Below are 450,100 nucleotides of genomic sequence, written 5' to 3' on the forward strand. Positions count from 1 at the left end.
ACCAAAAAGGCAGGGACGAGGTAATTTGGCATTTGACAAGTGCACGCTGTTGAGTTCTCAAGGATCGGACGCTCCCGCAGCTCGGCCTTCCAGCCTCGCCCGCAGGGCAACTTCACAATCTTATCCCTCTCGCGCAGCTTGTCAAGTCGGCGCTTCGGGATCTCAGATCCACAGTGGCTACCGACGACGTCCTTCGCGAGGGGATTCCCATCCTAGACCAGAAGTCCTGTTCTCTCTACCGAGAGGTTTGGGATGGGATTCGGTTCTCCGCTTGAGGGGGCGAGGCCTTCCGGCCCTTCGCTCTTCCCTGTGGGGCGAACAAGTAATAACTTACGCGGCACACCACCATCCAGCAAATCACACCCACATCCCGGGCGTGTCGCGCTGCCAGGCCGCCTGACCACCTCCCTCCTTCCGGCGAGATACTGACTCCATGCGCATGCTCCCCGATGCAGGCCCACGGTGCCCTCTGTGCGGCGACCGCCTCGGCTTCGAGATTCTGGACGACGAGCGATTCCTCCTCGCATGGTCGTGTGTGACCTGCGGCGCCATCCGCACGACGGAACCCGCGTAGCTCCGAGCCATAGACCTCCGTGCTCGGAGCACGGGTTCGCATGACGAGCGCCGCAGCCAGGGTGACCGCCACCAGCACGGTCACATACGCCGAGAAGAGCCACGGCACCGTGGCCGTCGCGTGATACAGAAGCGGCGCCGTTCCGCCGAACAGCGAGTTGGACACCGCATAACCGAACCCGACGCCCAGAGCCCGCAACTCCGGTGGGAACGCCTCGGCCTTGGCGATCGTGTTGGTCGCGAGATATCCGGTGAGCACGACGAAGACGACGAGCAGCACTGCGAACAGCGTCGACGGCGCCGTGAGCCCGGGGGCGATCATGACAGCGGGTCCGATCACGACGACGCCGGCGGCCCCGAAGAACACCAGCAGAGGCTTTCGCCCGATGCGGTCGCTCATGGCGCCGCCCACGGGCTGGAGCAGCATCAGGACGATCATCGCGATGAGGATGGCCGTCGTGCTCGCGCGCTCGGCATCCGACCCTCCGGCAGCGAACGCCGCTTCACGCGACACGGACGGCACCGTCACCGTGAACGTGTAGAACGCCGCCGTGCCACCCGACGTCATCAGCACGACCCAGAACAACGGTCGCCAGCCGTCACGAAAGAGATCCGCGAGCCCCGCCGCCGCAGGACGCGTTCGCTCGCTCGGCATCCGTCGGGCGAGAGCCAACGTCATCACTCCCGCGAGCGCACCCAGCCCGAACGCGACCCGCCACCCCCACGCCGAGATCTGCGCGCGATCCACGACCGAGAGCAGGATGAGCAGTGTCGCCTGCGCAAGGACCTGGCCGGCAACGATCGTCGCCGTCTGGAACGACGATGAGAAGCCACGACGGCCGAAGGCCGCGACGTCCGCCAGGTACACCGCCGAGGCTCCATACTCACCGCCGGTCGCGATCCCCTGGACCGCGCCGACGAGCAGCAGAATGCCGGCGGACCAGGCGCCGACGTGGGATTGCGTCGGACTGATCGCCAGGACAGCGGAGCCGGCAGACATGAGGAGCACGCTCGACACGAGCGCGAATCGCAGGCCGCGGCGCCCGGCGATACGCCCGAAGATCCACGATCCGATCGGACGCATGACGAACGTGAGCGCGAAGATCGCGTAGACGTAGATCAGCGAACCGCCGTCCGAGGGGTCGAAGAACTCCGTCCGGAAGAACGGCGCGAACACCGCGAAGGCGTACAGGTTGTACCACTGCACGAGGTTCGGGAAGGACCCGCCGAGGAGCGCCCAGGTCACTCCCGCGCGCGACTGACCGACATCGGGCGCCGGTGCAGCGGAGTTCATGCGCTCACTGTAGAGCTTTGAGGCCATCCGGGCGACGCACGCTTCTTCGCCTCCCTCGGGGCAGACCGGCAGCGGCGGTGTCGTCGCGGTTGATCCGTCCCGGGTCAGACGTTGAAGCGGAACTCCACCACGTCGCCATCCTGCATGACGTAGTCCTTGCCCTCCAGGCGCGCCTTGCCCTTCGCGCGCGCCTCGGCGACCGACCCGAGCGCGACGAGGTCGTCGAACGAGATCACCTCGGCCTTGATGAAGCCCTTCTCGAAATCGGTGTGGATCACGCCAGCGGCCTGCGGAGCCTTCCATCCCTTGCCGATGGTCCAGGCCCGCGCTTCCTTCGGGCCCGCCGTCAAGTACGTCTGAAGACCCAGCGTGTCGAAGCCGATGCGCGCGAGCTGATCGAGACCGGACTCGTCCTGACCGGTCGAGGCGAGCAGCTCCGCTGCCTCCTCGGGGTCGAGGTCGATCAGCTCCGACTCGATCTTCGCGTCGAGGAAGACCGCTGTGGCCGGCGCGACGAGCGCGGCCAGCTCGGCCTTGCGGGCGGCATCGGTCAACACCGCCTCGTCGACGTTGAAGACGAAGATGAAGGGCTTCGCGGTGAGAAGACCCAGCTCCTTGATGGGAGCCAGGTCGATCCCGGAGGCCGAGAGCAGCACGCCCCGCTGCAGCGCGTCGCGCGCGCCGACGGCGGCATCGAGGACGGCAGGGTCGAGCTTCTTTCCCCGCACTTCCTTCTCATACCGCGTGATCGCCTTCTCGAGCGTCTCGAGGTCGGCGAGCTGAAGCTCCGCGTTGATCGTCTCCATGTCGGATGCCGGGTCGACCTTGCCGTCGACGTGCACGACGTCGGAATCGGCGAATCCGCGCACGACCTGAGCGATCGCATCGGCCTCGCGAATGTTCGCCAGGAACTTGTTGCCGAGGCCCTCGCCCTCGCTCGCTCCGCGCACGATGCCGGCGATGTCGACGAACGAGACCGCGGCGGGAAGGATGCGCTCACTGCCGAAGACCTTGGCGAGCGCGCCCAACCGCGGATCGGGGAGGTTCACGACCCCGACGTTCGGTTCGATCGTCGCGAACGGGTAGTTCGCCGCGAGCACCTGGTTCTTCGTCAGCGCGTTGAACAGGGTCGACTTGCCGACGTTGGGAAGACCCACGATTCCGATGGTAAGAGCCACGGGCGTCAAGTCTACGGGGGCGATCAGGCCGTCCCCGCCGCGACCGTGCGGTTCCTCACCATCCCTGACGCGCGACTAAAGTAAGGGTTACCTATCTTCAAAAGAGAGTGCTGTCATGCCTGTGTCCGTCCCTCGCCGCCTCGCGGCGGCATCCGTTCTCACCATCGCCGCGCTCGGTCTCTCCGCCTGCGCGGGTTCCGCCGCCCCCGGCGCCTCCTCATCCGCGGATCCGTCCTCCCTGAGCGGTACCTCGATCACCGTCTACAACGCGCAGCACGAGGAACTGACGCAGGCGTGGGCCGACGCCTTCACGAAGAAGACCGGCATCGACGTGGTTCTGCGAAACGGCAGCGACTCCGAGCTCGGCAACCAGATCGTTCAGGAGGGAGCCGCCTCACCGGCGGACGTCTTCCTCACCGAGAACTCCCCCGCGATGTCCCTGGTCGAGAACGCGGGGCTGCTCGCCCCCATCGACGCCGCGACCCTGGCCGCCGTCCCCGCGCAGTACCGTCCGGCGAGCGGCGACTGGACGGGCATCGCCGCACGGTCCACCGTGATGGTCTACAACCCCGCACTCATCGCCGCCGACCAGCTGCCCACCTCGATCATGGATCTGCAGAAGCCGGAGTGGAAGGGACGATGGGCCGCGTCGCCCACCGGAGCGGACTTCCAGGCGATCGTCTCGGCCATCCTGCAGGAGAAGGGCGAGGACGCCACGGCGGCGTGGCTCGCCGCCATGAAGGAGAACGCGTCCGCGTACAAGGGCAACAGCACCGTCATGAAGGCCGTCAACGCCGGAGAGATTCCGCTCGGCGTGATCTACCACTACTACTGGTTCATCGATCAGGCCAAGACGAAAGAGAACAGCGCCAACACGAAGCTGGCCTACTTCGGCGCCCAGGATCCGGGGGCCTTCGTCAGCGTGTCGGGCGGAGGGGTGCTGGCCTCCAGCAAGAACGCGGCTGCCGCCCAGCAGTTCCTCGCTTTCATCACCGGCCCCGACGGGCAGCAGATTCTTCGCGACGGGACAAGCTTCGAGTACGCGATCGGCAGCGACGTCGCCTCCAACCCCGCCCTGCCGCCGCTGAGTTCGCTGCAGCCGCCGGCGATCGACCCGTCGACGCTGAACAGCAAGAAGGTCACGGACCTCATGACCGCCGCGGGGCTCATCTGAGCCTCGCCACCGCCGCCCCTTCCAGGGTCAGCGGACCCACGCAGCGGCACCGCGCGTTCACCGCGCCGGTGCCGCTGCTGGTGCTCGCCCTGATCGCGGCAGCGGTGCTGCTCATTCCGGTCGGCTTCGTCGTCTGGGTGGCCGTCTCCGAGGGCTGGTCGCAACTGAGCGCTCAGGTGTTCCGCCCCCGGGTGGGCGAACTGCTCGCCAACACCGCGGGCCTGCTCGTTCTCGCCGTACCGCTGTGCGTCGTGGTGGGGGTCGGGGCGGCATGGACCGTGGAACGCACGACACTGCCCGGCCGAAAAGCCTGGGCGATCGCGCTGGCCTCCCCGCTGGCCATGCCCGCCTTCGTCAGCGGATACGGATGGATCTCCGCGGTTCCCTCTCTGCAGGGACTCGGCGGCGGACTGCTGATCGCCGTCGGCGCCTACTACCCGCTCGTCTACCTTCCGGCGCTGGCGACACTCCGCCGCCTCGATCCGTCGCTCGAAGAGTCGGCGCGTGCGCTCGGACTGGGCCCGCTCGCCACCTTCGGGCGAGTCGTCCTTCCCCAACTGCGCGTGGCGATCCTGGGTGGCGGCCTCGTGGTCGCACTTCACCTGCTCGCCGAGTACGGCGCGTTCGCGCTGCTGCGCTTCGACACCTTCACCACGGCGATCGTCAGTCAGTTCCAGTCCAGCTTCGCCGGCCCCGCAGCCAATGCGCTGGGCGTCGTCCTCGCGGCCCTCTGTCTCGTGCTGCTCGTCGGCGAGGCGAGCGCACGCGGTCGCCTGCGGTACGCGAGGGTCGGACGCGGCGCCGCACGCCCCGCCGTCCCCCATCGGCTGGGACGGGCAGCGATCCCCGTCATGGCCGCGCTCAGCGGCATCCTCATCCTCGCCGTGTGCATCCCGGGCGCGAGTCTGCTGCGATGGGCACTGCGCCCGGAGGGCTGGCAGAGCATTCATCTCCTGCCTGCGCTCGCGCAGACCCTCGTGCTGTCCGGAGCCGGAGCGCTCGCCGCGACCGTCGTCGCCCTCCCCTGCGCCTGGTTGAGTGTGCGACACCCCAGCCGACTCGCCCGCAGCATCGAGGGCGCGATGTACCTGGCCAGCAGCCTCCCGACGATCATCGTCGCTCTCGCCCTGGTCACGGTGACCCTTCGCGTCGTGCCGGGGCTATATCAGACCCCCGCAACCGTCATCGCGGCCTACGTCATCGTTTTCCTCCCCCGCGCCCTGGTGAGCCTTCGCAGCGGTTTGGCGCAGGTGCCTCCGCGCCTCGAGGAAGCGGCACAGACCCTCGGCCGGACGCGGTTCGCGGCGACGGTCCAGGTGACGGCTCCGCTCATGGCATCGTCATTCGGCGCGGCGTTGGCCCTCGTCGGGCTCGGCTGCGCGAACGAGCTGACGGCGACCCTCCTGCTGGCGCCGAGCGGGACCCGCACCCTCGCCACCCAGTTCTGGTCTGAGACCTCGAACGCCGACTTCGTCGCCGGCGCGCCGTATGCGATCATGCTCATCGTGCTGTCGGTTCCGAGCGTCGCTCTCCTCCTCGCCGACGCCCGACGACGGAGCGATCGATGACCTCGTTGACCGTGACGGATGCCGCCGTGCGCCTCGGCGCGGACCTCGTGCTCGATGGCGTGCAGCTGGCCGTCGCCGACGGCGAACGGCTCGCGATCGTGGGACCGTCGGGAAGCGGCAAGTCCACGCTTCTGCGTGCGATCGCCGGGTTCGAACGGATCACAGGCGGCGAGATCCGTCTGGGTGAGGAGATCGCCGCCACGGCCACGCGCCATCTGGCGCCGCATCGGCGACGGATCGGCTACGTCGCACAGGACGGCGCCCTCTTCCCTCACCTCACCGCACGGCGGAACATCGCCTTCGGGCTTCGAGGCTCCGTGCGCGGCGAACGCACCGGCGCGGTTGCGGCCGCCGCCACGCTCGCCGGTATCGAACCGGAGCTGCTCGAGCGCTATCCCCACGAGATCTCCGGAGGTCAGCAGCAGCGCGTCTCTCTCGCTCGAGCCCTCGCGCCGCACCCGCGCGTCCTGCTGCTCGACGAGCCTTTCAGTGCACTCGACACCGAGTTGCGCACGCAGGTGCGCGCACAGGTCGTCGAAGCGCTGACGCGGGCGCAGGTGACCAGCGTGCTGGTGACCCACGATCCCGAAGAGGCTCTCGCCTTCGGGCAGGCCGTCGCGGTGCTCGACGGCGGACGGCTGCAGCAGGCCGGCCCGTGCGCCGACGTGTTCGCACGCCCGGTGTCGGCAACCGTGGCGCGTCTGCTCGGTGACATCGTCCTGTTGGCGGGCGAGAAGACCGCGGCCGGCGGATTCCGGTGTCCCATCGGCACGCTCGCCATCGACGCCGACTTCTCCGGCGGCGCCTCGACGAGCGTCGCCATGGTGCGCCCGACACAGCTCAGGCTGACGACGGATGCCGAGGCGGCGCCCGCCCGTGTGACCGCCATCGCGCTCGTGGGCGCGACGGCCACCGCGACCCTCGCCTGCGCCGACGGCACGACCGTCGCCGTGCCGTTGCGTGCCATCGGCACACCGATCCCGGCTCTCGGCGACGAGGTCCGCGTCACGGTCGACGGCGGCGCCGTCCTCTACGCGGCCTGAGGTCTCGACGCGGCATCCGCCCCTGGGAGCGGCCTTCGCGCGCTCATCCGCGGATGCTGCGGAACACCTCCGTGCGGTACGGCAGATCGACGACGTCGACGCCGTCCTCGACCGGGTGACACGATGCGGCGAAGAGCTCGTCGACCTCCGCGAGGATGCGGTCCCGCTCGCCCGATGCCGCCGTGATGACATAGCTGCGCGATCGCACCATCGCCGCGAGTTCTGACCGGGTCAGCCGTCGCGACCACCGCCAGGTCCTCCGCTCGAGCGTCCCGAAGGGCGCGGCGACGGTCGGCCCCGCACCGGCGAGCAGCTCTTCGGCGTGACTGCCCTTCATGATGGCCCCGAGGCGGGCAACCCACGGCGTGGTCTCATCGCGGATGTTCCAGACCAGACCGAGGACGCCGCCCGGCTTCAGGACGCGTCCGACCTCGACGGACGCCGCGGCCACGTCGACCCAGTGCCACGCTTGACCGAAGGCGACGGCATCGACGCTCTCGTCCGGAAGGTTCATGCGCTCCGCCGAGCCGATCAGCGTCTCCACGGCAGGAAGGCTCTCGCGCAGGGGGGCCAGCATGGCGGCATCCGGCTCCACCGCGATCACGTCGGCACCGGCATCGACCAGCGCGGCGGTGAGCTTGCCGGTACCCGCCCCGACGTCTGCGACCCGCGGGCGCGGGCCGATCGGAGCCAGCAACCACCTCACGGCCGCCGCCGGGTAGGTCGGCCGGCCCGCCTCGTACTCCTTGGCCGCCGAGCCGAAGCTCGCAGCCATCTCGTCACGCGTCGCCATGAGCCGACCCTACGCCCGCAACCTCTTGCAACGTCGACGTTCTTACCGTCGAGGCATCGGGCGGAACGGCTCCGCCGAGAGGAAGTGATGTCAATGACGACTCTGACCGACACCCCTGCTGCCGCGGCGACCGACGCGATCGCCACGACGATGCGCGCCGCGGTGGTCACCGCGCCCGGCGAGCCGCTCACCGTCTCCGAGGTCCCCGTGCCACGGCCCGGGCCCGGCCAGGCGCTCGTGCGCGTGATCACCAGCGGCGTCTGCCACACCGACCTCCACGCCGCGCGCGGCGACTGGCCGGTCGCACCGAAGGGCACTCTGATCCCCGGCCACGAAGGCTACGGCGAGGTCGTCGCCCTCGGTGCCGGCGTCACGACACTCACCGTCGGCCAGAAGGTCGGCAACGCCTGGCTATGGTCCGCCTGCGGAACGTGCGAGTACTGCCGCACCGGGTGGGAGACGCTGTGCCCTGCTCAGCAGAACGGCGGCTACTCGGTCGACGGCAGCTTCGGCGAGTTCATGCTCGTCGATGAGAAGTACGCCGCGCGGATTCCCGACGGAGCCGACCCGTTCGAGGTCGCTCCGATCCTCTGCGCCGGGGTCACCGTGTACAAGGGGCTGAAGATGACCGGCGTGCGACCGGGCGAGTGGGTGACGATCTCCGGCATCGGCGGACTCGGCCACATCGCGGTGCAGTACGCGCGAGCCATGGGCATGCGTGTGGCCGCCGTCGATGTCGACGACGCCAAGCTGGAACTGGCTCGTCGCCACGGCGCGGAGGTGACGGTCAACGCCAGGGACGCGGATCCCGGCATCGCGATCCAAGAGCACACGGGCGGAACGCACGGTGTCCTGGTCACCGCGGTGCATCCCCGGGCCTTCGACCAGGCGCTCAGCGTCGTGCGGCGGGGAGCCACCATCGTCTTCAACGGTCTGCCGCCCGGGACCTTCGACGCCGACATCTTCGACATCGTCCTGCGCGCGATCACGATCCGCGGATCGATCGTCGGCACGCGCCAGGACATGATCGAAGCGCTCGACTTCTATGCCCGCGGTCAGATCCACCCCACCGTGCACGTGGAGAGCCTCGAGGACGTCAACGACATCTTCGAGCGGATGGAGAAGGGCCAGATCGACGGTCGGATCGTCATGCGCTACTGACCCGGGCACGACGGCCGGCGGGGAGCGAACGCAGCAGGTTGGCTCCCCGCCGTGCGCCGGGGTCCGCAACGCGCTCCCCCGGCGCGCCTGCCGATGCCGGGTGGCCTCGACGCGCACAGTTGAGTGGTGGCCCTCGACTTCACCGCGATCGACTTCGAAACCGCGAACTCGTCGAGCGCCTCGGCGTGCGCGGTCGGTCTCACTCGTGTGCGCGATGGTCGTGTCGTGGAGACGGCGGGCTGGCTCATCAAGCCCCCGGCCGGTCACGACCGCTTCTTCGAGCTGAACATCGGCATCCACGGCATCCGCCCGGAGGACGTCGTGGATGCTCCGACGTGGAACGACCAGCTCGCGGCCCTCGACCGGTTCGTGGGCGACGACGTCGTCGTGGCCCACAACGCCGGATTCGACATGAGCGTCCTGCGGCGCGCGTGCGAGGCGACGGATGCCGCGTGCCCGTCGTACCGCTACCTGTGCAGTCTCCAGGTCGCCCGCAAGACCTACGACCTCTCGTCGTATCGACTGCCGTCGGTGGCCGCGGCCGCGGGATTCCTCGACTTCGCCCACCACGACGCCGCGTCCGACGCGCTCGCCTGCGCGCACATCATGATTGACGCCGCGGCGCGCGCCGGTGCGCACGACGTCGTCGAACTCGCCATGCTGCTCGGTGTGCGCGTCCCGCGGCTCGCCGGCAGCGACCGGCTCGCGCCCGTCGCCCCGGCGGTCGGCTGAACGGCCGCACACCGCACCACCGCGCGGCGCCCACGGATGTCGGTGGCGTGCGCCACCCTGGAGGCATGGACGCCTTCACCCTCATCGTCGTCGGAGCGCTGTGCCTGGTCGTCGGCACCGCCGGCGGCTGGATCACCGGGGTCTCGCGCGCCGCGGAGCGCACGGCACGCGAGACCGCAGACCTGTCGGCACGCCTGGCGGCGGCGGAGACGTCGGCTCGCGCGCTGGGCGCGCAGCTGGAACATGAGCGCACGATCACTCGCGACCTCGGAGCCCAGGCCCGCGCCGACCTCAGCGCTCAGCAGGAACGTGAACGACGTGACCAGCTCGTCCTTCGAGCGCTCGCGCCGGTGCAGGAGTCCCTCCAGCTGATGCAGCAGAAGGTGACCGAGCTCGAGCGCGACCGCCAGAATCAGTACGGTTCGCTCGCCGAGCAGCTGCGCGCCGCGCGCGCGAGCGATGAGGCGCTGCGAGCGACCACCGAGTCCCTGGCGGGCGCGCTGCGTTCGAACGCCACACGCGGCGTCTGGGGCGAGACGCAGTTGCGGCGCGTGGTCGAATCGGCGGGCCTCACCCGCTATGTGGATTTCGATCTGCAGGCGTCGGTGACCTCCCACGCCGGCGACGGCAGACCCGATATGATCGTTCGCCTCCCCGGCGGCATGTCGCTGGCCGTCGACGCGAAGGTGCCGTTGGATGCTTACCTCGAGGCGTCGGCGATCGCGATCACGGCGACCGGCGAGGAGGCCGTCCGGCGCGCAGCGCTGCTCCAACGTCATGTCCGAGCCGTCCGCGCGCATGTCGATGCCCTCGCGAAGAAGTCGTATTGGTCGGGACTGGACGCGAGCCCCGAGTTCGTCGTGTGCTTCCTGCCGAACGAGGCGCTCCTGTCGACCGCGCTCGAAGAGGATCCCACCTTGCTCGATCACGCCTTCCGTCAGCGCGTGGCACTCGCGTCACCGGTGAACCTCTGGGCCGTTCTGAAGACGGTGGCCTACACCTGGACCCAGCAGGAGGTGTCCACGGAGGCCCGCCGCCTGTTCGAGCTGGGCACCGAGCTGTACCAGCGGCTGGGCGGACTCGCCGGACACGCCGAGGATCTCCGTCGGGCCATCGAGCGCACGGTCGACAGCTACAACCGCTTCACCGGATCCCTCGAGTCGCGTGTGCTCGTGACGGCGCGGAAGTTTCCCGGCATCGACGAGACGAAGCTGGATGCCGCGACGGCGCCCGCATCCATCGAGAAGACGCCCCGCAAGATGCTCGCCCCGGAACTGATGCCGAACGCAGCCGGTGCCGATGATCACGAACCGGGCATCTCCGCCGACCTCGGCTCTGTCCGGGACCGGCTGTGAGTCGAGGAGCGCTCAGGCCGGGAACAGGTTGAGGAGTGCGACGACGGAAACGGAGACCGCGACGAATGCGCCGATCATCCACCAGGCACTGACCTGGTGACCCTCCGGCATCCGGCGACGCAAGAGCACGTCGGGTCGACGTGCGGGGTCGACGGTGACGCTCACCTGACCCGTTCTGGGACTGCTGGATGCTGCGGACATGTGACCCCCGGACTCCGTGGAAACGTCTGTGTCGCCGGTGACACCGCTGTCCATTCTGCCAGAGGGGAGGCTCTCACGTCCCCCATACCGCGCGCGCCGCGCCGATGCTACAGTCCGCGCTCAGAGCCACTTCGACGTGAGGTGCTCCGACGAAATACGCCGCAACGTGCCCGACGCCCCCCGCAGCACGACGCTCTCCGTATAGACGAAGTCGCCGTCACGCCGAACACCGGCAACCAGTTCACCGTTCGTGACGCCCGTGGCCACGAAGATGGTGTTGCGGCCGGTGACCAGTTCGTCGGCCTCGTACACGTAGCCGTCGACTTTCAGACCTGCATCGATCCCGCGCTGCTTCTCGTCGTCGTCGCGCGGCCAGAGACGTCCTTGGATGTGGCCTCCGAGCGCCTTGATCGCGCACGTGGTCGCGACGCCTTCGGGGCTGCCTCCGATGCCGATGCACATGTCGGTACGGGCGTTGTGCCGTGCCGCGTTGATCCCACCGGCGACGTCACCGTCGCTCATCAGCCGCGTTCCGGCGCCGGCGTCGCGGATCTCCTCGATCAGTCGGGCGTGGCGGGGACGGTTCAGCACCGAGACCACGAGCTCGTCGACGGGCTTGCCCAGTGCCTTGGCCAGAAGACGGATGTTCTCGCCGACGGGCAGGCGGATGTCCACGACACCGACGCCGGCCGGACCGGTGACGATCTTGTCCATGTAGAACACACTCGACGCGTCGAGCATCGAGCCGCGATCGGAGACCGCGAGAACCGAAAGCGCGTTGTTGCGTCCCTCGGCGGTCAGCGAGGTTCCGTCGATCGGATCGACGGCGACGTCGCACTGGGGTCCGCGACCCGTTCCCACGTGTTCACCGTTGAAGAGCATGGGAGCGTTGTCCTTCTCGCCCTCGCCGATGACGATGACTCCGTCGAAGTTCACCGTGGTGAGAAACGCCCGCATGGCGTCGACGGCCGCACCGTCGGCCTTCTCCTTCTGGCCCCGTCCGATGAACGGTACGGAGCGAATGGCCGCCGCCTCCGTCGCGCGCACCAACTCCATCGCCAGGTTCCGGTCGGGGTGCAAAGGGCTCATGTCCGCGGTCAGGCTCACCATGACGTCAGCCTAGGCGGCCGCACCGCGCGGATGCGGTGTTTTCAGCCAATGCCTGAGGAAGGAACCGCACTTCTTATCACTGCGGCAAGCTCGACCCGGCGCTTTTGCCCGGCGGGGGCCTCACCGACGTCGCTGGTGCTTCGATAGGCTGTGCCAGGAATCCCCGCAGAACTGAGGAGCAGAAATGCCTGTCGCCACCCCTGAGCAATACGCCGAGATGCTGGACCGCGCGAAGGCCGGTGGCTACGCGTTCCCCGCGATCAACGCCGCCAGCTCGCAGTCGATCAACGCGATCCTGCAGGGTCTGACCGAAGCCGGATCCGACGGCATCATCCAGGTGACCACCGGCGGAGCCGACTATTTCGCGGGCCACACCGTGAAGGGTCGCGCCACCGGCGCGCTCGCGTTCGCGAAGTTCGCGACCGAGGTCGCCAAGAACTACCCGATCACGGTGGCTCTGCACACCGACCACTGCCCCAAGCCCGCCCTCGAGGACTTCGTGCTCCCGCTGATCGCGGCATCCGAGGAGGAGGTCCGCGCCGGTCGCAACCCCATCTTCCAGTCGCACATGTGGGACGGGTCGGCTGTTGCGCTCGACGAGAACATCGCCATCGCGAAGGAGTTGCTGCCTCGCATGAAGAACATCAACGCGATTCTCGAGGTCGAGATCGGCGTGGTCGGCGGCGAAGAGGACGGCGTCAAGCACGAGGGCTCCAACGAGGCGCTCTACACGACCACCGCCGACGTGTCTCGATTCGTCGAGGCGCTCGGCCTCGGCGAGAACGGCCGCTATATCGCCGCTCTGACGTTCGGCAATGTGCACGGCGTCTACAAGCCCGGCAACGTGAAGCTGCGCCCCGAGCTGCTCGGCGAGATCCAGGCGGGCATCGCGGAGCGCTTCGGCACCGACGCGAAGCCCCTCGACCTGGTCTTCCACGGTGGCAGCGGCTCGACGCCGGAGGAGATCGCGACCGCCGTGGCCAACGGTGTCGTCAAGATGAACATCGACACCGACACGCAGTACGCCTTCACGCGTTCGGTCGCCGGCTTCATGTTCAGCAACTACGACGGCGTGTTGAAGGTCGACGGCGAGGTGGGCAACAAGAAGGCCTACGACCCGCGCGCCTGGGGCAAGGTGGCCGAGACGGCCATGGCCGCTCGCGTCGTCGAGGCGACACAGCAGCTCGGCTCGGCAGGGCATTCGATCAGCCTCTGATCCGCATCGAGAACGCCCCCGGAGCTCACGTCTCCGGGGGCGTTTCTCGTCGGTATCCGGTGCCGCGCCGCGCTGAAGGCGGGTGCGGTCGCTGCGATCAGGCAGGGTCGACGTACGCGTCGAGCAGTCCCGGAGCACCGTCGGGCACGTGGATCACCCGGATGGGATCGCCCGCGCGGACGGAGCCCGTACGCACGACGCGCAGGTACGGACCGAGCCGCCGTTCTGCCGAGAACCGCCGCACCCAGCCGCGTTCCGCCGACCGGTCGACGGTGCGCACCCAGCGGGCGAAGGTCTGGCACGGTGTCCGCGGCATCGTCACCTCGACGACGGCCGTCTCCCCGATCCGCCACTGCTCGCCGATACGGGCACGATTGACGTCGAGCCCCTCGACACGGAGGTTCTCGCCGAACCATCCGGGCGGGAGAGGCGCCCGCAGCTGCGTCTCCCAGAACTCGGCGTCCTCCTGCGCGTACGCATACAGAGCCTTGTCCAGGCCACCATGGTGCTTCCGATTCGCCTGCACATCGGCATACGCGCCGTAGCGTCCGAGGCGCACCGCCCCGTCGACCGCGGCCTTATCGATCGCTGTCACACCGAGTGATCCGGCGTCAGGGCGCAGCGCCCGTACGACGCAGACGGCGAGAAGGCGCCCCGTGTCGCTCATCGGGCGAAGTGGGTGACGATCGCAGGGTCGCCGAGCAGCGGCACCGTCAAGCACACCGTGGCGAGGATGAAGGTCACGATCGCCCCGACGAGGGGAATCCACCACGACAGGCGACGCGCACGCAGCGACACCCACGACAGCAACGCGGTGAGCATCCACCCGCCGATGAAGACGAAGGCTCCGATGCGACCCCACAGCTCGCCCTGCGCGGTGTTCGTGAACGTCGCGTCGATACCCGCGACCTGCATCCACGTCTGCGCGAAGCCGGAGAAGTCCCACAGCTGCGGCACCGCACTGACGACGGTCACGAGACCGTACACGAGCAGGGCGAAGGTGATGATGCGGTCCGCGGTGCGCGTCGGGCGCGCGGCGGCGGTCGTCGCCGGAGCGGTGGGCGGGTGGACTCGGCTGGGTGCCGTGTGCGGCAGCGCGGGGTGGGGCGAGACGGAGGCCGGCTCGGGCTGCTGGATCCGCGCCCGCTGCTCCTCGGGGCTCGCATACTCGCCGTACTGCGGACGCGGACGCGGCGTCTGCGCGTGTGTGGACGATCCGGTCGGGTCGCTCATCCGCGCGACCGCCCACCCAGTGCACGGTCGTCCCGGCGCCCGCTCGCATCCTGGCGGAGCTCCTTGGGAAGCGAGAACATCAGATCCTCCTCGGCCGTGCGCACCTGCTCGACGTCGGCGTAGCCGGCGCCGGCGAGGTCGGCGAGGACTTCCTGCACGAGCACCTCGGGCACGGAGGCTCCGCTGGTGACCCCGACGGTCTCGACGCCGTCGAGCCATTCCTGCTGGATCTCGTGGGCGTAGTCGACGCGGTAGGCCGCTTTCGCGCCGTATTCCAGCGCCACCTCGACCAGGCGCACGGAGTTGGAGGAGTTAGCCGAGCCGACGACGATGACGAGGTCGGCGTCCTTGGCGACCTTCTTGATGGCGACCTGGCGGTTCTGCGTCGCGTAGCAGATGTCGTCAGACGGCGGATCCTGAAGCTCGGGAAAACGTTCGCGCAGACGGCGAACCGTCTCCATGGTCTCATCGACCGAGAGCGTCGTCTGCGACAGCCAGACGACCTTCGCCGGATCTTTCACGACGACCCGATCGGCTTCCTCGGGCGAGTTGACGACGGTGACGTGGTCCGGGGCCTCTCCGGCCGTCCCCTCGACCTCTTCGTGGCCGTCGTGGCCGATGAGGAGGATCTCGAAGTCGTCGCGGGCGAAGCGCACCGCCTCGCGGTGCACCTTGGTCACGAGAGGACAAGTGGCATCGATCGCCTGGAGGCCCCGCTCGGAGGCCGCGTTCACGACGGCCGGCGACACACCGTGCGCGCTGAAGACGACGTGGGCGCCTTCGGGCACTTCGTCGACCTCCTCGACGAACACGGCTCCCTTCGCCTCGAGCTCGGTGACGACGTGGATGTTGTGCACGATCTGCTTGCGCACGTACACGGGTGCACCGTAGCGCTCCAGCGCCTTCTCGACGGCGATCACGGCGCGATCGACGCCGGCGCAGTACCCTCGCGGTGACGCGAGGAGGACCCGCTTGTGTCCGGGGACCGGGTTATCCTGAAGCCGTCCGCGCGGGCCTGGAATGTGGGGCGTCGGAAGACGGATGGCTGTGCTGCTCACCCCTTGATTCTAGGGAGAGCGGGCTGAGTGAGGGCCGCATGCGCGCGGCGGAGAGGCATCGATGGCATCGTTCGCGTCCGCCCCCGGGCACGTCCCTCCTCCCGATGCGGTCGCTCCGCGCGACTCACGCGCCGACGCTCCGACGTCGGTGTCACGGCTGAACGAGACCATCCGCGGGTTCGTCTCGACCTGGGGGTCCGTCTGGGTCGAAGGTGAGATCACCGCGTGGAACCTCCGCGGCGGCCACGTCTTCGGTCGCCTGAAGGACGCGAACGGTGACGCGATGCTCTCGTTCCGTCTGTGGTCTTCGACCCTTCAGCGCCTGCCCGATGACCTCAAGGTCGGCGACCTCGTGGTGGCGTGCGTGAAGAGCGACTTCTTCGTGAAGACCGGAGACTTCACCTTCACCGTCTCCGCGATGCGCCATACGGGCCTCGGCGATCAGCTCGAGCGGCTCGAGAAGCTGCGCGCCCAGTTGCGTGCAGAGGGACTGTTCGACCCTGGCCGCAAGAAGCGCCTTCCGTTCCTTCCCCAGCTCGTCGGCCTCGTCACCGGTGAGCGCAGCGACGCGGAGAAGGATGTACACCGCAACGCCGAACTGCGCTGGCCGGGGGTCCGCTTCCGCACGATCCATGCCGCTGTCCAGGGCGAGCGCTGCGTTCCCGAGACGATCGCCGCGCTCACGGCGCTCGATGCCGACCCGAACGTCGACGTCATCATCATCGCCCGCGGCGGCGGCGATCCGCAGACCCTGCTCGGCTTCAGCGATGAACGCCTGGTGCGTGCGGTGGCCGCGGCATCCACGCCGGTCGTCTCCGCCATCGGCCACGAGAACGACCATCCGCTGCTCGACGACGTCGCGGATGTACGGGCGTCGACACCGACGGATGCCGCCAAGCGCGTCGTCCCCGACGTCTCGGAGCAACGGGTGCTCGTGAACCAGCTGCGCTCGCGTGCGCGCACGCGCCTCACGCAAAGGGTCGGTCACGACATCGCCCAGCTCGAGCAGCTGCGCTCGCGTCCTGTGCTGCGGACTCCCGAGTCTCTGCTCACGCCCCGCGCCCACGAGCTCTGGACCCTCGTCTCGCGCGGCCGCGACATCGTGCACCGACGGATGGATGCCGCGGAACGCACGACGGCGCAGCTGCGCGCGTCGCTGCGCGCCCTCTCCCCCGGCGCGACACTCGAACGCGGCTATGCCATCGCCCATCTGGATGCCGGGGTCATCGTCCGCGACGCTCGTCAGGTTCCGGTGGGCACCTCCGTGACGGTCACCGTCGCCGAGGGCTCGTTCACCGCGCGCTCGGCGGGTCCGCTCGCAGAAGACGCCGGCGGGGCGGCCTAGAATGGACGCCATGACCAGCGACACGGCCACCGACGTCGCCGATCTCTCATTCGAGCAGGCCCGGGACGAGCTCGTGCGCGTTGTGGCCGAACTCGAGCAGGGCGCGCCGACTCTGGAGCAGTCGCTCGCCCTGTGGACCCGCGGTGAAGCTCTCGCCGCGCGCTGCGAGGAGTGGCTGCTCGGCGCGAAACGGCTTCTCGATGCCGCCCGTCCCGCGGACGCGGAGTCGTAATGGCATCGGGTCCTCGCATCGTCGCGGAGCTCGGCCGACCCGAGACGCCCGCGGAGACCGCCGATCGCAAGGCGGCCGCCTCGCGGGCGTACCGCCAGAGCAAGACCTTCCGCAACCTGGTGGCAGCTCTCCTGGTCATCATGGCCGTCGTCGCCGTCGTCTACTTCGGGGTGCCGCGCGGTTCACTGCCCGACCCTGAGGAGGCGGACGTGGCCGCGGCAGCGCAGAGCGCGTCGGCAGCCATCGGACACCCGCTGCTGGTTCCTGTCGTCCCCGAGAACTGGCGCGCCAACTCGGCGCGACTGGAGGGCTCGATGTGGCGCGTCGTGTATGCACCGCCGAGCGGCTACGTGCGCGTGGCACAGGGCGTCGACGCCGACGCCGGATGGGCGACGAAGGTGCTGGGCGGGTTCGCGCCCTCCGGCAGCGTCACCATCGACGGGATCGCCTGGGACGAGTACACGATCCCTGCCGCCGCCCGCACCGACACGGTCTCGTACGCCATCTCGACGACGGCCGGCTCCGACACGGTGCTGATCTACGGGGCGACCGACGCCGCAACGGCCGCCGTCGCGGCGTCGGGCGTCACCGATCAGATTCTGACCATGCGCGAGGAGAAGAGATGAACGCAACCGTCCGCCCCACCCCTTCGCTCGTCTGGGAGGAGATGCTCGAGGGCAACGCCCGTTTCGTCGCAGGTGAGCCGCGCCATCCGCGACAGGACGTCGAGCGGCGCAACGAGCTCGCCGCCGCTCAGACCCCACGGGCCGCGCTGTTCGGCTGTGCGGATTCACGCCTGGCGGCGGAGATCATCTTCGATCAGGGCCTCGGCGACCTGTTCGTCGTCCGTAACGCCGGCCAGGTCGCCTCGGACTCCGCGGTGGCCAGCCTGGAGTATGCCGTCGCGGCGCTGGACGTCTCGCTCATCATCGTGCTCGCACACGACGCGTGCGGTGCCGTGCGCGCCGCGATCGACTCCACCGCGCTCGGCTCCCCCGAACTCCCCCCGCACATCTGGCGCCTGATCGCGCGCATCGTGCCGGCGGCACGCACCGTGCTCCGCGATGCCGGCGGCGAGGTCGATCCTCGTGAGCTGGACGCCGAGGACGTGGGACGGGAACACCTCAAGAACACGGTCGACGATCTGCTCGCCTCCTCGCGGCTCATCGCCGACGCGGTCGCCGAGGGCCGACTGGGCATCGTGGGCGCGAACTACCGGCTGAGCGAGGGCACGGCGGTGCCGCACGTCGCCGTAGGCCTCCAGACGGCCTGAGCCGGGCACCCGCCCGACACCACAACCGAAGACGCACAGGAAACGAGGACGTGACCGCAATGACCGAGACCACCGAGTACCGCATCGAACACGACACGATGGGCGAGGTGCGCGTGCCGAAGGACGCTCTCTACGCCGCACAGACCCAGCGCGCCGTGGAGAATTTTCCGATCTCGGGCACCGGGCTGGAGTCGACGCAGATCGCCGCGCTTGCGCGCATCAAGAAGGCCGCCGCGCTGGCCAACAAGGAACTCGGAACCCTTGATGGCGCGATCGCCGATGCGATCGCGGCTGCCGCCGACGACGTCATCACCGGTCGATACGACGCCCACTTCCCCGTGGACACATACCAGACGGGATCGGGCACCTCGTCGAACATGAACATGAACGAGGTACTCGCCTCGCTCGCCACTCAGAAGCTCGGCGCGCCGGTTCATCCGAACGATCACGTCAATGCATCACAGTCGTCCAACGATGTCTTCCCGACCTCCGTCCACATCGCCGTCACACAGGCGCTCATCGATGACCTCATCCCCGCCCTCGACCACCTCGCTGTCGCCCTGGAGGCGAAGGCGCTCCTGTGGAAGGACGCCGTGAAGTCGGGCCGCACGCACCTCATGGACGCGACTCCCGTGACCCTCGGACAGGAGTTCGGGGGGTATGCGCGCCAGATCCGCCTCGGCATCGAGCGGGTGCGTGCCGTGCTTCCCCGCGTGGGCGAGGTGCCGTTGGGCGGCACAGCCGTCGGCACCGGCATCAACACACCACTCGGCTTCCCGCAGAAGGTCATCGCGCTCCTGGCCGAGGAGACCGAACTTCCCATCACCGAAGCGCACGACCACTTCGAGGCGCAGGCCAACCGCGACGGCCTGGTCGAGGCATCCGGCGCCCTGCGCACGATCGCGGTCTCGCTGACGAAGATCAACAACGACCTGCGATGGATGGGATCGGGCCCCAACACCGGCCTCGGCGAGTTGCACATCCCCGACCTGCAGCCCGGGTCCTCGATCATGCCCGGAAAGGTGAACCCGGTCGTCCCCGAGGCGACCCTCATGGTGTGCGCGCGCGTGATCGGCAACGACGCGACGGTGGCCTGGGCGGGCGCATCCGGCTCGTTCGAGCTGAACGTCGCGATCCCGGTCATGGGCACGGCCCTGCTGGAGTCGATCCGCCTGCTGTCGAACGCGATGCGCGTGCTGGCCGACAAGACGGTCGACGGTCTGGAAGCGAACCTCGAGCGCGCCGCCGCCTTCGCCGGGATGTCGCCGTCGATCGTGACCCCGCTCAACAAGCTCATCGGCTACGAAGCGGCGGCGAAGATCGCCAAGCACGCCGTCGCCAAGGGCATCACGGTGCGCGAGGCTGTGATCGACCTCGGCTACGTCGAAAGAGGAGAGCTGACCGAGGAGCAACTCGACACGAAGCTCGACCTTCTGTCGATGACGCACCCCGGCTGATCGCCTGCTCCCCCTGTCGGGTTCATAATCAGAGGGTGAATCGCGCCGTCCGCCCTCCCCGTGCGGCAAGGCGCGCACGCGGGCTCGGCGTCGTCCTGGCCGTGGTCGCGGCGGGATTCGGACTGACGGCGCTCGCGCTGCTCTCGGTCCACGCCGCGACCGGCGCGCCGACCACCTGGGTCTCGGTCGTCGTCTTCGCCGCTGCAGCGGCTCTGACGCTCGCGGTGACGGCACTGGTGGGCTGGCTGCTCCTGGACGAGAGACGCCACACGCCAGAGCTGCCTGACGGCCTCGAGAGCCCCGATGCTCTCTTCGACGCCCAGCGCCGACTCCTGGACGACGTGCGACACGAGTTGAAGACGCCGATCACGATCGTGCGCGGACACCTGGAGCTCATGGATGCCGCCGACCCCTCCGACGTCGCGGCGACGCGTGCGCTCGGCATCGCCGAACTCGATCGCATGACGCGCTTGATCGGCGACATCGACCTGCTGGCCGCGGTCGAAAGCGACAGCTTCACGATGGGAGATGTCGATCTGGACGCGCTGACCCGACGCGTCGCAGAGCTGGTCGCCGTCATCGCGGACCACGACTGGGGGGTCGAGCAACGCGCAGCAGGGATCATCCACGGCGATCGTGATCGCCTCCTGCAGGCGTGGCTGCAGTTGGCCGACAACGCGGCGAAGTACACCCCCGCCGGCTCGGCGATCGAGATCGGCAGCGCCGTGCATCCCTCCGGTGCTCAGCTGTGGGTACGCGATCACGGCGCGGGAATCGCGCCCGCGGTGCGCCACCGTATCTTCCGTCGCTTTGACCGGGGCACCGGCAAGCGGTCGGTCGGCGGATCGGGCCTGGGCCTCGCCATCGTCGACGCGATCGCCAAGGCGCACGGCGGTCACTGCACCGTGGCCGACACTCCGGGTGGCGGTGCCACTTTCACCATCGAGATCCCCATCGGTACGCAGGCGACGCTGCCCACGCCGGTGCGCGCGGGGGATGTCGTCCAACAACGGGAGGCCTCCGGATGACCCGCATCCTCATCGTCGACGACGAGCCGCACATCGTCTCGATGGTCTCGCGCGCCCTGTCCGCCGAAGGGTACGAGACGACCGCCTGCGAGGATGGCGCGGCCGGTCTCGAACGCGCCTCGCGCGGTGACATCGATCTCGTGATCCTCGACGTCGGCCTTCCCGGCATGGACGGTTTCGAGGTTCTGCGGCGTCTGCGCGGCGACGGGCAGTCGCTCCCGGTGATCATGCTGACCGCTCGTAGTTCGGCCCGCGACGCCGTGGACGGGCTGGATGCCGGCGCGAGCGACTACGTTCCGAAGCCCTTCTCGCTCGCGGAGCTCATGGCGCGCGTGCGCTCGCGTCTTCGGGAGCGCACGGGAGCCATCACGATGGTGCTCTCCCGCGGAGATGTGACGCTCGACCTGCTGGCGCGCCGTTGCTCCGTGGCCGGTCACGACGTCGACCTCTCCGCCCGCGAGTTCGCACTCGCCGAACAGTTCCTGCGTCACGCCGGCGAGGTCCTCACGCGTGAGACGCTGCTCAGCCGTATCTGGGGCCTCGACTTCGATCCGGGTTCGAACGTCGTGGACGTCTACGTGCGGTACCTGCGAGCGAAGCTCGGCGCCGACCACATCGCTACCGTCCGCGGCGAGGGCTATCGCTGGGAGTAGGCCCCGCCGCGGACGGCGCGGTGCGAACGGGGAGCGTCAGCTCAGCTCGCCCTGCTCCAGCAGGTCGGTGACCAGCGCGGCGATCGCCGAACGCTCGGAGCGCATGAGCGTCACGTGACCGAAGAGGCTGTGGCCCTTCAGCGTTTCGATCACCGAGGCGATGCCGTCGTGGCGGCCGACACGGAGGTTGTCGCGCTGGCCGACGTCGTGGGTGAGGACGACGCGCGAGTTCTGCCCGATCCGGCTGAGCACCGTCAGCAGCACGTTGCGCTCGAGGGACTGCGCCTCATCGACGATCACGAAGGCGTCGTGGAGGGAGCGCCCGCGGATGTGGGTCAGCGGGAGCACCTCGAGCATCCCGCGCGCGACCACTTCCTCGAGGACGTTTCCGGAGACCACGGATCCGAGGGTGTCGAAGACCGCCTGCCCCCACGGATTCATCTTCTCGGACTGATCGCCCGGCAGGTAGCCCAGCTCCTGGCCCCCGACAGCGAACAGCGGGCGGAAGACGATGATCTTCTTCTGCTGCTGACGCTCGAGGACAGCGTCCAGTCCCGCGCAGAGAGCGAGCGCCGACTTGCCGGTTCCGGCGCGCCCACCGAGGGACACGATCCCGACCTCGGGATCCAGCAGCAGGTCGATCGCGATGCGCTGCTCAGCGCTGCGGCCGTGGAGTCCGAACACGTCGCGGTCGCCGCGGACGAGGCGGAACGCGCCGTCTCCGGTGACGCGGCCGAGAGCCGACCCGCGCTCGGAGTGGATCACGAGACCCGTGTTCACCGGGAGGCCGTGCACCTCCTCGCTGGTCGCGACCTCCGCCTCGTAGAGGTCGCTCATGTCGTCACCGGAGATCGCGATGTCGGCGATGCCCGTCCACCCGCTGTCGACGGCCTGCTCCGCGAGATACTCCTCGGCGTGGATGCCGAGAGAGGCCGCCTTGACGCGCATGGGAAGGTCCTTCGAGACGACCGTGACTCGCTGGCCATCGGAAGCGAGGTGCATGGCGACGGAGAGGATGCGCGTGTCGTTGTCGCCGAGCCGCATGCCGGCGGGCAGTACGGAGGGATCCGTGTTGGTCAGCTCGACGCGCAGCGTTCCTCCGTCCCCGACGGGGACGGCGAAGTCCAGGCGCCCGTGCTCGACACGCAGTTCGTCGAGGTGACGCAGAGCCTGCCGGGCGAAGTAGCCGATCTCCGGGTCGTGCCTCTTGCCTTCGAGCTCGGTGATCACCACCACGGGCACGACGACGGAATGCTCCGCGAACCGGAAGAACGCGCGCGGATCGCTGAGGAGCACAGAGGTGTCGAGGACGTAGGTGCGCAGATCGGTGTCCACGACCTCCTCGACACTCTCATCGATCCGGCGTTGCTGCAGTGAAGCCCGTGTGGTCACAACTCACTCCCGCCCCGGGTGGAGCACCCGGCAGTTTCGAGTCGACCGTGGCCACGAGTCGTGTGGAGGCCGACCCGACCGGGCGCCTTGCCCGATGTGATGACCGTACGGCGCGCGATGCGCTCGCGCCATCCGCGACACGCCGCCGATCGGTGTCGGGGACGTTAACGTGTGATGTCGTCGGCGGACGAGGCCTCGAGAGCCTGCGTGGGGGCCGCGGTGACCTCGAGAGAGACCGGAAGATCGTCGGAAGAACCGGGCTCCGGCAGTGCGATGGCGGCGGGACCGGGCTCGACGACGGCACGCGCGGCGGCGAGCTCGGCGAAGGCGTCGCCGAGCAGAACGAAACTGTCCGCACCCGTTCCGACGTGGGGCGCGACCCGGATCGTGGCGCCGCGGGCAGTGACGGTGACGCCGTGATTGGCGAGAGCGGCGGCCAACGGCGCCGCCTCGTGAGGGGCCGGCTGCAAGGCCACGATGCCGGCGTGCCGGTCGCGCGGGGTCACGACAGGAATCCCATAGCGATCTGCGAGATCCATCACGGCCCGTGCGCGCGAGCGCAGTTCGGCGGCGACGTCCGGGATGCCCGCGTCGAGCACCTCGCGCAGCGCCGCCGCCAGGCGACCGGCGGCGAGGTGGTCGGCCGGGGCGACCTGATAGGCGGCGGCCGTCGGCAACGGCGCGGGAACCCCGACGCTGCTCGCGTCACCCTGCATACCGGAGATCCCCGAGAGTACGGGTTCGATGCGCTCACGTGCCCGATCGGAGAACCGCGCGAAGCCGGTGCCCCGGCCGGCCCGAAGCCATTTGTACCCGTTGCCGCACACGACATCGGCGGCATCCCAGTCGGCGTCGACGACGGCGAAACCCTGAACGGCATCGACGATGAGCAGCCGATCACCGATCCGGTCGCGGATCGCCGCCAGGTCGGCGACAGCTCCCGTGCGGAAATCGACCAGGCTGACGGCGACCGCCGTCACCTCGTCATCGAGCGCCTCCGCCACGGCATCCGCCGTGACGATCCCGCCGGAGGTGTCGATCTCGCGAACCGAGAGCACGCCGCGAGCATCCTGAGCGCGGCGCGCCGTCACCCGCAGGGCGGGAAACTCCTGAGCCGACACGACGAGCACGCCCCGAAGACCCTGCATCGCGTGCTGCAATCCGTGGGTCGTCGACGGCTGCAACACGACCTCGTCGACGGAACATCCCAGAACCTGTGCGACGAGGCCGCGCGCCTCGTCGGATCTCTCGGAGACCAGATCGATTCCGGAGCGTCGACCGCTGCCGAGGAGCTCGGCATCGGCCAGGGTCTCGGCTCGCACGGCAGGTGAGAGCGGCCCGAACGCCGCCCAGTCCAGATACCCCGCTGCGCTGTCGAAGGTATCGAGGTAGGGCTGCAGGTCGTTCACGTCCTCCATTGTCCCACGCCGCGTCGTTACGGGTCGGACCGCTCCGGTCAGCTGCCGTACCGGCGATCACGCGTGGCGTAGTCGCGGATGGCGCGGAGGAAGTCGACCTCGCGCAGATCCGGCCCGAGCGCCTCCACGAAGTAGAACTCGGAATGCGCCGACTGCCAGAGCAGGAAGTCGCTGAGACGCTGTTCGCCCGAGGTACGGATCACCAGGTCGGGATCCGCTTGCCCTCCGGTGTACAAGTGCTCGCCGATCTGCTCCGGGGTGAGGCTGGCGGCGAGCTCTTCGAGCGAGCCGCCGCGCTCGTCGTGCTGCGCGATGATGCTGCGAACGGCGTCGACGATCTCGCTTCGTCCGCCGTAGCCGACCGCGAGGTTCACGTGCAGGCCCGTGTTTCCGGCCGTCCGCTCCTCCGCCGTCCGTAACACGCGGGCCAGGTCCGGTGGCAGCATCTCCGCTCGACCCACGTGCTGCACGCGCCAGCCGGGCTCGAGCGAGAGTTCGTCGGCGAGCTCGGCGATGATCTCGATGAGATCGGCGAGCTCCTGCGAGTCGCGCTTGGTGAGGTTGTCGGTGGACAGCAGGTAGAGCGACACCACACGGATGCCGAGATCGTCGCACCAGCGCAGGAACTCGTGCATCTTCGCGGCTCCGGCACGGTGTCCGTGCGCGACCGTCGTGAAGCCGGCCTGACGCGCCCAGCGACGATTGCCGTCGATCATCATCGCGACGTGATGGGGAACGGTGTCGGGGGTCAACTCGCGACGCAGGCGCGAACTGTAGAGGCGATAGAGGAATCCACGCCCCTCGCCCGAACCGGTGGGTGTCACGTTCCTACGCTACCGCGCGAGCCCCGGCCCCGACCGCACACGGGATATGTGCGGAAGACGGCATGAGGCTGCGCGTAGGCTCGGTGCCGTGACCCGACACGCATCCGCCGAGGGCGCCGACATGCCCCAGCTCCCGCTTCTCGAAGCCGGCTCCGTCCGTGCACAGGTCGACCTGAAGCCCACGTGGCGCGGCTGGATCCACGCCGGAACGTTCCCGGTCGCCGTGGCCGCCGGGGTCCTGCTCATCGTCCTCGCCCAGGGTGCGGCCGCGAAATGGGCCGCGGTCGTCTTCATGGTGACCTCGCTCCTCCTGTTCGGCAACTCCGCGCTGTATCACCGGTTCAACTGGGGGCCGACGACCAAGGCGGTGCTCAAGCGCATCGACCACGCCAACATCCTGCTGCTGATCGCGGGCACCTACACGCCGATCGCCGTGCTGGCGCTGACGCCCGACAAGGGCACCCTCCTGCTCGTGCTGGTCTGGTCGGGCGCGATCCTCGGCATCCTGTTCCGCGTCTTCTGGATCAACGCCCCGCGGTGGCTCTACGTGGCGCTCTACCTTCTGCTGGGGTGGGCAGCGGTGATGTACATCGTCGACCTGCTGCAGGCGAACCTCGCGATGATGGTCCTCGTCATCGTCGGCGGGTTGCTGTACACCGGCGGAGCGATCGTCTACGCGCTGAAGAGGCCGAACCCGTGGCCGGGCCACTTCGGGTTCCACGAGATCTTCCATGTGTGCACCGTGCTGGCTTTCCTCTGCCATTGGACGGCGTGTCTGCTGATCGCGCTGCACCCGCTCGTGCCCTCTCTGGGCGCGGCGGGCTGAGCCGGCGCGTACCGGTCGGACCCACGGCGCACCGGCGTCAGCGTGAGGCGGGGTCGATGTCCTGGTCGTCGGTATCGCTCGCCTCGACGGCCGCCGCCGCCTGAGCGTCGGCGCGGGCCTCGGCATCCGCTGCCGTCTTCGCGTCGAGTTCCTCCGCGATCTCTGCGCGGTAGCCGGCACGACGGATGCGCCGCAGCATGTCGATGAGAAGGAAGATCACAGCCACCGCGACGACCGCGATGCCGACGAAGCCCACGAATCCCGGAGTGACGGCGTCAGGGTTGACCGTCATGGTGGGAGTCGGAATCGCCGGGTCGGCGATTCCCGTGAGCGCGATCGTCAGTGCGTGCATCGTTCCTCTGTTCCGCGCGGAGCGCCTAGCCTGGAAGTCCAGCCTAGAACCTCGGGAAGTGTCATGACCGCGATGCGCACGCAGCAGGAGCTCGACGACCGCTACGGCCGCGTCCGGAGCGCAGGTCGTCGCCGCTCGGCATGGATCGTCGGCGGTCTGGTCGTACTCGCTCTCATCGGCTACTTCGGGTGGAACACCTACACACAGGCCGCGCAGTCCGTCGACATCGACGTCACCGGGTTCGATCTCAGCGACGCGCCGCACAGCGTGACGGTCGATTTCCAGCTCACGCTGGCGCGCGGCAGCGCGGTCAGTTGTGTGGTGGAGGCTCAGGACGAGGATCACGGCATCGTCGGATGGAAGGTCGTCTCCTACCCGGCCGACGACGCTCACAGCCGCACGTTCAGCGAGCGTGTCGCGACGACCGCCGCAGCGACGACCGGTTTGGTCCCCTCGTGCTGGATCCCGTAGGCTGATCCGACACATGCGCCCTGGCAGCTGCCGGGGCGTTTGGCTTAGTGCCGACGGCGGGGGCCGCACACCCATATCGACCGATTCCCATCGACAAGGAGACGACGTGGCCGAGAACACGGAGACCTTCCTCACCCAGGACGCCTACGACCGGCTCGCCGCCGAACTCGAGCACCTGTCGACGACGGGTCGCGAGGAGATCGCCAAGCGCATCGAGGCCGCTCGTGAGGAGGGTGACCTCAAGGAGAACGGCGGTTACCACGCCGCCAAGGACGAGCAGGGCAAGCAGGAGGCGCGTATCCGCACCCTGCAGGCGCTGCTGAAGGACGCCGTGGTGGGCGAGGCGCCCGAGTCCGACGGCACCGTCAAGGGCGGAACCGTCGTCACCGCGATCGTCGCCGGCGGCGAAGAGGTCTTCTTGCTCGGCAGCCGTGAGATCGCGGCCGGCTCCGAGCTCGACGTCTACAGCGAGGCCTCGCCGCTGGGTGCGGCGATCCTGGGCCTGGCCGAGGGTGAGAAGACCTCGTACACCGCGCCGAACGGTCGCGAGATCTCGGTGGAGATCGTCAAGGTCGAAACCTACAACGGTCAGTAGCGCGCGCGTCAGTCCTGCGCGACGCGGGGACGGAAGCCCGCCTCCTCCAGAACAGCGATGACGTGCGCTCGGTGATCCTCGCCGCGGGTCTCCACGCTGAGCTGCAGAATCACCTCGCTGATCTGCAGACCCTGCCCGTGGCGCGTATGGAGCGCTTCGATGACGTTCGCCCCGGCGATGGCGAGCAGCTCGGACACGCGCGCCAGCTGGCCCGGCCGGTCCGGTAGTGGGATCTGCAGGGTCATGTAGCGACCGGATGCCGCCAGTCCGTGCGCCACGACGCGTTGCAGCAGCAACGGGTCGATGTTGCCCCCGGAGAGGATGACGGCAGTGGGACCGCTCGCGGTGATCTTTCCCGCGAGAATGGCGGCCACGCCCACGGCGCCGGCGGGCTCGACGACCTGCTTCGCGCGCTCCAGCAGCACCAGGAGGGCCCTGGCGATGTCGTCATCGCTCACGGTGACGACCTCGTCGACGAGCTCGCTGATCACCTCGAAGGGTGCATCTCCGGGACGCGCGACCGCGATGCCGTCGGCGATGGTCGGCGTCGTCGCGACCGTCAGCGGAACGCCGGCGGCGAGCGAGGACGGGTACGCGGCGGAATTCTCGGCCTGTACCCCGATGATGCGGACGCGTCTTCCCTCGAGGGCAGCCCGCGCCTTCACGGCGGCGGCGACGCCCGCGAGCAGCCCGCCGCCGCCGATGCCGACGACGACGGTCTCGAGGTCGGGCACGCCGTCCCACAGCTCCAGCCCCAGCGTGCCCTGGCCGATGATGATGTCGGGGTGATCGTAGGGGTGGATCATGACGGCGCCGGTCCGTTCAGCGAACTCCGCCGCCAGCCGCAGGGGCGTTTCGACGGTCGCCCCCTCCAGCACGACCTCGGCACCGTAGCCCCGGGTCGCGAGCAGCTTGGGCACCGGAACACCCAGCGGCATGAAGATCGTGGCGGGGATGCCGAGCTTCTGCGCGGCCGAGGCGACGCCCTGGGCGTGGTTGCCGGCAGAAGCGGCGACCACACCGCGCGCGCGCTCCTGCGCGCTGAGACGGGACAGACGGTACGTGGCCCCGCGGATCTTGAACGAGCCGGTGCGCTGCAGGTTCTCGAGCTTGAGGTAGACGGGCGCCCCGAGCACCTCCGTGAGGTGGTCGGAGACATCGAACGGCGTCTTCACGATGACGTCGCGCAGGACGGCGGCGGCGTCCTCGAACTCCGCCAGGGTCGGGAGGGTCACGCGGGCTTCTTCCTACTGCGGGGAACGGTGCTCCAGATGAGATCGGCCCGATCGGGTGGGGCCAGGGGATCGTTCGCGCGGCGTCCGAGGTAGACGGCGACGACGTTGATGAACGCCGCCAGCGGGACGGCGAAGAGTGCACCGGGGATGCCGGCGATCATGGCACCGCCGGCGACGACGAGCACGACGGCCAGCGGGTGGACCTTGACGGCCGAGCCCATCAGCAGCGGCTGCAGCACGTGTCCCTCGAGCTGTTGGACGCCCAGGACGACGACCAGCATCCACAGCGCGATCCAGGGCCCGTTGTAGACGAGGGCGAGGAACACCGCCAGCGCACCGGTGACGATGGCGCCGACGAAGGGCACGAACGCGCCGAGGAAGACGAGCACGCCGATCGGGATGGCGAGCGGAACACCGAGGAGGAAGGCGCCGAGCGCGATGCCGGTGGCGTCGATCGTCGCAACGAGCAACTGCGTGCGCGCATACGTGACGACGGTGCGCCAGCCGGCGCGGCCGGCACCGTCGACCTCGCTGCGCGCGCGTCGCGGGAACAGGCGCACGACCCAGCTCCAGATGCCACCGCCGTCGGCGAGGGTGCACAGCAGGATGAACAGAGCCAGCACCGCCCCGGTGGCGACGTGGCCGACGGTGGAGCCGACCGCCAGAGCCCCCGACCAGAGCACCTCCGCCTGCTGCTGCAGGTAGCCGCCCGCCTGCACCAGCAGATCATCGATCTGCTGCGCCGTGAGGTGGAGCGGCCCGTCGATGAGGTACTGACGGAACTGGCCGATCGCTTCCGTGGTGCGCACCTGCACGCTCGACCACTCACGGGTGATCTGCCAGATCGCCAGCCACAGCAGCCCTCCGATCACCGCAACCGTGCCGAGCACGGCCAGGACGATCGCGAGCCATCGCGGCACCCCGCGCGCCAGCATCCAGGTGAAGGCCGGCCACAGCAGCGCGGTGACGAGGATCGCCACCATGAGCGGGATCACCAGGAGCTTCAGCTGGATGACGAGCCAGATCAGGATGCCGGCCGCGATGGCGATGACCACGAACCGCCACGCATACGCCGTCGCCACTCTGAGGCCCCGAGGAAGCCCGCGGTCGATGTCGGAGGCGACCGTGCGCTCGCGCAGAGTGTCGAGGAACGACCCGCGCGGCGCGGCGCCGTGTCTGTCGTCGGTGCCGCTCATCCCGCCAGTCTAGAACTCAGAACCGTCCGCCCATTTCCTGCAGGCGGGCGATGCGGTCCGGGATCGGTGGATGCGTGGCGAACAGGCGCTCCATCGCACCGGGTCGAAGCGGGTCGCTGATCCAGAGGTGAGCCATCGACGTGTTCGCCTTGGCGAGCGGTCGGCCGTACTCCCCCAGCTTGGCAAGAGCAGACGCCAGGCCGTCGGGGTCGCGGGTGGTGAGAGCACTGGTCGCATCGGCGAGGTACTCGCGCTGGCGCGAGATGGCCGCCTGGACGACCGCGGCCAGCAGCGGCGCCACGATCGCGGCGACCAGGCCGAAGATGAGGAAGAAGAGCTGGGACTGGCTGTTTCCGCCGCGCCGGCCGCCCCCGAAGAAAGCCATCCGCAAGAGGATGTCCGCCACGAGCCCCACGGCGACCACGAGACCGAACACCACGAGCGTGACGCGGATGTCGTAGTTGCGGATGTGCCCGAGCTCATGCCCGAGCACCCCCTCGAGTTCACGATCCGTCATGAGCTCGAACAGGCCCGTCGTCACCGTGATCGCCGCGCGCTCTGGCGTGCGTCCGGTCGCGAAGGCGTTGGGCGCGGCATCCTCGACGACATAGAGCCGCGGCATGGGGGTGCCCGTCGTCAGACACAGGTTCTCGACGATCCGGTAATAGCGCGGAGCCTCCTCGCGCGTCACCTCCTGAGCACCCGAGAGGGCGAGGGCCTCGCGGTCGGCGACGAAATACTGCACGGTCGCGTAGCCGGCCGCACCGACGAGGACGAAAGCCGAGATCCACCAGTTGTTACCCGCGAGCCACCCCGCCGCCAGCCCGATGAGGCCCAGCACCACGATGAAGCCGGCCAGGATCAGCCAGGTGTTGCGCTTGTTGCGGGCGATCGCGGAGTACATGCCGCGCGGCCGATCAGAACTGGATGCGCGGCGGTTCGGCGATGGCGGCGCCGTCGACGACCTCGAAGAACTCCCGCTCGTGGAAGCCGAGGTTGCGCGCGAACATGTTGTTCGGGAAAACCTTGATCTTCGTGTTCAGCTCACGCACGCCGCCGTTGTAGAAGCGACGGGACGCCTGGATCTTGTCCTCGGTGTCGACGATCGACTGCTGCAGCTGGAGGAAGTTCTGGCTCGCCTGCAACTGCGGATAGGCCTCGGCGACAGCGAACAGCGACTTCAGCGCCTGCTGCATGTGTCCCTCCGCCACGCCGGCTTCGGCGGGCGAGCCGGCAGTGAGGGTCTCCGCACGGGCACGGGTGACGTTCTCGAAGACCGCCTTCTCGTGCGCCGCATAGCCCTTGACCGTCTCGATGAGGTTGGGCAGCAGATCAGCGCGCCGTTTCAACTGCACCGTGATATCGCTCCACGCCTCGTCGACGCGCACACCGAGTGCGACCAACGAGTTGTACGTCGCCCAGAGATAGATTCCGGCGATCACCACCAGAGCGACGACGATCAGGACCGGGATCAGCCATTCCATACGACTCCCATCGACTGAGGCTCATCCTATCGGCGCGAGCGCACTCGTCGTCCGCCCCTGGGAGCACTCCCAGCGGTTCCCCATCTGGGAGTGTGCGCGGCGAGCCCTCACGTGCCGAGCACGCGGTCCAGATAGTCGTTTCGGAACATGCGCGTCGGATCGAGGCGGTCACGCAGCGCCAGGAAGTCGTCGAATCGCGGGTAGCGCCCGCGAAGCGCCTCTGCGTCGAGCGTGTGCAGCTTTCCCCAGTGCGGCCGGCCGCCGTGGACCCGCATGATCTCCTCGACGGCGGCGAAATAGGCACGGTGGTCCGCGCGCCAGTACCGGTGCACCGCGATGTATCCGCTGTCGCGCGCGAACGCGGTGGAGAGCCACCGATCGTCGGCGGGCGCCACCCGGACCTCGATCGGAAACTCGATTCGCCATCCTGACTGTTCGACCAGCTCGCGCACCTCTTGGAACGCCACGGCGAGCTCGTCCAGCGGCACGGCGTACTCCATCTCGCGGAAGCGCACGCTGCGCTCCGTGGTGAAGACGCGGTGCGACGCGTCGGAGAAACGCCGGTCGCCCCACACTCGGGCTGACAACCTGTTGATCGCCGGCACCAGCGGCGGAGCGACCCGCCCGGCGCTGCACACCAGTTGGTGCACGCCGTTGCCCACGATCCGCTCGTCGACGATCCGCGACAGCGGCGACAGCGGCGCCGTGGGCGCGTCGCCCGGCATCCGAGTGTTCGTCTTGGTCAAGGCGACATCGGTGTGCGGAAACCAGTAGAACTCGAAGTGGTCGACATCGCGGACGCGAGCATCGAGCGCGCCCACGACGAGATCCAGTCTCTCGGGCTGCTCCTGCGCGTCCAACACGAACGCGGGCACGCATTGCAGCGTCACATCGACGAGGATGCCGAGGGCCCCGAGACCGAGTGCGACGGCGGGCAGGAGTTCGGGCTCGTTCTCCTCGTCTACGGTCAGCAGCTCGCCATCGGCCGTGACGAGGGTCGCGGCCACGACCTGGGTCGCCAGGCCCCCGAAGCCGAGCCCGGTGCCATGCGTGCCCGTCGACAGGGCGCCGGCGATGGACTGACGGTCGATGTCGCCGAGGTTGGCCATGGCGAGGCCGTGAGGAGCCAGAAGCGTCGGAATGCGATGCAGTCGGGTACCGGCCAGGAGCCGCACACGCCCCCGCTCGCGATCGACGGCGACGACACCGCTGAGGTCGCTCAGATCCAGCAGGGTTCCCGGAGCCGCCGCGATTCCCGTGAAGCTGTGTCCCGCTCCCACGGCCTTGAGTGCGCGCCCGCGAGCGCCGGCGGCGCGAACGGAACGGCGCACCGCCTCGATCGTCGTGGGGTACTCGACCAGCTGCGGGCGCACACTCTCGGTACGCGCCCAGTTCTGCCATGTGCCGCCGGGTCGTGTCACAGGAAGCTCTTCCCTTCGCCGCGGTACGTGGCGGCCTCGCCGACGAGGTTCTCGCCGAGTGTGAGGTGGTAGCGATCCACCCGCTCGGCCAGCTCGCCGCTCTTCGCGTGGCGGAACCATACGCGGTCCCCGACGCGAAGCCGGCGCGCCGACTCACCCTGCAGGGGTGTCTGCACTTCGCCCGCCCCCTCCCGGCCCAGCGTCTTGAGCGCGGATGGCCACACCGGGCGTGGCTGGCGGGAGGCGACCGGCGGTCCGGATGCGATCCATCCCCCACCGAGCACGACGGCGATGTCGTCCAGCGGCTTGCGGACGACCTCGAGGGCGAAGGCCGCGGCCGGCGCCGGCGCGAAGGCGCGGTAACCGTCGAAGAGGTGACCGGCGAGCAGCCCGCTGCCGGCTGTGGTCTCGGTCACGGCCGGATCGGCCGCCGTGAACTCGAGGGAGCCGGTCCCGCCGCCGTTGACGAACTCCAACTCCGTGATCTCACGCAGCCCCGCCACGATCGCCCCGCGGCGCGCGACGAGCTCTTCGCGTGACCGGTGCTGCATCCAGCGGATCACGCCGTCGCCGGAGCCGGTGTGGTCCGGCTGGCCGGCGATCTGCGCCTCGTACATCATCAGCCCGACCAGATCGAATCCGGGGCGAGCGAGGATCGAGCGCGCGAGCCGCAGGACTTCCGTCGGTTCGTGCACGGGCGAGCGTCGCACGCCGATGTGGCCCAGCACGGGTGCCCGCCACGACGCATCCGCATCGATCGCGACACGGATGCGTGCGCGAGAGGCGGGAGCGGCGACGGCATCCACCGCATCCAGCTGGGCGGGATCGTCGACCATCAGCGTGATCCGGTGCGCGAGATCGTCGTCGTGGACGAGGCGCTGCAGCGCGGCGCGGTCGACGCTGGGATAGCCGAGCACGATGTCGTCATGATCGCGCGCCAGCCAGATCGCCTCGGGAAGCGTGAAGGCGAGGATGCCGCGGTAGCCCGGGATCGCGAGAGTGGCGCCGAGTACCTCACGCACCCGAATCGACTTGCTGGCCACGCGGATCGGCACGCCCGCAGAGCGCACCACGAGATCCATCGCGTTGAATCGAAGCGCATCGAGGTCGATCGAGGCGACGGGTCCGGACACCGCCGAGACGGCGGCCGATCGTGCCGTCCAGAACGCGGCCGGATCATCCCCGTGCACGTGGGGGGCAGGGGGGAGGCTCAGGAGGTCGAGACTCATCGGATTCGGGGCTCCTTCGCGCGTGAGGGCACCAGCCTAGATGACACGCGGTGTCATCTACAGTGGAACTCGAGGATATTCTCAACGGGTGACCGTGCTGATGAAGCTGACCGTGGGTGCACTGTGGCTCACCGCCGGCGCCACGCGCCGAGACCTCTCGAGTGCGGAGTATCTGTCCCGGGTCGACTCGCATCGCACGTTCGCGCCCGTGCCCAAGGACGCCGGTGCCTTCGGACGCCTGACCGAAGGCGCGATCGGCGGGTCGACGGTTCTGCGCTGGCAGCCGCGCGACCACGTCGCCAGGCGCGAGTTGATCTATCTGCCGGGCGGCGGGTTCGTGAACCCTCTGGTCAGCCAGCACTGGTGGATCATCCAGCGGATCATGACGGCCACGCAAGCGGCCATCACCATCGCCCCGTACCCGCTGACGCCGGAGCACACGGTCGATGATGCGCAGGCGTTCATCGACGCTGTCTACGACGACGTCGCCGGACGCCCCAGCACCACTTCTCTCTTCGTCGCGGGAGACTCCGCCGGCGGCAATGTCGCCGCGACGCTCGCCCTCCGAGTCCGCGACGGCGACCGGCGCCCCCTGGACGGCCTGATTCTGCTGTCGCCGTGGGTGGATCCCACGATGCGCACGCCGGGCGCATGGCAGCGCGAGCGCCGAGACCCCACGCTGCGCTGCGCGGGTCTGCGCGCGGCTGCCGAGGCATGGTCGGGAACACACGATCTCCACGACCCGCAGATCAGCCCCATCGACGATTCCTTGGCTGGCCTGGCACCCCTCCTCGTCTTTCAGGGTGCTCGCGACGTCTTCCACGACGATGCGGTGGCGTTCGTCGAGAAGGCCCGCGCCGCCGGCACCTCTGCGCGCATCGTGATCGCTGAGGACGGCTTCCACGTCTATCCGGGCGCCTACTGGACCCGCGAGGCGCGGGAAGCGTACGAACTCATCGGCCGCTTCGTCGCAGACCCGAGCGGTGTCGTGGGCTGACGCGCACCGACAGGAGTACCCCCGGTGGGACTCGAACCCACACTGAAGCGATTTTAAGTCGCCTGCCTCTGCCATTGGGCTACGGGGGCCCGCTACCAGGGTAGCGACGCCGGACCGACGAGACCCCCACACCGCCGCGGCGGTGTGGGGGTCTCGTGCGTCAGACTTGCAGCCCTGTTCAGCTGGCGGCCGTGGCCTTCTCCTCGACCTTGGGTTCGGCCGCGCCCCCGGTCTTCTCGGCTGCGACCGACTTCGGGTCGATCGCCGGTGCCGCCGGGGCAGCAGCCGGGGCCGCCGGGCGGGGACGCGAGGCGAACTCCTCGAACACGTAGCGCGGGTTCTGGACGGTCTGCAGCGACACGTTGTCGCGGCGGAGCCAGAAGTTGTGCCACCAGTCGCCGATCACGCGCCACTTGCGCTCCCACGAGGGCATGGCCAGGCCGTGGTAGCCGCGGTGCGCGCACCACGCGATGAAGCCCTTGAGCGCGATGTTTCGCGACTGGAAGACACCGTTGTACAGTCCCAGGCCGGCGACGGCACCGAGGTTGTGATGGATGTACTCGCGGGGCAGCTCGTCGCGGAGGACGGCCACGAGGTTCTTCGCGAGCAGCTTGGCCTGACGAACGGCGTGCTGCGCGTTGGGCACGCAATAGCCGCCGACGCCCTTGCCCGTGAGGTCCGGGACGGCGGATACGTCACCGGCCGCCCACGCGCCCTCGACGACCTCGTCCGCCGTGCCGACGCGCAGGTCTGCACGGGTGCGGATGCGTCCACGCTCCTCCACGGGCAGGTCGCTGCCGCGCACGACGGTGGGGTTGGCCATGACGCCGGCGGTCCAGATGATGAGATCGGTCGGGATGACCTCGCCGGTCGAGAGCTCGACGTTGCCGTCCACGGCGCCGGTGACCTGGGTGTCGAGGTGCACGTTGGCGCCCCGCTTGGCGAGGTCCTTGAGCACCCACTCGCTCGTCTTCAGCGACACCTCGGGCATGATGCGTCCCATGGCCTCGACGAGGTGGAAGTGCGTGTCCTCGAAGCGCAGCTGCGGGTAGTCCTTCAGCAGCGAAGAGGCGAGAGCGCGGGTCTCCGCGAACACCTCGATGCCCGCGAAGCCACCGCCGACGACGACCACGGTCAGAAGGCGGTCGCGCTCGGGACCGGCGGGAAGGTTCGCCGCACGGTCGAAGTTTGTGAGGATGCGGTCGCGGACGGCGACGGCCTCTTCGATGGTCTTCAGGCCGATCGCGTTCTCGGCGATGCCGGGGATCGGGAAGGTGCGCGAGACAGCACCGGCGGTGACCACGATCTGGTCGTAGCTCTCCTGCCACGCGTCGCCCTCGGCCGGCGTGATGGTGGCCGTGCGGGTGGCGTGGTCGATGCCGGTGACCTTGGCGGTGACGACACGCGTCTTCTTCAGGTGCCGACGCAGGCCCACGATGACGTGACGAGCTTCGATCTCACCGGCCGCGACCTCGGGCAGGAAGGGCTGGTACGTCATGTACGGCAGCGGGTCGACGATCGTGACCTCGGCCTCACCCTTGCGCAGGTGCTTCTCGAGCTTCCACGCCGTGTAGAAGCCGGCGTAACCGCCACCGACGATGAGGATCTTGGGCACGGCACGCGTGGCCGTGCTGGTCTCTGTGTGAGTCACAGGTGGAAGCACTCCTTGAATCAACGGCTCGGAGTACGAGGTGCGCGCTCCGATCTGATGCGCCGGGCAGCAGCAGTGACACCGAGCGCGACCAGTATAGCCGTCAGGGTGACCCCCACGAGCGGCACGGTGCCGTAGAGGAGGGTGTCGACGCTCGGCAGCAGCGGGGAACGTCGATCCAGCGTCTCGGCCGCCGGCAGCTGTTCGATGGTGACGGGCGAGGAGGTCGGGGTGGGCTGGGGGCCGGCGTCGGCGCGACGGTACAGCCGGATCCAGTCGGACAGACTTCCCATCGGGTTGCTGTTGACGCTCGCGACCGACGCGCTCACCGCGGCGTTCGCATCGATGAGCCCGTAGCCGTACTTCTCGTCGGGCACCTTGGTCGCCGCGGCGGCGGGCCGCGCCGTCTTGATGATGCGGTTGATGACGTTGTCGGCATCCAGGTCGGGGTGAGCCGAACGCACGAGCGCCGCGATGCCGGCCACGATGGGCGCGGCCCCACTGGTCCCGTCCCAGACGACGAGCTGCCCGTCGGCGGAGACGCCGAGCAGCTGCTCGCTCGGCGCGGAAATGCCGATGGTGATGCCCTGCGTCGAGGCCTGTTCGCTGGCAGTGCCGGCACGGTTGACACCGCCGACGGTCAGCACCCCGGGGATGGTCGCCGGCGCGCCCACCTCTTCGGTACCGCTGCCCTTGTTTCCGGCGGCCACCACGACCACGACGTCGTGGTCGAACGCGTATTGGAAGGCATCGTCCCACGACGGGTCCCAGGTCAGGGTGTTCGTCGTGAACGAGAGGTTGATGATGTCGGCGCCGTGATCGACGGCCCACTTCATCGCATCGGCGACCTGCTGCACGAACGGCACCGAGGATGCCGCGCCGAATCCGATCGACAGCGAGAGCAGATTCGCCTCGGGGGCGACGCCGATCATCCCAGTGTCGGCACCGGTTCCGCGGGCGGCCGCCAACGAGGCCACCCAGCTGCCGTGGTTGGCATCGACAGCCCCGACCGGGGTGCGCCCGTCCGACGACCCGGCTCCGGAGAAGTCCGCTCCCCCGACGACCGCACCGGAGAACTCCACCGGGGATCGGCCAATGCCGGTGTCGATGACAGCGATCGTCACCCCCTTGCCGCGGGTGGTCTGCCACGCCTGCCGGATGCCGTACTCGTCGAGCCAGTACTCCGCCGCGCGGGCGGGATCGCCCGTTCCCGGCGGAGGTGCCGTCGCGGCGAGGGCCGACGGCCCGGCGAGAGCCGCCGGGGCAGGGTCGCCCGCGGCGACGGCCGCCGGGGCAGGGCCGCCAGCGGCGACGGCGACCGCGGGAATGCTCGCCGCACCCGCCGCAGCCTGCCCGCCCAGGCCGATCATCACGGCGGTGACGACGGCGACGAGCCGCCGACGGCGAGCGCTCACACCGCGCTCCGCGGGTCGGCGCACGTGCAGCGCTCGGGCGACCAGTCGGCGCGCGCGAGCGCGAGGTCGCCGATGGGGTTCACCCCGGTTCCGGCGGCCAGCGCATGCCCCGCGAGGGCATGCAGACACTTGACGCGTGTCGGCATCCCGCCCGCGGAGATGCCCGCGATCTCCGGCACGTCGCCGTACACCGCCCGGTCGGACAGGTACGCCTCGTGCGCCGCGAGATAGGCGGCGGCGATGTGCTCGTCGTCGGCGAGCAGGGCGGCCAACTCGGGCATCACCTGGTTCGCCTCCAGCGCCGACATCGCGGCCGTCGCGCCGGGGTGGGTCAGGTAGTAGAACGTCGGAAACGGCGTGCCGTCGGGGAGCCGCGGTTCCGTGGCGACCACCGTCGGATTGCCGCACACGCAACGTGCGGCGATGCCGACGACGCCACGCATCGGACGTCCCAACTGGGCCCGCATGACCTCGAGGTCGGCGGCGGAGGCGGGGCTGAGAGCGGGATGCGGCACCCGTCAAGGGTACCGGGGCGGGCTGACCGACTGCTGATCAGCGAGTGGGCGCGACCGGCGGCACCGCCGCCGTCTGGGCGAGCCCGGCGCCGGCCACCGAGCGCACGAGCTGCGCCATCCAATCGGTGCGGGTCTCCTGCACCTGCGCGCTGACGGCCGCCTGCGACGGGGGCATCGCCGTTGCCGGAAGGTCGTTGTCGACGAGATAGACGACCTCGCCGGGGCGTACGTAATACAGCCGTTCCCGCGCCTGGGAGCTCACGTAGGCAGGGTCGTTCCACCGATCCTTCTGCTGCTGCAGTGCCGCGACATCTGCTTCGCTCACCTGGACGGAGTGCGCCAAAGCCGCGATCTGCTGGCGCTGGCCGAGGTAGGTGCCGACCGTGGGCACCAATGTGAAGACGGCGAGTACCACGAGCCCCAGCATGATCACGGTGAACGCGGAAAAGCGGATGCCGCCGGCCCACGCCCTCACGTCGACGCGGCCGGCGCCCCGGCTCGCGCGCGACGGGCGGGACGCGGAAGAGGGAGCCGGCGCAGTGCGCTCGGCTCCCTCTCTCGTCATGGGACCAGCCTACGTGGCACGCGGACGTGCGACGGGAGGCGCCCCGAATCGCTCAGCGAATCTCCAGCGGCGTCAGCCCTTGAAGCGCGGGAAGGCGCCGCGACCGGCGAAGACCGCGGCGTCGCCGAGCTCCTCTTCGATGCGCAGCAGCTGGTTGTACTTCGCGACGCGCTCGCTGCGGGCGGGGGCGCCCGTCTTGATCTGGCCCGCGTTGACGGCGACGGCGAGGTCGGCGATGGTCGTGTCCTCGGTCTCGCCGGAACGGTGCGACAGCATCGAGCGGTAGCCGTTCTGGGTCGCCAGCGAGATCGCGTCGAGGGTCTCGGACAGCGTGCCGATCTGGTTGACCTTCACGAGCAGAGCGTTCGCGACGCCCAGGTCGATGCCCTTCTGCAGGCGAACCGGGTTCGTCACGAACAGGTCGTCACCGACGAGCTGGACCTTCGAGCCGATGGCATCGGTGAGGTGCTTCCAGGCCTCCCAGTCGTCCTCGGCGAGCGCGTCCTCGATCGTGACGACCGGGTAGTTGGCGACGAGGTCGGCGAAGTAGTCGGTGAGCTTCTCGGCCGACCAGGCCTTGCCCTCGACCGTGTAGACGCCGTCCTTGTAGAACTCGGTGGCGGCGACGTCCAGGCCGACGGCGACGTCCGTACCGGGGGTGAACCCGGCCTTCTCGATCGCCTTGATGAGAAAGTCGAGACCCTCACGGTTGCTGGGAAGGTCGGGGGCGAAGCCACCCTCGTCGCCGAGGCCGGTGTTGTAGCCCGCCGCCTTCAGCTCGCCCTTGAGGACGTGGTAGACCTCGGTGCCCCAACGCAGCGACTCGCCGTAGGTCTCGGCGCCGATCGGCGCGAGGAAGTACTCCTGGAAGTCGATGCCGTTGTCGGCGTGCTCGCCGCCGTTGATGACGTTGAACAGCGGGACGGGCAGCACGTGCGCGTTCGGTCCGCCGAGGTAGCGGAACAGCGGCAGGTCGGCGCTGTCGGCCGCCGCCTTGGCCACCGCGAGCGAGACGCCGAGGATGGCGTTGGCGCCCGTGCGCGACTTGTTCTCCGTGCCGTCGGTGGCGATGAGGATCTCGTCGATGACGCGCTGCTCGCTCGCCTCGACGCCCTCGATGGCCGGACCGAGCTCGTCGATGACGGCGGCGACCGCCTTCAGAACGCCCTTGCCGCCATAACGGCTCTTGTCGCCGTCACGCAGCTCGTACGCCTCGAAAGCGCCGGTGGACGCGCCGGAGGGGACGGCCGCGCGCTGGACGATCCCGTCGTCGAGCAGCACCTCCACCTCGACGGTCGGGTTGCCACGCGAATCCAGGATCTCGCGTGCGCCTACAGCCTCGATCAGTGCCACAGGGGACTCCTTGCTTGTGAAGGGTGAATCTCGGAGCGTCACGGGTGTGCTCCTGCTCCGTGTTCGAGTCTAGTGACCTGGGCGATGGACCCACATGCCCCGAACCGGATCAAACGACCAGCGCGATCGCGATGCCGTCCCACCCCTTCGCATCCAGGGTCTGCAACGCGGTCGCCGTGAACCGGGGGTCGTCCCGCAGCATCTCCAACCCCGCGCGCACCCCGCGCACCTGCGGATTGGAATCCTCGGCATCCGCGACCCGACCGCTGCGGACGACGTTGTCGACGACGATCACCGTGCCGGGTCGTCCCAGCCGCGCCGCCCAATCGAGGTAGAGCGTGTTGGACTCCTTGTCGGCGTCGATGAAGACGAGATCGAAGGGCGCCTCAGAGGCGAGGGTCGGCAGCACGTCTGCGCCCCGTCCGATGCGGATGTCGACGCGCTCCCCCACGCCGGCGCGGTCGACGCTGACACGGGCCACCTCCGCGTGGCGGGCTTCGGCCTCGATCGTCACCACCCGACCGTCGTCGGGGACGCCGCGGGCCAGCCAGATCGTCGAGTATCCCCCCAGCGTGCCGACCTCCAGCACCCGCCGCGCGCCGCTCAGGCGCGCCAGCAGCCACAGCAGCTTGCCCCCCGTAGGAGCCACCTCGATCGCGGGCATGCCCGCGGCGCGCTGGGCATCCACCGCTGCCGCGAGGGCGTCGTCGGTACCGACGAGGGTGTCGACGAGGTAACGGTCCACCTCATGGGCGGCGGGCAGCGAGAGCTCGGTCATAGCCCCAGCAAACCCGGTCGACGATGCGGGGTCAACGCCCCGCGGCGCGCGCGACCTCGGCGGCGAGCAGAGCTGCACCGGTCTGGGCGTCATCGACGGTGACGGTGAACACGCGACGATCGGCACGCGCAACCCGGATGCCCGGGCCGGCCCGCAGGACGACACCGAAGCCTCCGCCCGGCGCCCACCGCAGACCCCAGCCGCCGAACTCGCCCATCGGGCTGACGTCGACGACCTCGACGCGTTCGACCTCCGTGATCGGGATGTGCACGCGGGGAAAGCCGGTTGCGGAGATGACGGTCAGCCCCGTCTCGTCGACCCGCACGTGGAAGACCGCCGTCGCGGCGATGACCGCAGCCATCAGCACGACCAGCGCGATGAGAACCGTGGTGGTGACCGGGCCGCCGCTCACGGCGATGCTCACCACGGCCACGGCGATGAGGAGAGCAAGCGCAGCGCCGAGCACGATGAGGCCGCCGCGGGCGAGGCGCACGCTGCCCAGCCACACCGCCCGCTCGTCGACGCTCAACGGAGGGCTCATCGTCGGGGTGGTTCCGACGACGGCGACCCGCTCGTCGGGCTGGAGCGCCCACGCGGCGACGCCGGCAACGAGTGCCGCGACGGCGGCAGCGGCCAGCCACGGTAGGACGGACGGTCCGGTCGCCGCGTCCGTCACGCCGCTCTGCATCCGCACCGAGGCGGTCATCAGCACCGCGGTGAACACCGACATCGCCGCGGCGAGCGCTCCCATCAGCCGGTAGACCGGGCCGCGGTCGCCGCGGCGAAGCCCGTTCAGTGCGGATGCCGCGATCAGCAGGGGCAGCCCGAGTCCGAGCGCCGCCGTGGCCAGCACCGTGGTCCCCGCGGGACCGAACCCGTCGGGTGCTCCGTTCGCACCCCAGTGGATGGCGATCGGGTCGGGCAGCGCGTCGCCGGCGGCGAGCTGGAGCACGACAGCGACCGCGCTCGCCAACACGGGCAGCGCGACGGCGACCAGGACGAAGCGGGTGACGGCTCGGGGCCGTGTCGTGGTCATGATGATTCCTCCGGTTCGCTGTGGTGATGGATGAGCGCGGCGAGCGCCTGTGATGACAGCCCACGCTCGCGCGCTCGGGTGACGATGGCGGCAATATCGGACTGGAGCTCGGCGAGCCGATCGGCGGCATCGGTGAGGACCGCGCCCCGCCCGCGATGCATGGAGACCAGCCCCTCCTCCCTCAGCTGCTGATACGCGTGGAGAACCGTGTGCAGGTTGACGTCGAGCGCGGCGGCGACGGCGCGCGCCGACGGCAAGCGATCGCCGGGGCGCAGACGGCCCGCGACGGCATCCGCTCGCACCGACGCCGCGATCTGCGTGAACAACGGCACATCGCTCGTGGGGTCGGTGCGGATCAACATGACGCCTCCTGTATCCATTCTATGACAAATAGAACAGTTGCCGCGATGTGAGTCTCGACGATCCGCGGGTCACGCCCGGGTGCGCACCCCCTGGGCAAGCGCCGCGACGATCTCCGGCAGCAGGGCATCGGCCGTACGCCGGTAGCCGAGCGCACTGGGGTGAAAACGGTCGACGCTGAACATGTCGTCGGGGTTCTCGATGAACATCGCCCCGACGGCGCGCCGCAGGGAGACGACCCGGGCGCCGGCGCGCCGAGCCGCCGCCGCCTGCGCGTGGGCGAGCTGCCGCGACGCCTGCGCACCCAGCGCCCGCAGCGGCTGCGGCACGGGGCGCAACGCGCCCAGGTCCGGACAGGTGCCGACGACGACGGCCGCGCCCGACTCGCGCAACTGCCGCACCGCCGCCTCGAGGTCGCTCGCCGCCGACGAGACGGGGGTACGGTGCGTCACGTCGTTGCCACCGACGATGATGACCGCGGCATCCGCCCGATAGTCCGGCGCCAGACGATCGAGTTGCGTGGCGAGATCCTTCGACTCGGCTCCCACCACGGCGACGGTGCGAAGGCGCACGGGTCGATGCAGGAAGTCGGCGAGCCCCTTGCACAGTCGCGCCCCCAGAACGTCCTTGGGCCGCTGTGCGCCGAGACCGGCTGCGATCGAGTCGCCCAGCACCAGCAGCTCGAGCGGCGCGCCCGACAGCTTCGGCCGCCACACGCGGTCGGCATCCAGCGCGATCTCACCCAGCGGCTTGCCGATACGGAGCCGCGCCAGGGCGGCCTGGCGCGCCAGCACAGTCCGCGCGGCGATCACGCCGACCGCGATCGCACCTCCCAGCGCCGCACTCGCCGCCACGCGCGGGCGGAGAGCACGCAGACGATGCGAACGCGATGTCACGCACCGATCACACTCCCCCTGCGTGAACGGCACGCTCCCGTCGGGTGGCCGGAAGGTGACCGGCCGTGCTTCCCACGGACGCCGGCCTCAGCGGTGCGCGCCCCGCCGGAGCGCCGCGGTGAGCACGAACGCCAGCGCAAGGACGCCGCACGCGAGGGCGACGTCCAGCACGAAGCCCGCGACCACCTCATCCCGCCCCCTCCACCCCGTCGCCGTCGTCACGGCTCCGATCGCGATGACGCCGATCGAGAGCGCGAGCTGCTGAACGGTGCTGAACATGCCGCCCGACAGACCCGCCGCTTCGACGGGGACCTCACGAACCACCGCCTGGGTGAGGGGAGAGAAGACGAGCGCCTGACCCGCTCCGAGCAGTACGAGCGCCGGCTGAGCCCACCAGATCAGCGACGGCCCCCATGCCACGAGCGAGACGAGAAGGAACCCCACGAGCGCGATCAGCTGCAGAACGACTCCCCAGACGAGTGTGCGCACGCCGAGCCGGCGTTGGATCGGCGTCAGCGAGAGCGACACGACCGCGAACACCACCGCGAACGGCAGCAGAAGCAGGCCCGCCGTCAACGAGTCATACCCGAGGCCGGCCTCGACCGCGCGCGGGATGACGTAGAGCACCGCACCGTAGCCGGTGAAGAACAGAGCAGCGGCCACCAGCCCGAGCTGGAGGGCGCGCAGTCGCAGGATGCTCGGCGGCAGCAGGGGCACCCGACCGGAGCGCTCGATGCGATCCTGGTGCACCCAGAGCGCAACGAGTGCCGCTGCCCCCGCGGCGAGGGCGACGAACGTCGGCCAGGACCATCCCGCCGACGGTCCGAAGGTGAGCGCGGAGGCGATCAGAAGAACGCCTGCGCCGAGCTCGACCGTTCCGGCGACATCGATCGTCACCGCTTCGTGAACGCGCGATCGCGGGGCGAGCGGGGCGAGGGCGATCGCCGCGAGAGCGGCGATCGCCACCACGACGTAGATCGCCCGCCAGCCGGCCAGGCCTGCCAGCGTGGCGCCCGCCAACGCGCCCCCCAGCACCTGCCCGCCGGCGGCGCCGATGCCTCCGCTGGCACCGAAGGCCGCGATGGCGCGCACGCGCGCTCCCCCAGCCGAGGTGGCTTGGATCGTGGCCAGGACCTGCGGTGTGCACAGGGACGCTCCGACACCCTGCAGGACGCGTGCGGCGATGAGGACCTCGATCGTGGGGCTGGCCGCACAGGCCACGGCCGACAGCAGGAAGAGGGCCATTCCGAGGGCGTAGAGCAGGTGGCGCCCGAAGCGGTCGCCGAGGCGCCCGCCGAGGATGAGGAGCACGGCGAAGGGAATGCCGTAGCCGGCGACGACGAGCTCGAGCTGGACCTCGGATGCGGTGAATGCCTCGCGAAGTTGGGACATCGTCACGGTGACGGCGTTGAAGGCGAAAGATCCCGCCCCGGGGCCGATGAGAAACCCGATGTAGCGCCAGGTGGGCACCGCCATGGGAAGGGTGCGCACGTGCCCTGCCGGCACGAGGGGAAGTGAGGCCGTCGTCGTCATGGCGTTCATCCTGGGGCCGGCGTCATCCTGGTACCAGGAGTGCGCTCATCCTGGTATCGACGCCACCCCGCTGCGCACGCCGCCCCCGTGCCCAGCGCACTACGCTGGCGGACATGCGCACGGATCGCCGGGACGAGTTCGCCGCCTTCCTGCGCACCCGCCGTGAACGTCTGAGCCCCGACGACGTCGGCCTTCCTCCGGGCACCCGCCGGCGCGTCGCCGGCCTTCGCCGTGAGGAGGTCGCCACGCTCGCGGGGGTCGGGCTCACCTGGTACACCTGGCTCGAGCAGGGCCGACCGATCGCGGCGTCGGAGCAGGTGCTCGGAGCGATCGCGCGGGCGCTGCGCATGACGGAGGACGAGCGGGACCACCTGTTCGCCCTGGCCGGCGCGACGCCTCCCGAACGGGACGAGCACGCCTGCGTGAGCGCGGCGCACCTCGATCTGCTGTCCAAGCTCATGCCGTATCCCGCCGCCGTGCAGACGGCTCGCTTCGACATCCGTGCCTACAACCGCTCCTACCGGTTTCTCTTCGCGGATCTGGACACGATCGCTCCCGAGGGCCGCAACTGTGCGGTTCGGATCTTCACCGATCCGGCATGGCAGCGCGCGCACACCGACCTCGACAACGCCCAGCAGCGGATCGTGGCGCGTCTGCGCGCCGCATACGGCCGCCACCACGACGAGCCGGGCTGGCAACGCTTCATCGCCCAGCTCGAGGAGCAGTCTCCTCCGTTCGCCGAGCTGTGGCGCCGCGGCGACGTGGCCGCCGAGCACAATGCGGTGAAGCGCCTCGCTCATCCGCGCTGGGGAGTGCTCCAGTTGGCGATGACGAGCCTCTGGACGGGCGAGGCGGGCGGGCAGCGGGTGGTCTGGTTCTCCCCGCAGGATGCGGCGACGGCGCGCCGACTCGACGTCCTCGCCCGCTTCGCCACCGAGGAGCCGGTGCTGTCGGGTTTGTCGCCCGCGACCTCTCAGCCGAGCGACTTGATCTCCAGCGTCTCCGGCGCTTGACCCGCCGCCACCGTCGCGAAGGACGAATACCCGTCGGCGGCAGCACGCTCAAGCAGCGCCTTGAGGTTCTTGGTGCGCTGCTCCAGACGCACCCGCGAGCCGTCCGCGACCAGTGCGGCCTTCAGAGCGACGAGCTCGCCGACCGGCACGTCGCGCTCGTGCACGAGGACGATGGAGGACGTTCCCGCATCGTCGGCATCCTCGAGAAGATCGACGATGCGCTCGAAGCCGAGGGAGAAGCCCACCGCGGGTACCTGCTGGCCCAAGAAGCGCCCGATCATCCCGTCGTAGCGACCACCGCCGCCGAGTGAGTAGGGCACGCTCGGATGGGCGAGCTCGAAGATCGTGCCGGTGTAATAGCCCATGCCGCGCACGAGGAACGGGTCGAACACGAGCGGCGCGCCCTGCGCGTCTTCTGCACAGACGCCGCGGGCCGCCGACACCGCCGCGCCGATGGCCACGAGATCGGCCACGATGTCGTCCGGCACGTCCTCGGGCAGCGCCGCGCGGATCTGCCCCTGACCGTAGGGACGGTATTCGCGCGTCTGCGGCCGGCGCAGGAAGGCGTCGAACGCGTCGACGGCTTCGGACGTGGCGCCTCGCTCGCGCAGCTCGGCGACGATGCCGTCGGCCCCGATCTTGTCGAGCTTGTCGATGGTGATCAGCACCCCGGCACGCTCTTCCGCGGCGAAGCCGAAGCTTCCGAGCATCCAATCGAGCACGCGACGGTCGTTGACGCGGATGCTGCCGCCGACCAGACCGAGCGCGTCGAGCGCATCGAGGCTCGCCACCAGCAGCTCGGCCTCGGCCCGACCCGTCGGGTCACCGATGATGTCGATGTCGCACTGCACGAACTGGCGGTAGCGGCCCTTCTGCGGCCGTTCGGCACGCCACACCGGCGCCATCTGGATGGAGCGGAAGACCGACGGCAGCTCGGCGCGGTGCGTCGCGTAGAAGCGCGCGAGGGGAACGGTGAGGTCGTAGCGCAGGCCGAGGTCGCTGAGTGCGGCGGCGTCGTCGGCCGCGGCGCGGATCGCGTCGGCATCCAGTCCACGCTTGAGAACGTTGAAGGCGAGCTTCTCGTTGTCGCCCCCGATGCCCGCGTGCAGCCGGTCGTAGTCCTCCATGACCGGCGTCTCGATCTCGTCGAATCCATGGGCGCGGTAGCGATCGCGGATGACGGCGAGCACGCGCTCGCGACGGGTCTTGTCGGCGGGGAGGAAGTCGCGCATGCCGCGCGGCGGGTTCACGGATGCCACGCGATCATTCTTCCAGGTCGCCGGATGCCGACGCGGACTCGACGGCTCGCACTTCGTCCTCGAGTCGGCGGATCGCGCCTCGCAGCGCACGCTCGGCATCCCACCCGCGGCGCTGAGCGCGCGCCACGAGCCCGAGCAGCTCCGCGCCCAGCTGCTCCTCGCTCTGCGTACCCGCGTCACCGTCGTCCCGCCCGTGGTCCGGGCGAGGCGACGACAACGGCAGCGCTGCCGCGCGGCCCAGCAGCTTCTGCGCCAGCGCGAGGGAGGGCATGTGGGCCGAGACGCCGTCGAGCACGGACCGCCGACCCTGCTTCTCGGCGGCCTTGGCTGCGTTCCAGTGGACGAGCACTTCCTCGGGAGTGGTGGCGACGGCATCCCCGAACACGTGCGGGTGCCGACGGATCATCTTCTCGGCGAGCGCGTCGGCGACGTCATCGATGTCGAAGGGATCCTCCGTCGCGTCCGCCGCGACCGCGGCGTGGAACAGCACTTGCCAGAGCAGGTCACCGAGTTCCTCGCGCAGATCGGCGCGCGTGCCGGCTTCGACGGCGTCGATCAGTTCGGCCGCCTCTTCCACGAGGTACGGCACGAGGTCCTCGTGCGTGATCCGCGCCGACCACACGCATCGCGCCCGCACTGCTGCCATGACGTCGGCGGCGCGTCGCAGGGCGTCGCCGGTGGAGGTCGACGCCGGATCGATCGGACTCAGACGGTCGCCGTGCTCCGGCGTCGATGATGCCATGCCCGCCACGATACGAGGATCCCGGCGATCACGAGCGAGATCGCCGAGCCGGCAAGCACCCCGAGAGTGGCCTGATCGCGGATGTCCGGCGCCCCGGAGAACGCGAGTTCGCTGAGCAGCAGCGACACCGTGAAGCCGATTCCGCCCAGAGCACCCGCCGCGAGGAGGTCACCACCGGCGAGTCGATCGTTCTTCGGTACCCGCAGAAGGCGCTGCGCCAGGCCGCCGGCCACGGCGATTCCGATGATCTTGCCGACCGGCAAGGCGACCAAGACTCCCCAGAAGGCCGGCGAGAGCTCTCCGGCAGACACGGCGGGGATCGCGACCAGGGCCGCGCACAGCGCGAACAGCGGCAGCACGATCGCGTTGACCCACGGTTCGAGTGCGTGTCGTGCCCGCAGAGCGGGCTGCTGGGCCATCGCCAGCCCGAGCACGACGCCCGCGATCGTCGCGTGCACGCCCGACTCGTGCACCGCATACCAGGTGCCGATCGCGCTCACGACGAGACCGACGACGGCGACCGGACGGGCGCGGGTGTCGAGGAGCCGGCTGCAGGCCGCGAAGACGACGACGAACACCAGCGCGAGCAGCATCATGGCGACGTCGACGTCGGCCGTGAACAGCACCGCGATGAAGACGATCCCGACGATGTCGTCCAAGATGGCCAGCGCAAGGAGGAAGATGCGCACTCCGGAGGGCAGACCTCGACCGAAGACGGCGAGCACGCCCAGCGCGAAGGCGATGTCGGTGGCCGTGGGAATGGGCCATCCGGCGCTGGTCGCCTCCCCACCGGCGATCAGCACGTACAGCACCACGGGTACGATCACGCCGCCGGCCGCGGCGATGGCGGGCAGGACGGCACGTCGTGGGGAGGCCAGCTGACCGCTGGTCAGCTCGAACTGCAGCTCGACCGCGGCGATGAAGAAGAAGATGGCGAGCAGGCCGTCGGAGATCCAGTGACGTACGGACAGGTCGACGATGCCGGGAATGCCGAGATGCGCATCCGCGACGGCGAAAGCGATCGGCGCGGCCGGGCCATTGGCCACGATCAGGCCGATCGAGGCGGCGGCGAGCAGCAGGACGGCGGGGAAACGGGCGGATCGCAACAAGGACACGGTCACTCCGGGGGATCGACGAACGGGACTCGCCGACCAGACTTCCCGGCACACCGTCCGACGACGCGCAGGGCACAGCACGCCGTCGCGTCGACGTCGGGGCGTCATAAAACGTCGTCACCCCGAGCTTCCAGACTACCCCGTGACAAATGTGAAACACCGTGCCATTACCGTGGTCTCATGCGCGAACTCACCCGAACCGAAGCGATCGACCTCGTCGGCCGCGATGAGGCCGAGAACGAACTGCCCGAGCGCTTGCGTGCCGACGTGCGCATGCTCGGCGCGCTGCTCGGTCGCGTCCTGCGCGAAAGCGGCTCCCCCGGCCTGTACGACGACGTCGAGCGTCTGCGCCTCGCGACCATCGCCGCGTACAGCGATGAGTCGCCCGAGGCCTTCGAGCGAGCGGCGCAGATCGCAGAGTCCTTCTCCGTGGAACGCGCCGACGAGGTCGCCCGCGCCTTCACGGTCTACTTCCATCTCGTCAACCTCGCCGAAGAACATCAGCGCGTGCGTGTCCTCCGTGAGCGCGACGGACGCCCGGAGCGTGAAGATGCGGCCGACTCGGTGGCCGCGGCGTTCGTGCGCCTCGCGGCGGAGGTCGGCGACGACACCGCCCTGGCGCGCCTGCAGGCGATGCGCTTCCACCCCGTGTTCACGGCTCATCCCACCGAGGCCCGCCGCCGCGCGGTATCGACCAGCATCCGACGCCTGGTCACGCTGCTGACCGAGCGCGACGCCTCGCTGGAGGGTGGGGCCGACGAGCGACGCGCGGAGCGGCGCATGCTCGAAGAGATCGACACGCTGTGGCGCACCGCGCCGCTACGGGCGGAGAAGCCGACTCCCGTCGACGAGGTGCGCGCCATCATGGCGGTCTTCGACGAGACCCTGTACACGGCGGTCCCCCACGTCTACCGACGCGTCGACGATGCGCTGCAGGGACCCGCGGCCGGCGGTCGCGCGCCCGTCGTGCGCCCCTTCGTCCGCCTCGGGACGTGGGTCGGCGGAGACCGCGACGGCAACCCGTTCGTGACAGCCGCCGTCACGAAGAAGGCCGCGTCGATCGGTGCCGAGCACATCCTGCTCGGCTTGGAGCGCTCGGCCGTCCGGATCGCCAAGACGCTGACGCTGTCCGAGGACACGACGCCGCCGACCGCTGACCTCCTCGGCCTGCTGCAGCGACTCGCGGACGCCGACGAGGACGGTGCGGCAGACGCCGCCAAGCGGGCCAAGGTCGAGCCGCACAAGCGCGCGATGCTGCTGATCGCCCGTCGCATCACCGCCACGCGCAAGCGCGACGCCGATCTCGCATATCGCGACCCCGACGCGCTGCTGGGCGAGCTGCGCACCGTGCAGCAGTCACTCGTCGACGCGGGGGCCCCGCGCCAGGCGTATGGACACCTCCAGCAGCTGCTGTGGCAGGTGGAGACCTTCGGCTTCCACCTCGCCGAACTCGAGGTGCGTCAGCACTCCGCCGTCCACGCCAAGGTGCTCGCCGAAGTCGCCAGCGGCGAGCCGCTGAGCACGCAGGCGGAGGAGGTGCTCGAAGTCTTCCGCACGATCGCGCAGATCCAGAACCGCTACGGGCCGCGCGCCGCCGGCCGCTACATCGTCTCCTTCACCCAGTCCGCCGCCGACCTCGCCGCCGTGCACGAGCTGGCGCGGCTGGCGGTCGGCCCCGGGGGCACCGTTCCGGTCCTCGACGTGATCCCCCTGTTCGAGACCTTCGCCGACTTGCAGGCCGCGCCCGCGATCATGGCCGAGATCGTCGACCACCCGCAGTTCGCGGCACGGCTGGAAGCGACCGATCGGCGGCTCGAGGTCATGCTCGGCTACTCCGACTCCTCGAAGGACGTCGGTCCCGTCGCCGCCAACCTCGCCCTCTACGAGGCGCAGGCGAAGATCGCCGCCTGGGCCAAGGAATGCGGCATCCACCTCACCCTCTTCCACGGACGAGGCGGCGCGCTCGGTCGCGGCGGCGGACCGGCCAACTCGGCGATCCTGGCGCAGCCTCCGCACTCGGTCGACGGACGGTTCAAGCTCACCGAGCAGGGCGAGGTGATCTTCGCGCGCTACGGCGACCCCAACATCGCGATGCGTCACATCGACCAGGTCGCCGCGGCCGTCCTGCTGGCCTCCGCCCCGTCGATCGAGAAGCGCAACAGCGCGGCGGCGGAGCGCTACGCCGAGGTCGCCGCGACGATGGATGCCGCCTCCCGCGCGCGATTCTTCTCGCTGGTCAAGGCCGACGGGTTTGCGTCGTGGTTCGCGACCGTGACGCCGATGGAGGAGATCGGCCTGCTGGCGCTGGGCTCGCGTCCCGCACGACGCGGTCTGTCGGTCGAGTCGCTCGAAGACCTTCGCGCCATCCCGTGGGTCTTCGCGTGGTCGCAGGCCCGCATCAACCTGGCCGGCTGGTTCGGTCTCGGATCCGCGCTGGAGGCCGTCGGGGACGTCGAGCTCCTGCGACGCGCCTACGCCGAGTGGCCCCTGTTTCGCACCGTCATCGACAACGTCGGCATGAGCCTCGCGAAGGCCGACGGTCGTATCGCGCGCCGCTACCTCGACCTCGGTGACCGCAGCGACCTGGCCGACCTCGTCGTGGACGAGCTGCAGCTCACCGGCGACTGGGTCGTGCGCATCGTGGGCGGCGACGAACTGCTCTCGAACAAGCCGGTGCTGCAGCGCGCCGTCAAGATGCGAAGCCCGTACGTCGATGCACTCTCGCTGCTGCAGTTGCGCGCCCTTCGCACGCTCCGCACCGGCGAGCACGACGAGGCCGACCTGGCGCAGTGGCAGCGCCTTCTGCTGCTCAGCGTCTCCGGCGTCTCGGCCGGACTGCAGAACACGGGGTGATCGCACCCCGATCCGGACCGCCGCGGGGACTCAGTCCACGCGGCGGTCGTCGGCGTGGCGCGCGAGCGCCGCGCCGTAACGTTCGGTGAGCTGGATCATCAGATCGGGTGTCTCCCGATCCAGGCCGAAGACGAACCCCGGGAAGTCCAGCTCCTTCTGCAGCGCCCAGATCTCCTCGTGACGATCGGGCGAGAGCATCTGGGCGGGATCGCCCACGGCGACCCAGCCGATGGGTACCACGGCATCCGGCGGCACGACCGTGCGCAGGTGCACGATCGCACCGATGCGCACCTCGGATCGTTCGCCGATGCGCGCACCGTTGAACACCCGGATACCCGTGGCGAGAAAGACCTCATCGGCGATCGTCGCTCCGGAGATGCTGGCCGTCGGGCCCACGAGCACGTGCGAGCCGATGTGCACGGGGTGTGCGGCGCTCGCCCTGATCAGGGCGTTCTCCATGACGATCACGTGTGAGCCGAGCGTGATCGGGCCGCCCTCCGCCGTCAGCACGGCACCGTGCAGGATCTGGCAGCCGGCTCCGATCTCGACGTCACCGGAGATCACGGCCGTGGGGGCCACGACGGCATCGGGGTGGATGCGGGGGCGCGCCCCGAGATGTTCGAACTGCATGATCATCCTCCCGCGCCCAGCGTAGGCGAGCGACGTCACACGCGTCGAGGCCCGCCTCGGTCGCCGCTAGGGTGGGACAGGCCGCACCACCCGGGGCGTGGCCGGAAAGCTCCACCGTGACAGACCACCTGACACCCCTGCCCGCCCCCGTCGACATCGTGTTCCGTGGCGTGCGCGAACGCAACCCGCACGAGGCGGAGTTCCAGCAGGCGGTGCACGAGGTGCTGGACTCGATCGCTCCCGTCGTCGAGCGCCACCCGGCATTCGAGGCCGCCGGCGTGCTCGAGCGGTTGGTCGAGCCCGAGCGCCAGATCATGTTCCGCGTGCCGTGGGTCGACGACGCCGGTCGCGTGCGCGTCAATCGCGGCTATCGCGTGCAGTTCTCTTCGGTGCTCGGACCGTACAAGGGCGGTCTACGCTTCCATCCCAGCGTCAACCTGTCGATCATCAAGTTCCTCGGGTTCGAGCAGATCTTCAAGAACGCACTCACCGGGCAGGGCATCGGCGGAGCCAAGGGCGGCAGCGATTTCGATCCGCGCGGGCGCTCGGATGGCGAGATCATGCGGTTCTGCCAGGCCTTCATGAACGAGCTCTACCGCCACCTCGGCGAGCACACCGACGTGCCAGCCGGCGACATCGGGGTCGGCGCGCGAGAGGTCGGTTATCTCTTCGGCCAGTACCGAAAGATCACGAACCGTCACGAGTCCGGCATGTTCACCGGCAAGGGCGTGCAGTGGGGCGGAGCGGAGGTGCGTACCGAGGCGACCGGCTACGGTGCCGTCTTCTTCGCCGAGGAGATGCTGGCGGTGCACGGCCGCACGCTCGACGGTCTGCGCGTGGGGGTGTCCGGCTCGGGCAACGTTGCGATCTACGCCATCGAGAAGGCGCACCAGCTTGGCGCACTGCCGGTGACCGCATCCGACTCGTCGGGCTACGTCGTGGACGATGCCGGTATCGACGTCGCCCTGTTGCGCGAGATCAAAGACGTCGAGCGGGCCCGCATCTCGGTGTACGCAGAGCGTCGGCCCTCCGCCCGCTTCGTCGCGAACGCCCGGCCCTGGAGTGTCGCGGTCGACATCGCGGTGCCGGCCGCCACACAGAACGAGCTCGACGAGAACGACGCGCAGGCCCTCATCGGCAACGGTGTGACGGCCGTCTCCGAGGGCGCCAACATGCCGTGCACTCCCGGCGCGGTGAGCGCATTCCGCGCGGCCGGGGTCCTGTTCGGTCCGGGCAAGGCCGCGAACGCCGGCGGCGTCGCGACCTCGGCGCTGGAGATGAGCCAGAACGCGTCGCGCCAGCGCTGGAGCTTCGACGACAGCGAGCGCAAGCTGCGCGCGATCGTGCGCGACATCCACCGGGCGGCCTTCACCGCCGCCGAACGATACGACAGGGCCGAGGACTACGTCGCCGGAGCGAACATCGCCGGCTTCGAGCGTGTTGCGCACGCCATGCTCGCGCAGGGTGTGATCTGACGGCGATGAGCAGAGACGTCCGCTCCCCCGCGACCGTCTCCACCCTGACCCTGTCGACGTTCGTCGTCGGATCGATGGTGGGTGCGGGTGTGTTCTCGCTGCCGGGCACGTTCTCCGCACAGACGGGAGTCGTGGGCTCTCTCGTCGCCTGGGCTCTCGCGGGAACGGGGATGTTCACGCTCGCCCTGGTCTTCCAGCGACTGGCCGCACGTCGACCCGACCTGGACGCCGGTGTCTACTCGTATGCGCGCGCAGGCTTCGGCCGCTACCTGGGCTTCCTCTCGGCGTTCGGGTACTGGGCGAGCGCGTGCGCGGGCAACGTCTTCTACTGGGTCTTCATCATGTCGACCATCGGCGCGGTCGCGCCGCCGCTGGCCGGCGGCGACACGGTGCTCGCCGTCGCCGTCTCTTCGGTCGGGCTGTGGGTGTTCTTCCTGCTCGTGCGGCGCGGCACCCGCGAGGCCGCTGCGGTCAACCGCATCGTGAGCGTCGCCAAGGTGCTACCCATCGTCGTGTTCGTCGTGCTGTGCGTGACGGCCTTCGATCCCGAGGTCTTCGCCGCGAACCTGTGGGGACCGAACGATCTGCCGCTGTTCGATCAGGTGCGCGGAACGCTCCTGGTGACGGTGTTCGCCTTCATCGGCGTGGAGGGCGCCAGCGCGTACTCCCGGCACGCGCGCCGCCGGCGCGACGTCGGACGCGCGACGGTGCTGGGCTTTCTGAGCGTGCTCGCGATCTTCGCCTCCGTCACCATCGTGTCCTTCGGCATCCTGCCGCGTGAGCGCATCGCCGCCCTCTCCCAGCCGTCGATGGCCGGTGTGCTCGCTGAGGTGGTCGGCCCGTGGGGCGCCGCCTTCGTCGGAATCTCGCTCATCGTCGCGGTACTCGGGGCCTATCTGTCATGGACCCTGATGGCGGCCGAGGTGCTGCTGGTCGCCGCACGGGACGGCGACCTTCCTCCGATCTTCGCGCGCACCAATGCCCACGACGTGCCGGTCGGCGCGTTGACGATGTCGACGCTGCTCGTGCAGGTGCTGCTGCTGGTCGTCCTGCTGTCGGCCGATGCCTTCGACGTCGCCCTCAGCCTCACCAGCGCCTTCGCGCTCATCCCCTACGTGCTCACCGCGGGCTACGGCCTGCGGGTCGCGATCGCCGACGTGCGCGCGGAGGGCGCCCGCCGCGCGGCCGGTCTCGGCGCTCTCGTCGTCGCGATCTGCGCGACCGGTTACACGCTGTTCCTGCTGGCGGCGGCCGGGGGGCAGTATCTGCTGCTGGCGATGCTCGTGCTGGTACCCGGCACGGCGCTGTTCGTCGTCGCGCGACGTCGTCGGGAGCGCCGCGTTTTCGCGCCGGCCGAGTGGGTGGTGTTCGCCCTCGCGGTCGCCGCGGCGATCGCGGCGGTCGTGCTGCTGTCCGACGGGGCGATCTCCCTCTGATCCGCGGGGATCGCGCCGGTCAGGCTTCGGCGGCCTCGGTCACCGGCAACGGGTAGAGCTGATCGATGAGCTGGGCGACCCACGCGATCAGATCGGCGTCTGCGACCGGCTCGCCACCGGCGGTGGGCAGCGGCACGATCATCGCCTCGCCGCCGGCGAGCACCTTCGACTTCGGGTAGAGACGCTGCAGCCGCACACGCAGGGAATCGGATGCCGGGGCGGGCACGACGCGCAGGTTGGGCCCCATCGCGACCACATCGGAGAGCCCGGCAGCAGCGGCGCGACGGCGCAGGCGTGCGATGGCGACGAGACCGTCGACCTCGCGCGGCGGCGCACCGTACCGGTCGGTGAGCTCCTCGATGACCAGGTCGATCGGATCGGCCGAGGCGCCTCCCTCTCCACCGCGGGTGCGGGCGTCGGGGGATGCCGCAGCGGAGAGCTTCTGGTAGGCCTCCAGACGCAGCCGCTCGCTGTCGATGTAGCTCTCGGGCAGACGCGCATCGACCGGAAGCTCCAGGCGCAGCTCGGTCGGCCCGTCCACCTCGTCGCCGCGGAAGGTGGCGACCGCTTCGCCGATCATCCGCAGGTAGAGGTCGAAGCCCACGCCGGCGATGTGCCCGGCCTGCTCGGCGCCCAGGAGGTTTCCGGCACCGCGCAGCTCGAGATCCTTCAGGGCGACCTGCATGCCGCTGCCGAGGTCGTTGTTGACCGCGATCGTCTCCAGCCGGTCGGCGGCTGTCTCCGACAGCGGCTTCATCTCGTCGTAGAGGAAGTAGGCGTACGCACGCTCCCGGCCCCGACCGACGCGCCCGCGCAGCTGGTGGAGCTGGCTGAGGCCGTACTTGTCGGCGCGGTCGATGATGATCGTGTTGGCGTTGGAGATGTCCAGCCCGGTCTCGATGATGGTCGTCGAGACGAGCACGTCGAAACGCCGTTCCCAGAACCCGTCCACGACCTCTTCGAGTGCGTGCTCGCCCATCTGACCGTGGGCGACGGCGATCCGCGCCTCGGGTACCAGCTCGGCGAGCTGGGCGGCGACGCGTTGAATCGACTGCACGCGATTGTGGACGTAGAAGATCTGCCCCTCGCGCAACAGCTCCCGGCGGATCGCCGCGGCGATCTGCTTGTCGCTGCGGGGCCCGACGTAGGAGAGGATCGGATGCCGGTCCTCGGGCGGAGTCTGCAGCGTCGACATCTCGCGGATTCCGGTGACGGCCATCTCGAGTGTGCGCGGGATGGGCGTCGCGCTCATCGCGAGGATGTCGACGTTCGTCTTCAGCTTCTTCAGCGCATCCTTGTGCTCGACGCCGAACCGCTGCTCCTCGTCGATGATCATGAGCCCGAGGTCCTTGAAGGCGACCTTCTCTGTGAGGATGCGGTGGGTGCCGATGACCATGTCGACGCTGCCCTCGAGGAGCCCTGCGACGATCTCTCGTGCCTCCTTGTCGGACTGGAACCGCGAGAGCGGACGCACCTTCACGGGAAAGCCCGCGAACCGCTCGGTGAAGGTGTCGAGGTGCTGTTTGACCAGCAGTGTCGTGGGGACCAGCATCGCGACCTGCTTGCCGTCCTGGATCGCCTTGAACGCGGCCCGCACGGCGACCTCGGTCTTACCGAAGCCGACATCGCCCGAGAGGAGACGGTCCATCGGGATCGGCCGCTCCATGTCGGCCTTGATCTCCTCGATGGTCTGCAGCTGGTCGGGAGTCTCGGCGAAGGGGAACGCCTCCTCCAGCTCGCGCTGCCACGGGGTGTCGGGACCGAAGGCGTAGCCCTTCGCGGCCATCCGCGCCGAGTAGAGCTTGACCAGCTCGACGGCGATGTCGCGCACAGCCTTGCGTGCCTTGCCCTTGGCCGCCGCCCAGTCGCTGCCGCCCATCTTGGAGAGCGTCGGCGCCTCACCCCCGACGTACTTGCTCAACAGGTCGAGCTGGTCGGTGGGCACGAACAGCTTGTCGCCCGGATGGCCGCGTTTGGTGGGCGCGTACTCGAGCACGAGATACTCGCGCGTGGTCTTGACGGCATGGCGACCGCCGCTGGACACCTCGCGCTGGACGAGCTCGACGAAGCGGCCGATGCCGTGCGTGGAGTGCACGACGATGTCGCCCGCCTTCAGCTGCAACGGGTCGACGACGTTGCGACGCCGTGAGGCGAGCTTCTTGACGACGCGGCTGTCGGCGCCGATCGTCCGACCGTAGAACTCGGCCTCGGTGAGCACGGCCAGCCGGGCCTCGGGCTGCTCGAAGCCGCTCTCCAAGGCTCCGACGACTGCGACGGCGACGCCCGGTTCCGGCGCGTCCTGGAGGCCGTCGACGCTGCGGGCGGCGATGCCGCGTTCGGCGAGCACGTCTCGAGCGCGATCGACGAGTCCCACCCCCGAGGCCGCGATGACGACACGCCACCGCTCGGCGAGCAGCTGCGCGACGTGTGCCGTCGCACCGTCGACGTTGCCCTGGAAGGACGGCACCGCCGAGCCGGGAACACGGACGACATCGCTGCGGGGTGCCGAGGCGAGACCGGCGAGGTCGGCCGCGGCATCCGCCTCACCCGAATCGAAGCCGCTGAGCGTCCACCACACGCCGGAGCGGGCCGATGTCGCGGCCTGCAACTCCGGCAGGGTCAGGAAGTCGCCGGAGCCCAGGTCGACGGGGGTGTCGGCGCCGGCGACGGCGGCGCTCCACGCGGCCTCCAGGAACTCCCGGTTGGTCTCCCCGAGCGTCATGGCGCGGCCGACGGCGCGCTCCGGATCGACGAGAGCGACCGCGGCGCCGGTGGGCAGGTAGTCGATGAGCGGCACCACGGCGTCGGCGAGCGCCGGCAGCAGAGACTCCATGCCCTCCACCGGAATGCCCTCGCTCATCTTCTCGAGCATGGTGCGCAGGCCCGGGAAGCGGTCGCGCAGCGCGGCCGCGCGCTCACGGACCTCAGGGGTCAGCAGCAGCTCACGGCTGGGCAGAAGGGTGATGTCCTTCACCTCTCCGGGCAGAGAGCGCTGATCGGCGACCGAGAACGCGCGGATCTGATCCACCTCGTCGCCGAAGAACTCAACCCGATAGGGATGGTCGGCGGCCGGCGGAAAGACATCGAGGATGCCGCCGCGCACGGCGAACTCTCCGCGTCGCGACACCATGTCGACTCGGTGGTAGGCAAGCTCCACGAGTCGTCGCGTGACGGCGTCCAGGTCGTGGCCGCGCCCGCCCACGGACAGGGCGATGACGCCGGCGTCGGTGAGCCCGGCCGCGATGGGCTGAAGCGCGCTGCGCACCGAAGCGGTCACGACGAGGGGGCGTCGCCCGTCCCAGCTTGCGACCGTGCGCAGCAGATCCAGGCGGCGTCCGACCGTTTCGGGCGACGGGCTCAGGCGTTCGTGCGGAAGGGTCTCCCAGGCGGGAAAGTGCCGCACCTCGGCATCCGGGATGACGTCGGACAATGCCGCACCCAACGCCTCAGCGCGCCGGCCCGTGGGAGCCACGGCCAGCAGGACACCCGGCAGACCTGCCGCGCGCCGACGATCCAGCAGCGCGGCCAGCAGCGGCGCGTCCAGCCCGGGGATCATCGAGAAATCGGCGTCGGAGAGGGCCGACTCGACGGATTCGCGGATCACATCCGCCTGAAGAAGGGCGTGAACGATCCCGGAAACTGTCACCGAAAGAGTCTATGGCTCCGCGCCGACACCCGCTCCGCCGAGCACGATCGTGCGAGCGCGGCGCCCCGACATCGCTCCTGATCTCAGCGGTGTTGTCCCTAGGATGAGCAGGTGAGCGAGATCCCGCAGCACGCCCCCGTACCGCCCGCCGTGACGCGAGCTCCGGGACCCGCCGGACCCGCATGGCCGACGGGCGGCTACGTCCAGTCCGTGCCGGGTGCTCCCCCGGTCTACCTGCCGCCATCGGTGACGCCGCCCGCGCCGACCACCTCGAAGGCTCTCGGTACGATCGCGGTGATCGTCGCGATCTGCGCCGTCGCGTTCTCCTCGGTGCTCAGCGCCACCACGAGCTTCGCCGCCGCGTCGGGAGCCGTCGCCCACGCAGGTCTGACATCGACCAGGCCGCTGGAGCATCTCTCCGACGATCAGACCCTCGCCCTGCTGAGTCCCGTGCGCGGGCTCGTGCTGTGGGCCGAGATCGGATTCTGGAGCGGAACCGTCCTCGGCGTCTGGGCTCTGATCCAGGGGATCGTCGCCATCGCGAGCCGGCGGGGACGCGGGCAGGGCATCGGCGCCGTGATCGTCGCGGCGGCGGGCCCCATCGTCTATGCCGTCGCGGTCACGCTCGCCGTCCTTGCCGGCGTCGTCGCCGCGATCCCCACCTACTCCTGACGCTCCCCGACCACCGAACACCTCCCGACGAAGCCACTCGCAGGCTCAGGCGCGCGGCGCGTGATGCTTCTGCTGGGCGGCGAGCAGCCCCTCCCCGACGAGCAGCTCGACCGCGTCGGCAGCCTCCGACACCAGCACCGGCAACGCGGCGCGCTCGGCCGAAGAGAACGGATCGAGCACCCAGTCCGCCGGATCCTGGCGTCCCGGAGGACGGCCGATACCGACCCGCACGCGCGGGAAGTCGGGGGTACCCAGAGCTTTGGCGACATCGCGGATGCCGTTATGGCCGCCGTGTCCACCGCCGGTCTTGAGCTTGATGGTGTCGAACGGGATGTCGAGCTCGTCGTGGACGAGCACGATGCGGTCGGCGGGAACGTCGTAGAAGCGCGCGAGCTGCGAAACCGGGCCGCCCGACACGTTCATGTACGAATTGGGGGTGGCGAGCACGAGTTTCGCCCCACCCGGACGCAGCCAGCTCTCCGCGACGCGCGCGTTCGCCTTGTGCGCACGCAGCGTCTCACCCCGCCGAGAGGCGAGCTCGGCGATCACCATCTGCCCCACGTTGTGACGGGTGCTCTCGTAGCGGACGCCGGGGTTTCCCAGCCCCACCACCAGCCATGTCTCGGCCATGCTCATGTCCTCACCGGTCGATCCACGACGAAGCCCGCCCCACCAGTATCGGCGGCGACGGGCTTCGTTCATGATGCGTCGATTACTCGGCAGCCTCTTCCGACTGCTCCTCGGCGACGGCCTCGTCGGCCGCCTCGATCTCGTCGACCTCGGCGATCGTCGCCGCCGGCACGGAGATCGCGACGATGAGCGTCTCGGCGTCGGTGACCAGCGCGGCGCCGCGCGGGAGCTTCAGGTCGGCCGCGGTGATGTGCGTGCCGTCCTCGAGGCCCTCGACGTCGACCTCGACGTTCTCGGGGATGTGCGTGGCCTCGACCTCGAGCGACACGGTCGCGTTGTCGAGGTTGGCGATGGTGCCCGCGAAGGGCTCGCCGACGACGACGACGGGAACGTCGACCTGGACCTTCTCACCCTTCTTCACGACGAGGAGGTCGATGTGCTCGATGATCTGGCGCACCGGGTCCTTCTGGACGTCCTTCACGAGGGTGAGCTGCTGCGCACCGGAGATCTCGAGCTCGAGGACGGCGTTGGCACGACGCACGAGCAGCGCGACCTGGTGGCCGGGCAGCGCGACGTGCACCGGGTCGGTGCCGTGGCCGTAGATGACGGCGGGGATCTTGCCTGCGGCGCGCAGACGGCGGGCGAAGCCCTTGCCGAAGTTCTCGCGAACCTCGGCGATGACCTTGGTGTCGGTCTCGGTCGACATGATGATTCTCCTTGCGGGCTTCTCGCCCTGGTCTGGGTCTGGGTCTCGACTCGAACGTGGTCACGTGAGGAGAGCCCGCCCGGACTGTCCGTCCGCGCCGCGTGGGCCCGCATCACCGCGTCGATCACGGATGCCGATACGCGAACACACGGCATCCCTCGCCGAGGGAGGACTCCACTCTACCAGCGACGCCGCTACGATGGAGACGGTGCCCACACGGGTGCCCTCGCGCGGCCGAGGCCGCGCCCACCCGTCTCTCACTCCGGAGGAACCCATGGACTACGGCTGGATGTCGCACGCACTCCTGTGGATCATCGGACTGATGTCGGTGGGAGCGACCGTCGCCGTCGTCGGCGCCCTCTTCACGCTCGGGCGCTCGGGCTACCGCAAGGACTGATCCCGTCGCCCGCACCCGCGAGTGTCGTGGATGTCAGCAGATCGGCGACCCGATCGACGACGATCTGCAGATCGGCCCCCGCCGCCACGCGGAATCCCGCCTCGTCCTGCGTGAGCGGCTCGCCGACACTCTCGCGGCCGACCAGCTCGACGAAGACGACGTCGCGCACGCGCGCGCGGACGGCATCACGCGCCGCGCGCGTGAGCGGTCCCGTGGTCACCACGACGGCCGCCGCCTCCACGAGAACGAGGCGCAGCGCGTCCAACCAGATCTCGGCATCGGACGCTGCGGGCGTCGTCTCAGCGCGGCGGCGACGCCGGCGGGCGGGCGGGCGCAACTCGTCGCCGTCGATGTAGCGGGCGCGCAGTCGCGCGGCGAGCGCCGCTCCGGTGAGCTCGACCGCGGCATCCGACGACCCCATCAACACGACCCGCGCCATCTTCACCTCCGCTGCCGCGGGGATCGGCCACTGCGCCCCGCGATGCGAGCGTACCCTTCCTTCTCGTCGCCGCCCGTCTGCCTATCGGCGCTCGGCCTGATCCAGAGCGGCGCGCGCGCGGGCGGCGACCTCGATGATGCCCCCGATGTTCTCGACGGCGACCCCGTCCTCGTCGGCACCGAGATGCTCGAGCGTCGCCAACTGCGACTCCAAGAGGGCGACCGGCATGAAATGCTGGCGCGAACGCATCCGACGGTCGAGCTCGGCACGCGAGACGACGAGTTCGACGAACCGCGTGTCGGGTGCGGCCTCGCGGATGCGATCGCGATAGCGACGGGCGAGAGCGGAACAGGCCATGACCAGCCCCGGTGAAGACGCCAGGCGCCGTCCGACGACGTCGAGCCAGGGCCGTCGGTCGTCATCGTCCAGCGGCACGCCCGACTCCATCTTGGCGACGTTCTGCACGGGGTGCAGGTCGTCGGCATCCACGAAGTCGACGCCGAAGTCGACGGCGAGCGCGGCCCCGACGGCGGTCTTGCCCGAGCCGCTCGGGCCCATCACGACGATGCGCGGCGCACGGGAGGGCATGCTCACTGGCCCGCCTCTCGCGCGGACGCCATGGCCACGATCACCTTGGCGCTGGATGCCGAGTCACGAGCGGTCTCGAACGCCGTGACGGCGTCGGCGGGCGCGAACTCGTGGGTGATGACGCTCTCCACCGCGGGCTGCGCGTCCAGGAGAGCGATCGCCTCCTCCATCTCGTCGAGGAAGCGGAAGGCGCCGGTGAGCGTCGCCTCCTTGGCGACCAAGGGGGCGAGGTTGATCGGACGGGGCTCGTTCGGCAGCATGCCGATCTGCACGACGACGCCGCGCCGACGCACCGCGGAGACGGCGGTGCTGACGGCGGGCGCCGCGCCCGAGCACTCCAGCACCACGTCGTAGGCCTCGCCGGGCACCTCATCGCTTCCCGCGCGCCACGTGCGATCGGCGCCGAGCGCAGCCGCACGCTCCAACGCCTCGGGCAGCAGATCGCTGACGTCGACGACCGCAGCGCCGCGGGCCTGCGCGGCGACGACGGCGAGAAGCCCGATCGGACCGGCGCCGCACACCAGCACCCGCGCGCCGTCGACACTCCCGGCGCGACCGACGCCATGCAGGGCCACGGCCAGCGGCTCCGCCAGCGTCGCACGCCGCACCGACAGGGACTCGGGCAGTACCCGCACCATCGCCGCGTCGACGACGAGGCGATCTGCCATCGCCCCCTGCGTATGCGGTGTCGTCGAGGCGCTGCCGAGGTACGAACCCCCGGGCCACAGGTGCGGCGCCTCAGCGATAGCGGGCACGCAGCTCCCGAAGCGCGCCGGGTGCACCGTGACGGGCGTGCCCGGCGCCCAGGTGCCGGAGGGATCGTCGTCGATCCAGCCGGCGAGTTCGTGCCCCGGGATGAGAGGCTCGGTGACCACGAACGCCCCGTTCGCGCCGTCGAAGTAGTAGTGCAGGTCAGAGCCGCAGATGCCGACGTAGCCGACCCGCAGCCGTACCTGCCCGAGGGTGCACGGCGGCACGCCGAGCTCCTCGACCGCCACGTCCTGGCGCCCTCTGATCACGACCGCATCCATGGTTGCTCCTCTCGATCACACGACCGCGGTCATGCCGCCGTCGACGAACAGGTTCTGTCCGCTCACGAAGTCGCTCGCCGCCGAGGCGAGGAAGGTCAGGGGGCCGCGCAGCTCCTCGACCCGCCCCCACCGACCAGCCGGGGTGCGCTGGGCGACCCAGGCGGTGAAGTCCTCGTCGGCGACGAGGGCAGCGTTCATCTCGGTGGCGAAGTAGCCGGGCGAGAGCGTGTTCACCTGGATGCCGTGGCGCGCCAGATCGGCAGCCATGCCGCGCGACAGCTGCGCGATGCCGCCCTTGCTCGCCGAGTAGGGGGCGATCGTCTGCCGCGCGAGCGCGGACTGCACCGACGCGATGTTGATGATCTTCCCCGAGCCGCGTGCGATCATCCCCGGCACGACGAAGCGCGACACGTAGAACGCGCTGGACAGGTTGGTGGCGATCACCTGGTCCCAGTCCGCGACCGCGAACTCTTCGAACGGCGCTCGACGCTGGATGCCGGCGTTGTTGACGAGGATGTCGGGAACGCCCACGCGCGCGACGAGCTCGGCGATCGCGGCCTCGACGGCCGCGGCATCCGTCACATCGAAGACGACGGTCTCGACGCGCGCGCCCGTCCGATCGGCCAGCAGGGCGGCGCTGTCGGCGACACCCTCGCGGCTGCGCCCATGGACGATCACGCGCGCGCCCGCATCGACCAGGCCCGCCGCCAGGCTCTGTCCGAGCCCTCGCGAAGATCCGGTGACGAGGGCGGTACGCCCGCTGAGGTCGAACAGATCAGACAAGGGACACCGCCCCGAAGATGATGAGCACGAAGGCGAAGCCGACGACCGACTCGAGGGCCTGCTGAACCGTCCATGTCTTCAGCGTGGTCTTCACGTCCATGCCCATGAGGCGACCGACCAGCCAGAAGCCGGAGTCGTTGACATGCCCGGCGAACACGGAGCCGGCGGCGGTGGCGAGAACGACGCACGCCACCTGCAGGGGGCTGAAGCCGGCTGCGAGCACCGCGGGCGAGACCAGGCCCGCCGCCGTGACCAGGGCCACCGTGGCCGAGCCCTGTGCGACGCGCAGGACGACCGCGATGAGGTAGGCGGCGAAGATCACCGGAATGCCGATCGAGGACAGCGAGTCCGAGAGCGCCGAGCCGATGCCCGACGCCCGCAGCACGCCGCCGAACATGCCACCGGCGCCCGTGATGAGCACGACGGAGCAGATCGGCCCGAGGGCGGAGTCGACGATCTTCTCCAGCGCCGTGCCGTGCACGCCGCGGCGGGTGCCCAGCACGAACAGGGCTACGAGCACGGAGATGAGCAGGGCGATCTGACTGGTGCCGATCAGGCGCAGCGCCTGCACCCAGACGAGCGCGCCGTCCACGGCCCCGGCGGACACGAGCGCGGACATGCCCGTGTTGAGCAGGATCAGCACGAGCGGGATCGCGAGCACCCCGATGACGGTGCCGGCCTTCGGCGGGTTAGTGGGCTCGACGTCGCGGCCGCCGAAGAGGTCGACGATCGCAAGCGGGATGCGCTTGTCGGTGAACTTCGCCCACAGGTAGCCGGTGAGGTACCACGTCGGCAGCGCGACGACGATACCGATGAGGAGGACGAGCCCGAGATTGGCCCCGTACGTCTCGCTGGCCGTGATGGGGCCGGGGTGCGGCGGCACGAAGACGTGCATGACCGAGAACGCGGCGGCGGCACTGATGCCGTACAGGAGCATGTGCTTGCCGCCGATGCGTCGTCCGACGGCGAAGATCACCGGGAGCATCACGATGAGTCCCGCGTCGAAGAACATCGGGAATCCCATGATGAGCGAGGCCACACCGAGTGCGAACGCGGCCCGCTTCTCACCGAAGACGGACACCATCTTCTCCGCGAGCACGCGTGCACCGCCGGAGGTCTCCACCAGCGCTCCCAGCATCGCGCCCAATCCGACCAGAAGGGCGACGGCGCCGACAGTGCCGCTGAAGCTGTCGATGAGGACCTTGCCGACTCCGTCGATCGGGATGCCGGTCGCCAGTGCCGTGAGGAGCGAAACGAGCACGAGCACGAGGAACGCGTGCATGCGCGCCCAGATGATGAGGATGAGGATGAGCGCGATGGCGCCTGCTGCGATGAGCAGCAGCGGGACGGCGCCGAGCGTCTGCGTCCAATCTTGCATGGGGGCTTCTCCGATGAATCGTCCATGCGCCGGGGTCGTTCCCGGCGGCGGGACCACCGTTTCACAAAAGTACTACTTATTGCAAGCGAATCGTCGTACTTTTTTCCCTTGCCTCGGGTCACCGGACGCCATGTCCCGGTAGCGTGTCCCCTGACAGAAGGACACCGATGCCCACCACCGCCTCGACCGCGTCGCACGCGCATATCGTGGAGACCCTCGGCCGACGCATCGCCGGCGGCGCGCTCGCCCCCGGGTCGGGAATGACCGTCGCCGATCTCGAGGAGGAGTTCTCCGCCTCCCGTACCGTCGTCCGCGAAGCCGTCCGCGTGCTCGAGGCGCACGGGCTGCTGCGTTCCCGGCGCCGCGTGGGACTCGTGGTGCGCCCGCGGGAGGAATGGGACAGCCTCGACGCCACCGTCATCGAGTGGACTCTGGACGGCCCCCGGCGCAACGACGTCCTTCGAGAGCTCACCGAGCTGCGGGCCGCCGTGGAGCCGATCGCCGCCCGTCTCGCGGCCGAGCGCGCCGACGACGCCCAACGTGAGCACCTCCTCGCGCACGCGACCCGCCTCAACGAGCTCGGCGCGCAGGGGCTCGGCGACACCGAGGAGTATCTCGAAGCCGACATCGCCTATCACTCGCTTCTTCTGCGCGCCGGCGGCAATCCGCTGTTCGGCAAGCTCAGCGAACCGATCGCCGAGATCCTGCGGGGCCGAGCGGTGCGCGGCCTTACGCCGAGCCTGCCGCGGGTGGGCACGCTGGAGGCGCACGTGTCCACCGCGCAGGCGATCGTCCGCCGCGATGGAGCGAGCGCCGAGGCGTCCGCGCGCGAGCACCTCCGACTCGTGTCCGGCGAGGTCGCCCACGCGTGAGGCACGGACGAGCCCGCTCACGAGGTCGGCGTGGTCAGCCGCACACCGCCGACGATCACGTCGATGCGGTGGCCCGGCTGGACCGCAGCGGCACTGAACGGCGCTCCCGTCATCACCACGTCACCGGGCCCGAGCGGCGTCCATGACGCGACGTAGGCGAGACAGTCGCGGATCGATACCGGCAGCGCCGCGGCATCCGTCTGCGCCACCACCGCACCATCGATCTCGAGGCCGAGCGCGACGCGATCGATGTCCGCGGCCGTGTCGATCCACGGCCCGAGGGGCGTGTATCCCACCCCCGACTTCGATTCGAAGTTGCGGACGTCGATGACGGTGCGATCGGGGCTGGAGAGATCGTTGACGGCGGTCACGCCCCGCACGAACCGCTCGGCCGTCGCCGCCGTCAGCTCCGTGCAGTCCCGGCCGATCACGACGGCGATCTCGCCCTCGGCGACGCTCTGCCCGGCATCGCGTCGTAGCCGCACGGTGCGCCCGGACGGAACGATCGTGCGCGGGCTCTTCAACCAGGCCTGGACGGGAGCCGGATGACGCGGCCCGTTCTGTGCGATCCCGACGAGGACGACAGGTGCCGCGGGGGCGATCAGCTCGGCGTCGGCGCGCGGCCCCGCGATGTCGTGCCCACCGCACGCGATGTCATCGCCGTCATCGGGCACCGAGATCGGCACCGGGCCGTCGGGGCTCCACCGCACGTCCACAGCCCTCCCGTCGACGAGCGCCCGCCCGATCAGCACGACGGCCCTCCGCCGTCGTCGGCGCGCATCACCAGCGCACCGTCCGGATGGTCACCGTGGTCGACGACACGCCCTCGCCGGCCTCGTCGCGCGACACCTTCACCGCGTCGTCGGTGCGTGTGAGGTCGCGCCGGAGGGTCTCGGGCACGAGGAACGTCGCGGCCGTCGTGATCAGGGCAAGGGTCGCCATGTAGATACCCAGCAGAACCCAGTTGCCGCCGCTCACCGCGATCAGATACGCGCCCAGCACACCGGCAAGTCCGCCGGCGAGCACCGCCGACAGCTCACGGGCCATGGCCACCCCGAGGTAGCGGTGCCGGTTGCCGAACATCTCCGGCAGCAGGGCGCACTGCGGACCGAGCATGACGTTGACTCCGAATCCGATGCCGATCGCGATGACCGCGATCGCGATCGCATGATTGCCGAGCGTCAGCAGCCACCACGCGGGGAACGAGTACACCAGCAGGAACAGCGCGCCCATCCGGTAGACCGTCCGACGCCCCCAGCGATCCGACAGGGCACCGGACAGCGGCACCGTGAAGATGCCCAGCAGCGAGCCGAGAGTGACGCCCCACGTGAGCAGGCTCTTGTCGGCGCCGGATCCCGCAACGGTGACGAAGAAGGTCAGCGCGAGCGTGTTCAGCATGTAGGAGCCGCCGTTCTCGGCCATGCGCAGACCGATGCCGACGATGACACCCGGCAGTCCATGACCGAAGATCTCGCGAACCGGTCGATCACTGATCTGCTCGTGCTTCTCGAGTTCCACGAACGTCGGCGTTTCGCGCAGGCGCATGCGGATGAACAGCGCGACCAGGATGAGGGCGAACGAGCACAGGAACGGCACCCGCCAGCCCCACGAGAGCAGCTGATCCTCCGGCAGGAGCGTGATCAGGCTGAAGACCACCGCGGCCAGGAGCGTACCCGCCTGGATGCCGATGAAAGGCAGCGCGGAGAAGAAGCCGCGTCGCCGCACGGGGGCGTACTCCGCCATCAGCACGGTGGCACCGGCCTGCTCGGCTCCGGCGCCGAAGCCCTGCAGCAGGCGCATGAGCACCAGCAGCGCCGGTGCCCACAGCCCGATCTGCGCGTACGTGGGCAGCAGCCCGATCGCGGTGGAGGCGCCGCCCATGAGCAGGATGGTGATCACGAGCACCCACTTGCGCCCGAGACGGTCACCGAGAACGCCGAAGAACAGGCCGCCGAAGGGACGGGCCACGAATCCGACGCCGAACGTGGCGAAGGCGGCGACCGTGGCCATGGCCGGATCGTCCTGGGAGAAGAACAGCACGTTGAAGATGAGCGCGGTGGACAGTCCGTACAGCGCGAAATCGAAGTACTCCAAGGCACTGCCGATGCTGGAGGCGAGGGTTGCCCGACGCAGGTTCGCGGCGTAATCCGGGTCGTCCGACGTGGTGTCCACCGGGGGTCGAAGGTCTGTCACTGCCATCTCCTTTGATCGGCACGGCACGGCCGCGTGTGCGATCAGAGTATCAACCCAGTGGACGATGTTCAATATGTTGGATTTATGCGCCGGCGGGCGAGGGCCCGACCCACGCGGCTGCGGCGCTCAGTCGCGGCGGGCGGCCGCACTGAAAGGGTTCGTGAGCTGTCGCGCGGCCTCGTTGAGTGCCGCCGCCACGGCCGCGATCCGCCGCTGGTCGGCTTCGGCCGCGGGCAGCCCCACACCCAGGGCCAGCTGCGGATCGCCGGGCGCCCAGCCCTCCAAGGGCACGGCCACCCCGACGATTCCGGGCAGCGACTCCTCGGCATCCAGAGCCCAGCCGCGCTCGCGCACGTCGGCCAGACGCCGCAGCAGCCCCGTGAGATCGCGCGCCGCCGCATCGGCGACCGACGGAAAGACGGCATCGGCGCCCACGAGTTCGGTCACCTCGGCATCCGAGAGCGTGGACAGCATCGCCCGCCCGGTCGCACTCAACGCCGCCGGAAGGCGGGAGCCGAGCGGCGTGCCGATGCGCACCGCACGCGACCCCTCGTGCCGGGCGATGTAGAGCGCATCGGCCCCGTCGAGGATCGCGACCTGCACGAGCTCGCCCGCGAGGATCGGCGACGCATCGCACACGCCGTAGAACTCGCGCACCTGGTTGAACTGCGCGGCGAAGGCTCCCCCGAGCTCTGCCGTGCGCAGGCCGAGGCGATACCCCTGCGCACCCCGCTCGATCATGCGGGCCGCTTCCAGCGCCAGGCACAGGTTCGCGGTCGAGGACTTGGCAAGACCCAGCGCCGCCGCGATCTCGGTCAGCGTGAGCGGCCGCCTCGCCTCCGCGAGGAGTTCGAGCAGCCGGATGCCGCGAGTGACGGCGGGAGCGGGGTCGCGTGTGGCACGGTCGTCGAGGTCGTCGGTCATGATCCTCCTTCACGACGCACGCCGCCGTGCGCCGATGTCAGTAGAACTCGACCGTATCGACAACAGCGTGCAACGCGGCGCCATCGAGCAGTCGCGTCGCGTCGGCGGCGAACCGCCGCGCGATCCGCTCTTCCTCCCGACTGTCCAGGGCCGCCGTGTGCGGACTCACCAGGACGCGGGGATGCGACCACAGCGGCGAGTCCTGCGCGAGCGGCTCCACCTCGAAGACATCCAGCGCGGCGAAGGAGACGGTGCCGTCGTCGAGAGCCCGCAGCAGTGCCGCCTCGTCGATGACGCTGCCGCGTCCGACGCTGGCGAGGATCAGGCCCGGACGCGCCCTCGACAGCAGGGCCGCGCCGATGAGATGGTGCGTCTGCGTCGTGCCCGGCAGCGTCACCACGACCGCATCCACCTCGGCGATCACCGACGGCAGCTCCTCGAGAGGCACGAGGCGGTCCACGGCCTCGACCGGTTCCCCCGAACGCGTCGTGCCCCACACCGTCGCGCCGAGAGCGGCGAAGCGCCGCGCACAGGCCGACCCGATGCCGCCGAGCCCGACGATGAGCACGGTCATCTCGTCGAGCTGGCGCATCTGCCACCGCAGGGGCCACGTGCGCGCGTCCTGGTCGGCGCGCAGCCGCGGCAGGTCCTTCGCTCCGGCGAGCACGCCGAACACCGCGAACTCGGCGAGCGCTCCCCCGTGCACGCCTGCGCTCGTCGAGAAGACGACGCGCTGGAGCGCCTCAGGCGCAAGACCCGCCTCCCGCACCTGCGCGCCGCCTCCGGCTGCCGTGGTCATGACCCACCGCAGCCGCGGATTGGCCGCCACCGTGCGCGCGAGCGCCGCCGGGTCGACATCCGGAATGCCGAAGAGGGCGTCTGCCGAGTCGACGAGCTCCTCGAAGCGGCGCTGCTCGGCGGGAGTACGCCGAAAAGCGGGGTCGCCCGACCAGTCGGCCGGGCCGCGCATCGGAGGAAGGAGGTCGGGCTCGCGGACCATCTCGACGCGCGGTTCGAGCCGCTCGATCAGCCGACAGAGCTCCTCCCGCAGCGGTACGGCGGCGACGGCGCGCAGCGAGCGGACGGCGTGATCCGACATTCGTTTCCCTCCATCGGGTGGATGTGATCCGCGACTACTCTACCGCACGTCCACTTTACTGAACGCTGTTCATCCCGTTGGATTCTGTCTAGAGTGTGGTCATGACATCGTCTCTTGCGGCCGAGGACGTCCGCCTCGGAATGATCGGCACCGGTGCCATGGGCACGCCGATGGCTCGCCATCTCATCCGCGCCCGCGGGCGTCTCGCGATCTGGTCACGGTCGCCGCGGCCCGATCTCGTCGAGCTCGGCGCGAGTCCCGTGGACACACCCGGCGAACTGGCCGCGCACAGCGACGCCGTACTCGTCATGCTCCCCGACCTGCCGGACCTGGAGAAGATCCTCGACGGCGATGACGGCCTGCTCGCCGGCGCCGAGGACCTGCTGCTGCTGATCGGGTCGACCTCTTCGCCCACGGGCGTGCGCACGATCACCGAACGGCTCGACCGGCAGAGCGGGGGTCGTGTGCGCGTCGTGGACTGCCCGGTCTCGGGGGGCGTCGACGGGGCGAGCGCGGGGACGCTGTCGATCATGCTCGGCGGAGCGGATGCCGACGCCGCGCTGGCCGCGCGCATCCTCTCCCCCTGCGGCACTCCCGTCCACCTCGGCCCGCTCGGTGCCGGAGAGGTGGCGAAGGCCTGCAATCAGCTCGTCGTGGCCGCGACCATCGTCGCCCTCGGGGAGGCCACCGAACTGGCCGCACGCTCCGGGCTCGACCTCGACGCCCTGTGGTCGCTGCTGGCGGGCGGCTATGCGGGCTCGAACCTGCTGCGCAGCCGCAAGGACCGCCTCGTCGCTGGTGACGACAGCCCGTCGGGCGCCGCCGCCTACATGGTGAAGGATCTGGGCTTCGCCGCCGACGTCGCGGCATCCACACACACCACGACCGCCCTGTTGCCCGCGTTGCGCGCGGTCTTCGACGAGATCATGACTGCGGGACTCGGCGAGCGTGATATCTCGGTCACACGGCGACTGACGGCGCAGCGTCATCCGACGCCCGCCGCACCCGGGGCGGACTACGCTGAGAACGGAATCCCCGACCGACCCTGAGGAGTTCGACGTGCCCGAACAGACCGCTGCCGAGACCACCACGCCCGTGTCGCCCACGGCCAACATCGGAGTCGTCGGACTCGCGGTGATGGGCTCGAACCTGGCCCGCAATCTGGCGTCGCGCGAGGGCAACACCGTCGCGGTGTACAACCGTTCGCGCTCGAAGACCGACGAGCTCGTCGCGGAGCACCCCGAGGCCGGCTTCGTTCCCGCCTTCTCCTACGAGGAGTTCGCCGCCAGCCTGCAGAAGCCGCGCACGGCACTCATCATGGTCAAGGCGGGCGGCCCCACCGACGCCGTCATCGATGAGCTGATGAACGTCTTCGAGCCCGGCGACATCATCATCGACGGCGGAAACGCGCTGTTCACGGACACCATCCGTCGAGAGAAGGCCGTGCGAGAGCGCGGCTTCAATTTCGTGGGCATGGGTGTCTCCGGCGGTGAGGAGGGCGCGCTCCTCGGCCCGTCGCTCATGCCCGGCGGCCCCGACGAGGCCTGGGTCACGCTCGGTCCCATCCTGCGCTCGATCGCAGCGGTCGCCGAAGGCGAGCCCTGCGTCACCCACATCGGACACGACGGTGCCGGTCACTTCGTGAAGATGGTGCACAACGGCATCGAGTACGCCGACATGCAGCTGATCGCGGAGGCCTACGACCTCATCCGTCGCGCCACGGGAAAGTCGCCCGCCGAGATCGCCGATGTCTTCGCCGAGTGGAACACGGGCGAGCTGGAGAGCTACCTGATCGAGATCACCGCCGAGGTGCTGCGCCAGGTCGACGCCGAGACCGGCGCGCCGCTGGTCGATGTCATCCTCGACCAGGCCGGCGCGAAGGGCACCGGCGGGTGGACCGTGCAGACCGCGATCGACCTGGGAGTTCCCGTCTCGGGCATCGCCGAGGCCGTGTTCGCGCGATCGCTGTCGAGCCACCCCGAGCAGCGTTCCATCTCCGGCGCACTGCCCGGTCCTGACGACTCGACCGGCGAGCACCTCACCGGCGCCGACGCGGACGCCTTCATCGAGCAGGTGCGGCTGGCCCTCTACGCGTCGAAGATCGTCGCGTACTCGCAGGGATTCGACGAGATCCGCGCCGGCGCCGCGCACTACGACTGGTCGATCGACCTCGGCGCGGTCAGCAAGATCTGGCGCGCCGGCTGCATCATCCGCGCCCAGTTCCTCAACCGGATCGCCGACGCGTACGAAGCCGAGCCGGACCTTGCCGTTCTGCTGACGGCGCCGTACTTCGTCGACGCGCTGACGCGCGCGCAGGACGCGTGGCGCAACATCGTCGCGCTGGCTGCCGCCGCCGGCATCCCCGCTCCCGCCTTCTCGTCGTCGCTGGCGTACTACGACGGACTGCGCGCGCGGCGCCTGCCCGCCGCCCTGATCCAGGGCCAGCGCGACTTCTTCGGTGCGCACACCTACAAGCGCATCGACAAGGACGGCACCTTCCACACGCTGTGGTCGGGCGACCGCACCGAGGTCGAGGCCGAAGACACCCACTGACCGCCCGCGGCGCGGCTGAGCAGGGGCGTTTCGACGCGCTCTGCTCAGCCGCGAGTCGAAAGGCCTAGATCCAGTCCTTCTTCTTGAAGACCAGATACAGCCCCGTGCTGACGGCCGCCATGAGCGCGATGGCGAAGGGGTACCCCCACGGCCATGACAGTTCTGGCATGTCGTGGAAGTTCATGCCGTAGATGCCGGCGACGAGCGTCGGCGCGAAGCCGATGGCGGCCCAGGACGAGATCTTCTTGACCTGATCGTTCTGCTCGATGCTCGTGCGCGTCATCTCGCTCATCTGGTCGTTGCGTCGCTGGTCGACGATCGTCGCGTGGATCGTCAGCGCATTGTCGAGGGTTTCGCGAAACGCCGCCACTCGCGCATCGATGTAGCGGGCGCGATCGGCGATCTCCCGATATCCGGGGGCCTCACCACTCGGCATCCGGGTACTCACGTAGTGCTCCAGGCGGTCCATCATCGTCGGCAGCGGAGCCGTCGCATGGCGCAGGTCGATGACTTCGCGCTGCAGCGCGAAGATGCGACGGGAGACGCCCTCGTCTTCGGCGAAGAGCTGCTCCTCGATCTCGTCGATGTCGTGCTCGATCTCGTCCATGACGGCCCGGTACGCCCGCGTGACGTACTCGAAGGTTCCCCAGAGCACGCCCAGGGGCCCGCGCGCGGCGATGTCGGGATGCTCGTCGAGCAGCGTTCGCAGGCGATCGATGTCGACCGCGCCGTCGCCGGAGATGGCGACGAAGAAGTCGGGGCCGACGAAGAGGTCGACTTCGCGGCACTGCACCGTCTCGGTCGGCTCGTCGTACTGGGAGGGCTGGACGACCACGAACAGGTGGTCGCCGAAGCGCTCGAGCTTCGAACGCTGATGGGTGCGCAGCGCCGTCGCGACGCCGAGCCGCTCCAGCTGGAGCACCTCGGCGAGCGCGCTCACCTCCTCGTCGCTCGGGGAGGTCAGCCCGACCCAGAGCATTCCGCCCCGCCGACGCGCCTCGGCGAGCGCGTCGGCCGGTGCCGCGTCGGTGGGGTGGGCGATGCCGCCGTCGTAGACGACGCACTGGGGCTGAGCCATGAGAGCAACCCTAGGCCCGCCGGGCGGCCCCGCTCCTCACCGCTCTCATGCCGTGATGTCGGTGACGGCGCCCTTGTCGAGCCGCAGCCGGCGACGGGCGCGGCGCGCGACGGCCGAGTCATGGGTGACGACGACGAGGGTCAGCCCCTCGGCGGAGAGACGTTCGAGCACCACGAGGATCTCGTCGCGCATCGACTCATCCAGATTCCCGGTCGGCTCATCCGCCAGCAGCACGCGCGGGCGCTTGGCGATGGCCCGCGCGATCGCCACCCGCTGCTGCTGCCCGCCGGAGAGCTCCCCCGGACGGTGGCTGCCGCGATCGGAGAGGCCGACGTGCGCGAGGGCATCCTCGACACGGGTGTGACGGTCGGCACTGTCCAGACGCAGCGGTTCCAACCCCATGGCGACGTTCTCCGCCGCGGTGAGCGTGGGAATGAGATTGAAGGCCTGGAACACGAAGCCGATCTCGTGCGCGCGCACCTTCTGCAGGTCCGTCGCGGATGCCGCCGCGAGGTCGGTGTCGCCGAGCAGCACCGTTCCGCTGGTCGGGACGTCGAGCGCGCCGAGCATCTGAAGCAGGGTCGACTTGCCCCCACCCGTGGGACCCTGGATCGTCGCGAACTCTCCTGCCTCGATCTGCAGGTCGACCCCCGTCAAGGCCTTCACCTCCCTGCCCTTCTGACGGTAGGTCTTCGTCACGGACGTCAAGCGATAGGCCGCTCCCGCCGCGGTCGGCGCAGCGGCAGCGATGGTGTCATCGATCACGGTCATGTCGGTCATTCCTTCGAGATGGTGGATGTCGGTGGGGGCGGCCGGGGTGCTCACGAGACCGCCCGTAGTGCTTCTGCGGGGCTGAGACGGGCGGCACGCCAGCCACCGAACACGCCGGCGATCAGTCCGCCGAGGACGGCGAGCACGAGAGCGAGCCCGACGATCCAGAGCGACAGCGGCGCGTGCAGGGCGATCTCTGTTGTCGTCTGCGCCAGCTGACCGCCGAACCCGCTTCCCCCGCCGCGACCACCCCCGCCCGGACCTCGGCCGGCGGTCGCGGCCGCGGAGGCCGACACCGTGGGGGCGATGATGTTGATGATCAGCGCGCCGATGAGGCCGAGCGCCACGCCGATGACACCGCCGATGAGGGCCTGGACCACGGACTCCCCCGCCACCTGGCCGACCACACGCGCGTTGGACCACCCGATGGCCTTCAGCGTGCCCAGCTCACGGGTGCGTCGGGAGATACCCGAGATCGTGAACAGGACCGCGAGAGCGACGGCCACCACGAGGACGATGATCGACAGCCACGTGCCCAGGTTCGTGATCAGCGAGCTCGCGCTGGCGAGCGAGCCCGAGACGGTCGAGGCAAGGTCCGACTGCGAGCTGACGGTCGCCGTGGGGAGGGCGGCCGTGAGCGCGGACTGGATCGCGGCGATGCGATCGCTCGAGCTGGCCTGCACGTACACCGTGGAGACGACGTCGCCCGCGCCGGAGAGCTTCTGTGCGACATCGAGCGGAATGTAGACGTTGGCGGCGGTGTCGGCGGACGAGGACGAGGACGCGACGATCCCGACGATCTGGAACGGCGTCCCCGCCACATCGATGGTGCCGCCCACGGCGAGAGAGGCACTGGCCGCGTAGGTCGCGTCGACCACGGCGACATCCGTACCCGCGTCAGAAGAGGTGAGCGCGCGTCCGCCGCTGACGGTGGCAGCCGTCAACGGCCCCGCGGCGGTGGCGCCCGGGTCGACGCCGAGCACGCTGAAGGAATCCACGCCGAAGGAGCCCCCCTGGAATCCCCCGCCACCGCCCTCGCCGCCCTGACCGCGGCTGCCCTCGCCCTCCTGCGGCGCGGTCTGCGCGCCGCCCTCGGCGGTGCCGGACTGGCGCTGCGGCAGCGAGCCGCTGAAGGTCATGTTCGTGAGGCTGAGAGCAGCGGTCGCCTCGGACACCCCGTCGACGGCGCGCACCGTGTCGAGCGCCGACGCGTCCAGCGTGCCGCGACCGAACCCGGTGACCAGGCGCGACTGGTTGAGGGTGGTCGTCCCGTCCGCGCCGGTCTGGCCGCCGCCGCCTTCGAAGTCGAAGCGACCACCGCGCGTGTTCGAGCCGGGCTGGGCCTGTGCGCCGGTGACGGTGAGGTCGGTGCCGACGCCGTATACCGAGGCCAGGGCCTCCGACTGGGCGTCGCGCACGCCCACGGACAGCGCGTTGACCACGATGACCAGCGCGACCGCGACGGCCAGGCCGATCGCCACGATCGTGGTCTGCTTCTTTCGGCCGGACAGCTCACGGCGCAGATACGTCCAATACATCGCGTCTCCTTCTGGCGGGCGAGCCCGGGTGCTCGGTGCGCCGACGCGACGAACGTACGAGCCGTTTCGATGCGCGATCGAAGGGCGACTGAGGAAGTGGCTATGAGCCACTCGGCAGAGCCTGCTGCAATCCACAGCGGGCTCATAGCGCGGCGCATAGGTTCTTCACAGCACCGGCAGCACAATGGAGCCATGACCGCTCTCGCCGCCTCCCCTGTCCTGCACCGCCCAGACGGGTCGGCCCTTCGCGTCCTCGTCGTCGACGACGAGCAGATGCTCACGGACCTGCTCTCGATGGCGCTGCGCATGGAGGGCTGGGAGGTCCGCACGGCGGGGTCGGGATTCGACGCGCTCGCGCAGGCGCGCGAGTTCGATCCCGACGCCATGGTGCTCGACATCATGATGCCCGACCTCGACGGCATTTCGGTGCTGCAGCGACTGCGTCACGCCGGCAACGATGTGCCGGTGCTCTTCCTCACGGCGAAGGATGCCGTCGCCGACCGCGTCGCGGGCCTCACCGCCGGCGGCGACGACTACGTCACCAAACCGTTCAGCCTGGAAGAGGTCGTCGCGCGTCTGCGCGGTCTGATGCGCCGCGCCGGCACCGCGACAGCGGGCGGCGCCGACCCCGTCCTGCGCGTCGGTGAGCTGACGCTGAACGAGGACTCCCATGAGGTCATGCGCGGCGACACCGAGATCGAGCTGACGGCGACGGAGTTCGAGCTGTTGCGCTTCCTCATGCGCAACCAGCGTCGCGTCGTGTCGAAGGCCCAGATCCTGGACCGCGTCTGGAACTACGACTTCGGCGGGCGCTCCTCGGTGGTCGAGCTGTACATCTCCTACCTGAGGAAGAAGATCGACGCGGGCCGTGACCCGCTCATCCACACGGTGCGCGGCGTGGGCTACATGATCAAAGCTCCGCAGTGAGCGCAGCGCCTGCGCCGAAGAAGGTCCGACGGCGACCGCAATGGAGCCTGCAGACGCGACTGATCGCGGCCGTCGTCGGCATGGTCACGCTGATTCTGGCGATGATCGGCGTCGCCACCAGCGCGCTGCTCGGCAACATCCTGTCCGGCCAGCTCGACACACAGGTACGCGATGCGGCAGCCAGTGTCAGCGCGCAACTGCTCTCGCAGAAGGTGGACTTCGGCACCGTGCAGTCCGCGTACACCGTGCTGCAGGATGCGCGCGTGCGAACTCCCGGAGTGCTGCTGATCGTGAGGTCTGCGAGCGGCTTCGACGGGGCGTACCTCGACGGCAACAGCGTGAAGTCGCTGACGGACGCACAGGTACTCGAGATCGCCAACGCATTCGGCTCCGGTCCCTCCGCGACGGGGACGGTGGACGACATCGGCACCTACCGGCTGTTCACCACCGGCGCCGGTCCCTACGCGATCGCGGTCGGGCTGCCGGTGTCGACCGTGAACACGACCATTGCACAGATCCTGACGACCGTCGCCCTCGTCACCACCGGAGGGCTGCTGCTGCTGGCGGCCGTCATCGCCGTGGTGATCCGCTACTCCCTTCGGCCGCTTCGGGCCGTCGCCGCCACGGCGACACGCGTCGCTGCGCAGCCGCTGGACTCGGGCGACGTCACCATCTCCGAGCGCGTCCCGGCATCCGAAGCCGATGCGAGCGATGAGATCGGGCGTGTCGGTGCGGCACTGAACACTCTGCTCGACCACATCGACGTGTCACTGGCCGCCCGGCAACGCAACGAGGAGCGCATGCGCTCGTTCGTGGCCGACGCCAGCCACGAGCTGCGCACTCCCCTGGCGGCGATCCGCGGCTACTCCGAGCTTTCCCTACGGTCGCTGCGAACCGTGAACGCCGCCGGCGACGCGGCCACACCGGCCCAGGTCGCGATCAGCGCCGAGCAGTCGGAGCAGAGCCTGGAGCGCATCCAGTCCGCCTCCCTGCGGATGACGGCGCTCGTCGAAGACCTGCTGCTGCTGGCTCGACTCGACGAGGGCAAGGAACTCGTGTACGGCGCCGTCGACCTCACGCGAGTGGTCGTCGACAGTGTCGCCGACGCACAGGTCGCCGGCTCAGGACACGAATGGCAGCTGGATGCCGCCGAAGAACCGGTCGTCGTCGCCGGAGATACAATGCGTCTGCATCAGGTCGTGGCGAACCTGCTCACCAACGCCCGCGTGCACACGCCGGCAGGAACGACGGTCACCGCGAGCGTCGCCGTCGAGGAGGGCGACGCCGTCGTGCGCGTCACCGACAACGGTCCCGGCATTGATCCGGTGGTCGCCGGCGAGCTGTTCGAGAGGTTTGCGCGCGGCGACGCCTCCCGCGCACGCCAGACCGGAGGTACCGGCCTGGGCCTGTCGATCGCGAAGGCGATCGTCACCGCGCACCACGGCACGATCTCCGTCAACAGCGAACCGGGACACACCGAGTTCGAGGTACGACTGCCGGCGCGCCCGGCGGCCCCGCACGCGGCCGACGCGCCGGCCTGACTCGGGCTGCGCGCGACCGGGGCCGAGACCGCCCCGACGACCGGGCGCACGCGGCCCCCGCACCACGCGTGCGGTGCCGATCAGTAACCCGAGAAGGCGTCCGTCGTGAGTGTCCGAGCCTTCTCGAGGGCGGGGGCGAGATCCGCGATGAGACGCGGCGGACCCGACACGTAGGCATGCCGCGACGCGAGATCGGGCACCATCTGCAGCAGTCCCGCGGCATCCAGACGGACGCCCTGCGCCCACGTCCAGTGCCCGGGAAGCGTGTCGGGCTCGGTGCGAGTGAAGACGATCACCGGAATGCGGGCGTGTTCGAGCTCGTCGCGAAACGCGAGCTCTTCGGCATCCGCGGCGACGTAGACGAACACCACGTCACGCTGCTCCCCCGACAGGCGCAGGTGGCGCAGCTGCGAGACGAAGGGCGTGACGCCGATGCCGGCGGCGACCATGAGCACCGGCGCCGACGCGCGCGCCGGCAGGACGAAGTCGCCCCACACCCCGGTCACCGCGAGCTGCTCGCCCGGCTCGACGAGCGCGAGCGCCTTCTTGTAGCTGGACTGCGATCCCTCGCGCAGCGCGATGCGCACCTCCGGCAGCTCCTCGGGGGCCGAGACGATGCTGAACTCCCGGCGCGTGCCACGCGCATCGGGGCGGGGGTGCGGCACCTCGAGCTCGAGATACTGCCCCGCGACGAAACGGAAGCGCCGTTCCGCCCGGAACGACAGCTCGCGCACGGTGGGCGTGAGGGCGACACGTTCCTGGAAGGTGAGGCGCACCGCCGTACGTAGGGCGAAGACGAAGGCGATGAGGTTGCCGACCAGCAGCGCGCGCTCCTGACCGAGACTGACGTCGCCGACGTCGATGGGCCAGCCGGCGAGGACGCCGACCACCGCCGCGACCACGAACTGCTGCCACCGGCGCGGGGGCAGCGTCAGCGGCTCGGAGAGCATGAAAGCGCCGAGGAACAGGAACGGCGACGACCAGAGGATGTTCCAGAACACCGTCCCCGCATCGAGTGCGAGCCCCGCCTGCTGGTACTGCAGCGTGGTGCGCACGAAGGCGACCGCCACCGCGACGACGAGGAAGAGCGCGATGATGCGCACCTTCTCGGTGCGAACGAGCACGACGAGGCCGAGCAGGATCACGGGTCCGGCGAGGAAGGGGGAACCCACCCACCACGCGGACGAGCCCAGGTCCGGCAGCCACACGCTCAAGACTGTGAGCACGGTCGCGCCGACCGCAGCGGGATTGAAGATGTGGCGTCCCTGCCAGACCAGCAGGTACTTGGATGCCGAGGCTACGAGTCCCGCGACGGCGATGCCCACGAGCGCCGCCGGCTCCACCGTAGGGCGCAGGACGAACAGCAGGATCAGCACGGTGACGAGCGACGACTCCCACCGCCAGTCCTTGCCGAGCACGCGGTGCCCGATCGCATCGGTCGCGGCACAGACCAACGCGAGCACGAGGAGGGTAACCAGCAGCTCCCACGGCGAGGGCCCGACCGCTCCCGCGAAGGACAGCACGAGAGCGATCGCGGCCAGGACGGCGAGCGCGAGAACGACCAGGCGGTACATCGATACGCGACCGAGCACCGCCAGGGTGCGACTCCATGCCGCGGTGAGTGAGCTCATCACAGGAACAACTCTGCCTTACTGTCGGGCGACCACTCCACGCGGCCGTCAGTGGTCATACGCACCCACGCCGCGGCGTGGGCGTCGGCGAACGCGGGTCCGCCGTCGAAGAAGAGCGCGGTGGCGGCGGCATCGGCGGTCATGGCGTCGGCGGCGACCACCCACGTCGCGGCGATCGTGCGCACCGGCTCTCCGGTGCGCGCGTCCAGCACGTGATGCAGTCCCCCGCCGTCCGCGGCCGGCCAGGCGCGGCGCTGGATCGCGGACGCGCAGAGCGCGGCATCCGTCACCCGCCACACCCCGATCGCGCGCGTCGGGTCGAAGGGGTGCTCGAGTGCGATCGTCTCGCTGCCGCGCAGAGCGATGTCGCCGCCGGCGTCGACCGTCACCGCACCCTCCACGAGCGCCGCGACGCGACGCAGCACGCGGTCGACGAGGCGCCCTTTGCCGAGCGCTCCGACATCGATCGTCGCCGGCGTGCGCAGGGTGAGCCGTTCGCCGCCCCATGTCAGCAGCTGCGACCATCCCGCCGGAGCGGCTTGCGCGCCGTGGTCCACGAGCCCGTACTGGGCGTCGTAGCCACGGCGCGCGAGCGCGTCGCCGATGAGCGGGTTGACGGCTTCGGCCGTGGCCTCGCTCAGCGCGAGGAACAGATCCAGCATCGGCGCCGCGTCGACGGGCGCCGGGATGGATCCTGCCGCCGTCGCGAGCGCGGCGATCTCGGCATCGGGCCGAAATCGCGACCACGCGCGGTCGAACTCGTCGATCAGAACACCGACCTCGGAGCGCACCGTGGCGGACAACTCCACGGCCGTGTCGATGCGCCAGCGCGTGCCGATCGCCTCGAACTCCCAGCGGAAAGCGGGGGGCGTGGACGAGGCGGGCGCGTCGGGCGCGGTCACGCCTTCGCTTCGGTCTTGATCTCTTCGATCGCCTTGTTGAATCCACCGCTGGTCAGCGACGAACCGGCGACGCGCGACACCGAGATGTCCTCGATCTTCTTGCCGACGACCTCGGAGCTGATTCCGCCGATGAACTGGCTCTGATACTGCTTCGACTCGCTCTTGGTCGGATTTCCGCTGACCTGCACGTCGGTGATGACATCGTCGGCGAGCGTGACCGTCACCGAGATGGTCTCGACCGACTCGGGGGTCGCGTACGAACCGTCGGCCGAGTAGGTGCCGTCCTTGTACACGCTGCCGGAGGCGGCGGACCCGGTGCTGCCGGCGGCAGGAGCCGAGGACGCCGTCGAGGGGGTGGACTCGTCGGCGGGGGCGGTCGACGGCGACGCGGTGCTCGTCGTGGTGGCCGAGCAGCCCGCGAGGGCGATCATTCCGAACACCGAGGCGGCAGCAGCGCCGGTGCGGACGGAACGGGGTACGGCGGTGGTGCGGATCATGATGGTCCTCCTTCTGTCGTGCCCTGCCGCTTCAGATGCGGGGGGCGCATCGCGGTGGCGCTTTCCACGCTAGCGGCGCGCTCGGACGAGACCCCTGCGTTTTCCTATGCATTCGCATTGAGAATCGGGCGGCTGCGCAGCGCCTTGAACACCTCTACCGCGAGGAACACGGCGACGGCTGCGGCGATCGGGATGATCCAGCCGAGGCCGTCGAGGGGCTCCGAACCGAACAGCTCGTTCAGGAACGGCACGTAGGTGTACAGCAGCTGCAGAGCCACCAGCGCCATCGCGGACCACCAGATGACAGGGTTGCCGCGCAAGACGTCGATCGTGAGGCTCGAGCGTCCCAGGAATCGACAGTTCAGCAGGAAGGCGAGCTGGGCGAAGGCGAGCGTGGAAACCGCCTCCGTGCGGGCAACGCCGATGTCGGCGCCGCGGGCGAGCGCAAGGCCGAAGACCGCGAGGGTGGCACCGCCGATGAGCACCGAGACGGCCAGGATGAAGCCGAGCTCACGCATCGAGACGATGGATCCGCCGGTCGGCCGCGGTGGTCGGTTCATGATGCCCCGTTCGGCGGGCTCGTAGGCCAGCGCAAGCGAGAGGGTGATGGCCGTGACCATGTTGACCCACAGCACCTGCACGGGTGTGAGCGGCAGGGTGAGGCCGAAGACGACCGCCACCAGGATCACGAGCGACTGCGCACCGTTGGTCGGCAGCAGGAAGACGACCGACTTGCGGAGATTGTCGTAGATCCGCCGTCCCTCGGCGATCGCGCTGCGGATCGTCGCGAAGTTGTCGTCGGCCAGGACGATCTCGGCCGCCTCCTTCGTCGCCTCGGTGCCCTTGATGCCCATGGCGATGCCGACGTCGGCCCGGGTGAGCGCGGGCGCGTCGTTCACACCATCGCCGGTCATCGCGACGACCTCGCCGTGCGCCTGCAGTGCGCGCACGATGCGGATCTTGTGCTCCGGACTGGTGCGGGCGAAGACGTCGACCTCCTGCACCACGCCCTTCAGCTGCTCCTGGCTCATCGCCTCGAGTTCTGCGCCGGTCAGCACCGGAGCGTCCGCGTCGCGGATCAGCCCCATCTCCCTGCTGATCGCCATCGCCGTGCCGGCGTGGTCTCCGGTGATCATCTTCACGCGGATACCGGCGGCATGGCAGTCCGCGATGGCGACGATGGCCTCGGGTCGAGGCGGATCGACGATGCCCCAGAGACCGAGCATCTCCAGATCGACGAGGTCCTCGGCATCCAGCGTCTCGGCCCTCGTGGCCTTGCGCGCCGCGGCGAGGACCCGCAGCCCCTGGGCGCTCAGCTCCTCGACGGCCCGCTCCCAGAACACGCGGTCGACGGGCTCGGCACCCTCCGCGCCGCGCTGGGTGAGCGCGCGTTCGAGCAGACGGTCAGGCGCACCTTTGACGAGCACCGCCCGCGAACCGCCCGCGCTCTCGTGCAGCGTCGCCATGAACTTGTTGGCGGAGTCGAAGGGGACGACGGCGATGCGGCGTGCGTCAGCGCTGTCGACACCCCCCTTCATGGCGACGACCTTCAGCGCCCCCTCGGTCGGCTCGCCCACCAGCGACCAGCCGAGAAGGTGCGCCCGACCGGCATCCGTACCGTCCGCCAGCCGCTCCAGCGATGCATCGTTGCAGAGATCGGCGACGGCCAGCAACGCCGCCAGGTCTGCGCCGCCGGCAGGGGTGATCGTTCCCGTCGGGTCGTAGCCGAGCCCGGAGACCTCGTAGCGGGAGAGAGGGGTGAGCATGGTGCGCACCGTCATCTCGTTCTTCGTCAGCGTTCCCGTCTTGTCGGAGCACACGGTGGTGACCGAGCCCAGCGCCTCCACGGCGGGCAGCTTGCGCGTGATCGCGTGGCGCCGCGCCATCTGCTGCACCCCGATCGCCAGCGTGATCGTGACCAGGGCGGGAAGCCCCTCCGGAATCGCCGCCACCGCGAAGCCGATCGTCGCCGAGACGAGGTCGGGCAACGGCATCTCGTGCAGGTATCGGCCGATCACCATCATCACCAGCGCCATGCCGAGGATGACGAGTGTCAGCGTCTTGCCGAACGCGGCCAGCTGAGCGGTCAGCGGAGTTTCGAGCGCACCCGCCTCGCCCACGAGCGCCTGGATCTTGCCGATCTCCGTCCGCGCCCCGGTGCCGGTGACGATGCACACCCCCTGCCCCGCAGTGACGATCGTGCCGGAGAACACCATCGAGGACCGGTCCCCCACCCCCGCTTCCGCCGCGACGGCCGCCGGTGCTTTCGCGGAGGGCATCGACTCACCGGTCAGGGCGGCTTCGTCGACACGCAGCTGGGTGGCCTCGACGATGCGTGCATCGGCGGGCACCTTGTCGCCGGGCATCAGTCGCACCACGTCGCCGGGAACCAGTTCGGAGGCCGCGACGGTCGTCCAACGTCCCTCCCGGCGCACGGTCGCATCCGCGGAGAGCATGCCACGGATGCCGGCGAGGGCCTTCTCCGCCCGCCCTTCCTGGACGTAGCCGATGACGGCGTTGATGACGGCGACGGACACGATCACCCAGAAGTCGAGCCAGTCGCCCATGACGGCCTTGATCGCCGCGGCGGCGAGGAGGATGTAGATCAGGGTGTCGTTGAAGTGCGACAGGAATCGCTGCCACGCCGGCGTGCGCTTCGGCTCAGGCAGAAGGTTGGGCCCGACGACAGCATGTCGGGCTCGCGCGTCGTCCGCCGTCAGGCCGTCCCCTCCGACGCGAAGGAGGCGGCGAACCTCCGCGACGTCAGCGGCGTGCGGGGCGGCAACGGTGAGTTCGACGTCGGCAGCAGCGTGGGCGCTCATACCGCGATCCTAGGAGGCGCGCTTCGCCGCCGCGGGTGCGATCGCCAGGATGACGTCCGGCGACGCTCACGCCGCCGCGACCGGGGGCGGCGGGCTCAGGCGGCGCCGTCGAACATGCTCGTGACCGAGCCGTCCTCGAAGACCTCTTTGATCGCGCGCGCGAGCAGCGGAGCGATGGGCAGAATCGTCAGCCCCGGGAAGCGCTTCTCGTCCGCAAGGGGAATCGTGTCGGTGACGACGACTTCGTCGATCGCCGCATCCTGCAGGCGCTCGGTCGCCGGAGCGCTGAACACCGCGTGCGTGGCCGCCACGATGACCCGTTCGGCCCCGTTGGCCTTCAGCGCCTGCGCCGCCTTGACGATGGTGCCGCCGGTGTCGATCATGTCGTCGACGAGCAGGCAGACGCGACCCTCGACGTGTCCCACGATCTCGTTGACGGTCACCTGGTTGGCGACGTTCGGGTCGCGGCGTTTGTGGATGATCGCGAGAGGCGCTCCGAGCGAGTCGGACCACTGGTCAGCCACGCGCACGCGCCCGGTGTCGGGCGAGACGACGGTGAGCTTGGCACGGTCGTCGGCCGAAAGGCTGTTCTGGAAGTACTCGAGCAGCACGGGCTTGGCGAACAGGTGATCGACCGGTCCATCGAAGAACCCCTGGATCTGAGCGGCGTGCAGGTCCACGCTCATCACGCGGTCGGCACCCGCCGTCTTCAGCAGATCGGCGACGAGACGCGCGCTGATCGGCTCGCGACCGCGACCCTTCTTGTCCTGACGCGAGTACGGGTAATACGGCGCGACGACGGTGATCCGCTTCGCGGAGGCGCGCTTGGCGGCATCCAGCATGATCAGCAGCTCCATGAGCCACTCGTTCACCGGGGGGCCGAAGGACTGGATGATGAAGGCATCGCAGCCGCGGATCGACACCTCGAAGCGGGTCAGGATCTCGCCGGAGGCGAACGTACGATGCTCGGTCGGTACCAGCTCGGTGCCGAGCGCCTGGGCGACGTCATGCGACAGGGTCGGATGCGAGCTGCCGCTGGCGACGACCAGACGCTTCTTGGTCTTGGCGACGAGTCCGGGGGCGATCCCGCGCTCGACGTCCAGGTCAACCGTGTGCTTCTTGCGCGCCATGGTCCGCTTCCTGTGCAGTGCGGGAACGTGCGGCAGCCGCGGCCGCGGCCGTTCCCGGTCGGTGGTTCTCGACCCACCCCTCGACGTTGCGCTGGGGGGCAACGCTCAAGGCGAGAGCTCCGGGCGGGACGTCCTTCCGGATCACCGCACCGGCACCGGTCTTGGCGCCATCTCCGATCCTAACGGGCGCGACGAAGACGTTGTGCGAGCCGGAGTGCACCTCGTCGCCGATCTCGGTGCGATGCTTGGCGATGTCGTCGTAGTTCGCGGTGATCGCGCCGGCGCCGAGGTTCACGCCGCGTCCGATCGTCGTGTCGCCGATGTAGGACAGGTGGGGAACCTTGCTGCCTGCGCCGATGGTGGAGTTCTTCGTCTCCACGAACGTTCCGATCTTGCCTCCGTCGGCCAGCACGGTACCCGGCCGCAGATAGGCGAACGGTCCGACCGAGGCGCCCGCCCCGATGACGGCGAGGGTCGCATCAGTGCGGCGGACGACGGCGTTCTCGCCCACCTCGCAGTCCTCCAGCGTCGTGTCGGGTCCGATCGTGGCGCCGGCAGCCACGGCAGTGGCGCGCAGGATGTGGGTGTTGGGCAATACCGTCACGTCGGGCGCGAGGGTCGCGGTGACATCGATCCAGGTCGTCGCCGGATCCTGAATCGTGACGCCGTCGAGTTGCCACCGGCGCACGGTGCGCGCGTTGAGCAGGCGCCCGGCCTCGGCGAGCTGCGCGCGATCGTTGACGCCGAGCGTCAGCGAGACGTCGGAGACGACGGATGCCGTGACGGCGAGCCCCGCGGTGCGGGCCAGGCCCACGACGTCGGTCAGATACTTCTCGCCCTGCGCGTTCTGGGTGCCCACACGCGCCAGCTGCGAACGCAACATCTCCGCCTGGAAGACGTAGACGCCCGCGTTGATCTCGGTGATCGCCGCTTCCGCGGCCGTGGCGTCCTTCTGCTCGACGATGCGCTCCACGCCGCCGTTGGTGGCGCGCACGACGCGGCCGTAGCCGGTCGCGTCGTCGAGCACGGCCGACAGCAGTGTGATCGCAGCCCGGGACGAGCGGTGGTCTCGGATGAGGGCGCTCAGCGTCTCGGCATCGAGCAGGGGGACGTCACCGGAAAGCACCAGCACGTCGCCGTCGAAATCGGGGACGGCGTCCAGGGCGACTTCGACGGCGCGACCCGTGCCCGGGATCTCGTCCTGGTCGACGACGACGACCTCGGGCGAGATACCGGTCACCGCATCGGCGACGAGATCCCTCTCGTGCCGGACGACGACGAGAACGTGAGCGGGCGACAGGTCGCGGGCCGTGTCGAGAACGTGTCCGACGAGCGGGCGACCCCCGATGCGGTGCAGCACCTTCGGCAGCGACGACCGCATGCGGGTTCCCTGCCCCGCGGCGAGGATCACGACGGCGAGGGACGCATCCAACGTGTTCTCTGTCATGCTCCGCCGCCAGGATTCGAACCTGAACCTCACAGCTCCAAAGGCTGTCGTGCTGCCGTTACACTACGGCGGACCGCACCCCACGAGACGGCGGGTGTGCCGCTCCAGTCTGCCAGTCCCGACCCCGGATGACCGCATCGCCGTGCTCAGGCGAGCATGAGGAAGAGCTTCTCCAGCTCGTCGGCGGTGACGCCGTCTTCCGCGGCTGCACCCTCCGGGTCGGACAGACACTCCCGCAGCGCCGTGGACACGATGGCGAAGCCGGCGCGGTCCAGCGCGCTGGACACCGCCGCCAGCTGGGTCACCACGTCACGACAGGGCTTTCCCTCCTCGACGGCGGCGATGACCGCATCGAGCTGACCCCGCGCGCGGCGCAGGCGATTGGCGATCTTGCGCTGCGCGGCGCCGTCGTGCGCTGTCGCGGCGTCCGACGCGGACGCGTTCGCCGTCATCGTCCGAAGACGCGGGCGAGGAAGCCGCCGCCCGCTTCCTGTTCGTGGCCGGGGCAGCGTTGGGCCGCCGGCACGTTCTTCATCACCTGATCGACGTGCTGGCCGCAGCCGGCCCACGTCGTCTTGCCGCAGGTTCGGCACGTTACTGCTGAGCACATGAAAGTTCTCCTTCTCGTCGTTCGTACGTATGACGTTGTCGGTGATGCGGCGAAGAGTCCGCGCCGCTCAGATGCGGGCGTGGTCGGAGACGAGCACCGCATCCGCGTGCTCACCGAGAACGGCGCGCAGCGTCAGCATGCCGCCGGACAGGGACGCCGAGTCGAACCCGGCCTGCGCGAGCACGCGGTGCGCGATCGCGGAGCGCACGCCCGACTGGCACATGACGCGCACGGGTCGCCCGGCGGCGGCGGCACGCACCTCGTCGAGCCGGCCGCGCAACGCGGTGTGCGGGATGGCGAGCGCCCCGGGCAGATGCCCGGTGGACAGCTCCGCGGGGGTGCGCACGTCGAGGATCAGCGCGGTCTCGGTGACCGCGTCGATCTCCTGCGCGTACCAGAGGCGGAGGGCCCCGCTCCGGACGTTCTCGCCGACCATCCCGACCATGTTGACGGGATCCTTCGCAGAACCGTACGGAGGTGCGTAGGCCAGGTCGAGGTCGATCAGCTCATCCACCGCCCAGCCCGCACGGATGGCCGTCGCGAGCACGTCGATCCTCTTGTCGACCCCGTCGGCGCCGACGGCCTGCGCTCCCAGCAGCAGACCGTCACTCCGACGGATGTGGACGACCAGATGGATCTGCGAGGCGCCGGGAAAGTAGCCGGCGTGCTGGCCCGGATGAAGGTGCAGCGTGTCCGCGTCGATCCCGGCGGCGGCGAGCGCGGCGCGGTTCGCGCCGGTCATCGCCACCGTCTGCGCACCGACACGGACGATCGCCGTGCCGACGGGGCGCGGAAGCGGACGAGCGTGCTCCGGACGGAGAATCGCGTCGGCGACGAGCCGTCCGGCGCGGTTGGCGGGTCCGGCGAGCGCGACGGGACGCACGGCCCCGGTGACAGCGTCGACGGATGCCGTCGCATCACCGACCGCGTAGACGTCGGGCAGCGAGGTACGTCCGTGCTCGTCGATGATCATCGCCCCACGCACGCATGCGACGCCCGCGGCCTCGAAGACCGCCGTGTCGGGACGAACACCCACCGAGAGCACGACGATGTCGGCTTCCAGGCGGGTGCCGTCGTCGAGGACGACGACGTCGCCGTCCTCACCGGATTCGACCGCGGTGGCCGCGGTGCCGGCGCGCACCTCGATGCCGAGCGTCCGCAGTTCCGCGGTCACGAGGGCGGCCAGCTCGTCCTCGAGCGGGGGCAGCACGTGCGGCGCGAACTCGACGACGGTGGTGTGCAGCCCACGCTGGGCGAGCGCTTCGGCGGCCTCGATGCCGATGAAGCCCGCTCCGAGCACGACGGCACGGCGCGCACCGGCCTGGACGCGATCACGCAACGCGACCGCGTCCTCGACGCTGCGCAGCGTCCGCACCCGCGGCGAGTCCAGTCCGGTGATGGGCGGCGTCGCCGCGAGGGCGCCCGGAGCCAGCACGAGGGCGTCGTAGTGCAGGGTGTCGACACCGTCTGCGCTCATCACGGTCACGGTCTTGGCCGCGGCATCCACCGCCGTCACCTCGTGACCGGGGCGCACGTCGAGCGCGAGAGACGCTTTCAGCGAGGCCGGGGTCTGCACGAGCAGAGCGGACTCATCGGCGATCTCTCCGCCGACGTAGTAGGGCAGGCCGCAGTTCGCGAACGAGACGTGCGCGCCGCGCTCGAGGACGATGATCTCGGCCGCCTCATCGAGCCTGCGCGCACGCGCGGCACAGCTCATGCCTCCGGCCACTCCCCCGACGATCACGATGCGCATCTGTTCTCCTTCTCGAACGCGTGTTCACACGATACCCCCGGGGGTATCTTGACGCAACTCCGAGGGGCGCCGTGACGATAATGGAGGCATGTCCACCGAGCACGACGAAGTCGACCGCATCGTCGGCGCGTGGGGCGCCCAGCGACCGGATCTCGACTTCTCGCCGCTGGAGGTGCTCTCGCGAGTGGATCGCCTGTCGCGGCATCTCGACCGGGCGCGACGCGAGGCGTTTCGTCGCAGCGACCTCGAACCCTGGGAGTGGGACGTGCTGTCGGCACTGCGACGGGCCGGCGAGCCCTACCAGCTCAGTCCCAAGCAGCTGCTGCAGCAGACGCTGGTCTCCAGCGGCACGATGACGAACCGCATCGATCGCCTCGTCGGACGCCGCCTGGTGCGCCGCGAGGCCGATCCCGGTGACGGACGCAGCGTTCTGGTGACGATCACCGACGAGGGCAAGACCCGCGTGGATGCCGCGATCACACGCCTCGTCGACGCCGAAGCCCTGCTGCTCAGCGTGCTGTCACGCTCCGATCGCGAGCGACTCGCGGGCCTGCTGCGAAAGCTGTCGCTGGGCTTCGACTCCTGAGAATCACTCTCGACCGATAATCGCTCTCATCTTCATCAAAATATTGCAATTCGTTTATGCGTCTGATCGGATAGACCCATGGACACCGAGCCGGGGCTCACCTCAGCGGCAGAGCTCTTCAAGGTTCTCGGGAACGCGTCGCGACTGGCGCTCCTGAGGATCATCGGCGACGAGTCCCCCACGGTCGGCTCCCTCGTGGAGGCGACCGGAATGTCCCAGCCTCTCGTGTCACAGCACCTCCGAACGCTGCGCCAGGCCGGTCTCGTGATTGCGACCCGGTCGGGCAAGGAGATCTGCTACCGGGTCGCGGATCTGCACGTGACCCACGTGATCGCCGATGCGATCGCGCACGTGCACGAGCCCGTCGACCACGACGACACCATCCACCACGTCGCTCACGACTGAGCACTTACACCCGAAGGACACGACATGACCACCGAGATCCACGCCGAGCACACCACCGCCGAGCACGAGCACGGCGACGCCTGCGGGCATGAGGCTGTCACGCACGACGACCACGTCGACTACGTCCACGACGGTCACAAGCACGCCGCTCACGGAGACCACTACGACGAGCACTGAGCCCGCCTCAGCGCACCGCGCGCAGAAGGGGTGGTGAGGGATTCTCCCTCACCACCCCTTCTGCCGTTCACAGCGCCCCGGCCGCTTCTCGCCGCACCGCACCGCGGCGCGACGGCATCCGCAGGCTCGCCCCCGCGACCGCGATGACCGAGACCAGGATCAGGGCGGAGGCCGGCGCGAGGGTCGTCCAGGGCGCACGCTCGACGTAGGCGATGCCCTCGGCCAGCAGCAGCCCCCACTCGGGCATCGGCGGCTGCGCCCCGAGACCCAGGAAGCCGAGCGAGGCGAGGGCCAGCGCGATACCCGGAAGACGCAGCATTCCGTGGCGCGCGAGCGGCGGCAGCGCCGTCGGCACGACATGGCGCAGCGTCGCCTCGGCGCGCCCCATGCCGAACACGGGAAGCCATCGCACGTAGCTCAGGGCCCGCGCCTCGGCAAGAAGGCTCCGCGCGTGTGCGGCCAGCGGCGGCCAGCTCACCCAGAGCACGGCCGCCGCCGCTCCCCCGGCCGTTGGGCCGACGAGGGCGGCCACGATGACGCCCGCGATGATCGGCGGCGTCGCGTTCGCGACCTCGACCGGACCTTCCGCCGCTGCGCCCGCGAAGGCGACGAGCACGCCGATCAGCACGCTCGCCAGCACGATCACCAGCGCCGGGCCCAGGGTGCCGAGGGCACCGTGCGCCACCCGCGCGAGGAGGTCGCGCCCGGAGGCGTCGGCGCCGAACGGAAGGGCCCACGACGGCGGAGCCAACCGTGGATGCGCGCTCGTGTACGGGTCGCGGACGATGCCCGCGGCGACGATGAGCGCGAGCAGAGATCCGGCGACGACGAGTGAGACGAGGGCGACGCGATCGCGCGGCCGGTGTTCCGGCGGCGGCGCCAGAGCGCCCTCGGGCAGCGGCCCACCCCAGGCCCAGAGGCGGAGTGCGCCGAAGAGCACCCCCACGGCGATCGCCGCGAGGGCGATGAACAGCACCCCGGCCTGCAGCGCCGGCAGGTCCTGCGCATTGGCCGCGCCCAGCAGGTAGCGCCCGAGCCCGGGGATCGCGAACACCTGCTCGACGGCGACCGCTCCCCCCAGCATCCCGATGAGCACGAGTCCCACCTGATCCACGACGGCGGCGACAGCGCGCCGGACGACGCCGCGCAGCACGGTCGCGGGCGCCGCTCCGGCCAGCCGCCAGATCTGCGTCCAGCGCTCGGTGCTCGCTCCGGCGAGGGCGTCGACCAGCAGACGTCCGATGAGACCGCCGGCCGGGATGCCGAGCGCGAGCGCGGGCAGCACGACGTTGACCATGCCGTGCCAGCCGTAGGGCGGGAACAGTCGCAGCTGCACGGCGAAGACGACCAGGAGCGCGCTCGCGAGGAGGAACTCCGGCATCGCGGTGAGGACGACGCCGGCGGGTCCGGCACCGCGCACCGGCCGGTCGCGGAGCACACGACGGCACGCCGGTGCGACGAGCGCCGCCGCGACGATGAGCGCCACGGCGAGGGCGAAGCCGGCGAGCGTGAGTGAGACGCCGAACGCCGAGACGGCTCCCGGTCCGACCGCGCCGCCGCTGACCCAGGACGTGCCGAGGTCGCCGCGCAGGACCTCCGACCACCAGCGCGCGCTGATGGCCAGGGGACCGCCGTCGAGCCCGAGCTCGGCGCGGATCGAGGCGAGCGCCTCGGGCGTCGGCTCGAGCTCGGCGTAGCGTGCCCGCAGGATCGACGCCGCCGGGTCGCGCTGCGACAGCCAGGGCAGGGCCCCGGCGATCGTCAGCAGCGCGAAGACGGCGACGACCCGCGAGACGAGCGCCGCCGTGTCAGCCCTGCGCATCGCCCGTCGCGGCCGCATCGATCCAGGTGTCGATGGTCACAAGGGTGCGCTCGCGCGGGTCGCGAGCCGCGTCGCGCACGCGCCTCGACTCGCCCTGCACGACGCGCTCGTGGAGCATCGGCACGGCGGCGTCGGTCGCCAGGATCCGCGCCTCGGCGGCGAGGATCGCACGCTGACGCTCGACGCCCGGTGCCGTCCGCGACGCCGTCGAGATGGCCGCGTCGACCTCCGTATCGCACAGCTGCGAAAGGGAGAATCCGCCGCCGCAGGAGAAGTCGGAGGCGAAGGAGGCGACCGGGTCGCCCGAGTCGAGCACCGTCGCACGCGACAGGATGAACGCGTCGAACGCACCGGCGAGCGCATCGGCCTCGATGAACTGGTACTCGCGAACGTCCTGCGTGACGACGAAGCCCGCCGCCTCCAGCTGCTGCTCGACGAGCACCGCGACCTCGGGCAGCTCGGCACGGTCGGTGAAGGTGCCAAGGGTGATCGGCACCGCGTCCACCGTGCCGGGGGTCGCCCGCGACGACAGCAGCGCCTCGTAGGCGGTGGTGTCGCGCGCGCCCACCGTCCACGCGAGGGCCGGACCGAGCAGGCCCCGGGCCTCGTCGGCGCGTCCCTCGTATACCGACGCGATGATCGCGGCGCGGTCGATCGCGGCGCGTGCCGCCGCGCGCACGGCCGGGTCGGCGAAGGGCCCCTTCGCCGTGTTCAGGTACAGCGTGTTCGTGCGCGGCATCGGGACCTCGTGGACGAGCTCCGGGTCGACCGTCGCGACCTGTCCGGCGGGGACCGCCTCGACGATATCGGCCGTGCCGGTGCGGAGGGCGGCCGCCCGCGCGGTGCCGTCCGGCACGAACGAGACGTCGATGCCGGCGAGCTTGGCGCGCCCGCCCCAGTACCCGTCGAACCGGTCGAGGGTGGCGCCGGTGATGCCGTCGACCGCGACGAGACGGAACGGACCGGTGCCGGTGCCGATCGGCGAGACGGTGTCGCCCGTGTACGCGGAGGGAGCGAGGATCGACAGCTGCGGGCTGGACAGGCGCTGCGGCAGCAGCGGGTCGACGTCGGCCGTGGTCACGATGACGGCGTTCCCGTCGGCCCGGGCCTGAAGCCCCACGCCCTTGAGGATGCGCGGCACGGGGCTGGCGGCCGCGGCGCGCTGGAGCGAGCCGACGACGGCGTCGGCCGTCAGGGCCGTCCCGTCGTGGAAGCGCACACCGTCGCGGATCTCGAAGCGCCAGGTGGTGTCGGCAGTCTGCGTCCAGGCGGTCGCGAGCGCGGGCTGGGCGACGGCATCGTCGTCGAGGACGACGAGGGTCTCGGCCGTGCTCCAGCGCGACAGTTTGAACGCGTCGTCGCTCAGCGGCGACAGCCCCGAACGCGGCGGCTGCAGCATGGCGACGGACACGCGTTCATCGGACGCGGCGCCGGGGGCGGCGCCACCGCCGGCGAAGCAGCCGCTCAGTGCCGGCAGGAGAAGGGCGGTCAGGGCGACGGCGGCGACCCTCAGGGATCGTCGGGGGGTGGTCATGGTGTTCCTCTCTGGTGGTGGGATCGGGGACGGTGCGTGCGCCGATGCACGCGAAGACGAGCCCGGCGGCGGGCAGGAGCGCGACGATCAGCCACGCCGCCGCGAGACCGGATGCCCCGGCGACGGCGCCGGCCAGCGCGGAGGCGCCCAGCGCGAGCACGCCGCCGGCGGAGGCGAGGGCCCCCAGGCGCGTGGCCCGGCGGGAGGCCGGGCCGGCGGCCGCGACGAGCGACTGCGCGGACGGCGTGGCGAGCATCACTGCGAGAGCCGTGCACACCGCCGCGGCGGCGGCCGCGGCCGCGAAGGCCGGGACGGATGCCGCGGCGGCCGAGACCGCGCCCGCCAGGGCGGCGGCGAGGGCGGCGGCGACGCCGGCGGCGACCGCCCGCGGCCGGGTGAGCCGTTCCGCGACCCGCGACAGCGGCCATTGCAGGAGGACGATGGTGGCGGACAGGACGATCGACACGACGCCCACCCAGCCTCCGCCGACCCCGCGCGCCGCCATCCCGAGAGGGAGCAACGAGAACAGCTGCGTGTAGACGGCGAGCACGGTGGCCGCGCCGACCGCGGAGGGGAGCACCCGCCGCAGGCGCCCGAGGTCCGCGTGATCGCCCGGTGCCGCGACGGGCACGACGGCCGCCGGCGGGCGTGCGGGCAGCAGCCGCGCGAGCACGACGAGCGCGGCGAGGAAGACCGCGGAGGCGACGATCACGACGGGCACGGCGTAGGCGGGCATGAAGAGGGCGCCGACCGCCGCGCCGACGATGCCTCCTGCCTCCCCCGCCAGCGCGAGCGCGGCGAAGGGGGTCGGAGCGCTCCACCGACGCGCACCGACCGGGCGCGGACGCGCACGCGATGCGGCATCCGCGGCCCCGGCATAGGCGTCGACCGCGGGCGAGAACAGCGCACCGGCCATACCGATGAGAAGGACCGCGATCACGAACACCGCAGGAGTCGGAGCCAGCGCCAGCAGGACGAAGCCCAACGCCCGCACGGCGCACCCGGTGAGCAGCACAGTCCGGGCCCCGAGCCGGTCGGCGAGAGCGCCGCCGACGATGAACAGGCCCTGCTGCACGGCGACACGTGCCCCGACGATCGCGCCGATCGCGGCGGGACCGAGGTGGAAGCGGTCGTCGGCGAGCACCGCGATGAAGGGGACGACGCTCGAGAAGCCGATCATGAAGGCGGCCTGCGCGGCCAGCATCACGCGCAGCCGGGGTGACGCGCTCATGCGACCTCCGTCGCCGGGAGGATCTCGAGGATCGCGTCGCACCGCGCCGCCAGCGCCGCATCGTGGGTGACGATCAGCAGCGCCGTGCCGAGGGACGGGGCGAGGGCGAGGACGGCGGATGCCACGGCATCCGCCGTCGCCGCATCGAGCGCGCTCGTGGGCTCGTCGGCGACGATCACCGCGGGCTCCGCCGCGACGGCACGGACGATCGCGGCGCGCTGCGCCTGACCGCCCGACAGCTCGCCGGGTCGGCGGGCCAGCAGGAGCGGGTCGAGGTGGGCGATCTCCGCCGCCCGATGCACCCGCACCTCGGCATCGGAGCCGTCCGCGACGCCGAGCCGTCGCAGGGCGTCGGCGATCTGGGAGCCGACGGCGCGCGACGGCACGAACGACGCGGCCGCATCCTGCGGGATCCCCTGGACAAGGCATCGGCGAGCCCGACGCGGACCGCGGGTCGCGTCGTTCCATGGCTCGCCCTGCACACGCACCGTCCCGGCGGCCGGGCGCTTCAGCCCCAGCACGATCTCCGCGAGGGTGGACTTGCCGGCGCCCGAGCGTCCGATGACGGCGAGGCTCTGACCGGCCGCCACCGTCAGGTCCGTCGGTGCGAGCGCCGTCGTCCGCGCGCGGCCGGTGCCGTGGACGAACGTGACCGCGCGCACCTCCAACGCCGTCATGAGGCCTCCCCCGCCGCGGAGGATGCGCCGGCCCCAGGCGCGCACGGCGCGGGGATGTCGGCGACGATGCGACCGTCGCGCACCTCCAGACGGCGTGCGCCGAGCACCGCGGCGACCTCGGGATCGTGGGTGGAGACAACGAGGGCCGGTGCGCCCGCGGCACCGGAGGCGAGAGCGCCGGTGAGCAGCGAGAGCACCTCGTCGCGGGTCTGCGGATCGAGCGCGCTGGTCGGCTCGTCGGCGACGACGAGGCCGGCACCGCTCAGCACGGCCAGCGCGATGGCGGCCCGCTGCGCCTGGCCGCCCGACAGCTCGGCGGGGCGGCGGCGACGAAGACGCGGATCCCCGAGGCCCACCCGGGCCAGCGCGTCGCCCGCGCGCGTACGATCCGCACCGGTCACGACCCGCAGCTGACGGCCCAGTCGGATCAGCGGATGGAACGCCTCGATGCCGCGCTGGGGCACGAAGCCGACGCGCTCGAGGCCGGGGGCGTCACGGCGCCCGGTCAGGGTGAGACCGTCCAGCAGCCGCGCAGCCAGAACCGACAGCAGGAGGCTCTTGCCCGCACCCGATGGCCCGCGCACGACGATGCGTTCACCGGCGGCCACCTCCAGGCGAGGGACCTCCAGCAGCGGAGTCGTCTCGTCGGCGGCGCGGACGCGCACGTCGGCAAGAGTGAGCACGGAGCCTCCATCGCGGTGATCGGGCCATCGCGAGTGCAGCCCTGGTACTGATAATCATTCTCGCAAAGGCGCCGCGCAGAGGCAAATCCCCCGCAGACGGCGTGACGCTGTGCGGGAGCGAGAGGTCAGCCGATGAGCTCGGAGAGCTCGAACCAGCGCTCCTCCAGCGCAGCGATCTCTGCCTCGAGCTCGCCGATCGCGCGCATCTTCTCGCCCAGCCCCGCATAGTCGGACTGGTCGTGGTCGGCAAGGGCGGTGCGGGCGGCATCCACCTGGGCCGTCAGTTTCTGGATCCGCCGCTCCGCCGCCGCCAGCTCCTTCTGCGCCGCGCGGAGGTCGGCACCGGCCAACGCCGGACCACCGTCACCCTCCGACGTCGCCGCGGCGGGCGCCGCCGGCTGATCGCGCTGGGCGGCGCGGAGCCTCAGGTACTCGTCGATTCCTCCCGGCAGGTGCCGGAGGCGCCCGCTCATCACGGCGTACTGCTGATCGGTGACCCGCTCGAGGAAGTAGCGGTCGTGGCTGACCACCAGGAGCGTCCCCGCCCACGAATCGAGAAGATCCTCGATCGCGGCCAGCATGTCGGTGTCCAGGTCGTTGGTCGGCTCGTCGAGGATCAGCACGTTGGGCTGATCGAGCAGGATCAGCAGCAGCTGCAGCCGACGCTGCTGACCACCGGACAGATCCTTCACGGGCGTCGACAGCTGCGCCGAGCTGAAGCCCATGCGCTCCAGCAGCTGGCCCGGCGTGAGTTCGGCCGCCTTGGAGCCCGTCCCGATCGTGTAGCTCGTGCGCAGGCCCGAGATGACCACGCGCACCGGATCGTCCAGGTATTGGTCGAGCTCGTCCATCCGCTGCGTGAGCGTCGCGACCTTCACGGTCTTTCCGCGCTTGACCCGACCGTGGCTGGGCTCGACCGTGCCGGCGATGAGCCCGAGGAGCGTGGACTTGCCGGCACCGTTGACCCCGAGGATGCCGGTGCGCTCCCCCGGCGCGATGCGCCACTCGACGTCCTGCAGCACCTGTCGATCGCCGTAGGTCACGCCGGCGTCGAGCAGGTCGACGACGTCCTTGCCCAACCGGGACACGGCGAGCGACTGCAACTGCACCTTGTCGCGGATCTCGGGGACGTCGGCGATGAGTTCATTGGCCGCCTCGATGCGGAACCGCGGCTTGCTGGTGCGCGCCGGCGCGCCGCGGCGCAGCCACGCGAGCTCTTTGCGAGCGAGGTTCTGTCGACGCTGCTCGATCACGGCCGACTGGCGGTCGCGCTCGACGCGCTGCAGCACGTAGGCCGCGTAGCCGCCCTCGAACGGCTCGACGATGCGGTCGTGCACCTCCCACGTCTTGGTGCAGACCTCGTCCAGGAACCATCGATCGTGGGTGACGACCAGGAGCGCACCCTGGGATGCCGACCAGCGCCGCTTGAGGTGCGCGGCGAGCCAGGCCACCGCTTCGACATCGAGGTGGTTCGTGGGCTCGTCGAGCGCCAGCACGTCCCAGTCTCCGACGAGCAGGTGCGCGAGCGCGACCCGTCGCCGCTGCCCTCCGGAGAGTCCGGCGACCGGGCCGTCCCAGTCGAGATCACCCACGAGGCCCGCGATCACGTCGCGCACCCCGGCATCCCCGGCCCAGTCGTGCTCGGCGCGGTCGCCGACGACGCTCTGCGCGATGGTCAACGTGTCATCGAGCGTGTCGCCCTGGTCGAGCACGCCCACGCGCACGCCGCCGCGCACCGTCACGCGCCCGGCATCCGGCGCGAGGCGGCCGGCCAGCATGGCCATGAGGGATGACTTGCCGTCGCCGTTACGACCGACGATGCCGATGCGGTCGCCCTCGTCGACGCCGAGCGAGACGCGGTCGAACACGACCTTCGTGGGGAATTCCAGGTGGAGGCCTTCGGCCCCGAGCAGATGCGCCATATCGGTTCCAGGCTACGCGAGCGGGCGGACGGCCGATGGCCCCGTTCCCAGCATGGACATCGGATCTTCGTATCGCCGTCATAGGCTGGAGCTTTCGCCCTCTCTTCTCGTGGGCGGAGAAACCGTCGCACATCAGAAACCGGAGAGATGACATGAACACGAAGAACGTCACCCGCATCGGCGGGATCGCCGCAGCCCTCAGCCTCACGGCCGCGCTCACCGCCTGCGCGGGCGGGCAGAGCGTCGCCGACGCCTGCAGCATCGCAAAGACCGAGATCGAGACGGCGACCTCGAGCATCACGAGCGACCTCAACGCGTCGATGAGCCAGGCGACCTCGGGCGAGAAGGTCGACTTCTCGTCGCTCTTCCAGCCGGTTCTGGACGGACTCTCCTCTGCGGAGTCGAAGGTCACCAATGAGCAGGTCAAGGCCCCGCTGAGCGCATTCGCCGACGAGTACCGCAACTTCGCCGCGATCTTCGCCGACTTCGAGATGCCCAACCTGAAGAACATCGATCCGAGCGACGAGGCCGCCATGCAGAAGCTGCAGGAGGCTCAGGCCAAGGCCGAGGAGATCTCCACGAAGGGCCAGGAATCCTCGACGAAGCTGACCGCCGAGGCCAAGAAGCTGCAGGAGGTCTGCGGCAGCTGAGACCTCTCACCACGCGGGGCCCGGATCCGACACCGGTCCGGGCCCCGCGTGGTTCCAGGGCTCAGTACCAGAAGCTCAGACGCGGCGGCACCGTCGAGGCGAACAGTCGCGCCAGTCGCGCCGGATCATCGGCGACCATACGTCCCGCTCGCGCGAGCGTGACGGCCGAGACTCCGCCGAGCAGCATCGCCGACAGCTCGGCCACCCCGATCGTCGCCGTGGGAATGCCGACCGGCGGTTCGTCCACGATGTCGACCGCAGCGACGCCGTCGGCATCCGCCGTCAGCACGAACGTGCCGGCGGCGACGCCGAGTGGGTCGGCGATCTGCAGCGTCACCGCGTCGGCGACGTCGTAGGTGCGCGCCGACAGCGCGGCCGGCACGTCGAGGATCCGCGTGTAGTGGTGGTCGCGCACGGTGACCGTCGCGGCGCGCTGATCGGCGATCATCCACCACAGCGGTTCGTCGACCGACAGCTCGCCCGCGCGTACCGTGCCGATGAGGTCCATCGTCAGCAGGAAGCGCCACAGACCGGCGTACGCCTCGTCCGTCGCCGCGACCAGCAGCAGGACATCGACGGTCGAGGCCACGAAGTCGTGCTCGTTCTCGGTCACCTTGTACAGCGCGACGCCGTCGACCTCCCCCGCCACGGAGCGGTACTGGACCACGCGGAGCTCCTCGGCCTTCTCGGCGTCGGGCCTGATGCCGAAGAAGCGCTCCCAGTGCCCACCGGGCATCTCGATCTCACCGGGCGTCTGCGTGCGCACGCGCTCGTGCAGCGCCGCGGCGATGTCGCGCCCCTGCGCGCGGGTGACGAAGTCGATGCGTCCCGGCGCCTCGGGCCCCACCCAGCGCGCCCGACGTGCGTCGATCGTCCACTGCGCGGCAAGTGCGGCCGGCGCGAAGCCGAAGCGGCCGTAGATCGTCGACTCGCTCACGGTGAGGATCGCGACGGGAAGCCCGCGCTCGACGGCGGTGCGCAACTCCCCCGTCATCACGGAGCGCAGGATGCCACGGCGACGGTGGGTGGGAGCGACGGTGACCGAGCTGATCGCGCACGCGGGAACGGTACCGCCCGGAAGCGTGAGCTCCGCCGCCCACGACGCGAACGTCGCGACCGGAACGTCGGGCTGCGGGGCGGTGTCGTCGAACACGCCGATCTTGCGCCGATACGCCGTGTGCGCGAAGAAGGCGTCGCGCTGCACATCGGTGCGCTCACCGCCCAGGAAGCCGCGGGAGACGGCTTCCAACCAGGGGTCGGTCTCGCTGCGCAGCGCATCGTCGACTCGGCGCACGCCGAGCCCGCGTCCATCGAGCTCGTCGGTCATCGTGCGGTCCAGCGATGCATCGTGGTGGGAGCGGTGATCGGACATGCGGGTCTCCATTCGTGCGGACGGTCTGCGGTGAGGCTCGGCCTGGTGGTGCGGGGCGTTCTCAGGCGCTGATGACACGCGCGCCCGGGACGGGTCCGTGCACGTGCAGCACACGCGATCCGGAAGCCGCCGACGCGGCGAGTTCGGACGCCAGCGCCGCCGCTCCGCGCTCGTCGGCGGCGAGGAAGGCGACAGTGGGTCCCGAACCCGAGACGAGCCCGGCCAGAGCGCCCGCGCGATGACCGCCGCGCAGCGTCGCGGCCAGCGAGGGCCGCAGCGAGAGGGCGGCCTCTTGCAGGTCGTTGTGGACGGCGACCGCGAGCGCGGCGGGATCGCCCGCACGCAGTGCCTGCATCACGACAGGATCGGCGGCGGGCACCCCGTGCGCGGGCGCGATGTCGGGCAGGGCTCTCAAACGGTCCAGTTCCCGATACACCGCCGGCGTCGACAGTCCGTCCGCGCTCGTCACGAGGACCCAGTCGAAGCGACCCCGTGCCAGCGCGGGGGCCAGCTCGTCGCCGCGACCCGTGCCGATCGCCGTTCCCCCGAGCACCGCGAAGGGCACATCTGCGCCCAGGGGCGCCGCCAGCTCCTGAAGTTCGAGAGTCGTGAGTCCCCCGCCGAGCAGCTCGTTGACGGCGACGAGAGCGGCCGCGGCATCCGCCGACCCGCCCCCCATCCCGCCGGCGACGGGCACGCCCTTATGGATGTCGAGGTGGATGCCGCCGCGCCACCCGAGCCGCTCGGCGACGCGCCGCGCGGCGCGGACGGCGAGGTTGGACTCGTCGAGCGGCACCCCCGACACGTCCAGGTCGCCGGTGACCGCCAGCGTGAAGTCGTCCGCCACCTGGGCCCAGACGTCTTCGTAGGCGGAGACCGCCTGATACACCGACGCCACGTCGTGGTAGCCGTCGGGCTGGGCGTCACCGACGTCGAAGGCGATGTTGATCTTGCCGGGCGCACGCACGTGCACCCGGCGACCCGCCACCGCAGCGGTCGTCACGAAGCGTCCGCCCAGACCTCGCCGATGCCGGCGGAGATGACGTCGATGCGTTCCAGTTCTTCCGCGTCGAACGCGGGGCCGTTCACGGCCGCGAGGTTCTCGTCGAGCTGCTGCGTGCGCGAGGCGCCGATGAGCGCCGAGGCCACGACGCCGTCGCGCAGCACCCACTGCAGCGCGAGCTGAGCGAGGCTCTGTCCGCGCTCGCGGGCGATCACGTTCAGCGCGCGCAGGCCCTCCAGCGCAGTGTCCGTGAGACGACGGCCCGGCAGCGACGAGCGCTCCTGCGATCGCGCCGAGGTCCCGTCGCCCAGATAGCGATCGGTGAGCAGCCCCTGCGCGAGCGGCACGAAGGCGATCGCACCCATCCCCTCCTCACGCAGGACGCCGGTCAGGCCGTCCTCGATCCATCGACCGAGGATCGAGTAGGAGGGCTGATGGATGATCAGCGGAGTGCCCAGAGAGCGCGCCACCGCGGCAGCCCGCGCCGTCTGGTCGGGCTCGTACGAGGAGATGCCGACGTAGAGCGCCTTGCCCTGACGCACGAGGGTATCCAGCGCCGCGACCGTCTCTTCGATCGGGGTGACGGGATCGAAGCGGTGCGAGTAGAAGATGTCGACGTAGTCGAGCGACATGCGCGTCAGCGACTGCTCGGCGCTGGCGAGCAGGTACTTGCGCGAACCCCACTGACCGTAGGGCCCGTCCCACATGTCGTAGCCGGCCTTGGACGAGATGATGAGCTCGTCCCGGTAGGGCCGGAAGTCCTCGCGCATCATGCGTCCGAAATTGGTCTCGGCGCTGCCGTAGGGCGGACCGTAGTTGTTGGCGAGATCGAAATGGGTGATGCCGCGGTCGAACGCGTGGCGCAGTAGCGCGCGCTGGTTGTCGAAGGGGACGTTGTCGCCGAAGTTCCACCACAACCCCAGCGAGATCGCGGGCAGATACAGCCCGCTCGAGCCCACCTGACGAAACGCGGAGGCGGAGTAGCGGTCGGATGCCGCAGCGTACGGACGGTGCAGGTCGCCGCCGCGTGAGGCGGGGAAGCGCTCGGAGATGTCGGTCACCCGTCCAGGCTATCGACCGCGACCGCCCGCCGCGCCTGCCGTCCCCGAAACGCGCGGGAAACGCCGGCACCGTACGCTGAGCCTCTCCGACGACGAAGGGCGGTCCTCGTGACGGCAGCACTGGAGGCACTTTCACCGCACCCGCATCCCTGGTCGGGCCTGCTGGCCCGCGACGACGTGCGCTGGGTGGATGGCGTGCTCCACATCGTGCACGACGACCTGACGCCCGAGATGGCCCGTGTGGCCGACATCGGCCTCATCGCCGACACCCTGGCCGCCGCCGGTATCGATCCGCTGCTCGCGCAAGACGATCACGGCGCCGCCGTCATCGTGGTCGATGCCGCGGAGGGGCGCGCGGCGCTCCGCGCCCTCGCTGCCGCCGGAGCCCGGGAGCCCCTGTACGCGAAGGCGCCGGGCGGTGCCGCCCGTCTCGCCGTCGATGTGCCTCTGCCCGAGGCCGACGCCGTCTGGTCCCTGCGACTGTTCCGTCCCCGCGTCACCGACAGCGGCTCTCTCCGCTACGGCAGCGCGGAGGGCGTGCGCCTGGAGACATGGCGCATGAGCGGCGATCTGGTCCACACGCCACGACCCACCGCGCTCACGCGGCGCGTCTTCCCGGCATCCGATCTCGTCGTCACGACGGTCTGGCGCTACGGCAGGTCGTGGCGCACCGTGGCCGGCATGTTCGAGGTGCGTCCCCACCAGGTCACCGTCGACATCGACATGGTCTTCTCCTGGGTCGACGGGTCGGCGAGCGAGTTCCAACGGCAGCGCGCCGCCCAGCAGGAGGAGTACGTCGTCGGCAAAGGCGACGACGGGCCCGCCCGCTACCGGCACGTCGACGAGCTGCGGTACGCGCTGCGCAGCGTGCACATGTACGCCCCCTGGGTGCGCCGCATCTTCATCGCCACCGACTCGCCGCAGCCGGCATGGCTGCGGGAGCATCCGCGGGTCACGGTCGTTCGCAGCGAGGAGTTCTTCGCCGATCCGTCGGTGCTCCCCACGCACAACTCCCATGCCGTCGAGGCGCAACTCCACCGCATCGACGGGCTGGCCGAGCACTTCCTCTACTCGAACGACGACATGTTCTTCGGCCGCCCCGTGACGGCGGAGATGTTCTTCACCGCGGGGGGCCTCACGAAGTTCGTCGAGTGCGACGTCCGCATCGGATCGGGCCCCACGCGCACGGAACGGTCCGGACACGACAACGCGCTGCGCGTGAATCGGGAGCTCCTGCGCGAGCGGTTCGGTCGCGTGATCCTGCGCGACCTCGAACACTGTGCAGCACCGATGCGGCGAAGCGTGGCCGCGGAGGTGGAGCGCGAGTTCGCCGACGACATCGCGCGCACCGCGGCATCGCGCTTCCGCAGCGCGACCGACGTCTCCGTGACCAACAGCCTGTACCACTACTACGCGCTCATGACCGGGCGGGCGATCGCGACGACCGAGCCGCGCGTGCGGTACGTGCAGACCACGATGGCGTCCGCCCTGAAGAAGATGCGTCGACTGGAGCAGCGCCGCGACGCCGACATGTTCTGCCTGAACGACGGCGGCGAGACGGAGGTGCCGGAAGAGCTGCGGGTGCGGATGCTCCGCGACACGCTCGAGCGGATGTTCCCGGTCCGCGCCCCGTGGGAACGTCCGCTCAGTGGCGCACGGACACCGGACGTGTCGGCGGGGCCGACGGCCGCTGCACGCCGACGCCCGTGATCCCCGCCTCCGCGAGGAGCCGCTGCGCCGTCTGCGGGTCGGTGTACTCCATGACGCGTGGCACATCGACGGGGACCACGGAATGGACCACCGTGTCGTCGTACACGTGGACGAGGTTGTAGGACTGCGCACCGTCCTGCGGGCGGGTGCCGCCGACCGGCACGGTGAGATCCTGTGCATAACAGGTCGACGAGGCGACGGAGACGGGGATGCCGGCGAAGGTCGCGAACGTCGAGTAGTGGAGGTGCCCGGCGATGATCGCACGGACGTCGGTGCCGCGCAGCACGCGAGCCAGCCGCGCCTGATCGCGAAGCTCCACGCTCGCCGCGAGCGCGAGCACGCTCGGCACAGGCGGGTGATGCATGGCGAGGATCGTGCCCAGCGGCGCGGGAGTGGCGAGCACCGTGGCGAGCCAGGCCAACTGCGCGTCGCTGATCTCGCCGTAGTGGTGCCCGGGCACGGAGGTGTCGAGGGTGACGATGCGCAGGCCGTCGAACTCGTCGACGCGGTCGACGGGGCGAAGGTCGGCGTCCTCGTCGTCCCACAGCTCACTGCGGAACGCGGCGCGATCGTCGTGGTTTCCCATCACCCACACCACCGGCGCCTCCAGGCGAGCGGCCACGGGCTCGACCATCGCGCGCAGCATGGCGTAGGCGGCGCGTTCGCCGAGATCGACGAGGTCGCCCGTCACCACGATCGCGTCGGGACGCACGCCCGATGCTTCGATGCCGGCCAGGGCACGCGCCAGGTGCTCCTCGCCCGACACGCGCTCCCAGATGCGCGAGCCGGCCGCGCGCAGGTGGGTGTCGCTGAGGTGGAGCAGAACCCGTTCGGGAGCAGGATGCTCGGCCACACGCATAGTCGCAATGTTACAAGCATGTTTCGTGACCGCGCGGTGAACAGGACGCGACATGTCGCCGACCGACGGTCAGCGGGTCACGGCGAGGCCCGGCGTGCGCACCGGTGCTTACCGAAGCGTGTGGGCGATCGCGACGAAGTCCGCGATGGTGAGCTGCTCACCACGCGCCGTCGGGTCGACGCCCGCAGCCTCCAACACCGCCGATGCGGTGCTCGACGATCCGCCGAGCACCGGTGCCAGCGCCTGCCGCAGCATCTTGCGGCGCTGCTGGAAGGCGGCATCGACCACCTGGAACGTCGCGCGGCGCAGAGCCTCGTCGCCGCGCGGCTCGGGGTCACGACGGAACCCGACGAGCACGCTGTCGACGTTCGGCACCGGCCAGAAGACCTGCCGAGAAACGGTGCCGGCCAGCCTCCACGGACCGTACCAGGCGGCCTTCACGCTGGGCGCGCCGTAGATCTTGGATCCCGGCGGGGCGGCGAGCCGCTCCCCCACCTCGGCCTGCACCATCACGACACCGCGCTCGAGACCCGGGAAGGTCTCCATGAAGTGCAGCAGCACCGGAACGCTCACGTTGTACGGCAGGTTCGCGACGAGCACGTTCGGATCGCCGGGAAGAGCGGTGACGCGAAGGGCGTCGGCATCCACCACCGTCAAGGCGCCCTCGGCGACGCCGTGAGACGCAGCGGTGGCCGGCAGACGCTCGGCGAGGCGATGATCGATCTCGACCGCGGTGACCGCCGCGCCCGTCTCGAGGATCGCCAGCGTGAGCGACCCGAGCCCGGGGCCCACCTCGACGACACGGTCGGTGGCCGCCACCTCCGCGACATGCACGATCTTTCGCACCGTGTTGGCGTCGACGACGAAGTTCTGACCGAGCTTCTTCGTCGGGGTCACGTCGAGGTCGGCGGCGAGCGCACGGATCTCGGCGGCTCCGAGCAAGGTCACGGGCATGCGCTCCAGCCTATCCGGCGGGGCCGCCGGCTCGAGGGACGCCGCGATCGCCCCTCTACGGGACCCAGTAGCCGACGGCGCAGAGCAGGCGCGTCTCGTCGTCGGCATCGGCCGGTGCCTCGATGGCGGGAGGGAACACGCCCCACTGGCGCCACTCGTCCGCGAACGTCACGACGTGCTCCTCGAGACCGGCGATGAGCTCCGGCGACAGATGGAACGGGATGCCGAGGTGCTTCGCGATCTGCCATGCCTGGAACGCCCGGTAGGTGGCCAAGTGCGCGAGGCCTTCGGCGGCGGGGTAGTCGCCGTAGCTGAACCGGAACGTGTCGGCGTAGCCGCCGGCGCGAACGGCGGCGGTCGCGGCGTCGTTGCGCGCGTCGTAGGCGCCGATCGGATCATCGCCCAGCAGATCGACCCCGCGCAGGTCGTCGCCGTCTGCCGACGCACGGCCGCGCAGGACGTCGGGCACCCACGCCTCGTCGTAGGTGTGGGCCTGCAGGACGTCGCGGAACGTGGGGTCGGGGGTGGAGGTCCAGTCGGCGGGCGCCGACCGGGTGAGATCGGCCGGATCGATCCGATCGATCACGTCGCGCAGGGCGGCGTCGGAACGCAGAAACAGCTCGTCGGTGTTCATGGTCGACACGCTAGAGGGATCCTCCGACACGGCTTCGGTCGGATCCGCCGCTGCCGTCGCCGGCGCCACCGAGACGTCTCGTGCCGACGAGATGTCGCGTATCGCGGACGGGCTCGCGAAACCCTACGCGGACGCCGCGGCGCGGGCGGCCGCGGGCAGGGCGTCGACGATCTGCGCCACCGCGGCATCGTCGTGCGCGGCGGTGAGGAACCACGCCTCGAACGCCGACGGCGGCAGCGAGACGCCGGCATCCAGCATCGCGTGGAAGAACCGGCCGTAGGCGGCGGTGTCCTGCTGCTGCGCCGTCGCGTAGTCCGGCACCCCGCCGACGACTTCGGCGCCGAAGAAGACGCTGAACAGGGTTCCCGCCCGCTGCAGCACGTGGGGCACCCCGGCCGCAGTCAGCGCCGCCGTCGCCGCGTCGGCGACCGCGTCGGCCGCCGCTGCCAGCCGGGCGTACGCGGAGGCATCGGCCAGACGGAGCGTCGCCAGGCCCGCGGCGACCGCGACGGGGTTTCCGCTCAGCGTGCCGGCCTGGTACACCGGCCCCAGCGGGGCGAGCATGTCCATGACGTCGGCGCGGCCGCCGACCGCGGCGACCGGCAGTCCACCGCCGATGACCTTTCCGAAGGTCACCAGGTCGGGTACGACCTCCTCCCCCGCGTCCGCGAGCACCTGGGCGTAGCCGCCCGATGCGGCGCGGAAGCCGGTGAGCACCTCGTCGCTGATCAGCAGGGCGCCCTCGCGTCGGCAGACATCCGCGACGAACGTCGAGAATCCGGGTGCCGGCGCGACCACCCCCATGTTCGCGGCCGCGGCCTCGGTGATCACGGCGGCGATCCGACCGGAATGCGCGGCGAAGACCTCCTCCAGCGCGGCACGGTCGTTGTACGGCACGACGAGCGTCTGCGCCGCGACGGCCTCCGGCACACCGGCAGAGCCCGGCAGTGCGAAGGTCGCCAGCCCCGACCCGGCGGCGGCGAGCAGCCCGTCGGAGTGACCGTGGTAGTGACCGGCGAACTTGATGAGAAGGTCCCGTCCGGTCGCGCCGCGCGCCAGTCTGATGGCGGTCATCGTCGCCTCGGTGCCGGTGGAGACCAGTCGCGCCTTCTGCACGGCCGGCACCCGTCGCACGATCTCCTCGACGAGCTCCGCCTCGGCCGGCGTCGGCGCCCCGAACGAGAGTCCGCGCGAGGCGGCGGCCTGGACGGCGGCGACGACCTCGGGATGAGCGTGACCGAGCAGCGCCGGCCCCCAGCTGGCGACGAGGTCGACGTAGCGGCGGCCCTCGGCATCCGTCACATACGCCCCCGCGGCCTCGACGAGGAAGCGGGGCGTCCCACCGACCGAGCCGTAGGCGCGCACGGGCGAGTCCACGCCACCGGGGATGACCGCGCGGGCGCGGGTGAACAGGGCGTCGTTGGTGTCGGTCATGCGAGTGCCCGTCCCTCTCGGAGCCAGCCGGCGACCTCGATCGCCCAGTACGTCAGAATCGCCTCGGCGCCGGCGCGGCGGATGCCGAGGATGCTCTCCCCGATCGCACGCTCACGGTCGATGACCCCGGCCGCGGCAGCGTGCTCGATCATCGCGTATTCGCCGGACACCTGGTAGGCCCAGACCGGGACGGACGACACCGCCGCGACCTCGGCGAGCACGTCGAGGTACGGACCGGCGGGTTTGACCATGACGATGTCGGCGCCCTCGTCGATGTCGGCGAGAGCCTCCTGCACCCCTTCGCGACCGTTGGCGGCATCGAGCTGGTAGGTGCGACGGTCGCCGGTGAGGGTCGACTCGACGGCGTCGCGGAACGGACCGTAGAACGCGGAGGCGTACTTGGCGGAGTACGCGAGGATCACGACGTCGCTGCGGCCCGCGGCATCCAGAGCCGCACGGCAGGCGGCGACCTGGCCGTCCATCATGCCCGACAGTCCGAGGACGTCGGCGCCGGCTTCTGCCTGGGCGAGCGCCATCCGCGCGTACACCTCGAGAGTCGCGTCGTTGTCGACCGATCCGTCGGCGGCCAGCACACCGCAGTGGCCGTGGTCGGTGAACTCGTCGAGGCAGAGGTCCGCCTGCACCGTCAGACGCCCCTTCGCCGCCGCGGCGGCCACGGCGATCGCACGGTTGAGGATGCCGTCGGGATCGGTCGCACCGCTGCCGACGGCGTCGCGGACAGCGGACACACCGAAGAGCATGATGCCGCCGATGCCGGCCTCGGCCGCCTCGTCGACGACGGCCGCGAGCTGCGCGAGCGGGTACTGCTGCACCCCCGGCATGCTCGCAATCGGCTGCGCCTCGGAGATGCCCTCTTTCACGAACACCGGAAGGACGAGCCGGCGCGGACTCAGGTCGGCTTCGGCGACGAGGCGTCGCAGGGCGGCACTGCGGCGCAGACGACGCAGGCGACGGACGGGAAACGCGGTCATCGGATGACCTCCTGGAGTCGGGGAAGGGTGTCGAGCTCGGCGATGAGGGCGTCGATGCTCTGTGTGCAGGCGGTGTGGCCGACGACGAAGCCGAGGCGCTCGGCGTCGCGGGTCGTTCCCGGACCGATCGAGGCGACGAGCGTGGATGCCGGCAGCACCCCGACCTGGCGGCGCAGTTCGCGCCCGACGCTCAGTGAGGTCAGCAGCACGACGGCGACGCGTCCGGCAGCGAGATCGGCCGCCACGTCGGGGGCGAGATCGATTCCCACCGTGCGGTAGCCGATGCAGACGTCGACGGCGAAGCCGCGCAGCTCCAGCTCGTCGCTGACGACGGCGCCGGCAAGGTCGGAGCGCACCACGAGGCAGCGCCCGGTCGAGCTCGCGCTGTGCGCTGCGCACCACTGCGCGATCATGGTCTGCGCCGATGAGCGGCCCAGCGGCACGAAGTCGACGTTCGCGCCCAGATCGGCGACGGCGCGCGCGGTGGCCTGGCCGACCGCCGCGATTCGCAGCGACGTCGGCAACGTGCGTTCGCTCGCCGACAGGAAGACGGCGATCTGCTCGACGCTGGCGGCGCTCGTGACGAACAGCCACTCGTAATCGCCGTCGGCAAGCCGCCGGAAGGCGGCGTCGCGCGCGGTGGTGTCGCGCGGCGGGGCGGTGCGGATGAGCGGCGCGATCACGGGGTGGGCGCCACGACGCGAGAGCTCGCCGGCCACGCGCTCGCCCCATGCGCCGCCGCGCGGTACGAGGACGCGGGCGCCGGCGAGGGCCGTCACCGGGGCTCCCCCTCGGGACGTGGACCGAGGTCGGCGAGATCGACGGCCCCGGCCTCCATCAAGGCGGCGACGACGACGGCCGCGGCCGCGTCGCGACCGTCCGCCGTCGTGAGGTCGGCAGGGTCCGCGGAGTGCCCGACGCGGACGGTGCGCGCACCGTCGAGGGCGTACACCTCGGCGACCAGCGTGACGGCGTCGTGCGCGCGCCGCGCGGAGATGCCTACCGGCGCGGCACATCCGGCCTCCAGCATCCGCAGGACGGCACGCTCCCACAGCGCGGTGATTTCGGCATCCGCATCCGTGATCGCGGCGATCTGCGCGGCGACCGGGGAATCCGTGCGCACCTCGACCGCGAGCGCGCCCTGGCCGGCGGAGGTGGGCCAGCCGTCGGCGTCGAAGCGGTCGGTGATCCGGTCGGTGCGTCCGATCCGGGTCAGCCCCGCCTCGGCCAGCACGATGGCGTCGTACTCCCCTTCGTCGACCTTGCGCAGTCGAGTGTCGACGTTGCCGCGGATGCCGCGCACCTGCAGATCGGGCCGGCGCCGCAGCAGCTGGGCGACCCGCCGGGGTGATCCGCTGCCGACCACGGCGCCGTGCGGCAGCGCCTCGAGCGTGAGGCCTCCGCGCGCGCACAGCACATCCGCCACAGGGGCCCGCGGCGGAACGGCACCGATCGCGAGGCCGGCGACGTCGGCCGTGGGAAGGTCCTTCATCGAGTGCACCACGAGGTCGCACTCGTCGCGCAGCAACGCCTCACGCAGCGCCGCGACGAACACGCCGGTACCACCCAGCTGCGCGAGGGGTCCGGTGAGCACGTCGCCCGCCGTCGTGATCGGCACCAGCTCCACCTCGCGGCCGGTCGCCGCCCGCAGGGCGTCGGCGACGTGGCCGGACTGCGTGGTGGCCAGCAGACTCGCTCGGGTTCCGAGTCGCAGCGGCGCGGGTGCGGCGGCGTCGGTCACCGTCACGGCGCGATCCCCGCGAGTGCCGGCTGGAAGCCGAGTCGCTTGTTCTCGCAGCATCCGGGACGGCAGACGTCGTACCAGGGTCCGAGGTGCGTCTCGTGCGGGCGGTCGGCCGCGGCGGTGCCGTTCAGCCGCTCCACCATGAGGTCGACCAGTCCCGCGACGTACGCCGGGTGCGTCCCCGGAGTCGGGGTGCGGATCGCCGTGAGACCGAGCTCGTCGGCCGTCTCCATCGCCTCGGTGTCGAGGTCCCAGAGCACCTCCATGTGGTCGCTGACGAAGCCGAGCGGCACGATGAGCACGGCCTTGCGACCACGGGCGGGCAGCTCGGCCATCGCGTCGTTGATGTCGGGCTCGAGCCACGGCACCTGCGGCGGGCCCGAACGGCTCTGGAAGACGAGCTGCCAGGCGCACGACGAGCCCAGCCGCGACATGATCGTCTCGGCGACGGCTGTGTGCTGCGCGACGTAGGCGCCGCCGGCGCCGAATCCGCGCTCGGGCGGGCCGGAACGGTCGGCGTCGCTGTTCGGGATCGAGTGGGTAGAGAAGAGGATCTCGATCTCGTCGTCCGCGAAGCCCTGGGCATGGAGGGCCTCGAGTCCCTCGGCGACGCCCTCCGCGAAGGGGGTCACGAAGCCCGGGTGGTCGAAGAACTGGCGCACCTTGTCGATCTCGACGGCACCGCTCAGGCCGGTGGCCTCGACGGCGTCGGCGAGATCTTCGCGGTACTGGCGGCACGACGAGTACGAGCTGTACGCGCTGGTCGCGATCGCGAGCAGGCGCCGGTGGCCGGCGTCATGGGCGTCCTGCAGGGCGTCGGCGACGTACGGCATCCAGTTGCGGTTGCCCCAGTACACCGGCAGCTCCAGGCCGCGCGCCGCGAGCTCGGTATCCAGCGCCGCCTTCAGCTCACGGTTGTGCTGGTTGATCGGCGACACCCCGCCGAAGTGACGGTAGTGATGGGCGACCTCTTCGAGGCGCTCGTCGGGGATGCCGCGGCCCGCCGTGACGTTGCGCAGGAACGGGATCACGTCGTCCTGACCCTCGGGTCCGCCGAACCCCAGCAGCAGCACACCGTCATACGCCACGGGGGCGCTCACGTGCGGATCGCCGGCGCAGGTCGCCGACGTGGCGGCCGGCACGCGGCACCCCTCGCCGCACACCGGAGCGGCGCTCGCGCGCGGAGGCTTGGGACGGAACTCGGCGGAGCGGGGAGCGATGTTCTCGGCCATCAGCTCAGCACCTCCGCCAGCTCGTCGAGCTCGAGCCGGCGGCCCGTGTAGAAGGGCACCTCTTCGCGCACGTGACGGCGCGCATCGGTCGCGCGCAGGTCGCGCATCATGTCGACGAGGTGGATCGGGTCGTCGCTCTCCAGCGGCAGGAGCCATTCGTAGTCGCTGAGTCCGAAGGTCGAGACGGTGTTGGCGACGACCTCCGTGTAGCGGGCGCCCTTGCGGCCGTGCTCGGCGAGCATGCCGGCGCGCTCCTCCTCGGGCAGCAGGTACCACTCGTAGCTGCGCACGAACGGGTACAGGCACAGCCAGCCGCGGGCGCTCTCGCCGCGAAGGTACCCGGGGACGTGACGCTTGTTGAACTCGGCCTCACGGTGCACGCCCATCGCTGTCCAGACGGCCGTGTACGCCTGCAGCATGCCGGTGCGCCGCAGGGTGCGCAGTGCCTTCTGGAGCACGGCAGGGTCATCGACCGCGCCCGGCGTCGTGTGCAGCCAGATCATGAGATCGGCCTCGCCGCGCATGCCGGTGACGTCGTACAGGCCGCGAACGCTGACACCGCCGGCCGTGACCGCGTCGACGGCGGCGGACAGCTCGGCGACCGCCGCCGCGTCGGGGGCCACCCGAGGGCGGGGTCCGGCCAGGACGGCGAAGAGGGTGTATCCGAGCGGGATCTGTTCGGTCATACGGTGCTCCTAGGAAACCGGGTGGGTGTGCAGGAAGGACGACGGCGGGGATGCCGCGAGCGCGCTGTCGAGACGTGCGGCGAGATCGCGGGCGTGCGGAATGACGGAGGCGAGGCCCGTGCCGGCCACGGCGGCCCCGGCCAGGTGGATGCCCGCGGGCAGGTCGTCGGGCGCGGCGGCGCCGACGACGGCATCCGTCCACTCCTGCACGACCAGGTCGACGACGTCGGCCGCGGCCACCTCGACGCCGGTGAGGATCGACACCTCGCGCGCGACCTCGTCGGCCGTGGCGAGAGTACCGGCGGCGGCGTCGCGAGCGGAGAGGCGCACGAGGTGGATGCCGTCGGGCGTCGCGGCGCGCGCCCAGTCCCACTTGGCGGTGATGTGCGTGAGGGCCTTGGCCGCCGTCGGCAGCGCGGCGTCGACGATCACGCCCGAGCCGACGGGTTCGGCGGCGAGGGCGGGGTGGGCGATGGCCGCCGCGACGAGGCGGACCGCCGCCGCCGGGGCGCGCGTCGAAACGCCCGCACCCGCCAGAAGGCGCGCCGCCTCCGCGGTGCCCGTCGCGATCACGACGTGACGCGCCGAGAGTGACCCGCTCGCCGTCTCGACCACGAGCGCGTCGGCCTCGGCGCGCACGGCATGCACGGCGACACCCGTGCGGATCTGAGCGCCACGCGACGCCGCGGCCTCAGCGAGCGCCGTCGGCAGGCGCCACATGCCCCCTGCGATGCCGCCGACGGCGGCGCCGGCACGCTGACCGGTCGCGATCGCGTCTGCAGCCTCGAGAAGCGATCCGCGCGCGACGAACTCGCGCCACAGACCGGGGTGCAGCTGCGACAAGCGGGCCTCGGCGGCGGGTCGCGAGTAGACGCTCCGGCAGAGCGTGTCGACGAGCCGATCGGCGACGCGGACACCGAGACGTTCGGCGACCAGGTCGTACAGCGACGGCTCCGCGTCGGCGGCGACGGGCACGCGGCGCTCGTCGCGCGCACGCGCGGCGCCGTCGGGGCCGATGATCGCGACGACGTCGTCGGCCTCCGGGTCGGCCGGGATGCCGAGCACGGTCCGCCGCGGCAGGCGAGCCCGCCGCACGCCGTCATCCGTCGCGACGGCGAGCCAGGCCCCCTGGGGCCGGGGCGCGACCAGTTCGAGATCGAGCCCGGCATCCGCGACGAGCGTCGCCACGGCATCGGTGCGTGTCGCGAACGACTCCGCGCCGAGATCGATGTCGACCCCCGCGAGCGTGCCGCGGCGCAGCAGCCCGCCCACCTCCTCCGCCGCGTCGACCACGACCACGTCACGTCCGGCACGCGCCAGCTCGTGTGCCACGACGAGCCCGCCCATGCCGGCGCCGACGACGACGACATCGGCGCCGGTCGCGGCTGCCGGCGCGCTCGTGCGAGAGGTGGTCACCGCGCGGACTCCGCGGGTGCGCGCCAGTCGTGAACGGTGCGCACCAGATCGGTGAGCACGGTGGGGTCGGTGTTCATCGGCACACCGTGGCCGAGGTTGAAGACATGTGCTCGCGCCGCCAGCCCCGAGGCGAGGGCGGCGTGGGCCGCCCGGCGACGCACATCCTCGGGGGCGAACAGCAGCGCGGGATCGAGGTTGCCCTGCACCGTGAGATCGCGGCCGATGCGGGTCACGGCGTCATCGAGGTCGACGCGATAGTCGACGCCGATCGCATCGACGCCGATCGAAGCCATGTCGGCGAGGATCTCGCCGGTGCCGACACCGAAGTGGATCAGGGGCACATCGAGACCTTCGCCGCGCAGCGCGCGAACGGGCTCCAGGGCGGCCGCGGATGCCGGCAGCACGGCGCGCCGATAGTCGGCGGGAGCAAGCGCTCCGGCCCACGAGTCGAACAGCTGCGCGGCGCTCGCGCCGGCACGCACCTGCAGGGCGAGGAAGCGCCCGGTCACCTCCGCGAGCCAGGCCGTGAGGTCCGCCCAGGCCGCGGGGTCGGAGTGGATGAGGCTGCGGGCGCCGAGGTGGTCTTTCGACGGGCCGCCTTCCACGAGATAGGCGGCGAGGGTGAACGGCGCGCCCGCGAAACCGATGAGCGGCAGCGGCTCGCCGCGCTGCTCGCCCTCCTCCGCCAGCATGGCGACCGTGCGCTGGACGGCCTCGACGACCGCCTCGCCGCGCTCCTCAACGAGTGCCGGATCGATCCGCACGAGCGCGGCGATCTCGGCGGCGGTGCGCACGGGGTTGCGGAAGACCGGGCCGCGGCCGGCGGCGATCTCGACCTCCACCCCGACGAGGTGGAGCGGAACGATGATGTCGCTGAAGAACACCGCGGCATCCACTCCGTGCCGGCGCACCGGCTGCATCGTGATCTCGCTCGCCAGCTCCGGGCTCAGACAGGCGTCGAGCATCGTCCCGGTGGCACGCAGCGCCCGGTACTCGGGAAGCGAGCGCCCGGCCTGCCGCATGAACCAGACGGGGGTGATCTCCGGACGATCGCCGCGGAGGGCGCCGACCAGGCGAGAGGTTGAGGTGCCGTGCGCGGTCAGGGGATGTGCGGCGGCGGTGGCAGAGGCGATGATGATGCTCCCGTGGGACGGACTCGAGTGGGCGTTAATCGTTATACTAACCTCGTTCCCTTTCGTTCGACTCACGACTGGACCCGCGTGCTCGTCTGCCTCTCCGCCCATCAGCGCACCACGCCTCTCGAAGCGCTGGAGCGACTGTCGGTGGTCGGCGACACCGTCGCCACCGACCTGACGGCGGCGCACGAGAGCATTCGCGGAGCCGTGGTCCTGGCCACCTGCAATCGCTTCGAGGCCTATTTCGATCTGGCCGACAGTCCCGACGACGCCTCGCCCCTGCCGGCGATGGATGCCGCGATGGAGCGCCTCGCAGAACTGTCGGCACTGCCCTTCCGCGACGTCCGCGAGACGGTCGAGTTCGCGCACGGCAACCATGTGGCGCAGCACCTGTTCTCGGTCGCGTCCGGTCTGGACTCGGTGGCCGTCGGTGAGGATGAGATCGCGGGACAGGTGCGCCGCGCCCTCGACGCGGCGCGTCGGGAGGGTGTGACCACCGCTCCCCTCGAACACCTGTTCCAGCGCGCCACCGAGACCTCTCGGGCGGTGAAGAACTCGACCAAGCTCGGCGAGTCGGGGCGCTCCCTCGTTCGTCTGGCGGTCGAGCTCGCCGGCTCGCGCGTCGCCTCGTGGGAGCAGGCGCGCGTGCTCCTCGTCGGCACGGGGCGCTACGCCGCGGCATCCCTCGCGGCCCTGCGCGACGTCGGCGCCGTCGACATCCGCGTGCACTCGCGATCGGGACGCGATCGCTTCGCGAAGCGCGAGCACCTGACGACGGTGACCGCCGATGCATTCGCCGCCGAGGCGGCCCGCGCCGACGTGATCGTCACCTGTACGACGACCACCGATACCTTCGCCCTCGATCTCGAGAGCCACGGTGCGGCCCGTGCTGCGGTGTCGACGCCGCAGCTGATCATCGACCTCGGGATGCCGCGCAACGTGGATCCGGGGCTGCGCTCGCTCCCCGACATCGAACTGCTCGACCTCGACACCATCCGCGTCCACGCGCCGATCGACGAGTTCGCGACCATCGGCGAGGCCCGCCTCATCGTGCAGACCGCCGCGCAGCGTCATGCGATGGCACGCCGCGTGCACGAGGTGGCCCCCGCGGTCGTTCAGATGCGCGCGCATGTGCACGCCGTGCTCGACCGCGAGATCGAACGCGCGCGCTCCCGCGGCGCGGGAGCCGAGACGGAGGCCGCCCTGCGCCACTTCTCCGGCGCGCTGCTGCACGACCTGATCTCGCAGGGACATTCCCTCGCCGCCGCAGGTTCGGGTTCGCAGTGGACGAGTGCGGTGGACACCGTCTTTCCGCCCGCCGCGGTCGCCGCACCCGCGGCCGTGTCCACGGGCGACGACGCCGAGGACGGCGACCGCGGATGACGCGCGTCACGCTCCGCGACGTCGCCGCGCGGGCGGGGGTGTCGACGGCGGCGATCAGCCAAGCCCTGAACGGTCGCGGCAACCTCAGCGCGGAGACGCGCGAGCGCATCAAAGCAGTGGCGGCGGAACTGGGCTACGCGCCCAACAAGCACGCGAGCGCGCTGCGCAGCGGCCGCACGATGTCGATCGGCTTCGTGATGGCGGCAAACTCGCTGCAGGACGGTCGGCGCGCACTGCAGCGCGCGCGTCAGCTCGACGCGCTCGTGGAGGCCGGCGCGACGCGCGGATTCACCGTGACGGTGCTTCCCGACAGCCGTCCCGACCTGCTGGCGGGGGCGCAGATCGACGCGCTGTACTTTCCCGATCCCGCCGATGACCGCACGATCCTGCGCGATGCGGTGGCCGCCGGCATTCCCGTCGCGGCGAACGACCTCACCGTCCCGGGCGGGGTCCTCACGATCCGCACCGGCTACGCGGCGGCCGTTCGCGCGGGTCTCGCCCACCTGGCCGAGACCGGCGCACAGCGCATCGGCTTCCTCGTCGACGAGAGCGAGGTGCCGCGAGATCAGCTCGGCGAAAGCGCCTACCTCGCTTGGAGCGCCGTCAACGGCCGCACCCCGCTCGTGGCGCGGGTCGATGCCGGGCGCCGGCGGCTCGTACCCGCGCTGCACGAACTACTCGAGGCCGACGCCGACGCCGTGTTCGCCTACTGCGAGGAAGGGCCGGAGATCTACCTGCATCTCGAGCAGATCGACGTCGTCATGCCCCGGGATCTGCAACTGCTGGTGCTGTGCACGATCGAGTGCGACATGAACGCGCGCCTGGGGATCACGCACCTGTGCCTGCATCCGGAGAAAGCCCCCGAGGTGATGTTCGCCGCGCTCGACGCCGGCGATCCCCCGCGCGCGATCGAGCTGCCCTACGAGCTGGTACGCGGCTCGACCACCCGCTGAGTCCACCCGCCCCGCCCCCTGCCCGCCCCGCGCCGCCTACGATGGCGTGGTGCCCGTCGCCGACCGTCCCCGTTCCGTCGGCGAGATCATCGCTCCCCGCCGCCTCGGGCGTGACTTCCGCTGGTTGCTGAGCTCGTCCTGGACGAGCAACCTCGGCGACGGGATCGCCCTGTCGGCATCCCCGTTGCTCATCGCCTCGCTCACGAGTTCGCCGATCCTCGTAGCCGGCGGTGCCATGATGCAGTACCTGCCATGGCTGCTCTTCGGCCTGTTCGCGGGGTCTGTGGCCGACCATCACGACCGCCGCCGGCTCGTCATCGTCGCGAACGCCCTGCGCGCCCTCGTCGTCGTGGGCCTGGTCGTGTTCCTCGTGACCGGCGCCGTGAGCGTGTGGATCGTGCTGGTCGCCGCGTTCCTGTACGGAACAGCGGAGGTGTTCGCCGACACGGCTGGCAGCACGCTGCTGCCCATGCTCGTGCGTCCCGCGGACCTCGGTCTCGGCAATGCCAGACTTCAGGCCGGCTATCTGGTCGCGAACCAGCTCGCCGGTCCGCCGCTGGGCGCGTTCCTGTTCGCGGTGGGATCGTTCTGGCCGTTCGTCACCCAGATCATCTGCGTGACACTGGCCATCGTGCTCATCGCACGCATCACCCGCACGCCGATCCCGGATCGCGACGCGGCGGATGCCGAGCGGCCGGCGCAGCCGATCCGCGAGGGTCTGCGGTGGCTGCGGGCGAACCCGCCCGTGCGCACGCTGGTCATGATCATCCTGGTCTTCAACATCACGTGGGCGGCACCCTGGGGCATTCTCGTGCTGTACGCCACCGACCATCTCGGCATGGGTCCGGTCGGCTACGGAGCGCTGACGACGGCATCGGCTCTGGGTGGGCTCGTCGGTGTCGGGATCTTCGGCGCGCTCGAGAGGCGCGTCTCGTTCGCGACGCTCATGCGGGTGTGTCTGACGCTCGAAGTGATCATGCACCTCGCCTTCGCGCTGACGACGGTGCCCGCGATCGCGTTCGTGATCATGTTCGGCTTCGGCGTGTACGCGTTCGTCTGGGCGACGATCTCGACCACCGTCCGCCAGCGCCTCGTGCCGTTGACGCTGCAGGGCCGCATCGCGTCGGTGAACATGGTCGGCGTCTTCGCGGGGCTCGTCATCGGTCAGGCCCTCGGCGGCGTGATCGCTCAGACCTGGGGACTCACGGCCCCCTGGTGGTTCGCGTTCGGCGGATCGGCGTTGACGCTCCTCCTCGTCTGGCGCTCGATCTCATCGATCGCCGCGGCGAAACCGGTGCTGGCAGAGCCGGATGGCGGTGCCGACGACCCGCGGTGACGGCGCACACTCGTCCGCGCGTGTCGATCTCATCGTCCCAGCGTCGTGATCTCCAGGTCGAGAAACGGCAGGCTGTCCCGTGGCAGCACGATCGTGCAGACGACACCGTCGTCGGCACGGAACCCGCACGCGTAGACGAAGGGGTCGGTGTCGATATGCAGGCCGGAACGGTCCCGGCCGTCGACGGTGAGCGACGCCGGGGCCACGACCGCCGGCGTCGCGCGCCAGCCACCGGCATCCGGAAAGCTCATGGGAACCGCGGGCAGACCCAGCTGTTCGCGGTAGACGTTGCGCAGCACGTCATTGGTGTGGTCGATGAGCACCGGCGTGAGCGCGTGCCTCTCCGGTTCGGGCGATGCCTGCCATGCCGTGCGGACGGCACTCCACAGCATCGGATACCGGAAGAGCTGGGCCTGTTCGGCGAGCCAGGCCGGTCGTCCCCACGGGGGTTCTTCCTCGATGGAACGCCGTGTCTGCTCGTCGAGTTCGATCTCATTGCGCGGATCGGATCGATCCTCGGGGTACCGCCACAGCGTGTACGAGAACTCCACCGTCAGCTCTTCGTGACCTGCCCAGCCCGATGTCTCCGTGAAGCCGGTGATCGGCAGACGAGTGACGGCCGGTTGCGGGAGCAGTTCGAAGACCGGGAACGACACGGCGCGCAGCCTCGCCTCCGAGGCGGCACGCGGATCGGGTGCGTCTTCCGGGAGGAACCCAGCGAACTCCATGGTCCCAGTGTGACGGACGGCGAGCGATCCAGGGGGGTGAAATCCGGCCGATCGGCGCCCGTCAGTCCTCGAACGCGCCGTAGACCTCGAGCGTGTTGGCCGCCAACTGCGCGCACAGCTCGTCGAGCGGCATCCGCAGCTCCTCGGCCATGAAGCGCACCGTCACCGGAACCAGGTACGGCGCATTCGGCCGACCGCGAAGCGGCGTCGGGGTGAGGAACGGTGCGTCGGTCTCGACGAGGATCCGCTCGCGCGGCGTCACCGCCAGCGCGTCGCGCAGGTTCTGCGCGTTCTTGAACGTGATGTTGCCCGCGAAGCTCAGCCAATAGCCGCGGTCGGCGGCGATGCGCGCCATGTCGGCGTCGCCGGAGAAGCAGTGGAACACCGTGCGCTCGGGAGCCCCGACCCGATCGAGGGTTTCGAGAACGGCGTCGTGGGCGTCGCGGTCGTGGATCTGCATCGCGATGCGGTGCTTCTTCGCCAACGCGATGTGCGCCTCGAAGCTCTCGAACTGCGCTGGACGGCCCGTCTCGTCGGTGCGGAAGAAGTCGAGCCCCGTCTCACCGATCGCCCGCACGCGCGGCTGCGCGGCGAGTTCGTCGATCACGGCGATGGCCTCGCCGAGCATGCCCTGCTCGGCATACGCGGGTGCTTCGTTGGGATGTATCGCCACCGCCGCGAGGACGCGCGGGTGGGATGCCGCGGCCCACGCCGACCACCGGCTCGACGCGATGTCGCCGCCCGCCTGGACGGCACCGACGACGTTCACCTCTGCGGCCCGACGCATCTGCTCGTCGAGCGGGAGACCCTCGCCGTCCTCGATCTCGAGATGCGTGTGATTGTCGTAGACGGCGACCGGCAGCGGATCGGGCGCCGGCGGATATGACACGTCGCGTGAACTCTTCTCGCGCACGCGGACGTACGTCGACGGATCAACGGCGTCGCTCACCGGCATCCCCTCTCTTCTTCGATCCGGCGCACTGTTCCCCCCGCGCCTCCGTGTCCCACTCTCTGTCGAAGAGAGCACGTGCGCAAAGCACCTTTAGGGACATGCCGCCCCGCAAGTGGGACACGATGGAGGGGACGGGTGGGACGGGTCAGGGCTGCTCGATCCGGGGGAACAGCGGCTCGAGGCCGTTGACGCTGGTGCCGGGCACAAGGACTCCCCAGCTCCCGGCCTCGCGCAGCGGCTGATCCCGGAGACGCCCCACGTGCCCGAGCGCGACCCACAGCTTCTCGGTGGCGATCGGCATCACGGGGCTCAGCAGCACCGCGAGCGCACGCAGACCCTCCGCCGCCGTGTAGAGCACCGTCGCAAGACGGGCACGCTGAGCGTCGTCCTTTGCCAGCGCCCACGGGGCGTTCTCGGTGATGTAGCCGTTGAGCGCGTCGACGATCGTCCAGATCGCCGCGATCGCCTCGTCCGGACGGAAGCGCTCCATCGCCGCATCGGCCGCCGTCGCGGCATCCGCCACGATCCTCTGGATGCCGAGATCGCCCTCCGTGTACGCGGCGGGCGGCGGCACGATGCCCTCGAAGTACTTCTCGATCATCGCCGTCGTCCGCGACGCGAGGTTGCCGAATCCGTTCGCGAGCTCCGCCTGGTAGCGCGCCGAGAGGTCCTCCCACGAGAACGAGCCGTCCTGGCCGAACGCGATCGCCGACAGGAAGTAGAACCGGTAGGCGTCCGAGCCGAACACATCGGTGATCTCCGTCGGGGCGATGCCGGTGAGCTTCGACTTCGACATCTTCTCACCGCCGACCAACAGCCAGCCGTGCGCGAAGACACCGCGGGGCACGTCGAGACCGGCAGCCATCAGCATCGCGGGCCAGATCACCGCGTGGAAGCGCAGGATGTCCTTGCCCACGACGTGGAAGGCCGGCCACCGTCGCTCGAACTGGTCCGGGTCGGTGCCGTACCCGACCGCGGTCGCATAGTTCAGCAGCGCATCCACCCACACGTAGATCACGTGTGACGGGTCCCACGGCACGGTGATGCCCCAGTCGAACGCCGAGCGCGAGATCGACAGATCCTTCAGCCCCGAACGCACGAACGAGACGACCTCGTTGCGCGCCGACTCGGGCCGGACGAAGTCGGGCTCGGTCTTGTAGAGCTCGAGCAGGCGGTCCTGGAACTCGCTGAGCTTGAAGAAGTAGTTCTTCTCCTGCAGCAGCTCCAACGGCTTCGAGTGGATCGCGCAGACCTTGAGCCCCTCGAACGCACCGGTGCCGTCGACGATCTCCGCCTCCGGCTTGAACTCCTCACAGCCCACGCAGTAGAGCGCCTCGTACTCGCCGGCATAGATGTAGCCACGGTCGTAGAGCGCCTTCACGAACTGCTGCACGCGCTCCTCGTGGCGCGGCTGCGTGGTGCGGATGAAGTCGTCGTTCGCGACGTCGAGGGTCTTCAGCAACGGGAACCACGACTCGGTGACGAGCTTGTCGACCCACTCCTGCGGAGTCACTCCGTTCGCGGCCGCGGCGCGCAGCATCTTCTGCCCGTGCTCGTCGGTGCCCGTGAGCATCCACGTGTCGTCCCCCGCCTGGCGGTGCCAGCGCGCGAGCGTGTCGACGGCGACCGTCGTGTACCCGTGTCCGATGTGCGGCAGGTCGCTCGGATAGTAGATCGGCGTCGTGATGTAGAAGGACTGACCAGATGTCACCCGACGAGTCTAGTTCCGGGCGACGCGCCGGCTCCCGCGTGTGACGTCGAGCCGTCGGTGCGTCGGTGCGCGTCTCAGGCGCTTTCGCGGACGACGAGCGTGGTCGGCAGCACGACGGCATCCGGATGGCCGCCGGCGATCGCCTCCAGCACCATCTCGACCATCGTGGCGCTGATCTGGGCCCAGGGCTGGCGGATGGTGGTCAGCGGCGGCGTGTGCGCCTCGGCGAGCCCCGAGTCGTCGAAACCGGCGAGCGCGACGTCCTGAGGAATGCGTCGCCCCTGCGCAGCGAGCGTCTGGGCGGCACCGACGGCGAGCAGGTCGCTTGCCGCGAACACCGCATCGACGTCGGGCGCGCGCGCGAGAAGTCGAGCCATCGCCTCCGCGCCCGCCTCACGGGTGAACGGCACCACTTCGACGAGGTCCTCGTCGAAGCGGTCGCCGAGTTCGTCGCGAAAGCCGTCGAGGCGGAAACGGCCGCTGGGGGTGTCGAGCGGTCCGGTGATCAGCGCGATGCGGCGGTGCCCGCCATCCATGAGGTGCCGCGTCATCGTGCGTGCCGAGCCCACCTCGTCGATGGCGACGTGCGCAACGGTGCGCCCTTCCCACAGCGGGATGCCGGAGCACACGGTCGGCACGCCCGCGTTCACCAGCGAGCCGAGCAGATCATCGGATTCGTGAGAGGAGACGAGCAGGACGCCGTCGACGTGGCCGGCGCGCACATATCGGGCCGCGTTGGCCTGTTCGCGCTCGGTGTCGGCGATCAGGAGCACGAGGGTCATCCCACGCTCGGAGACCGCATCGGTCGCCCCTCGCAGCAGGAGCGCCATGTTCGGATCCGACAGCAGGACGTGCTGGGACTCGGTGAGAAGGAAGGCGAGCGAGCCGGTCTTTCCGGTCGCGAGGCTGCGCGCAGCCTGATTGGTCGTGTAGCCCGTCGAGACGATCGCGGCATCGACGGCGGCGCGGGCTTCGGGCGACACCCAGTGCCCTCCGTTGAGCACGCGCGAGACCGTTCCGTACGAGACGCCGGCCGCGGCGGCGACGTCGCGGATGGTCGGCTTCTTCGGCACATCGCTGGGTGTCACGAGAGCCGACTCTACCGGTGTCTACAACGAACACGGCCACAACCGCAGCCTTCACTGTAACCGATCACAGTCCCGGGACTGTAACCGGTCACAGTTCCATAACGAACCCGTGATCGCGCACTTTTCGACCGCACAATGGAGGGCGTTCGCACCCGGTGCGACATCACGACAGGGCGGCGGAGCAGCCGAGCTACGGCCCCCCTCCCCCTGTGATCCCAGAGAGAGGCACACCGATGAAGGTGAAGAAGAAGGGCGCCGTCGCCCTCGGACTGCTCGTGGCGTCCGGCATCCTGGCGCTCGCCGGCTGCTCCGGCAGCACGACCGCACAACCGACGACCAGCGGAGACGCACAGGCCGCCACCAGCGGCGAGCTGACCGTGTGGGTCGACGCCGACCGTGCGCGAGCGCTCGAGGATGTGGCGAAGAAGTTCGAGCAGGAGAAGGGCGTCAAGGTCAACCTCGTCGTCAAGGACTACGGCAAGATCCGCGACGAGTTCACCGCACAGGTGCCTACGGGCAAGGGACCCGACATCACGATCGGCGGGCACGACTGGATCGGCGCGTTCGTCAAGGACGGAATCGTGGCGCCGGTCGAACTGGGCGACAAGGCGGCCGACTTCGAGAAGGTCGCCATCGAGGCGGTCACCTACGACGGCAAGACCTACGGCCTTCCGTACGCCATCGAGAACATCGCCGTGCTGCGCAACACCGCGCTGGCCGACTCCACCCCGGCCACCTACGACGACATGATCGCGAAGGGCCGCGCCGCCGGCACGGAGTACCCGTTCGTCGTGGGCCTGGACCCGCAGGCGTCCGACCCGTACCACCTGTACCCGTTCCAGACGTCCTTCGGCACCTCGGTGTTCGGACGCAATGCCGATGGCTCGTACGACGCGAGCAAGCTGTCGATCGGCGACGAGGGCGGACAGAAGTTCGCCGCGTGGCTCACCGCGCAGGGAGACACCGGCACCAAGGTGCTGAACCTCAACCTCTCCGGCGACCTGGCCAAGGAAGCCTTCAACGCCGGCAAGTCGCCGTACTTCCTCACCGGCCCGTGGAACGTCGCCGACGCCCAGAAGGCCGGCATCGACGTCGCGGTCGACGCGATTCCGACGGCGGGCGGCGGTGACGCACAGCCCTTCGCCGGCGTGCAGACGTTCTTCGTGAGCGCCAAGAGCGCCAACGCGCTGATCGCGAACGAGTTCCTCGTGAACTACATCGCCACCGCCGACGTGCAGACGGCTCTCTTCAAGGCCGGTGGGCGTCCCCCGGCACTGACCGCCGCGTTCGACGCCGCCAAGTCCGACCCGATCGTCGCCGGCTTCGCCAAGGTCGGCGCGAACGCGGTGCCGATGCCGTCGATCCCGCAGATGGGCTCGGTGTGGGACGACTGGGGCAAGACGGAGGCCGCCCTGATCAAGGGCGGCGGCGACCCTGCCGCGCAGTGGACCCAGATGGCCGACTCGATCGCCGCCAAGCTCGGTTGACCCCGTGCGGAGGGGTGGGCTCACGCTCGCCCCTCCGCACCCCGATCCCCCCACGTTCCGACAGGAGTCGAAGATGACTGGCCCCACGATCGCCGCGCCGCCCACGCGCGCGCCCGAAGACCGCGCCGCGGCACGGCGCCGCCGACGCGCCGAGGCCTGGGCGGAAGCCGCAGGCGCCGGGTGGAAGGTCTGGCTGGTCAAGATCGTGTGCCTGGGCGTCATCGACGCGATGGCCGTCTATGCGATCCTCGTCCTGCTGACCAAGGACAGCGTCGTCATCGCAGCGGTCGTTGCCCTCGGCATCCTCGCGATCAACGTCGTCTACCTGAAGCCGGGCCTTCTGCCGGCCAAGTACCTGACGCCGGGCCTGGTCTTCCTCTTCGTCTTCCAGATCTTCGTGGTCCTGTACTGCATTTACATCGCGTTCACGAACTACGGCTCGGGACACGTGTCGACGAAGGACGACGCCGTCAACGCGCTGCTGATCCAGAACCAGCAGCGCGTCGAGGACTCGGCCGCCTATCCGGTGTCGGTCCTCGAGAAGGACGGCGCCCTCTTCTTCCTCGTGACCACTCCCGACGGCACCGCCGAGATCGGCAGCGCCGATCAGCCGCTCGAGGCGGCGTCGGATGCCGAGTTCACGGGCGGCCGCGCGGCGGCGCTTCCCGGGTACACCACGTTGAACTTCGCTCAGCTCGTGGCCAACCAGGCGACGATCTCGTCGATGGCGGTGCCCTTCTCCACCGATCCGAACGACGGCACGCTCCAAACCCGCGACGGCTCGACGGCCTACCAGTACGTCTCCACGCTCGTGTGGGATGCCGCCGCAGGCACCATGACGAACACGCAGACGGGCGTCGTCTACACGGACAACGGCAACGGCTCCTTCGCCTCCGCCGACGGGCAGACCCTCGCCACGGGATGGCAGGTCTGGGTCGGCGTCGACAACTTCGTCCGAGCGTTTTCCACCGAGTCGATCCGTGGGCCCTTCCTCGCCGTGCTCGTCTGGACGTTCGTGTTCGCCATCCTGTCGGTGGCGACGACCTTCGCCCTCGGCCTGTTCCTCGCGATCGTCTTCAACGATCCGCGGATGAAGAGCAAGAAGTACTACCGGGTCATCATGATCCTCCCGTACGCCTTCCCCGCGTTCCTGTCGGCGCTGGTCTGGCAGGGAATGTTCAACCAGGACTTCGGCTTCATCAACCAGTCCATCCTCGGAGGGGCGTCGATCCCCTGGCTGCAGGATCCCCTGCTGGCGAAGGTGTCGATTCTCGTCGTGAACCTCTGGCTCGGCTTCCCCTACATGTTCCTCGTCACGACGGGTGCCATCCAGGCGATCCCCGACGACATCCAGGAGGCGGGGCGCGTCGACGGCGCCGGTGTGTGGCAGATCTTCCGCCACATCAAGTTCCCGTTGCTGCTGGTGTCGGTGGCGCCGCTGCTGATCTCCTCGTTCGCGTTCAACTTCAACAACTTCAATCTGATCTACATGCTTACCGGCGGCGGTCCGCGCTTCGCCGACGCATCCATCAACGTCGGCGCGAGCGACATTCTGATCTCGATGGTCTACAAGGTGGCCTTCGTGGGGGCCGAACGCGACTACGGCCTGGCCAGCGCGTTCTCGATCATCATCTTCGTGCTGGTGGCGGTCATCTCCTACCTCAGCTTCCGCCAGACCAAGGTGCTCGAGGAGCTGAACTGACATGACCACTGCTGAGACCCTCCCCGTCACCGGTACGGCATCGACCCCGCCGAGCCCGACCGTCGCCCACGAGACGCGTCGCCGGTTCGGCCGGTGGTTCCGCGAGACCGGCTGGCGCCACCTCGTCGGCATCGCGATGCTCGTCTTCTCGGCGTTCCCGCTCGTCTACGTGCTCTCCGCCTCGCTCAACCCGGGTGGGACGCTGCTGACGGCCAACAGCCTGTTCGCCACGTTCGACATCGGCAGCTACATCGCCCTGTTCCAAGACCCGCTGCGCCCGTACGGCAACTGGTTCGTCAACTCGGTGTTCATCGGGCTGACGACGTCGTTCTTCACCGTCGTGCTCTGCGCGCTCGCCGCCTACGCCTTCTCGCGCATGCGCTTCACCGGCCGCCGTTTCGGACTGCTGACGCTGCTGCTCGTGCAGATGTTCCCTCAGCTGCTCGCCGTGGTGGCGATCTTCCTGCTGATGTCGGCGATCGGCGACATCTTCCCGGCACTGGGTCTGAACTCCCAGATCGGGTTGATCATGGTCTATCTCGGCGGCGCGCTGGGCGTGAACACGTTCCTCATGTACGGCTTCTTCAACACCGTGCCGGCCTCGATCGACGAGGCGGCGAAGATCGACGGCGCCGGACACGCTCGCATCTTCTTCACCATCATCCTGCGCCTGGTCGCCCCCGTGCTGGCTGTGATCGGCCTGCTGTCGTTCATCGGTACCATGAACGACTTCCTCATCGCGTCCGTCGTCCTCGTCGATCCCGACAAGCAGACGCTGGCGGTGGGGCTGTACCAGTTCGTCTCGCAGGAGACGGCGCGCAACTGGAGCGTGTTCGCCGCCGGCGCCGTGCTCGCGGCGATCCTGCCGATGGCACTGTTCCTGGGCCTCCAGCGCTTCATCGTCGGCGGCCTCACGGCCGGCTCGGTCAAGTAGCGCACGATGCGGCCCGCGCCGCACACCACACAATCAGAGGGCTCTGCCACGGATGTCCGTGCAACCACGTCGCACCAGTGCCGACGTGTTGTCGGCGTTCCACGGAGGTTCCCATGATCGATCCCACCTGCCCGCACCACGACGGCTCGCCGTTGTACGTCTCGCACCCCGATCCGGCTCTCGGCGACGAGGTGACCGTCCGCCTCCGCGTGCCCCGCGCCTACGGCGGAGTCGACCGGGTCGTGGTGCGCAGCAACCCCGACCACGAGCCGGCGTGGGTGGAGGCCGAGTGCGACGGCGAACGGGACGGGTGGCACTGGTGGTCGGCGCGGATCGTCGTCGCCAACCCGCGCCACGGCTACCGCTTCCATCTCGTCCGCAGCGACGCGACGGTGCAGATCCTCAACCAGGGCGGGCTCAGCGACGTCGACGTCCTCGACGCGCAGGATTTCGCCCTCGTCGCCGGCAACCCGCCGCCGCCGTGGATGGCCGACACCGTGCTGTACCAGATCTTCCCCGATCGTTTCGCGCGATCGGATGCCGCGGCCGACCGCCCGCTTCCGCAGTGGGCGATCCCCGCAGCCTGGGATGACCCGCTGGATCCCTCCCACCCGGGTCGCAGCCGGCAGCTCTATGGCGGAGACCTCGACGGCGTCGTGGACCGGCTGGACCATCTCGTCGATCTGGGTGTGAACGCGCTGTACCACACGCCGATCTTCCCCGCGGAGTCGAATCACCGATACGACGCCGCCAGTTTCGATCACGTCGACGAACTCCTCGGCGGCGACGACGCCTACCGACGTCTCATCGAGGCAGCGCACGCGCGCGGCATCCGCGTGATCGGCGATCTCACCACCAACCATTCCGGCGTCGCCCATGAGTGGTTCCGCAACGCGTACGGCCGGCCCGACGCGGCGGAAGCCGACTTCTACTACTTCCACGATGCGGCCCACACCACCTACGAGACGTGGCTGGACGCGGCGACGCTGCCGAAATTCGACTGGAACAGCGCCGAACTGCGGCGCCGATTCATCGAGGGGCCAGACTCCGTCGTCGCGCGCTGGCTCGCGCAGCCGTACGGGATCGACGGGTGGCGCATCGACGTCGCCAACATGACCGGTCGACTCGGTGCCGAAGACCTCAATGCCGTCGTGCGCCAAACGGTGCGCCGGACGATGATCGAGGTCTCGCCCGACACGCTCCTGCTCGCCGAGTCGACGAACGATGCCGCCAGCGACCTGCAGGGAGATGCCTGGCACGGCGGCATGACCTACCCGGCGTTCACGCGCGGCGTGTGGTCGTGGCTCGCGGAGCCCCGACGCATCCCTCACCGCGGCTTCGACGGCCGCGTCAGCGATGAGATGTGGTTCTTCGGACTGCCCACCGGGATGCCGCGGTACACCGCGCAGCAGTTCGTGCGCCAGCTCCGGCTCTTCACCAGCCAGATTCCGTGGCGTGTGCAGCGCGGGACGATGTCGGCCCTCGACACCCACGACACCGCCCGGTTCGCCACCTACGCCGCGGCGGAGATGATCCCGCTCGCCGTCGGTCTGTCGATGACGCTGCCCGGCATCCCCGTCGTCTACGCCGGCGACGAGTTCGGGCTCGAGGCCGTGGACGGTGAGATGAGCCGCACCCCTCTCCCCTGGGAGCGCATCGGCGAACCCGAGATCGCCGCCCGCATCGGCCTCTACCGTGAGCTCATCGGCCTTCGTCGCGCGCACGCGGCGCTCTCGACGGGCGGCCTGCGCTGGTTGCACGCGGACGACGATGCGCTCGTGTTCATCCGCGAGAACGCGGACGAGGCGGTGCTGGTCCTCGCCGCTCGTACCGACGTCGAGATCCGTCTCGACATGGCCCTGGTCGGCGCGGCGACGGCCAGGGCCGCGCGCTATGCGGCAGGGACGGTCGAACTCGTCGCGGATGACGGTGCGGTGCGCCTGCACGGCAGAGGAGCGAGCTTCGCCGTCTGGACGCTGCCGGGCGTCACCGCTCCGCCCGCGCGTGCGGAGCGGTCCGTCGCAACGCCGGAGGCCTTCGCGCAGTTGGGCGGTCCCGCCGTCTGAGCGGGCATCACCGCGAGGCGAGCACCGCCTGGTAGAGGTCGCGGCTGGACAAGCCGGTCGCTGCCGCGACCTCGGCAGCGGCGTCCTTCAAACGGACGCCGTCGGCCACGAGGGCCTGCACCTGGGCGACAGCGTCCTCGGCCGACACGTCGCGAGCCGGCGCTCCCCCGACGACGACGACGATCTCGCCGCGGACCCCGTCGCGGGCCCAGTCGGCGAGGGCTGCCAGACCGTCGCGGACGACCTCCTCGTGCAGCTTGGTGAGTTCCCGGCAGACGGCGGCAGGCCGGTCGGCACCGAAGGCGGCGGCCATGGCGTGCAGCGTCTCGGCCAGACGCGACGGCGCTTCGAAGAAGACCATCGTGCGCGGCTCGCTCGACAGCAGAGCGAGAGCGCGTGCACGCTCGCCGGCCTTGCGTGGCAGGAATCCCTCGAAGGTGAAGCGATCGGTGGGCAACCCGGCCACGGCGAGCGCCGTGACCACGGCGCTCGGTCCTGGCAGCGCCGTGACCGCGACGCCCTGTGCGACGGCCTCGGCGACGAGGCCGTACCCCGGATCACTCACGGTCGGCATCCCCGCATCGCTCAGAACGAGCAGGTCCTCCTCGCGCGCACGGGCGACGAGCTCGGCCGCGCGCTGCTTCTCGTTGTGGTCGTGAAGGGCGACCAGCCGCGGACGATTGGCGATGCCCAACCCCTGCAGCAGCCGTTGTGTCATGCGGGTGTCCTCGGCGGCGATGACGCTCGCCTGCTCGAGCGCGGCGACGAGCCGCGCCGACGCGTCGCCCAGATTGCCGATGGGAGTCGCACCGAGGATGATCACCGCTTCAGCTTAGGCTGGTGGCCGTGTCGACCACCGCCGAGCCGATCCCACCGCTGCTGCCACCCGTGCGCCGGTCTGCGTACGACCGTTGGCGCGAGCGCGTCGCGGACGATCCGCGACTCCAGCGGTTGTACGGATGGCTCGCTCCGCTGGCGGTGACGCTGCTCGCCGGCATCCTTCGCTTCTGGAACCTCGGGCATCCGCACGTGCTGGTCTTCGACGAGACCTACTACGTGAAGGACGCGTGGAGCCAGTGGAATCTCGGCTATGCGGCGACCTGGCCCGACGGCGCCGATGCACGATTCGCGGCGGGCGAGACAAATATCTTCACGAGCGATCCGAGCTTCGTCGTCCATCCCCCGCTCGGCAAGTACCTCATCGGCTTCGGCATGTGGCTGTTCGGACCCGACAGCTCCTTCGGCTGGCGAGCCATGACCGCACTGTTCGGCACGGCCCTCGTGCTGCTGCTCTTCCTCGTCGCGAAGACGCTGACGAACTCGACGGTGTTCGCGACCGTCGCCTCCTTCCTCCTCGCGATCGACGGCCTCGGCATCGTCATGAGCCGCGTCGCGCTGCTCGACGTGTTCCTGGCGTTCTTCATCCTGCTGGCGTTCTGGTTCGCCCTTCTCGATCGTCGACGCCACCTCGACCGCCTCGCCGCCGCGATCGTCGCACGCGGGGTGGATGAGGGGCCTCCCGCATGGGGAGTCGTGCTCTGGAACCGTCCGTGGATCATCGCGGCAGGGGCCGCCGCCGGCGCGGCGACAGCGGTGAAGTGGTCGGGGGTCTGGGTGCTCGCGGGCATCGGGCTCTACCTGGTCGTCACCGACGCCCTCGAACGTCGACGACTCGGCATCACCTTCTGGCCGATGGATGCCGTGCGGCAGGGGCTCGCCTCGTTCGTGCTGCTGGTGCCGATCGCCTTCGTCGTGTACCTCGGCTCCTGGAGCGGATGGCTCCTCAGCGACGGCGGCTACGACCGCAAGGTCGCCGAGCTCAGCCCTGCGACGGGCTTCTTCTCCTGGGTGCCGCTTCCCCTGCAGAGCCTGTGGAAGTACCACGAGACCATCTATGCCTCGATGGCCGGTATGACGTCGCCGCACAGCTACTCGAGCGCGGCGTGGGCGTGGCCGTTCCTCTGGCGTCCGACGTCGATGTACGCGTTCTCCAGCCCAGACGGCACGAACGGCTGCTCGGGCGAGAACGGTTGTCTGCAGGTGCTGTACAGCATGCCGAATCCGCTGCTGTGGTACGGCTCGGTCATCGCCGCGCTGTACCTCGTGTACCGCTTCGCCGTCGCTCGCGACTGGCGCTACGCCGTGGTGCTGGTCGGCATCGCGGCCACGTGGCTTCCCTGGTTGATGTACCCCGAGCGCACGGTGTTCCAGTTCTACACGATCGTGATCTGGCCGTTCCTGCTGCTGGCGCTCACCTTCGCGCTGCGGGAGGTCGCCGGCGCGGCCCACGCCCCGCACGAGCGCCGCACGGCCGGGCAGCGGGTCGTCATCGTGTTCCTCGTCGCGGCGGTGGTCTTGTCGGCTTTCTGGTATCCACTGTGGTCGGCGACGCAGGTCCCCTACGACTTCTACCGTCTGCACAACTGGATGCAGGGCTGGGTGTGACAACTATCGAGAATCATTCTCGATAGTATGCGTGCGGGAGGACGAATGCCGCACGCGAACACGGCCGCCGGAGTGGTCGGAACCGCCGCATCGCGCGTGCCCGTCGTCGCCGTGACCGGCCATCTCGGCGCGGGGAAGACGAGCCTCGTCAACCACCTGCTGCGCACGCCCGGCGCCCGCCTCGGAGTGGTCGTGAACGACTTCGGCGTCCTCAACGTCGACGCCGCGCTGGTCACCGGTCAGGTCGACGAGGCCGCCGCGATCTCGGGAGGCTGTGTATGCTGCCTGCCGGATGCGGGGGGACTCGACGACGCGCTCGCACGGTTGGCCGCCCCGCGGTTGCGCCTCGACGCGATCCTCGTGGAGGCGAGCGGCGTCGCAGAACCCGCTGCGCTCGCCCGCCTGATCCGCTTCAGCGGCGTTGCCCGCGTGCGAGCAGGCGGCGTGGTGGACGTGATCGACGCCGTGCACCACTTCGCGACGATCGATGCCGGCGACGACGCGCCGGCGCGCTATGCGACGGCGTCGCTCGTCGTGATCGGCAAGACCGATCTGCTGCCGGCATCCGAGCGGGGATCGACGATCGCGCGGATCAGCACGCGCGTCCGCTCGCGCAATCCCGACGCGCACCTGGTCACCGCCCGTGCCGGCGCGATCGATCCTGTCCTCGTCTTCGACGTGGCCGACCGCGACGACCCGATCGACGAGCTGCCGCTCGCCCCCATCGCGCGCGAGGCGCACCACGGTCCCGGACACGACACGCACGAACACGCCCGATCGGTGTCGATCCCGCTGGTCGCTCCGGTGCCGCCGTCGGCGCTCGTCGACCTCCTCGAGCACCCTCCCCGCGGCGCCTATCGCCTCAAGGGGCGGGTGCGGGTGCGCGGCACCGGCGGCGACCGGGGCTACCTCGTCGAACTCGTCGGCCGATCGATCCACGTGTCCGCACTGCCGTCGCCGCCGGCGACCGGCGAACTCGTCGCCATCGGTGTCGACCTCGACACGGCCGGCGCCGATGCGGCCCTCCGAGCCCTGGCCACCGCGCCGACGGAGCGCGCAGACGCCGCGGGGCTGCGGCGCCTGCGACGCTACCGCCGGCTCAGCGAGTGAACGCCGCGGAGGACGACGGTGACGGTCGGGTCAGTTGACCTCGTCGGGATGGGCGGAGACACGACCCCCGCGCTCGAGCGCGGTGATCGCCACCTGCTCGTCGGCGCTCAGCTCGAAGTCGAACAGGTCGAGGTTCTCGCGGATGCGGTCGGGGTTGTTCGACTTCGGGAAGATGATGTGCCCCTGCTGGATATGCCAGCGCAGCACGACCTGCGCGGGCGTCTTGCCGTGGGCCGCCGCAGCGGCGGCGACGGGCCCCTCGTCGAAGAGCGGGTACTTGCCCTGTCCGAGCGGACCCCACGCCTCGATCAGGATGCCGTGCTCCTTCGCGAACGAGGTGACGTCCGGCTGCTGATAGGCCGGGTGCAGCTCGATCTGGTCGACCGCGGGCGTGACACCCGTGGCCGCGATGATCTCGGACAGGTGCGACGGCAGGTGGTTGGAGACGCCGATGCTGCGGGCCTTGCCCGCCTCCCGGATCTGCACCATCTTCTCCCACGCGTTCACGTAGTTGCCGTGGGCCGGTGCGGGCCAGTGCACGAGGTACAGGTCGACGGCGTCGAGTCCGAGCTTCGCGAGGCTCTCATCGATCGCGGCGAACGGCTGGTCGCCGCCCTGCCGATCGTTCCAGAGCTTCGTGGTGATGAAGAGCTCGTCGCGGGCGATGCCGCTGGCGGCGATGGCCCGCCCGACGCCTTCCTCGTTGCCGTAGATCGCGGCGGTGTCGATGTGCCGGTAGCCGGCCTCGAGGGCGTCGCTGACGATGCGCTCGGTCTGCGCGGGATCGACTTTGAAGACGCCGAAGCCGAGCTGCGGGATGGTGTGTCCGTCGTTGAGGGTGAGGAGGGGAATGCTCATCCGTCCAGCGTAGGCGGGGCGACGGGGGCGGGGCCGGATGCCGCGGCATCCACCGCATGGGTTGTTCTCCCCATCGCGACCCGTCTGCGCCCTCCCGTAGGGTCTGACAGAGGGAGGCGGACACATGAGCGACCTGAAGATCGATGTCGGTGAGGTGCTGGCGAGCGCGTCCAGCGCCGAACGGATCGCGGGAGACTTCTCGGCGGCCGAGCGCATCGCCGACGAGACGGCCGGCTACACGGGGCACGACGGCTTGGCCGGCAAAGTGCGCGACTTCGGCGACAAGTGGGACATCGCCCGCGGAAAGCTGGAGGACAACCTGACGTTCATCGCGGACTACCTCCGCGCCGTCGTCGACACGTTCGAGGACCTCGACACCGACCTCGCCGCGTCCCTCCAGCAGGCGGCGGCGGGCGATCAGACCGCCGCGACCAACCTGAACGACGAGATCGGCAAGAGCACCGCGCCCGCCGCCCCGGCAGCCCCCGCGCCGACGCCGAGCCCGTCACCGGGACCCTCGCCGACTCCGCCCGCAGGAGGTGACCGATGACTCTTCCCGGCAACCCGGAGGCGCTCGCGGAGCGCGCCGCGACGTACGTGTCGTCGGCGAGCCGCATCGAGCGCGCCGCCGACGATCTGCGCAACCTCGCCTACGCCAGCACCGCGCGTTCGCTGGACGCGATCCGCGAGCGCAGCGGACAGGTCGCCGGCGACCTGTCCGAGGCTTATGGCCGCTATGCGGGCACGGCGAACGCCCTCGTGGAGTACGCGGCAGCCCTGCGCGAGGCGCACCGCAAGGCCGACGAGGCCGACGCCAACGAGGCCTACGCCGAGCGGCACGCCGGCAGCGCCGACACGCAGGTATCCGCGTACGACCGTCAGCTCCGTGCCCTCGAGCAGTCCGCGGCGCCGACCGGCAACATCGAGGCCGCGGAGCGTCAGCTCGCCGAGGCGCGCGCCGCCGCCCGGCGCTACGACAACGCCGCGACGGCGGCGCGCGAAGCGCACGAGCAGGCCCGACGCGACATGGAGGCGGCGGCGCAACGCGCGATGTCGCTCATCGACAGCGCCATCGACGCTACCAACGAGGGGTGGCTCGACAAGGTCGGCAACTTCTTCGAGGGTCTCGGATCGTTCTTCGCCGACCTCGGAAAATGGATCGGCGACTTCCTCCAAGATCTGTGGAACGAGCTCCAGCGGCTCGTCGCGACCGTTCTGGCGTTGGTGGGAACCGTCCTGATCCTCGCGTTGGTCTATGCGCTGCTGTCGATGATCCCGTTCATCGGTCCGTTCATCGCGGCCCTCGTCGTCGGCCTGCTCGCAGGGTTTCTCCTCGCCAGCATCCTCTCCGACGTCACCAAGCCCACGCCCGCCGTCAGCAAACGCAACCTCACCGACTCGGAGGTCGACAACTACCGCGGGCAGCCAACCGACCTCGCTCACGCGTTGAAGGAGACCACGCTCGTCGACTCGCTCGGCCACCACACCAAGGATTCCGCCGACGAGACGGTCATCAGTGTGACGAAGGTGGTCGATGCCGACGGCGTCGTGCGCTGGCGCGTCACGCTGCCGAGCACCCAGGAGTGGTTCTCTCGGCTCAACGGCGATCAGGGCGCGGTCAACGATCTGGACAGCAACCTGGCGCTCATGCTCACGCCCTCGCTGCGCTCGCAGTACGAGCGCGCCGTACTCGAAGCGATGAAGCAGGCCGGCGTGGGACCCGACGACCCGGTGATGCTGGTGGGGTTCAGCCAGGGTGGGATCCTCGCCGGAACGCTCGCCGCGTACAACAACGACTACAACTGGGACGCCGTCGTCGTCGCGGGTGCACCGATCGACAGCATGCCCATCCCCTCCACGACCACCGTCGTCTCGGTGCAGCACAATGGGGATCCGGTTCCTCGGCTCGACAGCGTCATCTCGCTCGGCACCGACGGCTACGCTCCCACGGACAGGCCCAACTGGACGACGATCCAGGAGGACTCGCCCCTTGCATCGCAGGGCGTCGGAGGGATCCACTATTCGCCCGCCTACAACTCCACGCTGCAGAACAACATCGGGCAGGTGCCGGCGGCCACGCGCGACGATCTCGACCGATACTTCATCGGCGATGAGAATGCGTATGGTTACGAAGAGAGCTACTACACGTGGAAGGAGTGACGATGATCGCGGGAGCCTCAGCTCGCCGATTCGCTAGTGTTCTCGTCGCTCTGCTCGCCGTGGGCGCTTCAACGGGATGCTCCTCTCTCTTCGATGCCCCCCAGTCCGCCCCGACCCCCTTGGAGAGTAGCGTGGACGCTTTTCAGCCCGTGTACGACGCGATCGCGACATCCGACCCGCGCGTCGAGCGCGCGAGCACCGTCACCACGAGCCTCTCGGGAGCCGCCCGCCAGCTCACGGTCGTCATCCGCATCACCGGGAGCGAGCCGGTCTCGACCCAGACGCTGACCGCCGTTCTGATCGCGGTGAGAGACTCCGCCCACGGCGATGCCGACATGCTCGATCTCGTCGCCCGAGACGCCTCCAACCCGAAGCAGATCCTCGATCTGTCCGACGCCATCCGAGGCCTGCCCTCTGGGCTGTCCACGGTCTGGATCGACGGCGGCCTCGTGGTGCCGATGAGCGATCTTGCCGCGCTCGGCTGACGCGCCGCGTTCCATGAGCACCACGCACGAGCCCGAGCTCGCCTTCCGGCTGCTCGGCACATGGTGGCAGGTCGCCCTCGACTCCGACGACGCCGCCCGCACATCGGCCGCGGAGGTCGCACGTGGCACGCTCGGCACTGCCGACGAGAACGCCACGCCTCGGCGCCGAATGCGCGACGACCTCGTCGAGGCCGCACGGGCCGCGCGCGAGGCGCACGGGCGGTTGCTGCTGCTGCAGACGGAGCTCGGCCCCGGGGAGCCGATGTCGGCGATGCTGACACTCTTCGACGACGACCGGTTCCGGATGAGCCCCGCCATCGGCACGAACCCCGAGCGCGTGCTCGCCGTGCTCGAAGAGTCCCTGCCGACGATCGCTCCCGAGATGGCGGGCACGGCGGTGCGGCGTCCGTTCGCGGACGGCGAGGTGGTCCGCGCGCATCGCATCGACGAGTCGGTCGAGGTCGAGAACGGCGAAGCTTTCACGCAGCGCCGCCTCGTCGCCCACTACTGGTACCCCGTCCCGGACTCGAAGAAGCTCGCTCTCGTGGTGCTCTCGAGCCCGCTCGGCGACATTCCGAACGTGCTGCTGACCTATTTCGACGCGATCGTGGAAGTGTCGGGGTTCCGCCCGAGCGCCTGATCGCCCCGAGCGCAATACGATGGAGGGCTATGCCTTCCCCCACGCCCGTGATCTCCTACCCGCCGGAGCTGCCCGTCAGCGCCGCGCGCGACGAGATCGCGCGCGCGATCCGGGATCATCAGGTCGTGATCGTGGCCGGCGCGACCGGGTCGGGCAAGACCACGCAGCTGCCGAAGATCTGCCTGGAGCTCGGGCGCACGAAGATCGCGCACACCCAGCCGCGACGCATCGCCGCGCGCACCATCGCGGAGCGCATCGCCGAGGAGCTGCAGGTGCCGCTCGGCGGTGCCGTCGGCTACAAGGTGCGTTTCACCGATCAGGTGTCGGAGGACACCCAGATCGCGCTCGTGACCGACGGCATCCTCCTCAACGAGATCCACCGCGACCGCCTGCTGCGCCGCTATGACACGATCATCATCGACGAGGCCCACGAGCGATCGCTGAACATCGACTTCCTCCTCGGCTACCTCGCACGCATCCTGCCCGAGCGCCCCGATCTGAAGCTCGTCATCACCTCGGCGACGATCGATCCTGAGAGCTTCGCGAGACACTTCGCGGATGCCGGGGGCACACCCGCGCCGATCGTCGAGGTGTCCGGCCGCACCTACCCGGTCGAGATCCGCTACCGCCCGGGTGCGGCCGACTCCGACAGCCCGCGCGACGGCGACCGTGACGAGGTCGACACGCTGACGGCCGCTCTGCGGGAGCTCGACCGCGAAGCGAACGGCGATGTCCTCGTCTTCCTCCCCGGCGAGGCGGAGATCCGCGACGCGATGGATGCCGTCCGCGGCATGTACGCGAAGGATGCGCGCCCCACGGAGGTCCTCCCCCTCTACGGTCGGCTCTCCGCCGCCGAACAGCACCGCGTGTTCGAGCCCTCGGCCGTTGCCGGCGTGCGTCGGCGCGTGATCCTGGCGACCAACGTTGCCGAGACGAGTCTCACGGTTCCCGGCATCCGCTACGTGATCGATGCGGGTACGGCCCGCATCTCACGCTACAGTGCACGCTCGAAGGTGCAGCGTCTGCCGATCGAGGCGGTGTCGCAGGCGTCGGCCCAGCAGCGTTCCGGACGAGCCGGGCGCACCTCGAACGGCATCGCGATCCGCCTCTACAGCGAGGACGACTTCCTCGCACGCCCGGAATACACCGAGCCCGAGATCCTCCGTACCTCCCTCGCGTCCGTCATCCTGCAGATGCTCGCGCTCGGATTCGGCGACATCGAGGACTTCCCCTTCCTCACGAAGCCGGACAGCCGCGGGGTCAAAGCCGCGTTCGACCTGCTGACCGAGCTGCGGGCCGTCTCGCCGTCACGGCGGCTGACCTCCCTCGGCCGCGAGATCGCACGCCTGCCGATCGACCCCCGCTTCGCGCGGATGCTCATCGAGGCGCGCCGTCTGGAGGTGCTCCCCGACGTGCTCGCGATCGTCGCCGGACTGTCGATCCAGGACGTCCGCGAACGCCCGTCGGCCGAAGACCCCGCGGCGAGAGAGCAGGCCGACCGCCTCCACGCGCGCTTCGCCGATCCGACGAGCGACTTCCTCACCCTCCTCAACCTTTGGAACCACCTGCAGGAACAGCAGCGCGACCTCGGCTCCAGCGCCTTCCGACGCCTGTGCCGCAGCGAGTTCCTCAACTACGTGCGGGTGCGCGAGTGGGCCGACGTGCATCGGCAGCTGCGCCAGCTGATGGGCGCGAAGACCCGTTCGACCTCCGACGGCGCGGCGGCCGACCCCGCGCGCGTGCACCGGGCGATCCTGTCGGGTCTGCTCTCGCACATCGGCATCCTCGACACCCGCTCGCTGACACCGGCGAAGAACGGCGCGGCGAAGGGCGGCGGAAACGACCGTCGCAAGCAGATCGCGACCTACCGCGGAGCGCGGGGCGCGAATTTCGCCATCTTCCCCGGATCGGGTCTGCGCAAGGCGAGCCCCGATGCGGTCATGGCGGCCGAGCTGGTCGAGACCTCACGGCTGTTCGCCCGCACCGTGGCGGCGATCGATCCCGCGTGGGCCGAGGAGCTCGCCGGCGATCTCGCCCACCGTCAGCTCAGCGACCCGCACTGGTCGAAGGATGCCGGTGCCGCCGTCGCCGCCGAGAAGGTCACGCTCTTCGGGGTGGAGATCATCCCGCGCCGGCGCGTGCAGCTGGCCCGCATCGACCGTCCGCTCGCGCGGGAGCTGTTCATCCGGCACGCGCTCGTCGACGGCGACTGGAACAGCCAGCACCTCGACAAGCGTCTGACCGCATTCGAACGCCGCAACCTGGAGCTGCGGCGCCGCCTGGAGAAGGTGGAGGAGCGCGAACGCCGCCGCGACATCCTCGTCGGCGACGAGGCCGTCTTCACGTTCTACGACGCGCGCGTGCCGCACGACGTGTTCGATGTGCGCTCGTTCGAGACGTGGTGGCGCGAGGCCTCGCCGCGCTCACCGCACCTTCTCGACATGACCGAGGCCGACCTCCGCGATGACGCGTCGGGGGCGGATGAGCGCGCCTTCCCCGGTCGTTGGCAGCAGGGCGACCAGGTGCTCTCGCTCGCGTATCGTTTCGAACCCGGAAGTCCCGAGGACGGCGTCAGCGTGGTCGTGCCGCTTCCGCTGCTGGCGGCGCTGCGCCCCGACGGTTTCGACTGGCAGGTGCCGGGATTGCGGGCGGAGCTGATGACGGCACTGTTGAAAGCGCTGCCGAAGGCGATCCGCCGGCACGTGGTGCCGGCCGCGGACTGGGCGGCGAAGCTCGGCGAGGACGTGGCATCGGCCGGTCCTGAGCACCACGACGGATTGCCGCCCCAGACGCTGCGCAGCGCGCTGGCCGCCCGCATCCAGCGCGTGGCGAACCAGCCCGTGACGGCCGACGACTTCGACCTCGAGCGGGTGCCCGCGCACCTGCTGATGACGTTCCGGGCCGTCGATCACCGGGGACGCACCGTCGGCACCTCCCGCGACCTCGCCGACCTGCAGAGCCGCCTCGCCGGCCGCGCCCGCGAGCAGGTCGCCCGCACCCTCACGCGCGAGCAGCAACCCGCCGGGCGCGTCGCGCGCGCCTCCGGCATGCTGCCGTCGGGGACGCGCTCCCCCGGCGCGTCGGCAGCGGCATCCGCACCCGGCGCGCCGCAGATCGTCGAGCGCAGCGGCATTCTGACGTGGGACCTCGGCACACTCCCCGAGGTCGTCGACACGAAGGTCGCCGGCGGCGTCGTGCGGGGCTACCCCGCGCTCGTGGACGAGAAGGATGCCGTGGCGCTGCGCATCGAGTCCACGCCCGAACGGGCCGCGCGCCTCACGCACGCGGGGGTTCGTCGCCTGCTGCTGCTCGCCGTGCCCTCGCCGAGCGCCTACGTGCTCGAGCATCTGACCGCTGCGGAGAAGCTCTCTCTCGCGGCGTCACCGTACCCGTCCGCGAAGGCGCTCATCGAGGATGCGCGCGTGGCCGTCGCCGATGCGGTGATGGCGCGCGTCGCCCCGGGCGGCGTCCGCACACCCGAGCAGTTCGCCGTCGTCCGCGACGCGCTGTCGACGGCCGTGGTGGACGAGCTGTTCCAGGCGGTGTCGCTGACCGCACGCATCCTGACGCTGCAGCGCGGCGTCGAGCGTGCCGTGAAGGCGCAGAACGCGATGACACTGCTCGCCGCACTCGGCGATGTCAAGGCGCAGCTGAGCGCGCTGATCTATCCCGGGTTCGTCTCGCGCACGGGCCTCGATCGGCTGCGTCATCTTCCCCGCTACCTGCAGGGCGCCCTGGAGCGGGTGCGGACCCTCGCCGACAATCCCGGCCGCGATCGCCAGCGTCTCACCGAGTTCGAACGCGCGGCTGCGCTCTACGCGGAGGCCGGCGGTGCGCTTCCCCTGGCGGCCGACGCTCCCGCTCCGATCGCACACGCGCGCTGGCTGCTCGAGGAGTATCGCGTGAGCGTGTTCGCCCAGGCGCTCGGCACCGCCGAGCCCGTCTCGCTCCCCCGCATCGCGAAAGCGCTCTCCGCGTGACCCCACCCGCCGTGCGCGTCCCGATCCCCGCGGAGCGTGTCCCCATTCCCGCGGAGCGTGTCCCGGTCCCCGCGGAGCGTGTCCCGGTTCCCGCTGGGTGAGAGCGCTCCCAACAGCACAGAGTGGGACATGCAGCGGGAGAGGCGGGCGCAGTAAGCGTCAGCTGGCTCGGATGAGGGCGCGATAGAAGCGGATGCCGTTGCGCCACGACCCGACGCGGATGCGCTCGTTGTGGGCGTGCAGCGCGTCGCGCTCGGCCCGCGTGAGGTGGAAGGGCGTGAAGCGGTAGACGTGCGAGCTGATCACCGTGAACCAGCGACTGTCGCTCGCCCCGAGTTGGATGTACGGCGTGGTCACGACCTCGGCTCCGAGGGCGTCATGAACCGCGGTCGCGATGCGCTGCCACGGCTCACCGCGCCAAGGTGACACCGGCGACGGATCCGACCCGTGGCGCACCTCGATCTCGACGGCGGGGTCGGCCACGACGCGGCGGATCCGCGCGGTCGCCGAGGCGACGGTGTCGCCGGTGAGGAGGCGGATGTTGATCGAGGCACGCGCCGTGGTCGCGAGCACGTTCTCGCCCGGAGCCCCCGACAGCTCGGTCGCGACGGCGGTCGTCCGCACCATCGCGTTCAGTTCCGGTCCGAGGCGCGCGAACACCCGTGCGGCCAACGGGGCCACCGCGGCGAGGTGCGAGAAGAGAGTGCGAAGCGGCTGTGAGGTGTGGGGGGCCAGTGTCGCGAACAGGGCGCGCACCGGCGGGACGATGCGGGCCGGGAACGGATGGCGCTGCACGCGGTCGATGGCGCGGGCGAGCCGGGCGGTGGCGGGGAAGGCGGGCGGTGTGGACGCATGGCCTCCCCCCTCGCGCGCAGTCAGCCGCAGCGTCAGGACGCCCCGCTCGGCGACGCCGACCATCGCCGTCGGCACCGCGACCCCCGGCACCGCACCGTCCACGACCGCGCCGCCTTCATCGAGCACCAGGCCCGGCGTGACCCCGCGCTCGCGCAGCAGCGCCACGATCGCACGCGCGCCGCCGCCGGCCGTTTCCTCGTTGTGGCCGAAGGCGAGGTAGACATCGCGCGTCGGCGCGTAGCCCTCCGCGGCGAGTTCCTCCACCGCCTCCATGATCGCCACGAGGGCGCCCTTGTCGTCGATGGCGCCGCGCGCGTGGATCTCGGCATCGACACCTTCACCGATTACCTCGGCCCCGAACGGCGGGTGGTCCCATTCCTCTTCGACGACGGGGACGACGTCCATGTGGGCCATGAGCACGAGCGGATCCGCCGCGCTCTGCCGGCCGGACCAGCGGAACAGCAGGGAGTAGCCGTCGACGACCTCACGCTCGAGAGCGGCATGCGCGGTCGGATACAGACGCGCCAGCGTGTCGATGAAGCGCGTGAACGCATCCGCGTCCACGAGGCTCTCGTCCGCGTGCGAGACGGTCGGAATCTGCAGCAGCTCACGGAATCGGGCGATCGACGCCTCGGTGTCGGCACTCACGGCTCGAGCCTACGCGCGCGCGGCTAGGCTCGTCGCATGACCGACAACGCCCCCGGCACGAGTGTGCCGACCGCGCCCATCCGCTGGGGAATCCTCGCCACGGGCGGCATCGCCCACGCCTTCACGAAGGACCTGCGGACGGCGGGGCTCACCGTCACCGCCGTCGGATCGCGCCGCCCGGAGTCGGCGCGTGCGTTCGCCGGCGCGTACGACATCCCTCACGCGCACGGGTCGTACGAAGAGCTCGTCGCCGACCCCGACGTCGATATCGTGTACGTCGCTTCCCCGCACAGTCATCACCGAGAGCACGCGATCCTCGCCCTGGAGGCCGGCAAGCACGTTCTCATCGAGAAGGCCGTGACCCTGGATGCCGACGAGGCCATCGCGATCCGTGACATCGCCGCGGGGCGCGGGCTGTTGGCGATGGAGGCGATGTGGACCCGGTACCTGCCGCATATGATCCGCATCCGCGAACTCATCGCCGACGGCGCCCTGGGCGAGCTGCGCACGGTCATCGCCGACCACACGCAGTCGCTGCCCACCGATCCGGCGCATCGGCTGAACGCTCTCGGACTGGGCGGCGGTGCCCTCTTGGACCTCGGCATCTACCCCGTCTCCTTCGCGTGGGACGTGCTCGGACCGATGACCGACATCCGCGCGGTGGGCCGCCTCGGCGACACCGGAGCCGACACCGAGGTCGCGATCGCCGCCGTCCACGCGGGCGGTGCGATCTCGTCGATCGCGACGAGCTCGCGCGCCGCCGGTCCGAACACCGCCCACGTGATCGGCACGAACGCCCGGATCGACATCGATCGCGTCTGGTACGAGCCCACCTCGTTCCGGGTCACCGCGACCGACGGCACCCTGATCGAGGATTACCGCAGCGAGGTCGACGGCCGCGGTATGCAGTTCCAAGCCCTCGCCGCCGAGCGCTTGCTGCGCTCCGGTCGCACCGACAGCGACCTGCTGCCGTTCGCGGAGTCGATCGCGATCATGCACGCGCTCGACGACGTGCGGGGCCAGCTCGGCGTGACCTACCCGAAGGAGCGCTGACATGGTCGAGCTGCAGGGCAACCGCGTCGCCGTCTACCTCGACTTCGACAACATCGTCATGAGTTGGTACGACCGCGTGCACGGGCGCAACTCCTACGCCGCCGACCGCCAGAAGATCATCGCCGACCCCGATGCCCCCGAGATCGCCCAGCGCCTGAAGGAAGCCACGATCGATGTCGGGGCGATCATCGACTACGCGGCGTCCTTCGGCACTCTCGTGCTCACGCGTGCCTACGCCGACTGGTCGTCGCCGGTCAACGCGTTGTACCGTTCGCAGCTGGTCGCGCGCGCCGTCGACCTCGTGCAGCTGTTCCCCGCGGCGGCCTACGCGAAGAACGGTGCCGACATCCGTCTGGCCGTCGACACCGTCGAGGACATGTTCCGCCTGCCCGACCTCACCCACGTCGTGATCGTCGCCGGCGACAGCGACTACGTGCCGCTCGCGCAGCGGTGCAAGCGTCTGGGTCGCGTCGTGGTGGGTGTCGGCGTGGCCGGCTCGACGGCCAAGTCGCTCGCGGCCGCATGCGATCAGTTCGACTCGTACGATTCGCTGCCCGGAGTGGTGCTGCCGGCGTCCGCCGCGACCCAGAAGAAGGCGGATGCCGCCGCCACGGCGGGCCCGTCATCGTCGCGTCGACGCAAGAAGACCGAGGACCCGACGGCGGAGCTTCTGCGGCGTGCCCTGCGCCTGGAGCAGGAGCGCACCGACGACGAGTGGGTGCACCTCTCGGCGGTGAAGAACCTGCTCAAGCGCATGGATCCGTCCTTCAGCGAGAAGGCCCTGGGCCACCGGTCCTTCTCCGACTTCGTCAAGGCCTACCCCGGCGTCGCCGACATCGACGAGACGACGAACATCGTGCGCGTGCGTCCGCACTCCAGCGACGACGGCGCGGCCGACGGAAGCTGATGCCCGTCGGCCGCGCCGCGACCGCCCTCAGGCGGCGAGCGGGATCACGCCCACCAGCACGCCGACGGCGAGCATCGCCAGTGAGACCAGCGCGGCCCGCCACAGCACCTTCTTGTGGTGATCGCCGAGATTGACGTTCGCCAGCGACACCAGCAGCAGGATCGCGGGAACGAGCGGGCTCTGCAGATGGACGGGCTGCCCGGTGATGGAGGCGCGTGCCATCTCGACGGGCGCGATGCCGAAGTGCGAGGCGCTTTCGGCCAGCACCGGCAGGATGCCGAAGTAGAACGCATCGTTCGACATGAAGAACGTGAACGGGATCGACAGCACGCCCGTGATGACCGCAAGGAAGGGGCCCATCTCGGCGGGGATCACCGCGGTGATCCAGGACGCCATCGCCGTCACCATCCCGGTGCCGTTGAGGACGCCGACCAGCACGCCGGCGGCGAGGACCATCGATACGACCCCGACGATCGAGGGCGCGTGGGCGACGATCTCGTCGGCCTGGCCTTTGAGCTTCGGGAAGTTCACGATCAGTGCGATCGCCGCACCGACCATGAAGACGAACGCCAGCGGGAACAGGTCGAGCACCAGCAGCACCATGACGGCGACGGTCAGCGCGAGGTTGAACCAGATCAGACGCGGGCGCAGCGTGGGCCGATTCGGGTCGAGCATGGTGTCGGCCATGGCGGTGTCGGCGGCATCCACCAGCGCGGTGGCGGCGACCGCACCGCGGGCTCCCCGCACGGTGACGATGTTGCCGGTGCGCAGCGTCGCGGCAGCACCGGGCTTCGGCTCGGCGCCGCGGAACAGTCGGGGCGCGCCGAAGATGCCGTCGCCGCGGGTCGACTCGATGCGGGTGGTGTCGATCGACCCGGCGAGACGGCGACGCTCGCCGAGCCCGAGGAACCAGGCGAAGCCCAACGAGATCACCAGACCCGTCGCGAGCGACGGGAGCATGGGCACGAAGATGTCCGTCGGCTGCAGCGAAAGGGCGGATGCCGCGCGCACGGTGGGACCGCCCCACGGCACGATGTTGAGCGTGCCGTTCATGAGTCCGGCGACACACGTGAGCACCACGGGGCTCATGCCGAGACGCAGATAGATCGGCAGCATCGCCGAGGTCGTGATGATGAACGTCGTCGAGCCGTCACCGTCCAGCGACACCGCACCGGCGAGCAGCGCGGTGCCCAGCACCACCTTCGCGGGGTCGTCGCCGAGCACGCGGGTGATCAGACGGATGAGCGGGTCGAACAGGCCGACGTCGATCATGATCCCGAAGTACATGATCGCGAACATGAGCAGGGCGGCGGTGGGTGCCATGGACTTGATCGCGTCGATGACCATGTCGCCCAGACCGAAGCCGGCGCCGGCGAACAGGCCGAAGATCGTCGGCACCACGATCAAGGCGACCATGGGGGTCAGTCGGCGCGTCATGATCAGCGCCATGAACGTGAGCACCATCGTGAACCCGAGCACGACCAGCACGCCGTCCGACGGCGTGAACGCCAGGTCGTAGCCCTCATCGGCCGCGGCCGCGAGTGACGTGAGAACAGGGGGCATCTCGACTCCTTCGTCTGCGGTCGACGCGCCTCGTCGACCGGATTCCGCGACTCTAGGGATCTCGCCCCGCCCGCGCGCGCTATCTCTCATTGCGTGGACTTCTGCGCGCAACGCGAGTTCAGCGCATTATGCTCACCAGATGAGGTTCGCGACGCGGGTGATGCTCGTGCAACTGACCACGGTGATCGCGGTCGTCGCCGTGTGCGTTCTCGTCTTTGTACTTCTGGGCGTCCAGCAGCTGCGGGCAGCGGCCGAGACCTCCGCGCTGAACATCGCCCGCACGATCGCCGTCGACCCGCAGGTGCGCGCCGAGGTCACCGAGATCAGCGCCGATCCCGGCACACCCCGCGGCGCGGATCTGTCGGGCGGTCCGCTGCAGGAACTGGCCGCCGATGTCACCGCGCACACCGGCACCCTCTTCGTCGTGATCACCGACGACCACGGCATCCGTCTGGCGCATCCCGATCCCGCGCTGCTCGGCCGGCCCGTCAGCACCGACTTCCGCGAGGTGCTCGCCGGCAACGAGGTCGTGACATGGCAGCAGGGCACGCTCGGCGTCTCGGCGCGTGCAAAGGTGCCCATCTGGCCCCCGGGCGCCGACGGCACCCACCCCGCGGGTGCCGCCCCGGTCGGCGAGGTGAGCGTGGGCTTCGAACCCTCCAGCGTGTTCGACGACCTGCCGGCGCTGCTCGGCGGCATCGCCGCAGCGGCCGGCGCCGGCGTGCTGCTGGCAGCGATCGCCGCGATCGTGCTGCGACGACGGTGGGAGCGGCTCACGCTGGGTCTGCAGCCGGAAGAGCTCGTCGCCCTGGTGCAGAACCAGGCCGCCGTCCTCGACGGCGTCGGCGACGGGGTCGTGGCGCTGGACGACCGCGGCGTCGTGCGCCTCTGCAACGATGCGGCGCGGCGGATGCTGCACCTCGACGACCCCGCGGGCACGACGTTGGAGCAGCTGGGCGTCGCCCCTGCGATCGTCACCGCGGCTCGAGACGGCACCGCGAGTGAGGCGGTGGTCGTGGGCGACCGGGTGCTCTATGCCGACGCGCAGCCCGTGCGTCACGCCGGGCGGAACCTCGGCACCGTGCTGATCGTCCGCGATCGCACGGACGTCGCTGCGCTCAGCGAACGGCTGGACACCGTGCGGGCCATGACCGGGGCACTGCGTGTGCAGCGGCATGAGTTCGCGAACCGCCTCCACGTCGCCGTCGGCATGCTCGACGCCGACCGCCCGGGCGAGGCTCGCGAGTTCCTCGGCGAGCAGCTGCATCGCGGGCCCGTCGACTACCCGGTCGAGAACATCGATCGCATCGGCGACGGCCTGCTGCACGCCCTCATCGGCGCGCACGGTCTCGAGGCGGGAGAGCGCGGCGTACGGGTCTCCGTCGACCCGGAGTCGCTGCTGTTGGCGCACCTGGTCGAGGTGGAGGATGTGGCCGCCGTGCTCGGCAACCTCGTCGACAACGCGATCCGAGCCGCCGTCGAAGGGCCTGCGCCGCGCCGCGTCGAGATCGGATGCTTCGGCGACGGGCACGATCTGGTCCTCACCGTCGCCGACTCCGGCGCCGGTGTGGACGTCGAAGTGGACGCCGAAGCGGATCTCTTCTCGCGCGGGCGTCGACCCGCTCCCGATACCGACCGGGTGCACGGACTCGGCGTCGGCCTTCCCTTGTCGCGCGAGCTGGCGCGCCGCCGTGGGGGCGACGTCTGGCTCATCGAGGCCGCGGGAACGTCCGCGCTCACGGGGGCGGTGTTCGGTGCCCGGTTGTGCGGCGTTCTGGGAGATGCCCTCGGCGATGGCTCCTCCGACGCCGGACCCGTACCCGATCGATTCATCGACCGAAGGGATCCCCCCTCATGACCACTCCCCTTCGCGTCCTCGTCGTCGATGACGACTTCCGCGTCGCCGGGCTGCATCGCGAGATCGTGGCCGACCGTCCCGGCTACCACGCCCTCGCACCGGTGCGCACGCTGGCCGACGCGACCGCCGCCGTCCGCACAGAACACCCCGATCTTCTGCTCGTCGACGCGTACCTGCCCGACGGCGACGGGATCGCATTCGTCCGCGAGAACCCGATCGACGCCTTCGTGCTCTCGGCCGCGACCGACGCGCTGACGGTGCGCCGCGCCCTGCGCGCCGGAGCGCTCGGCTACCTCGTGAAGCCGTTCGAGCGGCGCGCCCTCGTGGAGGTCCTCGATCGCTACGCGCGCTTTCGCAACGTGCTCGACGAGGAGCGCAGCGTGTCGCAGGACGAGATCGATCGAGCGCTCGGCATCCTGCACGCGGGCGGCGACACGTCGTCAGTGTCACGATCGGCGACCGAGCAGGTGATCCTGGGCGCGCTCGGCGACGACGAGTCCTCGGCGGCGGAGATCGCCGACCGGGCGGGTGTCTCGCGCGCCACTGCGCAGCGCCACCTCGCGACGTTGGCGACCCGCGGGATCGTGGACGTGCGTTTGCGCTACGGCACCACGGGGCGTCCCGAGCACCGGTACGTGCGTCGACGCGCATAGCGGAGCCTGCGTGCGCCCGTCGGTGCACGCGTGCACAGGCACTGTGCAGCGCTGAACCTTGTACCTGAATCACTTTTCAGGTAGCGTCCACGGCGCGGCATCCCTCGTCGCATCGCGCTCTACAAGGAGGTATCAGCGCATGGTTTCAGCGACCGCTTCGCACCGCACGCCCCCGCAGTCCGGTCTCCGCCGCGTCGTCAGCGCCTCGATGGCCGGCACGATCGTCGAGTGGTACGAGTTCTTCCTCTACGCCACCGCGGCCACGCTCGTGTTCAACCTGATCATGTTCCCGCCGTCCGACGATCCGTATGCGGGCATCATCGCGGCATTCGTCACGTATGCGGTCGGGTTCGTCGCCCGCCCCCTCGGCGGCATCGTCTTCGGTCACTTCGGCGACAAGTACGGTCGCAAGAAGCTGCTGCAGCTGGCCATCGTCCTCGTCGGGGTGGCGACCTTCCTCATGGGGTGCCTGCCGACCTTCCAGCAGGTGGGCTACTGGGCACCGGCGCTGCTGGTGCTGCTGCGCTTCGCCCAGGGCTTCGCCGTCGGTGGCGAATGGGGCGGCGGCGTGCTGCTGGTGGCCGAGCACTCCCCCGACAGGACCCGCGGCTTCTGGGCATCCTTCCCCCAGGCGGCCGTGCCGATTGGCAACCTCGTCGCGACTGTCGTGCTGCTCGTGCTCAGCCGCACCCTCTCCGCCGAGGCGTTCCTCGCCTGGGGCTGGCGCGTCGGCTTCTGGCTGTCGGTGGTGATCGTGGCGATCGGCTACTACATCCGCACCAAGATCAGCGATGCGCCGATCTTCCTGGAGGCGCAGAAAGAGGCGGAGGAGCAGAAGCACGATCGCTACGGTGTGTTCGAGGTCGTCCGCCGCTACCCGCGCGGCGTGCTCACCGCGATGGGCCTGCGCTTCGCGGAGAACATCATGTACTACCTCGTGGTCACCTTCTCGATCACGTACCTGAAGATCGCGTTGGACGTGAACACCGCCGATATCCTCGGCATGCTGGTGATCGCGCACATCGTCCACATGATCGTCATCCCGCTGGTCGGGGCTCTCGCCGACCGCATCGGCCGAAAGCCGGTGTACGCGATCGGCACGGTCGGAGCAGCGGCGTGGGGCTTCATCGCCTTTCCCATGTTCAACACGAAAGAGCCCGCGATCATCATCCTGGCGATCTGCCTGGGCCTGGTGATCCACTCGTTCATGTACGCGCCCCAGCCGGCGATCATGTCGGAGATGTTCCCGACGCGCATGCGCTACTCGGGCGTCTCGCTCGGCTACCAGGTGACGTCCATCGTCGCCGGCTCACTCGCGCCGATCATCGCGACAGCGCTGCTGTCGGCCTCGGGCAGTTACATCCCCGTCGCGCTGTATTTGGCGGTCGCCGCCGCCATCACCCTGATCGCCGTCGTCTCGATGCGCGAGACCAAGGGCAGCTCCCTGCACGATCTCGACCGCGTGGATCGCGAACGCCTGGTCGCCGAGACGGGCACGGTGCGGGTGCAGCCCACGCGCTGAGCACGTGAAAGGGAGGGGGTGGATGCCGCGGCATCCACCCCCTCCCTCTGTCGTCTCAATCTCGGGTCGCGAGCAGGGCCCAGGCGACCAGCAGCGGCTGGAAGAGCAGGCGCGTCAGGCGAGCAGCGTCGCTGTCCAGGCCGAAGGCCGGGCGCCGATCCATGGCCTGCGCGAGGTTGCCGGGGAAGATCGCGATGAAGAACGCGGCGAGGAGGGAACCGACGCGCCTGCGCTCCTTCGGCAGCACGATCAGAGCAGCTCCGAGCATGATCTCCACCGCGCCGGACGCGACCACCACGCCGTCCTTGTCGATCGGCAGGACATCGGTGACGAGGTCGGGGACCTGCGCCTGGAACTCCCGACGAGCCCAGAACAGGTGGGACAGGCCGGCGAACATCATGCCGGCGGCCAAGAGCCATCGCGCGAAGGTCTTCATGAGGCCAGTATGCTCCGCCTCGATAGGCTGGAGGCATGAGCGACGGAGCACCACGAGCGATCCGGCGCCTGCCCGACGGCACCGTCAAGCAGATCGGCCCCCTCACCGGCACGCGGGTCTGGACGGTTCCGGGTCGGGCGAACCGCCCCCTCAGCGCACCCCGCGAGGATGTGCACCGTCTCGGGCCCGGTGAGGACCGCCGTCTGTGTGCGTTCTGCGTGGATCGCTACCTCGAGACGACGCCCGAGAAGGCCCGACTGATCGGCCCGCGCTTCGAGGAGGTGCGCCGGGTGCCGGCCCACGCGCTGAACGACTCCGTCGCCGAGTTCCGCCGCTTCGGCAACCTGTTCGAGATCGTGTCGGCGGAGTACTGGCGAGAGAACCACGGCTACCGGCAACCGACCGGCATCGTGCAGTGGGCCGAGGAGTATCTGTCCGATCCCGTGGGACGCGTGCACATGGAGAAGCTCGCCGAGATCCGCGCCAGCGCGGCCGGTGCCGAGACCAGCCTCGAAGAAGCGGCGTTGGACCTGCTCGGCGGCTCCCACGACGTGGTCGTCGCCCGTCGTCATGTGGTCGACGGTGCGAGCACGGATGCCGAGCTGGCGTCGGCGGGAACGCTGAGCCCCGACGAGCATGCGGCCTACGTCGCCTTCACCGTGCAGGCACTGGCCGAGATCCAGGCCGCCCAACCCCACGCCGCGTACGTGAGCGTCTTCCAGAACTGGCTGCGTCCGGCGGGCGCCTCGTTCGAGCACCTGCACAAGCAGCTCGTCGCGATCGATGATCACGGACCGCAGGTCGATCACGAGCTGCGCCTGCTGTCCCACGACCGCGGGCTGTACCAGCATGAGATCGCCGATCTCGCGGTGTCGGAGGGTCTCGTCGTCGCAGCGACGGACGGCGCCGTCGCCTTCGCGGGCGTCGGGCACCGCTACCCGGCGTTCGAGATCTTCTCGACGTCGGCGGCGAACCTGCCGCAGGAGCACACGGACGCCGAGACCCGCGCCGTGTCCGACCTGCTGCACGCGCTGCACGCCGCGACCGGCGTGCACGTGCCGACCAATGAAGAGTGGCACTATCGTCCGCCGGGCGCGCCGTGGCCCATGCCCTGGCGAGTGGTGCTCAAGTGGCGCATCTCCACGCCGGCCGGCTTCGAAGGCGGCACGAAGATCTACGTCAACACGATCGATCCGTGGGAGCTGCGCCGGCGCACCGTGGCGGGATTGCAGGAGCTGCGCGAGGCGGGACGGCTCGCCGACGGCATCCGCATCGGCGATGAGTGCACACCAGCCGACGCGGTCCTGCGTTACGCGGAGGGGTCGTGAGCCTGCCGTTCGAGCGGCTTCGGCGCGCGCCCGACGTCGAGGGCGAGGGTCTCGGTGCGGTGGATGCCGCAGACCGCCTGATCCTCGACGAATCGGCCGCGGTGCGCACCGGCGCCCGCGCCGGTGAGATCGCCGTCGTCGGCGACGCCTACGGCGCCCTCGCCCTCGGAGCGGCCCACGACGGCGCCTCCGCGGTGCGCGTGCACCAGGACGCCGTCCTGGGTGAGAGGGCGCTGCTCTCCAACGCCGTCACGCTGGGACTGGCCGAGCAGATCTCCTCCGGCCCGCTGGACGCGGCTCTGGTCGCCGGCGCGCGCGTCGTGCTGATGCGCCTGCCGCGCTCTCTGGACGCGCTGCGCGATGTCGCCGGACTGATCGCGGCGCACGCGAGATCCGATGTCACCGTGGTGGCCGGGGGCCGCATCAAGCACATGAGCGTCGCGATGAACGACGTGCTGCGCGCGTTCTTCACGACGGTCGATGTCACTCACGCCCGCCAGAAGTCTCGGGCGCTGATCGCCCGAGGCCCGCACGACGGTCGCGACCCGGTGCCCGCCGCCGCGCGCGTCGACGACGTGGAGGTGCGCGCCTTCGGCGGGGTCTTCGCGGGCGCACGCCTGGACATCGGCACGCGGGCGCTGCTGAGCGCGCTCGACGCCGCACCCCGCCCTCCCGGGGGCGGCAGCGCCGAGGACCCTTGGATCGATCTCGCCTGCGGCACCGGCATCGTGGGCGCGTGGCTCGCGCGGCGGCATCCGTCCGCGCACGTGTACGCGAGCGATCAGTCGGCAGCGGCGGTCGCCTCGGCTACGGCGACCGTGGCAGCGAACGCACTGAGCGATCGGGTCCGCGTCGCGCGCGCGGACGGTCTGGAGGAACGCGCCGCCGCGAGCGCGTCGTTCATCGCCCTGAATCCCCCGTTTCATTCCGGTGCCGCACTGACCACGACGATCGCGGAGCGCCTGTTCGCCGACGCCGCACGGGTTCTCGCGCCCGGCGGGCAGCTGTGGTGCGTGTGGAACTCGCCGCTTCGATATCGCGCCACGCTCGAGCGCGTGGTGGGGCCGACGCATCAGGTCTTCCGCGATCCGAAGTTCACGGTGACGGTGTCGACGAAGCGGTGAGCCGGCCCCGCCCCGAGCCTCGCCTGCCCGCCGTATGCTCAGACGATGCCGGCGCGGATGCCGTCCAGCGAATCGGCGACCTTGGGAAGGCGCTGGGCGAGGACGTCGTCGAGCTCGAAGAGGCGCTGTCGGGCATCCTGCAGCACGCGCGCTCCCTTCGTGGTGACATGCAGATCGCTGGCGGCGCCGGCATGGGCCGTGGCATCCTGCACGAGGCCGTCGTCGACGAGCGTGCGCACGGCGGTGTGGGCGGACTGCACTGTGATGTGCGAGCGGCGGGCCAGCTCGGAGAACGAGATGCCGGGCTCGGCGTAGATGTGACCGAGGAGACCGAACTTGCGGGTGCTGATGCCGAGGTCTTTGAGGATCGACGCCAGCTGCTCCTCCCACATCGCCGACACCGCGAGCAGCGCGATGACGGGGCTGAAGCGGGGACCGTCCTGAGTCATGCGGTCCATGCTATCGATGCGCTGTGCCGCGCACGGGTCGCCGTCCCGTGACTTCTCCAGCTGACGGGCTGACGCCACCGCTCGCCGGACGCCAGGCGCTGACTTCGGCGCCGGGATCAGGCCTTCGCACCACCGGGGGGGCCGAGGATCAGCAGCACGGCGAAGATCGCGGCGACGGCCACGAGAATGCCGACGAACAGCAGCCAGGGGCGGCGCAGGAACCAGGCCAACGGGCCGTCGTACCACCGCGCGTCCGCCGCATCGACAGCAGCCTCGACGCGCCACGCACCGGCGAGCAGGCCGCGACGGTGCACGCAGAGCTCGACCGGAATGGTGGCGTAGGGCACGATCGCCGAGATCAGCGCGACGGCGGTCGGCCCCGCGGGCCATCGGTTGTTGAGGGCAACGAGCACGACAGTGGCGCCGTACGAGAGGAACACGAAACCGTGGATGCCGCCGCCGATCGTCACCGCGGGCGCCCACCCGGTCGTCGCCCGGACGACGAGACCGGCGATGAGCAGCGTCCACGACACCGCCTCCGCGAACGCGAGAGTGCGAAACAGAGACAGGGGGGTGCGAAGCATTCCTTCAGCATAACTGAAGGAATCCGTCCCGCCTGAGCTCTTCCTGTGAGCACCGGGCGCCGCTGCGCGCGGTGCCTAGGGTGTCGCGTATGACACGTCGCTTTCCGCTGGCGGCGGCCGCACTGTTGACGACCGGACTGCTGGGAGGCTGTGGGCCGATGGTTCCGGTGTGCCCTGCCATCGGATTCGTCAATCCCGGGCCCGTCACGATCGAGGTCGCCCCCGCCCTGACCGTCGGCGAGGTGGCCGCGTGCTTCGGCGACGGCTGCGCCCCCACGCCCCTCCCCCTCGGCCGCGACGGCCGCGGACGGATGCCGCTGGCACCGCCGTATCTCGCCGACACGAGCGTCGTCAGCATCGAGCCCGGCACGACGGTGCGCGTGGTGATCACCGATGCCACCGGCACCGTCACGCGTGATGTCCGCGCGGAGATCCCCTACAGGTCGGAGGGCGGCGGCCCGTGCCCGGGACCGGTGAGCTTCGACGCTGTCGTCATCTCCTGACCGTCCGCGGCGAGCGAAGACCCTCGACGCCGCGACGCCCCCGCACCGGCTCATCGAGCACGGTTCGGGGGCGTCGCGCCATCCACCCGACGACGTCGGTCAGGTCAGAAGTCCCAGTCGTCGTCCTCGGTCGCGACCGCCTTGCCGATGACGTACGACGAGCCCGACCCGCTGAAGAAGTCGTGGTTCTCATCGGCGTTCGGCGACAGGGCCGAGAGGATCGCGGGGTTCACGTTGGTCAGCTGCGACGGGAACATCGCCTCATAGCCGAGGTTCATCAGCGCTTTGTTGGCGTTGTAGTGCAGGAACTTCTTGACGTCCTCGGTCAGGCCGATGCCGTCGTAGAGGTCCTGCGTGTACTGCACCTCGTTGTCGTACAGCTCGTAGAGCAGCGAGAAGGTGTAGTCCTTGATCTCGTCGCGCTCGGGCTGGGTGAGCTTCTCGAGCCCCTTCTGGAACTTGTAGCCGATGTAGTAACCGTGCACGGCCTCGTCGCGGATGATGAGGCGGATGATGTCGGCCGTGTTCGTCAGCTTCGCCTTGCTCGACCAGTACAGCGGCAGGTAGAAGCCCGAGTAGAACAGGAACGACTCCAGCAGGGTCGAGGCGACCTTGCGCTTGAGCGGCTCGTCGCCACGGTAGTAGTCCATGACGATGTGGGCCTTCTTCTGAAGGTTCGGGTTTTCCACCGACCACCGGAACGCGTCATCGATCTCGGGCGTGGAGCACAGCGTCGAGAAGATCGACGAGTAGCTCTTCGCGTGCACCGACTCCATGAACGCGATGTTCGTGTACACGGCCTCTTCGTGGGGCGTGATCGCGTCGGGGATGAGCGAGACGGCGCCGACGGTGCCCTGGATGGTGTCCAGGAGCGTCAGACCGGTGAACACCCGCATCGTGGTGGTCTGCTCGTCGGGAGTGAGCGTCGCCCACGACTGGATGTCGTTGGACAGCGGCACCTTCTCGGGCAACCAGAAGTTGTTCACGAGGCGGTTCCACACCTCGAGGTCCTTGTCGTCCTGAATGCGGTTCCAGTTGATCGCCTGGACGTGGTCGATGAGCTTGAGCGGCTCGGACGGGGTCATGTCGTCAATCCTTCAAACGGTCGTGGAGTGAGCGAAGCGCGGTCACAGCATGCAGGAGACGCACTCGGACAGGTTCGTGCCCTCGAGCGCCATCTGACGAAGGCGGATGTAGTAGATCGTCTTGATGCCCTTGCGCCACGCGTAGATCTGCGCCTTGTTGATGTCGCGGGTGGTGGCGGTGTCCTTGAAGAACAGCGTCAGCGACAGGCCCTGGTCCACGTGCTGGGTGGCGGCGGCGTAGGTGTCGATGACCTTCTCGTAGCCGATCTCGTACGCGTCCTGGTAGTACTCCAGGTTGTCGTTCGTCATGAACGGCGCCGGGTAGTAGACGCGGCCGATCTTGCCTTCCTTGCGGATCTCGATCTTCGACGCGATCGGGTGGATCGAGCTCGTCGAGTTGTTGATGTACGAGATCGATCCGGTCGGGGGCACCGCCTGCAGGTTCTGGTTGTAGATGCCGTGCGCCTGGATCGACGCCTTCAGCTCGCGCCAGTCGTCCTGGGTGGGGATGTGGATGCCGGCGAACAGCTCGGCCACGCGATCCGTCTGCGGCACCCACTCCTGCTCGAGGTACTTGTCGAAGAACTCCCCCGACGCGTAGGTCGAGTCCGCGAAGCCGTCGAAGGCCGTGCCGCGCTCGATCGCGATGCGGTTGGAGGCACGCAGTGCGTGGAACAGCACCGTGTAGAAGTAGATGTTCGTGAAGTCGATGCCCTCTTCCGAGCCGTAGTGCACGTGCTCACGCGCGAGGTACCCGTGGAGGTTCATCTGGCCGAGGCCGATCGCGTGCGAGCGGTCGTTGCCGTCTTCGATCGAGCGCACCGAGCGGATGTGGCTCTGGTCGCTGACCGCGGTGAGCGCGCGGATCGAGGTCTCGACCGTGCCGGCGAGGTCCTTGCCGTCCATCGCGAGCGCGATGTTCATCGACCCGAGGTTGCAGGAGATGTCCTTGCCGATCTCGGCGTACGAGAGGTCCTCGTTGTAGGTCGTCGGCGTGTTGACCTGCAGGATCTCGCTGCAGAGGTTGGACATGTTGATCCGGCCCTTGATCGGATTGGCCTTGTTCACCGTGTCCTCGAACATGATGTACGGGTAGCCCGACTCGAACTGGATCTCGGCGAGGGTCTGGAAGAACTCGCGCGCGTTGATCTTGGTCTTCTTGATCCGCGCGTCGTCGACCATCTCGCGGTACTTCTCGGTGACGGAGATGTCACCGAACGGCACGCCGTAGACCTTCTCGACGTCGTAGGGCGAGAACAGGTACATGTCCTCGCCGTTGCGGGCGAGCTCGAAGGTGATGTCGGGGATCACGACGCCGAGCGACAGCGTCTTGATGCGGATCTTCTCGTCGGCGTTCTCGCGCTTGGTGTCCAGGAAGCGGAGGATGTCGGGGTGGTGCGCCGACAGGTAGACGGCGCCGGCACCCTGACGCGCGCCGAGCTGGTTGGCGTAGCTGAAGCTGTCTTCGAGCAGCTTCATGACCGGGATGATGCCGCTGGACTGGTTCTCGATCTGCTTGATCGGGGCTCCGGCCTCACGGATGTTGCTGAGCAGGAGCGCGACGCCGCCCCCGCGCTTGGACAGCTGCAGGGCGGAGTTGATGCCGCGGGCGATCGACTCCATGTTGTCTTCGATGCGCAGCAGGAAGCAGCTGACGAGCTCGCCGCGCTGCGCCTTGCCCGTGTTGAGGAAGGTGGGGGTCGCGGGCTGGAAGCGGCCCGAGATGATCTCGTCCACGAGCTTCTCGGCCAGCTGCTGGTCGCCGTCGGCAAGACCCAGGGCCGTCATCACGACGCGATCCTCGAAACGCTCGAGATAGCGCTTGCCGTCGAAGGTCTTCAGCGTGTAGCTCGTGTAGTACTTGAAGGCGCCCAGGAACGTCTCGAAGCGGAACTTCGCCCCGTAGGCGCGGTCGTTGAGGCGCTGGATGAACTCGAACGGGTACTTCTCCAGCACGGCGCCCTCGTAGTACTCCTTCTCGACGAGGTAGTCGAGCCGCTCCTTGAGCGAGTGGAAGAACACGGTGTTCTGGTTGACGTGCTGGAGGAAGTACTCCCGCGCGGCACGCTTGTCGGCGTCGAACTGGATCTTGCCGTCCTCGCCGTACAGGTTGAGCATCGCATTGAGGGCGTGGTAGTCCATGCCCTCGAAGCGCGCGTCGGTCTTGAAGGTCGCCGGGCTCACTGCAGCTTCCACCATCGTTCCAATCCGTCGCTCACACGGGCGACGTCGTCGGGCGTGCCGAAAAGTTCGAGCCGGTACAAGTGCGGCACGGTGCACTTGCGGCTGATGATGTCACCGGCGCGACAGAACGACTCGCCGAAGTTGGTGTTGCCCGCGGAGATCACTCCGCGGATGAGGTGACGATGGCGCTCGTCGTTGAGGAACCGGATCACCTGTTTGGGGACGGCGCCCTTCTCCTCGCCTCGCCCCTGGCCTCCTCCGTAGGTCGGTGTCACGAGCACGAAGGGCTCGTCGACCTCGAGAGGTGTGTCGCCAGGGGCGAGCGGGATGCGGACGGCCGGCAGACCGAGCTTCTCGATGAATCGCGCCGTATTGCCCGACACGCTCGAGAAGTAGACGAGCAGCGGGGCGCTCGTCAACGTCGGCATGTCAGGCCAGACGGCTCGCGAGCTCGTCGATCTTGTCGGGGCGGAAGCCCGACCAGTGGTCCTCGTCGGTGACGACGACCGGAGCCTGCAGGTAGCCGAGCGACTTCACGTGCTCGAGCGCCGCCGGGTCCTCCGAGAGGTCGAGGACTTCGTAGTCGATGCCCTTCGAGTCCAGCGCGCGGTAGGTCGCATTGCACTGCACGCACGAGGGCTTGGTGTAGACGGTGATTGCCATGTCGTTCCTTCTCTCCCCTTGGTCTGCGCGGATCGATCCCGTTGGGAATCCGCCCTCTTCTCGCCTGTGATCCCGGCCGTGCCCCCGCCGGGAGTCCAATACTACATATGGGTACGGACATTGGATAGCACCACAAGGGCTAGTAGTTACATCCGTGTAGTTTTGCACCGCTCTCCCCATGTACAACACAGGTTGTCCACCGTTTCATCCACAGGATGCCGCGAGGATCGAAGCCTGGAAAAAGCCTGAATCGCGCGGATTTCGATCGCCATCGCGACCGTCGTCCACAGCCCGCACGCTACGGCGGGCCTCCGACATCGCCGCGCCTGTGGAATCTCGACTGCGGCGTGTCGCGACCCCCGTCGGGCGTGTCGCGGTGTCGGCGCCGACGGGTAGCGTGGAGGGGTGGCGGGATACCGGGAACTGTTGCGCACGCAGGGCGTGGCGCGCATCATCGCGGCGCAGCTGACCGCACGCTTCCCGAACGGCATGACGAGCCTGGCCATCCTGCTCCACGTCGAGCAGATGACGGGCTCCTACGCCTCCGCGGGGCTCGTGCTGGCAGCGGCATCGGTGGGTCAGGCGACGGCCGGCCCCGTCACCAGCCGCTGGATGGGCCGCTGGGGCATGCGGCGCGTTCTCACGCTGACCACCGCGGTGTGCGCGGCGGCACTGCTCGCCCTTGCGCTGATCCCTCTCGGCGTCGCGGGCTACATGGTGTTCGGACTCATCGCCGGGCTCTCCACGCCTCCCGTGCAGTCGGCCGTGCGCACCATCTACCCCAAGCTCGTCAACGCACGACAGCTGACCGCACTGTTCTCCCTCGACGCGAGCCTGCAAGAGATCATCTGGATCCTCGCGCCGGTGGTCATCACCCTCGTCGCGACCCAGGTCGGCACGGTCCCGGCGCTGCTGATGATCGTCACGATCCTCGTCGCCGGCGGCGCGTGGTTCATCCTCTCCCCCGAAGTCGGGCGCGTGCGCATTCCGCGCAGCCGCCGCGCGTTCGGCACGGTGCTGGGAAAGCCCGTGGTGCTGCTCGCGACGGTGACCGGCTTCCTCCTCATCGGCGCGTGCGCCGCGGTCGAGGCGGCGGTGGTCGCGACCTTCGGCCACGGCGGCCTGGAGGCCGGCCTCGTCCTGGCGGTCTTCTCCGTCGGCAGCCTCGCCGGAGGCCTCGCGTTCGGCCATGTCCCCATGGGGCCATGGGCCATGGGGCGACGTATGAGCGTCGTCGCCGTCGGCCTCGTCGCCTCGGTCTTCGTCGTCGGCGACATCGGCGCGTCCACCCCGTGGTGGGTCGGAGCGTGCCTGGTGGTCGCGGGCGTCGGCATCGCTCCGGCGCTGGCGGTCATGTTCGCGATGACCTCGGCATCCGTGAAGTTCAGCGAAACGGCCGAGGCCTACGGCTGGATCGGCACGGGACAGCTCATCGGCGCAGCCCTGGGATCCGCCGTGGCGGGCTTCCTCATCGACAGCAACGGTGCGGCGGGCGCCTACGCTGCCGCGGCCGGCTTCGCGATCGTCGGAGCCCTGGTCGCGATCGTCTTCGTCCGCGGCTTCCCCGACCTGCGCGGACGTGACGCGAGCCCCATCCCCGACACCGAGCCCGTCCCCGTCATCACATGACGTCCTCATCACCCACCGACAGCGCACGACCGTAGGCTGACCGCATGACCGTCGCTGTGACCCTGCCCCGGCTGTCGTGGGGCGACGTGCGCGCTCCGCGTCGCGCCCTGCTCGTGCACGGACTCGGCTCCACGGGTGCCTTGATGTGGCGCTACGGCGTGACCCTCGCGGATGCCGGGTGGCACGCGATCGCGGTCGACCTGCGCGGCCACGGCACCGCACCGCGGACGCTGGACTACCGCATCGAGGCCTACGCGGCCGACGTCGCGCAGACGCGCCCCGACGACGGCGCACCGTGGGACCTGGTCATCGGGCACTCCCTCGGCGGCGCCGCCGTCACCGTCGCGAGCGCGGGCGACCCCGGCTGGACGCGCCGGCTGGTGCTCGTCGATCCCGCCATCCACCTCGCGGACCGCGATCGCGAGAACGTCCGCGTCGGGCAGGAGCAGTCCTTCGCCGACCCCTCCGTCGAGTCGGTGCGGGCGGAGCATCCCACCTGGCATCCGCTCGACATCGAGCTGAAGGCCCGGGCCGCGCAGCAGGCGAGCCTGTGGGCGGTCGAGCAGACGAGCCTGCAGAACACGCCGTGGGACGTGCGGGCGGCCGCCGCGCGGCTCGCGGTGCCGACGCACGTGATCGCGGCGGACCCGGAGGTGTTCTCGATCTTCCAGGGCGAGTTGGCCGCCGCGGTGCTGCGCCATCCGCTCCTGACGATGTCGGTGGTGACCGGGGCGGGGCATTCGCCGCACCGCGACCTTCCGGAGGCGACGATGCGTCACCTCCTCGACGCGATCGGCTGACGCCCCCGCATCGGCACCGCGCCGTCGTCAGGAGATGCGGCGCAGGATGTGCAGAAGAGCGAGGGCGTACGCGTCTTCCGGCTGGGGGTGCTCGAAGGCCCGCCGCTCGCCCGCGAACTCGATCTCGACGCGGTGCGTGTCGGCGAGCCGTTCCAGCCGGCGAAAGGCTCCCCTCAGCAGCTCGCGCAGCTGATCTTCGCGCGGCAGCCACAGCGCATCGGCCTGGGCGACCGAGTCCAGCGCCCACTCGGTCGTGCCGTTGAAGGCGAGGATCGCCCCCGTCGCGTACTCGCGCGGTTCGATCGTCATCTCACTGACCGTGAAGACGTCGGCTTCGAATTCCGGCTCGTCGAGCTGGAATCGGTCGCCGGATGCCGGGCGCCACACGAGACCCGCCTCGCGCAGCGCGACGGCCAACTCGGTCGAGATCATGCTCCTATCCTGCCGCGCCAGCGGTGCTGCGGGACCCGACGGCGACCCTGGGTCCGGTCACGAGGGGCAGGATGGAGGGGTGACCGATTTCGATGCGACCGCGTACCTGCCGGACGATCTGCTCGAGCGCATCCGCTCGCGCGCCGCCGCCGTGGATGCCGAGAACCGCTTTCCCACCGAGGATCTCGCGGAGCTGACGGCGGCCGGATACCTCTCGATCCTCGTGCCCACCGCGTTGGGCGGCGCAGGCCTCGGGCTGGCGGAGGCCGCGGTGCTGCAGCAGCGGCTCGCGAGCGCGGCCCCCGCGACGGCACTCGCGATCAACATGCACCTCGTCTGGACGGGGGTGGCGAAGGTGATGTCCGACCGCGGCATCGACGACCTGCAGTTCGTGCAGACCGGTGCGGCCTCCGGCGAGGTCTTCGCCTTCGGCATCAGCGAGGCGGGCAACGATCTGGTCCTGTTCGGCAGCGACACGCGGGCCGTCCCCTCCACCGACGGCTCCTACACCTTCACGGGGACCAAGATCTTCACCTCGCTCGGGCCGGTGTGGACGCAGCTGGGGCTGCACGGACTCGACACCACCGACCCGACCGACCCGAAGATGGTCTACGCGTTCGTGCGGCGTACCGACGCCGTCGACACCCGTGACGACTGGGACACGGTCGGCATGCGCGGCACGCAATCGCGCACGACCGTACTGAGTCGGGCCGTGGCCCCTGCCGATCGTGTCGTGCGCCGGGTTGCGCCCGGGCCCAGCCCCGACCCGATCGTCTTCGGCATCTTCAGCGTCTTCGAAGTGCTCCTGGCCTCCGTCTACACCGGGGTCGCACGCCGCGCGCTCGACCTGGCCGTCGCGGCGGCGAAGACGAGAACGTCGAAGAAGACCGGGCGCCCCTACAGCGACGACGCCGACATCCGCTGGCGCATCGCGGAGATGGCCCTCGCCTACGACGGACTGCTCCCCCAGGTCGCGGCGATCGCGCACGACGTGGACGCCCTCGTCGATCGCGGCGGCCTGTGGTTTCCCACGCTGTCGGGCCTGAAGCACCGCGCCGTCGTCACGGCCAAGCAGATCGTCGACGAGGCGATGCTCGTCGCCGGCGGCTCGTCGTACTTCACCCGCAACGAGCTCAGCCGCCTCTACCGCGACGTGCTGGCCGGCATGTTCCACCCCTCCGACCCCGAGTCCGCGCACGCGACCGTCGCCGCCGCGTGGCTCGGCCCGGTCACGACCTAGGCCCGCCGTCAGCGCGTCTCGAGGTCGTACGCCTTGAGGAGTTCGGCGACGGCGAGCTCGCGCTGATCGCCGCCCTCGGCGAACATGTGCGCGACGTGGGTGCGCAGATGGTTCTCGATCAGCAGCTTGTCCAGTGACGCGAGGGCCCGCTGGATCGCTCGCGACTGGGCGATGATGTCCATGCAGTAGTCCTCGTTCTCGATCATCTTGGCGAGCCCGCGCACCTGACCCTCGAGGATGCGCGTGCGGTGCAGGGCGCGCTTCTGGATGTCTTCGATCACGCGGCCAGGATACGCCGCGTGCGAGACTACGGGCATGGCGCGCACCCCCACCGAACTGCTCAGCCCCGCCGACCAGGAACGTCGCCGCGCGCTGCGGGTGATGAAGGGCGTCGCTCTCGGCGCGCTGATCCTGATGGCGGTCGTGTTCGTCGTGGCCTTCGTCCTGCAGGACCGCTTCCCGTGGCTGCAGTACGTCCGCGCCGCCGCAGAGGGCGGCATGGTCGGCGCGCTGGCCGACTGGTTCGCGGTGACCGCGCTGTTTCGCCATCCCCTCGGCATTCCCATCCCGCACACCGCGATCATCCCGCGCCGCAAGGACGAGATCGGGCGCACCCTGGGCGAGTTCGTCGAGACGAACTTCCTCGAGGCGGGCGTCGTCCGCGCGAAGCTGGAGTCGACGCCCATCGCTCGCACGGCCGGTGGGTGGCTGCGCGATCCCGCCCACGCGGAGACCGTCGCCGCAGAGGCCTCGGCGGTGGCGTCCGGCATCCTGCGCGCCCTCAGCGACGACGAGGTGCAGGATCTGATCAGCGACCTCGCACGCGAGCACCTGCTCAGCCCGCAGTGGGGACCGACCGTGGGCGCGTGGCTCTCTCGCGTCGTGGAGGCCGACGCGCACCGCGGCGCGGTCGACCTGGGGGTGGACAGCATCGCGACATGGCTGCGCGCCAACCATGCCGCCTTCAGCGGTCTGGTCTCTCGCCGACTCCCCTCCTGGGTGCCGTCGGTCGCGATGCGCCTCGTCGATGACACCGTCTACAACGAGGCCGTGAAGTTCGTCGCCGCGATCCAGGACGACCCCGACCACCCCGCACGCCGCGCCGTCGACGGCTACCTCGCGCGGCTCGCCGAGAACCTGCAGAGCGATCCCACGACCATCGCGCGTCTCGAAGAGGCCAAGACGGCCGTCTTCGACAGCCCGCGCGTGCGCGAGCTGGCCGCCGAGGCCTGGAACACGGCCAAGACGGGTCTGCTGACGGCCCTGGCCGATCCCTCCAGCGGGCTGCGTCGACGCGTCAGCGCGGCGCTGGTCGAGATCGGCGAGCGTCTGTCGACGGATGCCGCGCTCCAGCACCGTGTGGATGACCGCATCGCGGGGGCCGCGGTCTTCGTCGTGGATCGCTACCGCCACGACATCGCCTCGATCATCACCGACACGGTGGAGAAGTGGGATCCGGCGGAGACGACCGAGAAGATCGAGCTGATGGTCGGCCGCGACCTGCAGTACATCCGTCTCAACGGCACCGTGGTCGGCGCTCTGGCCGGACTGGTCATCTTCGCCGTCGCGCACGCCCTTCTCGGGTGAGTAGGCGTGCACGGCGGAAGGGTTATGGACGGCCGATGAACGAAGGCGCGCCCCTGGCTGGCCGCGACCGGGCGCAGTAGCCTGACGGAATGGGCGAACCGGCGGACGAGCTGCTGTTCACCTACGGCACGCTTCAGTACGCCGAGGTGCAGCTGGACACCTTCGGCCGTCTCATCGCGGGCGAGCCCGATGTGCTGCCCGGCTACACGATCGACTACGCCGAGATCGAGGACCAGCGGGTCGTCGACCTGTCGGGCCTGTCGGTGCATCCCGTGCTGCGTGAGACCGGCAGTCCGCTCGACAAGGTGGTCGGCCGCGTCCTGCACCTCACCGCCGACGAGGTGGATGCCGCCGATGAGTACGAGGTGTCGCTGTACCGCCGGGTGCGGGTGACGCTGGGAAGCGGGCGGATCGCCTGGGTGTACGTCGGCTGATGACCACTGCCCTCTCCCACGACCCGCTCTGGCCGCGCGCCGGCGACTGGCCCGCGCTCGACGAGGCGGCGGCGGCCGACCGCCTCGACGCCGTCCTGCTGGGAGTTCCGGCGTTTCGCACGTCGCTCTCGCCCACCGGCGCGGATGCGACTCCCGGCGCGATCCGTGAGGCCCTGCGCCGATACAGCGCGACACTGATGGGGCCGCCACCCGTCGATCTCGCCGCCGCCCTCCGCTTGGCCGACGCGGGCGACGTCGCCGACCCCGACGGCGCGGCGGGCGAAGCGCGTGTGCGCGCCCGGACCGCCGAGCTGACGGCGCGCGCCGCACTGGTGATCGCGCTCGGCGGCGACAATTCCGTCACGTACGCGACGGCCCAGGGCGCCGGTGCCGCCGGTCTCATCACCCTCGACGCGCACTTCGATCTGCGCGACGGGGTCTCCAACGGCTCACCGGTGCGTCGCCTCGTCGACGACGGGCTCGACCCGACGCGCATCGTGCAGATCGGCATCGCCGACTTCGCCAACTCTGCGGCGTACGCCCGGCGCGCCGCCGATCTCGGCATCCGCGTCATCACGCTCGACGAGCTTCGTCGACGCGGTGCACACGACGTGATCGCCGAGGCGCACGAGGTGGCGGGGCGCGGTGGCGGCGGCATCCACCTCGACATCGACGTGGACGTCTGCGACCGCGCGGTCGCTCCCGGCTGCCCGGCGTCGGTGCCCGGCGGGCTGCAGGCGTGGGAGCTGCGAACTCTCGTGCGCGGCTTGTCCGCCGACCCCGGCGTGCGCAGCGCGGATATCGTCGAAGTGGATGCCGCGGCCGACGCGGCCGACGGGCGCACCGTGCGCCTGGCCGCCCTGTGCGTGCTGGAGCTGCTGGCCGGCGTGCACCGACGAAAGGTCACCGCATGACGACCCTCGTGCTCGTCCGCCACGCGAAGAGCGACTGGGGCGATCCCGGTCTCGACGATCACGATCGCCCGCTCAACGAGCGCGGTCTGCGTGATGCGCCGCTGCTGGCGAAGCGGGTGGCCAGCTCCGGTCTGCAGCTGGATGCCGTCCTCTCCTCGAGCGCGCTGCGCGCCCGCACCACGGCATCGTTCTTCGCCTCGGCATTCGGGCTGGAACCCGAGCTCGACCCGGATCTCTACGGTGCGCCCGCGGACACCCTGCTGGCCGCTGCGGTGGCGCGCGCCGTGCCCGCGGTGATGGTCGTCGCGCACGATCCGGGAATGACGACGCTGGCAGAGCGCCTCTCCGGCGGCGGCATCGGGCACATGCCCACCTGCGCGGTCGCGACGTTCGTGTGGGCGAGTTCCGACTGGGACGTCGCGACGGCCGTCGACCCCGACGAGTGGGCCTTCGACCGCCCCTGACGCCGTGTGGCGCGGGGCATTTCGACCCGCGGCGACGCCGCTCGCTCTACGACCGGGGCGGGAGCGGACAGGGCGAGGCCCGGACGTTGAGCGAGGCGGGCAGCGCCGAGTCGAAACGCCTACGCGATCAGCTCCCCGCCGCGGTAGACGGCGTGCACCAGGGGAACCCCGGGTCGATAGGCCAGATGCGTGCGCGACGGCGCGTCGAGCAGCACCAGATCTGCGCGTGCGCCGAGCGCGAAGGAGCCGACGTCGGTGCGGCGGAGAGCTCGCGCGCCGCCGGCGGTGGCTGCCCAGACCGCCTCGGCGACCGTCATCCCCATCTCGCGCACCGCGAGCGCGACCATGAGTGGCTGGGAACTGGTGAAGCTGGTGCCCGGGTTGCAGTCGCTCGCGAGGGCGACGCTCACACCGGCGTCGATCAGCCGCCGCGCGTCGGGATAGGGCTGCCGGGTCGAGAACTCCACACCGGGCAGCAGTGTGACCACCACGTCGCTCGCTGCCAGCAGGCGCACGTCCTCGGCATCGAGATAGGTGCAGTGATCGACCGAGATCACGTCGAGCTCCGTCGCGAGACGCACGCCACCGCCGTGACCCAGCTGGTTGGCGTGCAGCCGCGGGAGAAGTCCCGCGGCGATGCCGGCGCGCAGGATGCGGCGACCCTCGGCGAGCGTGAACGCCCCCCGCTCGCAGAAGACGTCGATCCACCGGGTGAAGGGCAGCACGACCTCCAGCATCGGACCGCAGACGAGGTCGACGTACGCGTCGCGGTCGCCGACGAACTCGTCGGGCACGACGTGAGCACCGAGGAAGGTCACCTCGTCGGTCACCTCGCGCGCGAGGCGCGCCAGCCGGGCCTCGCCGTCGACGGTGAGGTCGTAGCCGGTCTTCACCTCGAAGGTGGTGGTGCCCTGTCGGTGCATCTCCTCGACGAGTGCGGCGAGCCGTGCCCGCAGCTCGTCGTCGGATGCCGCGCGCGTCGCCGCCACGGTGCGGCGTATGCCGCCGGCGACATACGGCTGGCCGGCCATGCGGGCATCGAACTCGTCGGCGCGATCCCCGGCGAAGACGAGGTGCGTGTGGCTGTCGACGAAGCCCGGAATGACCGCGCGCCCCTCGGCATCCACCACCGTCGAGACGACGGGCGGCTTCTCGCCGGCGCGGCCGACCCAGGCGATGCGACCGTCGACGATCGCCACGGCGGCGCCGCGGATGAGGCCCGTCGGGTCGGCGGGGTCGTCCCCCAGGCCCTCGACGTTCGTCGTGAGCTCACCGACGTTCGTCAGCAGCAGCGTGCTCACGGCGCGTCGTCCCGCAGCATCGGAACGACCAGTCCCCGCTCACGCGCGACCTCGCGGGCCCGCTCGTACCCGGCATCCACGTGGCGCATCACGCCCGTGCCGGGATCGTTCGTCAGCACCCGTTCGAGCTTCTCGGCGGCGAGCGCCGTACCGTCGGCGACGGTCACCTGGCCGGCGTGGATCGAGCGGCCGATGCCGACCCCGCCGCCGTGGTGGATCGATACCCAGGACGCACCCGACGCCGTGTTCAACAGGGCGTTGAGCAACGGCCAGTCGGCGATCGCATCGGAGCCGTCGGCCATCGCCTCGGTCTCGCGGTACGGGGAGGCGACCGATCCCGCGTCGAGGTGATCACGACCGATGACGATCGGGCCGGCCAGCTCGCCCGAGGCGACCATCTCGTTGAACTTCAGACCCGCCAGGTGGCGTTCTTTGTAGCCGAGCCAGCAGATGCGCGCGGGGAGCCCCTCGAAACGGACGGTGTCGCCCGCTCTGTCCAGCCATCGCCGCAGCGCGGCGTCATCGGGGAACAGCTCCGCGACCGCGCGGTCGGTCTTGGCGATGTCGTCCGGATCGCCCGACAGCGCCACCCACCGGAACGGGCCGCGCCCCTCGGCGAACAGCGGCCGGATGTAGGCGGGGACGAACCCCGGAAACGCGAACGCCCGGTCGTAGCCGCCGAGCTCGGCCTCACGGCGGATCGAGTTGCCGTAGTCGAACACGGCGGCCCCGGCATCCTGGAATCCGACCATCGCCGCGACGTGCGCCGCCATGGAGGCCCGAGCACGGGCGGTGAAGTCCTCGGGGTCGGATGCCGCAGCATCCTTCCAGGCCGCCACGCTCACACCGATCGGAAGGTAGGCGAGGGGGTCGTGGGCGCTGGTCTGGTCGGTGACGATGTCGATCGGGGCGGCCCCGGCGTGCCGGCGGCGCAGCAGTTCGGGGAAGACCTCGGCCGCGTTGCCGACGAGACCGACCGACAGTGCCTCCGCGGCCGTGCGGGCCGCGACGACGCGCGCCAGGGCCGCGTCGAGGTCGTCGGTGTACTCGTCGAGGTAGCCGTGTGCGACCCGGCGCTCCAGCCGCGACGCATCGACGTCGACGATCAGCACCGCTCCCCCGTTGAGGGTGACCGCGAGCGGCTGGGCACCGCCCATGCCGCCGGCGCCGGCGGTCAGGGTGAGGGTGCCGGCGAGCGAGTCGCGTCCGAGCGAGCGCGCGACGGCGGCGAACGTCTCGTACGTGCCCTGGAGGATGCCCTGCGTGCCGATGTAGATCCACGATCCCGCGGTCATCTGTCCGTACATCGTGAGTCCCAGCTGCTCGAGCCGGCGGAACTCGGGCCACGTCGCCCAGTCGCCGACCAGGTTCGCGTTCGCGATGAGCACGCGCGGGGCCCACTCGTGCGTGCGGAAGACGCCGACGGGCTTTCCGGACTGCACCAGCAGTGTCTCGTCGGGCTCGAGCTCGTCGAGAGTGCGGACGATGGCGTCGTAGGCCTCCCACGACCGCGCTGCCCGACCCGTGCCGCCGTAGACGACGAGGTCTTCGGGGTGTTCGGCGACCTCGGGGTCGAGGTTGTTCATCAGCATCCGCTTCGCGGCTTCGGCGCCCCAGCTCTTCGCGGTGCGCTCGCCCCCACGCGGGGCGCGGACGGGGCCGCGGCTCGACGCCGCCCGGTTCACAACTCCGGAGTTCTGGGCGTCAACGGGTGATGTCATCGTGATCTCCTTCGATCAGGGACGGTTGTCCGGAGTTGTGAACGCAGCGTCGGCGACCGCGCCCGACAGGACGAGAGCGGTGGCCGCTTCCAGGTCGGGGCTGACGAATCGGTCGGGTCCTGGACCGGCGATGCCCGCGGCCCGCACCGCGGCCCGCACGGCGCCGGTGGCGGGACCCGGTTGCAGCGGTGCCCGCAGGTCGAGGGCGCGGCATCCGGTGACGAGCTCGATCGCGAGCACCCGAGCGAGTCCGTCGACGGCGCGACGCAGCTTGCGTGCGGCGGCCCATCCCATCGACACGTGGTCTTCCTGCATCGCCGACGAGGGGATGGAGTCGACGGATGCCGGAACCGCCAGACGCTTGAGCTCCGAGACGATCCCCGCGGCCGCGTACTGCGCGATCATGAGGCCCGAATCGACGCCGACCTCGTCGGCGAGGAACGGCGGCAGGCCGTGACTGCGGGTGCGATCGAGTGCCCGGTCGGTGCGGCGTTCGGCGATCGAGGCGAGGTCGGCAACGGCGATCGCGAGGAAGTCGAGCACGTACGCGACCGGGGCGCCGTGGAAGTTGCCGTTGGATTCGACGCGCCCGTCGCCGGTGACGACCGGGTTGTCGACGGCGGAGGCGAGCTCCCGCTCGGCGATCGTGCGGGCGTGCGCGACGGTGTCGCGCGCGGCACCGTGCACCTGCGGGGAGCACCGCAGTGAGTAGGCGTCCTGCACGCGCGTGCACACGGCCGGATCGCGGTGACTCGCGACGAGGGGCGAATCGGCGAGCAGGGCGCGCAGGTTCGCGGCCGAGGCGGCCTGTCCGCTCTGCGGACGCAGCGCCATCAGGTCGGCGGCGAACACCGCGTCGGTGCCGAGCTGGCTCTCGATCGAGAGGGCGGCGGTGATGTCGGCGACGGTGAGCAGGTTGTCGAGGTCCGAGAGGGCCAGAGCGAGCATGCCGAGCATGCCGTCGGTGCCGTTGATGAGCGCGAGCCCCTCCTTCTCTTCGAGTACGAGCGGGGCGATGCCGGCGGCGGCGAGGGCGTCGGATGCCGAGACGAGCACACCCTCGGCATCGCGCACCTCCCCCTCGCCGAGCGCCGCCAGCGCGAGGTGCGAGAGCGGGGCGAGGTCGCCCGAGCACCCGAGCGAGCCGTACTCCCGCACGATCGGGGTGATCCCGGCGTTCAGCATGGCCGCGTAGGTCTCGACGACGACCGGGCGGACCCCCGTGTGCCCGGTCGCGAGGGTCTGCAGGCGCAGCAGGTGCAGCGCGCGCACGACGTCGCGTTCCACCTCCGCACCGGTACCGGCCGCGTGGGAGCGGATGAGGCTCGCCTGCAGCTGGCGACGCCGCTCGGGCGCGATGAACGTCGTCGCGAGCGCCCCGAAGCCGGTCGAGATGCCGTAGTGCGGCTCGGGGTCGTCGGCGAGCCGTTCGATGAGCTCTCGCGCCTGGCCGATCCGCGTCCACGCGTCGGCGGCGATCTCGACCGTCGCGCCGTCGCGGGCCACGGCGACGACCTCGGCGGGAGTGAGGGGGCGCGCGCCGATGAGGACGTGATCGGCGATTGTCGATGCGGCAACGGTGGTCATGCCTCGATTCCACCCCGGCTGTGCCCGCGCAGCCACACGGGCGTGGCATTGTGTGTCTGTGATACCAGACAATCTCGGCGATGCGGATGCGCCGCCGAAGGCGGTGCAGGTCCCGGCCGCGGACCAGACCCTGCGGATCCTCGCCTATCTCGCACGCCAGCGCGGACCGGTCGCCGCCCGGACGATCTCCGAAGGCCTCGCCATCCCCCGCTCGAGCGTGTACCACCTGCTGACCGCGATGGCGACGCACGGTTTCGTGGTGCATCTTCCGCACGACCGGCGCTGGGGGCTGGGTACGGCCGCGTTCGAGCTGGCCGGCGGCTACGTCCGTCAGCAGCCTCTTGCGCGCCTGGGCCGTCCCCTCGTCGCCGCCCTCTCCGACCGCCTCGGTGAGAGCACGCACGTGGCGGTGATGACCGGCCGCGATGTCCTGTACATCGTCGAGGAGCGCGCGCCGCGGCGCCCTGCGCTCGTCACGGACGTGGGTGTGCGGCTGCCGGCTCACCTCACGGCGACGGGACGAGCGATGCTCGCCGCTCTGCCGCGCGAGCAGGTGCGCGCGCTCTACCCGGATGCCGCGGCCTTCGCCGACCGCACGGGTCGCGGGCCGAGGCGCCCGACCGAACTTCGCGAGCTGCTGCGTCAGACACGCGCCGCGGGCTTCGCGGGTGAAGACGGCGAGGTGACCCTCGGCTTCCGTTCGGTGGCGGTCGCCGTCCGCGACCACGCCGGCTGGCCGGTCGCGGCGATCGCGGTGACGTGGCCCGCCGAGGCCGGTCACACCGCGGAGGCGCTCGCACCGGCGGTGACGACGGCGGCGGACGAACTGCAGCGCCGGCTCTACGGCTGAACGCTCGGCGGCGCCGTCTCACGCACGACGAGGCGCGGCTCGACGAGGACGTGGGCACTCCCGGGTTCGGCGGCACGGTGCTCGATGGAGGCCGCGCCTCCGAGCAGCAGATCCAGGGCGCCGACGGCGACCTCCTCGGGCAGCTGCTCGACGCTGGACAGACCCAAGGCTTCGGCGGCCGGGGTGTTGTCGAAGCCGATGATCGGCAGGGCGGGGCGCCCGGCCGCCACCGCGGCCAGGTGCGCACCGACCGCCAGAGAGTCGCTGACGCACACGATGGCATCGATCTCGTCGGAGGCGACGAGGTGGGCGGCGACGTCACGCGCCCGCGCCACGTTCTCGTCGCTCACGACACGGATCGGCGTCCATCCGGCCGCGCGCACGTCCCCGGCATCCAGCGCCCGACGCCAGCCTCGTTCGCGGTCGTCGCCCGTTGCGGAGCCCGCGGGCCAGCCCAGGAAGGCGACGCGCGGACCCGCCGTCGCCAGCGCATGCCGTGTCGCCTCGGCGGTGCCGGCGGCCCCGTCGACGTCGACCCAGTGATGGCTGGGGGCGCCCACGTCGTCACGGCCCCAGGGGCGGCCGAACGAGACGAAGGGCACGCCGCGCTCCAGGAGCCACTCCGCGCGAGGATCGCCCGGGAAGGTTCCGGTGATGACGACCGCGTCGATCTCTCCGCCCTCACGCAGATCCCCCATCCGTCGGATCTCCTCCTCGGGGGTGCGCGCCGCGTAGAGCATGACGCGCAGGCTCCGCTCGCCCGCCTGCTCGGTGAGGGCGTGAACGAAGCGGTCGAGCACGACGCCCGAGATCCCGCCGGCGTACGGGTCGAGGTGGATGCCGATGGTCGAGCTGCGTCGCGTGCGCAGTCGACGGGCGGAGGCGTGCGGCGCGTAGTTGAGGCGCGAGATCGCGTCGGCCACCCGCGCGCGGGTCTGCTCGCGCACGATGTGAGGAGAGTTGATCACGTTGCTGACCGTCTGGCGCGAGACGCCCGCGGCCCGCGCCACGTCTTCGATCGTCGCCGATCTGTTCACGCGGTCCTCCTTGACGGTCTCGGCCTCGTCGTCTATCTTTTCAAGCATCCCACAATTTGAACGATCAAATGATCGATCCAAGGGCGGATCGCACGGACGATCCGCGCGGGATGGCACCATGGGCCGCGCTGCCCACGCGCGAGCCCCGCGATCGAAGGAGATGCGATGAAGCGACACACAGCACGGACGCTGCTCGCGGCAGGAGGCCTGGCCGTGGCCTCGAGCCTGCTGCTGACCGGATGCGGACAGGGATTCAGCGGGTCGGGCTCTGACCCCTCGGCCAGCGCCGGGGATCTGACGTCGTCCGACAAGCCACTGACGATCATGATCGGCTCGTCCGGAGACGCCGAGACCAAGGCCGTGCAGGATGCCATCGCCGCCTGGTCCGCGAAATCCGGTGTGTCGGCGTCGGTCGTCGCCGCGACCGACCTCGCCCAGCAGCTGTCGCAGGGCTTCGCGGCGGGCTCTCCGCCGGACCTCTTCTACCTCAGCACCGACCAGCTTGCGGGCTTCGCGAGCAACGGCTCGCTGAAGGCCTACGGCGACCAGCTCAGCAACAAGGACGACTTCTACCCGTCGCTCGTGAAGAACTTCACCTACGACAACACCTTCTTCTGCGCGCCGAAGGACTTCTCGACGCTGCAGCTGGTCATCAACGAGAACCTGTGGACGAAGGCGGGCCTGACCGACGCCGACATCCCGACCACCTGGGACCAGCTGGCCGCCGTGGCCGCGAAGCTCACGAACGGCTCCACGAAGGGGCTCGTCTTCGGCGGCGAGTACGCCCGTCTCGGCGCCGTCATGGCCCAGGCCGGCGGCCGCCTCGTCTCCGAGGACGGCAAGACGGCCGAAGCCAACAGCGACGCCAACGTGACGGCGCTCACCTATGTCCAGAAGCACCTGCAGGACGGCACGTTCGCCTACGCCTCCGACGTCGGAGCCGGCTGGGGCGGCGAGGCGTTCGGCAAGCAGCTGGGCGCCATGACGATCGAGGGCAACTGGATCACCGGCGCCCTGGGCGACTACCCCGACGTGAAGGCCAAGGTGGTCGAGCTTCCCGCCGGCAGCGCCGGCAAGGGCACCCTCCAGTTCACCAACTGCTGGGGCATGGCCGCGGACAGCCCCAACCAGAAGGCCGCGCTCGACCTCGTCGAGTACCTCACCAGCGCCGACCAGCAGCTCGCGTTCTCGAAGGCGTTCGGCCCCATGCCGTCGGTGCAGTCCGCCGCCCAGACGTGGAAGAACGACAACCCCTCGCTCGTGGCGTTCCTCAACGGCGCCGACTATGCGCAGGGCGTTCCCACCAACAAGGGCGCCGCAGACGTGATCAAGGACTTCAACGCGCAGCTGGAGTCGCTGAAGACGGGCGACCCCAAGAAGATCCTCGACTCGGTGCAGTCGAACCTCGAGGCCGTCGTCGGCTGATCATGTCCGCTCCCGTCGCTCCGGCCGCGACGCCCTCGCGCCCGGTCTCGCCCCGGCATCCGCGCTCCCGCGGAATCCGCCGTGGCGAGGCCGGTGCGGGCTGGCTGTTCGTCTCGCCCGTCATCCTCATCCTCGGCGTCTTCCTGCTGATCCCCGTGCTCATGGCGCTCTGGGTGAGCTTCTCGGACTGGTCGGGGCGCGGGAGCCCCCTCTCCGGCTCCGTCGGCTTCGTCGGCCTCGACAACTACGCCGCGATCACCACCGGTGGCGGGCTGGCCGAGCGCGACTTCGGCACGGCGCTGCGCAACAACGCGTGGTATGTGCTGCTCGTCGTGCCGCTGCAGACGGTGCTGTCGCTGTTCCTCGCCGTCCTGGTCAGCCGCCGCATCCTCCGCGGGCGCGGCTTCTTCCGCACCGCCTTCTACTTCCCGTCGGTGACCAGTTCGGTCGCGATCACGGTGCTGTGGCTGTTCCTGTTCTCGTTCGCCGGCCCCGTCAACCAGATCATGTCGGCGATCGGTGTCGCCGCCCCCAACTGGTTCAACGATCCCCGCGGCATCGTGCACGTCGCACTCGGGGCGGTCGGCGTCTCGAACGGGCCGGACGCACTCACCGGAGCGGGTTTTCTCGGGGTCTCCTGGTGGGACTGGCTGGCGGGTCCGTCGATCGCGATGTCGGCGTTCGTGCTGATGGCGGTGTTCACGACGAGCGGCACCTTCATGCTGCTGTTCATCGCCGCGCTGCAGAACATCGGCGTCGAGCTCGGCGAGGCGGGCATGATGGACGGCGCCAACGGGTGGCAGTGCTTCTGGCACATCACGCTCCCTCAGCTGCGGCCGACGCTGTTCACGGTGATCACGCTCGGACTCATCGGCTGCTGGCAGGTGTTCGACCAGATCTACACCGGCACGCAGGGCGGTCCCGCCAAGACGACGATGACACCGGCCTACCTCTCGTACACCTCCGCCTTCCAGAACCAGGACTGGGGTGTGGGAGCGGCGATCGCCTTCATTCTCTTCGTCATCATCATCGCCTTCACGCTCCTGCAGCGCTGGGTGCTCCGCGACCGCCCGGTCTCGAAGCGGCGCATCCGCGCCTATCAGCCGCGCGCGGCGGCATCCACGAGCCCTTCGCCCTCGAAGGAGGTCGACGCATGACCACCACCCTCGGCACCGTCGAAGTGCAGAGCGCGCCGCCGACGCGACCGCCGCGGCGCCACCGGCGCATCACCCCCCGCAGCCTCACCGGCCAGGTGCTGCTGTACGGGATGCTGGTGCTGCTCGCCCTCGTCTACATCTACCCCTTCCTGGTGCAGGTGGCGACCTCGTTCAAGACCGAACCGGATGCCGCCGCCGACCCGGTCTCCCTGATCCCCGCGACGTTCTCGACGGCCGCGTACGAACGTCTGTTCCTGCACAGCGACTTCCCGCTGTGGTTCGCCAACTCGACCATCGTGACGCTCTGCGTCACCGTCGGCCGCGTGTTCTTCGTCTCCCTGGCCGGGTACGCGCTCGCGCGGCTCCGCTTCCGAGGGCGCGGCGTCGTGTTCGCCCTGGTCGTGGCGGTGATGGCCGTGCCCACGGTCGTGCTGCTGATCCCGAAGTTCCTCGTGCTGAACCAGCTCGGCCTCTACAACTCGTACGCCGGCATGATCCTGCCGCTGCTGGTGGACGCCGCGGGCGTGTTCATCATGAAGAACTTCTTCGAGTCGATCCCCGACTCCGTCGAAGAGCAGGCCCGCATCGACGGGGCCGGGACCTTCCGGGTGTTCTGGTCGATCGTACTGCCGATGGCCCGGCCCGCGCTGATCACGATCGTGATCCTCTCGTTCCAGGGCTCGTGGAACGAACTCAGCCACTTCATCGTGTCGACCCAGTCGCCCGAGCTCACGACACTCACCAAGGGCGTCGCGTCGCTCGCATCGGGCCAGCTCAGCCAGGGCACGCAGTACCCTCTCAAGCTCGCGGCCGCGGCGATCATGACGATCCCCGTCGCCGTCCTCTTCTTCATCTTCCAGAGGAAGATCATGAACACCAGCGAAGGAGCAGTGAAGGGATGACGGCCGGTTTGCAGCCATTCCTGTCCGACCGGATCGTTGCGCTCGCCGCGCCCACCCAGGCATGGTCGGGGCGTGACGGCGACATGGGGGCGGCCCCGATCGACGGCATCTACCACGGAGACACCCGGTTCGTCCGGGGTCTGGACGTGCACTATGCCGGCGCCGACGGCGCATGGCGTCGCCCGGAACACATCGCGACGGATCCGATCGCGGCCGGCGCCGTGCGGATGGACGCGCTCCTGCGTGGCGTGGACGACGACACGCCCGATCCGAAGGTGCGTCTGCAGCGGGAGCGCACCGTGGTCGAGGGGCGCGTCACCGAGTCGCTCACCGTGCGCTCCGCCCGCGACGCACCGGTCCTCCTCCGGCTGCGGGCCCGCGTGCGCGTGGACATCGGCGCCCTGCAGGACGTGAAGGCGGGTGCGTCCGGCCGGACGCACGGCGAGCTGACGATCTCCGACGGCACGGTCATCGTCCGTCGGGGCGACGCATCCGTTCAGCTGACGGCACCGGGTGCCGCGCTCGCCGCCGACGACGACGGCGAGATCAGCGTGGAATGGCGCCTGGACTGCCCGCCGCGAGGGCGGATGAGCGTGTCGTGGACGGCGATCCTGGCCGACGCCGCCCTGGTGGTGCGCGGGGCAGCCGCGACGATCCCCTGGGAGCGCCCGTCGACACCCACGGGGACTGATCCACGTCTGCCGCGCTGGCTCGACCGCGCCCTCGACGATCTCGGCGCGCTGCGCCTGACCCTTCCCGACGCACCGGAGGACGAGTTCTTCGCAGCCGGGGCACCCTGGTTCTTCACCCTGTTCGGACGCGACTCGCTCTGGGCGGCTCGACTGCTGCTGCCGCTGGATGCACGGCTCGCGGCATCCACGCTGCGCGTCCTCGCACGTCTGCAGGGCACGCGAGACGACCCGACGACGGCCGAGCAGCCGGGCAAGATCATGCACGAGCTGCGTGCGTCGACGTTGACGATGCCGGGTGAGGGCATCGTGCTGCCGCCGCTGTACTACGGCACCGTCGACGCGACAGCGCTGTGGGTCTGCGTGCTCGCCGAGACGGCCGAGCGGATGCCGCATGCCGAGGTGAGCGCGCTGCTGCCCGCGATGGAAGCCGCGCTCGAGTGGATCGTCACCTCAGCGGAGCGCACGGGCTTCCTCGAGTACGTGGACGAGACAGGCCACGGCCTGTCCAATCAGGGGTGGAAGGACTCGGGCGACTCCATCCAATGGCATGACGGTTCCCTGGCCGCCGGCCCCATCGCGCTCTGCGAAGTCCAGGGCTATGCGTACGAGGCGGCGATCGGCGGAGCCGACCTGCTGGAGCGGTTCGGCCGGCCCGGCGCCGAGCGGCTGCGCACGTGGGCGCGCGATCTCAAGCAGCGTTTCGCGCAGCGCTTCTGGGTGACGACGCCGTCCGGACGATTCCCGGCGATCGCCCTCGACCGCGACGGCCGCGCGGTCGACACGCTCACCTCCAACATCGGACACCTCCTGGGTACCGGCATCCTCGACCCCGCGGAGGAGGCGAGCGTCGCCGACCTGCTGATCGAGCCGCGGATGGCGTCCGGCTTCGGCATCCGCACCCTCTCGACCGACGCAGGCGGCTACTGGCCGCTCAGCTATCACGGCGGCAGCGTCTGGATCCACGACACGGCGATCATCGCCCGCGGAATGCTGCGCGCCGGCCTGCTCGGGCATGCCCGACGGATCGTCGCGCAGATGCTCGCCGGAGCCGAGGCCTTCGACTTCCGCGTGCCGGAGCTGTACGCCGGTGACGGCGCCGACGAGGTGCGCGCGCCCGCTCCCTACCCCGCCGCGTGCCGCCCGCAGGCGTGGACGGCGGCCGCCGCGGTCACCGCCTGGGAGGTGCTGCGGGGCGACTGAGCTGGTTCAGTCCACGGCGCTCACGGTGCCGCCGGTGAGCCGGACGAGCTCGTCGAAGGTGAGAGGGAACACCGTGTGGGGAGTGCCGCCGGCCGCCCAGATCTCGTCGAACCCGGCGAGCGCCTCGTCGACGACCGTGGCCAGCGGGGCGGGGTGGCCGGTGGGCGCCACGCCGCCGATCGCCTGGCCGGTCGCGGCGCGCACCTCATCCGGCGAGGCCCGCACGATGCTGCGCCGGCCGAGGCGCTGGGCGAGAGCCGCCGTGTCCACGCGGTGCGCCCCGCTCGTCATCACGAGCAGCGGCTCGCCGTCCGACATGAAGACGAGACTGTTCGCGATGGCCCCGACCTCGACGCCGAGCGCGGCAGCGGCGAGCGCCGCCGTCGATGCGGCATCCGGAAGCGTGATGATCTCCCCCGACACTCCGGCGGAGCGAAGGGCCTCGTGGACGATGCGACTGCGCGGCGACAGGTTCTCGGTCATGTCGCCAGCCTAGGGCGGACCGCCCCGCGAACGTCGCCGACATCGTCCAGGCAAGGCAATCCAGCCTTACTGGCGGGCCCGCGGTACGAGGAGAATGCTGGGGGCATGCGCCGCATCGTCGCCGCCCTCGGGCGGTATCCCGTGATCACCGCGACCGTCGTCGTGGGCATCGTCGCCGCTGCGCTGGTCGGCGCGGGGCAGGGCGGGTGGGCGACCGCGATCACCACCGCCTACGTCTCGGCGATCGTCGTCTGGACGATCATCGGCATGGTCCGCGACGTGATGCGTGGTCATGTCGGACTCGACGTGCTCGCCGTCGTCGCGATGGTCGCGACCCTCGCTGTCGGCGAGACGATCGCGGCGCTGATCATCGTGCTCATGCTCTCCGGCGGCGAGGCGCTCGAAGACTACGCGGGCCGTCGCGCGACGCGCGAGCTGACGGCGCTGCTGGATCGCGCACCGCAGATCGCGCACGTGCGCCGTCCGGGCGCCGGTGACGAGACCCGGGACCTTCCCGCCGACGAGGTCGCCGTCGGCGACGAGCTTCTCGTGCGGCCGGCCGAGGTCGTTCCGGTGGACGGCACCCTCCTGTCGGAGGAGGCGAGCTTCGACGAGTCGTCGCTGACCGGCGAGAGCATGCCGGTCACGCGTACCGCCGGCCAGACCGTGCTCTCGGGTGCCGTCAACGGATCGCGGGCGATCCGCGTGCGCGCTCTCCGGCGCAGCGCCGACAGCCAGTATCAGCAGATCATCGCCCTCGTGCGTGCCGCGCAGGAATCGCGCGCTCCGATGGTGCGCCTGGCCGACCGATTCGCGATCCCCTTCACGGCGGTCTCGCTCGCCATCGCCGGAGCGGCCTGGGGACTGTCGGGCGACTCCGTCCGGTTCGCGGAGGTGCTCGTGCTGGCCACACCCTGCCCGCTGCTGATCGCGGCACCGGTCGCCTTCCTCGGCGGCATCTCGCGCGCGGCGAAGGCCGGCATCATCGTCAAGGGAGGCGCCGTCATCGAGCAACTGGCACGCGCGCGCTCCGCCGCCTTCGACAAGACCGGAACCCTGACCCAGGGCCGGCCCGTGCTGGTCGATGTGCGCCCCGCGCCCGGGATCGATCCCGAACGGCTGCTGACGTGGGCGGCGTCGGCCGAGCAGTACTCCGCCCATGTGCTGGCCGACGGCATCCGCCACGCCGCGTCTGCGCGCGGCATCGTGGTGGAGCCGGCCGACGACGCGCACGAGGAAGCGACCAACGGGGTGACCGCCGTGATCGGCGGACGGCGCGTGGTGGTCGGAAAGCCGGCCTACGTCGCGTCGCTCGCACCCGACACCACGCTCACCGCGCTGGATGCGGGTCAGGCGGCCGCGTACGTGGCCGTCGACGGCCGCTTCGCCGGAGCCCTCGTCCTCGCCGACGGCGCACGGCCCGAGTCGCGTGCCGTCGTGCGCTGGTTGCGCGGACACGGCGTGGAACGCGTCACGATGCTCACCGGCGACGCCCGGCCCACCGCCGACGCCGTGGCGGGGTCGGTGGGGGTCGACGAGGTGCACGCCGACCTGCTGCCCGCCGAGAAGGTGCATCTGGCCGCGATGATGACGCCGCGCCCCGTGCTCATGGTCGGCGACGGCGTCAACGATGCGCCGGTGCTCGCCGCCGCCGACATCGGCATCGCGATGGGCGCACGGGGAGCCACCGCCGCCGGCGACGCGGCGGACGCCGTCGTGCTGAAGGATTCGCTGACGAAGGTGGCCGAGGCGGTCGCGATCGGCCGCGACACACTGCGCGTGGCCTACGTCGCCATCTGGATCGGCATCGCCCTCAGCGTCGCGGCGATGCTGCTCGCGACGACCGGGCGGGTGCCCGCCGTCCTCGGTGCGCTCGGGCAGGAAGTGATCGATCTGGCGACCATCCTGTACGCGCTGCGCGCACTGCGCGGTCGTCGGTTCGATCTCTCCGACCCCGGCACCGACGTCGCGCCCGACGCCGCACACACGGCCGCACCCCCGCGATCGGTGCCCGTGGAGGCACAATAGGGGGTGGATGCCGCAACGCCGCGGCATCCACCGAGCACCGCCCACAAGGCCCGCCGAAAGAGGATGCGATGACGCACACCCTGCCCCTGCCCGATTTCTCCCACGAGCGCGTGGAGGTGACGACGGGCCCGCGCAGCGGACTGCTCATCACCGTCGCCCTGCACTCCTCGACGCTCGGGCCCGCCCTCGGCGGCGCCCGGATGTGGACCTACCCGCACTGGAGCGACGCCGTCGGCGACGCCCTGCGGCTGTCGGCCGCGATGACGCTCAAGAACGCCGCGGCCGGGCTGGACGCCGGCGGCGGCAAATCCGTGATCTGTCTGCCGCCGGGAACGACGCTCGATGCCGATCGCCGGCGTGCGGCGTACCTCGACCTCGGCGACGCCGTCGACCGTTTCGGCGGCAGCTACCGGACCGCGGAGGATGTCGGGTCGACGACGGAGGACATGCTCGTCGTCAGCGAACGGACCGCGCACGTGGTCGGCCTGCCCGACGCCGTCGGCGGTTCGGGCGAACCCGCGGGCCCGACGAGCCTCGGCGTGTACGAGGCGCTGCGCGCCACGCTCGAGCAGGTGACCGGCACGCACGAGGTCGTCGGGCGACGGATCACGATCTCCGGGCTCGGTCAGGTCGGCAGCCGACTCGCGGTCCGCCTGAGCGCGGAAGGCGCGGTGCTGACGGTGACCGACGTGAACCCCGCGAAGCGCACCCTCGCCGCCGAGCTCGGCGCACGATGGGTCGAGCCGGGCTCGGAGCACCTCATCGAGGCCGACGTCTTCGTGCCCGCGGGCATCGGCGGCGTGCTCGACGCCGACACCATCGACGCGCTCGCCGCGCGCGCCGTCTGCGGCCCGGCGAACAACCCGCTGGCCCACCGCTCGGGTGCCGATCGCCTCGCGGCGCGCGGCATCCTCTACGCACCCGACTTCGTGGTCAACGCGGGCGGCGTCGTGTACCTGGACCTGGAGGCGAAGCACCTGGGCACGCGCAGCCAGATCATGGATCGTGTCGCCGCGATCGGCGACACCGTGCGCGCTCTCTTCGCCGATGCGGCCGCGCGCGACATCACACCGCTGGATGCCGCGGAGGAGCGCGCCGCCGAGCGCCTCGCGATCGGCCGTCGTGCTCGGGAGAGCGCCGTGCTCGTCTGACGCCCGCGGGGCGGCACGCGGTCTCGCAGATGTAGAGACCGCGTGCCGCATACGCGTCCGACGGTGGCATGATGGACGCACCCGGCAGCGTCGCCGGTCCGCGCGGGCATTCGCCGCCCGCCGTCGAAGGAGACCGCCGTGTTCACCAGCCCCTTCCCCGATGTCGAGATCCCGGGCGTCAGCATCTACGACGACCTGTTCGCCGATCTCAGCGCGGATGACGCCGCGCGCATCGCCCTCATCGATCCGGCAACGGGCGCCGAGACCTCCTACGGCGCGCTCAAGACGCAGGTCGACGCCTTCGCCGGCGCGCTGGCTGCTCGCGGCGTCGGCACCGACACCGTGCTCGGTCTGCTCTGCCCGAACGTGCCGGCGTTCGCCACCGTGTTCCACGGCATCCTTCGCGCCGGCGCGACGGTGACGACGATCAACTCGCTGTACACCGCCGGCGAGATCGAGAAGCAACTGCGAGACGCCGGGGCCAGCTGGCTCATCACCGTGAGCCCGCTGTTGGGCGCCGCGCAGCAGGCGGCAGAGGCCGTCGGCATCCCCACCGAGCGACTCGTCGTGCTCGACGGTGCCGACGGGCATCCCGATCTGCGCAGCCTGCTCGGCGAGGGCCGTGCCGCGCCGGAGGTGTCGTTCGACCCGGCGACGCACGTGGCCGTCCTGCCCTACTCGTCGGGGACGACCGGCATTCCCAAGGGCGTCATGCTCAGTCACCGCAACCTCGTCGCGAACGTCGCGCAGTGTCGCATCAACATCGATCTCAAGAACACCGACCGCGTGCTCGCGGTGCTCCCCTTCTTCCACATCTACGGCATGACGGTGCTGCTCAATCTCGCGCTCAAGCAGCGGGCGACCCTGGTCACCATGCCCAAGTTCGACCTCGTGCAGTTCCTCACCAACATCCAGACCTACGGCTGCACGTACCTGTACATCGCTCCGCCCATCGCGGTGGCTCTCGCCAAGCATCCGATCGTCGATCAGTTCGACATCTCCACGGTGCACACCGTGTTCTCCGGCGCCGCGCCGCTCGACGGCGAGACGGCCGAGATCGCCGCCCGCCGCATCAACGCGCGCATGATGCAGGGCTACGGCATGAGCGAGCTGAGCCCCGTCTCCCACGCCATGCCGTATACGCGCGATGACATCCCGGTGAGCTCGGTGGGCACGATCCTGCCGAACATCGTGTGCAAGCTCGTCGACACCGAGACCGGCGAGGAGATCACCGAGATCGAAGACGACGGGCGCACCCGGCCGGGCGAGCTGTGGGTGCAGGGCCCGAACGTCATGCTCGGCTACCTCAACAAGCCCGAGGCGACGGCCGAGACCCTGGATGCCGACGGCTTCCTCCACACCGGCGACATCGCCGTCTACCACGACGGCGGCTACTTCTCGATCGTCGACCGCGTGAAGGAGCTCATCAAGTACAAGGGCTACCAGATCGCACCGGCCGAGCTGGAAGCGCTGCTGCTGGGCCATCCGAAGGTGATGGATGCCGCCGTCATCGGCGTGCTCGACGACGACAAGCAGGAGATCCCGAAGGCGTTCATCGTGCCCGCGCCCGACTCCGGGCTCACCGCGGAGGAGGTGATGGGCTTCGTCGCCGACAACGTCGCGCCGCACAAGAAGATCCGGCGGGTCGAGTTCATCGAGTCGATCCCCAAGTCGACGTCCGGAAAGATCCTGCGCAAGGATCTGCGCGCCCGCGAACACGCCGGCTGACGGCATCCGCGCCGCTCGCGCACGGTGGTGGCCACGAAAGGGCCACGCTCGCGAGGTCGTGCCGGTCCTACCGTGGCCTCACCGGGGCGACGCGAGGAGACGGGCATGAAGACGATCGAGGTGATCGACCAGGTGGCGCGATCGTTGGGGGCGCGGGTGCGCCTGACCGGCAGCGCGTCGGGCGACCGACAGCCGGCGGCGGCGGTATCGGAGCCCGTCGCCGGTGCGCGGTTCGTCGATGTTGCGGTCGGTGTCGGATCACTGACCCTGCGCGTCGTCGGCCGCTCGGCGGGCGACCTGGATTCGCGTGCCTGGGGTGTGGTCGACGCCGCCGTCCATCTGCTGGCACGCGCACACGGCGGCGACGGCGGCCGACGCGAGCGCGTCTGCACCGCCCTGCTCGCCGGTGATGCCACCGCGCGCACCGATGCGCTGTGGGAGCTCCGCTCCCGGCGATGGGTCGTCGCGCCCGATGAACCGCTGCGCGTCTGGGCCGTGCTCGCGAACGGCACCGGCGAGGTGGAGCAGATCGCGCTGGGGCGCCGCCTCGCCGCAGCCTTGCCCGCGCCGACCGACGTCGTGGACATCGTCGACGACGCCGTCGTCCTGATCTCCCCCGCGACGGTCGACATGGCGGCCTGCATCGCCGCCGTCGAGCGCGAGACGCGTGCGCACTCGGCGCGCCCGTCTGCTCTCGCGACCGCCGACTGCCCGCCCGATCGCGACGATCCGTTGCCGACGATCCGCCAGGCCCTGGATGCCGCGCGTCTGCGTGCCACGATGCCGCAGGCACTCGCGCCGCGGGCGGAAGAGCTCGGTGGATGGATGCTGGTGCAGTCCGTCCCCGCCTCGCCGCGCCTGCTTCAGTTGGTCTCCCCCGCCGCGCACGCGCTGCTGACCGCCGGTGACGAGGTACAGCGTCAGACCATCGAGGCCTATCTTGACGAGGCGGGCCGGGCACCCGATACCTGTGCCCGGCTGCACATCCACCGCACGACTCTCTACTACCGCCTCGAGCACATGCCCGCGGCGGTGCGCGAAGCGCTGGCCGACGGCCTGCAGCGCAGCACTCTGCACCTCGCGCTGAAGACCGCGAGACTGTGGGAGGCCCGACCCGAGCTCGCGTCGGCTTAGCGGGCGACAGTCGGGCTGATCAGCTCGGCGAGGGCGGCGATCCTGATGGCCGGACCCGACGGCGGCGCCACGACCGTCATGAGCGTCCGGGAGCACCCGCGACAGCGCACGATCGCGGCATGCTCGTCGCGCTCCACGACGGCCTCGGCCAACGGTCCCGAGCGCGCGCAATGCCCGCACACGACGACGATCGAGGTCGGGTCGTCGGCGAACACGCCGGAGAGCATCCCCGCCAGTGCGTTGCCGTCGACTCGAGCGACGCGGCGCCCGACGGGCGTCGGGTGCGCCACGGCATCCGTCGTCATGATGACCCTCCGAATCTCTCCGTGCGAATCCGCGCCGGCTCGTGCCCGATGCGAACGAGCGCGTCGGCGACCGCCTCCACGAACGACGTCGGCCCGCACACGAAGACGGCGGGGCGCTCCGCGGGCGGCCAGCACAGCTGCGCCAGCTCGGCATCGGTGACGCGGCCTGCCGTTCGCGGCCACCCGGGCGGCGGCTGGCGTGTGTAGACCCACGACACCGTGAACGCGGCGGGTGGAAGGCGGGAGATCTCGTCGGCGTACATCGCGTCGGCCGGCGAACGGGTCGAGCAGAGCAGGCGGAACGGAGCCGCACCGTCGGCGACGGCACGCGCGCGAGCCATGGCCAGCAGGGGCACGACCCCCGATCCCCCCGCGATCAACTGCACGGGCGCGGGATCGTCCTCACGCCAGACGAAGTACTCGCCGAGGGGTCCCTTGACCTCGAGGAAGTCACCCGGCTGGACGTCGCGGACGAGGTAGGGCGACACCTCGCCGTCAGGCACCTCGTCGACCGCGAGCTCGACGAGCGGACCATCTCCGATGCTTGCGATCGAGTACGACCGTTCTGCCTGGTATCCGTCCTCAGCGGTCAGACGCACGTCGAGGTGCTGGCCCGGCAGATTGCCCGGCCAGGCGGGCACGTCCAGGGTGATCCGACGGGCATGTGCGGTGAGGGCGGCAACCGCGGCCACGTGGGCCGGAAGCCAGGCCGAGGCGCTCACCAGTAGCGTTCCTCCCGCCACGGATCCCCGTGGAGGTTGTAGCCGTTCTGCTCCCAGAAGCCGGGATCGTCGCGTTCCTGCAGGACGAGCCCGCGCACCCACTTCGCGCTCTTCCAGAAGTAGAGGTGGGGCACGAGCAGTCGTGCGGGACCGCCGTGCTCGGGTGCGAGAGGAGCGCCGTCGAACTCGAAGGCGACCCACGCGCGTCCACCGCGGAGATCGACGAGCGGCACGTTGGTCGTGTAGCCGCCATAGGAGTGCGCCATCGCCGAGACGGCCGTCGTCGCGACCCCCTCCAGCAGCGTGTCGAGCGACACACCGCGCCATCGGGTGCCCCGTTTGGACCACCGGGTCACGCAGTGGATGTCGGTGTGGATGTCTTCGATCGGAAGCGCCTGCAGCTGCTCCCACGACCACGATGTCGTCTGTCCGGTCTCGGTGACCACCGAGAACTCCCACTCCTCGGTCGCGATCCGCGGCGTCGGACCCGCCGACAGCACGGGGAAGTCCGCCGTGAGGTACTGCCCCGGCGGAAGCTGCGCATCCGACTCGCGGCGGCGGGATCCGAAGCCTCTGCTGAACTCTGCCATGCTCGCCTCCTGGTGCGAATCTACCGCGAAGGCCCGGCGGAGGCTTTCGACGTCTGACGGATTCTGTCAGGACCTCAAGAGGGCCTCGCCCATCGCGAGCAGACGGGGCCGCGGCAGGGGAAGCCGGCTGAGGTGGATGACGGCCTGCGAGGCCAGCACCGCCTGCTCGGCGCGGGCGGCGACGTCGCGCGCGTGCAGCCGGCGCCCGGCGCGATGGGCGGTGTGGGCCAGCGCGGTCGCAACGGCCTCCTCCATCGCCGCGATCGTGACGGTGGAGATCTCGACCACTTCGGGGAAGCGCTCACGCAGTTCGGTGAGGCTGGTGAGCATGAGGCATCCGCGGCGGTCGGGGTAGGAGACGCAGTCGTCGACCACGCGGCGCAGGAATATCGCGAGCAGTTCGTCTCCGTCATCGGTGCTGTCCGACACGGCATCCGCCACGACATCGACGCGGCCTGCGCAGTACCGCCGGAAGACCTGAAGGAAAAGGTCGCGCTTGGAGCCGTGCGTCGCGTACAGGCTGCTGGTGGCGACACCGGATGCCGCAGCGATGTCCTCGACGGAGGTGCGATCGTATCCGCGCGTCCAGAAGAGCTCCTGCGCGGCATCCAGGAGCTCGTTCTCGTCATATCGCCGGGGTCGACCCACGGTGTCGAACGTACTCCGTCGGCGGGTGGACGACTCACGGATCGGTCCGGATCCGGCGCATTCCTGTCCGTTTGCGCCCCACGCTCAGGGCGACGCGGGATCCACAATTGGAATGCCCTCTCCAAAACCCCGAGGAGAACGATGGACGGCACGCGCAACCCCCTCGCCGAGTTTCTGCGCGACCGCCGCGAATCGCTGAGCCCCGAGAGCGTCGGTCTGGCCGCAGAGCGGGGGCGACGGGTGGCCGGCCTGCGACGCACGGAGGTCGCCGAACTCGCCGGCATCAGTGCGGACTACTACCTGCGCTTGGAGCAGGGGCGCGGCCACCAGCCGTCCCAGCAGGTGCTCTCCGCGCTCAGCCGCGCGCTGCGGCTCGACCACTACGGAGACGAGCATCTGCGGCGCATGGCCGCGCTGGCAGCCGGACATGCCGAACCGGCGGCGACCGGCCAGATGCCGTCGGGTGCTCTCGACCTGCTGCGCCTGCACCGTGATACGCCCGCCTACATCTCGAATGCGACGATGGACGTCGTCGCGGTCAACCGGCCCGGTCTCCTCCTGGCACCGGGTGGGCTGCGTCCCGGCATGAACCTCGTGATGTCGGTGTTCGCCCACTATCCCGACCCGCACTCCGAAGCGCACTGGGAGCGCACGGCGCGCGCCCTCGTCGCATCGCTCAGATACCACGCGGATCCACGCGATGCGAGGCTCCGCCAGATCGTCGCAGCGCTCGGCCGCACCGACGACCGGTTTCGGCGCATCTGGGGCGCGTGCGGCGTCGGACCGCAGTTCAACGCCTGGCCGATGGTGCACATCGACACGCACGGCTGGGTCACCCTCCGGGCCGAGTCGCTCACGCTCGCCGGGGCGGCGGGGTGGACGATGACCCTCTTCTTCGCTGAGCCGCAGACACCCGGTGTCGCCGCGCTGGCGGATCTGGTGCGCGACGCGAACAGGGCGCCCGCGGACGGTGACCCAGCGCAGGCCGTGGCGGTGGCCGCGGAGCTCGACCCGATCTGCGTCGACGATGATGCGGATGCCGAGGAGATCGCGTCCTGAGGCAGTGGTCTAGACCGATGCGGTGCGGCGGAACCGGCGCTGATACTCGGAAGGCGTCATGCGGTACTGCGCCGCGAAGGCGCGCCGAAGCGCCACGACGGAGGGAAACCCGGCCGACGCCGCAGCTTCGGTGACCGCCGCCCCGGACTCGAGCAGTGCGACGGCGATCGACAGGCGCACCGCGGCGACGTAGGAGGCGGCCGTCGCGCCCAGCTCGTCACGGATGACGCGGGTCACGTGTCGCGTGCTGACGTTGACGTGCGCGGCCAGCTCGCCCACCGTCAGCGGGCGCGTCGGGTTCTCGGCGACATACGCCGCGATGGCGGCGCCCAGCGACGTGCGCGGCGTGCGGGCGCGCAGCGGTGCCGAGAACTGCGCCTGACCGCCGGCTCTGCGCATGTAGACCAGAAGGCCCTGCGCCACCGTGCGGGCGACGTCCGCGCCCAGGTCGTCTTCCACGAGACACAGCGCGAGGTCGATGCCGGCGGCGACGCCGGCGGACGTGAAGACCTCACCCTGCCGCGTGAAGAGGTGTTCGGCATCCACGCGCACGGCCGGGTGTCGACGAGCCAGCTCGTCCGCGAACTTCCAGTGCGTGGTCGCGGGGCCGCCGTCGAGCAGACCCACGGCGGCGAGGCCGAAGGCGCCGCTGCAGATCGACGCGACGCGACGCGCCCGACGCGACAGCAGGACGATGGCGGCGCGCAGCTCGGCGTCGTCGAAGACGTCCGGCGCCCACTCGCTCCCGGGGACGACGATCGTGTCGAGGGGACCGCTGTCGGATGCCGCAGCGTGGACGCCGAAGGCGAGACCCATGCTCGTCATGACATCTGCGCCCGACGCGGAGAGGAAGACGAGATCGTACGTGTCGGCGGTCAGATTGGCCTCGGCGAACACCTCCGCCGGACCGATCACATCGAGCGCCTTCACGCCGTCGAAGAGCAGGAAACCGATGCGACGACGTGCAGCGGGCACGGTGTCTCCCTTCTCGCCGCGACGCGGCACGTGCCATTGTCCCCCGCCCGGCGCCGACACGCCCGCGCAGGCGCTCGACAGATGTCGAGCCGCCTTTTCGACAGTCGGCCCTGCCTCGCTGCGGCCACGGCTGCCTACTGTGGCCGGGCGGGAGCGGATCGGCATCGGGTCGACGCCCCGCGCAGAGAGGGAGCCGGCCATGACCGAGACACCGACCATCGTCCTCATCCACGGCGCATTCGCCGACGCGGCCAGCTGGGCCCCCGTCACCCGCGCCCTGCTCGATCAGGGAATGCGCGTCCGCGTTCCCGCCGTCCCCAATCGCAGCCTCATCGGCGACTCCGCCTACATCCGCTCCGTCGTCGAGCAGATCGACGGCCCCGTGCTGCTGGCCGGTCATTCGTATGGCGGGGCGGTCATCACGGTCGCGGGCATGGCCGAGAACGTCGTCGGACTGGTCTACGTCTCCGGATACGCACTCACGGAGGGTGAGAGCCTCGGAGAGCTGCAGGGTGGCTTTCCCGACTCCGACCTCGCCCAGCACCTGGTGTACACGCCGTTCCCCGTCGACGGCGGCGAGCCGGGCACGGACGTGACGGTCGAGGTGGATGCCTTCCCGGAGGTGTTCGCCCACGGCGTCGCCCTGGCGCACGCACAGGTGCTCGCCGCCTCGCAGCGACCCCTGGCGGCGCTGGCGTTCGGCGAGGGTGCGCCGGCGGCGGCATGGAAGACGAAGCCGGCCTGGGGAATCGTGTCGGCGGCGGATCGCACCATCAACCCCGACGTCGAGCGCTTCGGATACCAGCGCGCGGGACTGCGGAAGGTCGTGGAACTGGATGCACCGCATCTCGTGATGCAGACCCACCCCGTCGAGGTGGCGCGAGTGATCACCGACGCGATCGCCGAGATCGGCTGAGAAGAGTGGTCGGGCTCGCCCGCGTGGAGGGGGTCGACGGATGCCGCAGATCGATGTGAGTGCCGCACCCAGCGGCGACGGCTGCGCCGACTGCGAGGCGGTCGGCGGATGGTGGCTGCATCTGCGCCGCTGCGCCGCGTGTGGTCACGTGGGCTGCTGCGACTCGTCGCCGCATCGCCACGCATCGGCGCACGCGGCGGACTCCGGCCACCGCTACGTGCAGAGCTACGAGCCGGGCGAGAGCTGGTGGTGGGATTACGGCGCACAGACGGCGGTGATCGGTCCCTCGCTCGCGCCCCCGACGAGCCACCCGCTGGATCAGCCGGTGCCCGGCCCCGCCGATCGCCTGCCCGCCGATTGGGAGCTGCAGCTCATGCGCACGCGGGACGGTGCCTGACGCGCCGCCTCTGGTTGCCGGTTGCAGACGAAGGGGTGCCCGCCGGACGGCGGGCACCCCTTCAGCGAGCGGCGATGATCACTCGGCGGAGCTGAGCGACTTCGCGACGTGGGTGTGCACGGCCTTCAGCCACGAGACGAGGAACTCGGCGGTCGACTCGTCGGTGACCTCGCCGTCATCGGTGATGAGACCGTCGCGCAGGTGGATGTACGCCTCGGGCTGCGACAGCTCGGGCGAGGCGAGGAACGACAGGATCGAGCGCAGGTGCTGCTGGGCGACCGCGGTGCCGATCGCGCCGATGGAGGCGCCGATGACGGCCGACGGCTTGCCGGCGAAGCTGTTCTGTCCCCACGGACGGCTCGCCGTGTCGAGCGCGTTCTTCAGCACGCCGGGCACTGAGCGGTTGTACTCGGGGGTCACGATGATGACGGCGTCCGACGACTCGATCGAGGACTTGAACGCGGCGGCCTCGGCGGGGATGGCACCGTCGTTGTCGGCGGAGTAGAACGGCAGAGCGGCGATGGGCAGCTCGGTGAGGGTGAGGTCGGCCTGCGGCGCAAGGCGAACCAGAGCGTTCGCGAGGCGACGGTTGATCGAGGTCGACGAGATGCTGCCGATGATGATGCCGACGTTGTACGTGGTCATGCGGGTGATGCCTCCAAGTTGGATTCAGATGCATACATCTTACGCACTCCGGCGGCCGCGGGTGCACGCTCGACGCGATCGAGCGGCCGCGCCGATCACCGGCAGGGCGGCCGCGCTCAGGATCGGCGCGTCGACTCGCCCTCGACGAGACTGACCGCGAGAACCCGCGCAGACCCGTAGCCGGCCGGGCCGGCGCCGTTCATGGCTTCGTCCAGCAGCTCCAGAGCGCGCGCCGCGATGCCCGGCCAGTCCTGGCGGATGGTGGTGATGGTGGGCGACAGGCGCTGCGTCCACCCGATGCCGTCGTATCCGCACAGCAGCAGATCGCCGGGGATCGAGCGGCCCGCCTGCTGCGCCTCGAAGAGCGCACCGATCGCCTGCATGTCGCTGAGGGCGAAGACGGCGTCGACGTCCGGGGCCTCCTCCAGGAGCTCGGCCATACCCGCTTGTCCCCCGTCCATGCCGTAGAGCGACCCCGCGATCGTCACGGCGGATGCGGGAACCCCGCGATCTGCGAGCCCGGCGAGGAAGCCGTCGCGGCGCTCCTGCGTCGAGGGCAGGTAGCCGTGGCCGCCCACGAGGCCGAATCGTGTGCCCCCGGCATCCACGAGGTGGTGCGCCGCCGCACGACCGCCGCCGAAGTTGTCGGAGCGCACCGAGCCGGCGATCAGCAGCGAGTCGGCCGGCTCATCGCAGGTGACGATCGGCACGGGCGAGGCGGCGAGGCGGTGCAGCCCCGACCGCGGCGGACGCGAGGGCGAGACGATGATGCCGTCGGCGGTCTGCACGAGCGTTTCGAGGACGTCCAGTTCCTGGTCGGGCTCGTACCCCGACGAGGCCAGCACGATCGACCAGTCGCGCGCGGTACCCTCCTGCTCGAACGCGTGGGCCAGCTCGGCGTAGGCGGGATTGCGCACGTCCGGCAGCACGATGCCGACGGTGACCCGATCGGTGCGGGGGCGCGAGCGGGCACCTCCGCCGCGGGAGTAGCCGAGTCCGGCGGCCGCTTCGAGCACACGCTCGCGCAGCGCGACACTGACGCCGCGGCGTCCGCTGAGGGCGTTGGATGCCGTCGCGAGCGAGACGCCGGCCGCCGTGGCCACCTCTTGGAGGGTCGGCGTGCGCGCAGGGCCGTCCGTCGGCGTGCTGCGTTCCATCGCCCGACCTCCCGCGCGTGCGTCGGCCGCGTCGGCGCGCGACCCGTCACGAGTGTAGAGGAGGCCGGAGTCGGTCCTGTCTCGCCCCGTCATGAGAATTCCGACCGCAGCCGGCCGATCTCCCTCAGCACATCGGCGAGCGCGTCGGCCTGCGCCCGGAGGGCGGCCCGTCCCCACTCGGCGTTGGCTCCCGTCGGGTCGCCGATGGTGCCGGATGCCGAGACGTCCTCCGTGCGCCAGGGCAGCGAGATCGCCGCGAACGGACCGACCAGCGGCGTCAGGGCGCCCGCAGCGAGCTCGTCGGTGCGGGGCACCCCGTCGGGCGCGGCCAGCGGCAGGCGCACGGACGCGGGATCGACGGCGAGCAGCACGCTGGTCTCGTAGAAGCCGGCGTGCACGTCGACGTCGGGGCGGGGCACCGCCTCCGTCAGCTCCGGCGGCAACGGCAGCGCCGGCCCGTGCACGACGACGACCAGGACGCCGGTCTGGTCGCGGATCTCGCGCGCGACGACGTGGAGCAGTTCCGGGTTTCCGCCGTGCGCGTTGACGAACACGAGCGTGCGCACCCCCGCCGCCGCGACCGACCGCGCCACGTCGAGGCAGATCGCGCGCAGGGTCGTGGACGACAGGCTCACGGTGCCCGCGAACGAGGCGTGCTCCGGAGACGTGCCGTACGCCAGCGGCGGCAGCATCCACAGAGGCGGTACGCCGGCGATCCCCGCCGCGGCGCGCGCCGCGAGCACGTCCCGGGCGGTGTCGGCGAGCGCCGTCGCGATGACGGCGTCGGTGCTCAGCGGCAGGTGCGGCCCGTGCTGCTCGGTCGCGCCGATGGGCTGCACGGCGATGCCGCCCGCCGCGGCGAGGGCGGCGACGTCGACCCAGGTCGGGCTGCTCATCCGTGCAGGCCGATCAGGCTGCGAGCCTCGGCCCGCTGCACCGGGTCGTCGTCGTAGACGCCGCGACTCGACACCGAGTAGGCCTCGGAGCCCACCGTCCGCTCGCCTCGTGCCCACATGCACGCATGCTCGGCCGACAGCACGACCAGCACGCCGCGCGCACCGATCGTGTCGACGACGGTCTGCGCGATCTGATCCGCCAGTCGCTCCTGCATCTGCGGGCGCGCCGCCAGCACGCGGATCATGGCGTCGAAGTCGCCGATGCCCGCGAGCATCCGGTCCGGCAGGTAGGCGACCGACACGACGCCCTTGAACGGGAGCATGTGGTGTTCGCACACCGACGAGTACGGGATGTCGCGCACGACGACCGGCCCCGGGTAGACGCCTTCGATCGGCTCCCCACCACCGAGGGCGCGGATCGGGTCGCCGTGCAGACCGCTGAACAGATCGAGACCGGCCTGCGCCACACGGCGCGGCGTGTCGACGATGGTGGGGTGATCGGCGTCGAGGCCGAGAGCGATCATGAACGCGCGATACGCGCGCTCGGCGGCGTCGAGATCGGCGGGGGCGCCGGTGGCGGCGACGGGGGTGAGAGCCATGGAACTGCCTACTTTCGCTGCGGCGGGGAGGGTGGATGCGGCGGGCACCGATCAGTGGAACACCGGTCAGTGGAACAGAAGGGCGGTGGCCCGGTCGACGTAGTGGTGGAACTCGGGGGTCGCCATCATGTCGATCGTGCGCGGACGCGGAAGGTCCACGTGGATGACCTCTTTGATCGTTCCGGGGCGAGGACTCATGACGGCGATGTGGTCGGAGAGCAGCACGGCCTCGTGGATGCCGTGGGTCACCATGACCGCCGTGGCGCCCTGCTCGCTCCACAGGCGCTGGAGCTCGAGGTTGAGGCGCTGACGGGTCGTGTCGTCGAGGGCGCCGAAGGGTTCGTCGAGGAAGAGCACGCTGGGGCGGAGGGCGAGGGCCCGGGCGATGGCGACGCGCTGGCGCATGCCGCCGGAGAGCTGCCACGGCTTGGCTCGGGCGAACTCCGTGAGACCGACCATCGCGAGCAGCTCCGCGATCCAGGCGCGATCGACGTCGACGCCGGCGACGTCGAAGGGAAAGCGCACGTTGGTCTCGACACCGCGCCAGGGCAGCAGAGCGTGATCCTGGAAAGCGATCCCCACCTGCTTCGCCTGGCGCAGCGCGGCCGGCGTCATCCCGTTGATGTGCGCCGCGCCGGCGGTGGGGGTGTCGAGGTCGGCGAGGATGCGCAGGATGGTCGACTTGCCGCAGCCGCTCGGGCCGAGCAACGACAGGAACGAGCCGCGGGCCGTGTCGAGGTCGACGTCGGAGACGGCGGCGACCACTCCCGTGCGGGTGGTGAACTCGCGGGTCAGTCCTCGCAGGTGCACGCCGGAGTCGCCCGGCAGTGTTTCGGCGGGTCCGGCCGGAGCGGGACGTACGGACGACGTTCTGATCATGACGGTGCTCCTCGACGAATGACGGCGGACGGCGGGGGGAAGCGGCCCGACAGCACGAGCCGCTCCGCGAGGGCGACGAGGGCGTAGGCGGCGAGCGCGAGGGCGATCGTCACGACGACGAGGGTCCAGAGCAGTCCGTAGTCGGAGTAGGACTTGCTGGTGAGGAGGTTCGCGCCGAGTCCCTCGAACGAGAACAGGAACTCGTAGAGGGTCGCGGCCGAGATCGTCGCCGGCGCGGCGATCTTGAGCCCGGCGAACAGGAAGGGCAGCGCGCTCGGCAGCTGCACCCGCCACAGCAGGGTGAGCCGGCCGCCGCCGTAGGCGCGCACGAGATCGACCGTCTCGGGCGAGGCCGACGCGAGGCCGGTCGTGACGTTCATCAGCAGCGGGAAGAAGGTGACGATGGCGGCGATGACCGCCGCCGTGACGATTCCCGCCCCGAAGACGGCGTAGATGACCGGGGCCATGGCGATGAGCGGCACGGTCTGCAGCACGAGCGCGATCGGCAGGAACGTGGTGCGAAGGCCGCGCGAGAGCGACATCGCGATCGAGCCGGCGAGGGCGAGCGTGACGCCGCAGACAAGACCGACGCCCGCGTGCATCAGCGTCACGCCGATCATCGGCACGAGTGCGGCGCGACGATCAGCGGCCTCGACGGGCTTGAAGCGACCGTCGACGAAAAGGTAGTCCACGACGTCGAGGGGCGTCTTGGTCAGATACGGGCTGACATGGCTGAGCGACACGGTGAGCTGCCACGCGACGAGCAGGACGACGAGCGTGGCGAGGGTGGTGAGCACGGATGCCGCCACCGGGCGCAGGCGGGTCATCGTGCTCCTCCCCCGAGGTGGCGGGTCCACGGCGCGATCACCGCGGCGACGGCGGCGAGGAGGGCGTACCCGAGGGCCGACACGCAGGCCGCGAGGACGGCGATGGCCCACATCCCGGCGTAGTCGCCGACGTACTGCTGGGAGATCAGCAGGCGCCCCATGCCGGCGTCGACGCCGACGGCGAAGAACTCACCGGTCATCGCCCCCAGGAAGGCGGCGGGCGCGCCGATCTTCAGCGCGGTCAGCAGCGCCGGCAGCGCGCTGATCAGTCGTACCCGCCGGATCGCCGTGAGCTCGGTGCCTCCGTAGACGTGGACGAGGTCGAGCTGGGCGGGGCTGGCGGCGCGAAGACCGAGCAGCACGCCGATGATCATGGGGAAGATCACGGCGAGCACCGCCAGTACGACGCTGACGGCTCGGGACCCCGACGGCGACATGATCACGACGATCGGGCTCACGGCGGCGACGGGGATGCATGCCGCGATGATGCCGAGCTGGTTCGCGAAGGCCTCGAGGGCGGGAACGAGGATGACGGCCGCGCCGAGCACCAGCGCGATGACGACGGCGATCGCGTATCCGCTCAGAGCGGCGCCGGCGGTCGCGGCCAGGCCCGACCAGTACCCAGCATCCGTGAGGTTCTGCGCGACGCGTGCCAGTACGGCGCCCGGTGGCGGGATCGCGCCGGGCGTGCCGTTCTCGCGCGTGAAGAAGGTGACGGCGACGAGTTGCCAGGCCGCGACGACCACGACGATCGCGACGACAACGGTGAGTGCGGCCGTCGCGGCGGGGCGGGAGGGCCGCGCGAGTCGGAGGGACGGAGCGGTCATGTCATCTCCTGTCGCGAGAAGGGAAGGGGAAGGACTGAGTGACGGATGCCGGGGCGCGTTCGGGTCGCCCCGGCATCCGTCGATGTCACCGCTACGGGGCGGCGGGGACGCTGAAGCCCGGGATGAGATCCGGGTTCTCGGCGTACAGCTCGCTCAGCAGCGATGTGTCGAACTGCGACGCGTCGGCGGTGATGCCGGCGGCGCCGAGCGAGGTGACGGCCTGCGTCACCAGATCGGGTGTCAGCGTGAAGATGCCGTTCTTGACGGTGTCGCTGGTCAGCATGAAACTCGGCAGCACGGTCGCACTGGACAGCTGGAGTTTGGCGTCGAGGTCGTTGTCCTTTCCGCCGTACTCCATCGCGATGTCGGCGATGCCCTGAGGACCGGCGGCGAGGGCGGCATTCCAGCCTTCGATGACGGACTTCATCATCGCCTTGACCTCGTCGCGGTGGTTGGTGAGCATGTCATCGCTCACGACGACGGCGTCGCCGAACTGGGCGTAGCCGGCGTCGCTGAAGCTGAGGGTGACGACGTCGCCGCCGGCCTGCTTCACCGCGATCGGGTAGTTCGTCAGGAAGCCGACGAGGGCGTCGACATCGCCCTTCATGAGCGGATCGATGCCGTTGGGAACCGAGACGAAGGTCACCGTGTCGGCGGGCAGCTTGTTGGCCGCCAGCACCGCCTCGACCGCGAGCTTGCCACCCGCGTCGACGCCGATCTTCTTGCCCTTGAGGTCGGCGACCGAGGCGATGGGGTTGGCTTTGAGCGACACGAAACCGACCGGGCTCTTCACGAACTGGGCGCCGATGATCTTCAGCGGCGCACCCCCCTGGATGGCGCCGGTGATGCCGGTGAGGTCGGAGGCGAGGCCGATGGTGGCGTTGCCGGCCAGCACGGTGTCCCACGGGTTCGTGGTGCCGCCGCCGGCGATGATGTCGACCGACGAGAAGCCGTTCCTGGTGTAGTCGCCGTTCTTGTCGGCGTAGTAGTAGCCGGCGAACTCGTAGTTCTTGATCCAGCTGAGGGCGACCCCGCCGGTGCCGAAGTCGGCGGTTCCGGCGGAGCTGGTGGATGCCGCCGGCGTGCTCGCGCAGCCGGAGAGCAGGGCGGCTGCGGTGACCGCGGCTGCCAGGGCGGTGGTGAGGCGAGTACGACGGGTGAAGCGGGCGGAGCGTGTGGAGCGGGAGGAGCTGTGCGCCGTATCGGATGCGGCGCGCGGAGTCGGGTGCGTCACTGTGAGACCTCCATCTCGTTCGCGGGACGCCCCAAACGTAAAGCTTTTACATTTCGTGAATCGCGTCGAGGTGTTTCACGGGTGTTACTGTTCAGCCAGTCCGGCCCCAGGTGGGTGGGAGCAGTCGGCCTCATCGCCGCCGGCACCGGAATCTTCATTCTGATCCGCGTCATCGGCGAGGGCACCCGGATCCTGACCACCGGCGCGGCGGGGTTCGGCTTCTGAGAGCCGCACGCGACCGCCAACGAGGAACGGCGCCTCTCCTGCGGGAGAGACGCCGTCTGTGGTGGACCTAAGGAGATTCGAACTCCTGACCTCCTCGATGCGAACGAGGCGCGCTACCAACTGCGCCATAGGCCCTTGTATGTCCTCAACATTATCACGCGTCTCGGACCCCGCTTGCACCGGCAGGATGGAGGCATGAGCCCCACCCCTGCTGACATCGATGTCGTTCGCAACGTCCGGCTGTGGTCGCACCCGAGCGACGCGGTCGATCTCCGTATCGCCGGCGGGATGATCGGCGCGGTCACGCCGACGTCCGACGACACCGCCGTGGACACCGCCGGGAACGTCGTCAATGGACGCGGACTGCTCGCCCTGCCCGGTCTCGTCAACGCGCACGCGCATATCGACAAGTCGTGGTGGGGACTGCCATGGCAGTCCTACGGCGGTGAGGGGACGACCGAGGGCCGCATCCGTCACGAGCGGGCCCACCGCGACGAGATCGGGATACCGTCGGCAGAGATCACCGGCAACGTCCTCGAGCAGTTCGTGACCCACGGCACCACCGCGATCCGCACGCACGTCGACGTCGATCTGGGGCTCGAACTGCGCGGCATCGAGGCCGTGCGTGAGGCCGTCGCCGGCTACGACGGTGCCCTGGCCGTCGAGATCGTGGCGTTCCCGCAAGACGGGGTGCTGCGCCGCCCCGGCGTGCTCGCCCTCCTCGACCGCGCCGCGCGCGAAGGCGTCGAGCATATCGGCGGGCTCGACCCGGCCACGATCGACCGCGATCCCGTCGGACAGATCGACGCCCTGCTCGCACTGTCGGCCGACCATGGCGTCGGCGTCGACATCCACCTGCACGACCCCGCCGAGCTGGGGGCCTTTCAGATCGAGCTCATCCTGGAGCGCGTCGAGCGGTTGGGGCTGCACGGCCGTGTCAACGTCGCACACGGCTTCGCGGTCGCTCAGCTCGACGGCTTCCGACGCCGCGACCTCCTCGCGCAGATGGCCGCACTCGGCGTCACGATGACCACCGTCGCGCCGCTCCGGCTCCCCCAGCTCCCGTTGCACGAGCTCGATGCGGCCGGTGTCGCCTTCGGGTTCGGCACCGACGGCATCCGTGACCTGTGGAGCCCCTACGGCACCGGAGACCTCCTCGGTATCGCCTGGCAGTACGCGCGCGCGTCGAGCATCGTGCACGACGACGACCTCCGCCGTGTCGTCGAGATCGCGACCGGCGGCTCCGCCCCCTTCGCAGGCCTGCCGACGAATCGACTGCAGGCAGGAGACCGCGCCGACATCGTGCTCGTGGATGCCGAGAACGCCATGGACGCCCTCGTTCGCACGCCGCGACGCGAGGTCGTCATCGGCCGCGGACGCCTCCTGGTCGGCTGAGCCGACCGGTCGGTGTCATCAGCCGGTGCTACTGACCGGAGGCGCGGCGCTCCAGCAGGCGGCGCACATGGGCCTCGATGGCGGCGTCGCCCGCGGCCGCTCCGCCGACGAGCTCGTCGTCGTGGGCCGCGGGCCGCGGCTGCAGCGTGACGGGACGCCGACGCTCGGCACGCGCGCGCATCGCTTCCTCGACGGCGCCGCGACGCAGCGCTTCGCGGGCGTCGGCCTCGTCGAGCACCGCGGCGGCACGTGAGCCGGCCGACACGGTGAGCGGCCGCGGAAGCTCTCGCGGCACCCACGAGCTGCGCTCGGCTTCCAGAGCCACGTCCTGCACGTCGGCTGCGACGCGTTCGATCGGCGCGACCGCCTCGCGGACGACCACGCGACGCTGCACGCGCGACATCCGCTGCAGCAGCAGGGCGCAGCTCACGAACAGCACCCCGGCCAGCCAGAGCATCAGCTGCGCGCCGGTCGTGGCCAGCTGGACGCCGCCCCACGCGCCCAGCGCGAGAGCGGCGACGGCGACGAGAGTGACGACGAGGCGTGCCCGCCGACGAGCCTGGGCACGACGGATCTCGGGACGCGCGCGCTCGCGAGCGGCCGCACGCGCGGCGGCCTCGCGGGCGGCCGCGGCCTCGGCGCGCGCCTGCAGTTTGGTGACTTCGAGCTCGGCGCGTACGCGGGCGAGCTCGGCCTGCTCGCGCTCTGTCTGGGCCTGACGGGCCAGTCGCTGCTGGGCCATCGCCGTGCGCGCGTTGAGCTCGAGCCGCACTTCCTGCGGGGTCTCACTGGTCTCGGCGAGTACACGCAGCGCCTGATTCAACCGCACCGCGTTGCGCTCAGCGGCATTGAACTGGTGTCGGCCGTGCCACGACGGCAGAAGGTAGATCATCCACAGCGCCACGGCGACGAGGACGACCACGCCGCCGCCGAGAACCTGTCCACCCATGTCCCCCACGGTAGGGCCGAGGCGACGCGATCGGGCGACATCCGACCGCGTGTCTGACCTTCATGTCGAACCTGAAGGTTTCGCGGCCTCCTGCCGCGCTGCGACGGGTCAGCCGGCGGGGCGGTCGGTGAGCGGCACGGTCGCCGCACTCTCGGGCGCGCGACCCTGCAACCACCGCTGCAGCACGCCTTCGGGAACCTCCTCGCGCACCAGCGCGAACGCGTAGTGGTCGCGCCAATCGCCCGCGATATGGATGAATCGCCGCCGCAGCCCCTCGTAACGGAAGCCCAGCTTCTCGACGACCCGCAGACTCGCCCGATTCTCCGGACGGATGCAGATCTCCATGCGGTGCAGCCCGAGCTCACGGAAGCACACGTCGGTCGCCAGGGCGACCGCGGTCGGCGTGATGCCCCGGCCGGCGAACCGCTCGCTCACCCAGTACCCGATCGTCGCCGACGACAGCGACCCGCGGGCGATTCCCCAGACGTTCAGCTGTCCGGCGAGCTCGCCGTCGTACTCCATCACGAAAGGCACGCCGCCACCGTCGCGGTACTGCTGCAGCAGGCGACGGATGCCGAGGCGCATATCGAACGAGACGGGACCGTCGGGGCTGGTCGCCTCCCACGGCCGCAGCCACGAACGGTTGCTCATCAACTCCGACTGCAGCACGCGCGCATCGCGCTGCTTGATGAGTCGGATCGCGATCGGACCGTGCTCACGGGGAGCCGTCAACTCCATCGGCACCCCTCACCTCGGCCGCTCAGGATCAGCGTCAGAGCTTCTCCGCAAAGTCCTTCAACCAGGGCCGCAGCTCCGGACCGAGATCGTCGCGGTCGGCGGCCAGCTGCACGATGGCCTTGATGTAGTCCACCCTATCGCCGGTGTCGTAGCGGCGACCGCGGAACACGACGCCCAACACGCCGTCGGTGACGGCCAGCTCCTGGAGGGCGTCGGTGAGCTGGATCTCGCCGCCCTTGCCCGGCTCGGTGCGCTCGAGGATGTCGAACACGCCCGGTGTGAGGACGTACCGACCGATGACGGCGTAGTTGGAGGGGGCATCCTCCTTCTTCGGCTTCTCGACGAGGCCCGTGACGCGGACCACATCGGGATCGTCGGTGGGCTCGACGGCGGCGGCCCCGTACAGGTGGATGTGGTCGGGGTCGACCTCCATGAGGGCGATGACCGTGAGGCCGGACGCCGCGTTCTCCGCCAGCATCTTCGACAGCAGCTCGTCGCGCTCGTCGATCAGGTCATCGCCGAGCATGACCGCGAAGGTCGCGTCTCCGACGTGGTGACGGGCGCGCAGCACGGCGTGGCCGAGACCCTTCGGCTCGCCCTGGCGGACGAAGTGGATATCGGCGAGCTCCGTCGAGCGCTGCACACTGAGAAGCTTGTCGTGCGCACCCTTGGTGAGCAGGTTCGACTCGAGCTCGGGCACGGAGTCGAAGTGGTTCGAGATGTTGTTCTTGTTGCGGCCCAGGATGATCAGCACGTCATCGATACCGGCCGCCACCGCCTCTTCGACGACGTACTGGATGGCCGGCTTGTCGACGACGGGCAGCATCTCCTTCGGCATCGCCTTGGTGGCGGGAAGGAACCTCGTGCCGAGACCCGCAGCGGGAATGACGGCCTTGATCGCAGGAGCTGACATGACCCACACCCTACCGGCGCGCACCACCGCGCCCGTGACCGTCGCGGTCGTGCATGTCGGTGCGCCGCCTACAATCGGACCATGACCGACGGCATCGACGATGCGAAACGCGCACTGCGCGCCGACCTCCGCGAGCGCCGTCAGCAGCGTTCCGAAGCGATGCGCTCCGCCGACGCCGCCGGCGTCAAGACTCAGCTCGACGCGCTGATCGCCCGCACCGGCGCACGCTCGATCTCCTGCTTCCTTTCTGCTCCGACCGAGCCGGGCACGCACGAGTTCGTCGCCGACGCCGTCGCGCGCGGCATCCGGGTGCTGCTGCCGATCACTCGCGCCGACGGACTGCTGGACTGGGTGGTCGCCGAACCCGGCGCCGACATTGCGGAGGGCCTGTTCGGCATGCCCGAACCGGTCGGCGAGGTGCTGAGTCCGCTGGCCGTCAACGATGTCGATCTGCTCGTGATCCCCGCCGCTGCCGTCGACCGTTCCGGCATGCGTCTGGGATGGGGACGGGGCTACTTCGACAAGACCCTCGGTTCGATGCAGCACTGCCCGCCCGTCTATGCCGTCGTCTTCGACACCGAACTGCTGGACGAGGTTCCCCGCGACCTCCATGACCAGCCGGTCACCGGTGTCGTGACCCCCACCCGCACCGTCGACCTCGCGTCGCCGCAACGCTGAGCCCTTCCCGGAGGAGACCATGCCCACCTACGCCTATGCCTGCACGCAGTGCGGACACCGCTTCGACGCCGTGCAGTCCTTCTCGGATGCCGCATTGACGCAGTGTCCCGAGTGCGGCGGTGCGCTGCGCAAACAGTACGGATCCGTCGGGGTCACCTTCAACGGTTCCGGCTTCTACCGCACCGACTCGCGTTCGTCCACCTCCGGCGGGGGCGCTGGCGCCGGCGCATCGACTTCGACATCATCGAAGTCCGAGGCGAAGTCCTCGCCCGCTTCGTCGGGGTCGTGACCGGCGCACGCCGGAGAATCGGAGGAACCGTGATCAAGGGCTTCAAAGACTTCATCATGCGCGGCAACGTCATCGACCTCGCGGTCGCTGTCGTGATCGGTGCCGCGTTCACCGCCGTCGTGAACGCGATCGTGGCGTCCATCATCACCCCGCTCATCGAGGTGTTCTGGAAGCCGGGCGACAACGGTGTTCCCGGCATCCCGGTTCCCGCGGTCTGGGGCGGAACGGTCACCTTCCCGATCGGCGACCTGGTCAGCGCCCTCATCAGCTTCCTCGCGGTGGCCATCGTGGTCTACTTCGTGTTCGTGTTCCCGATGAACGCGTGGAAGGAGCGTCAGGCCGCCAAGGCCGGCGTCCCCGAAGACAAAGAGGAGAAGCTGCCGACCGAGCAGGAGCTGCTCATCCAGATCCGCGACCTGCTGGAGAAGAACGCCGCCGCGCGCTGAGCGCGTTTCGACTCGTCGCTCTTCCGGTCGTTGAGCGAGCGCAGCGCGTCGAAACGCCCCTAGTAGTGCGGCGGCACGTCCCGCCGCAGGCGCTCATCGTTCGGCCCCGATGCCCCGTCCCCGGTGAGGGGCGGGGCATCGTCGCGGATGACGGGAACCTCGGGCGCGGGGTCGGTGCCCGGCGCCGGAGTCAGTCGCGCGCGGCGCGATCCGCGCACGCGCTCGACGCGCTGGCGGCTCTCGTCTGCCACGGGGATCAGCGCAGATCGAGTGGTTCGGTCACGGTCTCGGCGCGCGGCGTTTCGGGCGAGGCGCCGAGGATGGCCGCGATCCGTCCCGCGACCCCGGCCGGGTCGCTGTACAGGTCGAAGGCGTGCACGCGCACGTAGTGCCATCCGAGACGGCGCAGCACCTGGGGGCGCAGTCGCAGACTCTCACGCAGCGTCTCCCCCATGCTGTCGGCGTCGCTCTCCACGACGACCGCCTTGCCGCGGTGCTGCGCGACCAGGGGAAGGAGGCCCCGATAGTTGACGTCCACGGCGATGCCGAGTGCGCGCAGGTGACCGGCGAGGGCCAGCGTGAGCGGATCGGCGAGGTCTTCGAGCCGGGACTCACGGGCGCGGGCGGCGATGCCGCCGAGGATCGACATGAGCGTCGCCGCACCGGACTCCAGGCGTCCCTCGTCGAAGGCCGAGGGACGGATCGACGAGACGATGACCATCGAGCGACGTGCGCGGGTCATGCCGACCGTGAGGAGGCGTTCTCCGTCGGGACCCGACAGATCGCCGAAGTCGCTCAGCACCCGGCCGTGCTTGGTCAGCCCGAATCCGAGGGAGAAGACGACCCGGTCGCGACTCTCCGCCACCGATTCCTCGAGTCCGAGCACCGCGAACGGCTCGGCCGTGTCGCGGCCGACGAACTCGGCGACGTCGGATCGGCCCGCGAACGCGGCGGCGACGGCGGCGCGCACGCGCTCGGCGTGCCGCACGGATGCCGTGACGACCATGAGGGTCTCGGTGGGACGGTTGACCGCGTGCTCGACCACGAGAGTGACGACGCGGGCGACCTCGGCATCCGGACTCTCGACGGCGCCGGTGATCGGATCGGGTGCGCCGGTGCCGCCTTCGACGTAGTCGACGCTGAGGCTCCCGCGCCCGAGGTACGAGCCCGCCCAGGGGTGGGAGACGAGTCGACCTTCGTAGAACGCGCCGTTGACGAGCTCGGCGAGGTCCTCACCGCCCGCGCGATAGCTGCGGGTCAGCGTCTCGACCGGAACGAGTTCGGTGAGCCGCTCGAACACGCTGACACCGTCGAACGGCACATCGGGCTCGTCCTCCGCCGTCGCATGGCCGGCGCCCACGCGGAACGGCGTGGGTCGCTGCGTCACCGGGTCGCCGAAGACGACCACCTGTCGCGCGCGTCGCAGCGCGGGCGCCGCCTCGGCAAGGCACAGCGCCGCGGCATCCGCGACGATGACCACGTCGAACAGCGGCGACTCGGGAATCGAGGGCACTTCATAGGGCGACGCGAGCCACACGGGGGCCAGCGTGCGCACGAGCTTCGGCGCGGCCGCGACCAGCTCCGTCGCAGACGCTCCGCCGCTGCGCAGCAGCTGCTTCAGGGTCGCAGCCTCGCCGGCCTCGTCGACGACGGCGATCTTCCACGTCGTCGCCAGTTCCGCGGCCAGCAGCGGACCCGCCGAGGCCGCGTGCGCCTCGTCGACCAGTCGGTAATCGCGTTCGAGCCGGTCGACGACCGAAGTGTTCGCACCCAGCAGCGCCCGGTCCGAGCGCAGCATCGCTTCGAGAGCGGACTGCCACCACGCGAACTCGAACTCGGCGGCGACGTGCTCTTCGGGAACGTGGCGGACGGACAGCTCGGTGAGCAGCTCTTCCAGTCCCATGTCGGCCAGCTCGCCGCGCAGGGTGGCACGTTCCACCAGGTTGTCGAAGACGTCGGAGGTCGCCGCCAACCCGGCGAGAGTGCGCAGCAGGTACGGAATCGGCAGGGACGCGAGCGGTTCGGTTCGCCCCAGTGCCCGGTCGAGCGCCCCCAGGTCGGCGGCCACACGCTGCCACGCCGTGGCGACATCGTCCAGGCCCAGGGGGATCTCGGGCATGACGCCCGGATCGACCAGCTGCTGCCACTGCGCACGCTGCTGCTGCACCCGCAGCAGCGACTCGTGCATGTCGGTGATGTGCATCCCCGGGCGCACGTATTCGCGCGACAGGTTCTTCAGGCGCCGGCGCTGCGGGGATGTCATCGCGGGGGCGTCGCGGCGCGGGGCGTGCGCCTGGATCAGCTCTGCCAGCGGGCGCTCGAAGACGGTGGTGCTGAAGCGGTCGAGCGAGGCCCGAATGCCCTGCAGCAACTGAACGTAGGCACCGAGTTCGGCGAGGGTCGAGAACGGACGCATGCGCGTCTGCGCGATGAGCTCGTAACCGCGCTCGAGCATCGCGGGCACCTCGGTGCGGTGCAGCCGACCGGCGAGCGCGTGCGTGTCGCGGGCCTCTTGAGTAGAGGCGAAGGCGACGCCGTACCACGGCGAATCGTCGGGGCCGAAGCGGAACTCACCGAGCCGGGCCGCCGTTGCCAGGGCCTGCGCCGCCTCGGCACGGCGGGTACCGAGTGACTGCAGCGTGGCGATGTCGAATCGGGTCGCCGCGGACGGCTGCGGCGTCATCGATGCGATCGTGGCCAGCGTGCGGAGCGCTTCGAGCGGGGAGACCTCGACGCGCGGATGCCGCTGGGTGAGCGAATCGCGATAGTCACGCAGCACGGTGCGCAGGCGCACCAGAGCGTCGTCGACGTCGGCCACCTTGGGCTGCTCCGCCTTCTCATTGCGCGTGATCGCGCGGATGAGATCGCGGTGCAGGTGGCGCGGCGAGACGGCGAGTCCGGGCAGTCCGATGCCGGCGAGGCGGTGGCGGACGCCTTCGAGGGTGGAGCGGCGCGCGCTGACGACCAGCACCCGCTTGCCGGCGCGCACGAGCTCGCCGACCGCGTTGATCACGGTCTGCGTGCCGCCGGTGCCCGGCAGCGTGTGCACGGCGAGGGACTGTCCGGCGGCGATGCGCGCGAGCACCGCCTCCTGCTCGGCATCCGCATCGAGCAGAAGCCGGTCGGCGGCGGGCGGGCGCTCGTCGGAGCTGACGGGCGCAGCCACCGCCCGGACGATCGACAGATCCTCACGGTCGGATTCATGACCGGCGAGAGCGTTGAGGATCGGGTGGTCGAGGCTCTCCGCATCGCGGCTCATCGGCGAGGCCGCATCGGCGAACGTCGACACGACCAGTCGCGGCTGCACCGTGAAGGTGTCGACGTGCGCGGTGAGCGCCCGCAGGTGGTCGATGACCGGCTGCGGCTTGAAGACGCCGCCGTCGTAGGCGAGCTCGGCGAGCGCGCGTCCGTCGATCACGAGACCGAAGTGAGTGCGGGCAGCGACGACGAGCTCGGGATTGATCGTGAAGGTGCCGTGCAGTTTGAGGTCGAAATCGGAATGGTGACGGCGAATGGCGAGCGGGCGCAGCAGCACCGGGGCGGCGTAGGCGACACCGCCGATACGCCAGCCGGCGATGCCGACCGCCAGATGCACCGTGTCGAGGCCGCGCGTCGTGCGCATCTCGACGTCCTTCGCGGCGATGCGCTCGGCCGCCAACCGTGCCGTGCGCAGGGCGACCTCGTCGCGGAAGAGGTTGGACAGCAGCGTCGAGCGCCCGGTGATGAACTGGGGCAGGCTGCCGGGGTGGGCTTTCGTGATGTCGATGCCTGCGTCGCCGGCGTCGGTGTAGTGCAGCAGTGTGGACCTGCCGCCGAGCCACCCCGACTCCTCGCGCAGGCGCGCACGCTCGCCGGCGGCGACGTGGGTCACGACGACACCCGGCTCGGACAGGTCGAGGTCCGCCGGGCTCACCGCGTGACCGTGGTCGGCGTCGTCCACGCCTCGCACGGCGCCATCGTCTGCTCTCCACACACTCGACACCCTAAAGTCCCGATCGCGGCGTTCCGGGTTAGCGCGGCGGGTTTTCGCGGTTTTGGGGCTGGTGTGACGGGTGAGACATCGCGTCGAGCCTCCTCCCCACCCAGGGCGGAGCCTCCCCCCTCCACAGAACGGGATCGCGCGGCGACGATGTCGACCGGCGCGAGCATCATGGAGTCATGACCTCGACCGCCGCATACTCGGTGCACCCGACACCGATCGGCGAGGCCCTCATCGTCGTCGCCGATGGGGGCCTCGTCGCCCTCGACGTGCTGGACGTGTCGCTGACCGCGGCCGACCGCCACCTCGAAGCGATCAGCGCTCGCCGCAACAGCGCCATCGTGCCAGATGCCGCGGCCACCGCCGACGTGGCCGCCCAGCTCGACGAATACTTCGCGGGCACGCGTCGACACTTCACTCTCGATCTCGACCTGCGCGGAGTCGATGGTTTCGCGCGCCGCGCGCTCGAGGCGATGGACGAGATCCCCTACGGCGAGACGGCGTCGTACGGCGAGCTGGCCATCCTCGCCGGCTCCCCGGGAGCCCACCGCGCGGCGGGATCGGCGTGCGCCCGCACCCCCATCTCGATCGTGATCCCGGCGCATCGCGTCGTGCGCGCCGATGGGTCCATCGGCGAGTACGGCGGACACCCCGAACGCAAACGGTTTCTCCTCGATCTCGAAGCCCGCGTCGCCCGCGAAGGCTTCCCTCGGTCCGCCGCCGTGTAGGCCGGTCGCGGCGCGGGCTCCCACAGCGCCGAGTGGGAGCCCGACGGAGCCGGTGACAGCGGCCGGTGATATTCTCGAGCCCACGGGTGACGCGGTCGTCGCCCTCGATGTCAGGGAGGCGAGATGGCGACGCCGACCCCGCTCACTGACAGGGATCTGCTGGCCCATGCCGTCGAGGATCTGGCCACACGGACGGGGCTTCCCGTCGCCTTCGGCGGTTTCGAGCGAGCGAACGCGGTCGAGGTCACCTCGATCGTCGGCAACCGCACACCCCACCTGTCAGGGCTGGTCGTGCACGCCAGCCGCGGGCTCGGCGGACGCGCCCTCGTCGAGCGGCGCCCGCGACTCGCTCTCGACTACCGGTCCTCGCGCAACATCACCCACGATTACGATCGCGCGATCCTCGGCGAGGGGATCTCGACGCTGTTCGCTGTGCCCGTGCTCGTCGCCGGGCGCGCACGCGGCGTCCTCTACTGCGGTTCCTGGTCGCAGTCGCCCTTCGGGGAGGCCACCGCACGCATGGCGCTCCAGGTCGCGAGCGATCTGGCGACGGAGTTGCGCGTCAGAGAAGAGGTGCAGCGCCGGCTCGCCGTCGCCCCGGCATCCACGCCCGGTGTCGACCCCGTGCTGCGCGAGCACCTGCGCGACACGTACGCACAGTTGCGTCGCATCGCCGCCGACGTTCCCGATGCCGCCATCCGGCGCCGTCTCGCCGAGATCGAACAGCGCCTCGCCGATCTGACCCGCGACGACGGTGCGAGCACGGAGACGCTCGACGTGAAGCTGTCGCCGCGTGAGATCGATGTGCTCGCGTGCGCGGCACTGGGCCAGACCAACGCCGAGATCGCTGTCGCACTCGGCTTGCGGGAGGGCACCGTCAAGTCGTATCTGCAGTCGGCGATGGCCAAACTCGACACGGGCACGCGCCACGCCGCGGTGACACGGGCGCGACGCGCGGGATTGCTCCCCTGATCAGCCGTCGGTATCAGTAGGCTCTGCCCATGGCCCGCAAAATCGTTCACCAGCTCGTCGATGACCTGGACGGCACCGTTCTCGAAGTCGGTGACGGTGAGACCGTCCTGTTCTCGCTGGACGGCACCGCGTACGAGATCGACCTCACGACCGACAACGCCGCCGCGCTTCGCGACGCGCTCGCGCCCTACGTCGCCGCGGCGCGCAGCGTCTCGTCGCGCGCGGCCGCGCCGCGCCGCGCCGGCGCCCGCGGACAGCGCCGCTCTCAGCAGCGCGATTACGGTCCCATCCGCGAGTGGGCCGCCAAGAACGGTTTCACGGTGTCGGAGCGCGGACGCGTCCCCGCCTCGGTCCTCGAGGCCTACGACGCCGCGCACTGACGGCCCGCGGCACCCACGCCGACGCTCGTCGGCGCCATCACGGCGCCAGCCGCGCGAGCGCTAGGGTGATCTCGTGGCCTCGGACTGGACCCGTCGCGTGCTCGTGGTCGAAGACCAGGCCGCGCTGCGCATGCTCGTGTGCGAGCTGCTCGAGCGTCACGGGTTCGAGACGGCCGCCGCGGGGGACGCGGCGACGGCGACGCGCCTGTTCACCGAGTTCGACCCCGACGCGCTCCTCACCGACATCGACCTCGGCAGTCGCCCCTCCGGCGCCGAGCTGGCCGCCATGCTGTCCGAGCTCGCACCACATCTGGCGATCGTCTTCCTGAGCAGTTATCCGCGCGCAGCGGCCGGCGCGACGGCGATGGGCATCGCCCACGCGGTCTTCGTCTCCAAGCAGGACCTCGACTCCGCGGACGGCCTCGTGTCGGCGCTGGAGCAGGCACTGTCGACGCGGCGGGCCCCGGCGGCGACGACGCCGCCCGCACCCGACGCACGCGACGGGCTCGGAGCCCTGACGCGCCATCAGCTCGAGATCCTGGCGATGGTCGCCCGCGGCTGGTCGAACGAGCGCATCGCGGAAGAGACCGCGTCCAGCGTGCGCGCCGTGGAACGCTCGATCAGCCGCCTGTTCGACCGTTTGGACGTCACGGGCGACCCGACCGTCAGCCCCCGTGTCGCCGCTGCGGCGATGTACCTCGCCGCGTTCGGCCCCGCCCGGTGAGGGTTCGCGCGTGAGACGGTTCTCCGCGTCGATCGGCCGTGTCGTGGCCGACGGCCGGTTTCTGAGCCCGTGGTCGCTCGCGGCGACGTTCCCGTTGTCGATGACCATCATGGCGCCCGTGGGCGCGGGCGTGGATGTCGCGGCGCTGGTTCCGGCAACGCTCGCCACGACGGCATGCTTCGTCCTCGCACTCGGGGCCCTCGCGCTGCTCGAGCGGCGTCTGACCGCCCCGCTCGTGCGAGCCGTGGTGGTGGTCGTCGGCGTCGTCGCGTGCGCTGCACTGCGTCCGCTCGTGCAGGACGGATGGGCCGCGCTATGGTCGCTGCCGGTTCCTGCGGCGGCGCAACTGCCGTTTCGTCTCGCGACGAATGTCGTCGTCTGGCCGGTCGTCCTCGCGATGATCGCCGTGCTCGAGAACGCCGTGCACACACTCCGTCGCACCAACGCGCTGCTGCGCGAGGTGGCGGCAGAGTTGGCCGCCGCCCCCGACCGCGCCGTCGTCATCGACCGGTATGCGCGCCGCGAGGTGGATGCCGCGGCATCCGCTCTCGGCCGAGCGATCGAACGATGGGATCCCGCGGCGGGGCCGGGCGGCGTGCGCGCGCTCGGTGCGGAGGACTTCCGCACGTGGAGCCACCGCCTGCAGCGGATGGCCGATGATGCGCCGACGAGCGCGGCGCCGCAGGGGACTGCCACCACCGCTGACATCCCGACCCGCCGCCACTCCCTGACGCTGCCCCCCTTCCGTCTCCCGCCACGCGGTGCGGTCGCGATCGTCTACATCGCCTGCACACTTCCCTACGCGCTGCGGACGACAGGCCCCGGCGCACTGATCGCGGGCCTCGGCGCCGTCGTCGCCGTGACCGGCCTTGTCGACCATGTCGCGCGCCGCCGAGCGTTCGCGCGCAGCGCCCGCCGCGCCGCCACGGTCTATCTCCTGGGAGCGGCGATCGGCGGAGTGGCGTTGTCGGCGCTGACGACGATCTCCGGACATCGCGGTCTCATCACGCTTCTGCCCGCCGTCGACTACGTCGCCTTCGCCCTCGCGGCCGGCCTGTGCGCCGGCGCCGTGCAGAGACTGCGACGAGAACAGCGACGACTCTCGGGCACGATCACCCGCGCCCAGCGCGCGTCCCGCGAGGGCATCGGCCCCGTCAGGGAGGGCCTGCGTCGCACGGCCGAACTGCTGCACCGCGACGGGCAGGGAGCGTGCGTGCAGTTCGCGCTCACCCACCCGCAGCCGTCCGCCGCCGAGTCCGCCGCGCTGCGCGACGACTTGATCGCTCTCGTACATCGTCTGGCTTCGACCTATACCGATGCCGACCCCGGCGCCGATGCCGCGGCGTTACGGGCGCTGCTGGCGACATGGGGGCGGGTGATCGCGCTGCGTACGACGCTCGACCCGCGGGCGCTGGACGCGCTCGACGCGCATCCCCGGCTCGCCCGCGATGTGTACGACGTCATCGCCGAGGGGCTGCTGAACGCCGTCAAGCACAGCGACGAGAAGCGCGCGGACGTGGCCCTCGATATCGTCGCGACGGGGGCGGGCAGCCGACTGCGCGCGCGCGTGCGCTCGCGAGGACGAACGGCGGCGGATGCCGAGCTGCGGCCGGCATCGCACGTGCGCGACCTCGGCGCGCGGCTGCGTACGGACGGTCGCGACACGGTGCTCGAGGCGAGCTTCGCGCTGCCGACCGGCGCTGCTGTCGTGTCAGCCGAACATCACGAAAAGCAGGCCACACCCCCGTCATAACGTCGTCATCGCACCCCCGGACACCCGGCCCGGGGACAGCGATGAAACGGAACCGACGTGAACGACCTGCACAACCTTCTTCCCCTCGCGGTGGGCATGCTGCTGTCCCCGCTGCCCATCGTGGCGATCGTGGCCATCGTGCTCGCCCCGCGTGGACGCTCGTGCGCTCCCGCCTACACCGCGGCCTACACGCTCGTCGCGTTCGCCGCCACGGGGCTGGGCGCGCTCGGCGCGGCGCGCGCGTCGGCATCGAGCGGCCCCGCAGCGCAGACGGTCTCACTGATCCTGGCGATCGTCCTCGCCCTCGGCTTCACGGTGTTCGCCGTCGCCAGCTGGATGTCGCGTCCGAAGGACGGCACGCCCGCGACGGCACCGAAGTGGCTCGCGGCGATCGACAGCGTCACCCCGCTCTCGGCCGCCGGCCTCGGACTCGTGATGGCGGCGACCAACACCAAGAACATCCCCCTCGAGCTCAAGGCCGGCGCGCTCATCGGCGAAGCGCACCTCGCGCCGCTCGCCGCCGTCGGGCTGTGCCTTGCCATCGCGCTGGCCGGTTCAGTGCTGCTCGTGGTTCCGGCCCTCGTCCAGCTGACCGGCACGGCCCGCGTGCACTCCGCCCTGCAGGCGCTGAAATCGCAGCTGATCACGCACAACGCCGCCATGATGACGGTACTGTTCGCGATCCTCGCGGCGAACGAGCTGGCACAGGTCATCCATCGCCTGGCCGCCTAAGCGCCCCACCTCGCCTTCTCCGCCTGTCGTTCTGAAAGGACCTCACATGTCGAACACCACCCAGACCCCTGACACCCTTACCCCCTGCATCGTCACCGCCCCGGCGGGCACCTTCCGCGGCGCCGTCCGCAACGACGTCCGTTCGTGGCGCGGCATCCGCTACGCCGAAGCCCCGGTCGGCGAGCGCCGCTGGCGCGACCCGGTGCCGGCAGCCGCCGCGACCGGAGAGGTCGACGCCACCGCGTTCGGGCCGGCCTGTCCCCAGGTGCGCACGCCCGCCATCGCCCTGGGCGACGACGCCGTGCTCGACGAGGACTGCCTGATGCTCAACGTCTGGGCACCCGACGCCGACGCCGCGGCGGGCGCACGACCGGTGATGGTGTGGCTGCACGGCGGCGCGTACACCTTCGGGGCGTCCAGCCAGCGCACGTACGATGCGACCTCGCTGGTCACGCGGGGTGACGTGGTCGTGGTGACCATCAACTATCGCCTGGCCGCTTTCGGCTTCCTCGATCTGTCGGGTCTTCTCCCCGACGGCGGCTTCGATCGCAACCTGGCGCTGAAGGACGTGCTGCTCGCCCTGCGTTGGGTGCAGGAGAACATCGCCGCGTTCGGCGGCGACCCCGACCGGGTGACCGTGTTCGGCGAGTCCGCCGGCGGCGGACTGGTCACGACCCTGCTGGCGACCCCGTCGGCCGCGGGGCTCTTCCACCGCGCGATCGCGCAGTCCTCCCCCGCTTCCAGCATGTACGGCATCGACCGCGCGCGCGATGTCGCGGAGCGCTTTGTGCGTGAGCTCGGCATCGACCAGACGGATGCCGCGTCCACCGCCGCGGCGCTGCGCGCGGCATCCGCCGACGAGCTCGTGACGGCCGGGATGACGGTGTACGCGCAGGTGCCCGACGAGGCGCCCGGCACGCTGGCGTTCGCGCCGATCGTCGACGGCGACCTGCTGCCGGAGGCACCGGCCACGGTGCTGCACGAGGGTCGCGGACTGCCGGTTCCCCTCATGATCGGCACCAACAAGGATGAGGCGTCGCTGTTCAAGTTCATGAAGTCGCCCCTCATCCCGATCACCGAAGAGCGCATCATGGCGATGTTCTCCGACATGGCCGCCGACAATCCCACCGTCGAGCTGCCCTCGGTCGCCCAGGTGCAGACGGCGTACGAGAACGTGCGCAAGAACGCGGTGGGGCTCGGGGTCGCCCGCGACATCGGCTTCCGCATGCCCACCGTGTGGATCGCCGAGGGGCACGCCGCGGCGGCCCCGGTGTGGCTGTACCGCTTCGATCACGCGACACCCTTCCTGCGACTGATCGGTCTCGGCGCGACGCACGGCAGCGAACTGGCCTACCTCTGGGGCGTCTTCGCGAGCGGCCCCAAGGACCCCACGTTCCGTCTCGGCGGCAAGCGCGCCGGCGAGGTGATCTCCGCCCGCATGCAGGAGCGGTGGGCCGCCTTCGCGCACGGGCGCACACCCGACGCCGACGGCGTCACCGCAGCCCCGCACTGGCCGGCCTACGATCCCGCCGACGGCCGCGCGACGCTGGTCATCGAGCGCCACGACACCGTCGTCGACGACCTGGACGCCGCTCTGCGTGCCGCGTGGGGCGATCAGGTCCTCGACTTCCACTGAACCCACGCGGCCGTCACACGCTTTCGAAGGAGCTCCTCATGTCCGACACCTGCAGCGCCGCGACTCCCCTCAGCCGCGACCGCCTCGCGCCCGCCATCGCCGCGGCCGGCGCCACCGTCAGCCCCGCGCACTACGGCGCGCCCGCAGAATCGGGCGAGCGGAGCGCTCCGACCGCCACAGCGGACCTCCTGGTCGTCGGCCGGATCGCGACCGGCGACCCCGCGGCTCCGAGCGCGGAGGCGATGGCGGTGCGCGACGGCCGCATCGTCGCACTGGGATCGGCGGCGGAGCTGGACGGGCTGACCGGCCCGGCGACGAAGATCCTGTCCCCCGACGGCGTGGTGATACCCGGTCTCATCGAGCCGCACGCGCACATCTGGGTGTCGCTGCTCACACTCGAGTGGGTCGACGTCTCGCACGCCACCTGTCCGCGCTTCGACGACGTCATCACCGTCCTGAAGACGGCTGCGCACGCGACACCCGCCGGTCAGTACGTGCTGGCGAAGCTGTTCGACCCGAGCCTGTACCCCGGTGAGCCGGCCCTCACCCGCGACATCCTCGACCGGGTCGCGACCGACCGTCCCGTGGTCGTGCTGAATGCGTCGATGCACTTCGCCTACGCCAACAGCGCGGCCCTGGATGCCGCCGGCATCACCGACGCCACACCGCAGCCGAGCGGGGGCACGCTGGAGAAGCGCGACGGCAGACTCACCGGCGTGGTCGGCGAGTCGCCCGCGGTGACGATGCTGCTCGCGCACCTGCCGCGTCCGACAGCGGCGGAGGTGGGCCGCGGCATCCGTCACGTGTTGAACGAGTTCGCCGGGGCCGGCGTGACCTCGATGCGCGAAGCGATGACCGGCACGCTGGCCGGCGTGAGCGAGATCGCGATGCTGCACCAGCTCAACGGCGCCGAACGCCTGCCGGTGCGAGTGTCGACGGCGCAGTTCTCCTCCCTGGCGGGGTGCGCGACGCCCGCGGAGGTCGCCCAGGCGTGGAAGGCGGCCGGCGTCACGCCGTTCAGCGGAGATGCGATGGTGCGCGCCGACGCGTGGAAGGTCGTGGCGGACGGCTCGAACCAGGGTCGGTCCGGATACTTCCTGCAGCCGTATCTCGGCGAGACCTCGGGAAGCCACGCGAACTGGACGCCGGAGAGCCTGCGCGAAGTGATGCGCGCCGGTCTCGACGACGGTTGGCAGCTGATGATCCACACGAACGGCGACGCGGCGGTCGAGTTCGCCCTCCAGGCCGCCGAAGAGCTGCTGCCGGGGCGCGACGCTCTCCGGCACCGCTTCGAGCACGCCTCAGTGACCACCGACGACCAGCTCGCGCGGATGGCCGCGGTGGGAGTGTCGCCGAGCTTCCTGATGGACCACGTCTACTACTGGGGTGCGGCGTTCCGCGACACGATCCTCGGCCCCGCGCGCGCCGCGCGACTGGACCGCGTCGCGTCGGCCCTCCGCGCGGGGCTGCGCCCCAGTCTGCACTCCGACTACAACGTGACGACGGTGCAGCCGTTGCGCAGCGCCCGCACCGCGGTGCTGCGCCGTCTGGAGGCCGACGGCACGGTGCTCGCGCCGGACGAGCGCGTCAGCGCCGCCGAGGCGCTGTCGGCGATCACCGCGGATGCCGCCTGGCAGATCCACGCCGACGATCGCGGCACGCTCACGGCCGAACGCCGCGCCGACTTCGCCGTCGTCGACGCCGACCCGTGGACGAGCGATCCCGAGAGCTGGGATCGCATCGCCGTGAACGCCACCTACATCGACGGCGTCCCCGCCTTCACCGCCTGAACGATTCTCCGCACGTCTCTCTCACTCGAAAGCCCCCCATGACAACGACACCACCGACGTCCGTCGTGCGCTCCGCGCACACCCTCGCGATCCCCCTGCTGGGCGTGCTCGCCGCAGTTCAGGGCTCCGCCCCGAACATCGCCGCCACCGCACTCGTGGGCGCGAGCCGCGGCCTCGACATGGTCGGCGGCGATCAGGCGCTCGCGGCATCCGTGCAAACCCTCGCGATCGCCGCCTCGGTCATCACCACAGGCCTGCTCGCCGACCGGATCGGCCGCCGCCGCATGCTCGTCGCCGCCCTCGTGACAGGTCTCGTCGGCCAGCTGATCGTGGCCGCCGCGCCGATGGCGCTTGTCTACATCCTCGGCCAGGCGGTGACGGGCGTCGGCCTGGGCGCCGTGTACGCCGCCGCGTTCGCCTACATCCAGGTGCTGGCCGCGCCGGGCCGGCTGCCCGCCGCCGTCGCGACGTTCGCCGCGTGTTCGGGCGCGGCCGGAGTGCTGTTCACCTTCTCGGGGGGCCTGCTTGCCGGAGTCGACTGGCGCCTCGCGTTCGTGCTCATTCCCGTGCTGTCGGCACTGTGCATCCCCGCCGTCCTCGTGCTTCTGCCGTCGGTCGCCCCCACCGTCACCGAGAAGCGCGACGTGGGCGGACAGGTTGCGCTCATCACCGGCATGGTCGTGTTCCTGTTCGGCGTCTCGCAGCTCGCCTCGTCGCTGACCAGCCCGCTGACGTGGGGAGCCATGGCGCTCGGCGTCGTGCTTCTCGGCGTTTTCGTGTGGTCGCAGACGCGGGTCGCGAACCCGTTCTTCCCGGTCGCGCTCTTTCGCCGACCCCTTTTCCTCGCGGCGCTCTGCGCAGGCTTCGTCTTCAACGCCGGCGGCGCCGTCGCCTTCTTGCAGCTGTCGAACCTGTGGCAGTACGTGCTGGCTCTGACCCCCAGCAGCGTCGCGGTGTGGCAGCTGCCGGTGTCGCTCGCCTCGATCGTCGGGGCGATCGTGCTGGGGCGCCTGATGACCCGCGGCATGAGCCCGCAGACCTCCCTGCTGGTCGGCGGCATCCTCTCCGCCGCGGGCTTCGGGGCGGCCTTCCTCGCCCGAGACGCCTCCACGCCGCTGGCGTTCGTACCCGCCGGCATCCTCATCGCCTTCGGTATCACCGCCGCGGCGCTTCCGTACGGCACGCTCGTGCTCAGTGAGGCTCCGGCCGACTTCTACGGACCGGTGACCAGTTCGCGCACGACCTTCGGGCAGCTCTTCTCCTCGCTCGGTACCGCGCTGTCGACCGCCGTGATCACCCAGCTCACGATCTCGGGGATCACCGCCCGCCTGTCGGCGGCGGGACTGACGGATGCCGCGGTGCACACCGCTCTTGTCGGCGTGGGCACCTACGCGAAGGACGGCACGCGCCCCGACGCGCAGGTGTTCGATGCCGCGGTGGCCGCCTACCGCGACGGGTTTGGCGCGCTGATGGTCGGCATGGCTGTCGTCGCGCTGGCGGCGAGCATCGTCGGCTCGGTCCTGATCGCTCGCGCGTCGCGGGCCGTGCCGACCTCCGGGAGCGGTGGCGCACCGTCATGACGCGTGCTGCGGCGGGTACAGCCGTCGCAGCACGAGTCGCTGGCCGAGGGTCCAGGTGACGGTCGTCAGCAGGTAGACCGCTGCCGCGAGGGGAACGAACAGGGCCGCGACGGCAGTGAGGAACGGCGCCGACGCGGTCAGCGTGCGTTGCCATGCCGGCAGCGTCGCCGCGGCTGTCGGTCGCAGCAGACGCCGCGTGAGTTCACCGACGAACGCGATGAGCAGCACGATGACACCGAACACCGCAGCGTCCGCCGGACCGACGCCGCTCGACACCGCGGCGACGGCGCTCTGACCCAGCGACACACCGAAGAGGTGTTCGGCCAGCAGCGGGTTCGCGTGCCCGGCGATCGATCCGTGCAGGAAGACGGCGTACACGAGCCCGACGATCGGCGCCTGAATCAGAAGCGGAAGACACCCGGCCGCCGGCGAGACGCCTTCGGCGCGGTAGAGCGCGAGGGTCTCGCGCTGCAGCCGCTCGGGGTGCGCGCGCCACCGCTGCTGCAGGTCACGCAGCCGCGGCGCCAGGCGCGAGCGCGCCTGATCGGCTTTCGCCTGGGCGACACCGGCCGGGACGAGCGCCGTCCGCACGAGGAGGGTGACGAGCACGACGGCCGCGGCGGCGGCCGCCGGGCCGGCGACGGGGGCGAGAAGGGCGGTGAGGGCCATGAGCCCGCGTGCCGAGAGGTCGAGCAGAGCCGCCAGGGGCGGCAGGGTGAAGAGGTCCACGAGTTGTCCATTCCGACGAGGCGATCAGGGTGAGCTGTTCGGCCGCGACGGGATGCCGTGAGTGGCGTCCGGACGGGGTGACTACGCGGCCGGGAGAGCCGCGCTCGGACCTCTGCGGAGGATGTGACCGGGAGCGTCGGGATCGCTCTGGGCCACGGGGGCACGCCGCATGTCGCTGCGCGCCGGCCGGATGCGATCGTAGGAAGCGCGCTCACGCGGGGTCGCCGACACCGCGGCCATGACCATGACCACAGCGGCAGCAGCCGCGATGCCCGCGGCGACGACCGCCAGCGAGGTGAGCGGTGAGGCTCCCGCAGGCACGACGCCGATCGCGCGCAGCACGAGGACGAACGCGTCGATCATCGGCGGTCCTCCCTCTCAGCCGCGGTCGGACCCCCAGGCTAGCGGAAGGACCTCATCGCTCCGACGGTGCGGACGCGTCCGCGTCGGTGACGCCGGCGCGTCCGCCGAGTCCGCGGACGAGCACGCCGACCGACTCGGCGAGCGCGCGCGAGCTCAGCCGGCCCACGCCGGTGGCATTGACGAACGCGTGGATGTGCCCCTCGACGACCTGCAGCGTCGTCGGCACCCCGGCATCCCTCAGTCTTTCGGCGTAGGCGATGCCCTCGTCGCGCAGCACGTCGAAGCCCGAGACGGCGACGTGCGCGGGCGGCAGCTTCGTGAGCGCGGACGCCTCGGCCCGCAGCGGCGAAGCGAACGGCTCGAGCGCATGCGCGGGCGTCGGCAGGTAGTGCCCGCGGTACCAGTCCATCTGCTTCTCGGTGAGGAAGTAGCCGTCGGAGAACAGCCGGTAGGAGCGGTGCTTGCCGGACAGATCCGTGACCGGAAAGAACAGCAGCTGGAAGTCGGGCGCGCCCGCCGCGTCTCCCACGGTGGCAAGGCTCACCACCGCGCTCAGATTGCCGCCGGCGCTGTCACCCGCCACCGCGATCCGGCGCCCGGGCCGGTGCTCGCGCACCCAGCGATAGCTGTCGATGGCGTCCTCGACGCCGGCGGGGAACGGGTGCTCGGGCGCGAGGCGGTAGTCGACCGAGATGACCTCCAGGCCGCTGGTGGCGGCGATGAAACGGCACACCGAGTCGGCCGAATCGAGGCTGCCGACCACCCACCCACCGCCGTGGAAGTAGACGACGGTGCCGTCGGCCTCAGGCAGGTTCTGATAGCGGCGCGCCGGCACGGCCCCCGCACGCGTGGAGATCTCGATGTCCTCGACGCTCGCGACAGGAAGCGAGCCGCCGAAGATACGGGCTTCGGCATCGATCTGGGCCCGCGCGCGATCCAACGGCAGGTCGGAGAAGTCGGAGCCGGGCAGCGCATTGAGCAGCCGCAGCGCCATCTGCACTTCGGTGTACAGGCGCTGGCCGTCCACGACGACGGGCCGACCGGCGATGACCCGTTGGATCGGTTCGGGCAGCGCACCGAGGGTGCGGATGACCGCACGCATCACGCGTTCGGAGGGGGCAGGAGTGTCGGGCATGGTGGCTCCTCGGGGTCGGCGGCATCGACGATTCGCGGGCGAGCGGTGCACCCGTCGGGACGGGATGCGCTCGACGATAGCGACCGCGGGGGCTTTGTCACGGTCCGTCTCCGCCACCGCGCGGACATCATCGGCCAAATACAATGGCGCACATGTCCGAGCGCCGCGCCGTGACGCCGTCGTCGGCGGTCATCACCCCGAACATCATCCGCTACCTGCTGCAGGTGGCCGATGAGCACGGCGTCTCCCTCGAGCGCGCCCTGCGCGCGGCATCCCTCACGCGGGCTGCGATCGACTCTCCCGCTCTGCGGGTGTCGTACCGGCAGGGGCGCGTGATCATCGAGCAGGCGCTCCTGCTGCTGGCCGTGCCGGCGCTCGGGCTCGAGGTGGGCCGCCGCCAGCCGATCACCGCCTCGGGGCTGCTCGGTCTCGCGATGATGTCGAGCGCGACCCTGCGCGATGCCGTGCGGGTCGGACTGCGGTTTCAGAATCTCGCGGGCTCGATGGTGCGCTGGAGTTCAGCGGAGGAGGCCGGCGGACTGGTGGTGACCGCCGCACTGCAGGAACAGGCCTCGGCGGTGGGCACGTTCCTCGTCGAAGAGGGGTTTGCGAACATCACGAGGATGGCGCGCGACGTCGCCGGTCTCGCGGCGCCCCAGCTGGTCGAACTGGCACACGCGGCCGAAGCCGAGCCGGCGGTGTACCGCGACTACTTCGGCGGCGCCGTGCGGTTCGCCGCGGCTCGCAACGCCTGGCATGTCCCCCTCGCCGCGGCGCACGCCGCACTTCCGAGCGCCGACACCTGGACGCACCGCGAGACGGTCGCACTGCTGGAGACGCAGACCGAGAGCATCATCGAGCGCCAAGAACTCGTCGCCGTGCTCGCGACGCAGATCGAAGACGCCCTGCCCGACGTGCTCCCGCTTGCGGCGCACGCGCGTGCACTCGCGACGAGCGAGCGGACGCTCCGGCGACGACTGATCGAGGTGGGAGCGAGCTACTCCGGCGTGCTCGACGACGTGCGAAAGCGCCTCGCCGCCGAGCTGTTCGCCTCCCCCGCGCTGACGACGGCCGAGATCGCGTTCCGGCTCGGCTATGGCGACGACCGCTCGCTGCGGCGCAGCACCCTGCGGTGGTTCGGCGCCTCCCCCGCGGCGCTGCACGCCGAGGCGCGACGCCCGCCGATCGCCTACTGACCGGCTCATCCGTCGACCGGATCATCCGGCGACCGGATCAGGGGGGATGGATCAGGTCACCCTGTGTGGCCGATCATGTCCGATTCCTGGATGCCGCGCGTCCGCTGTCCGCCGTGCGCTGCGCCGTACCGTGATCACCTCACCCGCACGAAGGAGCGCTGATGAACACGTCGCCCACCGCTGCCCGCCCCGTCGACTCCACGGTCTGCGTCATCGGCGCCGGCCCCGCCGGACTCGCCGTCGCTCGCGCACTCAGCGAGAAGGGCATCGACTACACGCACCTCGAACGCCACTCGCAGGCGGGAGGGCTGTGGGACATCGAGAACCCGGGCACCCCGATGTACGAGTCGGCGCACTTCATCTCCAGCCGCACCGTGTCGGGCTTCTCCGGCTTCCCCATGCCCGAGGACTACCCCGACTACCCGGGTCACGCGCAGATCCTCGCCTACCTGCGATCGTTCGCCGACGCCTACGGGCTCACGCCCCGCATCCGCTTCGACGCCGCCGTCACCGCGGTCGACGACCTCTCCTCGTCGACACCGGGCGCCCCGCGTTGGCGTGTCACCCTCGCCGACGGCACCGCGACCGAGCACGAGCGCGTCATCGTCTGCACCGGCAGCCAGTGGCATCCCTTCGTTCCCGAGATCCCGGGGTCGTACACCGGCGAGGTGCGCCACAGCCTCGAGTACCGCTCGCCGTCCGAGTTCGCCGGCAAGCGCGTACTGATCGTCGGCGGGGGCAACTCGGCCTGCGACATCGCGTGCGACGCGGCCCGCTCGGCCCAGCGCGCCGCGATCAGCATGCGCCGCGGCTACTGGTTCATCCCGAAGCACGTGTTCGGGCTTCCGTCCGACATCGTCGGCGGCAAGGGGTCGTTCCTGCCGAAGCCGCTGGAGCGGGCGATCCTGCAGCCGGTGCTGAAGCTGCTGACGGGAGACCCTGCACGGCTCGGCCTGCAGAAGCCCGACCACAAGCTGTTCGAGACCCACCCGGTGCTCAACTCGCAGCTGTTCCATTACCTGCAGCACGGCGACATCGTCGCGCGTCCCGGCATCCGCCGCGCCGACGAGCTCGCGGTGGAGTTCACCGACGGCACACGGGAGGAGTTCGACGTCATCCTCATGGCGACCGGGTACCGGCACCGCGTGCCGGTCGCGCAGCGCTACTTCGGCGACGAGCAGCACCCCGACCTCTACCTCAACTGCGTGTCCCGTGAGCACGCCGGTCTCTACGGCGTCGGCTTCATCGAGACCAACAGCGGCGCGTACGGACTGTTCGACCAGCAGGCGCATCTGCTCGCGTCGTTCATCGCGGGCAGCCGCACGGGCGAAGCCGCAGCGGGCGAGTTCGAGCGCCTGCGCATCGCCGACGCGCCCGACCTGTCCGGCGGCCTGCACTTCGACTCCTCGCCGCGCCACCGCGGCTACGTGGACGCCGATGCGTACGTGAAGTACGTGAAGAAGCTGGCCCGCCGCCTCGGCTGGGCGCTGGAGGGCCAGGCTCCGGATGCCGCGTCGCGCCGCACCGCGCGGGCCGCGGAGGTCGCGGCATGAGCTTCGACTACCGCGACACGGTCATCGTCGTCACGGGCGGCGCCGGGGGCATCGCGCGCGCGTTCGCGGGCGAGGCCGCGCAGCGCGGAGCGACCCTCGCTCTCGTCGACATCCGCTCCGAAGCCGCAGAGCGCGCCGCCGCCGCGCTGCCCGGTTCGGGCCATCGAGGGTTCGCCGGCGACCTCACCGACGACGATCAGGTGGAGCGTGTGCTCGGCGAGATCGGAGCGGCCTACGGGCGCATCGATGTGCTCATCAACAACGTGGGGATGACGAGCGCGGAACGCTTCGACGCCCGGTCGGTCGCGAGCATCCGGCTTGAGACCGAGGTGAATCTGCTGTCGCCGCTGGTGCTCACCCGCCTGGCCCTGCCGCTGCTCCACCGCTCGCGCGACCCCCGGGTGATCACGACTGTGTCGCTCGGCGGAATCTTCCCTCTGGGTGAGACGCCGATCTACACGGCCTCCAAGTTCGGACTGCGCGGCGCGATGCTCTCGATCGGGCTGGACCTGCGTCAGAAGGGGATCATCGCCGGCTCCGTGCTGCCGTCGGCGACCGATACACGCATGCTGCGGCAGGAGGCGATCGACGGCGGCAACTCGCTGCAGTTCCAGGACCCGCCGCAGCCGCCGCAGGCGGTCGCGCGAGCCATGATGCGCATGCTCGACCGGCCGCGCCTGGAGATCTACCCGAAACCGTCGGAGTCGGTGCTGATCCGCCTCGCCATGCTCGTGCCCAACGCGCTGCCGCAGCTGATGCGCGGCTTCCGTCGTCGCGGCGAGCGCGGCATGGCCCGCTACCTCGCCCAGTTGGAGCGGGACGGCCACGTCGTGCGCGACGGCGACGACCTCGTTCTGAAGGAGACCGCATGACCGCCCCCACCCTCACCCTCCGCTCCCCCGCCGACGGGACCGTCCTCGGCGAGACGCCGATCACGTCGGCGGCGGAGGTGCACGCCGCCTCCCGTCGCGCCGACGAGGTCTTCCGCTCACGGGTGTGGTCGGGTCGGACACCGCGAGAGCGCGCCGCCGTGCTGCTGCACCTCGCCGACCTGATGGCGCGCGACGCCGAGACACTGGCCCGCCTCGACTGCGAAGACGCGGGAAAGCCGATCACCGAGTGCCGTGAGAACGACGTGCCGTCGGCGATCGAGTCCATCCGCTGGTTCGCCGAAGCCGTCGACAAGCAGTACGGCACGACGACGGCATCCGGCCCCGACGTCCTCTCCTTCACCGAACGCGAGCCGTTCGGGGTGGTCGCGGCGATCCTCCCCTGGAACTATCCGCTCGCGATGGCGGCCTGGAAGGTCGGCCCGGCGCTCGCGGCCGGCAACAGCCTCATCCTCAAGCCCGCCGACGCGACGCCGCGGTCGGTGCAGCATCTCGCCGCGCTCGCGGCCGAGGCGGGGCTTCCCGACGGCGTGCTGCAGGTGCTGCCCGGCGACGGGCCGACGACGGGGGCGGCGCTGGCCGAGGACCCCCTCATCGGCGCGCTGTCGTTCACCGGGTCCACCGCGACGGGCCGCACGATTCTCGCTGCCGCCGCGGCGAGCAACCTCAAGCGCGTGAGTCTGGAGATGGGCGGCAAGAGCCCGCAGATCCTGATGGACGACGCGCTCTCCTTCGGCGACGAGCTGATCGAGGGGATGGTCGAGTCGGCGTTCCTGACCTCGGGACAGAACTGCACGGCAGGCTCGCGCATCCTCGTCCACCGCTCGATCCACGACGAGGTGGTGACCCGCTTCGCCGCCGCGGCAGCGGCACTGCGCGTCGGCCACCCCGCCGACCCCGCGACGCAGCTCGGTCCCGTTCTCACCGCGGCCGCGGCACGACGGATGACGGATGCCGTGGCGCAGGCGCACCGCGAGGGGGCGACGATCGTCACCGGCGGCATCGAGATCGACGTCGTGCCCGGTGGCCACTACGTCGCACCGACGGTGGTGACCGGCGTGGCCGCCGGGTCGGCCATCACCCGCCAGGAGCTGTTCGGACCGATCGTCACCGTGCAGGCATTCGATACGCGCGAAGAGGCGCTCGCGCTCGCGAACGACATCCCCTACGGGCTCGCAGCCTCGGTGTGGACGACGCGGCTCGATGATGCCCTCGCGCTCGCTCGCGGCGTGGAGGCCGGGCTGGTCTCGGTCGGTGCGTACAGCGAGGGCGACCTCGCGGTTCCCTTCGGGGGATGGAAGCAGTCCGGCTTCGGCGGCGTCGAGAAGTCGCTGCGCGCCTTCGAGCAGTGGACCCGAGAGAAGAGCGTCTGGATCCGCCACCGCCCGTGAGAGCGGGCTTCGGCCCGTTCACCGGCGGGTTCGGCGTGCGCACTACAATCACGGCGTGATTCCTCCCCGCACGTCGTCCCGCACCCGATGAGCGCGCCCGCAGCGCTGGCCCGCCGGCTGGGCCTCGTCGATGCGATCGCCATCGGCCTGGGCTCGATGATCGGCGCCGGCGTGTTCGCGGCGTTCGCCCCCGCCGCCGCGGCCGCCGGCTCAGGCCTGTTGATCGGCCTCGCGATCGCCGCCGTCGTCGCCTACGCCAACGCGACGTCGTCGGCGCAACTGGCCGCACAGTTCCCGACCTCCGGGGGCACCTATGTCCACGGCCGGGAGATGATCGGCCCGTGGTCGGGGTTCTTCGCCGGCTGGTCGTTCGTCATCGGCAAGACCGCCAGTTGCGCGGCGATGGCGTTGACGTTCGCCTCGTACGCCGCCCCTACGGGGTGGGAGAAGCCGGTCGCCGTCGCCGCGGTCCTGGTGCTCGCGGCTGTCAACACGGTCGGGGTCACCCGCACGGCCGCCCTCACGAAGGTGATCGTGGGCGTCGTGCTGGCGGTGCTCGCGCTCGTGGTCGTGGCCGCCTCGGCATCCGGCGCCGGCTCCGCCGACAATCTGGCCATCGCCTCCGGCCCCCACGGCTGGTATGGCGTGCTGCAGTCGGCCGGGCTGCTGTTCTTCGCCTTCGCGGGGTATGCCCGCATCGCCACGATGGGTGAGGAGGTGCGCGATCCGCGCCGCACGATCCCCCGCGCGATCGTCATCGCGCTGAGCCTCGCCCTCATCGTCTACGTCGCGATCGCCCTGGCCGCGCTCGCCACCCTCGGCCCCGACCGCCTCGCGTCATCGTCGGCACCGCTGGCGGAGGTCGCCGCAGCGGGCGGGTGGACCTGGACCGCGCCAGTGGTGCGGGTCGGGGCGGCGGCGGCATCCCTCGGAGCCCTTCTCGCTCTCGTCGCCGGCATCGGCCGCACGAGCCTCGCGATGGCCCGCACGGGCGACCTGCCGCGGTGGCTCGCGGCCGTGCACCCACGCTACGCCGTTCCCCACCGTGCGGAACTGGTGCTCGCCGTCGTCGTGAGTCTTCTGATCGTGACGACCGACCTGCGATCCGCGATCGGGTTCTCGTCGTTCGGCGTGCTGCTGTACTACCTGATCGCCAACATCGCGGCGTTCCGACAGGATGCCGCGGCCCGCCGCTTTCCCCGCGCGCTGCAGCTCGTGGGCATGATCGGCTGCGTGGCACTGGTCGCGACCCTGCCGTGGCCCTCGATCGTCGGGGGCATCGTGGTCGCGGGCGTCGGCGTCGGCTATCGGGCGCTGCGGCTGCGGCGGGGCGGCTCCGCGTCGGCCTGACCGGGCCCGGACGCCGAAAGGCCGGCCGTGTCGGGCGGCGTGAGCGACGCGAACCACGGCGCGGCGATCCGGTCCACCGCGTCCCGATCGAGTCGCGCCAGCGCATCGAGTCCGAGGAGGTGCCGCGCGATCGTCATGCCGAGGATGCTGGAGACGATCATGGCTGCGCGCAGCTCGTCGTCGGCGTTCTCCGGCCCCTCCGCATCGTCGCGCCACGCCCGCACGAGACCGTCGGCACGTTCAGACAGATATTCGCGGAGGGCGTCGGCGGCCTCCGGCGCGGTGGGAGCGGATCGCAACAGCGCCTCGGTCGCCGGCGACAACGCACGCATCCGGGTCTCGAGAACCTCGGCCAGATGGCCCGTCGTATCCGCATCATCGAGCGCAACGGCCGGCAGGATCGCCGCCGCGAACAGCTTCTCCTTCGAGCCGTAGCGCTGCATGACGAGCGCGGGGTCGACTCCCGCCCGGCGCGCGATGCCGCGGATCGTCGCTTTGGCCGATCCGCCCGCCGCGAACTCCTCCTGGGCCGCGGCCACGATGCGCGCGCTCGTCTCGGCGCGCTGGTCGGCACGCGATCGCTGCTCATTCATGTTTTCACTCTACACGCGTTGAGCGAAGTGATAGCCTCGACTCAACAACCGTTGAGCGAAAGGACGTAGACGATGAAGAACTCCACCCCCGGCCGACCGATCGCGCTGATCGTCGGTGCCTCCCGCGGCCTCGGCTTCGCGGTCGCGACGGAGTACCTCCGCCTCGGCTACGAGGTGTACGGCACCGTACGTAGCGACGCTCACACACCGCTTCACGACCTCCGCGAAGCCGGGAGCGATGCCCTCCACATCGAGCGCGTCGACGTGACGTCGACCGGCGAGATCGCGGCGCTGCACGACCGTCTCGCTGCGCACCTGCGGGGCCGCGCGATCGACGTGCTGTTCGTGGTCGCCGGGGTGTCGCTCGCCCCGCAGGAGGCGCGAGCGATCGACATGTCGGATGCCGATATCGTCACGACGATGCTCACGAACGCGATCGCGCCGCTGCGCGTCATCGAAGGCCTCGACGATCTCGTCGGTCCCGACGCGACGATCGCGGTGATGTCCTCCGGCCAGGGAAGCATCGGTCGCAACGAGACCGGCGGTTTCGAGGTCTACCGGGCGAGCAAGGCCGCGCTCAACCAGCTCATGCGCAGCTATGCCGCTCGGCGCGGCACCGACCGGCCCCTGTTGCTGATGGCGCCGGGTTGGGTGCAGACGGACATGGGCGGCGCCGGCGCCCCGCTGACCGTGAGCGAGAGCATCCCCGCACTCGTCGCGACCGTGGAGCATCAGCGCGGCATCCCGGGACTGCGGTACCTCGACCGCCACGGCGAGCCCATCCCCTGGTGAGCGCGCAGGACGCCGCGGCGTCGACTCACGCCAGGGGCATCGACCAGGCCACCTCGATGCTCAGCCGACCGCTCTCTTGGAACATCCGCACCTGGTGGGTCTCGGCGAACAGCGCGGCGAGTTCGTCGCGGTCTGCGGGCGCGAAGCCGAGCGTCTGCCAGAATCCGCCCGATCTGCGGCTGAACAGCCACGCACTCGTCGCCCCTTCGACTCTTGCCTGAGACAGCGCGAAGAGCGCGAGGGCCGTTCCGCGGCCGGCGGCGCGCTGGCGCGGGTGGACGGCGACGCTGCGGACGAGAACGGCATCCCCGGCGGCGTTCAGCTCGTAGCCCGTGCTCCCGACGATCCGGCCCTCGGCATCGCGCTCGATCCACAGGCGCACGTCCGGCTCGTCGAGCCCGCTGAGAGTCAGGTCGACCTCGCGGAGGAACGCGGTGAGATCGGCCACGGCATCCGCCCCGCAGGGTTCGAGCACGAGGGGGGCGGCGGCGCCGTCCGCGACGTTCACGGCTGCGGCGTGGCGATGCTGACCGGCATCCCCCAGCCCGAGAAGTGCTGCGTGGTCGTCGTCTGCGTGCCGGCCACCGACACCGTGGCCTGAACACCGGCGGGCACGTGCCCGGAGGTCAGCCAGAGCGTCATCTCCTGCACGTCGGCGCCGACGGCGCTGAAAGGCGCGTCGGCCTGCACACGCCAGGCACGCGCCTGGGTGCCGTCGGGGAGGTCGACGACATCCTGGTCCTTCTGCACCGTCCAGGTCGGCGCGGACGAGATGAGCGATGCGGTGGCCGACGGGTCGGCGAACGCCCGGTAGGCCTGCCCGATGGTGCCCGCCAGCATCTTCTTCGGATCGGAGCTCGTCGCGTCTCCCTGCACCCAGGCCCCGTCGATCGTGACCCAGGAGGCATCAGGGGTGAGCACGAACGACGTCGTGCCGCCGCTGCTCGTGACCGTTCCGGACAGGGCCGGAGCATCGCCGAAGACGAAGTCCGCCGTCCCCGTCGTGCCATCGGATGCCGAGAAGGTCTCATGACCGCTGCCCGCCGCCTTCGAAAAGCCCACGACACAGGCGGCGAGGTCAGCGCCTGCGACAGCGGCATCCGCCGTCAGATCGACGGCGTCGCAGACGCTCGGCGCGGCGATGGTGGCGGGCCCGTTCGTCGCCGCGGACGGCGTGGGGCTCGCGACGGCGGCCGTCGTCGAGGCAGCGGGCGCAGGCCCGCCCGCGGCGCACGACGTCAGAGCCATCGTGGAGGCGAGAACGGCGAGCGTCAGAGCGGCAGGCAGAGATCGTCGCATGCGTCGAGCCTATGACAACCGTCTTCGCTGCGTCAGGACCGTCCGCCGCTACCCCCGCCGCGGCACGCGAGGATCGGCGAGTACGAGAAGAAGGACGGCGACGGCCGTGCCCACGATGACCCAGCCGATCGTGTGCATGCCGGCATCCGAAGCGGCCTGCGGGAAGGCCAGCGCGATCAGCGCCGAAGCGAAGATGGCGCCCAGATACCCCGCGGTGCGTGCGAGGCCCGACGCGACGGCGATCTGACCGGCGGTCGTCTGGGTGTACAGCGCGGCCTGGTTGCTCGTGGTGGTCATGCCCAGAACCACCCCGAACACGATGCTGAGCGCGACCAGGGCGATGACGTTCGTTGCCGCGTCGAGCAGAACGATCCCGACACCACCGACGAACATGGCGACACCGCTGACGACGAGCGGAGCGCGGATGAGGGCGTCGCGCGAGATGACGGCGGCGCCGACCGCCGCGACCGCACTCATCGGCAGCATGATCAGTCCGCTCGTCGTCGCATCCAGACCACGCCCCTGCTCGAGCCACTGCACGTAGCCGTACAGCACGGCGTATGCCGCCATCAGCGCAAGAGCTTGTCTCGCGTACGTCCGCACGAGCGGTCCGTTGCGTCGCAGCATCCGCACATCGATGAACGGGGCGGACGCGCGAAGCTCCCACACGACGAGGGCCGTCGTCGACAACACGAAGACCACGAGCGCGATCCACGACACGTGCCGGATGTCGGAGATCGCGGCGATGAGCGAGATCACAGCGGCGGCGAACAAGGCCATGCCGGCCGGGTCCAGCGCCTGTACGAGCGAGCCCCCGCCCCTCATGGTGCGCGGCGGATCTCGAGGCACCCACCGCAGCACGAGGCCGACCCCGATGAGGCCGAGCGGCACGTTCACGGCGAACACCGCGGGCCACCCCCACGCCGCCGTGAGCCAGCCGCCCACCGGCAGACCCAGCGCGGCCGTGACCTGACTGGCGATGGAGATGCCTCCGAGCACCGATCCCGGGATGCCGGTGCGCGCCGCGTCCGCACGGGTGCGGATGATCGCCATGGCACAGGGGTGGCCGGCAGCGGTGCCGATGCCCACGAGCGCCCGCGAGACGACGAGCCACGCGAATGTGGGAGCGAGTGCGCCGATGACGCCGGCCAGCGTCACGACGCCCAACCCGACGACGAGCATGCGACGTGGTCCGAACTGGCCCGCAAGGCGTCCCATGGCGGGCTGCCCGACGGCGCTGGCGACATACACCGCAGCGACGAGAGCGGCCGTCTGTCCTGCGCCGACCTGGAAGGCGGCGGCGATCGCGACGAGCGAGGTTGCGATGATCGAGGAGTTGAGGGGATTGAGCGACGTGCCCCACAACAGCGCCGTCACGAAGGGCGCGGGAAAAGGACGACGCATTCCTGCAGTTATACCCCTCCCTCCGTCGATGAAAGGCGAAGCCCAGCGACGAGCAGAGGCCCGTGCTAAGCTGGTGCGTCCCGCATCTCGGGCGCGGGTCCGTCCCACCCCTCTCGACGTCGAGAGCTCACCACTCGGACCACCACCTCCTACCCGCGGCATCTGTTCGCCGCCTGCATGTCCTGTGACGATGTGCACAGAAACGATTGATGATTCTCCTCACCTCACACGAGGTCACCTGGCGCCAGGCCGATCACGACGTGCACGTCGCGACGGTTCTGGGCGAGTACGCCGGGTTCGTCCATGACACGGATGCCGGCGCGCGCGCCTGCGGTGCTCAGGGGCAAGACCTCGGCATCCACGTCGACCTGGATGCCGCGCGCGCAGCTGTCACCGCAGCGCTCACCGGCTCCGCATCGACCCACACACGTCCGCGTCGCATTCGTCGACGCGGCACACCCGGTCGCTCCGGCGGCCCGAAAAACAGAAGGAAAGACACGATGGCCACTGGCACCGTGAAATGGTTCAACTCCGAGAAGGGCTACGGCTTCATCGCGCCGGACGACGGCTCCGCCGACCTGTTCGCGCACTTCTCCGCAATCGTCAGCGACGGCTTCAAGGAGCTGCGCGAAGACCAGAAGGTCGAATTCGACGCCGAGCGTGGCCCCAAGGGCATGCAGGCTGCGAACATCCGCGCCCTCTGATCCAGAGTCACGAAAGAGCCCGTCCCGACTGCTGTCGAGGCGGGCTCTTTTCGGTGGGCTCACCGAGAATTCAGGCTTTCGGGTCTGTCCGTGACGGCGCCGACTCTATCCCGGACTTGACTCTCACACCGTGTCAGACGCCACGATGACATGCATGACCGAGACCACGGATCTCATGACGATCGGACAGTTCAGCTCGCTGAGCCGCCTGTCCGTGCGCATGCTGCGCCACTACGACCTCCACGGGGTTCTCGTCCCCGCGCACGTCGAGCCCGCGAGCGGGTATCGGCGGTACGCGGCAGGACAGCTCCAGGATGCCGCGGACATCCGCAACCTGCGCGACATCGGATTCGGCGTCTCCGCCATCGGCATCCTCCTCGCCGCCCGCCACACGCCGGAGTGGACGAACGCGCTGCGCCTGCAGCGCGAGACCCTGCTCGAGGAACAGCACGCGGCCCAGGGACGTGTCTCTCTCATCAACAGACTGCTCGAGCAAGGAGAAGCCACTATGTCCATCACCGTCAGCCGCACGACCGTCCCCGCGATGACGCTCGCCAGCCTCCGCGGCACCGTCCCCACCTACGCCGACGAGGGTCAGCTCTGGGGACGCATGATGCCCGCGCTGAGCGCCCAGTCGATCACGCCGATCGGACCCTGCGGGGTCATCGAACACGATGATCAGTACACCGAGCTTGACGTCGACCTGTCGATCTTCGTGCCGGTCGCGCCCGGTACGCGGGTCGACGCGCCCCTCGAGATCGTCGAGCTTCCGGAGCGCGACTGCCTCGTGGCGCGCGTGGTCGGCCCGTACGACCAGATCACGGCAGCCCATGATCTGATCAACCGGCGGATCGCCGATGACGGACTGCGCGTGCGCAGCGACGACACCGTCGCCGCACGTGCGTTCAACATCTACCTGAACACGCCCGCCGAAGTCAGCGCCGACCAGCTCGTCACGGAGGTCTACGAACCGCTCGCCTGAGCCGGCGTGCTGTCGCCCGTGCGGTGCTGGCCGGTGACGATCGGGTCGGCGACCGCGCGGGCGATGGCATCGTCCACGAGCTGCGCCAGGCGTTCGGGCGGGTATGCCACGGGGTCCAGAACCGCCTGCGTCGCGAGACCGAGCATCGCCGCGTGCAGCAACTCGGCGGTCGTGTTCGGATCGCGGTCGACCTGCCGGCGGCCCGGCGCCGCGTTCATCGCGTCGGCAACGAGGCGGGTGAGCTTGTCGCGACTGTCGCGGTAACGCTGAGCATGGGAGGTCGCGCGTCGAGAGTCGGCGAGCGCCGCATCCCACGAACTCACCCAGATGCGCGTCGCCGACCGCGACGTCGGGTCCAGCGGCAGCATGCCGAGCAGCGCCGTCCGCAAGGCCGCGAGCGGTTCGGCCGGCGTGGCGGTCTCGCCCTCGGCCCGCCGGGAGGCGAGCAGCTCCAGCGCGTAATCGGCGAGCGCATCCTTGGACGGGAAGTAGTGGGTGACCGTGCCGGTGGTCGCGCCCATTTCCGCCGCGACGACACGGAGCGACAGCCCGACGAAGCCGTCGCGGTCGAGCACGCGCCACACAGCCTCGGCCACCTCGGCCTGCCGGTCGCTGCGCGAGCGCTCGGTAAGGGACATGGGTCTAGACTGCCCCACATAACGATCGTTATGGAAGGTGCCATGTTCCGCCGAGACCTCTCCCCCACCGCCACGCTGCGACCGCTCGAGGTCTGGCATGCCCAGGAGTTCGCCGCGCACCTGGAGCGGGCGCGCGAGCACATCCGTCCGTGGGTCGGTGCCTCGTTCGTCACCGACACCGTCGACGGCGCCCGCGCCACCCTGCAGCGGTACGCGCAGAACGCGGCCGACGACGGAGGGCGCCTGTTCGGCATCTGGAACGACGGGCAGCTGGTCGGCGGAGTCATGTTCGTGAGCTTCAGCGCCGCCGCGGGCCAGTGCGAGATCGGATGCTGGCTCGAACCGGCCGCCGAGGGACGGGGACTGGTGACCGCGGCATCCCGGGTGCTCGTCGACTACGCCCTCCGCGAGCGCGGTCTGAACCGGGCCGAATGGCGCTGCCGGGCCGACAACGAGCGCAGCGCCGCCGTCGCCCGCCGACTGGGGATGACCCTCGATGGCACGCTGCGCGGAGCGTGGCTCAACGGCGGCGTCTTCCACGACAAGCAGGTGTGGGCGCTGCTGCGCGACGAACTCGCGGCGAGATGACCGCCCACCGACGCCCTTCTCGAACGGCCTCACGCTAGCGGATGTACGGGAGCTCACCCGCCGGCGGTGAGAGCTTGGCTGCGATTCGTTCGATCAGATCGCGGTGCAGCATGTCGCGGCTGCGCCACGCGAGACCGACCTGCAGGGAGATCTCGCCTGAGGCGAGTGGGTACGTCGCCGCAGTGTTCAGATCGAAGAAAGCGGCCGCAGGCAGCTCGTCACTGTGCGTGATCAGCATGACCTCTCCCGTCCGCGCCATGCGTCCACGCAGACCGACGATCTCGCGCAGATCGATCTCTTCGACTGCCTCGACACCTGCGGCGTGGATCGTATCGACGAACGCGTTCATCGCCGTCGGCTGCATCATGAGCGGCAGGGTGAGCATGCGCCGGCCGGCGAGGTCCGTGAGGTGCAGCGGTCTGCCGAGATCGAGCGACGTGTCGCCGTCGGCGACCGCGACGACGTAGCCGTACTGCGCCAACGGCAGCGACGAGATGCCGAGGGCGTCGGTCGGAAGATGGACCAGCGCGAGATCGAGCTGGCCGTGTCGCAACGCTCTGAGAAGTGAGGACGACAACTCCGACGCGTAGCCGAGCGCCCCGCCCGCGACTTCTTCGCTGACCTCCGCGAGACGCTGGTTGAGGACGCGCGAGGTCCACGGCGTTCCTCCGACGCGGAAAGGGACGGAGCCTGCCGCGGACAGTGCCTCGGCCTCGTCGGCCTGCGCGATGATCTCCACCGCCAGCGGCAGGAACCGCTCGCCGAGGGGCGTGCGCTCGAGCTGATGATACGTGCGCTGGAACAGTTCACCGTCCAGCCGACGCTCAAGCTCGCGGATCGTGCGACTCAGCGGCGACGGCGTGACGTGCAGCTCTTCGGCGGCGGCACTGATCGTGCCCAGACGCGACACCGCGACGAACGCCCTCACCTGCGAAAGCTCCACGGGCTCACTCTACGCATCGGCTTCGTGTCCCGACGGGTCCGATGTTCACCCCTTCAGCGTGCGCTTTCGGTCCGGTGCAACGTGCGGCTCACGCGAAGCGCAGCGGCGTCAGTCGGGGTACCGGTACCTCGCGCGCCGGGCACGATGCGGGCGACCGGGTTTGCGCTGGGCCTGAGCAGCGGCCGTGACAAAAGTGGCATCAAGCCGCGGCGCCTCCCATGCCGCGGCGGCCACACCGGCCGGCACACATGACACGAAGGAGTGACGATGGATGCCGTTTCCTCACCCGAGCTGGATCGCCCCCTCACCGGCATCCGCATCATCGACGCCGTCGACGGTCCCTTGCAGACCGTCGGACGCATCCTGTCCGACCTCGGCGCCGAGGTCATCCGCATCGAAGCCCCCGGTGGATCGCCGGCGCGCCGCGAAGGCGTGTTCGTGGGCGCCGACAACCTCACCTTCGGCCTGAAGAACCGGGGCAAGCGCCACGTCATCGTCGACGTCACCAGCGCCCCGGGAGCCGCCGACTTCCTGCGCCTCGCGGCATCCGCCGATGTCGTCATCCGCGACGGATCGGCGTGGACCTGGGCCGATCGAGGGCTGTCGGCGGCGACCATGCGCGCGGCGAACCCTCGACTCGTCGTCGTGGAGATGAGCGACTTCGGCAACTTCGGCGACCGCTCCTCGTGGCACGCGACGCCGGACGTGCACGCGGCGTTGAGCACCGTACTGTCCCGGTCGGGGCTGCCCGACGTCGACGAGCCGCTGCTGCCGCCGGAGTTCCTGGCGTACGAGTCCGCGGCGATCCAAGCGGTGTGGGTGGTGCTGCTGGAGCTGGCGCATGTGCGCGCCACCGGCCAGGGCGACATCGCCGACTTCTCGGTGCAGGAGGCGCTGATCCAGATTCTGGATCCGGTGTTCGGCATCGGCGGCAGCGCGCGAGCGGGTGTTCCCCTCAGCGACCTGCCGCGGGGCCGGCCCGACGCGCGGCATCTGTATCCGATCTTCCGAACGACGGACGGCTGGGTGCGCATCTGCGTGCTCTCGAAGCGGCAGTGGCAAGGCATGTTCGAGTGGCTCGGCCGGCCCGAGGCCTTCGCCGACCCGCGCTACGACAACACGCAAGCGCGCTTCGCCGCCGCCGCGACGCTGTATCCGATCATCGGGGCCATGTTCGCCGGGCTCACGATGGAGGAGGCGGTCGAGCAGGGCCAGCAGCGGGGTGTTCCGACCGCGGCTCTCGCCGATGCGACCGACGTACTCGCGCAACCGGCCTTCCGCGAGAGCGGCTCGTTCGCCGACGCGCCCGACCTCGCCGCCGGCGCCGTCGCGCCCACAGGCTGGTTCGAGATCGACGACCAGCGTGTCGGCGCTCGGTCCGGCGATGGCCGACCGGTGGATGCCGCGGCCTTCTCCTTCGCCGCGCGCGAGAGCTTCCCCACCCTCCAGCCCGGAGCTCACGCGGGGCGAGCGCCCTTCGAGGGCCTGCGCGTCCTGGACCTCGGCGTGATCGTCGTGGGCGCCGAGCTGGGACGCCTGTTCGCCGACTACGGCGCCGACGTCATCAAGATCGAATCGAGCGCGTTCCCGGACGGCTCGCGTCAGACGCTGGGCGGCGAGCTCATCAGCGAGGGCTCGAGCTGGGGCATGCGCAACAAGCGAAGCCTCGGACTGAACCTGCGCTCCGAGGAGGGGCGGCGCCTGTTCAGCGAGCTCGTCGCGGTCAGCGACGTGATCCTCACCAACTTCAAGCCCGGCACGCTCGCGTCCCTGGGCTTCGACATGCCCACGCTGCTGCAGCTGAACCCGCGCATCGTGCTGTCGGAATCGAGCGCGTTCGGCAACCACGGCCCGTGGAGTCGGCGCCTCGGCTACGGTCCGCTGGTGCGCGCGAGCGCCGGACTGTCGACGCTGTGGTCCTACCCGGGCAACGACGACGGCTACAGCGACGCCATCACGATCTTCCCCGACCACGTCGTCGCGCGCCTGAACGCCGCGGCGATCGTCGCGCTGCTGCTGCGCCGCGACCGCACGGGCAGGGGCGGCCGCGTCAGCACCGCACAGATCGACGCGATCTTCGGCGCGATGGCCGACGCGCTGGCGGCTGCCTCGCTGCAGCCGGACGCGGCGCCGCGGGCCGAGGGCAACGACCGCGGCGGCGATGCGTTCCGCGGCGTCTTCCGCACCGCCGGCGACGACGAATGGCTGGTCGTCGACGCCCGCGGAGACGAGCGCTTCGCGGCGGTCAGCCGCACGATCGGACGACCCGACCTCGCGGCGGATCCGGCGTTGGCCACCGCGGCCGCCCGCTGGCAGCACCGCGATGAGCTGCGTGCGATCCTCGCCGCCTGGGCGCGCGAGCGCAGCGGAGCAGATGCTGCGGCATCCCTCCAGGCGGCGGGCGTGCCCGCCGGGCCGATGCTCCGCCTCGACGACATTCAGACCGACCCACATCTGCGCCTGCGGGGCGCGTTCGGCCAGCTCATCCAGCCCCAGTTCCCGGCGCCGCTTCCCACCAACCTGGGCGAGGCGCGCACGATGACCCTCGCCGAGCCCACGCTCGCGCCCGCGCCGCTGGCGGCAGAGAACACCCGAGCCGTGCTCGCGGACGTGCTCGGCACGGCACCGGAGGAGATCCAACGATTGTTGGATGCCGGGGACCTCGAAGAGCACCCCGCGGCCCCGGTCCCGCTCCCTACCGCGGCCCCGGCAGCGGCGGCGACCGCGACGGCCTGAACCGTCACCACCGTGAGGACACCGTGAGAACCGAAAGCGCAGAGAAGATGACCACGACCACCGATCCCCTCCCCACCCTGGATCTGCCCGCCGAGCCCGTTCCCGTCGGCGGTGACGGCGCCGTCCGCGCCGAGCTGCGGGGCCACGTGCTGCTCGTCACGATCGACCGCCCCGAGGCACGCAACGCCGTCAACCGTGCCGTGACGATCGGCATCGGTGACGCGCTGGAGATCGCGGACCAGCGCAGCGACATCTGGGTCGTCATCATCACCGGCGCCGGCGACCGGGCGTTCTGCGCCGGCGCCGACCTGAAGGCGGCGGCCGCCGGCGAGCTCGGTGTGGACGGTGACGAGCGACGCGCGGCGTGGGGCTTCGCCGGGTTCGTCTCGCACCACGTCTCGACGCCGATCATCGCCGCCGTCAACGGCTTCGCGCTCGGCGGCGGCACCGAGATCACGCTCGCGAGCGACCTCGCCGTCGCCGCCGACAGCGCCGCCTTCGGCCTGCCCGAGGTCAGCCGCGGCATCGTCGCCGGCGCGGGCGGCGCCTTCCGCCTGCCGCGCGCGATTCCCGAGAAGGTCGCCCTGGAGGCGATCCTCACCGGGCGGCCGCTCACCGCGCAGCGCGCGCTCGAACTCGGTCTCGTCAACCGGGTGGTTCCCCTCGCCGAGCTGCTGCCGGCGGCGTTCGCGCTGGCCGACGACATCGTGCGCAACGCGCCGCTCGCCGTGCAGATGAGCAAACGCATCGCGAAGGGCATCAGCGACGGCGTCATCGCCGACGAGAGCGACGACTGGCACCGCTCGAACGAGGAGGTCGCCACGATCATGTCGAGCGCGGACGCCCGCGAAGGCTTGCGCGCCTTCGCCGAGAAGCGCGCGCCGCGCTGGGAAGGGAAGTGACATGACCAGAACACGCACCGCCATCGCCGGTCTCGGCATGAGCGAGCTCGGCAAGGTCTACGGGTACACCGCGGCGCAGTTCGCCGCGATCGCCGTCCGCGACGCCGCCGCCGATGCGGGACTGACCCTCGGCGACATCGACGGGCTGTTGGTGTCGGGCGGCCTCAGCGGCGGCGTCGGGCTCGACCTTCAGGTCGCGCTCGGACTCACCGACCTGAACCTGCTGACCGTGATGCAGGGGTACGGCTCCACGGCCGCGCAGATGGTGCAGTACGCGTCGATGGCCATCGACAGCGGCACGGCACGCACGGTAGCGATCGTCTGGGCCGACGATCCGCTGACAGCCGACCGCGGTGGTGCCGCCGCGTATGCGTCGGCCCGCCTTCCCCGCGGATGGCAGGGGATGCTGGCCGCCAGCGGCATCGTCAGCGCGAACACGACCTATGCGCTGGCGGCCCGGCGGCACATGCAGCACTACGGCACGACGAACGATCACTTCGCCGCGATCGCGGTGGCCCAGCGCGAATGGGCGGCCCTCAACCCGCTGGCGCAGCTGCGCACGCCGATCACGCGCGAGGACTACCACGCGTCGCGGTGGATCAGCGAGCCGTTCCACCTGCTGGACTGCTGCCTCGTCTCCAACGGCGCGATCGCGATGATCGTCACCTCGCTCGATCAGGCGCGCGAGCTGCCGCAGCCGCCCTTGGAGGTGCGGGGGTGGGCGCAGACCCACCCGGGCCGAGGCGGCATCCGCAACGACGACTTCGGCCTCGTGACGGGAGCCGCCCGCTCCGGCCCGGCCGCCCTGCGCATGGCCGATACGACCCTCGACGAGATCGACGTCGTGGAGGTCTACGACTGCTACACCTACACCGCCCTCGTCACGCTGGAGGACTACGGGTTCGTGCCGAAGGGCGAGGGCGGACCCGCGCTGGCCGAAGACGGCATGCTCGGCGTCGGCGGCCGGCTCAAGGTCAACACCGGGGGCGGCGAGCTGTCGTCGTACTACCTGTGGGGCATGACGCCGCTGTCGGAGGCGGTCATCCAGGCTCGCGGGCAGGCCGGCGAGCGCCAGGTCGAGAAGCACGATCGGATTCTCGTCTCGGGCAACGGCGGCACCCTCGATCACCACGCGACTCTCGTGCTCGGCACGGTCTGAACTCGGCACGGTCCGAAGAGGAGGATGACATGGCCATGATTCCGGTACGTCGCGACGCGGCGACCGCCGCGTTCTTCGATGGCACCGCACGCGGGCAGTTCCTGCTGCTGCGCGACACGACGACGGGTGAGTTGTGCGATCCGCACACCGAGACCGCATTCGACCGGCAGCGTTTCGTGCCCGAGGCGGCGTGCGGGCGCGGACACGTCGTCTCGTGGGCGGCGCCGCACACCCGCATGCCGGACGGCTCCACCCTGCGCACGGTCGTCGGCATCGTGCAACTCGAAGAGGGCCCGTGGTGGTGGACCGAGCTGCGCGGCTTCGACGACGACGACCCGCAGGGCGCGGCCGTCGTCGTCGCCTTCGAGAAGTCCGGGGAGGGCGACGCCGACGAGGTGGTGCCGTACTTCGTGAAGCACGCGAGCTGACGCCGCGGCATCCGTCGTTCACGGGATGCCGCACGCCTCCCGCTCGCGCTTTCCTATGCTGAGGAGGTGCAGACCCCACAGCCTCACGACGAGCCGACCGCGCCGCGCCGTCGCCGCGGCGTCGTGCGCACGCTCGTCGTGATCGCCGCGGTCTGCCTCTCGGTGCCTCTCGTCATCGCCCTGTGGATCGGCGGCATCCTCGGAGCGCGCGAGCTCGGCATCGCCGTCTCGGCCAACCAGGTGTTCGCCTGGATTCTCGCCGGCATGGTCGCGCTGCTCCTGTGGCCGCTGCTGCAGCGGCGCACCGCGCGCGAGTCGTGGCGGGCCGAGCACGGCGAACCTCTGCCCCAGAGGCGTCCGACGCCGATGGATGCCGCGGCGCGCGTGGTGGTGCGCGTGATCGGCACGGTGGCGCTGATCGCGATCTGCGGACCGCAGGACATCGCTGCCGCCCTCTCATCGCTGCGCAACGTCGCCGCCCCGGGGTACGCCTCGTCGGCCGCTCTCCTGCAGCTGGTGGCATTCGTGCTGGGCGTCGTGCTGCTCCTTCCCGCGATGCTGGTCACCGGCCGCGCGCTCGGCCGCACTCCCCGCGACGACCCTCGCTACCTCGACCTGCAGCTGCGGCAGAACTGGTACGCCGCCGCCGCGATGTCGTGGGCGGGAGCGCTGGTCATCGGCATCCTGTTCGCCTGGCTCGTCCTCGCCGTGCTCTGACGAGGGCGGCCGCTCACCGCGCGTCGAGCGCGTCGACGAGGTGCCGGTTGCGCTCGACGATCACCCTCCGCAGGTAGGGCACGAGGATCAGCCGCTCTGCGAGCGCCCCGAAGATGGGCGAGGAGAGCGTGATCGTGTCCGTCATGATCGTGCCACCGTCGCCGTCGTCGTCGAACACGTGCTCGTGCCGGAACGACCGGAACGGGCCGTGGGTCTGCTCGTCGACGAACCGTCGGGGTCGGTCGAGCTCCGCGATGCGTACGGTCATCGTGAACCAGATGCCGATATGGCGCGCCCGCCAGGTGACCGTCTCCCCCAGCCCGATCCCGCCGGCGGTCACGCCATCGATCGCGCGCTCCTCGGATGCCGACATCGACGCCAGATGCGCATCGATGTCGAGCGAGAGGTCGAACAGCCGCTCACCGGGGACGCGCGCGGGTGATGACCGTGAAGGAGCTCGCCATGCGTCGATCCTCGCAGCCGCGCGATCAGGAGCCGTCGGCGACGATCTCGGCTTTGGCGCCCGCCGAGTTCTCGAGCCAGCCGGCGTAGTGGTCGGGACCGCCCGCGTGCGGATAGCGGTCGTGGTACAGCGGCGTCCACCCCTGCGCGGGCGCGGCGGCCATGATGGCGTCGACGCGCGTGCGGGTTCCTCCGTGGAAGGCCAGGTGGTTCACGCCAGGCGCCCGGCGATCGTGCGCGGCGCGGGAGAGGTTCGGCGACGTCGTGAGCGTAAAGTACGCCCCTCCGGCGCTCCACGACTCCCCCTCGGACCACGAGCTGTCGCGTTCGAAGCCGAGTTGCGCAAGCAGCCAGCCCCACTCGAGGCGAGCCTCTGCGAGGTCGGCGACCCACAGCTCGACGTGATGGAAACCCGGCACGATGGCCAGTCTTGCAGGCTTACGCGTCCGTGGACGGCGCCTCGGCAGGGCCGCCGGCGTCCCGCCAGGCGGGAAAGCCCCCGTCCACATGCGAGACGTTCGTGAAGCCCTGCGCGCGCAGTTTCTCGGCCACCGGACCGGATCCACGAACCGATCCGCAGACGATGACGATTTCCTGGTCCCACTCGGTGACCTCGGCCAGTTTCTCCGGCGAGTCGAGGAAGAACTGCGCATCGAGGCGGGTGCGGTCCCCGCGGATCGACCCCGGGATGACGCCGTCCTTCTCTCGTCCTGCGTCGCTGCGCACGTCGACCACGAGAGCTCCCGCGGCCAGCCGCGCCGCGGCATCCTGCGGGCTGATCAGCGGCGCGTCGTAGACGGGTTCGTCGGCCGAGGCCAGGGGAACGGTCGATGACGTGGTCGGCGACGTGTGATCTGGCACGGGGGCTCCTTGGGGCGCTGACATCGGGCGAGGTACGCGTCGACGATAGGCGCAAAGGACCGTCGCCGGCGTGCGGGACGTCGCCGCGTTGCTCTGTGTGACGCCGCGCTACGGATGATCTCGGGCCGTGACGATCGACGTTTGCCGCGCGTCCCGCGCACTCTCTACCGTCAGTCAACCGGCTCGCCACCGATGTGCCACCGATGAGCCGCCCACCACCACAGCCCGAAAGAGGCACCCCGATGACCGACACTCTTCCGCGCAGCCGCGGCGCGATCACGGCCGCACCCGACGCGCCTGTCCCCTCCCCCGATCCACGGCGCTGGGACCTCGGCACGATTCCCGTCGTGCGCACGAAGCACTGGTTCCGCTGGACGCTGGCGGCCGTCGTCATCTTCGTCCTCGCCCAGTTCGCCTGGTCGCTCGTAACCAACGAGAACTACGAGTGGGACGTGTTCGCGCGGTACTTCTTCTCCGAACCGGTGCTGCGAGGACTCGGGCTGACGCTCCTGTACACGGCGGTATCTGCGGCGGCGGGCTTCGTCCTTGGGACGGTAATCGCGTTGGCACGGCTGTCGAAGTCGCCACTGTTGAGCAGCGCCGCCTGGCTCTACATCTGGTTCTTCCGTTCGGTGCCGTTGGTCGTGCAGCTCGTGGTCTGGTACAACCTCGGCTACCTGTACCCGACGCTCGGCCTCGGTACACCGTTCACGACCGACTTCTGGATCGTCTCGTTTCCCACCGTCCAGCTGATTTCGGCCTTCGCCGCCGGCGTCCTCGGCCTCTCGCTGCATCAGGCTGCTTACTCCGCGGAGATCATCCGCGGCGGCCTGTTGTCCGTCGACCAGGGTCAGCTCGAGGCGGCAGCTTCTCTCGGCATCCCGCCGCGCAGACGACTGACACGCATCGTGCTGCCGCAGGCGATGCGCTCGATCATCCCCAACGCGACCAACGAGGTGATCGGACTCGTCAAGGGCACCTCAGTGCTGTTCGTGATCGCAATCCCGGAGCTGTTCTACGCGGTTCAGGTGATCTACAACCGCAACAGCCGGGTGATCCCGCTGCTGCTGGTGGCCGTCGTCTGGTACACGATCGTCACCACGATCCTGAGCATCGCGCAGTACTACATCGAACGGCATTACGCCCGGGGCAGCGTGCGGGTGCTTCCCCCGACGCCCGTCCAGCGGGCGCGGGTGTGGCTCGCCGCCCAATGGGCGCGACTCGGAGACGACGTCGCGCCCGAGGACCCGCACGCTGACGCTCAGAAGAAGACAAACGACGGAGGTGTCGCATGAGCACGTCCGGGCTCGTAGAGATCCACAACGTACACAAGAGCTACGGCGGCGTCGAGGTCCTGAGCGGCATCGATCTGACCATCGCCCCGGGCGAGGTGGTGGCCATCCTCGGCGCCAGCGGCTCCGGGAAATCGACGCTGCTTCGCACCATCAATCATCTCGAGACGGTGGATGCCGGTTCGGTCACGGTCGACGGCGAGTTCATCGGATACGAGCGGCGCGGCGGCAAACTGCACGAACTACGCGAACGCGACGTGCTCGCACGGCGCACACAGATCGGCATCGTCTTCCAGAACTTCAACCTCTTCCCGCACCTGACTGCATGGGAGAACGTCGCCGAGGCGCCCGCCGCACTCGGCCGCCTCTCGAGGGACGACGCCCGCCAGCTCGCCTTGGGACTGCTCGACCGGGTGGGTCTCGCCGACAAAGCAGACCGCCATCCGCGCCAGCTCTCCGGCGGTCAGCAGCAGCGTGTCGCGATTGCGCGCGCTCTCGCGCTGAAGCCGAAAGTGATCCTCTTCGACGAGCCGACCAGCGCACTCGACCCTGAGTTGGTCGGCGAAGTGCTCGATGTCATCCGCGACCTCGCCCAACTCGGCACGACCCTCGTGATCGTGACGCACGAGGTCGGATTCGCTCGCGAGGTCGCCGATCGTGTGGTCTTCCTCGACGGCGGCCGCGTGATCGAGCAGGGCCCGGCGCGCGACGTTCTGGAACGCCCCCAGCACCCGCGCGTGCGGGAGTTCCTCGCCAAAGTCCTCTCCTGACCACCTCATCTCCCCCTCTCACCCGACACAGAAAGCACCTCAGAGCACATGGCCATCAGCAAGAAGCAGGGCATCGCCCTCGGAATCGGTGTCGTCGCCGTCGCCGCGATCGTCGGCGGCATCATCACCGCCGTGAACGTCAACAGTTCGGCGACCGCCGCCGAGCCGTCACCGATCGCGACGAGCGCGAATGTCTCAACGAGCGACATCACCACGATCCATCTCGACGGGCCGGTGCCCGCGGCGGTCGAGGCACTCAAGAAAAGCGGCTTCACGCCGATCGAGCCGGGCAAGCTCACCGTCGCGGTGGGCGCTTTCGTCCCACCGCTGAGCTACCAACCCGAAGGCACCTCGGCGGCGGCGGACGTCGCGGGGACGGAGCCGAACATCGGGTCCCTGATCGCCGAGGCGCTCGGTCTCACCTACAACCCCGTGGTGGTCGCGTGGGCCGATTGGCCCCTCGGCATCCAGTCGGGCAAGTACGACCTGATCGCATCGAACGTCACGGTCACCGAAGAGCGCAAGGAGCTCTACGACTTCGCGAGCTACCGCGTCGACCAGCTCGGCTTCTACGTCAAGTCCGACAGCACCATCACGAACATCGCGAGCGCCGACGACATCAGCGGCCTCAAGATCATCGTGGGCTCCGGGACCAACCAGGAGAAGATCCTCCTGGCGTGGAACGCCGAACTGGAGAAGAATGGCAAGGCCCCGGCAGAGCTCGTCTACTACGACGACAATGCCGCAGCGACGCTGGCGGTGCAGTCCGGCCGCGCCGACGCCACCTTCGGTCCCAACGCCACCGCGGCGTGGTCGGCGCGCGAGACCGGCGACACCAAGCTTGTGGGGTTGGTGTCGGGCGGATGGCCTCTGACCGCGAACATCGCCGCGGGCACCAAGAAGGGCAACGGGCTGATCGAGCCCGTCCAGATCGCTCTCAACGCGATCATCGCCGGCGGCCAGTACGACGACCTGTTGAAGGCGTGGGGCCTGGAAGGCGAGCGCGTCGACAAGAGCGAGGTCAACCCGCAGGGACTTCCCAAGTCCTGAATATCGTTGACGACACCGGCCGGTCTCCGAGCGGAGCCGGCCGGTATCGTCGTCTTCTGGAGAATCGCATGCCTGTCACCATCCGCCTCGTCCGCACCGAGGAGTACGTACGCGCGGGCGACGTCACGGCCGACGCCTACCTCGCCAGTTACGGTGACCTCTCGGAGGGCTACCTCGCTTCGCTGCGCGACGTTGCCCGGCGCGTGACGGAGGGCGACGTCTGGGTCGCCCTCGACGAGTCCGATGAGATCGTCGGAACAGTCTGGGTATCGCAGCCCCATCGCGCCCTCAATCCCGATATCGGCCGACCGGGAGAGACCGACTTTCGTCAGCTCGCGGTCGCTCCGGCAGCCCGCGGGCGAGGCATCGGTGCCGCCCTGACCCGTCACGTCATCGAGCTCGCACGAGAGCGCGGGTCGCACCGCGTCGTGATGAACTCGGGACCGGAGATGACGGGTGCTCACGCACTGTACGCGAAGCTCGGCTTCCAGCGGCTCCTCGATCGGGAACAGCCGCGCGAACTCGAGCCGGGTCGGATCGTGACGCTTCTCGCCTTCGGGTACGACCTCACCCCCGAGCCGGGTCACGCTCCCGCGTCGAGCGGCGAGGGCACGGCCGGCTGATCAGGCGGGAGCCGGGGCGGACAGCTCCGAGACCGAAAGGGCCGAGCCGGTCAATGCCGCCACGACGGCAGCAGCGATCCGGTCGCTCTGCCGGAACGACAGCGCGTCGCTGCGCGGACGCGTGAACGCCCCGGCCTCGGGGTGAGAGGTGAACGGACCGATGGCGAACAGCGCGTCGTGCGGCACCCCGTCGGCACGGACCACCCGGCCGTCGCCGTCGACGACAACACGACCGAGTGAGCGCGTCTTCTCCCCGTCCGCCACGCGCAGCAGGCGGCCATGAACCGTCGCGAGCTGGCGCAGGGCTGCACTCTCGCTGGTCGCCGCGGCGCCCGACGGCAGCCACGCGTCCACGAGGATCGATGCTGTGGTCGTACCGGGGCGCGAGGGACTGGAGGCGACGAACGAGGACCCGGTACTGGAGGCGTCGAGGGCGACGCGCACATCGGGTCCGAAGAAGCGCACGACGCCGGCGTCGGCGAGCGCGAGGAACTCTTCGAGGCGGTGCGCGGGCGGACCGCTCGCGACGTAGCTGAAGAACGTGTGCCAACGAACAGGCAGCAGTTCGGCCCGCGAACGCGCATTCCAGCGCTCCGCCGGAATCTCGCTGAGCGCGAGGAACGACAGCAGCATCGCGAAGAACAGTCCCTGCGCGGCGCTGCGCTCCGGCGCGGTGCGCAGATGCAGATCCGCGCGGATGTGCGCCGCGACGGCGGCGTGGGCATCGTCGGCGTCGGCGAAGCACGCTCCGGCGAGGGGCCGATCGAGCGCGACGATGTCGAGCCGGTCGAGCGGATCGGGCACGAGCGCGGCGAGCGCCGCGTGCAGCGCGGGGTCATCCCACGCGTGTGCTGCGAGCAAGCCGGCGGCCTGCTCCCACGTGCCGCTCACTCGGTCGGGGTGTCCGGTGAACAGCTCGCGGTAGTGCCCGTGGAGGAGCTCCGCCGCGATCAGCGGCCAGGCATCACGTTCGAAGTCGAGCAGCCGGTCGTCGTCGGATGCCGCGAGAGCGGCGATGACGCTCGGTGTCAGCACGTCGCGGCGCGGAGCATCGCCCTGGATCTGCGACGACACCTTGGAGCGGTACGGAACGCCCCGGCGCGAGCCCAGGTGCAAACGCGGCTCATGTCCGGAGGGGACGTAGCGCAGCCCGTCGGCGGTGGTCTCGAACCAGCCGCCGCGACCCTGGGTGAGTAGGACGACGAGGTCAACGGCGGCGAGGCCCATGCCACGGACGATGACCTCGGATCCGGCGGGGATGCCGTCGAGATCGAGGTCGGCCGTGAACGCGGGCGGGTAGTAGTCCAGCCCGGCGCGGCGCGCGGCATCCGCGAGCACGGCGGCCGGCTCGTCCGCGGCCGGGACCTCGGCGGTGTGCCCGATCGCGTAGACCACGGCATCCGCCGTCAACCGCGCACCGGAGGCGAGCGTCACATCCCACCTCGGGCCGGCGCGGTGCACGCCCAGAACCTCGTCGACGTGCGTGCGGACGAAGACTCCCTCCGGGGCCGAGGCGATCACCCTCCGCGCGAACCACCCCAGGTAGTGGCTCTGCAGCCGCCGGGTGGGAAAGCTGGTTCCGGTGAGCGCGCGCGCCTCGGTGGCGACGAGTTCGTCGTCGATCTCGACGTCACCCAGCCGTCCGTCGCGCCACTGCTGCACCCACTCGATCAGTGACGGGCCCGCCACGACAGGCCCCTCGATGGAGCACGTCTCGTCGGTGAAGACCGTGACGTCCTGGGCCATCGAGTTGAGTTTCAGCAGCGGCGACTGCGCCCGACGCCAGATCCGCCCCGCGCCGGCCGGATGCGGGTCGACGATGTCGATGTGCACGTCGGCGGGCACCCCGGTGTCGGCGGCGGCGCGTGCGACGATCCGTTCGAGGAGCATGAACGCGCGCGGTCCTCCCCCGACGATGACCAGGCGAGACGTCATCGCGCGGCGGCAGCGCCGACGGGACGGACGGCGGGCAGTCCGAGCAGGTCGCGCAGCGTGGCCCCCTCCTCGTACGCCTCACGGTACGAGCCGCGCTCCTGCAGGAGAGGCACGACGCGGTCGGCGAACTCGTCCAGGCCGTGCGGGGTGAGGTGTCCGACGACCGTGAAGCCGTCGGTGGCGCGCTCCTGCACGTAGCGGTCGATCTCGGCGGCGATGTGCGCGGGCGTGCCGACGAACGTGTGCCGAGCCGTCAGACGGATGACGACCTCACGGATGCTGAGGTTCTCGCGCTCGCTGAGCTCGCGCAGCGCGGTGATGCGCTTGCGAACGGCGGCGTGCCGGTTCGCCCACCCGTGGTCGGATTCGGCCCCGGTGTCGGGCTCGATCTCCGGGAGCGGTCCGTCGGGATCGTAGCCGCTGAGGTCGCGCCCCCACACCTGCTCGACATAGGTGAGGGCGGTCTCCGGCCGAACCTGCTGCAGCGCGATCGCGCGTGAACGCTCCGTCGCCTCGTCCGCGGTGTCGCCGATGACGAAGGTGGCGGCGGGGAGGATCTTGAGCGACTCCTCGTCGCGACCGTCCGCGGCAAGCCTGCCCTTGACGTCGTCGTAGAACGCGCGCGCGTCGTCGAAAGCGGTGTGCAGCGAGAAGATCACCTCCGCGTGCGCGGCGCCGAAGTCGCGGCCGTCCGCGGAGTCGCCCGCCTGCACGATGACCGGCCGCCCCTGCGGCGAGCGGGGCACATCGAACACCGCGTCGACGTCGAACTGTGCGCCATTGTGACGGACACGCGCCGGGGCGCCGTCACGTAGATACTGACCCGTCTCGACATCCGCGACGATGTCCTCGTCCGACCACGAGTCCCAGAGCTTCTTCGCCAGCTCCGCGAACTCGGCCGCGCGTGTGTAGCGGTCGGCGTGATCGAGGTAGCCGCCGCGCCGGAAGTTGGCGCCGTGGAACGCGTCGGAGCTGGTGACGGCGTTCCACCCGGCACGCCCGCCGGAGAGCCAGTCGAGCGTGGCCAGTTCGCGGGCCAGCTCGTACGGCTCGTTGAACGTCGTGTTGAGGGTGCCGACGAGCCCGACGTGGTCGGTGACCGCGGCGAGCGCCGCCAGCACCGACAGCGTGTTGGGGCGTCCGACGACGTCGCGCCCGTGGATGCGTCCACGGTGTTCGCGCAGGCGCAGGCCCTCGGCCAGGAAGACGTAGTCGAACAGGCCCTTCTCGGCCGTGCGACCGAAGTACTCGAAGGAGGAGAAGTCGATCTGACTGCCCGAGTGCGGGTCGTTCCACACCGTCGTGTTGTTGACGCCCGGAAAATGCGCGGCGAGGTGGATCTGGCGACGGCTCATGCGAAGGCCTTCTCTCGGGTCGGGGTCGTCGTCGGACGGGTCAGCCCGAGCCGGCCGCGCAGACTGACGCGATCGTCGCGGACGAGACCGCCGAACGCGTCGAGCAGCGGCACGACGCGGTCGGTGATGGCAGCGACATCCCGCGGCTGACGTGCGGGACGCAGGCGCACACCGTCGACGCCGGCGGCGGCCAGCGCGCGGATCTCGTCGACGACCTCCAGCGGGGTGCCCACGACGATGCGCGCGTCGGACGCGAACGCGGCCCCGGCGAGATCGTCGAGCCGGGCGGCGGCGTCACGCGCGGCGGCGGAGGTCTCCTCGATCAGCACGACGAGGTCGGCGAACACGCGGAGGCGTTCGCGGCCGTGCCGGTGGGCGGCGACCGCCTGGTCGAGCTCGGCGAGGATGCCGGTGGCGGAAGCGTCGTCGTGCGGCGTGATGAACACGACGTCGGCGTGGGCTGCGGCGAGGGCGAACGGCACGCTCTGATGTGCGAGCACGGTGATCAGCGGGCGCCCCTGCGGCGAGCGCGGCACGATCGACGCCCCCTCGACGGAGAAGAACTCGCCCTCGAACCGCGCGGGGTGCACGCGGTCGGGATCGAGGAAGAGTCCGGCCGCCGCGTCACGCACGATCGCATCGTCGTCCCACGAGTCCCACAGGCGCGTGAGCACCTCGGCGAACTCGCCGGCCTCGCGGAAGGCGGCGAGCAGTTCGGGGGCATCTTCCACCCGTCCGGATGCCGGGAGGGCGCCAGGACCGGTGGCGCGGCGACCGAAGTTGGCGCGCTCGGCGGGTGACGAGCCCGCGACGAGGCGGACGCCGGCCCGGCCCCGGCTGGCGAAGTCCAGCGTCTGGATGCCGGTGGCGACATGGAACGGCTCGGGGTGGGCGGTCGTGGCGGTGGGAACCAGCCCGATCCGCTGCGTGTGCGGCGCGAGGAACGACGCGATCAGCACGGCGTCGAGGCGACCTCGCACGCGGTGCGGCGCTGGGGAGTCGGCTGGCTCGACGCGGTCGGTGAAGCTCAGTGCGTCCTCGATCGTCGCCAGCACGATGCCGGCTCGGTCGGCGTCGGTCACGAGACGTCGCCAGTACGCGGGGCTCTGGAGGTCGTGCGGCGTCGCCGAGCGCTCCCGCCACGCGGCGGGATGCCACCCGGCCCGATCCAGGGCGAGGGCGAGGTGTACCTGAGCTGTCATGACTGCCACTGTGCGGACGGCGAGCGGGCGGCGACAATCAGCGCCGACATGCGACGTCGCACCCCGACACGCAGCGTCATGTTGCCCGCGCGCCGGCGCGGGTCGGTTTGCGTGTTCGCGCCCGGCGGCGGACAGTGGTGTGGTGCCCGATGCCTCGATCGCTCTTCCTGCTCCCACCCTCTCGGACGACGCCGCTGTGCTGGACGCGGTACTGGACAATGCGGCGTGGTCGTCGCTGACGGGGCCGCACGCGGCATTCGCGATCGGCGGGGACCTCGCCCGCCGCTACCCCGACGATGTCGCGCCCTTCGTCGCCGTGCGCACGTGGGACGACCCCGCGGTCTGGGATGCTCTGCGCGAGATCGTGGATGCCGGCGAGGAGTTCGGACTGTCCGGCTTCGACGGTGAACTGCCGCCCGGGTGGGAGTTCGTCGGGGGCGGTGACGGCGTGCAGCTGATCGAGACGCCGGCGTTGTCGACGCGCCCGGACGACGAGGCTGTGGAGCTCGGCGCGGACGATGTGGACGACATGCTCGCGATCGTCGCCCGCAATCAGCCCGGCCCGTTCCGCCCGCGCACGCACGAGCTCGGCCGCTACATCGGCATCCGCCGGGGTGGGCGTCTCGTGGCGATGGCGGGCGAGCGCCTCCACCCGACGGGCTGGACCGAGATCAGTGCCGTCGCCGTCGACGAGGACCACCGGCGTCAGGGGTTGGCCTCGCGGCTCGTGCTGGATGTGGCCTTCCACATCCAGCAGCGCGGCGACCGGGCGTTGCTGCACGCCGCGGCATCCAACACCGGCGCGATCGCCGCCTACGAACGTCTCGGCTTCGTACTGCGCCGCCGCACGCGCTTCAGCTCGGTGCGGGCACCGCGATGAGCGCGCCGCAGCCCCTGCGCTCCCTCGGATTTCTCACCATCGGTCTGTTCGATCGCGCCGATCCGCGCCCCGGGCACGAAGCGACGCTGGCGATCATCGAGCGCGCCGAACGATTGGGCTTCGACAGCGCGTGGCTGCGCGACCGTCACCTGCAGTACGGGATCTCGTCGCCGCTGACGGTGCTGGCGGCCGCGTCACAGCGGACCAGCCGCATCCGTCTGGGCACTGCGGTGATTCCGCTCGGGTTCGAGAATCCCTTCCGCCTCGCTGAAGACCTCGCGACCGTGGATGTGCTCAGCGGGGGCCGGCTGGAGCCGGGGTTCTCCGTGGGCCCGCCCCGGCGACTCGACGAGTTCGCTGATGCGCTCTACCCAGGCACGGCTGACCGGGAGCAGTTCGGGTACGAACGTCTGTCGCGGCTGCGCGGCTATCTCGCGGGCGAACGGGTGAGCTCCTTCTCCGGTGTGGAGGGAATCGAGGAGTTCTCCGAGCGCATCGAGCCGCACGCCGCGACGCTCGCCGAGCGCCTGTGGTACGGAGCCGGCAGTCGCGATTCGACGCTCTGGGCGGCGCAGAACGGCTTCCACCTGCTTACGAGCAGCGTGATCCAGTCGACCGGATCGACCGATTTCGACGCGGAGCAGGACGCGCAGATCCGGCTGTTCCGAGAGCATCACGCCGACGGAGCGCAGGCGCGCGTCTCGCAGGGACTCGTCGTCATCCCCACCGACAGCGCCACGGCCGAGCAGCGTTCGCGGTATCTCGCGTACGCGGCATCCCGCGCCCCTCGTGTCGGCGTCGCCCATGGGCCGAAGGGCATGCTCTTCTCGCCCGATCTGGTGGGAACGTCTGCCGAGATCGCCGAGACGCTGCTGTCGAGTCGGGCTTTCGCGCACGTCGACGAGGTGGCGTTCGCGCTGCCGTTCACCTTCGCCGAAGCGGACTACATCCAGATCCTCGAAGACATCGCCGGTGTTCTCGCCCCGCTGCTCGGCTGGAGCCCGTCAGATCACCAGCCCCGAGAGGCGCCGGCCGGCGTGGGGCCGACCGCGACGGGGCGACGGCGATCGCGGGCCCACTGGCTCCACGAGCCCGCATAGACGGATGCCGAGATCCCCGCCGTCGCCAGGGCGAGAGCGGAGTGTGCTGACGCGACGCCGGTGCCGCAGTACAGGACGATCGGCGCACGCACGTCGACCCCCGCAGAACGGAGAACCTCTCGGATGACCTCGGGAGACTCGAGGGTGCCGTCGCCGCGGATGTAGGCGCTGGTGGGCACGTTGAGCGCGCCAGGGATGTGCCCCGACGCGGGATCGGCGCCCGTCGCGTGCCCGCGATAGTGGGCCGCGGAGCGCACATCGATGACGACGCCATCCAGGTGCGCCCGCGCCGTCTCGTCGATGTCGACCGCCAGCGGTTCGCTGTCACCGAGCACGATGTCGCCGGGGTGGGGCTGCACGTCGCCCGCCTCGATCGGGTAGCCCTGGGCGACCCAGGCACGCAGTCCCCCGTCGAGCACGCCCACGTTCACGCCGCGGGCCGAGAGCAGCCACCAGGCGCGTGCCGCCGCGACGGAGTCGTTGTCGTCGTAGGCGATGACGAGGTCGCCCTCGTTCACGCCCCACCGGCGCGCGCTGCGTTCGAGCTCCTCGCGCGACGGCGGGGGAAGGCGCCCCTCCTCGGGATGGCCGGGGCGGGCGAGCTCGCGCTCGAGGTCGACGTACACGGCGCCGGGGAGGTGGGCGGCGAGATACGAGGGCCGGCCTTCCGGGACGTCGAGCCTCCAGCGCACGTCGAGAAGCCGCACGGATGCAGACGCGGCGATGGCCGCGCTGACTGCGGTCGCGTCGATGAGGTGGGGCACGCTTCCAGCGTCACGCCCCCGACGCGTCGCCGGGAATCGCGACGACATGTGCCGCAACAGGACGAAAGACGACGACGCAATCGGGAGGCGTTGTGCGGGCGTGCGGCCGATGACCGCACGCCCGTCAGCCGGTGACCGAAGCGGCCACCAGTCGCTGCTGTGCGGCGCCGAGCCGTTCGATGCCGACCTCCATCACGTCGCCCTCCGAGAGATAGGGAAATCGACCCGAAAGCGCGACACCCTGCGGCGTGCCCGTGTTGATGAGATCGCCCGGCTCGAGCACGACGTACTGGCTGAGGTGGTGGACGATCTCGGCGACGGAGAAGATCATGTCGCCGGTGTGTGAGTCCTGTCGGGGCTGCCCGTTCACGAGCGACCACAGCCGCAGGTTCTGCGGGTCGCCGACCTCGTCGGCTGTGACGAGCGCCGGCCCGAGCGGATTGAACGTCTCGGCGCTCTTGCCCTTCGACCACTGCCCGCCCGAGTGTTCGACCTGATACGCGCGTTCGGAGACGTCGTTGCTGACGACGTAGCCCGCGACATGGTCCAAGGCCTCCGCGGGCGAAGAGAGATAGCGCGCGCGGCGCCCGATGACCACGCCCAGCTCCACCTCCCAGTCGACCTTGACCGCACCGGGGGGAATGGCGACGTTGTCGAAGGGGCCGACGACCGTGTTCGGGTGCTTGTAGAACAGGATCGGCACCGTTGGCGGCGCATCGCCGGACTCGGCGGCGTGTGCAGCGTAGTTCTGCCCGATGCACAGCACGGCGGTCGGCCGAGCGATCGGCGCTCCCACGCGCAGCTGCGCGGCACCGTCCAGTTCGGGCAGCGTTCCGGCGGCGAGCGCGGTGCGCACGCGCTCCAGGCCACCACCGGCGAAGAACACGCCGTCGATGTCGGCGGTCAGCGCGTCGATGCGCAGGTAGCGACCGCCGTCTTCCACCACGGGGATCTCCGCGCCCTGGGGCCCGAGTCGACGCAGCTTCATGATGTGCTCTCTCTCCTCGCCGTCGGCGAGATCAGTGGATGCCGGCTCTCTGGATGCCGGATCAGTGGGTGTAGGGGCGGAATGTCGGGATGTCGGGGTTCAGCGACACGCCGAACCCCGGCGTCTCGGGCACCTTCAGTCGTCCGTTGACGGGCACCGGCTCACCGTCGAGGATCGGCGAGAACATGGGAACCACTTCCTCCGCGGTGGGGTGCATCATCAGGAACTCGGCGAAGGGGCTGTTGGTCCGGGTGACGACGAAGTGGTACGAGTACACCGACGAGCCGTGCGGCACGACCATGACGCCGTGCGCATCGGCGAGGGCGGAGATCTTGGCCAGCTCGGTGATCCCGCCGCACCACCCCACGTCGGGCTGGATGATGTCGGCCGCTTTCATCTCCAGCAGGTGACGGAAGCCCCAGCGCGTCGCTTCGTGCTCACCGGTGGTCACCAGCATCGTGGGCGGAACCTGGGCGCGCAGCTGCGCATAACCCCAGTAGTCGTCCGGCGGCAGCGCCTCTTCGATCCACTTCAGTCCGTACTCGGCGGCCCCGTGCGCCAGCCGGGTGGCGTAGTCGAGGTCGAGCGACATCCAGCAGTCCAGCATCAGCCAGAAGTCGTGGCCGACGCGCTCACGCATGTCGCGGATCATCTCGAGGTTTTTGCGCATGCCCTCTTCACCTTCGGCCGGCCCATGGTGCAGGGGCATTTTGCCGCCGATGAAGCCGAGCTCTTTCGCCCGATCGGGTCGCGCACCGGTGGCGTAGAAGACCAGCTCGTCGCGGACGGCGCCGCCCAGAAGCGCGAACACCGGCTCCTGACGGATCTTGCCGAGCAGGTCGTACAGCGCCAGATCGACGCCGCTGATGGCGTTCAGCACGACACCGCGCCGTCCGTAGAACAGCGTCGACTTGTACATCTGGTCCCAGATGCGCTCGATGTCGGTGACGCGTGCACCTTCGACGAACCGCGCGAGGTGACGCTCGACGATGAACGCGCCCAGCTCGCCGGCCGTCGTGACCGAGAAGCCCACCGTGCCGTCTTCGGCTTCGATCTCGACGACGAGAGTTCCGAGGACGTTGATGCCGAAGCTCTGCCGCGACTGCCGGAACTCCGGATAGACCGACATCGGCGTGGCGATGTGGTCGTCGATCCAGTGCCCTTCGGGCTGGTCGTGATAATCGGCCCCGCCGCCGCGCAGCGTGTAGGCGCGCACCTGCGTGATCCGCAGCTCAGACATCGCCGTTCCCTTCGTTGAAGCGCACGAGCACCTTGCCCGGCGTGGTCGTGGAGTGCGCGAGGCGCGCGAATGCCGCGGGGGCGTCGTCGAGCGACACCACCTCGCTGATGAGGGCGGATGCCGCGGCGGGCGCGGTCGACATCCAGTGCGCCGCGTCGTCGAAGTCTTCCGACGAGTAGGTGAAGCTGCCGACGATCGTGCGCTCCTCGGTGCTCACCCGGAACGCCGAGAGCTCCACCGTCGGCGCTCCCATCCCGACGAGGGAGATCGAACCGCCGAACCGTGTCGCGGTGAGCGCCTGCTCGAGCGTGCGGCTGATGCCCACCGCATCGATCGTGACGTCGGCGAGCGAGCCGAACACGCCTTCGACCGATGCGACCAGCGGGGAGCTCGTCGGGTCGACGGCGGTCGCGCCGAGGCGAGAGATGAGATCGCGCCGCCCGGCATCCAGTTCGCTCACGACGATGTCGGTGACCCCGGCCATGATGAGCGCGAGCACGACGGACTGCCCGATCGGTCCGCCGCCGAGCACGAGCACCTTCTGTCCGGGTGCGATGCCGACCCGGCGCACGGCGTGCACGGCGACGGCGAGCGGCTCGATCAGTGCGCCGTAGTCGGGCGGCAGGTCGTCGGCGAGGCGGACGACATTGCGCGCCGGAACGCACAGCCGCTCGGCGAAGGCGGCGGGAAGATCCGCCCGCACGCCGATGACGTATCGATCGGGGTGGTGCTGCTCGCGTCCGCGGTACTCGTCCGCGTCGGTGGCGGGGATGACGACCGGGTTCACGGTGACGAGGTCGCCCACCGCGAGGCCGTCGACACCTCCACCGACCTCGATGATGCGCCCGACCGTCTCATGACCCATGATCTGACCCGGGAAGCGCCGGCCGTTCTCCCCCGTGTAACCGTGGATGTCCGAGCCGCAGATGCCGGTCGCGATGACCGCGATGACGACGGTGCCGTCTTCGGCGCGCGGGTCGGGATGCTCGACGACCGCCATGCGGCCGAACTCCTGCAGAGTCAGCGCCTTCATCGTGTCGTCTCCTGTCTGGACGGGCCGAGGGGACCCATGCGGTAGATGCGTCGGGCCGTCAGCCCGAAGAGGGCGCCCCGCTCGGATGCCGAGGCATCGCGGGTCAGCTCGTCGAACGCCGTGTAGAGCTGTGCGTAGGAGGAGTAGAGCTTGTCGACCGGGAAATTGCTGGCGAACATGGCGCGCTCGGCGCCGAAGGCCTCGATCGCCTCACGGACGAAGGGACGGAGCGAGGCGGCATCCCACCGGTGATCGACCATGCCGAGGCCGGAGATCTTGATCGACACGTTCGGTTCGGCGGCCAGAGCGCGCAGCTGCACCCGCCAGCGCGCGATCTCGTCGTCGCTGCGTCCGATCGGCATGCCGGTGTGGTTGAGGATGATCTGCGCCTCGGGATGCTGTCGGGCGAGCCGCGCGAGGTCGGCGTACTGATCCGGGTAGACCTGCGCGTCGAACGACAGGCCCGCCTGCACGAGCGCGGCGAAGTTCGCGAGCCACACGGGGTCGCTGATGATGTCGGCGCGTGCGGTGTAGGTGAAGCGCGGATCGGGGTGCCAGTTGAGGATGTGGCGCACGCCGACGACACCCGGGATGTCGGTGAGCGCGCGGAGACGCTCCTCGGCGTCAGCGGCGAGGAGATCGGCGCCGGCGACGATGGCCTGCGGCATCCCCTCCGACTCGCGCAGCTGCGAGATCCAGCGCGCCTCGGCGACGCCGTCGGACGCGCCCGCATCGACGTGCACCGAGCCGACCAGACGCATGCCGATCTCGCGGAGCCCGTCCGCATCGGCGCGGAAGTCGTCGAGCTCGTAGTCGGCGCGCAGCGGCGCGTCGGGCCCGTGGAAGCGCTCGACCGGCGCGTCTTCGAGCCACGCGTAGCGCTGGCCGGGTGTGCCGAGCGCCCAGAGGTGGTGGTGCGCGTCGACGACGTCGATCACGAGCCCGACTCCGCCGAGCGGGCGCGCACGGTCTCGTTCAGCAGCACGGCGCCGATGATGACGACGCCGAGCACGAGGTTCTGCCAGAAGGGCGCCACGGTCAGCACGTTCAGTCCGTTGGACAGCACGGCGAGCAGGACGACGCCGACGACGGTGCCGCCGATGCTGCCGACGCCGCCGGTCAGCGAGGCGCCCCCGACCACGACGGCGGCGACGCCGGTCAGCAGGAGGTTGAACCCGGGCTGGGGCTGGGCGACCTGAAGGGTGCTGGTGTTGAGCACGCCAGCAACGGCGGCGGTGAGTCCGCACAGCACGTAGGCGCTGAACTTGATGCGCTTGATGCGCACGCCGGCCAGGCGCGCAGCGCTCTCGTTGCCGCCCGTCGCGTACACGAAGCGTCCCCACCGGGTCTTGCGGGTCGCGACCCACAGCACCGCGACGATGAGCGCCAAGACGAACACGGCGGTCGGGATGCCGGCGACACGGAACGCGGTGAGGTCGGTGAAGTCCTCGCTCAGGCCCTGGATGGGGCCGCCGCCGGAGACGGCCAGCGACAGCGACAGCGCGATCGAGTACGTTCCGAGGGTCACAACGAACGGCTGCAGCCGCGTGATGGCGACGAGCAGCCCGTTGAGCGCGCCGAAGGCGGCCCCGACGACGAGGGCGACGATGACGGCAACGACCGCGGGCATGCCGAGCGAGACGTTGATGGCTCCCGCGGTCACGCTCGTCAGTGCCATCACCGAGGCGAACGAGAGGTCGATGCCTCCGGTGAGCACGACGACGGTCAGCCCGAGCGCGAGCAGGCCGACGACGACGCAGGCCTGCAGGATCGAGACGAAGTTGCCGTAGGTGAAGAACAGCGGCGACTGCAGCGAGAAGACGACGACGAGGGCGGCGAGCACGAGCAGGAGGGTGCTCCCCCGCAGCGTCGAGAGCGTGAGACGGCGGCGCGACCGGGTCGGGCGCGCTTCCGCGGCGGTGGCGGGCAGAGTGGTGGTCACGACGACGTGGACCTTTCTGTGGAAGACGGATCAGGCCACGCGCTCGCGCGCCGGCAGGGCGGCGCGCAACAGCACGTGCTGAGGTGTGGATGCCGGGAACTCGCCCGTCACCTGGCCCTCGGCGACGACGAGGATGCGGTCGCTGAGGCGGAGGATCTCGGGAAGCTCCGACGAGACCATGACGATGGCCAGTCCGCTGTCGGCCAGCGCCTCCAGCAGCTCCCAGATCTCCTTCTTGGCGCCGATGTCGACGCCACGCGTGGGCTCGTCGAGGATGATCACTCGCGGATCGGTCGCCAGCAGGCGTGCGAGGAGAACCTTCTGCTGGTTGCCGCCGGAGAGGCGCCCGACGGGTCCGCGCGGGTTGCCGCGCAGCGACATCCGCTGCATCGCGTCGTCGAAACGGCGGGTGTCGTCGCGGCGGCTCGTCCAGCGCCGGCCGGCGCGGATGAGCCCCGACAGCGACACATTGAAGGGCGCGGACTGCTCGAGCACGAGGCCGTCACGCTTGCGGTCTTCGGGCAGGAACGCGATGCCGGCGGCGAGCGCTCGGGCGGGATCGAGTCGTCCGACGTCGGTTCCGTCGATGATCACCTGTCCCCCGTGCCAGGGGTCGCCGATGATGTGCGAGATGAGACGCGTGCGTCCGGAGCCGGCGAGCCCGGCGATGCCGACGATCTCCCCCGCGTGCACCGCGAGATCGAGCGTGCTTTCGCGCATCGGCAGGCCCCGCAGTTCGAGCACGACGGGCCGTTCGGCCGATGCGGCCGCGGCGGCCGGCGAGCGCACGGCCGTGAGGTCGAGTTCACGGCCGGTCATCTCCTGGATGATCCGGGCGGGGTCGGTCTCGGCCACCGGCCGGTGCGACACGACGCGACCGTCGCGGAGCACGGTGACCTCGTCGGCCATCTCCATGACCTCCTCGAGACGGTGGGAGACGAACAGCACGCTCACGCCGGAGGCGGTGAGCTCCCGCACGAGCACGGCGAGGTCGTCGACCTCGTGGGGGCCGAGGGCAGCCGTGGGCTCATCGAGGATCAGCACGCGCGCTTCGGCGAGCAGGCAGCGGGCGATGACGATGCGCTGCTGCTGCGCGAGCGACAGGTCGCGCGGGTAGGCCTGCGTGTCGACGGTCGAGCCGGCTCGGGCCAGCGCGGCGGCGGCGAGGCGCGCCGAGGCGCGGTCGTCGAGGAACGGACCCCGGCGCACTTCGCGCCCCAGCATGACGTTCTGGGCGACGGTCAGCTCGTCGATGACGTCGAGCTCCTGGTAGACGGTCGCGATGCGCGCCGACGCGGCATCCGCCGGTGCGTGCAGAGTGATGGCCTCGCCGTCGAGCAGCAGCTCGCCCTCGTCAGGCTGCTCCACCCCGCACAGCATCTTGATGATCGTCGACTTGCCGGCGCCGTTCTCGCCGACGAGCGCGTGCACGCGTCCGGGCAGCAGGCTCAGGTGGATGCCGTCGACCACGCGAGCAGTGCCGAAGCTCTTGGTGAGGCCGCGCGCCTCCAGCACCGGAGTGCCGGAGGCGGCGGCTGCCGTGGGGGTGTTCACCAGCCCACGCCCTCCTTGCCGATGAAGTCGGCGACGTTGTCCTTCGTGATGACGGGGTTGTCGAAGGTGGGTGCCGGGTCGTACTTCTCGCCGCGCGCGATCTTCACGGCGGTCTGCAGGCCGACGTAGCCGAGCTCGTAGGGCTTCATGAGCACCGTTGCGGCCATATCACCGTCCTGCACGGCCTTCAGGCCCGCAGTCTGCGCGCCGAGGCCGACGACCTTCACGTCCTTGCCGGATTCCTTGACGGCGCGGATGGTGCCGAGTGCGGTGTTGTCGTCCATGACGAGCAGGTACTGCGTCTCGGGGTGACCGGTGAGCAGGTTCTGCGTCACGGTGTAGGCCTGTGCGGGGTCGAACCCGGTCTCGACCTCGCCGACATACGTGATGCCGGGGTTCTGGGAGATCACGTTCTGCCAGCCCTTGGCCCGGTTGATGACGTTGACGACACCGGCGACACCGATCTCTCCGCCGATGTTGCCCTTGCCACCCAGCTGCTTCACGGCGTACGTGGCCATGGCCTCGCCGAGCTTGACGTTGTCGTAGCCGACGTAGGCGGCCGTGTCGTCGCCTGCCTTGCGGTCGACGGCGACGACGGGGATGCCGGCGTTCTTGGCCTGGGTGGCGAGGGCCGCGCCGGCCTCGGCGGATCCGGGCGTGAAGATCAGCGCGTTGACCTTGCGGTTGATCATCTGCTCAACGTTCGACTGCTCGGTCTGGTCACTCGCCTGGCTGTCGAGCACGACGACGTCGACGTCGCTGCCTTCGGCCTTCGCGGCGGCTTCGATGCCGGCGGCCTGCGCCTGGTAGTAGGGGTACATCGAGATACCCGTGATCACCACGCCGATGGTGATCTTCTGTCCCGCGCTCGCCGTTGCGGCGCCCGCGGAGTCTCCTGCCTTGCTGCACCCGGACAACGCCAGGCTCGCAATCACAGCGGTCGCCCCCAGCGCGACCAGCCTCTTCTTCCAGCTCACGATCACTCCTTTGTGTTCATATACGTGAACCCTGATGTACGTATATGAACATAGTGGGCGTGAATAACCCGCTTGTCAAGCAAGAGTTGATCCTCAGGGCGCAGCGATCCCGAGGCTGTCCTGGACGGCCGCGGCGGTGTCGCGAAGAGGCCCGAGAACGTCGTGGGGCCACTCCTCGGTGGTGCGGAAGGTGGGCATGGTGACCGACATCGCGGTGTAGAGGCCGGCGGCGTCCATCCGCGTCAGCGGCACGGCGACGCAGCGGCATCCTTCGGTGAATTCCTCATCGTCGACGGCGAAGCGCTGCGCTCGCGCCGCACCCAGTACCGCGAGCAGCTCGTCGGCGCCGGTCACCGTGTGCGCCGTATACGCGCGCCGTTCGATGGCGCGCAGGCGATGGCCCGCGTCGGCCGGATCGAGCATGGACAGCAGGGCCTTCCCGATTCCCGTGGCATAGGAAGGCAGGCGCATGCCGACCGACGAGGCCAGCCGCATGGGATTCGGCGAATCGCTGATGGCGATGTAGACGTTCTCGAGGCCGTCGAGTCGCGCGAGCTGGACGGTCTCCCCCAGCTGAGCGGCGAGGGCATCCATGCGCGGCTGCGCGGCCGCGACGATGTCGCGGTGACCCTCGTAACGCTGACCCACCTGCCATGCGCGGAGCCCGAGCGAGTAGAGCTTGGTCGCCGGGTCGAAGACGAGCCACCCGCTCGATGCGAGGGTGTTGAGCAGCCCGTGGGCGCTGGAGCGCGGAAGGGCGAGGCCGTCGGCGATCTCACTGAAGGTCGCGGCACTGCGCTCGGCGACGAACTCGAGGACGACGAGCGCCCGATCGGCTGATTTGACCACGGCGTCACTCATACCGCGACTCTAGTTCATATTCGTGAACGAGGTGCCAGTGTTCAGAATTTCTTCTTCGACGGACCGAGCTTGGCGAAAGCAGCGCCGCGGAATCCACCGCGCGTTCGACGGCCACCGCTGATAGACATCAGAGATGACGCTCTCACGAACGACGACGCACACGACCACGGTCCTCGGCGTTCTCATCGCCGCAGCGTTCGCACTGTCGGGCTGTGCGACGGCGACCGGGGCAGCACCGTCACCGAGCTCTTCCACCAGCGACGAGGCCACAGCCACATCGACGGCGGGCGCCACCGTGACGGGAACCGGTGCGACGGGATGGCCGGGGCTGGACTTCCCCGTTCCCGCGGGCGCCCGCTCGGTGTCGATCGACTTCACCTGCGAGGGCATCGGGCACTACGTCGTCGAGTTCGGCGATGCGATGGCGGAGAACACGTCCCCGATCAGCGGAACGTGCGGCGCGCCGGCGACGCTCGCCTGGCCGGTGGATGCGAAGACCCAACCCTCCATCGCGGTGACGGTGGACGACGGCGTCGCGTGGACGGCGACGCCGCTGTTCTCCACCGCGGAGTTCGTTCGGGATGCCGCGGTAACCGCGGACTGCGCCGCCTTCGTCGACATCTACAGCGCCCTCATCAACGCCGATCAGGGGTACTCCCAGTACAAGGCGTTCGATGCCGCGACCTGGACGGCGCGGGTCACCGCGGCATCATCCCAGCTCGCTGCCCTCGCAGCCGCCTCCACGTCGAGCTTGAAGGGGCCGCTCACGTCGATGTCGCACACGGTGTCGACGGCCACCGAGCCCGGCACCGCCCAGGCGGGCATCGCGGATGATGTGGCGCAGATCGGTGCCGCGTGCAATGCGAACCAGACGCCGTACTTCATCAAGGCGGAGTTCGGCGGCTGAGGTGCCGGCCTGGCGGTCTCAGCTCGTCGCGTAGTGTCAGCACGTGCGCATCGTCGTATCGGGAACTCATGCCAGCGGCAAGAGCACGCTCATCGCCGACTTTGCGCGGCGGCATCCGGAGTACGCCGTCTTCGCCGACCCGTTCGAGCTCATCGACGAGTCGGACGATCGACCGGCGGCGGCGATGTTCGCCATCCAGTTGCGACTCGCGGCCGACCGGCTGATCGAAGCAGGGTCAGGCGAGAAGATCATCGCCGAGCGCGGTCCGCTCGACTTGTTGGCGTATCTGCTGGCACTGGATGAGCTTGGGCCCACGGCGCTCGACCGCTCGACGATCTCGAGCGCGGCTGACCGCACGCGACGAGCACTGGCGACGGTCGATCACCTCGTTGTGCTCCCGCTGACGGCTGCCCATCCGATCCACGTCGGCGACGACGAGGATGCCGCGCTGCGCGAGACCATGAACGACGTGCTGCTCGACCTTCTCGACGACTCTGACGTCATCCCGGCGAGGCTGACGGTGACGGAGGTCACGGGATCGCCCGCAGAGCGCCTCGCCACGATCGAGACACTGATCGCTGAGCCGCGGAGTTCCGAGCGGGCCTAAGCGGAGTCGCCCAGGCCGTCGAGGACGTCAGCCGACGGTACGAAGAACGTGGAGCCGGTGAGCGGCGTGGAGAAGTCGAGCAGTCGGTCGTGGAGTCCCGGAGGGTCACCGATGAACATCCGCTCCAGCATCTTCTCGATCACCCAGAGTCGTCGCGAGTACCCGATGAAGTAGGTGCCGAACTGGGTCGCCGGGCTGCCGAACGGCATGTTGTCGCGGAGGATGTCGTGCTCAACGCCGTCGTCGTCGACGATGGTCGCGAGGGTCTTGTGCGCCTTCTGGCCCGACTCCGCGTCGTCCAGTTCGACGCCGTCGAACTTGCGTCGCCCGATGACTGCTTCCTGCTGCTCTGCGGAGAGCGCGTTCCACCGGTCGAGCGGGTGCACGTACTTCTGCACGACGACGTAGCTTCCGCCGCGTCCGGCGGGGTCCTCGTCGCCGACGAGGGTGGACTCGGGCAGGTCGGCGCCCACCGGGTTGGCCGTGCCGTCAATGAAACCGAGCAGGTCGCGGATGTCGAAGTAGCGGAAGCCCTCGGTCTCGTCGACGACGACAGCGCTCGAGCCCAGAGCGTCGAGCAGCAGTCTCTCGAGCTCGAAGCACAGGTCGCGGCGGTTCGCGCGAATGTGGAAGAGCAGGTCACCCGGGGTGCTCGGAGCGCGATGCACCGCACCCTCGATGGGCCGGAAGGGGTGGAGTTCTGCCGGCATCGGGCGTCCGGTGAGCCCCGACCAGACACGCGCGCCGATGCCGACCGTGCAGGCGAGCGCGGCATCGAGGTCTCGGATGCCGACGGTCTTGAGCATTCCCGAGAGGTCGGCCAGGACGGAGCGCGCGGTGGCGACCGCGTCGGCGTCGTCGCCCACCGTCATGACCAGGAAGACCGCCGACGTCGTCAGCGGAGCATCGACGCTCTGGGGCGAAATGGGCACGCGGCGGTTATCACTCACGAGACCGAACCTAGCCCCGGACGACCTGCGCTGGGTGGTGCGGTCTGGGCCACCCACGTCGTCGCGGCGACCGTACGGCCAGTCGCAGGCGGAGGCGCAGAGCGAGCAGGGCAAAGCGGTCGCGGCGCGGACATATCTATGGCGGGTATTTGCCGTCCTGACTCACCCGACGGGTCTGGCGTCAATTCGCTATCGCATGTGCCGTTCATTGACCGATCTTCATGCAAGCATCTCTCCAAAAACGCGACCTGCGCCTGCACTGCGGCGACCTCCGGAAGCCGTCCGCCTTCGCGATAGCCATGGGCTGACAGCAAGCCACGCCGGTTCGCGTTGATAGGTTCAGTGTTGACGCCGGCATTGGGGTCACGGCGCCAATCGACGACGATTGCATCCAATGATGGGGAGCAAATGAGCAACACTACTGAGATCGCGGCGGACTGGTTCCCGGATCCCACAGGCCGTTACGAGCGACGCTATTGGAACGGTGCCGAGTGGACGGAGCACGTTTTCAGTGCCGGTTCTCAGAGCACCGACCCCATGCCGACGGCAACGCCAGCTGCGACCGAACCGGCTGTCAACGAAGCCCCCGCATCTCGCCGAAGCGGTCGCGAGTCCACGGCTAATCAGGGCACCGTCCCGGCGACGACGCCACCCCTGCAGCGCGCCTCGGTGAAAGCTGATACAAAGCCTCGCAAGGTCTCGTTCTTCGGGGCGAAGAAACAAGCCGAGTCCATGATGACAGAGAACGAACGCCTAGAAGCGCTCATCTCGCAGTATGGCCTCAACGACGTCAGCCATCTCGACGCGATCAAACGGGGTATTCACGACCAGATCGCCGCCGCCCAGCAGGAGCTTGCACGGGTCCAGGCTGAAGCACGTGCATGCGAGGCAGAAAGGTCACAGGTCCGAGACGACATCGTCAATCTTCGCGATATCGCGAACCTGCAAGAGTACGGCCTGTTCGACTTCGAGAACCCCGCTGAGTCCTCAGTCGCGCTCGCGACCGAACTCGAATCGGTGCGGTCCGAGATCAAGAGACTTGTGCGGGCCGGGGACGCGACCGTCGCGACATCGAACTTCACCTTCAACAACAGCGCAGCCAAGGGCCGGAAGTTCGTCAACGACATGTCCAAGCTGCTGCTCCGCGCGTACAACGCGGAAGCGGAGAACTGCATCAAGACTGTGCGCGCAGGAAACCTTGACGCCGCGCAGAAGCGCCTCACAACCGTGTCCACCCAAGTGGAGCGGCTGGGGACAATGATCGATCTCCGCATCACGTCGGGTTACCACCGGCTGCGGTTGAAGGAACTGGAACTCGCGAGCCGACACCTTCAGTCCCTGCAAGAGGAGAAGGAAATGGAACGCGCTCGACGCGACGAGCTGCGAGAGCAGAAGAAGGCAGAGCAAGAACTCGCGCGTGAGAAAGAACGTCTTCAGAAGGAACGCACGCACTACCTGAACGCCCTTGCCGCTCTTGAGGCAAACGGCGACCTAGAGGGCGCCGAGCGACTCCGGGCGAAGCTCGGCGATGTTGAGCACGCAATTGAAAATGTCGACTACCGCGCAGCCAACATCCGCGCTGGATACGTCTATGTGATCAGCAACATTGGCGCCTTCGGACCCGACGTAGTGAAGATCGGACTCACGCGACGACTCGATCCAATGGACCGAGTGAACGAACTCGGGGATGCATCGGTTCCGTTCCGATTCGACGTGCACGCGCTCTTCTTCGCAGACGACGCCGTCGCGGTCGAAGCGATGCTCCATAAGGAGTTCGCTGATCAGAGGCTCAACAAGGTAAACCTGAGGCGCGAGTACTTCAGAGCAACCCCGGAACAGGTCCTCAGCGCGCTCAGAGAGCACAACGTCGAGGTACTGGAGTTCGCGTTGGAACCCGCCGCGGCTGAGTACCGGAGCTCCATCGCTCCCCACGCCTAGACCGCCGCCCGATCCTTTTGTGGGCACCGCTCGAATGCGTGCTGTTCCGACCGACCTATGACTCACCCTGCTTCGCACTAATCATCTGCTCGAAGAAGCCCCGACGCAGGCAAGCGGATCCACACCAGAATCGCCGCGAAGTCACTATCCGGCGCCGAGATCGCAACGCCACTCGCGGGCGGTCGGGCTAGCGATCCGGCGGCTACTCGATCGACGCTTCATCAATCCGCTCCGCGATGCTCTGCAGAGCCGCAGCGATGTCGGTCGCGAGCTGATTGATCGCTTCGGCAGGCGACAGGCCAGCGATACCTGCAGCAGCCAACGTCTTCTCCCGACTGTCGCCCGCGAGATGTGCCACTCCTCCCGAAGAGCGGACCCGGTAGAGGTTCCTAAACGGTTGGACCACGGAAGCGTCACCGCCGAAGCTGCAAACCAGCGCCTCGAGTAGCGCGAGGGACTGGGTGTCTTCACTCTTGAGCCTCGCCTTGATGGGCTTCGAGTTGATCGCATCCACAAGAGCCTTGGCCAGCAGGAGGACAGGTTGGGCTAGCGCTCTCTCGCCACTGTGCACTGGCGGATGTAGCTTGTCGAACGCCACAGTGTCGCTCGCGTTCATCGGACGAAAGATTGGCCAACCGAGCTTTGAGCGGGCGATATCGTTCACCCTCCGGTATGAATCTCGAAGAGCGTCAAGCGGCTCTTGCTCACCCGCAAACTGCCCGAGGAAATCCCGCCGGAACCTGTCTCTGTCCATCCGTCCACGAGGTGGAATGTTGTGCGAACGCCAATGAGCACGCTCTTGAGGCGGCATGTCACGGCCGAGGTCTCCGAGATAGACGTCGACGTCGCCTGTTGAGGTTCGACCTATCGAAATGGACCACATATCGAGCGTTGATAAACGAGTGCTCGACACTTGGTAGCGGTCGGGATCATCCAGGTACCTGTCAAGCACCTTAGAGTCGAAATGCACCGGCGTCAGATAATGCGGAGCGTCCGGATTCTTGCCGAAGTAGTTGGAGACCTTTTCTGGATCACATGAGAAGTGGATCAGCTCGCCAGACTCGTCATCCACCCCGACAATGAACTCTTCATAGATCTCGTTGCCGTAGTCGAGCCAACTAGGAGTCGGACGTCCAGTGATCCCGGTCACCAGGTTCTTTCCTAACAGTCGGGACAGCGAATCGCGGCCCGGGATTGGCTGTTCGTGGACGGCTTGCCATTCGAACCTGCACCAGTCACTCTCATACTCGAGTTGGAGAAGGTCGAACTTCGGGGTGGACGCCCACAGGACATGGTCATGTTGCACCACCGCGAGCATTCCGCGCTGAGCGAGGTATCGGCGAAGCTCGAGGGCCCGGACCTCGACCGTGTAGTCGTCCCCGTCGAGAGTGGTGCGAATCAGAGGCTGATCGGCGCCCGCGCGATCGAGATAGAACCAGTCGTTGCCATCGCGGATCGCATCCCAAAACCACAAGAACGGTTGCGACATCTCGACCGTCGGAGGTCGAAGTCGGTGGTTGTGTTGGATTTGGCAGAAGAATTCCGCGTGCCCCTCGCCGACTGGTGCTGCGAGGCCGAGTTCAACTTCAGTGTCATTAACGATTCCGAAGTCTCCCAAAGCGAGTGGCGTCCACGTGGCCTCTGAGAGCACCGCGCTGCGCGCACTTGGGCTGATGATCAGGGTAGAGACACCATCCGAGTCATGGCCTCGATGCACGTATTGTTCGACGATCAACCAGCCAGTGGGAAACCGCTCGATACCTCGCATCGCGGATGTTGGCGCCAAGGCGGAGTGATGAAACTCCAGTGGCCCCCGCCACTCATCCGCGAGTGATCGGGAGCGAGACGTGTAACCGTCGATGTTGGGGATTGTCACATCAACCACTCTCGCGTGAACCTCTGACACTGCTTTGCAGGCGCGCCTCGTCGTGATCTGGACCATAGGCAGTCTTCGGCTGAACCAAGCGTGACTGCGGTCGGCGAACGAAACATTCGCGAACCATACCGCGCTGTTCACTCAACACGACGTCGCGAGTGTCAGCGCAGATGTTGGGCATGTAGGGCTCTTTGACGGAACTAATCGACACCGACTGTTTGCGTCTGCATGATTGTGGAGTGACGAACGACGCATCCAATGTATCCGCTGAAGGCCACTACCGCGCCGCCCTGCTTCGTGGCGGCCCTTTGAATGGGCAGATTGTCCCGGTGGAAGGGGACAGCATCCTTCACCAGCTAGAGCTGCCAGTTTCAGAAACCTTCGAGCAAGCGCTATACCAATCGGCCGGCACAGGCGAGAAGACGTCACTTTCGTATGTCCATCACTACGACCACATCGGCGGATCAATCCAGCTCGGCCCTCGGAACCCCTGAGCCGCGCCCTGCTGTCTCGCCGGCGTCGAGGCCGACGACCGGTTGAAATGAATGTGCTAGGTGCATTGACCTGGGTCGTTGTTGACGTGGCAGAGACCTCCGAGGTCGAGTTGGAGCTGTCTAGTTCTTCAGCTCGAAGACACGGAGGTCTCTCTTGTCTAACGCTAATGCCCGGCTGACTCCGGCTGGCAGGTTGATTATGGTTCAGCGCATCCAGTCGGGGCGCCCCGTCGCGCACATTGCGGCGGAGTTGGGGATTTCGCGCGCTACCGCGTGGCGGTTCGTCGTTCTGAGACGAAGAACGAAGCCCTTTGAAAGGCCTGATTCTCGGCTCATAGGTTGCTCAAATGCGGCCAAAAATGCGTGGTGCGCGGTCTGACAGTAGGGGAATTACCCGGTCAAACAAAAAACAGAGATGTGCCCCTGGAGGGATTCGAACCCCCGACCCGCTCCTTAGGACGGAGTGGCTCTTCCACTGAGCTACAGAGGCTGGCGCATCGATTCTAGCCGGGCGGCGCCTGCGCACCGGCCGCGGCGGCGCCGTCCAGCGCCCACCGTAGATACGGCGCGAGGTGCGCGGAGTAGGCGACGGTGAGGTGTGTCTGGTCGTAGCGGATCGGCAGCGTCCCCGCGAACGCCGGGCACACGTCCTGCCAGCACGTGAATGCCAGCGCGTCCACGACGCGATCACCAGACCCCGCCGCGGCGGCCGCCGTCGCCGTCTGCATGTCGCGCCACACCGGCGTGATGCTCGTCGCGCACGCGTACGGCGAGCCGACCCGCGTGTAGCAGTTGCCGAGCGGCGCGCCTTCCGGCGGCGCCTCAAGGTAGACGATGCGGCCCGGCATCCCGTACCGCGCCATCTCGGCCGCCTCCGCGGCGACCAGATCTGCCGCGCTCAGGTCGCGCCCGTCCGTCGTACGCCCCAGCGTGTACGCGTTCGAGACCAGCACCTGCTCGGGGTGGTCGGCGGCGATCATCGCGGCGACGTCGTTCTTGCGCTGCGCGCACGCCTGCATCACCGCGGGGTCGTCGTTCTGCACCAGCACGTCGGTGAACCGGCATCCGTAGAGCCCGACCGTCGTGACGCGGATGGCTCCCCCGCTCTGCTCGGCGAGCGCCTTGAGCGCTGGCGCATACGCCATCGCGGTCGAGTCGCCCACGAGGTACAGGTGCCGCGGAGCATCGGCGCTCCCCCACGTGCACGCGGCGGCATCCGGCAGCGGCGTCGGCGCGAAGCAGTCGTGCGCGGGATTGGCTCCCGACGACTGCGCCATCACCTCGTCGATCGACGGATGCAGATCGGGCCACGCGGTCGCCGAGACCGCCGCCGCGAGATCGGCCTGCAGCGCCGCCGTGGGATCTTCGATCGCGGGCGCCGCCTGGCCCGTTCCCCCGGCCGTCGGCGGCAAGGGACGCGGCTGCTGCACCTGCACGACGAGCACGACCAGCAACGCGGCGGCGACGAGACCGGCGGCAGCCAACGCGACCTGCGTGCGAAAACGCTCCCGCCATGCGGTCATCGGAGCCGCGATCGCCCCGGCCGCGCTGTCCGCCATCGCGACCGACGGCACCCGCGGCGCCTCCACCGGCGGTGGAGCACTCACAGGCTCAACGGGAACGACCTGCGGAACGGATGCCGCTGCCACCTCGACCGACTCCGCCGCCGCACTCTGGGCCGCCGTCCGCGGACTGCCTGGGAAGTAGCGCGTGCCCGGCTGCCACCCCGCGGGACGCCGCGTCGCAATCTCGGGCGCCCGCACGACCGGCACCGCAGGCGCGACCGCGGGCGGCGTGGGCGCCGCGGCATCCGATGCCTCGACCGCCGGCTCCTGGGGAGCGGCCGCAATCGCCGGCACCCGGCCGCCCAGGAACGGCGCGTAGCGCAGCGGTTGCTCGATGATCGCGTACGACGCGAACCCGACGACGGCGATGATCGCCAGGGTCAGCGGCAGCGACCACGGCGACGCGGGCAGCAGCGCGGCGGCGAACACGACCACTGGGAAATGCCACAGATACAGCGAGTACGACGCGTTGCCCACGACCACCGCGACCGGGTTCGTCCACAGGAACAGTGCCCGCGGCGGCGCGGTCACGCCGCCGGCCAGCGCGAGCGCGGTCGCGAGCGTCGGCGCCGCCGCCCACGGCCCCGGGAAGCCCACGGCGGTCATGTCGACGAGCACCAGCGACGCCACGATGCCCGCGACACCGATCCACGCGAGCAGCGCCCCGAGTGCCGCCGGAAGCCGACGCAGCAGCGGCACGCCTGCCGCGAGCAGCGCGCCCAGCGCGAACTCCCACGCGCGCGTCGCCGTCGAAAAGTACGCCACCGTCGGCGCCGACGACCCCTGCAGCAGCGCCCAGCCGAAGGATGCCGCGATCACGACGACCGCCCACCCGGCGGCGACCGCGGCCGCCGCCCGACCGCGGCGCGCCACGGCGGGAACGAACAGCAGCGACACGATCAGCAACCCCGGCCAGACGAGATAGAACTGCTCCTCGACCGACAGCGACCAGAAGTTCTGCAGCGGTGACACCGCGTCGCCGGCATGGAAGTAGTCGGTGCCCTGCTGTGTGAATCGCCAGTTCGACACCAGCAGCAACGCCGAGGCACCGTCCCACATCACCTGCTCCGCCCGCGCCCGACCGAACAGAGCGAACGCGGCCCCGACCACGGCACCGACCGCGACGAGCGCCGCCGGCAGCAGCCGACGGGCACGCCGCGCGTAGAACCGCGACAGGCGGATGCGTCCCGATTCCTGCTGCTCGCGCAGCAGCATTCCGGTGATTACGAACCCCGAGATGACGAAGAACACGTCGACACCGGCAAAGCCTCCTCGCGGCCAGCCGGCCGCGTGCGCGCCGATGACGGCCAGCACGGCGAGCGCGCGCAGACCTTGGATATCGCGACGAAGTGGCACGGGAACGCAGTCGTTCTCAAGGGGAAGGAAGAGGTCGACTCCAGCCTACGGGAGCGCTCTCACCCCCAGATCATCCGGGGGTCGCCCGACGCTCGCCGCCCCCGCGACTCCGGGCGTGTTTTATAGGCTGGCAGGCGTCGCCCGGCGACAGACGATCGAGGAAGAAGGACCTATGCACGCCTCCACACCCCCCACAACGCGACCGCGCTTCCTCGTGCCCGGCATCGCGATCGCGGCGATCATCGTCGCCGTCTGCGTGATCGTGGGGTTGGCCGTCGTCTGGAATTCCAACGGCACGCAGGATGCCGCGGGCACGACCCCCGCCGCCTCAGCGGAGCCCACCCCGACGCCGACGTCCTCGGCATCCGCACCATCGACCGCGAGCACCGACTACCGCGAGCTCTGCGATGCCAACGGAGCCGCGGCGCAGGCGAAGCAGGGCACCGTCGCCGACGACCTCGCCGCCACGCGTCGCCAGTCGGCGGCGATCCGCGCGCTGCTTCCGATGACCGGCGTGCCCGCCGAGGTCGCCGCGGGCGCCGAGGTGTTCGCCGCGTCGACCGATGAGCTCATCGGCGTGCTCGAGGGACTCCCTCCGCAGACGCAGATCGCCGACGTGCCGGTCGAGACCTTCACCAACACGCAGGCGATGCAGGCGGTCGGCAGCGACCCGAACTATCAGGCGTTCATCGGGTGGACGATCGAGACCTGCGGTCTCGCGCTCGCCGGCTGACCGTCGGCCGCGTCAGCGGCGATCTGCCGGATTCACCACGATCGAACGCCGACCGACGGCGAACCAGACGATGGGCCCCATCAGCGGGAACATCAGCGTGACGAGAATCCAGAGCGTCTTCTCCAGGCTCGTCGCCGCCGACGACGCGATGCTGACCACCGCACCGACGAACAGCGCGATGCCCGCAAGTACCACGATCAAGATCAGGACGTGCCAGCCGGAGAACTCCATGCCACCAGCATGGCCCGGCGGTCGTCACCGCGCGAGGTCGGCGGCGACATCCACCAGCGCAGCCCGTACACGGCGCACGGCCGCGCGTGCCAGCGCGTCGGGGCGGGCCAGCACGTCCACGTGACGGTTGAGGGTGACCCCGGCCAGCGGTCGCAGCACCATGCCGTCGGTCGCCAGGGAGCGCGCCGTGAACCTCGGCATGACGGCGATCGCCGCCCCGGCGCGGACGATCTGCGCGGCAACGAAGAACTCGTTCACCCGGTGGGCGATGACCGGCGGCTCTCCGCTCAGCGCAGCGATCGCCTGCAGCACGCCGGTGAGCGGAAAGCCCTCGTGCGTCGAGATCCACGTCTGTCCGCGGAGGGCCGCGGGATCGATCCGATCGGCGGATGCCAGGGGGTGCGCCGCCGGCAGCGCGACGTCCAGCGGTTCGACGAACAGCGGCGTCACCACCATCCGCTCCCGCGGCCAGTCCGGGTCGTGGGCCAGCCGGTGCGCGATGACGAGGTCGTGCGCGGCCACGAGTCCGGGAAACTCCTCGCGCGCGACGTCCTCGTCGGTCAGGGCGACGGGTACGCCGTCGAGCGCGGCCAACAGGGGGCCGAACAGCGCGACGCCCGCACTGTGGAACGCCGACACGCGCACCGGCGCGGCATCGTGGGCGAGGAACGCTCCGACGCTCTCTCGGGCGAGCACGAGCGCCTCGTCGACGCGAGCGCCGGCCGCCGCGAGCGCGCGCCCGGCATCGGTCAGCACCAGCCGACGACCCTGCTTCACGGTGAGCGGCACGGGAACGTCCGCCTGCAGGATCGCCAGTTGCTGAGACACCGCCGATGCGCTCACGTGCAGCGCCGCCGCGACCGCCGAGACGCTGCCGCGATCATCCAACTCGCGCAGCAGGCGCAGGCGCATCGGATCCATAAGCAATCTCTAACACATCGATGAAGACATTGCCCGATGCTCTTCACGACCGTGGCTGTCACGCTGGGCGCATGACCCGCCGCTCCGACCTGCTCGTCGACCTCGCCCTCCTCGCGGTCGCCGCCGTCTGGGGGGCGAGCTTCCTCGTCGCGAAGGACCTCATCGCCCTCACGGGCGTCGCCTCGGCCAACGCCCTGCGGTTCCTTGTCGCCGCCGCCGGCGCCGGCATCCTGTGCGCCCTCACCCGGCAGCGCCTCCCCCGCGGGCGCGGCCTCGTCATCGCCGTGGCCCTGGGCGGCACGCAGGCGGCGGTCATCGGGCTGGAGACCTGGGGCGTGAGCCTCACCTCCGCGACCAATGCGGGCCTGCTCATCAGCCTGGCCCTCGTCATGACGCCGGCGCTGGAGGGCATCGCGTCACGCGTGTGGCTGCCGCGGTCGTACTTCATCGCCGCCGTGGCCGCCGTCGTCGGCGTCGCGCTGCTGGTCTCGGGCGACGGCATCCACCTGCCGACCGCGGGCGACGTGCTCGTCATCGCCGCCGCGGTCGTGCGCGCGGTGCACGTCACCGCCAGCGGACACCTGACCCGCGGGCGGCGCGACAGCTCGCTCGGGGTGGTCGTCGTGCAGCTGATGGTCGGCAGCGTCGTGTTCTCGGCGATCGCGGGGCCCGCCCTGCCGGTCGCGGTCTCCCGCCTGGATGCCGCGGCCCTCGCCGACGTGCTGTTCCTCGGACTGCTCTGCTCGGTGTTCGCCTTCGCGGTGCAGCTCTGGGCGGTGCGGCGCACGTCGGCCGCACGCGCGAGCATCCTCATGGGCACCGAACCCGTCTGGGCGCTCGTGGTCGGCGTGGCCATCGGCGGCGAGGCGATCGGGCCTGTCGGCGTCGCGGGGGCGGCACTCATCGTCGGCGCGAGCTACGCCGGGCAGGCGATCGAGCGCCGTCACCGCCTGGCCCGACCTGCGACGGAGCAGGCCGCGTCAGTGGAACAGGCGCCGCCACACGTTCGTGTCGGCGAGGTCGATCAGCTCGTCGCCGCGCCCCGACAGCACGGTGCGCAGCGCCCAGAGTGAGAACCCCTTCGCCTGGGCGAGCGTGATCGACGGCGGCATCGCCAGCTCCTGACGCGCCGTGACGACGTCGACCAGCACCGGCCCGTCGGTCGCGAGCGCCTGCGCGATCGCTCCGCGCAGCTCGCTGCCCTTCTCCACCCGGATGCCGGTGATGCCCATCGCCTCGGCGATCGCGGCGAAGCTCGGATTGTCGAGCCCCGTGCCGAAGTTGACGATGCCCGCCGCTTTCATCTCCAGCTCGACGAAGTTGAGCGACGAGTTGTTGAACACGACGATCTTCACGGGCAGGTCGTTCTGGCGGATCGACAGCAGATCGCCGAGGAGCATCGCCAGCCCGCCGTCGCCGGCGAGCGCGATCACCTGCCGCGACCGGTCGACGCCCTGCACCCCGAGCGCCTGCGGCATCGCGTTGGCCATCGATCCGTGCGCGAACGAGCCGATCAGCCGGCGCGTGCCGTTCATGTGCAGATAGCGGGCGGCCCAGATCACGGGGCTTCCGACGTCGGCGGTGAACACGGCATCCGCGTCGGCGAGCTCGTCCAGCACGCGCGCGACGTACTCCGGCCGCACCGGAGCCTTGCCGTCGTCGACGGCCAGGTCGTCGAGCCGCTCGCGCGTCGTGCGGTAGTGGGCGACGCTGTCGTCCAGATGCTTCGACGAGCGGTCGCCCTGCAGCAGCGGCAGCAGCGCGTTCGCGGTCTCTTTCACACCGCCGACCAATCCCACGTCGATGGGCGTCCGCCGCCCCAGCTGCTCGCCGCGGATGTCGACCTGGATCACCGTCGCCTTCGAGGGGAAGAACTGACGGTACGGAAAATCGGTGCCGAGCATGAGCAGGGTGTCGCACGACTCCATCGCCTTGTACCCCGACGAGAAGCCCAGCAGCCCCGTCATGCCCACGTCGTAGGGGTTGTCCCACTCGATGTGCTCCTTGCCGCGCAGGGCGTGCACGATCGGCGCCTGCAGCGTCTCGGCGAGGGCGAGCACCTCGTCATGCGCGCCCGCGACGCCCGACCCGGCGAGGATCGTCACCTTCTTGGCGTCGTTGAGCGCGGTCGCGGCGGCGGCCAGAGCGGATGCCGAGGGCAGCACCGTCGAGCCGGCCGCCCGGATCGGGGCCGTCGGCCGCCGGTCGGGCGCGTCGGCGAAGAACACGTCGCCGGGCACGACGACGACCGCGACGCCGCGCTTCTCGACCGCGGTGCGCATGGCGATCTCCAGCACCCAGGGCAGCTGGGCCGGGTCGCTCACCAGCTCGGTGTAGACGCTGCACTCGCGGAAGAGCTCCTGGGGGTGCGTCTCCTGGAAGTAGGTGCTGCCGATCTCGGCCGACGGGATGTGCGAGGCGATCGCCAGCAGCGGCACGCGGTTGCGGTTGGCGTCGAACAGACCGTTGATGAAGTGCAGGTTGCCGGGGCCGCACGAGCCCGCGACGACGGCGAGCTCGCCCGTCAGCTCGGCCTCGGCACCGGCGGCGAAGGCGGCGGCCTCCTCGTGCCGCATGTGCATCCAGCGGATCGCATCGTCGCCGCCGTCGCGTCGCAGCGCATCGGTGAAAGCGTTGAGCGAGTCGCCGGGAAGACCCCAGATGCGGGTGACGCCGGCGCGCTTGAGGGTGTCGATGAAGAAGTCTGCAACGTTCGCCATGCCCCCGACGCTACGCCGCTTGTCCGCGTCACGGGGTTGGACGATCGTCGAGTCCTGTTCCGTCCCGCGCACCCCCCGGTCGTTGAGCGAGGGCCACCGGCCCGAGTCGAAACGCCGATGCCGGAAAAACCCACCCCCGGTCGTTGAGCGAGGGCCACCGGCCCGAGTCGAAACGCCCCACCCCGCGAAACCCCGTTTCGACTCGCTCGCTCCGCTCACTCGCTCAACGACCGGGGAGGTTGCGGGCGCTACGGCAGCAGCTCGCTGCGCAGCAGGTCGACGAGGCCCTGCGCGGCGGCGGTCAGGGGGCGACGGCGCGACCACGCGAGAGACACCTCGAACGCCGGAACGGCGTCGTCGAGCGGGACGATGCGCACCGGCATCCGCGGGGCGGGGTCGGCGAACGGACGCCCCGAGTCCGACGAGGCCGCCAGCGCCGCGAAGCGCGGCACGATCGCCAGGCCCAGTCCCTGCGGGACGTACGCGGCGGCCGTGGAAAGATCGGCGACCTCGATGAGCACACGGCGCGACACCCCGGCGTGGGCGAAGGCATCATCGACGATGCGCCGCGACCCGTAACCCGGCGGCAGATCCACGAAGCTCTCCCCCTCGAGCATCCCGAGCGTCACCCCCTCGGCATCCGCGAGGGGATGCGTGCCGGGCACGACGAGCACGTACGGCGATGCGGCGACGGCCTCGCCCCGCAGGCTCGCCGGAAGCGCGTCGACGACCGCGAGCAGCGCCAGGTCGATCTCGCCGCGTTCGAGCTGCGCGACCAGGCCCGACGATCCCAGCCCCGTCGCGCGCAGCTGCACCGCGACGGCGGGGTGCCGCGCGTGATAGCGGCCCAGCAGCCCCGGCACGTCGATAAGATCGACGCCCGTCATGAGCCCCATCGTGACGGCTCCTCGCAGCTCGGTCGCCGCGGAGGCGACCGCCTCGCCGATCTCGCGCATCTGCTCGAGCACCGCCTGAGCGCGCGTCAGCAACTCCTCCCCGGCACCGGTGAGTCGGATCTGCCGATGAGAACGGTCGAACAGCTCGACGCCCAGTTCACGTTCCAACTCGCGCACGGTGGTCGACACCGCCGACTGCGCGAGCAGCAGGCTGTCGGCCGCCCGCGTGAAGCTCATCTCTCGGGCAACGGCGACGAAGATGGAGAGGTGGCGCACATCCATGCCTCGATCATGCCGCCCTCATCGACGTGACGGAAATCATCTGCGAATCAGATGATTCGCATCGCCGACGCCGTCTTCCTCGCCCGACGCCGGCGACGGAGCATGGAGTCATGAGTATCGCCGCCGTCGCCACCGCATCTCCGTCGCCCTCCGACACGCACGTGCCAACGCCGCCCGCGGGACGTCGCGCTGCCGACCGCGTCGTCGACGTGCTCATGGCGCACGGCGTGCGGTGGGTGTTCGGCGTGCCCGGGGCGAAGATCGACCCCGTCTTCGACGCGCTCGCGGCGGTGCAGGGGGTCGCCGGGGCGCCGCAGCTGATCACGTGCCGCACCGAGCAGAACGCGGTCTTCATGGCCGCCGCGGTCGGCCGGCTCACCGGCATTCCCGGTGTCGTGCTGGTCACCAGCGGCCCCGGCACCGCGAACCTTGCGACGGGGCTGCTCACCGCGACGACCGAGGGCGACCCGGTGGTCGCGATCTGCGGCGCGGTGTCGCGCACACAGCACCTGAAGCGGGCACACCAGGCGATGGATGCCGTCGGCATGCTGCAGACCGTCACGGTCTCGGCCGCCGAGGTCACCGCCGCCGACAACGCCGCCGAGGCGATCGTGAACGCGTTCCGCGCCGCGACGCGCGAACCCCGCGGCGCCGCCGCCGTGGTGCTCCCCTACGACGTGTCGACCGCGACGACGGCGATCGGCTTCCGCGATGCGATCGTGCCCGCCGTCACCGGCGGGGCGGCCTCGGCATCCGTCGATCGCGCCGCCGCGCTGCTGCGCGAGGCCCGATTCCCCGTGATCCTCGCCGGGGCCCGCAGCGGTGATCCCCGCACCGTCGACGCCCTTCACGCGCTGCTGCGCGCCACCGGGCTGCCGGTCGTGGAGACCTTCCAGGCCGCCGGCATCATCTCGCGCGAGCTCGAACACCACTACCTCGGACGTGTGGGTTTCGCCCGCAATCAGCCCGGCGACGTGCTGCTGCACCACGCCGACCTCGTGCTCACCGTCGGCTACGACCCCGTCGAGTTCGTGCCCGCGGAATGGAACGCCGGCAAGGACCGCCGCATCGTCCACATCGACACCATCCCGGCCGACATCGACAACGACTATCGACCGACGGTCGAACTCGTCGGCGATCTCGCCACGAGCCTCGTCGACCTACTCCTCGCCGTGGACGGCGCGGGCCTTCCCCTCGAGCACGATGCCGAGACCGCCCGCATCGTCGACCGTGAGCGCACCCGCCTCGCCGAGAACACCGACCTCGGCGACCCCGACCACGACGACGCGTTCGGCCTCGACCCCGTCGCGGTCGTCGCCGGCATCCGCGCCGCCCTCCCCGACGCCGCCACCGTGCTCTGCGACGTCGGCTCGAACTACCTCTACATGGCGCGCCACTTCCGCACCTACCGACCGCGCTCGCTCCTGTTCTCCAACGGGCAGCAGACCCTCGGCGTCGCCCTGCCCTGGGCCATCGCGGCCAGCCTCGCCGACGCGGGCGCGCCAGTCGTGTCCGTGTCGGGCGACGGGGGGTTCCTCTACTCCGCCGTCGAGCTGGAGACCGCCGTGCGCGTCGGGGCGAGCTTCACGCACATCGTGTTCAACGACTCCGCCTACGACATGGTCGCCTTCCAGCAGGTCGAGAAATACGGACGCACCGCGGCGGTCGAACTCGGCGCCTACGACGTGGTGGCGTTCGCGGAGTCGTTCGGCGCCCACGGCCACCGGGTCACCCGCATCGACGACCTCGTTCCGACGATCCTCGCCGCGATCGCCGAACCCGGCCCCTCGGTGATCGACGTGCCCGTCGACTACCGCGACAACCTGCGCCGCCTGGGCGGCGACCTGCTCGCCGACGTGCTGCTGTGAGCAGACTCCGGCCTCGCGGCATCCACCCTCCCTCCTCCCGAAAGGACAGCGCATGAGCGCCGAACGTCACACCCTGTTCCAGACGAGCCTCATGGCCGCGCTGCTGGACGGCATCTACGAAGACGACATGACGGTCGGCGAACTGCTCGAGCACGGCGATTTCGGCATCGGCACGTTCAACGCCCTCGACGGCGAGATGGTCGTCGTCGACGGCGTCGCCTACCGCCTGCGCGGCGACGGCACCGCCGCCGCGGCATCCGCCGACTCGGCGACGCCGTACGCGGTGGTGACCGACTTCGTGCCCACCCTCACGCGGACGCTGCCCGACGGCGTCACGCGCGCCGAGGCCTCGGCCGCGATCGATGCGATCACCGCGTCGGCCAACTACATGTACGCGCTGCGCATCACGGGGCGCTTCCGGCGGGTGACCGCCCGGACGGTCACCCGCCAGCAGAAGCCGTACCGACCGATGACCGAGGCCACCGACGACGATGCCGTGCTGCAGTTCGACGAGGTCGACGGCACGATCGTCGCCTTCCGCACCCCGCTGTACGAGCAGGGCATCGGCGTTCCCGGATGCCACGCGCACTTCATCGACGACGGACGCACGCGCGGCGGCCACGTGCTCGACTTCGTGCTGGATCACGGCACGGTCGAGCTGTGCCTGTGCACCGACCTGCACCTGCGCCTGCCGCTGACGACGGAGTTCCGCGAGGCGGCCCTCGCCCCCGACGACCTGGCCGACCAGCTCGCCAAGACCGAGCAGCACGCCGGCCGCGCCTGACCCCCTCTCTCCCCCTCCCGCGAGCCGCCACGAACGCGCCGATCCGCCATGATGCTGCGCGCAAAATCATGGCGGCTCGGCGAAAAGATGGCGGCTCGGCGGGGGTGGGGGGGTGGGGAGGTCAGCGGAAGTCGCGGGAGCGGTGGCGCACGCCGACGCGCAGGTCTTCGAAGGCGTCGGCGACGAGGTTGGTGACGCCTTCGGGCGACCGCTCGAGCATGCCGCGGGCGATGAGGGCGGGCGCATCGCGCAGCACGCGGCGATAGCGGTCCCAGACGCCTTTCGAGCAGATGACGTTGACGAGGCCGTGCTCGTCTTCGAGGTTGATGAAGGTGATGCCGGATGCCGTCGCCGGCCGCTGCCGGTGCGTGACCAGGCCCGCGACCTCGACCCGGCGGCCGACCTCGTGCGTGCGCAGCTCTCGCGAGGTGAGCACGCCGCGGGCATCCAGCGGGGCACGGTAGTGCGTGAGGGGGTGATCGTCGGTCGAGATGCCCGTGGCCCACAGGTCCGCGGCCAGCACGTCGTAGGTCGAGGGGTCGCCGAACAGCGGCGGCTGCACGGCGACGAGCGAGTCGGGCAGGAACTCGGGCAGATCCTGTGCCGCGTCGCCGGCCAACCAGATGCCCTCGCGACGGCTGACGCCCATGCTCTCGAAGGCGCCCGCCGTCGCCAATGCCTCCACCTGTGCGGCGGTGGCACCCGTCCGCCGCACGAGGTCGCGCAGGTCACGGAACGGCCCGTCGGCGTCGCGGGTGGCGACGATGCGTTCCGCGAGCCGCTCTCCCACCCCGGTGACCGCCGCAAGTCCCAGCCGCACCGCGTGGCCGGCGTCGCGACGGTGGGCGGCCGAGACGTCGGGAGCGGTGATGTCGAACAGGGGCACGGGAGGCTGGTGACGATCGGTGCAGGAGGGGATGCCGGTGGGAGCGCCGCTGCCGTCGGCATCGAGGGGCTCGAGCCCGGCATCCACCCCGGAGGCGTGCAGGTCGGGACGACGCACGACGACACCGTGGCGGCGGGCGTCGGCGGTGAGGGTCGCCGGCGAGTAGAACCCCATCGGCTGCGCACGCAGCAGAGCCGCCAAGAACGCCCCGGGGTAGTGCAGCTTCAGCCATGACGAGGCGTAGACGAGCAGCGCGAACGACAGGGAGTGGCTCTCGGCGAAGCCGAAGTTCGCGAACGCCTGGATCTTCGCGTAGATGTCGTCGGCGACGGCTCCCACCAGACCGTTGCGCGCCATGCCGTCGTAGAGCTTCTGGCGCACCGACTCGATGCGCTCGATGCCGCGCTTGGAGCCCATGGCCCGGCGCAGCACGTCGGCATCCTCTCCGGTGAGGTCGCCGACGGCCATGCCCATCTGCATCAGCTGCTCTTGGAACACCGGCACCCCGAGGGTGCGCTCCAACACCGGGATGAGCTTCTCGTGCGCATACGTCGGCTCCTCCAGCCCGAGCTTGCGCCGCACGTACGGGTGCACCGCCCCGCCCTGGATGGGTCCGGGCCGGATCAGCGCGATCTCGATCACCAGGTCGTAGAACCGCCGTGGCTGCAGTCTCGGCAACAGCCCCATCTGCGCGCGCGATTCGACCTGGAACACGCCGATCGAATCCGCGCGGCACAGCATGTCGTAGACGGCCGCCTCCTCCTTCGGAATGCTCTGCAGCGTCCAGGTCTCGCCCGTCGCCTCCGCGATGAGGTCGAAGCAGTACTGCAGCGCGGCGAGCATGCCGAGTCCGAGCAGGTCGAACTTCACGAGCCCCATCCAGGCGGCGTCGTCCTTGTCCCACTGGATGACGGTGCGATTCTCCATCCGCGCGTGCTCGATGGGCACCACCTCCCCCACCGGCCGCTCGGTGAGCACCATGCCCCCGGAGTGGATGCCGAGATGGCGGGGCGCCTTCAGCAGCTCACCGGCGTACGCGAGCACCCGGTCGGGGATGTCGTGCGCGCCGGCGACGGCGCCGTCCCACCGCTCCACCTGCTTCGACCAGGCGTCCTGCTGCCCGGGCGAGTGCCCGAGCGCCTTGGCCATGTCGCGCACCGCGTTCTTCGGTCGGTACTGGATGACGTTCGCGACCTGCGCCGCGCGCTCACGTCCGTACTCGTCGAAGACCCACTGGATGATCTCCTCCCGCCGATCAGAGTCGAAATCGACGTCGATGTCGGGCTCTTCCTCCCGCATCGCCGACAGGAAGCGCTCGAAGGGCAGGTTGTAGAAGATCGAGTCGATCGCGGTGATGCCCAGCAGGTAGCACACCGCGCTGTTGGCGGCCGATCCCCGCCCCTGGCAGAGGATGCCGCGCCGACGTGCCTCGGCCACGATGCCGTGCACGATCAGGAAGTAGCCGGGGAAGTCCTTCTGCTCGATGACGCCGAGTTCCTTCTCGATGCGGGCCCGCCCGTCGCCGTCGAGGTCGGGGTACATGTGTGGCACCGCGTCCCAGACGAGCCGGCGCAGCCACGACATCGGCGTATGCCCTTCGGGGACGGGGAGCTTCGGCAGCGCGGGCTTGGCGCGGCGCAGCGGGAAGGCGAGTTCGTCGGCGAGGGCGACCGTGCGGGCGATCGCACCGGGATAGCGCCGGAACCGCCGCGTCATCTCGGCGCCCGAGCGCAGGTGTGCGCTCGCATGCGACGGCAGCCACCCGTCGAGCTCGTCCAGCCCTCGATTCGCCCGCACCGCCGCGACCGCCGCCGCCAGATGCACACGTTCGGGAACCGCGTAGTGCACGTTGTTGCTGGCCAGCACCGGAAGGCCGCGTGCGGCGGCCAGAGCGGCCAGCACATCGTTGTCGCGGGTGTCGGTGGGGGCGCCGTGGTCGATCAGCTCGACGAAGACCGCCTCGCGGCCGAACAGGCTGACGAGCCGGTCGAGCGCCGATGCGGCCGCATCCGCACCTCCGGCGGCGAGCGCCTGCCGCACGGCGCCCTTGCGGCATCCGGTGAGCACCGCCCAGTGCCCGCCACCGCGATCGGCGAGATCATCGAGGTCGTACCAGGGACGCCCCTTCTCACCGCCGGCGAGCTGGGCATGCGTGATCGCGGCGGCGAGACGGTGATACCCCTCTTCGCCGCGGGCCAGCACGAGCAGGTGCGATCCGAGCGGATCGGCGGCGCCCGACCGGGCGGGGCTCGGTGCACTCAGCAATCCGGCCGGCGGCGCCCCCAGGTCCGCACGGCCACCCGCACCGCCACCCGCGCCGTCGCCGAGCGTCAGCTCCGCGCCGAAGACGGTCTTCAGCTGCAGCTGCTCCGCCGCCTCGGCGAAGCGGGCGATGCCGTAGAACCCGTCGTGGTCGGTGATCGCGAGGGCGTGTAGCCCCAATCGCTCCGCCTCCTCGGCGAGCTCGGCCGGCGACGACGCCCCGTCGAGAAAGGAGAACGACGAGTGCGCGTGCAACTCGGCATAGGGAACGGCATCCGCGGGGCGTTCGATCGGGGGCGGCTCGTACTTTCCGCGTTTGCGCGAGAAGGCCGGGCCGTCACCGCCGTCGGGTTGTTTGTCGCCGCCGATGTCGGGAGAGCCCAGCAGCCGCGCCATCTCCGACCAGCGCACCGACGGATTGTTGAAGCCCATCAGTCGTACCTCCCCTCGATCTGCCAGACGCCCTCCTCGCACACCAGCAGCCATGCCCCCTGGGCGTCGTCGACCATCTGGAAGCGATGCGCTCGTCGCGCTCGGGCGGGATCCCACTCGCGTTCGATGACCGGCCACGGCCCGGCCCAGGTGCGGATGCCGCGGCGTCTGCCCCCGAGCTCGATCACGGTCGGCATCGCCGTGGGCTCGCCCCGCGCATCGACCGCGATCATGTCGCCGTCGTCGTCGAGCACCGCCACCGGCACGCCCTCGGCGAACACCGCCGAGGGCAGCGGGTCGGGAAGGCTCCCGGGCCAGGGCCGCTCGCCGGCCTGCAGGTCGCCCGCGACATCGCCCCACGGCACGAGGCGCTGCCGCTCGCCCAGCCAGCGCCCTCCGCCGACGGCCGGGGTCAGCACGCCCTGATGGCCGAGCATCGCCTGTACGCGGGAGAGTGCGCGGTGCACGCGCTCCTCGGGCCCCGACCCGAACAGACGTGCGGTGTGGTGGGCGGCGGCATCCACCGCCTCGGGTTCGATCCGCACCCGGCCCACGGCGCTACGCAGCTGTCCGGGCAGGTGATTCGGCAGCGCACCGTTCTTTCCCCCGCCCGGGCTCTGCTCGGCGAGCTGCCAGCGCACCCGGTCGACGACGGCTGCCGCATCGAAAGCCCCCGGGTGCAGCCAGACCCGTTCACTGCGCTCGCCGCGATCACCGGTCAGCACGACACGCAGCTCGGTGCAGACCAGCCCCTGCGCACCCAGACGGGAGACGAACTCCGCGGCGGGAACCCGCAGGGCGAAGGCGATCTGATCGGCGGTCTCCACGGGCGGCTCGAACGCCACCTCGCGGTGGAGTTCAGGCGGCGGTGTGCGAGCGGTGACCGGTCGGGGATCGCGGCCGGAGGACAGCGCGTACAACCACTGGCCACGGGTGCCGAAGCGCTCCACCAGACGGTCGGCGCCCAGCGCGGCGACCTCCCCCACCGTCTGCACCCCGAGCCGGCCGAACAGCGAGGCCAGCTCCTCATCGAGCACGACGACCGGCAAAGGGGCGAGGAAGTCCGCCGCGGTGCCGGCGGGCACGATCCGCACCGGATCCTCGCGGCGGGTGCCGGAGCGCGCCGCCTGTTCGGCCGTGAAGGTGCCGTCGGCGATGCCCACGCGCACGTCGTCGATGCCCAGCGCGACGATCGCTCCGGCCAGCACGGTGGCGGCGGCCGCCTCGCCGCCGAAGTAGCGCGCCGGCCCCCGGGCGCGCAGCGCGCACAGTCCGGGCTGCATCACCTGCACGTTCGGCGCGACCTCTTCGATCGCCGCGATCAGAGGGGCGAACGCGCGGTGATCGCGCACGGCGTCGGCATCCACCACGGTCAGCTGCGGGCAGCGCGCCTGGGCATCGCGGCGGCGCATACGCCGGCGCACACCCGCGGCACGCGCCGCGGCCGAGCAGGCGACGACCGCCCCCTTCTCGAACACGGCGATCGGCTCCGCGGCGTCGAGGGGGTCGTCGCCGTCGCGGGTGGTCGCGACGATCGGCCAGTCGGGCACCCAGACCACCAGGCTCCGCGGCGGGGTGCCCGCAGGGAGGACAGTCATCTCATACCGCCCGTCGCATCGGCACGGGTTCGGGCAGGCGCGTGCGGGTGGGCTGCGATTCGCCGCCCAGGCGGCCCCGGTCGTCGGGCAGCATCAGGCGCCGTGAGCGCGGCACCGGCGCCCGGCGGCTGGTCACGGTGACCGTGAGCTCACGGCCCGACAGGATGCCGTGCCCTGCGCCGAGGCCCGACCACGACGGATCGGACACATCGATCATGGCCTCCGTCTGCGGCCACGGCCCCTGGACGAGCAGCACCGCCTCGCGCTCGCGCATGCGGGCGGCCAGCCGGGCCACCTCGCTGTCCTTCGCCCGCGACGGCGGGCGCACCGCGACCACCGACAGCACGTCGGCGAGGGTCGAGGTGACGGCCAACCACCGCTCTCCGGGGTCGGGCACCAGCACGAGCCGCGACAGGTCGACCCCGGCAGCGCGGGCCGCTTCGACGCCCACGTGCGGCATGCCGACGACGGCGCACCACGACCCGGCCTGCGAGGGCTCTGCGAGCAGGGCGAACAGCAGCGCCATCGACCGTCCGAGCGCGTAGGCTCCCCCTGTTCGCAGTCCGCCGCCGGGCAGCAGCTCCGCCAGCGCCGGGGCGACGGGGAGCACGGGCGTGTCGAGGCGACGCCCCTGCATACGCTCCATCTGAGCGCGCAGGGTGCTCACGGTGCCCGCGACATCCGCGGCAGCAACGGTCCCCACGATCGGCCTCACTTCGACAGATTAGAACATGTATTCGAGTACTTCAATGTGCTTTTCTCGAAGATAGGAACGGGTTCGGACATTGCGCGCCGGCGCGCACATCTGCCCGAAACATGCGGCTGATAGGACGGACGGCATGACCGGATCGCTCACCCTCACCGGCGCCGCCCGCATCGTGGAACGCTTCGACGACCCCGCCCGCGACCGCGGCGGCGACCTCGTGATCCGAGGCGGACGGGTCACCACCGCGGCATCCGCACCGTCGCCGGACGAAAGCGTCGACACCCTCGACGCGGACGGCGGCATCGTCACCCCCGGCCTCGTCAACGCGCATCACCACCTGCTGCAGTCGGGCTTTCGCACCCTTCCCGGCACCCGCGGCGTGCCGATGCGCGAGTGGCTGCCGGCCATGGCCGCCGCCTACGCCGACGCCCGGATCGACGCGTCCCTGGTCGGTGCGACCGCCGGGGTCGGCGTGGCCGAGTCGCTGCTGAGCGGGGTGACGACGGTCGCCGACCATCAGCTCAACTGGCCCGACCCGGCGCGCAGCGACGATCCCGTCGGCGACACCGTGGCCATCGCGCGGGCGATCGCCGATGCCGCCGCGGCACTCGGCGCCCGGCTCGTGTTCGTCCGCGGCTCGGCGCGCGACGCGCCGGATGCCGCGGCGGCGAGCGCAGACGCCATCGTGCGCGCCCTGCTCCCCGACGCCGCGGCATCCTCTCCGGGCGGCACGAGCGCCGACGGCATGCTGCAGCTCGCCGTCGGTCCCGCCGGCGTGCACTCCGACAGCGAGGAGACCTTCCGCGCGTTGGGCGACGTCGCCCGACGCCACGGGCTGCGCCGGCGCACCCAGGCGAACGAGCAGGTCGACACCGAGATCGCCCTGGCCCGCTATGGCCGCCGGCCCCTGGACCTCCTCGAGGAATGGGGCTGGCTCGAGCCGGGGGTGACGATCGCGCACCTGTGCGACGTCACCGACGACGAGATCGTGCGACTGGGCGCCGCCGGCATCACCGCGACCCACGCTCCGGGCTGCGACGTGCCGATGGGCTGGGGCATCGCTCCGGTGCGCCGCCTGCAGGAGGCCGGCATCACGGTGGGACTGGGCACCTCCGGCGGCGGCTCCAACGACGCCGGGCACCTGCTCGCCGATGCGCGGCTGGCGATGCAGGTGTCGGGCATGGTCGGCACCGCCCTCCCGGCCCGTGACGTGCTCGCCATGGCCACCTCGGGTGGTGCGAGCGGCCTCGGACGCGCCGACCTCGGCATTCTGACTCCGGGAGCGGCGGGCGATCTCTGCGTCTGGGATGTCTCCGGGGTCGCCGACGCCGGAGTGGCCGACCCGGTCGCGGGCCTGCTCTGGGCCCATCCGGGACGCCGCCCTCGCCATGTCGTGGTCGCGGGACGCGTCGTCGTCCGCGACTACCGGCTGGTCACCGCCGACGAAGACGCCCTCACCGGGGCCCTCCGGGAGCGCGTCGGCCGGTGAGCGTCGCGGCGCCGTTCCGGCATCGCGTCAGGCGTCGAGCACGATCCGCGGGCACGCTGCGCGCGAGACGCACACCATCATGACCGCGCTCTGCTCGCGCTCGAGCGGCGTGAGCACGGAGTCGCGGTGCTCGATCTCGCCCTCCAGGACGGGCACCTCGCAGGTGCCGCACGTCCCGCGACGGCAGCTGGAGAGCACCATCGTCGTGGGGCTCTGCTCCTCGATCGCCTCCAGCACCGACTGCCCGGGCTGCACGGTCACGATGTCGCCCGACAGGGCGAGCTCGACCTCGAACGGGTCCGGCCAGACGGGCTCGCCGTACTCGATCGCCTCGAACCGCTCGACGTGCAGCGCTGCGGCGCGGCCGGCGGCTTCGAAACCGTCCTCGAGGGCGGCGATCAGCCGGGCGGGTCCGCACGCGTAGACCGGACCGCCGTCACCCGCGGCATCCACCAGCCCGGCCACATCCAGACGTGCCCCACTGTCGGCGGGGTACAGACGCACCCGCCCCGCGCCACCGTCGAGCGCGCGCAGCTCGTCGACGAATGCCATCGTCGACAGCGACCGTCCGGCGTAGTCGAGGGTCCACTCCGCTCCGGCCTGCGCCGCCGCCCGCACCATGCCGAGAAGGGGCGTGATCCCGATGCCCCCGGCGACGAAGCGGTGGGTGACGGCGGGAACGATCTCGTACGCGAAGTGGTTGCGCGGTCCGCGCACGCGCAGGCGCTGCCCCACCTGCACCTCCTCGTGCACCCGCACCGATCCGCCCCGTCCCTCGTCTTCGCGCAGCACCGCGACCCGCCAGGTGGAGCGGTCGGCCGCGTCACCGCAGAGCGAGTACTGCCGTTCGACGCGCTCGGCCGCGGGCACGCGCGCGTCGGAGAAGATCAGATCGACGTGCGATCCGGGCTCCCACGCCGGCAGATCGCGGCCGTTGTGCGCGACGAGGTCCAGCGCCACGATCCCGTCGGCCAGCACGGTGCGGGCGGCGACCACGAGGTCACGTTCGACGTCACTGAAGTAGCTCATGGCTCCCACTCTCTCCGCTCGCGCAGCGCCCCCGCGTGCGAGGGCGGCGACCGGCCGCACTCTTCGCGCGGATTTAACACGGCCGCAATCCCGACAGGCCTGGCAGGAAACACGTCGAGCGTTTACTGATTCTCACCCGATGTTGGCCATACCAACAACACTGCACGACACCGCAGACCCCGAGGAGGACGATCAGATGGACGCCGAACTCCTGCAGCCGGGCCAGCGCATCGCCGCCCTGACCGGCCTCACCGCCTGCGGCGAGATCGGCGACCGCCTGGCCTTCGCGGGCGGCGTCGTGGTCGACGCCGATGCGTCCCAGCTCGCGGGCGGCGCCGGCGGCGAGACGGTCGATGCGACGGGCTGGATCGCCCTGCCGCCCCTGGCGGATCTGCACGCCCACCTCGACAAGGGCTACACCTGGACCTCGTTCGGCCAGCCCGAGGGATCGCTCGACGACGCGATCGCGTGCTGGATCGACCACGGCGAGAACCACTCCTCCGACGACATCAAGACCGGCGCCCGGCGGCACCTGGTGGCCGCGCTGCACGCCGGTGTCACGGCCGTGCGCTCGCACACGAACTACCACCTGGGCGACGACCCCCTCCGCGGAGTGCGCGCCCTCATCGAGCTGCGCGACGAGTTCGCCGGCATCGTCGACCTGCAGATCGTCGCCAGCCCCGGCGCGTCCGACGGCCCCGACGACCTCGGACGCGCCGCGGTGGCCCTCGGCATCGACCTCATCGGCGGTTTTCCCCACCTCGCCGAGGACCCCCGCGCCGATCTGGAGCGCAACGCCGCCTTCGCCGAAGAGTTCGGCCTCGGCATGGACCTGCACACCGACGAGACGCTCGACGCGGCATCCACGGGTCTCGCCGAGCTCGCCGCCCGCACGCGGCACTGGCCTGCCGGCGTGATCCGCTCGGCGGGGCACTGCGTGAGCCTGTCCATGCAGGATGCCGAGACCCGCGCCCGCACCCTCGCCGCCGTCGCCGAGGCCGGCGTCTCGATCATCACCAACCCGCTGACCAACCTCTACCTGCAGGGCTGGCAGCATCCGATCGCCACACCCCGCGGCATCCCGCCGCTGCGCGAGATCCTCGCCGCCGGCATCACGCTGGCCGCCGGCGGCGACAACGTGCAGGACCCGTTCAACCCGCTCGGCAACGCCGACATGGTCGATGTCGCCTCCGAGCTCGTCGTCGCCGGTCACCTCACGCCCGCCGAAGCCTGGCACGTCAGCTCGCACGGCGGCCGCGCCGCATTCGGACTGCCGCCGGCGCGAGGACGCGTCGGCGACGTCGCCGACGTCGTGCTCGTGCGCGCCGCGCACACCGCCGAGGCCCTCGCCGAGCGCGCGCCCGACCGCATCGTCATCCGCGACGGGCGCGTGATCGCCGTCCGCCGCCGCGTGGTCAGCAGCGTGCTCGACCTGCGCGCCGTGCCGACTCCGCCCTCCGCCCCGACCTCCGAGGGAGCACTGCTATGAGCACCGCCATCGACTCGACCGCCGCCCCGGTCACCGCCGCGACAGCGGTGGACGCCACCACCGCGCCGACGCTCGCCTTCACCGACGTCGCCAAGGTCTTCGCCACCGGGACGCGCGCCCTGGAGGGCGTGTCGATCGACGTCCGTCCCGGCGAGTTCGTGTCGGTGGTCGGCCCCTCCGGCTGCGGAAAGTCGACCCTGCTGCGCCTGGCCGCCGGCCTCGACGACGCCACCGAGGGCGTGGTCGACGTCCGCGCCGACACGACGAGCTTCGTCTTCCAGGAGGCGACCCTGCTCGAGTGGCGGACGGCCCAGCGCAACGTCGAGCTGGTGGGCGAGCTCGCCGGTGTCGGGGCGGCCGAGCGCCGCCGTCGCGCCGCGGAGACCCTCGAGCTGGTCGGCCTGAAGGGCTTCGAGAACCAGCACCCGCGGGCACTGTCCGGCGGCATGCGCATGCGCGTCTCGATCGCGCGCGCGCTGGTCGCCGAGCCGCAGCTCGCCCTGTTCGACGAGCCGTTCGGCGCCCTCGACGAGATCACCCGCCTGAAGATGCAGACCGAGCTGCAACGCCTGTTCCAGCTCAAAGGGTTCGCCGCGATGTTCATCACGCACTCGATCTCCGAAGCCGTCTACCTCTCCAGCCGCGTGCTCGTGATGAGCGGTCGCCCCGGCCGCATCGTCGACGACATCGAGCTGCCCTGGTCCTACCCCCGATCCCCCGAGTTGCGATACGAACCCGAGTTCGGACGCATCGTCGGACACCTCTCGCACGCTTTGGAGGCGCACTCGTGAGCCAGAACCTCGCCCTGAAGGCCCCGGCCTCGCTCGCCGACACGTCCGCGTCCGGCTCGCCCGCTTCATCGGCGGCGGATGCCGCGGCATCCGCCGAGACGACGACCGCCTCGATGGCCGCCCGTCGCCCCCGCGCCCGCAGCGCCGGGTCGGTCGCCCGCGGCGCCTGGTCGCGGGCCATGCCGATCGTCGCGGCGCTGATCGGCATCATCGCGATCTGGTACGCGGTGTCGTACCTGCTGCTCAGCGAGAGCCGCCGCTTCCTGCTGCCGCCTCCCCACCAGGTGCTGGCCGAGACGATCGGCAACGACAAGGTGATCGGCCCGATGATCGCCGCCCTCGGCCAGACCATCACGGTCGCCCTCATCGGCCTCGCGATCGCCGTCCTCATCGGCATGGGGTGGGCGATCGTCATGTCGCAGTGGACCCTCGCCGAGAAGATCCTCTACCCGTACGCCGTGATCCTGCAGACGATCCCGATCCTCGCGCTCACGCCGCTGATCGGCATCTGGATGGGCTACGGGCTTCCCGCCCGCATCGTGGTCTGCGTCATCATCGCGGTGTTCCCGATGATCTCCAACACGCTGTTCGGCCTGCAGTCGGCCACGCCCGCCGCCCACGACCTGTTCACGCTGCAGAAGGCCACGAAGTGGCAGCGGATGACGAAGCTCATGCTGCCCGCAGCCATCCCGTCGATCTTCACAGGCCTGCGCCAATCGGCCGGCCTCGCCGTCATCGGCGCCATCGTCGGAGACTTCTTCTTCCAGCAGGGCAGCCAGGGCATCGGTGGGTTGCTGCGCACCTACACGCTGCGCCTGAACATGGAGCCGCTGTTCCTCGCGATCATCTTCACGGCTCTGTTCGGTGTGATCGTCTTCTCGATCTTCGCCGCGCTGGACCGCGTCGTCGTCGGTCGGCTGTTCGGCGTCGCCACCCGCTGACGCACCTCTTCTTTCCCTCCCTGCACCACGAACACGCACCACCCGTCTGTCCACACCGCACCCGAAGCCTTCCAGGAGGACACCGTGTCACAGCCCGCCTTTCTCTCCCGCCGCGTGATCGCACGCACCGTCGCGATCGGAGCGCTCGCCGCCACCGTCGCCGCCGTCGCGGGATGTTCCAGCACCGACGCCGCGGCTCCGGCGACCTCCTCGGCGGCGAACGTCGCCGAGAAGGGCGGCCCGCTCGACCTCGCCAGCGTCTGCCCGGCGACCGTCGTCATGCAGCAGGACTGGCAGCCCGAGTCCGAGCACGGCGCCATGTACAACCTCGTCGGCGACGGCTACACCGTCGACACCGACAAGAAGACGGTCACCGGTCCCCTGGTCGTCGACGGCACCGACACCGGTGTCAAGATCGAGGTGCGCTCCGGCGGCCCCGCGGTCAACTTCCAGCCCGTCCCGGCCCTGATGTACCTCGACACCGACATCCTCATCGGTGCGGTCAACACCGACGCCGCGATCGTCGCGAACGCCGACCAGCCCACCGTCGCGGTGACCTCGCAGCTGACCTTCAGCCCGCAGATCCTCATGTGGGACCCGGCGAGCCACAACGGCGCGACGACGATCAAGGAGGCCGCGTCCGGCGGCGACCCGATCGTCACCTCCGGCGACGTGATCCCGAACCTCCTGCTCTCGCAGGGCATCATCACGAAGTCGCAGATCGACACGAGCTACGAGGGCACCCCGCAGCGCTTCGTCTCCGATCCGAAGATCCTGCAGCAGGGCTTCGCGACCGCCGAGCCCTACATCTACAAGAACGAGATCTCGCAGTGGGGCAAGGACGTCGGCTACCAGCTGCTGTCCGAGCTCGGCTACAACATCTACCCCGAGCCGCTCGCGGTGCGAAAGGCCGACGTCACCGACAAGGCCGACTGCCTGAAGAAGCTCGTGCCGATCATGCAGCAGTCGCAGATCGACTTCCTCAACGCGCCCGAGCACGGCAACGCCGTGATCCTCGACCTCGTCGAGAAGTACGACACGGGCTGGACCTACTCCGAGGGCGTCGCGCAGTTCTCCGTCGACCAGCAGAAGAAGCTGGGGCTCGTCGCCAACGACAAGGCATCGGGCGTGTTCGGTCAGTTCGACCCCGACCGTATGGCGTCGATCGTGAAGGACTTCACGCCCTTCCTCGTCACCGCCGGCAGCATCACGCAGGCCGCCGCGTCGGCGATCGATCCGTCCGAGCTCTACACGAACCAGTTCATCGACACGTCGATCAAGATGAACTGACCGTCCTCACCGCCGATGCCCTGACTCCCTCCGCGGGGTCAGGGCATCGGCGTGTTCTCAGAGCGTCGCGGTCACCCGCTCTGCCACCGTGTCCAGGCGGGCAGCGGCCTGCTCCGCCCGCTCCCCCGCGGCGCGCAGTCGCTGCAGGGTCGGAGCATCGACTCCCGCACCGGCGGCGCTCGTGGTGTTCCCACGGATGTTGACGGCGGTCGAGCGGATGCCGCAGGCGAGCATTCGCGCCGCGACGGCGACATCGGGGGCCAGACGCGCCTCGCCGAAGCGCTCCAGCCAGAGGAGGGTGCCGTCCAGGGATGCCGCGAGCGCGACCAGATCGGCACCGGCATCCGCAGCGGCGACGGTGGCGGTGCGCAGCGCCTCCTCGCGCCCAGGGTCGTCGGTCGGGCGCCGGAAGGCGGCGACGAGCAGGCCCGACATCCGCCCGTCGTGCTCCGCGGCGGCGAGCGCTTCGCCGCGCACCCGGGTCGCCGTGGCGACGAGCTCCGCCGCCGCGTCTGCCCGGACGTACCCGGCCGCCATGGCGACCAGGGCGGCACCGGTGGCGATCACGATCCCGGCGGCGGCGCCCCCACCGGGATCGGGCACGGGCGCGGACAGCTTCTCCAGCCAGTCGTCGAGGCGGGAGGCGGCAAGCTCGGACATCGGCATGGGCCTCACTCTAGGGCCCGCGCACCGCGTGATTTCGCGCCGACATCGACGCACACGCGACCGTAACACCGGCGAAACGGCGGGCTTCTACAGTGGCATTGTTGGCGACACCAACATCGTCGGACCGGCCCGCGAACGCGAGAGGAGCACCCGTGACCGCTTCTCTGCGCCTGCAGGAGGCGACACGGCGCTGCCCGAAACGCATGGTCCACGGGCCCTGCGGCGGTGTCACGATCGACGGCGGCTGCGAAGTGCCCGGCATCCGATGCTCGTTCGTCGATGACGCCGCGGTGCTGCGTCATCTGGAGTTCTCCACCGCAGAGGTGGACGCCCCGGTCGCCGCCCGCGACAGCGGCGACGCGCTGCCGGTCCTGCCGCGAGGAGAGGCGTCGACGGCGTTCGCGGCCCTGGTCGACGCGGGTGCGGTCATCACGGCCGACCTTCCGGTGCGTTCCGTCGACCCGGGCGTCATCACCGAGGCGGGCGTGCGACTGCGAGAGCTGACCGCCGTGATCGCCGGTGAGCCGCCCGGACTGCGGGAGGCGCTGAGCCCGACCCACAAGGCGCTCCTGCTCGCCGCGGCCGGCTCACGCGTGGTGGCAGGCCTCACCTGCCGCGACCGCAACCGCGTCGCGCTCGAGGGTGAGCTCGCCGCGCTCGCCGACCTGGGCGTGTCCGGCATCCTGGCGGTGACCGGCGATCACCCTGCCTCCACCGCCCTCCCGCAGGCGCAGCCGGTCTTCGACCTCGACGCGACACGTCTCGCGGCGCTCGCCCGCCGGGCCGGGCTCTTCGTCGCCGTGGCCGAACAGCCCTCCGCGCCGCCGGTCGACTACCGTCCCACCCGTCTCGCGCGCAAAGCGCACGCCGGGGCGGAACTCGGCATCCTGAACCTCTGCGGCGACCTCGCCGAGATCCGCCGCTTCACCGCCGCTCTGGCAACCACGGCGACTCCCGTGCCGGTTCTCGTGTCGGTTCCGGTGCTCACGTCGGCCGCGACGACCCGACGGCTGGCCGCGCTTCCCGGGGTCGGACTGCCGGACGAACTCGTCAGGGCGGTGGCCGGCGCCGACGACCCGGTGGAGTCGGGCATCGCCGCCGCCGTCGCCTGGGCGCACCGTGCACTCGCGATCCCCGGGGTCGTGGGCGTCCACCTGTCGGCGATCGCGGCTGGGGCCACCGAGCCGCCCGATCGGGCGGACGCCGCCGAACTCGCCGCGGTCGATGCTCTGGCGTCGGCAGCGGCGCGACTGCGGGCCGTGATCGCCGCGGATGCGATCGTCGCCGAAACGGCGGGCGACGCATGAGCGTCGTGACGCCGACGCCCGCGGCGCTGTCCAGCCGCGTCGCCGGGTGCCCGAAGTCGATGGCCTACGGTCCCTGCGGCGGAGTGAACGCCGACGGCACGTGCGAGGTGCACCCGACCCCGTGCGTGTTCCTCGCTCGTGAGCTGCCCGTACGCTGGACGGGCGCTGTGGCGCGTGCGACGGATCCGGAGTCCGGCTCCGGTGACCCGTCGACGACATCGACACTCGCCGGGCGCGAGCTGGTCGCGATCGCGGCGCGGCGACCACTCGTGTTCACGGGCTTTCCCGTGCGTGCCTTGCGCGCCGACGCCGTGGGCGCGACGGCCGAGGCTCTCCTCGGCAGCGTCGACGCCGTCCTGTCCGGCGACGCCGGACGCTCCCGCGTGCAGTTTCCTCCGTCCTACCGTGCGGCGCTGATCGGCGCGACCGGGCTGCGACTGTGGATGGGGTTCAACACCCGCGACCGCAACCGCACCGCTCTGGAGCGCGAGCTGCTCTCGCTGCGGGCCCTGGGTGTCGCCGGGGTGCACTGCGTCACGGGCGATCACACGCAGACGGGCGACCGCCCCGACGCACGCCCCGTGTTCGACCTCGAATCGACCACGACGCTCCCGCGCGCGGCCGCCCTCGGGCTTCTCACCTCGTTCGCCGAGTCGCCCGCCGCCCCGCCCATCGCCGAACGCGGGGCACGCGTCGCCGAGAAGCAGCGCGCCGGAGGGAGGATGTGCCTCACGCAGTACGCCGGGGATTCCGAGGAGGTCGCCGCCTTCGTGGCGCTCTGCCGCGCGGCCGGCTCCGACGTGCCGGTGCTTCCCGGCGTTCCTCTCGTGGTCGATCGCGAGGGCGCTGAGCTGCTCGCCTCCTTCCACGCCGCGAAGCTGCCTTCCGGCTTCATCGATCGCCTCTTCGCCGCGCGCGACGTGCGCACGGAGGGCATCCGCCTCGCCGTCGAGTACGGACACGACCTGATCGCGACGGGCGACGTTGGCGGCGTGGTCATCGCCGGAGGTGCCCGACCCGGGGATGAGGCCGCCTACGCCGCGGACCTCGCCACGGTCGCACGCGAGCTCGGAGGCGGGTCGTGATCCGCTTCTCAGTGCGCTCCGGCGCTGCCTTCCTTGACGGTGAGGACCTGCACGCTCTCACCCGGATCGGTGCGCCAGCGGTGACGTATGCCGCCTTGGTAATACACGGCATCCCCCGCTTCCAGAGCGAACTCCTCGGCCTCCAGCACCACCACGAGTCGTCCCTGGAGCACGTAGACGAACTCCTCCTCGTCGTGCACCCACCACAGGTCCTCGGTGAAAGTCCCCGACATCACCATCGGCACGAAGCGCGGATGATCGCGGGCGAGCACCCGCATCGGGCTGCCCCCGGCGTCCAGGGGGGTCGCTTCGCTCGCCCGGAAGACGTGGAAGCTGCCCGCGCCTCTCGGCGCCGCGTCGGCGTCGTCGGTCAGCAGCGCCTGCTGCGTGGTGCCCAGCGCCTGCGCGACGCGGAACAGCGACGTCATGCTCATCCGTTCCAGCCCGCGCTCGACCTGGCTCAGGAACGAGTGCGACAGCTCCGCCTGCACCGCGACCTGGGTGAGCGTCATCCCGCGACTCTGGCGCAGCGCCCGGATCCGGGCGCCCAGCGCCCGCGACGCGGATGCGGGCCCGTCGTCACCCGGGGCGCCACGGCGCGAGGAGGCGGCATCCGACATGACTGAAGACTATGACACACGAAAGGAAACCGAGATGACCGGCGCGACCCCCACCGACGTCCTCGATCCCGCGGCGACTGTCGCCGCGCCGACCCCCGACTACGCCGCCCTCGAGGCGGACCTGGCCGCCGCGCTCGGACCCCGCGGCATCTCCAGCGACCCGCGTCAGCGCGAGAAGGCATCGGTCGACGGCGCGCGCATGTCGCCGATCATCGCCGAGCAGCTTCCGCTCGGCGTCGCCGACCTCGTCGCCTTCCCCGCGGATGCCGAGCAGATCGCGGAGACCGTCCGCATCGCCGTGGCGCACGGTGCGCCGGTGACGCCGCGCGGAAAGGGCACCGGCAACTACGGCCAGGCGATCCCCATGCCCGGCGGACTCGTGCTCGACACCTCCCGCGCCCGCGCGATCGTCGAGGTCGGCGACGGGTGGATCACGGCCGAGGCGGGCGCTCCGATGGCTACCCTCGAGCTCGCCGCCCGCCAGCACGGCCAGCAGCTGTGGATGTACCCCTCGACAGTGCACTCGACGCTCGGAGGGTTCCTCTCCGGCGGCTCCGGCGGCACCGGTTCGATCGCGCACGGCAGCAACCACGAGGGCTTCGTCGTGGCACTGGACGTCGTGACCCCGGCATCCGAAGGCGCGCTCGTGCACGTCGAGGGCGACGACGCTCTCGGCTACGTGCACAACTACGGCACCGCGGGCATCATCGCGCGTGCCACGGTGCGCCTCGAGCCGATGAACGACTGGCGCGGGCTCTACGCGTCTTTCGAGGACTTCGCCGGCTCGATGTCGGTTCTCCAGCGTCTGGCGGCGCTGAGCCCGACCCCGCGGCTCGTCTCCGCCGATGATCCGCACGTGTCGGCCCAGCTTCCGCCGGACCCGGCCTTCCCGGAGGGGCGCAGCTCGCTGCGCACGATCATCGACGCGAGCCTGGTCGAGGAGGCCTCGCACATCATCACGGCCGCCGGCGGCCGCATCGAAGACGTGCGCGAAGGCCCCCAGGTCTCGGCCGCGATCTCGGTGCTCAGCTACAACCACCCGATCGAATGGCTGCAGAAGTCCGAGCCGGGCGTCTACTTCCACGTCGAGGTGGGCGGCGACGCGCTCATCGATCGCCACGACGAGGTCATGGCCGTCTACCCCGGCGCGCACCTGCACATCGAGGCGACGGCGCTGCGTCCGATCGGCATGCTCGCCGGTGTCTACGAGAGCCCGGAACAGGTCGCCGACGGCATCGCCGCGCTCACCGCCCTCGGCGTCGGCGTCCACAGCCCGCACCAGTGGAACGTGGACTTCCGCCTGCCCGAGACGGTCGCACTCGCCCGCAGCACCGACCCGCGGGGCCTGCTCAACCCCGGCAAGCTCAACCCGGACTACGCCGGTCCGGTGAAGGGATCCATCCGATGACCGCCGCGTTCACGCCTCCGTTCACCCCGAGATCCCGCCACTGGGCCGACCTGTCCGGGCCTGCGCTCACGGCGGCGCTCACGGAAAGGTCGATCGCCGTCGTGCCGATCGGCGCGATCGAGCACCACGGCCCGCATCTGCCTCTGCGCACCGACGCCCTCGTCGCCGAGGCGATCGCCACCGCCGCGGTCGAACGGGTCGCCGCCGACGGCATCGACGCGTGGGTGCTGCCGACGATCAGCTACGCCAAGTCCGACGAACACCACTGGGCGCCCGGCACCGTCTGGCTCGAAGGCACGACGGTGTTGGAGACGCTGGTCGACATCGGCCGCTCCATCTCGATGACACCGGCCACGACCGTCGTGTTCGTCAACGGACACGGCGGCAACGTGATGCTGCTCGGCTGGGCCAATCGCGAACTGCGCCGGCGTTTCGGCCTGCGCACGTTCTCGATGCCGGCGACCGCCGCCGGAGCCGGCGACGGTCTCGACGGCCGGCCCGACGAGAAGGGCCAGGGCATCCACGGCGGCTTCTCGGAGACCTCGCTGGTCATGCACCTCGCCCCTCACCTCGTCGCCCCCGAGATGCCGGCGCGGAACATCCCCGAACACATCGCGGGTCTCACCCACATCGGCTTCAACCGCAAGCCGGTGATGTTCGGCTGGACGAGCGACGACTTCGGCCCGGAAGGAGTGATCGGAGACGCGACCGGCGCGAACGCCGCGCACGGCAAGGAGCTCTACGAGCGCGGGGTCGACTTCGTGTGCGAAGCGCTCGCCGAGATCGACGGGTTCGTGTTCGGGTGACGGCTTCCTACGCTCCCGGCATCCCACCCGCGCCCGTGGTGATCGATCACGACAGCGACCCGGTGCAATCCGACACGCCCCTCGCCGACCCCCTCGCCCTCGCCCGCGAATGGCTTCCGGGTCCGGGCGAGGATCGCCTGCTGATGACGGTGTCCACCATCGGCCTCGACGGACTGCCCGACGCACGCACGACGATGCTGAGCGACTTCGACGGGGAACGATTCTTCTTCCACACCGACGCCGACAGCCGCAAGGCCGCCGAACTCGCCGCCGACCCCGGCGTCGCGCTCACGATCCTGTGGCCCGGGTTCACCCGCCAGCTGGTCGTGCAGGGCACGGCGTCACGCTCCTCGCGCGCCGAGTCCGACGAGGCGTATCGGCGGCGCTCGCCCTACCTCCAGCAGCTCGCGTGGCAGAACACTCCCGCTTTCGCGCAGCTGCCGCTCGCCGAACGGCGCGCACGCTGGGACGAGTTCCTGCGGGCGCACGGCGGTGCCGGCGAACCTTCCTTCACCCCGCCCGCGTCGTGGGCTGGATTCGCCGTCACACCGCACCGCCTGGTGTTCTGGGTCTCGAACCCACTCGCCGCCAGCCGCCGCATCGCCTACACGCGCGACGCCGACAGCTGGATTCTCGCGGCGCTGCCCGGCTGAACCCGCCGCGTGGCGGGCGGGCGTTCGCCTGTCACGCGGCGAGCGACAGGTAGGGCTCCCATGCCGGCTCCGAGCGCTCGGTGCCGCGCACCGTCCACTGCGGTCCGCGCGGCGGCTGCGGCGCCCACCGCAGCTCCCACCCCATCTCCTGCGGGGTCCGATCGCCCTTCATGTTGTTGCAGCGCAGACAGGCGGCCACCAGGTTCTCCCACGAGTCGGCACCACCGCGCGAACGTGGCAGGACGTGATCGATGGTCGTGGCGCCCTTGCCGCAGTAGGCGCAGCGGTGGGCGTCACGGCGGAGGACCCCGCGGCGGGTGACCGGCACTCGGCGCGCCCCGGGCACGCGCACGTACCGGGTGAGGACGATCACCGCCGGCCGGTCGCACGCCCCCCGGATGCCCCAGACGGGATTGCCGTCCATGCGTTCGATGACGGTCGCCTTCTCGTTCATGACGAGCACGAGGGCTCTCTTGAACGAGACGACGGCCAGGGGTTCGTATCCGGCGTTCAGCACCAGTGTGCGCATGCGCGTTCCTCTCGAACGGCCGTCGATGGCTTCGACGGCTCTCCGTTGTCGACGTCGCGCAGGCGCGGCGGCGCGGGCACGAAAAAAGGCGCTGTCATGAAGACAGCGCCTTGAACCCACGACGAATGTCGCGGCAGTCGTGCACACGATGCCGAAGGACATAGCGGCCCAGCGCATTCACGGTTCGAATGCGAGGTCCTGTGTCCATGCGGCTCCCCCTCGGCTGTGCGAGCGTCGGGATCAGGCTAACGCACGCAGAAGCCGCCAGGGCGAATCAGAGGTGAACGGATGCCGCGTGTCTCCCGAAGGGAGCGAACGGAGCGAACGGCGTTCAGTGGACGTTGGCGACGAGGAAGTCCTCGGCGTTGGTCCACGACCCGTTGACGTAGATCTCGAGGTGCAGGTGGGTGCCGAACGCGCGGCCCGTGTCACCGACCTGACCGATGATCTGTCCGGCGCGCACGGTGTCGCCGACGACGACGCGGCGGGTGCCGTACGACATGTGGGCGTACAGCGAGGTCACCGTGTTGCCGCCGATGTTGTGGGCGATCTTGACGTAGACGCCCCATCCGGGACCGTCCTCGCTGGACTCGACCACGACGCCGTCGGCGATCGCATAGATCGGGGTGTACCGGTCGACCATGTAGTCCGTGCCCTTGTGGCCCGGGTACGGCTCACCGAAGTGGTTGAAGAACGGCAGCGGACGAACGACGGAGCCGGCCGGAGCGATGGTCTCGGCGAGCGAGCCGGAGTAGACCGAGGCGGTGGATGCCGCCGCGATGCGGGCCGCCGCGGCAGCCTTCGCGGCATCCTCGTTCTTCTTGGTCTGGATCTCCTCGGGCGTCGTCGCCGAGTAGCTGTCGCGTGCCAGCGCGGCCGGCGTCGCCTCGGACGCGATGACGAGCGCCTGCGCGTTCTCCGCGGCGACCTGCTGGAGCGTGACCGCTTCGGCGGAATTAGAGCTCGAGGCGGCGAAGGCGGGAGCGATCGCGACCGTGGCGATCAGACCGCCGACGGCGGCGACCGTGATGAAGCTGCGGACGGGATGGCCTTTGCGGCGCGCTCGTCGCGGCGTCGCGGACCTGGCGACGGCCGCCTCGCGCACGGCGGGGGCGGAGCCCGCAGCGCGGGTCACGGCGGCGCGCTGCGCGCGACTGCGGCGGGTGGGTGTCGTCGCTTCGGACTCGGGAATCTCCTGCGACGGGTCGTACTGTTCAGCCAATTGTCCTCCGGCGCCTCTGCGATCCCGCTCGGGACGGCTCGCTGGTTCGTCGGCACTCGGTGTCAGGGCACAGATGTACGGGTGTCACCGCGCGAACGACGAACCGATGAGGCAATCCGTGCGGAGGTCCGTGGCGGGCTTCTCGCCACGTGGACTTTTCGAGGCTACCGGAAGGTAACGAATAAGTCACGCACAGGTGTTCATGCCCAGGCGCTTCCCGGGTGACGCTCAGGCGTGCGGCACGGCATCGACGAGGAAGATGTGCGAGGCGACCTCGACCGGCAGCTCCAGTCCATCCGCCTTGTCCGCCATCTGCACCAGCACGTAGCCCTCGCTGAAGCGGAAGTCGCCGACGCCTCCCGGCACGACGCCGGCGTCGCGGAGCTGCTCGAGGAGTTCGGGATCGACCTGCACCGGCTCGGCGAGGCGCCGGACGGTGCCGCGCACGGGACCGCCCGTCTGGTTGAGCAGGCGCACCAGGCCCACCACGCCGTCGTCGAAGGTGCGGGCCGGAACGTCGCCCAACTGGTCGAGCCCGGGGATCGGGTTGCCGTAGGGCGACTCGGTGGGATGACCGAGCAGCTCGATCAGGCGACGCTCGACGAGCTCGCTCATCACGTGTTCCCAGCGGCAGGCCTCTTCGTGCACGTACACCCAGTCCAGACCGATCACGTCGCTGAGCAGACGCTCCGCCAGGCGATGCTTGCGCATGACGTCGACGGCCTTCTGCCGCCCGGGCGTCGTGAGCTCGAGCGAACGGTCGTCGGAGACCACGACGAGACCGTCGCGCTCCATCCGCCCGATCGTCTGCGACACGGTCGGACCGGAATGTCCGAGACGCTCCGAGATGCGCGCGCGCAGGGGGACGATGCCTTCCTCCTCGAGCTCGAGGATGGTACGCAGGTACATCTCGGTGGTGTCGATCAGATCGGTCATGGGCAGGCCTCGCGCACGTTCGTGGGTGTCTTCTCAGCCTATCCGTTTCTTACGGCGACGCGGCGGGGCGCCGGCGGCGCTGACCCTAGAATCGGGAGCATGGCCCACGTCACGCTGCCCCGCGAGATCCTGCCCGCCGACGGTCGCTTCGGTTGCGGCCCGTCCAAGATCCGGCCGGAGCAGCTCGCTGCCCTGGCGGGCCCCGGCGCGGTGCTGATGGGGACCTCGCACCGGCAGGCTCCGATCAAGAACCTCGTCGGCCAGGTTCGCATGGGACTCAGCGACCTGCTGCGTCTTCCCGACGGCTACGAGATCATCCTCGGCAACGGCGGCTCGACGGCGTTCTGGGACGCGGCCGCGTTCGGTCTCATCGAACGTCGAGCGCAGAACCTCGTCTTCGGCGAGTTCGGCGGCAAGTTCGCCGCGGCGGCCGCGGCCCCGTGGCTCGACGCGCCCGACGTGCGCAAGGCGGATGCCGGAACGCGCACGGTCGCCGAGGCGGTCGAGGGCGTCGACGTGTACGCCTGGCCGCACAACGAGACCTCCACCGGCGTCGCGGCACCCATCTCCCGTGTCTCCGGTGACGAGGGTGCCCTCACGGTGATCGATGCGACGAGCGCGGCCGGCGGCATCAACTTCGCCGTCTCGCAGACCGATGTCTACTACTTCGCCCCGCAGAAGAACCTCGGCTCCGACGGCGGACTGTGGTTCGCGGCGGTCTCCCCCGCCGCGATCGAGCGCATCGAGCGCGTCGCGGCATCCGGTCGCTACATCCCCGAGTTCCTCAGCCTGAAGAACGCTCTCGACAACTCGCGACTCAACCAGACGCTGAACACCCCCGCGGTCGCCACCCTCGTCCTTCTGGACAAGCAGCTCGAATGGATCAACGGCAACGGGGGCCTCGGCTGGGCCGCGGCCCGCACGGCGCAGTCCTCGCAGGCTCTCTACCAGTGGGCCGAGAGCTCGCCGGTGGCCACCCCGTTCGTCGCCGATCCCGCCGACCGCTCCCCCGTCGTTGTCACCATCGACTTCGATGAGAGCGTGGATGCCGCGGCCGTCGCCGCCAGCCTGCGCGCCAACGGCATCGTCGACACCGAGCCGTACCGCAAGCTCGGACGCAACCAGCTGCGCATCGCGACGTTCGTCTCGATCGAGCCCGACGATGTCCGCCAGCTCATCAAGGCGATCGACTACACCATCGAGCACATGCAGGCCTAAGGCCCGCAGGGCCGCGCCGCCGGCTCAGGCCAGTGGTGAGGGCCGCGGATCGAGCACGGCCGCGACGATGGCCTCGATCGCGAATTCGGATGCCGTCCCGAGATCGAGCGCATCGGGCTCGAGCAGCCACTGCACCTGCAGTCCGTCCATGACGGCGAGGATGGCGGCGGAGGCGTCGGCGATCCGGTGCGGGGCGGTCACACCGCGCTCCGCGCAGACGACGGCGAACGCGTGCGCGACCTCGGCCCGGAGCGTGCGGTAGCGGCGCTCGAAGAACTCGCGACCCGGGTGATCGTCGGTGACCGATTCCGCGGAGAGCACGGCGTAGGCCTGCACGATGCCGGCACGCTGGGCGTTCAGGAACGCCGTGCGCACGAGATGGCGAAACAGCGGCATCCCATCGGGGATGTGCTGATCGTCCAGATGTGCGACATCCGAGGCATCGCGATGCTTGAGCACTTCGAGCAGCAGCTGATCCTTCGAGCCGAAGTGGTGCAGGATGCCGGCGTGGGTCATTCCGACCTGCTCCGCGATGTCGCCGAGCGTCCCGCTCGCGAAGCCCTTGCTGCCGAAGATCTCCACCGCGGCGTCGAGGATTTCGCGACGTCGCGTCAGCGTCTCGGGGCGATTGCGCGTCTGGCGCTTGTCGACGGGCATGCGCGTCCGGTCTCCGTTCTTCCGTTATCGAACCGTAGCCTATGGGGCGTTTGCAGTTTTACTTACTGACAAGTAAGTTACCCATCGTCGACCTCGAAGGCGAGGACGTCCATCACAAGGAGAAACAATGAGGTTCAAAAAGCATGTGATCGCGGGCGCCACCGCTGTCCTCCTCGGAGCTCTCGTGCTCAGCGGCTGCGCGGGCGGGACGTCCGGCGGCAGCAGCGCGAGCACCGGTTCGCTCACGATCGCCAAGCCCGACGGCGCCGCCGTGCTGGCCACCCAGATCAACAACCCGTTCATCACCACGGGCTCCGGCATGTCGCTCGGCTACGACCGCATGATCTACGAGCCCCTCGCCTTGGTGAACCCCGTCGGCAAGAACGAGACCACACCCTGGCTCGCCGACAAGGTGGAATGGAACGCCGACTACACCCAGCTGACCGTGCACCCCCGCGCGGGCGTGAAGTGGAGCGACGGCCAGGACTTCACCGCCGACGACATCATCTTCACCTTCACGATGATCAAGAACACACCGGCTCTCGACCTCGCCGGACTCAAGCTGTCGAGCATCGCGAAGGACGGCGATAACGTCGTGCTCTCCTTCAGCGAGTCGAAGTTCGTCAAGCAGGGTGACGTCCTGCAGACCGCGATCGTTCCCGAGCACCAGTGGAAGGGCATCGCGGACCCGTCGAAGGACGCCGTCAAGGACGCGATCGGCACCGGCCCCTACACGGTCAAGAGCTTCTCGTCGCAGGGTGTCGTCCTCTCCGCCCGCACGGACTACTGGGGCGGGACCGTCCCCGTGGCCGAACTGAAGTACCTGGAGTACAACGACAACACCGGTCTGCTGCGTGCGCTGCAGACCAAGGAGGTCGACTGGGCGCAGATCTTCATCACCGACTACCAGACGAACTACGTCGACAAGGACCCGCAGCACAACGTGTTCTGGGGCGCCAACGTGCTGAGCCCCGACATGATCGTCGTCAACACGACGAAGGCCCCGTTCAACGACGTCGCCTTCCGCAAGGCCGTCAACATGGTCATCGACCGCAAGGCCCACGCCGAGAAAGCACGCAGCAATGCGGGCCCCGAACTGACGAACGTCACCGGCATCCCGCAGCCCACCGGCGACCAGTACATCGCCCCCGAGTACAAGGACCAGAACTTCACGATCGACGTCGACGGCGCGAAGAAGGTGCTGACGGACGCCGGCTACACGTGGAAGGACGGCGCCCTGATGGACCCGTCGGGCGCGCCCGTGTCCTTCACGCTGCAAGACCCGCAGGGATGGAACGACTACGTCACCGGCATCCAGCTCGTGGCGACGCAGGTCAAGAACACGCTCGGCGCGGACGCGAAAGTCGCCACCCCCGATGCCAACACCTGGTTCGGCAACCTCTCCTCGGGCAACTTCGACGCGGCACTGCACTGGAGCGGATCGGGCTCCAACCCGTGGCACATCTACGACGACGTCATGAACGGCGCGTACCTGCAGCAGGCCTCGGGCGGTCAGGTCTCGGACAACTTCGGGCGCTACGACAACCCGACGGCGACGGCGCTCCTGCAGAAGTACGCGAGCGCCTCGGATGACGCGACCCGAACCGACACGTTGAACCAGATCCAGAAGATCTTCGTCGAGGACGTGCCTGCCATCCCGATCGGAACCCACCCGACCCTCGGCGAGTACAACACGCGCAGCTTCGTCGGATGGCCGAGCGAAGACGACCAGTACGCGACGGCGGACCCGACGGCGCCGTCCGCCGTGCAGGTCGTGATGAAGCTCACACCGGCCACGTAGGCGCGGGCTCCGATCAGCATTCCTGCCTCACGCTCGGGCGGACGGCACGCCATCGCGGCGACCGTCCGCTCGAGCCTCAGGAGAACCCGAAAGCACGAGCAGATGACAGACACCCTTCTGACCATCGACGACTTCTCGGTCGTCTACGACGTGGACCCGGCCGTCACCGCCGTCGCGAACGTGAGTCTCGAGATCCGCCGCGGCGAGATCGTGGGCCTGGCCGGCGAGAGCGGTAGCGGCAAGACGACCCTTGCCTACGGCATCCAGCGACTGCTGAAGCCGCCCGCCGTCATCACGAGCGGCCGTGTCGTCTTCCACGACGAGTCCGGAATCGACATCGACGTCAACACGCTCGACGCCGAGCAGATGCGTCGCTTCCGGTGGGACAAGATCTCGATGGTCTTCCAGGGCGCGATGAACGCGCTGAACCCGGTCAGCACTATCGGTGCGCAGCTCGACGACGTCTTCGTGGTGCACCGGCCGTCGATGAGTCGGGCCGAGCGGCGTGCCGCGGTGATCGACCTCCTCGAGACGGTCAAGGTCGGCGCCCAGCGACTGCGGTCGTACCCGCACGAGCTGTCCGGAGGTATGCGACAGCGCGTCATGATCGCCATGGCCCTCGCACTGCGCCCCCAGCTGATGGTCATGGATGAGCCCACGACGGCTCTCGACGTTCTCGTGCAGCGTGAGATCCTTCGGCAGATCTCCCAGCTGCGCCACGAGTTCGGCTTCTCCGTGATCTTCATCACCCACGACCTCCCGCTCCTGCTGGAGATCAGCGACCGGATCGCGATCATGCGGGAAGGCGAGATCGTCGAGCTCGCCACGGCCGAGCAGATCTGGTCCGATCCGCACCACGACTACACACGCACGCTGCTGCGCTCCTTCCCGCGCCTCACCGGAGACAAGGGGGTGGTGGCACGATGACGACGCTCGACGTCGCCGGTGTCACGAAGATCTACAACGTGCGCGGCGCGGGACACATCACCGCGCTCGACGATGTCAGCTTTCGCCTGAGCGCCGGCCAGACGATCGGACTCGTCGGTCAGTCCGGCAGCGGCAAGTCCACCATCGCGAAGATCCTCACCCAGCTCGAAGTGCCCACGCGCGGCGAGGTGCTGCTGGACGGGCGTCCCATCCCCCGCCGCGGCGCGGGCCTGCGCGCCTATCGGCAGAAGCTGCGGATGGTCTTCCAAGACCCCTTCGCCTCCCTGAACCCGTCGCACACGATCCGTCACCACATCGAGCGCCCGTTGCGGCTTGACCGCGTGGTGGCGCGCGGCGAGACGGATGCCGAGGTGCGCCGCCTGCTGGAGCGTGTGCGCCTCGACCCCGACGTCGTCATGGAGCGGCGTCCCCACGAGTTGTCCGGCGGCCAGCGTCAGCGCGTCGCCATCGCGCGCGCCCTGGCCTCGCGTCCGGCCCTGCTCATCGCCGATGAGCCGGTGTCGATGCTCGACGTGTCGATTCGTCTCGGTGTGCTGAACCTCCTCGCCGATCTCCAGCGCGAGGAGGGTCTGGGGGTGCTATACATCACGCACGACCTGGCGACGGCGCGCCACTTCAGCGACGAGATCATGGTGCTCAATCAGGGCCGCGTCGTCGAGCGGGGAACCGCGGACGACGTCATCCTCCGGCCGCGCGATCCCTACACGCAGGAGTTGCGTGCGGCATCTCCCGATCCGGAGAAGTTCTTCCGCAGACGAGCGGCTGCGGCCGCCGGAGGTGAACGATGATCAGCGACATCTCGACCGTCGATCCCACGCTCGTGGGCACGACCGCGACCCGTGCCGAACGGGGACGCATGCGGGTTCCGTGGCGTTTCATCGGCGGCAGAGTGCTGTTCTACGCGTTCACGGCGTGGGCGGCCATCACGATCAACTTCTTCATCCCGCGCATGATGCGCGGCGATGCGGTCACCGCGTACATGGCGCAGGCCCGTGGACAGTTGCAGCCCGAGGCCGAGAAGGCGCTGCGGTTGATGTTCGGCCTCGACTCGTCCACGACGCTGTGGGATCAGTACGTCAACTACTGGGGGATGCTGCTGCGGGGCGACCTGGGAATCTCCATCTCCAGCGGCATGGCCCCCGTCGGCGACGTGATCGGCTCGGCACTGCCCTGGACGCTGGGCCTGGTCGGCACGGCGACCATCCTCTCCTTCGTCGTGGGAACCGTGCTCGGCGCGGTCATCGGATGGCGACGAGGAGGACGGCTCGACGTGCTCGTGCCGATCACGACGTTCCTCGGAACGGTGCCGTACTTCTGGCTGGGCCTCATCTTCATCGCTGTGTTCTCGACCCTCCTCGGGTGGTTCCCCGCCGGGCACGCCTACGAGTTGGGCGTGGAGCCGGGCTGGAATGCGGAGTTCATCGGCCAGGTGGTCTCGCATGCCGCTCTTCCGGCGTTGACGATCGTCATCGCCTCTCTGGGCGGTTGGGTGCTCGGTATGCGCAACATGATGCTGACGGTGCTCGACGAGGACTACATCACCGTCGCCCAGGCGAAGGGCCTGCCCGACCGCCGCGTGCTCTGGCGGTATGCGGCACGCAACGCGGTACTCCCCCAGATCCAGAGCTTCGCGTTGGCGCTCGGCTTCATCGTCGGCGGCACGCTGGTGATGGAGATGGTCTTCTCCTATCCGGGTATCGGCTTGCTGCTGCTCAACGCCACCAACGCGAAGGACTACGCCCTCATGCAGGGGATCTTCCTGGTGCTGGTTCTCGCGGTGCTGATCGCGAACATCCTGGCGGACATCGCGTACGCCATCCTCGACCCCCGCGTCCGAGAGACGGAGGCCTGACCATGTCGATCCCCGAAACCGCCGCGGTGCTCACCGCGTCGCCGTCCGCGCCGCCCAGACGCACGTTCCTGCGCCAGCTCCGAGCGTCGGTGGCGATGTTCGCGAACCCGAAGTCGGCGACCGGCCTCGTGATCCTCGCCGTCTTCGTGCTCGTCGCGATCTTCGCGCCCGTGATCGCTCCCTACGATCCGACGGCGCAGAATCTGAGTGCGACCCTGCAGCCTCCGTCCGCTCAACATCTGCTGGGCACGACGCACATCGGCGAGGACGTGTTCAGCCAGATCGTCTACGGCACCCGCGGCGTGCTGATCGTCGGCTTCCTCGCGACCATCATGGCCACGGTCGTCGCCATCCTGGTGGGGGTGACGGCGGGCTACCTCCGCGGCTGGAAGAGCGAGTCGCTCTCGGCGCTGTCGAACGTGTTCCTGGTGCTTCCGGCGCTGCCGCTGATGATCATCATCGCCTCACAGTTCCAGGACCCCCCGCTCGTGCTCATCGCCGCCGTCCTGGGATTGACCGGGTGGGCATGGGGCGCCCGCGTGCTGCGCGCGCAGACCATGTCGCTGCGCAACCGCGACTTCGTGCAGGCGGCGCGGGCGAACGGCGAACCGCTGCACCGGATCATCCTGGTCGAGATGCTGCCGAACCTCCTGGCGATCATCGCCTCCAGCTTCGTGGGCACCATGACCGCCGCGGTGCTCGGTCTGACGACGCTGGCCTTCATCGGAGTGATCCCGGTGTCGAATCTCAACTGGGGCACGATCCTGTTCTGGGCCCAGCAGAACTCGGCCTTTCCCGACTACTGGTGGTGGTACGTGCCGGCGGGTCTGTGCATCGCCCTGCTGGGGGTCGCACTCGCCCTGATCAATTTCGGGATCGACGAGTACGTCAACCCGCGACTGCGCTCGGCCGGCGAGCGTGCTCGCGCGCTGAGGAAGAAGGGCCTGAAGGCGACGAGCGCCGTCACCGCGGTCCGCACGGCGACGCCGACGACGGCAGCGCCGAATACGAAGGATGCCGAATGAGCCTCATCGACCGCGACACCGCCGCCTACCTGGACGCGTCCCTTGCCGTATCGCACCGGGTCGCCGACCTCGTCGGCCGGATGACGGTCGCCGAGAAGGTCGGCCAGATGATGCAGTGGGACGCCCGCGAGGATCTGGACCACATCATCCTCGAGCGCCATGCCGGCTCGATCCTGCACACCTCTCCCGAGAAGGTCCTGCGCGCCGCGGAGTTGACCGCCCAGACGCGTCTTCGCATCCCCCTGATCGTCGCCGAGGACTGCATCCACGGCCACTCGTTCTGGGAGGGCGCCACCATCTACCCGACGCAGCTGGGCATGGCCGCGACGTGGGACCCCGACCTCCTTGAGCGCGTCGCCCGCGCGACGGCGACGGAGGTGGCGGCGACCGGCATCCATTGGACCTTCTCACCGGTGCTCTGCATCGCACGCGATCTGCGCTGGGGGCGGGTGGGCGAGACCTTCGGTGAAGACCCGTTCCTGATCGGCGAGCTCGCCAGCGCCATGGTCCGTGGCTACCAAGGACGCGGACTGCGCGACGAGACCGCGATCCTCGCGACCGCGAAGCACTTCGCCGGCTACTCCGAGACGCAGGGCGGGCGCGATGCGAGCGAAGCGGACATCTCGCGCCGCAAGCTCCGCTCGTGGTTCCTCCCTCCGTTCGAACGCGTCGCGCGCGAGGGCTGCGCGACGTTCATGCTCGGCTACCAGACCACCGACGGGGTTCCGATCACCGTCAACGACTGGCTGCTGGACGACGTGCTGCGTGGCGAGTGGGGCTACACGGGCACACTCATCACCGACTGGGACAACGTCGGCCGCATGGTGTGGGAGCAGAAGATACAGCCCGACTACGCTCACGCCGCCGCGGCGGCCATTCGCGCCGGCAACGACATGGTCATGACCACACCGGGCTTCTTCGACGGGGCGCTGGCGGCGATCGATGCCGGCCTCCTGTCGGAAGGAGACCTCGATCGGGCCGTCCGGCGGATTCTCACCCTGAAGTTCGAGCTCGGGCTGTTCGAGAATCCACGCCTGCCCGAGGCGGTGCGCATCAGCGACAACATAGCGACCGCCGCGCACACGGCCCTCAACCTCGACGTCGCGCGCCGCTCGCTCGTCCTGCTCCGCAACGACGGCACCCTCCCGTTGGAGCGCGCCGGATCCCCGGCGCGCAGAATCGCCGTCGTCGGCCCGCTCGCCGACGACGCGCAGACGCAGCTGGGCGACTGGGCCGGCTCCTCGGGCCAGGTGGACTGGATGCCGGATGGTCAGCCGCGCTCGCAGATCACCACCGTGATCGACGGCCTGCGCGAGCTGCTGCCCTCCGACTGGGAACTCGCGCACGAGCGGGGCGCGGACATTCTGACGTGGGAGGACGACCCTGCGGGCTCCCACTTCCCCGACGGACAGCCCCGACCGCGTGTCGTCGTTGCCGCCCGGCCCGACGAGGAGCTGATCGCCGAGGCCGTCGCTGCCGCGCACGCGTCCGACGTCGTCGTGGCGGTGGTCGGCGATCGGATCGAACTGGTCGGCGAAGGTCGCTCGACCGCAACGCTCGAGCTGATCGGCGCCCAGACGGCACTTCTGGAGGCCCTTGTCGCGACCGGTACGCCGGTGGTGGTCGTCCTCATGGCCTCCAAACCGCTCGTGCTCCCCGAGGCGGTGCGCGATTGCTGCCTGCTCTGGGTCGCGAACCCCGGGATGCAAGGCGGACGCGCCATCGCTGAACTCCTGCTCGGCCGTATCGAGCCCTGCGGACGCCTGCCGATCTCGTTCGCCGAGCACGTGGGGCAGCAGCCCACCTACTACAACCAGCTCCGCGGGCAGCACGGCGATCGCTACGCCGACCTCACACAGCGCCCTGCACACGTCTTCGGCGAAGGGTTGTCGTACTCGACGGTCGAATACGGGCCTCCCGCGCTCGAGGCCTCACAGGTGGGACTGGACGACACGGTGCGTGCGCACGTGACCGTCCGCAACACAGGGATGCGACCGGTCGACGAACTCGTGCAGGTCTACGTGCGGGATGCGGTGACGTCCGCCAGCTGGGCGGACAAGGAGCTGAAGGCATATCGACGAGTGACGCTGGCGGCGGGTGAGGAGCGCACCGTCGAACTCGCCGTCGCCGTGCGCGCCTGCACCATCGTCGATGCCCGTGGTGAGCGGATCGTCGAGCCCGGCGCCTTCGACCTGCTGGTCGGTCCGTCATCGCGCGACGAGGTCCTGCAGAGCGCACGGTTCCACGTCGTGCTCTGACGCCCGGTCATTGAGCGAGCGCCCCCGGCACGAGACGAAAAGCCGCTAGTCCTCGTCGTCCTCGTCCTCGTCGGAATCGTCGTCCAGCACGTCGATGTCGACGCCGTCGACGTCACCGGCGTGCAGGATCGGCGATCCGTCGTCGTCGAAGTCGGCGGCATCCAGATCATCCACGTCGTCGAGGTCGTCGTCGTCGAGTTCCTCGTCGGACTCATCGTCGTCGACGCCCTCGGCGTCTTCGGCCTCGACACCGCGTTCGGCGGCCAGCGCCGCCTGCGCGGCCTGATACTCCGCCAGACGAACCGCCCACGGCACCCACTCCGGAGCCAAGAGCGCACCCTCGCCCGGTAGGAGCTCGGCCTCGAGCACCGTCGGCTCGGCGTCGTCGACGACGGCCAGGCTCACCGTCCAGAACCAGCCGGGGTAGCCCTCCATCGTGGTGGCGAAGCGCAACGACACGACACCGTCCGCCTCGACCGTGTATCCGGCGGGCTCGCCGATCGTCGCCGCCGGCGTGATCTCCCGCAGCGCGGACAGTGCCAGGTCGTGGGCCGCGAGCAGGCGGTCGTCGGCGACGAGCGCCGGCGCCTCGCCCTCGGCATCCGCGCCGGAGTCGACCGACTCAGGCGTCGAGTTCATCGGCGACCTTGCGCAGGATCGCGGCGACCTTCTTGCCCTGTCCCGCGTTCGGATAGTGACCGTGACGCAGGTCGCCGCCGACCTTGTCGAGCAGCTTGACGAGATCCTCGACCACGATCGCCATGTCATCCGGCTTCATCCGGTTGCGCTTGGCGAGGCTGACGGGAGCGTCGAGCACCCGCACCGCAAGCGCCTGCAGCCCGCGCTTGCCGTCGGCGACGCCGAAATCGAGGCGCGTCCCGGCCTTCAGCCCCTCGGTGCCCGCGGGGAGGGCCGTGGCGTGCAGGAAGACGTCCTGACCGTCATCGGTGGTGATGAAGCCGAACCCCTTCTCGTCGTCGTAGAACCTGACCTTGCCGGTGGGCATCGCAAAACCTCGCTCGTCGGCGCCTTCGCGCGCGGTGACATCGTGACCCGTGCCGTGAGGGCACGAGGGTGGGCATCATGCCCACTCCAGCCTACGACACCCCCACGCCCGGCGCGGGGACGCAGTAGTGTGATCCCGATGCCCTCTTCGTCTTCTCGCACACCCGACTCGGCCGACGATCTCCCCGTCCGCCGCATCGACCGCGTCCTCGCGTTCATGTCCCTGGGTCTGCTGCTGCTGTCCGTGATCTGCTTCGTCGCGATCATGATCGGCTCGGCCGCGGGCATGAAGCACGACGACTTCGGACAGGGCGCGTGGCCGCTGGTCGGCACGCTGGTGTACATCGCGCCGATCGTCGCGTTCATCCTGCTCATGGCAGTGCTCATCATGACCTTCGTGCGGAAGGCCCGGGTCGGCAAGGGCCGCTGACGTGACCGGGTCGGACGCGCGCGCTCTCGCACAGCACCTCGTGCAGCGCAGCGACGACGCACTGGCGGCCCTGTTCGCGGCACGCCACGTATCCCCGACCGCCAGCTGGAACGACGCCTTCGACGCCGCCGAGGCGCTTCTGGAGCCCTCGTCGATCGAGCGCGCACTGCGGGGCCTGACCTCGGGCGAGATCTCCGCCCTCGCCGACGCCGCCGTCGACACGGACGACGCTGCCCGCTCGCGGCTGCAGCAGCTGGCGCTCGTCGACGAGCAGGGAATGATGTACGAGGCGGTGTCGTCCGCACTGACGGCCCTCACCGCGGCATCGACGCCCGCGGCCGACGTCGACGAATCCGAGGACACGGATGCCGCGGCACGGCCGGACGACGCCGCTGCCGCCGAGCGGGCGTTCTCCTCGCTCGGCTCACTCGGCGACATCCTGCATGCTGCGCTCACGCACCCGTTCGGCCGCATCGGTTCCGGAGCGCTCGGGGCCGCCGACCGCCGCCGGCTGATGGAGGACGGGATCGTCGACGACGGCGCCACCGCCGATGACCTCGTCGAGATCGCCGAGCGGACGGGTCTGCTATCGGGTCAGGACAAGAGCTGGCTCGTGACGCCCGCGGGTGCTCAGTGGCTGCACTCCGACACGATCGCACGGTGGAGCGCCGTCGCCGCCGCGTTCCTCGAAGGGCTGCCGCGCGGACTGCGGCGACCGACCGGCGGCTGGATCGCGCCCGCCGCGTGGGCGCAGGCCTACCCGTGGGACGTGCTCTGGCCGGAGACAGCGGCGGATCTTCGTGGGCTCCTCCGACGCTGGGGCGTCCTCGACGACGCTGGGCGCCCCACCTCGTGGGCGCGGGGTGCATTCCTCGACGGCGCGGGATCGCCGTTCCCGACCGCCGCCCTCGACACCCTCGCGCGGCTGCTGCCCAGCGAGGTCGACAGGGTGTACCTGCAGAACGATCTGACCGCGATTGCGCCCGGACCTCTCTCGCCGCACCTCGACATGCGACTGCGCTCCATGGCGCGGCGGGAGTCGCGCGCACAGGCGTCGAGCTACCGCTTCACCGCCGAGAGCATCGCCGATGCACTCACGGCGGGCGAGAGCGCCGAGTCGCTGCGCGCCTTCCTCTCCGACCTGTCGCTCACCGGTGTGCCCCAGCCGCTGGCGTACGAGATCGAACGCACGGCGCGCACGCACGGGATGGTCCGCGTCGGCCCCGACCAGGAGGGTCGCACCCGGGTCTCGAGCGACGACGAGGCCCTGCTGCGCACCCTCGCCGTCGACCAGGCGCTGCGTCCCCTCGGACTGGTACCGGATGCCGACGCACTCGTGACCCGCAGCGGAGTCGATACCGCGTTCTGGATGATCGCCGACGCCCGCTACCCGGTCGTCGCGGTGGATGCCGACGGCGAGCGCCGACGACTCGACCGCCACCGCCTGGCGCCGTCGCCGTCGCAGCCCGCGCCCGCGCGCGACACGTATGCCGCGCTCCTCGCACGACTGCGCGCCGCGCCCGCTGACGATGCCGACGCCGCCTGGCTCGGCCGCGAACTGGATCACGCGGTCAAGGCGCGCGCCACCATCGTCGTCGCCGTCCGCATGCCCGACGGCACCGAGCGCGAGTTCACGATCGAGGCGACCGGCCTCGGCGGCGGACGCCTGCGGGGACTCGACAGGGCGGTCGATGTGGAGCGCACCCTGCCGGTATCCAGCATCAGCGGCATCCGCCCCCTCTGACCGTCCGCACGCGCACGCACGGCTGGTGACGCGAGCCCCCGCCGCTGCGAGGTCGGTAGACTGGGACGCTATGGCTGACGGCCCCCTCATCGTGCAAAGCGACCGCACCGTGCTGCTCGAAGTCGCGCACCCCCAAGCGGAGACGGCGCGCCACGAGCTCGCCATCTTCGCCGAGCTCGAGCGCGCACCCGAGCACATCCACACCTACCGGGTCACCCGACTGGGGCTCTGGAACGCGCGCGCCGCGGGGCACAGCGCCGACGACATGCTGGCCACCCTCGACCGCTGGTCGCGCTTCCCCGTGCCCGCCTCGGTGTCGATCGACATCCGTGAGACGGTGAACCGCTACGGACGTCTGGTCATCGAACGGGATGCCGAGGGCGCACTCGTGCTGCGAGGCTCCGACCCCGCGGTTCTCGCCGAGATGGCGAAGAACAAGCGCATCCAGCCCCTGCTGATCGGCCACCCCTCCCCCGACACGTACGTGATCGACGCGTGGGCGCGCGGGCACATCAAGCAAGAACTGCTGAAGATCGGCTGGCCGGCGGAGGATCACGCCGGCTACACCCCCGGTACCCCGCACGAGATCGATCTGCACGAGGACGGCTGGACCCTGCGTCCGTATCAGCGCCAGGCCGTCGACATCTTCAGCGAAGGCGGCTCGGGTGTCGTCGTACTTCCCTGCGGCGCCGGCAAGACGCTCGTGGGGGCCGCGGCGATGGCTGAGACGAAGACGACGACCCTCATCCTCGTCACCAACACCGTCAGCGCGCGCCAGTGGCGCGACGAGCTGCTCAAGCGCACGACGCTGACCCCCGAGGAGATCGGCGAATACTCGGGTCAGACCAAGGAGATCAAGCCGGTCACCATCGCGACCTATCAGATCCTCACGGCGAAGCGAAAGGGCCAGTACGCGCACCTCGCGCTCCTGGATGCGCTGGACTGGGGCCTCATCGTCTACGACGAGGTGCATCTGCTTCCCGCACCGGTCTTCAAGCTCACCGCCGACCTGCAGGCGCGTCGCCGGCTCGGACTCACCGCGACGCTCGTCCGAGAGGACGGGCGCGAAGGGGACGTCTTCAGCCTCATCGGCCCCAAGCGCTTCGATGCTCCGTGGAAGGAGATCGAGGCCCAGGGCTTCATCTCTCCGGCCGTCTGCTACGAGGTGCGCGTCGACCTCCCGCCGTCCGACCGCATGGAGTACGCGGCATCCGCCGACGACGAGCGTTACCGTCTCGCCGCCACGGCCCACGCGAAGATCGGTGTGGTGAAGGATCTCGTCGCCCGTCACGCGGGAGAGCAGATCCTCGTCATCGGCCAGTATCTCGATCAGATCGACGTGCTGTCCGAGGCTCTGGACGCACCGAAGATCACCGGAGCGACGCCCGTGGACGAGCGCGAGGAGCTGTTCGCCGCCTTCCGCGAGGCGCGCCTGCCTGTCCTCGTCGTCTCGAAGGTCGCGAACTTCTCGATCGATCTGCCCGACGCCTCGGTCGCGATCCAGGTGTCGGGATCGTTCGGCTCGCGCCAGGAGGAGGCGCAGCGGCTCGGACGACTGCTGCGTCCGAAGTCGAACGGGCACACGGCGAGCTTCTACACGCTCATCGCGCGCGACACGGTCGACCAGGACTTCGCGCAGAACCGGCAGCGCTTCCTCGCCGAGCAGGGCTACAGCTACACGATCCTGGATGCCGAGGGCATCGCCGCCGCGTAGCTCACCACACCGGAGCCGGTGGCGGCAGGACGAGCGTGCGCGGCAGCGGCCGACGCGCCAGCATCCACTCGACGAGCGCGACGTACCCGGCGATCAGCAGGAACGACCACAGAAAGCTGACCAGTCCCGTCGTGCTCTCTGTCGGGCTCGACCCCGACGCGAGCGAGAGCAGGAACGCCGAGAGGTTGTTCACGACGTGCAGGGCGATCGCCGCCTCCAGTCCTCCGGTGCGCCACGTGAGCCAGCCGGCGGCGACGGCGAACAGCCCGACACCGATCTGGCCGAGCAGGTCGTAGCCGTGGCCGAGGACGAACAGCGGCACCGGCAGGAGGATCGCGAACGCCGGATGCCGCAGCCAGCGTCCGATGCTCTGCATGAGGTAACCGCGGAAGATGTACTCCTCCGCCGCCGCCTGCACGGGAACGAGCAGCAGCACGACCACGAGCGTGATCGGCCAGGTCGGGGCCGGGCCGCCCGTCGCGGGCTCCTCCATGCCGCCGGGCAGGAGAAGACCGACCACGGTCAGCACGGCGGACACGCCGACGGCGAGCGCACCGCACCGCAGCATCCAGCGCCAGCGCAGCCGTCCCGCGGCCGAGGAGACGAGCCCGACCCGGCGTCCGTTCACGATCAGTGACGCGAGGATGTAGGCCGGAAGCATGAGGGCGATCGTGCCGAGCAGGATCGCGACCATGAGCGGGTCGCCCATGTCGACGCCGCCCGACTGACCGAGGCGTGCGAGGTCGTCCAGGCGCTCCGGGTCGCGAAAGAGCGCGATGCCGATGACGACCATGACGACCACCAGCAACCCGAGGTAGATCGCGAGGCCCAGGATGCCGGTCACCAGCGGGGTCCACCATCCCGACCGACGGCGCGCGAAGTTCAGCCGGTGGAAGGCGAGACCACCGATCACGGCGTCGACCGGGAGGGCGCGGGCCGTGCGGACGATCGTGGGCGGGACGGGCGGCGTCGGGGGTGCGAACAGCGGTGCCGACGGGGGGACGGGGACCTGCGGCGCGGGCGTCGTCATCCATCCATCTTCTCCGATATCCAGCAAAGGGAAGGGTTGCGATGCCAGGATGGGGCTATGACCGCACCGCGCATCCTCGTCGTGGACGACGAACCGAACATCCGGGACCTGCTGGTCACGAGCCTCAGGTTCGCCGGCTACCAGGTGCGCGCCGTCGCGAACGGCGCGCAGACCATCTCGGCCGTGCTCGAAGAGGAACCAGACCTCATCATCCTCGACGTGATGCTCCCCGACATGAACGGGTTCAGCGTCACCAAGCGCCTCCGCGGCGCGGGATACACGGCGCCCATCCTCTTCCTCACGGCGAAGGACGAGACCGAGGACAAGATCGAAGGGCTGAACGCCGGTGGCGACGACTACGTCACCAAGCCCTTCTCCCTCGACGAGATCGTCGCGCGACTCCAGGCGATTCTCCGACGCACCATGCAGGCCGACGAGGAGTCGACCATCCGCGCCGGCGAGCTGACCATGGACCAGGACACGCACGACGTCACGGTGGGAGACGTCTCGATCGACCTGTCCCCCACCGAGTTCAAGCTCCTGCGCTACCTCATGCTCAACCCCAACCGGGTGCTCAGCAAGGCGCAGATCCTCGATCACGTCTGGGAGTACGACTTCAACGGCGACGCGGGCATCGTGGAGAGCTACATCTCGTACCTGCGCCGCAAGATCGACCCGTACTCCTCTGAGCCGCTCATCCAGACCAAGCGCGGCTTCGGCTACATGCTGAAGGCCGGCAAGACCGCCTGATCGCGGGGCGATGACGGCGGACGGCGTGTACGCGGCACACGCGAAGAAGAACGACCGCCTCACCTCGTGGTGGCGCGGCATCAGCCTGCGGGCCAAGGTCACGGGCGTCACCGTGGCCGTGCTGACCGGCGGACTGCTCGTCGCCGGGTTCGGTACGGCGGTGTTCCTGCGCAACGCCCAGATCGCCGAGCGCGACCAGTCGATCAGCCAGACGGTGACGCTCGATCAGGCCAGCAGCCTGCTCAACGTCGAGGTCGTCGACGGGGTCGCCAAATTCGAGCCCGCCGACTATCCGCCGCTGACATCCTTCTACATCGCCGTCTACGGGCCCGACGGCACGAGGCTGGCCACCGGAGGCCCGCCCTCCGACAACCCACCGGTGTTCCCGGCCACGTTCGGTCTCGACAGCACCCTCATGCAGGGCACGACTCCGTTCGATCTCACCTCGGCCGACGGCAAGACAACCTTCCATGCCGCCGTCGACATCCTGCAGATCCCGGGAGCACGCGAGAACAACGTCCAGCTGCTCGCCCTGCCGTTGACGCCCGTGAATCAGACGGTGGCGAGCTTCGTCGGCATCTACACGATTCTGGCGCTCATGACGATCCTGGTGAGCGCCCTGCTCACCCGCTGGCTCGTCACGCTGGCGTTCCGGAGCCTCGGGCAGGTGGAGCAGACGGCGATGTCCATCGCGCGGGGCGACTTCGGCCAGCGCATGGGCGACATCGCTCCCGGCACCGAAGTCGGGAAGCTCAAGACGGCGATCAACGCCATGCTCGACCGCGTGGATCAGGCGCTCGGCCAGCGCGACGCCACCGTGCTGCAGATGCGACGCTTCATCGGCGACGCCAGTCATGAACTGCGCACACCCCTGGTGACCGTGCGCGGATACGCGGAGCTGTACCGGATGGGCGCCATCTCGGGCGACGAGCAGACGGCGCAATCGATGGAACGCATCGAGAAAGAGGCCATCCGCATGGGCGGCCTCGTCGAGGACCTGCTCGCCCTCGCCCGCCTCGACGAGCGCCGTGACATCGTCGTCGCTCCCGTAGACCTGCGCCCGATCGCCCGCGACGCGGTGCTGGATGCGCGCGCGACCTCGCCGGAACGGACCGTCTCGTTCGTCGACGACGACTCACGCCCGGCGGTGCTGCGTCCGGCATCCGCGCCGCCCACGGCCAGCGCCCCGACGCGTCGACGGCCCCCGACCGCGGCGATCGGTGCACTGCTGCGACGCCGGCCGCGCGCCGACGGCGAGACGGTCACAGCACCTTCCCCCGCCCCTGCGGTGCCCCTGCCCTCCGAGCGGGAACCCATCGTCCTGGGCGACGAGAACCGCATCCGCCAGGTCGTCGCGAACCTGCTCGGCAATGCGCGCCGCTACACACCCGACGGCTCGCCGATCGAGCTCGCCGTGGGCGTCGACGAACCGGGCGGAATGGGATGGATCTCGGTCATCGATCACGGCGAGGGCATCGCTCCGCAACTGCGGGAGAAGATCTTCCAGCGGTTCTGGCGCGCAGACACCTCACGCACGCGCGAGACCGGCGGCTCTGGTCTCGGTCTGTCCATCGTGGCGTCGGTGGTCGACGCGCTGCACGGATCGATCGTGGTGAGCGAGACGCCCGGCGGGGGTGCCACCTTCCGCGTCGCCTTCCCGCTCGCGCAGAGCCGCGACGCCGCCGAGCACCTCTTCATCGAGACCCAGCCCCTGCCTCGGCTGCACATCGAGCCCTGAGACCCCGAGCCGGCGACGCCGCGCGCCGGCTCCTCCCCAGCGCCTCTCCTGAGCGCATTCTGCACGCGCGCACTCGCCGTCATCGCGCGCCCTTGCACCGCTGGGTAGCGTGGCGCCACACCGACGAAAGGAGCTCACCATGACCGCGTTCAGTGTGGATTCGGATGCCGTACTCAGCGCCACCGGGGCGATTCGCGCGACCGCCGATCGCCTGCAATCAGAGACCGCCGCGATGCTCGGCCAGCTCACCCAGCTGCAGAGTGCGTGGACGGGCAGCGCCGCCGTTGCTTTCCAGGGGTTGGTCGATCGGTGGCGGGCCGCACAGACCGAGCTGGAGAGCGCGCTCGGCGACATCGGCACCGCCCTGGGGAACGCCGGCGCCCAGTACGCGCAGACCGAGAGCTCCGCCGCGAGCATGTTCCGCTGACGCGGTCGTCATCGTGCTCCGTCACGCAGAAAGGCCCCTCCGAAGAGGGGCCTTTCCGTGGAGATCCGGACTCAGAAGTCCATGCCACCCGTGGGGTCGCCGGCCGGAGCCGCAACCTTCTCGGGCTTGTCGGCGACGACGGCCTCGGTCGTGAGGAACAGACCGGCGATCGACGCGGCGTTCTGCAGAGCCGAGCGCGTCACCTTGGCCGGGTCGATGATGCCCGCGGCGAACATGTCGACGTACTCGCCGGTCGCGGCGTTCAGGCCCTGGCCGACGGGGAGCTCCGACACCTTGTTGGCGACGACGCCCGGCTCGAGGCCGGCGTTGAGCGCGATCTGCTTCAGGGGCGCCTCGATGGCGACCTTGACGATGTTCGCACCCGTGGCCTCGTCACCGGTGAGCTCGAGCTTGGCGAACGCGTTCTTGCCGGCCTGGATGAGGGCCACGCCACCACCGGGGACGATGCCTTCCTCGACGGCCGCCTTGGCGTTGCGGACGGCATCCTCGATGCGGTGCTTGCGCTCCTTGAGCTCGACCTCGGTGGCCGCGCCCGCCTTGATGACGGCGACGCCGCCGGCGAGCTTGGCGAGACGCTCCTGGAGCTTCTCGCGGTCGTAGTCGCTGTCGGTGTTCTCGATCTCGCGCTTGATCTGCGTCACGCGACCCTCGATCTGCGCCGACTCACCGGCGCCCTCGACGATCGTGGTCTCGTCCTTGGTGACGATGACCTTGCGGGCCTTGCCGAGCAGGTCGGTGGTGGCGTTCTCGAGCTTGAGACCGACCTCCTCCGTGATGACCTGGCCGCCGGTGAGGATCGCGATGTCCTGCAGCTGGGCCTTGCGACGGTCGCCGAAGCCGGGAGCCTTGACGGCCACCGACTTGAAGATGCCGCGGATCTTGTTGAGCACGAGGGTCGCGAGAGCCTCACCCTCGACGTCCTCGGCGATGATGACGAGCTCCTTGCCCTCCTGGATCACCTTGTCGACGATCGGCAGCAGGTCCTTGATGTTGGAGATCTTCTGGTTCGCGATGAGGATGTACGGGTCCTCGAAGACGGCCTCCTGGCGCTCCGGGTCCGTGACGAAGTAGGGGTTGATGTAGCCCTTGTCGAAGCGCATGCCCTCGGTGAGCTCGAGCTCGGTGCCGAACGTGTTCGACTCCTCGACGGTGACGACGCCTTCCTTGCCGACCTTGTCGATCGCCTCGGCGATGAGCTCGCCGATCTCGGGGTCTGCGGCGGAGATGGATGCCGTGGCGGCGATCTCCTCCTTGGTCTCGACCTCCTTGGCGGACGCGAGCAGCTCGTCGGAGAGCGCCTTGACGGCCTTCTCGATGCCCTTCTTCAGGGAGATGGGGTCGGCGCCGGCTGCGACGTTGCGCAGACCTTCGCGCACGAGGGCCTGGGCGAGGACGGTGGCCGTCGTGGTGCCGTCACCGGCGACGTCGTCCGTCTTCTTGGCGACCTCCTTGACGAGCTCCGCGCCGATCTTCTCGTACGGGTCGTCGAGCTCGATCTCCTTGGCGATCGAGACACCGTCGTTCGTGATCGTGGGGGCGCCCCACTTCTTCTCGAGCACGACGTTGCGACCGCGCGGGCCCAGGGTCACCTTGACGGCGTCGGCCAGGATGTTCAGGCCACGCTCGAGGCCACGGCGGGCCTCCTCGTCGAAAGCGATGATCTTTGCCATAAGTGTGTCGTCCCTCCCGGACGTGAGGATGAGTCTTTAGCACTCGCGATGATTGAGTGCTAACTCATTCTGGCACTCTGGCATGACGAGTGCAAGCCGCGCCGAGCGGGCGCGATGGGAGGGCCGGACGGCGTCAGGCGACGACGCGGACCGACTCGGCCTGGGGGCCCTTCTGACCGGCTCCGACGGTGAACTCGACCGTCTGCCCCTCCTCCAGGACGCGGAATCCCGACATGTCGATGTTGGAGTAGTGGACGAACACGTCCTGGCCGTCGGCCACGGTGATGAAGCCGAAACCCTTCTCGGCGTTGAACCACTTGACGGTGCCTTGGGCCATGCGAATCTCCTGATGCTGCGGTGGGACGTCGCAATGCTAACCAGCGCGAGAGCGGCGAAATCGCCGTTCCGGCAACTGTTGACACGGGCGCATCGAACTGTTCACACGCGCGAAACACGCTCGGCGCTCATGACCACGCTCGTGATCACCGGGCGGTGGGGTCATCCGGCCGGAGTGGCTCCGGCATCCGTGCGATCCGCGCCGATGACGACGACGAGGAGCTTGCTGCCGTCGCCACCCGCAAGAGAGGCGTAGGCGTCGCTGAGGGTCACCGCCGCGCCGCCGATCACCTGGGCGAGGCCGCGCGCCGCCCCTTCTTCGGCGGGGTCGGAGTAGAAGACCGTCGTGGTCGGGAAGTCCTTGGAGCTGGCGTCGCCGGCGGTGACTCTGTCGGACGCCCATCCGGCCGCGACGATGGTCTGCGCGAGGGAGCCGGCCAGACCCGACTGCGTCGTCGCATTGAGGACCATCACCGCGTAGGACGTGTCGATGACCGGCTCGGCGGTCGCGATGGTCGTCGGCGTGGCGCTCGGCGTGGGAAAGAGGGTGACGCGGCCAGTGGCGATCAGCGTGCCGAAGATGCCGACCGCGACCAGAACGACGATCGCGATGATCGACCACAGCACCACGGCTCCGCCTCGCAGACGCGGATTCTCGGCGCGGTGAGCACCGATGCGCCCTCCCTCGAGGGCGAGATCATCGAAGCGGTCTTTCTGCGGGGGCGTACTCGGCACCCCAGAATGCTATCGGCCTGTTCCCGTGCGGACGGCGGGAACGGCCGCGCGTCCCTCGCGCTCGCTCTCGCGCGCGTCGCGGAGCCGGCGCAGACGGTGCACCAGCATGGCGTCGTGCGCCGCGGCATCCGGTTGATCGATGATGCGGGCGAGCAGCTGGTAGTACCGGGCCGGCGCCAGGTCGAGTTCGGCGCGGATGGCCTCCTCCTTCACGGCGTCGTGTGCGATCCACCGCGACTCGAAGTCGAGGAGGAGACGATCGCGGTCGGAGAGGGGCACGTCCTCACGCTAACCCCGTCAGCCGCACCCGCCGGGATGCCACTCCAGCCATCGCCCAAGAGGATCGGCACGGCCGAGGACGATGCCGTCTCGTGCGAGCGCGAAGCCCTCCGCCGCACACGTCGCCGGCGCGCCACCGCGCCAGCCCTCGTGGAGAGCGGGGGCATCGAGGGTGATCCATCGTCCTGCGGCGGATGCCGCCTCGATCAACGCGTGTCGCGCATGCCATCCGAGATGGGCCAGGACACCCGGCGTCTGAACGACGAGTGTCGTCTCCCGCGGCGCCGCCGCGGCCGCGCGGGCGAGCTGTTCGACGCCGTCTCCCGCGAACATGAGGGGCGGGTCCGCCGCCGCGATGCGCAGCGCGGAACGCACCCGATCCGCGCGTCCGGTCTCGCCCGGCCAGACGAGAGCCGTCAACCACGCCTCGGTGGCGGGGTCGGCCGGATCCAGTGGCGCGAGATCGATGCCCGCCCGCCAGACGATCTCCGGATGCCGCAACGGGGGCACGTGCTGACCGCGCAGCTCGCTCTCGAGCACGACCGACGACGCCCCGTCGGGGGGATCGAGCACGATCTCGCCGGCGACGCCTCGATACCGGTACGAGTAGCGGTCGGGGTAGAGGCACAGTCCCGCGCTCGCTCCGACCTCGAGCAGCGCGATCGGCCCGTCGATGCCCGCAAGCGCGGGCAGCAGGGCGGCGCACCGGAGGGGTTCGTTGGTCTGCAGAGAGCGCGCCCCGCATTCCGCGACCAGCTCGTCGCCGTGGGCGAGCACCCATTGCCGCCACTCGCGGTACCCGCCTTCGCCGGATCCGAGCATCCGAGCGGCGGCGAAGACGAGCGGGGGCTGACGATGAGAAGGCGCGATCCGACCGAGCACCTCCTGCGCCTCGGCATCCGCCGCGACTCCGGCGGCCCACTCGCCGTACAGCGCGGAACGTCCGGGAGCCTCCTCGCGGGCGAACCGGCCATAGCGGGCCGACACCGATTCTGGGAGGGAACTCATGGGTGACATTCTCGCGGGCCGAGCCGACCGCGGCCTGCGTCGGGTTGAATGGTGGGTGGAGTAAGGAGCCAGACATGACCTACCGCGTGACCAAGACCGACGACGAGTGGCGTTCGGAACTCACCGCCGAACAGTACGCGGTGCTCCGCCAGGCGGGTACCGAGCGCGCCTGGACCGGCGAGCTGCTCGACGAGAGCCGCGCCGGTCTCTACACGTGCGCCGCCTGCGGCGCCGAACTGTTCCAGAGTGGAACGAAGTTCGACTCGCACTGCGGGTGGCCGAGCTTCTACGAGTCGGTGCGCCCCGAGGCCGTCGAGCTGATCGAAGACCGCAGCCACGGCATGGTCCGCACCGAGGTGCGCTGCGCGAACTGCGGCTCGCATCTCGGACATGTCTTCCCCGACGGCTTCGGCACGCCCACCGGCGACCGGTACTGCATGAACTCGCTGTCACTGTCGTTCACCCCGGCCCCGGAGGCGGACGCGTCGTGATCGAGACGGTCACGGATTATCCCGCACTGGCGGCGGTGCGAAACCGTCGCTCCTGGTCGAAGGTGACGGATGCCGCGCCCGCCCGCGCCGAGCTTCTCACCCTGATCGCGGCAGCGGGGCGGGTCGCTGACCACTCCTCGCTGCGACCGTGGCGTGTGATCGAGCTGCGCGGAGATGACCGGGCGACGCTCGGCGCCGCGATCGCCAAGGCCGAGGGCGACGACAAGCCGTCGACGAAGCCTCTGCGCGCCCCGCTGCTCCTCGCCGTGGTCGCCAGCTACCGCAAGAGCGAGAAGGTTCCGCGCTGGGAGCAGGAGGCGGTTGCCTCGGGCGTCGCCCATGTGCTCAGCCTCCTGCTGGATGAGGCGGGCTGGGGCGTCATCTGGCGCACCGGTCATTACACGCGAGCCAAGGCGGTCGCCAAGGCGCACGGACTCACGAAGGACGAGGAACTGCTCGGCTGGCTGTATGTCGGCGGCAAGCCCAGCGGCGCACGTCCCGGCCGGCGCAAGAGCGTCGATCCGCGCGCACATCTGAGCCGCATGCCCGCCTCCGCGAAGGCGGCGGACAAGGACGGCGGGGCGACGAAGACCGGCGCGAAGAAAGACAAGAAGAAGAGCTGACGGGCCCTGGCGGCCGATCAGTGTCGCTGTCGCCGCCAGGGGGCGAGGGCGACGACGACCGAGCTTGCGGCTACCACGACCATCAACAGCTCCGTTCCCCAGCCGGGCCCGGCATCGGCGGGCCACACGGCGTCGAGGGCGAATGCAGTGGCGAGCTGGCCGACCACGACGCCGAGGCCGAGCAGCAGCACGCCCGTGTGCGCGACGAGCGCCGCCGACAGGAAGATGTAGATCACCCCGACCACGCCGCCGAGGTAGAGCCACGCCTCGGTCGGCAGTGCGCGGGGCGCGCCGACGACGGCGACGTGAACGATGGCCGCGATGGCGAGGACCACCGTTCCACCGAAGAAATTGACGAAGGTCGCGGTCAACGGCGTCCCGACGCGCTGGCGCAGCCGCCCGTTTGTCGCCTGCTGCCACGCGATGCCGACACCGGCCAGAAAGGGCAGCACCAGCATCCACAAGGGCACGCGCTCCACCACGCCGCCCTGCAACGAGATACCGACGGCGATGAGGGCCAGCGCGCCGCCCGCGATGCGTGGCATGGTGACCGCGACGACGCCCGCCGGGCCGTAGCCGACGCGGTCGAGCACCAGGCCGTTCAGTGTCTGTCCGGCCACGACCCCGACAGTGAACAGGGAAACGCCGATCACGGCGACGGCGAGGCCTTGCGTTGCGACGGTGAGCGCTCCGGCGAGGCCGCCTGCCAGCATCCACCACGGGATCGTGCGCGCCCGGATGCCGGCGACCAGAGCGCCGAAACCTCGGCGGCCCGTCGGCAGCAGCGCCGACACCACAGCCAGCACCAGGAGGCCCGACCCGAAGGAGATGACCGCGGCGACGAGCCCGTCACCGATGCGCAGACCGAGTTGCCCGTTGATGCGGGCTTGGAGCGCCGTCAGCACGCCGACCAGCACGGCACCACCGAGAGCCACACCGGCGGGAAGCCGGGGCGTCGTCGGTGCGGTCACGACTCCTCAGCCTAGCCGGGCGCGTGGGAGAGGAGCCGACCGGTCAGTCGTAGCCCAGAATGCAGATCGCTTCGGTGACGGTGTCGGGTTCGGTACGCGGCTCGTGCTCGTCCACGGAATCGAATCTAGGGGTGCGAGCCGGCGGATGCCGAGCGCATCGCCGTGGATAACGCGATGGACACGCGATGGACGCAGCGGACTCGCTACGATCACCGCATGGCCTTTCGCGACCTCCCCGCCCCCGAGCGCCGACTCGTCATCTGGCAGTTCGTCGGCGTCGGCACTCTGATGATCGGCGTGGGCGTGCTCGTCTGGGCAGCCGTCGCCTACTATCAGTCGGTCAGCCTCGGCTGAATCGAGTTCGCGTCTGGTGTCTGTGTCGTTCGACGAGCGGGCGCTTAGGCGGGCTCCGCTCGGCGCTCGTCCACGATCGCGGCTCCGCGGCGGCTACGAGCCGCAGAGCGGATGGCGATCCCGCACAGGATGACACCGGTTAGCACGCCGGCAGGTGCGGCGAGCAGGCCGAGGTAGAGGGGCACCGTGCCGAGGAAACCAGCGACGAAGCCGATAGTGAGGGCCCAGTCCCGTGTCATTCCGCCGCGCTGAAGACTCGGCGCGGTCGCTACGGCCACGGCAATGCCGACGAATGCAGCACTCAATGCGCCCACCGCCCACAGGCTCTCCACGTTTGGGATGACGCCGCCGCCGTCTCGAAGAGCTGCAAGGTTGAGGGTCGCCAAGGCCGCGAGCGCCGCGAATGCAGACGCGAGCGCCGGCACAACGGTGCGGACGCTCCATCGCCAGTCAGTAGCTGCACGAAGACTCCAGACCGACACACTGAGCAGGAGCGGACCGACGAAGAGCCACAGCGGATTACCTACCGCGTTGTTACCGCCCAACGCAAGGATGTACCCCACCGCGAGCGCAACCGTTCCGAGCGCAGACGCGGCAATCGGGAGGATATGGCGAGTGCGCTCGAAGAGACCAGCAGCTCGCATCGCCGCCCGCTCTTCTTGGCTGAGCTGTGTGGAGTCGGAGTGATCACAACGCTCCATATGCAATTCAATGAGCGCAGCCCCGTGCGTTTCGCGCCACCTCCGCGGGTACCAGCGAAGCATCCGTTCGACATCGCGCTCGATCGTGCTCATGCCGTGACCGCCTTCCCGTTAACTTCCCGAAGTCGTCGCTGAGCTAGCTGAGCCTGAGCTGCGAGCTGGTCGGCGCGGCGCTTCAGTATCTGCATGCCGTCTGTGGACAGCACGTAGTAACGCCGCGTGCGCTTGTGCACGACTTCCTCACCGTCGGGAAGAATCCAGCCCTTACTCGCCATGGATTCCAGCGCGGCGTAAAGAGTGGCGATGGGGAGAGACTTCTCGAGCTGGTCTTCCGCATCGCGTAAAAGACCGTAGCCATGCCTGCGGCCCGAGGCCAGCGAGGACAACACAGCGAACTGCAGATCAGTGACGCTCATGTCACGCATCGTATCAGACATATATTCCGCTTGCTCAGAATATATGGCGAAGTGAAACTCTGACTGAATAGAGTTACCCCAAGCGGGCCGCCGCCCAGCGCCGAGCCATGGACGGTAGGCGCACCACAACGCGCGCGGGTAAACCGACGCGCACCGATCGAGGAGGATCGTTCGCAATGAATCGACGACTGCATGCGGGACTGTGCATGGCAGCAATTGGAGGGTTGTTGATTGCCTCGCTTGGCGCAACGGCGGCCGTCGCCGCGGATAAGCCCGGCGACGATGTCTTGAGCGCCCTCGCCGCAACCGCCCAGACCGACGAGGCTCCCGATGTCCTGTCGAGCACTGCCGACCCTGCCAGTGTCGGTGTTACCGTCCCGGGCAACTCCTCCGACCCCATTGTCATCGCATCGGGTGACGCAGCGATAGAAGTCACTCTTCCCGGCGCTGCAGCTGATGCGGTCACGATCGGGGACGGCCTTGTGGGCTTCGACGGTGGAGATGGGTCGACGTCCGTTCCAGTCGCGAAGATGGACGGTTCCGTGCAGCTGATTTCCGTTATCGACGGCCCCTCTAGCCCCACGGAATATCGATACGAGTTCGACTTGCCCGCTGGCGCGACGCTCAACCGCGTCGAGGATGGCGGCGTGGCGGTGAAAGCTGCAGACGGCAGTGTGCTCTTCGGCGTACTTGCGCCCTGGGCTGTCGACGCCAACGGCGACGCTGTAGCCACCAGTTACGCCATCGCAGGCAACGCTCTCGTTCAACACGTCGCTCACGGATCGTCGAACGTTTACCCGGTGGTTGCAGATCCGTGGCTAGGAGGCACATGGGTCGAGTCATGGTCCTGGTACAGCGGCGCTACTCGCATCGCGATGACGCCGACTCTGTTCGCGAAGGCGGCGTGCCCGGGCAACGTCGTCTGCGCCGCCACGTGGCAGGGAGTAGCGCAGTCCGAGCTCGCCAACGCGCAGGTAACTAGCGGCAACAAGGCGAAGATCAACCGCGCCACGACCGGTAACCAGATTGGCTGCCACATGGTCGGAGGCGCCTTCAAGTCTCCGTGGAACCTCGAAACTGACGCCGCCGATAAGGGCCTGCTCGGTTTCATCGCGTCCGCCTGCAACTAGACACGACTATCTCGGTGGCAGCCGGGTGTTCTCCCGGCTGCCACCTTCGCGACGAAAAAAGGCCCCTATTCGCCACCCATTCGCCACCCGTAAGCAGCTTGTCCTCCATGAACCGAGGCGCTCGCTCCATGATCGATCGCGCTCCTTCCGCGTGATTTCGCGGAAGTCAGCTGGTCAGGGTGCCAGATAAACGGTGCCGGCTACAGGACTTGAACCTGCAACCCCCGTATTACAAGTACGGTGCGCTACCAATTGCGCCAAGCCGGCGGGGCCCGGAAATCCGGACGACCACGGGATACCCCGCGCCTATGAGGGTACGTGATGCGCCGCGTCACACGCACATCGACGCAGGCAGCTCGCAGCGACCCTGAGAGGATAGGCGCATGCGCAGAAGCTGGTTCGTCGTTGTCTTGGGCGTCGTCGCGGTCATCTTCGCAGGATGTACAACGGCGCAACCCTCGCCGCTTCCGACCGCTTCACACACCCAGCCGCCGACGTCATCAGCTCCGATCACCACCCCAACTCCCACACCTACCTTCACACCCAGCCCGACATCGACCCGTGCCGCGTTGGTCATCTCGGCGACCGATGTGACGCTGATTGACGCGAGTGGCGAGGTCGTGGCGCGGCTGAAGTTCAAGGGCGAGGATCCCACTCCGTTCGCTCAGGCGATCAGTGCCGCAGCCGGGTCGGCCGGCATTGAGGAAACAAAGCCCGGCGGGCCGGAAGGTGCGAAGTTCACATCCACGTTCACGTGGGACAGCATGACGATCACCACGGTCTTCAGCCCCGACGAGTGCGATGCCGGGTGTCGGGGGACGTTCCTCTACGTCACCGCGCCACGCGTTGGAACACTGCCTATCCACACCGCCTCCGGCATCGTCGTGGGCCAGACCGTCGATGAAGCCAAGAAGCGAGGAGCGCAGCCCACGCCCGATCTTCCGCTCGCATCGGACCCCGAGGATCCTTCGCTCATCAACTCGACGACGGAGGGAACCAAAGTCGTCATCCCGGACGCGGACCAGGGAGTGATCATAGGCATCCGAGCCGGGGACTGGTACACGTCCCTCAGCGGCTTATGATCCGCGTTCCGCGGTCGACGTGTCCGTCGTGACGGGTCGCCGCTCACGTCATACGCGACGCGGACACGGGGCCTGACTTACGGCGCGGCCGTCGGCGTCACGGTGGGCGTGGGCGTCGCGGTCTGCGACTTGTAGTACGCCCCGCTCGCGCTCGTGAGCACGAACTGCGAGAACTCCGCGGCATCCGTCATGTCGCCCACGTACTGCTGGCCGTTCACGACGACCATCGGCGTCCCCGTCAGGGTGAGCCCGTTCGTCCCGGGGATGCCGCTGATCGCGCGCTCGGTGGCACCCTTCACCCACGACGAGTACGACTCGGTCTCGATGCAGTCGCGAAGGCGCTTCGGATCGTCAGAGCCGTTCGCCTGGGCGATGTCGGCGAGTTCCTTGTCGGAGAAGCCGTCGGAGTCGACAGCCGGCTGACGGGTGAGGAGGTCGTTGTTGAAGCTGAAGAACTTCGACGGATCGAGAGTCGCGACGCACGCGGCTGCGCTCGCCGCGCGCAACGAGTACTTCGTTCCGTTCGACTTGGCGGTGAGCATCGAGACCGGGTGGTAGGTGAGGGTTGCCGCCCCGTCCGACACCCACGACGCCAGCTGCTTCGCGTTGGCGAGCTGCCACTGTCGCGCCGCCGGCGAGAGGTAATCGACGTAGACGTGGATGTCGACCACGGATGCCGAGGTGGACGGCGAAGGTGTCGCCTGCGGCTCGGCCGCAGCCGTGGGCGCCGAGCTCGCGCCGTCGATCGGCGTTCCCGGCGAGACCGAAGACACCGACGTCACCCGGAAGCCGTCGGCGGTGGCATCGGCCGGCTGCAGCTGCGGCCGATCGCTGTTGGAGCGCACCGCCCACGACACCGCGACCGCGACCGCGACGACGGCGGCAGCGGCGACGACGGCGAGCGCCGAGCGGCGCAACACGCGTGCCCGCGACTGCTTCGCGTGGACGAGCTGCGCCTTCTCGCGCACCGCATCGCGGCGGCCAGCAGGCGTGGGCTCGTTCGGGGCGTCGTCGTGGGACATGGGACCTTCTGTGGGAGGCAGCTCGAGGGCACATCGCGGTGCATCCCGGTCGTCACGATCCGGATCGGGTCCAGCGTCGCGGACGGAGCAAGGCGATGTGTCGATGCTAGCCAGCGAGCCTGTGAAATGCCCAGACGAGGCCTCTTCTTCGCAGAGGAGAACGTGCGATACTGAGAACGCGTCCATCGCAGGACGTGCGGGCCAAGCCCCCGCTCATTCCATCACTACGGATCGTCCGGCACGTACCTGCCGGTGAAGGAGAAGAAAACATGGCGTCCGTCACCTTTGACAACGCAACCCGTCTGTACCCGGGCGGCACCCGCCCGGCCGTCGACAAGCTCAACCTCGAGGTCGGTGACGGCGAGTTCCTCGTCCTCGTCGGCCCGTCCGGTTGTGGAAAGTCGACGTCGCTGCGCATGCTGGCCGGCCTCGAAGAGGTCAACTCCGGCCGCATCCTGATCGGCGATCGCGATGTCACCGACATCCCGCCGAAGGACCGCGACATCGCGATGGTGTTCCAGAACTACGCGCTGTACCCGCACATGACGGTCGCCGAGAACATGGGCTTCGCGCTCAAGATCGCCGGCGTCGGCAAGGAAGAGCGCGCGCAGCGCGTGCTCGAGGCCGCGAAGCTCCTCGACCTCGAGGATTACCTGACCCGCAAGCCGAAGGCCCTCTCCGGTGGTCAGCGTCAGCGCGTCGCGATGGGCCGCGCGATCGTGCGCAAGCCCCAGGTGTTCCTCATGGACGAGCCCCTGTCGAACCTCGACGCGAAGCTGCGCGTGCAGACGCGCACCCAGATCGCGTCGCTGCAGCGCAACCTCGGCGTCACCACGGTGTACGTGACCCACGACCAGACCGAGGCTCTGACCATGGGCGACCGCATCGCGGTTCTCAAGGACGGTCTGCTGCAGCAGGTCGGCACGCCGCGTGACCTGTACGAGAAGCCGAACAACGTCTTCGTCGCCGGCTTCATCGGCTCGCCCGCCATGAACCTGTTCCAGGTCGACCTGGCGAGCGCCGGCGGCATCCAGTTCGGCACCGCCGTCGTCGACGCCGACATCGACCGTCCCACCAGCGCGACGCAGGTCACCGCCGGCATCCGCCCCGAGGACATCATCGTGAACCCGGCCGACGGCCAGGGTCTCTCGGTGACGGTCGACCTCGTCGAGGAGCTCGGCGCGGACGGCTACCTCTACGGCCACACCGAGATCGCCGGCAAGCGCACCGACATCGTCGCGCGTGTCGACGGCCGCAACCACCCGAACGCGGGCGAGACCGTCGTGCTCGCCCCCGTGCCGCACCACGTGCACGCGTTCGACATCGAGTCGGGCGAGCGTCTCACCAAGAAGGCGATCGCCTCGGCCTGATCCGACCAGACGCGGCGCGGGGGCCCGGTTCCACGGACCGGACCCCCGCGCCGCGGCGTATCCCCCCACGAAAGCGAAGACCCGCGTGGCCCACTCCCTCACGATCACCGCGAGCAGTGTCGACGCAGGCCTGCTGGCGCTGCCCTGGTCCACACCCCTCGACGAGTGGGGCAAGGACACCATCGTCTCCCTGCCCAAGGGCCTTTCGCGCCACCTCGTCCGCTTCGCGGATCTGTCGGGCCGCGTGGTCGCCGTCAAAGAGACGACCGGCGAGATGGCCCGCCGCGAGTACGACATGCTGGGCTCCCTCGGCCGCCTCGATGTGCCGTGCGTGGAACGGGTCGCGGTGATCGACGGTCGCCGCACGCCGAAGGGCGACCCGCTGCCGGCCGCGCTCGTGACGGCGCATCTGAAGTTCTCGCTCCCCTACCGCGCCCTCTTCACACAGGTGCTGCGACCCGACACCGCCGGCCGGCTCGTCGACGCCCTCGCCGCGCTGCTCGTGCGCCTGCATACCGTCGGCTTCTTCTGGGGTGACGTGTCGCTGTCGAACACGCTCTTCCGACGGGATGCCGGGGCCTTCGCCGCCTACCTGGTCGACGCCGAGACCGGCGAGCTGCACGAGAGCGGCCTGACGCGCGGTCAGCGCGAGCACGACCTCGACGTCGCGCGCACGAACATCGCCGGCGAGATCATGGACCTCGAAGCCGGCGGTCGCCTCGAAGGCGGCGTGGATGCCGTCGCGATCGCCGACGGCATCATGTCGTCGTACCGCTCGCTCTGGGCGGCGCTGACCGACAAGGAGACCTTCGCCGCCGGCGAGGCCTGGCACATCACCGAGCGGGTCAAACGCCTGAACGATCTCGGCTTCGACATCGGCGAGATGTCGATCCGCACCACGCCGGACGGCACCACGGTGTCGATTCAGCCCAAGGTCGTCGACGCCGGCCACCACCAGCGGCGCCTTCTGCGTCTGACGGGACTGGACGTCGAGGAGAACCAGGCCCGGCGCCTGCTCAACGACATGGACGCGTTCCGTGCCCGCGTCTCGCGACTCGGCTCCGACGAGGAGATGGTGGCGCACGAGTGGCTCACCCGCGTGTTCGAACCGGTCGTGAAGGCGATCCCCTGGGATCTGCGCGCCAAACTCGAACCCGCCGAGGTGTTCCACCAGGTCCTCGAACACCGCTGGTACATGTCGCAAGCGCGAGGGCAGTCGGTGCCGATCGCCGAGGTCGTCTCGTCCTACATCGATGACGTGCTGCGTCACCGCCGGGACGAGGCCACGGTGATGGGTCCCCCCACCGAGACGATGGCGATTCCGGTGATCACGTCGGCGATCTCGACGATCGACGACGACGAAGACGAGGACGTCGACTGGCGCGACCTGGTCTGAACCCGGCGAGAGAGCGCGTCAGTACCCGACGGTGAAGCGCTGGCGCGAGTGCTGCGGGTTCTCGATCTCGTCGAGCACCGCCACCGCGAGATCGGCGCCGGAGATGTAGGACTGCCCCTCGGCATCCGTGACGATGACATCGCCACCGACCCGGTAGGTGCCCGTCCGCTCGCCCGGGTTGAAGCCGCCGAAGCCGCCGGCGGGGTGGACGAAGAACCAGTCGCGACCGGTCTGCTCGGCCTGAAGGTCCTCCAGAACACCGATCATCTCCAGCGCCTCGGCCTTGAAGGCGTCGGGGAAGTCGACGTCGACGACGCGAGGGCCCTCGGGAGCGACGAGGCTCCCGCCGGCGCCGCCGATGACGCCCAGCCGCACGCTCTCGGGGAGCACGGTGTTCAGCGCCTCCAGGTTGGGCCGCACGAGGCCCTCCATCGCACCGCGCGGCGCGACGGCGCTGATGACCACGTCCGCGCCCTCCAGCTGCGTCACCAGCCCGGGGATGTCCAGCAGCGTCCCCTCGACGTAGGTCGCACCGGGCACGCGGTCTGCGGCCACCGACCGTGACACCGACAGCACGGTGTGCCCGCGGTCCACAGCCTCGGAGACGATGTGGCGACCGGCGAAGCCGGTGCCTCCCAGAACGGCGATGATGGCCATCTCAGTGCTTCCTTTCGGATCGGCGTGCAGGTGGAGCGGGCGTCACTCGGACGCGGCGCGGATGGTGGAGACCTGGTAGAGCGCGACGGATGCCGCGATGCCGGCGTTGAGCGACTCTGCGGCGGAGGAGATCGGGATCGACACGATCTGGTCGCACGTCTCGGTGACCAGCCGTGACAGCCCCTTGCCCTCCGAGCCGACGACGATGACGACGGGCCGATCTGCCAGTTCGAGCTGGGGCAGCGCGACGTCGCCGCCGCCATCGAGACCGAGCACGAACACGCCCTGCTTCTTGAACTCTTTGAGCGTCGTGGTCAGATTCGGTGCCATCGCGACCGGAACCCGCGCCGCGGCGCCGGCGCTCGTCTTCCACGCGGCCGAGTTGACGCCGGCCGAACGGCGCTGGGGAATGATGAGTCCCTGACCGCCGAAGGCGGCGGTGGAGCGGATGATCGCGCCGAGGTTGCGCGGATCGGTGATGCCGTCCAACGCGACCATCAGCGGCGTCTGCCCCTTTCCGATGATCTCCTCCAGCAGGTCCTGGGGGTGCGCGTACTCGTACGGCGGCACCTTGAGCGCCACACCCTGGTGCACGCCGTCGAAGCCGGCCATACGGTCGAGCTCGGGGCGGGTGACCTCCATCACGGGGATACCGCGCTGGGTCACGATCGACAGCATCTCCTTGACGCGATCGTCCATCTCGACGCGCTGGGCGATGTAGAACGCCGTCGCCGGGATGCGTGCACGCAGAGCTTCGAGCACGGAGTTGCGCCCGGTCACGTTCTCGGTGTCGTCACCGGCCTTGGCCTTCGGCGCGCGGGACGGCGCCGGCTTCTGACCGGGGCGCCCCTTGCCGCCGGCGGCGGCGTAGCGCTCCATGGCGGCCTTGCGCTTGCCGGCGACGTGCCAGCTGCGGTCCTCGGCCTTGGGAGTCGGCCCCTTGCCCTCGAGCGCCTTGCGTCCGTTGCCGCCCGTGCCCTTGAGTGGGCCCTTCTTCTTGCCCTTGCCCGCGGAGGGGTTGCCCGGCTTAGCCATCATTCAGACTCCAATGGGTCCCGTCGGGACCGTCCTCGAGGACGACGCCGGCCGCCGCGATCGCGTCGCGAAGACGGTCGGCGGCCGCCCAGTCCTTGTTCGCGCGCGCCTGCGCACGCTGGGTGATCATCGCTTGCAGCAGCGCGTCCAGGGCGCGCGCCTCGGCAGCACCTGCTTCGGGCCGCCATTTCGGGTCGACCGGATTCATACCGAGAACGCCGGTCATGCGGCCCACTTCGACGAAAGCGCGGGCCGCGGCATCCCGATCGCCCGCATCCAACGCCGCGTTTCCGGCGCGCACGGTCTCGTGGACGACCGCGAGCGCCTGCGGAACGCCGAGGTCATCGTCCATCGCGGCAGCGAACGCCTCGGGGATATCGGCGGCCACCAGCGGCACCGCAGTGCCGAGCACCCGCGCGGCCCGCTGCTGGAACGTTCGGATGCGCTCGAGGGCCGCCTCGGCCTCGTCGAAGGATGCCGCGGTGAGATCGAGCGTGGACCGGTAGTGCGCCGCGCCGAGGGCGTAGCGCACGACGAGCGGGTCGCGGTCGGCCAGCACGTCCAGCGCGAGCAGATGATTGCCGAGCGACTTCGACATCTTCTGGTCGCCGACCGTGACCAGGCCGTTGTGCACCCAGTAGCGCGCGAACGCGTCACCCGCCGCACGCGACTGCGCCAACTCGTTCTCGTGGTGCGGGAAGCGCAGGTCGATGCCGCCACCGTGGATGTCGAAGGAGGCACCCAGGTAGCGGCGGCTCATGGCAGAGCACTCGATGTGCCAGCCCGGCCTGCCCGGCCCCCAAGGACTCTCCCACACGGCATCGGTCGGCTCGTCGCTCTTGGCGCTCTTCCAGAGCGCGAAGTCGCGAGGGTCGCGCTTGCCGCGCGCGTCCGCGTCGGCCGCCGGCTCCATCGCGTCGATGCTCTGATGGGTCAACTCTCCGTAGGCGGACCACGAACGCACGTCGAAATAGACGTCACCGGCCGCGGCGTAGGCATGACCGCGTTCGATGAGGGTGGCGATCAGCTCCTGCATCTGCGGGATCGACCCGGTCGCGCGAGGCTCGTAGGTCGGCGCGAGGATGCCGATCGCGGCATACGCGTACGCGAACTCGCGCTCCACGCGATACGCGAGCGCCCACCACGGCTCATCAGCGGTGGCGTTCTGCAACACCTTGTCGTCGATGTCGGTGATGTTGCGCACGAAGGTGACGCGCCCGAAGCGCCGGGTGAGCCAGCGACGCAGCAGATCGAAGGCGAGCGCCGCGCGCAGATGATGGATGCCGGGGCCGGACTGGACAGTCGGGCCGCACACGTACATGCTCACGTGGGTCGGATCCTGCGGCGCGAAGTCGCGCAACGCCTGCACCTGGGTGTCGTAGAGCCGGACCGTCACCGCACCAGCCTACCCGCGCGCGCGAGACGCGACAGCGGCGCGGGCGTGGGGGCTCACACGGAGTAGACGAGCGCGACGGCGAAGGCGGCGACGCCGTCGCCCGTTCCCGTATAGCCGAGCCCATCGGTCGTGGTCGCCGACACGGCGACGGGCGCACCGAGCGCCGCAGACAGGGCATGTTCGGCTTCCGCGCGGCGCGCGGCAAAGCGCGGGCGGCGCGCCTGCACCTGCACCGAGACGTTGCCGATCGAGAAGCCGGCGGCCTCCACCAGCTCCCGCGTGCGGGCCAGGAACGCCTCGGCGTGGGCGCCGGCGTACTGCGGTTGATCGGTTCCGAAATGGGTGCCGATGTCGCCGAGTCCCGCGGCGGCGAGCACGGCGTCCACGATGGCGTGCGCGACGGCATCCCCATCCGAATGACCGTGCAGCGAGGATTCACCGGGCCAGTGCAGTCCGGCCAGCCAGAGATCGCCGCTGCCGCCGACGGCATGCACGTCGGTGCCGACGCCGACGCGCGGCACCGGCGCGGTGCGCCCCACCGGCGCGACAGCCAGGAGGGCTCGCGCGCGGTCGAGATCGCCCGGAGTGGTGATCTTGAAGCTCCGCTCATCGCCGGGCACCGTCCACACCGGTGTTCCCATGCTCTGCACGAGTGCGGCGTCGTCGGTGTGCTCGGCGGATGCCGCGGCATAGGCCGCGTCGAGAATCGTGCGGCGGAATCCCTGCGGGGTCTGCGCGGCCGCCAGTTCGGAACGCTCGATCGCCTCGCGCACGCGATCGCCGGACACCCGTTTGACGGTGTCGACCACAGGAAGCACCGGAAGCACCGCATCTTTGCCGTCCGCGAGCGCATCGATGACGCGCGCGAACACCTCGGGCGGAGTCAGAGCCCGCGCGGCGTCATGGACCAGCACGCGCTCGACGTCGGGCCACACGGCCCGCAGTCCGGCAGCCACCGACTCCTGCCGGCTGAGCCCGCCGGCGACGACCGTGACCAGGTCGTGCCGTTCGCCGGCGACGGCGCGCGCCTCGGTCAGGGCGTCACCGACGCGGTCTGAGGGAGCGACGATCACGACCTGCGCGGCCGGCGCGGCGAACACACCCTCCAGCGCGTGGCGCAGAACCGTGTGGGTGTCGAGACCCACGAACGCCTTCGGAACGCCCGCGCCCAACCGCTGACCGGATCCAGCCGCGACGACGATCACGGCGGTGTGGGGCACGGGAACCAACGGGTCGCTCATGCACCCGACACTACCGACGTGGCGCGCCGTCTTCCGGCGGATGCCGTGATCAGCTCGCGAGAACCTCGTCGAGGACCCCCGAGGCGTGATCCTCATCGGCCTTCAGTGCCAGAGCGATCTCGGACACGAGGATCTGACGAGCTTTGGCCAGCATGCGCTTCTCACCGGCGGACAGGCCGCGGTCCTGGTCACGACGCCACAGGTCGCGAACGACCTCGCTCACCTTGATCACGTCGCCGGACGCGAGCTTCTCGAGGTTGGCCTTGTAGCGGCGCGACCAGTTGGTGGGCTCTTCGGTGAACGGTGCGCGCAGCACGTCGAACACCTTCTCGAGACCGTCCTTGCCGATCACGTCACGAACACCGACCAGGTCGACGTTGTCGGCAGGGACCTCGATGATGAGGTCTCCCTGCGTGACATTCAGCTTCAGGTACTTCTTGGTCTCGCCCTTGATGATCCGGTCCTTGACCTCGATGATCGTCGCGGCCCCGTGGTGCGGATAGACGACCGTCTCGCCAACCTCAAAAAGCATGCAGTTATGTCCTTTCGGCAAAGTCCAGAATACCACAGGCGACATACGCTAAGGTTCGCCGGCTGAGCATCCGCGGCGGGGACGCCGGGGTGGCGCCGCGTCGCGGCATAGAATGAGCACACACCGACTCGTCCAGGAGGATCCGTGAACACGCGCCGTCTCGCGTCCGTCGCCCTCGCCGCCGTTGTGGTCCTCTCCACCGCCGGCTGCAGCATGATCTCACCGCAGGCCACGACCATCAGCTACTCGGCCGCTGAGGGCGTCAACATCACGCACTCGGCACCCCTGAAGGTGCGCAACGCGCTCTTCGTCGCCAACGAGAAGGGCACCGAAGCCAACTTCCTCGCGGCGATCGTCAACGACACCGACACCGACGAGACGCTGCTGGTGGGCGTCGAGGGCACGACCCAGCGAGTGCCGGTCGCCGCGCACTCGACCGTCAGCCTGGGCTTCGACGGCGCAGAGCCGCTGCTGTTCACCGGCCTGTCGGCCAAGCCCGGTACCGACGTGCGCACCACGTTCCAGTCCGGCACCGGCGAGGCCGTCGAAGACCGCGTTCCGGTCTTGGACGGCACCCTGTCGTACCTGAAGGACTTCGTTCCCGCGAACTGATCCCGCTCACGGATATCGGCGGCGTCCCTCTGCGCGAGGGGCGCCGCCGATGTGCGTGGCGTGGCGGACCGACGCGTCAGGCCTCGAAACGGTACCCGAGGCCCCGCACGGTCAGCAGCATGACCGGCTCGCTGGGGTTTCGTTCGATCCGTGACCGGATGCGCTTGATGTGGACGTCGAGGGTCTTGGTGTCGCCGAAGTAATCGCTGCCCCACACCCGGTCGATCAGCTGACCACGCGTCAGCACACGCCCCGCGTTGCGCATGAGCACCTCGAGCAGCTCGAACTCCTTCAGAGGCATCGGAATGATCTCACCGTCGACGGCGACCGTGTGTCGATCGATGTCCAGGACGACTCTTCCACCGTCGACGACACTGTCATCCAGGCCCAGCTCGGGCCCTTCGCTGCGTCGCAGCACGGCGCGCATCCGCGCGAGCAACTCGCGTGACGAGTACGGCTTGGTCACGTAGTCGTCGGCGCCGAGTTCGAGGCCGACGACGATATCGACCTCGGAGTCCTTCGCGGTGAGCATGATGATGGGCACCTTGGAGGTCGAGCGCACCACGCGGCACACCTCGGTTCCCGGCATCCCGGGAAGCATGAGGTCGAGCAGCACGATGTCGGCGCCGCGCGATGCGAACGCGTCGAGCGCCGCGGGGCCGTCCTCGGCGATCTCGACCTCGAAGCCCTCGCGGCGCAGCAGATAGGCGAGCGGATCGGCCAGATCGGGCTCATCCTCGACGATCAGGACGCGGGTCATCGCTTCTTCTCTCCTTTCGCCCGCGCACCATCGCGGGCGGCCTTCTTCTTCTTGCGCTTCTTCGGAACGGGAAGGTCGTCGGGCGCCGGAACTGCAGGCAGTCGAACGGTGAACGTCGACCCGCGCCCCGGACGCGACCAGACCTCGACCTCTCCCCCGTGCCGCTGCACCGCGTGCTTGACGATCGACAGCCCGAGACCCGTGCCGCCGGTGCGGCGCGAGCGCGCCTGGTCGGCACGATAGAACCGCTCGAACACGCGTTCCTGCTCGTCCTCCGGAATGCCGATCCCCCGATCGGTGACCGCGATCTCGACGACCCCGCCGTCCAGTTTCACGCCGACGCCGACCTGGCCGCCCTGAGGTGAGTACGCGATCGCGTTGGCCACCAGGTTGGCGACGGCCTCGGTGAGCACCTGCACGTCGCCGCGGACGTACGCGTGCCTCTCGCCCCCGCGGGCGACGGTGATGGCGGCCGAGTCGGCGGCGACCGACTGGGACTCGATGGCGGCGGCGACGACCTCGTCGACGGACACGTCGCGCAGTTCCGTCAGATCGTCGGCGGACTGCAGCCGTGAAAGGTTCATGATGCGCGACGTGAGCTGGCTGAGCCGGGCGGCCTCGGCGCTGAGCCGAGCGGCGAAGTGACGCACCTGCTCGGGATCGTCGGCGGCCGACTCGACCGCCTCCGCGAGCAGGCTCACCGCACCCACCGGCGTCTTCAGCTCATGACTGGTGTTGGCGACGAAGTCGCGGCGCATCTCCTCGACGCGCTCCCGCTCCGTGATGTCGCGAATGACGATGAGGATCAACCGCGGTGTGATCACGCTCGCCCGGGCCGAGACCAGCCGCGGCTCGACGCCGCGCTTGAGCCGCATCGTCTGCGTCTCCGGCGCCTCGGTCCGACGGACGGTCCGGGCGAGGGCGCGCAGCTCATCGCCCGGCAGCGCGTAGTCCTCGTGCATGCCGAACAGCTCCGCGGGCGCCGAGACGGCAACGATCTGCAGCGACGTGTCGACGACCACCGCGACTTCGTCCATTCCCTGCAGCACAGCCGCCGTGCCGTCCGGCAGGGCCGTGGATGCCGCGACACGCGCGCGATCGCGTGCGCGCAGCGCGATCAGCACGAGCGTGGCCACTCCGCCGCCGAGGACGAGACCGAGGATCAGCGCGATCACCGGCTGCAGGGACTCCATGGGTCCCAGCGTAGGGTGGTTGGACACCGCAGATTCACGATACGGATCAACACCGGACACCCCGTCGGCAACGTTCATCGCTGCGGCACCGATCGTTAACCTTGGCCCGCGATGATCGCCGGGTCAGTGGGCGGCACCGTGCCTGCCCGCCGGAAGAGAGGCTCTCTCATGCGCGAAGTGTTCCACCAGTCGCTCGAGGACGTGCAGTCACGTCTCGTCGAGATCGCCGAGCTGGTCACGGAGGCCATCGACAAGGCCACGCGCGCCTTCGGCACCAGCGACGTCGCCCTTGCCGAAGAGGTCATCGAAGCCGACCAGACGATCGACGACAAGGCGGTCGCGCTCGACGAGCTGGCGATCCAGATCCTCGCGCGTCAGCAACCGGTCGCCCGCGATCTGCGCATCGTCGTCGCCGCGCTCCGCGTCAGCGCCTCCCTGGAGCGCATGGGCGACATCGCCGAGCACATCGCTCAGCTCACCCGCATGCGCTTCCCCGAGCGCGCCATCCCGAAGGGGCTGAAGGGCACCTTCACCAAGATGGGTGAACTCGACGTCGAGGTCGCGAAGACCCTCACCGAGCTGCTGCGCACCGAAGACCTCAGCTACCTCGAGACGCTGCGCACGCTCGACGACAAGGTCGACGACCACCACCTCGCCGTCTTCGAGAAGGTGCTGAGCGAGAACTGGCAGGGCGAGGCGGGAGCCACCGTCGATGCGACCCTCGCGAGCCGCTACCTCGAGCGCTTCGCCGACCACGCCGTCTCGGTGGCCAAGAAGGTCGCCTACCTCGCCACCGGCGACTGGACGCCCGACACCGACACGATCGCCGTCATCATCGCCGAGGGCGAATCGCTCGACGGCGCCGAGTAGGACGTCGCCTCCGCCTGGGCGGGGGTGCAACACGAAGAGGGGGATGCCGGTCGGCATCCCCCTCTCACGTTCGTCCGGTCGCGGGCCGTCAGCCCTTGCCCTGGCTCGCCACGGCGGCGGCACCGGCAGCGGCGGCCTCGGGATCGAGGTAGGCGCCCGGCTCGAGCGGCATGAGGTCCTCACCGAGGCGGTACACGAGCGGAATGCCGGTGGGGATGTTCAGCTCGGCGATGTCCGCATCGCTGATGCCGTCGAGATGCTTCACGAGTCCGCGCAGCGAGTTGCCGTGCGCCGTCACGAGAACCGTCTTCCCGGCCTTCAGATCGGGAACGATCTCGTTCTCCCAGTAGGGCAGAAGGCGGTCGATGACGATCTTCAGCGACTCGGTGCGCGGGACGTCACCGTCGATGCCGGCATAGCGCGGGTCGTTCACCTGGCTGTAGGGCGAGTCGTCGGGAAGGGCCGGCGGCGGCACATCGAAAGAGCGACGCCACAGCATGAACTGCTCCTCGCCGAACTGCTCGAGGGTCTCCGCCTTGTCCTTGCCCTGGAGGTCGCCATAGTGGCGCTCATTCAGGCGCCACGACCGCTTCACGGGGATCCACAGGCGGTCGGCGGCGTCGAGCGCGATGTTGGCGGTCTGGATCGCGCGACTGAGCAGCGAGGTGTGCAGCACATCGGGCAGGATGCCGGACTCTTTCAGCAGCTCACCGCCGCGCGCGGCCTCGCCGCGACCCTGCTCGGTGAGGCGGACGTCCACCCATCCGGTGAACTGGTTGGTCTTGTTCCACTCGCTCTGCCCGTGGCGGAGGAGGATCAGCGTGTACGGCGCGGTCATGCTCGTCATCCTACCGGCGCGCGCGCTGGCATCATGGGGGGATGCCGCCGGAGAAAGCCCCCGCTCACGGGGTGGTCGGTCAGATCACGCGCGGCACGACGAACACCAATCGACTGCGTCGCATCGACCGCTGGATCGCCCGGCATCCGGCGCTGCGGCGCACCGCCGATCCGTTCGTCGTCGACCTCGGCTACGGCGCGAGCGCGGTGACCGTGCTCGAACTCGAGCGGCGCCTGCGCCTCGCGCGCCCCGACGTCGAGGTACTCGGGCTGGAGATCGACCCCGCCCGCGTCGAGCGCGCCCGCACGCAGCTCGTCGAGGTGCGCGCGGGGCGCACGGCGTTCGCGACCGATGCTCACGTCTCGTTCGCCCGCGGTGGGTTCGAGGTACCCACGCCGCGCGGACGCCGACCTGCGGTGCTGAGGGCGTTCAACGTCCTTCGGCAGTACGACGAGCACGAGGTGAAGGACGCCTGGGGGCGCATGGCGCAGCGACTGCATCCGGACGGCATTCTCGTGGAGGGCACCTGCGACGAGCTCGGCCGGATCTGCACATGGGTCGAGGTCGGCGCCGACGGGGCACCGCGAACGCTCACTCTGTCGTTGCGGCTCGCCGAACTCGCCTCGCCGTCGATCGCCGCCGAGCGCCTGCCCAAAGCTCTCATCCACCGCAATGTGCCCGGCGAGGCGGTGCACGACTTCCTCCGCGCCCTCGACGGAGAGTGGACGCGCGCCGTCGGCACCGCCTCGTTCGGCCCGGTGCAACGCTGGCGCGCCGCGCTCGACGCGATGCACGCGACGGGCTGGCCTGTGCACGGCCGGGCGCGCTGGCGTCTGGGCGAGGTCACGGTGCCGTGGAGTCTCATCGCTCCCCGCGACTGAACGCCCCGCGGCCGCTCAGACCCGCGGGATGGCAGCGCGCGCTTCGGCCGCAGGCATGCCGGCCGCGGTCATCAGGTCGACGGCCAACGGCCGCAGCGCCCCGATGAGCGTCTGATCCACGGCGGAACTGCGGTCGGCGAGGACGCGGGGGTCGAGGCGCCCGGCCACAGCGCGGATCGCCTCTCGCGCGGCGGGCTCGTAGGAGATGTCGCCCAGAGCATCGGAGATCAGCCGGGCGCCGGCGGCGAGTTCGGCGAGCAGATCGGCGGCGATCGGCCGTGGCTGTCGGTCGTCGCTGAGGTAGACGACGCGGCGCGCGATGACCCGGAGATTGCGCGTCGCGAGATCCAGGTGGTGCCGCACGCGGTCCTGCCGCTGGAACTCGGAGCGCTGGCGTCGCAGGAACGGAGAGATGCGGGCGATCTCGGAGCCCGACTCCACCCCCGCACGCCACTGGTCGACGAGGCTCTGCAGGCTGCGTGCCATGGCGAGACCGCGCTGGGCTCGCACCGGATCTCCCCGTCGCAACGCTTGGACGAGAGTCGTGACCGCGCCGTCGAACGCGGTGAGGAGCTGAGCACCCTCCCGCGTGACGGCACGCAGCGGACTGCGTGGCAGGAGAGCCGTGACCAGCAGGGCCGCCACGCCCCCGACGATCCCGTCGATCATGCGGATGAAGGGGACGCTCACGGGAATGACCATGACGATGGCCGACTGCACCGCTGCCGCGATGGCGAACGCCGGCTGCGGCGAGAGGAAGCGGGCGACGACGAGAGACGCCGCCAGTGTCAGCCCCAGTTGCCACCAGCCGATGCCGGCGACGAAGACGATGAGCTCGGCCACGAGGATGCCGACGACCATCCCGACCACGGTCTCCAGCACGCGCCGCGGGCGCGCATCGCGCACCAACCCCAGACTGGAGACCGTCACCGTCGCCGCGAGCAGGGGCGCCGCGTGTCCGAGTACGTAGTGGGCGAACGAGAACGCCGCCGTGGCCGCGACGACGATCTGGACGATGGCCGGCGCGGAGACCGCGACGCGGTCCATCCCGGCGCGGGGATGCCAGCGGGCTCGGCGACGGGTGACGATCGCCGCGGTGGACGGCCGAGAGCTCTCCGGCGATGACGCGGCGGGTGACACCGGCGTCAGCGGCGCCGGGAGAGCCGCGGCATCCGCGGGATCGATGCGGTGCGCCCGGCATCGGGGGGAACGATGACCTCCTGCGCGGCCGCGACGCGACTCTCGTCCACGGCGACCGTCAGATCGGCGTCGACCGGAACCGTGCGCTTGACGTATGCCAGCGCGATCGGCCCCTCTTCGTAGTGGCGTGCAACGGAGGTCACGGCGCCGACGACCTCGTCGTCGAGGAAGACCTCTGCGCCCCCGACGGGCAGGTCGGCATCGCTGCCATCGAGTTGCAGGGCGACGAGTCGGCGCGGCGGATGCCCCAGGTTGTGCACCTTCGCGACCGTCTCCTGGCCGCGGTAGCAGCCCTTGTCCAGGTGCACGGCGGTGCGCAACCAGTCGGCCTCGTGAGGCAGCGCGCGCCCGTCGGCCTCGGTCTCGGCGCGCGGACGCCACGCGGCGATGCGGACGGCATCGACGGCCATCCATCCCGCGATGGGCTGCTGACCCGACGCCGCGGCCTCGGCGAGGCGCGACACGGCGTCGACCGGCACGACCGCCTCCGCCCAGTCGTACGACTCCCCCGGGTGCGGCGCGGCAGCAGCGTACCCCCACCCGCCGACGGCGACCGCGGGCCACGGGTCGCGCCAGACGGCGAGGGGCTCGAGTGCAGCGACCGCTTCGGAGGTGCCGCCGATGACGCGCACCTCGTCGGAGAGATCCTGCGGCTCGACCCGCAAACGGAACCGCATGCGGCTCAGCCACGACAGGAGCGCGGCCGAACGGGAGCGGTCGACGATCAGCCACGTGCGCACACCGTCGTCCACGACGGCGGCAGCGTGTTCGACATGGCCCTGCGGGTCGAGCACGAGCAGTTCCGTGCTGGCGCCCGGAGCGAGCGCCGTCAACGCCTGGGAGGTGATGGAGTCCAGCCAGCGCAGACGGTCGACCCCGTCGATCGCGAGCACGGCGCGGTCCTCGAGCGGCGCGAGCGCGCGTCCGGCGACGAGCTCACGCTGCTCGCGCGCGGGCGCCGCCACGTGCGCCAGCCCACGCTCGTCGACGACGGCACCGGGAACGACGGTGAACGCGCTGGCGATGGGAGCAGACGGGGGCGCCTCGGACATGCTCACTCGGCCCGCGCCAGTCGTGCCGACGCGTGCGAACCGAGCTCGCCGCCGAGCGCGGCGATGTCCCACGCCCAGAGCAGGTGGCCGTCGACGAGGCCGTACATCCGTGTCGCCGCGGTGTAGACCTTCGCGCTGGCAGGGCGCACTACGGCATCCGTCGCCAGATCGATGCGCGGGCCGCGGACCTGCCCGACGTAGAGCTCGCTGATGCCGTCCGAGTGCACGATCGCGACCTCGAGATCGAAGCCGCCCTCCTGGTTGCGCAGCGACTCGACGTCGTCCGCCGTCCGCCCGGCGTCGCGCACCGCCGACGGCGGCAGCAGCGCCGGCCCGGGATCGGCCTGCCCGAGGGGGCGAGCCAGGCGCCAGTATCCGGTCTCCGCGACGAGGGGGGCGCGCGTCTCGTCGTCGGCGACGAACCATGCGCTCGCGGCGTAGTTCACGTAATCGCCGCCGTCGTGACTGAAGCTCACCCGATGGGCGAATTCGCCGCTGAAGGAGACATCGCCGGCTTCATAGTCGATGACGCCGGTGCCCTCCCAGACACCGAGCAGCCACGAGAGAGGGACGAGATCGGCCGGCAGGTCGGTCGGCAGGTCGATCATGCCGATCAGCGCTGGCCGCGGTAGAGGTTCTTGATCACGACACCCGACACGAAGACGATCGCGAGCGAGGCGAGCGCGAGCAACCCGACGAAGAAGAGTTCGAGTGCGAGCAGGTCCATACCTTCACTCTACCGTCACGCGAACATGCTGGAGAGTCCGAGACCGAGCCCGATCAGGCCCATCACCACGAACGCACCGAGAGTGCTCAGCGCCACCCGGCGCAGGAAGCCCTGCGAGTGCCCCTGCACCAGCTGCACGACGAAGGCGAGGATGAGGCAGGCGGCCATGCCCACCGGCATCCATGCGGCGCGCCACTCGCCCGGAGCGACGGCGCCGATCACGATCGCGATCACCGCGCCGGCGGCCCAGACTCCGACGATGCCGCCGTACTCGGCGCGGGGCGCCAATCCGGGAAGCGTCATCCTCCCATTGTCGCCGACACGCGCACTGCGCGCACGTCGCGCGAGCCGCCGCGCACGGCGCCCGTGCGAGCGGGTTCTAAGATGGGGGCACGGTTCGGGGGCATCCGAACCCGAAGGGACCCCCATTGGCTCAGCTTCTCGTCTTGAGTTCCGCCCCGGGCGGGGGCCCCGTCCTGCCTGCGCTCGAGCTGCTGAGCCATCGCGTCCGCCAGATTCCCGCCGAACCGGCGCAACTCGTGAACGCGCCGAGCTCGGATGTCATCTTCGTCGACGCCCGCGCCGACCTGGTCGGGGCGAAGTCGCTGTGCAAGATCCTCAACACGACGGGCCTGGACGCGCCTCTGGTACTCGTCGTGACAGAAGGCGGGCTCACCGCGGTGTCCACCGACTGGGGCATCGACGACGTGATCCTCGTCGGCGCCGGGCCCGCCGAGGTCGACGCGCGCATCCGGCTGGCGGTCGGACGTCAGTCCGCCTCTCAGGTGTCCAGTCGCATTCAGACCTCCGGCATCACGATCGATGAGTCGTCCTATTCGGCCAAGGTGCACGGCAAGCCTCTGGATCTCACCTACAAGGAGTTCCAGCTGCTGCACTTCTTCGCCACGCATCCGTCGCGCGTGTTCACGCGCGAGCAGCTGCTGAGCGAGGTGTGGGGTTACGACTACTTCGGCGGCACGCGAACCGTCGACGTGCACGTGCGACGACTGCGCGCCAAGCTCGGCGACCTGGAGCAGCTCATCGGCACGGTGCGCAACGTCGGCTATCGCTTCAACGTCTACGAGGACGATCAGATCCCCTCGTCGCACGAGGCCTCTTCGGCCTGATGACGCGGCGGCGAGCGCCGCGCGACGTCGTGGTTAACGCGTCGGTCACCTGGCCCTGACATGATGAGGGAATGATCGACACCGACGTTCTGGACACCGGACTGGGCGACGAGGACGACGACGACTTCGACGAGATGGTCGAAGACGGCGACGCCCAGCTCCCCGAGCACCGCTACATGGATCGCGAGCTCAGCTGGCTCGCCTTCAACCAGCGCGTGCTGGAGCTCGCGGAGGATCCGTCGCTGCCCGTGCTGGAGCGCAGCAACTTCCTGGCGATCTTCGCCAGCAACCTGGACGAGTTCTTCATGGTGCGCGTGGCCGGCCTCAAGCGCCGCATCGTGACCGGGCTCGCGGTGCCGACCAACGTCGGTCGCGCCCCCCAAGACGTGCTCGCCGACATCTCCGACGCTGCCCACGCCCTGCAGCTGCGTCAGGCGAACGCCTGGCTCGGGATGGTCCAGCCCGCACTCGCCGAGGCGGGCATCGAGGTCGTCTCCTGGGACGACCTGTCGGTCGATGACCGCAACGAGCTCTCCGAGTACTTCCAGTCCCAGGTGTTCCCGGTGCTGATGCCGCTCGCGGTGGACCCGGCGCATCCGTTCCCCTACATCTCCGGCCTCTCGCTGAACCTCGCGATCCGCATCCGCAACGCGAAGACGGGTCGTCAGGAGTTCGCGCGCCTGAAGGTGCCGCCCATGCTCCCGCGCTTCGTCGCCGTGCCGGGAGACGCCGGACGGGCGCGATACCTGCCGCTCGAGCAACTCATCGCCAACCATCTGGGCGACCTGTTCCCGGGTATGGAGATCCTCGAGCACCATACGTTCCGTCTCACCCGCAACGAGGACGTCGTGATCGAGGAGGACGAGACCGAGAACCTCATCCAGGCGCTCGAGGCCGAGCTGCTGCGACGCCGGTTCGGCCCGCCGATCCGTCTCGAAGTCACCGAGGACATGGACGACGTCACCCTCGACCTGCTGATCGCCGAACTCGACATCACCGAGCAGGAGGTCTACCGCCTCCCCGGCCCACTCGACCTGCGGGGTCTGTTCGACCTGTCTCGCATCGACCGTCCGGAGCTGCACTATCCGGCTCACGTGCCCACGACGGCTCCGGCCTTCCAGCCCGCCGAACAGAACGGGCGCGCCGATCTGTTCGCCGCGATCCGCAAGGGCGACGTGCTCGTGCACCACCCGTACGAGTCGTTCACCACGAGCGTCGTGAGCTTCCTCGAGCAGGCCGCGCGCGACCCGCACGTGCTCGCCATCAAGCAGACGCTCTACCGCACCTCCGGTGACAGCCCGATCGTTCAGGCGCTGATCGATGCCGCCGAACGCGGCAAGCAGGTGCTGGCTCTGGTGGAGGTCAAGGCGCGCTTCGACGAGGCGGCCAACATCGTCTGGGCGCGCAAGCTCGAGAAGGCGGGCGTGCACGTCGTCTACGGCTTGGTGGGGTTGAAGACGCACTGCAAGCTGCTGCACGTCATCCGCGAGGAGGACGGCATGCTGCGCAGCTACAGCCACATCGGCACGGGCAACTACAACCCGAAGACGAGTCGCATCTACGAGGACTTCGGCCTCTTCACCGCCGACGAGCAGGTGGGTCGCGATCTCACGCGCCTCTTCAACGAGCTCAGCGGCTACGCGATCGAGAAGAAGTTCAAGCGCCTGCTGGTGGCTCCCCTGCACCTGCGCAAGGGGCTGCTCCGTCAGATCGAGAACGAGCGACGCCACGCCCTCGAGGGAAAGCCGGCACACATCCGCATCAAGGTCAACTCGATGGTGGACGAGCAGATCATCGATGCGCTCTATCGGGCGAGCCAGGCCGGTGTCCGCGTCGATGTCTGGGTGCGCGGTATCTGCTCGCTGAAGGTCGGTCTGCCCGGCGTGAGCGACAACATCACCGTGCGCTCGATCCTGGGCCGCTACCTCGAGCACTCGCGCATCTTCGCGTTCGCCGGCGCCGGCGATCCTCAGGTGTTCATCGGCAGTGCCGACATGATGCACCGCAACCTCGACCGGCGCGTCGAAGCGCTCGTGCGCGTCGTCGCGCCGGCGCAGATCAAGGAGCTCGTCGACCTGTTCGATCTCGCGATGAGCGCTGAGACGAGTTCGTGGCACCTCGAGGACAGCGGCGAGTGGAAGCGCCACAGCACGGATGCCGACGGCAAGCCGCTCATCGATCTGCAGGACCGCACGATGGCGCAGGTGCAGCGCCGTCGTCGGGCGCGGGCGGTGCGATGACCGACACCGCCGTCTACGCGGCCGGCGGCGTCGTGTGGCGCGTGGTCGACGGCAAGCTCCGCGTGCTGGTCATCCATCGCACGGCCTATGCCGACGTCACGATCCCCAAGGGCAAGGTCGATCCCGGCGAGAGCCTCGCCGAGACCGCCGTGCGCGAGATCTTCGAGGAGACCGGAATCCGCGTGGCCCTCGGCATCCCCGTCGGCGTCTCGCGCTATCACATGCCCAACAAGCGGCAGAAGATCGTGCACTACTGGTCTGCCGAGGCGACGGATGCCGCGATCCGCACCTCCGCGTTCGTGCCCAACAAGGAGATCGCCGCCATAGAGTGGCTTTCGCCGAAGAAGGCGCTTGCGAAGCTGTCGTATCCCGTCGACGTCGAGATCATGGAGCAGTTCCTGCGCTACGTCGACGACGGTGTGCTGCAGACGTTCCCCATCGTCGTGCTGCGCCATGCCCGGGCCCTCCCCCGTGAGGACTGGGACGGCTCCGACGCGGCGCGACCGCTCACGGCTCGCGGAGCGAAGCAGGCGGCGGCCGCCGTCGGGCCGCTGCGCGCGTTCGGGGTGCGCAAGATCGTCTCCAGCGACGCCGTCCGATGCGTGACGACGGTCACCCCGCTCGCCGCGGCGATCGGCAAGGACATCCACCGCACGTCGGCGCTCGGCCAGGACGCGTGGGAGGACGGCACGTCGGACGTCCGCTCGGTCATCGGACGCCGCGTGCGCTCGCGCAAGCCCGCGGTGCTGTGCAGCCACGGCCCGGTGCTTCCCGGCATCCTGTCGGAGCTGGCGCTGGCGACGGGAACACTGCACGGTTCCTACCTCGGGAGCGCGTCCGCCCTGGAGACCGGCGCGTTCTCGGTCGTGCACCTGTCGGCGACCAACCCCGGGTCGGGCATCATCGCGATCGAGACCCACGAGCCGAAGCTGTAGGCCGGTGGAGGGGCTCCGCCTGGCGTGGGCGCGGGTGCCGGCCGCACGGCCCGATCGGCGGACGGTCGCGTGGGCTCTGTTGCGGGGGCTGCTGGCCGATGCCGGGTCGCCGCACGCGGTGCTGACCAACCCCTGCCCGAGGTGCGGCGGCCCGCACGGTCCGGTGCAGGTGGACGACGAGCGGTGGTTCGCCGCCGTGACCTACGCCGGTGCGACGGCGATCGTCGGCATCCATCCGCGGGCCGGGGCGGCGGGCTTCGCCCTCGACGCGGAACCGTTGCACGATTCCGTGCGAGAGGCGGCGGGCGGCGTGCCCGGCGGACTGCGGCGGTGGGTGCGTGTGGAGGCCGCCCTCAAGGCCACCGGTCTCGGCCTGCGGGTGGACCCGGCATCCGTCCACGTCGCGGCGCGGGACGACGGCACGGACTGGAGCGCCTCCGTGCCCGACGCGGCGCGACAGAGCGTCGTCACCGCCCGCGGTCAGGATCTCTCCTGCGGGCCGCCGGGTATCCTCCTCTGCTCCGCACTGGTCCCCTGAAAGCAGAGCGGGAGGCTCACTCTCAGCGCTCGTCTTCCCGCGGACGGCGCGCCAGCGTCACGGCGGAGCCGATGGTGAGCACGAGCCCGCCGATCAGCGCAGTCGCCGTGGCCGTCAGGAGCCACGGCGACGCGGGCGTACGCGATGCCGACTCGATGCCCAGCGTGACGGCGAGCGCAACGCCGACGAGACAGATCACCGCCCCGATGACCGACAACAGCCGCAATACGGTTGTCGAGAACATGACCGCCCCGCTCACTGACCCCAGCAGCCGACGCCGCCGGTGACGTACACGTTCAGTCTGTGTCGCACGAGTCAAGGGCCGTCTGCCAGCCCCATCCCCAGAAGCCCGTGTAGCCGCGCGCGCCCGAACACGTCGCCGCGGCGGCAGCGACGGTGCGCGCCTGCGGCGTCGTCTGGGCATCGACCGACGACGTCATGCCGACGACATCGTTGCCGGCGGCCGTGTAGGTCGCCGCGTAGTCTGCGACGTCGGGATCGCTCACCCCGGCCGCGAGTGCCGCCTCGGCGTCGAAGACGCCGGTCGCCGTGTCGGTCGCACTCTCCAACCGGGAAAGCACCCGTTCCTCTGCGGCCGACAACTGCGAGACCGGGCCGTCGAGGGGGTGCTGCGCGGAGGGAGATGACGCGGGATCCTCGGCAGCCGTGGCGGGGCTCGCCGTCAGGAGACCCCCTGCGAGGAGGGCGGCTGCGGCGAGAGCCGCCACCGGACGCAAGTGCAGTTTCATGATGATCTTCACTTCCGTCTCGATGTTCTTCCGCGTGCTCACGTGGTCGATCGGATGCTCGCTGGGCTCCGATCGCCCCGGCCGGCGCTACGGTCGCGGAAGCGGGGGCAGCGCCGTCCGGTCGAGCCACGGCGCGAAGACGTCGTCGAGGTCGCGCCCGGCGATACGGGCGGCCAGAGCGCGGAACTCGTCGGTGGTCGCGAGGGCGTGCCGGTAGGTCTCGACCCACTCATGCAGAACGCGCGAGAAGACGGCGTCACCGACGGCGCATCGCAGGGCATACAGGGTGAGAGCACCGCGCTTGTAGACGCGGTCGTCGAACATCAGGTCGGGCCCGGGATCGGAGAGGACGAGATCTTGCGGCAGCGCGCGCAGGCGCGCGTGATGCTTCGCCGCCTTCTCGGCCACCGTCGCAGCCCCGGAACGCTCGAACCACAGCCACTCGGCGAAGCACGCGAAGCCCTCATTGAGCCAGATGTCCGACCAGCTGCTCAAACCGACGCTGTTGCCGAACCACTGGTGAGCGAGCTCGTGGGCGATCAGCCGTTGCTCGTCCGGGACGAGGTGGTTGCTGCCGAAAACGGCGAGCCCCTGCGCTTCGAGAGGGATCTCGAGCTCGTCCGGCGTCACGACGAGTGTGCACGCCTCCTGCGGGTAGGCGCCGAACGACTCCTCGAACAGAGCGAGCATGGCCGGGACGTCGGCGAAGGCCCGCGCCACCTCACGGCGGAGGGTCGCGGGGGCGAAGACCCGGACGCCGTCGGCGCCGTCGAGGGCGCTCGGCTCGTACGGGCCGACGTGCACGGCGACCAGATAGGTCGCCACCGGCACGGCGGACGCCGAGGTCACCGTGGTGCGTCCGCCGGCCGTCGACATTCCGGTGGGGCGACCGGTGAGGACCGGGAGGTACCCGGCATCCGTCGTCACCGACAGCTGCATCGGCGCGCGCGCGTCCGGGCGGTCGTTGCACGGGAACCAGGTGGGCGCGCCGGTCGGCTGCGACGCGACGAGCGCGCCGTCCTCGAGCTCCTCCCAGCCGATCGTGCCCCAGCGGGACCGGCGCGGTGCCGGCGCGCCGGCGTAGACGATCTCGATCGAGAACCGCTCCCCCGGCTGCATGCGATGCGGGAGGGTGATGCGCAGCTTGCGCGGTCCCTGCGAGAAGCGGGTGCGCCGGTCTCCGTCGACGCGCACCTTCGTCGCACGCAGGCCCACGAGATCGACGCTCACGGCCGACACCGCGGTCGCCGCCACGGCGTTGATCGTCGTTCGCCCCTCGAGACGATTGGTGCGCACGCGATAGTCGATCTCCACGTCGTAGGAGTCGACGTCGAACGACGGGTCGCCGCTCTCGGGCGCGTACGGGTCGTGCCCGCTCACGAGGTCGACTGGTAGGCGCGCACCTTGACCGCGTGCCAGGGTCCGATGGGGTTTCCGCTCCAGCGCGAGCCGACGGGCACCGTCTCGCCGCGCATCACCAGGGATGCCGGTCCCACGGTCGCATGCGCGCCGATGCTGGCCGCCGGCAGGATGACACTGTGGGGCCCGAGGGTGGCCCCGGCCTCGAGTTCGACGGTGTCCATGCTCATGATTCGATCATGGAACAGGTGCGTCTGCACAACGCATCCCCGGTTGACCGTCGACCCGTCGCCCAGGGTGACGAGGTCGGGCTCCGGCAACCAGTAGCTGTCGCACCAGACGCCGCGCCCGATGGTCGAGCCCAGCGACCGCAGCCACACCGCGAGGGCCGGTGTCCCGGCGGCAGCGCGCGCGAACCAGGGAGCTGCGACCATCTCGGTGAAGGTGTCGGACACCTCGGTGCGCCAGACGAAGCTCGACCACAGCGGCTGCTCGCCGGCACGGATGGGGCCGACGATCAGCCACTTCGCCGCTGTCGAGACCCCGGCGGCGACGGCGCCCGCGGCCAGCATGACGATGCCCGACAGCAGGATCGCACCGCCGAGACCGACGGCGTCGATCAGCGCTGCCAGGGCGAAGACGACGAGCACGCCCAACGCACAGGTGACGACGACCGGCACGACGCGTCCCAGCTCCCACAGCGCGCGAGCGACGCGCAGGCGCGCCGGCGGCTGATACGTGCGCGTCTCGTCGCCCTCGGCGGTGCGTCGCCGAAGGCGTACGGCGGGCGAGCCTAGCCAGGATGAGCCCGGTTTGGCTTTCGCCGGCGCAGCCGAGAGCACCGCGACCAGCCCGTCCCGGGGAACGCGGTGTCCGGGCGCGGCCATGCCGGAGTTGCCGAGGAAGGCGCGCTTGCCGATGCGCACCGGGCCGAGGCGCATCCAGCCGCCGTGCAGCTCGTACGACGCGACCATGGTGTCGTCGGCGAGGAACGCACCGTCTTCGATGCGCGTCAGCGATGGGAGTAGCAGCACGGTGGAGGCTTCGACATCGCGGCCGACCTGCGCGCCGAGCAGGCGCAGCCATACGGGCGTGAACAGGCTCGAGTACAGCGGGAACAGGATCGCTCGCGCCGAGTCCAGCAGGCGCTCGATCGTCCATGCCTGCCAGCCGACGCGGCTGCGTACCGGGTGCACGCCCTCGTTCAGCCCGATCGACAGCACGCGAACGGTCACGACGACGACACCGGCGAAGACGACACCCGCGACCAGCACACCGGGAACAAGCCACACCAGCGCCCCGCCCAGCGCCTCGAGGAGCGACGCCGCACCCTGGATGCCGCGGGCGACGACAAGCGCGCCCGCAGAGAACGCCACCAGCGGCAGGAGTGCCAGAGCGATCGCGGAGGCGGCGTATGCCCAGAGCCAGCGGGTGGGAGCGGGGGCCCGCTCGACGGGCCACTGCGCGGATGTGCCACCCACGCGCACCGCGGGAGAGCCCGCCCACGTCTGGTCGGCTCGCACCCGTCCGAACACCGCCGACCCGGGTGCGATCTCGGCGCGGCGGCCGATCCGGGTGCCGGGAGCGAGCGTGCTGCGCGAACCCACGGTGGCGCCGGCGCCGATGCGGATGGCACCGATGCGCACGACGTCACCGTCGATCCAGTACCCCGACAGATCGACCTCGGGCTCGATGGCGGCGCCGTCTCCGATCTCGAGCATCCCGGTGATGGGCGGCAAGGCGTGCAGGTCGACAGCCGCGCCGATGCGCGCCCCGAGGGCGCGGGCGTAGTAGCTCACCCACGGCGCTCCGGCGAGACCCACGGCATCCACCTGATCGGCGATCTGCTCAGCCAGCCACAACCGGATATGCACCCAGCCGCCGCGCGGATAATCACCCGGCCGCACGCCGCGCAACAGCAGTCGGGCGCACGCCGCCGCGATCGCCATGCGCCCGAACGGCGTTGCGAACACGAGCAGCCCGACCACGACGATCACGAGCGGCGCTTCGGGCAAGACGTCGAAGCCGGGAAAGAGCCGCAAGACGGCCGAGGCGGTGAGCAGGTAGAGCATCCAGCGGATGCCGGAGAGGATGAACAGCGGCACGCCGAGCAACGTCTGCGCCCACTGGGCCCGCCGCGGCGTCGGTTCGGGGCGGTGGAAGCCGGCAGCGGCATCCTCCTGCAGACCGGTGCCGAGGGCTTTGGCCATCGCCCCCAGCCGGGGCACGTCGTAGATGTCGGCGACGGAGAACTCGGGCACGCGCGTGCGGATGCGTGACACCAGCTGCGCCGCGGCCAACGATCCGCCGCCGAGGTCGAAGAAGTCGGCCTTGCGATCGATGACCGGCATGCCGAGCACGGCCTGCCACTGCTGGGCCAGCCACGCCTCCCCCGGCGAGAGATCGGATGCCGGAAGCTCGACGTTCGGCAACGGCCAGGGCAGGGCCGCACGGTCGACCTTGCCCGACGTGCGCACGGGCAGGTCGTCGACGACGGCCAGCAGCGGCACCATGGGAGCCGGCAGCCGCGCGGCCAGATCCGCCCGCGCCGCGAGACGATCGAAATCCGCAGGCGCCGCGAGGTAGCCGACGAGCACGGGCACCCCGGCCTCGGTGGTGCGAACGGCCGCCGCGGCGCCGGTGACGCCCGGCAGGTCCTGCAGAGCGGCCTCGACCTCGCCGAGCTCGATACGTCGCCCGCCGACCTTCACCTGGTCGTCGGCGCGGCCCTGGAACACGAGCCCCGCGGGCTCGAAGCGGACGAGGTCGCCGGAACGGTAGGCGCGGTCCCAGCCGAGCGTCGGGAACGGGGCGTACTTCTCAGCATCCTTCGCGGGATCGAGGTAACGTGCCAGCCCCACACCGGCGATGATCAGCTCGCCGACGCCGCCCTCGCCGACCGGCTGCCCGTCACCGTCGACCACCGCGAGCAGCCACCCGTCCAGCGGCAGGCCGATGCGAACCGGCGCCGACCCGTCGAGCGGGGCGGCGCATGCCACGACCGTCGCCTCGGTCGGACCGTACGTGTTCCACACCTCGCGCCCCTCGGCGACGAGGCGCGCCGCGAGCTCGGGCGGGCAGGCCTCGCCACCGAAGATGAGCAGGCGCACGTTCTCGATGGACTCCGCCGGCCACATCGCGGCCAGCGTGGGCACCGTGGACACGACAGTGATGCTCTGGCGCAGCAACCACGGGGCGAGATCCTCGCCGGAGCGCACCAGCGACCGCGGCGCCGGAACGAGACATGCACCGTGACGCCACGCGAGCCACATCTCCTCGCATGAGGCGTCGAAGGCCACGGACAGTCCGGCGAGCACGCGGTCGTCGGGTCCCAGCGGCGCATGGGGAACGAACAGGCGAGCCTCGGCATCCACGAAGGCGGCCGCCGCGCGGTGGGTGACCGCAACGCCCTTGGGCACGCCCGTGGAGCCGGACGTGAAGATGATCCAGGCGTCGTCGTCGACGTTCGGCGGCGGCACCGCCACGACCGCCTGTGTCGCGGGGTGAGGCGCCTCACCGTCGAAGAGATCATTCGCCACGGCGGCTTCTTCGGATGCCGGGGCGTACGTGCCCGTGCCGGTGATGACGCCGCGCACGGCAGCCTCTCCGAAGACCAGCCGCGCACGCTCGTCGGGGTCATCTGCGTCGACGGGCACGTACGCTGCACCGGCGGCGAGGACGCCGAGGATCGCGATGTACAGCTCTTTCGAACCCGACGGCATCCGCACGCCGACGCGATCGCCGCGTCGAACGCCCGCTTCATGCAGGCGCGCCGCGGTCGCGCCCACCCGCGCCAGCATCTCGCGATAGCTCAGGGCGCCCGAACCGTCGTCGATCGCGGAGGCTTCGGGAAACGCGCGCGCCGTGGCACGCAACACGTCCAGCAGCGTGCGGGCCGGGGCCGCAGCCTCCGCGCGACCGAGGAGCGCCCGGGGTGAATCGTCCACGTCAGGAGAGCAGTTCGATCAGCTGCGCCTTCGTTAGGCGTGAGTAGCCCGTTCGGCCGGCGGAGCGCGCACGTTCGCGCAGCTGCACGACGGTGAGGGCGCTCAGGTCCGCGTCGTCATCCGTGGGCTGCGGCGCGCCCGTGTCCGCGGGGGCGGCGAGCTCGGCGGCGAGCGCCTCATCGGCCGCATGCGCGTCGAGCTCGGCGCGCGCGGCAGCGGCCTCCGCGCGGCGTGCGGCCTTCTTGAGCGCCTTCGCCTCGGCTGCCTCCGCCGCTGCGCGCGCAGCGGAACTCTCCGCCTCCTGGGCCGCACGGCGCGCCTCGGCACGCAGCCGCGCCTTGCGATCCGCGGCGGCGACGGCCTTGGCGACCGCTCGTTCGAGCCGCTGGAGCGCCCGCTCCGCCTGACGGGTGACCTTCCGGGGTTTGCGGCGCAGCTTCTTCTTCGATACGTCGGCGGCGTCACGCGCCTCGTCGATGTACTCCTCGAGGCCGGCGGCCAGCTTCTTCGGAAGGTTCTTCGCCGTCTTGGCCGCCGTCTTGGCCGCCGCGGAAGCGTCGGTGATGGCGCTGCGCGCGGCGCGTTCGCTCTTGCTCGTCGTACCCATGGCCGACATCGTAGGGGTGTCATGTGAACCAACGGCGAACCGTTGCCGCCGCGCCGCACGCGATCGCTCGAGATCGTTAACCTCTCGTTCACCTCTGCACCGCCGGCCGGTAAGAGTGGCTGTCTAGCGTCGGGGCGTGCCCTGCACCGGGCCCGCATTTCCCACACAACGTGAAGGATTCACAGTGAAGCTCACCCGTATCTCCCAGCTGGGCGCCATCGCGGCCGTCGCCGCCCTCGCCCTCACGGGCTGCGCGTCGTCCGGCAGCAACACGCCGGCCGAGAGCGCGAGCCCGACCGCCACCAGCTCGGATGTCGCCTTCCAGATCGACCCCAGCCTCAGCGGCACCATCACCGCCGGCGGATCCAGCGCGCAGTCCAACGCCCAGCAGGCATGGACGACCGCGTACAACGCGACCGCCAAGAACGTGAAGATCAACTACGACAAGTCGCAGGGCTCCGGCGGCGGCGTGACCAACTTCCTGAGCGGCGCCTACGACTTCGCCGGTTCGGACTCGCCCCTCAACGCCGACCAGACGGCGCAGTCGAAGGCGCTGTGCACCGAGGGCGGCATCAACATCCCGATCTACCTCGACGGTGTCGCGATCATCTTCAACATCCCGGGTGTCACCTCGCTGAAGCTCAGCGGTGAGACGATCGCCAAGATCTTCGCCCTGCAGATCACCGACTGGTCCGACCCGGCCATCACCAAGGACAACGGCACGGCTCTGCCCGCCGGCGCGATCACCACGGTCGCCCGTTCGGACGGCTCCGGCACGACCCAGAACTTCACCAACTACCTCGCCGCGACCCAGTCGTCGGTGTGGACCTTCCCGGCGGGCAAGGACTGGCCGGTTCAGGGCAACGTCTCCAAGCAGAAGGGCGGCTCGGGCGTCGTCGAGGCCGTCAAGGCGGGCTCGGGCACCATCGGCTACGCCGACCACTCCGCGATCGGTTCGCTCAACGCGGCCTCGATCGTCACCAACGGCAACGCCGTCGCCTTCAGCGGCGAGGCCGTCTCGAAGACCTTCGACGTGGCCGCAGTCGACGCCTCCAACGGTGTCGCCGGTGACCTGTCGAAGAAGTTCGACTACACCAAGCTGACCGCTGACGCCTACCCGATCCCGCTGGTCTCCTACGCGGTCGTCTGCTCGACCTTCAAGGACGCCAAGCAGGCTGAGCTCGTGAAGTCGTACCTCGGCTTCGTCACCAGCTCGCTCGGCCAGTCGGTCGCCGAGAAGAACGCCGGCTCCGCGCCGCTGCCGGAGTCCGTCCTCGCCGCCGCCGCGAAGACGCTCTCCGCGATCAAGTAACACCTCGTCCCGGTCCGGTCTGCGCGGCTACGCTGCGCAGACCGGACCTGGCTGAGCAGGCTCGTCGATCCGCGATCGACGGTCCTGCTGAGTCGGACACACACCCGGACTCTGCGATCCCGACCCGAGGAGAACACATGACCCTGCCCGACCCGGGGGCTCGTCGTGGCTGACGTCAAGACCGCACCCGTGCACAAGCCGGCATCCAACATCGTCGGTAAGCGGCGCGCCGGCGACTCGGTGTTCCTGGGTCTGTCGACCACGGCCGCCGTGTCGATCATGATCATCCTCGCGGGCGTCGCGATCTTCCTCATCCTCAAGGGGCTTCCGGCCATCACGGCCAACTGGTCGCAGGGCGACCTTGCCGGATACCAGAACTCCAACTGGTCGAGCTTCTGGGACTATGTCGCACCGCTGCTGTGGGGAAGCATCTGGGCGGCGCTGATCGCCATGGTCCTCGGCACGCCTGTCGCGATCGGCATCGCCCTGTTCATCTCGCACTACGCGCCGCGACGCATCGCCGGCTTCCTCGGCTACATCATCGATCTGCTGGCCGCCGTACCCTCCATCGTCTTCGGCCTCTGGGGCATCATCGTGATGCGCCCGCTGCTGCTGCCGCTCGCCGACTTCCTCAACCAGTACTTCGGCTGGATCCCGCTGTTCCAAGGACCGGTGTCGAGCACCGGCTCGACGATGCTCGCCGGTGGCGTGGTCCTGGCCGTGATGATCCTGCCGATCGTGACATCGATCACTCGCGAGATCTTCCTGCAGACGCCGCGTCTGCACGAGGAAGCAGCCCTCGCTCTCGGTGCGACGCGCTGGGAGATGGTGCGCCTGGCGGTGCTCCCCTACGCCCGCAGCGGCATGGTTTCGGCGACGCTGCTCGGCCTCGGCCGTGCATTGGGCGAGACGATGGCGATCGCCCTGATCGTCTCGCCGAGCCTCATCTTCTCGGTGGCTCTGCTCACCGACGGCTACAACTCGCAGACGATCGCCGCGAACATCGCGCTCAACTTCCCGATCGCCACCGACCTGCAGCGCTCCGCACTGATCGGCACCGGTCTGATGCTGTTCGTGGTCTCCCTCGCCGTGAACATGCTGGCCCGCTACATCATCGCGGCCACAGGTCCCGGCGCGAAGGGCCGCAAGAGAGGAAAGCGCTCGTGAGCGAGCTCACCACCCCCGTGGCCACGTCGTCCACGCCGCCCCTGTCGCTCACCAGCGGTCAGCTGCCGCGGTTCATCGAGCCCATCGTCCTCGTCGTCTCGCTCGCCGTCATCGCCGCCCTCCAGCTCGTGCTCGGCGGCTTCAACGTCGCCACCTGGCTGATCCTCAGCGCGATCGTCTACCTGATCGCCATCGGCGTCTTCTCCGCGATCGTCGAAGGCAGGCGCAAGTCGACCGACCGCGTCGTGCGCGGCCTGGTCACCGTGGCCTTCGTCCTGGCCGTGGCACCGCTCATCTCGACGCTGTGGACCGTGTTCTCCAAGGGCATGGGCGTCATGTCGTGGGACTTCATCACCAAGGTGGGCGGGACGGCGTTCGACCCCAACACCCTGGCCGTCGTCTCGACCCCCGGCGCGCTGCAGGCCATCGTCGGAACGCTGATCATCACGGGGATCGCGGCGCTGATCTCGGTGCCGATCGGCATCCTCGCGGCGGTCTACCTCGTCGAGTACGCGCAGCCGAAGAACCCTCTGCGGCGCACGATCACGTTCCTGGTCGACGTGATGACGGGCATTCCCTCGATCGTCGCCGGTCTGTTCGCCTTCTCGCTCTTCGCCCTGATCGTCGGCCCCAAGGCGTTCAGCGGCTTCTCGGCATCCATCGCCCTGTCGGTGCTCATGATCCCGATCGTGATCCGCTCCACCGAGGAGATGCTGCGCCTGGTGCCGGCCGACCTCCGGGAGGCGTCGTTCGCTCTCGGGGTGCCGCGCTCGATCACGATCATCAAGGTCGTGCTGCGTACCGCTGCCAGCGGCATCATCACCGGCGTCGTCCTCGCCGTGGCCCGTGTCATCGGCGAGACCGCGCCGATCTTCATCGCCGCGAGCTTCACCGACAACTTCAACTCCGACCCGTTCAACGGTGCGATGCAGACCCTGCCGGTCATGGCCTACACGGCCTACAGTTTCCCGGGGCAGGACATCGACGCCTCTCAGGCCCAGGCCTGGGGCGCGGCGCTGCTGCTGGTCATCCTCGTCGTCATCTTCAACCTGATCGCCCGGATCGTCGCGATGGTCTTCGCGCCGAAGGCACGCTAAGCAAGGAAGGCCCCTGTGTCCAAGCGCATCGAAGTCGAAAACCTCAACGTCTACTACGGCGATTTCCTCGCCGTGGAGGGCGTCTCCATGGACATCGAGCCCCGCGCCGTGACGGCGTTCATCGGGCCGTCCGGCTGCGGAAAGTCCACGTTCCTCCGCACGCTCAACCGCATGCACGAGGTCATCCCGGGCGCCCACGTCGAGGGCAAGGTCCTCGTCGACGGCGACGACCTCTACGGCGCCGGTGTCGATCCGGTGCTCGTGCGTCGCCACGTGGGCATGGTGTTCCAGCGCCCCAACCCGTTCCCGACGATGTCGATCAAGGAGAACGTGCTGGCGGGCGTCAAGCTCAACAACAAGCGCATCTCCAAGAGCGACGCCGACGCCCTCGTCGAGCGCTCGCTGCAGGGCGCGAACCTGTGGAACGAGGTCAAGGACCGTCTCGACAAGCCCGGTGCGGGCCTGTCGGGCGGTCAGCAGCAGCGTCTGTGCATCGCGCGCGCGATCGCGGTCTCCCCCGACGTGCTGCTGATGGACGAGCCGTGCTCGGCCCTGGACCCGATCTCGACCTTCGCGATCGAGGAGCTCATCCAGGAGCTGAAGACCGACTACACGATCGTCATCGTCACCCACAACATGCAGCAGGCCTCGCGCGTGTCCGACAAGACGGCGTTCTTCAACATCGCCGGTACCGGCAAGCCCGGCAAGCTCATCGAGTACGACAACACCGACACCATTTTCACGGCCCCGTCCGTTCAGGCGACCGAGGACTACGTCTCCGGCCGCTTCGGCTGATCCCCCCTTCCCCGCGGAGACGCCTTGCAGTTCGGCATCGGTCCTGCCGGGGGGATGCGGCGCACGCGGCCCGTGGGCCGCGGTCAGTCGCGCGGGCTGAGCAGGTAGTCGTTCATGGATGCCGTGAGAGCGGCATCCATCTCGAGCTCGCGCTCGTCGATCGCCGTGATCGGAGCGGCGAGGCGCACGCTGGAGACCAGCCATGCCGCATCGGCCGTGTGCAGTTCGGAGACGGGAATCGTCTCGTAGGCGGTCTCGAACCCTCGCGCCTCGAGGTGTTCGAACAGGCTCAGCTGCGTGGTCCCGTGCAGGATGCCGGCGTTCGGCGCTGGCGTGACGAAGGTGGTGCCGCGGCGCAGGATCAGCGACGCGGTCGGCGCTTCGAGCACGAAGGCGTCGCTCGTCGTGAAGATCGCGTCGTCCGCGCCGCGGCGGTGCGCCTCGCGCAGAGCCGCCATGTTCACGGCGTACGACAGCGTCTTCGCCCCCAGCAGCAGCCACGGCGCTCGGGCGGGCGTGTCGAGCGCATACCCGCGATCGAGGGTCACCACGCGGATGCCGCGCGAGCGTGCGGCCGAGAAATCAGCGGCCGGCGCCGCAGTCACCCACGCGGTGGGCGTCGGACCGTGCTCGATGCCCCGACTCAGGATGAGCTTGATGACCGCCTCGCCTGCGCCGCACGCGGCGGCGGCCAGGGCGACCGCCTGACGCCACTGCTCAAGGTGGGGATGCGGCAGGTCGCACAGCCCCGCCGAATGCGCGAGACGCGACAGGTGGGCTTCGACCTCCTGGGCGTGACCGTCGACGACGCCGATCGATTCGAAGATGCCGTCGCCGCGCTGAGTGCTGAGCTCGCCGACCGTCAGTGCTGGAGCCGCCGGGTCGACTTCGGTGAACGTCGCCGCGAAATCGTTGCGGGAATCACCGCTGTCGGCGGGGTCGATCATCAACGCGAAGTGCCAGGCCATGCCCCGAGCCTAGACCGCGGGAATAGCCCGAAGGGACGGTCCGTTACACTGGAACAGCCGGGCCGCAGTAACCCCGGGCTCCATCTTTCGCCGCTCCGAGCGGCCTCGCGCCGAGAGGCGTTCTGCGGCCCGGCACTTCTCTGCCCGGCCGCACTCGCGCTGCGTTTCGACTCGTTGCTGCGCTCCTCGCTCAACGACCGGGTGACGCGCCCGCCCCCGGTCACTGCGCTCCTCGCTCGACGACCGGGGCCACGCGACCGTCCCGGTCGTTGAGCGAGCGCAGCGAGTCGAAACGCCCCGCGTCCCGCGCCCCGCGCCCGGTCAGGTCAGCGCGTCGCGCCGCCACAGCCCGGCGCACGCCGTGAGATCGCCCGCGTAGGTGTCCAGACGCAGCGCCCGGGTGGTGAAGGTACTCGCGCGCTGCGGTTCGGTCTCGTCGTAGTCGTCGGCAAGATCGGCGGCGCCGGCGGCCTCCACGCGGCAGAACGAGGCCGCGCGGTCGAGCGCGACGGCGAAGTCGCCGGTGAACACCCCGCGCAAGATCTCATCGACGAGGGTCATCAGCTCTTCCGGCCCCGCGGGTGTCGGAGCTCCCGCGACGACGTCGTCGACCGAGCGCAGCACTGCTCTCCCCCGCTCGTAGAGCAGGGCGGCGGTTGCGGCGTCATCACGCACCATCAGCTGCAGCAGGTAGAGGCGCCACAGCGTGCCCGGAAGCGACTTGGCCGGCGAGTGCGACCACAGCTCCGCAACCGTCTCGAGGCCGTGGGCGTCGGTGAATGTGATGAGCCGCTCAACGATGGCGTCCGTGGGCTCATCCCGCACCCGGGTGATCAGAGCGGATGCCGTCGCGTGCGCGATCCGCGACACGTCGGCCGGATCGGTGGAGCCGAAGCGACGGTCGAACGTGTCGGCGGGACGGTGGACGGGACGGTGGTAGTCCCGGGGCTCGTCGCTCATCCTTCCAGGCTACCGGCGGCCGACGCGGCGGGCTCAGGCGTTGGTCGGGATGGCGATGATGGGCTTCGTCGTCGGGTTGCCGTCGGGAGAGCCGCCGGCCTGCTCGATCGTCACGGCGATCGTGTCGCCGGGCTCCATCTTTCCGCTGAGCTCGGCCGTCGCCGCCGAGCCGGAGGCGTCGAAGGTTCCTGCCGCGATCGGCTGGCTGCCGCGCACGAACCATAGCTCGAAAGTGCGATCGCTCGGAAGCTCGGGCAAGCCGTCGGCGACAAGCACCACTTTGCCGACGCTGGACGACCAGTGGGCCGTGGCTTCGCCACCCTGGAAGCTCACCTGAGCCGACGAGGCGTCGGGCGCCGACTGGATCTGCTCCAGTGCGGTCACGGCGGCCGGGGTGCGCCACAGGTTCGTCACCGCTCCCGTGCCCCATCCAATCGCGACGAGCAGCGCGACCGAGGCGACGAGGGCAAAGAGGCCTCGGGTCCAGTTCCGACGCTGCACGGCCTGCACGACCTCTGTCGGCGGAGCAACCGCATCGGCCTCGGCGTGGTTCTCGTCTGTATCGGCGGATGCCGCGGCATCCGCCTCCGGCGACGGCGCCTCGGCGTCGATCGCGCGCATCAGCCGTGAGCGGAGGTCGAGCGGCGGAGCGACGGGCGGAATGCCGTCGGCCAACGCGTCGACGGTGGCGGCGTCGAGGCGGGCAATCCCATCCCACTCGGCGTGTGCGGCCAGGGCAGCCCGATAGGCGCGCTCGTCGTCGATCGACAACGCGTTCAGCGCGTGTCCTGCCGAGAGTTCGGCGAACTCGTCGGCTCCGATGTCTCGGCTCTCGCGGTCGTTCATGACGTCACCCCCATCTCCTGCCTCAGGCGCGACAAGCCGTCGCGCATCCTTGTTTTGATCGTCCCCAGGGGCGATCCCACCAGTGCGGCGATCTCGCTCTGAGAATATCCCCCGACGTATGACAGCAGCAGTGCTTCGCGCTGTGCATCCGGGAGCGCGTCCATCGCCCGGGCGACGCGCCTGCTTTCAATACGCAGGGCGACCTGGTCGTCGACGCTGTCCTGGCCGCTGTTCAGTTCGCGCAGACCCGCCTTCTCGTCGCGCTCCGTGCTGGCGCGGGTGGAACGCACCCGATCGACGGCGCGACGGTGGGCGATGGTGAGGACCCAGGACCGTCCCTGACCTTTGTTCGGAGCGAAGCCCGAAGCGGATTGCCAGACCTCGAGAAACACGTCCTGAAGCACTTCTTCGCTGAGCGCCCGGTTGACCAGCACCCTCAGGATGAGTCCGAACGCGCGCGGCGCGAGCATGTCGTAGAGCTGTCCGAACGCGGCACGGTCGCCAGCGGCGATGCGCACCAGAAGCTCCCCGGCGTGATCGCGTGCCGGCGAATCCTCGGGTACGTCCACACCGTCGATGACCATCTCTCTCAGCATGCCGTATCACCGTCCTTATGTCGTGCAGCCCGCGCGCGGGTGGCGCGGAAACCCGTCGTCTGCTAAGCGCGCTGGTCCCCTCAGCGGGTGCGGACCCGCGAGCCCCTCGCCGGCCTCTGAACGTGGTTCGGGGACGGCGAAGGATCGGATTGATCTCGGAGCAGATAGGACGGATCCAAACTTTCTCCCATCCGATATCTCTCGGGCTCCGAAGGACCTGTCGAGACCGCACCACGCGGCTCGGCAGGACTAACCATTCCGCTCACATGGAGGACATCATGCTCAGCAAGACGAAGAAGATCACTGCCGCTCTGACGCTCACCCTCGCCGGCGCTTTCGCCCTGTCGGCATGTTCGATGGGTTCGTCGTCGACCTCGGCGACTACGCCCCCCGCGATGAGCGAAGAGACGCAGGCGATGACGCCGTCCCCGACCACCATGGACCCCGCCGCCAACCTCGTCGGCCCGGGTTGCGCCGCCTACGCCGAGGCCGTTCCGTCCGGCGCCGGCTCGGTCGAGGGCATGTCGCAGGCGCCGGTCGCCACGGCCGCCTCGAACAACCCGCTGCTGAAGACGCTCGTCGCCGCGGTGAGCGGCCAGCTGAACCCCGACGTCAACCTCGTCGACACGCTCAACGGCAGCCAGTTCACCGTCTTCGCGCCGGTCGATGACGCGTTCGCGAAGATCGACGCCGCCACGATCGACTCGCTGAAGACCGACAGCGCCGCGCTGACCAAGATCCTCACCTACCACGTGGTCCCCGGCCAGCTCTCGCCGTCGGAGATCGTCGGCACCCACAAGACCGTTGAGGGCGGCGACGTCACCGTCACCGGCTCGGGCGACAAGCTGATGGTCAACGGCGCCAACGTCATCTGCGGTGGCGTTCAGACCGCCAACGCCACGGTGTACCTGATCGACTCGGTGCTCATGCCCACCAACTGATCGTTTCGATCACCCCCGGTCGAGGCCGCCGGCGCACTGCGCGCCGTCGGCCTCGTCGCGTCGTCCGTGTCGTTCCGCACGCGAACGCCAGTTCTGCGGTGCCCTTTCGAGGGTGGCGATCGCGTGGCAGTTACGGCACCTCACATCGCACTTGTCGACTTCGTCCTGAATGATCCGGATACTGAATCCCTCTTTGACCAGCTGCATGACGTCCTTGCGCTTGGAGCTCTGGGGCCTGTGGTCGAAATCGAGAACCCGAATGTCGCCGATCCCGCAGTCCACGCACGGATGAGAACGCAGGTAGGCGAGCAGATGCTCTTTCGCCTCGATCCGACGCCTCGCCGTGCGAGCGACGACAACGCGCACATGTCGTTCACGATTCGCCGCGTAGTAACGCCGCGAAGACGCGCGGTTGCATTCGCGGCACGTCTCCTGAAGGCCATCCGGACGCCGCCGCTTGCGATTGAACTCCGTGAGCGACTTCGTCTCGTGACACGTGCCGCACTCTTTGGCAGTACCTGAACTGAGGACTTCTCGCGACGTCATGACGATGGTTTACAACCACCGTCGGACATCGAGTCGTGGTGCCCCCACAGGGACTCGAACCCTGGACCCACGGATTAACCTGCTGCACGAGGTTTCCCCCGCCACCGGGCGGCCGGCTTGCAGTCTGGACTATATCTTCACCTTCGGCCTGACCGGTCAGGTGCGCCGCGTGTAGTCTCTGAGGTTCCCTTGCGGTTACCTGCTGATTACCCAATCCCTCAGATTGTCACTGTCGGATGACACACATCCGACGAGTACCTCGGGCTCTCAGGGCGTCCCAGCATATAGCGGCGGTCATCCAGCGCATTTCTACGCTGGCGCTCCATTGTGTTCTGTTTGAAGTCCGTTGCTCTAACCAACTGAGCTATAGGGGCGGGATCAGCCTAGCAAGCGCGCAGCACCACGGCATCCATCGCCCGACTACCCTCGAAGCGTGGACGATCAGACAGGGGGCATCGATGCCGGGACGGTGCTCGACGACCGTTACCGCGTCGACGCGCTCATCGGCACCGGCGGTATGTCCCGCGTCTACGCGGCCCGCGACCTCCTGCTCGGCCGCACCGTGGCGATCAAGATCATCACGGCGACGGACGACGACCTCGATGCCGGGCAGCGGGTGCGCGCAGAGACCGCCGCGCTAGCCGCGCTCACCCACCCCCACCTGGTCGTTCTGCACGATGCGCGCCTGACCGGCCCCGGCCCGCGCTATCTCGTGATGGAACGCATCGACGGCCCGTCGCTGTCGGCGCGGCTGGCGGAAGGTCCGATGACGGATGCCGAGGTCACCCGCATCGCCGGCGAACTCGCCGACGCGCTGAGCGCGGTGCACGCCGCCGGCATCGTCCACCGCGACGTCAAACCGTCGAACATCCTGCTCGCTCCGAGCACGGCGCCGACACGGCCGCCGCGGGCGAAGCTCGCCGACTTCGGCATCGCACACCTGCTCGGCTCCGATCGCATCACCCAGCCCGGCTCCCTCATCGGCACAGCGGCCTACCTGGCTCCCGAGGTCGCGCTCGGGAACGCGCCCGCCCCGGCATCCGACGTCTACGCGCTCGGACTCGTCCTCCTCGAGGCGCTGACCGGGACGCGTGCCTTCCCCTCCGCTCAGGGCGCCGCGCAGCTGCTCGCCCGACTTGCGCAGGATCCCGCGATTCCCGATCATCTGTCTCCGCTCTGGGCGGAGCTTCTGCGGGCCATGCTCAGCCGCGACCCGGCTGCACGCCCGAGCGCCGCGGCCATCTCCGACACGCTCGCCGCTCCCCCACGCGAGACCAGCAACGACGAGACCCGTGTTCTCGCCGCGCCAGAGTCGCCCACCGAGCCGGCAGCCGTCGCGGCGGCACGGTTCGATCGCGCGGGAGCGACCGAGCGACCGTGGTGGCGACGGACGGGTGTCCTCGTCGGCGGGGGCGCGGCGGTGATTGCGATCGTCGTCGCGTTGGCGGCGTGGTCGGGACTGTCCGGTGCACCGACCGTCGATCCCTCACCGACGGGAGTCGTGGACACGACCCCGACGCCCGCCGCGACCGATGCGAACACCGTCTCGAACCCTGAGAAGGCGCCCGCGACCCCCGGGGCCCCGAAAGACAACGGAAACGGCAAAGGGGGCCCCGGCGGCAACAACGGGGGTGGCAAGGGCGGCGGGCCGGGCAAGGGCGGCGGCTGAGCGCCGCCTGCCCCGGTCCGATGCCGTGATCAGCTGCCCTGGACGGTGAAGGACACCGCCTGCACGATCTCTCCGATGACCCACACGATGAGCGAGATCGAGGCGATGAAGCCGACGACCGTCGCCGCGATCCAGGTCCACAGCGGCGCCCAGCCGCCGGCGACGGTGCGACGGCGCAGCACCACGGCGCGGCCGATCATGTAGACCGCGGATCCGAGGCCGAGCAGCACGAAGAACGACCACGCCCAGCCGAAGGGGGCGACGACGCCGCGGCGTTTCAGCTCGCGCCAGTCGAGCCAGCTGAACACGACGAACGCGGCGTAGAACACCCACCCGATCAGGGAGATGCCCAACGTGCGCGCCTCCCACGACATCAGCTCCGCCGGCACGCCGGACATTCCCGACGAGGCTTCGCGCGACATCGCCACGACGGCTGCGATGTAGCCGTTCCAGTCGATGAGGAAGACCGACAGGATCGGCAGGACGGATGCCGCGACGGCCAACCACACCCAGACCGTACTGGTCGGAACGTCGACGACGGGCGGGGTGGCCCCCGGGCCGGCGTAGGCGGGTGCGGCAGGATAGGCCGCCGAGCCGCCCATCGCCGGCGCGGCCTGCGGGGAGGAAGTCGGCGGCCCGACGGGCGCAGCAGGGGTGACGGGTGCGACAGGGGTGGTCGGCGCGCCGGGCGTCGGCGCGTACTCGCCGAACCGCGGCGCCGGCGCGGTCTGGGCGGTCCACTGCGTCCCGTCCCACCAACGGCGCGCCGTGGGGTCTGCGGGGTCCGGGTACCAACCGGCGGGGGCGCTCACGCTGCCGCTCCGACCAGCTCGGCGCCCGCGTGGGCGAGCTCGGCGAGCGCGGCGTCGGAGGTCTCCGGCGCGACCCCCGCGACCAGGTCGGTGAGCACGCGCACGTGAAGTCCGTGTTCGATCGCGTCGAGCGCCGAGGCGCGCACGCAGTAGTCGGTGGCGAGCCCCGCGATATCAACCTCCGTCACGCCGTGGGCGCTCAGCAGCGCCGACACCCTCTCACCGGCATCCGTGGTTCCTTCGAACAGCGAGTAGGCGGGCATGCCCTGTCCTTTCTTCACGTGGTGGGTCACGGCATCCGTGACCAGTTCGGCGTCGTAGTCGGCGCCCGGTGTGTCTGCCACGCAGTGCACCGGCCACGTGTCGACGAAGTCGGGCTCCGCATCGGTTGCGAAGTGACCGCCGTTGTCGGTGTTGCCCTCGTGCCAGTCCCGCGAGGCGATGACGACGTCGTACTCGCTCCCGTGGGCGGACAGGTATGCCGTCAGCCCGCGCGCGACCGCGTCGCCACCGGAGACGGCGAGCGCCCCGCCCTCCGTGAAGTCGTTCTGGACGTCGACGATGAACAGTGCTCTGGTCATACCACCGAGGCTAACCCTTCGACGCCGCTGCGGTCAGCGCGGCCCGTTCACAACTCCCGCGCGTCGTTCCGGTTCGACCGCCGCGAGCGGTGTGTCGCGGCCCCCTCCGACGGAATGGAGGAGTTCGGAACCGCGTCGACGTCGGCCCGCGCGAGGCGCGAGGGCCACCAGATGCGCCGCCCGAGGTCGTAGGTCGCCGCCGGCACGAGCAGCGAGCGCACCACGAAGGTGTCGAGCAGCACGCCGAAGGCGACGATGAACGCCAGCTGGGCGAGGAAGAGGATCGGGATCACACCGAGTGCGGCGAACGTCGCGGCCAGCACGAGCCCGGCAGAGGTGATGACGCCGCCGGTCGCGACGAGTCCGCGCAGGATGCCGGGGCGTGTGCCGTGCCGTTTCGACTCCTCCCGCACGCGCGACATCAGGAAGATGTTGTAGTCGACGCCCAGGGCCACGAGGAAGACGAAGCCGTACAACGGCACCGCCGGATCGGCTCCCGGGAAGTGGAACAGGTTGTCGAAGACCAGCGCGCTGACTCCGAGCGCGGCACCGAACGACAGGATCACGCTCAGGATCAGGATGACCGGGGCGACGATCGCTCGCAGCAGCAGCATGAGGATGACGAGGATGACAGCCAGGATCACCGGGATGATGAGAGTGCGGTCGCGGATCGACGTGTCGTTCGTGTCGAGATCGATCGCGGTCGGTCCGCCGACGCGTGCGATATCGGCACCGAGCTCGCTCGTGAAGGTCGTCCGCAGGTCGCGTACGGTCTGCTCCGCGGCCAGCGAGTCGGCCTCGTCCGACAGCGTCGCGACCAATAGCACGTCGCCGTCGACCACCGTCGGCTGCGGCGGCGCCGCGCTCGGCGGACCGGCCAGCGTGTACACCGCCGTACCGTCCTGCACCGAGACGCCGATCTGACCCGAGACGGTGTCTTTGGCGGTCGCTGCGACGGACTCGATGCCGGGCGCCTTCTCGAGCACGGTGACGGCATCCGCGACCCGGTCCTGGGGCACGACGATGTACGCGGGGCTCCCCGATCCCGCGGCGAAGTGCTGCGCGAGCACGTCCTGCCCGTCGCGGGCCTGCGAGGCTCCCAGCACCAGGTCGCTCTGCGGCACGCCATCGGCCTTCAGCTGCAGCACGCCGACGGATGCCGCGAGCAGCACGACCGTCGAGACGATCCATACCGGCCGCGCATGGCGCGCGACCAGACGGGCCTGGCGACCCCAGAACCCGCGAACGGGAGCGCTCGGGTCGGTGACGAGACGCTCGGCGTTGTCGCCCGGGTCGCCGTCGGCGCCCTTCGGGATGAAGGGCCAGAACGCCGCGCGCCCGAAGATCGCGAGAAGCGCGGGCAGGAAGGTGAGAGCGGACAGCACCGCGAAGGCGATGCCGATCGAGGCGATCGGTCCGAGCGCCCGGTTGCTGGCGAGGTCGCTCAGCAGCAGGCACAGCAGGCCGGCGATGACGGTACCGCCGGACGCGATGATCGGCTCGAAGGCGCCGCGCCAGGCCATGACCGCGGCATCCCACCGTCGCGCACCCGTGCCGATCGCTTCGCGGAAACGTGCGGTGTAGAGCAGGGCGTAGTCCGTGGCGGCGCCGATCACGAGGATGAAGAGGATGCCTTGGACCTGACCGTTGAGCACGAAGATGCCGGCCTTGGCCAGCCACCACACCGTGAGCAGCGCGACGCACAGCGCGAACGTCGAGGTCAGCAGCACGAGGATCGGCAGCAGCGGCGATCGGTAGACGATGACGAGGATGATGAACACGGCGCCGAGTGCGACGGCGAGCAGGATCCCGTCGATGCCCAGGAAGCCAGCCACCAGATCGGCGGTGAAGCCGGCGGGCCCGGTCACCCACGCCTCCAGGCCCGTCGGGAGGTTCTTCTCGATGCTCTCGCGGACGGCCGTGACCGTCTCACCGACGTCGCCCGACGTCGAGATCGGCACGAAGAACTGCACCGCCTCGCCGTCGTCGGACGGGATCGCCGGCGAGACCTGCTCGACGCCCTCGACGTCGGAGATCGTGGCGGCGAGTTCGGTGATCTGGGTGAGCTGGGCGGCGCTCAGCGCTCCCTCACCGGTGACGACCACCACGGCCGGGATGCTGTCGCCTCCGGTGAACTGCGAGAGCCGCTCCTGCACCTGCGTCGACTCCGCCGACGACGGCAGGAACGAGGACTGATCGTTGGTGGCGACTTCGTCGATCTTGCCGAAGTACGGGCCACCGATCGAGCCGCCCACCAGCCAGATGAGGACGAGCAGAACGGGAATGCCGATACGCAGCCAGCGGGTGGGTGTGTCGGTGCGACGAGTCATGTCGCTAGCTTATCTAGTAATAAGTCCCGCATGCCAGCTCTGTGTTGCGCGCGCGGGCGCCCGCTCATCCGCGGACGAAGTAGAGCACCCATCCCGCGACGAGACTGACCTCGCCGAGCGCGAGCATGCCCGCCGCCGACCAGGTCAGCGCACGCAGCCCCGCCGCTCGCCGCTGCAGCCGCATCCGCCCCTGCCAGCCATGGCGGTACCAGATGGATGCCGCGTCCGCGTCGCCGATGACCGCGGCATCCGCCGCCGACAGCGGTGCACTGTTGGCGTCCCCGTCGGCGTCGAACCACCGCGCGACCGGCTGCTCACCGTCACGGTCGATGATCGCGTCGGCCGGCAGCCACGTGCCGTCCGCCGCCCACGCGATCACGACGGCGGTCGCGAGGACGAGGAAGGCACCGAAGCCCACCCAGGTGAAGATCTCGATCATCGCGTCGATCGCGTGATCCATGGGTCTCCCCGATGTCGGTGAAGAAGTGGAGCCGCCTAAGGGAATCGAACCCTTGACCTATTCATTACATGCGGCAGGCTTTCACCCAGCCTATGGCCAAATCGGCGTAGCTCGTCGCCACCCTACGTCGGTGCGATTTCCGGCGTTTCTGTCTATGTTCGCGCATGTTCTCGGGAGGTTCATAGATGATGCTTGATCGCTGGTTGTTGTGGATGGAATCGCAGGGCCTGTCGGCCCGCACGATCGGGGAACGGCTGAGCACCGCCCGATCGCTCTTCGCGGCCGCGGGCGTCGAGGATGGGGCCGGGCTCACGCCCACGCACATTCAGACGTTCCTCTCCCGGCGCATGAAGCCCGCAACGCGCGCGACCTATCACGCCTCTATCCGCGCATTGTGCGCGTGGATGCAGCGCACCGGCGAGCGGCCCGACAACCCTGCCGACCAGACGCCGCGGCCGCGCCGACCGAAGTCGACGCCGCGGCCGATCAGCGCCGAACAGCTGAGGGCAATCCTGGAGAAGGCGAATCGCCGCCGCACGCATGACTACGTGATGCTGGCAGCACTCGCGGGCCTGCGCGTGCACGAGATCGCGAAGATTCACGGCCGCGACGTCGACCCCTACACGCACGTGCTCACGGTCGTAGGCAAGGGCGGAAAGGTCGCACAGGTCCCGCTCCACGACGATCTGGCGCCGCTCGTGCGACGGATGCCCGTCGACGGCTACTGGTTTCCCACCTACGACGCGAACCGCACCGAGGGGCACGTGTCGGCGCACGCGGTTAGCGGAGCTATCCGAAGCGCGATCGTACGCGCGGGCGTCGTCGCAACTCCCCACCAGCTGCGCCACTTCTACGGCACGGAGCTTGTCCGCGCTGGAGTGCACATGCGCGTGGTGCAGAAGCTGATGCGCCACGAGTCGGCAGCCACGACCGCGATCTATACCGACGTCGACTTCAGCCAGCTACGCGACGGGATCGACCAGCTGCGGATCGCGGCCTAGGCGCGAACGAACAGCGGCATGGCCTGGGGGCGCCCCTTGGCGTCCGGGGCGACTGCCCACGTGTGCATGCGCCAGCCCTGGGCCTCGATCGCCTCGATCATGGGCGGCCAGTCGGTGATCGCACCTGACAGGCCCGGTCGCGTCGCCGGGAGGTTGAGCATCGGCGTGAAGTAGCGCAGGCCGGATGCGTACGCTTTCGCGGCGTCCTGGCCCATGGTGGCGGCTTTGGTGTCTTGAATGAACCCCATAGCCGCCACCATAGCGGCCTATACCTTCGGGACGATCGACGCCGAGCCGGTGCCGCTGCGTGCGGCCACGACGCCCTTCAGGAACGAGATCAGCGCGGCGACGCCCGCGCCGGTGCCCATCGCCTGCCACGATGCCGGATCGTGAAGAACGAACGTGGTGGCCGACGCGACGGCGAGGGCGCCGCCCGCGGCCGACGTCGCCACACGCTCTGTCAGGTCGAGCCAGAACGTGCCGGTGTAGATCGGGGCAAGCTCGCGCGCGGCGCGGGCCTGTGCGCGGCGCTCAGCGCGCGTGAGGGGCGGGGTTGTGGTCATCCGGTGTCACCTTTCAGGGGCGGGGCGATGATCTCTTGCAGGGTCTCGGGGATCGGTATGCCGTTCTTGTAAAGCACGTCAACCACTTCACGGATCGCGAACCACAGGGTGCGGTTCTCGCGCTCCAGGGCGGCGACGCGGCCGCGGCGGATGACGATCCACCCGCCGACCCCGCCGCCCACGATGGGCAGCAGGGCGGCGAGGACGACGGCCAGGCCGTCGGGGACGTCGATCACGAGACCAGGCGGGAGATCGCGAGCGGGTGCACCCACACGCGGCCGTTGGCCTGGCTCGTGACGTAGAAGGCGCCGCCGTTCACGTCGTTGATCCAGTAGCGGCCCTCCAGAAGCGTGCCGCCGCCACGCTCGCCGCCCTTGGCATTCACGCCATGCTGGGCCTCCCAGGCGGTCTCGTACCAGCACCAGCCGTCCAGGTCGAGTTCGCGGCCGATCAGGCTCGCGTCCACAGCCGGGGCGGGCGCGGGCACCGGCGCCGGGGTGTCGCTGTGCACGTAGTCGCGGAGCCACTCGCTGAAGCTGATCCGCTGACCGGTCGCCTTCAGGATGATGTAACAGTGCACGTGCGGACCGTAGGGGTCCCCCGGGCTCAGGATGTTCTCACCCGAGTTGCCCGAGAGCGCGATCGGAGCCTTCCAGGCGTAGTCGCCGCGGGTGGGCTGCTCGGCCAGGTGCTGGGCGACGAAGATCTCGTCGCGGCCTTCGAGGCGCAGGCCGTAGCCGCCGCTGTCGGTCCAGAACGGCGTGAGCGTGCCAGCGAAGGGCGCGTCAATGACGGTCCGCATCGGGGTCTCGTAGTCGGTCGCGGGGCCGACACCGTAGGCCTTGTGCTCGGCGGTGTCGCCGCTGATCGAGTATTCGAAGAATCGCATGGGGGTTTCCTTTCGAGGGGGTGGACTTAGCGGAGTGTGGGACCGAGGGACCGCACGACGAACTCCCCGGCGGCGCGGCCTGAGCCGCCGACGACGAGCCCAGTGCTAACGGCCGGGACGATCAGCCTCACGTTGTCCCCGGCTGCCAGATCGACCGCGGCGCTCAGCTTCGCCACGGTGCCGTAGCTTCCGTGCGTCATTACGGTGTCCTGCGCGAGGATGCCGTCGCCTGATGGGGTGTTGTTCTTGACGAGGTAGAAGGCCATTGCTTGGCCGGATGCGTTTTGGATCGAGAGTCGTATCGAGATGTCGTAGCGGCCGGCGCGCACGCAGGTGATCGCGCCGCCCGCGTAGGTAAAGAAGTCGTTGCCGCTGCGCACGATTGATCCGCCGCTGCCCGGGCTCGCCCACAGAGTCACCGTGTTGTTCGCATTGACTCCCTGAGTACCCGACGCGACAAGATTGATCTCAGGCGCTCCGCCTCCGACTGGGTACCACCCGGGGGCCGAAGCGCCGCCAGGGTTGGTCGCGACGTTGTAGGTCGCGTAGTACCGCTCCTGCCACCCCTTGTCGGTTCGGAGCGTGGTTGCCCCGCGGTTCTGCAGAGCGATGCGCTCGGCCTCGGTACTCGGAACACTCCAGTAGGCGTCGCGCGCGGCGGCGTTGGCTGCAACCATGACAGCCGCGGGGGTAACGGGCGGAATGCTCGCGGCAAGTAGCGTCGCTTCGATGCCCGCTGCCATCGCGCCGAGCTCGGCGCCCAGGTTCTTCGCTTTGGTGGTGCCGTCGGGGTAGGGGATGCCGTAGACGGGTGTCGTGCCAGTCATGCGAGTCCGTTCGTGATGAGGCCGAGATCGGCCAGGGAAATGTCGGGGTCGAAGTCGTCCATGGTCGGGTTGCTGTTGGTCACCAGCTGCGCGAGCGTGAGGCTTTCGGCGCCGGGGCCGGTCGCGCACACGGTGACCTCGTGCTGCCAGCCGTTGTCGTAGGTGAGGGTGCCGCCGATGATCTGGAACTGGGGGCCGACGCTCATGCCGTTGAACACGGAGCCGGTGAAGTACAGGGGCGCCGCTTGCAGCGTGGGCCGGTAGATCACCGCTTCGACGGCGGCGGGCAACGGGGCGCGCTTGGCGTCGAAGATGAGCGAGGGCATCCGTAGCTGTCCGTTGAGCTTGTTGACGATCGCGAGGACGCCGGACAGCAGCCACGCGGGAAAGCGGTTGTAGTGCTCCACGCTGCCGCTGAACTCGGTGGGGTCGAAGGTGATGAACTCGGTCGCGATCTTCAGCACGCGGCGGGTCAGCGGGTTGTAGCGCGTCGCTCGGCCCTCAATGAACCCTTCGGTGTAGATCACGCGCTTGACGCCGGTGGATCCCGCCTGCACGGTCGGATCTTTCCCGTACCAGTAGTACGACACCTGCACGGCGTCGATCGCCGCGTCAACTCGCGACTCGAGTTCGTAGTTGGCCACGCCGACCTTGGACGCGGGGACGGCGTAACCCGAGGACAGGGCAAGGGTGATCCTGCCCGCCGTGAGGGTGAGCGCGACAGGCGACGTCGTGGCGAACTGTCCCAACGTCACCTGGTCGGTGGCGGGGTCGTAGTTGGCCACGCCGAGGGGAACGCCTCGATAGACCTGCTGGACAAGCTCCAGCGCCGTGCGCGCGTCCTCGGCCAACTGGCCGTGCATCCGCCGTGCAACCGCGGGGGACGCCACGATATCGGGCATCTGATCGAACCCGCCGACGATGCCGCTCGCGCCCGCGTCCCACAGGGCCGCCAGGCGTTGATTCGGGCTGGTTTCGAGCCAGCCGCCCGCCCCCTCCACCGTGCCGTTCTGAGCGGGACCGGGGAAGGTGGCCATTCCGAGATTCGCCATACGGTCGGAGGCGGTGAGGGTTACAAGCCACACCGTCTCGTCGGCGTTCAACAGCGGGTTGTGGATGCGGCGACGCTCGGCGCGGGGGTTCGAGATCGCACCGCGGAACATGACGCGGGCGGGGTCGATCATCTCGACGGTGACCGTCTGGCCGATTCGTTCGGGGTCGGCGACGAACGAGCCGCGGCGATCGATCAGCTGGAGGGTCAGAACGGACGGGTCGGGGTCGGCGTAGGGGTCAGTCCTCCCCCACCGGATCGTGAGCCCGCTCACGGCCACGAGGTCGGTGCCGTCCCACGCGTCAGCGATCGGGCGGCCAGCGATCGTCACGCGGGCGCCGGTGGTCACGGGGTGCCCCCCAGCGTCGCGGCGGGCGTGCGCCCGTTGGTCTTGTCGCTGTCCTTCAGCACCTTGCGGATCTCGCGCGCGACGCCCTCGGGGTCGGTGACCAGGCCGTTGAACTGCACATCGACGTTGTAGGTGTCTCCGCCGCGCGGGCGGTCGTCGCCGCCAAACGTGCCGGGGTCGGAGGGGTCGAACCCGCTGCCGCTGCGGAACGCCATGGGCTGCGCGAACCCAGCCGCGGTCTCTTCCGCGCTGAACAGCATCCGGGCCGCGACCGGTGTGGCCTCTGGCGTGTCGAGAGCGATCGACATGGACCGACCCGAGGTCATGCCCAGCATGTCCTTCAGCCAGCCCGGCACGGCGCCGTCGACCAGCTTCCCGAGCCAGTTCAGCGCGTCGCGGATCATGCCAATGAACCCGTCGATGCCGCGCTGCCAATCGGCCACCAGGTCGTTCCACCACTTGGCGATCGCCGAGAACACGGAGCCGAACCAGTCACCGACCTGGCCGATCCAATCGATCACGCCGGACCACACGTCCTCGGCGGTCTTGGACACCTCGTCCCAGTGCTGCACGAGAAGCACGATGATCGCGATCACGGCGGCGATCGCGAGGACGACGGCGAGAACGATCCACGTGATCGGCGAGGCGAGCCATGCGGCGTTGTTGGCCCACTGGGCGGCGGTCTGGACGGCCTGAATCGCGGCGTAGACCTTCATCGCCCCGTTGATCACGAGGATGCCCGCGGCGAGCGTCCCGATACCGATCGCGAGGCCCGTGACCAGGCCGGTGTTCTCGCCGGTCCACCGGGCGAGGTCGCCGAGGATCTTCGCGCCCTCGGTCATGATCGGCAGCAGCTGTTCGCCGAGCGCGGCGGCCGCGTTCTCCCACATGGCGTTGGCACGCTGCTGCTGGCCCGCGGCGGTGTCGGCCTCGCGGGCGAACTGCCCCTGCGCGGCCGCGGTCTGCTCGGTCAGCAGCGAGAGCGTCGCCTGAAGGGACGCATTCCGGTCGCCCGCCTTGTAAAGATCCTCCAGGCCCAGCGCGGAGGCGCGGGCGGCGATATCGGCTTCCTTGATCGACACGCCGTAACGCTCGATCGGGTCGCGCTCACCGCGCAGGAGCGACGACAGGGCGCCCACGGCATCCGCCGTCGTCCCGCCGAACATCGCCGACAGGTCGGCGCCGAGGCCGATCATCCACTCGGTCTTTTCGGACGTCTCATCGAGGCTCAGGCCCATGTTCTTCAGCTGCGAACCGATGACGGCGGCCATGTTGGAGTAGGCCGACGTCGACAGGCCCACGGCATCCTCAGCCGCGGCCGCCGATTCCGAGATCCGGCCCGCGAGGTCACCGAACACGGATTCGACGGCCCCGGCCGCCTGTTGAGCTTCGGACGCCGCATTACCGGCGACGGCCGCCACCGCCGTCAGGCCGCCGATCGCGACGGCGGACGCGGCCGAAGCCTTGTTCATCGTCTTTTCCATCGACGCCGCCGAGCCGTCGACACGTTCGAGGGACGTGACGGCCTCGGTCGCGTCGCCGATGATGCGAATGGCCAGAATGGCGGTCTTACCCATTGCGGGACTCCTCAGCGATCTGTTCGATCAGATGGGCGGCGGTGGCGTAGTCGCCGAGGGTGGGCGCGGACTCTCCGCGCCACACCCACGGCGGCGTGTGGAACTTCAGTCCGAATACGACGGAGAGGTAGTGGAAACTTCCGTCGGGGAACCTTCCCCCAGGCCGTCAACCTCCAGGTCTTCGCCCTCGTCGTCGTCGGGCTCGTCGTCGTCGTGGTGCTCGACGTCGAGCGCGGCCGTCGGGCCCGTGGTGAACTGCTCCCACGTCAGATCGGTCTCACCGGCGCGGCGCGCGGCCGACCATGCCAGGAACGGTTCGAGCTTCAGGGCGTTGTCCTTCAGCGACCCCCACCCGCGGTTCTTGCGCAGGGTGGTTTCGAACTTCAGGCGGTCCTCCAGCGTCGGCTGGACGTCGACCGTGCGGCCGTCGTGGAACGTGATGCGGAGCGGCTTAGCAGCCATGGTTAGATCCCTTCGATCTTTGTCAGCGCCGCGTCGATGTACCGCTCATAGAGCGGCAGCCACGCGGACTCGGAACGTTGCGCACCAGTCGATGCGAACGGGTTCGGGGCGATGTTGCGGGCCGCCCAGCCCCAGTGAATGGGCGGCCCGTACTTCACGCGGGAGTTGTTGCCGACCCGGACGATCCCGGCCGTCTTGGTCCCCGACGCGCGAATGGTGTTCTTCAGTCGGCCGGTGACGTCCGGCGCCAGGCGGCGGATCGCCCCGGCCGCGGTGGCGGCCGCCTGTCCGTGGACGATCTTCAAGTCGGTGAGGTCGTCACCAGCTGCGCGCAGGGTCTTACGGAGCCTGCGCGCGCCCTGAACCTCGGCCACGGCCTTGGTGGCCATGGTCAGACGTTCTCGCCGACGGTCGGCGCGCCGATCAGCGGGAAGGAGAAGTCGTTCGTGTTCTTCTTCTTGACGTCACCGCCGATGCCGATCGGGCGGATCTTGACCGAACCGGAGTAGTCCGACCCGCCGTCGTTGTTCGGCGTCCAGACGAACGGCAGCACCTTGCCCGCGTTCGCGATGCAGAAGTTCTGGAGGCTGTCGAATTCGAAGTTGTCGACCAGGGTGCCGTCGAGGCTCCACGTCGTGGTGTCCTCGCCGTCGAGGTTCGACCCGTCGAGCATCGGCATCGGGTCTTCGCTGGAGGTCGACGGCGTGAGCGCGGTCTTGGTGCAGTCACCCGCCCACTCGCGGCTGGAGCCGGTCAGGCCGATCTTCAGGGAGCCGGGGCCGAGGGTGCGTGTCATGAGTTCTCTCCTTCAGGGGTGGGGGTCTGGATAGCGGTCACGAGGTCGGCCGGATCGCCACCGTCGCGGGCGTACGCGGCCGCGAGGCTCGCGACCTGAGCCGGGGTGTTCGCGAGCCGGGCGCGACGCTCCTGCTCCGCCAGCACGCCGTTCAGATGATCGGCAAGCTGCTCGTCAGTCATCGAGGACAGGTCAGGCATGGCGTCTCCTAGGTGTTCGGGATCGTGCCCAGGGCCGTGCCTGGGAGAGTTGTCGGCCAAGGCTCGGATGTCGACCAAGAGATCTCGGCGAACCTTCCGGCAGGAGGCAGTGCCCAACGTGAAGAAGGAAGATTGTCGGTCCACGCGGTGAGGACAGAACTCTTCATCTCTAGACGTGGCTGAGCCCCTGCCTCGGGCAACAGGAATCCCACCCAGTCACTCGCACCGAACCCCGTCGGGAGGGTGCACACCTGCGCCGCCGTGGCTCCGGTGTTGTCGAGTTGGCGGAAACGCAGGAACACCTGGGAGCCGACCCTCCGGACCTTGAGTCCTGTCGACGTCCAGCCATTGCCGATCAGGGTCGAGATATCTCGCCACCCGGTGTCACCGTGGGTTCGTTGCCACCGCGAGCTGAGGTAATCCCAGACGGAGATCAATAACCCGGCGCTCTGGTCCACAAGGATGGAAGACCGGAAGGCCCACGCCTCCCACGACTGATTCTTGCGACGCACGAAGATGCCGCGGGCGGCGTTGGTGGCTATCCCACTGTGGATGCGTACCTCTTGGATAACGCTGTTCGTGTCCATTCCGACGCGGTAGACGTCGACGATGCACGTGGCACCTGCCACGGGCCAGTTCAGGGCCGTAGTCACGTCGGTCGCGAATGCCCAATACCGCCCGGGGGTCGTGATCGTGTTTAGGTCGGTCGCGATCAGCCGAGCACCAGCGAACTGACCGGCGAGGGCCAGGTCCCGCGCGGCTTCCGCGCCGGTACGTGCGGTTTCGGCGCCGGTGCGCGCGCTCTCGGCGCCGGTGCGCGCGGTCAACGCGGCCTGGCGGTCAGAGTCCGCATCGGCGGCGGCTTGCGTCGCGGCGGCCGCCGACGCGGCTACGCCCGCCTGCGCGGCCTCGGCGGCGGACTTGGCAGTCTCGGCCGCGTCGCGAGATCCCGCGGCGTGGACGGCCGCCTGAGAGGCCACGACCGCGAAGTTGTCGGCGTCGTCGGCGTACCCGGCCGCCGCGGCATGTGCGGCCTCGGCGCCGGTGCGGGATAGCTGCGCGTGGGCGGCGGATGCTGCGGCCGCGTCGGCGTCGGCGTCGACCTGGGCGGCGGTGTCCTGGATCTCGTCCTGGAGTCGGGTTACCTCGGCGATCGCGGCGAGCCATGCGGTGACGGTCTCGCCGGTCGCCTCGAAGGTGGCCGGGTCGACGTCCTGGAGGGCGGAGAAGTCGACGGCGGCGCCGATCGGAATGGACGTGTAGCGATAGATCGGCTTCAGGCCGGGAACGTTCGGGGTGATCGTCCAACGGATGCAGAAGCGGCCGTCGGTGGCGGGGATCTCGACACTGCCGCGGTCGAGGTCGACCAGCACGTTGTCGGGGATCGTGACGGCATCGCCGGTGAAGGTGACGGCGGGGCTGCGCCCGGCCCACCGCTGGACGCGCACGATCGCGTCGTGCGGCTGCGGGGTCGGCAGCGCGTCGATGAGGGTGCGGAGAAGGATCGTGGTCACGGTCACTCCACGTCGTTCATCGTGAGGGTGTAGGCGGGGATGCTGAGGCCCGCACGGGGCTCGAAGCCGCCCGGCTTGCCGTCACGGAGGTTCAGCTGCCCGTCGACCAGGGCCTGAATGATCGTGTCGATTCGTTCCCAGGCGTGCAGGTAGTTGTCGGGCGGCCCGGCGATCACGTGAAGCTCGAACGCGGTCTGGACGTCAGAGAAGGCGCCGTCGAAGGTGAGGGCGGGCGGCGACACGACCACGATGCCGTCGCGGGAGCCGGATTCGATCAGGGCGGCGTCGATCGTCACGGTGACCTCGGCGAGATCGGCGGCGTCGAGGGCGTCGCGCACGTCGGCGACGATGCGATGCGCCTGGTCGATGCGGGGGGCGGTCATGGTCAGAGTCCCATCACGAGGTAGCGGCGCAGGAGCGGGTAGGCGGCAACCATCGGGTCACGGTTGATGCGGAACAGTTGCGGGTCGACCCCTTCGAGGGTGATCGCGCCGTTGCGGGTGGCCTTGCGGTAGTAGAGGTCGGCGCCGACTTCGAGCACGGCGCGCGCCACCACCGATTCCGGCACGCTGAAGGGGTTGGCGGGGCCACCGATGAAGTCGGTAACCATCTGCTTCGCCACCTCCTTCGAGGCCGCCGCGTAGGGTACGTCAGCGCCTACGGCGGCGACGTACCACGCGAGATCGGTGGTGGCGGGCGTCGTGTCGTCGGCCATGGTCAGGCGGTGAACTTCACGGCCTGGATCGCGTCGGGGAACTGCGACGCGGCGGCCAGGTAGCCGTACTGAGACATGGACTCGGTGAGGTTCACCACGTTCTGGTCCTGGAGGCGGAACGGGGCGCCCGGGGACTCCCACGTGGTGATGCCGATGCGGTCATGGAACTCGAGCGTGTTCGCCGCGGCGCCGGGGAGCATGCGGAACTGCACGCTGGCGAGCTCGCCCTGGATCTGGCGCAGGTCGAGTTCGCCGACCTGGTTCATGCCGGTGCCCCAGACGCGCATGAGGCTGTTGCCGTTGGAGTCCTCCAGACGGATCAGCTTCTTGAAGACGTCCTTGGAGACCAGGCCGCCGTCGAGGTTGTAGCCGAGGTCATCGAAAAGGCCGGCCGCGTCCACGATCAGATCGAGCCATGCGTAGGCGTTCGCGTTTCCGGCGATCGAGAGCGCCGGGGCGCCCGCGATCTGCGCGGCGATGATGCCCTTCAGGAGGTCGCGCACCACCTGCTCGGTGGCGCGAGCGTACTCCAGCGTCATGGCCGTGTTCGCGGTCGAAACGTAGGCCGCGCTGCCGCGGTCGATCTGCTGGCGCGTGAGTTCGGTCCAGCCGCCGTAGGTCTCGACGGGAGTGCTCGCCGACTTCAGCTGCACCTTGCCCTTCACGAGGTCGTCGCCCTGCGCGGCCTGCTTGGCGACCGCGATGCTGTTCGACTTCAGCTGGAGGTATTCGAGCGTCATGCCCTCGTCGGGCAGCGGCGCCGTGCTGAACGTGCCGATGATCTTCCGGGTGCGCTGGATCAGGTGGATCGCGTCCCGCACCCACGTGTTGGGCTGGCGGTCGTCGGCGGTGGTCGCACCGGTGTAGGCCGCGAGCCGCTCGGTGTAGAACGTCATGGCGGCTTCGGAGCCACCCACGAGATCCTTGATGAACGCGCCCATGGTGGGCCACGTCGGGTCGGGCGAGGGGGTGGCCTGGAGGTTCGACAGGCGGACCTCCAGTGCACGGTTCTGGCGCTGCTCGGACTCCTGGAGTGCGGCGTCCAGGTCGTCGCGGGAGAGCGTTTCGGTCATGTTGGTTTCCTTTCGCTTGCCCGCCTCGCGGGCGAGTCGCATGGGGTCGGTGGCCGCGGCGCGGCCGTTGTGGGCGTACATGGACAGGTCGAATGCGGCCGCGGCGCGGGGCGTGTCGGTGCCCTCGCCGTCGATGCGGTCGGCGAGGCCCGCGGCGACTGCCTCGGATGCCGAGAACCAGGTTTCGGCGCGCATGAGGTCGCGCCAGTAGGCGACCTCTCCCCCGGCTCGGGCGGCGTAGATCCCGGCGACGTTCTCGCTGATTCGGTCGATCGAATCGGCTTCCTTGCGGAGCGCGTCGGCGTCGCCGATCGCGAGCGACCAGGCGTCGTGAATCATGACCTCGGCGCCGGGCGAGATCGCGACGTCATCGCCCGCGCAGATGATGACGGACGCGGCCGATGCAGCGAGCCCGTCAATCACGATGTTGACGCGGGCGGGGTGCGAGCGCAGGGCGTTGTAGAGCGCCATGCCGTCGTAGACGTCGCCACCGGGGCTGTTGACGTAGACGGTCATCTCGTCTACGTCGAGGGCGCGAAGCTGGGGCACGGCGGTCGCCGGGTCGATGCCGTCCCAGTAGTCGCCGATCACGCCGTACATGTGCACGGTGGCGCTGCGGCCGTCGGCCACGGCCTGGAACCGTGCCGGGGTGGCGCGGGCGGCCGCGGTAAAGCGCTCGCGTGCGGTGGGCTCAGGCATTCGGGGTCTCCTTGGTTTTCGTCGTGCGGCGGGCGTCGCGCTCGGCGCGCTGCTCCGGCGTCAGCGGGGCCATGCCCTCCAGCGCGCGGATCTCGTCCTCAGTCGCCCAGCCGGTGGTCGGGTCCAGCGCGAGTTGGTGCGCCTCGTAGCGGGTCTTCGTGTCGGTGCGCAGAAGAGCGTCGATCTTGAAGCGGGCGACCTGGCCGCGGGGAAGGATCGACGTGAAGGCCTGTTCGATCTCGCGGAGCGGCTTCATGAGGCTGAATCGGACGTATCCGATCCACTCCTGTTCGACGTTCGCGTAGGTCTCGCTGGAGCCCTCGACGGCGACAAGCATCTGGGAGGCCGGAGCGCCGACCAGTCGCGCCATCTGGATCGTGGTGAACTGCTGCGTTTCGAGGAATTGGACGTCGGACGGCTTCAGCAGCAGCGGCGTGTAGGTGAGGCCCTTACCCATCACGCGAAGGCGTTCGGTGAGCTTGCGGCCGTCGGCGCCGTCGCGGTCGGTGCCGTCCGGGTTCCGGCCGTACCAGACATGGCGGTACTTGTCGGCGTCGCCGGGCGCCAGGTCTTGGTCGGTCGTCAGCACGCCGTCAGGCATGTTCGCGTCGTTGAGCCACATCGCGCCGTAGTCGCGGGCGTCGAGCGCACCGTTGATCTCGATCGAGGCGGCTTGGATCGGCCCGAGGCCTCGGCGCAGACCGGGCACGCGCACGAGCTTCAGATGCTTGATCTCGTCGCGGGTGAGGGTCTTGCCGCGCCACCCGTAGGTGATCGTCTCGACGCCGAACGAATCCTGGTCGACGTGGACGGTGACCTCGTGCGGGTTCAGGGGGCGGAGGTTGACGGCCGTCCCCGCGGCGTCGCGGGTCACGAGCCAGAAGGCGTTTCCGTCGATGTAGAGCGACACGACGGTGTACTCGATGAAAGCGCTCTGGGTCTCGTCAAGGTCCGGTTCGAGGACGATCGACGGGAGCTTGGCGAGGTGTTCGCCGTTGCGCTCCACCGTGATCGCGAGTTGGCAAGCGGCGGTCGCGTGGATCTGCACGCCCCGGTAGAAGGTCGAGAGTGAGAGGGCTCGTTCCGTCGTGACCGCCGCTTGCCGCTGCCGTGCTGGGGGTCGCACACCCTGGGGCATCTCAGCGCCGGGGGCCTCGCCGAGATAGCGCGCAACCTTCTCGACTCCCTGACGGACCGATTCCCAAAACGACATGGCCACGAACCTGCCGCCCAGCCGATCGGAGCGCCTAGTTTCGCGACCGCTCGCGACCGGTGGTGACCGTTCGTGACCGTTCGTGACCGATCTCAGCCCAGCTGGAAGGCGCGCACGGCAGGCAGATGGTGGATGCCGTAGGAACCGAGATTCGCGGCCTCCAGGGCGCTGATCGACCCGACCGACGCGCGGCGGCCGAACAGCCACGTGCCGTCACCGGCGAACCGTTTGGTGGCCAGTTCGGCGGCCGCTTCGAGCTTGTCGTGGGGCTTGTAGAGCCAGGTCGGCGCGGCCGGGTTGCAGATGCCCGCCACGGTGGCCTGCGTGGCCGCCACAACGTCGCCCGTCTTCACGGGGATGAGTTCGAAGCCGTCGCGCTCGGCCTCGTCGTGCAACGCTGCAGAAGGGCCGTTCGGGTCGATGATGAACCCGGCATCGGGGTACTTGGCGCGCATCTCGCGGAGCTTGTCCAGTGCGCCGTAGGTCGATTCCATCCAGCCGCCGTTGATGACCGCGGAGAGCGTGCCTGAGCCGTGCAGCTGCGTCGCCGTGATCGTCGTATCCACGCCGTCGACGCCGACCGCGGCCGCGAAGCACACGCGGCCGGGCGGGGGCGGTGTCTGCCCTTCGAACTTGGCGGCGCGCCAGGCGTCGGCGGGAATGACGCGCTCGGTGGCGCCGGTGCGCCGGTTGCCGTAGGCGCGGGCGAACTCGCCGGGCGAGTCCTGGAATTGGGCTCGGAATCCGTCTAGGGCCTCGCGGGTGAAGAGGAAGTCCGCGCCGGGGTGTCGGCGGAACACGGTGTCTAGATCCTCGGGATCTTCGTCGTCCAGCAGCCCCCAGTCGAAGAACGCGACGTTCGGCGCGGCCTCACCGGCGCGATGTTCCTCCAGGAGCGCATTGAGGGCCGTCGATTCCACGGTGCCCTCGGTTGACCAGATCCACGTCTGTGGGCGCTGCCCTTTCAGCTTCTCGCGGGTGGTCTGTGTCGGCGCGAAGCTCTGCCGCAGAACCGCGTACTGCTGGCTCGTCCAGTACCAGAACTCATCGAGGCTCGTGCGGTCGGATTGCTTGCCGTCTAGCGCTCCCTCGACGGGCGGGAACGGGCGGAACTTCGAGCCGTTGATGAAGTTCATCGCGGCCGACCCGTTCGAGCGGCGAACGTTGGGGGCCAGCTGCCGGATCGCGGAGCCCTCCCATAGCTCGGCCATTTCGAGGAACTTATCGGTGGCGTGCTGGCCCGACTGCGCGGTGTACCAGGCGCGGCGGCCGCGACCCAGGAGCGAGTTCTGAACCGATCCCGCGAGATCGGTCGTGGTCTTCCCGGCCTGGCGGGGAACGGTCACGATCACGATCGTGTACACGAATAGGCCGAAGGCGTCGACCTCGTTGGCGACGTCCACGACATAGCGCTGCCACGGGAGTAGCGGCTGCCCCATCTCAGCGGCGACCGCGGCGGTCTTGTGGCCGTGCGTCGCGCGGTTAGGGTTCCGCGGTGTCAGCTGCCGGGCGTTCGCCAGTGACGGGATCGCCGCCAGGTGCGACGGTAGCTGGAGCTTCGAAGGCGTCAAGGAGTCGTCTCGTTTCTGGGGTCAGGTGGGAGTCGTCGGGGACGCCGGTCTCTTCCTCGACGGGCGCGAGAAGCGACAGCACAGCGTCTAGACGCTCAGAGTCCGACGCGATCGACCGGCCCTTGTTGTTGCCGCGGTCGATGCTGATCGCGAGGCTGATCGCTTGCTGTTTGCGGGCGCGCTGGACGCCGGTCAGCGGCGTCTCTTCCTCGATCTCGGCGATCGCCTCGCGTATTGCGATTTCCATGGCGCCCTGGCCGTAATTGCCGAGAATCCCGCCGTTTCCGGGGTCGATTTCGAGCCCTGAGAGCGCGGGTTGCGGAGTGCTCATTTCTCGGCCTGACCTTTCTTTTTTCTGTGCCGACGTGGGGAGATGGGGGCGGTGGACGCGGGGCTTCCGGCGCTCTCGCGCCGGAAAACCGGACGTCACCAGTCGGCGTCGCGCTTGTTGTCGATGACCCGAGCATCGACAACCGCTTCGAACTCGTTCGCCATGCGAGACAGGGCGCGTTGAAGCGGGTCAGCAGGTTCGGGGTGCTCGGCGTACCAGCGTGCGACGGTGGGCATCATGTCCTCTGGTCGCATGGTGCGGGCACGCTGCTCGACCACGGTTCGGCCGGGGTCGATCGTGACGATCTGCCAGCCATAGCCCCTGTACTCGGCGAGATCATCGGGCGTGGGCAGGGCGTGGATGAGCCACACGGTGATGCGCTCACGCAGACGCGTCGCCCGACGTATCGCGGCCTTGCGCGCGGCGATCGCCACGTGCCGCACATGGTCGGGGTACTCGTGCGTTCGCTCGGGCTCGATGGGCATGAGAGCGCGCGCGATGCGGTCGAGGTCGATCGTCACGTCTGACGGCTTGGCGTGCTCGGCCACGTAGGTCGACTTTCCCGCTGCGGGCGGACCGCACACGATGACCACCGATGCGCCGTAGCCGGTCATCACGCGATCCTGGCGCTTCGAGTTACACGTCTTGCATGCGGGCCTGAAGTTCTCCAGCGTGTCGGGGCCGCCGTGCGCGGCCGGGATCACGTGGTCCTTGGTCGTCGCGATCGTCGTGCAGCCCGGCAGACGGAGCCAGCACACCGGGCCGTAGTGCTCCAGGACCAGCTGCGTCATCCGCTGCGATGCGCGCCCCCCACGCCTACCCACGGTCACACCCGAGATCCGCGGTCGTTTTTGCCTGTTGTTTCCGTGGGACCATTGTGGTATGAGCGAACACGAGATTCCCGAGCTTCCCACCAACGTCGGCGACAGCGTCAGCTTTGAAGGCGGTTCGTCGCGCCAACCCGTCACGATCACGCGGCGTAGCGACACCACATTCGAGGTCAGGTACGACAACGACCCGAACTACCTCGCGAGGCTTGACCAGGAAGGAGCGGACTCGTTCTACCTCACGCCCGCTCCAGGCGTGTTCGCCCTCGGCGGGGGTGTCGACAGCTGGCAGTTCTTTTACGAACACTTCTGACCTCATCGACGGGCTCCGCTCTCATGGTCACGGCGGGCTGCGCACCAGGCGTGGACGTCGGCCCATGAGTAGCGGATCTCGCGGCCGACGGTGACGAATTTCGGGCCCGTGCCGTCGGCGCGCATCTTGCGGAGCTTGCGGGTGCCTTGTGCGCCCAGCTGGAGCCATTCGGCCAGCTGATCGGGCGTGGCCCAGACGCGGCGCTGTTCCGCGGTCATGCGTAGGCCTCCGCCTCGTGCTGCGCGATCCACTGGCGCTCGTAGGCGGCGAACGTGAGGCGCGGGTGTGTCTCCCACCACTCGATCAGTTCGGGCGAGGCGTAGGCGCGTGCGCGACGCTCGTTGCCCATGAACAGGCTCACCGGGTCGATCCCTGCGCGGCGCCCGCGGGCGTTCACCAGGCGGTCGTTCGTTGCGTCGGCGGCGGCCTCGTAGCGGGCGTACAGCACCAGTTCGTAGTCGGCTCGGCACTCGCGCCAGGCGGCCAGAGCGAGGTCGAAGTGAAGCGACATGGTGCGGAACCTCCGGACGGCGGCGGGAGCGATGACGATGGTCCACAGGACGACGGCGAGCGGCATCCAGAACCAGGCGGGCCAGGTCTCGACGTTCACGACGTCGCTCGCACGATCGCGGCGATGACGATGCACGCGGCGATGCCGCCGAGACCGCCGACGGCGACCAGGAGCGCCGGGTTCTGCCCGACGGCTGTCATCAGCCGTTGGATGCCGGTGGGGCGCGCGGCGTGAAGCGGCATCGTGAATCGGCCGGCTGCTATCTCGTCCGCTCGTGAGGAGACCAAGGCATCCCACCGTTCGCGAGCGGTCTCGTACTCTGCGCGGCGCCGAGTCCTGAATGCGGCGTCTACGACGGCGGCGGGGTCGTCGGTCTTCCCGGTGAGGTAGTCGTGGGCTGCTTGCTCGATGTGGTCGCTCATGCGATCTCTCCTGTTGCGGTGTTCACCCAGGCGGTGGGCTTCTCGTGGCAGTGGATGCAGCGGCCGTTGCCGCCGATCTTGTGTGTGGCGGTCTTCCAGTCGGCGGGGCACTTCTCGATCGCGAACAACGGCGCTTTGACTCGCGCGCGATCACTTGGGTTTGTCTCAGGAAGGTGAGTAGTAGTTAGAGGGACAGGTTTGGGCTGCATGGATGCGGCCCCCTCCCGCCGCACCGATGCGGCGGGGCCGCGCCCATGCGGCGGGCTCTGACCGGGCTGCATGGATGCGGCCCCCTCGTCCTCCAGGCCGTCAAGCTGCTCGGGATCGAGATCGAGGATGCGCTGTTGCGACGTGCGCGTGCGGTGCTGCGATGTGCGGTCGCAGTCGGCGGGGCACTTCAGCAGGAAGTCGTAGCGATTCGGGCGCTCGTGCGACTCGAAACGGTGGTCTCCGCCCGCCTGCACGTGGCGGCGGATCTCCCCCAGACGTTCAAGCTCCACGACAGCGCGCTGCACCTGCGTGCGGCTGCATCGCCCGTACTTCATGAGCGTGGCCACCGTCGGCCAGGCACCGCCGTCGCCACAGTGGTTTGCGATGCCCAGAAGGATCACGAGGGTTGTTCCCTTGGCGCGCGAATGATGCATGGCGATCGCGCTCGCCTCGAAGCTCACGAGTCGCGCCCGACGGCACGCAGGACGTCTTCACGCTCGAACAGCCGGGCGCCTCGATAGCCGGGAAACTCGATCGACGGCTGAAGTCGACCGGACTTGACCCACCGGTTTATGGTCGTCTGCGTGGTCCCGGCGATTCGGGCGGCCTCGCGTGAGTTGACTGGATCATGCACATTGAGCAGATTTGCACAATTGAGCATCTATCGCGCGGAGCGACACACCGTGCAAGGTTGAGCGCGTGCGCGGCGATGTGCAATCCTGAACACATGAGCCTGAACGTCATGCCCGGGATGATCCCTCAGTGGACCGTGTGCGATCGCTTCCGCAAGGCGCGCGAGGTCCGCGGACTGAGCCAGAGTGAGTTCGCCGTCGAAACGGGGCTGTCCCGCCGAACGATCAGCGCGATCGAGAACGGCGAGAAGAAGCCCGGCACGAAGGAGTTCAACCTGTGGCAGATGGCCACCGGAGTGCCGCGCGTGTGGCTAGAAACAGGTGAGGCCCCGTCCGGTGGGGACGGGGCCGATCCGAGCCGCCTGAGGGAATCGAACCCTCGACCTATTCATTACGAGTGAATCGCTCTGCCGTCTGAGCTAAGGCGGCGCAAGGAGCCGGAGCGCCATGCACGATCACCGATCTTACAGGGTCCGGAGCCCGGTCGCGAACCACGACGGCGACCGCCTCACCCGCGCGGTGTCGCCGTGTTACGGAGCGATTCCACGACCTCGGTCGACTGTGCCTACCGTCGATCAGGCACCGCGACGAGGCGAGCGCGGGGAGCCGAGAGATCCCGCGCGACGCGGTGCCCCGATCCACAAGGAGCACCACCATGTCCCGAAAGTCCCTGGCCGCGATCCTGGCCGTTCCCCTTGCCCTTCTTCTGAGCGCCTGCGCGTCCGGCGCCGCCGCCCCCGCGGAGGACACCGGCGGCGCGCAGGACCCCGTCCGCATCGGTGTCGTCGGCGCGGGCGACCCGTACTGGCAGACCTACAAGGATGCCGCGGCCGCCGAAGGGATCAACGTCGAGATCGTGAACTTCGACGCCTACGACCAGCCCAACCCCGCCCTGTCTGCGGGCGAGCTCGACCTCAACCAGTTCCAGCACATCATCTACCTCGCGACCTACAACGTGAAGGCAGGTGACGATCTGGTCCCGGTCGGTGCGACCGCGATCTACCCGCTGGGCCTGTACTCGACGAAGTACAAGAGCGTCGCGGACATCCCGAACGGTGGCACGATCGCCGTCCCCAACGACGAGTCCAACCAGGCACGCGCCCTGCTCGTGCTGCAGTCGGCCGGTTTGATCTCTCTCAAGGGCGGCGGATCGATCTTCTCGACCGTGGCCGACATCGAGCCCGGCTCCACGGTGAAGGTCGAGGCCGTGGCCGCCGACTTCACGGCATCCTCTCTTCCCGACTTCGCCGGCGCCGTGGTCAACAACGACTTCGTCGCAAAGTCCGGGCTCACCAAGGATCAGTTGCTCGCACAGGATGACCCCGCCGACCCGGCGGCCTTCCCGTACATCAACGTCTTCGCCGCGAAGGCCAAGGATGCCGACAACCCGACGTATCAGAAGCTCGTGAAGATCTACCAGGAGACGGCATCGGTGCAGCAGGGGGTGCTCGACGCATCCGGCGGCAGCGCCGTGCTGCTGAAGACGCCGGTCGCCGACCTCGTCAGCTCGCTGAACAAGACCGAGGACGACATCCGCGCCCAGCAGTGACCGCCGCGCATGCGGCCCCGCCTCCGGGCAGGGCCGCATGCGCGCGTTCGTCGTCCGTCCATCGACACCGAGCGAGATCTCATGAGCCTCATCCGACTGGTCTCCGCGACCAAGACCTATCCGCCGCAGACGAAGGGCGCTCCACCCGTCGTCGCCCTCGACGACGTCTCGCTTCAGATCGCTGCCGGCGAGGTGTGCGGCGTCATCGGCTACTCGGGGGCGGGCAAGTCCACCCTCCTGCGCCTGATCAATGCCCTCGAGATCCCCACGACAGGTGCGGTCGAGATCGACGGCACCGACATCACGCGGCTGCCCGAACGGCAGCTGCGCCGCCTTCGCTCCGACATCGGGATGATCTTCCAGCAGTTCAACCTCTTCGACTCGCGCACCGTCGCGGGCAACATCCCCTACCCGCTCGAGGTCGCCGGCAGGCCGCGGAACGAGATCCGCCATCGCGTGGCCGAGCTGCTCGACTTCGTCGGCCTCGCCGCCCGGGCGAACGCCTACCCGGAACAGCTCTCGGGCGGGCAGAAGCAGCGCGTCGGCATCGCCCGCGCTCTCGCGACGAGCCCTCGCATCCTCCTCGCCGACGAGGCCACCAGTGCCCTCGACCCCGACACCACGCAGGAGGTTCTCGCTCTCCTGCGGCGCGTGAACCGTGAACTCGGCGTGACGATCGTGCTCATCACGCACGAGATGGACGTGATCCGGGTCATCGCCGACCGCGTCGTCGTCATGGAGGGCGGTCGTGTCATCGAGTCCGGCAGCGTGTTCGACGTGCTCTCCGCCCCCCAGCACCCCGCCACCGCACGCTTCGTGGCGAGCGTCATCGACGAGGTCCCCCGCGGAGCCGACCTTGCTGCACTGCGCGCGCGGCACGACGGGCGCATCGTCACCCTCGACGTCCGCGAGGGCGAGGGATCCGCGCAGGCCGAGGTCTTCGCGACCCTCGCCGCGCACGGCGTGAGATTCGAAGTCGTCCACGGCGGTATCAACGACATCCACGGTCGAGTGTTCGGCCACCTCACCCTCGCGCTCACCGGCGAGGCGGATGCCGTGGAGCGCGCACTGGCGGCGGCATCCACCGTCGCTCGTCTGACCGAGGAGGACACTCGTGGATAGGCTCATCACTCTTCTGCCGCAGCTCTGGGACGCGACGGTCGAGACCCTCTACGTCGCCTCCGCCGGGCTGCTGCTCGGCGGCCTCGGCGGCCTGGTGCTCGGAATGGCGCTCTACGCCACGCGGGCCGGCAGCCTCTTTCCCCACCGCGTGGTGTTCGGGGTTCTCAACGTCATCGTGAACACTTTCCGTCCGATACCGTTCATCATTCTGCTCGCCGCCGTCCAACCGATCGCCCGCGGCATCGGACTTCCCGGCATCGGCGTGCCGTTCGCGATCTTCGCGATCACGATCGCGTCGCTGTTCGCGATCAGTCGCATCGTCGAACAGAACCTGCTGACGGTGCGCCCGGGCGTGGTGGAGGCGGCGCGCGCCGCGGGAGCGAGCCGCTCGAGGATCCTGTTCCGACTGATCCCGCGCGAGGCGCTCGGCCCGCTCCTGCTGGGTTACACCTTCGTCGTCGTCGCCCTCGTGGACATGACGGCGATGGCCGGCGCCATCGGCGCCGGCGGTCTCGGCGAGTTCGCCATCAACTACGGCTTCAAACAGTTCAACCCGTGGGTGACGTGGTCGGCGGTGCTCGTGATCATCGTCATCGTGCAGCTCGTGCAGTTCGTGGGCAACGCCCTCGCTCGACGCGTCCTGCGTCGTTAGCGATCAGCAGGTGAGGCCGTTCGTCGGCACGGTGCCGTCGACGAGATAGGACTCCACGGCCTTGTCGACGCAGGCGTTGCCCTTGTTGTAGCCGGTGTGGCCCTCGCCTTGGCGGGTGATCAGCACGCCCGAAGACAGCTGCTGCGCGAGCGACACCGACCACTCGTACGGGGTCGCCGGGTCGTTCGTCGTGCCGACGACGACGATCGGCGCCGCCCCGTCGGCGGTGATCTTCTCGCGCACACCGGTCGGCGGATACGGCCACACCTCGCAGACGTCGACGCCCTGCCAGTACGGGGCGATCGTCGGCGCCTTCTGCTTCACGATCGCATCGGCAGCATCCTTGTCGGCCTGCGAGGTGTCGAGCGGATAGTCCATGCAGTTATAGGCACGGAACGCTTCGGTCGAGTTGTCCTGATAGGTGCCGTTCGAGCGCGCGTAGTAGAAGTCTGCGAGCTGGAACGCGGTGTCGGGCTTGCCGGCGAGGGCATCCGAGAGCGCGGTGGACAGATACGTCCAGCTGTCCTGCGAGTAGAGGGCGGCGATGATCGCCGTCATGAGCGTGTCAGCCCCCAGCTTGCGGCCGTCCGAGGCGGTGAGCGGTACGCGATCGACGCTGGCCAGCAGAGTGCCGAGCGCCGCCATACCCTCATCGACCGTGCCGGAGAACGGACAGCTGCGGCTCTGCAGGCAGTCCGCCATGTACGCCCGCAGCGCCGACTCGAACCCGATCGCCTGCGTCGTGCTCACGTCGAGCCCGGAAACCGACGGATCGATCGCGCCATCGAGCACGAGTCGTCCGACCCGTTCGGGGAACAGCTTGGCGTAGGTCGCGCCCAGGAAGGTGCCGTAGGAGTAGCCGAGATAGTTGAGTTTGGTGTCCCCGAGCACGGCGCGCAGCAGATCCATGTCGCGCGCCGCATTGTCGGTGGTGATGTACTTCAGGATGCCGCCACTGTTCGCCTCGCACGCAGCGACGAAGTCGCGGTTTCGCGCCGTCAGCTCATCGGTCCACCCCTGACTGCCTCGCGGATCGGTGGGAATGTCGAAGAGGTACGCGTCCATCGCCGACGGATCGAAACACCGAACGGCGGTCGAGCGCCCCACGCCGCGGGGGTCGAAGCCGATGACGTCGTAGGCATCCGACAGCGCCGAGCCCACGGCGAAAGACGAGGACTGGGCGATGAGGTCGTACCCGCTCGCCCCCGGGCCACCCGGGTTGGTCAGAAGCGAGCCGATCGGAGCCCCGTCGCTCGCGGCGCGACGGATGACGGCAAGGTCGATCGTGCCGACCGCGGGGTCGGACCAGTCCAACGGCGCCGACACGGTCGTGCAGTCGAAACGGCCGGCGTCGGTCCCGGTGCACGCCTTCCAGTCGAGTGCCTGCCCGTAGAACTGCTCGAACCCGGCCGGAACGCCCTCGACGTCCGGCTGGCGGCTCGGTGCCGGCGTGCTCGCACTCTCTGGCGGAATCGCCGCATACAGGCAGCCGGTGAGCATCGTGGATGCCGCGGCGACGGATGCGACGGCGATCAGCGCTCGGCGCATGAGGGTTCTGCGGGGACGGCGGGGTGTCTCGGTCACAGGGTCCTCCCGCTCGCGACGGTCACGAGCATGCTCTCCAGGGCCAGGGCGGGGGCGGCGTTGCCCTCCAGGTTGCTTCGGGTGGCGGCGATGGCGTCGAGCACGACCAGCGTGCGCGGAGCCGTCCACGCCGCCGCGAGGGCGGCCAGTTCATCGGCCAACTCTCGGTTGATGAGATCGTCACCGCGACCGAACTGCAGCATCAGCACGTCACGGAACATCGACTCGAGATCGGTCAGGACGCGGTCGATGCCGTCACGCAGACTCCGCGTCGCTCGGCGCTTCTGGTCGTCCTCGAGCGCGCTGAGCTGACTGCGCACGGCGGGCGGCACCGCGGCTCCCGGCGTGATGCCCAGCGTCCGCAACAACGCCTCACGCTCGGCGTCGTCGCGTTCGGCGGTCAGCGCCTTGGCGTCGTCGGTGGCGACCTGGACGATGCGCGCCGCCGTCTCGACGGCGGACCCGACGCCACGCACCGACATCACGGCACGCAGGGTCTCGTCACGGCGTGCCCGCGCGTCGGCATCCGTCGCAAGGCGCACGGCCATGCCGATGTGACGCTGCGACAGCCGCGCCGCCTGCTCGGCGGTCTGTTCGTCGACGCCCGTGCGCGCGACGATGAGCCGGGCGACGTCGGCGACGTCGGGCTCGCGCAGGCGGAGAGTGCGCACCCGCGAACGGATCGTGGGCAGGAGGTCGGCCTCGCTCGGCGCACAGAGAATCCACACGGTGCGCTCGGGCGGCTCTTCGAGCGCCTTGAGCAGCACGTTGCTGGTGCGCTCGATCATGCGATCGGCGTCTTCCATCACCATGACGCGGTACCGGCCCAGCGACGGAGAGAAATAGGAGCGTTCGACGAGGGCGCGCGCATCCTTGATGGAGATGATGACGCCCTCGGTGCGCAGCGCCGTGAGGTCGGGGTGCGTTCCCGCGAGCACCTGGCGCATCGCCGCCTCGTCGCCCGGCTCAGCGATGAGCGCGGCGGCGAAGGCCGCAGCCAGCGTCGAGCGCCCCGACCCGGCGGGCCCGGTGATCAGCCATGCGTGGGCGAGCTGACTGGGGTCGGATGCCGCGGCCTGCAGCTGCTGCAGCGCCTCATCCTGACCCCATACCTCGCCCCACGGCAACGCGGCGCGGGATCGATCTGCCGTGGCGATCGCCGAATCCGCACTCATGAGCCCAGCCTACGGGCAGGTGCCGACAGCCCACCGCCGATCGGGTCGTGCCGCGGAGGTGACACCTCAGGCCAGCAGAGGGCGGATGCGATCGCGGACAGCGGCGGCGAGCTCGTCCTCCGACCGTGCCGCGTCGAGCACGAGAAAGCGGCGTGGATCGGCCGCCGCGAGGGCGAGGAAGGCGTCGCGGACCCGCTCATGGAACGCGCTCTTCTCGGCCTCGAGACGGTCGAAGGGCTTGTCCGCCGCGTCGAGGCGCCGCCGCGCGACAGCCGGGTCGAGGTCGAGCAGCACCGTCAGATCCGGCAGCGCCCCCTCGGTGGCCCACATCGACAGATCCCGCACCTGCTCGGCATCCAGCACGCGTCCCGCGCCCTGGTAGGCCACGGAGGAATCGAGATAGCGGTCCTGAATCACCACGTCGCCGCGCGCCAGCGCCGGCCGCACGAGCGTGGCCACGTGCTGCGCGCGGTCCGCGGCGTACAACAGCGCCTCGGCCCGCGACGCGACCTCGCCGCGATGGTGCAGCACGATCTCGCGGATGAGCACACCCACCTCCGTGCCGCCGGGTTCGCGCGTGCGCACGACGGTGCGCTGCTGCTCACGCAACCAGGTCTCCAGACGCGTGGCCTGCGTGGTCTTGCCGGTGCCGTCGCCGCCTTCGAAGGTGACCCAGATCCCGCGGGTCATTTCTTCTTGGCGGCCGGCTTGCGCGTGGTCGTCGCTCGCCGGGTGGTGCGCTTGGGCGCGGGACCTTTGGCGCGCTTGTCCGCCAGCATCTGCACGGCGACCTCGAACGTGATGTCATCGGCGGTCTGGCCGCGCGGAATGGTCACATTCGTGGTGCCGTCGGTCACGTACGCGCCGAACCGGCCATCCTTGATGCGGATGGGCTTGGCCGACACGGGGTCGGCCTCGAACTCCTTCAGGAAGCTCGCGGCGCGGTTCGCGTACTTGGGCTGCGCATAGATCTCCAGCGCCTGCTCGAGCGTGATGTCGAAGATCTGGTCCTCGCTCGTGAGCGAGCGCGAGTCCGTGCCCTTCTTCAGGTACGGGCCATAGGGGCCGTTCTGGGCCGTGATCGGAGTCTGCGTCTCCGGTTCGACGCCGACGGTGCGCGGCAGCGAGAAGAGCTTCAGAGCGGTCTCGAGGTCGATGGTCTCGGGCGACATGCTCTTGAACAGCGACGCACGGCGCGGCTTGGGTGCTTCGACCTTCTTCTTGGCGACGCGCTTCTTCGGGGCGCCTTCGGTAGCGACCGGCTCGGGCTCGGACTCGGGCTCTGCGGGCAGCACCTCTTCGAGGTAGGGACCGAAGCGTCCATCCTTGACGACGATGTCCCGCCCGTTGTCCGGGTTCTGCCCGAGCACCCGGTCGCCGGCGATCGGCGCGTCGATGAGCTCACGAGCCTTGTCGGGGGTGAGCTCGTCGGGGGCCAGATCGCTCGGGACGTTGACGATGCGCGTCGTGCCGTCATCGTTGGGCACGTCGAGGTACGGCCCGTAGCGTCCGAAGCGGAGTGTGGCGACGTCGCCGATCTTGGTGGCGTTGATCTCGCGCGCGTCGATCTCGCCGAGGTTGTCGAGGATGTGGCGCAGACCGACGTGGTTCTCGGAGCCGAAGTAGAACTCGTTCAGCCACGCGACCCGCTGCTGCTCGCCGCGGGCGATCGCGTCGAGATCGTCTTCGAGCGCCGCGGTGAAGTCGTAGTCCACGAGGTCGGCGAAGTGCTCCTCGAGCAGTCGGACGACGCTGAACGCGAGCCAGCTCGGAACCAGTGCCTGGCCCCGCTTGGTGACGTACTCGCGATTGATGATGACGTCGATGATGCTCGCGAAGGTGGATGGGCGGCCGATCCCCTTCTCCTCGAGCGCCTTGACCAGCGAAGCCTCCGTGTAGCGGGGCTTCGGGCTCGTCGCGTGGCCCTTGGGCTCGACGTCGCTCAGAGAGAGCACGTCGCCGACGGCGAGCGCCGGAAGGGACTGATCGTCGGACTTGTCCGCGTCGCCGCGCTTCTCGTCCCGTCCCTCTTCGTAGGCCTCGAGGAAACCTTTGAAGGTGTAGACGGTTCCCGACGCGGTGAACGCGGCCGTCCGACCTGCGGCTTCGGTCTCGAGCGTCACCGTGGTCGTTTCGTACTTCGCATCCGACATCTGCGAGGCGACGGTGCGCTTCCAGATGAGCTCGTACAGACGCAGCTCGTCGCGGTCGAGCGAGGACGCGACGGATGCCGGGGTGCGGAACGCATCACCGGAGGGGCGGATCGCCTCGTGGGCCTCCTGCGCGTTCTTGCTGTTGTTGCGGTAGCTGCGCGGGTTGACCGGCACGGCCTTGTCGCCGTAGAGGGCGACGGCCTGGGTGCGCGCGGCGGTGACGGCCTGCGTCGACAGGGCCGTCGAGTCGGTGCGCATATAGGTGATGAAGCCCTTCTCGTAGAGCCGCTGCGCGACGCCCATGGCGTGCTTGGCGCTCATCGAGAGCTTGCGTCCGGCCTCCTGCTGCAGGGTGGAGGTGGTGAACGGGGGCTTCGGGCTGCGGGTGCCGGGCTTGGCTTCGACGGCGGTGACGGTGGCGTCGCCTCGCGTCTCGATCGCGGTGGCAAGTTCACGCGCCTGCGACTCCGTCAGCACGACGACGGCCTTCTTGAGCTGACCGGCGTCGTCGAAGTCGGTGCCGCGGGCCAGCGGCGCGCCGTCGAGGCGGGCGAGGCGCGTGGCGAAAGACTCCTGTCCGGAGGCGGCGAGTGCCTCCACATCCCAGTAGGAGGCCGAGACGAACGCCATCCGCTCACGCTCGCGATCGACGACCAGGCGGGTGGCCGCCGACTGCACGCGCCCGGCGGAGGTGCCCTGACCGACCTTGCGCCGGGTGACGTCGGACACGTCCCACCCGTACAGGCGGTCGAGGATGCGGCGTGTCTCCTGAGCGTCGACCAGCGCGAGATCGAGCTCGCGGGTGTTGTCGACGGCGGCGCGGATGGCGTCCTTGGTGATCTCGTGGAACACCATGCGCTTGACGGGGACCTTGGGCTTGAGTGCCTCCAGGAGGTGCCACGCGATGGCTTCGCCTTCGCGGTCTTCATCGGTTGCGAGCAGGAGCTCGTCGGCGTTCTTCAGGGCGCGCTTGAGTTCGGCGACGGTCTTCTTGCCGCGCTCGCTCTCCACGTACAGCGGAGTGAAGCCGTTCTCGATGTCGATCGAGTACTTCCCGACCGAGGTCTTCTTCAGTTCGGCGGGAATGTCCTTCTTGTCCGCAAGGTCACGAATGTGACCGACCGAGCTGAGCACCTCGTATCCGTCGCCCAGGTATCCCTGGATCGACTTCATCTTCGTCGGCGACTCGACGATGACGAGCTTCTTGCCCCCAGCACTCTTGACAGCTGCCACGTGGCGTCCTTTCTCCGATGCACACCATACACACCGCCCCATGGGGAAGACGCTGGGAGCGGGCCGGTCATTCCCTCCCCGACGGCGGTCCGGCACGCGCGCGGGCTTCGGCGCCGAGCAGGCCGCCGCCGACGCGGACGCGAACGGTGGCGGTCATCTCGACGACCGCGCACGCGACGAGTTCCGCCCCCACGGAGGCGGCCACCTCGGCCGCGCGATCGCACGGCACGCCGACCGCAGCTCCGGTCACGGCATCCGCGGCGGCGAGAGCCGCGGCGTCGGCCGCTCCCGCCGCGCGAGCGGAATGGACCGAGGCGGCGCCGACCGCGCCGACTCCCACCGCTGCCGCCGCGGCGACGGCGAGAGCGCCGAGCGCGGCGGCGGACCCGGCCATCAGACGGACTCCCCACCGCGCGCGTCGAACGTATCCGCCGACACCATGCTCACCGCCCGCCGTCGAGAGCGCAGGAGCGCGCGCTCAGCTCGGGAAGGGGCAACGGCACGCGGACGCCGGCGGAGGCCGTCACGCAGACGAGGTCGCCGTCCGCGGCGATCGCATCGAGACGCGCATCGGCGATGGTCGCAACGAGCTCGGCGACCCGATCGGGCTCGCCGCGAGCGGCGAGTCGCGCGGCCTGTGCAACCGCCTGCTCCAGACGCACGAGGCGACCCACGGCGCTCAGAGAGCCCGCGGTCAGGGCGATGAGAAGGACCACCGCGGGCACGATGACGGCGAATTCGGCAGTCGCGGATCCGCCGTCATCGCACCGGCGGATCATGCGACCGTCAGTGCGCGGCGGACGAGGTCGGTGAGGATGCCGCGGACCTCATCGCTGCGCATGATCATGACGAGCAGCCCGGCGAAGGCCACGGCGGCCATGGTGGCCACGGCGTACTCCGCGGTGGCCGCCCCCGACTCGTCGGCGTAGAGCTCGCGCGCACGTCGCAGCGTGAGCGGCGGCAGAGCGGTGGCCCCGCCGCTCGTGAGCGTGATGGGCGAAGGATGGAACATGCAGAGTCCTACTTTCTCTCGGTGTGGAAGGGGGCACGTCAGGCCGCCGGCGATCCCGCGGACGTGAGGAGGGGCGTCGACCCGCTGAGGACCGAGATCAGCAGGGGCGCGACGCCGAGCAGAAGGAAGGCGGGCAGGGTGCAGACACCCATCGGCAGAAGCAGCCGAGAGCTGAGGCGAGCGGCGCGCAGCCGGCCGTGCGTGCGCGCCCTGCGACGCTGCTCTGCCGCGTCCGCACGCAGCAACTCCACCGCGCGCGCACCGGCACGTCGTGAGAGCCGAAGCATCGCGTGGACGTCGGCTTCGATCTCGCCCGCGCCCGCAGCGGTGGTCACGGCGAGGGCGCGCTCGACCGACACGCCCCCGCTGAGAGCGATCGCCACGATCTCGCTCTGCAGTCCTGCCAGCCGCCTGTCGGGCTCCGCCCGAGCGACGAGACGCGCCGTCCAGAGGCGCGCTGCGAGCATGAGCGCGGCGCCGGTGGCGATGCAGCCGATTCCGACCGGGTGCACCAGGACCGCGGCCACGTCGAACCCGAGGGCGACCCCGAGAACGATCGCGACGGCAGGCAACCACGCGACGAGGCGCGCCGTGGCCCGTGGGTCGGCAAGGGCCACGGCGACGTCATCGCGCATCTCGGCAGCTGATCGCAGCGCGCCGGCGAACTGGCGAAGACTCGGCGCCAGCGGAGCTCCGACCGTCTGGGCGACGCGCCAGGCCACCGCGACGTCGGTCCACGCCCCTCCCAGCCGATCCATGTTCTCCGTCGGATCGAGCAGCGGGTGGTGCTGCGGAGGGGGAACGCCCTCCGCCTCCCCTCCGCCGTCGTCGGGCGCAGCGTCGCCGAGGAGGCGCAGCGCCGTGACATCGCCGTCCTCCGCCAACAGTGACCACACCTGCGCCGGCGCGACACCGGCCTCCAGCAGGACGGCGAGCCTCTGCAGCGTCTCGGCGGCCTCCGTGGCCTCAGCCGGGGCAGCCTTCATGGCACGGCCGCCATTTCCAACCGACCATGGCCGTCGAGCCCGGGCCGGGCGAAACCGACCACGCGACGAATGCCGTCCGGACCGCGCTCGACGTGCACCACGACACCGATCGCGCTGACGACGTGGCGAGCGAGCGCCCGATCGTCCATTCCGGCGAGAGCGCCCAGCGCTTCGAGCCGAGCGGGCAGATCGGCGATACGGCCGACGTGCACCGTGCCCGCGCCGCCCTCGTGACCCGTGTTCAGGGCGGTCAGCAGTTCGCGGACCTCCTCGCCACGACACTCTCCGACGACCAGCCGATCGGGTCGCATCCGCAGGGCTTCGCGAACGAGACGCGACAGCGGAACCGCGCCGGCGCCTTCGAGATTCGGTTGGCGCGCTTCGAGACGCACATGGTGCGGATGGTCCACCCGCAACTCGGCGACGTCCTCGATCGTGACGATTCGCTCGTGCGGCGGTACCAGGCCCAACAACGCCGACAGCAGCGTGGTCTTGCCCGCACCCGTCGCGCCCGACACCAGGATGTTGCGACGCGCCGCCACGAGCTTCTCGAGCCGCCTGTGGGTCTCGGCACTGCAGAGGCCGCGACGGGCGAGCTCATCGAGATCGGGGACGTCGACCTGCGGCAGACGGATCGATATGGCCGTGCCCGTGCACGCGACAGGGGGAAGCACGGCGTGCACGCGCGCGCCGTGCTCCCACCGCACGTCGACCACGGGCGAGGCGTCGTCGAGGTGGCGCCCGCCGATTCCGACGAGCGCGACGGCCAGCGCGCGCAGCTCATCGGCATCCGCCCGCCACTCGACGACAGGCACGGCCCCGGCGCCGCGGTCGACGAACAGGCCGTCCGTGCCGTTGATGAACACGTCCGTCACCTCGGGATCGCTCAGGAGGTGACGAAGGGGCTCGAGGGCCGGGTGATCGGGAAGGCGCCGGCGTCGCGCACGTCGCAGCGGAACCGGCCCCGACGCCATCGCGGGCTCCGCCGCGTCGGCGCGGACACGCGCGACGGACTCGACGCCACGCTCATCGACGACGAACCGGCGTACCGCCTCCGGAACGCGACGTGTGCCGCGGCGGTGGGCGACGAAAGGCTCGGACATACCCCCGACGCTACGTGCGCGGCGCGCGGCGACGGCCGGGCGCGACCTCACCCGTGAGGAACGCAGCGATCGCCCTCCCTGGGGAGGAGCCGACGGGGCGGAAAGAGAGAAGGCGGCATCCCATAGGGGGAGATGGGATGCCGCCACGCGACATCCCGGAATCGGGGGTGGTCGGGAGTCGCGCTGCCTGAATCGAAGTTCGGCCGGATCGAGCATACGCAGAGGTCCAGCCCCGCTCCACTCGAAAACGCGTGTCGACGCTGATATATCGGTGAAACCACGGACCCGCGCCGCAGGGCTCACCCCCTCCTTCCGGAGGTAGTGCCGTGTCGGTCGTGGTCGCTAGATTTCGTGAGTCGTCCGGGACCCGATCCCGCCACCGCCGCAAAGGAGCGCGCAGATGAGCAGCCAGATCGACCACCTGCTGAATGAAACCCGCCGGTTCGCCCCCTCCCCCGAGTTCGCCGCGGATGCCGTCGCCACCGCCGATCTGTACACGCAGGCGGATGCCGACCGCGACGGCTTCTGGGCGGAGCAGGCCCGGAGCCTGCACTGGCACACCCCGTTCACCCAGGTCCTCGATTGGACGAACCCGCCGTTCGCCCAGTGGTTCGCCGACGGCGAGCTGAACGTGGCGTACAACTGCCTCGACCGCCATGTCGCGGCCGGCAACGGCGACCGCGTCGCGCTGCTGTGGGAAGGCGAGCCCGGCGATGAGCGCCGCATCACCTACGCCGAGCTGACCGAGGAGGTCAAGCGGACGGCGAACGTGCTGGAGCAGCTCGGCATCGGAGCCGGCGACCGCGTCGCCATCTACCTGCCGATGATCCCCGAAGCGATCGTCGCGATGCTCGCGGTCGCCCGCATCGGCGCCATCCACTCCGTGATCTTCGGCGGGTTCTCGGCCGACAGCCTGCGCTCGCGCATCGACGACGCGGGAGCGAAACTCGTCATCACCGCCGACGGCGGACACCGCAAGGGACGTGTCTCGCCCCTCAAGCCGGCCGTGGACCAGGCCCTGGGCGACCGCGGCGAGGGGCTGCAGGAGAGCGTGGAGCATGTGCTGGTGGTGCGCCGCACCGACAACGAGATCTCCTGGACCGAGGGCCGCGACATCTGGTGGCACGAAGCGGTTCCCGCGGCATCCGCCGAGCACGAGGCGCAGCCGTTCCCGGCGGAGAACCCGCTGTTCATCCTCTACACCTCCGGCACGACCGGAAAGCCCAAAGGCATTCTGCACACCTCGGGCGGCTATCTGACGCAGGCGGCGTTCACCAACCGGGTCGTGCACGACCTGCACCCGGCCTCGGACGTCTTCTGGTGCACGGCCGACATCGGCTGGATCACCGGGCACTCCTACGTCACGTACGGCCCGCTCGCCAACGGCGCCACCCAGGTGCTCTACGAGGGCACGCCCGACGCGCCGCATCCGGGTCGGTGGTGGGAACTGGTGGAGAAGTACGGCGTCACCATCCTGTACACCGCGCCGACGGCGATCCGTTCGTTCATGAAGCTCGGCCGCGAGATCCCGCAGAAGTTCGATCTGTCCTCGCTGCGTCTCCTCGGCTCTGTGGGCGAGCCCATCAACCCCGAGGCATGGATGTGGTACCGATCGATCATCGGCGGTGATGCGGCCCCCATCGTCGACACGTGGTGGCAGACCGAGACGGGCGCGATCATGGTGTCGGCACTGCCCGGAGTCACCGAGACCAAGCCGGGATCGGCTCAGGTGCCGCTTCCCGGAATCGGCATCGACGTCGTCGACGACGAAGGCACGCACGTCGGCAACGGCAACGGGGGCCTGCTGGTCATCACGAAGCCGTGGCCCTCGATGCTGCGCGGCATCTGGGGCGACCCGGAACGGTTCGTCGAGACCTATTGGGAGAAGTTCCAAGACAAGGGCTTCTACTTCGCGGGCGACGGCGCGCGCCTGGACGATGACGGCGACGTCTGGTTCCTCGGCCGGGTCGACGACGTGATGAACGTGTCCGGGCACCGTCTGTCGACGACAGAGATCGAGTCGGCGCTCGTGGGCAACGAAGCGGTGGCCGAGGCCGCGGTGGTCGGTGCCGCCGACGACACGACGGGCCAGGCGGTGGTCGCGTTCTGCGTGCTGAAGGAGTCGTTCCTCAAGGCGCACGACGTCGACGGCATCGTGGACGTCCTCCGCCGGTGGGTCGGCGAGCAGATCGGCCCCATCGCACGCCCGCGTGATGTGTACATCGTCACCGAGCTGCCGAAGACCCGCTCCGGAAAGATCATGCGTCGGCTCCTGCGCGACGTGGCCGAGGGACGCGAGGTCGGCGACACCACGACGCTGGCCGACACCATGGTCATGTCGACGATCCAGTCGAAGGTCACGAAGAAGTAGGGCCCCATCGGCCGCCGCGGCCGATCGGAGGGCGGCGCGTCAGTTCGCGCCGTCCTCCTGTGCCGACCGGCGCCGCCGGATCTCCGCCTCGAGGCGCGCAGCACGCTCCTCCCGCGCGAGATCGGCCAGCTGCTGCTCGGTCGTGCGGGTATCGCGCATCGGGGATGCCGCGGCCGGCGGCTCCGCCTCACGTGACCACCGTCGAGGGTCGCCGAAGCTCATCGGTTCGGACGCCCTGCCCCATTCGCGACCGAGCGCGAACCAGAGGACCGATCCCACGAGGGGCAGCAGGATGATGAAGATGATCCAGGCGAACTTCGGCAGGTGGCGCACCTGATCGTCGCGCCTCGTGATCGCATCGACGAGCGCGGCGACCATGATGACGAAGACCAGCAGAGCGAGGAGCGGCATACCTCCACCCTGGCGGCGTCATCGCCTCCGCGCAACGGGTGGGTGCACGAGGATCAGGCGATGGAGAAGACGACCTCGACCTCGACGGGGCTGTCCAGCGGCAGCACCGGCACGCCGACGGCGGAACGGGCATGGCGTCCGGCGTCACCGAAGATGTCGCCGAGCACATCGCTGGCGCCGTTGATGACACCGGGCTGACCGGTGAACTCCGGCACGGACGCGACGAACCCGGTCACCTTGACGACGCCCACCAGCCGTTCGATGTCGCCCACGACGGCTGCCGCAGCCGCGAGGGCGTTCAGCGCGCTCTGGCGCGCCAGGTTCTTGGCGTCGGATGCCGCAACCAGCCCGTCTCCCTCGCCGACCTTGCCTGTGGCCGGCAGCGCGCCCGAGACCATCGGCAACTGGCCCGAGGTGTAGACGAGATCGCCGTGAACGACGGCGGGGACGTACGACGCGACCGGAGGAACCACGGAGGGGAGCTCGATGCCGAGCTCACTCAGACGGGCGGCGATGCTCATGCGTCCTCCCCGAACTGCTGGGCGGCGACCGCCGCCGCGCCGAGGCCCGCGTTCGCGGTGCCCGCGCCGGCGGGGCGCTTGAAGTACGCGACGAGTCCACCTTCGGGTCCGGGGACGACCTGAACCAGTTCCCACCCCTGCTTGCCCCAGTTGTTGAGGATCGCGGCGGTGTTGTGGATCAGCAGAGGGGTCGTGAGGTACTCCCACGTGGTCATGCGGACTCCCGGATTCGGTGTAGCCAGTGGTGGCGCGCCCGCGCGCACCGAGGGATCCCCCAGGGTTCTCCCTTACGATCAAGCCTATGCCCCAACTCAAACGGACGGCCACCGGTGTGCTCGGTGGCATTGCGGGACTCGTCGGTCTGAGCGCCATCGCCGGCATCCTCGTCACGGCCACCGTGACACCGGCGATCGCGGTCTCCGGCTACGCCGCTTCCAGCGCACTCGACACGTTCGAGAACATGCCGGGCTTCCTCCAGATCGATCCGCTCATGCTGCCGACCGAGATGTACCGCAAGGACGCGAACGGCAACGACGCACTGATGGCGGAGTTCTACGACCAGAACCGCATCCCGGTGACGTTCGACCAGGTCAACCCCGTCATGTACGACGCGATCACCTCCAGCGAGGACAAGAACTTCTACACGCACGGCGGCGTCGACCTCGTCGGCACCCTGAGCGCGCTCGTGGGCAACGCCTCCAACGGTTCCAACCGCGGAGGCTCGTCGATCACCCAGCAGTATGTCAAGAACGTGCTGCAGCAGAACTGTGAGAGCAAGGCGCAGAACTCCGACGAAGTCGCGGCGTGCTACGCGACGACCACGGCCAACCAGGGAGCTGAGGGCTACCAGCGCAAGCTGCAGGAGATGCGGTACGCGATCCAGCTCGAGAAGCAGTACTCCAAGGACGAGATCCTGCTGGGCTACCTGAACATCACCAACTTCGGCGGCCTCGTCTACGGCATCGGCGCCGCGGCACAGCACTACTTCGGCGTCTCGGCAGCCGATCTGACGATCGCGCAGGCGGCGACGATCGCCGGTATGGTGCAGGCTCCCAACGTCTACCGCATCGATATGCCGGAAGGGTCGACGACCGACAAGGCCGGTAACCCGATCAACAGCCAGGCCGACGGGTACTCCCTGACTCTCGACCGACGCAACTACGTGCTGGGCCGCATGCTGGCCAACGGCAAGATCTCGCAGCAGGAGTACGACGACGCGATGGCCTCGCCTATCACGCCGAACATCACGAACCGCAGCCAAGGTTGCCAGAACGCGGCGGGCGCCGAGTTCTTCTGCGAGTACGTGCGCACGATCCTGCTGAAGGACCCTGCCTTCGGCGCCGATGACGACACGCGCGCGGCGAACCTGCGCCGCGGCGGCATGAAGATCTACACGACGCTCGATCCGACGCTGCAGGACGAGGGGCTGAAGGCCATCTCGATCGTGCCGGCGTACGTGGACTACATGAACCTCGGCGCGTCCGCCGTGCAGGTGGAGGTCGGCACCGGACGAATCCTCTCCATGGTGCAGAACCGCCCGTTCTCGACGGACGATGCCCCCGTCAACGCCCCCACCACGCAGGTGAACTACAACGTGCGCCAGGAGAACGGCGGCGGCGGCGGCCACTCGGCGGGTTCGACCTACAAGATCTTCAGCCTGCTCAACTGGCTCGAGCAGGGACACTCGGTCAACGAGACCCTGAACGGGCGCATCGGCCAGAAGAAGGTCGACCAGTGCGACGGGACGATCCAGAACGTCGTCGCGGGCAACAACGGGACCGGGATCGGCAACTTCGAGAACAACCCGGGATACGTCGGGACGGTCTACAACTTCACGCGCGACTCCCTGAACTCCGGATTCCTCACGATGGCCGAGAAGATCTCGGTGTGCAGTACGAACCGGCTCGCGATGAAGATGGGCGTCATGACCGGCAGCGGCGGACCGCTGGACACGACGAATTACGCTTACAACGTCCTCGGCGATCAGGCCGTTGCTCCGATCGACATGGCCCAGGTCTATGCCTCGGTGGCCGCCAAGGGCACTCTGTGCCCTTCGAAGGCGATCGACAAGGCGATCGACGCGCAGGGCAAGGACATCACCCCGCAGATCACCTGCCAGCCCGCGATGAGTGAGGCGGTCGCGGCAACCGCCGCGTACACGCTGCAGGGCGTCATGACGGGCACCGGCTCCGGCGCACAGATCGGCGACGGCGTGCCCGTGTTCGGCAAGACCGGTATCCACGAGTACCTGCACACATGGATGGATGGCTCGTCGACCAAGGTCGCCACCGTTGTCTGGGTCGGCAACGTCGAGGGCACCGACCTGCTGAGTGATCACTACGAGAACGGCTACGTGCTCTCGCGCATCCGCAACTCGATCTGGCCGGCGATGCAGGGAGCCGCGAACGCGAAATACGGCGGCGACCGCTTCCCCGACCCGGATGCCGCGCTGACGAAGCGCCAGCTGACAGATCTGCCCTCCGTGATCGGCATGACCGTCAACCAGGCGCAGCAGACGCTGAGCACGGCCGGATTCTCGGTGACGGTGGGCGACCCGGTCGACGGAACCGAAGCCGCGGGCACCATCGTCCAGCAGGACCCCGGTGCGGGCAAGGTCGCCGGCGGCACGACCGTCACGATCCGTCCCAGCAACGGGCAGGGCATCGCCGTTCCGGCCGTGAGCGGCAAGCCCGCGGATGCCGTGAACACACTGAAGGCGCAGGGCTTCAGCAATGTCGCCCAGCAGTGCACCGCCTCGCCGACCGCCGATGACAACGGCACCGTGACCGGCACGAATCCCGCCGCGGGAACGGTCGTCAACCGCAGCACGCAGATCACCGTGCAGTACCAGGCCAAGAACTGCGGCGGACGTCCGTGACGCCCGCGCGCACCGCCCTCGCCGCCGTCTCGGCGGCGGGGGCGGTGGCCGTCGGAGCTGCCGTCTGGGGCACCTGCATCGAACGCTTCCTCTTCACGGTCCGTCGGCATGAGCTCGACATCCTTCCGGTCGGTTCTCCGTCGCTGACGGTGCTCCACCTTTCCGATGCCCATATGGCTCCGTGGCAGCATCGCAAGCAGCAGTGGATCGCCCTGCTCGCCGACGCGGTCCGACCCGATCTCGTCGTGAACACCGGAGACAATCTCGGCCATGCCGAGGGGTTGAAGGGCATCCGTGCCGCGTTCGCGCCCCTGCGCGGTGTGCCGGGACTCTTCGTCCATGGCTCGAACGACGTGAGCGGACCGTCGGCCCGGAATCCTCTCAACTACTTCCGCGGGCCGTCGGCCGGTCCGCGCAACGTCGTGGGGCTGGACACGGCAGCCATGGACGCCTACTTCACCGATGAGCTCGGCTGGACGAACCTGAACAACACCGCGGCCGTCGTCGAGGCCGGCGGCCTGCGGCTGGAGACCTTCGGAGTCAGCGACGCGCACCGCGAGTGGGACGATCTGCCGGCTCTGCCTGCCGCGATCGAGGGCGCCCGACGCGGTCGGCTCTTGCGTTCTGCACGGGATGCGGACCTCGTGATCGGTGTGACGCACGCGCCGTACCAACGCGTCTTGGACCGATTCGTCGAACTGGGCGCCCAGGCGATCTTCGCCGGACACACGCACGGCGGTCAGGTGCGCATCCCCTTCTCCCCCTCCGCCCTGGTGGCCAACTGCGACATCCCCCTCGACCAGGCCCGCGGTCTGAGCACCTGGGCGGCTGCCGGACGTCGCGTGCCGCTGAACGTCTCGGCCGGGCTCGGACACTCGATCTATGCTCCGGTGCGCTTCGGATGCCGTCCCGAGGCGTCGGTGCTCACGCTGCGCGCGCGTCGCGAGGACGACAGCCTGCTCGATTCGTCACGGGAGGCATCGACGGGGTAGACTCGGAGGGTTGCCACGGGGTGTGGCGCAGCTTGGTAGCGCGCTTCGTTCGGGACGAAGAGGCCGCAGGTTCAAATCCTGTCACCCCGACAGCAGAGAGGCTCCGCCTGGAGAGATCCGGCGGGGCCTTTCCTCGCTCATTCACCGGATGGGAGCACCCGATGACCACCCCCCGCCTGATCGCGTTCGATCTCGACGACACGCTGGCTCCTTCCAAGAGCGCCATCGATCCCCGCATCGGAGAGCTCTTGCTCGAGCTCGCGACGCGCGTCGAGGTGGCCATCATCTCGGGCGGCCAGCTGCAGCAGTTCCAGTCGCAGGTCGTCGAGCGGCTTCCGGCGGCGGATGCCGCGACCCTCGACCGCTTCCACCTCATGCCCACGTGCGGGACGCAGTACTACCGGCTCGAGGAGGGTGGCGTCCGCACGGTCTACGCGCACGCCCTCACCGACGACGAGAAGTCGCGCGCCCTCGCTGCCGTCGAGGAAGAGGCCCGTCGCCTGGGCCTGTGGGAGGCCGAGCCGTGGGGAGACATCCTGGAGGATCGCGGCTCGCAGATCACTTTCTCCGCGCTCGGGCAGACCGCTCCCCTCGAGGCGAAGATGGCCTGGGATCCGACGGGCGAGAAGAAGAACGCGCTGCGCGACGCGGTCGCCGCGCGCATTCCCGATCTCGAGGTCCGCTCCGGCGGCTCGACGTCGGTCGACATCACCCACCGCGGCATCGACAAGGCGTACGGCATGCGCAAGCTCGCCGAGGTCACCGGCATCTCGCTCGATGACATGCTGTTCGTCGGCGACCGCCTCGACGAGCACGGCAACGACTACCCCGTCCTCGCGATGGGTGTGACCTGCCAGGCCGTGGAGGGGTGGGAACACACCTCCGCTTATCTCACCGAGCTGATCCCGACGCTCCCCCGTCGCTGACGTCAGCCGTCGACGGCCACCACGGCGGTCGAGGGTGCCGGCAGCCCGGCATCCGCATAGTAGGCGGTGATGTGGGCGCGCACGAGTTCGCGGGCGCGCTCCGCGTCGCCGGACTCGATCGCGGCGAGGATATCGCCGTGCTCGCGGTGCAGCCGCTGGACGGTCGTGTCCCAGTCGGAGATCTGGCGCGCACCGGCACGGATATAGCTCTCGATCGTCGTGCGAAGACCGGCCATCGTCGCGGCGACCACGAGATTTCCGGCGGCATCCGTCAAGCGCAGGTGGAACTGGGCGTCGAGCGCGAGGAAGTCGTCAGCAGTCAGCTGTTCGTCCTCCATGGCGGTGAAAGTGGCCCGCGCCTCCGTGAGATCGGGCTCGTCGATGTCTGCCAGGTGGGCGACGGCCCACTCTTCCAGCAGAAGTCGCGTCTCGTACACGTCCGGGATGGGAAAGCCATGGGCAGCGACCTGCAGACGCAGGAGTTGCGCCAGCCCGCCGTGCGGCGTCGCCGTCACGATCGCGCCCGCCGTCGGCCCGGATCCCGTTGCGGTGCGGATGAGCCCCATCACCTCCAGGACCCGAAGAGCCTCGCGCACGCTGGAACGGCCGACACCGAGTGTGGCCGCCAACTCGCGCTCGGGCTGCAGACGGTCGCCCGGTCCGAGCGCACCGCTGAGCAGGTCGGCCTCGATCTTCTCGAGCACGACCCGCCAGGCGCGTGCCGGTGCGTTCTCGGTCATCCTGGTCTCCCCGTCGCTTAATGGTCAGGCCACAGTAGCGCACGCCGTTCGGACCGGCAAAAAGCCGCGCCGTTCGCACCGGCGGGCCTACGCTCAGACCATGGATCCGCTCTTCGTGGTCGTCGTCATCGCCGCCGCCGTTTCGGCGCTGTGCTGGATCGCCTCACTGGTCACCAAGGACACGTCGTGGGTGGACCGCGCGTGGTCCGTGGTCCCGGTGGTCTACGTGTGGGTCTTCGCGGCGAGCGCACTCGCCGACGGCGACGACGCCGGGCGCCTAGTTCTGATGGCGGCGCTCGTGACGGCGTGGGGTGCGCGGCTGACCTTCAACTTCGCGCGGAAGGGCGGCTACTCCGGGGTGGAGGATTACCGGTGGGCGATCCTGCGCGGCAGGATGTCGCCCGCACGGTTCCAGGTCTTCAACCTGCTGTTCATCGTGCTGTACCAGATGACGCTGCTCGTCCTGATCACGCTCCCCGCGGAGTGGGCGAGGACTCATCCGGCTCCGCTCACGGCGGCCGATGCGCTCATCGCCGCGCTCTTCGTCGGATTCCTCATCGGTGAGACGGTCGCCGATCAGCAGCAGTGGGACTTCCATCAGGCAAAAGCGCGCGCAAGCGCCGACGGCTTCCTCGCGACGGGGCTCTTCGCCTACAGCCGGCATCCGAACTTCTTCTTCGAGCAGGCCCAGTGGTGGGCTTTCTACGCGTTCGGCGCGACGGCCGCGGTTGCCTCCGGAGCCGGCGTGTGGGGCGGCGTGCTCAACCCGACGATCGTCGGGGCCATCCTGCTGACGCTCCTGTTCGTCGGGTCGACCGTGTTCACCGAGTCGATCTCCGCTGCGAAGTACCCCGCATACGCCCAGTACCGGAGGACGACCTCGATGCTGGTCCCGCTGCCGCGCCGCCGCGACGGGGCGCGCGTCAGCTGAGCCGGCCGCCCGACTCGCGCAGGTAGCACTCCGCGCACATCGACTCGTAAGTGACCTTCTCGTGCGACAGCTCGTCGATGGCGACCTGGTCGCCGTCGAAGACGAACCGACCACCGACCAGTCGCGCGTTGAACAGCGCCTTGCGCCCGCAGCGACAGATGGTCTTCAGCTCTTCGAGGCTGTGGGCGAGCTCCAGAAGCCGGGCCGAGCCGGGGAAGGCGCGCGTCTGGAAGTCGGTACGGATGCCGTAGGCAAGGGCGGGGATGCCGTCGTCGACGACGATCCGCAACAGGTCGTCGACCTGGGCCGGGGTGAGGAACTGCGCCTCGTCGATGAGAAGACACGCCACCCGTCCGTCGTAGCGGGCGGCGTGCTGGGCGACGAGGGCGCGCAGATCGGCATCCGCAGCGATGAGGAAGTCGACCTGACGCTCCACGCCGAGTCGGCTAGAGATCTGATCGGCACCCTTCGTGTCGATCTCGGGCTTGGCCAGCAGCACGTGCTGTCCGCGTTCCTCGTAGTTGAATGCCGCCTGCAGCAGGGCCGTCGACTTGCCGGAGTTCATCGCCCCGTAGCGGAAGTACAGCTTCGCCATGCCCGTGCCGCCCCGACCCGGATCAGCGGTTGATGCCGAGCACGCCGGCGGTAGCGTCGAGCGACGCCTCCGCAGCGGCCGGGTCGCCGTTGAGAGTCGACCCGTAGCTCGGGATCAGCGCCTTCAGTTCCGGCTCCCACGCGGAGATGTGGTCGGGGAAGCATGTCTTCAGCAGGCCGAGCATGATGGATGCCGCGGTCGACGCTCCCGGAGAGGCTCCCAGCAGACCGGCGACCGACCCGTCGGCCGAGGTGACGACCTCGGTGCCGAACTGCAGCACGCCGCCCTTCTGCGGATCCTTCTTCATGACCTGGGCGCGCTGGCCGGCCTGCAGCAGCTCCCAGTCCTCGGCCTTCGCGGTCGGCATGAACTCGCGGAGCGAATCGACCTTGCGCTTGTGGCTCTTGAGCAGCTCGCTGACCAGGTACTTGATCAGGCCCGGATTGTCGATGGCGACCTTCAACATCGGACCGATGTTGCCGGGACGCACCTGCGCGACGATGTCGGTGATGCGGCCGTTCTTCAGGAACTTCGGGCTGAAGGTCGCGAACGGCCCGAACAACAGCGAGGTCTCACCGTCGACGACGCGGGTGTCCAGATGCGGCACCGACATGGGGGGCGCCCCCACGGAGGCCTGCGAGTACACCTTGGCTTTGTGCTGCGCGACGATCGACGGGTTGGACGTCTTGAGCCACTGCCCCCCGATGGGGAAGACGCCGTAGCCGGAGATCTCCGGAATGCGCGAGGACTGCAGCAGCTTGATCGCCCAGCCACCCGCGCCCACGAACACGAACCGCGCCGACAGGCTCCCCGGCGTACGCCCGAGCGTGTGACGGTACGACACGTTCCACGTGCCGTCCGCGTTCTTGCGGAGCTTTCGCACCTCGCGATTGGTGACGACGTCGACGCCCTGGTCGGCGAGATGGGAGAAGAGCTGACGGGTCAGCGAACCGAAGTCGACGTCGGTGCCGGCCGGAACGCGCGTGGCCGCGAAAGGCTCGTCGGCCTTCTTGCGCTTGTGCATGAGCAGCGGCGCCCACTGATTGATGACGCGGGAGTCCTCGGAGTATTCGATGCCCTCGAACAGCGGCTGCGTGCGCAGCGCCTCGTAACGCTTCTTGAGGTACGCGACATCCTTCTCGCCGCGCACGAAGGTCATGTGGGGGGTCGCGTTGATGAAGGTGGACGGCGCATCGAGGATGCCGCGCTCCACCAGGCTCGCCCACAGCTGCCGACTCTGCTGGAACTGCTCGTTGATCGAGATCGCCTTGGCAGGGTCGACCGATCCGTCCTTGGCCTCGGGCATGTAGTTGAGCTCGCAGAGCGCCGCGTGTCCCGTGCCGGCATTGTTCCAGGCGTTGGAGGACTCCTCGGCGACGTCGCTGAGGCGCTCGAGCACCACGATCTTCCAGTCCGGCTGCAGCTGCTTCAGGAGGGTTCCGAGGGTGGCACTCATGATGCCACCGCCGATCAGGACGACGTCGACGGGTTCACTCACAATGATCCAGTCTAGGCGCCGTTTTCCACGGCCTCCGCGAGGCGCGGCATCCACCGCCGTCAACTCTTGCGGTTCTTTCGCACCGCTCAATTCCGCGAAAAACGAGTTCCGCACCGAGACACGCGCCGTCCGGCGGTGTTTCGGTGCGCGGACCGTGTCTCGCAGTCGGACGGTCTCGCGGTGAGCGGTGCTCGGACCGCCGTCAGGCGGCGGCGGTCAGTCGCGCGGCGACGATCTCGGCGATCTGCACGGCGTTGAGCGCGGCGCCCTTGCGGAGGTTGTCGTTGCTGATGAAGAGCACCAGCCCCTTGCCCTCGGGCGCGGACTGGTCGGCACGGATGCGGCCGACGTAGCTGGGGTCGTTGCCGGCGGCCTGCAGCGGGGTGGGCACCTCTTCGAGAACGACACCGGGAGCGGATGCCAGGATCTCGCGCGCCCGCTCGGGCGTGATGTCGTCGCGGAACTCGGCATGGATCGACAGCGAGTGCCCGGTGAAGACCGGAACGCGCACGCACGTGCCGGCAACGCGGAGGTCGGGCAGCTCGAGGATCTTTCGGCTCTCGTTGCGGAGCTTCTTCTCCTCGTCGGTCTCGTTGTCGCCGTCGTCGACGAGGTTGCCGGCGAAGGGGATCACATCGAACGCGATGGGCGCGACGTACTTCTCCGGCTGCGGGAAGTCGAGTGCGCTGCCGTCGTGCACGAGATCGAGGGTGTGCCCCTGGGCAAGAACGCCCTCTACCTGACCGAGCAGCTCCTGCGCGCCGGCGAGGCCCGAGCCCGACACGGCCTGGTAGGTGCTGACGACCAGTCGCTCCAGCCCGGCCGCGGCGTCGAGCGGCTTCAACACCGGCATGGCCGCCATCGTCGTGCAGTTCGGATTGGCGATGATGCCCTTCGGCGGGTTCACCGTCGCGTGGGGATTGACCTCGCTGACGACGAGCGGCACCTCGGGGTCCATGCGCCAGGCGCTCGAGTTGTCGATGACGACTGCGCCGGCCTCGGCGAAACGCGGGGCATGCGCACGCGAGCCGGTCGCACCGGCGCTGAACAGCGCGATGTCGATGCCGGTGGGATCGGCGGTGGCGACGTCCTCGATGATGATGGTCTCGCCGCCGAACTCGACAGCCGTGCCGGCCGAGCGCGCCGTGGCGAACAGGCGGAGCTCACGGATCGGGAAGGCCCGTTCGGCGAGAATCTCGCGCATGACCGTGCCGACCTGTCCGGTGGCGCCGACGACGGCGACAGAGAGTCCTGAGTCAGAGATGCGGGTCATGAGGGATCCTTGCAGCGATGCCGTGAACGGAGAGAACGTGCCCGAACGGGCGGATGCCGCGATTCTACCGGCCGCGCCGCATGGGCCGACGCCGTATGACGGCGGCATCCGGTCGCGCAGGCGCGCATTCCTGCCACTGTGCGCACGCCCGGTGGTCAGCGCCCGTCGAACGTCTCGTCGAGCGCGGCGGCGATGTCGGCCAACAGGTCCGCGGTGTCTTCCAGGCCCACCGACAGTCGCAGGTGACCCCAGCGGCGGAACTCCTCGGGGTACGCGGCGACGCGCCCACCCCCGGTGCCCGTGTGAACGATCAGTGAGTCGTCGTGGCCGAGCGAGAACCCCGACGTGATCAGCCGCAGCCGCGACACGAACCGGTTCTGCGTATCGGGATCGCCGTCGACGGCGAAGGCCATCGTGCCGCCGAACCCAGCCGTGAACTGCCGCGTCGCGAGCGCGTGGTCCGGATGAGTGCGAAGGCCCGGGTACCGGATGAAGGCGACCCGCGGGTCATCCTCCAAGAAGGCGGCGATCGCGGCCGCGGATGCCGTGTGCTGGCGCATCCGCAACGGAAGCGTGACCGAGCCGCGCTGGATCTGCCACGCATTGAAGGGTGAGATGACACCGCCGACATCGACCATGGCGTCGGCCTTGATCGGCTCGATCAGCTCGCGGCGGCCGATGACGGCCCCGCCCATCGCATCGCCGTGACCGTTGATGTACTTCGTGAGGGAGTGGACCACGAGGTCGGCGCCATCGTGCAGCGGGCGATACAGCGGCGGGGGCGTGAACGTCGAGTCGACCATGAGCAGGGCATCGCTCGCGTGCGCGATCTCGGCGAGCGCGGCCACGTCGGCGACCTTCGTGGTGGGGTTCGCGATGGCCTCGATGCACACCAGCCGGGTCTGCGGCCGCATCGCGGCGCGGACGGCGTCGAGGTCGCTGATGTCGACGAACGTCGCTTCGATCCCGTAGCGCCCCGGCAGCAGTTCGGTCCAGAGCCGCCACGTCGCCTCATACGTCTCGTCACTGACGACGACGTGATCGCCGACGCGCACGTGAGTGAAGAAGACGGCATGCAGGGCGGCGACGCCGGAGGCGAGAGCCACGGCATCCTCCCCGCCCTCGAGCGCCGCGAGCTTGTCCTGCAACGCCTGCTGATTGACGCCGGTGTTGCGCGTGTAGAGCCCGGGCGCGGTCGCCGACCAGCTGATCTCGCTGGGGTCCTCCGGAAGGGCATATGAGTTCGCCATCACGAGCGGAGTGCGCAGGGCGCGCGTCGAATCCACATGGATGCCACCGTGGACGGCGAGGCTGAGATCGGACAGACTCTCGCCGCGTCGACGGTCGGGGCGTGCACTCATGAGGTCCTCCTGAAAGCGGATCGGCGTCTGTCACGTCCGCGGCGCGATCCCGCTTCCGCAGTACGCACCTCCACGCTAGTGTGCCTTATTAACATTCACAATTGCTTTTAATGCACGGAGTCAGCATGATCAGCGGCACCCTCGACGACATCGACCGCGAGATCCTCGCGGCTCTCACGGCCGACGCGCGCGTGCCCCTCGTCGCCATCGCAGCGCGCGTGCACCTTTCGCGCAACGCCGTCAAGCAGCGCATGGAACGCATGGAGCGCGACGGCGTGATCGCCGGGTACACGGTCGTGCCGGGAGAGGCGGCGGCGCGAGGAGTGACGGCGATCGTCATGGTGTACCGCTCCGACCGCATGCGCGATGACCGCGTCATCGCGACCCTGCGCGGCATCCCCGAAGTGGTCCGCTGCGATGTACTGTCGGGCGAGTACGACCTGTTCGTCACACTCCACGCCGCCACGATGGATCGCATCGGGCAGATCTGGGAACAGGTCGCCGCGATTCCGGGCGTAGCCAACACCGTCACTGCCGTCTCCCTCACGCGCGCGATCGACCGCAGCTGAACCGGCCGCGCGTCACCGCGCCGCCGCCAGAAGCTGCGCGACCTCGTCCCGATCGATGCCCGCGTGCGCGACCACGGCGTCGACCAGCGACTCCCCCGTCGCCAGGCACTGGTGCGCGGCCCGGGCCGCCGCCTCGTACCCGATGGCCGGAACGAGCGCCGTCACGGCCCCGACGGCGACGCTGATATTGCGTTTGAGCGTCTCCTCCCGCGCGCGGATACCGTCGACGCAACGCTCCCGCAGCATCCGCACACCGTTCGTCAGCCACTCGATCGCCTGCAGCAGACTGTGCGCGATCACCGGCTCGAACGCATTGAGCTGCAGCTGCCCGGACTCGGCGGCGATGCCGATCGTGACGTCGGCACCCATGACCGCGAAAGCGACCTGGTTCATCGCCTCCGGGATGACGGGGTTGACCTTTCCCGGCATGATCGAGGACCCGGGCTGCTGCGCGGGCAAGCGGATCTCACCCAGCCCCGTCTGCGGTCCGCTGGAAAGCAGTCGCAGGTCGCTGCTGATCTTCGACAGCTTGACCGCGATCCGCCGCAACAGACTCGAGGTCTGCAGGAAGGCGCTGGTGTCCCAGCTCGCTTCGAACAGATGCGCCGCGGGGGTGACGGGCAGATCGGATGCCGCCGCGAGCGCGGCGACGATGTCGCCCCGGTACGCCGCGTCAGCGGTGACCCCGGTGCCGATCGCGGTACCGCCGAGGGAACACTCCAACAGGAGCGGCACCGTCTCCTCGAGACGGCGCAGATCCTCTGAGATCGCCGCTGCGAACGCGGTGAACTCATCGCCGAGCGACATCGGCACGGCGTCCTGCAGCTGGGTGCGCCCGATCTTGCGGATTCCGGCGAACGCGTCGCCGCGGTCCTCGAACGATGCCGCGAGCGCCGTCAGCTCGGGGGCGAGTCGCCGCAGGGCGCGGACGGTCGCGAGCCGGATCGCGGTCGGATACACGTCATTGGTCGACTGACTGCGGTTGACGTGGTCGATGGGATGGACGACGTCGTAGCGGCCGCGCGCGATTCCGAGTGCTTCGAGCGCTGCGTTGGCGATGACCTCGTTCGCGTTCATGTTGGAGCTCGTGCCGGCGCCGCCCTGAATCACGTCGACGACGAAGTGGTCGTGCAGCTCACCCGCGATGATGCGTCGACACGCGGCGACGATCGCCCTGCCGATGAGCGGGTCGATGAGTCCGTGGGCGGCGTTGACCGTCGCGGCAGCGAGCTTGACCTCGGCGAGCGCAGCGACCAGAACCGGATGCCGGGAGATCGGCGTCCCGCTGATCTCGAAGTTCCGACGCGCACGTGCCGTGTGGATACCCCAGTACGCGTCAGCGGGGACCTCCCACTGACCGAGCGCGTCGCGCTCCACCCGCACGGCGTTCATGCGTTGATGCAGATGACTTTGGGCTGCGTCATCTCCTCGTAGGCGAACCGGACGCCCTCACGGCCCATGCTGCCGTATTTGGCTCCGCCGAAGGGCATGCTGTCGACACGGTAGTCGGAGGAGTCGTTGATCATGACCCCGCCGGCCTCGAGCCGATCGGCGACACGCAGGGCGCGCGCGATGTCGGACGTGAACGCGGCGGCATGGAGCGCATACTCCGGCTCTTCTGCGAGCGCGATCGCTTCGTCTTCCGTGTCGAAGGCGACCAGCGTCACGACGGGGGCGAACGCCTCGTCGGCCCAGAGTTCGCACGAAGTGGGGACGTTCTCGACGACGGTCGGAGTGTAGACCGATCCGGTGCGACGATGGCCGACGAGCACGCGTGCCCCCGCGGCGACGGCGTCGGCCACGAGTCGCTCGGCCCGCCGCGCGGCATCCTCCGTGATCATCGGGCCGACATCGGTGGCCTCGTCCGTCGGATCTCCGGCACGAAGAGCCGCGGTGCGAGCGACGACGCGTTCGCGGAAGGCGTCGTACACCGATCGCTGGACGAGCAGACGCTGCGCACCCACGCAGTTCTGTCCCGCTGCCCAGAACGCGCCCGAGACGCACGCCTCTGCGGCAGCGTCGAGGTCGGCGTCGGCGAACACGAGCACGGGCGCGTTCCCGCCCAGTTCCATCGCGAGCTTCTTCAGTCCCGCGTGTCGCGCGATCGCCTCACCCGTCGCGAAGCCGCCGGTGAAGGAGACCATGCGCACCTCGCGGGCGGCGACAAGCGCCTGCGCGAGATGCCGGTCGCCGTGCACGACGGTGACGATCTCGTCGGGAAGTCCGGCCTCGATCAGCAGGTCAACCAGGAACCGCGCCGTCAGAGGCGTGAACTGCGACGGCTTGAGGATCACAGCATTGCCGCCGGCGATGGCAGGCCCCAGCTTGTGCGCGACGAGGTTCAACGCGTCGTTGTACGGGGTGATCGCCACAATGATGCCGAGCGGTTCGCGCGTGAACCAGCCGCGCCGGCTCTCCGAGCCCTCGAAGGCGTCGAAGGCGATCACCTCGCCGGGGTGCGAGCGCGCGGCATCCGCCGAGAGCGAGAGCGTCATCGTGGCCCGCCGCACCTCCTTGCGCGCTTGGCGGATGGTCTTGCCCGCCTCGGCGACGATGAGCGCAGCGGCCTCGTCCGCCCGCTCCCGAAGGAGCGCCGCGGCGCGCTCGAGGACCTCGTGCCGTGCGAAGCGGGAGAGATCGCGGGAGATCGCCGCGCCCGTGCGCGCACGATCGAGGACGCCGTCGATCTCGTCCGGTCCGCTCTGTACGACGGTGCCGATGATCACGCCGTCGAAGGGCGACGTCACGATCAGGTCGTTCTCGATCACCGGCGCGCTCACGACCCCACCTCGATCGGGGCGTGCTGCGCGGCGTCGATCGCGATGATGTCCGACAGCAGTGCGTAGGCCGTCTCGACGCGCCCAGCGCCGGGTCCGGACACCGTGACGGTGCCGAGCAGGTCGGTGTCGAATGAGACGGCGTTGGTGGCCCCGGACACGCCGGCGAGGGGGTGGGTGGCGGCCAGCGCCACGGGGCGAACGCTCGCGACGACCGCTCCCGTCTCATCACGGCGCGCCGAGCCGATGAGCTTCCACCGCGCACCCTCGGCAGCGGCGCGTGCGATGTCTTCGGGTGTCACGCCGACGATGCCCTCGCATGTGACATCGGCGGGCGTGATGTCGGCGCCGAGGATCTCGTTCGCCAGGATCACGACCTTCAGCTGCACGTCCGAGCCGCCGATGTCGGCAGTCGGGTCTGCTTCGGCGTAACCGAGCTGCTGCGCCTCGGCGACGGCGGCGTCGAGGGACAGACCGTTCTCCATCCGGCCGAGAACGTAGTTGCTCGTGCCGTTGAGAATCCCCTGCACCTCGGTGACCCGCAGCCCCTTCAGCGTCTCGGCGGCGAAGCGGAGAACCGGGGTCCCGCTCATCACCGAGCCCTCGTACGCGAAGAAGACGCCGTGCGTCGCGGCGATTCGATTCAGCTCGCCCGACGCCAGCGCGACCGGCCCCTTGTTCGTGGTCACGACGCTCTTGCCGGACTCCAGCGCGGTGCGGACATGGGAGATGCCGGGCTCTCCGTCGAGCGGATTGGTGAAGGTCGCCTCGACGACGATGTCCGCCGTCGTGTGGCGGATGACGTAGTCGTTCTGGGGCACCGCGGCGCCGCCGCGCCAGCCGGCGAACGTGTCGTCAGCCTGCATCGCGAAGACGGCGGCGAGATCGATGCCGTCGGACTGCATCACCGAGCCCAGGCGCAGATCGGTGATCGCGACGATGCGCAGCGCGAAGCCGAGCTCATCGGCCAATCGCTCGCCGCGATCATAGACGATCTGGGCGAACGCGCGGTTGACGCCGCCGAATCCGATCAGTGCGATGTCATGTCGGTACACGTCGATCTCCTTCAGGTCGGGGACGGGTGCGATCAGTCTGCGCAGCCGACGCGTCCGTGCGCGCCTGCCGGTGTGCTCCTGCCCACTGACATGTCGTCCGCGCCGCTGACACATCGCCCGTCTGCGAGAATGCGCTGTTCGATCGACCCCGAAACCTCGTGCCGGGGCCCGAGCATCAGTAATCTCCCGGAAACACATGGTGTGCATCATCATCACAACGATGTGAAAATGCAGCACTTCTCATTCCCACGACCTCGACTCGATTGAGAGACCGACATGCGCTCCACTTCCGCGCAGGACCTCCCGAACGTCCTGCCCCACACGACGGCGACGCAGGTGCCCCTGCGCCGCCTGCAGCGCTCCATGGACGCCCGCCACCTGATCATGATCGCTCTCGGCGGCGTGATCGGATCGGGGCTGTTCCTGAGCTCCGGCTACACCATCAACCAGGCCGGCCCCCTGGGAGCGATCATCGCCTACCTCGTCGGCGCGGTCGTGGTCTATCTGGTGATGGCGTGCCTCGGTGAGCTGGCGATCGCCTACCCGGTCTCGGGCGCCTTCCACATCTACGCGGCACGCTCGATCGGCCCGGCGACCGGTTTCACGACCGCATGGCTCTACTGGCTGTGCTGGGTGGTCGCGCTCGGCTCCGAGTTCACGGCCGCCGGCATCCTGATGCAGCGCTGGTTTCCCGCGGTGCCCGTCTGGCTCTGGTGTCTCATCTTCGCCGCGACCCTGTTCACCATCAACGCCATCTCGGCACGCGTGTTCGGCGAGACCGAATTCTGGCTTTCACTGGTGAAGGTGCTCGCGATCGTCGCCCTGATCGTGCTCGGCGGCGCCGCGATCTTCGGCTTCACCCCGCTGTCGACGGAGCACCCCGCCGCTGTCCTCTTCAGCAACTTCCAGACACCGGCCGGCCTGTTCCCGGGCGGCGTGGGTGGTGTCGTCGTGACCTCGCTCGCGGTGTTCTACGCCTTCAGCGGCTCGGAGCTCATCGGCGTCGCGGCCGGAGAGACCAAGGACCCGGCGAAGAACATCCCCCGCGCACTGCGATCGACCGTGCTGCGGCTGCTCGTGCTCTTCGTCGGCTCGATCACCGTCATCGCCGCCATCCTCCCCTACGATCAGGCAGGCCTGACGAGCAGCCCCTTCGTGGATGTGTTCCAGTACGTGGGCGTGCCCTTCGCCGCCGACATCATGAACTTCGTGATCATCACGGCCCTGCTCTCGGCCGGAAACAGCGGCCTCTTCTCGTGCGCGCGGATGCTCTTCTCACTCGCGGAAGAGGGACACGCCCCGAAGGCGCTCCTGCGTCTGACACCCCGCGGCATCCCGATCGTCGCCCTGAGCGTGAGCCTCGCTCTGGCACTGGTCTCGCTGCTGTCGAGCATCATCGCGGCAGAGACCGTCTACCTCGTGCTCGTCTCGGTCGCCGGCTTCGCCGTCGTGGCCGTATGGATGTCGATCGTCGCGTCGCTGTACTTCCACCGGCGACGTTTCGTCCGCGACGGCGGCGACATCGGCACGCTCGCCTACCGCACGCCGCTGTTCCCGGTCGTTCCCATCGTGGCATTCGCCCTGCTGCTGATCTCGATCGTCGCGATCGCGTTCGACCCGAATCAGGTCGCGGCGCTGTACTTCGGCGTCCCCTTCGTCGCCGCGTGCTACCTGTTCTTCTGGTGGCGTTACGGACGCCGCGGGGCGAGCCATCGCGTCGCGGTGTCGGAGGAGGCCCCGGTCACCGCGAACGACGCCCCGCAGGCGTGAGCGCCAGCGCTGCCTGGGTCGAGGTCGACACCGGCGCCGTCGCCCACAACCTCGGGGCGGTGCGGGACGCTCTCGGCCCGGGCGCGCACGTCTGCGCCGTGGTCAAGGCCGACGCCTACGGCCACGGTGTCGACCTCGTCGCGCCGACCCTCATCGCTCGCGGCGTCGAGAGCTTCGGTGTGACATCCAACGAGGAAGCCCGCACGGTGCGGGCCACCGGATTCACCGGACGCATCCTGCGACTTCGCGCCGCCCTGCGCGAGGAGGTGGAGGATGCCGCCGGCCTCGGCGTCGAGGAGTGGATCGGCGGTGCCGCACATGCCGCCGTCGTCGCCGCGGCGGGGGCGGCGACCGGGCGGCGGGGGCGCGCGCACGTCTCGATCAACGCGACCGGGATCAGCCGTGACGGCATCGACCTCGACGACGCGAATGCGGCGGCGCAGCTGAGGCAGATCGGCGCCGACGCGCGACTGGACGTGGTCGGCGTCGCGTCGCACTTCCCGTGCGAAGACGCCGATGACGTCCACGACGGCGCCGCCGCGTTCGCGATCCAGGCGCGCCACGCGGGCGCGCTGCTGGCTCGGGGGCCGCTCCAGCGCCACTGCGCGACCTCCTATGCGGCCCTGACCGTTCCCGCCTCGCGCTTCGACCTCGTGCGGATCGGTGCCGCACTGTACGGCGACACCTCGGCATCCCTCGCCGGACTTCGGCCCGCAATGCGCCTGGTGTCGCGGATCGCCGCGATCTCGGCGTATCCGGCCGGGCGCACGGTGGGCTACGACCGCACGCATCGACTCGATGCCCCCGCCCGCCTCGCCGCCGTTCCGCTCGGCTACGCCGACGGGTATCAGCGCACGCTCGGAGGGCGGGCCGAGGTACTCGTCCGCGGACGGAGGATGCCGGTCGTCGATCGGCTCGCGATGAACACCCTGCTGGTCGATGTCACCTCCGCCGAAGATGCCGTGATCGGCGACGAGGTCGTCCTCTACGGTGCACAGGGGGCCGAACGCATCAGCGGCGCCGATCTGGAACACGCGAGCGGACAGATCGCGGCTAACCTCTATACATCCTGGGGTCGCCTCCTGCCGCGGCGAGCGATCTCTCTGTCCGCCTGACCGACGCGAGAGCACGACATGGCTTCCCCCTCGTCATTCCTTCAGGGCCTCGCCCTCGTGGACGAGGCCGTGCGTCGCGAGAGGTCGGGTCGGCTCGCGCACAACGCGTCACGACTGGCCGAGTCGACCGGCATCGAGCGCAGCCGCGTGTCGCGGTTGACTCAGGAGCTGCGCGAGCTGGGTTACCTGGAGCGCGACGAGGCCACGCTCTTCGGTGCGGGGCCCCGCTATCTGCGCACCGGCGCGTCTCTCGCCCACCCGTGGCTGCGCGCCGCGCGCGGCGAGCTGCGCCGACTCGCCGTCGCCCACGACGTCAGCGCGGTCATCGCCGCCGCCGACGGCCCTGCGGCCGTGCTCTTGCGCGTGGAGCATCCGTCCGGGCGCGACGGCGGCTACCTGCATCCCGGCGCACGCCTGCCGATCTGGTGCACCGGCGCGGGACGGGCCCTGCTCTGGGACCACTCAGACGCCGAGATCTCGGCTCTTCTGGAGGCGGTGCAGTTCGTGGGCGTCGGCGGTCCCGCCGCAGCGCACTCCCCCGAAGAGGTGATCGCCCGTCAGGCGCGCGATCGGACGAGCGGGCGGATCACCGCGGCGCAGGAGTACGTCGAAGGCGCGCAGGAGCACGCCCTGCCCCTGCGGCGAGGGGGACGAATCGTGGCTGCGGTCGCGGTGACGGGTCCTGCTCGGGGGCAGCGCCGCGTTCGGGAGGCGCTCACCGCGCTGGCGTCCGCCGTCGACAGACTCAGCCTCGTCGCGGACCAGCCCGCCTAACGTCTGTCGGCGGCGCCGAGCGCTGCCGACAGGACCGTGGCGGCAGACACGCACGCGGCCCCGAGCTCGTCGACACGGGGCGCCAGCGCATCCTTCTCGCCGACGATCTGCAGACCGGCGACGACCTCGCCCTGGAAATCCCACACCGGCGCCGATACGGAGAACAGCTGCGGCTCGGCTTCCTCGTCGACGATCGCGAAGCCCTGCGCGCGGCTCACCTCCATGCGGGCGAGGAACTCATCGACGTCGCGCGGAGCGCGGGGGCCGCCGCGGGAGAAGTCCGTGTCGGCGAAGACACCACGGATCTCCTCCTCGTCGGCATCCCACAGCACGGCGCGTCCGGCGTCGCTGCAGAACGCGGGGTAGGCGCGTCCCACCCACGAGCCGATCATTCGTGTCGCCGGCGGCATGCTCTCCACGATCGTGACCGTGGCATCGCCGGAGAGAACACTGAGGAAGCAGGCTTCGCCGCTCGCAGCCGCCAGGTCGTCGAGCACGGCGAGCCCGGCGCTGCGCAGCCGCCGATGCACGAGTTCCTGCGCCGTGGCGTACCAGTCCCACGACAGGCGATAACGTCCCTCGCTGTCGCGAACGGCGAGCCCCTCGTCATGCACGGCGGCGAGAGTACGCGACACCTGCGACCGATCGCGTCCCAGTTGCTGAGCGACCTGCTGCACACTCACCCCGTCCGCGTGCATCGGAGACAGGGCGACCATGGCGGCCACCACGTCGAAGCCCCGACCCATGCTCGAACGCGAGGGCACTGCGGTGACCTGATCCTCGGGAACGGAACGCGGCGACATGGAACGAGGATATGCGGCCGTTCGGCCGCTCGGCGTCAGCGGCCGGTGCCGGCGTAGACGGTCGCCTCGGTGTCGCTGTCGAGACCGAAGGCGGTGTGCACGACGCGGGCGGCCTGGGCGAGCTCGTCACCGCGGAGCACGACCGAGATGCGGATCTCCGAGGTCGAGATCATCTCGATGTTCACGCCCGCGGTCGACAGCGCCTCGAACAGCGTCGCGGACACACCGGAGTGGGTGCGCATGCCGGCGCCGACGACGGAGAGCTTGCCGATCTGGTCGTCGTGCACGAGGCTCTCGAAACCGATGCCCGCCTGCTCGGCGGCGAGCGCCCGCAGCGCCGTCGCGGCATCCGACTTGGGCAGCGTGAACGAGATGTCGGTGCGACCGGTCGCCGCCGCCGACACGTTCTGGACGATCATGTCGACGTTGGCCCCCGACTTGGCGATGACGGTGAAGATCTCCGCCGCCTTGCCGGGAACGTCGGGCACGCCGATGACGGTGATCTTGGCCTGGCTGAGATCGGTGGCGACGCCGGCGACGATGGGCTCTTCCATGGGGGACTCCTCTGTGTTGTCGGGAGCAAGGCTTTCGGGAACGCTCATGCCCGGGCCGAGCACGAACGTGCCGCGTCCGGAGCTGAACGTCGAGCGGGCATTGATCATCACGCCGTGGCGACGCGCGTACTCGACGGCGCGGATGTACAGCACCTTGGCGCCGTTGGCGGCGAGCTCGAGCATCTCCTCGGCAGACACGACGTCGAGCTTGCGGGCCTTCGGCACGACGCGCGGGTCGGCGGTGAAGATGCCGTCGACGTCGCTGTAGATCTCGCAGACGTCGGCGTCGAGCGCGGCGGCGAGCGCAACGGCAGTGGTGTCGGAGCCGCCACGACCGAGAGTCGTGATGTCGCGGGTATCCCGATTGAAGCCCTGGAAGCCGGCGACGATGACGATCGCACCTTCGTCGAGCGCCTCACGCAGGCGCACGGGGGTGACGTCGACGATGCGCGCCGAGCCGTGGTCGGCGGTGGTGATCATTCCGGCTTGGCTGCCGGTGAACGATCGGGCTTCGAACCCCATCGAGTGGATGGCCATCGCCAGCAACGCCATCGAGATGCGCTCGCCGGAGCTCAGCAGGATATCCAGTTCGCGAGGCGCCGGGATCGGGGCGACCTGCGCGGCGAGGTCGATCAGCTCATCGGTCGTGTCGCCCATCGCGCTCACCGCGACGACCACGTCGTGCCCGGCGCGGCGCGCATCGACGATGCGCTTGGCGACCCGCTTGATGCTCTCGGCGTCGGCGACGGACGAGCCGCCGTACTTCTGGACGATCAGCGCCACGTGTGGAACTCCTGAAGACATGTCGACGGGCACTCGGATGCCGCGCCCACCTCCCCATCCTAGGGATCGGCGCATACCGCCAACGCCATGTGACGGGCGACCGACGAGGCACCTCGCCAGGTCCGCAGAATGCGACGACGTCCGCACCCGATCGGCATCCCGGGTGCGGAGTTCATGACATTCTGCGGAGTTCGTGCGGACTCAGCCCGCCGCGGCAGCGGCGTAGCGATTCGCGGCGGCGGCCACATCGTCGACGTAGGCGTCGAGGTGGTTGTAGGCGAACACCGCGGCGCGCCAGCCCGCGGCATCCGCCATCGCCGACGCCCCGCACAGGTAGCGCGCCGTCGCGAGGGCCGCGTCGTCGATCTGGTTGGGGTCGGCGACACCGTCGCCGTTGCCGTCGGCACCCCAGCGTGACCACGTGTCGGGAATGAACTGCATCGGCCCGACGGCGCGATCCCAGAGCGTGTCGCCGTCCCAGCGGCCGCCGTCGGTGTCGGCGATCGCGGCGACGCCGTCGCCGTCGAGAGCCGGCCCGCGGATGGCGGGAGTGGGGTACCCGTTCTCGCCGAGCACCGCACCGCCGTGGCGGCCGTGATCGGACTCGATCGCTCCGATCGCAGCGACGGTGCCCCAGCCGAGCCCGCAGGAGGGCTGTTGCGCCGCGACCCGCAGCTGCGCGTTTGCGTACGCCTGCAGCGCGCGCACGGGGATGCCGGTGGCCGCAGAGACGCGCGAGAGCCAGACCGGGTCGACCGACGCAACGGGCGCGAGCGGGGCCGACGACGCGGCCACCGCATCACCGGTGACGGGCGCGACGGCCTCGGCATCCTGTTTCTCGGGCATCTCCACGAACGCACCGACGGGCCGCTCCGCGGGTGATGCCGGCGAGACGGACGGCGCCGCCTCGACGTGTGTGAGGACGCCCCCGAGGAACACGGCCAGCAGTGCGACGGCACCGAGCGCGAGTGCGACCTCGCGCCACGACCACCGCGCACCCATCCGTGTCCGTCTCCCTGTCAGCCGAAACGGCCGTTGACATAGTCGAAGGTGCGCGGATCGATCGGCGACGAGAACATCGCGTCGGTGTCGCCGTGCTCGACGATGTGACCGGGCTGGCCCTGCGAGGCGAGGAAGAACGCGCACTGCTGGGACACCCGCTGCGCCTGCTGCATGTTGTGGGTGACGATGACGATCGTGACCTCGTGAGCAAGCTCGGTCATCGTCTCCTCGATGACGCGCGTGGAGGTCGGGTCCAGCGCCGAACACGGCTCGTCCATCAGGAGCACCCGCGGCCGCACCGCGAGGGATCGGGCGATGCACAGGCGTTGCTGCTGTCCGCCGGAAAGCCCGCCGCCGGGCGCGCGCAGCCGGTCCTTCAGCTCGCGCCAGAGCCCGGCCTTGGTGAGGCAGGTCTCCACGAGCTCGTCCTTCTCACCGCGACTGGCACGGATGCCGGCGAGCTTCAGGCCCGCGACGACGTTGTCGTAGATGGACATCGCCGGGAAGGGATTCGGCTTCTGGAAGACCATGCCGATCTTCTTGCGGGCGTCGACGAGACGATGGCCGGCGTCGTAGATGTCGTCGTGGTCGAGCAGCACCTCGCCGGCGAGGGATGCCGAGGGCACCAGTTCGTGCATGCGGTTGAGGATGCGCAGGAACGTCGACTTTCCGCAGCCGGACGGGCCGATGAGGGCCGTCACCTGGCCCGCGGGCATCTGCAACGACACGTCGTGGAGCACCTGGTGGTCGCCGAACCACGCGGAGATGGAGCGCGCCTCGAGCTGCGACGGCGACAGCGGGACCGCGGTCGCGCCGACGGCATCCGTGTGCGTCCCCGGGGCACCGCCGACAACGACGGCTCCGCTCGGCGCGGGAGACAGGGTCGATTCGCCACCGGCCATCACCAGCGCGGCGGAGACCGGCGCGCGCCCGCTCGCGCGTCCGAGGAAGCGCGGGCGGAGCGCACGCTCGGCGCGGTGGGCTGCGCGGGACGGTTCGATGTCGTCAGACATGGGGCTCCGAGTCAGAGAAGGTTGGGAAGCAGGCGGACGAGTTGATCGCAGACGAAGACGCTGGCCAGCAGCAGGATCGGCACGAAGACGATCCAGGTCTTCTGCGCGCCGACCCGGCGAAACGCCCAGACGGCGGCGATCTCGGCGGCGACGAGGAACTGGAGCGCGAAGACGAGTGCCCACACGGTCGTCGTGTCCGTCGCAAGCGCCGCATGCGACGGCGGCAGCGTGATCGGGGTGGTCTGACGCGCACCCGCGGGTTGGCCTTTGTCGACGAGTCGAGCGTCGACGTACGCGATCCCGGTCGGCACGTACGGCGCCCCGCGCGCGGTGAGCAGGATGAGACGGCTCTCTCCGCGGGTGGGTGCGGGCGGCGTCGGGTCGCCCGCGTAGCGGACTCCCAGCACTTCGAAGGTGTGCAGCCCTTGCCCGGTGCGCACCTCGAACCGCTCCCCCGGCTGCAACGACTGCAGACGCCCGAACGGCCCACCGAAGGCGGCGGCGCGGCCCATCACGACGCTGACGCCGACCTGGCCCGGCAGCACCGTGTCGCGGCGGTGGCCGGGGCCGCCGGCGAGGACACCCGATGACGTTCCCTCGGCGATCACCTCGTTCACCCCGAGGCGGGGGATGTCGATGATGCCGACGGGCGCGCCGTCGGCGAGGAGCACGTCGTCGAAGTCCCCCTCACTGACCGGCGCCGTGCCCGCAGCGAGCTGCGCGCGGTAGGTGTCGGAGAGCTGCTGCTGCGCGGCGAAGTGCAGCACGTGACTGAGCACCAGCAGATGGAACACGAAGGCCAGGGCGAGGGCGGCGATGAGAGAGACGATGCCGCGTACGAGAGCCTGTCCGGCCGACAGGGGCGCGTATTGAGGAGCGGGTCGCGGCATCCGGCGGGGGCGCCGCGGGGGCGGCGGAGGCGGAGCGGATGCCGGGGGCACCGCGACCGGGGCGACGACCTGAGTCGCATCGTCGAGCACGGTCATGCCGTGGCCTCCGAGGTCTTCGCGGCGAGGGCGAGCGCGACGGCGCGCCACGCGAGCAGGGCGATCACGAGCGTCGCCGCCAGCAAGATGCTCAACCACGGAAAGACGACGACCAGCGCGTCGCGGGTCACGGGGGTCAAGGCCGTGCCGTCGACGGTGGCGGGCGGCGTGATCTTCACGTGGGTGTTGACCAGGCCCCACTGGCCGGCGCCGTGCAGACGTGTCGAGATGAGGCGCGTCTCGCCCGGCTGCAGCCCCGTGACGGGCACCGCGGATGCCGAATCCAGTGCCGTGCCGAACAGCACGCTCTCCATCCAGAAGTCGGCGGTCAGGTCGATCACGCTCGAGGAGGCGTTTCGCACCGACAGCCACAGCGTGACATCCGCCTCCGCAGGATCGGGCGACAGGGCCACCGACGAATTGACACCGCTCACGTAGACCATCCCCGCGATGCTGACCGTGCCGCCCGTGCCCGTGCCCGTGCCCGTGCCCGTCCCGCTGCCGGCGCCCGTCCCGGTCCCGCCACGTCCACCCGTCGCCCCCGTACCCGGGCCCGATCTGCCTGACGAGGGAGAAGGGACGGGTGCGGCGGACGATGAAGTGGGGCGCGGCGTGGGGCTGGGGGTCGACCCGTCGGTGACGGTGACGGTGAGGTTGGCGCTGTCATTGCCGTCGTCGTCGGCGGCGTGGACCAGCGTGGAGGGCACCAGCAGCAGTCCGAGCCCGAGTGCCGCCGCGACCAGCGCCCGCCCGATCCCGGTCATGAATCCGCCGGGGCGGTCGCCGCGGCGGCACGCACCCTCGCCTCGGCCGCGATGGCCGCCTGCTGCTCGGTGTAGGCGATCCATTCCCGGGCGCGCGCCTCGTCGCGCCGGCGCCGCCAGCGCAGCAGCAGAACCACGGCCGCGGCGACAGCGGCGGCGATCAGCAGCATCCACGGGACGGCGACGACAACCGTGTCGCGGCTCACCGGTGCGACCGCGACCTGCATCGCGGCATCCGGGGCGTCGACGAACGGCGTCAGCTTCGCCGCCGGATTCAGGTAACCCCACTGTCCCACTCCGACGAGATCGAACTCGTAGGTCGCGGAGTTGCCCGGAAGGAGCACGGGGATCGCTCCGCCCTGCGTCTCGGCGGCGGGGATGCCGAACCACGTCACGGCGCCCATGGAGACGTTCGCCGCGAGCGCGACGTTGCCGGGGTTGTCGACCGTATAGAGCACCTTGAGCGTGCCGCCGAAGGGGTTCCACCAGTCCCCCTGATACGTCGCATCGAAGCTCGCCAGGGTCAGACGCGGCTGCAGGTCGCCGGACACGCGCGCGAACAGCGCCGTCGCGACGCGGCGGTCGAGACTGACCTGTTGCCCCTCCTCCGTGACCGAGGCGACGATCCCGCCCGCGTGGTCTCCGGGGGTCGCGTCCGCGGGGAAGGCGACGGTGAAGCTGAGCAGACGCACTTCCTGCGGCTCGAGGGAGAACTGGATGCGGTCCTGGCCGTTCTCGAAACGCACCCACGTGCCCAGGGCTTGCGGGGTCTCGGCGGTGGCGAGCAGCGAGAACTCACCGCTGGTCGCGTTGTACGCGTCGGTCGCGTAAACGGTGAAGTCCTGTCGCTGCGTGCCCGTGTTGCCGACCAGCACCTGGTCGGTCACGCTCTGGCCGGGATCCGCTGCATACGCGAATCGGGTGCGCCCGTCGGGGCGGCCGTCCGTTCCTGCGGGACGCGTCGCGACACCGACCGAGGCTGCCGACGCGCCGGGGTCGGGAGCGGTGTCGTCGGCACGAGCGGGCAACGCGCTCGCGGCGACGGGGAGCGCGAGGGCGAGCGCGAAGAAGAACGCACCGAACGTGTGCCGGATGCGCCTTCCCGATCGGGTGGTCGAGAACTGCACGGTCAATCTCCGCAGATATGGGCGACGAGGGGTGGTCGCGGGGATGAACGAGGGGTGATCGGGACGGCTCCGGAAGATGACGGATGCCGCGTCGGCCCGATCGCATCGTGAACGCACCGTGTGGGGAGGTCGCGAACGACCTCCCCACACGGCTCAGCGTCGGGCCGCAGGGCTCACTTGGAGGTGAGCGTCAGCGTCAGCGTGGAGTGGTACTGACCGGCCGCGGCATCCTTCGGCGCCACGAACTTCAGGTCGGCATCGAGCAGCGCACCGTCGGTGAGCGTCGACACCGCCGTGCTCTCGGCGATCTTGGTGCCGTTGGTGCCGAGCGTGACGCCCGGCAGCAGCGAACCGTTGTCGAACGCCTTCGGCGTGATCGTCAGCGCGGAGGCCGGGATCTCGTCGGAGCCCGCCGTGAACTTCGACCACGCGGCGTCGAGGGTCCAGCCCTTGAGCACCTTGCGGTCGTCGATGACGGTGACCTTGCCGAGCGACTTCGTCGACGACGCGTTGCGTGCCACGTTGCCGAAGTCGATCGCCGTCTGCGCCGCGTTCAGCGACCACAGGTCGCTGGCCGTGACCGCCGCCTGCAGGTCGACCGTGTCGGTCTTGGCGGGGTAGCTCGGCACGGGGACCGTGAAGGTGCCCCACACGACGACCGTCGAGCTGCCCGGCTGGGTCAGCGCGATGGTGTGCGCACCGGGAGCAAGCGTGGCGATGTTCACGACGACGTCACCGGAGGTGGCGTCAGCGGTGACCTGACCGAGGTTGGTCGCGGTGGACCAGCCCCAGGCGGTCAGCGTCTGAGCCTTGAGGCCGACACCGGCGGGGACCGTCACCGTGGTGGCACCGTCGGCGGGGTCGGCGATCGTGACCTTGCCCGCGTCCGAACCGGTCGGCTCGGTGGGCACCACGTTGGTGACCGTGAGGGTCGCCGCGGAGGTCGTCGCCGTGCCGGCCGAGTTGGTGTAGACGGCCTGGTACTTCGTACCCGACTGTGCCAGCTGCACGTTGGACACCGTGAGGGTGTCGGAGGTGGCGCCCGCCACGTCCGACCACGTGGTGCCGTCGGTCGACGACTGCCACTTCACCGTCGGCGCCGGCGAGCCCGAGGCCGCGGCCGTGAACACGGCCGACTGGCCCGGCAGCACCGTCTTGTCGGCCGGCTGCGTCGTGATCGCCGGGGCGGTCGTCGACACCGGAGCCGTCCAGCTGAGGCTGCCGCCCGTGGTCGCCGTACCGGCACCCAGCACCACGGTCGTGAAGACGACCTGCACGGCGTGGTTGCTGCCGTCGAGCCACGCCTGACCGAGGCTGAACGTGCCGCCCGCGTTGAGGAGGTCGTGGAAGTCGCCGGCGACGGCGGGATTGTCCGTGAGGGTGTCGGGTGTCACGTAAGGACCCCAGCCACCCCCGCCTCCCGTGCCGAGATACCCGGCGGGGTTGTCTTCGGTGCCCGGGTTCGCGATGAAGGTGATGACGCCGACGAAGCTGCTCGGGTCGGAGAACTTCGACGCGGCACTGGGGTCGCTCGCGACCGGCGACAGCAGAACGTCAGTGCTCTTCCAGTTGCTTCCCGTCGCGGGGAGGGGGAGCGCATTGCCGTCGAGCAGGTAGACCGTCTGGTTGCTGACGGGCGCCGCCGCGTACGCAGGCGCGGCCGCCAGTGCGCCGACTGCCGTGACTGCCGCGGCGGTCACGAACAATGCGACGCCGCGCTGAATGGTTTTCTTCATGATGATGCGGTGTCCTTTTCTGAGGATCGGCAGATCAGTAGGTGTCGGAGGACAGGGCGTAGACGATGTTCGTCGTCGACGGCGCGAGGAAGCCGAACTTCGTCTTCACGGCTCCCGGGGTGGACGGAAGCGTCCCGTAGCCAGCGAGGCTGGTCGCGCCGGTCTTGGTCGGGTCGAGCAGCGCGGCGACCTTGGCATCGTTCGCGAGCGCGGACAGCGCGGTGACGAGGTAGGTGTTGCGTCCCCACGTGGTGCTTGCGTAGTAGGCGGCGGTGGGCGTCAGCGAGGACGTGCCGGTGTAGACCGTCGTCGAGGAGGACAGCGGGTTGCCCAGCTTGACGCTGCCGGCGGAGCCGAGAGCGGTGTTGGCGGCAGCGATCGAGTTGAACGGAACGGCACCGTTGGACTGGGCGATCCAGCCGGCGGCCGAGAAGGGGATGACCGCGCCGACGCCGACGGCGCTCAGCTCGGTCGCCACGTTCTCCTGCTTGGCGTCGTCACCGGTCGCGACGCCCGCGGGCTTGTTGTTGTTCGAGTAGCCGAGGCCCGTTCCGCCGCCGTTGCCGAGGAAGAACTTGCGGGTGCCCGACGAGGACTGCGGCAGCAGCGGGCGCAGGGTGACACCGGCGACCGGCTGGGTGCCGTCGTAGAGGTTCTTCAGGTCCGCGCCGCTGAGGGCCGCGACCGCGTCCTTCTGCGACTGGCTCCACGAGGCATCCTCGACGTACGCGTACGAGACGGCGTCGCGGGCGAAGGGGATGAAGGCGATGTCGCTGGCAGCCGGGCTGGACTGGTTGGAGTCGAGCGTCTTCGGGCCGCCCGAGGAGCGCGCGATGTCGACGTAGCCCTGCAGGCTCTGCGAGCCGGTCTTGGACCACTGGTAGCCGTTGTTCTTGAGGTTGAACGACGCGATCATCGAGTTGATGCCGTCGCCCGAGCCGGAAGGACGCAGGAAGTACTTGAACTGGCTGCCGGACTTGGTCTGGATGAAGCTGCCCGAGCCGGTGTTCGGGAACGCGTCGAAGGACGCGTTCGGCACACCGGATGCCTTCACCTGGACGAACGAGCCCGTGACGCTGGTGCCGTTCACGAGGGCGTTGACGACGTCCTGGATGGTGTCGGAACCGGCGAGTGTGTAGCCGCCGGTGGGAGTGGTCGGCTCGGCGTTGGCCGGCGCCGCCACGAACGCGACGCCGGCGAGGGCGAGCGCGACAACCGCGCCGAACGACGCAGTCTTCTTGAACTTCATGGTTTGCCTTTCGAAGGTGAAGGGTCCGACGCGAGTGTGCGTCGTCTTGGTCCCGGTGAGCGGGCTCAAGTCTGTGAGGGCATCCGTCGCCGGCGGCCCGTGAGGGCGCTGACGATGACGGCTGCGACGGCCGCGAGAAGAGCGATGGGAACCACCGCGCCGGTCGCGGCGACGGGATCGGCGGGGGTCGTGCTGGCGCTGAGCGACATCGCGGCGCCTGTCGCCGCCGGCTGGGGCGGCAACGTCCCCGACGAGTCGCTGGAGCTCAGCGGCGCGGCCGCGGCGGGGGCCGGTGCTCTGACGACCGTCGCGGAACTCGGAGCCGAGGGCTGCGGCGAGGGCGCGACCGGCCCCGCAGCGATGCGGTCGGCGACCTCGGTGGCCGCCCCCACCCACGCCGTCGGAATCGGTGCGTAGCCCTCGGGGAGCTGTCCGTCGGCGGATCCGGGTCGCTGGCCGGCGCCCACCGCGTAGCGGATGAAGGACGCGTAGCTGGAGCGCAGCTCGGCATCCTTCCCGTCCGTGCGGGCCGCCGCGTAGACCGGCATAGCCAGCGGATACGCGTCTGTCGCCGCCACCGCTTGCGATGAGGCCGGGTCGAAGGCCACCATCCCGGACGAGCCGGCCACGGGCGTCATGGCGGCAGCGGCAGCAGTGAGGCTCGACGTCGTCGGAGCGACGAACGTGCCGGCGGGGTTCAGGAGCGCCGCGGTGTGGACGCCGTAGCGTTCCGATGCGCCGAGGTCGGTCACGCTCATGACCGCCTGATATCCGGGGAGGCGCCGGACCGTCTTGCTGAACTTGGGTGGGCTCGCCTGCGGATCCCATGACCCCAGCAGCAGCGCATCGCCCTGAAGCGTCAGTTTTCCGCCCGAGTCGTAATCGTTGGTGTACGGCCGCCAGGTCACCAGGTTGATCGGAGGAGTTCCCTCGGTCTTGTCCGCGGGGCTCTCGATGGGGTCGGCCTTGGGATAGTTGTCCATCGGGATGCCGAGAGCCGTTCCCGTGGGGTTGATCCGCGGATTGGTGGAGAACCAGGGATTGACCTTCATCCCCCACGGGTCAGGATCGCCGTTGAGGAAGGCGCGGGCATCCGCGTCGGCCAGGATGTACTTCCAGATCGCGACGGCGCCGTCGGATCGGCCCTGCGGAACGAGGAGCCCGGCGAAGACCAGACCGCGAAGACCCTGGTACTGCCAGTCCGCGTCGTTGATGGACCGGAAGTCCGGATCTTCCGCCAGGTTGTAGGCGTTGCTCCCGGGGTTTGCGTTGTCCTTGTAGCCGATCTCCGTCTTGTCGGCCCCATACGGCAAGGACTCGACATAGGACGACGTCAGCAGCTTGGCGATCAGCCGCGGAGTGAGCTTCATCTGCGTGAACGGCAGATTGGTGCGTTCCGCCACACCACCCGGCGCCGTGGAGCTGTTCGGCGCGGTGCGGTCGACGGCGAATGCGACCGACAGTCCCGTCAGGGCGATGGGCGCGTAGGCGAGCGGATCCTTCTGGCCGTCGGCGACGGGCAGGGGCTGGGACGTCAGGGCGAGTGGCGCCGAGGGGTCGGCGGCTGCCGCCACCACGGCGTTCGACTCGACGCTGGTCAGGTGCGAGTAGATGGCTCCCCCGGCCTGCCCGCAGAGCGTCGGCTGCCAGGACTGGATCGCGTTCGCCACGAGCTCGCTGCCCTGCAGCTGGCGCTCCGCGGCGCCGATCGCACAGTGCGCGCCGATGGGTCGGAACTGCAGACGGACGGCGAGCGCGTGCTTCCAGTTGTCCCAGAAGAGTCCCGACGAGGAGTTCTGAGTCTCGCCCACGTCGTTCACGCCGCGGGGCACAACGACGAGCCAGCACGGCGCGCCGGTCGCGCTCGCGCCGGCGCCGACGGCGGCTCCGCATCCGAGTCCGATCGACTGCAGCGCGGTGTGCGTTTCGAACGCGACCGAGCCGGCGCCGTCGCGGCCGCTGCCGGCCCAGGGGATCTCGTTCGTCGTGTAGCTGGTCTGGAACTCGTTGACGTTCACGCTCACGGCATCCGGCACCTTCTTGCCGTCGACGACGGTCGCGATGACCTTTCCGGTCGCGGAGCGGAAAGGAATCGCCGTAATGGTGGGGGTGAAGAAGTTCGTTCCCGGCGCGGTGTACTGCTGGTCCTGCGCGGCCACGCTGCCGGGCGTCCGTGCCCCGTCTCGGGTCTGGCCGGCCCTGTTGAACGCGCCGTACTCGCACGTGGTGCGATCGGGACGGGTGGGGTCGGTCGGATCGTCGCCCCAGCACTGGAAGATCTGCAGGAAGTTGGTGCCCCCGCTACCCGGCACGGGGGGCTGCGACTGCTTGGCGCCGGTCCAGCTGACCGTGATCCCCTGGTTGACGAGGTCCGTCGTCTGCGACACGGTCACCGTCAGATCGGGCATCGGCGCCGAGGCGAGATCCCGGTCCTGGGCCTTGGCAGTCACCGTCACCTGACTCGAGTCCGCGGCACGAGCTCCGGTCGGCGCGATCGTCACGCCCAGCCCCGCCACGAGGGCGAAGACGGCACCGGCGGTGAGCACTCCGGTGAGTCCGGAAGCGAACCAGGTGCGGCGTCGGGTACGCGGCAACACGTTCAAGATTTCTCCAGGGATTCGCGGCGACCTACGCCGGATGCGATCAAGGTATGGGCGGGTTGTGGACATCAGATGAATCGCCTGGGAACGAGCCTGCTCCAGCCCGTACTCAACATGAGAACGCTTTAATGTCCAGATCAGACGGAAAAAATAGGCACGCCGAAGACGCGCCCCGTCACGCGCAGGGGCGCGGGGTGACCGATGTGCTCAGCGCTTCGAGCCGCGCAGGCGTCGCGACAGCAGCGGCGGCAGCACGATGGCGGCGAGCAGGAGCGCGCACGCGACGAGCATCGTGATCTGCGGCACTCCCCAGCCGTCGGAGGCGAGGGTGAACGGCGACGACACCGCCTTCGCACCACCGGTGCTCGCTCCGGAGACGAGATTGCCGTTCGCATCGTAGACCGGGTCGGACCCGCCCGCCGCCGCGCCGGCGGCGGCCGCCGGCGCGGCGGCATCGGCGGCGCCGGAGCCGCTCGTCGCCTGTCCCGATCCGCCGGTACCGGTCACGGGCGTGTCGACAGTCGCTCCCCCCGTGCCGGTGGCACATTGCGTCGTTCCCTGCTTGTCGCAGTCGGCCGGCATCGTAGCGGTGGCGGCGAGCTGATTGTTCGACGGTGAGTCGCCGGGCTTGAAGGTCGGGTTGTTGCAGCTGTTGAAGTCCACGCCGCCGACGGTTCCGGGGATCGTCTTGATGACGTCGGAGGCCGCCTGCACGAGGTTCATCGGCAGCGGCGAGTACCCCAGCGCGGATGCCTGCTGCTGCCCCTCGCAGATCATGTAGTCCGCGAACTTGCTCAGCGTCTTGCCCTTCTCCGCGGTGAAGACCTTCGTCGGCTGGGTGGGAACGATCATGTACGAGTAGCTCGACATGGGGTACGTGCGAGGGTCGGCGTTGTTGTAGACACCGTCGAGGTTCTGTGTGAGATCGGAGTTGATCGCCGCGCCCATGAGCGCGACCGCGACCGATTGGTAGGTCGGCTCGACGTAGTACCCCGATTTGTTCAGGACTTTGGCGACCGGGAAGCCCGACTTCAGCGCGTACGAGTACTCGACGTAGGTAATCGCACCCTCACCGTAGTTCTGACTGACGTAGCCGGCGACGCCGAGTGATCCGCTCTGCGCCTTGAAGGCTCCGCTCAGCGACGGGAACTGCGACGTCATGCCGCGCGTCCAGATGCTCGGGAACTGGGACGACATCCACAGTGTGAACTGGGCGCTCGTGCCCGACCCGTCCGAGCGCACGACCGGCGTGATCGACTTGTCGGGCATCGCGAGCGCGGGGTTGTCGGCCTGGATGGCCGGATCGTTCCAGTTGGTGATCGCCCCGGTGAAGATCTTCGCGATGACCTCGCCCGACAGTCGCAGGTTCGTCACCTGCTTGCCGGCGATCTTGAGGTTGTACATCAACGAGGTACCTCCGGCGACGATCGGCATGTACGAGTAGGTCGTGGCCGGAATCTCGGGCGCCGATCCGTCTTCCGGGTGGGCCTGGAACGGGATCTCACTGATCGCGAAGTCGACGGTCTGGTTGATGAAGTCCTGTCGACCGGCCGAGGAGCCGGTTCCGGAGTAGTTCACCGTCATGCCGTAGTTGCCCGCGACGTTCTTGCGCCACTGGTCGAGTGCGTTCTGCGACCAGGTCGATCCTGAGCCCGAGATGGGGACATACGACTCGGCCGCCTGCGCAGGCAGCGGGATCAGCGCGATCAGCGCGGCGACGACGGTCGCGGCGGCGAAACGGTACCAGCGGGCTCGCGCGATCACGACGGGTTCTCCTCGTTCGAATGGGTGGGTTCTGGCGAAGCGGATGCCGTGGGCTGCGCACGCGGCGTGCGCGCGGCGGCATCCTGGATGCGCCCGAGGTCTCGCGCGGATGCCGCGGCGACCGCGCGACGCTGCCGGTCGCTCAGCTGCCCGGGCCCCCGCCCGCCGATGAGGCGTGCGATGAGGAACAGGGCGAGCACGAGCAGCACGAGTGTGGCGGCCGCGCCGAAGCCTCGGGCGATCATGTTCGGCTCGGGCGACTTGACGAAGTCGAACACCTGCAGAGGCAGCGAGATCATCGGGCCGCTGAACGGGTTGAGGTTCATCTCGGCCGTCACGCCCGAGGTCAACAGCACGGGCGAGGTCTCGCCGATCCCGCGCGCGGTGCCGAGGATGACCGCGGTGACCAGACCCGAGCGCGAGGTCGGAAGCACGACGTGCCAGACCGTCCGCCACCGGGTCGTGCCGAGGGCGTACGACGCCTCCCTCAGATTGTTCGGCACGAGGCGGAGGACGACGTCGGAGGCGCGGATGATGATCGGCAGCATCATGACGCTGATCGCGAGCGCCGCCGCGAACCCGGACCGCTGGTGAGTGACGAGGGTGACGATCGCGGCGTAGATGAACAAGCCGGCGACGATCGACGGCAACGCGGTCATGGCGTCGGAGATCGTGCGCACGAACCGGGCGAAGCGACCGCCGATCTCGTTCAGGAACACCGCCGTCGTGATTCCGAGCGGGATCGTGATGACGAGGGCGATCGAGATCTGGATGAGCGTACCGACGATCGCGTGCGCGATGCCCCCGACGCTGAGCGGTTCGAGCGGACCGGCGAGCTTCATCGTCTCGACGAAGAAGTTCGGGTTGATCAGCGCCGGGACACCGCGCACGACCGTGTACCCGAGCACGAACACCAAGGCGCCGAGCAGAATCGCTCCCGCCGAGTAGAAGAGGGCCGTCATGATCCGCTCACTGACGGTGAGGCGATCGGCACGCAGCGACGAGAGCACCGCGTAGATGCCGAGGAAGGCGATGAACGAGATGATCAGCCATCCGATGAAGCCCGTCATGGGTGTCAGCCAGCCGAACAGCAGCGTCGCGACCGCGATGCCCGCCGCCACTGCGCCGACCACGTTGAACGCGTCGTCGAGCGGCACGCTGCGCAGGTCGCGCCGCTGTCCCACCTCATCGTGACGGACGGGGATCGCGGTGCGGACCTTCGGCGACTGCTCGTGCGCGGCCGGCGACCGCGGGACTGTTTCGATGATCGTCATCAGTTGCTCTCCGCACCCGACCGGCTGCGGGCGACGATGGTGGATGCCGTGAAGTTGACGATCAGCGTGATGATGAACAGCACGAGGCCTGCGGCCATGAGCGCGGACAGACCGAACTGGCTGGCCTCGCCGTAGCGGAGGGCGATCAGCGCCGACACGGAGTTGGTTCCCGTCTTCAGCACCTGCCAGTTGATGGTGAAGATGGGCGAGATGATCATGACGACGGCGATGGTCTCTCCCAGCGCCCGTCCGAGCGCGAGCATCGTGCCGCCGATGATGCCGCCGCGTCCGAACGGCAGCACGACCGTGCGGATCATCCCCCACCGCGTCGATCCCAGGGCCAGCGCACCCTCCCGCTCACCCAGCGGCGCTTGCGAGAAGGCCTCGCGCATGACGGAGGTCTGCGTCGGGACGATCATGAGCGAGACGACGATGCCGGCGATGAAGGCCGAGGACGTGAAGGCGCCGGCATCCGTCACGCGGGCGCCCGCAGGGTCGGTGACGGCGAAGAGGGGAATCCAGGAGAAGTAGGTGGAGATCCACTGCGAGACCGGAATGACGTTCGCCTGCAGGAAGAACACACCCCACAGGCCGAACACGACGCTGGGCACGGCAGCCATCAGATCCACGAGGGAGATGAGCGTGGATCTGATGCGCCCGGGCACCACTTCGCTGATCAGCAGCGCCGTGGCCAGCGACAGCGGCAACGCGATCGACAGAGCGATGAACGCGATCGTGACGGTGCCGAAGAGCACGGCGGCGATGCCGAACTGGCCGTCTCCGCCCTCCGGCGACCACGCCTGGGTCCACAGGAACGCCGGCCCCGAGCGGGCGAGCGCCTCGCCGGCACGGCCGGAGAGGAACACCCCGACGGCGAGCATGATCGCCACGGTGATGCCTCCGGCCGCATAGCAGACGGCGCGGAAGACCCGGTCCGCCTGTACGGGACGCGAGACCAGCGAACGCGGCCGAGGGGCCGGGGATGCCGGGATGACCTCCGTCACGGAGTCAGTGGTCATGGCGCCTCCCTGGCGTGCGGAACGGGTGGGCGGATCTCGAGGCCGAGCGACGCTGGTCGTTCCGCAACGCGCGCGCGGCGGAGCCCTCGGGAGGGGCTTCGCGGAGCCAGGATGACGCGGGAGGGTGAACGACGACCGCTGCAATCGTGTCGCACGCATGACCGCTGTGCGTGCGAGAGGTGTCCGTCATGGTCGGGGAGGCTCCGTCGCCGGGGGCATGTCGATCGGGGTCGACGACGGCAGGGGCGTCAGTGTCGGGCTCGCCGACGCGCGCGGCGTCGCGGACGCCTCGGGGGGAACCCGCAGCACCACGACCGTGCCCACCGCAGCGTCCTGCCCCGGCCCCGGTGCGGTCTCGGCGACGACACCGGGGACACCCGAGCCGCCGGCGGCCACACGAGAGGAGAAGCCGGCGGCAGACAGCACGCCCTGTGCCTCTGCCGGCACCATCCCCGTCACGACGGGAACAGTATTGAGGCCTGACGCCGCGCGCAGCGCGATCACGGCACCCGCACGGACCTCGTCGCCGGCGGCGGGCACCGAGGCGAGCACAGTGTCGCGCACCGCGGGTCCGTCGTCGCGGCCGATGTCACCGACCGCCAATCCCGCCCGCTCCACCGTGCTCACCGCCTCGTCGACCGTGAGTCCTCGGACATCCGGGACCACGCGGCGCGCGCTCACCGCTGCAGTGTCGGCCGGTGATGCGCTCGGGGCCGACGTCGCCGTCGCCGTCGCGGCGGCGCCCGCTGTCGCGATCGGGTTCTCCGGCGTCGAGGCGGCCATGGCCGACCAGCCGGCAGCGGCGGTCACGGCGGCGATGAGTCCGGCGGCGATGAGAGGCGCCTTCCACGCCCCGCGCGTGTGCGAGAGAGGTGCGGGCGGGGGCCCCGGTGTGGAGGCGAGGGGCAGCCCGCTGCCGCCGGTGGGGACATCGCCGCCCGGCAGCCGCGTGCGATACACCCGTGTCGCCACCGTGGGCGATGCGGCCATCGCCTCGCCCGGCCCCACGTCGATGACGGCGTCGAGAGCGGCCCGCATCGCGGCGGCATCGGGGTATCGATCCTGCGGACGCTTCAGCATGGCGGTCGTGACGAGCCGGTCGAGAGCCGGCGGGATGCCGCGACGACGCGCCGACGGCACCGGTGGGGGCGCCGACAGGTGCGCGCGGACGACTGCCGCAGTCTCGCCCTCGAACGGCGAACGTCCCGTCAGCGCGAAGAAGAGCGTGGCACCGATCTGGTAGATATCGCTCGCTTCTCCGACCGCCTCACCCGAGAGCTGTTCCGGCGATGCATAGGGAACGCTGGCGACGACGCCCGCGCCCGCCTCTTCGGATGCCGCACCGCTCAGCAGCGGGTCCGCGCCGCGCGTCGTGCGCCCCGGGACATCGGCCAGACCGAAGTCGAGGAGCCGGATGCCGCTCACCGTGCCGTCCGCGTCGGCGCTCGCGCGGGAGGTGAGCATGATGTTCGATGGCGTGATGTCGCGGTGGACGACACCGCCGGCGTGCGCGGCGCCGGTCGCGTCGAGGACGGCGGCGAAGACGGCCACGGCATCCACGATGGTCAATGGCCCGCGCTCTCGTACGTGGTCGGCGAGAGTGACGCCCTCGACGAGCTCCATCGCGATCCATGCAACGGGTGGATCACCCGGCGCGAGACCCGCGTCGTAGACCTCGGCGATGTTCGGATGGGCGATCGCCTGCGCAGCCCGCACTTCTTCGAAGAACGCCTCCCAGGCGACCGGCCCGACGGCCAGATGCGGGTGCAGCAGCTTCACGGCCACGCGGCGCCCGTGCCGTGTGTCATCGGCTTCGAAGACGGCGGCCGTGCCGCCGCTTCCCCGGAGCTTCCGGAGACGGAACCGTTCGGCGATGAGGCCGTCGCTCATTGCAGGATCAGCGGGTCCACCGGTGCCGGCCGGCCGCGCCCGAGGTCGGTGCCGCGCGACGCGGTGGCGGCCAGCTCCTGCATGAGGCGCACCGCGAGAGCCGCAGCGCTCTCGGCGGCCGAGCGCTTCTCGTAGCGACGAGCGCCCATCATCACGAGCGATCCGCGCGCGCTGACGAACCACCCGGTGCTGCGCAACCGGGGCGCCGGACTGGTGTGGATCTCGAACGTCGATGCCGCGCGCAACAGCTGCGCCAGATCGATGCGGGCCGCCCCCTCATCGGTGAACACACGGCATCCCCGTGCGATCTCACGCCGGTTCTCGCTCACCAAACGCCATGCGACGGCGGGCTCGAGGGCCGGCAACGGCTCCTGACCACTCGCGAAGGGTCCGACGCCCGGATGCCCGGATGCGATCTCGGCGACGACGCGCATCCATTCGAGGGCGCTCTTGTGCGAAGCCGCGGGAAAATGCGCGTAGAGAAGACGCGCGGACATGATTCTCCCTTTCGCGACACCGGAGGTCGTGCACACGGCCGCGAGGGAAGAGTGGCGGTCCGAGGCGACGGCGACCGGACGAACCGGTGAACGCCGGGCGTCGATCCGGCGGACGAGGGGTAGCGCGTCGAGCCGGAGACGTGCACGACCCTAGCGCGCGAACGGCGGCGCCTGACGTCGCAGACGCAGCCGACCTCCCGTCGCGGCGAACCAGCAGCCGATGAGCACGAGCGGAAAGCCGAGCAGCAGCCCCGGCGACAACGGCTCGCCGAGCAGCAGCACGCCCAGCAGGATCGCGACGACCGGGTTGACGTAGGTGAACAGCGGCGCACGCACGGGACCGACCTCGCCGATGAGCGCGAAGAAGCCCAGGAAGGCCAGCGCGGTGCACAGGATGCCGAGCGCGACGAGCGACAGTCCGCTGCGGACGGTGGGAAGCTCGTGCTGGGTCAGCAGCGCGAACGGCAGGTAGGCGAGGCCGACCGCGAGCAGGGACAGGGTGATGGTGCCGAGCGAGGGGACGTGAGCGAGCTTGGTGGCGATGATGAACGGCGCGATCGCGTAGAGCAGGGCGACGAGCAGGACCTGAGCGATGGCCCCCAGCGCCTGCGCCGGCTCGGCGACGGCGAGGCCGGGGCCGGCGACGATGACCACCAGGCCGGCGAAGCCGACGACGAGTCCGACGGCGCGGGCCGGACTCAGAGCGGACCGGTCGCCGCGCACGAGGGCGATCCCGGTGGCGAACAGCGGGACCGTCGCCACCAGCAGACCGGTGAGCCCGGACGGCAGCGTCTGCTCCGCGTGCCCCAGCAAGAGGAAAGGCCCGGCCATCTCGATGGCCCCGAAGGCCAGCACCCACGGCCAGAGCGCCAGCGCCGGCCGAAGGGCTCGGCGTCGCAGCGCGATGGGCAGCAGCACCGCCGCGCCGAGAAGGGTGCGGCCCGCGACGACGGCGGCCGGTGTCAGCGAGTCGACCGCCTCTTTGATGAACAGGTACGGGATGCCCCACAGCACCGCCATCAGCGCGTACAGCGCCCAGGCACGACCGGAGACGGCCGGCGCCATCAGACGGCCCGGCGCCCCTCGAAGGCGCGCCCGAGGGTGACCTCGTCGGCGTACTCGAGGTCGCCACCCACCGGAAGACCGGACGCCAAGCGGGTCACGCGGATCTCGAGGGTGTGCAGCAGCCGGCTGAGGTAGGTCGCGGTGGCCTCTCCTTCGAGGTTCGGGTTCGTCGCGAGGATGACCTCCTGCACCGTGCCGTCGGCGAGGCGCTGCATCAACTGTGTGATGCGCAGGTCGTCGGGTCCGATGCCGGCGATCGGGCTGATGGCGCCGCCGAGCACGTGGTAGAGCCCACGGAACTCGCGCGTGCGCTCGATGGCCGAAACGTCCTTCGCATCCTCGACCACGCAGATGAAGGTCTGATCACGACGGGGATCGCGGCAGATCGCACAGCGTTCCTGCTCACTCACGTTGCCGCAGATCTCGCAGAAGCGCACGCGTTCGCGAAGCTCACCGAGCAGGTGCGACAGACGCGCGACGTCGAACGTCGGAGTCTGAAGGATATGGAACGCAATCCGCTGCGCCGACTTCGGCCCGATGCCAGGAAGGCGGCCGAACTCGTCGATGAGGTCTTGGACGATGCCGTCGTACATGGCTTAGCTGAACCTCGTCGGCGGTGTGTACGGCTCTTCGCGCACGAACGTCGCCCCCAGCACCTGGCGGACGACCGCCTCACCGACGCGTTCGATGCCGCCGGAACGGGGTGCGCGGGGCGGGGCGGTGCGTTCGACGGCGACGGGCGCGCGCGGCGGCAGCGGAGCGTCGTCCAACGGCGGCGGGAACTCGTCCTCGTCGGGGGCGTCGTCGTCGGTGTGCGTGTACTCCGTCGTCGTCGGCAGCACGGTGCCGTCCCGCGGGATCGTCAATGTACGCACCGGCTCGGCGGTGGCGTCCTCGGGCTCTTCGTCGACTGCCAGCCCGACCGCGGCAGGAGCAGCGGTGGCCAGAGCGGACGCCGCCGTACCACCCGCGGACTCGCTCGGCGCCGAAGCCTGTGGCGCGGGGTCGCTCGGAATCCGCGCCACTGCCCACTCCGTCACCGGCGCGGCAGCGGACGATGCGATGGTCGGCGTCGATCGAGGCCGCTCGCCGCCGTCGGAGCGGGTCGCCCCAGAGGAGCCGCCGTCGGCGCGAGGCCCGTCGGCCGGTGGAGTCGGAGAACCCGAGGCGGGCGGCTCGGCGGTCGCCTCGGCGTCGAACCGCGCCACGTACTTCACGCGGATGCCGAGAACCTCACGGATCGCACCGCGCAGGTCTTCGCTGGGGCCCTTGCCCGCCGCGAGCTTCTTGAACGCGGCGACATCCGCCTGGGTGCGGAAGCTCAGCGTCAGCACGTCGTCGGCGAACGCGACCGGGGTGGCGTCGACGGCGATCATCCACGACGATCGGCTCACGGGCTCCAGACGCTGCAAGATCTCGGGCCACGCGTCACGTACCTGCGCGACGGTGATCGGACCGCTCGGCACGACCGGGGCGGGCGCGGGCTCGGGCTCGGGGCGCTTCGACTCGCTCGCTGCGCTCGCTCGCTCAACGACCGGAACCACCGGGGTCTCGGGGGCGGCAACCGGCGCGGGCGCTGCCGGCGCCGCGGCTACAGTGGTCGCCGCCGCGAGGGCGCCCGACACCGCGGGAGGCACGGCGGGCGTCGCGGGAGGCGCAGCGGGCACCGCGGCGGCGGCATCGGCGGTGTGAGCCAGCACCCGGGCCACGAGCAGCTCGAGCTGCAGGCGCGGAGACGTCGCCCCGCTCATGTCATCGAGGGCGCCGACGACGAGATCGGCGATGCGCGAGAGACGATCGGTGCCGAAGGCAGAGGCCTGACGCCCCATCCGCTCGAGCTCGTCGGCGGGGATGCCGCGCAGCACCGCCCCGGCGCCCTCTCCCGTGGCGGCCACGATGATGAGGTCGCGCAGTCGCTCGAGCAGATCGTCGACGAACCGGCGCGGATCCTGCCCGGTCTGCACGACCCGATCGATGGCAGCGAAGGCGGCGGCCGCGTCGTGCGCAGCGAACGCGGTGACGACCTCGTCGAGCAGCGCGCCGTGGGTGTACCCCAGCAGCGCGACGGCGCGCTCGTACCGCACCGTCGCCCCGTTCTCGCCGTCCACGGGGTCGGAGCCGGCGATGAGCTGATCGAGCAGCGACAGGGTGTCGCGTGGCGAGCCGCCGCCGGCCCGCACCACCAGCGGAAGCACGCCGGCTTCGGTCTGCACCCCTTCCTGGACGCAGAGCTGTTCGACGTACTCGAGCATCGCCGCGGGAGCGACCAGGCGGAAGGGATAGTGGTGGGTGCGCGAGCGGATCGTGCCGATGACCTTTTCGGGCTCGGTGGTGGCGAAGATGAACTTGACGTGCTCCGGCGGCTCCTCGACGAGCTTGAGCAGGGCGTTGAAGCCCTGCGCGGTCACCATGTGCGCCTCGTCGAGGATGAAGATCTTGAAGCGGTCGCGCGCGGGGGCGAAGATCGCGCGCTCGCGCAGATCGCGGGCGTCGTCGACACCGTTGTGTGATGCCGCGTCGATCTCGACCACATCGAGTGAACCTCCGCCGCCGCGGCTGAGCTCGACACAGCTGTCGCAGACACCACAGGGCGTGTCGGTCGGGCCGGCCGCGCAGTTCAAGCAGCGCGCGAGGATGCGGGCCGACGTCGTCTTGCCGCAGCCGCGCGGACCGCTGAAGAGGTAGGCGTGGCCGACGCGGTCGCTGCGCAGCGCCGTCATGAGCGGTTCGGTGACCTGCGCCTGCCCGATCATCTCGCCGAACGTTTCCGGTCGGTAGCGGCGGTACAGGGCGGTGGTCACCAGAACAGACTACGGTGTGCTCCCGACATCCAGGTCGGGAACATCGCCGGGTGCGGAGCGTTGAAGCGGACATGAGCATCGACGTCCCCACCGCGACGGTGGACGTCATCGTCATCGGTGCCGGCCAGGCGGGCCTGTCGGCCGCATACCATCTGCGTCGCCGCGGCTTCGTCCCCGCACCCAGCGACGGCGACGGCGACGACCGCACCTTCGCGGTGCTCGACGCCGACTCCGCCCCCGGCGGGGCGTGGCAGCATCGCTGGCGGTCACTGCGGATGGGAACGGTCAACGGCATCTACGAGCTTCCGGGCGCACCCGTGCCGCCCGCCGATCCGACGGCGCCGAGCGCGGACGTGCTGCCCGCGTACTTCGCGGACTACGAGCGTCGCTTCGATCTGCGCGTGCACCGTCCGGTGATCGTGCGCGCGGTTCGCCGTGTCGACGACGACCCGAACGGTCTCCTGCGCGTCGAGACCGACCGAGGCGTATGGTTCGCGCGGTACGTCATCAACGCGACCGGCACGTGGCGACGCCCGTTCTGGCCCCACTACCCCGGCCAGGAGGACTTCGCCGGACGTCAGCTGCACGTGCACGACTACGTGTCGGCCGACGAGTTCGCCGGGCAGCGCGTCGTCATCGTCGGCGCGGGGATCTCGGCCGTGCAGCTGCTGGAGGAAATCTCCCACGTCGCCGACACGTTCTGGGTCACGCGCGCAGACGTGCGATGGGATGCCGCG

General features: G+C 69.9%; 432 protein-coding genes, 7 tRNA genes and 2 pseudogenes (1 of these 441 cut by a window edge). 178 read left to right on the forward strand and 263 right to left on the reverse strand.

The genetic code is table 11. The features are described from left to right. Positions 1-235: 235 nt before the first annotated feature. Positions 236-1,867, reverse strand: coding sequence for an MFS transporter (locus tag ACT53O_RS09070; RefSeq protein ID WP_476151987.1), 1,632 nt, complete (start codon positions 1,865-1,867; stop codon positions 236-238). A gap of 104 nt (positions 1,868-1,971) precedes the next feature. Further along, positions 1,972-3,045 (reverse strand): redox-regulated ATPase YchF, encoded by a 1,074-nt coding sequence (ychF, locus tag ACT53O_RS09075; RefSeq protein WP_039412348.1) that lies wholly within the window; start codon positions 3,043-3,045, stop codon positions 1,972-1,974. Positions 3,046-3,160: 115 nt separating this feature from the next. On the opposite strand from ychF, the gene ACT53O_RS09080 reads away from it, so the two are divergent. The 3 genes from ACT53O_RS09080 (at position 3,161) to ACT53O_RS09090 (ending at position 6,830) form a co-directional block, all read left to right on the forward strand. Next, positions 3,161-4,219, forward strand: a complete 1,059-nt coding sequence (locus ACT53O_RS09080) for an iron ABC transporter substrate-binding protein (protein ID WP_112931251.1) — start codon at positions 3,161-3,163, stop codon at positions 4,217-4,219. A gap of 68 nt (positions 4,220-4,287) precedes the next feature. Further along, positions 4,288-5,787 carry an ABC transporter permease gene (locus ACT53O_RS09085; protein WP_476151990.1) on the forward strand — a complete coding sequence of 500 codons (1,500 nt, stop codon included), beginning with the start codon at positions 4,288-4,290 and terminating at the stop codon, positions 5,785-5,787. Beyond that, a complete protein-coding gene (locus tag ACT53O_RS09090; RefSeq protein WP_476151992.1) occupies positions 5,784-6,830 on the forward strand; it encodes an ABC transporter ATP-binding protein in 1,047 nt (348 codons plus the stop codon). The genes ACT53O_RS09085 and ACT53O_RS09090 overlap by 4 nt, the downstream gene beginning before the upstream one ends. 43 nt (positions 6,831-6,873) lie before the next feature. On the opposite strand, the gene ACT53O_RS09095 is transcribed toward ACT53O_RS09090, so the two are convergent. Next, complete coding sequence (locus ACT53O_RS09095) at positions 6,874-7,623, reverse strand: class I SAM-dependent methyltransferase (protein WP_476151994.1); 750 nt, start codon at positions 7,621-7,623, stop codon at positions 6,874-6,876. Between the two features lie 93 nt (positions 7,624-7,716). Between ACT53O_RS09095 and adhP the strand changes: the two genes are divergently transcribed. From adhP to ACT53O_RS09110, 3 genes are all read left to right on the forward strand, one after another. Continuing rightward, entirely contained in the window at positions 7,717-8,784 is a 1,068-nt protein-coding gene (gene adhP, locus ACT53O_RS09100; protein WP_476151996.1) for an alcohol dehydrogenase AdhP, read from the forward strand. 126 nt (positions 8,785-8,910) lie between these two features. Continuing rightward, on the forward strand, positions 8,911-9,516 hold the full coding sequence (locus ACT53O_RS09105; protein WP_347417380.1) for a 3'-5' exonuclease: 606 nt from the start codon (positions 8,911-8,913) through the stop codon (positions 9,514-9,516). A 65-nt stretch (positions 9,517-9,581) separates the two neighbouring features. After that, positions 9,582-10,871 carry a DNA recombination protein RmuC gene (locus tag ACT53O_RS09110; protein ID WP_347417381.1) on the forward strand — a complete coding sequence of 430 codons (1,290 nt, stop codon included), beginning with the start codon at positions 9,582-9,584 and terminating at the stop codon, positions 10,869-10,871. Between the two features lie 12 nt (positions 10,872-10,883). Here ACT53O_RS09110 and ACT53O_RS09115 read toward each other — a convergent pair whose 3' ends face one another. Beyond that, positions 10,884-11,036, reverse strand: coding sequence for a hypothetical protein (locus ACT53O_RS09115; RefSeq protein WP_231560220.1), 153 nt, complete (start codon positions 11,034-11,036; stop codon positions 10,884-10,886). 156 nt (positions 11,037-11,192) lie between these two features. Further along, a complete protein-coding gene (glpX, locus tag ACT53O_RS09120) occupies positions 11,193-12,182 on the reverse strand; it encodes a class II fructose-bisphosphatase (protein ID WP_112931245.1) in 990 nt (329 codons plus the stop codon). 184 nt (positions 12,183-12,366) lie between these two features. On the opposite strand from glpX, the gene fbaA reads away from it, so the two are divergent. Beyond that, a complete protein-coding gene (fbaA, locus tag ACT53O_RS09125; RefSeq protein WP_039412325.1) occupies positions 12,367-13,398 on the forward strand; it encodes a class II fructose-bisphosphate aldolase in 1,032 nt (343 codons plus the stop codon). A gap of 97 nt (positions 13,399-13,495) precedes the next feature. Here fbaA and ACT53O_RS09130 read toward each other — a convergent pair whose 3' ends face one another. The 3 genes from ACT53O_RS09130 to ACT53O_RS09140 are packed head-to-tail and all read right to left on the reverse strand — an operon-like array spanning position 13,496 to position 15,653. Further along, the gene (locus ACT53O_RS09130; RefSeq protein WP_036318399.1) at positions 13,496-14,065 is read right to left on the reverse strand and encodes an MOSC domain-containing protein; all 570 of its coding nucleotides are present in this window, start codon (positions 14,063-14,065) and stop codon (positions 13,496-13,498) included. Further along, positions 14,062-14,631, reverse strand: coding sequence for a DUF6264 family protein (locus tag ACT53O_RS09135; RefSeq protein WP_036318400.1), 570 nt, complete (start codon positions 14,629-14,631; stop codon positions 14,062-14,064). The genes ACT53O_RS09130 and ACT53O_RS09135 overlap by 4 nt, the downstream gene beginning before the upstream one ends. Further along, entirely contained in the window at positions 14,628-15,653 is a 1,026-nt protein-coding gene (locus ACT53O_RS09140; RefSeq protein ID WP_051039537.1) for a 4-hydroxy-3-methylbut-2-enyl diphosphate reductase, read from the reverse strand. Before ACT53O_RS09140 ends, ACT53O_RS09135 begins: the two co-directional genes overlap by 4 nt. Positions 15,654-15,750: 97 nt before the next feature. On the opposite strand from ACT53O_RS09140, the gene xseA reads away from it, so the two are divergent. Genes xseA through ACT53O_RS09175 form a run of 7 tightly spaced genes read left to right on the forward strand, consistent with a single transcriptional unit; the run spans position 15,751 to position 21,677 of the window. Then, the gene (gene xseA / locus ACT53O_RS09145; protein ID WP_476152001.1) at positions 15,751-17,034 is read left to right on the forward strand and encodes an exodeoxyribonuclease VII large subunit; all 1,284 of its coding nucleotides are present in this window, start codon (positions 15,751-15,753) and stop codon (positions 17,032-17,034) included. Between the two features lies 1 nt (position 17,035). Beyond that, positions 17,036-17,266 (forward strand): exodeoxyribonuclease VII small subunit, encoded by a 231-nt coding sequence (locus ACT53O_RS09150; protein WP_083867978.1) that lies wholly within the window; start codon positions 17,036-17,038, stop codon positions 17,264-17,266. Further along, positions 17,266-17,892 carry a DUF4245 family protein gene (locus tag ACT53O_RS09155; RefSeq protein WP_036318402.1) on the forward strand — a complete coding sequence of 209 codons (627 nt, stop codon included), beginning with the start codon at positions 17,266-17,268 and terminating at the stop codon, positions 17,890-17,892. Before ACT53O_RS09150 ends, ACT53O_RS09155 begins: the two co-directional genes overlap by 1 nt. After that, positions 17,889-18,539 carry a carbonic anhydrase gene (locus ACT53O_RS09160; protein ID WP_112931240.1) on the forward strand — a complete coding sequence of 217 codons (651 nt, stop codon included), beginning with the start codon at positions 17,889-17,891 and terminating at the stop codon, positions 18,537-18,539. The genes ACT53O_RS09155 and ACT53O_RS09160 overlap by 4 nt, the downstream gene beginning before the upstream one ends. Positions 18,540-18,598: 59 nt before the next feature. Further along, positions 18,599-19,996, forward strand: a complete 1,398-nt coding sequence (locus ACT53O_RS09165; RefSeq protein WP_039412314.1) for a class II fumarate hydratase — start codon at positions 18,599-18,601, stop codon at positions 19,994-19,996. 35 nt (positions 19,997-20,031) lie between these two features. After that, positions 20,032-21,024: a sensor histidine kinase gene (locus ACT53O_RS09170; protein ID WP_239498571.1), complete on the forward strand. Its 993-nt coding sequence runs from the start codon at positions 20,032-20,034 to the stop codon at positions 21,022-21,024. Beyond that, entirely contained in the window at positions 21,021-21,677 is a 657-nt protein-coding gene (locus ACT53O_RS09175; protein ID WP_112931238.1) for a response regulator transcription factor, read from the forward strand. Before ACT53O_RS09170 ends, ACT53O_RS09175 begins: the two co-directional genes overlap by 4 nt. A gap of 36 nt (positions 21,678-21,713) precedes the next feature. On the opposite strand, the gene ACT53O_RS09180 is transcribed toward ACT53O_RS09175, so the two are convergent. The 3 genes from ACT53O_RS09180 to ACT53O_RS09190 all read right to left on the reverse strand — a co-directional run bounded on the left by ACT53O_RS09180 (position 21,714) and on the right by ACT53O_RS09190 (position 25,311). After that, the gene (locus ACT53O_RS09180; RefSeq protein ID WP_036318410.1) at positions 21,714-23,069 is read right to left on the reverse strand and encodes a PhoH family protein; all 1,356 of its coding nucleotides are present in this window, start codon (positions 23,067-23,069) and stop codon (positions 21,714-21,716) included. Positions 23,070-23,233: 164 nt separating this feature from the next. Next, positions 23,234-24,487, reverse strand: a complete 1,254-nt coding sequence (locus ACT53O_RS09185) for an aminotransferase class V-fold PLP-dependent enzyme (protein ID WP_476152007.1) — start codon at positions 24,485-24,487, stop codon at positions 23,234-23,236. A 38-nt stretch (positions 24,488-24,525) separates the two neighbouring features. Then, a complete protein-coding gene (locus ACT53O_RS09190) occupies positions 24,526-25,311 on the reverse strand; it encodes an isoprenyl transferase (RefSeq protein ID WP_005052573.1) in 786 nt (261 codons plus the stop codon). A 121-nt stretch (positions 25,312-25,432) separates the two neighbouring features. Between ACT53O_RS09190 and trhA the strand changes: the two genes are divergently transcribed. Then, entirely contained in the window at positions 25,433-26,137 is a 705-nt protein-coding gene (gene trhA / locus ACT53O_RS09195) for a PAQR family membrane homeostasis protein TrhA (protein ID WP_476152604.1), read from the forward strand. A 37-nt stretch (positions 26,138-26,174) separates the two neighbouring features. On the opposite strand, the gene ACT53O_RS09200 is transcribed toward trhA, so the two are convergent. Next, positions 26,175-26,489, reverse strand: coding sequence for a hypothetical protein (locus ACT53O_RS09200; RefSeq protein ID WP_036318412.1), 315 nt, complete (start codon positions 26,487-26,489; stop codon positions 26,175-26,177). Between the two features lie 63 nt (positions 26,490-26,552). Between ACT53O_RS09200 and ACT53O_RS09205 the strand changes: the two genes are divergently transcribed. Beyond that, on the forward strand, positions 26,553-26,960 hold the full coding sequence (locus ACT53O_RS09205) for a DUF4307 domain-containing protein (RefSeq protein WP_036318413.1): 408 nt from the start codon (positions 26,553-26,555) through the stop codon (positions 26,958-26,960). A 106-nt stretch (positions 26,961-27,066) separates the two neighbouring features. Next, the gene (gene greA / locus ACT53O_RS09210) at positions 27,067-27,555 is read left to right on the forward strand and encodes a transcription elongation factor GreA (protein ID WP_005052563.1); all 489 of its coding nucleotides are present in this window, start codon (positions 27,067-27,069) and stop codon (positions 27,553-27,555) included. 8 nt (positions 27,556-27,563) lie between these two features. On the opposite strand, the gene ilvA is transcribed toward greA, so the two are convergent. The 6 genes from ilvA to ACT53O_RS09240 form a co-directional block, all read right to left on the reverse strand. Continuing rightward, positions 27,564-28,790: a threonine ammonia-lyase gene (gene ilvA, locus ACT53O_RS09215; RefSeq protein ID WP_294942918.1), complete on the reverse strand. Its 1,227-nt coding sequence runs from the start codon at positions 28,788-28,790 to the stop codon at positions 27,564-27,566. Further along, entirely contained in the window at positions 28,787-29,986 is a 1,200-nt protein-coding gene (locus tag ACT53O_RS09220) for an AI-2E family transporter (RefSeq protein WP_135949750.1), read from the reverse strand. The genes ilvA and ACT53O_RS09220 overlap by 4 nt, the downstream gene beginning before the upstream one ends. Before the next feature lie 16 nt (positions 29,987-30,002). After that, positions 30,003-30,890, reverse strand: a complete 888-nt coding sequence (locus ACT53O_RS09225) for a M48 family metalloprotease (protein WP_112931232.1) — start codon at positions 30,888-30,890, stop codon at positions 30,003-30,005. Between the two features lie 13 nt (positions 30,891-30,903). Beyond that, entirely contained in the window at positions 30,904-31,470 is a 567-nt protein-coding gene (locus ACT53O_RS09230; RefSeq protein WP_005052555.1) for a LemA family protein, read from the reverse strand. Between the two features lie 107 nt (positions 31,471-31,577). Further along, positions 31,578-32,891 carry a D-arabinono-1,4-lactone oxidase gene (locus tag ACT53O_RS09235; protein ID WP_112931231.1) on the reverse strand — a complete coding sequence of 438 codons (1,314 nt, stop codon included), beginning with the start codon at positions 32,889-32,891 and terminating at the stop codon, positions 31,578-31,580. Further along, positions 32,888-34,120 carry an alanine racemase gene (locus ACT53O_RS09240; RefSeq protein ID WP_295817434.1) on the reverse strand — a complete coding sequence of 411 codons (1,233 nt, stop codon included), beginning with the start codon at positions 34,118-34,120 and terminating at the stop codon, positions 32,888-32,890. The genes ACT53O_RS09235 and ACT53O_RS09240 overlap by 4 nt, the downstream gene beginning before the upstream one ends. Before the next feature lie 88 nt (positions 34,121-34,208). Between ACT53O_RS09240 and ACT53O_RS09245 the strand changes: the two genes are divergently transcribed. Then, positions 34,209-35,117: an alpha/beta hydrolase gene (locus ACT53O_RS09245; protein WP_295817436.1), complete on the forward strand. Its 909-nt coding sequence runs from the start codon at positions 34,209-34,211 to the stop codon at positions 35,115-35,117. A 16-nt stretch (positions 35,118-35,133) separates the two neighbouring features. Here the strand turns inward: ACT53O_RS09245 and ACT53O_RS09250 are convergent. From ACT53O_RS09250 to ACT53O_RS09300, 11 genes are all read right to left on the reverse strand, one after another. Then, positions 35,134-35,206 (reverse strand) — tRNA-Leu (locus ACT53O_RS09250). A gap of 89 nt (positions 35,207-35,295) precedes the next feature. Next, positions 35,296-36,768, reverse strand: coding sequence for an NAD(P)/FAD-dependent oxidoreductase (locus ACT53O_RS09255; RefSeq protein ID WP_476152015.1), 1,473 nt, complete (start codon positions 36,766-36,768; stop codon positions 35,296-35,298). Positions 36,769-36,788: 20 nt separating this feature from the next. Next, a complete protein-coding gene (locus ACT53O_RS09260) occupies positions 36,789-38,183 on the reverse strand; it encodes a S8 family peptidase (RefSeq protein WP_476152017.1) in 1,395 nt (464 codons plus the stop codon). Further along, positions 38,180-38,650, reverse strand: coding sequence for a DUF501 domain-containing protein (locus ACT53O_RS09265; protein ID WP_476152606.1), 471 nt, complete (start codon positions 38,648-38,650; stop codon positions 38,180-38,182). The genes ACT53O_RS09260 and ACT53O_RS09265 overlap by 4 nt, the downstream gene beginning before the upstream one ends. 85 nt (positions 38,651-38,735) lie before the next feature. Then, positions 38,736-39,263: an FtsB family cell division protein gene (locus ACT53O_RS09270; protein ID WP_036318167.1), complete on the reverse strand. Its 528-nt coding sequence runs from the start codon at positions 39,261-39,263 to the stop codon at positions 38,736-38,738. 72 nt (positions 39,264-39,335) lie between these two features. Then, entirely contained in the window at positions 39,336-40,616 is a 1,281-nt protein-coding gene (eno, locus tag ACT53O_RS09275; protein WP_036318168.1) for a phosphopyruvate hydratase, read from the reverse strand. Between the two features lie 109 nt (positions 40,617-40,725). Then, on the reverse strand, positions 40,726-41,394 hold the full coding sequence (locus ACT53O_RS09280; RefSeq protein ID WP_476152019.1) for an O-methyltransferase: 669 nt from the start codon (positions 41,392-41,394) through the stop codon (positions 40,726-40,728). Positions 41,395-41,425: 31 nt separating this feature from the next. Next, positions 41,426-42,430 carry a DUF1648 domain-containing protein gene (locus ACT53O_RS09285; protein ID WP_476152021.1) on the reverse strand — a complete coding sequence of 335 codons (1,005 nt, stop codon included), beginning with the start codon at positions 42,428-42,430 and terminating at the stop codon, positions 41,426-41,428. Continuing rightward, positions 42,427-42,792, reverse strand: coding sequence for a GntR family transcriptional regulator (locus ACT53O_RS09290; RefSeq protein WP_294942896.1), 366 nt, complete (start codon positions 42,790-42,792; stop codon positions 42,427-42,429). Before ACT53O_RS09290 ends, ACT53O_RS09285 begins: the two co-directional genes overlap by 4 nt. A gap of 69 nt (positions 42,793-42,861) precedes the next feature. Beyond that, on the reverse strand, positions 42,862-43,644 hold the full coding sequence (locus tag ACT53O_RS09295) for an SGNH/GDSL hydrolase family protein (protein ID WP_476152608.1): 783 nt from the start codon (positions 43,642-43,644) through the stop codon (positions 42,862-42,864). A 129-nt stretch (positions 43,645-43,773) separates the two neighbouring features. Continuing rightward, complete coding sequence (locus ACT53O_RS09300) at positions 43,774-45,219, reverse strand: MFS transporter (protein ID WP_476152023.1); 1,446 nt, start codon at positions 45,217-45,219, stop codon at positions 43,774-43,776. A 113-nt stretch (positions 45,220-45,332) separates the two neighbouring features. Here ACT53O_RS09300 and ACT53O_RS09305 point away from each other — a divergent pair, with 113 nt between their 5' ends. After that, positions 45,333-46,232: a helix-turn-helix transcriptional regulator gene (locus ACT53O_RS09305; RefSeq protein WP_476152025.1), complete on the forward strand. Its 900-nt coding sequence runs from the start codon at positions 45,333-45,335 to the stop codon at positions 46,230-46,232. Here ACT53O_RS09305 and ACT53O_RS09310 read toward each other — a convergent pair. From ACT53O_RS09310 to ACT53O_RS09320, 3 genes are read right to left on the reverse strand one after another with little or no spacing between them, the layout of a single operon-like run. Further along, a complete protein-coding gene (locus ACT53O_RS09310) occupies positions 46,193-47,464 on the reverse strand; it encodes a histidine--tRNA ligase (protein ID WP_476152610.1) in 1,272 nt (423 codons plus the stop codon). The two genes, ACT53O_RS09305 and ACT53O_RS09310, sit on opposite strands and share 40 nt — an antisense overlap. 31 nt (positions 47,465-47,495) lie before the next feature. Further along, positions 47,496-48,233 (reverse strand): nucleoside triphosphate pyrophosphohydrolase, encoded by a 738-nt coding sequence (locus tag ACT53O_RS09315; protein WP_112931156.1) that lies wholly within the window; start codon positions 48,231-48,233, stop codon positions 47,496-47,498. Further along, positions 48,197-49,348, reverse strand: a complete 1,152-nt coding sequence (locus ACT53O_RS09320) for a Na+/H+ antiporter NhaA (RefSeq protein ID WP_476152028.1) — start codon at positions 49,346-49,348, stop codon at positions 48,197-48,199. The genes ACT53O_RS09315 and ACT53O_RS09320 overlap by 37 nt, the downstream gene beginning before the upstream one ends. A 180-nt stretch (positions 49,349-49,528) precedes the next feature. On the opposite strand from ACT53O_RS09320, the gene ACT53O_RS09325 reads away from it, so the two are divergent. Further along, positions 49,529-52,201, forward strand: coding sequence for a phosphoenolpyruvate carboxylase (locus ACT53O_RS09325; protein ID WP_039412269.1), 2,673 nt, complete (start codon positions 49,529-49,531; stop codon positions 52,199-52,201). 30 nt (positions 52,202-52,231) lie between these two features. Here ACT53O_RS09325 and ACT53O_RS09330 read toward each other — a convergent pair whose 3' ends face one another. After that, positions 52,232-52,831, reverse strand: a complete 600-nt coding sequence (locus tag ACT53O_RS09330) for a gamma carbonic anhydrase family protein (RefSeq protein WP_112932846.1) — start codon at positions 52,829-52,831, stop codon at positions 52,232-52,234. Between the two features lie 116 nt (positions 52,832-52,947). On the opposite strand from ACT53O_RS09330, the gene gdhA reads away from it, so the two are divergent. Together gdhA and ACT53O_RS09340 are read left to right on the forward strand one after the other, a co-directional pair. Further along, positions 52,948-54,306 (forward strand): NADP-specific glutamate dehydrogenase, encoded by a 1,359-nt coding sequence (gdhA, locus tag ACT53O_RS09335; protein WP_476152031.1) that lies wholly within the window; start codon positions 52,948-52,950, stop codon positions 54,304-54,306. Positions 54,307-54,311: 5 nt separating this feature from the next. After that, entirely contained in the window at positions 54,312-55,742 is a 1,431-nt protein-coding gene (locus ACT53O_RS09340) for a basic amino acid/polyamine antiporter (protein WP_476152033.1), read from the forward strand. 19 nt (positions 55,743-55,761) lie between these two features. Here ACT53O_RS09340 and mfd read toward each other — a convergent pair whose 3' ends face one another. Next, the gene (gene mfd / locus ACT53O_RS09345; protein WP_476152035.1) at positions 55,762-59,388 is read right to left on the reverse strand and encodes a transcription-repair coupling factor; all 3,627 of its coding nucleotides are present in this window, start codon (positions 59,386-59,388) and stop codon (positions 55,762-55,764) included. Between the two features lie 111 nt (positions 59,389-59,499). Between mfd and ACT53O_RS09350 the strand changes: the two genes are divergently transcribed. Continuing rightward, positions 59,500-60,060, forward strand: coding sequence for a hypothetical protein (locus ACT53O_RS09350; protein WP_476152037.1), 561 nt, complete (start codon positions 59,500-59,502; stop codon positions 60,058-60,060). A gap of 45 nt (positions 60,061-60,105) precedes the next feature. Here the strand turns inward: ACT53O_RS09350 and pth are convergent, their stop codons facing one another. Next, complete coding sequence (gene pth, locus ACT53O_RS09355; protein ID WP_476152612.1) at positions 60,106-60,690, reverse strand: aminoacyl-tRNA hydrolase; 585 nt, start codon at positions 60,688-60,690, stop codon at positions 60,106-60,108. Between the two features lie 82 nt (positions 60,691-60,772). Further along, positions 60,773-61,396 carry a 50S ribosomal protein L25/general stress protein Ctc gene (locus tag ACT53O_RS09360; RefSeq protein ID WP_036315218.1) on the reverse strand — a complete coding sequence of 208 codons (624 nt, stop codon included), beginning with the start codon at positions 61,394-61,396 and terminating at the stop codon, positions 60,773-60,775. A gap of 208 nt (positions 61,397-61,604) precedes the next feature. On the opposite strand from ACT53O_RS09360, the gene ACT53O_RS09365 reads away from it, so the two are divergent. Beyond that, complete coding sequence (locus ACT53O_RS09365) at positions 61,605-61,793, forward strand: hypothetical protein (RefSeq protein ID WP_476152040.1); 189 nt, start codon at positions 61,605-61,607, stop codon at positions 61,791-61,793. On the opposite strand, the gene ACT53O_RS09370 is transcribed toward ACT53O_RS09365, so the two are convergent. The 5 genes from ACT53O_RS09370 to ACT53O_RS09390 form a co-directional block, all read right to left on the reverse strand. Further along, positions 61,759-62,232 (reverse strand): shikimate kinase, encoded by a 474-nt coding sequence (locus tag ACT53O_RS09370; protein WP_476152042.1) that lies wholly within the window; start codon positions 62,230-62,232, stop codon positions 61,759-61,761. The two genes, ACT53O_RS09365 and ACT53O_RS09370, sit on opposite strands and share 35 nt — an antisense overlap. Before the next feature lie 81 nt (positions 62,233-62,313). Further along, positions 62,314-62,820 (reverse strand): gluconokinase, encoded by a 507-nt coding sequence (locus ACT53O_RS09375; RefSeq protein ID WP_476152614.1) that lies wholly within the window; start codon positions 62,818-62,820, stop codon positions 62,314-62,316. 2 nt (positions 62,821-62,822) lie between these two features. Next, on the reverse strand, positions 62,823-63,851 hold the full coding sequence (locus tag ACT53O_RS09380) for a zinc-binding dehydrogenase (RefSeq protein ID WP_476152044.1): 1,029 nt from the start codon (positions 63,849-63,851) through the stop codon (positions 62,823-62,825). A gap of 15 nt (positions 63,852-63,866) precedes the next feature. Further along, on the reverse strand, positions 63,867-64,634 hold the full coding sequence (locus ACT53O_RS09385; RefSeq protein ID WP_476152046.1) for an SDR family oxidoreductase: 768 nt from the start codon (positions 64,632-64,634) through the stop codon (positions 63,867-63,869). Further along, positions 64,627-66,012 (reverse strand): GntP family permease, encoded by a 1,386-nt coding sequence (locus tag ACT53O_RS09390; RefSeq protein WP_112931149.1) that lies wholly within the window; start codon positions 66,010-66,012, stop codon positions 64,627-64,629. Before ACT53O_RS09390 ends, ACT53O_RS09385 begins: the two co-directional genes overlap by 8 nt. Before the next feature lie 167 nt (positions 66,013-66,179). Here ACT53O_RS09390 and ACT53O_RS09395 point away from each other — a divergent pair, with 167 nt between their 5' ends. Continuing rightward, on the forward strand, positions 66,180-66,884 hold the full coding sequence (locus tag ACT53O_RS09395) for a FadR/GntR family transcriptional regulator (RefSeq protein ID WP_476152048.1): 705 nt from the start codon (positions 66,180-66,182) through the stop codon (positions 66,882-66,884). 17 nt (positions 66,885-66,901) lie between these two features. Here ACT53O_RS09395 and ACT53O_RS09400 read toward each other — a convergent pair whose 3' ends face one another. From ACT53O_RS09400 to ACT53O_RS09415, 4 genes are all read right to left on the reverse strand, one after another. After that, positions 66,902-67,636: a fumarylacetoacetate hydrolase family protein gene (locus ACT53O_RS09400; RefSeq protein ID WP_112931148.1), complete on the reverse strand. Its 735-nt coding sequence runs from the start codon at positions 67,634-67,636 to the stop codon at positions 66,902-66,904. Between the two features lie 28 nt (positions 67,637-67,664). Further along, positions 67,665-69,083: an MFS transporter gene (locus tag ACT53O_RS09405; RefSeq protein WP_476152051.1), complete on the reverse strand. Its 1,419-nt coding sequence runs from the start codon at positions 69,081-69,083 to the stop codon at positions 67,665-67,667. A 120-nt stretch (positions 69,084-69,203) separates the two neighbouring features. Continuing rightward, positions 69,204-70,001, reverse strand: a complete 798-nt coding sequence (locus ACT53O_RS09410; protein ID WP_135949732.1) for an IclR family transcriptional regulator — start codon at positions 69,999-70,001, stop codon at positions 69,204-69,206. Positions 70,002-70,038: 37 nt separating this feature from the next. Further along, complete coding sequence (locus ACT53O_RS09415) at positions 70,039-71,100, reverse strand: D-2-hydroxyacid dehydrogenase (protein ID WP_036315191.1); 1,062 nt, start codon at positions 71,098-71,100, stop codon at positions 70,039-70,041. Between the two features lie 101 nt (positions 71,101-71,201). Between ACT53O_RS09415 and ACT53O_RS09420 the strand changes: the two genes are divergently transcribed. Together ACT53O_RS09420 and gndA are read left to right on the forward strand one after the other, a co-directional pair. Continuing rightward, complete coding sequence (locus tag ACT53O_RS09420) at positions 71,202-72,149, forward strand: NAD(P)-dependent oxidoreductase (RefSeq protein ID WP_433718426.1); 948 nt, start codon at positions 71,202-71,204, stop codon at positions 72,147-72,149. Positions 72,150-72,159: 10 nt separating this feature from the next. Beyond that, positions 72,160-73,653, forward strand: coding sequence for an NADP-dependent phosphogluconate dehydrogenase (gndA, locus tag ACT53O_RS09425; RefSeq protein WP_039412245.1), 1,494 nt, complete (start codon positions 72,160-72,162; stop codon positions 73,651-73,653). A gap of 64 nt (positions 73,654-73,717) precedes the next feature. Here the strand turns inward: gndA and ACT53O_RS09430 are convergent, their stop codons facing one another. The 3 genes from ACT53O_RS09430 to ACT53O_RS09440 are packed head-to-tail and all read right to left on the reverse strand — an operon-like array spanning position 73,718 to position 77,040. Further along, complete coding sequence (locus tag ACT53O_RS09430) at positions 73,718-74,731, reverse strand: magnesium and cobalt transport protein CorA (RefSeq protein WP_295775409.1); 1,014 nt, start codon at positions 74,729-74,731, stop codon at positions 73,718-73,720. 45 nt (positions 74,732-74,776) lie between these two features. Next, on the reverse strand, positions 74,777-75,502 hold the full coding sequence (locus ACT53O_RS09435; RefSeq protein WP_476152616.1) for an ABC transporter ATP-binding protein: 726 nt from the start codon (positions 75,500-75,502) through the stop codon (positions 74,777-74,779). A gap of 50 nt (positions 75,503-75,552) precedes the next feature. Then, on the reverse strand, positions 75,553-77,040 hold the full coding sequence (locus ACT53O_RS09440; RefSeq protein ID WP_476152055.1) for an ABC transporter permease: 1,488 nt from the start codon (positions 77,038-77,040) through the stop codon (positions 75,553-75,555). Between the two features lie 192 nt (positions 77,041-77,232). Between ACT53O_RS09440 and ACT53O_RS09445 the strand changes: the two genes are divergently transcribed. Together ACT53O_RS09445 and ACT53O_RS09450 are read left to right on the forward strand one after the other, a co-directional pair. Next, entirely contained in the window at positions 77,233-77,967 is a 735-nt protein-coding gene (locus ACT53O_RS09445) for a response regulator transcription factor (RefSeq protein WP_476152057.1), read from the forward strand. 80 nt (positions 77,968-78,047) lie between these two features. Further along, positions 78,048-79,508: a sensor histidine kinase gene (locus ACT53O_RS09450; protein WP_294942970.1), complete on the forward strand. Its 1,461-nt coding sequence runs from the start codon at positions 78,048-78,050 to the stop codon at positions 79,506-79,508. 80 nt (positions 79,509-79,588) lie between these two features. On the opposite strand, the gene ACT53O_RS09455 is transcribed toward ACT53O_RS09450, so the two are convergent. From ACT53O_RS09455 to ACT53O_RS09500, 10 genes are all read right to left on the reverse strand, one after another. Then, positions 79,589-81,139 (reverse strand): FAD-dependent oxidoreductase, encoded by a 1,551-nt coding sequence (locus tag ACT53O_RS09455; RefSeq protein ID WP_476152059.1) that lies wholly within the window; start codon positions 81,137-81,139, stop codon positions 79,589-79,591. Continuing rightward, positions 81,139-82,041, reverse strand: a complete 903-nt coding sequence (locus ACT53O_RS09460; protein WP_476152061.1) for an FAD:protein FMN transferase — start codon at positions 82,039-82,041, stop codon at positions 81,139-81,141. Before ACT53O_RS09460 ends, ACT53O_RS09455 begins: the two co-directional genes overlap by 1 nt. Then, positions 82,038-82,538 carry an FMN-binding protein gene (locus ACT53O_RS09465; protein ID WP_476152063.1) on the reverse strand — a complete coding sequence of 167 codons (501 nt, stop codon included), beginning with the start codon at positions 82,536-82,538 and terminating at the stop codon, positions 82,038-82,040. The genes ACT53O_RS09460 and ACT53O_RS09465 overlap by 4 nt, the downstream gene beginning before the upstream one ends. Positions 82,539-82,642: 104 nt before the next feature. Further along, a complete protein-coding gene (locus ACT53O_RS09470; RefSeq protein ID WP_476152065.1) occupies positions 82,643-85,360 on the reverse strand; it encodes an HAD-IC family P-type ATPase in 2,718 nt (905 codons plus the stop codon). 95 nt (positions 85,361-85,455) lie between these two features. Continuing rightward, positions 85,456-86,490 (reverse strand): ribose-phosphate diphosphokinase, encoded by a 1,035-nt coding sequence (locus ACT53O_RS09475; protein ID WP_036315232.1) that lies wholly within the window; start codon positions 86,488-86,490, stop codon positions 85,456-85,458. Then, the gene (gene glmU / locus ACT53O_RS09480) at positions 86,465-87,937 is read right to left on the reverse strand and encodes a bifunctional UDP-N-acetylglucosamine diphosphorylase/glucosamine-1-phosphate N-acetyltransferase GlmU (RefSeq protein ID WP_036315236.1); all 1,473 of its coding nucleotides are present in this window, start codon (positions 87,935-87,937) and stop codon (positions 86,465-86,467) included. Before glmU ends, ACT53O_RS09475 begins: the two co-directional genes overlap by 26 nt. 1 nt (position 87,938) lies before the next feature. Then, a tRNA-Gln gene (locus ACT53O_RS09485) sits at positions 87,939-88,010 on the reverse strand. Between the two features lie 73 nt (positions 88,011-88,083). After that, a complete protein-coding gene (locus ACT53O_RS09490; protein ID WP_051039405.1) occupies positions 88,084-88,389 on the reverse strand; it encodes a metal-sensitive transcriptional regulator in 306 nt (101 codons plus the stop codon). Next, on the reverse strand, positions 88,386-88,547 hold the full coding sequence (locus tag ACT53O_RS09495; protein WP_167487204.1) for a hypothetical protein: 162 nt from the start codon (positions 88,545-88,547) through the stop codon (positions 88,386-88,388). Before ACT53O_RS09495 ends, ACT53O_RS09490 begins: the two co-directional genes overlap by 4 nt. 67 nt (positions 88,548-88,614) lie before the next feature. After that, positions 88,615-90,300, reverse strand: a complete 1,686-nt coding sequence (locus ACT53O_RS09500; protein WP_476152068.1) for an FAD-dependent oxidoreductase — start codon at positions 90,298-90,300, stop codon at positions 88,615-88,617. An 88-nt stretch (positions 90,301-90,388) separates the two neighbouring features. On the opposite strand from ACT53O_RS09500, the gene ACT53O_RS09505 reads away from it, so the two are divergent. From ACT53O_RS09505 to ACT53O_RS09515, 3 genes are all read left to right on the forward strand, one after another. Next, positions 90,389-90,886 (forward strand): MarR family winged helix-turn-helix transcriptional regulator, encoded by a 498-nt coding sequence (locus ACT53O_RS09505; RefSeq protein ID WP_016464639.1) that lies wholly within the window; start codon positions 90,389-90,391, stop codon positions 90,884-90,886. A 78-nt stretch (positions 90,887-90,964) separates the two neighbouring features. Beyond that, positions 90,965-91,291 carry an ArsR/SmtB family transcription factor gene (locus ACT53O_RS09510; protein ID WP_036315238.1) on the forward strand — a complete coding sequence of 109 codons (327 nt, stop codon included), beginning with the start codon at positions 90,965-90,967 and terminating at the stop codon, positions 91,289-91,291. 24 nt (positions 91,292-91,315) lie between these two features. Then, on the forward strand, positions 91,316-91,468 hold the full coding sequence (locus tag ACT53O_RS09515; protein ID WP_476152071.1) for a zinc transporter permease: 153 nt from the start codon (positions 91,316-91,318) through the stop codon (positions 91,466-91,468). Between the two features lie 67 nt (positions 91,469-91,535). Here the strand turns inward: ACT53O_RS09515 and ACT53O_RS09520 are convergent, their stop codons facing one another. The 6 genes from ACT53O_RS09520 to ACT53O_RS09545 form a co-directional block, all read right to left on the reverse strand. Continuing rightward, positions 91,536-93,290: an ABC transporter permease subunit gene (locus tag ACT53O_RS09520; RefSeq protein ID WP_476152073.1), complete on the reverse strand. Its 1,755-nt coding sequence runs from the start codon at positions 93,288-93,290 to the stop codon at positions 91,536-91,538. Beyond that, positions 93,277-94,824: an ABC transporter substrate-binding protein gene (locus ACT53O_RS09525; protein WP_476152075.1), complete on the reverse strand. Its 1,548-nt coding sequence runs from the start codon at positions 94,822-94,824 to the stop codon at positions 93,277-93,279. Before ACT53O_RS09525 ends, ACT53O_RS09520 begins: the two co-directional genes overlap by 14 nt. Continuing rightward, the gene (locus ACT53O_RS09530) at positions 94,706-96,055 is read right to left on the reverse strand and encodes an MFS transporter (RefSeq protein WP_476152077.1); all 1,350 of its coding nucleotides are present in this window, start codon (positions 96,053-96,055) and stop codon (positions 94,706-94,708) included. Before ACT53O_RS09530 ends, ACT53O_RS09525 begins: the two co-directional genes overlap by 119 nt. Beyond that, positions 96,052-96,732: an ATP-binding cassette domain-containing protein gene (locus ACT53O_RS09535; RefSeq protein ID WP_476152079.1), complete on the reverse strand. Its 681-nt coding sequence runs from the start codon at positions 96,730-96,732 to the stop codon at positions 96,052-96,054. Before ACT53O_RS09535 ends, ACT53O_RS09530 begins: the two co-directional genes overlap by 4 nt. Beyond that, the gene (locus tag ACT53O_RS09540; protein WP_476152081.1) at positions 96,729-97,415 is read right to left on the reverse strand and encodes an ATP-binding cassette domain-containing protein; all 687 of its coding nucleotides are present in this window, start codon (positions 97,413-97,415) and stop codon (positions 96,729-96,731) included. Before ACT53O_RS09540 ends, ACT53O_RS09535 begins: the two co-directional genes overlap by 4 nt. Before the next feature lie 125 nt (positions 97,416-97,540). Continuing rightward, on the reverse strand, positions 97,541-99,337 hold the full coding sequence (locus ACT53O_RS09545; protein ID WP_476152083.1) for an ABC-F family ATP-binding cassette domain-containing protein: 1,797 nt from the start codon (positions 99,335-99,337) through the stop codon (positions 97,541-97,543). Positions 99,338-99,489: 152 nt separating this feature from the next. Here ACT53O_RS09545 and ACT53O_RS09550 point away from each other — a divergent pair, with 152 nt between their 5' ends. Next, the gene (locus ACT53O_RS09550; protein ID WP_036315271.1) at positions 99,490-99,987 is read left to right on the forward strand and encodes a hypothetical protein; all 498 of its coding nucleotides are present in this window, start codon (positions 99,490-99,492) and stop codon (positions 99,985-99,987) included. A gap of 61 nt (positions 99,988-100,048) precedes the next feature. Here the strand turns inward: ACT53O_RS09550 and ACT53O_RS09555 are convergent, their stop codons facing one another. The 3 genes from ACT53O_RS09555 to ACT53O_RS09565 all read right to left on the reverse strand — a co-directional run bounded on the left by ACT53O_RS09555 (position 100,049) and on the right by ACT53O_RS09565 (position 103,423). Continuing rightward, a complete protein-coding gene (locus ACT53O_RS09555; protein WP_476152085.1) occupies positions 100,049-101,359 on the reverse strand; it encodes a GNAT family N-acetyltransferase in 1,311 nt (436 codons plus the stop codon). 61 nt (positions 101,360-101,420) lie between these two features. After that, positions 101,421-102,362, reverse strand: a complete 942-nt coding sequence (locus ACT53O_RS09560) for a 4-(cytidine 5'-diphospho)-2-C-methyl-D-erythritol kinase (protein WP_135949717.1) — start codon at positions 102,360-102,362, stop codon at positions 101,421-101,423. After that, entirely contained in the window at positions 102,359-103,423 is a 1,065-nt protein-coding gene (locus ACT53O_RS09565) for an aldo/keto reductase (protein ID WP_135949716.1), read from the reverse strand. Before ACT53O_RS09565 ends, ACT53O_RS09560 begins: the two co-directional genes overlap by 4 nt. Positions 103,424-103,531: 108 nt before the next feature. On the opposite strand from ACT53O_RS09565, the gene ACT53O_RS09570 reads away from it, so the two are divergent. Further along, complete coding sequence (locus ACT53O_RS09570) at positions 103,532-105,133, forward strand: stealth conserved region 3 domain-containing protein (RefSeq protein WP_476152088.1); 1,602 nt, start codon at positions 103,532-103,534, stop codon at positions 105,131-105,133. Here ACT53O_RS09570 and ACT53O_RS09575 read toward each other — a convergent pair. The 11 genes from ACT53O_RS09575 to hemE all read right to left on the reverse strand — a co-directional run bounded on the left by ACT53O_RS09575 (position 105,069) and on the right by hemE (position 116,292). Beyond that, complete coding sequence (locus ACT53O_RS09575) at positions 105,069-105,992, reverse strand: phosphodiesterase (RefSeq protein WP_476152090.1); 924 nt, start codon at positions 105,990-105,992, stop codon at positions 105,069-105,071. The two genes, ACT53O_RS09570 and ACT53O_RS09575, sit on opposite strands and share 65 nt — an antisense overlap. A 108-nt stretch (positions 105,993-106,100) precedes the next feature. Continuing rightward, entirely contained in the window at positions 106,101-106,946 is an 846-nt protein-coding gene (gene rsmA / locus ACT53O_RS09580) for a 16S rRNA (adenine(1518)-N(6)/adenine(1519)-N(6))-dimethyltransferase RsmA (RefSeq protein WP_476152092.1), read from the reverse strand. Positions 106,947-107,001: 55 nt separating this feature from the next. Next, entirely contained in the window at positions 107,002-107,580 is a 579-nt protein-coding gene (locus ACT53O_RS09585; RefSeq protein WP_135949713.1) for a DinB family protein, read from the reverse strand. A gap of 123 nt (positions 107,581-107,703) precedes the next feature. Further along, positions 107,704-109,014, reverse strand: a complete 1,311-nt coding sequence (gene hemL, locus ACT53O_RS09590; RefSeq protein ID WP_476152094.1) for a glutamate-1-semialdehyde 2,1-aminomutase — start codon at positions 109,012-109,014, stop codon at positions 107,704-107,706. Continuing rightward, entirely contained in the window at positions 109,011-110,006 is a 996-nt protein-coding gene (hemB, locus tag ACT53O_RS09595) for a porphobilinogen synthase (protein WP_476152096.1), read from the reverse strand. Before hemB ends, hemL begins: the two co-directional genes overlap by 4 nt. Further along, positions 110,003-110,785 carry a uroporphyrinogen-III synthase gene (locus ACT53O_RS09600; RefSeq protein WP_476152098.1) on the reverse strand — a complete coding sequence of 261 codons (783 nt, stop codon included), beginning with the start codon at positions 110,783-110,785 and terminating at the stop codon, positions 110,003-110,005. Before ACT53O_RS09600 ends, hemB begins: the two co-directional genes overlap by 4 nt. Next, positions 110,782-111,753, reverse strand: coding sequence for a hydroxymethylbilane synthase (gene hemC, locus ACT53O_RS09605; RefSeq protein WP_476152100.1), 972 nt, complete (start codon positions 111,751-111,753; stop codon positions 110,782-110,784). The genes ACT53O_RS09600 and hemC overlap by 4 nt, the downstream gene beginning before the upstream one ends. Next, positions 111,750-112,982 carry a ferrochelatase gene (locus ACT53O_RS09610; protein ID WP_476152102.1) on the reverse strand — a complete coding sequence of 411 codons (1,233 nt, stop codon included), beginning with the start codon at positions 112,980-112,982 and terminating at the stop codon, positions 111,750-111,752. The genes hemC and ACT53O_RS09610 overlap by 4 nt, the downstream gene beginning before the upstream one ends. After that, positions 112,982-113,668, reverse strand: coding sequence for a hydrogen peroxide-dependent heme synthase (gene hemQ / locus ACT53O_RS09615; RefSeq protein ID WP_112931128.1), 687 nt, complete (start codon positions 113,666-113,668; stop codon positions 112,982-112,984). Before hemQ ends, ACT53O_RS09610 begins: the two co-directional genes overlap by 1 nt. Positions 113,669-113,677: 9 nt before the next feature. Then, positions 113,678-115,084, reverse strand: coding sequence for a protoporphyrinogen/coproporphyrinogen oxidase (locus ACT53O_RS09620; RefSeq protein WP_036318342.1), 1,407 nt, complete (start codon positions 115,082-115,084; stop codon positions 113,678-113,680). Continuing rightward, complete coding sequence (gene hemE / locus ACT53O_RS09625) at positions 115,081-116,292, reverse strand: uroporphyrinogen decarboxylase (RefSeq protein WP_476152105.1); 1,212 nt, start codon at positions 116,290-116,292, stop codon at positions 115,081-115,083. Before hemE ends, ACT53O_RS09620 begins: the two co-directional genes overlap by 4 nt. A gap of 12 nt (positions 116,293-116,304) precedes the next feature. On the opposite strand from hemE, the gene ACT53O_RS09630 reads away from it, so the two are divergent. Genes ACT53O_RS09630 through ACT53O_RS09640 form a run of 3 tightly spaced genes read left to right on the forward strand, consistent with a single transcriptional unit; the run spans position 116,305 to position 119,892 of the window. After that, a complete protein-coding gene (locus ACT53O_RS09630; RefSeq protein WP_347417412.1) occupies positions 116,305-117,603 on the forward strand; it encodes a glutamyl-tRNA reductase in 1,299 nt (432 codons plus the stop codon). Then, on the forward strand, positions 117,600-118,556 hold the full coding sequence (locus ACT53O_RS09635) for a LacI family DNA-binding transcriptional regulator (protein WP_135949711.1): 957 nt from the start codon (positions 117,600-117,602) through the stop codon (positions 118,554-118,556). Before ACT53O_RS09630 ends, ACT53O_RS09635 begins: the two co-directional genes overlap by 4 nt. A gap of 49 nt (positions 118,557-118,605) precedes the next feature. Then, positions 118,606-119,892 carry an MFS transporter gene (locus tag ACT53O_RS09640; protein WP_135949710.1) on the forward strand — a complete coding sequence of 429 codons (1,287 nt, stop codon included), beginning with the start codon at positions 118,606-118,608 and terminating at the stop codon, positions 119,890-119,892. A gap of 29 nt (positions 119,893-119,921) precedes the next feature. Here the strand turns inward: ACT53O_RS09640 and ACT53O_RS09645 are convergent, their stop codons facing one another. The 4 genes from ACT53O_RS09645 to ACT53O_RS09660 form a co-directional block, all read right to left on the reverse strand. Beyond that, the gene (locus ACT53O_RS09645) at positions 119,922-120,620 is read right to left on the reverse strand and encodes a hypothetical protein (RefSeq protein WP_135949709.1); all 699 of its coding nucleotides are present in this window, start codon (positions 120,618-120,620) and stop codon (positions 119,922-119,924) included. A gap of 61 nt (positions 120,621-120,681) precedes the next feature. Further along, on the reverse strand, positions 120,682-121,575 hold the full coding sequence (locus tag ACT53O_RS09650) for a TatD family hydrolase (RefSeq protein WP_476152109.1): 894 nt from the start codon (positions 121,573-121,575) through the stop codon (positions 120,682-120,684). A 142-nt stretch (positions 121,576-121,717) separates the two neighbouring features. Continuing rightward, positions 121,718-123,283 (reverse strand): methionine--tRNA ligase, encoded by a 1,566-nt coding sequence (gene metG / locus ACT53O_RS09655; RefSeq protein WP_036317458.1) that lies wholly within the window; start codon positions 123,281-123,283, stop codon positions 121,718-121,720. A gap of 74 nt (positions 123,284-123,357) precedes the next feature. Further along, positions 123,358-124,371, reverse strand: coding sequence for a LacI family DNA-binding transcriptional regulator (locus tag ACT53O_RS09660; protein ID WP_036317459.1), 1,014 nt, complete (start codon positions 124,369-124,371; stop codon positions 123,358-123,360). 233 nt (positions 124,372-124,604) lie between these two features. On the opposite strand from ACT53O_RS09660, the gene ACT53O_RS09665 reads away from it, so the two are divergent. The 4 genes from ACT53O_RS09665 to ACT53O_RS09680 all read left to right on the forward strand — a co-directional run bounded on the left by ACT53O_RS09665 (position 124,605) and on the right by ACT53O_RS09680 (position 130,560). Continuing rightward, complete coding sequence (locus ACT53O_RS09665; protein WP_135949707.1) at positions 124,605-125,858, forward strand: sugar ABC transporter substrate-binding protein; 1,254 nt, start codon at positions 124,605-124,607, stop codon at positions 125,856-125,858. A 73-nt stretch (positions 125,859-125,931) separates the two neighbouring features. Then, positions 125,932-127,560 (forward strand): ABC transporter permease subunit, encoded by a 1,629-nt coding sequence (locus ACT53O_RS09670; protein WP_135949706.1) that lies wholly within the window; start codon positions 125,932-125,934, stop codon positions 127,558-127,560. A gap of 1 nt (position 127,561) precedes the next feature. Beyond that, entirely contained in the window at positions 127,562-128,494 is a 933-nt protein-coding gene (locus ACT53O_RS09675) for a sugar ABC transporter permease (protein ID WP_135949705.1), read from the forward strand. 113 nt (positions 128,495-128,607) lie between these two features. Further along, positions 128,608-130,560, forward strand: coding sequence for a glycoside hydrolase family 13 protein (locus ACT53O_RS09680; protein ID WP_036315442.1), 1,953 nt, complete (start codon positions 128,608-128,610; stop codon positions 130,558-130,560). Between the two features lie 7 nt (positions 130,561-130,567). Here the strand turns inward: ACT53O_RS09680 and rsmI are convergent, their stop codons facing one another. Then, positions 130,568-131,383: a 16S rRNA (cytidine(1402)-2'-O)-methyltransferase gene (gene rsmI / locus ACT53O_RS09685; RefSeq protein ID WP_476152113.1), complete on the reverse strand. Its 816-nt coding sequence runs from the start codon at positions 131,381-131,383 to the stop codon at positions 130,568-130,570. 23 nt (positions 131,384-131,406) lie between these two features. On the opposite strand from rsmI, the gene ACT53O_RS09690 reads away from it, so the two are divergent. Both ACT53O_RS09690 and ACT53O_RS09695 read left to right on the forward strand, forming a co-directional pair. Then, positions 131,407-133,005 (forward strand): dolichyl-phosphate-mannose--protein mannosyltransferase, encoded by a 1,599-nt coding sequence (locus ACT53O_RS09690; RefSeq protein WP_036315453.1) that lies wholly within the window; start codon positions 131,407-131,409, stop codon positions 133,003-133,005. Positions 133,006-133,050: 45 nt separating this feature from the next. Further along, positions 133,051-134,115 carry a CobW family GTP-binding protein gene (locus tag ACT53O_RS09695; RefSeq protein ID WP_476152115.1) on the forward strand — a complete coding sequence of 355 codons (1,065 nt, stop codon included), beginning with the start codon at positions 133,051-133,053 and terminating at the stop codon, positions 134,113-134,115. Between the two features lie 30 nt (positions 134,116-134,145). Here ACT53O_RS09695 and ACT53O_RS09700 read toward each other — a convergent pair whose 3' ends face one another. Continuing rightward, positions 134,146-134,973 (reverse strand): aldo/keto reductase, encoded by an 828-nt coding sequence (locus ACT53O_RS09700; protein ID WP_476152117.1) that lies wholly within the window; start codon positions 134,971-134,973, stop codon positions 134,146-134,148. Between the two features lie 124 nt (positions 134,974-135,097). Here ACT53O_RS09700 and ACT53O_RS09705 point away from each other — a divergent pair, with 124 nt between their 5' ends. The 5 genes from ACT53O_RS09705 to hrpA all read left to right on the forward strand — a co-directional run bounded on the left by ACT53O_RS09705 (position 135,098) and on the right by hrpA (position 142,238). Further along, positions 135,098-135,523 (forward strand): hypothetical protein, encoded by a 426-nt coding sequence (locus tag ACT53O_RS09705; protein WP_036315437.1) that lies wholly within the window; start codon positions 135,098-135,100, stop codon positions 135,521-135,523. Then, positions 135,520-137,133 (forward strand): hypothetical protein, encoded by a 1,614-nt coding sequence (locus ACT53O_RS09710; RefSeq protein ID WP_112931114.1) that lies wholly within the window; start codon positions 135,520-135,522, stop codon positions 137,131-137,133. The genes ACT53O_RS09705 and ACT53O_RS09710 overlap by 4 nt, the downstream gene beginning before the upstream one ends. 131 nt (positions 137,134-137,264) lie before the next feature. Continuing rightward, positions 137,265-137,618 carry a hypothetical protein gene (locus ACT53O_RS09715; protein ID WP_036315419.1) on the forward strand — a complete coding sequence of 118 codons (354 nt, stop codon included), beginning with the start codon at positions 137,265-137,267 and terminating at the stop codon, positions 137,616-137,618. A gap of 13 nt (positions 137,619-137,631) precedes the next feature. Then, positions 137,632-138,258, forward strand: coding sequence for a hypothetical protein (locus ACT53O_RS09720; RefSeq protein ID WP_036315417.1), 627 nt, complete (start codon positions 137,632-137,634; stop codon positions 138,256-138,258). Between the two features lie 29 nt (positions 138,259-138,287). Further along, complete coding sequence (hrpA, locus tag ACT53O_RS09725) at positions 138,288-142,238, forward strand: ATP-dependent RNA helicase HrpA (RefSeq protein WP_476152121.1); 3,951 nt, start codon at positions 138,288-138,290, stop codon at positions 142,236-142,238. 159 nt (positions 142,239-142,397) lie between these two features. Here the strand turns inward: hrpA and ACT53O_RS09730 are convergent, their stop codons facing one another. Beyond that, positions 142,398-143,741: a M20/M25/M40 family metallo-hydrolase gene (locus ACT53O_RS09730; RefSeq protein WP_476152123.1), complete on the reverse strand. Its 1,344-nt coding sequence runs from the start codon at positions 143,739-143,741 to the stop codon at positions 142,398-142,400. 36 nt (positions 143,742-143,777) lie between these two features. Between ACT53O_RS09730 and ACT53O_RS09735 the strand changes: the two genes are divergently transcribed. Together ACT53O_RS09735 and ACT53O_RS09740 are read left to right on the forward strand one after the other, a co-directional pair. Next, complete coding sequence (locus ACT53O_RS09735) at positions 143,778-144,794, forward strand: Gfo/Idh/MocA family protein (protein ID WP_476152125.1); 1,017 nt, start codon at positions 143,778-143,780, stop codon at positions 144,792-144,794. A gap of 1 nt (position 144,795) precedes the next feature. Next, positions 144,796-145,701 (forward strand): NYN domain-containing protein, encoded by a 906-nt coding sequence (locus tag ACT53O_RS09740; RefSeq protein ID WP_112931110.1) that lies wholly within the window; start codon positions 144,796-144,798, stop codon positions 145,699-145,701. Between the two features lie 27 nt (positions 145,702-145,728). On the opposite strand, the gene ACT53O_RS09745 is transcribed toward ACT53O_RS09740, so the two are convergent. After that, on the reverse strand, positions 145,729-147,264 hold the full coding sequence (locus tag ACT53O_RS09745; RefSeq protein WP_476152127.1) for a CitMHS family transporter: 1,536 nt from the start codon (positions 147,262-147,264) through the stop codon (positions 145,729-145,731). Positions 147,265-147,424: 160 nt separating this feature from the next. Here ACT53O_RS09745 and ACT53O_RS09750 point away from each other — a divergent pair, with 160 nt between their 5' ends. The 3 genes from ACT53O_RS09750 (at position 147,425) to ACT53O_RS09760 (ending at position 151,297) form a co-directional block, all read left to right on the forward strand. Then, positions 147,425-149,122, forward strand: a complete 1,698-nt coding sequence (locus tag ACT53O_RS09750; RefSeq protein WP_476152618.1) for a sensor histidine kinase — start codon at positions 147,425-147,427, stop codon at positions 149,120-149,122. Then, a complete protein-coding gene (locus ACT53O_RS09755; RefSeq protein ID WP_476152129.1) occupies positions 149,119-149,775 on the forward strand; it encodes a response regulator in 657 nt (218 codons plus the stop codon). Before ACT53O_RS09750 ends, ACT53O_RS09755 begins: the two co-directional genes overlap by 4 nt. 139 nt (positions 149,776-149,914) lie before the next feature. Continuing rightward, positions 149,915-151,297: an MFS transporter gene (locus ACT53O_RS09760; RefSeq protein ID WP_476152131.1), complete on the forward strand. Its 1,383-nt coding sequence runs from the start codon at positions 149,915-149,917 to the stop codon at positions 151,295-151,297. A gap of 55 nt (positions 151,298-151,352) precedes the next feature. Here ACT53O_RS09760 and ACT53O_RS09765 read toward each other — a convergent pair whose 3' ends face one another. Next, on the reverse strand, positions 151,353-151,733 hold the full coding sequence (locus ACT53O_RS09765; protein ID WP_039412155.1) for a DoxX family protein: 381 nt from the start codon (positions 151,731-151,733) through the stop codon (positions 151,353-151,355). A gap of 35 nt (positions 151,734-151,768) precedes the next feature. Here ACT53O_RS09765 and ACT53O_RS09770 point away from each other — a divergent pair, with 35 nt between their 5' ends. Both ACT53O_RS09770 and ACT53O_RS09775 read left to right on the forward strand, forming a co-directional pair. Further along, positions 151,769-153,061 (forward strand): DUF4921 family protein, encoded by a 1,293-nt coding sequence (locus ACT53O_RS09770; RefSeq protein WP_476152134.1) that lies wholly within the window; start codon positions 151,769-151,771, stop codon positions 153,059-153,061. Next, a complete protein-coding gene (locus ACT53O_RS09775; RefSeq protein ID WP_476152136.1) occupies positions 153,058-154,185 on the forward strand; it encodes a class I SAM-dependent methyltransferase in 1,128 nt (375 codons plus the stop codon). The genes ACT53O_RS09770 and ACT53O_RS09775 overlap by 4 nt, the downstream gene beginning before the upstream one ends. Before the next feature lie 38 nt (positions 154,186-154,223). Here ACT53O_RS09775 and ACT53O_RS09780 read toward each other — a convergent pair whose 3' ends face one another. Together ACT53O_RS09780 and ACT53O_RS09785 are read right to left on the reverse strand one after the other, a co-directional pair. Then, positions 154,224-154,634: a MarR family winged helix-turn-helix transcriptional regulator gene (locus tag ACT53O_RS09780; protein ID WP_036316571.1), complete on the reverse strand. Its 411-nt coding sequence runs from the start codon at positions 154,632-154,634 to the stop codon at positions 154,224-154,226. Between the two features lie 116 nt (positions 154,635-154,750). After that, positions 154,751-155,218, reverse strand: coding sequence for a DUF3817 domain-containing protein (locus ACT53O_RS09785; RefSeq protein ID WP_476152138.1), 468 nt, complete (start codon positions 155,216-155,218; stop codon positions 154,751-154,753). An 89-nt stretch (positions 155,219-155,307) separates the two neighbouring features. Between ACT53O_RS09785 and ACT53O_RS09790 the strand changes: the two genes are divergently transcribed. Next, positions 155,308-155,721, forward strand: a complete 414-nt coding sequence (locus ACT53O_RS09790; protein WP_295775290.1) for a hypothetical protein — start codon at positions 155,308-155,310, stop codon at positions 155,719-155,721. Between the two features lie 104 nt (positions 155,722-155,825). Here the strand turns inward: ACT53O_RS09790 and nrdF are convergent, their stop codons facing one another. The 4 genes from nrdF to nrdH are packed head-to-tail and all read right to left on the reverse strand — an operon-like array spanning position 155,826 to position 159,653. Next, positions 155,826-156,806 carry a class 1b ribonucleoside-diphosphate reductase subunit beta gene (gene nrdF / locus ACT53O_RS09795; RefSeq protein WP_005052315.1) on the reverse strand — a complete coding sequence of 327 codons (981 nt, stop codon included), beginning with the start codon at positions 156,804-156,806 and terminating at the stop codon, positions 155,826-155,828. Between the two features lie 42 nt (positions 156,807-156,848). Then, positions 156,849-159,005, reverse strand: coding sequence for a class 1b ribonucleoside-diphosphate reductase subunit alpha (nrdE, locus tag ACT53O_RS09800; protein ID WP_039412121.1), 2,157 nt, complete (start codon positions 159,003-159,005; stop codon positions 156,849-156,851). After that, positions 158,987-159,418, reverse strand: a complete 432-nt coding sequence (gene nrdI / locus ACT53O_RS09805) for a class Ib ribonucleoside-diphosphate reductase assembly flavoprotein NrdI (RefSeq protein WP_036290246.1) — start codon at positions 159,416-159,418, stop codon at positions 158,987-158,989. Before nrdI ends, nrdE begins: the two co-directional genes overlap by 19 nt. A 1-nt stretch (position 159,419) precedes the next feature. Further along, on the reverse strand, positions 159,420-159,653 hold the full coding sequence (gene nrdH / locus ACT53O_RS09810; RefSeq protein ID WP_005052310.1) for a glutaredoxin-like protein NrdH: 234 nt from the start codon (positions 159,651-159,653) through the stop codon (positions 159,420-159,422). A 405-nt stretch (positions 159,654-160,058) separates the two neighbouring features. Between nrdH and ACT53O_RS09815 the strand changes: the two genes are divergently transcribed. Together ACT53O_RS09815 and ACT53O_RS09820 are read left to right on the forward strand one after the other, a co-directional pair. Then, positions 160,059-161,282, forward strand: a complete 1,224-nt coding sequence (locus ACT53O_RS09815) for an MFS transporter (RefSeq protein ID WP_476152142.1) — start codon at positions 160,059-160,061, stop codon at positions 161,280-161,282. Between the two features lie 44 nt (positions 161,283-161,326). After that, positions 161,327-162,082: an alpha/beta fold hydrolase gene (locus tag ACT53O_RS09820; protein WP_476152144.1), complete on the forward strand. Its 756-nt coding sequence runs from the start codon at positions 161,327-161,329 to the stop codon at positions 162,080-162,082. A 27-nt stretch (positions 162,083-162,109) separates the two neighbouring features. Here the strand turns inward: ACT53O_RS09820 and ACT53O_RS09825 are convergent, their stop codons facing one another. After that, positions 162,110-162,514 (reverse strand): hypothetical protein, encoded by a 405-nt coding sequence (locus ACT53O_RS09825; protein WP_036318262.1) that lies wholly within the window; start codon positions 162,512-162,514, stop codon positions 162,110-162,112. A 79-nt stretch (positions 162,515-162,593) separates the two neighbouring features. Between ACT53O_RS09825 and ACT53O_RS09830 the strand changes: the two genes are divergently transcribed. Then, positions 162,594-163,754, forward strand: coding sequence for an acyl-CoA dehydrogenase family protein (locus ACT53O_RS09830; RefSeq protein WP_476152146.1), 1,161 nt, complete (start codon positions 162,594-162,596; stop codon positions 163,752-163,754). An 8-nt stretch (positions 163,755-163,762) separates the two neighbouring features. Here ACT53O_RS09830 and ACT53O_RS09835 read toward each other — a convergent pair whose 3' ends face one another. Beyond that, positions 163,763-164,035: a metal-sensitive transcriptional regulator gene (locus ACT53O_RS09835; protein ID WP_036318264.1), complete on the reverse strand. Its 273-nt coding sequence runs from the start codon at positions 164,033-164,035 to the stop codon at positions 163,763-163,765. A gap of 34 nt (positions 164,036-164,069) precedes the next feature. Between ACT53O_RS09835 and ACT53O_RS09840 the strand changes: the two genes are divergently transcribed. From ACT53O_RS09840 to ACT53O_RS09855, 4 genes are all read left to right on the forward strand, one after another. Then, positions 164,070-165,341, forward strand: coding sequence for a DUF445 domain-containing protein (locus ACT53O_RS09840; RefSeq protein ID WP_347417427.1), 1,272 nt, complete (start codon positions 164,070-164,072; stop codon positions 165,339-165,341). Positions 165,342-165,430: 89 nt separating this feature from the next. Continuing rightward, the gene (locus ACT53O_RS09845) at positions 165,431-165,775 is read left to right on the forward strand and encodes a gamma-glutamylcyclotransferase family protein (RefSeq protein WP_036318266.1); all 345 of its coding nucleotides are present in this window, start codon (positions 165,431-165,433) and stop codon (positions 165,773-165,775) included. Next, on the forward strand, positions 165,775-166,689 hold the full coding sequence (locus ACT53O_RS09850) for an arginase family protein (RefSeq protein ID WP_476152149.1): 915 nt from the start codon (positions 165,775-165,777) through the stop codon (positions 166,687-166,689). The genes ACT53O_RS09845 and ACT53O_RS09850 overlap by 1 nt, the downstream gene beginning before the upstream one ends. After that, positions 166,686-167,153 carry a SixA phosphatase family protein gene (locus tag ACT53O_RS09855; protein WP_036318268.1) on the forward strand — a complete coding sequence of 156 codons (468 nt, stop codon included), beginning with the start codon at positions 166,686-166,688 and terminating at the stop codon, positions 167,151-167,153. The genes ACT53O_RS09850 and ACT53O_RS09855 overlap by 4 nt, the downstream gene beginning before the upstream one ends. Before the next feature lie 119 nt (positions 167,154-167,272). Here the strand turns inward: ACT53O_RS09855 and hutI are convergent, their stop codons facing one another. The 3 genes from hutI to hutH are packed head-to-tail and all read right to left on the reverse strand — an operon-like array spanning position 167,273 to position 171,762. Beyond that, positions 167,273-168,454 (reverse strand): imidazolonepropionase, encoded by a 1,182-nt coding sequence (gene hutI, locus ACT53O_RS09860; protein ID WP_476152151.1) that lies wholly within the window; start codon positions 168,452-168,454, stop codon positions 167,273-167,275. After that, complete coding sequence (hutU, locus tag ACT53O_RS09865; RefSeq protein WP_112931096.1) at positions 168,451-170,175, reverse strand: urocanate hydratase; 1,725 nt, start codon at positions 170,173-170,175, stop codon at positions 168,451-168,453. The genes hutI and hutU overlap by 4 nt, the downstream gene beginning before the upstream one ends. A 15-nt stretch (positions 170,176-170,190) precedes the next feature. After that, a complete protein-coding gene (gene hutH / locus ACT53O_RS09870) occupies positions 170,191-171,762 on the reverse strand; it encodes a histidine ammonia-lyase (protein ID WP_476152153.1) in 1,572 nt (523 codons plus the stop codon). A 52-nt stretch (positions 171,763-171,814) separates the two neighbouring features. Here hutH and ACT53O_RS09875 point away from each other — a divergent pair, with 52 nt between their 5' ends. After that, positions 171,815-172,612, forward strand: a complete 798-nt coding sequence (locus tag ACT53O_RS09875) for an IclR family transcriptional regulator (RefSeq protein WP_005052278.1) — start codon at positions 171,815-171,817, stop codon at positions 172,610-172,612. Here the strand turns inward: ACT53O_RS09875 and ACT53O_RS09880 are convergent. Beyond that, on the reverse strand, positions 172,603-173,697 hold the full coding sequence (locus tag ACT53O_RS09880) for a LacI family DNA-binding transcriptional regulator (RefSeq protein ID WP_005052276.1): 1,095 nt from the start codon (positions 173,695-173,697) through the stop codon (positions 172,603-172,605). The two genes, ACT53O_RS09875 and ACT53O_RS09880, sit on opposite strands and share 10 nt — an antisense overlap. Before the next feature lie 117 nt (positions 173,698-173,814). On the opposite strand from ACT53O_RS09880, the gene ACT53O_RS09885 reads away from it, so the two are divergent. From ACT53O_RS09885 to ACT53O_RS09900, 4 genes are read left to right on the forward strand one after another with little or no spacing between them, the layout of a single operon-like run. Then, a complete protein-coding gene (locus ACT53O_RS09885) occupies positions 173,815-175,074 on the forward strand; it encodes a sugar ABC transporter substrate-binding protein (protein WP_476152156.1) in 1,260 nt (419 codons plus the stop codon). Between the two features lie 2 nt (positions 175,075-175,076). Continuing rightward, positions 175,077-176,231, forward strand: a complete 1,155-nt coding sequence (locus tag ACT53O_RS09890) for a carbohydrate ABC transporter permease (RefSeq protein ID WP_476152158.1) — start codon at positions 175,077-175,079, stop codon at positions 176,229-176,231. Further along, positions 176,228-177,133, forward strand: coding sequence for a carbohydrate ABC transporter permease (locus ACT53O_RS09895; protein WP_005052269.1), 906 nt, complete (start codon positions 176,228-176,230; stop codon positions 177,131-177,133). The genes ACT53O_RS09890 and ACT53O_RS09895 overlap by 4 nt, the downstream gene beginning before the upstream one ends. Then, entirely contained in the window at positions 177,130-179,025 is a 1,896-nt protein-coding gene (locus tag ACT53O_RS09900) for a glycogen debranching N-terminal domain-containing protein (protein WP_112931089.1), read from the forward strand. Before ACT53O_RS09895 ends, ACT53O_RS09900 begins: the two co-directional genes overlap by 4 nt. Positions 179,026-179,031: 6 nt before the next feature. Here ACT53O_RS09900 and ACT53O_RS09905 read toward each other — a convergent pair whose 3' ends face one another. Next, positions 179,032-179,508, reverse strand: coding sequence for a YbaK/EbsC family protein (locus ACT53O_RS09905; protein ID WP_005052264.1), 477 nt, complete (start codon positions 179,506-179,508; stop codon positions 179,032-179,034). A gap of 105 nt (positions 179,509-179,613) precedes the next feature. On the opposite strand from ACT53O_RS09905, the gene ACT53O_RS09910 reads away from it, so the two are divergent. The 4 genes from ACT53O_RS09910 to ACT53O_RS09925 all read left to right on the forward strand — a co-directional run bounded on the left by ACT53O_RS09910 (position 179,614) and on the right by ACT53O_RS09925 (position 185,549). Then, entirely contained in the window at positions 179,614-181,536 is a 1,923-nt protein-coding gene (locus ACT53O_RS09910) for a heavy metal translocating P-type ATPase (RefSeq protein ID WP_476152161.1), read from the forward strand. A 68-nt stretch (positions 181,537-181,604) separates the two neighbouring features. Next, entirely contained in the window at positions 181,605-182,687 is a 1,083-nt protein-coding gene (locus tag ACT53O_RS09915; protein ID WP_112931087.1) for a Glu/Leu/Phe/Val dehydrogenase family protein, read from the forward strand. Between the two features lie 138 nt (positions 182,688-182,825). After that, on the forward strand, positions 182,826-184,415 hold the full coding sequence (locus tag ACT53O_RS09920) for an AMP-binding protein (RefSeq protein ID WP_347417436.1): 1,590 nt from the start codon (positions 182,826-182,828) through the stop codon (positions 184,413-184,415). Between the two features lie 105 nt (positions 184,416-184,520). Then, positions 184,521-185,549: a helix-turn-helix domain-containing protein gene (locus tag ACT53O_RS09925; protein ID WP_135949677.1), complete on the forward strand. Its 1,029-nt coding sequence runs from the start codon at positions 184,521-184,523 to the stop codon at positions 185,547-185,549. Here the strand turns inward: ACT53O_RS09925 and ACT53O_RS09930 are convergent. The 4 genes from ACT53O_RS09930 to ACT53O_RS09945 all read right to left on the reverse strand — a co-directional run bounded on the left by ACT53O_RS09930 (position 185,546) and on the right by ACT53O_RS09945 (position 187,814). Continuing rightward, positions 185,546-185,854, reverse strand: coding sequence for a DUF6510 family protein (locus ACT53O_RS09930; protein ID WP_036321449.1), 309 nt, complete (start codon positions 185,852-185,854; stop codon positions 185,546-185,548). The two genes, ACT53O_RS09925 and ACT53O_RS09930, sit on opposite strands and share 4 nt — an antisense overlap. Next, on the reverse strand, positions 185,851-186,576 hold the full coding sequence (locus tag ACT53O_RS09935) for an FAD-binding oxidoreductase (protein WP_039412068.1): 726 nt from the start codon (positions 186,574-186,576) through the stop codon (positions 185,851-185,853). Before ACT53O_RS09935 ends, ACT53O_RS09930 begins: the two co-directional genes overlap by 4 nt. Continuing rightward, entirely contained in the window at positions 186,573-187,166 is a 594-nt protein-coding gene (locus ACT53O_RS09940) for a sulfite oxidase-like oxidoreductase (RefSeq protein ID WP_135949676.1), read from the reverse strand. The genes ACT53O_RS09935 and ACT53O_RS09940 overlap by 4 nt, the downstream gene beginning before the upstream one ends. 66 nt (positions 187,167-187,232) lie before the next feature. Next, positions 187,233-187,814, reverse strand: coding sequence for a TetR/AcrR family transcriptional regulator (locus tag ACT53O_RS09945; protein WP_051039661.1), 582 nt, complete (start codon positions 187,812-187,814; stop codon positions 187,233-187,235). Positions 187,815-187,955: 141 nt separating this feature from the next. Between ACT53O_RS09945 and ACT53O_RS09950 the strand changes: the two genes are divergently transcribed. Beyond that, positions 187,956-188,873: a helix-turn-helix domain-containing protein gene (locus ACT53O_RS09950; RefSeq protein ID WP_433718498.1), complete on the forward strand. Its 918-nt coding sequence runs from the start codon at positions 187,956-187,958 to the stop codon at positions 188,871-188,873. 9 nt (positions 188,874-188,882) lie between these two features. Here ACT53O_RS09950 and ACT53O_RS09955 read toward each other — a convergent pair whose 3' ends face one another. After that, positions 188,883-189,848: a GlxA family transcriptional regulator gene (locus ACT53O_RS09955; RefSeq protein WP_476152166.1), complete on the reverse strand. Its 966-nt coding sequence runs from the start codon at positions 189,846-189,848 to the stop codon at positions 188,883-188,885. Between the two features lie 199 nt (positions 189,849-190,047). Here ACT53O_RS09955 and ACT53O_RS09960 point away from each other — a divergent pair, with 199 nt between their 5' ends. Together ACT53O_RS09960 and ACT53O_RS09965 are read left to right on the forward strand one after the other, a co-directional pair. Then, a complete protein-coding gene (locus ACT53O_RS09960; RefSeq protein WP_295775890.1) occupies positions 190,048-190,764 on the forward strand; it encodes an alpha/beta fold hydrolase in 717 nt (238 codons plus the stop codon). A 40-nt stretch (positions 190,765-190,804) separates the two neighbouring features. Further along, positions 190,805-191,161, forward strand: coding sequence for a UBP-type zinc finger domain-containing protein (locus ACT53O_RS09965; protein ID WP_112931080.1), 357 nt, complete (start codon positions 190,805-190,807; stop codon positions 191,159-191,161). Between the two features lie 78 nt (positions 191,162-191,239). Here the strand turns inward: ACT53O_RS09965 and ACT53O_RS09970 are convergent, their stop codons facing one another. From ACT53O_RS09970 to ACT53O_RS10005, 8 genes are all read right to left on the reverse strand, one after another. Further along, complete coding sequence (locus tag ACT53O_RS09970) at positions 191,240-191,806, reverse strand: NADPH-dependent FMN reductase (protein ID WP_036321432.1); 567 nt, start codon at positions 191,804-191,806, stop codon at positions 191,240-191,242. Between the two features lie 116 nt (positions 191,807-191,922). Then, positions 191,923-192,963, reverse strand: coding sequence for a LacI family DNA-binding transcriptional regulator (locus ACT53O_RS09975; protein ID WP_162722393.1), 1,041 nt, complete (start codon positions 192,961-192,963; stop codon positions 191,923-191,925). A gap of 89 nt (positions 192,964-193,052) precedes the next feature. Next, positions 193,053-193,859: a creatininase family protein gene (locus tag ACT53O_RS09980; RefSeq protein ID WP_295818737.1), complete on the reverse strand. Its 807-nt coding sequence runs from the start codon at positions 193,857-193,859 to the stop codon at positions 193,053-193,055. After that, positions 193,856-194,458, reverse strand: a complete 603-nt coding sequence (folE, locus tag ACT53O_RS09985; RefSeq protein WP_476152170.1) for a GTP cyclohydrolase I — start codon at positions 194,456-194,458, stop codon at positions 193,856-193,858. The genes ACT53O_RS09980 and folE overlap by 4 nt, the downstream gene beginning before the upstream one ends. Before the next feature lie 66 nt (positions 194,459-194,524). Continuing rightward, positions 194,525-195,337 (reverse strand): ABC transporter ATP-binding protein, encoded by an 813-nt coding sequence (locus ACT53O_RS09990; RefSeq protein WP_476152172.1) that lies wholly within the window; start codon positions 195,335-195,337, stop codon positions 194,525-194,527. Beyond that, positions 195,334-196,164 (reverse strand): ABC transporter permease, encoded by an 831-nt coding sequence (locus tag ACT53O_RS09995; RefSeq protein ID WP_476152174.1) that lies wholly within the window; start codon positions 196,162-196,164, stop codon positions 195,334-195,336. The genes ACT53O_RS09990 and ACT53O_RS09995 overlap by 4 nt, the downstream gene beginning before the upstream one ends. Beyond that, the gene (locus ACT53O_RS10000; RefSeq protein WP_476152176.1) at positions 196,161-196,991 is read right to left on the reverse strand and encodes an ABC transporter permease; all 831 of its coding nucleotides are present in this window, start codon (positions 196,989-196,991) and stop codon (positions 196,161-196,163) included. Before ACT53O_RS10000 ends, ACT53O_RS09995 begins: the two co-directional genes overlap by 4 nt. A gap of 91 nt (positions 196,992-197,082) precedes the next feature. Beyond that, complete coding sequence (locus ACT53O_RS10005; RefSeq protein WP_476152178.1) at positions 197,083-198,225, reverse strand: ABC transporter substrate-binding protein; 1,143 nt, start codon at positions 198,223-198,225, stop codon at positions 197,083-197,085. An 81-nt stretch (positions 198,226-198,306) separates the two neighbouring features. Between ACT53O_RS10005 and ACT53O_RS10010 the strand changes: the two genes are divergently transcribed. Further along, positions 198,307-198,450 (forward strand): hypothetical protein, encoded by a 144-nt coding sequence (locus ACT53O_RS10010; RefSeq protein ID WP_476152180.1) that lies wholly within the window; start codon positions 198,307-198,309, stop codon positions 198,448-198,450. A gap of 59 nt (positions 198,451-198,509) precedes the next feature. On the opposite strand, the gene ACT53O_RS10015 is transcribed toward ACT53O_RS10010, so the two are convergent. Further along, positions 198,510-198,585: transfer RNA gene (locus tag ACT53O_RS10015), tRNA-Ala, on the reverse strand. Between the two features lie 60 nt (positions 198,586-198,645). Here ACT53O_RS10015 and ACT53O_RS10020 point away from each other — a divergent pair. Next, positions 198,646-199,845 carry an amidohydrolase family protein gene (locus ACT53O_RS10020; RefSeq protein ID WP_476152182.1) on the forward strand — a complete coding sequence of 400 codons (1,200 nt, stop codon included), beginning with the start codon at positions 198,646-198,648 and terminating at the stop codon, positions 199,843-199,845. Positions 199,846-199,873: 28 nt separating this feature from the next. Here ACT53O_RS10020 and ACT53O_RS10025 read toward each other — a convergent pair whose 3' ends face one another. The 3 genes from ACT53O_RS10025 to galU all read right to left on the reverse strand — a co-directional run bounded on the left by ACT53O_RS10025 (position 199,874) and on the right by galU (position 202,445). Then, positions 199,874-200,794: a large exoprotein gene (locus ACT53O_RS10025; protein ID WP_476152184.1), complete on the reverse strand. Its 921-nt coding sequence runs from the start codon at positions 200,792-200,794 to the stop codon at positions 199,874-199,876. 108 nt (positions 200,795-200,902) lie between these two features. Further along, entirely contained in the window at positions 200,903-201,532 is a 630-nt protein-coding gene (locus ACT53O_RS10030) for a GNAT family N-acetyltransferase (protein WP_036316303.1), read from the reverse strand. A 34-nt stretch (positions 201,533-201,566) separates the two neighbouring features. Further along, entirely contained in the window at positions 201,567-202,445 is an 879-nt protein-coding gene (gene galU, locus ACT53O_RS10035; protein WP_036316299.1) for a UTP--glucose-1-phosphate uridylyltransferase GalU, read from the reverse strand. An 81-nt stretch (positions 202,446-202,526) separates the two neighbouring features. Here galU and ACT53O_RS10040 point away from each other — a divergent pair, with 81 nt between their 5' ends. The 3 genes from ACT53O_RS10040 to mscL are packed head-to-tail and all read left to right on the forward strand — an operon-like array spanning position 202,527 to position 203,858. Further along, on the forward strand, positions 202,527-203,123 hold the full coding sequence (locus ACT53O_RS10040) for a 5-formyltetrahydrofolate cyclo-ligase (protein WP_016464579.1): 597 nt from the start codon (positions 202,527-202,529) through the stop codon (positions 203,121-203,123). A 19-nt stretch (positions 203,124-203,142) separates the two neighbouring features. Continuing rightward, entirely contained in the window at positions 203,143-203,412 is a 270-nt protein-coding gene (locus ACT53O_RS10045; RefSeq protein WP_039412030.1) for an FmdB family zinc ribbon protein, read from the forward strand. Between the two features lie 29 nt (positions 203,413-203,441). Next, positions 203,442-203,858, forward strand: a complete 417-nt coding sequence (mscL, locus tag ACT53O_RS10050; RefSeq protein WP_135949761.1) for a large conductance mechanosensitive channel protein MscL — start codon at positions 203,442-203,444, stop codon at positions 203,856-203,858. A 59-nt stretch (positions 203,859-203,917) separates the two neighbouring features. Here mscL and ACT53O_RS10055 read toward each other — a convergent pair whose 3' ends face one another. Further along, entirely contained in the window at positions 203,918-204,109 is a 192-nt protein-coding gene (locus tag ACT53O_RS10055; RefSeq protein WP_061682992.1) for a hypothetical protein, read from the reverse strand. Positions 204,110-204,114: 5 nt separating this feature from the next. Next, positions 204,115-207,807 carry an AAA family ATPase gene (locus ACT53O_RS10060; RefSeq protein WP_476152188.1) on the reverse strand — a complete coding sequence of 1,231 codons (3,693 nt, stop codon included), beginning with the start codon at positions 207,805-207,807 and terminating at the stop codon, positions 204,115-204,117. 209 nt (positions 207,808-208,016) lie between these two features. Here ACT53O_RS10060 and ACT53O_RS10065 point away from each other — a divergent pair, with 209 nt between their 5' ends. The 9 genes from ACT53O_RS10065 to ACT53O_RS10105 all read left to right on the forward strand — a co-directional run bounded on the left by ACT53O_RS10065 (position 208,017) and on the right by ACT53O_RS10105 (position 218,132). Beyond that, a complete protein-coding gene (locus ACT53O_RS10065; protein WP_476152190.1) occupies positions 208,017-208,565 on the forward strand; it encodes a methylated-DNA--[protein]-cysteine S-methyltransferase in 549 nt (182 codons plus the stop codon). Positions 208,566-208,688: 123 nt separating this feature from the next. Further along, the gene (locus ACT53O_RS10070) at positions 208,689-209,537 is read left to right on the forward strand and encodes a LuxR C-terminal-related transcriptional regulator (RefSeq protein ID WP_476152192.1); all 849 of its coding nucleotides are present in this window, start codon (positions 208,689-208,691) and stop codon (positions 209,535-209,537) included. Positions 209,538-209,566: 29 nt separating this feature from the next. Continuing rightward, positions 209,567-209,917 (forward strand): histone-like nucleoid-structuring protein Lsr2, encoded by a 351-nt coding sequence (locus tag ACT53O_RS10075; protein WP_036318047.1) that lies wholly within the window; start codon positions 209,567-209,569, stop codon positions 209,915-209,917. Positions 209,918-209,990: 73 nt separating this feature from the next. Next, positions 209,991-210,641, forward strand: a complete 651-nt coding sequence (locus tag ACT53O_RS10080; protein WP_112931055.1) for a response regulator — start codon at positions 209,991-209,993, stop codon at positions 210,639-210,641. Between the two features lie 10 nt (positions 210,642-210,651). Then, positions 210,652-212,394, forward strand: a complete 1,743-nt coding sequence (locus ACT53O_RS10085; RefSeq protein WP_476152195.1) for a sensor histidine kinase — start codon at positions 210,652-210,654, stop codon at positions 212,392-212,394. A 57-nt stretch (positions 212,395-212,451) separates the two neighbouring features. After that, positions 212,452-213,126, forward strand: a complete 675-nt coding sequence (locus tag ACT53O_RS10090; RefSeq protein WP_476152197.1) for a GAP family protein — start codon at positions 212,452-212,454, stop codon at positions 213,124-213,126. A 46-nt stretch (positions 213,127-213,172) separates the two neighbouring features. Next, a complete protein-coding gene (locus ACT53O_RS10095) occupies positions 213,173-214,762 on the forward strand; it encodes a carboxylesterase/lipase family protein (protein WP_476152199.1) in 1,590 nt (529 codons plus the stop codon). Between the two features lie 38 nt (positions 214,763-214,800). Continuing rightward, positions 214,801-216,552 carry an amidohydrolase gene (locus ACT53O_RS10100; RefSeq protein WP_476152201.1) on the forward strand — a complete coding sequence of 584 codons (1,752 nt, stop codon included), beginning with the start codon at positions 214,801-214,803 and terminating at the stop codon, positions 216,550-216,552. A gap of 38 nt (positions 216,553-216,590) precedes the next feature. After that, the gene (locus ACT53O_RS10105; RefSeq protein WP_476152203.1) at positions 216,591-218,132 is read left to right on the forward strand and encodes an MFS transporter; all 1,542 of its coding nucleotides are present in this window, start codon (positions 216,591-216,593) and stop codon (positions 218,130-218,132) included. On the opposite strand, the gene ACT53O_RS10110 is transcribed toward ACT53O_RS10105, so the two are convergent. From ACT53O_RS10110 to ACT53O_RS10120, 3 genes are all read right to left on the reverse strand, one after another. After that, positions 218,127-218,861 (reverse strand): YidC/Oxa1 family membrane protein insertase, encoded by a 735-nt coding sequence (locus tag ACT53O_RS10110; protein ID WP_476152205.1) that lies wholly within the window; start codon positions 218,859-218,861, stop codon positions 218,127-218,129. The genes ACT53O_RS10105 and ACT53O_RS10110 overlap by 6 nt on opposite strands. 81 nt (positions 218,862-218,942) lie before the next feature. Further along, complete coding sequence (locus tag ACT53O_RS10115; RefSeq protein WP_476152207.1) at positions 218,943-219,224, reverse strand: hypothetical protein; 282 nt, start codon at positions 219,222-219,224, stop codon at positions 218,943-218,945. 52 nt (positions 219,225-219,276) lie between these two features. Continuing rightward, positions 219,277-220,359 carry an alpha/beta hydrolase gene (locus ACT53O_RS10120; RefSeq protein WP_476152209.1) on the reverse strand — a complete coding sequence of 361 codons (1,083 nt, stop codon included), beginning with the start codon at positions 220,357-220,359 and terminating at the stop codon, positions 219,277-219,279. A gap of 152 nt (positions 220,360-220,511) precedes the next feature. Between ACT53O_RS10120 and ACT53O_RS10125 the strand changes: the two genes are divergently transcribed. The 5 genes from ACT53O_RS10125 to ACT53O_RS10145 all read left to right on the forward strand — a co-directional run bounded on the left by ACT53O_RS10125 (position 220,512) and on the right by ACT53O_RS10145 (position 226,739). Further along, entirely contained in the window at positions 220,512-221,555 is a 1,044-nt protein-coding gene (locus ACT53O_RS10125) for an AraC family transcriptional regulator ligand-binding domain-containing protein (RefSeq protein ID WP_476152211.1), read from the forward strand. Between the two features lie 161 nt (positions 221,556-221,716). Continuing rightward, positions 221,717-223,108 carry a flavin-containing monooxygenase gene (locus ACT53O_RS10130; RefSeq protein ID WP_476152213.1) on the forward strand — a complete coding sequence of 464 codons (1,392 nt, stop codon included), beginning with the start codon at positions 221,717-221,719 and terminating at the stop codon, positions 223,106-223,108. Continuing rightward, a complete protein-coding gene (locus ACT53O_RS10135) occupies positions 223,105-223,980 on the forward strand; it encodes an SDR family NAD(P)-dependent oxidoreductase (protein ID WP_295775824.1) in 876 nt (291 codons plus the stop codon). Before ACT53O_RS10130 ends, ACT53O_RS10135 begins: the two co-directional genes overlap by 4 nt. Continuing rightward, complete coding sequence (locus tag ACT53O_RS10140; protein WP_476152215.1) at positions 223,977-225,389, forward strand: aldehyde dehydrogenase family protein; 1,413 nt, start codon at positions 223,977-223,979, stop codon at positions 225,387-225,389. The genes ACT53O_RS10135 and ACT53O_RS10140 overlap by 4 nt, the downstream gene beginning before the upstream one ends. 87 nt (positions 225,390-225,476) lie before the next feature. Then, positions 225,477-226,739: an APC family permease gene (locus tag ACT53O_RS10145; RefSeq protein WP_476152217.1), complete on the forward strand. Its 1,263-nt coding sequence runs from the start codon at positions 225,477-225,479 to the stop codon at positions 226,737-226,739. On the opposite strand, the gene ACT53O_RS10150 is transcribed toward ACT53O_RS10145, so the two are convergent. Further along, positions 226,694-227,332, reverse strand: coding sequence for a TetR/AcrR family transcriptional regulator (locus ACT53O_RS10150; RefSeq protein WP_476152219.1), 639 nt, complete (start codon positions 227,330-227,332; stop codon positions 226,694-226,696). The genes ACT53O_RS10145 and ACT53O_RS10150 overlap by 46 nt on opposite strands. A gap of 72 nt (positions 227,333-227,404) precedes the next feature. Here ACT53O_RS10150 and ACT53O_RS10155 point away from each other — a divergent pair, with 72 nt between their 5' ends. Next, positions 227,405-228,124, forward strand: a complete 720-nt coding sequence (locus tag ACT53O_RS10155; protein WP_476152221.1) for an SDR family NAD(P)-dependent oxidoreductase — start codon at positions 227,405-227,407, stop codon at positions 228,122-228,124. A gap of 25 nt (positions 228,125-228,149) precedes the next feature. Here the strand turns inward: ACT53O_RS10155 and ACT53O_RS10160 are convergent, their stop codons facing one another. The 3 genes from ACT53O_RS10160 to ACT53O_RS10170 are packed head-to-tail and all read right to left on the reverse strand — an operon-like array spanning position 228,150 to position 230,827. Beyond that, entirely contained in the window at positions 228,150-228,632 is a 483-nt protein-coding gene (locus ACT53O_RS10160) for a GNAT family N-acetyltransferase (RefSeq protein ID WP_347417463.1), read from the reverse strand. Further along, a complete protein-coding gene (locus ACT53O_RS10165; protein WP_476152224.1) occupies positions 228,629-229,423 on the reverse strand; it encodes a hypothetical protein in 795 nt (264 codons plus the stop codon). Before ACT53O_RS10165 ends, ACT53O_RS10160 begins: the two co-directional genes overlap by 4 nt. Before the next feature lie 48 nt (positions 229,424-229,471). Next, the gene (locus tag ACT53O_RS10170) at positions 229,472-230,827 is read right to left on the reverse strand and encodes an MFS transporter (RefSeq protein WP_476152226.1); all 1,356 of its coding nucleotides are present in this window, start codon (positions 230,825-230,827) and stop codon (positions 229,472-229,474) included. Positions 230,828-231,327: 500 nt separating this feature from the next. Between ACT53O_RS10170 and ACT53O_RS10175 the strand changes: the two genes are divergently transcribed. Both ACT53O_RS10175 and ACT53O_RS10180 read left to right on the forward strand, forming a co-directional pair. Further along, entirely contained in the window at positions 231,328-231,531 is a 204-nt protein-coding gene (locus ACT53O_RS10175; protein ID WP_036283106.1) for a cold-shock protein, read from the forward strand. A gap of 154 nt (positions 231,532-231,685) precedes the next feature. Further along, positions 231,686-232,513 (forward strand): MerR family transcriptional regulator, encoded by an 828-nt coding sequence (locus ACT53O_RS10180; RefSeq protein ID WP_476152228.1) that lies wholly within the window; start codon positions 231,686-231,688, stop codon positions 232,511-232,513. Here ACT53O_RS10180 and ACT53O_RS10185 read toward each other — a convergent pair. After that, complete coding sequence (locus ACT53O_RS10185; protein ID WP_347417466.1) at positions 232,495-233,151, reverse strand: TetR/AcrR family transcriptional regulator; 657 nt, start codon at positions 233,149-233,151, stop codon at positions 232,495-232,497. The genes ACT53O_RS10180 and ACT53O_RS10185 overlap by 19 nt on opposite strands. Positions 233,152-233,193: 42 nt before the next feature. On the opposite strand from ACT53O_RS10185, the gene ACT53O_RS10190 reads away from it, so the two are divergent. After that, complete coding sequence (locus ACT53O_RS10190) at positions 233,194-233,739, forward strand: GNAT family N-acetyltransferase (protein WP_347417467.1); 546 nt, start codon at positions 233,194-233,196, stop codon at positions 233,737-233,739. Positions 233,740-233,773: 34 nt separating this feature from the next. Here ACT53O_RS10190 and ACT53O_RS10195 read toward each other — a convergent pair whose 3' ends face one another. Next, entirely contained in the window at positions 233,774-234,682 is a 909-nt protein-coding gene (locus ACT53O_RS10195) for a LysR family transcriptional regulator (protein ID WP_347417468.1), read from the reverse strand. Positions 234,683-234,949: 267 nt separating this feature from the next. On the opposite strand from ACT53O_RS10195, the gene ACT53O_RS10200 reads away from it, so the two are divergent. The 5 genes from ACT53O_RS10200 to ACT53O_RS10220 all read left to right on the forward strand — a co-directional run bounded on the left by ACT53O_RS10200 (position 234,950) and on the right by ACT53O_RS10220 (position 240,624). Next, positions 234,950-237,418, forward strand: coding sequence for a CaiB/BaiF CoA-transferase family protein (locus ACT53O_RS10200; RefSeq protein WP_347417469.1), 2,469 nt, complete (start codon positions 234,950-234,952; stop codon positions 237,416-237,418). A 47-nt stretch (positions 237,419-237,465) separates the two neighbouring features. Next, positions 237,466-238,320: a crotonase/enoyl-CoA hydratase family protein gene (locus ACT53O_RS10205; RefSeq protein ID WP_135950092.1), complete on the forward strand. Its 855-nt coding sequence runs from the start codon at positions 237,466-237,468 to the stop codon at positions 238,318-238,320. A gap of 1 nt (position 238,321) precedes the next feature. Beyond that, on the forward strand, positions 238,322-239,479 hold the full coding sequence (locus ACT53O_RS10210; protein WP_476152232.1) for a thiolase C-terminal domain-containing protein: 1,158 nt from the start codon (positions 238,322-238,324) through the stop codon (positions 239,477-239,479). A gap of 29 nt (positions 239,480-239,508) precedes the next feature. Continuing rightward, on the forward strand, positions 239,509-239,907 hold the full coding sequence (locus tag ACT53O_RS10215) for a PhlB family protein (protein ID WP_036317231.1): 399 nt from the start codon (positions 239,509-239,511) through the stop codon (positions 239,905-239,907). Positions 239,908-239,973: 66 nt separating this feature from the next. Then, positions 239,974-240,624, forward strand: coding sequence for a hypothetical protein (locus ACT53O_RS10220; protein WP_347417470.1), 651 nt, complete (start codon positions 239,974-239,976; stop codon positions 240,622-240,624). A gap of 13 nt (positions 240,625-240,637) precedes the next feature. On the opposite strand, the gene ACT53O_RS10225 is transcribed toward ACT53O_RS10220, so the two are convergent. The 3 genes from ACT53O_RS10225 to ACT53O_RS10235 all read right to left on the reverse strand — a co-directional run bounded on the left by ACT53O_RS10225 (position 240,638) and on the right by ACT53O_RS10235 (position 241,947). Continuing rightward, entirely contained in the window at positions 240,638-240,997 is a 360-nt protein-coding gene (locus tag ACT53O_RS10225) for an SRPBCC family protein (RefSeq protein WP_476152235.1), read from the reverse strand. Between the two features lie 115 nt (positions 240,998-241,112). Beyond that, positions 241,113-241,505, reverse strand: coding sequence for a VOC family protein (locus tag ACT53O_RS10230; RefSeq protein ID WP_347417472.1), 393 nt, complete (start codon positions 241,503-241,505; stop codon positions 241,113-241,115). Between the two features lie 19 nt (positions 241,506-241,524). Beyond that, positions 241,525-241,947, reverse strand: coding sequence for a rhodanese-like domain-containing protein (locus tag ACT53O_RS10235; RefSeq protein WP_347417473.1), 423 nt, complete (start codon positions 241,945-241,947; stop codon positions 241,525-241,527). Between the two features lie 242 nt (positions 241,948-242,189). Here ACT53O_RS10235 and ACT53O_RS10240 point away from each other — a divergent pair, with 242 nt between their 5' ends. The 4 genes from ACT53O_RS10240 to ACT53O_RS10255 all read left to right on the forward strand — a co-directional run bounded on the left by ACT53O_RS10240 (position 242,190) and on the right by ACT53O_RS10255 (position 245,682). Next, positions 242,190-243,242, forward strand: coding sequence for an amino acid ABC transporter permease (locus ACT53O_RS10240; RefSeq protein WP_347417474.1), 1,053 nt, complete (start codon positions 242,190-242,192; stop codon positions 243,240-243,242). Next, positions 243,239-244,009, forward strand: coding sequence for an amino acid ABC transporter ATP-binding protein (locus tag ACT53O_RS10245; RefSeq protein WP_347417475.1), 771 nt, complete (start codon positions 243,239-243,241; stop codon positions 244,007-244,009). Before ACT53O_RS10240 ends, ACT53O_RS10245 begins: the two co-directional genes overlap by 4 nt. Positions 244,010-244,057: 48 nt before the next feature. Next, positions 244,058-245,059, forward strand: coding sequence for an ABC transporter substrate-binding protein (locus tag ACT53O_RS10250; RefSeq protein WP_347417476.1), 1,002 nt, complete (start codon positions 244,058-244,060; stop codon positions 245,057-245,059). A gap of 68 nt (positions 245,060-245,127) precedes the next feature. Beyond that, entirely contained in the window at positions 245,128-245,682 is a 555-nt protein-coding gene (locus ACT53O_RS10255; protein ID WP_347417477.1) for a GNAT family N-acetyltransferase, read from the forward strand. Here the strand turns inward: ACT53O_RS10255 and ACT53O_RS10260 are convergent, their stop codons facing one another. From ACT53O_RS10260 to ACT53O_RS10270, 3 genes are read right to left on the reverse strand one after another with little or no spacing between them, the layout of a single operon-like run. After that, positions 245,683-247,617, reverse strand: coding sequence for an FAD/NAD(P)-binding protein (locus tag ACT53O_RS10260; protein WP_347417478.1), 1,935 nt, complete (start codon positions 247,615-247,617; stop codon positions 245,683-245,685). Next, the gene (locus tag ACT53O_RS10265) at positions 247,614-248,972 is read right to left on the reverse strand and encodes an NtaA/DmoA family FMN-dependent monooxygenase (protein ID WP_347417479.1); all 1,359 of its coding nucleotides are present in this window, start codon (positions 248,970-248,972) and stop codon (positions 247,614-247,616) included. Before ACT53O_RS10265 ends, ACT53O_RS10260 begins: the two co-directional genes overlap by 4 nt. Beyond that, positions 248,969-250,174, reverse strand: a complete 1,206-nt coding sequence (locus ACT53O_RS10270; protein WP_347417480.1) for an LLM class flavin-dependent oxidoreductase — start codon at positions 250,172-250,174, stop codon at positions 248,969-248,971. The genes ACT53O_RS10265 and ACT53O_RS10270 overlap by 4 nt, the downstream gene beginning before the upstream one ends. 142 nt (positions 250,175-250,316) lie before the next feature. Here ACT53O_RS10270 and ACT53O_RS10275 point away from each other — a divergent pair, with 142 nt between their 5' ends. Then, the gene (locus ACT53O_RS10275; protein WP_347417481.1) at positions 250,317-251,054 is read left to right on the forward strand and encodes a GNAT family N-acetyltransferase; all 738 of its coding nucleotides are present in this window, start codon (positions 250,317-250,319) and stop codon (positions 251,052-251,054) included. Further along, entirely contained in the window at positions 251,051-252,154 is a 1,104-nt protein-coding gene (locus tag ACT53O_RS10280; protein WP_476152241.1) for an LLM class flavin-dependent oxidoreductase, read from the forward strand. Before ACT53O_RS10275 ends, ACT53O_RS10280 begins: the two co-directional genes overlap by 4 nt. Here ACT53O_RS10280 and ACT53O_RS10285 read toward each other — a convergent pair. The 9 genes from ACT53O_RS10285 to ACT53O_RS10325 all read right to left on the reverse strand — a co-directional run bounded on the left by ACT53O_RS10285 (position 252,064) and on the right by ACT53O_RS10325 (position 261,513). Then, positions 252,064-252,918 carry a sulfurtransferase gene (locus tag ACT53O_RS10285; protein ID WP_476152243.1) on the reverse strand — a complete coding sequence of 285 codons (855 nt, stop codon included), beginning with the start codon at positions 252,916-252,918 and terminating at the stop codon, positions 252,064-252,066. The two genes, ACT53O_RS10280 and ACT53O_RS10285, sit on opposite strands and share 91 nt — an antisense overlap. 124 nt (positions 252,919-253,042) lie before the next feature. Next, positions 253,043-253,906, reverse strand: coding sequence for a fumarylacetoacetate hydrolase family protein (locus tag ACT53O_RS10290; RefSeq protein WP_347417484.1), 864 nt, complete (start codon positions 253,904-253,906; stop codon positions 253,043-253,045). A gap of 61 nt (positions 253,907-253,967) precedes the next feature. After that, on the reverse strand, positions 253,968-255,146 hold the full coding sequence (gene rhmD / locus ACT53O_RS10295; protein ID WP_347417485.1) for an L-rhamnonate dehydratase: 1,179 nt from the start codon (positions 255,144-255,146) through the stop codon (positions 253,968-253,970). Continuing rightward, entirely contained in the window at positions 255,139-256,179 is a 1,041-nt protein-coding gene (locus tag ACT53O_RS10300) for a zinc-dependent alcohol dehydrogenase (protein WP_347417486.1), read from the reverse strand. Before ACT53O_RS10300 ends, rhmD begins: the two co-directional genes overlap by 8 nt. Continuing rightward, the gene (locus ACT53O_RS10305; protein WP_476152246.1) at positions 256,176-257,117 is read right to left on the reverse strand and encodes an amidohydrolase family protein; all 942 of its coding nucleotides are present in this window, start codon (positions 257,115-257,117) and stop codon (positions 256,176-256,178) included. Before ACT53O_RS10305 ends, ACT53O_RS10300 begins: the two co-directional genes overlap by 4 nt. Further along, on the reverse strand, positions 257,114-258,121 hold the full coding sequence (locus tag ACT53O_RS10310) for an ABC transporter permease (RefSeq protein ID WP_476152248.1): 1,008 nt from the start codon (positions 258,119-258,121) through the stop codon (positions 257,114-257,116). The genes ACT53O_RS10305 and ACT53O_RS10310 overlap by 4 nt, the downstream gene beginning before the upstream one ends. Before the next feature lie 30 nt (positions 258,122-258,151). Then, positions 258,152-259,675 (reverse strand): sugar ABC transporter ATP-binding protein, encoded by a 1,524-nt coding sequence (locus ACT53O_RS10315; RefSeq protein ID WP_347417489.1) that lies wholly within the window; start codon positions 259,673-259,675, stop codon positions 258,152-258,154. Next, entirely contained in the window at positions 259,672-260,652 is a 981-nt protein-coding gene (locus ACT53O_RS10320; protein WP_135950105.1) for a sugar ABC transporter substrate-binding protein, read from the reverse strand. The genes ACT53O_RS10315 and ACT53O_RS10320 overlap by 4 nt, the downstream gene beginning before the upstream one ends. A gap of 93 nt (positions 260,653-260,745) precedes the next feature. After that, on the reverse strand, positions 260,746-261,513 hold the full coding sequence (locus ACT53O_RS10325) for an IclR family transcriptional regulator (protein ID WP_347417490.1): 768 nt from the start codon (positions 261,511-261,513) through the stop codon (positions 260,746-260,748). Between the two features lie 133 nt (positions 261,514-261,646). On the opposite strand from ACT53O_RS10325, the gene ACT53O_RS10330 reads away from it, so the two are divergent. Both ACT53O_RS10330 and ACT53O_RS10335 read left to right on the forward strand, forming a co-directional pair. Then, a complete protein-coding gene (locus ACT53O_RS10330; RefSeq protein WP_347417491.1) occupies positions 261,647-262,420 on the forward strand; it encodes a hypothetical protein in 774 nt (257 codons plus the stop codon). Positions 262,421-262,463: 43 nt separating this feature from the next. Then, positions 262,464-263,027, forward strand: a complete 564-nt coding sequence (locus ACT53O_RS10335) for an AAA family ATPase (RefSeq protein WP_347417492.1) — start codon at positions 262,464-262,466, stop codon at positions 263,025-263,027. On the opposite strand, the gene ACT53O_RS10340 is transcribed toward ACT53O_RS10335, so the two are convergent. Then, positions 263,024-263,977, reverse strand: a complete 954-nt coding sequence (locus ACT53O_RS10340; protein ID WP_347417493.1) for a Dyp-type peroxidase — start codon at positions 263,975-263,977, stop codon at positions 263,024-263,026. The two genes, ACT53O_RS10335 and ACT53O_RS10340, sit on opposite strands and share 4 nt — an antisense overlap. Before the next feature lie 408 nt (positions 263,978-264,385). Here ACT53O_RS10340 and ACT53O_RS10345 point away from each other — a divergent pair, with 408 nt between their 5' ends. Further along, positions 264,386-265,915, forward strand: a complete 1,530-nt coding sequence (locus ACT53O_RS10345; protein ID WP_347417494.1) for an SNIPE associated domain-containing protein — start codon at positions 264,386-264,388, stop codon at positions 265,913-265,915. A gap of 202 nt (positions 265,916-266,117) precedes the next feature. Here ACT53O_RS10345 and ACT53O_RS10350 read toward each other — a convergent pair whose 3' ends face one another. Next, the gene (locus tag ACT53O_RS10350; RefSeq protein WP_347417495.1) at positions 266,118-267,791 is read right to left on the reverse strand and encodes a hypothetical protein; all 1,674 of its coding nucleotides are present in this window, start codon (positions 267,789-267,791) and stop codon (positions 266,118-266,120) included. A gap of 239 nt (positions 267,792-268,030) precedes the next feature. On the opposite strand from ACT53O_RS10350, the gene ACT53O_RS10355 reads away from it, so the two are divergent. Together ACT53O_RS10355 and ACT53O_RS10360 are read left to right on the forward strand one after the other, a co-directional pair. Then, positions 268,031-268,285, forward strand: a complete 255-nt coding sequence (locus tag ACT53O_RS10355) for a hypothetical protein (RefSeq protein ID WP_347417496.1) — start codon at positions 268,031-268,033, stop codon at positions 268,283-268,285. A 154-nt stretch (positions 268,286-268,439) separates the two neighbouring features. Continuing rightward, positions 268,440-268,566: pseudogene (locus ACT53O_RS10360) on the forward strand (helix-turn-helix domain-containing protein); the annotation flags it as partial. 137 nt (positions 268,567-268,703) lie between these two features. Here ACT53O_RS10360 and ACT53O_RS10365 read toward each other — a convergent pair. Continuing rightward, positions 268,704-268,775: transfer RNA gene (locus ACT53O_RS10365), tRNA-Arg, on the reverse strand. A 13-nt stretch (positions 268,776-268,788) separates the two neighbouring features. Beyond that, positions 268,789-271,206: an acyltransferase family protein gene (locus ACT53O_RS10370; RefSeq protein WP_476152253.1), complete on the reverse strand. Its 2,418-nt coding sequence runs from the start codon at positions 271,204-271,206 to the stop codon at positions 268,789-268,791. Positions 271,207-271,378: 172 nt separating this feature from the next. On the opposite strand from ACT53O_RS10370, the gene ACT53O_RS10375 reads away from it, so the two are divergent. Next, positions 271,379-271,939, forward strand: coding sequence for a hypothetical protein (locus ACT53O_RS10375; protein WP_476152255.1), 561 nt, complete (start codon positions 271,379-271,381; stop codon positions 271,937-271,939). Positions 271,940-271,951: 12 nt separating this feature from the next. On the opposite strand, the gene ACT53O_RS10380 is transcribed toward ACT53O_RS10375, so the two are convergent. Further along, entirely contained in the window at positions 271,952-272,170 is a 219-nt protein-coding gene (locus tag ACT53O_RS10380; RefSeq protein ID WP_036317189.1) for a PLDc N-terminal domain-containing protein, read from the reverse strand. Between the two features lie 24 nt (positions 272,171-272,194). Further along, positions 272,195-273,091: a LysR family transcriptional regulator gene (locus ACT53O_RS10385; protein WP_135950033.1), complete on the reverse strand. Its 897-nt coding sequence runs from the start codon at positions 273,089-273,091 to the stop codon at positions 272,195-272,197. 71 nt (positions 273,092-273,162) lie between these two features. Between ACT53O_RS10385 and ACT53O_RS10390 the strand changes: the two genes are divergently transcribed. Continuing rightward, a complete protein-coding gene (locus ACT53O_RS10390; RefSeq protein ID WP_135950032.1) occupies positions 273,163-274,164 on the forward strand; it encodes a DMT family transporter in 1,002 nt (333 codons plus the stop codon). On the opposite strand, the gene poxB is transcribed toward ACT53O_RS10390, so the two are convergent. Both poxB and ACT53O_RS10400 read right to left on the reverse strand, forming a co-directional pair. Beyond that, the gene (gene poxB, locus ACT53O_RS10395; RefSeq protein ID WP_135950031.1) at positions 274,072-275,811 is read right to left on the reverse strand and encodes a ubiquinone-dependent pyruvate dehydrogenase; all 1,740 of its coding nucleotides are present in this window, start codon (positions 275,809-275,811) and stop codon (positions 274,072-274,074) included. The two genes, ACT53O_RS10390 and poxB, sit on opposite strands and share 93 nt — an antisense overlap. 248 nt (positions 275,812-276,059) lie before the next feature. After that, a complete protein-coding gene (locus tag ACT53O_RS10400) occupies positions 276,060-276,989 on the reverse strand; it encodes a LysR family transcriptional regulator (RefSeq protein WP_476152258.1) in 930 nt (309 codons plus the stop codon). A 110-nt stretch (positions 276,990-277,099) separates the two neighbouring features. Between ACT53O_RS10400 and alsS the strand changes: the two genes are divergently transcribed. Beyond that, entirely contained in the window at positions 277,100-278,857 is a 1,758-nt protein-coding gene (gene alsS / locus ACT53O_RS10405) for an acetolactate synthase AlsS (protein WP_476152260.1), read from the forward strand. A gap of 52 nt (positions 278,858-278,909) precedes the next feature. Continuing rightward, positions 278,910-279,641: an acetolactate decarboxylase gene (gene budA / locus ACT53O_RS10410; protein ID WP_112931002.1), complete on the forward strand. Its 732-nt coding sequence runs from the start codon at positions 278,910-278,912 to the stop codon at positions 279,639-279,641. A gap of 121 nt (positions 279,642-279,762) precedes the next feature. On the opposite strand, the gene ACT53O_RS10415 is transcribed toward budA, so the two are convergent. From ACT53O_RS10415 to ACT53O_RS10425, 3 genes are read right to left on the reverse strand one after another with little or no spacing between them, the layout of a single operon-like run. Continuing rightward, positions 279,763-283,221 carry an error-prone DNA polymerase gene (locus tag ACT53O_RS10415; protein ID WP_476152621.1) on the reverse strand — a complete coding sequence of 1,153 codons (3,459 nt, stop codon included), beginning with the start codon at positions 283,219-283,221 and terminating at the stop codon, positions 279,763-279,765. Next, entirely contained in the window at positions 283,221-284,819 is a 1,599-nt protein-coding gene (locus tag ACT53O_RS10420; RefSeq protein WP_378792109.1) for a Y-family DNA polymerase, read from the reverse strand. The genes ACT53O_RS10415 and ACT53O_RS10420 overlap by 1 nt, the downstream gene beginning before the upstream one ends. Position 284,820: 1 nt before the next feature. Beyond that, positions 284,821-285,522: a hypothetical protein gene (locus ACT53O_RS10425; RefSeq protein WP_036316531.1), complete on the reverse strand. Its 702-nt coding sequence runs from the start codon at positions 285,520-285,522 to the stop codon at positions 284,821-284,823. Positions 285,523-285,658: 136 nt separating this feature from the next. Between ACT53O_RS10425 and ACT53O_RS10430 the strand changes: the two genes are divergently transcribed. After that, the gene (locus tag ACT53O_RS10430; RefSeq protein ID WP_347417505.1) at positions 285,659-287,014 is read left to right on the forward strand and encodes an amidohydrolase family protein; all 1,356 of its coding nucleotides are present in this window, start codon (positions 285,659-285,661) and stop codon (positions 287,012-287,014) included. Positions 287,015-287,041: 27 nt separating this feature from the next. Here the strand turns inward: ACT53O_RS10430 and ACT53O_RS10435 are convergent, their stop codons facing one another. After that, on the reverse strand, positions 287,042-288,043 hold the full coding sequence (locus ACT53O_RS10435; RefSeq protein WP_039411933.1) for a PDR/VanB family oxidoreductase: 1,002 nt from the start codon (positions 288,041-288,043) through the stop codon (positions 287,042-287,044). A gap of 139 nt (positions 288,044-288,182) precedes the next feature. Between ACT53O_RS10435 and ACT53O_RS10440 the strand changes: the two genes are divergently transcribed. The 4 genes from ACT53O_RS10440 to ACT53O_RS10455 all read left to right on the forward strand — a co-directional run bounded on the left by ACT53O_RS10440 (position 288,183) and on the right by ACT53O_RS10455 (position 292,554). Further along, positions 288,183-289,532, forward strand: coding sequence for an amidohydrolase family protein (locus tag ACT53O_RS10440; protein WP_476152264.1), 1,350 nt, complete (start codon positions 288,183-288,185; stop codon positions 289,530-289,532). Beyond that, positions 289,529-290,323 carry an ABC transporter ATP-binding protein gene (locus tag ACT53O_RS10445; protein WP_476152266.1) on the forward strand — a complete coding sequence of 265 codons (795 nt, stop codon included), beginning with the start codon at positions 289,529-289,531 and terminating at the stop codon, positions 290,321-290,323. The genes ACT53O_RS10440 and ACT53O_RS10445 overlap by 4 nt, the downstream gene beginning before the upstream one ends. Beyond that, entirely contained in the window at positions 290,320-291,264 is a 945-nt protein-coding gene (locus ACT53O_RS10450; protein WP_112930995.1) for an ABC transporter permease, read from the forward strand. The genes ACT53O_RS10445 and ACT53O_RS10450 overlap by 4 nt, the downstream gene beginning before the upstream one ends. Before the next feature lie 84 nt (positions 291,265-291,348). Continuing rightward, complete coding sequence (locus tag ACT53O_RS10455) at positions 291,349-292,554, forward strand: hypothetical protein (RefSeq protein WP_476152268.1); 1,206 nt, start codon at positions 291,349-291,351, stop codon at positions 292,552-292,554. 57 nt (positions 292,555-292,611) lie between these two features. Here ACT53O_RS10455 and ACT53O_RS10460 read toward each other — a convergent pair whose 3' ends face one another. Further along, positions 292,612-293,220, reverse strand: a complete 609-nt coding sequence (locus tag ACT53O_RS10460) for a cyclodeaminase/cyclohydrolase family protein (RefSeq protein WP_476152270.1) — start codon at positions 293,218-293,220, stop codon at positions 292,612-292,614. A 152-nt stretch (positions 293,221-293,372) separates the two neighbouring features. Here ACT53O_RS10460 and ACT53O_RS10465 point away from each other — a divergent pair, with 152 nt between their 5' ends. Next, the gene (locus tag ACT53O_RS10465) at positions 293,373-294,527 is read left to right on the forward strand and encodes a methylenetetrahydrofolate reductase (RefSeq protein WP_476152272.1); all 1,155 of its coding nucleotides are present in this window, start codon (positions 293,373-293,375) and stop codon (positions 294,525-294,527) included. Then, entirely contained in the window at positions 294,524-295,612 is a 1,089-nt protein-coding gene (locus tag ACT53O_RS10470) for a methylenetetrahydrofolate reductase C-terminal domain-containing protein (RefSeq protein WP_476152274.1), read from the forward strand. The genes ACT53O_RS10465 and ACT53O_RS10470 overlap by 4 nt, the downstream gene beginning before the upstream one ends. Before the next feature lie 8 nt (positions 295,613-295,620). On the opposite strand, the gene ACT53O_RS10475 is transcribed toward ACT53O_RS10470, so the two are convergent. Next, positions 295,621-296,232 (reverse strand): helix-turn-helix domain-containing protein, encoded by a 612-nt coding sequence (locus ACT53O_RS10475; RefSeq protein ID WP_036316547.1) that lies wholly within the window; start codon positions 296,230-296,232, stop codon positions 295,621-295,623. A gap of 34 nt (positions 296,233-296,266) precedes the next feature. Between ACT53O_RS10475 and ACT53O_RS10480 the strand changes: the two genes are divergently transcribed. The 3 genes from ACT53O_RS10480 to ACT53O_RS10490 are packed head-to-tail and all read left to right on the forward strand — an operon-like array spanning position 296,267 to position 299,099. Then, on the forward strand, positions 296,267-297,640 hold the full coding sequence (locus ACT53O_RS10480; RefSeq protein WP_476152276.1) for an FAD-binding oxidoreductase: 1,374 nt from the start codon (positions 296,267-296,269) through the stop codon (positions 297,638-297,640). Further along, a complete protein-coding gene (locus ACT53O_RS10485) occupies positions 297,637-298,446 on the forward strand; it encodes a creatininase family protein (RefSeq protein WP_112930989.1) in 810 nt (269 codons plus the stop codon). Before ACT53O_RS10480 ends, ACT53O_RS10485 begins: the two co-directional genes overlap by 4 nt. Beyond that, positions 298,443-299,099 carry a pyridoxine/pyridoxamine 5'-phosphate oxidase gene (locus ACT53O_RS10490; RefSeq protein ID WP_476152278.1) on the forward strand — a complete coding sequence of 219 codons (657 nt, stop codon included), beginning with the start codon at positions 298,443-298,445 and terminating at the stop codon, positions 299,097-299,099. Before ACT53O_RS10485 ends, ACT53O_RS10490 begins: the two co-directional genes overlap by 4 nt. Before the next feature lie 31 nt (positions 299,100-299,130). Here the strand turns inward: ACT53O_RS10490 and ACT53O_RS10495 are convergent, their stop codons facing one another. The 3 genes from ACT53O_RS10495 to ACT53O_RS10505 form a co-directional block, all read right to left on the reverse strand. Continuing rightward, entirely contained in the window at positions 299,131-299,628 is a 498-nt protein-coding gene (locus ACT53O_RS10495; RefSeq protein ID WP_036289890.1) for an HNH endonuclease, read from the reverse strand. A gap of 331 nt (positions 299,629-299,959) precedes the next feature. After that, positions 299,960-300,850, reverse strand: coding sequence for a M23 family metallopeptidase (locus ACT53O_RS10500; protein WP_039411897.1), 891 nt, complete (start codon positions 300,848-300,850; stop codon positions 299,960-299,962). Positions 300,851-301,078: 228 nt separating this feature from the next. Beyond that, a complete protein-coding gene (locus ACT53O_RS10505; RefSeq protein ID WP_476152281.1) occupies positions 301,079-301,786 on the reverse strand; it encodes an iron-dependent transcriptional repressor DtxR in 708 nt (235 codons plus the stop codon). 99 nt (positions 301,787-301,885) lie between these two features. On the opposite strand from ACT53O_RS10505, the gene serC reads away from it, so the two are divergent. Beyond that, complete coding sequence (gene serC / locus ACT53O_RS10510) at positions 301,886-303,004, forward strand: phosphoserine transaminase (protein WP_039411892.1); 1,119 nt, start codon at positions 301,886-301,888, stop codon at positions 303,002-303,004. A gap of 24 nt (positions 303,005-303,028) precedes the next feature. On the opposite strand, the gene ACT53O_RS10515 is transcribed toward serC, so the two are convergent. Beyond that, a complete protein-coding gene (locus ACT53O_RS10515; protein ID WP_036316557.1) occupies positions 303,029-303,661 on the reverse strand; it encodes a TetR/AcrR family transcriptional regulator in 633 nt (210 codons plus the stop codon). Between the two features lie 127 nt (positions 303,662-303,788). On the opposite strand from ACT53O_RS10515, the gene ACT53O_RS10520 reads away from it, so the two are divergent. The 6 genes and pseudogenes from ACT53O_RS10520 to ACT53O_RS10545 all read left to right on the forward strand — a co-directional run bounded on the left by ACT53O_RS10520 (position 303,789) and on the right by ACT53O_RS10545 (position 311,545). Further along, entirely contained in the window at positions 303,789-305,462 is a 1,674-nt protein-coding gene (locus ACT53O_RS10520) for an ABC transporter substrate-binding protein (RefSeq protein WP_294942498.1), read from the forward strand. A gap of 102 nt (positions 305,463-305,564) precedes the next feature. After that, the gene (locus tag ACT53O_RS10525; protein WP_112930987.1) at positions 305,565-306,389 is read left to right on the forward strand and encodes an ABC transporter ATP-binding protein; all 825 of its coding nucleotides are present in this window, start codon (positions 305,565-305,567) and stop codon (positions 306,387-306,389) included. 98 nt (positions 306,390-306,487) lie between these two features. Continuing rightward, positions 306,488-307,198: pseudogene (locus ACT53O_RS10530) on the forward strand (ABC transporter ATP-binding protein); the annotation flags it as partial. After that, the gene (locus tag ACT53O_RS10535; RefSeq protein ID WP_051039461.1) at positions 307,195-308,262 is read left to right on the forward strand and encodes an ABC transporter permease; all 1,068 of its coding nucleotides are present in this window, start codon (positions 307,195-307,197) and stop codon (positions 308,260-308,262) included. The pseudogene ACT53O_RS10530 and the gene ACT53O_RS10535, both read left to right, overlap by 4 nt. A 2-nt stretch (positions 308,263-308,264) precedes the next feature. Continuing rightward, positions 308,265-309,287: an ABC transporter permease gene (locus tag ACT53O_RS10540; protein WP_112930984.1), complete on the forward strand. Its 1,023-nt coding sequence runs from the start codon at positions 308,265-308,267 to the stop codon at positions 309,285-309,287. Next, positions 309,284-311,545, forward strand: a complete 2,262-nt coding sequence (locus ACT53O_RS10545) for an exo-beta-d-1,3/1,6-glucosidase (protein ID WP_476152286.1) — start codon at positions 309,284-309,286, stop codon at positions 311,543-311,545. Before ACT53O_RS10540 ends, ACT53O_RS10545 begins: the two co-directional genes overlap by 4 nt. 45 nt (positions 311,546-311,590) lie before the next feature. On the opposite strand, the gene ACT53O_RS10550 is transcribed toward ACT53O_RS10545, so the two are convergent. Next, complete coding sequence (locus tag ACT53O_RS10550) at positions 311,591-312,184, reverse strand: DUF3027 domain-containing protein (protein ID WP_378792089.1); 594 nt, start codon at positions 312,182-312,184, stop codon at positions 311,591-311,593. After that, positions 312,168-312,551: a cold-shock protein gene (locus ACT53O_RS10555; RefSeq protein WP_005051055.1), complete on the reverse strand. Its 384-nt coding sequence runs from the start codon at positions 312,549-312,551 to the stop codon at positions 312,168-312,170. The genes ACT53O_RS10550 and ACT53O_RS10555 overlap by 17 nt, the downstream gene beginning before the upstream one ends. A gap of 138 nt (positions 312,552-312,689) precedes the next feature. Between ACT53O_RS10555 and ACT53O_RS10560 the strand changes: the two genes are divergently transcribed. The 3 genes from ACT53O_RS10560 to ACT53O_RS10570 all read left to right on the forward strand — a co-directional run bounded on the left by ACT53O_RS10560 (position 312,690) and on the right by ACT53O_RS10570 (position 316,438). Continuing rightward, a complete protein-coding gene (locus ACT53O_RS10560; RefSeq protein ID WP_112930981.1) occupies positions 312,690-312,980 on the forward strand; it encodes a multidrug ABC transporter ATPase in 291 nt (96 codons plus the stop codon). A gap of 1 nt (position 312,981) precedes the next feature. Further along, positions 312,982-314,724 carry a helicase-associated domain-containing protein gene (locus ACT53O_RS10565; protein ID WP_476152289.1) on the forward strand — a complete coding sequence of 581 codons (1,743 nt, stop codon included), beginning with the start codon at positions 312,982-312,984 and terminating at the stop codon, positions 314,722-314,724. A 70-nt stretch (positions 314,725-314,794) separates the two neighbouring features. Further along, positions 314,795-316,438: a DNA repair helicase XPB gene (locus tag ACT53O_RS10570; protein WP_294942476.1), complete on the forward strand. Its 1,644-nt coding sequence runs from the start codon at positions 314,795-314,797 to the stop codon at positions 316,436-316,438. Between the two features lies 1 nt (position 316,439). Here the strand turns inward: ACT53O_RS10570 and ACT53O_RS10575 are convergent, their stop codons facing one another. Continuing rightward, a complete protein-coding gene (locus ACT53O_RS10575; protein ID WP_476152291.1) occupies positions 316,440-317,468 on the reverse strand; it encodes a lysostaphin resistance A-like protein in 1,029 nt (342 codons plus the stop codon). Positions 317,469-317,525: 57 nt separating this feature from the next. Here ACT53O_RS10575 and ACT53O_RS10580 point away from each other — a divergent pair, with 57 nt between their 5' ends. The 3 genes from ACT53O_RS10580 (at position 317,526) to ACT53O_RS10590 (ending at position 320,383) form a co-directional block, all read left to right on the forward strand. Further along, complete coding sequence (locus tag ACT53O_RS10580) at positions 317,526-318,218, forward strand: response regulator transcription factor (protein WP_036286419.1); 693 nt, start codon at positions 317,526-317,528, stop codon at positions 318,216-318,218. 10 nt (positions 318,219-318,228) lie between these two features. Next, the gene (locus tag ACT53O_RS10585; RefSeq protein ID WP_112930978.1) at positions 318,229-319,956 is read left to right on the forward strand and encodes a sensor histidine kinase; all 1,728 of its coding nucleotides are present in this window, start codon (positions 318,229-318,231) and stop codon (positions 319,954-319,956) included. A 139-nt stretch (positions 319,957-320,095) separates the two neighbouring features. Continuing rightward, the gene (locus ACT53O_RS10590; protein WP_036316606.1) at positions 320,096-320,383 is read left to right on the forward strand and encodes a WXG100 family type VII secretion target; all 288 of its coding nucleotides are present in this window, start codon (positions 320,096-320,098) and stop codon (positions 320,381-320,383) included. 71 nt (positions 320,384-320,454) lie between these two features. On the opposite strand, the gene groL is transcribed toward ACT53O_RS10590, so the two are convergent. The 5 genes from groL to ACT53O_RS10615 form a co-directional block, all read right to left on the reverse strand. Continuing rightward, entirely contained in the window at positions 320,455-322,074 is a 1,620-nt protein-coding gene (gene groL, locus ACT53O_RS10595) for a chaperonin GroEL (protein ID WP_039411874.1), read from the reverse strand. A gap of 133 nt (positions 322,075-322,207) precedes the next feature. After that, the gene (locus tag ACT53O_RS10600) at positions 322,208-322,411 is read right to left on the reverse strand and encodes a cold-shock protein (RefSeq protein ID WP_476152295.1); all 204 of its coding nucleotides are present in this window, start codon (positions 322,409-322,411) and stop codon (positions 322,208-322,210) included. Between the two features lie 161 nt (positions 322,412-322,572). After that, complete coding sequence (locus tag ACT53O_RS10605; protein WP_476152297.1) at positions 322,573-323,145, reverse strand: LytR C-terminal domain-containing protein; 573 nt, start codon at positions 323,143-323,145, stop codon at positions 322,573-322,575. A 9-nt stretch (positions 323,146-323,154) separates the two neighbouring features. After that, positions 323,155-323,424 (reverse strand): DUF3263 domain-containing protein, encoded by a 270-nt coding sequence (locus ACT53O_RS10610; RefSeq protein WP_036316065.1) that lies wholly within the window; start codon positions 323,422-323,424, stop codon positions 323,155-323,157. An 18-nt stretch (positions 323,425-323,442) separates the two neighbouring features. Continuing rightward, complete coding sequence (locus ACT53O_RS10615; RefSeq protein WP_112930976.1) at positions 323,443-324,432, reverse strand: DUF2332 domain-containing protein; 990 nt, start codon at positions 324,430-324,432, stop codon at positions 323,443-323,445. Between the two features lie 74 nt (positions 324,433-324,506). On the opposite strand from ACT53O_RS10615, the gene msrB reads away from it, so the two are divergent. Both msrB and ACT53O_RS10625 read left to right on the forward strand, forming a co-directional pair. Then, positions 324,507-324,923 carry a peptide-methionine (R)-S-oxide reductase MsrB gene (gene msrB / locus ACT53O_RS10620; protein ID WP_112930975.1) on the forward strand — a complete coding sequence of 139 codons (417 nt, stop codon included), beginning with the start codon at positions 324,507-324,509 and terminating at the stop codon, positions 324,921-324,923. Next, entirely contained in the window at positions 324,920-325,546 is a 627-nt protein-coding gene (locus tag ACT53O_RS10625; RefSeq protein WP_378792074.1) for a nitroreductase family protein, read from the forward strand. Before msrB ends, ACT53O_RS10625 begins: the two co-directional genes overlap by 4 nt. 17 nt (positions 325,547-325,563) lie before the next feature. On the opposite strand, the gene ACT53O_RS10630 is transcribed toward ACT53O_RS10625, so the two are convergent. Continuing rightward, positions 325,564-326,517 carry a DMT family transporter gene (locus ACT53O_RS10630; RefSeq protein WP_476152300.1) on the reverse strand — a complete coding sequence of 318 codons (954 nt, stop codon included), beginning with the start codon at positions 326,515-326,517 and terminating at the stop codon, positions 325,564-325,566. A 216-nt stretch (positions 326,518-326,733) separates the two neighbouring features. On the opposite strand from ACT53O_RS10630, the gene ACT53O_RS10635 reads away from it, so the two are divergent. After that, positions 326,734-326,871, forward strand: coding sequence for a hypothetical protein (locus ACT53O_RS10635; protein ID WP_198013032.1), 138 nt, complete (start codon positions 326,734-326,736; stop codon positions 326,869-326,871). A gap of 44 nt (positions 326,872-326,915) precedes the next feature. Here ACT53O_RS10635 and ACT53O_RS10640 read toward each other — a convergent pair whose 3' ends face one another. Both ACT53O_RS10640 and ACT53O_RS10645 read right to left on the reverse strand, forming a co-directional pair. After that, entirely contained in the window at positions 326,916-327,665 is a 750-nt protein-coding gene (locus ACT53O_RS10640) for a hypothetical protein (protein WP_476152302.1), read from the reverse strand. Further along, positions 327,662-327,988, reverse strand: a complete 327-nt coding sequence (locus tag ACT53O_RS10645; RefSeq protein WP_039411848.1) for a PadR family transcriptional regulator — start codon at positions 327,986-327,988, stop codon at positions 327,662-327,664. Before ACT53O_RS10645 ends, ACT53O_RS10640 begins: the two co-directional genes overlap by 4 nt. 176 nt (positions 327,989-328,164) lie before the next feature. Here ACT53O_RS10645 and ACT53O_RS10650 point away from each other — a divergent pair, with 176 nt between their 5' ends. Next, positions 328,165-329,118, forward strand: coding sequence for a hypothetical protein (locus tag ACT53O_RS10650; RefSeq protein WP_156122576.1), 954 nt, complete (start codon positions 328,165-328,167; stop codon positions 329,116-329,118). A gap of 194 nt (positions 329,119-329,312) precedes the next feature. Here ACT53O_RS10650 and ACT53O_RS10655 read toward each other — a convergent pair. Then, positions 329,313-329,385 (reverse strand) — tRNA-Thr (locus tag ACT53O_RS10655). Positions 329,386-329,501: 116 nt separating this feature from the next. Here ACT53O_RS10655 and ACT53O_RS10660 point away from each other — a divergent pair. Beyond that, positions 329,502-330,200 carry a hypothetical protein gene (locus ACT53O_RS10660; RefSeq protein WP_148285548.1) on the forward strand — a complete coding sequence of 233 codons (699 nt, stop codon included), beginning with the start codon at positions 329,502-329,504 and terminating at the stop codon, positions 330,198-330,200. Between the two features lie 77 nt (positions 330,201-330,277). On the opposite strand, the gene ACT53O_RS10665 is transcribed toward ACT53O_RS10660, so the two are convergent. Further along, a complete protein-coding gene (locus ACT53O_RS10665; RefSeq protein ID WP_112930961.1) occupies positions 330,278-331,222 on the reverse strand; it encodes a DsbA family protein in 945 nt (314 codons plus the stop codon). A 269-nt stretch (positions 331,223-331,491) separates the two neighbouring features. Between ACT53O_RS10665 and ACT53O_RS10670 the strand changes: the two genes are divergently transcribed. Further along, the gene (locus ACT53O_RS10670; protein WP_039411840.1) at positions 331,492-332,592 is read left to right on the forward strand and encodes an ABC transporter ATP-binding protein; all 1,101 of its coding nucleotides are present in this window, start codon (positions 331,492-331,494) and stop codon (positions 332,590-332,592) included. Between the two features lie 85 nt (positions 332,593-332,677). Next, positions 332,678-333,988, forward strand: coding sequence for a DUF4032 domain-containing protein (locus ACT53O_RS10675; protein WP_135949372.1), 1,311 nt, complete (start codon positions 332,678-332,680; stop codon positions 333,986-333,988). Positions 333,989-334,006: 18 nt separating this feature from the next. Here ACT53O_RS10675 and ACT53O_RS10680 read toward each other — a convergent pair whose 3' ends face one another. The 5 genes from ACT53O_RS10680 to ACT53O_RS10700 are packed head-to-tail and all read right to left on the reverse strand — an operon-like array spanning position 334,007 to position 338,849. Next, positions 334,007-334,645, reverse strand: coding sequence for an NAD(P)-dependent oxidoreductase (locus tag ACT53O_RS10680; RefSeq protein WP_036286384.1), 639 nt, complete (start codon positions 334,643-334,645; stop codon positions 334,007-334,009). A 42-nt stretch (positions 334,646-334,687) separates the two neighbouring features. After that, a complete protein-coding gene (rlmB, locus tag ACT53O_RS10685; protein WP_036286382.1) occupies positions 334,688-335,680 on the reverse strand; it encodes a 23S rRNA (guanosine(2251)-2'-O)-methyltransferase RlmB in 993 nt (330 codons plus the stop codon). Then, the gene (cysS, locus tag ACT53O_RS10690) at positions 335,673-337,076 is read right to left on the reverse strand and encodes a cysteine--tRNA ligase (RefSeq protein WP_112930958.1); all 1,404 of its coding nucleotides are present in this window, start codon (positions 337,074-337,076) and stop codon (positions 335,673-335,675) included. Before cysS ends, rlmB begins: the two co-directional genes overlap by 8 nt. 53 nt (positions 337,077-337,129) lie before the next feature. Continuing rightward, entirely contained in the window at positions 337,130-338,317 is a 1,188-nt protein-coding gene (gene ispD / locus ACT53O_RS10695) for a 2-C-methyl-D-erythritol 4-phosphate cytidylyltransferase (protein ID WP_036315337.1), read from the reverse strand. Between the two features lie 49 nt (positions 338,318-338,366). After that, positions 338,367-338,849: a CarD family transcriptional regulator gene (locus ACT53O_RS10700; protein WP_005051117.1), complete on the reverse strand. Its 483-nt coding sequence runs from the start codon at positions 338,847-338,849 to the stop codon at positions 338,367-338,369. Positions 338,850-338,993: 144 nt separating this feature from the next. On the opposite strand from ACT53O_RS10700, the gene ACT53O_RS10705 reads away from it, so the two are divergent. Further along, positions 338,994-339,461, forward strand: a complete 468-nt coding sequence (locus ACT53O_RS10705; protein ID WP_135949376.1) for a DNA modification methylase — start codon at positions 338,994-338,996, stop codon at positions 339,459-339,461. A gap of 76 nt (positions 339,462-339,537) precedes the next feature. Here ACT53O_RS10705 and ACT53O_RS10710 read toward each other — a convergent pair whose 3' ends face one another. Next, positions 339,538-340,221, reverse strand: coding sequence for a response regulator transcription factor (locus tag ACT53O_RS10710; protein WP_036315340.1), 684 nt, complete (start codon positions 340,219-340,221; stop codon positions 339,538-339,540). Next, positions 340,218-341,414 carry a sensor histidine kinase gene (locus ACT53O_RS10715; protein WP_036315342.1) on the reverse strand — a complete coding sequence of 399 codons (1,197 nt, stop codon included), beginning with the start codon at positions 341,412-341,414 and terminating at the stop codon, positions 340,218-340,220. The genes ACT53O_RS10710 and ACT53O_RS10715 overlap by 4 nt, the downstream gene beginning before the upstream one ends. A 168-nt stretch (positions 341,415-341,582) precedes the next feature. Here ACT53O_RS10715 and phoU point away from each other — a divergent pair, with 168 nt between their 5' ends. Continuing rightward, the gene (gene phoU, locus ACT53O_RS10720) at positions 341,583-342,284 is read left to right on the forward strand and encodes a phosphate signaling complex protein PhoU (protein ID WP_039411820.1); all 702 of its coding nucleotides are present in this window, start codon (positions 341,583-341,585) and stop codon (positions 342,282-342,284) included. An 88-nt stretch (positions 342,285-342,372) separates the two neighbouring features. On the opposite strand, the gene ACT53O_RS10725 is transcribed toward phoU, so the two are convergent. Continuing rightward, complete coding sequence (locus ACT53O_RS10725; RefSeq protein ID WP_036315343.1) at positions 342,373-343,122, reverse strand: phosphoglyceromutase; 750 nt, start codon at positions 343,120-343,122, stop codon at positions 342,373-342,375. 41 nt (positions 343,123-343,163) lie between these two features. Here ACT53O_RS10725 and ACT53O_RS10730 point away from each other — a divergent pair, with 41 nt between their 5' ends. After that, entirely contained in the window at positions 343,164-344,003 is an 840-nt protein-coding gene (locus ACT53O_RS10730; RefSeq protein ID WP_036315344.1) for a class I SAM-dependent methyltransferase, read from the forward strand. A 15-nt stretch (positions 344,004-344,018) separates the two neighbouring features. On the opposite strand, the gene ACT53O_RS10735 is transcribed toward ACT53O_RS10730, so the two are convergent. The 4 genes from ACT53O_RS10735 to ACT53O_RS10750 form a co-directional block, all read right to left on the reverse strand. After that, a complete protein-coding gene (locus ACT53O_RS10735) occupies positions 344,019-345,050 on the reverse strand; it encodes an FUSC family protein (protein WP_239498557.1) in 1,032 nt (343 codons plus the stop codon). A gap of 98 nt (positions 345,051-345,148) precedes the next feature. Continuing rightward, entirely contained in the window at positions 345,149-346,255 is a 1,107-nt protein-coding gene (gene ygfZ / locus ACT53O_RS10740; RefSeq protein WP_476152311.1) for a CAF17-like 4Fe-4S cluster assembly/insertion protein YgfZ, read from the reverse strand. A gap of 2 nt (positions 346,256-346,257) precedes the next feature. Beyond that, the gene (locus tag ACT53O_RS10745) at positions 346,258-346,863 is read right to left on the reverse strand and encodes a nitrobindin family protein (protein WP_112930953.1); all 606 of its coding nucleotides are present in this window, start codon (positions 346,861-346,863) and stop codon (positions 346,258-346,260) included. A 134-nt stretch (positions 346,864-346,997) separates the two neighbouring features. Then, the gene (locus ACT53O_RS10750; RefSeq protein WP_036315349.1) at positions 346,998-347,285 is read right to left on the reverse strand and encodes a hypothetical protein; all 288 of its coding nucleotides are present in this window, start codon (positions 347,283-347,285) and stop codon (positions 346,998-347,000) included. 125 nt (positions 347,286-347,410) lie between these two features. Between ACT53O_RS10750 and ACT53O_RS10755 the strand changes: the two genes are divergently transcribed. The 4 genes from ACT53O_RS10755 (at position 347,411) to ACT53O_RS10770 (ending at position 351,822) form a co-directional block, all read left to right on the forward strand. Then, positions 347,411-348,109 carry a response regulator transcription factor gene (locus ACT53O_RS10755; RefSeq protein WP_016464486.1) on the forward strand — a complete coding sequence of 233 codons (699 nt, stop codon included), beginning with the start codon at positions 347,411-347,413 and terminating at the stop codon, positions 348,107-348,109. A gap of 71 nt (positions 348,110-348,180) precedes the next feature. Beyond that, positions 348,181-350,349 (forward strand): RNA degradosome polyphosphate kinase, encoded by a 2,169-nt coding sequence (locus tag ACT53O_RS10760; protein ID WP_036315351.1) that lies wholly within the window; start codon positions 348,181-348,183, stop codon positions 350,347-350,349. Then, positions 350,346-351,284, forward strand: a complete 939-nt coding sequence (locus tag ACT53O_RS10765) for an NUDIX hydrolase (protein ID WP_112930952.1) — start codon at positions 350,346-350,348, stop codon at positions 351,282-351,284. The genes ACT53O_RS10760 and ACT53O_RS10765 overlap by 4 nt, the downstream gene beginning before the upstream one ends. A 4-nt stretch (positions 351,285-351,288) precedes the next feature. Beyond that, complete coding sequence (locus ACT53O_RS10770; protein ID WP_476152315.1) at positions 351,289-351,822, forward strand: 4'-phosphopantetheinyl transferase family protein; 534 nt, start codon at positions 351,289-351,291, stop codon at positions 351,820-351,822. Between the two features lie 22 nt (positions 351,823-351,844). Here the strand turns inward: ACT53O_RS10770 and ACT53O_RS10775 are convergent, their stop codons facing one another. Genes ACT53O_RS10775 through ACT53O_RS10795 form a run of 5 tightly spaced genes read right to left on the reverse strand, consistent with a single transcriptional unit; the run spans position 351,845 to position 358,484 of the window. Then, positions 351,845-352,066 carry a hypothetical protein gene (locus ACT53O_RS10775; RefSeq protein ID WP_476152317.1) on the reverse strand — a complete coding sequence of 74 codons (222 nt, stop codon included), beginning with the start codon at positions 352,064-352,066 and terminating at the stop codon, positions 351,845-351,847. Positions 352,067-352,118: 52 nt separating this feature from the next. After that, on the reverse strand, positions 352,119-352,613 hold the full coding sequence (locus ACT53O_RS10780) for a hypothetical protein (RefSeq protein ID WP_476152319.1): 495 nt from the start codon (positions 352,611-352,613) through the stop codon (positions 352,119-352,121). A gap of 45 nt (positions 352,614-352,658) precedes the next feature. Next, the gene (locus ACT53O_RS10785) at positions 352,659-353,951 is read right to left on the reverse strand and encodes a M1 family metallopeptidase (protein WP_036315652.1); all 1,293 of its coding nucleotides are present in this window, start codon (positions 353,949-353,951) and stop codon (positions 352,659-352,661) included. Then, positions 353,948-357,877 carry a Pls/PosA family non-ribosomal peptide synthetase gene (locus ACT53O_RS10790; RefSeq protein ID WP_476152322.1) on the reverse strand — a complete coding sequence of 1,310 codons (3,930 nt, stop codon included), beginning with the start codon at positions 357,875-357,877 and terminating at the stop codon, positions 353,948-353,950. Before ACT53O_RS10790 ends, ACT53O_RS10785 begins: the two co-directional genes overlap by 4 nt. Before the next feature lies 1 nt (position 357,878). Next, positions 357,879-358,484, reverse strand: a complete 606-nt coding sequence (locus ACT53O_RS10795) for a Rho termination factor N-terminal domain-containing protein (protein ID WP_239498556.1) — start codon at positions 358,482-358,484, stop codon at positions 357,879-357,881. 184 nt (positions 358,485-358,668) lie between these two features. Here ACT53O_RS10795 and ACT53O_RS10800 point away from each other — a divergent pair, with 184 nt between their 5' ends. The 4 genes from ACT53O_RS10800 to pstB all read left to right on the forward strand — a co-directional run bounded on the left by ACT53O_RS10800 (position 358,669) and on the right by pstB (position 362,855). Beyond that, on the forward strand, positions 358,669-359,796 hold the full coding sequence (locus ACT53O_RS10800) for a phosphate ABC transporter substrate-binding protein PstS (RefSeq protein WP_112930946.1): 1,128 nt from the start codon (positions 358,669-358,671) through the stop codon (positions 359,794-359,796). A 165-nt stretch (positions 359,797-359,961) separates the two neighbouring features. Next, positions 359,962-360,963 (forward strand): phosphate ABC transporter permease subunit PstC, encoded by a 1,002-nt coding sequence (gene pstC / locus ACT53O_RS10805; RefSeq protein ID WP_112930945.1) that lies wholly within the window; start codon positions 359,962-359,964, stop codon positions 360,961-360,963. After that, positions 360,960-362,060 (forward strand): phosphate ABC transporter permease PstA, encoded by a 1,101-nt coding sequence (pstA, locus tag ACT53O_RS10810; protein WP_112930944.1) that lies wholly within the window; start codon positions 360,960-360,962, stop codon positions 362,058-362,060. The genes pstC (ACT53O_RS10805) and pstA (ACT53O_RS10810) overlap by 4 nt, the downstream gene beginning before the upstream one ends. 15 nt (positions 362,061-362,075) lie before the next feature. After that, a complete protein-coding gene (pstB, locus tag ACT53O_RS10815; RefSeq protein ID WP_039411779.1) occupies positions 362,076-362,855 on the forward strand; it encodes a phosphate ABC transporter ATP-binding protein PstB in 780 nt (259 codons plus the stop codon). An 83-nt stretch (positions 362,856-362,938) separates the two neighbouring features. Here pstB and ACT53O_RS10820 read toward each other — a convergent pair whose 3' ends face one another. From ACT53O_RS10820 to sigK, 4 genes are all read right to left on the reverse strand, one after another. Next, positions 362,939-363,823 (reverse strand): aminodeoxychorismate lyase, encoded by an 885-nt coding sequence (locus tag ACT53O_RS10820; RefSeq protein WP_036318905.1) that lies wholly within the window; start codon positions 363,821-363,823, stop codon positions 362,939-362,941. A 321-nt stretch (positions 363,824-364,144) separates the two neighbouring features. After that, complete coding sequence (locus ACT53O_RS10825; protein ID WP_039411775.1) at positions 364,145-364,783, reverse strand: hypothetical protein; 639 nt, start codon at positions 364,781-364,783, stop codon at positions 364,145-364,147. A gap of 33 nt (positions 364,784-364,816) precedes the next feature. Continuing rightward, complete coding sequence (locus tag ACT53O_RS10830) at positions 364,817-365,629, reverse strand: anti-sigma factor (RefSeq protein ID WP_051039437.1); 813 nt, start codon at positions 365,627-365,629, stop codon at positions 364,817-364,819. Further along, complete coding sequence (gene sigK / locus ACT53O_RS10835; protein ID WP_039411773.1) at positions 365,626-366,225, reverse strand: ECF RNA polymerase sigma factor SigK; 600 nt, start codon at positions 366,223-366,225, stop codon at positions 365,626-365,628. Before sigK ends, ACT53O_RS10830 begins: the two co-directional genes overlap by 4 nt. Before the next feature lie 278 nt (positions 366,226-366,503). Between sigK and ACT53O_RS10840 the strand changes: the two genes are divergently transcribed. Further along, the gene (locus ACT53O_RS10840; protein ID WP_039412417.1) at positions 366,504-367,166 is read left to right on the forward strand and encodes a fasciclin domain-containing protein; all 663 of its coding nucleotides are present in this window, start codon (positions 366,504-366,506) and stop codon (positions 367,164-367,166) included. 9 nt (positions 367,167-367,175) lie between these two features. Here ACT53O_RS10840 and ACT53O_RS10845 read toward each other — a convergent pair whose 3' ends face one another. Next, the gene (locus tag ACT53O_RS10845; protein ID WP_476152327.1) at positions 367,176-367,712 is read right to left on the reverse strand and encodes a hypothetical protein; all 537 of its coding nucleotides are present in this window, start codon (positions 367,710-367,712) and stop codon (positions 367,176-367,178) included. A gap of 433 nt (positions 367,713-368,145) precedes the next feature. Here ACT53O_RS10845 and ACT53O_RS10850 point away from each other — a divergent pair, with 433 nt between their 5' ends. Continuing rightward, positions 368,146-369,381: a serine/threonine-protein kinase gene (locus ACT53O_RS10850; RefSeq protein WP_476152329.1), complete on the forward strand. Its 1,236-nt coding sequence runs from the start codon at positions 368,146-368,148 to the stop codon at positions 369,379-369,381. A gap of 29 nt (positions 369,382-369,410) precedes the next feature. Here the strand turns inward: ACT53O_RS10850 and ACT53O_RS10855 are convergent, their stop codons facing one another. From ACT53O_RS10855 to ACT53O_RS10870, 4 genes are all read right to left on the reverse strand, one after another. Further along, positions 369,411-370,193: a DUF2510 domain-containing protein gene (locus ACT53O_RS10855; RefSeq protein WP_476152331.1), complete on the reverse strand. Its 783-nt coding sequence runs from the start codon at positions 370,191-370,193 to the stop codon at positions 369,411-369,413. Next, positions 370,190-370,774: an isochorismatase family protein gene (locus tag ACT53O_RS10860; RefSeq protein ID WP_476152333.1), complete on the reverse strand. Its 585-nt coding sequence runs from the start codon at positions 370,772-370,774 to the stop codon at positions 370,190-370,192. The genes ACT53O_RS10855 and ACT53O_RS10860 overlap by 4 nt, the downstream gene beginning before the upstream one ends. 47 nt (positions 370,775-370,821) lie before the next feature. Then, positions 370,822-373,104 (reverse strand): MMPL family transporter, encoded by a 2,283-nt coding sequence (locus ACT53O_RS10865; RefSeq protein ID WP_476152335.1) that lies wholly within the window; start codon positions 373,102-373,104, stop codon positions 370,822-370,824. 64 nt (positions 373,105-373,168) lie between these two features. After that, positions 373,169-373,564, reverse strand: a complete 396-nt coding sequence (locus ACT53O_RS10870) for a hypothetical protein (protein ID WP_476152337.1) — start codon at positions 373,562-373,564, stop codon at positions 373,169-373,171. Between the two features lie 185 nt (positions 373,565-373,749). Between ACT53O_RS10870 and ACT53O_RS10875 the strand changes: the two genes are divergently transcribed. After that, positions 373,750-374,565, forward strand: a complete 816-nt coding sequence (locus tag ACT53O_RS10875) for a tyrosine-type recombinase/integrase (protein WP_476152339.1) — start codon at positions 373,750-373,752, stop codon at positions 374,563-374,565. Here the strand turns inward: ACT53O_RS10875 and ACT53O_RS10880 are convergent. The 19 genes from ACT53O_RS10880 to ACT53O_RS10970 all read right to left on the reverse strand — a co-directional run bounded on the left by ACT53O_RS10880 (position 374,562) and on the right by ACT53O_RS10970 (position 389,186). Beyond that, complete coding sequence (locus tag ACT53O_RS10880; protein WP_476152341.1) at positions 374,562-374,813, reverse strand: hypothetical protein; 252 nt, start codon at positions 374,811-374,813, stop codon at positions 374,562-374,564. The two genes, ACT53O_RS10875 and ACT53O_RS10880, sit on opposite strands and share 4 nt — an antisense overlap. An 18-nt stretch (positions 374,814-374,831) precedes the next feature. After that, positions 374,832-375,128 carry a holin gene (locus tag ACT53O_RS10885; RefSeq protein WP_476152343.1) on the reverse strand — a complete coding sequence of 99 codons (297 nt, stop codon included), beginning with the start codon at positions 375,126-375,128 and terminating at the stop codon, positions 374,832-374,834. After that, the gene (locus tag ACT53O_RS10890) at positions 375,125-375,364 is read right to left on the reverse strand and encodes a hypothetical protein (RefSeq protein WP_476152345.1); all 240 of its coding nucleotides are present in this window, start codon (positions 375,362-375,364) and stop codon (positions 375,125-375,127) included. The genes ACT53O_RS10885 and ACT53O_RS10890 overlap by 4 nt, the downstream gene beginning before the upstream one ends. Next, a complete protein-coding gene (locus ACT53O_RS10895; RefSeq protein WP_476152347.1) occupies positions 375,361-376,017 on the reverse strand; it encodes a hypothetical protein in 657 nt (218 codons plus the stop codon). The genes ACT53O_RS10890 and ACT53O_RS10895 overlap by 4 nt, the downstream gene beginning before the upstream one ends. A 26-nt stretch (positions 376,018-376,043) precedes the next feature. Continuing rightward, positions 376,044-376,844, reverse strand: a complete 801-nt coding sequence (locus ACT53O_RS10900; protein ID WP_476152349.1) for a hypothetical protein — start codon at positions 376,842-376,844, stop codon at positions 376,044-376,046. Then, positions 376,841-378,244: a hypothetical protein gene (locus ACT53O_RS10905; RefSeq protein WP_476152351.1), complete on the reverse strand. Its 1,404-nt coding sequence runs from the start codon at positions 378,242-378,244 to the stop codon at positions 376,841-376,843. Before ACT53O_RS10905 ends, ACT53O_RS10900 begins: the two co-directional genes overlap by 4 nt. After that, on the reverse strand, positions 378,241-379,821 hold the full coding sequence (locus tag ACT53O_RS10910; protein ID WP_476152353.1) for a hypothetical protein: 1,581 nt from the start codon (positions 379,819-379,821) through the stop codon (positions 378,241-378,243). The genes ACT53O_RS10905 and ACT53O_RS10910 overlap by 4 nt, the downstream gene beginning before the upstream one ends. Before the next feature lie 105 nt (positions 379,822-379,926). After that, entirely contained in the window at positions 379,927-380,283 is a 357-nt protein-coding gene (locus tag ACT53O_RS10915; protein ID WP_476152355.1) for a hypothetical protein, read from the reverse strand. Between the two features lie 2 nt (positions 380,284-380,285). Continuing rightward, positions 380,286-380,672, reverse strand: a complete 387-nt coding sequence (locus tag ACT53O_RS10920; protein ID WP_476152357.1) for a hypothetical protein — start codon at positions 380,670-380,672, stop codon at positions 380,286-380,288. A 2-nt stretch (positions 380,673-380,674) separates the two neighbouring features. Beyond that, complete coding sequence (locus ACT53O_RS10925; RefSeq protein WP_476152359.1) at positions 380,675-381,079, reverse strand: hypothetical protein; 405 nt, start codon at positions 381,077-381,079, stop codon at positions 380,675-380,677. Then, positions 381,076-381,279 carry a hypothetical protein gene (locus ACT53O_RS10930; protein ID WP_476152361.1) on the reverse strand — a complete coding sequence of 68 codons (204 nt, stop codon included), beginning with the start codon at positions 381,277-381,279 and terminating at the stop codon, positions 381,076-381,078. Before ACT53O_RS10930 ends, ACT53O_RS10925 begins: the two co-directional genes overlap by 4 nt. An 8-nt stretch (positions 381,280-381,287) precedes the next feature. Then, complete coding sequence (locus ACT53O_RS10935) at positions 381,288-382,793, reverse strand: pyocin knob domain-containing protein (protein WP_476152363.1); 1,506 nt, start codon at positions 382,791-382,793, stop codon at positions 381,288-381,290. A gap of 2 nt (positions 382,794-382,795) precedes the next feature. Then, on the reverse strand, positions 382,796-383,176 hold the full coding sequence (locus ACT53O_RS10940) for a hypothetical protein (RefSeq protein WP_476152365.1): 381 nt from the start codon (positions 383,174-383,176) through the stop codon (positions 382,796-382,798). Between the two features lie 2 nt (positions 383,177-383,178). After that, positions 383,179-383,508, reverse strand: a complete 330-nt coding sequence (locus ACT53O_RS10945; protein ID WP_476152367.1) for a hypothetical protein — start codon at positions 383,506-383,508, stop codon at positions 383,179-383,181. A 2-nt stretch (positions 383,509-383,510) separates the two neighbouring features. Next, positions 383,511-385,280, reverse strand: coding sequence for a head maturation protease, ClpP-related (locus tag ACT53O_RS10950; RefSeq protein ID WP_476152369.1), 1,770 nt, complete (start codon positions 385,278-385,280; stop codon positions 383,511-383,513). Then, the gene (locus tag ACT53O_RS10955) at positions 385,273-386,493 is read right to left on the reverse strand and encodes a phage portal protein (protein WP_476152371.1); all 1,221 of its coding nucleotides are present in this window, start codon (positions 386,491-386,493) and stop codon (positions 385,273-385,275) included. The genes ACT53O_RS10950 and ACT53O_RS10955 overlap by 8 nt, the downstream gene beginning before the upstream one ends. A gap of 92 nt (positions 386,494-386,585) precedes the next feature. Next, positions 386,586-387,896 carry a hypothetical protein gene (locus ACT53O_RS10960; protein WP_476152373.1) on the reverse strand — a complete coding sequence of 437 codons (1,311 nt, stop codon included), beginning with the start codon at positions 387,894-387,896 and terminating at the stop codon, positions 386,586-386,588. 79 nt (positions 387,897-387,975) lie between these two features. Beyond that, positions 387,976-388,395, reverse strand: a complete 420-nt coding sequence (locus tag ACT53O_RS10965; protein WP_476152375.1) for a hypothetical protein — start codon at positions 388,393-388,395, stop codon at positions 387,976-387,978. Positions 388,396-388,490: 95 nt separating this feature from the next. Continuing rightward, positions 388,491-389,186, reverse strand: coding sequence for an HNH endonuclease (locus ACT53O_RS10970; protein WP_476152377.1), 696 nt, complete (start codon positions 389,184-389,186; stop codon positions 388,491-388,493). 91 nt (positions 389,187-389,277) lie between these two features. Between ACT53O_RS10970 and ACT53O_RS10975 the strand changes: the two genes are divergently transcribed. Then, positions 389,278-389,535 (forward strand): hypothetical protein, encoded by a 258-nt coding sequence (locus ACT53O_RS10975; protein WP_476152379.1) that lies wholly within the window; start codon positions 389,278-389,280, stop codon positions 389,533-389,535. Positions 389,536-389,537: 2 nt separating this feature from the next. Here the strand turns inward: ACT53O_RS10975 and ACT53O_RS10980 are convergent, their stop codons facing one another. From ACT53O_RS10980 to ACT53O_RS11000, 5 genes are read right to left on the reverse strand one after another with little or no spacing between them, the layout of a single operon-like run. After that, positions 389,538-389,753 (reverse strand): helix-turn-helix transcriptional regulator, encoded by a 216-nt coding sequence (locus ACT53O_RS10980; RefSeq protein WP_476152381.1) that lies wholly within the window; start codon positions 389,751-389,753, stop codon positions 389,538-389,540. After that, positions 389,750-390,145, reverse strand: a complete 396-nt coding sequence (locus tag ACT53O_RS10985) for a hypothetical protein (protein ID WP_476152383.1) — start codon at positions 390,143-390,145, stop codon at positions 389,750-389,752. Before ACT53O_RS10985 ends, ACT53O_RS10980 begins: the two co-directional genes overlap by 4 nt. Further along, complete coding sequence (locus ACT53O_RS10990; RefSeq protein ID WP_476152385.1) at positions 390,142-390,468, reverse strand: hypothetical protein; 327 nt, start codon at positions 390,466-390,468, stop codon at positions 390,142-390,144. The genes ACT53O_RS10985 and ACT53O_RS10990 overlap by 4 nt, the downstream gene beginning before the upstream one ends. Next, on the reverse strand, positions 390,465-391,139 hold the full coding sequence (locus tag ACT53O_RS10995; protein ID WP_476152387.1) for a helix-turn-helix domain-containing protein: 675 nt from the start codon (positions 391,137-391,139) through the stop codon (positions 390,465-390,467). The genes ACT53O_RS10990 and ACT53O_RS10995 overlap by 4 nt, the downstream gene beginning before the upstream one ends. Continuing rightward, the gene (locus tag ACT53O_RS11000) at positions 391,136-391,339 is read right to left on the reverse strand and encodes a helix-turn-helix domain-containing protein (protein WP_476152389.1); all 204 of its coding nucleotides are present in this window, start codon (positions 391,337-391,339) and stop codon (positions 391,136-391,138) included. The genes ACT53O_RS10995 and ACT53O_RS11000 overlap by 4 nt, the downstream gene beginning before the upstream one ends. Positions 391,340-391,429: 90 nt before the next feature. On the opposite strand from ACT53O_RS11000, the gene ACT53O_RS11005 reads away from it, so the two are divergent. Further along, complete coding sequence (locus ACT53O_RS11005) at positions 391,430-391,711, forward strand: helix-turn-helix domain-containing protein (protein WP_476152624.1); 282 nt, start codon at positions 391,430-391,432, stop codon at positions 391,709-391,711. Here the strand turns inward: ACT53O_RS11005 and ACT53O_RS11010 are convergent. Further along, positions 391,667-391,739, reverse strand: a tRNA-Thr gene (locus ACT53O_RS11010). The two genes, ACT53O_RS11005 and ACT53O_RS11010, sit on opposite strands and share 45 nt — an antisense overlap. Positions 391,740-391,965: 226 nt before the next feature. Here ACT53O_RS11010 and ACT53O_RS11015 point away from each other — a divergent pair. From ACT53O_RS11015 to ACT53O_RS11025, 3 genes are all read left to right on the forward strand, one after another. Further along, positions 391,966-392,859, forward strand: coding sequence for a MetQ/NlpA family ABC transporter substrate-binding protein (locus ACT53O_RS11015; RefSeq protein WP_476152391.1), 894 nt, complete (start codon positions 391,966-391,968; stop codon positions 392,857-392,859). An 81-nt stretch (positions 392,860-392,940) separates the two neighbouring features. Beyond that, complete coding sequence (locus ACT53O_RS11020; protein WP_476152393.1) at positions 392,941-393,981, forward strand: methionine ABC transporter ATP-binding protein; 1,041 nt, start codon at positions 392,941-392,943, stop codon at positions 393,979-393,981. Then, positions 393,974-394,633: a methionine ABC transporter permease gene (locus tag ACT53O_RS11025; protein ID WP_016464466.1), complete on the forward strand. Its 660-nt coding sequence runs from the start codon at positions 393,974-393,976 to the stop codon at positions 394,631-394,633. The genes ACT53O_RS11020 and ACT53O_RS11025 overlap by 8 nt, the downstream gene beginning before the upstream one ends. 3 nt (positions 394,634-394,636) lie before the next feature. Here the strand turns inward: ACT53O_RS11025 and ACT53O_RS11030 are convergent, their stop codons facing one another. The 9 genes from ACT53O_RS11030 to ACT53O_RS11070 form a co-directional block, all read right to left on the reverse strand. After that, complete coding sequence (locus tag ACT53O_RS11030) at positions 394,637-396,217, reverse strand: alpha/beta hydrolase (protein WP_112930936.1); 1,581 nt, start codon at positions 396,215-396,217, stop codon at positions 394,637-394,639. Further along, positions 396,214-397,392, reverse strand: a complete 1,179-nt coding sequence (locus ACT53O_RS11035) for a DNA polymerase III subunit delta' (protein WP_051039436.1) — start codon at positions 397,390-397,392, stop codon at positions 396,214-396,216. Before ACT53O_RS11035 ends, ACT53O_RS11030 begins: the two co-directional genes overlap by 4 nt. A 66-nt stretch (positions 397,393-397,458) precedes the next feature. After that, a complete protein-coding gene (gene tmk / locus ACT53O_RS11040; RefSeq protein ID WP_112930935.1) occupies positions 397,459-398,082 on the reverse strand; it encodes a dTMP kinase in 624 nt (207 codons plus the stop codon). After that, complete coding sequence (topA, locus tag ACT53O_RS11045) at positions 398,079-400,718, reverse strand: type I DNA topoisomerase (RefSeq protein WP_239498611.1); 2,640 nt, start codon at positions 400,716-400,718, stop codon at positions 398,079-398,081. The genes tmk and topA overlap by 4 nt, the downstream gene beginning before the upstream one ends. A 127-nt stretch (positions 400,719-400,845) precedes the next feature. After that, a complete protein-coding gene (locus ACT53O_RS11050) occupies positions 400,846-401,172 on the reverse strand; it encodes a helicase (protein WP_295776036.1) in 327 nt (108 codons plus the stop codon). Between the two features lie 49 nt (positions 401,173-401,221). Next, the gene (locus tag ACT53O_RS11055; RefSeq protein ID WP_036286287.1) at positions 401,222-401,557 is read right to left on the reverse strand and encodes a pilus assembly protein; all 336 of its coding nucleotides are present in this window, start codon (positions 401,555-401,557) and stop codon (positions 401,222-401,224) included. Next, positions 401,554-401,790, reverse strand: a complete 237-nt coding sequence (locus tag ACT53O_RS11060; RefSeq protein WP_036286284.1) for a DUF4244 domain-containing protein — start codon at positions 401,788-401,790, stop codon at positions 401,554-401,556. The genes ACT53O_RS11055 and ACT53O_RS11060 overlap by 4 nt, the downstream gene beginning before the upstream one ends. A gap of 38 nt (positions 401,791-401,828) precedes the next feature. Then, positions 401,829-402,776, reverse strand: coding sequence for a type II secretion system F family protein (locus ACT53O_RS11065; protein ID WP_476152398.1), 948 nt, complete (start codon positions 402,774-402,776; stop codon positions 401,829-401,831). Then, positions 402,773-403,879, reverse strand: coding sequence for a TadA family conjugal transfer-associated ATPase (locus ACT53O_RS11070; RefSeq protein WP_036316016.1), 1,107 nt, complete (start codon positions 403,877-403,879; stop codon positions 402,773-402,775). Before ACT53O_RS11070 ends, ACT53O_RS11065 begins: the two co-directional genes overlap by 4 nt. 400 nt (positions 403,880-404,279) lie before the next feature. Here ACT53O_RS11070 and acs point away from each other — a divergent pair, with 400 nt between their 5' ends. Beyond that, positions 404,280-406,250, forward strand: a complete 1,971-nt coding sequence (acs, locus tag ACT53O_RS11075; RefSeq protein ID WP_476152400.1) for an acetate--CoA ligase — start codon at positions 404,280-404,282, stop codon at positions 406,248-406,250. A gap of 39 nt (positions 406,251-406,289) precedes the next feature. On the opposite strand, the gene ACT53O_RS11080 is transcribed toward acs, so the two are convergent. From ACT53O_RS11080 to ACT53O_RS11090, 3 genes are read right to left on the reverse strand one after another with little or no spacing between them, the layout of a single operon-like run. Then, on the reverse strand, positions 406,290-406,661 hold the full coding sequence (locus tag ACT53O_RS11080; protein WP_476152402.1) for a PLD nuclease N-terminal domain-containing protein: 372 nt from the start codon (positions 406,659-406,661) through the stop codon (positions 406,290-406,292). Between the two features lie 53 nt (positions 406,662-406,714). Continuing rightward, the gene (locus tag ACT53O_RS11085; protein ID WP_476152404.1) at positions 406,715-407,182 is read right to left on the reverse strand and encodes a RidA family protein; all 468 of its coding nucleotides are present in this window, start codon (positions 407,180-407,182) and stop codon (positions 406,715-406,717) included. Further along, complete coding sequence (locus tag ACT53O_RS11090) at positions 407,179-407,397, reverse strand: DUF4177 domain-containing protein (protein WP_294982181.1); 219 nt, start codon at positions 407,395-407,397, stop codon at positions 407,179-407,181. Before ACT53O_RS11090 ends, ACT53O_RS11085 begins: the two co-directional genes overlap by 4 nt. 86 nt (positions 407,398-407,483) lie before the next feature. On the opposite strand from ACT53O_RS11090, the gene ACT53O_RS11095 reads away from it, so the two are divergent. The 4 genes from ACT53O_RS11095 to ACT53O_RS11110 all read left to right on the forward strand — a co-directional run bounded on the left by ACT53O_RS11095 (position 407,484) and on the right by ACT53O_RS11110 (position 411,978). Continuing rightward, complete coding sequence (locus ACT53O_RS11095; RefSeq protein ID WP_476152406.1) at positions 407,484-410,060, forward strand: transglycosylase domain-containing protein; 2,577 nt, start codon at positions 407,484-407,486, stop codon at positions 410,058-410,060. Beyond that, the gene (locus ACT53O_RS11100; protein WP_476152408.1) at positions 410,057-411,052 is read left to right on the forward strand and encodes a metallophosphoesterase; all 996 of its coding nucleotides are present in this window, start codon (positions 410,057-410,059) and stop codon (positions 411,050-411,052) included. Before ACT53O_RS11095 ends, ACT53O_RS11100 begins: the two co-directional genes overlap by 4 nt. A gap of 16 nt (positions 411,053-411,068) precedes the next feature. Continuing rightward, a tRNA-Pro gene (locus ACT53O_RS11105) sits at positions 411,069-411,142 on the forward strand. A 71-nt stretch (positions 411,143-411,213) separates the two neighbouring features. Then, entirely contained in the window at positions 411,214-411,978 is a 765-nt protein-coding gene (locus ACT53O_RS11110) for an HAD-IIB family hydrolase (protein WP_036317080.1), read from the forward strand. A 2-nt stretch (positions 411,979-411,980) separates the two neighbouring features. On the opposite strand, the gene ACT53O_RS11115 is transcribed toward ACT53O_RS11110, so the two are convergent. After that, on the reverse strand, positions 411,981-412,718 hold the full coding sequence (locus ACT53O_RS11115; protein WP_476152411.1) for a FadR/GntR family transcriptional regulator: 738 nt from the start codon (positions 412,716-412,718) through the stop codon (positions 411,981-411,983). 100 nt (positions 412,719-412,818) lie between these two features. On the opposite strand from ACT53O_RS11115, the gene ACT53O_RS11120 reads away from it, so the two are divergent. After that, positions 412,819-413,649 (forward strand): DUF1295 domain-containing protein, encoded by an 831-nt coding sequence (locus tag ACT53O_RS11120; protein ID WP_476152413.1) that lies wholly within the window; start codon positions 412,819-412,821, stop codon positions 413,647-413,649. Here the strand turns inward: ACT53O_RS11120 and ACT53O_RS11125 are convergent. From ACT53O_RS11125 to ACT53O_RS11140, 4 genes are all read right to left on the reverse strand, one after another. Continuing rightward, entirely contained in the window at positions 413,642-414,244 is a 603-nt protein-coding gene (locus tag ACT53O_RS11125) for a thymidine kinase (protein ID WP_036317070.1), read from the reverse strand. The two genes, ACT53O_RS11120 and ACT53O_RS11125, sit on opposite strands and share 8 nt — an antisense overlap. A gap of 22 nt (positions 414,245-414,266) precedes the next feature. Next, the gene (locus tag ACT53O_RS11130) at positions 414,267-415,742 is read right to left on the reverse strand and encodes a malate:quinone oxidoreductase (RefSeq protein ID WP_476152415.1); all 1,476 of its coding nucleotides are present in this window, start codon (positions 415,740-415,742) and stop codon (positions 414,267-414,269) included. A gap of 202 nt (positions 415,743-415,944) precedes the next feature. Continuing rightward, complete coding sequence (locus tag ACT53O_RS11135; protein WP_294946345.1) at positions 415,945-417,015, reverse strand: aspartate-semialdehyde dehydrogenase; 1,071 nt, start codon at positions 417,013-417,015, stop codon at positions 415,945-415,947. Positions 417,016-417,170: 155 nt separating this feature from the next. Further along, complete coding sequence (locus ACT53O_RS11140) at positions 417,171-418,376, reverse strand: trans-sulfuration enzyme family protein (RefSeq protein ID WP_476152418.1); 1,206 nt, start codon at positions 418,374-418,376, stop codon at positions 417,171-417,173. A 125-nt stretch (positions 418,377-418,501) separates the two neighbouring features. On the opposite strand from ACT53O_RS11140, the gene ACT53O_RS11145 reads away from it, so the two are divergent. Next, positions 418,502-418,945, forward strand: coding sequence for an Lrp/AsnC family transcriptional regulator (locus ACT53O_RS11145; RefSeq protein ID WP_476152420.1), 444 nt, complete (start codon positions 418,502-418,504; stop codon positions 418,943-418,945). A 12-nt stretch (positions 418,946-418,957) separates the two neighbouring features. On the opposite strand, the gene ACT53O_RS11150 is transcribed toward ACT53O_RS11145, so the two are convergent. The 3 genes from ACT53O_RS11150 to ACT53O_RS11160 are packed head-to-tail and all read right to left on the reverse strand — an operon-like array spanning position 418,958 to position 422,777. Then, entirely contained in the window at positions 418,958-420,337 is a 1,380-nt protein-coding gene (locus tag ACT53O_RS11150) for an aspartate ammonia-lyase (protein WP_476152422.1), read from the reverse strand. After that, complete coding sequence (locus tag ACT53O_RS11155; protein ID WP_294980223.1) at positions 420,334-421,725, reverse strand: aldehyde dehydrogenase family protein; 1,392 nt, start codon at positions 421,723-421,725, stop codon at positions 420,334-420,336. Before ACT53O_RS11155 ends, ACT53O_RS11150 begins: the two co-directional genes overlap by 4 nt. After that, positions 421,722-422,777 (reverse strand): homoserine dehydrogenase, encoded by a 1,056-nt coding sequence (locus tag ACT53O_RS11160; protein WP_476152424.1) that lies wholly within the window; start codon positions 422,775-422,777, stop codon positions 421,722-421,724. The genes ACT53O_RS11155 and ACT53O_RS11160 overlap by 4 nt, the downstream gene beginning before the upstream one ends. 276 nt (positions 422,778-423,053) lie before the next feature. Here ACT53O_RS11160 and ACT53O_RS11165 point away from each other — a divergent pair, with 276 nt between their 5' ends. Genes ACT53O_RS11165 through ACT53O_RS11175 form a run of 3 tightly spaced genes read left to right on the forward strand, consistent with a single transcriptional unit; the run spans position 423,054 to position 426,436 of the window. Next, positions 423,054-424,547: an amino acid permease gene (locus tag ACT53O_RS11165; protein ID WP_476152426.1), complete on the forward strand. Its 1,494-nt coding sequence runs from the start codon at positions 423,054-423,056 to the stop codon at positions 424,545-424,547. Then, positions 424,544-425,662 carry an alanine racemase gene (gene alr / locus ACT53O_RS11170; RefSeq protein ID WP_476152428.1) on the forward strand — a complete coding sequence of 373 codons (1,119 nt, stop codon included), beginning with the start codon at positions 424,544-424,546 and terminating at the stop codon, positions 425,660-425,662. Before ACT53O_RS11165 ends, alr begins: the two co-directional genes overlap by 4 nt. An 18-nt stretch (positions 425,663-425,680) precedes the next feature. Further along, a complete protein-coding gene (locus tag ACT53O_RS11175) occupies positions 425,681-426,436 on the forward strand; it encodes an IclR family transcriptional regulator (protein ID WP_476152430.1) in 756 nt (251 codons plus the stop codon). On the opposite strand, the gene ACT53O_RS11180 is transcribed toward ACT53O_RS11175, so the two are convergent. From ACT53O_RS11180 to ACT53O_RS11265, 18 genes are all read right to left on the reverse strand, one after another. Beyond that, positions 426,433-427,239, reverse strand: a complete 807-nt coding sequence (locus tag ACT53O_RS11180; RefSeq protein WP_135949410.1) for an IclR family transcriptional regulator — start codon at positions 427,237-427,239, stop codon at positions 426,433-426,435. The two genes, ACT53O_RS11175 and ACT53O_RS11180, sit on opposite strands and share 4 nt — an antisense overlap. A 35-nt stretch (positions 427,240-427,274) precedes the next feature. Next, positions 427,275-428,576: an aspartate kinase gene (locus ACT53O_RS11185; protein WP_294946325.1), complete on the reverse strand. Its 1,302-nt coding sequence runs from the start codon at positions 428,574-428,576 to the stop codon at positions 427,275-427,277. Between the two features lie 201 nt (positions 428,577-428,777). After that, positions 428,778-429,578, reverse strand: a complete 801-nt coding sequence (locus tag ACT53O_RS11190; RefSeq protein ID WP_476152433.1) for a lytic transglycosylase domain-containing protein — start codon at positions 429,576-429,578, stop codon at positions 428,778-428,780. A 17-nt stretch (positions 429,579-429,595) separates the two neighbouring features. Then, complete coding sequence (locus ACT53O_RS11195; protein ID WP_476152627.1) at positions 429,596-430,375, reverse strand: phosphate ABC transporter ATP-binding protein; 780 nt, start codon at positions 430,373-430,375, stop codon at positions 429,596-429,598. A 227-nt stretch (positions 430,376-430,602) separates the two neighbouring features. Next, positions 430,603-431,577 (reverse strand): sortase, encoded by a 975-nt coding sequence (locus ACT53O_RS11200; protein WP_476152435.1) that lies wholly within the window; start codon positions 431,575-431,577, stop codon positions 430,603-430,605. Then, on the reverse strand, positions 431,574-432,341 hold the full coding sequence (locus ACT53O_RS11205; protein WP_476152437.1) for a hypothetical protein: 768 nt from the start codon (positions 432,339-432,341) through the stop codon (positions 431,574-431,576). The genes ACT53O_RS11200 and ACT53O_RS11205 overlap by 4 nt, the downstream gene beginning before the upstream one ends. Beyond that, positions 432,338-433,468, reverse strand: coding sequence for a COG1470 family protein (locus ACT53O_RS11210; protein WP_112930910.1), 1,131 nt, complete (start codon positions 433,466-433,468; stop codon positions 432,338-432,340). Before ACT53O_RS11210 ends, ACT53O_RS11205 begins: the two co-directional genes overlap by 4 nt. A 173-nt stretch (positions 433,469-433,641) precedes the next feature. Next, positions 433,642-435,204 carry an immunoglobulin domain-containing protein gene (locus ACT53O_RS11215; RefSeq protein WP_112930909.1) on the reverse strand — a complete coding sequence of 521 codons (1,563 nt, stop codon included), beginning with the start codon at positions 435,202-435,204 and terminating at the stop codon, positions 433,642-433,644. A gap of 34 nt (positions 435,205-435,238) precedes the next feature. Beyond that, positions 435,239-436,453, reverse strand: a complete 1,215-nt coding sequence (locus ACT53O_RS11220; protein ID WP_476152440.1) for a hypothetical protein — start codon at positions 436,451-436,453, stop codon at positions 435,239-435,241. A 65-nt stretch (positions 436,454-436,518) separates the two neighbouring features. After that, positions 436,519-439,050 carry a hypothetical protein gene (locus ACT53O_RS11225; protein ID WP_476152442.1) on the reverse strand — a complete coding sequence of 844 codons (2,532 nt, stop codon included), beginning with the start codon at positions 439,048-439,050 and terminating at the stop codon, positions 436,519-436,521. 210 nt (positions 439,051-439,260) lie between these two features. Continuing rightward, positions 439,261-440,817 carry a phosphate ABC transporter substrate-binding protein PstS gene (gene pstS / locus ACT53O_RS11230; protein ID WP_476152444.1) on the reverse strand — a complete coding sequence of 519 codons (1,557 nt, stop codon included), beginning with the start codon at positions 440,815-440,817 and terminating at the stop codon, positions 439,261-439,263. After that, entirely contained in the window at positions 440,814-442,091 is a 1,278-nt protein-coding gene (pstA, locus tag ACT53O_RS11235; protein WP_476152446.1) for a phosphate ABC transporter permease PstA, read from the reverse strand. Before pstA (ACT53O_RS11235) ends, pstS begins: the two co-directional genes overlap by 4 nt. Beyond that, positions 442,091-443,110: a phosphate ABC transporter permease subunit PstC gene (pstC, locus tag ACT53O_RS11240; RefSeq protein ID WP_135949419.1), complete on the reverse strand. Its 1,020-nt coding sequence runs from the start codon at positions 443,108-443,110 to the stop codon at positions 442,091-442,093. The genes pstA (ACT53O_RS11235) and pstC (ACT53O_RS11240) overlap by 1 nt, the downstream gene beginning before the upstream one ends. A 186-nt stretch (positions 443,111-443,296) precedes the next feature. Beyond that, positions 443,297-445,000 (reverse strand): protein kinase domain-containing protein, encoded by a 1,704-nt coding sequence (locus tag ACT53O_RS11245; protein WP_476152448.1) that lies wholly within the window; start codon positions 444,998-445,000, stop codon positions 443,297-443,299. After that, a complete protein-coding gene (locus tag ACT53O_RS11250) occupies positions 444,997-445,497 on the reverse strand; it encodes a hypothetical protein (protein WP_039411694.1) in 501 nt (166 codons plus the stop codon). Before ACT53O_RS11250 ends, ACT53O_RS11245 begins: the two co-directional genes overlap by 4 nt. 150 nt (positions 445,498-445,647) lie before the next feature. Further along, positions 445,648-446,562, reverse strand: a complete 915-nt coding sequence (locus tag ACT53O_RS11255; RefSeq protein WP_295776119.1) for a DMT family transporter — start codon at positions 446,560-446,562, stop codon at positions 445,648-445,650. Continuing rightward, on the reverse strand, positions 446,562-447,155 hold the full coding sequence (gene recR, locus ACT53O_RS11260) for a recombination mediator RecR (protein ID WP_036286253.1): 594 nt from the start codon (positions 447,153-447,155) through the stop codon (positions 446,562-446,564). The genes ACT53O_RS11255 and recR overlap by 1 nt, the downstream gene beginning before the upstream one ends. 3 nt (positions 447,156-447,158) lie before the next feature. Then, positions 447,159-449,363: a DNA polymerase III subunit gamma and tau gene (locus tag ACT53O_RS11265; RefSeq protein ID WP_204359844.1), complete on the reverse strand. Its 2,205-nt coding sequence runs from the start codon at positions 449,361-449,363 to the stop codon at positions 447,159-447,161. A 71-nt stretch (positions 449,364-449,434) separates the two neighbouring features. Between ACT53O_RS11265 and ACT53O_RS11270 the strand changes: the two genes are divergently transcribed. Beyond that, a protein-coding gene (locus ACT53O_RS11270; RefSeq protein WP_476152452.1) for an NAD(P)-binding domain-containing protein crosses the window boundary here: on the forward strand, positions 449,435-450,100 show its 5' portion. It continues 492 nt past the right edge of the window; only the first 666 of its 1,158 coding nucleotides appear in the window; the start codon lies at positions 449,435-449,437; the stop codon falls past the right edge of the window.

It is taken from the genome of Microbacterium sp. DMC48, assembly GCF_056313825.1.

Coding starts and splice junctions, on each gene's coding strand:
- ACT53O_RS10600 (WP_476152295.1), bottom strand. CDS start 322,411: ATGGCCCAAGGCACCGTCAAGTGGTTCAACGCCGAGAAGGGTTTCGGC.
- ACT53O_RS10140 (WP_476152215.1), top strand. CDS start 223,977: ATGACCGCCCCCACCCTCACCCTCCGCTCCCCCGCCGACGGGACCGTC.
- ACT53O_RS09325 (WP_039412269.1), top strand. CDS start 49,529: ATGCGCGAACTCACCCGAACCGAAGCGATCGACCTCGTCGGCCGCGAT.
- ACT53O_RS11150 (WP_476152422.1), bottom strand. CDS start 420,337: ATGAACGCCGTGCGGGTGGAGCGCGACGCGCTCGGTCAGTGGGAGGTC.
- ACT53O_RS09995 (WP_476152174.1), bottom strand. CDS start 196,164: ATGACCCGCCTGCGCCCGGTGGCGGCATCCGTGCTCACCACCCTCGCC.
- ACT53O_RS09710 (WP_112931114.1), top strand. CDS start 135,520: ATGACTCTTCCCGGCAACCCGGAGGCGCTCGCGGAGCGCGCCGCGACG.
- ACT53O_RS09610 (WP_476152102.1), bottom strand. CDS start 112,982: ATGGCCGAGAACATCGCTCCCCGCTCCGCCGAGTTCCGTCCCAAGCCT.
- ACT53O_RS10175 (WP_036283106.1), top strand. CDS start 231,328: ATGGCCACTGGCACCGTGAAATGGTTCAACTCCGAGAAGGGCTACGGC.
- ACT53O_RS11050 (WP_295776036.1), bottom strand. CDS start 401,172: ATGGCCGGGTCCGCCGCCGCGCTCGGCGCTCTCGCCGTCGCCGCGGCG.
- ACT53O_RS10665 (WP_112930961.1), bottom strand. CDS start 331,222: ATGTCCCACGACGACGCCCCGAACGAGCCCACGCCTGCTGGCCGCCGC.
- ACT53O_RS09745 (WP_476152127.1), bottom strand. CDS start 147,264: ATGCCCCCTGTTCTCACGTCACTCGCGGCCGCGGCCGATGAGGGCTAC.
- ACT53O_RS11215 (WP_112930909.1), bottom strand. CDS start 435,204: ATGAAGAAAACCATTCAGCGCGGCGTCGCATTGTTCGTGACCGCCGCG.
- ACT53O_RS09370 (WP_476152042.1), bottom strand. CDS start 62,232: ATGGCGCGGGTCGTGTTGATGGGGTCGTCGGATGCCGCGGTCGAGCTC.
- ACT53O_RS11220 (WP_476152440.1), bottom strand. CDS start 436,453: ATGAAGTTCAAGAAGACTGCGTCGTTCGGCGCGGTTGTCGCGCTCGCC.
- ACT53O_RS09395 (WP_476152048.1), top strand. CDS start 66,180: ATGCCCACCACCGCCTCGACCGCGTCGCACGCGCATATCGTGGAGACC.
- ACT53O_RS10895 (WP_476152347.1), bottom strand. CDS start 376,017: ATGCGATTCTTCGAATACTCGATCAGCGGCGACACCGCCGAGCACAAG.
- recR (WP_036286253.1), bottom strand. CDS start 447,155: ATGTACGACGGCATCGTCCAAGACCTCATCGACGAGTTCGGCCGCCTT.
- ACT53O_RS09925 (WP_135949677.1), top strand. CDS start 184,521: ATGAAGACGATCGAGGTGATCGACCAGGTGGCGCGATCGTTGGGGGCG.
- ACT53O_RS10540 (WP_112930984.1), top strand. CDS start 308,265: ATGTCGATCCCCGAAACCGCCGCGGTGCTCACCGCGTCGCCGTCCGCG.
- ACT53O_RS09220 (WP_135949750.1), bottom strand. CDS start 29,986: ATGAGCGGCACCGACGACAGACACGGCGCCGCGCCGCGCGGGTCGTTC.
- ACT53O_RS10545 (WP_476152286.1), top strand. CDS start 309,284: ATGAGCCTCATCGACCGCGACACCGCCGCCTACCTGGACGCGTCCCTT.
- ACT53O_RS10075 (WP_036318047.1), top strand. CDS start 209,567: ATGGCCCGCAAAATCGTTCACCAGCTCGTCGATGACCTGGACGGCACC.
- ACT53O_RS10470 (WP_476152274.1), top strand. CDS start 294,524: ATGAGCGTCGTGACGCCGACGCCCGCGGCGCTGTCCAGCCGCGTCGCC.
- ACT53O_RS09505 (WP_016464639.1), top strand. CDS start 90,389: ATGTCCACCGAGCACGACGAAGTCGACCGCATCGTCGGCGCGTGGGGC.
- ACT53O_RS09760 (WP_476152131.1), top strand. CDS start 149,915: ATGGTTTCAGCGACCGCTTCGCACCGCACGCCCCCGCAGTCCGGTCTC.
- ACT53O_RS09550 (WP_036315271.1), top strand. CDS start 99,490: ATGAACACGAAGAACGTCACCCGCATCGGCGGGATCGCCGCAGCCCTC.
- ACT53O_RS09840 (WP_347417427.1), top strand. CDS start 164,070: ATGGCGCGCACCCCCACCGAACTGCTCAGCCCCGCCGACCAGGAACGT.
- ACT53O_RS09585 (WP_135949713.1), bottom strand. CDS start 107,580: ATGAACACCGACGAGCTGTTTCTGCGTTCCGACGCCGCCCTGCGCGAC.
- nrdE (WP_039412121.1), bottom strand. CDS start 159,005: ATGGTGGAAGCTGCAGTGAGCCCGGCGACCTTCAAGACCGACGCGCGC.
- ACT53O_RS11080 (WP_476152402.1), bottom strand. CDS start 406,661: ATGCCGCTCCTCGCTCTGCTGGTCTTCGTCATCATGGTCGCCGCGCTC.
- ACT53O_RS10180 (WP_476152228.1), top strand. CDS start 231,686: ATGACCGAGACCACGGATCTCATGACGATCGGACAGTTCAGCTCGCTG.
- fbaA (WP_039412325.1), top strand. CDS start 12,367: ATGCCTGTCGCCACCCCTGAGCAATACGCCGAGATGCTGGACCGCGCG.
- ACT53O_RS10475 (WP_036316547.1), bottom strand. CDS start 296,232: ATGTCGGATGCCGCCTCCTCGCGCCGTGGCGCCCCGGGTGACGACGGG.
- ACT53O_RS10845 (WP_476152327.1), bottom strand. CDS start 367,712: ATGACGTCGCGAGAAGTCCTCAGTTCAGGTACTGCCAAAGAGTGCGGC.
- ACT53O_RS10930 (WP_476152361.1), bottom strand. CDS start 381,279: ATGCCTGACCTGTCCTCGATGACTGACGAGCAGCTTGCCGATCATCTG.
- ACT53O_RS09305 (WP_476152025.1), top strand. CDS start 45,333: ATGCGCACGGATCGCCGGGACGAGTTCGCCGCCTTCCTGCGCACCCGC.
- ACT53O_RS11205 (WP_476152437.1), bottom strand. CDS start 432,341: ATGACCGGGATCGGGCGGGCGCTGGTCGCGGCGGCACTCGGGCTCGGA.
- ACT53O_RS10590 (WP_036316606.1), top strand. CDS start 320,096: ATGACCGCGTTCAGTGTGGATTCGGATGCCGTACTCAGCGCCACCGGG.
- ACT53O_RS09495 (WP_167487204.1), bottom strand. CDS start 88,547: ATGTGCTCAGCAGTAACGTGCCGAACCTGCGGCAAGACGACGTGGGCC.
- ACT53O_RS10025 (WP_476152184.1), bottom strand. CDS start 200,794: ATGGGTGGACAGGTTCTCGGCGGCGGCGTGGTCGTCCTCGTCGCCGTG.
- ACT53O_RS10115 (WP_476152207.1), bottom strand. CDS start 219,224: ATGATCGACGCGTTCGTCCTCGTGCTGCGCGCGATCGGCGTCGTGCCT.
- hemL (WP_476152094.1), bottom strand. CDS start 109,014: ATGACCGACACCAACGACGCCCTGTTCACCCGCGCCCGCGCGGTCATC.
- ACT53O_RS09240 (WP_295817434.1), bottom strand. CDS start 34,120: ATGAGTCTCGACCTCCTGAGCCTCCCCCCTGCCCCCCACGTGCACGGG.
- pstA (WP_476152446.1), bottom strand. CDS start 442,091: ATGACGATCATCGAAACAGTCCCGCGGTCGCCGGCCGCGCACGAGCAG.
- ACT53O_RS09755 (WP_476152129.1), top strand. CDS start 149,119: ATGACCACTCCCCTTCGCGTCCTCGTCGTCGATGACGACTTCCGCGTC.
- hutH (WP_476152153.1), bottom strand. CDS start 171,762: ATGACCACCGTTGCCGCATCGACAATCGCCGATCACGTCCTCATCGGC.
- ACT53O_RS09900 (WP_112931089.1), top strand. CDS start 177,130: ATGACGGCCGGTTTGCAGCCATTCCTGTCCGACCGGATCGTTGCGCTC.
- ACT53O_RS10390 (WP_135950032.1), top strand. CDS start 273,163: ATGACCCGCCGCTCCGACCTGCTCGTCGACCTCGCCCTCCTCGCGGTC.
- ACT53O_RS09705 (WP_036315437.1), top strand. CDS start 135,098: ATGAGCGACCTGAAGATCGATGTCGGTGAGGTGCTGGCGAGCGCGTCC.
- ACT53O_RS09680 (WP_036315442.1), top strand. CDS start 128,608: ATGATCGATCCCACCTGCCCGCACCACGACGGCTCGCCGTTGTACGTC.
- ACT53O_RS09910 (WP_476152161.1), top strand. CDS start 179,614: ATGCGCCGCATCGTCGCCGCCCTCGGGCGGTATCCCGTGATCACCGCG.
- ACT53O_RS10045 (WP_039412030.1), top strand. CDS start 203,143: ATGCCCACCTACGCCTATGCCTGCACGCAGTGCGGACACCGCTTCGAC.
- ACT53O_RS09665 (WP_135949707.1), top strand. CDS start 124,605: ATGAAGGTGAAGAAGAAGGGCGCCGTCGCCCTCGGACTGCTCGTGGCG.
- ACT53O_RS10635 (WP_198013032.1), top strand. CDS start 326,734: ATGGCCTTTCGCGACCTCCCCGCCCCCGAGCGCCGACTCGTCATCTGG.
- ACT53O_RS09575 (WP_476152090.1), bottom strand. CDS start 105,992: ATGCGTGTGGCCGAGCATCCTGCTCCCGAACGGGTTCTGCTCCACCTC.
- ACT53O_RS10205 (WP_135950092.1), top strand. CDS start 237,466: ATGACCACGACCACCGATCCCCTCCCCACCCTGGATCTGCCCGCCGAG.
- ACT53O_RS10170 (WP_476152226.1), bottom strand. CDS start 230,827: ATGCGTCGTCCTTTTCCCGCGCCCTTCGTGACGGCGCTGTTGTGGGGC.
- ACT53O_RS10840 (WP_039412417.1), top strand. CDS start 366,504: ATGCTCAGCAAGACGAAGAAGATCACTGCCGCTCTGACGCTCACCCTC.
- ACT53O_RS10575 (WP_476152291.1), bottom strand. CDS start 317,468: ATGACGACGCCCGCGCCGCAGGTCCCCGTCCCCCCGTCGGCACCGCTG.
- ACT53O_RS09410 (WP_135949732.1), bottom strand. CDS start 70,001: ATGACCGACGACCTCGACGACCGTGCCACACGCGACCCCGCTCCCGCC.
- ACT53O_RS10820 (WP_036318905.1), bottom strand. CDS start 363,823: ATGGCCTGGCACTTCGCGTTGATGATCGACCCCGCCGACAGCGGTGAT.
- ACT53O_RS10420 (WP_378792109.1), bottom strand. CDS start 284,819: ATGACTGTCCTCCCTGCGGGCACCCCGCCGCGGAGCCTGGTGGTCTGG.
- ACT53O_RS10145 (WP_476152217.1), top strand. CDS start 225,477: ATGAGCGCGCCCGCAGCGCTGGCCCGCCGGCTGGGCCTCGTCGATGCG.
- ACT53O_RS10200 (WP_347417469.1), top strand. CDS start 234,950: ATGGATGCCGTTTCCTCACCCGAGCTGGATCGCCCCCTCACCGGCATC.
- ACT53O_RS09445 (WP_476152057.1), top strand. CDS start 77,233: ATGACCGCTCTCGCCGCCTCCCCTGTCCTGCACCGCCCAGACGGGTCG.
- ACT53O_RS09785 (WP_476152138.1), bottom strand. CDS start 155,218: ATGCTTCGCACCCCCCTGTCTCTGTTTCGCACTCTCGCGTTCGCGGAG.
- ACT53O_RS09440 (WP_476152055.1), bottom strand. CDS start 77,040: ATGTATTGGACGTATCTGCGCCGTGAGCTGTCCGGCCGAAAGAAGCAG.
- ACT53O_RS10505 (WP_476152281.1), bottom strand. CDS start 301,786: ATGACCGATCTGATCGACACCACCGAGATGTACCTGCGTACCATCCTC.
- ACT53O_RS10250 (WP_347417476.1), top strand. CDS start 244,058: ATGGCCATCAGCAAGAAGCAGGGCATCGCCCTCGGAATCGGTGTCGTC.
- ACT53O_RS10480 (WP_476152276.1), top strand. CDS start 296,267: ATGACCGGCGCGACCCCCACCGACGTCCTCGATCCCGCGGCGACTGTC.
- ACT53O_RS10910 (WP_476152353.1), bottom strand. CDS start 379,821: ATGGGTAAGACCGCCATTCTGGCCATTCGCATCATCGGCGACGCGACC.
- ACT53O_RS10070 (WP_476152192.1), top strand. CDS start 208,689: ATGGCGACGCCGACCCCGCTCACTGACAGGGATCTGCTGGCCCATGCC.
- ACT53O_RS10125 (WP_476152211.1), top strand. CDS start 220,512: ATGTCCGAGCGCCGCGCCGTGACGCCGTCGTCGGCGGTCATCACCCCG.
- ACT53O_RS10940 (WP_476152365.1), bottom strand. CDS start 383,176: ATGACCGCCCCCCGCATCGACCAGGCGCATCGCATCGTCGCCGACGTG.
- ACT53O_RS10325 (WP_347417490.1), bottom strand. CDS start 261,513: ATGAGTGACGCCGTGGTCAAATCAGCCGATCGGGCGCTCGTCGTCCTC.
- ACT53O_RS10560 (WP_112930981.1), top strand. CDS start 312,690: ATGCCCTCTTCGTCTTCTCGCACACCCGACTCGGCCGACGATCTCCCC.
- ACT53O_RS10860 (WP_476152333.1), bottom strand. CDS start 370,774: ATGACCAGAGCACTGTTCATCGTCGACGTCCAGAACGACTTCACGGAG.
- ygfZ (WP_476152311.1), bottom strand. CDS start 346,255: ATGTCCGAGGCGCCCCCGTCTGCTCCCATCGCCAGCGCGTTCACCGTC.
- ACT53O_RS10615 (WP_112930976.1), bottom strand. CDS start 324,432: ATGAGTTCCCTCCCAGAATCGGTGTCGGCCCGCTATGGCCGGTTCGCC.
- ACT53O_RS10240 (WP_347417474.1), top strand. CDS start 242,190: ATGACCGACACTCTTCCGCGCAGCCGCGGCGCGATCACGGCCGCACCC.
- ACT53O_RS09110 (WP_347417381.1), top strand. CDS start 9,582: ATGGACGCCTTCACCCTCATCGTCGTCGGAGCGCTGTGCCTGGTCGTC.
- ACT53O_RS09790 (WP_295775290.1), top strand. CDS start 155,308: ATGACACGTCGCTTTCCGCTGGCGGCGGCCGCACTGTTGACGACCGGA.
- ACT53O_RS10385 (WP_135950033.1), bottom strand. CDS start 273,091: ATGGATCCGATGCGCCTGCGCCTGCTGCGCGAGTTGGATGATCGCGGC.
- ACT53O_RS10760 (WP_036315351.1), top strand. CDS start 348,181: ATGATCGACACCGACGTTCTGGACACCGGACTGGGCGACGAGGACGAC.
- ACT53O_RS09960 (WP_295775890.1), top strand. CDS start 190,048: ATGACCGAGACACCGACCATCGTCCTCATCCACGGCGCATTCGCCGAC.
- ACT53O_RS09905 (WP_005052264.1), bottom strand. CDS start 179,508: ATGACCGAGAACCTGTCGCCGCGCAGTCGCATCGTCCACGAGGCCCTT.
- ACT53O_RS10120 (WP_476152209.1), bottom strand. CDS start 220,359: ATGCCCGACACTCCTGCCCCCTCCGAACGCGTGATGCGTGCGGTCATC.
- ACT53O_RS10415 (WP_476152621.1), bottom strand. CDS start 283,221: ATGGGCTTCAACAATCCGTCGGTGCGCTGGTCGGAGATGGCGCGGCTG.
- ACT53O_RS11145 (WP_476152420.1), top strand. CDS start 418,502: ATGATCAGCGGCACCCTCGACGACATCGACCGCGAGATCCTCGCGGCT.
- xseA (WP_476152001.1), top strand. CDS start 15,751: ATGGCATCGTTCGCGTCCGCCCCCGGGCACGTCCCTCCTCCCGATGCG.
- ACT53O_RS10215 (WP_036317231.1), top strand. CDS start 239,509: ATGGCCATGATTCCGGTACGTCGCGACGCGGCGACCGCCGCGTTCTTC.
- ACT53O_RS11115 (WP_476152411.1), bottom strand. CDS start 412,718: ATGACCGAGAACGCACCGGCACGCGCCTGGCGGGTCGTGCTCGAGAAG.
- ACT53O_RS10020 (WP_476152182.1), top strand. CDS start 198,646: ATGAGCCCCACCCCTGCTGACATCGATGTCGTTCGCAACGTCCGGCTG.
- ACT53O_RS10000 (WP_476152176.1), bottom strand. CDS start 196,991: ATGACCGCTCCGTCCCTCCGACTCGCGCGGCCCTCCCGCCCCGCCGCG.
- ACT53O_RS11180 (WP_135949410.1), bottom strand. CDS start 427,239: ATGTCGCCGCGTTCCGTTCCCGAGGATCAGGTCACCGCAGTGCCCTCG.
- msrB (WP_112930975.1), top strand. CDS start 324,507: ATGACCTACCGCGTGACCAAGACCGACGACGAGTGGCGTTCGGAACTC.
- ACT53O_RS10280 (WP_476152241.1), top strand. CDS start 251,051: ATGAGCGCGCCGCAGCCCCTGCGCTCCCTCGGATTTCTCACCATCGGT.
- ACT53O_RS09430 (WP_295775409.1), bottom strand. CDS start 74,731: ATGGCTCAGCCCCAGTGCGTCGTCTACGACGGCGGCATCGCCCACCCC.
- ACT53O_RS10765 (WP_112930952.1), top strand. CDS start 350,346: ATGACCGACACCGCCGTCTACGCGGCCGGCGGCGTCGTGTGGCGCGTG.
- groL (WP_039411874.1), bottom strand. CDS start 322,074: ATGGCAAAGATCATCGCTTTCGACGAGGAGGCCCGCCGTGGCCTCGAG.
- ACT53O_RS10885 (WP_476152343.1), bottom strand. CDS start 375,128: ATGACCACAACCCCGCCCCTCACGCGCGCTGAGCGCCGCGCACAGGCC.
- ACT53O_RS09310 (WP_476152610.1), bottom strand. CDS start 47,464: ATGCGCGACTTCCTCCCCGCCGACAAGACCCGTCGCGAGCGCGTGCTC.
- ACT53O_RS10980 (WP_476152381.1), bottom strand. CDS start 389,753: ATGACCGCGGAACAGCGCCGCGTCTGGGCCACGCCCGATCAGCTGGCC.
- ACT53O_RS09500 (WP_476152068.1), bottom strand. CDS start 90,300: ATGCGCATCGTGATCGTCGGGGGAGTGGCCGGAGGCATGAGCTGTGCC.
- ACT53O_RS09450 (WP_294942970.1), top strand. CDS start 78,048: ATGGTCACGCTGATTCTGGCGATGATCGGCGTCGCCACCAGCGCGCTG.
- ACT53O_RS10380 (WP_036317189.1), bottom strand. CDS start 272,170: ATGGAGTTCTCCGGCTGGCACGTCCTGATCTTGATCGTGGTACTTGCG.
- ACT53O_RS10965 (WP_476152375.1), bottom strand. CDS start 388,395: ATGAGCACTCCGCAACCCGCGCTCTCAGGGCTCGAAATCGACCCCGGA.
- ACT53O_RS09280 (WP_476152019.1), bottom strand. CDS start 41,394: ATGACCGAGCTCTCGCTGCCCGCCGCCCATGAGGTGGACCGTTACCTC.
- ACT53O_RS10900 (WP_476152349.1), bottom strand. CDS start 376,844: ATGACTGGCACGACACCCGTCTACGGCATCCCCTACCCCGACGGCACC.
- ACT53O_RS09150 (WP_083867978.1), top strand. CDS start 17,036: ATGGACGCCATGACCAGCGACACGGCCACCGACGTCGCCGATCTCTCA.
- trhA (WP_476152604.1), top strand. CDS start 25,433: ATGCCCCAGCTCCCGCTTCTCGAAGCCGGCTCCGTCCGTGCACAGGTC.
- ACT53O_RS10535 (WP_051039461.1), top strand. CDS start 307,195: ATGATCAGCGACATCTCGACCGTCGATCCCACGCTCGTGGGCACGACC.
- topA (WP_239498611.1), bottom strand. CDS start 400,718: ATGAAGTCGATCCAGGGATACCTGGGCGACGGATACGAGGTGCTCAGC.
- ACT53O_RS10660 (WP_148285548.1), top strand. CDS start 329,502: ATGCGCAGAAGCTGGTTCGTCGTTGTCTTGGGCGTCGTCGCGGTCATC.
- ACT53O_RS09080 (WP_112931251.1), top strand. CDS start 3,161: ATGCCTGTGTCCGTCCCTCGCCGCCTCGCGGCGGCATCCGTTCTCACC.
- ACT53O_RS10875 (WP_476152339.1), top strand. CDS start 373,750: ATGATGCTTGATCGCTGGTTGTTGTGGATGGAATCGCAGGGCCTGTCG.
- ACT53O_RS11085 (WP_476152404.1), bottom strand. CDS start 407,182: ATGAGCATCGCCGCCCGTCTGAGTGAGCTCGGCATCGAGCTCCCCTCC.
- ACT53O_RS10865 (WP_476152335.1), bottom strand. CDS start 373,104: ATGACTCGTCGCACCGACACACCCACCCGCTGGCTGCGTATCGGCATT.
- ACT53O_RS09510 (WP_036315238.1), top strand. CDS start 90,965: ATGGACACCGAGCCGGGGCTCACCTCAGCGGCAGAGCTCTTCAAGGTT.
- ACT53O_RS10495 (WP_036289890.1), bottom strand. CDS start 299,628: ATGCGCACACTGGTGCTGAACGCCGGATACGAACCCCTGGCCGTCGTC.
- ACT53O_RS09930 (WP_036321449.1), bottom strand. CDS start 185,854: ATGACGACGGATGCCGTGGCGCACCCGACGCCCGTCGGGCGCCGCGTC.
- ACT53O_RS10525 (WP_112930987.1), top strand. CDS start 305,565: ATGACAGACACCCTTCTGACCATCGACGACTTCTCGGTCGTCTACGAC.
- pth (WP_476152612.1), bottom strand. CDS start 60,690: ATGGCCGAGACATGGCTGGTGGTGGGGCTGGGAAACCCCGGCGTCCGC.
- ACT53O_RS10915 (WP_476152355.1), bottom strand. CDS start 380,283: ATGGCTGCTAAGCCGCTCCGCATCACGTTCCACGACGGCCGCACGGTC.
- ACT53O_RS09850 (WP_476152149.1), top strand. CDS start 165,775: ATGACCACTGCCCTCTCCCACGACCCGCTCTGGCCGCGCGCCGGCGAC.
- ACT53O_RS09855 (WP_036318268.1), top strand. CDS start 166,686: ATGACGACCCTCGTGCTCGTCCGCCACGCGAAGAGCGACTGGGGCGAT.
- nrdI (WP_036290246.1), bottom strand. CDS start 159,418: ATGCCGACGTTGACGAGCGCCCCGCTGCTCGTCTACTTCTCGAGCGTG.
- ACT53O_RS10955 (WP_476152371.1), bottom strand. CDS start 386,493: ATGTCGTTTTGGGAATCGGTCCGTCAGGGAGTCGAGAAGGTTGCGCGC.
- ACT53O_RS10520 (WP_294942498.1), top strand. CDS start 303,789: ATGAGGTTCAAAAAGCATGTGATCGCGGGCGCCACCGCTGTCCTCCTC.
- galU (WP_036316299.1), bottom strand. CDS start 202,445: ATGTCAGCTCCTGCGATCAAGGCCGTCATTCCCGCTGCGGGTCTCGGC.
- glmU (WP_036315236.1), bottom strand. CDS start 87,937: ATGACAGAGAACACGTTGGATGCGTCCCTCGCCGTCGTGATCCTCGCC.
- ACT53O_RS09740 (WP_112931110.1), top strand. CDS start 144,796: ATGGTCGAGCTGCAGGGCAACCGCGTCGCCGTCTACCTCGACTTCGAC.
- ACT53O_RS11095 (WP_476152406.1), top strand. CDS start 407,484: ATGCCCCAACTCAAACGGACGGCCACCGGTGTGCTCGGTGGCATTGCG.
- phoU (WP_039411820.1), top strand. CDS start 341,583: ATGCGCGAAGTGTTCCACCAGTCGCTCGAGGACGTGCAGTCACGTCTC.
- nrdF (WP_005052315.1), bottom strand. CDS start 156,806: ATGACCCCGTCCGAGCCGCTCAAGCTCATCGACCACGTCCAGGCGATC.
- ACT53O_RS10730 (WP_036315344.1), top strand. CDS start 343,164: ATGCCGCCGGAGAAAGCCCCCGCTCACGGGGTGGTCGGTCAGATCACG.
- ACT53O_RS11250 (WP_039411694.1), bottom strand. CDS start 445,497: ATGTCCGCGCGTCTTCTCTACGCGCATTTTCCCGCGGCTTCGCACAAG.
- ACT53O_RS09490 (WP_051039405.1), bottom strand. CDS start 88,389: ATGACGGCGAACGCGTCCGCGTCGGACGCCGCGACAGCGCACGACGGC.
- ACT53O_RS09360 (WP_036315218.1), bottom strand. CDS start 61,396: ATGTCGACCGAGACCGACACCAAGGTCATCGCCGAGGTTCGCGAGAAC.
- ACT53O_RS09845 (WP_036318266.1), top strand. CDS start 165,431: ATGGGCGAACCGGCGGACGAGCTGCTGTTCACCTACGGCACGCTTCAG.
- ACT53O_RS10920 (WP_476152357.1), bottom strand. CDS start 380,672: ATGGCCACCAAGGCCGTGGCCGAGGTTCAGGGCGCGCGCAGGCTCCGT.
- ACT53O_RS10570 (WP_294942476.1), top strand. CDS start 314,795: ATGGCTGACGGCCCCCTCATCGTGCAAAGCGACCGCACCGTGCTGCTC.
- ACT53O_RS09770 (WP_476152134.1), top strand. CDS start 151,769: ATGAGCGACGGAGCACCACGAGCGATCCGGCGCCTGCCCGACGGCACC.
- ACT53O_RS10580 (WP_036286419.1), top strand. CDS start 317,526: ATGACCGCACCGCGCATCCTCGTCGTGGACGACGAACCGAACATCCGG.
- ACT53O_RS10030 (WP_036316303.1), bottom strand. CDS start 201,532: ATGGAGTTGACGGCTCCCCGTGAGCACGGTCCGATCGCGATCCGACTC.
- ACT53O_RS09645 (WP_135949709.1), bottom strand. CDS start 120,620: ATGGAGTTCGCTGGGTTCCTCCCGGAAGACGCACCCGATCCGCGTGCC.
- ACT53O_RS09765 (WP_039412155.1), bottom strand. CDS start 151,733: ATGAAGACCTTCGCGCGATGGCTCTTGGCCGCCGGCATGATGTTCGCC.
- ACT53O_RS10825 (WP_039411775.1), bottom strand. CDS start 364,783: ATGAGCGACGAGCCCCGGGACTACCACCGTCCCGTCCACCGTCCCGCC.
- ACT53O_RS10430 (WP_347417505.1), top strand. CDS start 285,659: ATGACCGGATCGCTCACCCTCACCGGCGCCGCCCGCATCGTGGAACGC.
- ACT53O_RS09890 (WP_476152158.1), top strand. CDS start 175,077: ATGTCCGCTCCCGTCGCTCCGGCCGCGACGCCCTCGCGCCCGGTCTCG.
- ACT53O_RS10515 (WP_036316557.1), bottom strand. CDS start 303,661: ATGCCCGTCGACAAGCGCCAGACGCGCAATCGCCCCGAGACGCTGACG.
- ACT53O_RS10330 (WP_347417491.1), top strand. CDS start 261,647: ATGACGCTCTCACGAACGACGACGCACACGACCACGGTCCTCGGCGTT.
- ACT53O_RS10925 (WP_476152359.1), bottom strand. CDS start 381,079: ATGACACGCACCCTCGGCCCCGGCTCCCTGAAGATCGGCCTGACCGGC.
- ACT53O_RS10130 (WP_476152213.1), top strand. CDS start 221,717: ATGAACACGTCGCCCACCGCTGCCCGCCCCGTCGACTCCACGGTCTGC.
- ACT53O_RS09155 (WP_036318402.1), top strand. CDS start 17,266: ATGGCATCGGGTCCTCGCATCGTCGCGGAGCTCGGCCGACCCGAGACG.
- ACT53O_RS09270 (WP_036318167.1), bottom strand. CDS start 39,263: ATGACGAGAGAGGGAGCCGAGCGCACTGCGCCGGCTCCCTCTTCCGCG.
- ACT53O_RS09520 (WP_476152073.1), bottom strand. CDS start 93,290: ATGCGCAGGGCTGACACGGCGGCGCTCGTCTCGCGGGTCGTCGCCGTC.
- hrpA (WP_476152121.1), top strand. CDS start 138,288: ATGCCTTCCCCCACGCCCGTGATCTCCTACCCGCCGGAGCTGCCCGTC.
- ACT53O_RS09965 (WP_112931080.1), top strand. CDS start 190,805: ATGCCGCAGATCGATGTGAGTGCCGCACCCAGCGGCGACGGCTGCGCC.
- ACT53O_RS09390 (WP_112931149.1), bottom strand. CDS start 66,012: ATGCAAGATTGGACGCAGACGCTCGGCGCCGTCCCGCTGCTGCTCATC.
- ACT53O_RS09675 (WP_135949705.1), top strand. CDS start 127,562: ATGACCACTGCTGAGACCCTCCCCGTCACCGGTACGGCATCGACCCCG.
- ACT53O_RS09465 (WP_476152063.1), bottom strand. CDS start 82,538: ATGATCCGCACCACCGCCGTACCCCGTTCCGTCCGCACCGGCGCTGCT.
- ACT53O_RS10165 (WP_476152224.1), bottom strand. CDS start 229,423: ATGCGACGATCTCTGCCTGCCGCTCTGACGCTCGCCGTTCTCGCCTCC.
- ACT53O_RS10460 (WP_476152270.1), bottom strand. CDS start 293,220: ATGCCGATGTCCGAGCTTGCCGCCTCCCGCCTCGACGACTGGCTGGAG.
- ACT53O_RS09455 (WP_476152059.1), bottom strand. CDS start 81,139: ATGAGCTCACTCACCGCGGCATGGAGTCGCACCCTGGCGGTGCTCGGT.
- ACT53O_RS10735 (WP_239498557.1), bottom strand. CDS start 345,050: ATGGACCGCGTCGCGGTCTCCGCGCCGGCCATCGTCCAGATCGTCGTC.
- ACT53O_RS10095 (WP_476152199.1), top strand. CDS start 213,173: ATGTCGAACACCACCCAGACCCCTGACACCCTTACCCCCTGCATCGTC.
- ACT53O_RS09185 (WP_476152007.1), bottom strand. CDS start 24,487: ATGGAGGACGTGAACGACCTGCAGCCCTACCTCGATACCTTCGACAGC.
- ACT53O_RS10445 (WP_476152266.1), top strand. CDS start 289,529: ATGAGCACCGCCATCGACTCGACCGCCGCCCCGGTCACCGCCGCGACA.
- ACT53O_RS10950 (WP_476152369.1), bottom strand. CDS start 385,280: ATGCCTGAGCCCACCGCACGCGAGCGCTTTACCGCGGCCGCCCGCGCC.
- ACT53O_RS09340 (WP_476152033.1), top strand. CDS start 54,312: ATGAGCAGAGACGTCCGCTCCCCCGCGACCGTCTCCACCCTGACCCTG.
- adhP (WP_476151996.1), top strand. CDS start 7,717: ATGACGACTCTGACCGACACCCCTGCTGCCGCGGCGACCGACGCGATC.
- folE (WP_476152170.1), bottom strand. CDS start 194,458: ATGGCTCTCACCCCCGTCGCCGCCACCGGCGCCCCCGCCGATCTCGAC.
- ACT53O_RS09375 (WP_476152614.1), bottom strand. CDS start 62,820: ATGCCCTCCCGTGCGCCGCGCATCGTCGTGATGGGCCCGAGCGGCTCG.
- ACT53O_RS09230 (WP_005052555.1), bottom strand. CDS start 31,470: ATGGAATGGCTGATCCCGGTCCTGATCGTCGTCGCTCTGGTGGTGATC.
- ACT53O_RS09160 (WP_112931240.1), top strand. CDS start 17,889: ATGAACGCAACCGTCCGCCCCACCCCTTCGCTCGTCTGGGAGGAGATG.
- ACT53O_RS09885 (WP_476152156.1), top strand. CDS start 173,815: ATGAAGCGACACACAGCACGGACGCTGCTCGCGGCAGGAGGCCTGGCC.
- ACT53O_RS09090 (WP_476151992.1), top strand. CDS start 5,784: ATGACCTCGTTGACCGTGACGGATGCCGCCGTGCGCCTCGGCGCGGAC.
- ACT53O_RS11070 (WP_036316016.1), bottom strand. CDS start 403,879: ATGTCCGAGCCTTTCGTCGCCCACCGCCGCGGCACACGTCGCGTTCCG.
- ACT53O_RS10435 (WP_039411933.1), bottom strand. CDS start 288,043: ATGAGCTACTTCAGTGACGTCGAACGTGACCTCGTGGTCGCCGCCCGC.
- rhmD (WP_347417485.1), bottom strand. CDS start 255,146: ATGTCTGAGCTGCGGATCACGCAGGTGCGCGCCTACACGCTGCGCGGC.
- ACT53O_RS10135 (WP_295775824.1), top strand. CDS start 223,105: ATGAGCTTCGACTACCGCGACACGGTCATCGTCGTCACGGGCGGCGCC.
- ACT53O_RS09315 (WP_112931156.1), bottom strand. CDS start 48,233: ATGGCATCATCGACGCCGGAGCACGGCGACCGTCTGAGTCCGATCGAT.
- ACT53O_RS09175 (WP_112931238.1), top strand. CDS start 21,021: ATGACCCGCATCCTCATCGTCGACGACGAGCCGCACATCGTCTCGATG.
- ACT53O_RS09130 (WP_036318399.1), bottom strand. CDS start 14,065: ATGAGCGACACGGGGCGCCTTCTCGCCGTCTGCGTCGTACGGGCGCTG.
- ACT53O_RS09915 (WP_112931087.1), top strand. CDS start 181,605: ATGACGCACACCCTGCCCCTGCCCGATTTCTCCCACGAGCGCGTGGAG.
- rlmB (WP_036286382.1), bottom strand. CDS start 335,680: ATGGCTAAGCCGGGCAACCCCTCCGCGGGCAAGGGCAAGAAGAAGGGC.
- ACT53O_RS09135 (WP_036318400.1), bottom strand. CDS start 14,631: ATGAGCGACCCGACCGGATCGTCCACACACGCGCAGACGCCGCGTCCG.
- ACT53O_RS11200 (WP_476152435.1), bottom strand. CDS start 431,577: ATGACCGTGCTCGACGATGCGACTCAGGTCGTCGCCCCGGTCGCGGTG.
- ACT53O_RS10970 (WP_476152377.1), bottom strand. CDS start 389,186: ATGACGCAGCTGGTCCTGGAGCACTACGGCCCGGTGTGCTGGCTCCGT.
- serC (WP_039411892.1), top strand. CDS start 301,886: ATGGCCCACGTCACGCTGCCCCGCGAGATCCTGCCCGCCGACGGTCGC.
- ACT53O_RS11165 (WP_476152426.1), top strand. CDS start 423,054: ATGCGCTCCACTTCCGCGCAGGACCTCCCGAACGTCCTGCCCCACACG.
- ACT53O_RS10640 (WP_476152302.1), bottom strand. CDS start 327,665: ATGAGCACGATCGAGCGCGATGTCGAACGGATGCTTCGCTGGTACCCG.
- ACT53O_RS09700 (WP_476152117.1), bottom strand. CDS start 134,973: ATGAGCATTCCCCTCCTCACCCTCAACGACGGACACACCATCCCGCAG.
- ACT53O_RS09420 (WP_433718426.1), top strand. CDS start 71,202: ATGACATCGTCTCTTGCGGCCGAGGACGTCCGCCTCGGAATGATCGGC.
- ACT53O_RS09720 (WP_036315417.1), top strand. CDS start 137,632: ATGAGCACCACGCACGAGCCCGAGCTCGCCTTCCGGCTGCTCGGCACA.
- ACT53O_RS09670 (WP_135949706.1), top strand. CDS start 125,932: ATGACTGGCCCCACGATCGCCGCGCCGCCCACGCGCGCGCCCGAAGAC.
- ACT53O_RS10550 (WP_378792089.1), bottom strand. CDS start 312,184: ATGAACTCGACGCCTGAGTCGGTCGACTCCGGCGCGGATGCCGAGGGC.
- ACT53O_RS11020 (WP_476152393.1), top strand. CDS start 392,941: ATGAGCCTCATCCGACTGGTCTCCGCGACCAAGACCTATCCGCCGCAG.
- ACT53O_RS10375 (WP_476152255.1), top strand. CDS start 271,379: ATGCACGCCTCCACACCCCCCACAACGCGACCGCGCTTCCTCGTGCCC.
- ACT53O_RS10710 (WP_036315340.1), bottom strand. CDS start 340,221: ATGACCCGCGTCCTGATCGTCGAGGATGAGCCCGATCTGGCCGATCCG.
- ACT53O_RS09895 (WP_005052269.1), top strand. CDS start 176,228: ATGACCACCACCCTCGGCACCGTCGAAGTGCAGAGCGCGCCGCCGACG.
- ACT53O_RS10715 (WP_036315342.1), bottom strand. CDS start 341,414: ATGGAGTCCCTGCAGCCGGTGATCGCGCTGATCCTCGGTCTCGTCCTC.
- ACT53O_RS10260 (WP_347417478.1), bottom strand. CDS start 247,617: ATGACGTCTCGCCTGGTCATCGTCGGGGGAGGACCGCGCGCGTTCATG.
- ACT53O_RS09380 (WP_476152044.1), bottom strand. CDS start 63,851: ATGGATGCGGTCGTGATCAGAGGGCGCCAGGACGTGGCGGTCGAGGAG.
- ACT53O_RS10270 (WP_347417480.1), bottom strand. CDS start 250,174: ATGACAGCTCAGGTACACCTCGCCCTCGCCCTGGATCGGGCCGGGTGG.
- ACT53O_RS09635 (WP_135949711.1), top strand. CDS start 117,600: ATGACGCGCGTCACGCTCCGCGACGTCGCCGCGCGGGCGGGGGTGTCG.
- ACT53O_RS11135 (WP_294946345.1), bottom strand. CDS start 417,015: ATGACCCGCATCTCTGACTCAGGACTCTCTGTCGCCGTCGTCGGCGCC.
- hemQ (WP_112931128.1), bottom strand. CDS start 113,668: ATGACCGAACAGATCCCGCTCGGATACACCCTCTTCGCCGTCCTGGCC.
- ACT53O_RS10300 (WP_347417486.1), bottom strand. CDS start 256,179: ATGAAGGCGCTGACTCTGCAGGAGTTCGGCCGCATGGCGGTCGTCGAG.
- ACT53O_RS10290 (WP_347417484.1), bottom strand. CDS start 253,906: ATGAAGCTGCGTCGACTCGGGCCCCAGGGCGCGGAGATCCCCGTGGTG.
- ACT53O_RS10345 (WP_347417494.1), top strand. CDS start 264,386: ATGAGCAACACTACTGAGATCGCGGCGGACTGGTTCCCGGATCCCACA.
- tmk (WP_112930935.1), bottom strand. CDS start 398,082: ATGACCCGCGGGATCTGGGTCACCTTCGAAGGCGGCGACGGCACCGGC.
- ACT53O_RS11255 (WP_295776119.1), bottom strand. CDS start 446,562: ATGGCGCCGGCCGTCTCCGGTCGTGCCTGGGCGCTGTACGCGCTGATG.
- ACT53O_RS10255 (WP_347417477.1), top strand. CDS start 245,128: ATGCCTGTCACCATCCGCCTCGTCCGCACCGAGGAGTACGTACGCGCG.
- ACT53O_RS09530 (WP_476152077.1), bottom strand. CDS start 96,055: ATGAGCGCGTCACCCCGGCTGCGCGTGATGCTGGCCGCGCAGGCCGCC.
- ACT53O_RS09990 (WP_476152172.1), bottom strand. CDS start 195,337: ATGATCAGAACGTCGTCCGTACGTCCCGCTCCGGCCGGACCCGCCGAA.
- ACT53O_RS10265 (WP_347417479.1), bottom strand. CDS start 248,972: ATGAGCCGTCGCCAGATCCACCTCGCCGCGCATTTTCCGGGCGTCAAC.
- ACT53O_RS09515 (WP_476152071.1), top strand. CDS start 91,316: ATGACCACCGAGATCCACGCCGAGCACACCACCGCCGAGCACGAGCAC.
- ACT53O_RS11065 (WP_476152398.1), bottom strand. CDS start 402,776: ATGAAGGCTGCCCCGGCTGAGGCCACGGAGGCCGCCGAGACGCTGCAG.
- ACT53O_RS11120 (WP_476152413.1), top strand. CDS start 412,819: ATGGATCCGCTCTTCGTGGTCGTCGTCATCGCCGCCGCCGTTTCGGCG.
- ACT53O_RS09165 (WP_039412314.1), top strand. CDS start 18,599: ATGACCGAGACCACCGAGTACCGCATCGAACACGACACGATGGGCGAG.
- ACT53O_RS10670 (WP_039411840.1), top strand. CDS start 331,492: ATGGCGTCCGTCACCTTTGACAACGCAACCCGTCTGTACCCGGGCGGC.
- glpX (WP_112931245.1), bottom strand. CDS start 12,182: ATGGTGAGCCTGACCGCGGACATGAGCCCTTTGCACCCCGACCGGAAC.
- nrdH (WP_005052310.1), bottom strand. CDS start 159,653: ATGGCAATCACCGTCTACACCAAGCCCTCGTGCGTGCAGTGCAATGCG.
- ACT53O_RS09070 (WP_476151987.1), bottom strand. CDS start 1,867: ATGAACTCCGCTGCACCGGCGCCCGATGTCGGTCAGTCGCGCGCGGGA.
- pstC (WP_135949419.1), bottom strand. CDS start 443,110: ATGACCACTGACTCCGTGACGGAGGTCATCCCGGCATCCCCGGCCCCT.
- alsS (WP_476152260.1), top strand. CDS start 277,100: ATGAGTATCGCCGCCGTCGCCACCGCATCTCCGTCGCCCTCCGACACG.
- ACT53O_RS10105 (WP_476152203.1), top strand. CDS start 216,591: ATGACAACGACACCACCGACGTCCGTCGTGCGCTCCGCGCACACCCTC.
- ACT53O_RS10725 (WP_036315343.1), bottom strand. CDS start 343,122: ATGACCGCGCCGTACACGCTGATCCTCCTCCGCCACGGGCAGAGCGAG.
- ACT53O_RS09525 (WP_476152075.1), bottom strand. CDS start 94,824: ATGACCACCCCCCGACGATCCCTGAGGGTCGCCGCCGTCGCCCTGACC.
- ACT53O_RS09095 (WP_476151994.1), bottom strand. CDS start 7,623: ATGGCGACGCGTGACGAGATGGCTGCGAGCTTCGGCTCGGCGGCCAAG.
- ACT53O_RS11060 (WP_036286284.1), bottom strand. CDS start 401,790: ATGTTCCATCCTTCGCCCATCACGCTCACGAGCGGCGGGGCCACCGCT.
- ACT53O_RS09475 (WP_036315232.1), bottom strand. CDS start 86,490: ATGGCGCGCAAGAAGCACACGGTTGACCTGGACGTCGAGCGCGGGATC.
- ACT53O_RS10870 (WP_476152337.1), bottom strand. CDS start 373,564: ATGGATCACGCGATCGACGCGATGATCGAGATCTTCACCTGGGTGGGC.
- ACT53O_RS10225 (WP_476152235.1), bottom strand. CDS start 240,997: ATGTCGGCATCCGAGGAGCGCGCGATCGATGGCGTGACCGCCGGCGGG.
- ACT53O_RS09970 (WP_036321432.1), bottom strand. CDS start 191,806: ATGACCACGTACAACGTCGGCATCATCATCGGCAGCATCTCGTCGACC.
- ACT53O_RS10650 (WP_156122576.1), top strand. CDS start 328,165: ATGAATCGACGACTGCATGCGGGACTGTGCATGGCAGCAATTGGAGGG.
- ispD (WP_036315337.1), bottom strand. CDS start 338,317: ATGAGCGACCCGTTGGTTCCCGTGCCCCACACCGCCGTGATCGTCGTC.
- ACT53O_RS09200 (WP_036318412.1), bottom strand. CDS start 26,489: ATGCACGCACTGACGATCGCGCTCACGGGAATCGCCGACCCGGCGATT.
- ACT53O_RS10680 (WP_036286384.1), bottom strand. CDS start 334,645: ATGGCCATCATCGCCGTTCTGGGAGGCACCGGCTTCGCCGGTCGCCAC.
- ACT53O_RS11015 (WP_476152391.1), top strand. CDS start 391,966: ATGTCCCGAAAGTCCCTGGCCGCGATCCTGGCCGTTCCCCTTGCCCTT.
- ACT53O_RS10245 (WP_347417475.1), top strand. CDS start 243,239: ATGAGCACGTCCGGGCTCGTAGAGATCCACAACGTACACAAGAGCTAC.
- rsmA (WP_476152092.1), bottom strand. CDS start 106,946: ATGCCCGTGACCTTGCTCGGAGCCGCCGAGATCCGTGCGCTCGCCGCC.
- ACT53O_RS11055 (WP_036286287.1), bottom strand. CDS start 401,557: ATGATCCGCCGGTGCGATGACGGCGGATCCGCGACTGCCGAATTCGCC.
- ACT53O_RS09290 (WP_294942896.1), bottom strand. CDS start 42,792: ATGTTGATCCGCACCGACCCCACGAGCGATGTGCCGTTGTTCACGCAG.
- ACT53O_RS11110 (WP_036317080.1), top strand. CDS start 411,214: ATGACCACCCCCCGCCTGATCGCGTTCGATCTCGACGACACGCTGGCT.
- ACT53O_RS10775 (WP_476152317.1), bottom strand. CDS start 352,066: ATGTTCTCGACAACCGTATTGCGGCTGTTGTCGGTCATCGGGGCGGTG.
- ACT53O_RS09940 (WP_135949676.1), bottom strand. CDS start 187,166: ATGGCAGAGTTCAGCAGAGGCTTCGGATCCCGCCGCCGCGAGTCGGAT.
- ACT53O_RS10440 (WP_476152264.1), top strand. CDS start 288,183: ATGTTGGCCATACCAACAACACTGCACGACACCGCAGACCCCGAGGAG.
- ACT53O_RS09470 (WP_476152065.1), bottom strand. CDS start 85,360: ATGAGCGCCCACGCTGCTGCCGACGTCGAACTCACCGTTGCCGCCCCG.
- ACT53O_RS11245 (WP_476152448.1), bottom strand. CDS start 445,000: ATGAGCGACGGCCTCATCGCCGAACGGTTCCGTCTCCGGAAGCTCCGG.
- ACT53O_RS10185 (WP_347417466.1), bottom strand. CDS start 233,151: ATGTCCCTTACCGAGCGCTCGCGCAGCGACCGGCAGGCCGAGGTGGCC.
- poxB (WP_135950031.1), bottom strand. CDS start 275,811: ATGGCGAACGTTGCAGACTTCTTCATCGACACCCTCAAGCGCGCCGGC.
- ACT53O_RS10645 (WP_039411848.1), bottom strand. CDS start 327,988: ATGAGCGTCACTGATCTGCAGTTCGCTGTGTTGTCCTCGCTGGCCTCG.
- ACT53O_RS09695 (WP_476152115.1), top strand. CDS start 133,051: ATGCCGCACGCGAACACGGCCGCCGGAGTGGTCGGAACCGCCGCATCG.
- ACT53O_RS10830 (WP_051039437.1), bottom strand. CDS start 365,629: ATGAACGACCGCGAGAGCCGAGACATCGGAGCCGACGAGTTCGCCGAA.
- ACT53O_RS09285 (WP_476152021.1), bottom strand. CDS start 42,430: ATGACCACGACACGGCCCCGAGCCGTCACCCGCTTCGTCCTGGTCGCC.
- ACT53O_RS10700 (WP_005051117.1), bottom strand. CDS start 338,849: ATGCTTTTTGAGGTTGGCGAGACGGTCGTCTATCCGCACCACGGGGCC.
- ACT53O_RS09300 (WP_476152023.1), bottom strand. CDS start 45,219: ATGACGACGACGGCCTCACTTCCCCTCGTGCCGGCAGGGCACGTGCGC.
- ACT53O_RS09555 (WP_476152085.1), bottom strand. CDS start 101,359: ATGTCCGATCACCGCTCCCACCACGATGCATCGCTGGACCGCACGATG.
- acs (WP_476152400.1), top strand. CDS start 404,280: ATGAGCAGCCAGATCGACCACCTGCTGAATGAAACCCGCCGGTTCGCC.
- ACT53O_RS10400 (WP_476152258.1), bottom strand. CDS start 276,989: ATGGATGTGCGCCACCTCTCCATCTTCGTCGCCGTTGCCCGAGAGATG.
- ACT53O_RS10585 (WP_112930978.1), top strand. CDS start 318,229: ATGACGGCGGACGGCGTGTACGCGGCACACGCGAAGAAGAACGACCGC.
- sigK (WP_039411773.1), bottom strand. CDS start 366,225: ATGCTGAGAGAGATGGTCATCGACGGTGTGGACGTACCCGAGGATTCG.
- ACT53O_RS10555 (WP_005051055.1), bottom strand. CDS start 312,551: ATGCCCACCGGCAAGGTCAGGTTCTACGACGACGAGAAGGGGTTCGGC.
- ACT53O_RS10795 (WP_239498556.1), bottom strand. CDS start 358,484: ATGGGTACGACGAGCAAGAGCGAACGCGCCGCGCGCAGCGCCATCACC.
- ACT53O_RS10190 (WP_347417467.1), top strand. CDS start 233,194: ATGTTCCGCCGAGACCTCTCCCCCACCGCCACGCTGCGACCGCTCGAG.
- ACT53O_RS09535 (WP_476152079.1), bottom strand. CDS start 96,732: ATGACGGCGTTGGAGGTGCGCGCGGTCACGTTCGTCCACGGCACCGGC.
- ACT53O_RS10750 (WP_036315349.1), bottom strand. CDS start 347,285: ATGACGCTTCCCGGATTGGCGCCCCGCGCCGAGTACGGCGGCATCGTC.
- ACT53O_RS10150 (WP_476152219.1), bottom strand. CDS start 227,332: ATGAATGAGCAGCGATCGCGTGCCGACCAGCGCGCCGAGACGAGCGCG.
- ACT53O_RS11125 (WP_036317070.1), bottom strand. CDS start 414,244: ATGGCGAAGCTGTACTTCCGCTACGGGGCGATGAACTCCGGCAAGTCG.
- ACT53O_RS11090 (WP_294982181.1), bottom strand. CDS start 407,397: ATGACCACGTGGGAGTACCTCACGACCCCTCTGCTGATCCACAACACC.
- ACT53O_RS11140 (WP_476152418.1), bottom strand. CDS start 418,376: ATGAGTGCACGCCCCGACCGTCGACGCGGCGAGAGTCTGTCCGATCTC.
- ACT53O_RS09950 (WP_433718498.1), top strand. CDS start 187,956: ATGGACGGCACGCGCAACCCCCTCGCCGAGTTTCTGCGCGACCGCCGC.
- hutU (WP_112931096.1), bottom strand. CDS start 170,175: ATGACATCACCCGTTGACGCCCAGAACTCCGGAGTTGTGAACCGGGCG.
- ACT53O_RS09405 (WP_476152051.1), bottom strand. CDS start 69,083: ATGGCAGTGACAGACCTTCGACCCCCGGTGGACACCACGTCGGACGAC.
- ACT53O_RS11035 (WP_051039436.1), bottom strand. CDS start 397,392: ATGAGTGCGGATTCGGCGATCGCCACGGCAGATCGATCCCGCGCCGCG.
- ACT53O_RS09330 (WP_112932846.1), bottom strand. CDS start 52,831: ATGCAGTTCGAACATCTCGGGGCGCGCCCCCGCATCCACCCCGATGCC.
- ACT53O_RS10880 (WP_476152341.1), bottom strand. CDS start 374,813: ATGGGGTTCATTCAAGACACCAAAGCCGCCACCATGGGCCAGGACGCC.
- ACT53O_RS09650 (WP_476152109.1), bottom strand. CDS start 121,575: ATGCCGGTGAGCGACGCCGTTGATCCGTCGACGTACGTCCGCGTGCGC.
- ACT53O_RS09735 (WP_476152125.1), top strand. CDS start 143,778: ATGACCGACAACGCCCCCGGCACGAGTGTGCCGACCGCGCCCATCCGC.
- ACT53O_RS09545 (WP_476152083.1), bottom strand. CDS start 99,337: ATGGCGCATCTGCTCGGGGCCGAAGGCCTCCACCTGGAATTCCCCACG.
- ACT53O_RS11005 (WP_476152624.1), top strand. CDS start 391,430: ATGATCCCTCAGTGGACCGTGTGCGATCGCTTCCGCAAGGCGCGCGAG.
- ACT53O_RS09225 (WP_112931232.1), bottom strand. CDS start 30,890: ATGTACTCCGCGATCGCCCGCAACAAGCGCAACACCTGGCTGATCCTG.
- ACT53O_RS10210 (WP_476152232.1), top strand. CDS start 238,322: ATGACCAGAACACGCACCGCCATCGCCGGTCTCGGCATGAGCGAGCTC.
- ACT53O_RS09880 (WP_005052276.1), bottom strand. CDS start 173,697: ATGCTTGAAAAGATAGACGACGAGGCCGAGACCGTCAAGGAGGACCGC.
- ACT53O_RS10040 (WP_016464579.1), top strand. CDS start 202,527: ATGACCGACGGCATCGACGATGCGAAACGCGCACTGCGCGCCGACCTC.
- ACT53O_RS10945 (WP_476152367.1), bottom strand. CDS start 383,508: ATGGCCGACGACACGACGCCCGCCACCACCGATCTCGCGTGGTACGTC.
- ACT53O_RS09980 (WP_295818737.1), bottom strand. CDS start 193,859: ATGAGCAGCCCGACCTGGGTCGACGTCGCCGCCCTCGCCGCGGCGGGC.
- ACT53O_RS09825 (WP_036318262.1), bottom strand. CDS start 162,514: ATGATCTCGACCGAGTTGGCCGTCGCGCTGCGCGAGGCGGGTCTCGTG.
- ACT53O_RS09265 (WP_476152606.1), bottom strand. CDS start 38,650: ATGCGGGCCCAGTTGGGACGTCCGATGCGTGGCGTCGTCGGCATCGCC.
- hemB (WP_476152096.1), bottom strand. CDS start 110,006: ATGACCGCGTTTCCCGTCCGTCGCCTGCGTCGTCTGCGCCGCAGTGCC.
- ACT53O_RS09205 (WP_036318413.1), top strand. CDS start 26,553: ATGACCGCGATGCGCACGCAGCAGGAGCTCGACGACCGCTACGGCCGC.
- ACT53O_RS10155 (WP_476152221.1), top strand. CDS start 227,405: ATGAAGAACTCCACCCCCGGCCGACCGATCGCGCTGATCGTCGGTGCC.
- ACT53O_RS09750 (WP_476152618.1), top strand. CDS start 147,425: ATGCTCGTGCAACTGACCACGGTGATCGCGGTCGTCGCCGTGTGCGTT.
- ACT53O_RS09415 (WP_036315191.1), bottom strand. CDS start 71,100: ATGTCGGATCACGCCGTCCGCTCGCTGCGCGCCGTCGCCGCCGTACCG.
- ACT53O_RS11000 (WP_476152389.1), bottom strand. CDS start 391,339: ATGCTCAATTGTGCAAATCTGCTCAATGTGCATGATCCAGTCAACTCA.
- ACT53O_RS11175 (WP_476152430.1), top strand. CDS start 425,681: ATGGCTTCCCCCTCGTCATTCCTTCAGGGCCTCGCCCTCGTGGACGAG.
- ACT53O_RS10975 (WP_476152379.1), top strand. CDS start 389,278: ATGAGCGAACACGAGATTCCCGAGCTTCCCACCAACGTCGGCGACAGC.
- ACT53O_RS10100 (WP_476152201.1), top strand. CDS start 214,801: ATGTCCGACACCTGCAGCGCCGCGACTCCCCTCAGCCGCGACCGCCTC.
- ACT53O_RS09780 (WP_036316571.1), bottom strand. CDS start 154,634: ATGACTCAGGACGGTCCCCGCTTCAGCCCCGTCATCGCGCTGCTCGCG.
- ACT53O_RS10745 (WP_112930953.1), bottom strand. CDS start 346,863: ATGATCGACCTGCCGACCGACCTGCCGGCCGATCTCGTCCCTCTCTCG.
- ACT53O_RS09975 (WP_162722393.1), bottom strand. CDS start 192,963: ATGGAACGCAGCACGCCGACGGACGGCCCTGCGCGCACGCCGACCCTC.
- ACT53O_RS09820 (WP_476152144.1), top strand. CDS start 161,327: ATGACCGTCGCTGTGACCCTGCCCCGGCTGTCGTGGGGCGACGTGCGC.
- budA (WP_112931002.1), top strand. CDS start 278,910: ATGAGCGCCGAACGTCACACCCTGTTCCAGACGAGCCTCATGGCCGCG.
- ACT53O_RS09435 (WP_476152616.1), bottom strand. CDS start 75,502: ATGACCGTGATCGATGACACCATCGCTGCCGCTGCGCCGACCGCGGCG.
- ACT53O_RS10065 (WP_476152190.1), top strand. CDS start 208,017: ATGACCTCGACCGCCGCATACTCGGTGCACCCGACACCGATCGGCGAG.
- ACT53O_RS10990 (WP_476152385.1), bottom strand. CDS start 390,468: ATGAGCGACCACATCGAGCAAGCAGCCCACGACTACCTCACCGGGAAG.
- ACT53O_RS11190 (WP_476152433.1), bottom strand. CDS start 429,578: ATGGGTGCGCGGTGGTCGTGGCGCGAGGTCGCACTCGCGCTCGGTGCC.
- ACT53O_RS10485 (WP_112930989.1), top strand. CDS start 297,637: ATGACCGCCGCGTTCACGCCTCCGTTCACCCCGAGATCCCGCCACTGG.